Here is a 448061-nt window from a genome sequence, read left to right on the forward strand (position 1 = left end):
CCGCGACCTTGTCTTGATAACTATTCAGCTGCGACCTCGGCGTCTTCGTCGGGGAGCGTGACGGGACCCCGATCATTGGCCGCGGGCGTAGCCAGCAGCGACATGCCTTTCTCCGACAACAGCATTCCGATCAGCGCCTGGAGTGCGCCGCCACCGGCGCCCGCGCCGGCATCGCCGCCGGTACTGATCTGCACCCTCGGCACAACGTCGACGCCAGACGTTTCCAGCGCCTGGGCCAGTCGCTCGATCACCTGACGCGTCAGCTGATATTGCGCGCCGCCCGAGGCAGCCGCCTGCTTCTCGATCGTCTCGGCAGTGGCGAGACCGGTCTTGGTGATGCGATCGGCCTCCGCGCCCGCCAACGCCACGACCTTCGCCGCCTCACCTTCACCAACGATGCGGATGCGGTCGGATTCGGCCTTGGCAAGCGTGCGGGTCTGTTCGGCTTCCTGCGCGGCGCGCTTCACCGCCGCCTTGCCCTGGTTCTCCTGCACCGTGATCGACAGTTCGGATTCGGTGATCGCGGTCTGCTGATGAGCACGCGCCTGCGCCTCGCGCAGATCCTTCTCGCCCTCGGCCGCGACGCGCTGCTTGGCATAGGTCGTGACCTGTTCCTCGGCAACCTGTCGTTCGCGCAATTGCTGCAGGACCTTTTCGATCTGGTCGTTGCCGGCCGCCGCGCGGGGCGTACCGATCAGCACTTCCTGCAGTTCGAGATTATAAGCGGTGAACTTTGCCCGCATCTGATCGCCCGCCTGCTCCTGGATGTCGGAGCGTTCCTGGAGCAACTGGATCAGCGTTTTCTTCTGCGCGACGTTCTTGAAATAGGCCGAAACCATCGGATCGAGCGTCTGCTCGACCAGTTTCTTGATATCGCCGAACCGCTGCACCACCAACGGCGCCTTGCGGTAATCGATATGCACGACGACCGACAGCGGCAGCGTGGGCTCAAACGCGTCCTTGGTAATCAGCGACACTTCGGACAAATTCTCGTCGAACTTGTGCTGTCCGGTCATCTCCTGGTCCCATTTGAGGATGAAGTTGGTCGTTGGTACGATCAGGATCTTCCCGGCATAGGTGTTGAACGCATATTTGCCCGGCAGCAGCGGATCGCTCCACACACCGCGCGTGCCGCGATCGACCAGTTCGCCATGGCGATAATCGTCGCCCGACGTGTCGGCACCGCTGTCGCCGGTGTAACTGATGACGACGCCCACATGGCCGACCTCGATCACCGTCTTGGCGACCATCTCCACCGTCGCGAACAGGCGGTTGATGAAATAGCTGCCCTCGACCAGCACCTGGAGCTGGCGGCCGCGACGACCGCCCGCCGCGATGAACTTCTCCGGATCCTGGAAGCTGTTGTGGAACGTCGTGTCGTCCGACTGGTCGGTGCCGACTTCGGGCGCGATGATCTGGTCGGCGGTCAGCGCCGGGCCGTCATGCACCGTGACGATGCCGATCATGTCGGACGCGTCCTTGATCACGACCGACTCGAAACCCGACCGCTCCTCGATCACGCGCTGCATGTTGCTGAACAGGTCGAAGTCGTTCGCCTCGAGCATCAGGCCGTAGAGATGCTCGCGCGTGATGATGACGAACTGCGCCAGGTTGATGGCGTATGTGCCTTCGCGCAGGATCGCGCGTTGCGGACCTTTTTGCCCGCCATCCTCCAGAAAGCGGCGCACGTCGAGAAAGTCGGCGGTGCGCAAATTGCTCGCCAGCGTCTGGGTCGGACCCAGTGGGGCGCCGTCGCGCGCGAAGACATAGCCGATCTGGCCTTGGGGGATGGTGACCAAAGGCTGCGAATGGACGCGATACTGGAACGGCATGAAGAAGTGATAGCCGCCGCGCAGGACAATCGGCTGGTAGCCGGCCTCGCCGTTGAGGGCGATCAAGCCGGAGGTGACGGAGCCGTTGCGGCTCCACAATTTCTCGACGATCGCGACGCGGTTGTTGCGCACGTAGCGAACGCAGCGAGAGAGGATGAACAGACAAGCGACAACAAGGGCCACGACGGCCGAAGCGCCGAGCACATACATATTTGTCATCTGTGGTGGGTGTCCTTGGGACCTAAAGAAGAGCGCACGATCGCGCTCTCCCTCTATTTAATGTGCCCCAAGTCTAGCTTCCAGAGAAATCGGAAGGACCATACCGATTTTCGACGTAGCGTGCGACCGCACGTGCGTCGCCATGGTTAAGCCTGCTTCGCTCGGCAGCCAGATCATTTAGCGCATCGTCGATCCGTTGTAGCGAGCGAGTCGCGAGTGCGAGAATGTCAGTTCGGGATTCGTCCGAAGCGGTGTCATTCGCCACCGCCATCGCGTGGACGACTTGTACGAGGTCGCGTGACAGCGCCTGATATCTCTCGTCGTCATGGTCCCACCTTGGTCGGGCTAGCACATCGACGAGTCGGCGAAGATCGGCACCGGGTAATGATCGTGCCTCGGCCAGCGCATGCGTGACGCGCATCCGGGAGTCATTTGCCGCGCGCCTGGGGTCGATCGCGTCGCGGTGACGGCGAAGGCCGACCAACGGCTCGAGAGCAGCCGTGACAAGTGTCGCTGCCAGTGCCAACGCCGCGTAGCCGGCCAGGAACCAACCGCTATACCCGAGCGCCAGATGGGCGAGGTCGCTAAGCGGCGCGCCCGCCGGCGCCGTGAACAATGTCGCCACGGCAACCGTCACGACATAGACGGGTACGGCAAAGTGCAGGAAAGCGCCGCCGACGATGCGCCAGGCGCGGATCGGTGCTTTGGCGATCAGGGCAGGGCGGACCGACACGCTATTCATGGACGTTGCGGCCCTCCTTCGAGCCCGCGACCAATGGCGGCGAATGTGGGGAGAAGCTGACGCGCTACAAGAGGGCGTCTCAGGCCGCGCGGTCGCGGCCGACCTCATCCTTCCGTCGGAGATAGGGCGCGATCAGATTGCGCGAACGGAACCATTCCTGGCGCTCGGGGCTCAGTGTCGAGAAGTTGCCGATCACGCGACGACAGTCGGACGTCTTGCATTGGCAGATCATGTGCCAGTTCGATTCCGCCAGCGTGGTCGAATAATCCCAGCAGATCTCCTCGCCCGGCGCGATATCCCGGATCGCGACCAGGAATACGCCCTGATCGGTGAAGCGCAGTCCGGCATTGGGCGCACAGCTATGGTTGACCAGATCGTCGATCCGCCCGGACGGGCCCATATAATGATCGGGCGTGACCTGGACGTATCGGTCCGATTGTCCGCGCATCAGGCTGGGAATGCGGTCGGCGCGGAAGCGGCGTCCGGTGAACGACATCAGCCGCTCACCCTCGGCGAACGGCGCGGCCGCGAACACCGCCTTGCCCAGATGGTTCTCACTCACCGCGAACAGATTGGTGGGCGTGCGGATGGCATCGAGCACGTAGAAGCGCCCGTTGCGGAAGCCCAGCGACCGCAAGGGATTGATCGTCGCCAACCCGACCATGAACCAGATGCTCGCGTGGCAGACCAGTTCGACCAGGATATAGGCATATTCGCCGACCGGGCTCCCCGGCGTACGAGCGGCGACCATCAACGTCGCGAGGTCTCCCAGCGTCCACAGGCCCCAGGCAGGCGAGCGCTCGCGACCGCGATCGGCGATCACGCTTGCCCAGGTCGGCCAGAAGCTGACCGGCACCGCGACCACCACCAGCATATGCGCCCAGAAAGCGTCGCGGAACATCGCCCAGATTGCCAAAGCGCCAAGGCTGGTCGCGATGCAGAATGTTTCGGTGCGCGTCGGCAGAGTCCAGGCCGATCTGCGCCACAAAGCGACCGTGATCGCGACGCAGGCGACGGTCGCGAACAGGAACACCCAGCGCTGCAGGCCTTCAGGGTTCACCGCGGCATAGGTCGACGCCTCGACCGCGGTCGCCGCCGACCAGATCAGCCACGATGCGCGGTTGGGCTCAACCAGATCCCGCTTCAGGCCGGTCAGGTATGCTGCATAGCCCGCGAAACTCGCGGCCAATGCCAACAGGAACAAGACCTGGACCATTCACCCCCACTCGGCTCGTCCACCATGCGCAACGCGATATTTACCATGTTGCCAGGAATCCGTCTATTCGAAAGCCAAGGATTCAGCGCGAGTCGTTAAGTGGTTGAGGTTCGATTCCATTTTAACGGCAGCGGGAGACTGCCGGCAATAAAGCGGCTGCCAGGAGGAAATGCGGCTGGCGATTTAGCCGCAGAACCCCAGTTCGCTACGCAGAGCGCGAGGGGATCTTCCCGTCTGGCGCATGATCGACCGCGTCATATGCGCTTGGTCAGCGAACCCCTCCGCTACTGCGATGGCCGCCAGAGCCGTGCCCGTCTCGATTACGCGGTCGACCGCTCGACGCGTGCGCGCGATCAGGCGAAACTGGGCAGGCGTGACCTCGAATTGCTGGCGGAATCCGCGCGACAGGCTGGCAGGATGGAGTCCGCGCTGCTCCGCCCATTTCGCGAGCGGCAGATCGGGCGCGGCGAGCAAATCCGCGGCGAGAAGATCGGGCCAGTCGGTGCCGCTGGTCGCCCCCACGATGATATCGCGATCGAGCAACTCTTGCGCAGCGAATAGATCGCTTTCCGCGAGCCGGGCGATCGCGTCAGGGTCGGCGACGCGGCTGCGCACCGGACCACGCCAGCGGCCTTTCAACGGCAGTACCAGCACTTCGGCGCCGCGCGGGTCGAACCGGTCGAGGTGGCGTTCGAAGGCGCCATGGACGAGGACATCGCCGGCAGAGACGCAATGCCGTCCGGTATCGCCCGCCTCGACATAGCCGCCCGCCAGCACGATCGCGGCAAAGGGCCGTTCATGAAGATGGCGGTGGAGCGTTTCGCCACCCCCGTGGCGCATCCGGCCCGGCGGTGCGGCGCGCGGCGTGCAACACGAACAGGAAGGCGAATTCGGTTCAAGACCCATGATCGCCGATCCTATACCAGCCCGTCGCCAGACAGAAAGGTGATCGTCCGTGTTCCTGCTCGTGACCGGTCCCTGCCAATCAGCTATCGCCGCGACGGCAAGGTGAGCGAGGCGATCGTGATGCCGCGCGACCTCATTCCCGATTGAGTTTGCTGTCCTCGCGCGCGTCCGCCACCACATCGAAACGCTGTTGCGCGGTCTGGATCACCGTCAGATGATCGACCGCCCAGCGCGCGAGTTCGCCGACCGGCTGCTGCAGCGACTGGCCGAGTGGGGTCAGCTCGTAGTCCACCCGGGGCGGAATGCTGGGGGTCACCGTTCGCGTCACCAGGCCGTCACGCTCCAGCCCGCGCAAGGTGAGCGTCAACATGCGTTGCGAGATGCCCTCGATCGAGCGCCGCAACTCGCTGAACCGCTTCGGCCCATCGGCCAGCGCGTTGATCGTCAGCATGCTCCATTTGTCGCCGACGCGCTGGAGCACGCCGGTCACGCCGCGGCATTGCGGACCATGAGGATTCACTGCCGGCTCCTTCGGTAACATCGTTGATACCGGGGCACATAGGTTATCCTCATTGCCAAAAATGTGCCTTCTTGCGACGCGGATGATGGCAGTTATCTAGCGTGCCTCAGTAACTAATCAATACCAGCGAGGCACCATGATCATCCTTCACGTCGACAGCAGCATCACCGCGGAAAACAGCGTCACCCGCTCGATCGGAGAGGCGGCGGTCGCCAGGTTGAGTGCGCTTCATCCCGAAGCCGAAATCCGGCGGCGCGACCTCGCTTTGGATCCGCTTGGACATGTGACCTTGGGCGATCTCGGCGACACATCGCTTGCCGAGGAGTTCCTCGCCGCCGACATCGTCGTGATCGGCGCGCCAATGTATAACTTCAGCATTCCCTCCAACCTGAAAGCCTGGATGGATCGCCTCGCGATCGCCGGCACGACATTCCGCTATTCCGAAAAAGGCGCGGAAGGACTGGCCGGTGGACGCAAGCTGATCATCGCCTCGGCGCGCGGCGGCTTTTACGGGTCCGACACCGGACGGGCCTGGCTCGACCATCAGGAGGCCTATCTCCGCGGCTTCTTTGAGTTCCTGGGCGTGACCGACATCGCCTTCATTCGCGCGGAGGGGATCGCGATGGGGTCTGATGCGCGGGCCAGGGCACTCGAGGATGCGAAGATCGAGGCGACCGCGATCGCTGCTTAAGCCCCGCTCCCGCGGACACAAAAAAAGCCGCCTTCCCCGAAGGGAAGGCGGCTCGACCATTTCACAGGTATCAAATCAGAAGCGGAAAGTGATGCTTCCGCGATAGCTCTGGTTCTTCACGTCGCTGCGGTCGATCGTCGTGTCGACACCGACCGACAGCGTGACGTTCTTCATGTCGACAGCAAGGCCGCCAGAGGCTTCCCACCAATCCTTGTCGCGGCCCGTCAACGCAAACTGCGCGGCAGGTCCGACGCCCCCGACGAAGTTCGCGCCGAACGACGCCGGCTGGTTGTCGAAGTCATGGACGTAATAGCCGGTCAGATATGGCCCCACCTTGCTCTTGCCCCCGCCCAGCGTCAGACCGAGGCGGCCTTGGGTCGAGTGCGCGCCTTCGCGATCGATCCGCAACGCCATCGGACCGCCGGCCTCTGCAGTATCGGAAAAGCCGATGTCGCCATAGCGGAGCGCCGCGCGCGGCCCGAGCTTGAGCCCACCCAGGTTCGCCATCCACGACACGCCGGCCTCGCCGCTGACGGCCAGCGCCTGATCGTTGGAGCGTAGCGTATAGGGCGTTCCGACCAAGCTGGCCGATCGCACCATATGCGTATCGAACAAGCCGGCGGAAAACACGCCATCCAGCCCAAAGCTATTCTTCAGACCAAGCTTGCCGTACAGGGTGCCCTGATAGAGTTCACCCTTGGCAGTGGCGCCCGTCGTCGTGGTGCCCTGGGTGCTGGTGTAGGATAAAGCGAAACCGACCGTGAAGGTCGAACTCACCTGCTTTTCGACGCCTGCTGCACCATACCAGCCGTCGAACGTGTCGCGGCCACCCACGGGGAGCGCGGTCGCCATCGGCGCGCTGTTGCCGTTCAAATAACCACCCGCGAAGAACACGCTGACGTCGTCGGGCACTTTGCCGGTGGACACGTTGGTAACCTGAGGCGTGCCGGCGCCACCGGACTTGTACGATCCCATCGGGCCGACGTTATTCAGGTTTGCCATGACGCTGAGCGGTTGGCCGATGATCGCCACCGTGCCGCCCATATCGCCGTTACCCAGCGCACCGAGCCGGTCGCGATAGAAGCGCGCCATATTGTCGGTGGCGACGGTACCGAGCGCGGTCTTCAGCGTCTCGGTCCGCGGCGCCCAGCTCTCGAGCGTCGAACGGATCGTCGCTGCATTCTGCAGGTCTAGCGGCCCGTAAAGCCCTGCCAGGGCGTTGTAGCTGCCGGTACGATCGCCATCGAGCAACCTGGCATAAGCGGCCTGCACCGGCGAGTTGGCTGACACCACATCGGCATATTTGCCGGCGACGATCTTCACCTTCACGTCGTTCGCCGAATAGAGGAATTTCGGCGTCAGGATCGCGCTCAGCGCGGTCGTGTTGAACGTCCCCGCCAATTGGTTCTGCGCGGTCAGGATCTGATAAGTGTCACCATCGCGGATCATATAGCCCGACACCGGTGCGAACAGCACGGTGCCGCCGATCGATGCCAGCCCATCGACCGCCACACCCGGCGCGCTAAACTGATTGGCGACGACCGCCAACTTGTCCGCCGCGCCGTTGGCGCCAAGGTCGATCAGCAAGACGTTGCCCGACGACAGCACCAGATTGCCACCGACCGTCAACGTGCCGATCGAGCCCACACTACCCGGCGCGATCATGCCGGTGACGCTGGTCAGATACGGCGTGTTGATCCGACCACGGCCGTCCAGCGCGCCCGAGAACAGCAGATAATCACCGACCGAATTCATCGTTCCGTCGACCGTGATCCGGCCATTGGTTTGAGTGACGTCGATCAGACTGGTCAGCGACCCGCCATTGGCGATGTTCAGCCGCGCGCCCGATCCGGCGACGGTCAGGCGATCGACCGTAACCTTGGTGTCGAGCGTGGTGGTGCCCGCGGCACCCAGGGTGACATCGAAATAGGCCGCGCGGGTATGCGTAGCGGCGTCTGGGTCGCGGTCGTTCGGCACGAAGTTGCTCGCGCCCGGGAGCCCATTATCCAGCGTGGCATCAGGGATCGGGCTGGTGCCCGGTTGGCCGCCCGCGGGAGTGAACTGATATTCGGTCCCGTTATACGTCTCGACGCCGGTGGTGGTGTTGTAGCAGTCGCTGTTATTGCCCTGCTCGATGCAGATCTCACCAAACTTGCCTGACGTGCCGTTGACGCCGTCACCCAGTGTCGAGGGAACGCCGTTGACGAGGTTGCCGCCGACGATCGTCATATAATTGGGGTCGATATTGGTGACCCAATGCGTCGGGTCGGCCCAGTTCGCATCGCCCGCTTTCGACCCGACATAATGGTAATTGTTGTTCGCCGCGATCCAGTCCCAATAGAGATAGAGCGGCTGATAGAAGGACGATGTGCCGTAGCTCGCCGATGGCTGGTTGTTGAAATACCGGCTGCCACCCGACAGCACGCCGATCACCAGCTTCTTCGAAAACCTATTGTCGAGGATCAGCGGACCGCCCGAATCGCCAGGTGCGGTAATGCCTTCCTTGGGCAAGGCATTGTCGCGGAACAGGTTGAAGTCGTAGATGCTGGCGTTGAGCCCGCCGCGGCGCGGGTCGTCGAAATCGAGCTGATAAAGGTTCTGTGGCAGGCCGTCATTCACGCCGAACAGGAACCCATCGACGTCGTCGAGCGACCCCAGCAGGCCGATATAGTTTTCCGCCACGCGACGACGGAAATCGACCCCGCGAGTATCGCCGGTATTGCCCGTGCCGCTATCGCCGTAACCAGTGATCGTGACGTGATAGCCGCTGCCCTTGGCGGGATCGATCGATCCCGGCGCCGGCAATTGCGACAGCAGGATCGCCCAGGTGGGGACATTCGCCGCCGGCGTGTCGAGTGTGGCGATGGCGATATCGCCCTGCAGGAAGTTGTTGCCGACCCCGAGCGAGGTCGACGCGGGATTATAAGTGACCTGATTGACGTTGTAGAGGTAGTTGGCGACGTCGGTCCGATAACCGCCGTACAACCAGTTGCCGAACGCCGAATTACCCGCGGCGTTGTTGTTGGCCCGGAACCCAAAAGCGATCGGCCGGCCGCCATTGTCCGCGCCATAGCCCCATGGGTCCTGGAAACCGGTCTCGTCGGGATCCTCGTTCACGCAATGCGCGGCGAAGATGACCGTACGCGGGTTGATCAGCGTGCCGGTGCACAGGCCGATAAAGCCATTTTGCTGGTCGATGATCATTTCGCCGATGCCGGTCACGTCATTGGCGTCGAGTGCGCCGTTGGGCGGCGCCGATGAATTCGGATTGCCCGGCTGCGAAATGACGATCTGCGGTTCGCGGATCGAAGTTTCGGGCGGCGCGACCGAAATGGCGTCCTGCGGCGAATAGTAATTGCCGGTCGGCGCATTGGCGCGCGGATTGGCGACGGCATCGACGGTCTGGGCATGGGCCGTCGCGGCAGCGACAAGTGAGCCCAGTGCGGCGGATGTATTCAAGGCAAAGCGAAGACGCGCGCTGTGGCGCGCGGAACGATGCGACATGTTTATCCCCTCTTTTTGGCCCTGTTTCCCGCAGAGCGAAGAAAGGGTCGCTAGCGTGGGTCGTGATCCGGTCAATCGGAATTAGACAGCGATTCGGACATATTAGGCGCCCGGAGCGCCGCTTCTCGCAAATGGTTGCGAGATGTGACCGTCCCGCCACAATCTCGATCAACGTCGCGACACCACGTCGTGCGGACAATCCCGGGCACGAGTCCGGTTCGAGGATCGCTTTGACGCAGCGGTCATGGCGTCGCGCGGGCGGCGGTGGCAGGCGTTGCGCGGTGAAGGCCTATTCGGTACAGGACTGCCGCGCATATCAAGCAGCGCTATGGAGGCCGATGGCGCGACGAACGGAGGCCTTCACGCTAATCGATGGCATGCGAGGTTTAGCCGCGATCGCGGTCGCCTCGCTGCATTGGCAAGCCATTAGCGCGCCTTGGTTTTTTGCTGCGAGCGGTGGCCTTGCCGTAGATCTGTTTTTCTTGCTGAGCGGCATCGTGATCGCGCACGCATATGACGATCGAATTGCAAGCGGCGAGCTCAATACCTCCCGATTCATGCTGACGCGGCTTATCCGCTTTTGGCCGCTCTACGCACTGGGAACCCTGCTCGGTGGCGTCGCGGTTTTTGTGGCAATGGCAACAGGACGGGCAGGCTATTACCACTCCTACGGCGAACTCCTCTCAGCGATCATGCTGACGTTGATGTTTATCCCTCAGGGGTGGGGAGCGAAGCTGTTCGAGCTCAATCCGCCATTCTGGTCGCTGCTCTGGGAATTGGTGGCCAATTTCATATTCGTGCTGTTTTGGCGACGATTGTCGGTCAGCGTCATGGCCGCGATAATTGCCATCGGGGCAATCGGAGTGATCGCGATCACCCTGATCTACGGCCAGCTTTCTGCGGGTAGTCTGTGGGAGACTGCCGGGGCGGGGCCAATACGGGTATTGTTCTCCTTCTTCCTCGGCGTTCTCATCTATCGAACCGTCCCACGTGCAAGGGTCCGATCGCAGTTGATCGGGCTAGCATGCGCGGCGCTGCTGATTGGTCTGTTCGCAGCTCGCCCGGGCTCATGGACGGCGGTCTATCATTTGCTCTGCGTGCTCCTGATCTTTCCCGCGGCTGGGGTGCTGGCCATGCGGGTCGACGTGGGTGGTCTCACCGCTCGGGTTTTCAAGCAGCTGGGCGACGCATCGTATGGCGTCTATGTATTGCATATGCCGGCGCTAATCTTCGTCAGCTGGATCGTCAGTCACGCCGGTCGCGCCGGTGTGTCCCTAGGGCCTTTCCTATTCCTCATCTGCTGCCTGCTGCTGGTTGGCGGGGTCTTGTTTCTCGACCGCACGTTTGATCGGCCCGTCCGGAAGCGAATGATGGACCGATTTGGCCTCAAGACGAGGCGTTCGTTGCCCGACCCAGAACCGATTTAGTCGATCTTGGTTTTCGGACAGTTCCCCGGCATCTTTCCGGTCTCGAATATGGCCTTTACGCACCGGTCATAGGCGTTGCGCGCGCCTTGCCGGTTGTTGAGCCGCGCAACAGCGCCGATCGCTTCGGCCAGCAAGTCCAGCTGCTCGCCAAATTCGCCCTTGTCGATCAGGATCAGTTCGCCGGATTTCCTGCCGGTCAGGGTCGGCAGGCGCTCGGTCCTGGTCGTCTCAGCGCTCGGCATCGGCAGCGTCGGCCGATCGGTTCGCATCGACGACGAGAGCGTTGAGGTGGTCCCGCACGCTGTCAGCGTCGACAGCATTAGTGGAACGAGCGTCGCCATTAAGCGTGCCCGGCGTCGCATCCAGCGCATCGTGCATCTCCCTGATCTTGGTTCGGACGAGAATATCGGTTTTGTCGTCGGCGACTGCGACACGCCTGCCGATGGCATCGACGGTCGCCTGAGCCTGGCGTTCGTCGGCGCGCGCGACGGCGACGGTCTTGGCGTGTGCCTTCTCGGCCCGCACCTCAGCTTTGGCCCCGCCGGCGGTTTCGCCCTTATGATAGACCAGCGCGATCATGGCGCCGATAGCTGCGAGTGCGACCAGGACCGGTACGGCCCAGCCGAACAGGCGAGCGGCCCAGCCAGGCCATTTCCAGCCAAGCGCGAGGGAAATGAGAAAGGCCATCAGCTGTCTCCCTTGCCGCAGGATCGGCGATCGACATTGCCGATCCGGTTACGCAGCCACCCCTTGAGAAAGGCGCGGAGCTTGGGGTTAGCGGCGGCAAGCCGACGATATTCCGCAGCTTGCCGGGCATCGAGCGCGTCGAGTGTCGCGGCGCAAGCGGGGATGACGCCGAGCTTTGTCTGGAGCATCCGATATGCCGCGACGTCGACAGGCCCCAACGACGCCGCACTGTCCGGCAGGCGCGCCTCACCCAGCGCGTTCATCGTCAGCCGGTACCAGCGATTGGGTCGCCGCGGCCCCATATTGACCGCGGTGTCGATCAACTCGCCGGCAACGGCGGGGTCGATCTCGACCAGCGGCATATAGCCAGGCGCGGCGATGTAGCTCCGCACATAGACGGCATCGGCGCAAATGGTCGCGGGGCCGTCGCAATGCTGCGGGAACCGGCGCATGTCACCGCGATACCCATAGTCGCGAGCGACTTGTTCGGTGACGCCGTAGCTCGTTGCGCCGCCCGGATCGCGGGCGTCGTTCACATAGCCGCCTTCGACGGCATAGACGCCGGCAAGGATGACCGCGACGGCCGCGGCGATGGCGCCCTTGCTGGCCCAGCCGGCACGCGCCGCCGCGTCGCTCTCAACGAAGCTGTCGATGCCTTCAGCCATTGGGCGCCGCCTTCTTCTGCGCCACGATCCGCGCCACCATGATGGCGACGAACAGGATTACGGGGATCGAGTGGAGCAACGGTGCGGGAAGATATGCCCGCATGTCGTACGGCATGGCGTTCCACGCCGCCGAGAGCGCGTCGGGGAACCACTGTGCCAACGCGGTGACGATGGCCCCGAACGCCGCCAGGCGCATGGTCCAGAAACGCCACCACAAGCGCGCGTCATCGATCAGCCGGGCGCGGACAAGCGCCCACCATTTGCGTAGCAGGTTCATGGTTTCCTCCACTTGCGGCAGCGCCGCGCGTCAGGCTTGGTCGTAGGTCTCCGCGATCGCGGCGGTCGCGCGGATCAGCGGGTCGTTGGCGAGTGTTCGTCGGCGAGCCGCTCCGGCTCGTTGAGGTCGGGCTCGAGTGCCGGCGGCGGGAATGATTCACGCAACATCGGCGCGACCTGAGTGATGCTGATCCGTGGCCGCGTGATAGTCATATGGATCGGCGGCACCATCATCAGCGCCAGAGCGAAGAGGATGAGCATCGAGCCCGGATCGAACATCACGGTTGTCCTGTCCTGGTTTGGCCGGATGAGGGGACGAGCACCTCGAGCTTTGCCTCGATCCGCGCGGTGCGCTCATTGATCTTGTCGAGCTTGTCGGCGTCGGATTCGCGACGGGTTTCCAGCGCGGTGAGGCGGCGTTCGTGCTCGGCCAGTTCGTTCATCTTGCCGCCGCCCGCCCATAGGAAGCCCGCGATCAGGAAGATCGTCGTGATGACGGGAAGCCACGCCAGCCAGGTTGGCGGGGCTTTGGCGGGCCTGGTCATTGGGGGTGCTCTCATTGGGAAGGGGCGTGGAGGTGTTTGAGGTCAATCTAAGTGAGCTCGGCATTGTCGGGTGGTGCTTTCCCCCGGCTGTCGAAGCGGATACCGCGTCGACATGTCAGAAAGCGCGAATCGAGCGGCACGGTGTACTGGTCAAACGAAAGCGGACGCCGCTAGCGCCAATCTCATCAAGCCACTAACCAGTATTCGGTTCTTCGCAGCAATTTTCGTTGTGATGTATCATTCGGGTTCCGGGTTCATCACCGCACAGCCGCATATTCCCGGCATTATTAAGTCAGTGCTGTTGAACGGCTATACCGGCGTCACGTTTTTCTTCGTACTGTCCGGCTTCATTCTGCACCACACCTACCGCTGCAAGCTAGTCGACCGGGAAAATATCAAACGATTCGCCGTTGCTCGGTTTGCTCGCATTTACCCGGTATACCTAATCACTGTGATCGTGATGTTCCCGTTTGCAGGCGTGAACTACGACTGGCGCGATGTGCCGCAATTCTTGCTTTTGCATTGGTGGATCACAGCGCCATGGCCGCTTCTCGCCATCTGGAACGGGCCGTCGTGGACGATCTCGGTAGAGGCGTTTTTCTACTTTTGGTTTCCCTGGCTCACTACCGTAGCGACTAAGTTGTCAACGCGGTCGATCTATATAGCCCTTCTGGCCTTAGCGGTTCTGGACTTCGCAACCGGCAGTTCGGCGTTCTTCTCGCTGCATCCGGCATATTTCGAATGGCTCCGATGGGTACCGACGCCGATCATCCGGTTGCCTGAATTCGTGATCGGGGTGCTGGTCGGCGAGTTGCATTTCAGGCGTGCTGGGAAGCGCTTTCCCGTGCCGTCGTGGGTGCCGATCGCCGTGCTTTTGTTGATGCTATGCATATCGCACGAGCCATGGGTAGCGTCTGCCGTGACGGTGTTGGCGGCGCTGCTTATCTTGGCCATTGCGGGCGATTATGGCTCGATCGTTGCTAGAGTTCTCCAACAACGTTGGCTCGTGCTGCTTGGCGCGGCGAGCTATTCGCTATATCTGCTCCACCAGCCGGCGCACTTTTACATGACTTGGCTGTTGGGCGAGAGCAAATGGCTCGTGCCGTTACAGTATTTGGTAGTCGTCGGAGGTTCCGTCGTGGTCTTCCTCTACATCGAAGAGCCAGCGCGCGAATGGATCCGATCACGTGTACGTATGAAGCCATCTGTTATCGAGGAAGTCGCTGATCGCCCACTCTGATCGCAATTCTCGTTGGCCGAATAGCGGCGGCGCTGATAGACCACCGCGCCATGACAGTGCCGCTTTCTGCCAAGCTCGCCAAATCCCTCAGTTTCATGCGCCACGTTCGCGGCTGGCCAGCGATCGCCACTAGACTTGCGAAGCATGACGCCGAGTTCGAATGTCGGCGGGGTGAGGTCCGCTTCGCAGGCAATCTGAAGTCGTTGATCGACCGCGAGGCCTATCTCTACGGTTCATACGACTGGCACAAAATCGCACCCTTTCTCGCCCGGGCGAGCCGGCGCGGGACGATCGCTGACGTCGGCGCAAACATCGGGAACCACGCGCTAGCGTTCGCCCGCCACTTCAACAGCGTGATCTCGTTCGAGCCAAATCCACAGGTCTGGCCGCGGGTCGAGCAGAATATCGCGATCAACCCTTGGGCGAAGGTTGAATTGCGCAAGGTCGGATTGGGGGACGCGGTTGCCGACTTACCAATCTTCGTCAATGACAACCACGGCCTGTCTACCTTTCTCGATGGAGAATTGGACAACGCTCATGGCCTCAGCGCGCACATTGCTGTCGGCGATGAAGAATTGCGAGGCGTAGCCATCGACGCAATCAAGATCGACGTCCAAGGGTTCGAGCCGAACGTGCTCCGCGGACTTCGTGAGACGATCATCGCTAACCGTCCTCTAATTTGGGTCGAGATCAGCGAGACCACTCTTCACACGCCGACCACCTCCGCGCTTGCGGAACTGATCCCGGTCCCATTTCGATTGATGCTGTACACGAGCAAAAAGGGCGCGCTCTTCAATCGGACGGTCCTTGTCGAACACAAATCCGAGCGCTTGCCGGTCGGGGATTACCTTGTTATCCCCGAGGGCTACAACACCTCGCCAGCATCGGACAGAATGTCGCGCCAGTAACTAAATGCGTCGTCCAACTCCGCGCTCGACAGCATCTTGGTATAGATCGCGATCCCTGCAATCGTCGCGCCGGGTGTTGTAGTGGTATAGAGGTGCGTCCGTAGCTTGCGTGTGGTGCTGCCCATCGGGTTGGCGGTTCGTGTGGTCGCGAATACCGAAGCACTGCGGGCCGATCCAGACCGTTGGAAGAAACCTTGGGCGGTGGTTGTGTTATACTCCGACACGCCCATGCTCCAGGTCGTGGCGCCATTGGCGAAACCTGAGCTGGTGGAGACGTTGACTACCGTGCCAACGCTGTCGCGACCGAAGGTTTGGACCTCAAACAAGCCGGGCACCAGCATGCCCAATGAACCGCCGTTGATGTCGTCCGACAGGATGCCTTGATTGATCGCGGATTTGTAGACGGCGAGCAAGGTAAGTGCGCTGCCAAGGTTGAAGATGTCGCGCGCGAATCCCGGCAACTCGAAAAAGCGGGTGAAGGCGCGCATCGATTGTGACGAGGTGTTGACGCCGCCGGTGAGATTATACGTGCCAGCGCCGCCGGTTCCGGTCGCAAGCGACGAGATGACGCCCAGACTTCCGCCCACGCCAGTGGTCAACTCAATCGTTTGGCCGACCGCGAGGGGGTCGCCGGTCACGGTGCCGGTGACCGTCAGCAGGTTGCCGCCCGTGATCGCCCCGCTGAAGGTGGTAGCCATCGGACCGCCGACCAAGCCGACAGCCGCTGGCGTACCGATCAGCCGTCCATCGTTGGCGCCAGTGAATAGGTTGACCGTTGGCGAGTCGTTGAGCGAGGTGCCGAACATGTAGGCAGCATAGCCGGCGCCGAAGTTCGGACAGGACCGCGTGCGGCCATAGCCAAGCGCAGACGCATCGACGCCGGCGAAGGGAATAGCAACTCTCATGTCAGGGGCACCTCACAGATAGGCAGCCAGCGATACATCGGCAGGCGCAGGCCATTGGGATCGAAGATCAGCGTGGAGTCGGCGCGGGTTTCGGCGATATTGGTCCACCCCTTGGTGGTGTTGCCGGTGTAACCGCAGCGGAACTTCCAGGTGTTTGCGGGAGCAGCTGGCGCGTCCCATACGATGCGATCGCGCGCGACCACGCGAGGGTTACTGAGTGTTTTCCCGACGCCGCTCGCGTCGACAGCCGCAACGCCCCAGTTCGAGAGAACGGTGGTGTCGGCAACTGTCAGGCCGCCAGCAATCGTGTGGCCCGCACGGACGGGGAAGGTCGCGACGATCTGCGAGTTCTGCGCCGTGAAGGTCGGCACCATCGGTCCAATACGCAGGCCATCGAACATCAGGCGCTTAAGGTGCCAGCCGAAATAGGCGCCCATTTGCTTGCTGCCAGCGCCGGTCATGTGGACGTCGTTGACGCCGTTCTGCACCCCGTACTGGATGCAAGCCAGGATGAACTCTGGGTGATCGATTGCGAGTTGGAGTTGATCGAGCGCAACGTGCGGAATCGGCGCGTTGAAGGCTGGATTGGTATGCGTCGCCGTTTGGCCGATCAGCAGCGGAAGTCGTGCGTTCGGGCTAATGAGCTTGAGGGTGACTGCCTTAGCTTGGCGCTGCATCTGCACGGTCTGAGCCCGAGTGTAGAACCATTTCGTATCCGCCCCGCTCGGGTAATTTGTGCTGTCGGAGGCATTATCGTTCGTCCCAGTGACGATCATCTGCGCCGCCGGCGCATAAGACTTGCCGAGCGCCCCATAGAGTGTCTGAGCCTGTCCAAAGCTGGCATAGACACGCTGCGCTGTTAGGCCGGTGAGCGTTTCATCTTCGGTTGTTATACTGCCGCCGTTGCGACCGTCATCGGAAAGCAAGAAGCGCATCCCAGCCACGAGGAAGTCGATGCCGTCTTCGTCCTTCAGGAGCTGCACGATCATCTGCGCGCAGCCGGTGAGCGGCGTTTCACCGTGGCTGGTCCAATCATCGGCGTCGGCGCTGTAGCTGATTTCAATGGCCGGTGTGAGCGCGGCGCGGTTCGAAATTAGGTCGGGATCTGACGCGCTCGATATGTCGCTGATGTCATCCGGGACGATACTAGCTTTTGTAAGCCCGGCATTGCCGAACATATCCGAGGTTGTGCTTGCGCCCACGGTTATGACCGGCGAGCCATGCCCTAGCGATAGCGATTCGCCGGACATGTGCAGGCCGATGCGTTCCGCAATGATGCGCATATTGGCAATCGACGGATCGGCTGGTCCACGAAGGGCTGCTACGATTCGGTTCGACATCGCCTCGATGACCTTGTGCTGCAAGGTGGTCGGCGTTGCCTTCAACCAGTTGTAGCCGTTGCTGTCGACTAACGAAAAGGTTGCGGCGCCGGGCGCGCTGATCAACGGCAGCTTGGCAGCATAGGCTTCTAGCGCCGCCAGTCGCGATTTGATCAGGTCGATGGTGGCATGCTTGATATCTGTAAGCGTGACGTTGAGCCAGCGATAGCCCGCTGTGTCAGTCAGAGCGAAACCGGCAGGCCCGCGAAAAAACCACGAGATAGAGGCTGCACTCGCTGCCGCCGCAGCAGCAGAAGACGCCGCTGCCGCCGCACTCGAAATCGCCTGTCTGATCAGTGACGCACCGCCCAAAGCCAGATCAGCCGCAACCACCGCTATATTGCTGGCCCCGCTTAACAGATCCGCAGCCACCGTCCCGATCTTGCTCGCCGCGCCGAGCGCCAAGTCGGCAACAACTGCGAGAAACCCCGGAGCGGTCGTGGCCGCCGCGACCGATGCCACCTGCGCGTCCAACTGCGTCAGGTCGTACAGCTGAAGGTCATGGACCATCGGCGCGAGATACGATCCGTCCGCCGACGCGATCTGAACGTCGTAGGCACCGTTGGCGGCGGCGAACCCCACCAGCCCGGACGTCGCCGCCGTTATCGGATTCGCCAGGCCGGCATTGGCACTGTCGAAGATCGTTGCCAGCGTCGTCGTACCCGCCAGAAACACGGTGACCTTGGCGAACGGCAACACGGCTCCCGTGTCGCCACGGGAGGCGATGAACTCGTAATATTGCATATTGAGGCCAGTCCTTTGGGAAGACGTGGTGTGGTTACGCGGCGGATCCGGTCATCGTGCCGTTGTTGGTGACGGTGACGGCGTTGCCGTTCTTGCGGACGGCGAAGCCGGCGCCGCCGCCGGGCGTACCTCCGCCCGACGCGCTGCCCGCGGTCGCATAGCTGCCGCCGGCGCCGCCGCCCGGCGAGCCGCCGGCTCCGCCTGCGGACCAGCCCTGGCCGTCATTGCCGATCGTCAGGTAACCCTCGCTACCGGCACCGCCTTGACCGTTCGGCGCACCGCCACCGCCGCCGCCGGTGCCGATCTTGTAGGGGGACGCCATCGCGTTCGATCCGCCGCCACCGCCGCCGCCGCGCACCGCGCCGCCGGCGTTGATCGTGATCCCGCCCGACATCGGTACTCGGACATAGATGGCATCGCCGCCGGCCATGCCGGCACTGCCGCCGCTCCCGCCGTCACCGCCGCCGCCGCTAATCGAGCCGCCGTTCTGGATGACCAATGTCAGCGCGATCGCATGGGACGTGGTCGGCCAACTGCCGGTGTCGATGCCGATGCCGCCGCTCGCAAGCCCGGTGACGTTGACGCCATTGGGGACGTTGAAGGTCACCGTCGCGTCCGAATTGCCGGTATAGCCGGCGGCGTCGGCCAAAGACCGCAGGTTGACCGCCGATCCCGACGGCACGCTGATCGTTGCGGTGAATGCCCCTGGCGGCACGGCCGGCGCCCCGGCGCTCCCCGGTGCGGCTAGCACGTCCCAATATGCATTGGCCTGGCCGGTGCCGGTCGGCGCATGGCCGCTGAAATTGTCCTGGGTCGCGACGTAGCTGCCGCCGCCATAGGCGACGCTGTTATTCAGGAAATAGGTCGCTCCGCTGCTATAATCGCCGCGGGGCGTCAGGCCGGACAGCGATTGCGGGGCGGTCCAGATGCCCAACAAAGTTCCGTTTGCCGTCTTGAGCGCCGTGCTGGACCAGATCGTCGCCGTGCCGGCCGGTATGCCGTCATACCAACCCGACGGATTATCCCCGCTCGGGGTCGGCGGCTGGGCGTAGGAGCGCATGAACTTGATGTCGCGATAGCCGGCGCGCGCTGGCGCCGAGCTGATCGCGATCGAATAAGCGGTGGCCGTGGCAAGATCCTCGAGCCCACGGCCGTAGATGTTGAACGAGGGAAGCTTGACGTAGATCGTGTCGCCGACATTGCTGGCGTCATAGCCGAACCTGAAGATCGCATCGTCGATCCGCGCGAAGTTGGTCCCGCTGGCATGCGCGCCAGAAATCGTACCGCGCTGGCCGCGGCGGAGCTGGGTCAGGTTATAGCGGTTGGCTGCCGTCAGGGTTGCCGTCCGATAAGACACCACCTCGTCGCCGACCATGCACAACGTAACCCCAGCGTCGCGATCCGACGTGCTGACGCTGTCGAGCTGTCCCAGGCTGTTCGACAGATCGACCGCCAGCGTGTTCGTCGTATCCGGATCGGCACCCGTCGCCAGCGCAGAGGTTAGCGTGCCATAGCGCGCCGGCCCATTGATCGTCCCGACCATCGAATAATTGGCGCCGTCGGTGCTGATCCAGACCTGACAGCCGCCCCAGGTCGGCGATGTCGACGCGGCGGCCACCCACATTTCGGCATCGAGCCCGGCGAGGTTCGGCGGCGCAATGAACAGCCAAGGTGCCGATACCGATCCGGGCGCGATATCGGTGTTCGCCTTGTATCCGTCCGAGCCGGAGTGGGAGGCATAAAGCGCCGCCGAGGCAATGCCGATGGGGACGCCTTCCGCCGTGATCGCCAGCAACCCGTCGGCGTCCTCGCCAATCTCGATGATCCGCACCAGCACGCGATCGAGCTGCAGTGAATCGGTCGCCGTCGTCAGCGTGACGAGATCGGTTGGCTCGAGCAGCGCGAAGTTCCATGGCAGCTTGAACGCATATTTCTCGCGCGTGTAGAGAACGCGCTGGGCATAGAGCTGCACCGCCTTGCGTGCGATGTCGGCGTCGCAAATGCAATGGACCGTTGTCGGATCCTGCTTGCGCCGCCCGAACGTGACGATGTTGTCCAGGTCCTGGGCGGTCGCGATGCCGACATTATATTGCTGGCTGCGGTCGAGGAACTCGAACTGAACGATGTTATAGGCGTCGGACTGGTCGACGATCTCGATCGACACGGCATTGCCGCTGTCGTCGACGATCAGGTCGTCCTCGGTCAGGTCATAAGCGGGTGTGAGGTTCGGATTCCAGGTGACGCCGTTGCCGGTTGCTGGGGCGTCGCCATAGGGCCGGATCTTGAGCATGCCCTCGGACCAGAAGGCGGCGGAGTTCGTCGCGGTCAGCCATTCCTCCAGGATCGACGCCGCGCCCGACTGCGATTCGAGCACCGGCGACAAGAGCAAGTTGTTGGCGCGGCAATAGAGCGAATAATCGGACAGGTCGCCGATCAGTCCCGATCCCCACATCGGCACGCCGTAAGCGGGATTGGTCAGGAAATCGGTGATGATATCCTTCGGGTCGGCGTCGCCGTTCGCGACACCGCTCAGCTGCACGCCGAAGTCGATTTCGAAACTGTGGTTCGACAGCGTCGCACTGTCGGCCAGGTCGTAATCCTGGGCATAAACGTAAGCGATGCCGCTATAGGGGATCGCCTGCGCCGGCACTTTGGAAGTCAGGTAACTCCACACCGGTTGCGTCGGGCTGCCCGTCGCCAGGCTCAACCCGGCAACCGACAGCGACGTCAGCACGGCGGTGTCCTTGTAGATCGTGCGAATGCCCCGAATACCGCTGGCGCCGCCCTCGCAAATGCCCATCATGATCGAGGCGGTATAGGTGTAGGTCGTGTTCTTCGACCCGCCGCCTAGACCCTTGCCGCCGGTTTTGGTGGTGTGCGCAATCGCCGTGAAGGCGCCGTACCACATCAGATTGCACTTCATCCGGCCGCGGCCCCAACCTAGGGAGATGGGCAGGCCTAGGGTAGACGATTGGACCTGCAGCCCGTTGAGCTTCGGCGACGTGGTCGAGGTTGACTTGCCGCCCATCATTGATCCTCGAACAGGGTGAAGAACTTGACCGGGCGCGAGCGCAGCTCCTCGTCGCGGTCGGCATTGCCGCGGACCACGCCGCCGCCGCGGATCACGGCGTGCAGCACTTCGGGCAGAGCGATGACGATCGCGGCATGCGAATAGCAACGGCCGTATTTCCAGATCGCGAGGTCGCCGGGCCCGGCCGCTTCGCGCGGAATCTCGCGCGCGAACCGCGTGACCCAGCCCAGGAACTGCTCTTCGTCGCGATGCAGCATCCATTGCGGCGAGTAATCGGGCTCGACCCGCGGAATCAGCCCGACCGCTTCATACACCGCCGCCGGCAGCATCGCGCAGTCGACCCCGACGCCGCGCAACCGCGCCCGGTGATGATACGGCGTTCCTTCCCAGCCCAGTGCCTCGCGCACCACATCCTCGCGCGTCATCCGAACGCGGTCTCCGGCACCGGGACGTACGGCGTCGCCTTGAACCGCCCCAGATTGTTGAAGCGGACCGAACACCGGCTCTGCGTCAGATCGCACCCCGGGTAGGCAGTGAAGGTGTTGCCCGCGACCGGCAGCGCGGGAAGGGGAGAGACGAGCTGGAACAGGCCCGCCGCATCGTTCGCCATGATAGTCGCCGAGATGCCGGTATTCGGTCCCGACGTGAACACGATGCGCCCCTGCGCGAAATCATTGGCCGGTGGTGTCAGGCTGGTGTCGAACACCGTGAGTGTTGGGGCCGGCGACGCGCCGACAATGCCGGTCACCGCGAAGGCCGCCGGATTGAGCGCGCAGCCGGCGTCATAGACCGCATGGAGGCAGGCCGCTTGATAGAGGTTGGCCGGCATGTTGGCGTTGAGCAGCACGGTCCAGGACGACACCGTGATCGTGGCGCTGTCGCCGGTAATCGCGCTGATCGCGGTGACGCGCCCCGAAAACCTCAGCACCGTGCCGACCACCGGCAAGCCCCAATCGGTCAGGAACGCACGGTCCAGTCGGACATTCGCGCCATCGAACCCATGCCCCCGGATGAACGGGATGATCGGCACGCCGTTGATCAGATCGTCTGGGTTCGCGGCGATCGCCATGTCGACGGTCGTAACGTCGAGTCCGATCTTCTCGCTGATATCCTGCCGCTCGATCATCGGGCCAAGCGCGTAGAGGTGGCCGCCCGACACGATCGGCACGTCTCCGCCCGACCATCTGATGACGGCCCCGCCGACCAGCGTGATCGTCCACAGGTCGACCATCTGAAAGTCCGCGCCGCTGTTGAGCAAGGTGATCAGCGCAGGCGATGCAGCTTTCATGGTCAGCCCTTGGTCGTGGTGAAGGAGAGTCCGTCCTGCGACCACAGGCTCTGCATCATCTGGTTGAGCTCGAGCGCGTCGTCGTCGAAGCGACAAACGAACATGAAGCGCCCGGTCCAGGTCAGCACTTTTCCGGCTGCAGGCGCGCTGGCGAAGGTGATCGATCCGCGCGGACCGATCATGAAGCTCGCGACCGGCGTCGTGTCGGCAAACACGGTTGGCGTTCCGAGCACGCCGCCGACCGGCTCGGAAAAGGTCGCGTTACCGAACGCCATACTCCGAATAAGCTGGAACTTGGTGGTTACCCCGTCACCGATCCCGAACCGTTGTGCGGCCACGGTGTTGTCGCCCGGGTCGAAGAAGAAGAATTCCTGATATTGCCCGCCATGCAGCAGGAAGAACGTCGCCAGCCGATCGAGGTCCGGCGCCGACGGCAGGTCGCGCAGCACCTCATAAGCGACCTTGAATTGCCAGCGCGGATACGACCAGGTCTTGCGCCGCCGCTCGCGTCCGGAAGAGGCCGTTGCGATTTTCGTCGCCCACATAGGTTTCTTCACCATCAGGAACGATTGCCCGATCAACGTCGGGAACACGTCGGCATCGTCGATCGACGGATCGGCGGTGACGAGCCAGCGGGTCGGCAGATAGAGCGTGGGCAATCTCGTCTCCAATCGAATGGGCTGCGCGGATCGCCGCAGGGCGTTTGGGCACGGCGCTGTTGCCGCCGCTGCGATGCGGACGCGATGTGCGCAAACCCGTTCCGGTTCGGTATTTCGGCGCTTCGGACAGATCGCGGGCGGGGCGATCATGGCAAGGGAGTCAGCTCCGAAATCGTCGCATGACGCTCGAAGGTTTTTGCTCCGTTTTCGATCTATCGGCACGCAGTCCCTATTGCGAGGAGCCTGCCCAATGATAGCGTCGTCCCTTCACAACAGGGTCGCGGACGCGATTGCTGCAGTTCAAGCTCGGATCGATGCTAGCCCCGTCGTTGCGCGCAGCCAGATCAACGGGAGGAGAACCGAATGTTAAGATGGATGATCGGGCCGATCGCGTTGGCCATGGTCGCGACGCCAGCTGCCGCCGACAACAAGGACAAAAAAGAAAATGCGGCGGCCGTGGCGGCGATCAAGGCTCGGGCCGAGCAACTCCGCCAAGATCCGGCGGCAAGAAAGTGCCTCGGCGTGGACGCCGTGACTTGCCTTGCGACCTTGAGCTTCGGCGTGACGCTCATGACCGAGCCGCTCTGGATGGGAGGCGGTTACAAGCTTCCGAAGCCGGTCCAGCACGATATCGACGGACGTCCCATCTCGCAATTGGTGGAGTTCCTGGTCACGTTTGGATCGCGCGACAAGGACATCTTTGGACAGAATGTCTTGCACGCGCAGATGGATTTGTATGATGGCGAACACGTCACCGACGTGAAATTCTTCCTGAAACATGCCCCGTTGCTGGCTCGCACCCAGGAGGATTGGGATAACACGCACATTTTCGAGCTTGCCACCGCGGTTCTTGGACCCGAGTGCGTTGGGACTGACCGTCTGGCCTTTTACCGCCGATATGATGCGATGCAGAAACAATGGGCAAGCCGGGATCAGTACATGGAAATGCCTTCGGGCCCGAGCATCTCATCCGGTATGTTCGGCGATACTGAAATGTGCGGCGTCAGTGTGGTGGCGGGGTCGGTCGCCGGCATGGCTGCAGGCATCGGTTCGTACGGGGGCTCGTCAATCACGTTCCGAATGCCCGACAAGCCGCGCTAGCGCTGCAGCGAGAAACCCAGCTTGCCTTCGCGATGCGCCATCTTCATGGCCTTGGCGAAGGCGTTTCGGTTGGCGATGATCTGCGCTTCGGACAGGCCGCTCGCGGTATGGTCGTGGTAATGGTAGCCACCTGACGCACCGGCTTGGTCGTTCGCGGCAACAGGGGCATTGCTGTTCGCGCCGGCCGCGAATCCGACCGGCGGGACACCGAAAGTCGGCATCGACGCGAATAGCCCCATGACATTCCGCCATCCGCCGGCCTGATCGGCGGGGATGATCGTTTCCCCCTTGTGCAGCATGCCGATGCCGTCCCTACTCAGGTCGTAGGCGCCAACATCGAACCCGGCCATCGTCCCGTACGATGCCGCTGCGGCGGACATAGCTGCACCGAACCCTACCGCACCGAGGTTCATCGGGAACGGTGCGGCGGCCATCGACGCCGTGCCGCCTGCGCCGGCCTTGGCGGCCTCGGTAGTGATCGTGCTTTGGCCGTCGGTTTTCAGGATCCCGAGCTTGATCGCGAGTGCCGTCAGCTCCTTGGCAAGCCATTGCTCAATGATCTTTGCGATGGCGTCGCCAATCGCCTGCTGCACTGTCTGCCAAAGGCCCTTAACCGTTGCGGCGAACCCCTGCTGCAGCGTGAGCATCTTTGCGATGTTCTGGCTCCAGCCGGACGCGATCTGATTGATAGCTTGGCGTTCGATCTGGCTGCGCTGGAGACTGGCCTTTCGGCTGATGTCGTTAAGGCGCAATTGATGCTGCTTCGCAAGCTGCTCGATCTTGGCATCCTGGCCCTTGATTACATCGGGGTTCGTTGTCGGGTCGGCTTTGAGCTGGTTGAGCTTACGGATCAGTTCGTCGCTGTCGATCTGGAACCGATCGTTTTCGAACTTCTTCTGTTGCTGGAGGAGCTGAGCGTCGCTCAGCGCGCCCATCTGGTTGAGATATTCGGCTTGGGCCTGAGCGTCGTCGATATCGCTATGCCGCATGTCGGCAACGTGCTTGAAATAGTCATCCTGAATGCGCCGGCGTTCATCGGCTTCGCGGCGCAGATATTCGGTGATCTGTCGTTCGGTATCCTTAGCCTGCTTCGATTCCTCGCCATAATGTTCCTTGGTCGCGTCGACGATCGCCTTGCCTATTTTCGTCTCTTCGGCAAGGTTGCCATGCGCGAGATCGAGCTTCTTTCGAAGCTTATCGACCTCGGATTGAAATTCCTCCTCATGCATGGCGATGCTGGTTTCAGTCGCCTTGCGCTTGACTGCGGCCTCCTCGTCTTTCGATGTCTTTACGGTGGCGAGGATGTTCGCCCAATAGGCATGTTCTTCCTGAAGTGATATCTGGCGGAACTTGCCTTCAGCGTCGGCTTCGGCCTGGATGGCGAGCTTCTTTTCGTCGAGCGCCGCTTGCCATTCGTTCATCCGGCTTTGCGGCTTCGCTGCGCCGCCGCCGGCATTGCCGTGACCCGGACTGGGCGCCGGCGTCGGTGGCGGCGTTGGAGAAGGAGTCGGCTTGGTCACGCCGCTCGGCGGCGGTGGCGGTGTCTTGTTTAGAACACCGGCGAGCATTCCGGGCGTGTTATTCTGCAGATCATGGGCCGCACGGAGATAGCCTTGCGCCTGTTCGCTCGTTTTCTTGGCATCGCCGACGATCTGGGCGCCGCGGCGGCGGACGGTGGCGTCGATGTCCGCAAGCCCCTTGTCCCAGTCGGAGGCGATCGAGCTCCAGTGCAGCGTCAGCGCATCATAGGCCACCTGGCCGAACAGCTGGAACGTCTTCTTGATGGCCTCGATGCCCAACCCGGCGAAGTCGAACGCCTCCTTCAACTTGCCCCACCAGTCGAGTGCATAGCCGGCGATCAGGTCGAACTCGATCTTGAAACCGATCGCGAGCGCGACGACCGCGGCGACCACTGTCTTGATCGCGGTGATCACGACGTTCATCACATTATGCTGGATTTCAGACCAGTTCAGCCCACCGGCGCCGCTGATCTGCCAAAGGTCCGCAAAGGCTGTGCCGAGCGTGTTGATGATCTCGCCGACGCCCTCGATCGCACCGCTCAACAGGTCGAAAATCGTTTTGACCAGGCCGCCGCTGGCGTAGCTCTGCGTGAAAGCCTTAGCGAGCTCGTTGAAGCGGTCGACGATCTCGGTCGCCACCGGCGCGAGTGCCGCGGTCAAGGTTTGGGTGACGCCGGTCCAGGCGATCTGCGCCTCGTTGACCGACTCTCCCAATTTCGTACCGCTGGCGACCGCACCGTCGTTAGCGGCCCCATAGGCATCGGTCTTCTGCGCAAGCGCGCTGATCGCCGCGCCACCCTGGTTCAGAAACGGGATCGCTTCGGCGCCAGCCTGGCCCATCAGCTTGATCGCCATCGCGGTTTTTTGCGGACCATCGGTGGTCTTGGCGAACTTGTCGGCCACGGTGGTCAGGATCGTCATCTGATCCGACCCCGCCTTGATATCGATGCCGAGTTTCTTGAACGTGTCGGGGCTCTTGCTGAAATTCTTGTCCAGCGCGGCCGCGCTCTGCGACAATTTGGTGAAGTCGGTTCCGGTCGCCTGCGCCATTGCCTGCAATTGTTGAACTTGGTGCGTCGACATTCCGAGTTGCTTCGACAGCACGCTGACCTTCTCGGACGATTCCCCCATCGCCACGATGGCCTGGGCGGCTTGCTTGCCCGCTTCGTACAGTTCGCCGGCAACGCCCGCCGCGCCCTTGATCCCTTCGACCAGCTTGCCGAAACCGCTTTTGCCCTCGCCGGACTTGGTGGCCATTTCCTGCAGCGCCGCGCTGTTATGCCTCAGCGCGGCGGTCACTTCGTTCAGGCCGCTGACGATTTCCTGCGGCCTCAATCCGTGCATGCTGGCGGTCAGCGCATCCATCGACTGAGCACTGCGTTCTACCGCGCCGCGCATCCCGGCGAAGCCTCCGCTCATGCTGTCCGCGGCGGCCTGGACTGTGCTCTTCAACTCGCCCAGATCGCCACGGACCCGTTGGATGCCCGCCTCCACCCCGGATGTGTCGGCCGTGATCCGGATGGAGACGGTATCGCTCATGACATGTCCTTCAGTCTCTGGAGTATCGCGCATGATGCCGCCGCGGTGTCGCCGCCGGCGACCGGCATCGCGACCTCGGCGCAAAGCCGTGCGAGCGTCGGCCGCGTCGGCGAGAGTTCCCGCGTCTCGGCCGAGCTACGGTCCTTGCTGGGAATCAGATCGACTCCCAACGCTCGCGCAATCGCGACTGCAGCGATGTTGAGTGGCGGGCCGGTACGTCGCCAGCTCTGATATTGGGCATCGACATCGGCCAGCCCCCAATCGCGTTCGATCGCGGCCTTCGACCCGCCCTCGATTCCAGCGGTGATCAGATCGTGGACGAGCTCGGCAAGTCCGTGCTCGAGGCTCCCGCCGGCGCCGCTTCCGTGGGAGCCATCGCTTCCCCCTTGCGCTTGAGTCCCGATTCCTCGCTCAGGTCCAGGAAAGCGGTTTGCAGCCCGACAAACTCGTCCATCGACACGTTCGCCTCGAGATAGTCGGCGGTTAGCACCGGATCGATCTTGACCAGCCCGATCGATAGCACGTTGAGCAGGTCGACAGCGGAATCCATCAAATCGGACAGCGATCCGCTGCCGTCGGTCTTGCGTTGGATGTTGTCGATGAACGGCGCGGCCCGGCGCAGTTCGCCGAGCTTATAGGGCGCGATCGCGAAATCGCGCCCAAGAATATGGATCTTGGCCATATTACTGCGCCGACCCCCATTTCAGTACGTTGCCCGACGGATCGGCGAATGCCGAAAAATCGAGTTCCGGGATCATGAAGTCATCGACCTTGGTCTGCAGGGCGAGCTTGTTCGAGACGCAGGCGAATAAGGTCAACGCCAGCCCGTTGCCGCCAAGCTGGTTGAAGAAATCGGCGCGAAAGGTGGGTGCCTGACCCATCTGGATGTTCTGTACGACCGAGGTCTTCGCGACCGTGGAAGTCGCGGTGTAACTGTAGTTAATGAAGACCAGCTTGCCGGTATCGGCGGCTGCGAACAGATACGCGCCGGCGGTGACGCTGTACTGCCCGGCGGTGGGGGCGGAGGCGACGCGCGTCATCGGGTTGCCGCTGGCATCGCGCACGCCCAGGTCGCCCGCCCAGGTGCCACTGGCCGGTACGGTCGGGGTGATCGTGAACGGCGTCGCCGGGATCGTCGCGCCCGTCACGTCATTGACGATGCTGTACAGGCTCGACGTCACCGTCTGGCCGAAGAACAGGCTGTTCATCACCGCGCCGTTGAACTGGCCATATTTGGCCTTGCCGGTGATCTTCATCTTGCCGCGGCCGACCGCGACCGGGAACTGGTTGGAGCCATAGAGCTCCTTGATGTCGCCCTGAATGTCGATCGAGACTTCCTGCGTCACCGCCAACATCAGCGGGGTCGGGTTGGCGATCGTCGCGCCTGTCGCGTCGAAAGTCGGCGTGCCCCACAGCACCCCGGCACCGAAATTGTACATGGCCATGCGATTTCTCCAATAAAAAAGCCCGCAGGAAGCGGGCATTGGCGTTCGTAGTTGAAAGTAATTGGCAGCTTAGATGGGAGAGCAGCCCGCGCGTGCGATCTGGCGCTGTTCGTCGTCGCTCAGATCGGTGGGCGCAGTGAGCACGCCATTTTCCACGCCGATCTCGCGCCCGGTCGACAGGATAATCGCGCTGACATGGTCGGGCGCAGTGAAGCGCGGCGGCAAAGGCGACGTTGTTGGGGCAGGGGCGGTGGCCGTATCGCCGTCCGCCGTCGGCGTCGGGGGATCTGTGTCGGCCGCGGCGGATTGTGATCGTGCCATTGGTTTCTCCATTGTGATCAGGGAAGGATGATGGTGATCGGCACGATCAGCATGGCCTGACCGTCCAGGTCGCCATTGTCCTTGTGGATCGTGCCGTCGATGAACGCGCGATAGGCGAGCCCGCCGAGCGTCTGCCGCGCGCCGGGAAGCGCGGGGCGAAACGCCGCCTCGATCGCGTCGAGGATTGCGTTACTGGTTTCGGCGGGGGTCGCCGCCTGGTCCTTGCCGCCGCGATGATAGATGATCCAGCTCGCGCGCAGGCTGTGCTTGTCGAGCTGGCCGTCGAGCGAGGCAATCGTCTCGGTGCCCTCGATCTGATACAGCCCGGGCACCGGCGCCTTGTCCCACATCTTGAGCCGGCGCGACCGCTCGACAAAACCTTCGTCATTGCCCCAACGCACGTCGCCCAGCGCCAGCAATGCGTCGAACACCTGATTGCGAATGGTCATCCGATCGCCTCCTGCGCGGCGGTGATCGCCGCCAATTTCAGCGCAGCGGCGATCTCGTCGGCCTCATCGCTTAGTGCGCTTGCCAGATAGGGCCGCGCCGGAAAGCGCGATCCGGGATGGTGGATCACCCGCGCGAATACGTGCTTGCCGCCTGCCGCGAAGGCGAGCGCCTTGGCCTTGTCGGGCACGATGTCATGCGGCGACGTACTGCCACCGTATGCTAGGATCGCAGCATAAGGCACGTTATTATTCACGAATACTTGGCCGACTATACTGTCGTCCTTGGCCTCGACCGTGCGCTCGACCGCGCTCGCCAGCCGACCGGTACGCGCGTTCAGCATCTGGCCGTGAAGCTTGTCGTCGATCACATGCCGTTGCAGTTCGGCGGTCGCCGCCGTCACCTTGGCCTCGACCGCCGCCGACACTTGCGACGACAGGCGATCGAGGCCGGCGCTCAGCGCCTCCGCATCCAGCGTCACGCTCATAGCGGCGCCGCCAACATGTAATTGTTGAGCCGTGCCAGCACCGCCTGGTGCATCGCCTCGCGGCTGAACGCGACGGTGGTCGTGCCCGAACTCGCATGGCTGGTCTCGCCGATATGCGTGCGGGCCGAATAGGCTTCGCCGACCAGTTCAGTCACCGCCAGCATTAGATCGGCCGGGACGGAATCATATCCCGCGACATACGTCACTCGCACCGGCCGATCGTACGGCGTTCGCGATCCGACCAGGATCACGCTGCGCCCATCGGTGGCGACCCCCGAAGCGTTGCCGATCGCATCGACCACAGTGTCGATCCGCGTCTCGCCCCATTCGACCGACGTCACCGATTGGACCGGCCAGTTTCTCAGCAGGAACCGCGATCCGCCGGTCCCGCGATAAGTCTCGACATGCGTCGTCGTCAGGACCTTACGCTGGATGGTGTTTTCGACGAACGACGAGACCTGAGTGACCAGATCGGTCAGCAGCGCGTCGTCATTGTCGCTCGAAATGTTGAGCCAGCGTTTGACCGCCGACAGATTGGTGAGGTCGCCCGCCGCCATGACGTCATCGGCTCACGAAGCTGAAGCCGTGCGTGAGCAGCTCGGCCGCCGCCGCGACCGGCACGGTCACGACGCCCTTGGCATCGGCCGCGAAGGATTGCCCGCGCCAACTGCACCCGGCGCCGTCCTCATGATGCATCGTGACCATATCAGCGGGCGCCGCTTTGGGCGCCCGGCGCGGGGAAGGATTATCGGGCACGCGGCATCTCCTCTCGAACATGAAAAGGCCCCGCCGGTCATCGCGGCGGGGCCAGGAAAGCCCGGGGCAAAGGGGTGGGCGCCCGGGAGGGAGAAGGATCAGCCGTTGGCGATGTTGGCGATCACGCCCATCGCGAACGGCGCATAGACCGCCAGCGTCTCCTCGACATAGACGCCCGACATCTCGGCACGCGTCGTGATCGGCCAGTCGATCTGGTAGTAATCGCGGCGCACTTTCATTTCCGCGACATTGGGCACTTCGCTCGACTGATACTGGACCGGCAAATCGCCGGCCCAGCCCAGGATCGTCCCCGCCGACACGTTGGGGTGCAGGCGGATCGGAATCTTCTTGTTGAGGTACGGGTTGTAATAATATTCGACCACGCCGCCGGCGGTCAGCGCGACTTCGCCCGCCTTCGGATCCTGGAAGTAATTGAGCAGCGACGCGGTGCCCGACGCGAGCACCTTCTTGGTGATGTTCCGCTGCTCCTGGCTGTTCACGTAGAGCACGTCGACCGAGCATTGATAATTGTCCCACATCGACTGCATCATCACGTCGATCTCGGTCACCGACCCTTGGCCCGAAGAGGTGAGGGTCGTGCCCGCGCCCGGCGTGCCGGTGGCGAGATAATTGACGTATGCGCCCGACCCCGGCTTCAGCGCGGTGGTCAGCAAGCCGTCGAACGCGGTCGAGTTGGTCGAGCAATCCGCGCTGACCGCGCTCGCCGCCTGCCCCGTACCAGCAAGCGGTTTGGCAAACACGACGCTGTTGGTCGAGCTGATCGCCTCGAGCTTCTCGCTTCCCGCGGTGCCGACGAACCAGGCATAGCCTGCCGCGCCCTGGATCGCCGGCACGCTGCACGACAGCGCCTGGCCGCCGGTCGTCGCCTGGCTCGCGGCCGACGATTTCATCGACGACCCGCCGTTGATCGAGAAGCTCTTGCCGTCGGCGCCGGTCACCGACTTCGACGTCGCGACACCGTTCGACAGTGTGCTGTTGCGCATGCCTTCCATCGTCAGCGCGACGACGATCACCGAATAGGTCACCGATCCCGGCAAGGTCGATCCGGTCCCGCCCGCGCTCAGCGTCGGCGCGGTCGGCGTACCCAGCGCCAGCGAAGCATTGCCGAAGATCACGCCGGCTTCTTCCTTCAGCATCGTTTTCTGCAGCAGGCGCTGCGTCATCGACGCCTTGATGTCCTCAAACGTGCGGCCGGCGGAGATCGCTTCGAACGTCGCCTGGTCTTCCTCGCCCAGCGTCCGGTACGGCGCCGCGCGGTCGGCGGTGGTGTAGGCCATCTGACCGGCGCGCTGCCCCTCGGGCACCCAGGGCGTATTGTCGAAGCCCGAGCCGGTCAGTGCGGTGACCGACTTCCAGTTGGTTGCGGTGCCGCCCCCGCCGCCGACGCGCGGCAGCGATTTGATGATCGGCGTATTGACCGGATACAGGTTCTTGGCCGGCGCCTGCAGGTCATAGGCGACCAGGCCGGTGCCGGTCGAAATGGCCTTTTCGACCATATCGGGGCGTCCGCCCGCCATCAGCATGATGGCGCGCGAAATATTCTCGTCGGGGTTCGACAGGCTGGAGACGAGCGACTTCTTGATCTCGTCGGGAGTGAGATTGGTCATTGCTATCCGTCCTTTGGATAGGCGCAGGAACGAGGCCCGAGCGCGACGGCGCGGGCGACAGGTCAGGCGGTTGCGCGGGCCGCGTGAACCAGAGTCGGGTTGGACAGAGCGATGCGCAGCAGGAACTGGCCGCGCTCCTGCTCAGGGAGGGTGTCGATCACTTTCTTGAGATCGTCGGCGCTGATTGCCGACGTGCCATTGGCTGAATTGGGCGAGGCGTCCTCGGCCTTGCTCACCGCGCGCAGCGGGCCGACGGCGGTTCTGGGCGCCGCCGGCTCGGCCTCAACTTGCTCCAGGCGCTTGGTCAGATCGCCGATCGTCGCGTTCAGCATCGTGATCGTGTCGCCGAAGCGTTTGGCGAGCTCGGCCATCATACCGTCGCCCAGCGCGTCGCCGCGTCGCAACTTCTCGGTGTCCTCGTCAGGATCGGGAGCGGGCGGTGCAACCTGTGGGCGAGGGCGTGCGGTAGCATCTGCCGGTGGCTGGTCAGCGTCTCCGCAATTTTCCGCGCGGCATTGCGCGCCCAGCGCGACGAGGTGGTCGTGTGCCGCCTGGATGCGATCGGCATCGGGTTGGGCAGCCCCGGCATCGTCGCTGCCGGTGTCTTCGGTGTCGTTACCGGCATTGTCGCCGGTCGCGACACGCTTCACCCGATCCTTGCTGTCCGGCGCCGGCTTGGCCTTGGGTTTAGGCGGCGCGTCGTCGTCAGCATCAGGCGGTTCAGTGCCCTCGCGCGGCGCGTCGGAATTATCCGTGTCGGCATCGCTATCGGCTTGAGGGTCGGCTGACTTCGGTTTGGGCTTCAGTTGCGGCTTGGCCGCCGGTGGCTTGTCCTGGTCGTCCGGCTTGCCGCCGTCCGGATCCGCGGCGGGAGCATCGTCGTCGCCATCGGCGTCGGCCCCCGCATCCGGGTCACGATCCTCGTCCTGGTCGTCGTCGTCATCATCGTCGCCCAGGTCGCTCGCCAGTGCCGCGGCGATCAGCCGTTCGCGCGCCTTGAACAGGAAATCCTTGTACCGCCGTGATCCCGCATCCTCGGCCAGCTCGCGGGCCTTAGCGACCACCTCGTCGCCACTCGGAACATAATCCATATCGGCCTTCCACATGTTGATGACGGCGTCGGGGTTGCACGGGCTGTCGACCAGGCTGATCTCGACCAGCTTCAGCGCGGTGATCACGCTGCGATCTGCGGTGTCGCGCTTCAGCACCTTCCCGCCGATCGAGAAGCCGGCATAGACGCCCGCACGCACCTTGGTGATCGCCAGCGGATCGACGACGTGCGCGCAGATCTGGGTGATACCGTGATCGTCGACCTCGGCCTCGACCACGCGCCCGGCGGCACTTGGCTCGTGCATCTCGCGCAAAGCCGGAAAGCGCCCATAGTCGGGCAAGGCCGCCTTCATCGCCGCAGCGGTGATCGTCTCGCCCTGCTGGTCGCGCGTCTCGGATGAGGCGATGCCCCAGACCTTGATCGTGCCGTCTTCCTGATCCTCGACCTTGGTGATCGCGCCGAACTGGCGAAACCGCGTCATGCGATGGCTGTCCTTTCAGGATGTGAGGGGGTCTCGTTACGGCTATTGTTTGGCTTCCGCGCACAGTCGCGTTAGTCTCGCTTTGGCCGGATCGCGGGGCGGTCGGAACGTCGGCACGGGGGGCAAGACATGAAATTCAAGCCGCTCATCTTCCTGGCGGTTGCCACGGGACTCTATTTCGTCGGTCGCTCGCTGGAGGCAGAGGGCGATGCCGCGCCGTTCGGGGCGAATGGTGTCTCACCCGAACGTGCCAAATATCATATCGCGGCGCTTGTCCTGATGCTCGGTGCGCTGGCGTCGTTCGTCTTCGCCGGCTGGACGATCTTCCGTGGCAGGCGCGGCTAGCGGAGCCGGCGTCACCACGACTGGTAGTTCGAGCACCGTTCAGCCTTCCGTTGGTTCGGCCATCACCCCCGCGATCGCATCCGCCAGCAACACCGCCCCTGCGCTGGTATACAATATCGGCCGCGCTCCTAGCCCATCGGGCAACGGATCGTCCCCGCGCGCATGCCGCACCTCGTCGATCGTCTTCGACCCGTTGCGCAGATCGCGATCGTCAATCTCCGACTGCACCTGCGGATCGATGCTGGTCGCCTTGACGAACGCGAATTCCAGATCGGCGTAACCGAACTCGATCTGGATCACATCGTCGATCCAGCGCTTCATCCAAAGCTGCAGCGGCTCCAACCCCTCCTCGAGCGAGCGCTCCTGATCCTCCATCGCGGTCGAGCGGTTCATCTGGCGCACGAACGGGGTAGGGGGCAGCGAGAAGGCGAAGGCGACGATCCGCGCCAGCCATTCGTCGAACTCGTCCTTGATCGGCGCCGCCTTGAACGCGGTGAATTGCGATCCATGCGGCCCCCATATCAGCTTGTTCTGTTCGGCCGCGTTGCCCGCGATCCGATCGTCGAACCATTGCTGCAATTCCTGGATCTTCGCCGCATCCCATCCCTCGGGCGCGTTGAGCAGTCCCGCCGGGACATTGCCTTCGGTGAAGTAGCTCAATTGCGCCGCCTGGCGCCGCAGGATCGTGTTGATCGTCACGATGATCTGCTCGACCGGCCCGAAGCCATAGAGATGATGCGGTCGGACGTTCCGCGGCACATAGAGCAGGTCGGCATTGGTCAGGTTGGCCCACACCACGCCCTTGATCACCTGCTGATAGGCGACGTCGGCGGGGCCGCGCGGCCGCCGTCCGGTATCGTCGACCATCGGATGGATCGTATCGCCGGGCACGATCTCTAGCGCGATCAGCTTGCCGCCGCGGTTGCGCCGCTTCTCGAACGCCGGCGCATCGAGCGTCAGCAAATCCTCCAGGCTCGATCGCATGAAGGTCGCGAACGGCGTGACCCCATCAGGCTTGCGCCAGAACCGCGTAAGCTCGACGATGCGCGGATCGTCGGCAATCTTGGCGGCGCCATCGACCGGCTTGATCTGCCAGTCGAGCCGCTCGACCTGGTCCTTGCGCGTCTCGATCGCCAGCCGCACCAGTTCGACATTGGCGAACGCGCGCAGCGCTGGAAACCCGGTCTGCTCGTAGGCGCGGGGCTGCAACGTCGCGTTGATATTGGGCTTGAAGTCGTAGCCGCGTACAGGCTGCTGCACGACAGGCGTGAGCGGAAAGCCTGGCGAAAACGGCCCCCACGCATTCTCGTTGCTGCTGTTGCCCCAGCTATAGGTGATGTTGGTCTGCACGCCGCCTTTGGGCATGTGGTTCTCCTTTGCCGGGCACCTCGGCGGCACCGCAAAATGTGGTCGAATTGGTTCTATGAATGGAAGGATCGCTGTTTTTGCGGCACATTGGAGCGATGAAGTTCACCATTATCTGGCTATTGCTTCTACCAGTCGCGTGCGCGACGGCGGGTCCGGTCGATCAAGCCGAAGCGGCACGGCGCGCCGAGGCGGTTCTCCGCGACCGTTTTGGCAGCGCGTTCGCCGACCCGCGGCACGTCGTTCGTCATCGGATCGAAGCCCGGGGCAAGTATTGGGTCGTGCATTTCTGGGATCCGGCATCCGAAGCTTTCGGCGGCGGAGGTGTTGCCTGGGTCGAGCGTGCTACGGGCAAGGTCGATACGGTCGGCGTTGGTCAGTGAAAGAGAGTGATCGCAATCGCTGGATTCACCACATCAAGCACCTTCGAGCCGAACACGATACGGGCCTGTCGGACGCCCAACGCATCGCGCTGGCCGACACCAAATGGCGTCGCTGGGTCGAATACCAGATCAACACCGACGATCAGTGCCGCCGTATGGCCCTTCGCCATATCAGGGAATCGGGGACCGATGCCTTGATCGAGATCGACGGCGATTGCCTGCGGGTCGTCGGCGACGATCGCCGCTGACCGCCGCCGTGTTCGTCACCGCGATCGAAACATTCCTTGCCCGGTCAGGCAAAAGTCGTGGGCGTGTTTGCTCCCGCGCCGATGGTCTGTGGGTGTTCGTCACCGAATATCTGACCGAAGCAACCGAGGAGTTCCTGCCTTACTGGATCAACGACTATCCACCGTCCGGGATTTATCAAACGCGTGACGATGCCACGGCAGCGCTGCGAATCGTACTCGGCGAGATGGAGACGATCGAAGGTGTCCGGTCGGTTGAGATCAATACCGATGTCGGACCCTATCCCGAACCCTGATCGCTTCCGCAGCCGTCACCGCATTCGCCGCGCGCACCAGGTCCAGGAACCCAACCGACGCCACCGCATCCTCCGCCGGCCAGAAAGCCATGACCAGCGCGTCGGCCTTGTTGGGCGACCTGGTGCCGTCGGGTTTCTTGTCGACCACCAGCTTCAGCGCACCGTTCACCGCGCGCGTCGGCTGGCTCAATTCCTTCCGCAGCGATGCTAGCCCCCGCATATCGCGCGGCAAGCTGATTAGGTCGGCGGGGTCGTAAACCTCGCCCGCCGTCACCGCCTTGTGCGTGCGCTCGAAGCGCAACCGCAATTGCCACCAGGCCTGCGCTTTCAAGTTCGCATAGAAATCGCCATTGACCGGCGTCTCACTATCTCCCGGCACGACATGCTCTCGCGGCCGGACCGGCGATGCCCCGGCATTCCATGGCCGGAATGTGATACCTACGGGCAGCAGCGCCCGCCCGTCGGCGTCCACCTCATCCCGCAACCGGTTGGCTTCCGCCTTCACCCCCGCGCCGACGCCGATACTGTCGTATTGTAACGCCACCGTCCGTCCGCGCAGCCGGTCGACCGCCAGCCGCGTCGCCTTGCCGACATCGCCGTCGCCCCAATCGTCGACTGAATGCACCACCGACCCCTTGGCGATGGCCAGCGCATGTCGGTCGCCACCCTCGTCGGCCGGGTCCAGCGCGGCGCGCCACCCGCCTTCATCGTCGAATCCGAGCGCGAGATGCGCGTCGATCGCGCTCGCCACCCAGTCGCCGGGGATGATGATCCCCTCGACCGCGGCGGTATAATTGCGGTCGACTTCCTGCGCGAAGACATGGAGCAGCCCGTCCGCCGCCGCCTTGGCCTGCCGCCCGGCATACCAGGCGGCATCCTTGGCCGGATGGTCGCGCCAGTCCATCACGAACACGTTGACCCGATCGGTGGCGAGCGCCGCGCCCGGCGCCCATTCGATCCCGCTTTCGCGCCGGCGATGGAATACATTGCCGGGCCCGTTGACCGAGCTCATGTCGATCTGGACATTGGTCGTGTCGGCCAGTGCGGCCTCGATCTTCTCGGGCCGCTCGTAATGTGCGCTCTCGTCCTTGAAATAGATCAGCTTACGCCCGCCGCGCCCGATATTGTCGCCCGACTCTCCGGTGATCGTCGCACCGGTCGCGCGGTTGACGATCTTCATGCTCGGCATGTCGTCGCGCGGATCGAACCCGATGGGCAGCATCAGCCGGGGCAAGTGGCGGATGATGATCCGTATCTTCTCGAAAATGCTGTCGGGATCGCCGATCTTGTCGACCAATTGCTCCTTGCGGCTGCCCCATCCGATCGCGGCGCCCGGCCGGTACAACCACAGCCACACGGAGAAGGCGCAGGCCAGCCACGTCGCGCCCATGTCGCGTGCCTTTTCGATCAACCCGCTCTGCTGCGCATCGACGTTGGCGCGCAGGAACGCGATCATCTCGACCTGGCGGGGAAAGGGTACGAACGGCATCACCGTCGGCGCGTCGCTCGCCGCCTTTCTAGGATCGTACGTCACGGCCCAATGCGCGATCCACCCGGCGGGATCCTCGCGATATCGCTCGGCAAGCCCAGCGCGCAGCCCGGCATCCGCCTTCAACCGCCGCAATCGATGCTGTCGTGCCATTAGCTCGGCGACATAGTCCGGCGGCCAGGTCGGGAGGGCCGGCGCTGAACCCACTGTCACCCAAGTTCCTCGCGATAGCGTTCCGCCGCCTCGCGCGCCGACATGTCGGGCGTGATCGCCTCGACGGCACGCGTGCCGATCCCAAGCGGATCGGGCGCCGAACCCTCGCGCCGCCCCGCGCGCGTCTTTTCCCACCACAGCATCGCCGTGGTGTTCCCGTTCATCGCGGTCTCGAACAAGGTCAGCGCGATCCGCGCATTGGCCACTTCGACGCCCGCGTCGAGTTCGGCGCGGCACCGCCGTTTCAATGTCGTCGCGCTGATGCCCATAATCCGTGCGATGATCGCATAGGGTGTCCCGACCTCGGCGAAGCGCCGTACGTCGGCGCGCATCGCGTCGGTAATTTCGATCGTCGCCCGCCCGCTTTTGCGCGCAGTGTTGGGAAGGTGCGTCGGAGGGGAGACTAACCAAGTTGGAACAATAGCGTTCTTGGCGGATGTTCCCGACCCCGCACGCTTCCGCTCCGCCATCCGAACTCCACCCGATCGCCATCCGCCCGACGCGCCGCAACAACCCGCTCCAGCAACGTACGCACGTTGCCGGACGGGTGTCCGGGAACCGGTGGATTTTCTGCGAGAAAACTGCGCGACGCCGTTTCGGTCGAACGCAAATTTGGATGATTGCTACATACACGTTTTTTCGTGGCAGTCAAGAAGTTTTCACGGTTTGTTCTCATTTTCTCGGGTGGACGGAGGAGCCGTTGACGCCGCCCCTCCGTCCGATGGGTCACGCTATTGCCGCCGGCCCGAACCAGGTCGCCAGCGCTTGGGCCAGCCCGCCATCATCGCCGTTTCCTACCCAGGCGACATGGCCATCGGGCCGGACCAGCACCGCGGTCGGGGCGGAAACCGCGCCGATCACCGGCAACGCCCAGATCCCCTCATAACTGGCATCCAGCAGCTTCACTCGATCCGCCCAGGGCGAGATTTCTATCGTGCCCGGCTCGCCGAGATTGATCAGCACCGGTCGCGCATCGTGCAGCAATGCGAACACCCTCACCGGGCCGTCGGCGGTAACCAAATCGAGGTCGGGCATCCGCCGCCCGAGCAGCGCGTGCCCCTCGCCAAGATCGTACTGCACGTCCAGCCCCGACATCATCCCCGCAATGCGTCGGCGCGGTTCGTCCATGCCCAGCAGTTCGGCGACGATCTCGCGCAGCGCGCCGGAGCGCTCGTCCGCGCGCCGCAGGGCGACTTGCGCCATCGTATTGCGCAGTACCCGCGCGGTGACGGGATGACGCTCGGCATGATAGCTGTCGAGCAGGCTGTCGGGCGCCGTCCCCGCGGCGACGCGCGCCAATTTCCATCCCAGGTTCACCGCATCGTGCAAGCCGATGTTGAGGCCTTGGCCCCCATCAGGCGAATGGACATGCGCGGCATCGCCGGCCAGCAAGATCCGGCCCTTGCGATACGTCGCGGCCTGCCGCGTCATGTCGCTGAAGCGCGAAATCCAGCTCGGATTATGTACCCCGAAATCGGTCCCATAGACCGCGATCAGCCCTTCGCTCAGGTCGCTGAGCCCCGGATCGCCGGCACGCCCCGCCCGCTGCTCGGTGATCATGACGCGCACCGTCTTGCCGTCGTCCATCCGGCTCAGCCCATGCAACCCGATCGCGTCGCGACGGATGCCCCAGTCGGGCTCTTCTTCCAGCTCGACCTCGGCGATCAGATTGCTGATAGTAGGATCCCAACCGGGAAAGTCGATCCCCGCCGCCTTGCGGATCGGGCTGCGCCCGCCATCGCATCCGACCAGATAGTCGGTCCGCAGCGAACTCCCGTCGGATAGTGCGATGTCGACGCCCGTTTCATCCTCGACGAACCCGATCACGTTGCGCGCGCGATAGGTCGGCACTCCCAGCTCGGCGACCCATTCGGCCAGGATGCGCTCTATATGGTTCTGCCACAAAGCCAGCCCGTAATTGTGCCGGGTGGGAAAGTCGCTGATGTCGAGCCTGGTGAGCGCGAAGCCCGTGACCTGCATCGCTTCTCCAGCGGCCAGGAACCGGTCGGCAATGCCGCGTTGATCGAGCAATTCGATCGATCGAGCATGCAATCCGCCTGCGCGCGACCCCGCCAGTTCCTGGTTCGGGCGCCGCTCGACGATCGCGACATCGGCCCCCGCCAGCGCCAACTCGCCGGCCAGCATCAGTCCGGTCGGCCCGCCGCCGCAAATCACAATCGCGTGGTCGCTCGCCTTCGTATTGGCGCCTTCGCGCACGTCATAAGTAGATGATACTGCCCGCATATCGCCTCTCCCTGCGAATCGATGGGGCAGGGGCTTTACGGCAAAGGGCGGGTCTTGAAGCAAGACCCTTGCGAACTATATCTCGAAAGTGCGGGGGAGATATGTCCGCCGCGCACTCCCAAACATCTCGGTGGTCGTCGTGTCGCTTCGGTCCGTGTTGGCCGGCTAAGGTTGCGATCCCAGCAGTTCTCCCGCGCCCAGCCGCGCGTACACCGCCTCGACATCCTCGCGATCCACATCTCGTCGCGCTGCCGCCGCCATTTCGGGCCACATCCGCAACGCGGTAATCAGCCGCTTGCGCGCCGTTCGCCATTGCATCCCATGCGCGTGTGCCAGTTGCACGAACGATCGGTCGCTCAACACCATGTCGAGCACCATGGCTCTCGGCCGAGGGATGGCCTCGCACCATGCGCGATAGGCGACCTCCAGCCGCACACGTTTCAGTGACTCGACCAATTGGTCCCGCCCCGAATTGGCGAAATCGACGCGCGTTTCCAGTGACACCGACCGTATCGACCCGGCGCGCCGGATTCTCTCCGCCACGCCGGCAATCTCTTCGGCCGCGGCGCGCTCGTCCGCGCTGATCTTGCCCAGGCGTTCCATCCGGTGGAGCGGCGATTGCCGACGCCGCTCGGGCAGCGCGTTCGCCTTTTCGTGCGTCTCCGGCGTACCTTCATTCTTGTGCTGCCACCGCGCGATCATTGCCTCGTGCCGCCGTTCCGACTCCTCGCGCCGGTGCAGCGCGGCGGCCAGACGATCGACGGCGTCGGGCTGCTGCTCGCGTTGTGGGAGCGCGGCCAATCGTCGTGCGGCACTGGCGCGGATCATCGTGAGCCGGTCTTCCGCGCCACTCTCAGCGCGTGCGCTCGCTCGCTGGATCTTCGGATTGCTATCCGCCAACGTCTTTTCTCCTGATAAATTCGGTGTCTGATTTGACCGGCGCGACGGCCTATCCGGCTCGCGTTTCGGCCGCTGGCGCGGGCCGAAGAGATGCGGGCACAATGCCGCCGTAGATCGGATCGGGATGATCGCAGACCGAGCGCCCACATGCTGCGCACCTCGTTTGCGGTCCGTCCTTTAGCGATCCATTGGCACGTTCGGAGCTAGCGGCGGTCGTCATTGGCAATAAATTGGACATATTGTCCAACATATCAACCGTCAGTTGGCGCTTTGTTATGAGCCGAGGTCATGGTACAATTTGTCCATGACCGATCCGATCACGCCAGAGGAATTCGACGCTCTTTATATCGCCAGGGTGAAGGCACTTCGCCAGCTCAGGGGGATGACGGCCGGACAGATGTCGACCCTGCTCGGCGTACCGGCCGAACGTTATCGCAAATACGAATCGCGCACGCCGATGCCGCATGCGATGATGGAGCAATTTGCCTTGATCACGGGCGTGTCGGTCGAATTTCTTCTCACCGGACGACGTGTAGCCGGGAAGGGACCCTATCCTGACGTGCCCGGTCCGCACATGATCGAAAAATGGCGCGCTGCTCAGCTCGCCAATCACGGCAAGCCCTTGCGAAAAGGCGGCTGACTTGGCCAGATCGTCCCACTGAAGGCTATATTCCGGGCCGAGCTAGCTGCCATCGGCGACGTTGAATAGTTGGACAATATGTCCCATATTTGCTTTTCGCCGCTCTTCTGGCGTGGGAGCAATCATTGCCGCCTGCCGCTGTTCAGTCCTCGCCCGACCTCCATCCCGAAAGCGCGCGTCTGCTCGCGGTCGACTGCTGGACCCGTGACCCGGCGGTTGCCGCGTTGATCGATGCCGCGCACGCCCTGATCCCGATCGGCGAGAGGTTGCGTGACTGGTGTACCCGGCGTCCCTCGATCGACCGGCTGATCGCCGACGAAATCGGAGCGCTCGTTTGGGAAACGATCGAAACGGGACGGATCAACGTCTGTCAGCGAGAACCGCGGGCCAGCGGAGTCGTCGGTACGATCTGGACCGAGCTGGAAAGCTTGCGCGCTCGCTGGATCGCCGCGCGCTTGCAGTTTGAAGGGTTTTCGCCCGCCGCGCAGGACATCGGGCCGTGGTACGACCGATTGCAAGCGCTCGAAGAGGAAGCGCCGAGGGTGGCGGTGCTGTGGAGCGATAGCCTAGGTCGCGTGGCGGCGGCGAAAGGTTAGGCGCCGATCCGTCGAGCCACGCTAGCACGGCGAGTCCGATCTGGCGTGGGCGGCTGGTGGAGCTGAGGGGAATCGAACCCCTGACCTCTGCAGTGCGATTGCAGCGCTCTCCCATCTGAGCTACAGCCCCGCCCACGCCGCAAGGGCGCTTCCGCCCTTGGGAGCGCGAGCCTCTAGCGACCATTTTCCGGCTTTGCAACACGCGCTTTGCCGTGTTGACCAAACAGGTCGCGCCCAGCTGCCGGACAACTTCGTTAACCTGCGTCAAGCAGTCGTCAAATTGCGGAACTGGCAGCCTTTGCGTTCCGTTTAAGCGGGCAGGCGGGCGCGGTTCCCCCCTTTCCGCGTCCGCCGTCGACACCCGATGAGAGGACCCGCCAGATGGCATATGAACGCTACCCCCGCGGCAATTCGCTGCAAGGCGATTATTACGCACCCGGCGACGACAATTACGGCCGCGATTATGGCTCCGGTCAGGACCGCACCTATACCAGCGCGCGCGAATATGAAGCCGCCGGCATGATCGGCCCGAGCCGTCGCCCGGATCGTGATCGCGACGATTACGATCGCGGTTATTACAGTCAGGGCCGCAACCCCAATTTCGCCAATCGCGGATACGATTACGGCTCCGGCCCACGCTATCGCGGCAGCTACGCGTCCGATGGCAACCGCTTCTCCGATATCGAGCGCCGCGACGACGATCGCGATTACGGTCGCCCTGACATGTATCGCGGCCGGCGCAGTTTTGGTCGCGGATACGATCGCGATCCACGCGACTATAGCTATGAAGACCGCAACTTCTTTGCGCGTGCGGGCGACGAGGTGCGGTCGTGGTTCGGCGACGAAGAGGCCGAGCGTCGGCGCGATGCGGACCAGCGCTATGATCAGCGGTATGGCGGCGATAATAGCTATCGTGGCGATGGCGATTATCACAGCTGGCGCGCCGGCCAGATCGCCGCACTCGACCGCGATTATGAGGAATATCGCCGCGAGAACCAGCAGCGGTTCTCCAACGAATTCGGCAGCTGGCGCAACGAACGGCAGACTCAGCGATCGAGTCTGCAGCGTGTTACCGAGCATATGGACGTGGTCGGTTCCGATGGTGAGCACATCGGCACCGTCGACAAAGTGCGCGGCGATCGCATTCTCCTGACCAAGAGCGATCCCGATGCCGGCGGCCGCCATCATTCGATTCCGTCGCGCTGGATTGACCGCGTCGATGACAAGGTAATCGTGCGCAAGACGGCCGAGGAGGCCAAGGCGCATTGGGGAGATGAAGAGCGGAGCGCGTTCTTCGGTGGCGACAGCGCCGGCCGCGATCAGGAGGAAGGCGGCGATGGCCGCATCCTCAATCGCAGTTTCTCTGGCACGTATTGAGCAAGCTACAGGGGCTCGGACGACGGCGTCCGAGCCCCATTGTTCATGACCCGTCTAGCGATCGTTTCCCAGGGTACCGGTCGCTGGTCCCTGATACCGCGCACGCGGCCGGATCATCGCGCCGCTGGCCGACTGCTCGATGGCGTGCGCCGCCCATCCGACCCCGCGCGCGGTGGCGAACAGTCGGAACGGTGCGTCGGCAGGCAGGTCAGCGGCGACCGATATCGCGAGTAAGGCGAAATCGATATTGGGCAGCGCCTCGGTTGCATCCACGACAGCGTCGCGCAGCTCGATGAGCGCCGGATCGAGCGTGACTAGCGGCAGCAACGCGGCGGCGCGCGGATCCCCATGCGGATAGAGCGGATGGCCAAACCCCGGCAGACCATGGCCGGCCGCCAGCCACCGTGCCACCGCCATATCGACGCCGTTCGCCTTGGCTTCCGCAGCCAGGGCCGCGAGTGCGGCACCTGCACCGCCATGTTTCGGCCCCGACAGTGTCGATAGCCCTGCCATTACGCACGCTGTCATCGGTGCACCGGTCGATGCGGCGATCCGCGCCGCAAAGGTCGAGGGATTGAGTTCATGGTCCGCGAGCAACACCAGCGCGCGTCGAACGAGGTCGGTGCCCGCAGCATCGAGCGACCAACCACGCGCCAGACGTTCATGTATCGGCCCGTCGCCGGCCGCACCGAACGTACCGGCGATCGCCGCGACCGCGACTGACGCTTCCTGCGCGAGTTTGGCGGGCGCTCGTCCGATCATCGACCTGGCGCCCGCGATCAGCGCCGCCAAGGCTTGGAAAGGATCGCCGCCGTCATGCGCGATCGGGAATGCCGCCACCGGTTGTTCCCATAATAATGCGGCAACCTCCTCCAACGTCGCGTGATCGGCCAGTTCGGCCGCCCGACGCCCGCGAAAGATCAGCTGCCCATGCGCCACGGTCGAAATCCGCGTCGGGATCACCGGTTCGCCCCAAGCCATGGCGGATGCCGCTATCGATGCCGTCCGCCGTCCGCGCGCGCGCCGCTTGGTTAGCGCCAGAATATCGTCGCCACGATATTCGCTTCGCCGGGGATCGGCTGCATCGGCGCGGCGCTCGATCAACCCGCGACTGACATAGGCATAGAGCGTCTGCGGCTGGACTCCCAACGTGACCAGCGCCTCGTCGCGCGACAGCCATTCCTGCATGATTGATTCACTTGATCAAGATTGATTGGCGATCGCGACACGACCATTTGCGCTGCGTCACGTCAAGGGAGTTCGGCTGATGAACAGCGGTTTGGAAGATGTCGTCGCCGCGGAGACGGTACTGTCCGATGTCGATGGTGAGGCAGGGCGGCTGATCATCCGCGGCCATCCGCTGGAAGCGCTGGCGGGCCGCTGGACGTTCGCACAGGTCGTGCATTTGCTATTCGATGGTTTCTTCGATGACCTGCCCGATCCCGACCGCTTGGCCGCAATGCTAGGGCAGGCGCGTGTCGACGCGTTCGAGCGCGCCGGTCCGTTGCTGCCGCTGCTGGCGGATCTGCCCGTCTATGATGCAATGCGCGCCGCGCTCGCGCCGATGCCGGATGGCGTGACCCTCGACGACGCGCTGCGCCTGATCGCCGCGCCCGCAGTGCTGATTCCCGCCTTGCTCCGTCAATCTGCTGAACAGAACCCAATCGCACCTGATCCCTCGCGCGGCCACGCCGACGATGTCGTGCGGATGCTTGGCCGCGATACTGGCGGTGCGGCGCTCGACGCCTATCTGGTGACGGTCAGCGACCACGGCCTCAACGCGTCGACCTTCGCCGCGCGGGTCGTCGCGTCGACCCAGGCCGGACTGACGTCGACAGTGCTGGCCGGGCTGGGGGCGCTCAAAGGGCCGCTTCATGGTGGCGCGCCCGGCCCGGTGATCGAAATGCTCGACGGTATCGCAGCGGAAGGAGACGCACACGCCTGGATCGACCGCGCGCTCAATCGCGGCGAGCGGCTTATGGGCTTCGGCCACCGCATCTACCGTGTCCGCGACCCGCGCGCCGATGCCTTGAAGGCGGCCCTCCACACGCTCGACCGTGTCGGCGGTCGACTGGAATTCGCCGAGCAGGTCGAACGCATCGCGCTCGTCGCCTTGCGTCAGCGCAAGCAAAGCCGCGTCATCGAAACCAACGTCGAATTCTACACCGCCTTGCTGCTCGAGGCGGTCGGTTTCCCGAAGGAGAGTTTCACTGGCGTCTTCGCGATGGGTCGCGTCGTCGGCTGGATCGCGCATGCGCGCGAACAGGCGCTGACCGGCCGCCTGATCCGGCCGAAGTCGGTCTATGTCGAAGAGCATGCGAAGGCAGCCTAAATACCTGGCCAAGCCTGCGCGATTTGTGCAAATCTGCAGCAATGAAAGCAGGTTATATCGCCATCACTCTGACCGCAGCTGCCGCCTTCGGTCCGGCCGCGGCATCACCGGTCATGCGTGTCCAGCCAGTGTCGCAGCCGCTCACCGTGGCGATCGACACCGCTGCAGATAAGCTTGCCGCGGGCTTTCTGGCGAACCGCTGCCGCGTTGGCCTGTCGATCGCGGCTTTCGTGCACGGGCAAGTCCGGTTCTACGATTACGGAACGGCGTCCAGACAAACCAGACGGAAGGCGACGCCGGACAGCATCTACGAAATCGCCTCGGTCACCAAGACCTTCACCGGGGCGCTGGCGGCGCAGGCCGTGAGCGATGGTGCGATGGGCGTCGATCGCGATTTCCGCTCTTATCTTCCCCAGACCTATCCGAATCTGGAACGCGATGGGCAGCCGATCACGTTGCGCTCGTTGGCAACCCATCGATCTGGGTTGCCGCGCGATTTCCCCGATACCGATGCGCTCTATGATCATCGCGATTATCGGACACTCCCCGACGCCCTGCTGGCGCTCGATCGCGGCTATGACCGCGAACGCTACCTCACCGCGTTGCACGGCATTGCGTTGCGGAGCACGCCGGGAACGACCGAAGCCTATTCCAACCTGGGTATGAAAGTGATCGGTTTCGGGCTTGAGACCGTCCGCAAGCAGCCGTTCGAACGTCTGATGCGTGCCTCGATCCTGCGTCCGCTCGGGATGAAGGATACCGATTTCGTCCTCACTCCGGCACAGCGCAAAAGGCTGGTCACGCCGTATGACCGGCTCGGCCGGGCGACGCCCTTTCACCTGCGCAATGCCGGTGCCGCTTACGGCCTCTATTCGACGCCGGCCGACATGGCCCGCTATGTCCGGTGGCAACTCGACGAGAACGTCCCCGCGATCAAACTGGCGCATCAACCGCTGGTCGGGACGCAGGCCGATGGCGAAGGGCTGATCTGGAACATGGCGCTGGACAACGGTCAGCGCATGCTATGGCACGGCGGCGGCACGTTCGGGATGACGAGCCAGGTCGTGCTCTATCCGCAGACGCAGGAAGGCTATGTCCTCCTCGCCAATGACGCTTGCGAAGGAACCGAGGGCGCGCTCAAGCAGATCGCCCAGCAACTGCACGCGGTGCCGAACGGATGATGGGCTAAAGCTGAGCCTCCGCTCGTTCGGCGGCGCTGCGCAGCCCGGCGTCGAGCACTTCCATCACCGTGATCGCCTCGCTAGCGGGGACCGGGTTCGCGTCCTCGCCTCGAAGGGCGCCTGCCAGCGCCTGCCAAAACAGCCGATAGTCGCCGCGCTCGTTGCGTACGGGGGAGACCGTGCCGTTTTCGCCGAGCGTCAGCGTGCCGTCGATCGGATCGATGCCCCAATCCTCTCCCTCCGGTGCGTGCCCAGCGAGCGTCGCGGCTTCCTGCGGATCGCTCCCATGCTTGATCCAGCTCGCGCGCGTGCAGTGCACGGCGAACCTCAGGCCGTGTTGCGCGGCAAGTTTGGTCGCGTGCAAGATCACGCGGTGTCGTTCGTAGCGCAACACGGCATGGAAATAATCGGGCGACGGAGCGCCTTCACGTAAGGTCGCGAGGTCGAGGCTGACTCCTTCGGGGCGCCCGAACAACACCAGCGCTTGGTCGACCAGATGCGGCCCAAGGTCGAGCCAAGCCCCACCCTCGCGGGCTTCCTTCCACAGACCGGTCGGGGTTGGGCGCCAGCGATCGAAATGGCTTTCGAACTGCACGATCTCACCCAGCGCGCCTTCCGCGATCAGCCGCTGCAGCGTGCGGAAATCCGCATCCCAGCGGCGGTTCTGGAACACGGTCACTTGCCGGTCCGCGGCGTCGGCGGCCGCCGCCACGCGGCGGGCGTCGGCCAAGCTAGTGGCGAACGGCTTGTCGATCAGCACATGCTTGCCGGCTTCCAACGCCGCGACGGCGTGCTCGGCATGAAGCGCGTCGGGGCTGGCGACAACGACGAGATCGATGCCCGGCTCGGCCAGCAGCGCCGCGACATCGGGCACGACGCGCATATCGGGCAAGTCGGCATGCACCTTCGCCGGATTGCGCGTGACGATCGCGCGCAACGCCATGCCGGGCGTGGCGCGGACATAGGGTGTATGAAACGCCCGGCCCGCCAGACCATAACCGATCACGCCGACACCGATTTCCTGCACCGTCATGCCTTCCGTGCCGCCTCGATCTTCCTGGCTCTATGTCGGATCGTCACGCCGCGCTCAAGCCGCGCGGAATTCGATTTAGCTGCAAAAGGAGAGGCTTTGGCCAGGTCGCCGCTTGTCGAACGCCGTCGGTCGTTCGTCGCCTGCTCAGGTGGTTGATAGAAGCGATCGGCGCGTTGATCGAAGAGCGCTCCGCTCGACCAGTCCCCTGAAATATCCCCAAATCGTCGCCCTGTTTCGGCGAGCGACGATTGACTTCAATTGATGGGAAAAGCGTGATGCATATTTCATATGTGGGAATGGGATCGATCGTCGCTGCGGTCTTTTTCGGCACTGCCGATGCGGCCGCGGTAGCTCGGGACATGGATCAGCTGCCCAAGGCCGTCGTCTCTATCCATGATCTCGATCTCTCGACCGATGCCGGCATCAGGACGGCGCGCGCGCGCATTCGCCGGGCGGCGGAACGGGTTTGCGGCGATTATCCACGGGTAGGTGCGCTGGTACCCGTCGAGGTCGAGCGCTGCCGCACCGTCGCGGCTCGCCAGGCCGACGCCCGACTTGCTCCGTTCAGGCTCGCCGCCAGATAATCATGATGCCGTCCGGCCGCCGAGGATCAGCACTGCCGATCGCCCGTCAGCGGGCCCTTTGTGGTCGCCGGCAAAGCATGGCTCAGCGGCCTGCCAAGGCCTTTACGGCGGTGAGGTAGGAGCGGCCTATCCGGACGTCGGTTCCATCGACGAGAATCGCGTACCAAATCCCCAGCCCGTCGTGGCGAAGCTTGGCGATGAAGTCTCGCCTGACGATCGTCGACCGGTGGACGCGGATGAACCTGGCCGGGTCCAACCGGCGTTCGAGCGTGCCGAGCGTTTGGTGGAGCAGGAAATTGCGCGACCCGATCTGCAAGGACATATAGTCGCGCATAGCGTCGATCCGATCGATATCGATCGCAGCGATGCGCACCATCTCCGATCGGTACGGCACCCAGAATTCTTCGATCCATTCCGACTGCGGTGATGGATCCGGAACGCGGTTTTCGGGTGCGCCGATCTTCTCACGTGCGCGTGCCACCGCCCGGACGAGCCCCTCGGGCGTCACCGGCTTGAGCAGATAGTCGACCGCGGCGACATCAAACGCCGCCAGGGCAAATCCGTCGAACGCCGTGCAAAAGACGATGGCGGGGACATGCTCTCCGGTGCACAGGGCTTTGGCCACGTCCATGCCGTCCACTGCCGGCATGGCGATGTCGAGGAGCACGAGGTCGGGCGACAGCGCCTTCGCCAGTCGCAATGCTATTTCACCGTCGGAGGCAGTGCCGACCAGCGTCAGGCTCGGGATAGTCGAGCAGAGCACGACCATGCGTTCGATCGCGAGCGGTTCGTCATCGACGATCAGCGTCCGCAACACGGGCTCAGTCCTCATCGAAGGTCAGCGGCATCGTCAATTCCACGCGGAATCCGCCCGGAGCGAGCGGGTGGACGCGGCAAGAACCGTCGCCGTCGAACCGGGCGGCAATGCGATCGGCGACGTTGCGCAGACCGAGGCCGGTGCTCGGGTCGGGCGGAGCGCTGGTCGATCCAGGCTCGCCATCGTCCTCAACGGTCAACAGGAGGCGATCGCGGTCGCTTGCGGCGCGGATAGTGATCATGACGGGGCGCCGCGATCGCGACACGCCATATTTCACGGCATTCTCGATCAGCGGTTGCAGGATCAATCCGGGCACGAGCGCGTCGCGCAGATCGTCGGGCAATTCGATATCCAGTCGCAGGCGATCGGGAAACCGGATCTGCTCGATATCGAGATAGAGTTGTTGCAGCCGGATCTCTTCTGCTAGCCGCACGTCCTCGCTCGGATCGCCGACCAGACTGGCTCGGAAGAAGCTCGACAGATTGATGATCATACGTTCGGCGGCGGCTTGCCGGCCGACCATGACCAAAGATGACAGCGAGTTGAGTGTGTTGAACAGAAAATGCGGATTGACCTGATAGCGCAGCGCCCGAAGCTCGGCCGCCTGCGCGGCGGCGCGAAACGCGGCGTTCTTTCGTTCCAGCGCGCCGACCTCGGCGGCGTAGCAAAGCGCCAGATAGAGCGCGGCCCATCCGGCGAAGAAGAAATAACTGTTGACCGCGCTGTCGCCGATCATCTTGACGATCGCCATATTGGCGTCGTCAGCGTGCGTACCGCCCACCTGCACCATCATTCCGCCTGGCGGCTTGGCCTGGTGTGTGGCGGAAGTAGGGGCGTTGGCGCTGCTGGTGGCCGCCGCTTCGGTCTGTCCCACGACATCGAACACGAACCAACTCGCAGCCGAATAGGTCAACGCCGCAGGCACCGCGAGCAATCCGGCGGCAATCATGCCGCGCTTGAGCGAGCTCGTCGGAATCCTGCGCAAGACAAGGTAGACAAGATAGGTGAGGCCGATGCTGAACAGCATGAGGGCGAGGCGCCGGACGAGAACGTCCGGCTGAACGCCCTGTCCGATGACCGCGGACCTGAGCGTGACGATGGCGCAATAGAACGCCCAAAAGCCGACCATCGACAATAAGGCAACGCGTGGCGAAAGGGCGGGGTCGTCGGGCGAGTCCGCAGCATATTCCTCGGGCATGGCGGATCATAGCGCCGCGTCGATCGCCGTAGAAGGTGCCGCGGCGTCGCTGGTCGAAGCGGGTCGCGCGTTCATCGAAATATACGAGCATTGCGTGGCTCGGCGGCGCCTTCTGATTGTCCGCACATGGATGAAAGGGTCCGACGTGGAGCCTGCAATCGATCGCCGCCAACGAGCGCTGCTCGCGCCAACGAGCGCTGCTCGCGCCAACGAGCGCTGCTCGCGCCAACGAGCGCTGCTCGCGATTGCCAGTTTGGCGATAGTATCGCCTCCCTTGGCAACATCCCGCCCAAGTTCGTGCCTAACGACCGGTTACCGACGGAACACGTCAGCATACGCGAGGTTATCGAGTGCATGAAGCGCGTCCGCTCCCGTTACGAGGTGTTCCCTGCCCAGGCGGTCTTGGCCGGCGGACGCTTCCGTATAGCCAGGGCTTGGCAGCGGATCGCGCAGTCGGGCACAATCCGCCATGCCGCGCTCTACGACACGCTTGAGGACTGCTTGACCTCGATCAATCGCCACGCGCGTCACCGCGCGTTACCCACGATACGCGTCGTCCTGAGCCCGGTGGAAGCCTCGTCCGCAAACGGTTAGGAATCGCCATCTGATCGCCTCTCGCGAGCCACTCCAGGCGCCACACTGAACGGCGGCGTCATGGCAGTGTCGCTCTCCAGATAGGCCAGAATGGCTGGGGGCAGGATGTCGTGATCGAGAATGTCGAGATGATTGGCATTGGGCATGATCAGCAACCGCGAGGCGCCACGCCCCTTGGCGAAACCATCCGCCTTCCCGCCGCCCAGCAATTCAAACAGCGCCAGGGCATGCGTGGGGCGAACGCTGTCTGCGTCGCCGCCAATCATCAATATCGGTGCCTTCATGTTGTTGGCGATCGCATCGCTCCAGTCGTAGCGCGACGACATCAACCGCGAAACGTTGCGCACGAGTAGCGGCCAATCCTGCGGACGCGGGGCCGCTTTTTCATAGGCCTGGTGCCATTTGGAACCCTTCATCGCCTCGGCATCCATCGCCTGGGTGCCCGCCAACACCTCGGGAAACCAGCCGTCGGTCGCATGCGGTGCAGAAATGACGATCAGCTTCCGCACCTTGTCGGCATGACGCAGCCCGAGCTGTAAGGTGACGCCGCCGCCCACCGAATAACCCGCGATGTCGACTTGACCCAATCCGAGCACCGCGATCAGCCCCGCAATGTCGTCAGCCATTGCTTCATAGGTCATGGGTCGGCCGTTGTCGGCAGTATGGCCGTGCCCCTGCAACTCCACTGCAATCACACGCCGTTTGGCAGCGAGGGCCGGAAGCAGGTGTCCGAAAATGGCTTCGATCGTCCCCAGGCCACCATGGAGCAAGATCAGCGGGGCACCGGCGCCGTGGCTCTCATAATAGAGTTCGATCCCGTTGACCGCGGCGTATCGTCCCTTGTTCGTCATGATCTTCTTCCCTTGGACTGGCGAAATGGTCGAGGCGGCTGCGGCGACCGTCAACGCGGCCACCGCGCGCAAAAGGTCGCGCCTCAGCATGGCGCCCTCCGAGCTTCGCAAAGCAGGAAAATGACACAGGCCAGCGCCATGAAGCCGATAGCGGTAATCGCGAAAGCGGCGGCATATCCGGCGGCGGCGGCCAAGGCGCCGATTCCCAGTCCTCCCAGGCCCAGCCCTGCGTCATAAGCCGCGTTCCACACCGCGCTGACGCCATCGGCCTGGGTTGGAGCGGCACGCTGCAGCAATTGCGTCAGCGTGGCGCTCTGCAGGACGCCGAAGGCGGCGCCGCTGCCGACCATGCCCGCGATCACCGCCGCGTCGCCTGGCAGGGTCAGGCAGAGCATCGCCGCTGTGGTACCTGCCACGCCCGCGATCACCGCATTCTTCGGGCCGTGACGGTCGATCGAACGGCCCATCGCCCACCGCGCGGCAGCGGAAGCGATGCCTTGCAGTAGCAAGGCGAGCATGATCGTGGTCGCGGCGACTTCGCGATGCGCCAGCGGCAGGAAGGTAACTGTGGCACCCACTGCGATTGCGCCGATCGCCAGGGCACTGGCCGGCCATGCCGAGGCATGGAGCGCGGGGAGGGTGTGCGGCTGGCGCCGTCCTTCCGCAGGCGCCGCTGGGCCGGGAAACGCCGCGAGGCCGACCAATGCCCCTAACCCGAGCGTAGCGGCAATGCTCGCCGTTGCGATGGGCCCGAACGACGCCAATGCCCAGGGTCCGAGCGGTACGCCCAGGATCGCCGGCAGTGCCGATGCCAGTCCATAGATGCCCATCGCCTCGGCGCGGCGGCTCGCCGGTGCCAACGACGCGGCAAGTCCGCAGGCCGCGACCAGCAGGACGCCAAGGCCAAACCCCCGTGCCGCGCAGCTCACCAACACGATTGTCAGGTCGCTCGAAAAGGTGACCAGGGCGGGCAGCGCGAGCACCAGCAACGCAATGGCGGTCACGAAGCGGCGGCCCAGCCGCGCGATCAATCGCGGCGCGATCACTTCTCCGACGATCGTCGTCGCCATCAGTGCGGCGGTGGTCGATCCTGCGGCCAGTTCGCCGCCCAAAGCGGCGGCATGCGCCGGCACGGCCGACAGCAACAGATAGAAGCTGCCCATCGCCATCGCGATCGTGCCGCATAGCGCCGCCATCGGCGCGGTGAGAATAGGATCACGCCGATGGCCGGCGATCTCCGTTTCAAGTGCGAACGTGCTCATCGGGATTTCCTCCGGCTTTGCTGTCGGAGGAGTAACGCGTTACTGGTATCGTCGTAATGACCAGTTATGGGTAGAAATTGTTGACCAGTTCGGCGCCGGATCTACCTTTTGCGCTGGAGCGAACGGCGGGCGAAAGTCTGACATCGCAACTTCGCCGTCGATTGCTCGATGCAATCCGCTCGGGATCGTTGCGCGCCGGCGTCCAGCTGCCCTCGACGCGCGCCCTGGCGGCCCAATTCGGCATATCGCGCCCGCTCGTGCTCGATGTCTACGCCCAGCTCGCGGCGGAAGGATATCTGATCCTGCGCCGCGGCGCCCGACCCGTAGTGGCGGCGGTCGGCGCGACCATGGCCGCCGAGGCGCCGGTCGCAGCATCGGCCGATCACATTCGGTTCGATCTGCGCCCGGCCATGCCCGACGTCGGGCAGTTTCCTCGCAAGGCATGGTTGCGTGCGATCCGCAATGTCCTGGGCGAATTGCCGGCCGGCGAGCTCGGTTATGGCGATTTGCGCGGCAGCATCGTGTTGCGCACTGTGATCGCCGACTATCTCGGCCGGGTCCGCGGCGTAATCGCCGATCCGGCGAGGATCTTTATCACCAGCGGCTTTGCCGAAGGACGCGCCCTGACTAGCGCTGCGTTTTACGCGCGAGGCATACGACGCCTCGCGGTCGAGAATCCCAGCTACAGCGATTGGGTCGCGGTCGACAAAGCGGGCCTTACCCGCATCCCCATTCCGGTCGACGAGCGCGGCATGGATGTCGATGCGCTGGCCGCGTCCGCCGCCCAGGCCGCGTTTGTGACCCCTTCGCACCAATTCCCGATCGGCGGCGTGCTCAGCGCGGATCGTCGGCAACGGCTCGTCCGTTGGTTGCGCGATCGCGACGGCTTTGCACTGGAGGACGATTACGACGCCGAATTTCGTTACGATCAGGCACCCGTCGGTGCGCTGCAGGGGCTCGCGCCCGATCGCGTCATCTATGCCGGTACAGCCAGCAAGACGCTCGCGCCCGCGCTCCGTCTTGGTTGGCTGGTCGTGCCGCCAGACCTCGTCGGAACGATGAACGGCGAACTGCGCCGCTGGAGCGAAGGGCCGCCCCGGATCGACCAGGACGCGCTCGCCGACCTAATCGGGTCGGGTTTTTACGATCGGCACTTGCGACGGATGCGGCGGCTCTATCGCGATCGCCGCGACCGTCTGATCGATCGCCTGGCCCGCGTTTTGCCCGGGTTGGAAATCGAAGGCGCGGCGGCGGGGCTGCATGTGACTTTGCGCCTTCCAGCGGCAATCGACGAAGCCGGTGAAATGGCGATTGTCGCCGCGCTCGGCCGGCGCGGCGTGGCGACCGAAGGGCTCTCTCGATACAGTCGAACAGCAACCGGGCCGCGTCGGCTGTTTCTGGGCTATGGCCGCGCGACCGACAGCGCGATCGACCAGGGCGTGGAGGTGCTCGCCGACATCCTCGGGGCGGTTTTGGCGTCTAGCGGGCGTTGACATGGACTAGGCTGGTCATCGCGTCGACATAGGTGCGGTTGTCGTCGTAAAGCAGCGGCAGCAGCGGCGTGACTGACACTTGGTTGAGCTTCGTCTTGTGGAGTTGCCCGGCGTTGTCGCGGAAAATCGCATAGGGCACGTCCTGGATCATATAGGGCTGACCGCCGATCTTCCCCAGGAACATCATGACGTGCCCCGGCACCACCAGCAGGTCACCTACGTCCGCCGCCATCACCGCTTTCAACCGCGCCGCTTTGCTATCGGCGGCGGTGAAGACCTGATGACGAATGGCCGGGCTCGTTCCCTGCGCGCCCGAATTGGGCGGCAGAATCACACCCATGCTGCGATAGACGTCGCTGGTAAAGCCGCTGCAATCGCGCGCATTGTACATATGGCCCCAGCCGTATCGCTCACCGAGGAACTTGAACGCTTGGCGGATGATGTTTGCCCGGGTCAGCGGTAGGTAGGCGGCCGCACTGCCTTCCGACTTCGGCAATAGCGCCGGGACGAAACGCAGCGTCCCGTCCTCCGCCCGCGTTGGCAGTTTGATTGGCCATGACTGCGAAGGTCCCTCGCCATTGACCGGCTGGTCGGGTGGGACCTGCGCGAGCGGCGCGTTGGCGCCCATGTCGAGTTGCAATTCGGATACTGCCGGCGCTTCGGGTGTGAACACTGTCCGCACCTTGCTGGCGGTGACGATGCGGAACGGGCCCGCGCCGTGATAGCCGAGCACCTCTGTGGCCGGGCCCGTGGCGATGTCCTCGTCGCGCACCCAGGCCGGACCCTGCCAGGTCTGGACGAGGAGCCAGCGTCGATCGCGGCTGCGGTGCAGAACGACGACGGCATCGCCGGGGAATAGGATACCGGCCTGGAAGCTCTCGAAATCGAGCGAATCGATCGAAGGGAAAGCATGCAACTCGGTGGGATAGATCCTCAGTTGGGCGCGACGCACTGCCAAGCCGTAGCGTGCCGGCTGGCTCGCGGGGATCGTGTCGGCGTCCTCATTGGCGATGGCGCCTGCCAGCGTCTCGCGATCGATCGGCTTGCCATTGGCATCGACCGGCGGCGTGGTGAGGGGACTGGCGATCGACTTGAGCCAGCCGAGCACGCGCTCTCGCGAAATCGTCGGTCCGATCCGCGCAAGGTCGACCAGGTTGGAGTCGATCGCAAAGCCCTGCCGATTGCGCGCCTCGATCTCGCTTGGCGTCATCAACAGCGCATTAGGAGAAGCGGCCCGCGCGATCCAGTAATCGGGCGACAACATCGCGTCTTGCACGCCGATCACGCCCGATGGCGGGATGACTCTGCTGACGTCCTGCGCGGCCGAAGGGCTTGCTGCGGCGAAAGCGGCCATGATCAATGCTGTGCGAACGCGACTTGCCACCGATCTCACCTTTCGATTGCGGACGCGCGGCCTAGCATCACGTAATCACCGCCACCAGTCCCGAACGAGGGACTAACTCCCTTCGATCAGGTCTATTTTGGCCAGGTCGGCGTCGGTGTCGGTGCGGCGGTCGGGGCAGGCGATGGCTGGATCGCTCTCTGCCATTCGGGCGATAAATCCGCGATGCCCGGCGATGCCGGAAAGCGCGTCCGCGCCGTGGCGAACAAAGTGCGCGCCGTCGCCGCCCCCGGAACGGTCGCGTTGATACCCACCCAGCGCCAGTGCCACGGCTCCCACGTCACGCCTTGCGCATTGCCCGGCGGAAACGACAATTCGAACCCGAACTCGGTCGCATGCTGCAACAGCCATTTGCCCGGCGGCGTGTTGGCGATGCAGTCGCTGACATCGCCGCAGCCGCGCGTCAGCGGGCGGATCGCGAAATCGAGCGCGTAACCTGTGGCATGCTCGCTATAGCCCGGAGGGCCTGAGCTTTTGGCGCGCTCCGCGGCATCCTTGCACCTTTTGCCGGGCCCGATCTGGCCACAGAAGATCTGACGCTGGCGTTCGATCGTGCGGAAACAGGATATGCCGCGCAATTTGCCTTTCACCTCCGGCACCTGATCGGCGGCGGCGAGCAACGCGGTCATCGCCACCGCGGCGTCGTGATGGAGTTGGCACGGCCGCCCCGCCCCGAAATTGCCCGGCATCGCCACCATGTCGGCCGGATTGCCTTCCGGATAGGGAATATGCCCGAGCATCCGCCCGTCCGGCAGCGGGTCGATAGTCTGGCCATTGCACAAGGTGACCGGGGTCAGCGCGAGAGCGGCGGCGGGAGCGAACAGGAACAGGGCAACCAGCAACCAGCGCAACGGCATCAATATGCTCCGTGGGGGGAAACAAAGCGCGCAACCACTGGCACGCGGGCGGCTTGAGTGGCAAGGGGTGCGCCATGCTGGCGGATAAGGTGTTGTTCCTCGACGGTGAGGCGATGGTAATCGACAAGCCTGCGGGCTTGCCGGTCGATCCGCCGCGCCGCGGCGGGATTAGTCTGGAAAACCATCTCGACAGCTTGACCTTCGGATTTCAGCGCTGGCCGATGGCAGTCCACCGGCTCGACCAGGATACGTCGGGTTGCCTGCTGCTCTCACGCAATCCCAAGGCCCATGCCCGGCTGCAACAGGCGTTCGAGGCGAACCGCGTCGAGAAACGCTATCTCGCCGTGCTTGAGGGCATACCGGCGGAAAGTGAGGGCGTGATCGACCTGCCGCTTATCAAAGTCTCGACGCGCGAAGAGGGCTGGCGGATGACCGGTTCGCCCAAGGGCAAGGCTGCGCGCACCGCCTGGCGCGTGCTGCGAACCGAAGGCGGACGGGCGCTGGTCGAATTCCGTCCGGCGACCGGGCGGACCCATCAAATTCGCGTCCATGCGCTCGAGGGAGTGGGCCTCCCTGTGGTGGGGGATCCGGTCTATGGCCGCGCCGATACGCTAGGCATGCTGCTCCATGCCGCCGAACTGATTATCCCGCGTGACGGCAAGCCGGCGATCGAAGCGGTCGCGCCGATCCCCGAACGGTTCGTCGCGGCGGGCTTCGGTCATGAGTGACGGCGACGGCTGGGTCGACCGTATCGATACAGCCATCGTCGAAGAGCGTTTCCTCGCCGCGACCGGTCCTGGCGGGCAGAACGTCAACAAGGTGGCGACCGCGGTCCAGCTTCGCGTCAATGTCTTCGCGCTCGGCCTTCAGCCTTATGCCTATGAGCGGCTCAAGGAACTGGCCGGCAGCCGAATGACGGCCGGGGGTGAGCTGCTGGTCACCGCACGCCGTTTCCGCACGCAGGAGGCGAACCGCCAGGATGCGCGCGAGCGGCTGGCCGAACTGGTCCGCGCCGCGCACGTTCGCCAGGCCAAACGCGTCAAGACCAAGCCATCCCGCGCTGCCAAGGCGCGGCGTGTCGACGAGAAAAAGGGTCGCAGCACAGTAAAAGCCGGGCGCGGCAGGGTCCGCATCGATTGAGGAGATAGCTGTGGCCAAGCCCACGCCAAGCCTGCGCCGTTACACCAGCCTGCCGGTGGTGATCGACATGCTGATGAACGAGCGAATCACGCTCGTCAGCCCCTCGGCCTGGGTCGACGCCAATGACCGCAAGGCGATGGCGGTTTATCAGGAACATCTCGGCCATGGCTTCGTCGGCGCGGTCTGCCTGACCGAAGCGCCCGAAACCTTCCATCACTGGCAAGTATTCGCCGGCGGATCGGCGGGAATGAGTGTCCATTTCGACAAGGCGCGGTTCTGCGCGATGTTCGACGGCCGCGCCAATTGCCTGATCGGCCCGGTCGACTATGTCCGCATCGCCGATATCGCGACGATCGACGCCAGCGACATTCACCGCCTGCCGTTCATGAAGCGCGCCGGTTTCCGCGACGAAGCCGAATTCCGCGCGATCGCGGCCGGCGGCGACGAGGATGAGGTGATCCACATCCCGCTCGATCGCGCCGCGGTCAGCCGCATCACGTTCAGCCCGACGATCCCGCCGGCGCTGGTCGACACCACGCGGCGGCTGCTCCATCAGCTCCCCGGCTGGGAAAAACTCCGCATCGTCCAGTCGCGCCTGACCGATAGCGTATCGTGGCAGCGGGCGCTGGAGAAATATCCCGCGCGGCATGCTGGCGGGACCAAGCAAACCAGGAAGAAGTCCGGCTAAGCGGACGGCGACCATTCCACCCCTCCCGTTGGCGCCACACGATCGCTACATGGTGCTTCATGTACGCCTTCGACATCGCCGCCGGATCCAAGTCCGACCTCTACCGCGACCTGCTTGCCGCCTGTGACGCCGTCACCGCCGGCGAGCCCGATGCGGTCGCCAACATGGCCAACGTCGCCTCTTTGCTGTGGCAATATCTACCTGACCTCAATTGGGCGGGCTTCTACCGCAATGTCGGTGACGAACTCGTGCTCGGACCGTTCCAGGGCAAAGCGGCGTGCATCCGCATTCCGTTCGGCAAGGGCGTGTGCGGCGCGGCGGCGGCGACGCGAGATACCCAGCTTGTCGCCGACGTCCATGCTTTCCCCGGCCATATCGCCTGCGACGCCGCCAGCCGTGCCGAATTGGTCGTGCCGATCGTGTCGGGCGATCGCGTCGTCGCGGTGATCGATCTCGACAGTCCCGAACCCTCACGCTTCGACGAAGAAGATGCGGCCGGAATCGAACAGATCGCCCGACTGTTAACGGACAGGGTTAACAACTGAATCCTGATCCAGATCGGGACAAACATAAGGCTGGTGAAAAACTGGCGGAAAACAGGGGTTTTTGGTACTCATTCCCAAGATCGATCGCGCTGGCTTGGTTAATGGCCGCGCCGAGTAACAGGGAGTGTTAACCATGCGAACCCTAGTGATTGCTGCGGTTGCGGCCACTTTGGCCTTTGGCGGCGGTGCCGCCGACGCCCAGCGACTCGGCAATGGCGGCGCGCCCGCCGGCGGCTGGAGGGGCGGCCAACCGGCACCGCAGGGCCAGCCGATGCCGCGCCCCAATCCCGGCCAATGGCAGGGTCCCCGTCCGGGCAATCCGGGCGGCTGGAATGGCAATGGCCCGCGCCCCGGTAATCCCGGTGGCTGGAACGGCAATCGCCCGCGTCCGGGCAATCCGGGGAATTGGAACAATGGCGGCCAATGGCGCGGCGGCTGGAACGGCAATCACAGCCGTTGGGGCAATCGCGTCGGCGGTTATTGGTGGGCCGGCGTCCAGGCGCCGGGTGGCTGGAATGGCTATTCGCGCATCAAGCGCGGCAAGCGCATCCCGAACTACTGGCTGTCTTCCAATTTCATGATCGGTGACTGGCAGCTCTACGGGCTGATGACGCCGCCCGGCGGCTATTATTGGACCCGCTATTACAACGACGCGTTGCTCGTCGACCGTTATGGCGTGGTCTATGACGGCGCCTACGACATCGATTGGGACCGTTATGACGACGGCTATGCCTATGACGACAGCAATGGTTATGCGTCCGGGCCGAATTTTGGCGGTCCGGCTCCGGCGTTCGGCGCAGACTATGCCGCGCCGGGCTATGGCGGCAACAGCAGCTATTACGAGGAACGCACGGACTACCGCGTCGTGCCGCAGCCCGTACCGGCGCCAACCATCGCCTATCGCGGCGGCTATGCCGGTACCTATTACACCGCGCCGGGCACTACGACGACGATCGTGATTCCGGGCGCCACGACCACGACCACTACCACGGAATATATCACCGAGACGTACCGTCCGGTCGCCCGCAAGGTCTATCGCGCGCCGGTGAAGAAGTGGCGGCCCAGGGTGCGGTGCACCTGCAGTTGCGGCTGCCGCTGATCGACCAGTTCGTTGGGGGGGCGCTGCCCGTCGTCGCTATAGCGACGACGGGCAGTTCCGTTTCAGCCGTTGACGGCCGTCCGCTCCGGACGATGCGCGCGGAGTTGTACTGCCAACGCGCTCATCAGCACGCCCGCGACCAGAATACCCGCGGCGATCGAGCGCAACGCCATATCGGGTGCCAATGGCAGCGCCACACCAGTGACGATCCCGACGAACAACAGCACGACACCGCTGCCGATCAGCCAGCCGCGTCCGTGATCGTTCTCCAGCCGTGCCGCGGCGAGCACGCTGGCCAGCCCGATCAGCAATGACCAGGCGGTCAGCAGGCGCAGGAACGTGGCAATCGGCATGTCGGGATAGATCACCGCCGCCGCGCCCGCGAGGAACCCGACCACCGCAGCCACTGCCTGCCACGCCCAGCGCGTGCCGCTCACCGCGTGATGGCTGGCGAGCACCGCCGATCCGATGCCATCGGCGAAACAATAGAGAGCGAAGGCCACGATCAGCGAACCCAAAGCAGGGACGGGGATGGCCAGGCCCGCTGCGCCCATCGCGATCGCGAGCAGCGCCTTGATTGCGACGATCGGCCAGTGATTGGCCGCACGGTCGTTCAGTTGTTCGTCGAGTTGCCCGTCGGGCGGCAACCAATCGTCCGGCGCGAGCGTGGAAAACTGCGCGAAGGCGCGGCGTCCCAATCCCTTCCGCGTCGGCGCGTCGTCCGCTGGAAACCCATTCTTCGATGCCCGATCGACGGGATCGGGCTCGATCTCGATATCGCGTGTGCGGTGCCGGTCCATATACCTAACCTCCTCCTGCGCGCGATGCGCCACGCGCGGCGTCCATCGCGCGCAAAAGGGGAGGGGTGATGCGGGGCCGTCTGCCGTGATCGGCGTCCCTCCCGCCGGAGCGCGCGGAACTCGACCTTCAGGAAGGTCGTTCGCTGTCGCTCGCCATCCGCTCAGTGGTGCGGTCGGCTGCCCCTCGGGGTGTCGGCTCGATTCTGTTCAGGACGTCGACGCGGCCGCTAAGGAACCGACCTGCGTGATCGCGCGTAAAACGCGCAAAAGCTCAAAAGTTTCCGAGTTTTGCGATGAGTAGAAGGCTGCCGTCGCCCATTTTCCAACATCTCCGCTTCCAACATCTCCGCGTCCAATCCGACGTCCCCAGCCGCATGGCGCAGAGGCCGGCCACCGCGTTTGCCCGCGAGATCGGCTTAGGCGAGTCGCAAAACCGTCATTTCATGAGCTTTTCTGGTGCGTTGGCGGCAATTTCGTTCGCATGAGATCTGCCTCCGGCCCTCAATAAGCATCCGTAACATTACGTATTGCAAAGAAAATCCTCCGTTGGGGCATCCGTCTTGCAGTTACGATAGTTCATGCTACCGTTAGGCATCCTCACTCGAAAAGGAGTGGTTATGCGTCGAGCAGTCGGGGTTGGAGTTTCGCTTGCGGCCCTTGCATGGGTCGGATCGGCATCGGCGCAGGACACGCCGCCCGGCAATCCTCCGGCGGCGGCAACCACGCCTCCCGACGATAATGCGCCGCGGGTCGACGACATCATCGTCACGGCACAGAAGCGCGCCGAAAATCTCCAGGATGTGCCGGTCGCGGTCAGTGCGGTGACCGGCAAGACGCTCGAGAACAAGCGCATCCTCGACCTCGTCGATTTGTCGAATGCAACTCCGGGTCTTCAGATCAAATCGGACGATAACGGCGCCAATCCGCGCATCTTCATCCGCGGCGTCGGCGTCAACGACTTCAACCCGGCAACCGCCAGCGCGGTCGGCATCTATGCCGATGGCGTTTATGTCGGCTCGCCGCTGGCGCAGCGCTTCGCGTTCTTCGACCTGCAACAGGCCGAGGTTCTGCGCGGGCCCCAGGGTACGCTCTACGGCCGCAACACCACGGGTGGCGCGGTCAACGTCACCAGCCGCAAGCCGGGCAACGATGTCGAAGCCGATTTCCTGGCCGAATATGGCCGGTTCAACTCGGTCAACCTCCAGGGCGGAGTCAGCCTGCCGCTAGCCAAGGACCTGCTCTCGGTGCGCGTCGCCGGCATCTACCAGCGCGACGATGGCTATTCGGTCAACCGGCTGACCGGCAATCGCGGCAACAACGCCGATCGCTGGGCGGTACGTGGCAGCGTCCATTTCACCCCGTCGAGTTCGATCACCGACGATCTGGTCGTTACCATCGGCAAGTCTCGCGGCGGGTCGATCTGGGCCTATAACCGCACCCTGTTCCCGGTCAGCCCGGACGTTGCTGGCCCCGACGGCCTTTGCGCGCCGGCTTATTATGGCACTGCGAACTGCACCAACGTGCTCGGCTACGCCAATGCCAGCAAGAACCTCTATGAGGGCGATTACAGCTTCGACGGGAAGGATCGGGTCAACCTCTTCACCGTCGCCAACACGCTGACCATCAATCTCGGCGCGGCCGACATTGTCGCGGTGACCGGCTATCAGCATGCCAAGCGTAACGACCAGGAAGAGACCGACGCCAACCCGCTGCCGGTGATTACCGCCAGCTATATCGCGCGGCAGAACACGTTCAGCCAGGAATTGCGCCTGCAATCGAGCGGCAAGCCGGCGCTGCGTTACGTGTTCGGGCTTTATTACGCCCATGACGACCTGACCAACAATTCGGCTTATGACGTGCTGGCGATCCTGCCCGCCGACCCCCTATCGGGAATTGGGCGTTTCGTCTGGCCGCTGGCGCAGAAGACCGACAGCTATGCCGCGTTCGGCCAGCTCGATTACGATCTGACCAGCCGGCTGACCGCAACCGTGGGCCTGCGCTATTCGGCCGATCACAAGGATTTCCACTATTTTAGCGGAGAGACGAACACCGGCACACCGTTCTTCACCTTCGATGGCTCGAAGACCTTCGATTCCGTGTCGGGCAAATTCGGGCTGCAATATCGCTTCACGCCCGATGTGAACGCCTATGCGAGCTATAGCCGCGGGACGAAAAGCGGCGGCTTCTTCAGCGGTCAGACCGGCAATATCGCCGATATCGGGCCGTATAAGGACGAGACCGTCAATGCCTATGAAGCCGGCCTGAAGGCCGAATTGCTCCACCACACTTTGCGCGCCAACCTGGCTGCCTTCTATTACGATTATCAGAACCTTCAGGTGTACACGACGGTGATCGATGGCTTCATCACGCGCCAGCTGTTCACCAACGCGTCCGCCGCGCGCATGTACGGCGGCGAACTCGAACTCGAGGCCACGCCGGCGCGTGGCCTGACCATTTCGATGAACGCGGCCTATCTCAACGCGACCTACCGAAACTTCGTGTCGGCTGGCGCCGATTATTCGGGCAACACATTGCCGTCGGCACCCAAGATCAGTGTCCAGACTGCGGTGGATTATACCCAGCCGGTATCGTTCGGTGCGATCGTCGCGAATGTCAGCGCGAGCTATCGCAGCAAGGTGTTCTTCGATACCGCCAACACGCCGCGATTGAGCGACCAAGCCAGGGTCTATGTCGATGGGCGACTGGGCGTGCAGCTCGTTCGCGACAAGCTCGAGATCGGCGTGTGGGGTAAGAACATCTTCGGGGAGACCAACATCTCAGACATCACGCCGATCGCGAGCCTGGGCTTCGATGTCGTCAGCGTCGGGCCGCCGCGCACTTACGGCCTCTATCTCCGCGCGCATTACTGAGGGGAGTGCCGGGATGACCGTCATCGCCAGCGAGAGCGATTATGGCTGGATCGGCCCGCGCCCTGGCGCGGCACAGATCGGCGCCATCTTGTTCGCGGGCGTCGCGGGCATCCTGTTTGCCGGGGTTGGCCCGTTGCTGCTCGGTGGGCTCGAAGCATCCGGCCGGATCAGCCCGGCGCAACTCGGCCAGGCGGGGACCGCCGAATTGCTGGCGATGGGTGTGGCGGCAGGACTGACCGGACCGCTCTACGGCATCAGGAACCTACGGTTGTTGACGATCCTGTGCGGGCTAGCGATGGCCGGGCTCAACGCATTATCGATCGTCGTCGATGGCTGGACCGTAGTCCTCGTCCGCGGCCTCAACGGCATCCCAAGCGGCGCGCTGATCTGGCTGATGACCGCGATGATCGTGCGCTCGGCGCGACCCGATCGTTGGGCGGCGATCTACCTGACCGTCCAGACGCTGGCGCAAGCCGTGATCGTCGCGGTGCTAGGCGCTTTGGTCGAAGGAGCTGCGGGCGTGGGAGTGGGGTTCGCGGTGTTGGCCGCTATCGGGATTGCGACCGGGCTCGCCGGACTGGTGGTGCCCAACAGCCTGGCGGTGCTGCCGGTCGATCCTGATGAGCCGACCGGGCGGCTGAGCACGCGCGGGCTGGTCGCGCTCGCCGCCGCCTTCGCGTTCAATGCCGGCATTCTGGCGGTGTGGATCTATGTCGAGCCATTGTCGCGGCAGTCGGGGCATCCCGCGGGTACTGCGGGTCTGGCGATGGCGCTGTCGCTCGGCGCGCAGGTCGCGGGCGGATTGGTCGCCACCTTCGCGGCCGGACGTCTGCCGACAGCACCGACCTTGGCCGTCTCGCTGCTCGGCATGGGCGCGGCGATGGTCGTCTTCGCCTATCTGCCCGGCGTCACGATTTTCCTGACCGTGTCGGCGATGTTCGGCTTCCTGTGGATGTTCGCTTCGCCCTTCTTCACGCCGCTGGCGATTGAAGCGGACCCGACGCGGCGCGCGGCGATGTTCGGATCGGGTGCGGCGCTGCTCGGCTGCAGCGCCGGCCCGTTCCTGGCGTCGCTGTTCGTCGGTGAGGCGGATGTACGGCAAAGCCTGATCCTCGGCATCGGCCTCCTCGCGACATCGCTCGTCATTGTCATGCTGCTGTACTTTGTCCGGGCCAAAAGCCACTCCCTCGCCGCATGACCACAGCATCTTCGCCTTCCGATCCTGCCGCCAAGACTGCCGGCGGCAAGCGCCGCCGCCGAGCGATCCCACTCGCGACCAAGCATCGCCCGATCCAGGCGCGTGGCCAGGACACGTTTGAACTGATCCTCGACGTCGCCGGGCAATTGCTGCGCGAGATCGGCTTCGAACAGCTCACCACCAATCTGATCTGCCAGCGGGCCGGGCTGACCCCGCCCGCGCTCTATCGCTATTTCCCCAACAAATATGCGGTGCTGAAGGAGCTTGGCGACCGCCTGATGCGCGCGCAGGACGATGAGGTGCTCGTCTGGGTCGCCGAGGGCGGCCTGACCGGCGCGACGTTCGAGGAACGGCTGGCCAAGAGCATCGCGATCCAGGAGCGGATGGTTGCGGTCCACCGCGAATTCCCCGGCGGCATCGCGATCGGCCGCGCGTTGCGCGCGGTACCTTTGCTCAACGATCTGCGCATCCGCTCGCGCGACATGGTGGCGAGCGCGTTCGCCGAAACGCTGCGCCGACAATATCCCAATAGCGATGAGCGGCGGGTGCAGGTCGCCTGCCGCCTGATCGTCGAGCTCGGTTACTCGGCAAGCGAGATGGTCGTCGAGGAACCTGACCGCGACGCCGATATCATCAACCGCGAAGTGTGCCTGATGTTCGCACGCTATCTCGAGCATTTCGACTGACCGCTGCCCATGGAGAGAGCAGGCATGGATTGGCACAATTGGTCGGGCAGCGTCGCCGCTCGTCCGCAGCGCATAGAGCGCCCAAAGACCCGTGCCGAACTGGCGGGCCTGATCCAGGCGGCCGACAAAGTGCGTGTGACCGGCGCCGGTCATTCGTTCATGCCGCTGTGCGAGACGTCCGGCACCTTGCTCAGCATGGGCGATTACGAAGGTGGGATCGACATCGCGTCTGACCGCCGCACCGCCTGGGTACCCGCCGGCTGGGGACTCGACCGCTTGACCGAAGCATTATGGGCCGAGGGGCTTTCGCTGATCAATCAGGGCGACATCAACCCGCAGTCCCTGGCCGGCGCCACTGCTACCGGCACCCACGGCACTGGGGCCGAACTCGGCAGCCTATCAACTCAGGCCTGCGGTTTCGAACTGATGCTGGCCGATGGCAGCCTGGTCGAATGCGGCCCCGACCAAAATCCCGATCTCTATCAGGCGCAGCGCCTGTCGCTCGGCCTGTTCGGAGTCGCCACGCGGATCCGCATCAACGTCCTGCCGGCTTATTATCTCGAGGAGCGGATCGAACGCCGCCCGCTTGCCGAAATGGCCGAGCGCTGGGAGGAACTCGGCGCCGCCACGCGCCATTTCGAGTTCTTCGTCTTCCCTTATGCCGATTACGTGATCTTCAAGACGCTGCATCCGGTCGAGGGTAGCGGCGATCTCAAGCATACCACCGACATCGACGAATCGATCTTTCGCAATATCTGCGAAATCGGGCGGCGTGTGCCCAGGCTGATCCCCATGCTGCAGCGCTTCATGATGAAGATGAGCGCCAAGCCGACCCAGCGTGTCGGGCCCGCCTGGCGCGTCTTTCCGTCCGACCGCACGATCCGGTTCGAGGAAATGGAATATGAAGTGCCGCGCGCTGCTGGGCTGCCGACGCTGATGGAAGCGATCGCCTATATCCGCCGCCGCAAGCTGCCGGTCGCTTTCCCATTCGAATTCCGCCTGACCGCGGGCGACGACATCTGGATGAGCCCATTCCACGCCGGCCCGGCCGCTTCCATCTCGTTCCACCAATATGCGAAGATGCCGTGGCGCGATCTGTTCACCGAAATGGAGGCCGTGCTGCGCAGCTCGGGCGGCCGCCCGCACTGGGCCAAGCGCCACACCATGACCGCCGACGATGTCGCGCGGCTCTATCCGCGCACCGGCGATTTCCTGCGCGTCCGCGAAACCGTCGATCCGGGCCAGAAGTTCGTCAATGACGACCTTGCGCGCCTGTTCGGCCTGACCCCTCCCGTCCGGAGCTGACCCACTGTGAACGACCAGGAACTGCATGCCCATCTGATCGGCCGCCAGGGTTCGCGCCATGATCTCAACACACCGGTGCTGGTGCTCGATCTTGACCGGCTGGACAGCAATATCTCCCGGATGGCGATGTTCGCGGCCGCTCACGGACTCAAGCTCCGCCCGCACGCCAAGACGCACAAGAGCGTCGACATCGCCAAGCGCCAGATAGCGGCAGGCGCAATCGGGCTGTGCTGCGCCAAGATCGGCGAGGCCGAAGCGCTGGCCGATGGTGGCATCACCGGGCTGCATATCACGTCGCCGGTCGTGCCGGCGCCTGCGGTCGATCGGCTCGCAGCGCTCAACCTGCGGTCGGCGGAGCTGATGACCGTGGTCGACAACCCCGACAATGCGCGCGCCGTCGCGCAGGCGGTCGAGCGGGCAGGGGACGCCAAATTGTCGGTGATCATCGACGTCGATCCCGGCATCCACCGCACCGGCGTTGCCTCGCCCGAGACCGCGGTCGAACTGTTCGAGACGATCCGCGCGCTACCCGCGCTGGTCTATCGCGGCGTGCAATTCTATTGCGGCTCGCACCAGCATATCCATGCCTATGCCGAGCGCGAAACGGCGATGCGCGAGCGCGCCGACTATCTCCGCACCGTCATCGCCGCGCTGACCGAAGCCGGCGGCGCGCCGGAGATCGTCACCGGGGGCGGGACGGGGACGCACCGCATCGATGCCGGCCTCGGCATCTTCACTGAACTCCAGGTCGGTTCGTACATTTTCATGGACGACGAATATCTCGCCTGCGATCTGACCGGGGAAGAGGGCGCGCCGATCCCGTTCGACACGTCGCTGATGATCGACACCAGCGTGATCAGCGCCAATACGCCGGGTCTCTTCACGCTCGACGCCGGGATCAAGTCGATGGCGACCGATGCGCCGCTACCCTCGGTGGAAACCGGGGCTCCCGACGGCGCGCGCTTCTTCCTGATGGGCGACGAACATGGCGCGGTCCTGACCCTGCCAGGCTCGCTCGCGCTCGGTGATCGCGTCTCCCTCCGCACGCCGCACTGCGACCCGACAGTCAACCTGTACGACAATTACCATGTCGTGCGTGGCCAGACGCTCGATGCTATCTGGCCAGTTTCGGGGCGAGGGCGGTCGCGGTGACTTAAATCGTCCGGCGCGGGGAGAGGTGCCGCGCGCTCTGCTTACCGCCGCGGCGCAGGCCCGGCGAACGTCACCAGACTTTCCGACCCGTCGGCGGCCACTGCCGACACGCCGACGAAATTATCGTCGATCGGGACGTTCTTCAGCACCAATTCGGTGGCGCCGGCAACATCCCGGCTCGTCGTCCAATTCTGTGTGTCGGCGCGGCGCCAGTGCACGCGATATTTCACCGCACCGTCGACCGGCTGCCAGCGCACCGTCGTGTCGCGCGACAAGGCGCCCTGGACAGTCACGCCTTCCGGCGCGGCAGGCGCGGCGGCGAGCCGGCGGATCGTCGCGATGTTGATCGCCGCCACCTTGGCCAGATAGGCGAAGTCCATCTTGTCGATCGTGTCGCCATAAGCGACGCCGTTCTCGGTCCGGACATATTGGTGCTGTCCGTCCCAGCGCTCGGCGGCGACAGTGAAGCGCACCGCCGGGTAGCCGAGTTCTAGAAAGGGCAAGTGATCACCGCCGCGCCCGAACCGGTCCGGTCGCCGCACGATGAACGCGTCGAGCCCGCCGGGAATGCTCGCCGCGACCTGGTCGATCGTCTTGGCCAGTGCGCGGCTGGGGCCGTCATCTTCGCCGCCGTTCATCCGTCGCGCGAGATCGGCTTTCAAATCCTCGCTGTCGCGAATGCCTTCGGAGAACACGCGCACGCTCTTGTTGGCGACCACGCCGTCCTTGCCGATCGAATTGCCAACGATGTCGTTGTTGAGCATTGCGGTGACCTGCCAGCCGCGCTCCTTGGCGGTGTCGGCGAGCAACTTGCCGCCCCACAATCCCTGTTCCTCGCCGGAGAACACGGCATAGACGATCGTCGCGCGGAATTTCCGCTTCGACAGGATACGCGCTGCCTCCAGAACGACGGCGACGCCCGATGCGTCGTCATTGGCGCCCGGCGCATCCGCCTTGGCATCCATGACGTCGCCGACGATCGAATCGATATGCCCGCCGACAATGATCACACGACTTGGATCGCTGCCCTTCTGAATGCCCAGCACGTCGACGATGTTCACGCCGTTGGGCGCGCGTGGTCCGGTGAAATTGCGCGCGATCGTCTCGCTCGTCAGGCATCCGCCGCAGGCCGCCCCGATCGCGTCGAACCGGGCTTTCGCCCAGGCGCGCGCCGCGCCGATACCGCGCCTGGGATCGGCGGGATCCGACAGCGAATGACGGGTGCCGAATGCGACGAGCGCGGTGACGGTTGCCTTGAGCTGGGCGGTAGAGGGCTGTTCGGCCGCCGGCGCGGCGGCGATCAGCGCAAATGGAACGGCGACCAGCGCTTTACGCATTGTTATCTCCCTTTTCGTTGGTTGGTAACTGCGCCGTGCCAAGGGGTTAGGCAAGCGACCACCGAAACCAGGTGGCGCGCATAAATAATATTCGTCGCCTCTGTAACGGATGGCACCAATGCGATTCTAATACGTTCGCTATTGTAACAGGAGGTACGCGTCATGGTCACCGAACGCGTCGTTGCGTTCGGATTCTTGACCGATCGCGACCTTAAAGTGCTGGGCAGCGGTTTCAGTCGCCACTTCCCAATAGAGAATGACAATTTGTTCGCCGACCTGATCGAACAACTCGATCGCGTCGAAATCGAACGCCTTGACCACGGTATCATTATCCGTCCGCCGGCTCGTTAGGAACGTCGCGCCGCCTAGCTCAGGCGGTCGATCGCCTCGCGATCCAGGCTGCCCGGAATCACCATGATCGGGACCGGCAGCGTTCCCGCCTCGCTTCCCGCGAAGTGGCTGACCAACGGCCCGGGCGATCCGCTCGGCGCTGCGCCCAGCACCAATGCCGCGATTTCCGGATTGCCTTCGATCGCCTCGCGAATGACCTTGGGCGCATCACCTTGTTTCAGCGTGATGGCGGGCTTCAGCCCCGATTCCTCGAACAACGTACCCGCGGCACCGGCGATGATCGCTTCGGCGTGCTGCCGGGCTTCGGCCTCGATCGTCGCCTGGACGCCGCCAAAGGCGATGAATTCCTGCGGCTCCATGATCGACAGGATCTCAACGCCGCCGCCGGTCTTGACCGCGCGCCGCGCCGCAAAGCGCAACGCGACTTCGGCTTCGGGACTGTCGTCGACCACCACCAGATAGATGCGCATGCGCGCCCGGCTCCTCTCGTTCGTGCGATAGGTGACGCGGAACGCACGCCTGCGCAAGCACCTCGGTCTTGACCCGAAGCGTGCCGGGCGCGAAGGAGCCGCTTCACAGTCCGCCTCCCCAGGACGCCCGAGAGGACGCAGAATGCCCATCGAGATCAAGATGCCCGCACTTTCACCGACGATGGAGGAGGGCACGCTGGCGAAATGGCTGGTCAAGGCCGGCGACACCGTCAAGTCGGGCGACCTGATGGCCGAGATCGAAACTGACAAGGCGACGATGGAGTTCGAAGCCGTCGACGAAGGCGTCATCGCCGAGATCGTCGTTCCTGAGGGCACTGACAATGTGAAGGTGGGTCAGGTCATCGCGATTCTGGCGGTCGAGGGTGAGGATGCCTCCGCCGCTAAGGCTGCCCCCAAGGCCGATGCGCCGAAAGCGGAAGCCCCGAAGGCTGACGCTGCTCCCGCTCCGTCGCCGGTGCCTGCATCCGCAGCTCCAGCCGCGACACCTGCTCCAGCATCCGCGCCCGCTGCGGCGGGCGACCGCGTCAAGGCGAGCCCGCTCGCGCGCCGCGTCGCTGCCGAAAAGGGCGTCGACATCGCATCGGTGACTGGCTCCGGTCCCAACGGCCGCATCGTTCGCGCCGATGTCGAGGGTGCGAAGGCCGGCACCGCCCCGGCAGCCGCCGCGCCGGCAGAGGCAGCGGCTGCGCCGGCACCGGCCAAGCCCGCCGCGATCCCCGATATCCCGCACGAGGCGACCAAGCTGTCGAACGTGCGTAAGACGATCGCGCGCCGCCTGACCGAATCGAAGCAGCAGGTCCCGCACATCTATTTGACGGTCGACATCCGTCTCGACGCGCTGCTCAAGCTGCGCGCCGACCTCAACAAGAGTCTTGAGTCGCGCGGCGTGAAGCTCTCGGTCAACGACCTGCTGATCAAGGCGCTCGCCGCCTCGTTGATCCAGGTGCCCAAGTGCAACGTGATGTTCACGCCCGACCAGTTGATCAGCTTCCAGCGGGCGGATATTTCGGTAGCGGTCTCGACACCCTCGGGTCTGATCACGCCGATCATCACCCACGCCGATACCAAGGGCGTCGCGACGATCTCGACCGAGATGAAGGATCTCGCAACGCGCGCCCGCGACAACAAGCTAAAACCCGAGGAATATCAGGGCGGCACCGCGTCGATCTCGAACATGGGCATGTTCGGGATCAAGCAGTTCGAGGCGGTAATCAATCCGCCCCAGGGCATGATCATGGCGATTGGCGCTGGAGAGAAGCGCCCGTACATCGTTGACGATGCGCTGGGCGTCGCCACCGTGATGTCGGCGACCGGCAGCTTCGATCATCGTGCGATCGACGGGGCCGACGGCGCTGAGCTGATGCAGGCGTTCAAGGCGCTGATCGAAGCACCGCTCGGCATGCTTGCCTGAGGCACGGACGATGTCCGCGCGGACTCTTGCCGAGGCGTGTTACATGGTCGCCAGCGCGATCGTGACGTACCTCATCACCGCGACGGCGGCGTGGGGCTATCCGCAGGGTGCGGCGACGATCTGGCCGATCGGCCTGGTCGCGATGGCGTTCGTGATCGGTTTCGGATTCAAGCCGTTCCTCCTTTCGTGGCGAGCCGACCGCGCCGGGCGGCGCGACGCGTGAGCGCCTCTGCCTCGTTCACTCCGCCGGCGCGTGACCCCGCGATCCGGGTCACGGCGATGCCCGCCGACGCCAATGCCTATGGCGACATTTTCGGCGGCTGGCTGATGAGCCTGATGGACTCCGCCGCCGGACTGGTCGCCGCGCGCCACTCGCACGGCCGTGCCGTCACCATCGCGATGGACGGCATGCAGTTCCACGCTCCGGTCCATATCGGCGACGAAGTGTCGGTCTATGCGCAACTGGCCAAGGTCGGGCGCACCTCGATGACGATCGATGTCGAATGCTGGGCGCGCGATCGCCACCGCGACGATCACCGCAAGGTGACCGAAGCGCGCTTCACGTTCGTCGCGATCGATCAGGATCGCAAACCGCGGCCGGTAATCGTCGAATGAACGGCGCGCCGGTCTCTCCGCCCGAACGCATGCCCGATATCCGCGTGACGGTGATGGCCGCCGACGCCAATCCCTATGGCACCGCGTTTGTCGGCTGGCTGTTCGGCCAGATGTCGCTCGCCGGCGGCAGCCTAGCCTCGCGCCGTACCGGCAAGCGCGCGCCAGTCGTCGCCGCAGACGGCTTCAAATTCCTGGCTCCCGCCGATATCGGCGACGAATTGTCTGTCTGGGCCGAAGTGGTGGGCGAGGGGCGTACCTCGCTGACCATCGCCACCCAAGCCTGGAAGCGCGACCGTCATGGCGAGGCGATGGCTAAGGTCGCGGAAGGGCGGTTCGTATTTGTCGGCGTTGGTGATGTTCGCCAGGACATGGTCTGATGCCTCCGCGCTTCCCATATTCTCTTCGATACTAAGCAAGGACCTCCCCAGTGGCTGAAACCTATGACCTCATCGTCCTCGGCTCCGGGCCCGGCGGCTATGTCGCGGCGATCCGTGCGGCACAGCTCGGGCTCAAGACCGCTATCGTCGAGCGCGAATTGCTCGGCGGCATCTGCCTCAACTGGGGGTGCATTCCGACCAAGGCGCTGCTGCGCTCGGCCGAAATCTATCATTATATGCAGCACGCCAAGGATTACGGGCTGGTCGCCGACAAGATCAGCGCCGATCTCGACGCGGTAGTGAAACGCTCGCGCGGTGTCGCCAAGCAACTCAATCAGGGCGTCACGCACCTGATGAAGAAGAACAAGATCACCGTCCACATGGGCACCGGCAAGCTGACGGGGAAGGGCAAACTGACCGTCACCGCGGAGGACGGCAAGACGACCGAGCTGACCGCGAAGAACATCATCGTCGCAACCGGCGCGCGTGCCCGCGACCTGCCGTTCGCCAAGACCGACGGCAAGCACATCTGGACCTATCGCCACGCCATGACGCCGAGCGAAATGCCGTCGAAGCTGCTGGTGATCGGCTCGGGCGCGATCGGTATCGAGTTCGCCAGCTTCTACAAAGACATGGGCGCGGACGTTACCGTGGTCGAGATGCTCGACCGGGTGGTCCCGGTCGAGGACGCCGACGTTTCCGCTTTTCTCGAAAAGGCGCTCAAGAAGCAGGGCATGACGATCATGACCAAGGCAGGCGTCGACAAGCTCGACGTTACTGCCAGCGGCGTGAAGGCGTCGATCAAGGACAAGGACGGCAAGGTTACGACCGCCGAGTTCAGCCACGTCATCGTCGCGATCGGCATCCTGCCCAACACCGAGAATATCGGCCTGGAAGAATTGGGCGTGAAGACTGACCGCGGCCACATCGTCACCGACGGAATGTGCAAGACCAATGTCGATGGCCTCTACGCGATCGGCGACGTCACGCAGCCGCCCTGGCTGGCGCACAAGGCGAGCCATGAAGGCGTGATCGCGGTCGAGGCGATCGCCGGCAAGCATCCGCACGCGATGGACCCGCTGAACATCCCCGGCTGTACCTACTGCCATCCGCAGATTGCCAGCGTCGGCCTGACCGAAGCCAAGGCCAAGGAAGCCGGCTATGAGGTGAAGGTCGGCAACTTCCCCTTCATCGGCAATGGCAAGGCGATCGCGCTGGGCGAGGCCGAGGGTTTCGTGAAGACGGTGTTCGATGCCAAGACCGGCGAATTGCTGGGCGCGCACATGATCGGCGCCGAAGTGACCGAGCTGATCCAGGGCTACACGATCGGCAAGACCGGCGAACTGACCGAAGCCGAGTTCATGGAAACGGTGTTCCCGCACCCGACCTTGAGCGAGATGATGCACGAGAGCGTGCTCGGCGCTTACGGTCGAGCGCTGCACATCTGACGCGATCCGGCCTGCGGACGAACTTACCACCGGCCGCATCTATCCGGTCGCGGATCAACCGGGGCGAGGTCGCGCTCAAACCCTCCGCTGGGAGTCGCGTCGCCGCGCGCGATGTGCTGATCTGTGTAGATGGGGAAATTGGGTCGATTCTGGCCCTTATGGGCGGCATTGCTACTCGCCGCGACGATGATCGCGGCGGGATGGCCGGGGCTCGCCCAATATGACAGCGTCGAGCAATTCCGGCAGGTATTGAGCGGCCGGTATGACGACTGGCATCCGCCGGTCATGGCGCGACTCTGGTCGCTGCTCCATGTCCTAGGCGGTGGCGCCGGCCCGATGATGGCCCTGCAGATTGCGCTTTATTGGCTGGGGCTCGGCTTGATCGCCGGCGGATTGGCGCGAACCGACCGTCCGCGCGCGGCGGTGCTGGTATTGGCAGTCGGTGCGCTCCCCGGCTTTGCGGTGTGGCAATGGGCCGTGCTCAAGGACGTTCAGATGGTTGCCGCGATGCTGGCGGCGGTCGGCATCGTCGGATGGTGGCGCCTTCGCGGTAGGCGCGTGCCGCTGGTTGCTGTGGCGATCGCGATCCTCCTGTTGGGCTATGCGACATTGGTCCGTGCCAATGCGTTGTTCGCGACCGTGCCGCTGGCGGCGATGCTGCTGCCGCGTGGAGGCTGGCCAGCGCGGCTGTTGCTGGCGTTCGCGGGGATAGCCGCGATTGTCGCGCTGACCCCGTTGATCGACGCCGACCTGTTTGGCGCAGCGCCGAGTGGCGTGCGCGCGACCGAACCGCTGTTCGATCTCGCGGCCATCGCGGTGCGTACCGGGGATACTGACGCGACCGGGATCGATCCGGCGGGAATCGCGGCGCTGCGGCGCGGTCGGTGCGTGAAGACCTATTTCTGGGATACGCTGGGCGATGGCCCATGCGCGGACGCAATCGAGGATCTGGCGTCCCAGCCGGTCGGCGCGATGTATCTGCAACTTGCTTATGCCGCGATCCGCCATCCGGTCGCCTATGCCCAGCATCGACTGGCGCATTTCAACATGACGCAGCGTTGGCTGGTTGGCCGGGGGCTGATGGACGCTTGGCCGCCGTCGCAGTCCCAGCCCAATAAGCAGGGGTTGGGCGATCCCGGGCCGCCGGCGTCATGGTGGATCGAAACGACTAAGGCGCTGGCCGATACGCCACTCGGCTGGCCGATCGCCTGGCTGGCGCTCGCCGTAGCCGCGTTGGTCGAGGCGCTACGGCGTGCCGCCTCGCCGTTGCGCGATCTGGCATTGGCCCTGGTGATATCTGCACTCGCGCTCGAGGCGAGCTTCATCGCGATCAGCATCGCCGCTGACTTGCGTTACCATTTGTGGCCGATGATCGCAGCTGCGCTCGGTGTCATCCTGCTGTTCGTCGAAACGCGGCCGCCGCGGCGTATGCTGGTCGCGAGCGCGCTTTCACTGGCGCTGGTGATCGCAAGCGGCATAACCGCGCGAGCTATCCTGCCGCTCGCGCCGAACGGCTATCCCGAGATGTTGGCGAGCTAAAGCCTGGCGAATTCGGCGAGCAAGGGCTGATACTCTTCCATCGACGGGAATTGCGCGTACGAATGCGGCGCATCGACGAGCGCCCAGGGCAAGGCCTCGCTGGTGTAGCTCTGGACGAATGGCGTAACCCAGCTCGGATCGTCCAGCATCGTCGCGCGCACGTTGACGAAGCCCATGTCGGGCTCGAAATCGGTATAGACCCAGCTCTTGCAGCGATCGCAGTGCTGATGGTGCAGCCGTTCGCCATGCAACCCGCCGATCACCGTCTCGCCCTTGATCAGCGCGAATCCCCCGCGCGGCACTGCCACGCTGGTCGAATAGGCGCCGCCGGTCATTTTCTGGCATCCGGCGCAATGGCAGATTCCGGTGAACATCGGCGGCGCACTGATCCGGAAGCGAACCTCGCCGCAGCGGCATCCTCCCTCCATCGGCAATGTCCACTTCGCCATTCCATTCCTCCATGCCTTGGGGCAGCCTGATCCTAACAAATAAGGGGAGCAAAGAGGATGCAGACTTTCGCGATCTTGTGGCCGGCGATCGCGCTCGCGGCGCTCAGCTTCGTGGTGATGGTGTGGGTAGCGGTCGCACGGACCGGTCACATGAAGAGAAACCCGCCGCGCCCCGACGATCTCGCGACGGGCGAAGCAGCGATGCGCTATTTCCAGCCGGTCGAGATGCCCGCGAACAACCTCCGCAACCTGTTCGAAGCGCCGGTGCTGTTCTTCGCCCTTATCCCGCTATTGCTGATCACGCATCAGGCCGGCCATGCGCAGGTGGCGCTCGCCTGGGTCTATGTCGCGCTGCGCGTGGTCCATAGCATCGGCCACGTCGTGCTGCGCAAGGTGTCGGTCCGCGCACCCGCTTTCTGGGTGTCGGTGCTCGTGCTGATGGCGATGTGGATCGGCTTCGCGATCGATATCGCCGGCGCCCAAACCGCTTATGACGCGGCGATCGACAACATGACGATCTAATCGCAGGGAGTCAGGCTGCTTCCTCTTCGCTCGGCGCGTCGATCATCTTGAATTCGCGCGGCGCGCCCAGCACCGGCGTGACCGTCGCAGCCGCCGCGGCGGCCTGCGCGGAGAAATGCTTCAGGCGACCGTCGACATGGGCGCCGGTTTCAAGCGAGATCGTCTCATATTCGACATCGCCGGTGATCCGCGCACCCGCTTCGACCGTCAGCTGGCGGATCGACACCGCACCCTCGATCCGGCCGGCGATGCGCGCATTCTCGGCGCGGACCTGGCCCTGGATCAGCGCCTCGCTTCCGACGACCAGGCTGCCACAATCGAGATCGCCCTCGATCCGTCCCTCGATGTGCAGATCAGCCGAAGCGCGGACATTGCCGGTCACGACGACATCGGGACCGATCACCGAGAAGCCGGCACCCGAGCTGCCGTTGGTCCGGCGCGCCGTGGCGGCCGCGGGCTGATAGGTCGACGCCGGCGCGTTGTCCCGCTTGTTGAACATCCCATACCCCCTTTGCGAATCCCGAGTCTCGCGCGCCAGCCTAGCGAACTCCGCATCAGGCGGGATAGGCGCGAAACGGGTTGAGCGGCAGGCCGTTGTCATTCGCGGGCGAGACGAGGAACTGGCGGCCAAGTAGCAGAGTGGCGCCAATCATCGGAACCGCGCCTGCCATCGCCCACGCCTCCATTCCGGTTAGATGGCTGGCCAGCCCGAGCATCGTTCCAGTGACGACCAGGGCAGCGACCGTCCAGGATCGCCGGTCCTCGAGCAGAAGCGCGGTCAGCACGGCGAGCGCGGTGACCGGGAGGAAGCTGTTCCAGTGCATGCCGGGCAGCAGCCCGACCAGGATCAGGCTTGTCGCCGTGCCGTTCGCCACCATGTCGCGATCGGTTGGGCGGCGCCACGCGAAACGCGCGGTCAGCCAGGCGGCGGTGCCGATGGCTGACGCCAAGGCGAGGCCGGCGAAGGGCAGGTGATTGATCCAGGGCATCGCCTGAAGGATCGCCCATACCGACGGCGCATCGTTCGACAGCCGCGGCGATGCGCCGGCCAGGCCGACATAGACTGTCGACAGATCGGTCCAGGGCAGACCGGCGAATCGAAGCGCGGTCTCGGCGAGCAGGAAGGTGAAGGGGGCGATCAACCAGAGCCGAAGCGCCCGCCGTGCGATGAGGAAACCGACCATGAGCGGCAGCAACGTCGCGTTGATCGGGCTGCTGGCAATGGCGAGGCCGGCGAGCGCCAGCATCATCGCATGGGGCGCCGGCCTGCCTGCACCCGCCATTACGGGAATGTGGATGCCGTCGCGTTGCATGGTGGCGTCTTACGGTGCGTCGGTTAGCGCTCGGTAAAGGCGAGCTGGGTAGAGGCGTCTGGTTCCCCTCGCCAAATCGAATTATCGCTCCCATATGGATCGGGGTGGTCGCCTGATAGCTGTCACGATTGCGGCATCGGGGCTCGGATTGCTCTTTCACCCCCGTTGACCGTTTCCGACTCCCCGTCTATAGGCGCGCCCGCTCACTCGGCAGTTTTGCCGCGCGAGTAAGAGCTGAACGTTGCCGGAAGACACGGACCCGGGAAGCCGAAAGGCGCTCCCTCGGTCCTTTTTCGTATTCGCTAACAATGGCTCCCGGCAAAGTAACCGCCAGACGTCTCTGGTAACATAAAGGTGAAGGGCTTCATGCCGACGATTAACCAGTTGGTCCGCAAGGGCCGTGATCCGCAGAAGGCCAAGTCGAAGGTCCCTGCGATGGAGCAGAACCCGCAAAAGCGCGGCGTCTGCACCCGCGTCTATACGACGACTCCGAAGAAGCCGAACTCGGCTTTGCGCAAGGTGGCCAAGGTTCGCCTGACCAACCAGCGCGAGGTCATCAGCTACATCCCCGGTGAAGGCCACAACCTTCAGGAGCATTCGGTGGTTCTGATCCGTGGCGGCCGTGTGCGCGACCTTCCCGGTGTGCGCTACCACGTGCTCCGCGGCGTGCTCGACACGCAGGGTGTGAAGGATCGCAAGCAGAGCCGTTCGAAGTACGGCGCGAAGCGTCCGAAGTAATCACACAGCCAGAGTAAGCCCCGGACGGGTTCCGGATCGGCTGAAGTTTGTAAAGGAAAGTTCAAGATGGCTCGTCGTCGTCGTCCCGAAAAGCGGGAAATCCTGCCTGATCCCAAGTTTGGGGATGAGGTGCTGTCGAAGTTCATGAATTCGGTGATGCTGGACGGTAAGAAGTCGGTCGCCGAAGGCATCGTCTATACCGCGCTCGACACCGTCGAAGCCCGCGCCAAGAAGGACCCGCTCGCGGTGTTCCACGAAGCGCTCAACAACATCAAGCCGGGCATCGAGGTCCGCAGCCGCCGTGTCGGCGGTGCGACCTACCAGGTTCCGGTCGACGTTCGTCCGGAGCGTGCTCAGGCGCTCGCGATCCGCTGGCTGATCACGGCCGCGCGTTCGCGCTCGGAAAACACCATGTCGGCTCGCCTGTCGGGCGAGCTGCTCGACGCGTCGAACAACCGCGGCAACGCGGTCAAGAAGCGCGAAGACACCCATCGCATGGCCGAAGCGAACCGCGCTTTCAGCCATTATCGCTGGTAATAAGACTGGATCGGCCGGTTCCGCTGCGGCGGGGCCGGTGATCTGGCATTGGTAATTTAATTACCTACATAGCGGGCAGCCGGATCGGCCGGCTCCCCACATTCCAAGGAAGCTACGACCATGGCCCGCAGCCATCCGCTCGACCGCTATCGCAACATCGGCATCATGGCGCACATCGACGCCGGCAAGACGACGACGACCGAGCGCATCCTCTATTACACCGGCAAGTCCTACAAGATCGGCGAAGTGCACGAAGGCACCGCGACGATGGACTGGATGGAGCAGGAGCAGGAGCGCGGGATCACGATCACGTCGGCCGCGACAACGTGCTTCTGGCGCGCCGAAGAGGGTAACGGCGAAGAGCATCGCATCAACATCATCGACACGCCGGGCCACGTCGACTTCACCATCGAAGTCGAGCGTTCGCTGCGCGTGCTCGACGGTGCGGTTGCGTGTTTCGACGGCGTTGCCGGCGTCGAGCCGCAGTCGGAGACCGTGTGGCGTCAGGCGGAGAAGTACAAGGTTCCGCGGATGTGCTTCGTCAACAAGCTCGACCGCACCGGCGCCAATTTCGAGCGCTGCGTGGAGATGATCAAGGATCGTCTCGGCGCTCGTCCGCTCGTCCTCTATCTCCCGATCGGTATCGAAGGCGGGTTCAAGGGCCTGGTCGACCTCGTCCAGAACCGCGCGATCATCTGGCTCGAAGAGTCGCTGGGCGCGAAGTTCGAATATCGGGACATCCCTGATGACCTGAAGGACGCCGCCGCTGCCGCGCGCGCCGAACTGATCGAGGCCGTTGTCGAGCAGGACGACGCCGTCATGGAGAAGTTCTTCGAAGGCGAAGAGCCCGATCCCGCGACGATCAAGAAGCTGATCCGCAAGGGCACGCTGAACTTCTCGTTCGTGCCCGTGCTGTGCGGCTCGGCGTTCAAGAACAAGGGTGTTCAGCCCTTGCTCGACGCCGTGGTCGACTATCTGCCGAGCCCGCTCGACGTTCCCGCCATCAAGGGCGTCAAGCTCGACGGCGAGACCCCGGACGAGCGTCCGTCGTCGGATGAGGCGCCGTTCTCGGCACTGGCGTTCAAGATCATGAACGACCCGTTCGTCGGCACGCTGACCTTCGCGCGCATCTATTCGGGCAAGCTCGAAGCCGCGTCGCAGGTGGTCAACTCGGTCAAGGACAAGAAGGAAAAGGTCGGTCGCATGCTGTTGATGCATGCCAACAGCCGTGAAGACATCACCGAGGCGTTTGCCGGGGACATCGTCGCGCTGGCCGGTCTCAAGGACACCACGACGGGCGACACCCTGTGCGCGGGCGACAAGCCGATCATTCTCGAGCGGATGGAGTTCCCGGACCCCGTCATCGAGCTGTCGGTGGAACCCAAGACCAAGGCCGACCAGGAGAAGATGGGCGTCGCGCTCAATCGTCTCGCTCGCGAGGACCCGTCGTTCCGCGTGTCGACCGATCACGAATCGGGCCAGACCATCATCAAGGGGATGGGCGAACTCCATCTCGAGATCCTGGTCGACCGCATGAAGCGCGAGTTCAAGGTCGAGGCCAATGTCGGCGCCCCGCAGGTCGCGTATCGCGAATATCTGGGGAAGAAGGTCGATATCGACTACACGCACAAGAAGCAGTCGGGCGGCTCGGGCCAGTTCGGCCGCGTCAAGGTGACCGTGGTCCCCGGTGAGCGTGGTTCGGGCTTCCAGTTCTTCGACGAGATCAAGGGCGGCAATATTCCCAAGGAATATATCCCCTCGGTCGAGAAGGGCATGCGCGAGACGGCGGAAACCGGATCGCTGATCGGCTTCCCGATCATCGACTTCGAAGTCCACCTGACCGACGGCGCCTATCACGACGTCGACTCGTCGGCGCTGGCGTTCGAAATCTGCGCGCGTGGCGCGATGCGTGAAGCGGCCCAGAAGGCCGGCATCAAGCTGCTCGAGCCGATCATGAAGGTCGAAGTCGTCACCCCGGAAGATTATCTGGGCGACGTCATCGGCGACATGAACAGCCGCCGTGGCCAGATCCAGGGCACCGACGCACGCGGCAACGCGCAGACCGTCGAGGCAATGGTCCCGCTCGCCAACATGTTCGGCTATGTGAACCAGCTCCGCTCGTTCACCCAGGGTCGCGCGAGCTACTCGATGCAGTTCTCGCACTATGACGAAGTGCCGCAGAACGTGGCTGATGAAGTGAAGGCGAAGCTGGCCTGAGGCGCTTGAGCGCGCGGGGCTGGCATTACTGAAAAACACCCGCTATTGGGCCGCCTTCGCGCGAGTCCCGATAGCGGGCCCACGAAACGATTTTCCAGAAGGTAGGGAAAAATGGCGAAGGCAAAGTTTGAGCGGAACAAGCCGCACATGAACATCGGCACCATCGGTCACGTCGACCATGGCAAGACGTCGCTGACCGCGGCGATCACCAAGGTTCTGGCCGAGACCACCGGCGGCACCGCAGTCGATTTCGCCAACATCGACAAGGCGCCGGAAGAGCGTGAGCGCGGCATCACCATCTCGACGGCGCACGTCGAGTATGAGACCGCCAACCGCCACTATGCGCACGTCGATTGCCCGGGCCACGCCGACTATGTGAAGAACATGATCACCGGCGCCGCGCAGATGGACGGCGCGATCCTGGTCGTGTCGGCGACCGACGGCCCGATGCCGCAGACTCGCGAGCACATCCTGCTCGCGCGCCAGGTCGGCGTGCCGGCGATGGTCGTGTTCATGAACAAGGTCGACCTGGTCGACGACGAAGAGATCCTGGAGCTCGTCGAGCTCGAGGTTCGCGAGCTGCTGTCGGCTTACGACTTCCCGGGTGACGATATTCCGATCATCAAGGGCTCGGCGACTGCCGCGCTCAGTGGTTCGGACGCGAAGCTCGGCCAAGAAGCCGTTCTCGAGCTGATGAAGGCGGTCGACGAATATCTGCCGCAGCCCGAGCGTCCGCTCGACAAGCCGTTCATGATGCCGATCGAAGACGTGTTCTCGATCTCGGGTCGCGGCACCGTCGTGACCGGCCGCGTCGAGACCGGTATCGTCAAGGTTGGTGAGGAAGTCGAGATCGTCGGCATCCACCCGGACGTCCGCAAGACCACCGTCACCGGCGTTGAAATGTTCCGCAAGCTGCTCGATCAGGGCCAGGCCGGCGACAACATCGGTGCGCTGATCCGCGGCGTCGGTCGTGAAGAAGTCGAGCGTGGCCAGGTTCTGGCCAAGCCGGGTTCGATCACCCCGCACACCGACTTCAACTCGGAAGTGTACGTCCTGTCGAAGGACGAAGGCGGCCGTCACACGCCGTTCTTCGCGAACTATCGTCCGCAGTTCTACTTCCGCACCACGGACGTCACCGGCACCGTCGAGCTGCCGGCCGGCACCGAAATGGTCATGCCGGGCGACAACGTCGCGCTGGGCGTGAAGCTGATCGCGCCGATCGCCATGGACGTCGGCCAGCGCTTCACCATCCGTGAGGGTGGCCGTACCGTCGGTTCGGGCATCGTCAGCGGCATCAGCAAGTAAGCTGATCCCCAAAACGACCGCCCCGGCGCCCAAAAAAAGGGCGCCGGGGCGGTTGCTTTTTGTAGGAAGCGCCTGTATCCGCGCGCCTCCAGTTTAGTTTGAAACAGCAAGAGGTGGTCTCGCCCACTTCGTCACCCCAGCGAAAGCTGGGGTCTCAAGCCGCCCGGGCATTGTCCGAGTGGTACAAGGTCCCAGCTTTCGCTGGGATGACGGAGGGAGCAAGGTAACCGCCCCGCTCTTTGGCATCGGTAGGAACCATGGACAGCAATATTCGCATTCGCCTGAAGGCGTTCGATCATCGTGTGCTCGATCAGGCGACCGGCGACATCGCCGACACCGCCCGACGTACCGGCGCGCTTATCCGTGGTCCGATCCCGTTGCCGACGCGCATCGAGAAGTTCACCGTGAACCGCGGTCCGCACATCGACAAGAAGTCGCGCGAGCAGTTCGAGGTGCGCACCTACAAGCGTATGCTGGACATCGTTCAGCCGACTCCGCAGACCGTCGACGCGCTGATGAAGCTCGACCTCGCCGCAGGCGTTGACGTCGAAATCAAGCTCGCCTGAGCGAGTTTGGCCTAACCCTCGCGAAAGCGGGGGTGGCCGGTTGACGAGGCGCTCTGCTTCGACTATCGGCGCTGCTCCCGCGGTTGACCAATCGGTCCTGCGGGACGCTGACAAATAGAGATACCGCTGATCTTCTGATCAGGACAGCGTCTCCCGTCACGTTCCCTGGCTCAGGCCATCGAACACCCAGCCCGGGACGGGGGCTCGCTTCGCATTTCCGGGCTGGACCGATCGGTGCTCGTCGCCGGTCACAAGCACCCTTGGGATGGTCCCTTGGGTGCCTCTGTTATGGAGTGAACAGATCATGCGCACTGGCGTGATCGCGAAGAAGTTGGGGATGACCCGCCTGTTCCAGGACGACGGCCGCCACGTGCCGGTCACTGTTCTGTCGCTCGAAGGGCTGCAGGTTATCTCCCGTCGCGAAATTGATAAGGACGGCTACACCGCCGTTCAGCTCGGGGCCGGCACGGCGAAGGCGAAGAACGTCGCCAAGCCGCAGCGCGGTCATTTCGGCAAGGCGGAAGTCGAGCCCAAGGCGATCGTCGCGGAATTCCGCGTTGACGCGGATGGCTTGCTCGATGTCGGCGCCGAAATCTCGGCCGACCATTATGTCGCCGGCCAGATCGTCGATATCCAGGGCAAGACCCAGGGTAAGGGCTTCCAGGGCGGCATGAAGCGCTGGGGCTTCGGTGGTCTGCGCGCGACGCACGGCGTCTCGGTCTCGCACCGTTCGCTCGGTTCGACCGGTCAGCGCCAGGATCCGGGCAAGGTCTTCAAGAACAAGAAGATGGCCGGCCACATGGGTGACAAGTATCGCACCCAGCAAAATCTCGAGATCGTCGGTACCGACGTCGAGCGCGGCCTGATCTTCGTGAAGGGCTCCGTGCCCGGCTCGAAGGGCGGCTGGCTGTTCGTCAAGGACTCCGTCAAGGTCGCCCGCCACGCCGACGCGCCGTTCCCGGCCGGGCTGAAGCAGGCCGCCAACAGCAACAACGCTCCCGCAGAGACGCCCGCCGAGACGGTGGACGCCCCTGAGGCGACCGAAGGCCAGGAGGGCTGAACGTGAAGGTCAAGGTTCAATCCTTCGACGCCAAGGCGAAGGCCGCGGACATCGAGCTCAACGACGAGGTCTTCGGTCTCGATCCGCGCGCCGACATCCTGCACCGCGTCGTCACCTGGCAGCTCGAAAAGCGCCGTGCGACCGCACGCGGCACGCGTGAGCGCGCCGACGTCGCCCGCACCGGCAAGAAGTATGGTCGCCAGAAGGGCGGCGGTACCGCTCGTCACGGCGATCGCCGCGCCCCGATCTTCATCGGTGGTGGTAAGGCTCACGGCGCCCGCGTTCGCGACTTCAATCCGTCGCTGAACAAGAAGATCCGTGCGCTCGGCCTCAAGATGGCGCTGTCGACCCATGCCAAGGCCGGGTCGCTGATTGTCATGGACTCAATTGCCATCGACGGCGGCAAGACCAAGGCGCTCAAGGGCAACCTCGAGAAGATCGGCTTCGGCAAGACCGCGTTGGTGATCGATGGCGACGCCGTCGAGAACACCTTCGCGCTCGCCGCCGGCAACCTTCGGGAGATCAACGTTCTCCCGGCCGCCGGCGCCAACGTCTACGACATCCTGAAGCATGACACGCTGGTGCTGACGCGCGCTGCGGTCGAGAAGCTGGAGGCGCGTTTCAATGGCTAAGAAGCCGACCAAAAGCGCGGTCGATATCCGTCACTATGACGTGATCGTCGCCCCGCACATCACCGAGAAGTCGACGCTCGTCAGCGAGCAGAACGCGGTGGTGTTCAAGGTTGCGGGCGACGCGACCAAGCCGGAGATCAAGGCTGCCGTCGAGGCGCTGTTCAATGTCAGCGTGTCGAAGGTCAACACGATCGTCCAGAAGGGCAAGACCAAGAAGTGGAAGGGCGCTCCCTATACGCGCTCTGACATGAAGAAGGCGATTGTCACCCTCAAGGAAGGTCAGTCGATCGACGTGACCGAAGGGGTCAAGGCGTAATGGCACTCAAGCATTACAACCCGACGAGCCCGGCGCGCCGTGGCTTGATCCTCGTCGACCGTTCGGCGCTGTACAAGGGCAAGCCTGTCAAGGCGCTGACCGAAGGCAAGCGCAAGACCGGCGGCCGCAACAACAAGGGCCATGTCACCTCGCGCGGCATCGCCGGCGGTCACAAGCAGCGTTATCGTATCATCGATTTCAAGCGCCGCCTGTGGGACGTCGACGGCACCGTCGAGCGGATCGAATACGATCCCAACCGTACCGCGTTCATCGCCCTGGTGAACTATGGCGCGGGTGAAGATGGCAAGGATCGCGTCGCTTACATCATCGCGCCGCAGCGTCTCGCCGTTGGCGACAAGGTTGTCGCGGGCAAGAAGACCGACGTGAAGCCGGGCAACGCCATGGAGCTGGGCCAGATGCCGGTCGGCACCATCGTCCACAACGTGGAGATGAAGCCGGGCAAGGGTGGTCAGATCGCACGGTCGGCCGGGACCTATGTCCAGGTCGTCGGTCGCGACCGCGGGATGGTGATCGTTCGCCTCAACTCGGGCGAGCAGCGTTACATTCCGGCGGATTGCATGGCGACGGTCGGTGCGGTGTCCAACCCGGACAACCAGAACACCAACCTCGGCAAGGCCGGCCGCAATCGTTGGAAGGGCATCCGCCCGCTGACGCGCGGCGTCGCCAAGAACCCGGTCGACCACCCGCACGGCGGTGGTGAAGGCCGGACCTCGGGCGGCCGTCATCCGGTCACCCCGTGGGGCAAGCCGACCAAGGGTGCCCGCACCCGTCACAACAAGCAGACCGACAAGTTCATCATCCGGTCGCGTCACGCGAAGAAGAAGGGCTAACCGCTCATGGCTCGTTCCGTTTGGAAAGGTCCGTTCGTCGACCTCAGCCTTCTCAAGAAGGCCGAAGTCGCTCAGGAATCGACTGCCCGTAGTGGCCCGATCAAGACCTGGTCGCGTCGCTCGACCATCCTGCCGCAGTTCGTCGGCCTGACCTTCAGCGTCTACAACGGCCGCAAGTTCGTGCCGGTGTCGGTCAATGAGGACATGGTCGGCATGAAGCTCGGCGAGTTCGCGCCGACCCGGTATTTCCCGGGTCACGCCGCCGACAAGAAGGGCAAGCGTTAAGATGTCGAAGCCTAAGTCTCCCCGCAAGGTCGGCGACAAGGAAGCGCTGGCCGTCGCTACCCAGATTCGTGGGTCGGCGCAGAAGCTCAACCTCGTCGCGGGTCTGATCCGCGGCCGCAAGGCCGGCGACGCGCTCAACATCCTCGCTTTCTCCAAGAAGGGAATGGCGATCGATGCGCGCAAGGTGCTCGCCTCGGCGATCGCCAACGCGGAAAACAACCACAACCTCGATGTCGACGCTCTCGTCGTCGCCGAGGCGTCGGTCGGCAAGTCGATCACGATGAAGCGCTTCGCGACCCGCGGCCGTGGCAAGTCCACCCGCATCCTGAAGCCGTTTTCGCGCCTTCGCATCGTCGTCCGCGAGCAGGAAGAAGCATAATGGGTCACAAGAGCAATCCGATCGGCCTGCGCCTGCAGATCAACCGTACCTGGGACAGCCGCTGGTTCGCGGAAGGTCAGGATTACGGCAAGCTCCTCCTCGAGGACCTCAAGATCCGCAAGTACATCGTCGACACGCTGCCCCAGGCGGCGATCTCGAAGGTCGTGATCGAGCGCCCGGCCAAATTGTGCCGCGTGTCGATCTATGCCGCGCGCCCCGGCGTGATCATCGGCAAGAAGGGCACCGACATCGAAAAGCTGCGGCGCAAGCTCGGCTCGATGACGGGCTCGGACGTGTCGCTGAACATCGTCGAGATCCGCAAGCCCGAGATCGACGCCAAGCTCGTCGCGCAGGGCATTGCCGACCAGCTCGAGCGTCGTATCGCCTTCCGTCGCGCCATGAAGCGCGCGGTGCAGTCGGCGATGCGTCTGGGTGCCGACGGCATCCGCGTGCAGTGCGGCGGCCGTCTCGGCGGCGCCGAGATCGCGCGCACCGAAAGCTATCGTGAGGGCCGGGTGCCGCTGCACACGCTGCGCGCCCACCTCGATTATGCCGAAGCGCAGGCGCACACCGCTTACGGTGTCTGCGGCGTCAAGGTGTGGGTCTTCAAGGGCGAGATTCTCGGCCATGACCCGATGGCGCAGGAGCGGTTGATGATGGAGGCTCAGACCTCCGGCGTGCGCCCGGCGCGCGACGACCGCCGCTAAGGACAACAGGACATGCTGCAACCAAAACGCACCAAGTTCCGCAAGGCGTTCAAGGGCCGGATTCACGGCGACGCCAAGGGCGGCGCGACGCTGAATTTCGGCTCCTACGGGCTGAAGGCGATGGAGCCGGAGCGGATCACCGCGCGCCAGATCGAGGCGGCTCGCCGCGCGATCACGCGTCACATCAAGCGCCAGGGGCGTTTGTGGATCCGCATCTTCCCGGACGTTCCCGTCTCGTCGAAGCCGGCCGAAGTCCGCATGGGCTCGGGTAAGGGTTCGCCGGAATTCTGGGCAGCGCGGGTCAAGCCCGGCCGCATCCTGTTCGAGCTGGACGGCGTTCCTGGCCCGCTGGCCGCGGAAGCGTTCGAGCGCGCGGCGATGAAGCTGCCGATCAAGACGAAGGTCGTGGCGCGCCTCGGCGACACCTCGCACCTCGGAGGCGAGTAAGATGGCGAACAAGATCGATTATAGCGGCATGGACGAGCAGACGCTCGACCAAGAGCTGGGCAATCTGAAGCGCGAGGCGTTCAACCTCCGCTTCCAGGCCGCGACCAGCCAGCTGGAGAAGCCGAGCCGCGTGCGTGAAGTTCGCCGCGACATCGCTCGCATCAAGACCCTGCAGACCGCGCGTTCGCGCGCTGCGGCAAAGTAAGGAAACGGACATGCCGAAGCGCGTGCTGACCGGGCAGATCGTCTCGGACAAGGGCGACAAGACGGTGGTCGTGAACGTGGAACGCAAGGTCAAGCATGCGCTCTACGGCAAGATCATCCGCCGCTCGAAGAAGTATCACGCCCATGACGAGGGCAACGAATACAAGCAGGGTGAAACCGTGCGGATCGAAGAGACCGCGCCGATCTCCAAGCTGAAGACCTGGAAGGTGATCGAGCGGGTTGACACCCACGCGACGCCGGAGCGGGTCGACGTCGACGCTTAATTGCCCGTCACCCCAGCGAAAGCTGGGGTCTCTGGCGAGTTGAGATACGGCCTGAGATGCCAGCTTTCGCTGGCATGACGGTCGGGATGAAAACGGAACCGCCGGGCCAGTCCCGGTAGGCCAAACGAGAAGGAACCGGATCGATGATCCAGATGCAATCCAATCTCGACGTCGCTGACAATAGCGGCGCGAAGCGGGTGCAGTGCATCAAGGTGCTGGGCGGCTCGAAGCGTCGCACGGCCGGCGTTGGCGACATCATCGTCGTCAGCGTCAAGGAAGCACAGCCTCGCGGCCGAGTGAAGAAGGGCGACGTTCACCGCGCGGTGATCGTGCGTACCGCCAAGGACATCCGCCGTCCCGACGGTTCGGTGATCCGCTTCGATTCGAACGCGGCCGTCCTGGTCAACAAGAACGAGGAGCCGATCGGCACCCGCATCTTCGGCCCGGTCGTGCGCGAACTGCGTGCCCGTGGTCACATGAAGGTGATCAGCCTGGCTCCGGAGGTGCTGTAATGGCTGCTGCGAAGATCAAGAAGGGCGACCAGGTGATCGTCCTGTCCGGTAAGGACAAGGGGCGCACCGGTGAGGTCGTCAAGGCGATGCCGAAGGACGGCAAGGTCGTCGTTTCGGGTGTCAATGTGCACGTCCGTCACGTCAAGCCGAGCCAGACCAACCCCCAGGGTGGTCTCGATCGCTCGGAAGCGCCGATGCACGTGTCGAAGGTTGCCCATGTCGTGGACGGCAAGCCGACCCGCGTCCGTTTCGAAACGGGCAAGGACGGCAAGAAGGTCCGCGTCGCGGTAAAGACCGGGAAGAAGATCGATGGCTGACAAGTACAAGGCTCGCATGCAGGCGCGCTATGACGACGTGATCGTCAAGGCGATGACCGAGAAGTTCGGGTACAAGAATGCGCTCGAAGTGCCGCGGCTCGAGAAGATCGTCTTGAACATGGGCGTCGGTGAGGCGACCCAGGACAAGAAAAAGGTCGAGCAGGCCGCTTCCGAGATGGAGCTGATCGCGGGCCAGAAGCCGGTGATCACCAAGGCGAAGAAGTCGATCGCGCAGTTCAAGCTGCGTGAAGGCATGCCGATCGGCGTGAAGGTCACCCTTCGCCGTGAGCGCATGTACGAATTCCTCGATCGCTTCATCACGATCGCGCTCCCGCGCGTTCGCGACTTTCGCGGCCTCAACCCGAAGTCGTTCGACGGTCGCGGCAATTACGCGATGGGCCTCAGGGAACAGCTAGTGTTCCCGGAGATCAACTATGACCGCATCGACAAGGTGCGCGGCATGGACGTCATCGTAACCACCACCGCGAAGTCCGATGATGAGGCTCGCGAGCTCCTCCGTCTCTTCGGTTTCCCGTTCCCCATCGAGGCGGACGGCGAAGCGAAGCAGGCGGCATAAGGGAAAGAGAACTTAAGTCATGGCGAAACTGAGTTCCGTGAACAAGAATGAGCGTCGCAAGAAGCTGGTGGTGAAATATGCCAACCGCTATGCGAAGCTGAAGGCGCAGGCGAACGACAAGTCGCTCGACGAAACCGAGCGTCTGATCGCGCGGCTGAAGATGGCCGAGATTCCCCGCAACGGGAATCCGACCCGCATCCGCAATCGTTGCGAAGTGACGGGCCGTCCCCGCGCTTACTACCGCAAATTCCGACTCTGCCGTGTGCAGCTGCGCGAACTGGCCAACAAGGGCCTGATCCCCGGCGTCACGAAGTCGAGCTGGTAAGGACACGAAGATGGCAGTGACCGATCCCCTGGGTGATATGCTCACCCGCATCCGCAACGGCCAGCGCGCGCGCAAGGACTCGGTCCTTTCGCCGGCGTCGAAGTTGCGCGTCCGCGTGCTCGATGTTCTCCAGCGTGAGGGCTATATCCGCGGTTATTCCGAGGAAGAGATGGGGCCCGCCAAGGGCATCCGTATCGAGCTCAAATATTTCGAGGGCCAGCCGGCCATCAAGCATGTCGCGCGCGTCTCGAAGCCGGGCCGCCGCGTGTACAGCGGTTCGCAGGAACTGCCGCGCGTGATGAACGGCCTGGGCATCACCATCGTCTCGACGCCGCGCGGCGTGCTTTCGGATGCCGAAGCACGCGAGCAGAATGTCGGCGGCGAAGTGCTGGCGGAGGTGTTCTGATGAGCCGCATTGGCAAAAAGGCTGTCGCGATTCCGAACGGTGTCACCGCCACGGTCGCCGACGGTACGCTCAGCATGAAGGGCCCCAAGGGCACCCTCAGCATGCCGATGGCCGACGAGGTCATCTACGACGTCCAGGCGGACTCGATCGGCGTCAAGCCGGCCAACGAGACCAAGCGCGCTCGCGCGTTCTGGGGCATGCAGCGCACCCTGGTGCAGAACCTGGTGACCGGCGTGACCGACGGCTTCACCAAGAAGCTGCTGATCACCGGCGTCGGCTACCGCGCCAATGCCCAGGGCAAAAGGCTGAAGCTGCAGCTCGGCTATAGCCACGATGTCGATATCGACGTGCCGGAGGGCCTGACGGTCGCTACCCCGGACAACACGACGGTCGAGATTTCGGGCGCCGACAAGCAGAAGGTCGGCCAGCTGGCCGCCGAGATCCGCCGCTGGCGTAAGCCCGAGCCGTACAAGGGCAAGGGCATCAAGTACGACGGCGAGTACATCTTCCGTAAGGAAGGGAAGAAGAAGTAATGACCAAGGGTCTTTCGCTTTTCGAGAAGCGCCGTCGGCGCAATCGCACCGCGCTTCGTTCGCGTGGCGGCGGGCGTCCGCGCCTCTCGGTGCATCGTTCGGGCAAGCACATCTATGCCCAGGTGATCGACGACGAGAACGGCAAGACCGTTGCCGCCGCATCGAGCCTGGAAAAGGACGTGCGCGACAAGTCGGGCGCGAACATCGACGCCGCGGCCCAGGTCGGCAAGCGCGTGGCGGAAGCCGCGGTGAAGGCCGGGGTCAAGCAGGTCGTGTTCGATCGCGGCGGCTTCCTGTTTCATGGCCGCGTCAAGGCGCTGGCCGATGCGGCTCGTGAAGCCGGACTGGAGTTCTGAGAATGGCTGACGAAACCAACCCGACGGTCGACGCGCCCGTCGATGCGCCTGCGGCCGAAGCGACGACCCATGAGGCGCCGCAGGGTGGCCGTGGTGGTGGCAATCGCGGCGGTCGTGGCCGTGGCGGCCCGGGCGGCGGTGGCGGCAATCGTGGCGGCCGTGACGGCGGCCGTGGCGGACGTCGCGACGATCGTCGTGGCCAGGGCAGCGACGATGGCGGCGAAGAGCTGATCGAAAAGCTCGTCCACATCAACCGCGTCTCGAAGACGGTGAAGGGCGGCAAGCGCTTCGGTTTCGCGGCTTTGGTCGTCGTGGGCGACGGCAAGGGCCGGGTCGGCTTCGGTCATGGCAAGGCGCGCGAAGTGCCGGAGGCGATCTCCAAGGCGACCGCCGCTGCCAAGAAGCACATGATCCGCGTTCCGCTGCGCGAAGGTCGTACGCTGCACCATGATGGCAACGGCCATTTCGGTGCGGGCAAGGTCACGCTGCGCTCGGCGCCGCAGGGTACCGGCATCATCGCCGGTGGTCCGATGCGCGCCGTGTTCGAATCGCTCGGCGTCGCCGACGTGGTGACCAAGTCGGTCGGCACGTCGAACCCCTACAACATGATCCGCGCCACTTTCGAGGCGTTGGGCGACCAGACTTCGCCGAAGTCGGTTGCGCAGCGGCGCGGCAAGAAGATCGCCGACCTGCTCGGCCGCAGCGGCGCCGACAAGGGCGTCGCCGAGGCTGAAGCCTTGGCGATCGCGGAGTAATCGACATGGCAGCCAAGAAGGAAGCAGCGACCGGTACGGTGAAAATCACCCAGACTGGTTCGCCGATCCGCCGCACCAAGGACCAGCGTTCCACGCTGATCGGCCTGGGCCTCAACAAGATGCACCGGACGGTCGAGCTGAAGGACACGCCCGAGGTTCGCGGCATGATCAAGAAGGTCGCTCACATGGTGAGCGTCGCCGAGTAACCCATCTAGCCCTCTCCCGCTTGCGGGAGAGGGTTGGGTGAGGGTCTTCTTTCTTCTTCTCCGCGGCGTTGCGGTCACGAAGAAGAAAGAAGACCCTCACCACTTCGACTAGGTAGCAAGCTGCCAAGTCTCCGTACCTCTCCCGCAAGCGGGAGAGGGGATAAAGCTCCCTCGCGGGAGCTTGCGCGACAAAAGCGAAAGCGAGTGCACGATATGAAACTGAACGAACTGCGCGACAACCAGGGCGCGCGCCATCGCAAGATCCGCGTCGGCCGTGGTATCGGCTCGGGCAAGGGCAAGACCGCCGGTCGTGGCCAGAAGGGCCAGAAGAGCCGTGAAGGCGTTTCGATCGCGGGCTTCGAGGGCGGCCAGATGCCGCTCCACATGCGTCTGCCGAAGCGCGGCTTCAACAACATCTTCGCCAAGGATCATGCCGAGGTGAATCTCGGCGCGATCCAGAAGGCGGTCGATGCTGGCAAGCTCGACGCCAAGGGCACGATCGACCACGCCGCGCTGAAGGCTGCTGGCTTGGCGCGTGGCGGCAAGGACGGCGTCCGTTTGCTCGGCAAGGGCGAAGTGACTGCCAAGCTCAGCTTCCTGGTCGCCGGCGCGTCGAAGGGTGCGATCGAGGCGGTCGAGAAGGCCGGCGGCAAGGTCGAGGTCATCGAGCTCGTCTCCGCCGCCGACAAGGCTGCCGCCAAGAAGGGCGTCAAGTATCGCGAGCGCAAGGCCGACAAGGAAGCCAAGCAGGCTGCCGCGAAGAAGTAATCCACACCGGTCCGTCGCTTGTGCGACGGGCGATAGGTGACAAGGCCGAATGGGCGCCTATATGAGCGGCGGGGGCGCGGGACACGCATCTCCGCCGTTTTTATTTCGGGACGATCAAATAAATGGCATCCGCAGCCGACAGTCTGGCCTCAGGGCTCAATCTTTCCAAGTTCGCCCAGGCGACCGACCTCAAGAAGCGGCTGTGGTTCACGATCGGCGCGCTGATCGTCTTCCGCCTGCTGAGCTACGTCCCGCTGCCGGGCGTCGATCCGACCGCGCTTGGCGTGCTGTCGAACCAGACGAATGGCGGTGTGCTCGACTTCTTCAACAATTTCTCGGGCGGCTCGCTCAAGCGCATGTCGCTGACCGCACTCGGCGTGATGCCCTACATCACCGCCTCGATCGTGGTGCAGCTCGCGACCTCGCTGTCGCCGACGCTCGCCGCGATCAAGAAAGAGGGTGAGAGCGGGCGCAAGCGGCTCAACCAATATACCCGCTACGGCACCGTCGCGCTGACTGCGGTGCAAGGTTGGTTTATCGCCGTCGGGCTTGAAGCTTATGGCGCCAATTCGGGCATCCAGGCGGTGGTCGAACCCGGCATGCTATTCCGCGTCGGCGCGGTGATCAGCCTGATCGGCGGCACGATGTTCCTGATGTGGCTGGGTGAGCAGATCACCAGCCGCGGCATCGGCAATGGCGTTTCGCTGATCATCATGGCCGGCATCGTCGCCAACATGCCGACCAACATCTACAATCTGGTCAATGGCAGCCGCACCGGCAGCATGGACAGTTTCCAGGTGATCGGGATCATCGTGGCGGTCGTTGCGATCATTCTGTTCATCTGCTTCATGGAGCGCGCGCAGCGGCGCATCCTGATCCAATATCCAAAGCGACAAACCCAGCGCGGCGTCCAGTCCGATCGCAGCCACTTGCCGCTCAAGCTCAACACCGCCGGCGTGATCCCGCCGATCTTCGCGTCGTCGCTGCTGCTGATGCCGCTGACCATCACTCAGCTCGCGGGCAACAAGGTCAAGGGCGATACCTGGTGGGGCGATGTCGTCATCGGCCTCAATCAGTACCTCCAGCACGGCTCGATGCTGTACATGACACTGTACGGACTGGGCATTATCTTCTTCTCGTTCTTCTACACCGCCGTGGTGTTCAATCCGGAAGAGACCGCGGACAATCTGAAGCGCTATGGCGGGTTCATTCCCGGCATCCGCCCAGGCAAGAACACCGAAGCCTATTTCGATTATGTGCTGACGCGCATCACGGTGATCGGCGCGGCCTATCTGGCGGTAATCTGCCTGGTGCCCGAATATCTCGTGTCCGCGCTCAAGATCCCCTTCTACCTCGGTGGCACCAGCTTGCTGATCGTGGTCAACGTGACGATGGACACGGTGACCCAGATCCAGTCGCATCTGCTGGCGCACCAATATGGCGATCTCATCAAGAAGGCGAAGTTGAAGGGCGGCCGCCTCCGTTAAGAGGGGCGGCGCCAACAGGGAGTAGATCGGCGTGAACATCATCCTCCTCGGCCCACCGGGCGCCGGCAAGGGCACCCAGGCGGCGAAGCTCGTTGCCGACCGCGGCATGGTCCAGTTGTCGACTGGCGACATGTTGCGTGCCGCGGTGAAGGCGGGGACGCCGACCGGCCTCAAGGCCAAGGCGATCATGGATGCCGGCGAGTTGGTGCCCGACGACGTCGTGTCCGGCATCATCGGCGAACGACTCGACCAGATGACGGCGGGCGAGGGGGCGATCTTCGACGGCTATCCGCGCACTGCCGCGCAGGCCGAAGCGCTCGACCAATTGCTCGCCGATCGCGGTCGCAAGCTCGACCGCGTGATCGAGCTGACCGTCGACGAGGACGCGCTCGTCGAGCGGATCACCGGCCGCTACACCTGCGCCAAGTGCGGCGAGGGCTATCACGACACATTCAAGCAGCCCAAGGTCGCCGGTGTCTGCGACGTCTGTGGCTCGACCGAATTCAAGCGCCGCCCCGACGATAATGAGGAAACCGTCCGCACCCGGATGGCCGAATATCGTGGCAAGACCGCGCCGATCATCCCGATCTACGAAGCTCGCGGCATCCTGGCGCGGGTCGACGGCATGGCGGATATCGATCACGTCAGCAGGGCGGTAGCGGCGGCGCTCGACGGGAAGTAAGGCGATAGGGCCTGAGGCTCGACCTTTTTCCCCTTGGCAAATAGTCGTCATGCCAGTCACTTCCGTCATCCCAGCGCAAGCTGGGATCTCAAGCGGCGGCGCGATCGCTTGTCACCACGAGACCCCAGCTTTCGCTGGGGTGACGGGGGGGTGTTTCGCCGGAGTGACGGATAGCTTGTGGCACGATAGTCTCCCGCCATCCTGAGGGGGGATCCGCCATGTTCCGCACCGCAATTGCCACCGTTCTGTTTGCGATCGTCACAACACCCGCCATCGCCGATGTCGTCAAAGCCGAAGCTGCGGGGTTCGTCGTCGAAAAGACCGTCACGATCGACGCCTCATCCGACACGGTGTGGGAGACGTTGCGTGCGCCACAACGCTGGTGGTCGAAGGAGCACACCTGGTCGGGCGATTCCGCCAATCTCTATATCGACAGCCAGGCGACCGGCTGCTTCTGCGAGAAGCTGCCGGGCAGGGGCAGTGTCCAGCACGCGCGGCTGATCTTCGTCGACAAGGGCAAGATGCTGCGGATGGAAGGCGCGTTCGGCCCGCTCCAGGGTGAGGCGATCGTCGCGACGCTGACGTTCGAACTGTCGCCGGAGGGCGACAAGGCAACCAAGGTCAAGATGACCTATGTCGCCGGCGGCTATTCACCGACCGGGTTCGAGAAGCTCGCGCCGCTCGTCGACGGCGTGCTCGGCACCCAGCTTGACGGACTCAAGGCCGGGGCGGAGGCGCCGCCACCCGCGCCGGTCGGCCCAGACGACAAGAAATAGCCGGGAACGCCGATCTTCCTTCTCGCGTTCGATGCTTGCGGGCATTGGAAAGGAGGATGGCCGTGCGTGTCGATGGCGGCAATCGTTGGGCGCTGGGGCTTGGCTTGGGCGTGCTGGCAGCAGTCGGAACCGGCATCCTGGCGGGCAATCAGACGGTGGCCGAGATGAACCCGTTTTACGCCAACCTTGCCGCGGCGGCGGACGGGACGGATCGCGGCGCCGAGATCGTCGACGCGTCCTTCGTCCAGCCCGCCGATACACTTCCCGACACCGGCGATCTCAGTTATGGACGGGGACGAGGCGATGACGATCGCTATGCCGCCACCGACATCCGCTGAAGCGCGGCCGACTGGCGCATTCCGCCCGCAGCCGCGCTTGACAGCGTAGCGACTCGACCCTAAGTGAACGCCCTTCCGATACACCGGCTGACCGGCGGCGCTTGCCTGCGTCCGCCGCTGTCGTGCGTTTCGGGCATCGCGATGAGATGGGGTACGTGGCAGCCATGCCGTATCCCGTGGAGCTAGGAGAATAAATTTCATGGCACGTATTGCGGGTGTCAACATCCCGACCAACAAGCGCGTAGTGATCGCGCTCCAGTATATCCACGGCATTGGCCCGGCCAAAGCCAAGGAAATCACCACGAAGCTGAACATCGCGCCCGAGCGCCGCGTTCAGGACCTGACCGACCAGGAAGTGCTGCAGATCCGCGAAGCGATCGACGCCGGCTATATGGTCGAAGGCGATCTTCGTCGCGAGACCGCGATGAACATCAAGCGCCTGATGGATCTGGCCTGCTATCGCGGCTTGCGCCATCGCAAGGGTCTGCCGGTCCGTGGCCAGCGCACGCACACCAATGCGCGCACTCGCAAGGGCAAGGCCAAGCCGATCGCCGGCAAGAAGAAGTAAGCAGGGGCGCTCATCCGCACCGCTACTTCCAGCTTCGAAGGTTAGGATAGAAAAATGGCACGTGAACCGCAGCGCCTTCGTCGGCGCGAACGCAAGAACATCACCGCCGGCGTCGCCCATGTGAACGCCAGCTTCAACAATACCATGATCACCATCACCGATGCCCAGGGCAATGCGATCAGCTGGTCGTCCGCCGGGATGATGGGGTTCAAGGGATCGCGCAAGTCGACCCCGTACGCGGCGCAGGTTGCCGCCGAGGACGCCGGCCGCAAGGCCGCCGAACACGGCGTCCGCACGCTCGAAGTAGAGGTCAAGGGTCCGGGTTCGGGCCGTGAATCGGCGCTTCGCGCGCTGCAAGCGGTTGGCTTCCAGATCACCTCGATCCGCGACGTTACCTCGATCCCGCACAATGGCGTGCGCCCGTCCAAGCGTCGCCGCGTCTGAATTCGTCTGGCCGGCGCGCGGTTGATCGCGCTGCGCCGGCATTCGCCCACGGCCGCAGGGGTTACCCCCACCCCCGGCCCAACAGAGGGAAGCCCCCGTGTCTGTCAATGCAAAGAACTGGCAGGAATTGAAGAAGCCCAACGCGCTCGAAAAGAAGGGCGGCGATGGGAAGAGCAAGGCGACCTTCGTTGCCGAGCCGCTCGAGCGCGGTTTTGGTCTGACCCTTGGCAACGCGCTGCGTCGCGTGTTGCTGTCGAGCCTTCAGGGCGCGGCGGTCACTTCGATCAAGATCGAGAATGTGCTGCACGAGTTCAGCTCGCTTGCCGGCGTCCGTGAGGACGTGACCGACATCGTGCTCAACGTGAAGCAGATCGCGCTGAAGATGCAGGGTGAAGGCCCGCGTCGTCTCCAGCTCGCGGCCACCGGTCCGGCCGAGGTCAAGGCCGGCGACATCGCCGTGTCGGGTGACATCGAAGTGATGAACCCCGACCTGGTGATCTGTCACCTCGACGAGGGCGCGACACTCAACATGGAGCTGACCGCCGATGTCGGTAAGGGCTATGTCGCCGCGGTTGCCAACCGTCCGGCCGATGCGCCGATCGGTCTGATCCCGGTCGACGCGCTCTACTCGCCGGTTCGCCAGGTGTCGTACAAGGTCGAGAACACCCGCGTCGGGCAGGAACTCGACTACGACAAGCTGACGCTGACGGTCGAAACCGACGGCACGGTGACCCCGGAGGACGCGCTCGCTTACGCCGCGCGCATTCTGCAGGACCAGCTGGCGCTGTTCGTCCACTTCGACGATTCGGCGATCACCCGCTCGGCGCCGATCGGCGTCGCCGCGGCACCGTCGGATACCGGCGTGTCGGGCGATACCCAGCAGATCAACCGTTACCTCCTCAAGAAGGTCGACGAGCTCGAACTGTCGGTGCGGTCGGCCAACTGCCTCAAGAACGACAACATCATCTATATCGGCGATCTGGTCGGCAAGACCGAAGCCGAGATGCTGCGCACGCCGAATTTCGGCCGCAAGTCGCTCAACGAGATCAAGGAAGTGCTGTCGAGCATGGGTCTCCGCCTCGGGATGGAAATCCCGGGCTGGCCGCCCGAGAACATCGAAGAGATGGCCAAGAAGCTCGAGCAAGAGATCATGGGCTAAGCCGCAGCAGCGGCCTATCCTTTCGATTTCGGAACGAAAATGAGGGGGCTTCGCGGCGACGCGGAGCCCCTCTCTTTTTACCCGTTTTGCCCGTAACCGACGGAATTCATTTGCTCGTCATAAAGTAACATCATAGGTTGCGAGCGGGGAATCCGGGGGGTTATTTCAGTGCATCAGCGAATTGTGCGTAACGCTGCGCTCGCGTGCAGTCTCGTTCCGCTGTGCGCCGTGGCGCAGACCGCACCCGCGCCGGCAGTGTTACCGCCAGTCCAATCGCACGCGATCGAGGCGGCACCGCTCGCACCGGCTGACGTTGCTGTCGCGCCAGTCTGTGCCGATTGTGTTACCATCCCCGCGCTCACGCCCATCCGGATCGAACTGCTGGCGGAAATGGGAAGCAAGCTGAGCAAGACCGGCCAGATGTTTCCGATCAAGCTCGCCTATCCGATCATGATCGACGGCAAGACCATCGTGCCCGCGGGCGTGACGGGGATGGGAGAGGTTATTTTTGCCAAGGGCAGTGGCGGTGGCGGCGCGGGCGGCGAGCTCGTCCTCGCGGCGCGCTATCTCGATATCGGCGATAAGCGGCTGCGGCTGCGCAGCCTTGTGGTGAACGGGAACGGAAAATCGCGCATCGACAGCGCGAACACGGTCGGAATCGCGATATCCGGCATTGCAGCCATGTTCATGAAGGGCAAGCAGTCGCTGATTCCGGCAGGGACGATCGCCGACGCCAAGACCGCCGAAGCCTTCAGCATCGCGCCGGGATCGGTCAGCATTCTGGAAGCGACGACCGGGCCGCAGGCGGGCCCTGCGATCGTTCCGACGCCCGCCACAGCCGCCGCGCCCGCGGTTGTCCCTGCGTCGGCAGGCGCGCCATCCGCTTTGCAACAAGCTTCACAAGAGAAGGGGAAATAACAATGACGTCGCGTATCGTTACCCTGACTGCGCTCGCGCTGGCGATGCTCGCCACGCCGGCCGTCGCGAAGGATAAGGACAAGGCGAAGGCCGAGGCCGTGCCGACCGAGTCGATCGTGATTCCGACCCCGCCGTCGGGCAAGGGGCAAATCGTATTCTTCCGTCCAGGCGGCACCGGCTTCGCAATCGGTTGCTCGGTGAATGAGAGCGGTCAGAAGATCAGTTCGCTGGGCGCTGGACGTTATTTTATCATGACCGCGACGCCGGGTCGTCACGAGTACACGGTCAAGAGCGAAGCCAAGGACACGCTGGCACTCAACGTCGAGGATGGTGAGACGCAATATGCTTCTTGCAAGATCAAGATGGGCATCATGGTTGGCCGTCCCGACATCCGTCCCTCGACCCGCGACGACTTCCTGAAAACCAAGAAGCTCAAGATGGTCGATGCGGACGACATGGGCCCGGGCGAGGGCGCACTGCGCCCCGACCAGCTCGCGGCGGCAGTTCCGGTTCCGCAGGCGAAGTAAGGAATCGGATGCGGTCGGGAACCAATCCCGCCGCATCCCCGAAAAGTTCAAGCCGCGCTCATGCGGGTGCGGCTTGACTTTTGCGTGCGGATCGGGTTTTGCCCACGCTTCGCGAAAGCATCGGGTTTTTGGGTGGTGGCCCGTTTTCACCGCCTGGCCGGAAGTGCCTGACACGGCTTCCGGACGAACAAGGAATATAAGCAATGCGTCATAAGGTTGGCGGTCGTAAGCTTCAGCGTACCTCCGCGCATCGTCTCGCCCTGTTCCGCAACATGGCGGCCGCGCTCATCAAGCACGAGCAGATCACCACCACCGTCGCCAAGGCGAAGGAACTTCGTCCCTATGTCGAGAAGCTCGTGACGCTGGCGAAGAAGGGCGGCCTGTCCAATCGTCGTCTGGCGCACGCCCGCCTGCTCGACGACGCGCAGCTCGTGAAGCTGTTCGACGTAATCGGCCCGCGCTACGCCTCGCGCGCCGGCGGCTATACCCGCGTCATCAAGGCCGGCATCCGCGCGTCGGACGCCTCGCCGATGGCGATCATCGAATTCGTCGATCGTGACGTCTCGGCCAAGGGTCAGGATTCGGGCCCGGTGATGACCGACGAGGATTTCGACGTCGCCGCCTGATCGGGCATTGGCCGACTGCGAAAAAAGGCCCTGCGAAAGCGGGGCCTTTTTTGTGCGGGCAGCGCAGATATAAGCGACCGACATGAGTACGCCCCCTCCGCTGGTAGATGGCCGGCAGCAATTGACGGCCAACTGGTCACTAACCCTGCCGTTTCCAATGGCGAGGCGTGTCGAAGATGCGTCGCTTGTTTTCTGGCACAGTCCGCGCAAGGTTACGTTTTGGCTCAGCCTCTTTGGCGCTGACATGCATGACAACGCCCTGGCCGCGATCGATCACGTTCGATCGATCCAATCGCCTGCCGCCTACGATGAAATCGAAGAGGAAGCTGGCGGGCTCATTTTCTATTCATACCGGCTCTTGGAGGCCAATGACGGCAGGCAACCGTCGTTTTATGGTCACGTTACCGAGCCTGATGGAGAGCGGCTATTGATCGCAGGCTATTTCGATGCGGCCGAGTCACATCAAGACGTCCTGGCGACATGGCGAAGCGTTCATTTTAACGAGTAATCGCTCTGGCATGTGTGGCGCCGTAAGCAAAGTCCGCTCATCTCAGCAGCGATCGCGGCGTCGGCGATAGCATCAGGACCTGCGGCGTCCGCTCGCGATAATTGGCCAATGCTGGCTGAAGCGACCCGCGCCAAACCGCCGTCGCGCGCAACTTGCGCTGTGCTGCCTGATAGGCGGCGGGGTTGGCGACCCGCGTGAACCACACCAGCAGCCGCTCGCTTTGCCGCACATAGAGCCGCGGGAAATTGTTGGGCTCGGTCTCGGGACTATAGACGGCAAGCACCGGCAGGCCGGCCGCGCGATAGGCGGGCGCCAACGTGTCGCGGAAATAGGCCGCGTATCCCTCGGTGGGCTGCTTCCACAGATATTCGATCGTCACGACGACCAGCCCAGCCGGTTTGCCGGGCGCGCCGGGAGGTGATCGTTGCCCGTTCGGCGGACCGAACCCCGATCCCGGCCAGGCGGGCCGTAGCAGCAGGACGTCGTCATTGTCGTTGAGCAACGGGTTGGCCTCGCCGCGATGCGCCTGCCAGACCGGTCCGAAATAGAAATCGTTGAGTGCCTTGCCGCGTGCCTCCATCGAGGGGAAAGCGCGGATCCAGGTGAACCGGCTGGGATCGTCGCGGTCGCGGAACTGGCCGACCAGCCGCATGCCCAGCTTTTCCTGACTTTCGACGAACTCGCGCTCGAACAGTGCGATCATCGCGTCGCGCTTGCCCGGCACGATCTTGTACTGGCGCAGTTCGATGACCGGATGCGGCGCCGCATCGTCGGCTGCGATGCCGGGGGCAGGGGAGGCGAGCGCCGCAATGCCGGCAGCGGCGAGCGACAGAAAAGGAACGCGTTTCATGTCCGGCTGAACTCCATGATCCAATTGATTTCCCAGGTAGCGCCGCCATCAGCCGAAAAGGCTTGGGTCCAGCGCGCCGTGGTCGGCGTCGGCCGCTCCCAGAGGAAGCGCAGTCGGACCGGACGGCCGCGGAAACTGTCGTCGCCGAAGAAGGTGCCGACGCCATCCTTGAACGCGCCGTAAAGCGGCGGATCGATCTTGGGATCGCGCCCGTCGATCCAGTGCAGCGACCATTGCCCGGTGTCGGGATGGAACAGCCGTAAAGTGGAGGCCTCATAGCGCTCGCCGGGCAAGTCGATCACGTTGCGGTCGAAATTCCCCAGGCCGCCCAGGATCGGATCGGCTTCCATCGTTCCGCCGAACTCGATCCATTCGTCGCACCCGGCGAGGCGTTCGCGACGCTGGCGGTGATGTACACGCCAGGCGCCGTGCAGGAAGTCGAAGTCGCCGGCTCCGTCGCGTCGCTCGTCGGGCCGATCGTCATTGTCTGGCATTTTCCGACTCCCCTCGTTTGGCGCCGACAAAACAGACCGGTCGACCTGTTTTGTCAATAGTGTTGGAGGCGGGGTATGGCGGGATCAGGATTCTTACCGGATTAAAAAAAGGCCACGCTCGCCGAGGAGAGCGTGGCCTTTCTGATTCCGGCGGGGCGCGGAAGTAAATTCCGCGCCATCGGTCGGGCCGGGCTAACCGGCCCGCCGGCCGCGCTTTCGCCGTCTCGCAGGTTAGCCTGCGCTAACCCGCGTGCGGCTCAGCGGCACTTATACTCGCTGTTCGACTGGTCGACTTTCTTGCCTAGAAGCGCGCCCAGCGCGCCGCCGATCAGCGTACCCGCAACGCGGTTGCGGCCACCATCGATGACGTTGCCGACGATGCCGCCGGCAGCGCCGCCGATGATCAGGCCGGTCGTGCCGTCGGAGCGCTTGCAATAATAACGGCCGTCGGATCCGCGATAGACCTGGTCGTTCGAGCTCAGCGTGCGCTCCTGATAGCGCGGGTCGTCACGATAATAACGCGAGGCGTCATAATCGGTCGAATATTGGCCGTCATTGGGACCATTGTAGCGCGGGTCGTTATAGCCGCCATTATTATAGCCGTAACGGCGGTCGCGCCGCTGCGCCGCTTCGTAATCGGCACGCGCGCGATCGTAGATTGCGGTTTCGTTGTCATAGCGGCGCTGGGCGGCTTCCCAGCGGCGCTGCTCGGGCACACTTTGCGCCATTGCGGGGAGCGCGATCGACGACAACATGATCGCGGCGATCGGGAGGGAGCGGATCATTTTTTCTTCTCCTGGTTACGGACGGCAAAACGCATTCAAGCCGTTATGGGTCCGAAACGGCGCCATTTCCAGCCATTGAACGCGGTGTGCCGCCTGATACACAGGATGCCCCACGCTAGCTTGCGGAGCCCTGAATGCGCCATATCTTGCCGCTGACCCTGATCGCGCTTGCCGCACCTGCTCTTGCCCAGACGAGTTCCCAAAAAACCGACATGACCGCCATCACCTATCCCGCGACCGAGCGCGGCGACACCGTCGACGAACAATTCGGCGTCAAGGTCGCCGACCCCTATCGCTGGCTCGAGAACGACGTCCGCGTCGACCCCAAGGTCGCGGCCTGGGTTGAGGCCGAGAACAAGGTCACCGACGCCTATCTGGCGACGCTTCCTGGCCGCGACGTGTTCAAGGATCGGCTCAAGAAGCTGATCGACTATGAGCGGTTCGGCCAGCCCGAGCGCAAGGGCGGGCGCTATTTCTACCTGCACAATAGCGGTCTGCAGAACCAGGCGGTGCTGTTCGTCCGTGATGGCGTCGATGGGCAGGGAAGGGTGCTGATGGACCCCAATGGCTGGTCGAAGGACGGCGCCACCGCGCTCGGCGAATGGGCCCCGAGCGAGGACGGCAAGAAGCTGGTCTATGCGATCCAGGACGGCGGCACCGACTGGCGCACGGTCAAGGTGCTCGACGTCGACACCGGCAAGGTGCTCGATGACGATGTCGAATGGGTCAAATTCTCCGGCCTGTCCTGGGCCAAGGACGGATCGGGCTTTTATTATTCGCGCTTTCCAGCGCCACCCGAAGGCAAGAAGTTCCAGTCGACCAACGAGAATCAGGCGGTCTATTTCCATAAGCTCGGCACGCCGCAATCGGCCGATGCCTTGGTTTATGCGACACCCGAGCACCCGAAATGGGGCCATGGCGCCAGCGTCACCGACGACGGCAAATGGCTGGTCATCTACACGACCGAGGGCACCGACAATCGCAATGACGTGACGGTCATCGACCTGACCGCGCCCAACCCGATGCCGCGCAAATTGTTCACCGGCATGGCCAATATGTGGGGCCTGATCGGCAATCAGGGCGGCAATTTCTACTGGCTGACCAACAAGGATGCGCCGCGCAACAAGGTAGTGATGACCAACCTTTACGCGCGTTCGGCCACCCCCCCCGAGGTCGAGGTCATCCCGCAGGACAAGGCCGTGCTCGACACGGCCAGCCTGATCGGCGGCAGGCTGATCGGCGAATATATGGTCGACGTGAAGAGCGAGGTCCGCCGCTTCACGCTCGACGGCAAGCCCGACGGAAAGGTCGCGCTGCCCGGCATCGGCGCTGCCGGCGGCTTCGGCGGCGAAGCCGACAATCCCGAGACCTTCTTCACCTTCACCAGCTACACCACACCGACGACGATCTACCGCTATGACGTCGCAACCGGCAAGGCGAGCGTCTGGGCGCAGCCCAAGGTGGCGTTCGATCCCACTGGCTATGAGGTCAGCCAGGTCTTCTATCCGTCCAAGGACAAGACCACGGTGCCGATGTTCATCGTCCGCAAGAAAGGCGTGACCGGCCCGGCGCCGACTTTGCTTTACGCTTATGGCGGGTTCAATATCTCGATGACGCCCGCTTTCTCGGCCACGCGCGTGGCCTGGCTCGAACAGGGCGGGGTGCTCGCGGTCGCCAATATCCGCGGCGGCGGCGAATACGGTAAGGCGTGGCACGATGCCGGGCGGCTGGCCAACAAGCAGAATGTGTTCGACGATTTCATCGCCGCAGGCGAATATCTCAAGGCCAAGGGCTATACCGGCAAGGACCAACTCGCGATCCAGGGTGGCTCGAATGGCGGCCTGCTGATCGGCGCGGTGGTCAACCAGCGGCCCGATCTGTTCGCCGCCGCTTTGCCCCAGGTCGGGGTGATGGACATGCTGCGCTTCGACCGCTTCACCGCCGGGCGCTATTGGGTCGACGATTACGGCTATCCGTCGAAGCAGGCCGATTTCAAAACGCTCTACGCCTATTCGCCGTATCACAATATCCGCGCGGGCAAGCCCTATCCGGCGGTCCTGGCGGCAACGGCCGATACCGATGACCGCGTCGTGCCGGGGCATACGTTCAAATACACCGCGATGCTCCAGTCGATGGATCTGGGGCCGAAGCCGCGTCTGGTCAGGATCGAAACCCGCGCTGGGCACGGCTCGGGCAAGCCAACCGACAAGATCATCGACGAGGCCGCGATTGACTGGGCGTTCATCGCCAAATGGACCGGCCTGGAGGTGAAGCCGATCAACTGAAACGAATGCACGGTCCGGCGTTTCCTTCTTGCGCCGGACCGTTTTTCAAAGATAGATTATGGTCATGAACGACCAGACCCCGCTCAAGAAGCCGATCGACAAGAAGGCGCTGCTCGCCAAATATATCGCCGAGCGCGACAAGCGCCTGCGCGACGACGGCAACGCCCAATATCTCAATCTCGAGGGCAATCTGGCGCATTATGCCGCCGATCCGCACACGCCGTTCACCGAGCGCGACCCGGTCACCGATCACGTCACCTTCGCCTTTGTTGGCGGCGGGTTCGCTGGCCTGGTCACGGGCGCGCGGCTCGCGGAGGCGGGGATCAGCGACTTCCGCATCATCGAAAAGGGCGGAGACTTCGGCGGCACCTGGTATTGGAACCGCTATCCGGGTGCGCAATGCGACACGGCGTCGATGATCTACATCCCGCTGCTCGAAGAAACCGGGCACATGCCGACCGAGAAATACGCGCACGGCCCGGAAATTCTCGAGCAATGCCAGCGGATCGGGCGTCAATATCATCTCTACGACAAGGCGCTGTTCCACACCCAGATCCGCGAGGTCGCCTGGGACGCCGAGCGGTCGCTTTGGGTTATCACCACGGACCGCGACGATCGCTTCACCGCCAAATATGTCGGCATCGGCACCGGCCCGCTCCATGTCGCCAAGCTGCCCGGCATTCCCAGCCTCACCAGCTTCAAGGGCAAGTCGTTCCACACCAGCCGGTGGGATTATGACTATACCGGCGGCGACGCCAAGGGCGCACCGATGACCGGCCTCGCCGACAAGCGCGTCGCGATCATCGGCACCGGCGCGACCTCGGTCCAGGCGGTCCCGCATCTCGCGCGGGCATGCAAGGAGCTCTACGTCATCCAGCGCACGCCGTCCTCGGTCGACGTCCGCGACAACGTGCCGATCGACCCCGACTGGTTCGCGAGCATCGCCACGCCGGGGTGGCAACGCCGCTGGCTGGAGAATTTCACCGCCAACCAGACGCCGGGCAATATGATCGAGGAGGATTGGGTCCAGGACGGCTGGACCGATTTGTCGCGCCGGATCAAGGCGCGCGTGGCGACCCTGCCGCCCGACAAGCGCAGCCTGGCCGACATCATGTCGGTATGGGAGGATTCCGACTTCGAGAAGATGGAGGAAATCCGCGGTCGCGTCGACGCGATTGTCGAGGACAAGGAAACCTCAGCGAAGCTGAAAGCCTGGTACCGCCAGCTCTGCAAGCGCCCCTGCTTCCACGACGCCTATCTTCAGGCGTTCAACACGCCCGGCACGCACCTGATCGATACGGACGGGCAGGGAGTCGAACGGATCGATGGGACCGGCTTCGTCGTCGCCGGCAAGCATTATGAGGTCGATTGCATCATCTATGCCTCCGGCTTCCACGTCGGCACCAATTTACAGAGCTTGCTCGGCTTCGACGTGGTCGGACGCGATGGGGTGAAACTGACCGACAGCTGGGCGCAGGGCATGCGCTCGAAACATGGCATCCATGTTCATGATTACCCCAATATGTTCGTGGTGACGCCGACCCAGGGCGCGAACCTGATCTCCAACGTTCCGCACAATCTGACCGAGTCCGCGCGCGCGATCGCCGCCGTCGTTCGTCACGCGGAAGAGATCGGCGCCAAAGAGGTCGAAGTGACGCAGGAGGCGCAGGACGCCTGGGTCGATCTGTTGCTGACCGGACCGGGACAGACATTGCGCAACGCGCCCGACTGCACGCCCGGTTATTACAATAACGAAGGCAAGGATCCGGGGCCGGCAGCGGCGCTCGCGGTCGGTTATCCGCTCGGCGCTTTCGCTTATTTCCGATATCTCGACGACTGGACGCGGTCGGGCAAGTTTGAGGGCCTGACTTTCAACTGAGCGGCGGCCCGCCGCATCGTCGAACCGGCGACGGGCCATGTCGCGAAAAAAGTCGCTACCCGGCCTCCAGTGGAGGCCGGGTGCGCCCCCTCTAAATCAGCGCGAGGACATCTGGGGGAAACGTACCAGCGCGGCGCGCGCGACATTGCGCGACCAGATCGAATCGCCGGTCTTGGTTTCCATCATCTCGTTGTCGAGCACGAGCGCATGGCGATAGGCTGCAGCGGCATCCGCAGTGCGGTCCGCGCGCAAATAGGCCTGGGCGAGCTCGATATAGGCGCCGCCATCCTTGGGCGCGACGCGGGTAAGCGCTTCGGCCGAACGGACATCAGCGTCTCGCGCCGTGACGAGCGCCGTGGTCTGGCCGTCATTCGAGGCCGCCGCTGCCGGAACCGCCGCCAGCGGCGACGCGACAAGCAACGAGAGAATTACCGTCTTGATCATATCTGCATCCTTCCAAAACCACCGCTTGATCGCGATGTTACAGAATCATGACACATTTACGTAGCTTTTGTGAAACAAAAATTTCGCGGCTCGTCGCATCGGACCGAAAGCGGCCAATTCGCGCCGGTGAACTGGCATTCCGGGGGATCAGCCGCTATCGGGCGCCATGAACCAGCACAGCGACTCGATCCTCATCGTAGATTTCGGCAGTCAGGTGACGCAGCTCATCGCGCGCCGCGTGCGAGAGGCGGGGGTCTACTCCGAAATCGCACCCTTCCAGTCGGCAGCGGACGCCTTCACGCGGATGAAGCCACGCGGGATCATCCTGTCGGGCAGCCCGGCCAGCGTATTGGACGACGATAGCCCGCGCGTGCCGCAGTCGATCCTCGACAGCGGATTGCCGATCATGGGCATCTGTTACGGCCAGCAGGTGATGATGCACCAGCTGGGCGGCACCGTGGAGCTGGGCGACAGCGGCGAATTCGGTCGCGCCTTTATCGAGATCGACGACGGCTGCGAGCTGTTCGACGGCCTTTGGACCGAAGGCGAGACGCACCAGGTGTGGATGAGCCATGGCGACAAGGTCACTGCGCTCGCTCCCGGCTTCCGCCCGGTTGCGGCCAGCGCCGGCGCGCCGTTCGCCGTGATCGCCGACGACAAACGTCGTTATTACGCGATGCAGTTTCACCCGGAGGTCGTCCACACGCCCGATGGCGCGAAGCTGATCGCCAATTTCGCGCGCCATGTCTGTGGGCTGAGCGGCGACTGGACGATGGCCGAATTCCGCGCCGCCAAGATCGCCGAGATCCGCGCCCAAGTCGGCGACAAGCGGGTGATCTGTGGCCTGTCGGGCGGGGTCGACAGCGCGGTCGCCGCGGTGCTGATCCATGAAGCGATCGGTCACCAGCTGACCTGCGTGTTCGTCGACCACGGCCTGATGCGCTCGGGCGAGGCCGATCAGGTCGTCAGCCTGTTCCGCGGCCACTACAATATCCCGCTCGTCCATGTGAACGCCGAGACGTTGTTCCTGAGCGGGCTGGCGGGCGTCACCGATCCCGAGGCGAAGCGCAAGTTCATCGGCAAGACGTTCATCGACGTGTTCGAGGACGAAGCGAAAAAGGTCGGCGGCGCGGATTTCCTCGCGCAAGGCACGCTCTATCCCGACGTGATCGAAAGCGTATCGTTCACCGGCGGCCCCTCGGTGACGATCAAGAGCCATCACAATGTCGGCGGTCTGCCCGAGCGCATGAACATGAAGCTGGTCGAGCCGCTACGCGAATTGTTCAAGGACGAGGTGCGCGCGCTCGGCCGCGAACTCGGTTTGCCCGAGATTTTCGTCGGCCGCCATCCGTTCCCCGGACCCGGCCTCGCCATCCGCATCCCCGGTGAAGTAAGCAAGGAACGCTGCGACATCCTGCGCAAGGCCGATGCGATCTACCTCGAGGAAATCCGCAACGCCGGCCTCTACGATGCGATCTGGCAGGCGTTCGCGGTGCTGCTCCCGGTGCGCTCGGTCGGCGTGATGGGCGACGGCCGCACCTATGACAACGTGCTGGCGTTGCGTGCGGTGACCTCGGTCGACGGCATGACGGCCGACGCCTATCACTTCACCGGCGAATTCCTGTCGCGCGTCGCGACCCGGATCATCAACGAAGTCAGAGGCATCAACCGCGTCACCTACGATTATACCTCAAAGCCACCTGGGACGATCGAATGGGAATGATTTTTACCCCTCCGGCGGTATCCGTTTGTACGTTTTGGTACGCCATAACACATTGAAATTCCAAGATAATTGTGGTGCCATCTATCGCCGTCTATTGAGGGGCAGTGCTCCAATTTGACGGTATAGCAGACGGTATGGGCCAACTTGTTCGATAGGGAATTTCTCTATACCGTCACGGCTGAGAGAGCTGATGACGGTATTATTTTTGGTGTTAACAGGCTGATTCACAACGGGAATCATGCTTCCAGCATCGCCTGTTTTTGCCTGACGGTATAATCGGCGCCTCTCCCCGGTTTTTAAGACGGTTTTGGAGGCACTCATGCTTACTGATACTGCGATTAAGGCGCTGAGATCACAGAAGAAATTGTACAAGGTGAGCGATCGTGACGGTATGTACGTCGTGGTGCAGCCGTCGGGGGCCATCGTGTTCCGGTACGACTACCGCCTCAACGGACGTCGCGAGACGCTGACGCTGGGACGATACGGCCCAGATGGCCTCTCGCTTGCCAGGGCTCGCGAGAAGCTGATCGATGCGAAGCGGGCAATTTCTGAGGGCCGGTCGCCTGCTCAAGAGAAGCAGCACGACAAGCGGCGGCTGAAGGAGGCGAAGCGGTTCGGCGAGTTCGGCGAGAAGTGGTTCCAGGAGTCGCGTATGGCGGACAGCACGCGCGCCATGCGGCGCTCGATCTACGAGCGCGACATCTTGCCAACGTTCCGAAACAGGCTTCTGACAGAGATCACGTCTGACGATCTCCGCATGATGTGCGGGAAAGTGAAAGAGCGCGGGGCTCCAGCCACGGCCGTCCATGTGCGGGATATCGTGAAGCTGATCTTCGCGTTCGCGATCTTGCATGGCGAGAAGGTCGCGAATCCGGCGGACGAAGTTGGGCCCGCGTCTATTGCGACGTTCGTTCCTAAAGACCGTTCGCTGTCTCCTGCGGAGATCCGCGTGATGCTCGGTCAGCTCGAGCATGTGCCGACGTTGCCGACTATACGGCTGGGAATGAAGCTCTTCCTCCTAACGATGGTCAGGAAAAGCGAGCTGCAAGACGCGACGTGGGATGAAGTCGATTTCGAGAACGCCGTCTGGTCGATACCCAAGGAGCGAATGAAGCGGTCGAAGGCACACAACGTCTATCTGTCACAGCAGGCTGTCGACATTTTCATCGCGTTAAAAACCTGCGCAGGCAATTCGCGCTATGTCCTTCCGTCGCGATATGACGCTGACGCGCCGATGTCGCGGGCGACGTTCAACCGGATCACGACCGCGGTCGTTGTCAGGGCGAAAAAGGAGGGGTTACCACTCGAACCCTTCACTGTTCACGATCTTCGACGCACAGGCTCGACCCTGCTGAATGAGCTCGGCTTCAACAGTGACTGGATCGAGAAGTGCCTGGCGCACGAGGACGGCCGATCCTCGCGTGGTGTCTACAACAAGGCGGAGTACGAGCATCAACGCCGGCATATGATGCAAGAGTGGTCCAATCTGGTGGACGCATGGGCTTTGGGGCGGAAGTATGTCCCGACTCTACTCCCGGCCACGACGGAGCTGCTTGAGCTTGAGCCTAGTGTTTGACGGGCCGCGAACGGCGCAATCTCACATCGGGACTGGGAGCGCGCTTAACGGTGTTAGCCCGAGAGGCATGGCGTCGAGCGTCGAGCCAGGCTTCGACCTCTGCCAAGTCCCAGACGACGCAGCGCGAGGTGAGATAGAAGCGCTGCGGGAATTCTCCTCGCTGCTCCATGTCGTAGATCGTGCTGTCGGCAAGCGGCACGATCTCTCGTAGCTGCTGCCGGCGAATTGTCCTGCGGGCGACATGCGGCGTAGCGCTCATACCGTATCTCTACTTCTATGCTCTTGTGGAGATAGAAGGCGATAGATCTTCCGCTTTGAAGCCTCCGCGTGAACGAGTGCGGTAATATCGGGCTATAGCGTGCACATCGGACGGGTGGCCCCAGAGGGGCAGGTGTCGTCTAGGAGCGTCCACTAAGCCGTCGGCTCATGTTTCAAGAGCCACCGCCGTGGAAAATTTAGCCCGCTGGAACGCACGATTCACTTCAAAATCCAGTTCCGAGAGGAGTGCCGGTTCGACCCCGGCCACCCGCACCACCTTCTTTCCGACGAATGCGACCAGTAGGGGAGTTCTAATCTCTCCCAGCCCCGGTGCCAGCGTGGCGGGGCCAGGAACATCTCGCCCGCCAGGCCGGGGCAGGTGACGGTGGGCTGGCCGGCTAGCCTGTTCCGATCCGGGGGTGCGGCGACGAGCGGTTCCCTCCATATCTGTCGCGAATGGCAATCAGCAATCGGACAGATCAGGCGTGCCGGCCATGAATACGATGTCGGGCCGGGTCGGCACGAAGCTGCATGAGCGCTTCGCGAGCTGTGCCTCGCATAATCTCGATACAGGGATACCTTTCCCTGTATCGTCACGGCGCTACGAATCTCGCATGAGCGACTTGATCAGCTCGCCATCCTCTCGCGTCGCCGGAGTGTAAACCACCATCGCGAGGTCGGTTCGGACATAGTTCGGACATAGACTGCTAAGGCGGATAGCGGCCTGTCCCTTCCGATCGCAAGAAGCGGACAGGCCGCTATCCGCCAATTTGTGGTCATTGGTCTTCCCCGGCTCAACCGCAGGAAGCAGGCCCGCCGCTACCGGATGCCGGGCAGTGTCGCAAGGGCGGCGCTAAGTGTGTCAATAAGCGAACGGACACGTTTGATCCGGGCGCGGCCAGGCACGATGAGAATTGAAAGAGGTACAGGCTCCGGTGCGTAGCCCGGTAGCACTTGCTCTATCGCACCTGATTCCAGGAGATCGTCAACTAGCCACACGTGGGCCGACGCGATGCCGCGCCCCTGCGTCAGGGCTTCTCGTGCAGCGAGGCCATTATCGACCAACAGCCGGCCGTCGAACGGTATGGGCGAGAATTCTTCCCCCGAGCGATACAGAGCAAGCGTCTCGCTTCCACCGACATTGCTCATGCGGATCGTCTGGTGCCGCAGCAAATCGTCCGGCTTTTGCGGGCGCCCGTGCTCTTCCAAATATGCGCGCGAGGCGGCGAGGATCCGATGTGAGTTGCCGATGGCTTTGCGCTGCATAGTGCTGTCGGCGAGCGGACCCAACCTGATAGCGATGTCCACCGCCTCGCGGACCAGATCGATCCGCACGTCGGAAAGGCCGAGATCGATGCTGACGTTGGGATGCTGGTCCTGAAAGGCGAAGAGAGCCTTCGCGACATGCCGCACGCCCAACGCGGCGGTGCATGAAACCCGAATGCTGCCGCTCAAGCGATCACTGGCGCTGCGAACATCATCGGCCGTCTCATCCACTAGGCGCAGGATGGTGCCTGCATCATCCAGGTAACGCGCGCCCTCGGCCGTGAGCGTGACGCGGCGCGTCGTCCGATTTAGAAGGGTAGCGCCGAGCGCGCTTTCAAGCTCTGTGACGTGGCGGGTGATGGTGGATTGGCCGACGCCATGTTCGCGAGCTACCGCCGAAAAGCTGCCACGCTCCGCAACCCGAACAAAGCTACGCATCCTTTCCAGAGTGATGGCCGACTTATCCATTCAGCGGAATTATCATATCCATTCTCATTGTCTACCGGATAGGCCTCGCAATGCGTAGCTTCGCGGTTCATCCAATCGACGGGAGAGCGCGATGCAGTCGGATCAGAGGCCCCTTATCACAATCGTAGGCGCGTTGAGTAAGCAGGGTCGCAGCGCCACTCGCACGCTGTTGCAAAGCCAGCGATATCGAGTGCGGGCCCTTACCCGCCGGGTTGGCTCGGCCGACGCGCAGAGGTTAGCTGCGGAGGGGGCGGAACTGATGAACGTCCCGCTAGAGCTAGGCCATCGAAAGGCGATGGTGGAGGCGTTTGCTGGTTCGCATGGCGTGTTTTTGATGACGCCTCCTATCGCGCCTCCAGCGACGCATGAAGCAGAGCTTGGGATCGAGATGGCAGACGCTGCCGTCGAGGCGGGGGTGCGGCACCTCATTTTCAGCAGCTTGGAAAATGTCGATGAAATCACGAAGGGCGCGAAATTTGCGCCCCATTTCACGGACAAATCCAGGGTTGAGGATTATATCCGTGGCCTCCCTGTGCGCAGCTCATTCATTATTCTAGCCGTCTTTTATACGAATCTCCTTGAATACTACACACCGCGCATGAGGGGTGATGAGCTGGTTTTCCCTATCTATTTGCCTAGGGACTTCCGCGCGCCCTTCGTTGATCCGTTGAGTGCAACTGGGCCGGCGGTCCTAGAGATATTCTCTAATCCCGACAAATATGCGGGAATGTCTATGCCGGTGATCGGAGACATTTTATCGCCGGAAGATATCGTCGAGACATTCTCGCGCGTTACGGGCAAGAAAGCGGCATACAGTTCGGCTTTCACGCGCGAAGAACTGCTGCACCACTTTCCCGCTTTCGCCGGCAATGAGCTGTTGGTCCAAGAGCTGTTAGGAATGGCTGAATATGTCGTCGAATATGGGTATTACCGCGAGGATCGCGATCTTGGATGGAGCCGGAAGATAAATCCGGAAAGCCTCACCTGGGAGCGGTTCTTGCGTGCGACTGGATGGCAGGGACAAACTCAATCGTTCGGTGCTTGAGCTGTGAAAACGAGACAGGCGGCTCCGCTGGCGCCTCCGCCAGGCAATATGCTTGAGCACCGGCATGATTGAGGGTCTCCTCGGGCCTTCAAGTGCGGTGCCGTCCCGGCGATGCCGCAGCTTTGCCAACAATGAGAGAAACTCTCCCATAACGACCTTGCCGAACATGCGGCCGCTTTCGACAAGCGAGTGACCTTCGCGCAGACTTGCCGCGTTGATGGGCCGCAACTCCTTGGTTGCGGTCGAGCGTATGAGACCCGCGTCGACCAGCGACGTCACCTCATCCAGAATTCGATGATGTGCGATTAGATCGGCAGGAGCGCCGAAGGCCATCCGCGTCACCACGTCTTCCCAGTACAGCGAAACACTTTTCGCCCTCAACGGCGTCGCGTCCAGGCTATCATGGTTCGTAATGACGCCGATCTTTCCGCCGGCCCGATGATGTCGGAGATCGCGGGCCAATGCCGGTCCGTCTCATTGAGCGCGGCGATATGTGTAATCGGTGGCGCTTTGATAGCGCGCAGTTCTCCGGGCATCGACCTCGAGTGATCTGTGACGGCGTGCGCATCTAGCGACAGACACCAATCCCGGCTCTCGGGTCGAGACGCCGTCGCTATCACCATCAGTCCTGTCAGGCGGCGCGCAGCTACACCGCCGCCTGCCGGGGATCACGCAGCGGCTGCTCACCAAGCAATTGCGCGAGCTTGAGGAAGTCGGACTCGTGGTGCGAACAGTGTACGCCGAGGTTCCGCCGCGCGGGGAGTACCGCGTCACCGCGGAAGGCGAGAGCCTGAGACCAGTTGTCGACATGTTGGCGCGATGGGGGAGCGCCCGGCTGGATCGGCAAAGCGCAAAGCAGACCGCTACAGGGCAGCAAAAGTCGCGGACGCGAGGTTGAAGCTTTACGCTCTCGGATGGCCTCGCCGAAATTGACTATGTTCTGCTGTTCCAATGACCACATGGTCGGGCGGCCGACTGACCGGTGCGAACAGCCTCGCGCTCGACGATTTAAAGCGCATTTGGCGACACCGCTCAGGTCCCAGACGACGCATCTTGCGGTCAAAGCGAAGCGTCGCGGAAATTCTCCTCGCTGCCGTAGCGGAACGCGATCGCGTAGAGCTCGGAAATCCGAAGACAAAATCTCGTCGTGGGCTCCTGACCGCGCAGCCTCTTCAGCCGTCTATTTGCGCTCGCCTCCTCTGCGCGATCAGCGTCAGCCAGGGCGGCAAATGGAAGCCGCTCATCAGCAGGTACATCGGGAGCATTCCGGCGAGCCATGACGGCTCGAGCCCAGGCCCGCAGATCATCGACATGCTCGCATCGGGGGAAAGCCATGTCAGCAGCGCCATGAGCGCGAAGACTGGCGCCGCCGCGAAGTTCAGCCATCCGGCTGCGCGCTCCGCGGCGGCGTTCCGGCGCATGGGGTCGCCGAAGCGTGCGCCGGAAGAGACCTGGTTCATGCCTTTGTACCAGCCTCGGCGTTCCGGAATGCCGCCTCTCCGGCGCCCGACACTTCGACCCATTTCCTGTCGGGCTCGGCCTCGGCCTCGTAATTGTCGTGCCAGTTCCACCATTTGTAAGTGGGCGTCTGCGGATAACCCTGCGGCGAGTCCTCCCACGTCTCCTGGCGCCCGAGCGGCGTCACGTCGAGGTAGCTCCAGACGGTGCCCATCGCCTCGTCGCCGCGGTTGTTGATGAAATAGGTGCGGAAGATCCGCTCCCCGTCGCGGATGAACACATTGTGGCCGTGCCATTCGTCGACTCCGAAGTCCTTATCGAAGCTATCGGTGATCGTGTACCAAGGGATCTGCTCCCAGCCCATGCTCCGCTTGAGGCGCGCAATGTCGGCCTGTGGCGCCCGCGAGACATAGGCCAGTGTGGTGTCGCGCGCATTGAGGTGAGCGAGGTTCGACACCTGGTCGGCGCCAAGCGAGCAGCCGCGGCAGGCGTGCTCGGGCCAGCCGAACACTCCGGCCTCGAAGAACGCGCGATAGACGATCAGCTGCCGCCGCCCCTCGAACAGGGCGAGCAGGCTCACCTTTCCGTTTGGGCCATCGAACACATAGTTTTTGTCGACGGCCATCCACGGCATCCGTCTGCGCTCGGCGGCAAGAGCGTCGCGAGCGCGCGTCGCGGCCTTTTCCTTGACGAGCATCTGCTTCCACGCAGTCTCCCATTCCTCCGGGGAAACCTTGGGCGGCGTGTGGACGGTGCGTGGCTCGCCTTTGCCGGTGTTCGCGGTTGAGTGTTCCATGGTTCGTTTCCTTGCGTTCGATTCTCTGGAGAGCGGAGGCCTTCCTCCGGTGGCATATTTGCCCCTTCGATTAGACGGGCACGGGCTCCGCTCCCACGAACATCGCGAATTGCGATTCCAAGGCCTTGACCGCCCCGCCTCGCCAGCTTTCGGCCATCGACGCGGACATGACGTCCGGGAAGATGTCTTCTTCACCCTTTTCGATGCCGTCGAAGATGCCTTGCGCCACCGCCTCCGGAGAAGCCTTGGGGATGTCGAGGTCGCGGGACATATCGGTGTCGACGGGGCCGGCGAGGACGGCGTGCACGCGCACGCCTTCACCGGCGAGCAACGCACGCAGCGACTGCGACAGGGAGAAGGCCGCCGCCTTCGAGATCGAATAGGCGGGAATGATCGGCATGGCGGCGAGACCTGTCACCGAGAGAATGTTGACGATCGCGCCCCTCGAACGGATCAGCAACGGCAGGAAGGCCTGAGTAACAGCGTAGGTGCCGAAAAGATTGACGGAGAGGTGCTGTTCGAGCAGGGCGCGATCGCTCAGGTCGTCGTAGATCGCCACGCCGGCGTTGTTGATAAGCATGTCGACGGCTTCGACGGTCCGGACGGCAGCATCGATCTGCGCGGTATCGGTCACATCGAGGTTCAGGGGCACAACGCGCTCGTCGTGGTGAGCCAGGTGCCGGCGCGTGCCGGCATAGACCCGCCCCGCTCCCCGCTTCAGAGCTTCCTCGACCAGGGCGTGCCCGATCCCGCGATTTGCGCCGGTGACGACGACGGACTTGTCCTTGATGCTCATCAATTATGCTCCAGTGGCCAGATGGAGCTATGACGACCGAGCCTCCGAAAAGGAGTCACGGACCGGTCGATCACATGATCGAAACCGTTCCTCCGGGCGACTTCGGCCCGCCTGGCGAACCGAACCTGCTGATCACCGTTGCGCCGAGAGACTTGGCCGTGTCCGGAATTTGTGGGCCGTCTGGTTACTCACGCCCGTGTCCAACCAGGCGATGACGTGGCGCCGCAGTTCGGCCAGCGGGACAACACTCTCCTCAAGGACGATCTCGTTGAAGGTCTTCAGATCGAACTTCTTCCCAAGCCGGCGTTCAGCCTCGCTCCCGAGGGCCCGGATCTGGTGGGGCTTGCCCGGCGCGATGTAGTGCCAGCCCGCCGCTGTCATCGGCCCAGCCGAGGATGGCGTTGGAGGTACATTCCGTGCCGTTCTCGCTGACGATGGTGTCGGGCCACCGGCCGCGCTGGGCGATGATGGCGTCCAGTTCTGACCGGCGGCGATGGCCTGGCGCAGACTGCGGCCGCGGGCGAAGGATCTGTCGCCCGCGATCCCGGGGCGTCATCCGTGACTCTTTTTCACCGCCTCAATCGTCTTAGCTGAGAGCCAGTCTCGCCTGTCGGTCGGTCGCATGGAGCCACGGGCGAAGTCGTTCCGCACTGTTTCACTGCAGGCTGAACAGTAAAAAAGGACAGGATAAATGCTGACGATTGGAGCTCTACTAACCGACGAGCAAGGAAAACTTACAGTCCGGCGCGTTCTGTCGGTCGAAAGCGGAACGGCGAAGGTAGAGACTACGTACGAAACTGCTGGGTCATTTCACGACGTTCACTATACCGACCTTGGAAGTCTCTGGTCGTTTATCCGACCCGACGGCACGCTGCACGGAGAGTGGAAAGGCGCGTTGCGGACTGACGCCAATGACACGGCAGTCTATCGGGGAATCACAGGCGGCACCTATGTCGAGAGATCCAAGCACTCACGCACCTATCGAGGCGCGCTTACGTTCGAAAACGCCGGCGGGGCGCTGGCGGAACTGAATAGCGTGCTTGCTGTATTCGAAATGGAAATCGACGATGCCGGCAAGGTGAACTACCGCACCTGGAAACTCGAGTCGGCGGCAATCTGACCGAGACCCAAACCTACGATGAGTATGGAAAGAGCCGTCGGCAGTGAACTTTAATGTTCCAGAGGAGATTTTTATGTCCGCGCTACCAATCAATCCGAACGAGACCGCCTTCCTCTTAGTCGACTTTCAAGAGGGCGTTGCCGAGCTGTCAAGGACAGTGGAGCAAGCCAGTCTGCGCGCCGCAGCCGTATCATTGGCAAAGCTCGCGCGTCTGTACAATGTGCCCGCTATTGTCAGCACCGCGATGTTGGAGGGGCCAACGCGCATAACGCCTGAAATTGAAAACGCGCTGGGTGACTTGGGTCTTTTGGCGCCCGGGCGCACAACCGCGAATGCGTTCACCCACATTCCGACGGCCGACAAGATCGCGAGCCTCGGACGCAAAACACTGCTCGTCGCTGGTGTTCTCACCGAAGTGGCGGTCCAGAACTCCGCGCTATCAGGCGCCGAACGCGGATATGACGTACAGGTGGTTGTCGATGCGTGTGGCGGCCTGTCTTCCCGGACGGAAGATGCCGCGTTTCGCCGTCTCACCCAAGCCGGGGTCACACTCACATCGTGTGCCTCCGTCGCAGGACAACTGATGGGGGATCTCGCGCAGAGTCCCGCGGCACAGGAGTCGCTGAAAATTCTGTTCGAGATCTGTAGCATTGGGCAAGTCAACTAGGCGCAAGGCTCGTTGATCAGAGCCAGAAGATGACAATGACGAGCGATGATGTTGCCGCCAACTTCGTCAAGCATGCCCGTTAGAACGCTTTCAGTGCGTGACGTGACCCCAGAGTTTCATCGGCGGCGACCAAAGACCGATTGTCGCGCATGAGCGTGGGTGAAGCACGAGCGGGGTTAACTGCGTTGCAGCGGCGGGATCCGGGGTCGGCGATTTCTTGACTCGCGCGCGACTCTTTTCGGGACCCTCGGACGTCTTGACTACAGATGCGCCGAAAACCTGATCCATCAAGTCGCCTGTAGCCTTCCATCTTCATTGTCGCGCGACGGGTCCGCAAGGCACGAAGCTTAGTACAGCAAAGGACTCCCATGAAACTGACCAATCGCACCATCCTGATTACAGGTGGCTCCGCGGGCATCGGGCTCGCTTTTGCTCTCAGGTTTGTCGAGCTCGGCAACGACGTTATCGTGACCGGCCGACGCCAAGCTGTGCTCGACAACGTTAAAGCGAAACATCCAAAGCTCCATACGATCCAGAGCGATGTTGCTGACTCCGTACAGATCGCAACCCTCGCTGCACGCGTGAAGGCGGATTTCCCCAAGCTCGATGTGCTGGTGAACAATGCAGGCATCAGCCGTTATAGGAACCTCAAGACCCCTGCGTCCGACCTGACCGAACTGATGGTGGAGATGGATATCAATGTGGGCGGCGTGCTTCGCATGACCTCCTCGTTCATCGACATCCTTACAGCCAACAGCGGAACTCTGATCAACATTTCCTCAGGTCTCGCCTTTGTGCCGCTGCCGTGCTTGCCGATCTACTGTGCGACCAAGGCGGCGATCCACTCCTACACCCAGTCGCTTCGGTTCCAGCTCGAAGACACGGGCGTGGAGATTATCGAGATCATGCCGCCAGCGGTGACGACTGATATGACGGCAGACCTTTCCGAGGGCGACGGCATCACGCTGATTAGTACGGACGAGTTAGTGAAGCGCTCGTTCACATCCCTTGAGGCGGGTGCACTCGAAATCCATCCAGGCCAATCCAAGCAGCTTGCGTTCATGCGCCGCGTCGCCCCCAACTTCATCAATCGCCAACTTTGGAAGGCCTCCAAAAAGTTCGTGCCTGTCAGTCCAGGCTAAATCAATGTGGGTGCTTGAACGCCCACGGCCGGCATGGTCCCATGCGCACCGATTGATGGCGCAGGTGGACGAGGCGTGACCTTCGAAAAAATAGGTCCCTACGAACTGACGCGAAGCGATCTGTTTGTAGCATCTTTGGTCGTTTCCTTCTCGCTAGGATCGATCGCGGTACGCGCCTGGATTTTGCTGCTGACGGTGACAAGTCTGATCGCGATCGTCCTCGGAGCGCTGGCTCAAGACCTCGTCGTGGTAGGTATTGGGGCGTTTTTTTTGTTTTTCATCTTGGGTTCGCCGCTGCTGCGCTCCCGCAAAAACAGCCGGGAAATTTATCTGGAGCAGGATCCCATGGGCGTCGCGGTCGATACGCCGATGGCCCGTGTCGTTTATAAATGGTCGACCATTCGCAAGGTCAAAAAAGTCGGATCGCGTCTGTTTGTGATAGTCTCTAATAGGTCCGCACTCGTGATACCGGATCGCGCCACCTCCACGGGCAATATGGAAGCGCTGGCGGCGACGCTCGCGAACAACCGACAGGCTTGAGCGTCGCCCTATGCCGAGCTTCAGCAAGGCGTCGGTTCCGCTGTCGGCGGTACGGATCACGCACAAGCCAGGTGAGGTCTTCCAAAAAGCATAAGAGGAAGCTTCCAGCAACTGAGCGTGACTCTCTTTGCAAACCTCAAACGTCGTAGCTGAAGAGATGCAATGGAGCGGCACGGATGGCTGACCACTTGAAACTTGTCCAAGCTGATGACGTAAGACCCGCCCGGTCCGTTGTTGATCGACCTGAGGGCCGAAACATCGATGACGGCGCTCAGCACAAGGGCTATCTCCCACACGCAAATTGCATGGATTACTATGCCATTTTCTGGAGCGACCGGTTCGACGACCTCAAAACCCTCCTTGAGGAAATTGAAGGATGAACGCTGCTGCCGTCGCGGCCGACCAGCTATGGAAGGCGCTTCCAAAGTAAACAGTGACTCTTCTCCTGAATCCCAAACGTCATAGCCAAAGTAAAGCAATGGAGGGGGGCTGGTGAGCCTGAAGGACAAGAATGTCGTCGTCACTGGTGGGAGCCGTGGATTCGGCCTCGGATTGGTCGAGGCGCTTGTCGCGCATGGTGCAAGGGTAACAGTCGTCGCCCGCGGCGCCGAAGCGCTGGAGGCGGTCAGCACCAGGCTTGGGGCCGCCACGATCTTCGCCGACGTTACGGACGAAGCCGCCGCTCATCGCATTCTTGGTGAGGTCCGCCGGAATATCCTGGCGCTGAGCGCCGGCGCAACGCCGCGGATGGGTCGGTTCAGCTGAGCTGGGAGGATTTTCAGATGCTCTACCAGCCACGCCGGTACATTCTCCACGCAAGTTGGCTTCGCCGGCTCTATCTCACTGTGGCGAGGGCTGGGGCATCGCTGCTCAGAGCTCGTGGTGATTTGATGTACCTGGATGGCTTGCGGCAGGGTGAGCTCGAGGATCTGAGGCTGCGCCGCGCCCATGACGGCAGCTATAGGCCATCGGGTGATTGAGGCACCGTCAATCCTGCTCTTGAGTAAAGATCAATGCTCGATCCGCTTCCAGGCGTGTGCCGCGGCAGATGACCTTGGGCACCGGGACAGGCGACGTAGCTGCCAAGGCCTACGCAGGCTCCATGGGAATCACCCCCGAACAATTCGTCGTCCGCTTCGGCGCGCCGATGCCACCAAGGCCGTTCGACAGGGTCGTCTCTGTGCTGGAAGGCCCGCAATATGCCGAGGGCGTCGTCTTCGGCCTGAATGGCGATGCCGGCGTCACGGTCATGGAAGGCGCGACGGCTTGAGCAGTCGCACGCGGCCAGACAGAGGAGACCAATGTGAAGCTCTTCCAATCACCCGCCGCACGCTCATTGGCCCCGCATTCATCGCTTGCGAGACGCTTGGCGTCGAGGAGGTGGTGATGACCGAACCAGAGGGAGAGGGGAGACCCCTTGAACGGTGAAGGATCTATGGACCGCGACCGCAGGGAGGGGCTCCTCACCCTTGCCGTCGCGCTGCGGCCTGAACTGCACCGCTAGTGCTCGCGTCTCATGGGATCGGTCATAGACGGCGAGGACGTCGTGCAGGACACGTTTGCCCGAGCCTTCGTTGGCCTGGGCGAGTTGTTCGAGGTGCGGCAACTGCGACCTTGGTTGTTCCGGATCGCCCACAACCGTGCACTGGACCTGCTGCGCAGCTGCGCCATCCGCGTCGCAGAGCCCATTGAGGCGGCCCTTCAACTTGTCGACGACCCGTATCCGGACCTTGTGGAGATTTTGATGCGCCAAGAAGCGGTACAAACTGCGGTGTCACGCTTTACGGAACTTCCGATCCTCCAACGCAGTGTTATCATCCAAAGGATGTGCTCGACGAGCCATTAGCCGAGATCGCCAGTCTGCTGGATATCGATGCCGTGAAGGGGCGTCTGGCGCGCGGCCGCGCCCGGCTCCGGGAGATCAATGCCCAGGCTGCCCCCGTGTCCCGATGCGCGGATCGCGTCTGCTGCCGTGGTCCGCTACGTCAGCTTGTTCAATCAGCGCGACTGGAATGGCTTGCGCGCGATGCTTGCAGACGATGTGAAACTTCATCAGTCCTTGCACCAGCCGCGCTCGGGTGCCGCTGATGTCGGCATGTTCTTCACCATCTACGCCAAGAGCGACGGCGTGTGGCTCAAGGCGGCCTGGCTCGAGGGCCGGGAGGTGATCGCGGTGTTCGAAGACCGGACAGACGCGAAGCCCAACCACTTTATGTGGCTGTGGTATGAAGGCCGGATCAGCTTCATTCGCGACTATCGCTATGTCGCCTATGTTGCCGACGATGCTGAGCTGGTGCTGGCGCTGGACGCCAGATTCCACGGTAACGGCACGTACCACTAACTATGCCGACCTGTCTGTCGTCAGGACATTTGGCGCAGATCGCGGCGCAGATTAGCGGAGTGTTGGAAATTGGAATTGGCGGGTTGTAGGTGTGTATGCTTCCGTGACCCTCAGCAGCCACATCACTGCGATGGATCATGCCGCTCGGCCACTTCGTCGGCGACCTTAAACGCCGTCCGGCACGCTCAGAAGCTACGATCCGCTAGGCAGTGATCAAGACGCTGACCAGACTTCCGGTAAACGATCGCCCAAAACCCCTCGGAGGTGCCGAGCCACGAACACCTCGTGGCTCGTATTCTCACCCGCGATCCTCAGTGAACCTCGGTTGCGAACATTTAGTCAGCCACGCCTCCCATCGTCAGGTTGACGGTGGTTCCCGTCATTCCGCTTGCCTTGTCGGACGCCATAAAGACCGCCATGTTTGCGACCTCCTCAAGCACCATTACCCGCCGCCGGTGGGTCGTGCTGGCCAGATAGCCTTGGAACTGATCCCACGTCATGCCCGACGCCTTCGCGTCGTAGATCTCTTTCATCGTGCTTGTCTCCGGCATACCATGTGGTCGTAAGCCTACGACACGAATGCCGTGAGGTGCGAACTCGAGAGACAGATCTCGAGTAAGTGCCTCTTTTGCGGCGTGGGCCGGACCATAGCCTCCATTCAGAGGTGTGCCCACCCTCGCGGGTAATGAGGTGACTGTCATTATCACCCCAGAATGATTTACAATCATCCGTCGGGCTGCGAGCCGCGCGGTTAGGAAATACGACATTGTGTAGGATCTGATCGGGAGCGCGAACTGCTCGGCGTCCAGCTTGCTCAACGGGACACCGACTATTTCCTTATCCGAGATGCCGACGGCATTGAATGAAATATCGATCCGGCCGGCTTTGTCGATCACGGACGTCAAATGTTGGTCCACGGCGCACTCTTCGAGAGCATCGACCTCGGCCACCTCGGCAGTTCCGCCCGTAGCGATGATGTCCTTGGCAACGGCTTCGACCGCCGCCCGACTGCGACCGGTGAGAAAAAGTTCGGCTCCCTCGCAGGCAAAGGCGCGTGCGACAGCACCGCCGATCGCGCCTCCGGCCCCGTAAACCACTACAACTTTACCCTTCAATATCATCAGCTTCTTCCTTTGGTGAGGCAGTCGCGCCCGCCTACAGTGCGTGAAGATCGACGATGGAACCTTAGACAACGGAAACTCATATGCGCTGCACCACGGCCGCCATCGATCGACGTCCGGATCATCCGAGCCGTCGACCATTTAGACACCGCGCCGTTGGAAAAATGGGCGCACAACTTACCGCCCACTTTGGAGGCCAGCCGGTGTCTAAACAAAACGGAAGTGCAACAAGGATGTGGAGAAAGTAACTCGATGGGAATAACAGATGACCAGATATCGAGGGCGCGAGCTGGTGACGATGGCGCGTTCCGGGAGTTGACCGAGTCATATCGTCGCGAGCTACAGGTGCACTGTTATCGGATGCTCGGATCCTTCCAGGACGCCGAGGATGTCCTGCAAGATACGTTGCTGGCCGCTTGGCAAGGCCTCAGTAGATTCGAAGGGCGCGCATCAATCCGCACCTGGCTCTACCGAATTGCCACCAACCGTTGTCTGAACGCGCGTCGCTCGGCCAGCCGGCGAGCTGCAAAAGAGTGGGATGTGCCCGGCGTTGAACTGCTTCAGCCAACCCGGCTTGGCGAAGTGGTATGGCTCGAACCGTATCCCGACACGCTGCTTGAGGGTGTGATTGACGTTCAGCCCAGTCCCGAGGCCCGCTACGCCCAGGTCGAATCCCTCTCTCTGGCCTTTATGACCGCCCTTCAGGTTCTGCCGTCTCGCCAGCTTGCTGTCGTCATCTTGCACGATGTGATCGGATATAGCGCGAACGAGGTGGCCGACATGCTCGACTCGACCGTCCAATCGGTCAACAGCGCCCTCAAACGGGCTCGCGACAGCCTGCAGCGCCGACAGCCGCCAACCGCCGACCGGGAGCAGCCGCCCGCCGCCGACTCGCCCTCCGAGAAAGCGGTCGTGGCCAAGTTCGTAAGCGCATGGGAATCCGCTAATCTCGACGCGCTGGTCGCCCTCCTAACGGACGACGTCTGCATCTCGATGCCACCGATGCCCTTCGAATATGAGGGTCGCCAGATAGTTGCGCGCTTCTGCGCCAGCATCTTCGGCGCGGGCCGGAGGTTTGACCTCGTTAAGACGCGAGCCAACGGCCAACCAGCGTTCGGAGCATACTTGCGCGGCGCTAGCGGTGTCCATCATGGGATCGGTCTCTACGTCCTCACACTTGCCGGCGACCGGATCTGCGGCTTGACCCGGTTCGAGAACGGCGTGCTCCCATGGTTTGGGCTGCCGCGATCACTCCGGAGCGATGGGTAGGATTCGCCGATTCGCGTGCCCCCGTCCTCGACGTTCAGGCTCACAAGCCATGCGGCGAGCCGACCCTCTGCCACTCTTACTCATGGCTAGGATCGCTGGATAGCCGCCGACATGTTACGCATGCTCGTGTCGCAGATCATGCGACGACGCAGCTGGCGCTGCCGGGGCGTCGGTCATGGATGGTCTCCTTGTCAGGGATTGGGCACCAACCCCAACCTCCCAACAGGAGGCATTCCTGCCACCATCATCTAATCTCGGGTTAGCCGGTTCGTTCAATCCTCAAGGCGATGAATGACCGGGGAGCGGACTCAGCTGCCAGTTGACATGCAGGTATTTACCTGCATGTTATAGTCTCAGATTCGAGTGAGACTGATGGACGCTGACAAGATTTTCAAAGCGCTGGGCGACCCGACACGCAGAAAGCTGCTTGACCTTCTTTGTGAGAACAACGGGCAGACGCTCGGCGAGCTTTGCGAAAACCTGGACATGGCCCGGCAATCCGCCACGCAGCACCTCGAGATGTTGGAGGCGGCCAATCTGGTGAGCACGGTCAGGCGTGGCCGGGAAAAGCTGCATTTCATCAACCCCGTGCCGCTGCACGAGGTTTACGAACGGTGGGTGCGGAAATTCGAACGGCAGCGGCTCAGCCTGCTGCACGACCTGAAGAAGGAAATCGAAGGAGAATAACAATGACCAAACAGACGACCAGCTTTGTTTACGTGACCTATATTCGCGCGACCCGGGAAAAGGTCTTTGAGGCCATAACGAGACCGGATGTCGCAAGACGCTACTGGGGCAGCGAGAACGTCTCTGACTGGAGACCCGGATCGAAGTGGGCCCATGTCCGGGCCAACGACGAGCGGACGATCCAAGTCGTCGGCGAGGTTGTTGAGGTCTCGCCGCCGACGCGTCTCGTGATGACCTGGGCGAGTCCTTCGCAGGCCTCCGACCCGGCAAGCTACAGCCGGGTGACGTTCGAGACCGAGGAATACGAGGATATGGTCCGGTTGACCGTCACCCATGACGAACTCGAGGCCGACAGCCAGATGGCGAACAGCATGAAAAAAGGTTGGCCGGCGGTTCTGTCCAGCCTGAAGTCTTTCCTGGAAACCGGCCGCGGGCTCGACGTCTCCGCCACGCCAAAGGCGGCCTGATCCAATGAGGTGCCAATCAATACGTGCGCCAGAAGGAGAATGACGATGACCTATACCGGTGGATGCGCGTGCGGCGCGATCCGTTATGAAACGCGCAGCGAACCCATCTTCGAGAACCACTGTCAATGCCGCGATTGCCAGAAGCGAAGCGGTACAGGGCATCAATCCTATCTGACATTCGCCCGGCGAGCCGATGTGACAATTACGGGCGAAGCGAACACCTGGCGGGCAACGGCCGACAGTGGGAACATAAAGGTCCACGCCTTCTGCCGGATCTGTGGGGTGCCGGTCTATCGGACAATCGTCGAAATGCCGGAAATGATTTCAGTCGTCGCGGCCAGCCTTGACGACCCGGACCAATTCAATCCGCAGGTGGTCATATTCACTATCGACGGCCCTTCGTGGGACATGGTTGACCCTTCGTTGCGGGCATTCGAGCAAATGCCGGGCGGATAAATTCCGCTGAGAGCAATACGAAACTGCCAACAACCTTAGTGGGTCCGACCTAGACGCCGCCGATGAATCACGCCCGTAAATTGGAGAAAGACGATGCTTGCATTCAGAAATATCATCTTGGCACTGCCAATCCTTGCGATCGGACTTGCCGGTCTGTCGGCAGCCCAGGCGGCTGACACAACCATTGACCAGATGCCCGCCAAGCTCGAAATCCGCTTCGCGCTCAGCGCCTTGCCTCCGGCACTGCGCGGCAAGGCGTCGGTCTATTTGCTCGATCCTGCGAAAGGCTACCAGCTTGCACGGCAAGGGACGAGTGGCTTGACATGTGTTGTCCAGCGCACCGCCTGGGAAATGGGCGACTTCCGCAACGACATCTATTTTCCGGTCTGCTACGATGCGGCGGGCACCAGCACCTACCTGAAGGTGATCATGGATGTGGCAAGGCTGCGCGCCGAGGGAATGGGCGCTGCCGCGCTAAAGGCTGAAATCGAAATTCGGTACAAGAACAAGACCTATAGCGTTCCGGAAAAAGCAGGCGTTTCCTACATGGTCGGCCCGGTCATGCGCGCCCTGGCGCATCCCGAAATGCAGGTTCATACCATGCTGATGCCGCATATGATGTTCTACGCCGCTAACATCACGAATGACGACATCGGTGCGGCACCGGATCCCAACAATCCTGCAAGCCTGCTCAATCCGTTCGCAGACAGGCAGGGAAACGCCGAGCAAACCTATATCATCCAACTCGTCGGCGAGACTGAGAAAGCCAGGATCCTTGCTGACGAGAAGCCGCTGGTCGACGATCTCTGCGCTTATCGCGATGTCCTCTGTCTGACGCACATGAACAACTGAGTTTCGGTTCGTAGAGTCTTTGCTCAAGAACGCCCGACGGTATGGGCAAGTTCACCTCCATTCCGTGCCGGTCAGTTCGGCCGCTGTCCACCCTTGTCATTCGGCGATAGCCTTGGCCTTGGTCGGCAAAGCGGATGCCGCGATAAGGCTGACGAGGATATGACTTCGGGTTCCTTATCGGAAAAGACCTCTCGATCGCGAATAGAGCTGAGCATGTTCACCCAAGCAATCCGCGCAACTCACAGCGACGAACCGCGCCCTTGCATCTCACGTCATAAGCCCAGGCAATGTAGTCGCCAACATATCGACGGCAAGACGGACCTTCAGCGGCAAGTGAGGTGTCTGCAGCCATAGCGCATAGCTGTCGTAAAGAAATCCCGACTGATCTGGCAAGATCGTGACAAGCGCACCTACCTCAATACGCTCCCGAATGAGCCAGCGTGGAAGCCAGGCGAGCCCCATGCCGGCGGTAGCAGCATCAGCGATCGCATCCAGATCGTCGAGCCGCAACCGGCTGACTGGCGTGACCTCCCTCGGAGGCTGGTCGTTGCGCGGAAACAGCCATGGGGGAACAGGGCCCGACCGACGGTAGACGATGGCATTGTGCTGGCTGAGGTCCTCTAACTGCCTTGGACAGCCGTGCATCTCGAGATAGGATGGCGACGCGCAGACGACCATGCGCTGGCGCGCGACGCGACGCGCTGTCACCCCCGCCTTGTCTTCCAGGGCGCCGGTCCGGACGGCAAGATCATAGCCATCCTCCGCGAGGTCGGCGATGCGGTCGCTGAACGACAGATCAAGTTCCAGCGTCGGATATTGCTGGACGAGTTCCAGCAAGATGGGGGTGACGCAGCGCCGGCCGAAGTGCACGGGCATGGTGACACGCAGCTTTCCGCATGGTTCGGAAAGTTGATCGGCGGCGAGTGCATCCGCAGCCTCAGCTTCAGCGAGTACTACCCGGCAGCGCTCATAGTAGGCGCGCCCGAAGTCTGTCAGGTTCTGGCGGCGTGTGGTTCGGTTGATGAGGCGCATTCCCAGACGCTCTTCGAGAAACCGCACATGCTTTCCCACCATCGGTCCCGATAGATCGAGCGCAGCCGCGGCGGCCGCAAACGAGCCCAGGTCGACGGATTTGACGAACACGGCCATGCTCGTAAGGCGATCCATATTCAAAACCTCTGGTTACTACTGTTCTGCCATAAACCCCATTTATCCAGACGATGGCCGCCGGTATAGTTCATTCAGTTCAATTACGTTGGAATTGCGTCATGGCACGTGTTGTCCGCTTTCATGAACACGGTGGTCCGGAGGTTCTGCGCATCGAGAATGTCGATGTTCCGGGACCTGGCCCAGGCGAGATTCAAATTCGCGTCAGGGCGTTGGGTCTCAACCGGGCCGAGGCGTCGATGCGCGCGGGTACTTATATCGAGACGCCGCCGCTGCCTTCACGCCTGGGGCTGGAAGCAGCGGGCACGATCGAAAAGGTTGGTGCAGGCGTCCACGGATTCGTACCTGGCGACGCCGTCAGCGTCGTGCCCCCCATATCGATGGTCCAATACCCCGCCTATGGCGAGCTTGCCACATTCCCGGCCGAGCACATCGTCAAGCACCCGCCATCGCTGAGCTGGGAAGCGGCGGCAGCCGTCTGGATGAAATTCCTTACCGCATACGGTGCCCTGATCGACATCTGCAAGCTGCGCAGGGAGGACTTTGTCGTCATCACTGCGGCATCGAGCAGTGTCGGACTCGCCGCGATCCAGATTGCCAACATGGTCGGCGCAACCACGATCGCGGTTACACGGACCTCCGCCAAGAAGCAGGCCTTACTTAAGTTCGGCGCCGCGCATGTGGTCGCTGCAGCAGAGGAAGACCTGGAAGTCCGGCTAAACGACATCGCCGGACCGGAAGGGGTGCGCGTCGTGTTGGACCCGATCGGCGGGCCGATTTTCGAACCTCTGACGGCCGCGATGTCGCAGGGTGGTATTCTCATTGAATATGGCGGCTTGAGCCCCGAGCCGACACCGTTCCCGTTCGCCGCCGTGCTGAGCAAAAGCCTGACGCTACGCGGCTACCTCGTCCACGAGATCGTGCGCGATCCGACGCGGTTGGAGGCCGCTAAGGCATTCATCCTCGACGGACTAAAGTCGGGTTCGCTGAAGCCAGCAATCGCAAAGACCTTTCCCTTTGACCAGATCGTCGAGGCGCATCGCTATCTCGAGTCCAACGAACAATTCGGCAAGGTTGTCGTGACGGTTTGACCGATCCGACGCGCACCGACGCGAAGTGCCAGACTCCACCAAACAACCGCCTCGCATGACTGAACTCGAACATGAGCCGGCTCCATCCAAATACCGGTCACCGCGGGGATGGGTCGAAGGAATAGAGCAGCTCGGTCGTGATTGTGCCTGTGATCGGGAGTTTACGATCAGCTTGGTAACGACGGTCCTTGGCGGGCGGCCTGGTCGGATGTCGTGGCGGATTGATTCCGGCGGGCGAGAAAGCGATCGCCGACATGTTGTCCAAGGGGTGGATCGAAGAGGCGGTGAAGGGTACGTCGATCATCCGAACGGGCTATCGGATAACGGACGCCGGTCAGGCGGTCCACGCGGCGGGACGCGCGCCGCACGTGCGGCGGAGGACGCGTGACTCTTTTTGCGGGCCTGAATCGTCGTAACTGCATCGAGACACCGGAGCAGGACTGATGAGCCTCAAGGACAAGACTGTCGTTGTCACTGGCGGAAGCCGGGGTCTTGGCCTAGGCCTCGTCGAGGCCTTGGTCGCGCACGGCGCCACGGTGACGGTGGTCGCCCGTGACGCCGAGGCGCTGGAGGCCGTCCGCGCGCGGCTGGGGGTGGCCACCATTGCCGCCGACGTGACCGATGAGGCGGCCGCCCATCGCGTCCTCTCCGAGGTTCGTCCGGACATCCTCGTGCTGAATGCCGGCACGCCGCCGCGCATGGGCCCATTGGACCAGATCAGTTGGGCGGACTTCACTGCCACTTGGGAAACGGACGTCAAAGCTGGACTCTATTGGCTGCAGGCGGCGCTCACCCAGCCGCTCAAGCCCGGAAGCCGGGTTCTGGTGGTGTCAAGCGGCGCGGCGGTGGGTGGATCGCCGATGTCGGGCGGTTATGGCGGCGCCAAGCGCATGCTGTGGTTCATGGCACAGTACGCTAATGGCGTCGCGGCGCAGAAGGGCCTTGGGATCCGCTTCCAGGCGATCGTACCGCAGCAGATGGTGCCCGGCACCGGGGTCGGCGACGCCGGCGTCAATGCCTATGCGCGCGCCATGGGCGTAACGCCCGAAGCGTTCCTCGCCAGGTTCGGCGCGCCGATGCCGCCCCGGGAGTTCGGCGAGAAGGTCATTTCCGTGCTTGAGGACTCAAAGTATGTCGAGGGCCTCGCTTTCGGACTCAAGGGCGACACTGGCGTGACCATACTCGAAGGAGCCGGAGCTTGAGCGCCGGACCGTCCTCGCCGGACGGCGATCCTCGGGCTGAGTTCCTCGTCCTGGCCGGCACGCTGCGCCCGGAACTGCACCGCTACTGCGCGCGGCTGATGGGTTCGGTCGTTGATGGCGAAGACGTCGTGCAGGACACGCTCATCCGGGCCCTTGCAGCGCTACAGGACATCGAGGAGATGCCACCGCTGCGGCCCTGGCTTTTCCGGATCGCCCACAATCGCGCCCTCGACCTGCTGCGCGGACAAGCGGTGCGTCGCACCGAACCGATCGAGGCGGCCGCGGACATCGCCGACCTGGCCAATTCTGACCCCATGGAGATTCTGATGCGCCAGGAAGCGGTCGAGACCGCCGTGTCTCGCTTTGTCGAACTCCCCGTGCTCCAACGGAGTATCGTCATCCTGAAGGACGTGCTGGGCGAGTCACTCATCGAGATCGCCACGCTCCTCGACACCACGGTTGACGCTGTGAAGGGGCACCTAGCGCGAGGAAGGTCGCGGCTTCGGGAGATCAATGCGCATGCCGGTCCGCCCCCGGAGGCGCGGCGCGCATCGGATGCGGTGACGCGATACGTCGCGTTCTTCAATCAGCGGAATTGGGACGGTCTGCGGGCCCTGTTGGCCGATGACGTCAAGCTCATCCAGTCTACCTACCCCCTTCGCGTGGGCTCCGCGGATGTCGGCATGTTCTTCACCATCTATGGCAAGAGCGACCGCGTATGGCTCGCCCCAGCCTGGCTGGAGGGCCGCGAGGTGATCGCTGTCTACGAAGATCAGGCCGATCCCAAGCCCAACCACTTCATGTGGCTCGAATGGCGCGATGGTCGGATCAGCTTCATCCGCGACTACCGGTACGTGGGCTATGTCATCGCCGATGCAGAGTTGGTGTTGGCCCCCGAGGCCGCCTGATATGCCTATGCCGCCGCGCAAACCACCACCCTCGGCATCTGGTCGCCTGATCAGGCCGAGCGTGGGACTCTCGGCCTCGTGCCACGCCCTCCAGATCGGCCGGAATATCCGCGGCGACATGAATCAAGCGAGATTTGATTTGATACACGGTACGCACATCAAAATCCGACATCTCGTCCCAGGCCAAGTTGGCCGGATGCGTCGAACTGCGGCGCGCGTCGCGGGACTGCGAGCGAATGTGAGAAGGCTATTACGGTCGATACGATGGGCGGTGGGTACGTTGGTGATTGCCGCTGCGCCCGTCACCGGCTGGGCACGTCAAGTGCCCGTCCCGGAAGTCTTTGCGCCGGGCGTGATTTCCGCTGGGGCGAACGACGGTGCGCCGACATTCTCCCCCGATGGGCGAACCCTTTATTTCGAGCGCACGAACTCGAAATGGGCAGCGATCCTTGTGTCGTATCGCAAGGGTGCGGCGTGGACAAAGCCGGTGCTGGCCTCATTTTCGGGCCAGACCTCCGACCAACAGCCGGCTCTCTCGCCGGATGGGCGCTATCTGGTCTTTGTCTCCAGTCGCCCGCTGGCTACCACGGCGGCGAATGCGCCGGTGAAGTTCGCCAACCATCTATATCGGATCGACCGTGTTGCGACCGGCTGGACAGCGGCACGCGAGCTACCCGCCACAATCAACATTTCAGATCGCGTCTTCAAGCCGAGCATCGCGGCGAACGGCGATGTCTACTTCATGGCCGATGTCGGGCGTGGCGGGCCACCAAAGTGGCGCCTGTTCAGTGCCCGTCGTAACGGTGACAGCTATGCACAAGCTGAACCGCTGGCGTTCAGCGGGCTGGACGACGGTGATGTCGATCCATTCATCGCTCCCGACCAGTCGTTCCTGATTTTCTCCAGCAACACTCGCAGCGTACTCAAGGACGGCCACGAACATCTGTTCATCACCTATCGGCGAGGTGCTGTTTGGTCAGCGGTCCAACCAATACGCTACGCGGGCGACGATCTGGGCGCCGATGACGGCGAGGCGCAGGTCAGTCCCGACGGACGCTGGCTTTATTTCACGAGTTCACGCGTGGTGCCGATGGCCAGGGTTCGTGATCGGCGTGCGGCGTTGAAGGCGCTCGCGCGCATGGACGCCTGGGACAACAGCAACGGCAATGCGTGGCGCTTGCCGATGTCGGGCGTCCTGAACCAGCGCTGATAACTTTAGCGCGAACGCGCTCTTTGGATTTTCAGGAAAGAAGTTTCTTATGGCCGCAAGATCTGCAGTTGCTTTTGTATCCGCGCTGGCATTCGGCGTCGCGGTCACGCTCCCCGGCGATCTTGAAGCTGCGGATCAGAAGACCCCGTCGGCGGCGCCTGCATCTGTTGGCGCGCTTGACAAGGAGCACCAGCGGCTTGCTTCCCTTGACGGAACATGGAGGGTCACGCAGTCGATGTGGACGAGCCTTGATCAAGCTCCAGCGATCGACCATGGCACGGCTACCTTCAGCATCGTTTTGGGTGGCCGACATCTCCGTCAAGATCTGCATGTCGACGCCCCTGGGAAGCCCTTCGATGGTGTCGGCTATATCGGCTACGACAATGCCACCCGCGAATATTTCAGCAGCTGGATGGATATCAATTTCACGGGAATAATTCTGGCGCATGGCGAGTACGATCCTGCCAGCAATACATATACATTCAAGACTTCCGTTCCCGGAGGTAAAAACGGAGCAGTCGTCGGGTTGCGCGAGGTGATGCACGTTTCAGACAAGGATCACTTCACTTATAAATATTTTGAAACTCACGATGGCAAGGAATCTCTCGCAATCGAGTTGAAATATGAACGAAAGAGCTGATCGGGCTTCTCGGATGAATGGTACCATCGTCGCCCGGCAGTTTTAGATTTTCTAGTCGTTTCATTATGAAGCTAGTGCAATGCACCAGGTGTTCTCGAAACAACCTCACCCCCTCCACGGCGGCTCCGGCGAAAAGCGCTTGCCGATCCAGTCGGCGAAGGCGCGGGTCTTGGCGGCCTGGCCCTTGGCTGAGGGCGTGACGACATAGACCGCGCCTTCGTCGGCCAGCGTCCAATCCTCAAGGACCGGCACCAGCCGTCCGTCGGCGAGCTCTCGCCCGACCAGCCAGTCGGTGCTCATCATCAGGCCGACGCCTTGCACGGCGGCCTCGACCAGCACCTCGGCATCGTCGGTGACCAATGGCCCGGAAACCTCGACGCGCGCGCGCCGGCCCTCGCGGTCGGTCATCTCCCAGGCCGGAAAGGTCTGGAAGCCGCTGAAGCCCAGGCAGGAGTGTTCGAGCAGCGCCTGCGGCGTCTCCGGCCTGCCCCTTCGGGCGAGATAGGAGGGGGCGGCGCAGAGCAGCCGCCGCCGTGTCGCCACCTTGCGCGCCACCAGGCGCGAATCCTGCAGCGTGCCGAGCCGCACGGCGACGTCGAAATTCTCGGCGACCAGATCGGCGAAGCGGTTGGAGAATTCGGCCTCGATGCGGACATCGGGAAATTCGGCAAGGAATTGAGGCAGCAGCGGCCCGATCCACATGCGCCCGAACGTTCCGGGCAGCGCCAACCTGAGCAGGCCGCGCGGGCCGCCGCCGGCATGTGCCGACGCGGCAGCCTCGGCTTCGTCGACGGAGGCGAGGATGGCGCGCACGCGCACTAGGAATTCGGCACCCGCTTCGGTCAGCGACACGCTTCGCGTCGTGCGAGAGAGCAGCCTGACGCCCAGCCGCTCCTCCAGCGATTGCAGGCGCCGCGACAGGATGGTCGCGTCGCGCCCGACACGCGCCGCCGCCCTGGTGAAGGAGCGCGCCTCGGCGATGGCCGCGAAGGCGGCCATTTCGGTAAGCGCCGCTGGTTCGTGGGATTGCTGCATCTTCCGCAGTACTCAAATGCAATAGCCAAGAATTATCTAGTAATAGCGCAGCAGCTAGGTTCACTCAATCCATCAATCGTCCCACCGAAGTGAACCCATGAAAGCCATCGAACTGAGCCAAGCCAGGCTGGACGCCTTCCGCGCTGCCAACGTCGCCACTCCCGAACCGCAGCGCGGTGAGGTGCTGATCCGCCAGCGTGCGGCGAGCCTCAATTTCCTCGATGTCGCGGTGGCGAGCGGCAATTATCCCGGACCCACCTTTCCGCTCATTCCGGTCGCAGACGGTGCCGGCGAGATCGTCGCGGTGGGCGAGGGCGTTACGACGTTCAACATGGGCGATCGCGTCATCGCGCATGCCAAGCCGCGCTGGATCGGTGGCCGGCCGCGGCCTTACGAGATGACGCAGATGCGCGGCATCTCGCTACCCGGGTCGCTGGCCGAATATGTAGCGCTACCAGCCAATTCGGTCGTGCCGGTGCCGGCGCATCTCTCCTTCGAGGCGGCGTCGACACTGCCGATCGCCGGCACTACAGCCTGGAACGCCATCCGCGCCGCCAATGTCGGGCCGGGCTCGGTCGTCGTGTTGCTCGGCACGGGCGGCGTCTCGATCTTCACCCTGCAGCTTGCGAAAGCCGCCGGTGCCACGGTCATCATCACCTCGTCGTCGGATGAGAAGCTGGAGCGGGCGAAGGCACTTGGCGCCGATCAACTCATCAACTACCGCGCGACGCCCGACTGGGACGGCAAGGTGCTGGAGCTGACCGGCGGCCTTGGCGCCGACCTCGTCGTCGAGACCGGCGGCACCGCCACGTTCGCCCGCGCCGTCAACGCAACCGCACCCGGCGGCACGCTGTTCACCATCGGCTTCGTCACCGGCGCCGAGGCCACGATCAACCTGCTGCCGATCATCATCAAGGCGCTGAGGGTGGTCGGCAACAACACCGGGTCGGTGTCCGACCTTCGCGACGCCGCCCGCGCCATCGGTGCAGCCATGATCGAGCCGGTCGTCGACAAGGTGTTTTCACCTGATGAAGCGGCCGAAGCTTACGCTCACATGGCCGCCGGCGGCCTGCACTTCGGCAAGCTGGTGTTCGGGTTGGAGTGGTGAGGGCACGGAGAAGCCCAGAGCGGATTGGACGAAGGCCACGCCGCTACGGCACGCAACTCGCCTTCTGGCTCGCTGCCGCAGGTATCCTCGTCGGCCTGATCGCGGCATCCGCTCTGCCGGCCAAAGCCAAGGCTATCGCCGAATGACAGGGATGGATAGCGGCCGAGCTGACCGGCACGGAATGGAGATGAACTGCGATGCCGGACCTCGCGTTTGATCTGAGACATCTCAAATATGTTATGGTGGTCGCAGAACTTGGAAGTTTTCGTCGAGCTGCGGAAGCATTGGATATTTCTCAGTCAACTGTGAGCCGCCGCATCCTTTCGCTCGAGCGGCGGCTCGGCATATCGCTGTTTGACCGCAACCGCACCGGCACCCGTCCGACCGTTGCTGGTGAGCAGTTCATTCAAGACGCGGCTTTCGGAGCGCATCACCTTCAGCAAGCGGTAATGGATCTTCGCCAAATTCGATCCGGGCTGCGTGGTAGGGTGCGCGTCGGCGTCACCGCATCGATCGGCAGTGGCTTTATCGCCGAGCTACTTTCGCACTATCGTCAACGTTTCCCAGAAGTTGAAATTCAATTCGAGGAAGCATCGCCGCAAACCAACGCGGCCAACGTTGGAAGCGGACGTCTCGATGCCGCTATCGTTCCCGGCAGGTTACGGTTGGCAGGATGCGCTGCCCGCCAGTTATGGCGAGAGCCAATGTTCTTGGCACTACCGCAGACGCACGATCTGGCTGTCCGTGAATCCGTGAGTTGGTTTGAAGTTAGACACGAGAATTTTATTGTCAGCGATGATGGATTAGGTCGTGAGACCGAGGCCTATCTCAACAACCGGTTTGCGGGAGTTGGCATGCGCCCCGAGATTGCAGTGCAACGCGTCGGCCGCGAAAATTTGCTGAATCTTGTCGTACAGGGATTCGGCCTCACTTTGACAACCCGCTCGACACTAGGACTGGATCACTCGAAGGTGGCATTCGTTGCTATTGGCGATGAGAGAGATAGCATTGCGTGGAGCGTTGCTTGGCTAGACAGCAACCGGAATCCCTCGCTGAGGCGACTACTAGAGCTGTGCAACATTCTGGCTGAACGCTGCGGTCAAAAAGAAGTTGGCGAGGGTTCCTCTGGATTTCGATGTTCGCGCGCAGCCCTCGAGGTCCCTGCCGGGCTAGGATGTCCCGCCCGATGCTCCAGTAGAGCAGGATGAGCTCGCGGTTGGGCGCACGTTATTGCACTTTCGACCCAGGCATCAAGCTCAACGATCGTGTACAAAACGGCTTGTTTTGACAGAGGGCCGGCCCAGACGTGTTGCGTGCTAATTCCATAGGTGTTGACCATTGGCCAGCGGCCGAGCACCTTCCTTTCGATATCTACGAGAACAGTAGAGCCTCTGGAATCTGGGCTGTTCTCCGAGGCGCGCCTTTCGATATCGAGTAAGTGATTTTGCTGCGAAGAGACGCATTGTCGGTGCGTTTGGGACACCTGGAGCCTCATGCAAGCGCTCTGATCGCCGCCGTTTCTTCTATGACGATCGACCGAAACCACGATTGAGTGGGATCAACGTCGGACTTGGCGTGCCAGACGGCAACCACTTAGAATCTTGGGCTTGCAAAAGGCAGGACGTACCTGGTGAGGCCAAAGGTTGTCGACAGCACGCGAGCCAAGACGCTTGGCACATTGGCCAACAGGTTCGCTGACTTCAGCAGGTGGGGCAAAGTTGAGAACCGCACCACGACGACGGCAGCTCGAGCAAGCACATCTAACCGCTCAGCAGACGAGGCATTTGATCCGCGAGCTCGTCGACCGCTATTCTAACCTTGGAGAAGATATGCTGCGCCTGTTGCCGGACAGCAAAGACGTCATTGCCGACTGCGCGGTACTCCTTCAATATCGGCCGGAGGCTTCCTTCGCTAATGCGGCCTTTCACGAGCCAGCTTGGCTGGCAGGTAATGCCTATTCCGTCCACGGCCGCATCGACGATGGAATCGAGATCATCGAACCGAATTCGCCCTTCTGTCGCAAGCTCAGCCGTGGATCCATCTGGCGCCATGAAGCGCCATGGTTCTGGTCGGCCGCGACGGTAAAATGGAAGGCAATCATGTCTGGATAGATCTTCCGGCATTGCCGGACAGCCGCGCTTCGCAAGATAGGAAGGCGCCGCACACACGATCATGTCAAATCCTCCGAGCTTCAGGCAGATCTGTCCGGCTCTGTCTGGAAGTGGCCCGATGCGAACCGCAACGTCGATGCGATCCTCAACGAGATCGACGAACTGGTCGGAAAAGCGAAGGTCCACCACGAGCCTCGCATGGCGCTGGCTTAATGCGATCATGATGGGGGCGACACACTGCCGCCCAAGGAGAACAGGTGCGGAAACACGTAAGACGCCCGACGGCGACGAGCCAGCTTGATCGAGGGCCGCTTCGGCTGACTCGATGTCCGCCATAATGACAAGGCAGCGCTCATAGAATGCCTGGCCACCGTCTGTAAGGCTCTGTCCGCGCGTCGTGCGGTGGAAAAGACGAGTATTGAGTCGCTCCTCCAGCCGCGCGACCGCTTTTCCGACTGCGGATCGTGTGAGCCCGAGCTGTTGCGCAGTCTTGGCGAAACTTCCCGCCCCGGCCGCTTGCACGAAAATCGATATACCACTCAACCGATCCACCAAGAGCATGCCTCGTAGATTTTTTCGCTACACTGAAGGGACAATCAACCTGCTTATGGAGAAATATATAATCCAATACCATTGAGCCGATCAACAATGGAAGGGATGCAACATGAAAACGTGGCATGCGACGGGACCGGGAATTGAATCTCTGCGGCTTGCGGAGGTCGACGTGCCAATACCGGGTTGGGGAGAAGTGCTGGTCCGCGTGGACGCCGTCTCCCTGAACTATCGCGATCAGCTTCTGATCGCGAATGATGGCTACGCACGTTTCGGCCTGCCTTTTACGCCCTGCTCGGACATGGCGGGCACGATCGAGGTCGTAGGGAAGGGGGTTTCGCGCTTTGCCGTTGGAGACCGGATCATCAACAACTTCAACGGCGGATGGATTGATGGCGAGCCGCCGCGACACGATGGCGAGATTGCAAGTTTCGGCGGCCCGCTGCCGGGCACCCTCGCCGAATATATGGCGCTGCCGGCGGAATGGCTGGTCAAAGCGCCGTCTTCCCTGTCGGCTGCTCAGGCAAGCACTCTGCCCTGCACCGGATTGACGGCCTGGACGAGCCTAATTGAGATCGGCCGTCTGATGCCTGGGCAGACCGTCGTCGTCCAGGGAACCGGAGGCTTTTCGCTATTTGCTCTGGAGCTGGGGCGCAGAGTCGGGGCCGAAGTGATCGTCACGACGACCAGTGCCGCCAAGGCTGAGCGTGCTTATGCGCTGGGAGCGACTCATGTGGTTGAGCGCAACGATGGGGAAAAATGGGCTGAGCAGGTGAAGGTGATCACGAAAGGACGCGGGGCCGACCATATCCTCGAAGTGGCAGGTGGCCTCAATCTGGAAAGCTCAGTTGCGGCACTTGCCCCGGGTGGCCGCATTTCTCTCGTCGGTGTCCTCGAGGGCTTCGATTCGACGTTCCCGTCAGTGCCCGCAATTCACAGTTTTGCGACCATCCAGGCGATCTATGTCGGGCATCGCGCTGGGCTTGAACGTCTGGTGCGTGCAGTGGACACGTGCGGCTTTTCTCCAGCCATCGATTCCGAATTCGATTTTGCAGAGTTTCCTAATGCGCTTGCACGACTACAGCAGGGGCCATTCGGAAAAGTTGTGGTTGTATAATCCGCGCACATGGATGCTGCTAGCCTGGGGCCTTCCCAAGGGTCCTGTACTGCCGTCTATATTTTGCGAAACCTCGATCAGTTGCTATGAATCGCTCCAGCATAGGAACGATCAGTCGGCCTGGCTCTATCGCGGCTTTCCCGCTTTCCCCGGCCAGCGCCTCGCCGTACGCAACAAGATCTCGGTATAAATTGGCGGGGAGATCGACCGAGATTTTGACGGGCTTGTCATCGACAACCGCACCGAGCTTCAGCTTGGTCACATCATGCTCCGTAGGGTTCGAGGATTAGGTCGCGCGTGACGATGACCTTCACGGGGTAGCCCGGCCGAATCGTCAGCGTCGGCGCGATGTTGAGCTGACGCCGAACGATCTGTTGGCCGGCGTCGTTGATCGTGTCCTGCCCACCATTGCGGATCGCCTGGATCAGCCGGTCATCGTCGTTGGTGGCAAGTTCGGCGCCGACGCTGAGCAGCGTCGAGAGGCCGGCGGCCTTGGCGAGATCCCACCAGTGATAGTCGACGCCGTCCTGCAGGCCAGCGTAGCCCTCAGCGTCGGCGCCAGGCTGCCGCTCCAGCACGATGCTGCGGCCGTTCGGGAAGATCAACCGGTTCCAGACCAGGAGCACGCGGCTTTGGCCGAACTGGACGTTATTGTCGTACTGACCGATAACGCGCGTGCCTTGCGGCACGAGCAGGATGCGGCCCGTTGGGCTGTCGTAGATGTTCTCGGTGACCTGGGCCGTGATCTGACCCGGTAGATCAGACCGGACGCCGGTGATCAGCGCGGCCGAGATGACTGCGCCTGCCTGAAGGATGTTCGGGGACGCCGGCGCGGCGACGCGGTCGGCCGTGACGGTGCGCCGGTCGACAGGAGCATTGAGGAAGGCCTGCTGCCGTTCCTGCGCCGTGGGTGTCGCCAGCGGCGGCGCGAGCCCAAGGCTCGTGAGATCCGGCATCGCGGTGCTGGGCGCTGTTGTGGTGACGGGTGCAACGTTGCGAGCTTCCGAGGCCGCAAACAGCCGGCTCGTTTGGGCCGTTTCTATTTCCTGAAGGCGCCGCTGCTCCTCGGCGCTGAGGCCGGGCTGTGGCTGGGCCATGCCGGGCGTCGGCACGCCTTGGCTGCGGTTCTGGGCGGTGACAATCGGCCGGCCCAGGTCGCCGGGCAGCGGGGGACCAAGCTGGGGCACGCCGGTGTAATCCCGTGGCAGACCCTGAAGACCATCCGCCGTCGAGCGGTTGTCGGTCGAATAGAGTTCCTCGGGCGGCCTACCGCCATTGCGGGTCTGAAGCGCATATACGAGCGCGCCGCCGAGGCCGAGGCTCGCGACAAGGCCTAGCCCTGCCAGAACCTTGCGAGAGAGCCGCGTCACGCGCGGCGCATCGGCGCGCAGGCGCATCGGGGCGGCCGCCCCGGGCGTCGATCCCGTCAGTGGCGCGCCGGATTCCTCTTCCTCATTCCGGTCATCGCTCACGACGAGGGCCTCCCATCGGTGCGGGTGATCCGGACGCGCTTTTGATTGTCGCCCGAGCCGAAGCGGAGTTCGGCCGCGGCAAAGAGTCGGTCAACGATCATGTAATTGTTTCGGACCCGGTAGTTGACGAGTTCGGAGGTGTTTCCCTCGGGGCCGACGACGAAGAGCGGTGGCATCTCGCCCTGGCCGATGCCCCGCGGAAATTCGATGAAGACCTGCCGGCCGTCGTCGTAGGCGCGCAAAGGCCGCCAGGCCACGCGGTCGCCCGTCACCTCGTAGCGGAAGTTGATGCGTGAAAGATCGACACCGGTGGCCACCGGCTGGCTCGCCTGTGCCTCGGCGTTCTGGCGGCGGAGCGCGATGAGCTGGTCCTGCGGATACTGCCAGGACACTGAGGCCATATAGGTGCGCTCGGTCGATCGCAGCTCCATGTGGTAGGTGCGCAGATTGGTGTTGATGACAAGATTGGTCATCAGCTCGGCGCGGGTGGGCTTCACCAAGATATGGACCTGGAGCGTCGCGCCGGAACCGCTCTGCGTGTCGCCGATGATCCATCGCACCGTGTCGCCGGCCGCCACCGGCCCGGAGCCGACGAGCTGCTCGCCCGGCTGGAGCGCGATGTCGGTGATCTGCCCAACGGCGGTGTAGACCTGATAGAGCGCGCCTTGGGTGAACGGATAGACCTGCATGGAGTTGATAAAGCCGTCGCGCACTGGCTGGATACGGGCGGCGGCGTTGGCCTGGTTGACGCGGGCCGTGGGATCGGCCGGCTCGGGCGCTCGCCGAGATTCCTCGACCGGCTTCATCTGTCCGGGTAGCGGAAGCGGCCTCGGCAATTCGACCACCCGGACTGGCGCCGGCGGATCGACGGTCTGCACAGCGGCCGGTGCGTCGTCGTAGCTGATCTCGGGCGGCTTCTGCGTCGTTGCGCAGCCGGCGAGCGCCGTGGCGGAAAGGAGTAAAGCCGCCAAAATGTGAATACAGAAAGCCGGTTCTCCGGCTTTACGGAAAATCGGCATTGTCATTGCCCCAGCTCCCGTGACCATGAAATTGCGTTGACATAGATCCCCAGCGGATTGGCGCGCAGCCGGTCGGCGTTGCGCGGGACCTGGACTACGATCGTGAGGATCGCCGTCCATCGGGTCGTTTCGGCGAGCTGGCCGTTCTCGTAGCGGCGCTCGGTCCATGCGACACGGAAGCTGGCCGGCGACGCACGGATCACGCTCGAGACGTCGACTGCGATCTGCTGGCGGCCGACCTTGGCGAAGGGATCATTGGACCGTGCGTAGTCGTTGAGCGCGGCTGCTCCTCGGTCCGTCGTGAAGTCATAAGCCCGCAACCAGTTCTGACGGACGATGATCGCGTCGGCCGGGATCGAGCGGACCTGTTCGATGAAGCGCGCTAGATGAAACGCGATCTGTGGATCGGTCGGCTGATAGTCGGCGGTTGCCGGAGCGATCGCCTGGGCCTGGCCGAGACGGTCGGTCTGGACAACCCATGGCACTACCGTTCCGCGCGCTGACTGCCAGACCAGCGCCGCCGCGAACCCTGCCGACATGAAGAGCGAGCCGAACGCCATGAAGCGCCAGCTGCGGGCCTGGACACGCGCCGACCCGATGCGGTCGTCCCAGACCTGGGCGGCGCGCTGGTAAGGCGTTTCGGGTTCGGGCGCTTTTCCATAGTGTGTGGAGGGTCGTCGGAACATCAGCGGTCCCCTTCGGAGAGGTTGATGGAGGAGCCGCCCCCGTGGCTGTCGCCACTGCGCACGGCGTGGACGGTGGTCGAGACGGCGTGGCTCATCTGTTGGGAGCGTTTCATCCGGCGAGCCCAGGCCGGCGGCTGATCGCTGCCGCTGGCGGGGCTCGGTGCGGCGTCATTGGCCGCTTCGCCGACAGTCCCCATGGTCGAGGAGCCGCCGGTCGCCTCGAAAGCGGCGCGGGCGCCGCTCGAGAAGCTGGAGCGCATGCTGGCGGCCGAGCGTTCTGCGGCGCGGCGCAGCGGCGATGTGGCGGCGGAACCAGCGGCCCTGGCGACGCCGCCTAGGCCGCTGGCCACGCCCGAGGCGCCGGTCTGCCCTGCGGCGCCGAGGCTGTATGCCGTCGATGCGCCACCTGCRAGCGCGGCGCCGCCGCGGGCGGCGGCTGCCGCGCCACCTGCAAGCGCTGCACCGCCCGAGGCGACGGCGCCGACGGTTGCAGCGCCGGCCGCGACCATGCCGCCCGCGGCGAGTCCGGTGCCGACGGCGGCGCCCGCGCCGAGCTGGGGTCCGCCCGAGACGAGACCGTTGGCAATGCCGGGGCCGAAGATGCCGAGGCCGAGAAGCGTCAATGCCGCGAGCACGATCGCCATCGCTTCGTCGATCGTCGGTGTGCGCCCGCCGAAGCCGGCGGTGAATTCGGAAAAGAGGCTCGACCCGATGCCGATGATGACGCCGAGGACGAGGACCTTGATGCCGGAGGAGATGACGTTGCCGAGCACGCGCTCTGCCATGAAGGCACTCTTGCCAAACAGACCGAACGGGATGAGCACGAAGCCGGCGAGCGTCGTCAGCTTGAATTCGATCAGCGTGACGAAGAGCTGGATCGCGAGGATGAAGAAGGCGAGCAGTACCAGCGCCCAGGCGAGCAGCATCACCGCGATCTGAATGAAGTTTTCAAAGAAACTCCAGTAACCCATCAGATCGGATATGGAATCGAGCAGTGGCCGTCCGGCATCGAGGCCCGTCTGCGCGACGCGGCCCGGCCGCATCATATCGGCGACGGTGAAGCCGGTGCCGGAGGCTTTCAGCCCGAGACCGGCGAAGCTCTCGAAGATGATCCGCGCCAGGTTGTTCCAGTTGCCGATCAGGTAGGCGAACACGCCGACGAAGAGGGTCTTCTTGACCAGGCGCGCCATGATGTCGTCGTCGGCGCCCCAGCTCCAGAAAAGCGCGGCGAGCGTCACGTCGATCACGATCAGCGTTGTGGCGATGAACGCCACCTCGCCGCTGAGCAGGCCGAAACCGCTATCGATGTAGCGGGTGAAGACCTCCAGGAAATGGTCGATGACGCCGGTGCCGCCCATGATCTCAACGCGCCTCGTTGCTGTGGGAGTCGATCGCCTGGCCTGGCTCGTTGAGGGAGGGTTCGCGCGCGGCGGGCGGGTTCTGCGGCGTGCCCTGCGGACCCGAGGCTTGGGGCGCCGGCTGGGGCTGCAAAGGCTGCGATGGCTTGAGGAAGCGATCACGGTTTTCGGACCACGCCTGAAGGCAGGCGGGATCACGGGTCCCAGCCTCGCCGAGCTGCTGGCAGCGCCGCAGCTTGGCTTTCAGCGGGTCCGTGGCCGTCTCGGTCGTCGCGGCGACGCTGCGATAGAGAGGCGGTTCGTCCTTGCGGGACAGTTCGATGGCCGTCGCCGTGATCGCGAGGGCCACGAAGCCGATGGCGCCGATACGCGCGAGAATTTTTCCGTCCATCGCCGCGCCCTCAGTTGCTGCCTGGGAACATCTGCGCGTTGCCGGGCTGATATCCCGAGCCCGGCGTTAGGAAGCGTCGGCGCTGCTCGCGGCCCTGTTCGGCGGCGGCGGACCGTTCAGCATCGGCGAGCGCCTGCGCCCGTCCGTTGGCGGCCACGACCGCGGTGAGATCGGCGAGCTGCTGGGCCTGGAGCGCCAGGAGCTGGTTGCCCGCCTGGGTGGCCTGCAAAGCGCCGGTCGCGCCCTGGCTCTGGCCGACCAGCGCCGACATTTGCGAGCGGTTGGTGTCGATGTTGCCGACGACGCCGGCCTGGACGCGCATGGCATCTTGCAGGCCGCCGACGGTGTTCTGCCAGCGCTCGCGCGCGTCCGCGACGAGCTGCTGGTCGGAGGCCGACATCGAGGCGTTGCCATAGGTAGTGCGGAACGCCTGGTCGATGTTCTGGACGTTGTAAGCGATGCGCTGGGCTTCACCGAGGAGCTGCTGGGTCCGCTGTACGGACTGCTGTAGCTGCTGCAGCGAGGAGTATGGCAGGCTCGCAAGGTTGCGGGCCTGGTTGATCAACATCGTCGCTTCGTTCTGAAGCGAGGTGATCTGGTTGTTGATCTGCTGGAGCGCCCGAGCGGCCTGAAGCACGTTCTGTGCATAGTTGGTCGGGTCATAGACGATGATAGCTTGGACAGGCGTCGCCAGCATCGGCGCGAGCGCGATGGAAGGAACAAGCAGCGCGGCCGCGAGCCGCGCCGCGCGGAAACGGCGCAGTGTCATGGGATCTTCTCCAGGTTGGTAAGGTTGGGAATGAGGTCGGCGGCCCAATCGACGCCGCGATGGCGCAGCCAGGCCGCGAGGAAGCCTTTGCGCCCGTGTTCGGCGACGATGCGGTCGATGGCGGCCTGGTCGGTCTTGGAGGACGCCGCGCAGAGCGCAAGCGCCACGTCAGCGAGGCCCAGCTCGAAGAGCCGGTTGCCGCGGCGGCTCTGGCAGTAATAATCCCGCTTGGGCATTGCCCGTGCGAGGATCTCGATCTGCCGGTCGTTGAGGCCGAACCGGCGGTAGATCGCGGTGATCTGCGGTTCGATCGCCCGCTCGTTCGGAAGCAGAAGCCGCGTCTGGCAGCTCTCGATGATGGCCGGCGCGATCGCCGATCCGTCGATATCGGAGAGCGACTGCGTGGCGAAGACGACACTGGCGTTCTTCTTGCGCAACGTCTTCAGCCATTCGCGGAGCTGGCCAGCGAATCCTTCGTCGTCGAGGGCGAGCCAGCCTTCGTCGACGATGATAAGCGTCGGCTCGCCGTTCAGCCGGTTCTCGATCCGGTGGAAGAGATAGGCGAGCACCGCCGGCGCCGCGGCTGTCCCGATCAAACCTTCGGTTTCGAAGGCCTGGACCGTGGCGACGCCGAGCTGCTCGCTCTCGGCGTCGAGGAGCCGGCCATAGGGTCCGCCGACGCAATATGGCCGCAGCGCCTGCTTCAGGTCGTTCGACTGGAGCAGAACGGACAGGCCCGTGAGGGTCCGCTCGCCGATCGGCGCACTCGCGAGCGACGACAACGCGGTCCAGATCAGCTCCTTGACCTCAGGCGTCACCTGGATGGTCTCGCGCATCAAGATTGCGACGATCCAGTCCGCGGCCCAGGCGCGCTCGGCCGCCTCGTCGATCCGGCACAACGGCTGAAGCGCGACGCTGTCGGCCGAGCCCTCGGTCAAGCCGCCGCCGAGATCGTGCCAATCGCCGCCCATTGCGATGGCGGCGGCGTGGATCGACCCTCCGAAGTCGAAGGCGAAGACCTGGGCTCGGGCGTAGCGCCGGAACTGTAGCGCCATGAGCGCCAGCAGCACGGATTTGCCGGCCCCGGTCGGGCCGACGACGAGCGTGTGGCCGACATCGCCGACATGGATTGAGAACCGGAACGGGGTGGATCCTTCGGTCTTGCCGTACAGCAAGGGGGGCGCACCGAAGTGCTCATCCCGTTCCGGCCCCGCCCACACGGCACTGAGGGGGATCATGTGGGCGAGATTGAGTGTCGAGATCGGCGGCTGACGCACATTGGCGTAGGCATGACCGGGCAGCGAGCCGAGCCAGGCATCGGCCGCGTTGATCGTCTCGGGCATGGCCGTGAAATCGCGGCCCTGGATGACCTTCTCGACGAGACGGAGTTTCTCCGCCGCGACGCGGGGATCGGCGTCCCAGACGGCGATCGTCGCGGTGACGTAAGCCTGTCCGGCATAGTCGGCGCCGAGTTCCTGCAGCGCGAGGTCGGCGTCGGCCGCCTTGTTGGCGGCATCGGAGTCGACCAGGGCGCTGGACTCGTTGGTCATCACCTCCTTGAGGATCGCGGCGATTGACTTGCGCTTGGAGAACCATTGCCGCCGGATCTTGGTCAGCAGCTTCGTCGCGTCGGTCTTGTCGAGCAGGATCGCCCGCGTGGCCCAGCGATATGGAAAGGCCAGCCGGTTGAGGTCGTCGAGGATGCCGGGCGTGGTCGCGGTCGGAAAACCGACGACGGTCAGGATTCGCAGGTGCGCATCGCCAAGGCGCGGCTCCAGCCCGCCTGTAAGCGGTTGGTCGGCGACCAGCGCATCGAGATACATCGGCGTCTCGGGAACGCGCACGCGATAGCGCTTCGTCGAGACGGTCGAGTGCAGATAGGTCAGCGTCTCGACATCATCGAGCCAGCCGCATTCCGGCATAAAGGCTTCGACGAGCTGCAGGATGCGGTCGGTGCGGTCGACAAAACCGCGCAACGCTTCCCAGGCGTCGACGCCGCGATCGGCCTTGCCTTCGTAGAGCCAGTTCTCGGCCCGCGCGGCATCCTCGGCCGGCGGGAGGAAGACGAAGGTCAGGAAGTAGCTCGACTCGTAGTGGACGGCGTCCTCTTCGAAATCGGCCTTGCGCTCGGCATCGATGATGGCCGAGGCGGGGTCGGGAAACCGGCTCGCCGGATAGGCGCCGACGGCATGACGCTGCGCCTCGACGAAGATCGCCCAGCCGCTGCCGAGGCGGCGGAAGGCGCTGTTGAGGCGGCCCGCGACGGCGACCAGCTCGGCCTGGACGGCGGAATCGAGATCGGGCCCGCGGAAGCGCGCGCTGCGTTGGAAGGAGCCGTCCTTGTTTAGGACGACGCCGGGGGCGACCAGCGCCGCCCAGGGCAGGAAATCGGCGAGACGGGTCGAGGTCCGGCGGTATTCGGCAAGGTTCATCATGGGCGCGACTCAGACGTTCAGGTGACCGGGAATGCGGAGGTGCCGGCGACCGACGTCGACAAATTGCGGGTCGCGCTTGGCCGCCCAGACGGCGGCGAAGTGGCCGATCGCCCAGAGGCCGAGGCCGACCAGCCAGAGACGAAGGCCGAGACCGAGAGCGGCGGCGAGCGTGCCGTTTAGGATGGCGATGGCCCGAGGCGCGCCGCCGAGCAGGATGTGCTCGGTCAGGGCTCGGTGGACCGGGACGCTGTAGCCGGGCACGTCGCCGCCGTTCTCGATCAGGCCCGCCATCAGACGAGCGCTCCGCCGCCGAACGAGAAGAACGACAGGAAGAAGCTCGACGCCGCGAAAGCGATCGACAGGCCGAAGACGATCTGGATCAGGCGGCGGAAACCGCCGCTGGTGTCGCCGAAGGCGAGCGTCAGGCCGGTGACGATGATGATGATCACCGCGATGATCTTGGCGACCGGGCCTTCAATGGATTCGAGGATCGATTGCAGCGGCGCTTCCCACGGCATCGAGGAGCCGGAGGCGTGAGCGGCCGGCGCCAGCAGCACGCTGGCTAAGAGGACGGATGCGGCGGTCGCGACGTGACGACGGAAACGCAGGGCACGGCGGATCATGCGGGTTCTCCTTCGGGGGGCTGGGTTGCGGGGCAGACGCGGTAGTCGCCGTCGGGACCGAGCCCCTCGACGCGGCCGAGCTCGGCCAGGCGCCGGGTGGCGCCGCGGCCCGAGAGGACGGCGACGACGTCGATCGTCTCTGCGATCAGAGCGCGCGGGACGGTGATGACGGCTTCCTGGATGAGCTGCTCGAGCCGGCGCAGCGCGCCGAGAGCGGTGCCCGCGTGGATCGTGCCGATCCCGCCCGGATGTCCGGTGCCCCAGGCTTTCAACAGGTCGAGCGCTTCCGCGCCGCGCACCTCGCCGATTGGGATGCGATCGGGGCGAAGGCGAAGCGAGGAGCGGACAAGGTCTGACAGCGTGGCGACGCCGTCCTTGGTCCGCATGGCGACCAGGTTCGGCGCGGCGCATTGCAGCTCGCGGGTGTCCTCGATGAGGACGACGCGGTCGGAGGTCTTGGACACCTCAGCGAGCAGTGCATTCGTGAGCGTGGTCTTGCCGGTCGAGGTGCCGCCGGCGACAAGGATGTTACGGCGATCAGCGACGGCCTGGCGCAGGATTTCGGCCTGCTCGGCCGTCATGGTGTTGGCGGCGACGTAGTCCTGCAGCGTGAAGACGGCGACGGCGGGCTTGCGGATCGCGAAAGCCGGCGCCGCCACGACCGGCGGCAGCAGGCCCTCGAATCGCTCACCCGTTTCCGGCAGCTCGGCCGACACGCGGGGGTTGCCGGCATGGACCTCGGCACCGACATGATGCGCGACCAGGCGCACGATGCGCTCGCCATCGGCCGCTGAGAGCCGCTCGCCAGTGTCGGACAACCCTTCGGAGAGCCGGTCGATCCAGAGACGGCCGTCGGGGTTGAGCATCACCTCGACGATCGCGGGGTCTTCCAGAAACCGCGTGATTGCGGGGCCAAGCGCGGTGCGCAGCATGCGCGCGCCGCGAAGGATCGCCTCGGATTTCTGATGAGTTGCCGCCACATCGTCCCCGTTCTTTTGCGGGTCCGCGAAATGCGGCCCCGGATCGGGGATGAGTAGAAGAGACAGAAATCATGGCCTGACAACAACCATAATGTGGTCGTGGTACTGTGGCGTAGGAATACAGGGAAACGGCGGAACTCGCGAGAATCCTTGCGTGTCAGTAATGATAGAGCATCGCGTCGGTCTTGAGCGCCCTCGAGCCCTGCGAGTCGCTGACCCCAGGTTGACATTCGCTCGGTCGGGAGGTGGCGCACGAAGCGGCTGAACAGCGAGCGACGCGGTTCGTTCTCAGATGTCGACGGGCCGCCCGCCGCCTGATAGCGGTCATTGCCGTTCTAGCATAACCGGAGAAAAGTAAAGCTGACGGTCATTTTCGGCTGGCATCGCATCGATGGGCTAGCTACGAAAAATTGTGTCCGCATCGCATGCAGCACCCAATTCGCACCCTTGATGGATTCAAAACGAGCATGATCGTCAATTCTCTTGCGGCGCTATTGTTGGCCACTACCGCCTCCCCACCGGTCGACGGTTTAGACCGAATTGTTGGCGATTGGGCCTGTGCCGGCCACTTTGTAAAAAGTCAGAAGCCGCTTGCTGCTTTGGTCACGGCAGCACGCGACCCGGGCACTGGAGCGCTGGTCGTGCACCACGACGATGCCCTTGGCGGTACGTACAAATCGCTCGAAGTTTGGAGCTCGTCGCTGAAGAAACCGGGAATGCGTGCATCTATTAGCGATGTTAGCGGCATGCGTTGGTTTCAATCAAAAGGCTGGGAGGACGGTCGCCTCGATTGGGATCGTCTTGAGGGAGCTGTAATAGTCGAAAGATTCTCTTACAGTTTCAACATTCGTGGCGAAATGCAGATAGATTGGTCGTCAGTGCAAGCGGGCCAACCGCTGTCGCTTGGCGATTCTCTTACATGTCGCCGAGCTTAGCCTGATCGGCAAAGGTAATGCGCACTAACTGCTTTCAATAATTACTATTTTGCGGTTACCGCCCGCTCCTTGCCTGCGGTTGGGCGGCACGCGGCCGATCACCGAACCTCAAGGTTGGATAATGCATAATTTTAATCCGCTTCTTGGGCGGCCGTGATGTCTTCGGAAATCTCCTGGCGCAGCTTCGGCCCCTTGGCGAGTCTGCGCCCGAGCGCGGCGACGAAGGCGTCGTAGCGCTCGCCGGCCTGGGCTCGTGCTGCCGCCTGCGCCGGCTCGGGCAGCGGCGGGTTGGTGGTGAGCCAGAAGCGCACGAAGACAGCAAGCATCTCGACCGAGATGCCGACGTCGCGCTCCATCCGCGTCATGCGCCGGTCGAGCTGGTCGAGGCGTTTCGTTGTCGCCGCCTCCTGCCGTTCGGCCGCATCCGGCGAGAGGAAGGATGCGATCGCTGCCTCGGCGATCAGCGAGCGCGACTGGTCGCGGCGCGCGGCATGGGCGGCGAGCGCCTTCATCACCTCGGGGTCGAGATAGACCGACAGGCGCTGCTTCTTCGACGGATTGGCCATGGGCGGCTCACAGCTCCATGCCATCGTTGGGATCGAGCGAGACCTGGCGCGCCACGCCCTGCATGATCTGGTTGGCGCGGCTGAGGCGTGCTGTGTCGTCATCGGCGTCGTCGTCGAGCCCAACCTCGAACTCGTTCTCGATCGGCGCCTTCTTCTCGACGGGCGAGGCGCGGGTCAGCTCGGGCTGGTGGCGCCGTTCCGATCCCGTCGGATCTTCATCGCCAGCCTCCGCGGGGCTGGTCGCGTCGGACGTTGTGGCGCTCGCCGGCCGGGCCGGACGCGGCAACCGGCTCCAATCGTCTGTACCTGGCCGTGTCGGCTTGGTGAGCGCCGGCGGCTGCATGATACGATCCTTGAAGCGGCGATCTTCGTAGTAGCGGGCCTTCTTGGCGCGGATCGGTGGCGTGCCTGCCACCATGACGATCTCGTCCGCCGGCGGGAGCTGCATGATCTCGCCTGGGGTGAGCAGCGGCCTGGCCGTCTCTGAGCGCGAGACCATCAGGTGGCCGAGCCAGGGCGAGAGACGATGGCCGGCATAATTGCGCATGGCGCGCATTTCGGTCGCGGTGCCGAGCGCATCGGAGACGCGCTTGGCGGTGCGTTCGTCGTTGGTCGCGAAGCTGACGCGGACATGGCAGTTGTCGAGGATCGAATTGTTCGGCCCGTAGGCCTTCTCGATCTGGTTCAGCGACTGCGCGATCAGGAACGCCTTCAGGCCATAGCCCGCCATGAACGCCAGCGCCGATTCAAAGAAGTCGAGCCGACCGAGCGCCGGAAATTCATCGAGCATCAGGAGCAGCCGATGCCGGTTGCCCTTGGCCTTGAGGTCCTCGGTCAGGCGCCGGCCGATCTGGTTGAGGATGAGCCGGATGAGCGGCTTGGTCCGTGCGATGTCGCTCGGCGGCACGACAAGATAGAGGCTGGTCGGCTGCCGGGCGCCGACGATGTCGGCGATGCGCCAGTCGCAGCGGCGCGTCACCTCGGCGACGACGGGGTCGCGGTAGAGGCCGAGGAAGGACATGGCGGTCGAGAGCACGCCCGAGCGTTCGTTATCGGACTTGTTGAGCAGCTCGCGAGCGGCCGAGGCGATCACCGGATGCGGCCCGGCCTCGCCGAGATGGGCGGTCTTCATCATCGCCGCCAAGGTGGATTCGATCGGCCGCTTCGGATCGGACAGGAAGGCGGCGACGCCGGCGAGCGTCTTGTCCTCCTCGGCGTAGAGGACATGCAGGATCGCGCCGACCAGGAGCGCGTGGCTGGTTTTCTCCCAGTGGTTCCGCTTCTCGAGGCTGCCTTCCGGATCGACCAGGATGTCGGCGATATTCTGCACGTCGCGCACCTCCCACTCGCCGCGGCGCACCTCGAGCAGCGGATTGTAGGCGGCCGATTTCGCATTGGTGGGATCGAAGAGCAGCACCCGGCCGTGGTGGGCCCGGAAGCCGGCGGTCAGCGTCCAGTTCTCGCCCTTGATGTCATGGACGATCGCTGAGCCAGGCCAGGTCAGCAGGGACGGCACGACCAACCCGACGCCCTTGCCGGATCGCGTCGGCGCGAAGCACAGCACATGCTCAGGCCCGTCGTGGCGAAGATAGACGCGGTCGAACGTGCCGAGCACCACGCCGTCATCGCCGAGTAGGCCAGCGCCTCGCACCTCGTCATGACGCGCCCAGCGGGCCGAGCCGAATGTTTCGGCATTCTTCGCCTCGCGGGCTCGCCACACCGACATGCCGATGGCGACGGCGATCGACACGAAGCCGCCGGATGCCGCGATATAGGCTCCCTCGACGAATATCGGCGGCGCATAGGCGTCGTAGAAGTACCACCAGGGAAAGAAGGACCACGGATAGTAGATCGGCCAGTCGCCGAGCATGAACCACGGCGGCCCGAGCTGGGGTTGGAAGCCGAGCTTGTAGGCCGTCCACTGCGTGGCCGCCCAGGTCGTCAATATGACGATGGCGAAAACGGTGAGGATCTGGCCCCAAAGGATCTTGGTAGCGGACATGGCGGGGTCCTTTCGCTTGGGATGGTGGTCACAGGCCGAGCCCCCGCTGGCGGCCGAAGCTCCAGTCGACGCCACCGTCGCTTCGGGCGACGCCGGAGACGTGGCGGCCGAGCTGTTTTTCGATTGATGGCGTCCAGGGCACGAGGCTGAATCCGAGCCCGTCGTCGATCATGGCGAAGCGGCCGCTCGCGAGGTTCAGCCGCCGCTGGTAGGTGCCGGTGATATACTCGCCGGACTCAGGCTTGACCTGCGGCCGGCCGGTCTCGGCGGCGATGCGTTCGGCGACGGCCTCCAACTCGCGACGCCGCAGCGTGTCGACGAGGCCGGGCTGGAAGCTGACACCGCGCTTCTGACGTTCGGCGAGGCCTTGGTCGACGAGATGTTCGGCCCGCCGGTCCCTGGCGTTGCGCACCTCGGCGCCGAAGCCGCCGCCGAGCGCCACCGGCTCGCGGGCGATATTCTGCCGGTCGAGCCAGGTCGCCCCGGTCGCGGTGACCTGCCGCTGGATGTCGAGGTCGGAGCGGACCGCGATCGCCATGCGCCGCTGGCCGCGCGCGTCGTCGAATTTCCGAAGCTCGACGATCGAGCCCGGCGCGCTGTCGCCGACCGCGTCGAGGTCGGGCAGCTTGATGTGGTGGGTGCGGCCGTCGATCCCGTCGACCACGGCGAAGGCCGTGCCCTTCAGCTCGTCATCGAGGCCGCGCGCGACCAGGCGGCCAATGACGGGATCGTTGAGGCTTTCGGAGGCGAGCACATAGCTCGCCGCGCCGCGCTCGATGCCGCGCTCGGTCAGGCCGTGATGGATGCGCTTGATGATGTCGCCGCGCTCGCCGAGCTCGCGCAATGTCGCCTCGGCCTTGTCAGAGAGCGTCCACTGGCCGGGACCGATCTCGTCGGCGAGTCCGAGGCCTTCGAGCTTGCGCAGCCGCCCGATCTTCAGCGCATGGAATTCGTCGGGCTGCCGATCGGCATGCGGCGCGAGATCGATGACGCCGGTGCGATAGGCATCGCGGGCGAGCTGGCGATCGAGGTTGGTCCAGCGATCGGCGTCGATCTGATGCTCCAGCGTCTGCCGGATCTCCTGATCGGTCCGCGGTCCCAGCTCCTGGGTGATGAGGTCGCGCGCCCGATCGCGCATGCCCTCCTTTATATAGTCGCGCGAGATCACCAGATTCTCGCCGTCGTCGCGCACACCGCGGACGATCAGGTGAACATGCGGATGCTCGGTGTTCCAGTGATCGACCGCGACCCATTCGAGCCGCGTGCCGAGATCTTTCTCCATCTGGCCGACCAGCTCGCGGGTGAAGCCTTTGAGGTCGGCCATCTCCAGCGCGTCGTCAGGCGAGACGATGAAGCGGAAATGGTGGCGGTCGTTCTCGGCGCGGTCGGCGAAAGCCTTGGCGTCCACGTCGTCACCGCCCGGACCGAACAGCCGAGCCTTCTCCCCGTCGCGGGTAACGCCGTCGCGCCGCAGGTAACCGAGATGGGTCGCGAGCGGCGCGCTGCGGCCGCCATGACGGACGACGCGCGCCTTGATCACCGCACCACGCGAGCGCGCGGTGATGAGGCGGTTCGCCTGGATCGAAGCGCGCTGGCCGCGCCCGAACCGGGACCGCGCGCCGGGTCCGATCTTTCCTTGCCGGGAGACGCTGCCGCCGGCGCGCTGGGCGGCGGCCAGCGCCTGGGCGATGAAGGGCCGCGCGCGCTGCGCGCTGGTCGAGCGGATGCGGCCTGGCCGGATGCGGATTTCGTTCTCGTCGGTCATGCCCGACGCTCCGCACATCGCGTCAAGGCGATGGTTTTCCTCGGAAATGAGCGGAAACGCAGGCTGCCCCAATCAGGCGCACCTCGCGAAATCGCGCCATAACCCCTTGAAAAAGCACAACCGAACCAAGGCGCACATCGCGCCCCTTTATCCTGCCATCGTGCGGTTGTGGTGACTGCTCTTCCCACTTCTGGCGCCAATTTCACGCCAGAGACCGACAATGCCGCAGGGAGTGCGAAGCCCATCATCGCGGCCCCGCACTATCGGTACGCGTCACGAACAGGCCGTCCGATCGCAGTGCAGGCGGCGTTGGATCGCGCACGGACTCCGGCGCGGGTGGTACTACCGGATCGCTATCGGTCTGCTGCCGACCTGCACTCGGCCTGCTATCGACCTGCACGATGAAGAGCGGTGCACGGGTCCAGGCGAGCGGATCGGCGGAGGCTACGATGACGGGGGCAGCGAGATCGCCGCCGCCGATGATCGGTGCGAGAGCGGCGACATAGGCGCGCGTTTCGGCCGGCAATGGGCGGCCGGTGGCGCGATATTCCTCATAGCGCCCGGGACCGGCATTGTAGGCCGCCAGAAAGCCGAGCGAGCCGTAACGATCGTGCATCTCGCGCAGATACGCAGCGCCCGCCATGATGTTGTCGCGTGGGTCGTAGGGATCGCCGCCGAGACCATGTCGAGCGCGCAAATCGCCCCACGTCGCTGGCATGACCTGCATCAGCCCCATCGCGCCCTTGGGTGAGATCGCGCGCACATCACCGCGGCTTTCGATGCGCATGACTGCACGAATCCACGCCTCCGGAATGCCAAACCGGCGCGCTGCGTCGGCGATATGACCGGCATAGGGATCGTTGGGTGATGCCCGCTCTACCGGCGCGTCCTGGGCTGCGGTTGGAGCGGCCAGCTGCAGGGCGATGAGTAGGCCGGAAAGGAGAAGGAAGGTTGTTCGCCGGGCGGTGGGAAACCGCCCGACGACAACGTGATGGCGGCGGGCCGGCATCGCTCAGTCCCGCTCGCCGCGCTTGGGCGGGCGATTCCAATGCAAACCCCAAGCGGACTTGTCGTCGGCCGACTGAAACAGGTTGGCGCGGATCGGCAGCGGAAAGCATGGATCATCAAGCTGCAGCGCAACGTAATCTCCGGCCTTCTCGCCGGTGCGCTTCCAACCCGCGCCGAGTTCGGCTCCGGGTTCGTTGTTCATGCCGTCGAAGACGTGAACGCGGAAATCTGGCGCATTCTCGGCGTCGGACGGCTCGGCGGGAAGGATGATGATGTCCTGATGCAGCAGGAGTGTTTCCAAGTGGCCGATGAAGCCGCCATCGTCGCGGGTAAACTGACCTATCAGGGACATGATTGCCTCCGTGGATGTGCGGTGAGGTTGGGATTGGGCACGCCGTCACCGCGTCGGCGCGCGCCAGACGAAGCGGCCGTCGCCGTCCTCGTCGGTGTAGAGGGGGATGGCCCGGCCGATCACCGCGGAGGCGGGCAGCGGTCCGAAGTAGCGACCGTCAAGGCTGTCGCGGACTTCCCAGTTCATCAGGAACAGTTCGCCCTCGCCGACGACGCGGCAGCCTTGCCAGATGGGCAGCGGATTGCCGCGGCGGTCCCGATCCAGCGCCTTGCCCATCGGCACGGCGTCGACGGAGATCGCGAGGCCCGTCCTGCAAACTCGGTGGCCGGGAAGCGCCACGACGCGCTTCATCAGCGGCACACCGCGCGGTAGATAGCCGCCCTCAGCGAGGAAGCTCGCGAGCGGCTCGGGCGCGCGTACCGCGACCAGATCGGCGACGTCCGGGGACCGGTCCGGCTCGATCGCATAAAGGCCGATCGGCGCACTCGCCGACGCGTTCCAGATCAGCTTGGGCGCAAAAGAAACGAGCGACAGAGTGCCCAGCAACGACACGGCGGCCGTTGTAGTGATGGCGTAGCCGAGCCGGATCATGCGCCGATCTCCCGCGCCAAGAGGAAGGCGCGATGGCGCTGCGGCGTGTAGGCGCGCGGCGTCTCACCGGCGGCCAGGCGATTGTGAACGTGCCGCCAGTGATCGGGCGCGACCTCGGCCGGATCGATGCCGACCGCCTCGATCGCGTCGATGCGCTGGAGCATGCGCTCCACCTTCGGCCAGCCGTCGACGCGCAGCAGGATGTCGCCGCCGGGCGTCACGGTCGGGATTGTCTGGCAGGCTTCGCCGGGAGCGACGGCGCGCAGAATGTCGAACCGGGAGAGCAGGGTGCCATGCTCGTTTGCGGCCCAGCGCACGAGCGCGAAGGTCGTGCCGGGAGGGAAGAAGAGGATGCGGCGGCGGCGGTCGAGAACCTGTTCGCGGACCTCGCGGCCGAAGCGGATCCAGTGCTCGACCTGCTTCTCGATCCAGACGAGTTCCACCTGGGTGAGATCATCGAGCGACAATCCGGCGGCGCGGCCAGCGCGCGCGGATGCGGCGGGAAGGCCGGTCATTGGGCGTCTCCTTGGGCTGGTGGGAATTCGCGCTCGAACAGCGCGCGCAGCATGTCGGCGACCGTCTGGCCGCGCTGGAAGGCCACGATCTTGATCCGACCGCGCATGTCGGCGGTGACGTCGATGGTCAGCCTGGCCGAGAAGTCATCTGCGGGTTGAGGTCGCTGCGTCTGGCGATCGGGCGCCTTGATCCAGCTCTCCGGATCGCCTGGCCGGGATGCGAAGCCGCGCTTGGGGGATCGTTCGCTCATGCGCCGATCCTCGTCACCTCGGCCGCGAGCGCGGCGATCTCGCGCGCGCCCGGACAATCCTCGTCCTGCTCGGCGGCGATCCGTCCGGTCTGCACGACATCGGCGAAGACGATGCGCTGACCGATGGTGGTCGCCAGCAATGGCGGATCGTGGTCCGCAAGCGTCTCGGCGGTTTCGCGCGCGAGCACGGTGCGCGCCGCGCAGCGGTTCAGCACGAAGCGAGCGGCAAGCTGCGGGCGGTAGATGCGCGCTTCGCCGAGCAGCGCGAGCATTTCGGCCGACGCCCAGCCATCGAGCGGCGACGGCTGCACCGGGATCAGCACGAGATCGGCGGCGAGAAGCGCCGAGCGCATCAGGCCGGCGACGCGTGGCGGCCCATCGATGACGACATGGTCGGCGTCACGCGCCAGTTCGGGCGCCTCGCGATGCAGGGTGTCACGAGCAAGGCCGACGACACCGAAGAGCCGCTGCAATCCCTCCCGGCTGCGTTGCTGCGACCAGTCCAGCGCTGACCCTTGTGGATCGGCGTCGATCAGCGTGACGCGTTTGCCAGCACGCGCCCATTCGCCGGCGAGATGCAGCGCCAGCGTCGTCTTGCCGACCCCGCCCTTCTGATTGAGGAGCGCGACGATCATGACGGTCTCCCGACGATAGGGGACTCGTCCACACGGCGCGAAAAAGCGGGTTCCGTTAGAAAGATTCCGAAGGAATCTAGGTTAGATAAGTTACGGGGATCGCAAGCTGCTGATTCAGCGCGATGAATCGGCGATTCCGGTCCCCGATAGCACGAGAGTCCGGTCCCCGATGGCACGATGGTGCCGGTCCCCGATAGCACGAGACTATTCACAGCTTATCCCCAGGCGAGTTGGCGAGCGGCGGCGGCGGCGCGGGATGCCGAGCGCGTCGGGGTCGGTGGGTGCGAATGACAGGATTTCGGGTCCGCCGAGGCATTGCTCGATGGTGAGCCGGTAGCCCGGCAGCGGCTGGCGACGAACGATGTCGCGCAGGTCGTAGGCGAAGTGCTTGAGCGGCGAGAGGCTGCCGGACTTGGCATGGAGGTGGGGGAAGCCGAAGCTCCAGCCGAACACTTGGCGACCGCCGTGCTTGCGCACGAGGCGGTACAGCCAGCGCTCCAGCCCGCCGGTCAGCCCGAAGTAGTTCCGGTCGATCGTGAGGACCAAGGTATCGTCGAGGACTGCGCCGTAGAACCAGTCGGGGAGGATCAGTTCGAGGCCGAGCGGACGACCGCGGTGGTCGGCGCGCTCCTTCCATTCATTGATCCAGGAGAAGCGGTGCATCCGCCGCTCGGTCGGCTGGCGGATGGAGGTCGCGACCGTGGTCGATTGCAATCGGTCGAGTGCCGCCTTCAGCCGGTCGTAGTCGCGCAGCGATACGCCGCGGCCGATGAAGTTCAAGATTTCGTAGGGCGTCGTCGCCATCAGGCGCGAGGGGCGCAAGCCGACATCGCGCGCTTCGACGATCTGCGAGGCCGCCCAGATGAGGATGTCTGCGTCCCAGATCGTAGCCATGCCATGCTCGGGGACGGCTTCGACGCGGATCTTTACCGAGCCCGCCTTGAAGTCGATCGGCGCCAGGCGCTTCGACTTGGCAAGCGAGAAGAACGGATAGGCCATGAGGTCCTGCGCATCGCGCGGCGCGAGATCGCCGGGCAGCGCCCGGAACAGATCGAGCTGTGCACGCTCGTCGTGATGGGTGTGGCGGGACGACACGGCCGGCCACCTCAGCGCGGAAAGCGGCCGCCGGCGGTGGCGGAGGAGGGGCTGGTATGGCGCTTGGCTGGAAGCACAGTCCCACCACGCGGATCGGAGGTCGAAGTCACGAGACCTCGATCAGCCCAACCTTGCAGGTCCTCGACGGAGTAGACGACGCGGCCGCCGAGCTTGCGATAGGTCGGTCCGGTTCCGTAGGTCCGGTGCTTCTCGAGGGTGCGCTCGGACAGGCCGAGGAAGCGCGCCGCTTCCTGGGTTCTCAGATAGCGCGGCGGAATATTGGCGGCTTTTTCGGCCATGATCGAACCTCCGTGGTCTCGCTGGCGGCCGCTTCGAACAGGCGGCGGGTTGCGAGCACGGTGGCGTGGCGACGGCGCTTCCGGCAGGAACGAAGTTAGGAAGTTATTTTCGACACCGAGCGCAGATCAGCGGGAGCGACGCGGACGGCGGAGCAGCATTCGGTAGCCGCCGCGCACGTAAGACATGCCGTCGCGCGCAAGGCGGGCGATCGATATCCGAACTGGGCTTTCGTCCCACGTCGCGGCATCATGTTTGAGTTTGGGAAAGATCTGTTCGGCAATCTTTCGATAGCTCGCGCCGGCTACGCGAGCGTCGAAGACGCGGAGCATCAGGCGCGCCCTATGACGGCGCTGAGGTGTCAGGCGCGGATCGGGCGGCACACGCTTTCCGAACATCGCGTTCCAGAGGCGTTCGATGGCGATCAGTCGGTCTAGTGTCAGTTCGTCGAACAAGACGAACGCGCCGAGGGGACGACGATCATGGGCGTCGGCGAGAGCGACGTCGTAGGGCTCGCCCCGTAGCGCAAGCCGGATCAAAGCGGCATCGTGTTCGGCAATGGCATGGGCCTGCAGATCATCAATGCGGACGCTGAGATCACCCGCTGGGCTCGGCCCAGCCGTGAACGGAAGCGTCGCCGGATCGGCTTGTGGGGTCCAGAAGATCGGTTGGACGAGCCCGGAGTTGCGAGGGTCGGCGACGAAATCGCAACCCCCATTGCTCGGCGAATTCGCGCGCAATGTCCTCGGTCAGCCGGCCGATGGACACCAATTCCTGATAGGATTTTCTGTATTCTGGGTTACGACGCAGGAACTCCCAAGCAAGATCGCCGGGGGTCAACTTGTCGATATAGTCATAAGCGGCTTCGGACCGCCAACTTTCATCTTCGGACATCTCCACCGTCTCCGCGCATGGTCTGCAACGCGAGTTATGCAGTGGATACGATTCCCGGTTGAATAGCGTGCGGGAAGAACGAAGTGGCCGCAACGTGATGCGGTTTGCGCATCACCTCAGTGCAGGCGGCCCGGGAGCAGCTCACAGAAGCCGCTGGTGGTCATCCATTTCGCGCGGTTGAGATGGCTGGTGTAGATGCGTTGAGCGCGCTCGGGTTCGGCCTTGGCGTCGAGACCGAAGAGGACTTCGACGACCTCACGCCAATCGGCGCTTTCCGCGTCTGCATCGAGCAGCCGAACATAGAGCTTCAGATGCGCCTCGTCGTAGGCGGTCAAAGCCGCGCCGGCCGGCGGCTGATCAAGAAAATCATCTTTGGTCACAACATCCCCCGATCGCGAGATGTATCCAAACTGGAGGGAATTGTTAACGATGATTTCATCGGAAAGATGACGCAAGGCCCTGATGCGGGAGGTTGAGCCAACGCCGCGACCTGTCGAACGTCAGGTTTCCTTCTTTGCATCGACGAGCAGCACTCCCTTGCCCTGATCGGAGTTCAGGAAGACGATCCCGGCGCGCTCGAAAGCCCTTCTCACCTCATCGCGCGTACTCTCAAAGACCTCGAGACCACTGGTGGATTCGAGGCGCTTAAGCGCGGTCAATGAGACCCGGGCCCTGTCAGCGAGCGTCTCCTGTGTCCAACCCAGCAACGCGCGTGCGGCCCGAAACTGTCGGGCGGTGATCATGCATGATCACCTCCCACACGGACCTACGCGCACGCCAAAACTACGACTATAATAGTCGTTCTTAACGCGATTTTCCAGCCAGAAGTGGCTGCTGGGGCTCTGTGCGATCCATAGGGGCGGAAACTGATTCGGTCGCCGGGAGACGAAGGCCCCGGCCTTCCGACCGGGGCCTCGCGCGGGGCCTCAGTCGCCCCGCCGCCCGTTGGGACGGGACCAGATGAGGGAGAAGGTGTCACCTTCCTCGTCGTCGAAGAGGTTGGCGTAGATCGGGGCGTTGAAGCTCGGATCGTCGAGCTTGAGGCCCAGATAGTCGCGGCCCTCGTTGGAGCGCTTGGACCAGGCGGCGCCGATCTCGGCGCGGCCGACCAGAACCCGGTGGCTGGGGGCGTTCTCGCCGGTGGCGCGTTGATCAGGGACGATGCGCACGTTCTTGGCCTGGACGCTGAGGGTGACGATTTCGCCGGTGAACTCGTTCGAGCCGGTCTTCTTGAAGGTGCCGATGGTCGCCATTGTAAATCTCCGTTTTCCGTTCCCGAGCCCGCACCATGCGGCCTCGATGGCGATCGGTTGGCCGGAGGCGATCGACGGCGCACCCCGAAGGGGCCTGACAGCCAAGGAGGGCTTTCTTGTCTCGCGAGGAATGGCGGCGCAGCCGGCAGGGGAAGAAAGTCTAACGCGGCTGTTGCGTCATAGGCGATCAAGGCGCAGCCGGCCTTCGGCCAGATCAGGCCATTGAAGAGGCCGTTTGGAGCGGTCGAGGCACGGTTAGAGAACGGAGATGATGGCGGCTGTCCCGCACCGGCAAACCGGCGTCAGGCAATGCTCACCGGCTTCGTCTCCTCCCCAGCAGGCCTACGCTGCTGTCATCCTGACCTTCCACTGCCTCGCGGAAATCGCCCACCGGGTGTTCCGTGTGCCGTCGAGTCAAGGGTCAGCCACGCCAGCGCTCCGACGAGGACCGCCACCAACGCCGAGCGACGATCCGCGCCCCACGCGACCCATCGCAACAGTCCTCAGATGACATGGTGGCCGCCACTCACCACTGGTATGGCCCTTTCGACGACGATGACGGAAATCAGGCTCGTGCGAGATCCGGGTCGGATGGGGTCGAGGCCGTCGCCATTCCTGCGACTCGGACGAAAGCGGTGATGCCGACCGCCATCGCGCCGATGACGGAGAAAGTGGTCTGCCATGCGTCGGACGGCATGAGGTGCTTGACGATTCCATGGGTTGCGTGGAAGCCGGCGATCGCCGCCGGGGCGGCGAAGGCTGCGGCCACGATCAGCTTCAGCTAATGCCGTTCCAGTGACAAAACTGGCCGTGGACTCGCTATCGCCTATTTAAGTTTAAGCGACACACTGGACGCACTGATTGTCATCATCGGTGACGCCTTTCGGCATTAGCCGATGACCGTGTCGCCGAGGTGTGATCCCAAGCTCTCGGAGAGGCGCCGGGTGACGTGCCGCATGAGGTCCGGCGTGGCGCGGTCGTAGCCATAGACCCACTCCGGGAAGTTCAGCGGCTCTTGCGCCGCCCAGATCTCGTCGTGTCGGTCGGGCGGCAGGATGCGAGCCGGGTCGCCGACAGCCACCCAGCCGATCGGCACCGTGCTGCCGGCCGCGAGGCGGGTGCGCAGGTGGACGGTTGCATGGACGCGTACTTCCGTGCCGCGGCCGAGATGCGCGCCGTGGAAGATCGCGGCGGCGGTCGCGACGAAGACCTCGTCCTCAATTGTTGCGCCAATGACATGGGCGTTCGGCCCGATGAGACAGTGATTGCCGATGATGCAGCCGTGACGAGGATTGGCGCGGATCACCGCGTTCTCCATCACGATACAGTCGCAGCCGATCTGGATGGAGCCGCCTGCTTCGCCGATCACCCGTGCTCCGTGCAGAATGCGCGCGCCGGGTCCAATGGTCACGTCACCGCAGACGGTTGCGTCGGAGGCGATCCAGGCTGTCGGGTCAACCTGCGGGCTCTTGTTGTCATGGGTGAACAACATATGGGTCTCCTTTAGCGCCGGCGGCGTGCTCGATTTCGTTCGCGCGGGTGCCGATCGGGCAGAGCGGGCCGCTGCAACCCGTGTGATCGCAGAGGCGGCAGGTCGTACGGGCGAAGGTCCGCGACCGGGTTGCCGACGCGAGTAGGCGATCGAGGGACCGCTCGAACTGCATACGGTCAGCCTTCGGCAGTGTTGCCAGCAGGCGTTCCATGGCGTCCAACCGAGCTGCCTGGAGAGCATTGGCACTTTCCGATCCTTCGCGGGTAAGGCCCAGCGGCGCTGTCCGCCCCGATCGTCCTCCACGCACGACGAGGCCACGTCGGATCAGGCCACCCACGACACGGACTGCGGTTGGCTGCGTGACCCCACTGATCATGGCGAGCTCTGTCGCCGTCATTGGCCCGTGATAGTGCAAGGTCAGGAGAAGTGCTGCGGCACTGCGCGAGAAATCGCCGAACGATGTCTCGATCGCGTCGACAACGAGCAGTCCCAAGACGCCAAGTTTGTTTCCATCCAACATATGCATAGGCTATGCATATTTTACACTCGCGTCAAGACGACCGAACGGAAGCCTCACGCCCGGGTCGGCTGCCGCCAGGCATCGCGCCCATTTCGCCAACGTAGCCTGTGATGCCCTGCGAGAAGAGCAGACCCTTGATCCGGTTGCTGTGCCGGATGCGTTCTTCCATCAACACCTTGCGCTCCCGGACGATGCGGCGGCGATCCTCCTCAGGGCTCGGTACGCGTAGCATAGAGCAGACTCGCGGTTCGCCACGCTTGAACGCCAGCAGCGCCCGGATAAGGGTCTCGCCGTCGAGCCTATCCGTCTTCACCCCGTCGCTTGCGCCGAGACGTTGCAATGGATGCTGCGTCAACGACATGAGTGTCGTGGCCCTCTGCTTCCAGAACTCGGTGGACCCAGAAGCCATCAAGGCCGGCCTCTTGAATGATGACGAACGGATAGTCGTGTCCGGTTCGGTCACGAGCCTTTTGCTTCAACTGAGCGAGGCGGCCTAGAAGCCCGGCAATATCCCCGCCGGGGATGGTATGACGCTATAGCTTCTCGCCAGCTCCCGGCGAGATCGAGGTGACCAGCCAGGTCTTCTTGCTCAACTCCACCGACATGAAGATCGCATCAAGTTCTTTGTGCACCGCATTTTCTTGAATATGGCCCTGCGTCATCTTCCTGCTTCTTTCCGCGACGGCCAACAATGCGCGCTGCATCAGAGCAGGTCGCCAGCCTTACTCATAGGACCTCGATGGCGATCGGCAGGCCGGAGGCGATCGACGCCGCACCCCGAAGGGGCGTGACAGCCAAGGAGGGCTTTCTTGTCTCGCGAGGAATGGCGGCGCAGCCGGCAGGGGAAGAAAGTTTGACGCGGCTGTTGCGTCATAGGCGATTGAGGCGTCAGCCGGCGTTCGGCCAGATCAGGCCATTGAAGAGGCCGTTTGGAGCGGTTGAGGCACGGTCAGAGAACGGGGAAAATGGCGGCCGTCCCGCACCGGCAGACCGGCTCCGGGGCAAAACTCATCGGCTTCGTTTCCTCCCGGCAAGGCATCGGTGCTGCATCCTGACCCGCGACCGCCAACTAAGAGATCGCCACGTCGGATGTTCGGTGGTGCAGCCAAGAGGTGGTCCTGCCATGGCAACCGCTCCAACGAGGGGCTGCTTATCCGGGTCCAGCGCTGATCCGCGCTCCATGCATCAATCGCAGCGGCCTAAGACGATGTGGGCGGTCGCCGCTCATCGCTGGTCGCCCTCGCAACGGCGATGCCGACGATCAGGCTCGCGCGAGGTCCCGCCCGGACGGACCCGAGGCCGACGCCATTCCTGCGACCCGTATGAAGGCGGTTATTCCCACCGCGATCGCGCCAATGACGGAGAAGGCGATCTGCCATCCTTCGGAAGGCATGAGGTGCTTCACAATGCCATGCGTGGCGTGGAATCCCGCTATCGCCGCCGGCGCGACGAAGGCGATGGCCACGGTGAGCTTCAGCCACATCGGCCGGACGAAGGTGATCAGCAGGTGACCGGCCGCCAGCGTGATGGCGGCCGCGACAGCGCCGACCAGGATGGCGCCAGGAATGCCGGCGCCGGTGCCATAGGCCCAGGCGCCCGCGGTCACGCCGACGAGCACGGGCAGCGCGAAGACGGCCAGCGTGAACAGCAGCCAGCAAAGCAGGCCGATAGCTGCGAGGGATGCGAGTATTGCGAGGATGATCATGGTGGTGGCCTCCGTGAGAAACACTCTGACGGTCGCGCCTCCACCACCACCACGGCGCGCTCGAACTATAGCTGAAAATCGACTGCGCCGGGAGCGGAAATCGCGGGCGACTTCCGCGCGGCGACGCCAGTTCGCCCCGGTTATGGGGCGAAGGGATCGATCTCATGGACGATCGCGGCCATGTCGCCGTCGTACTCGCTGGCGGGCGTCACCGAGAGGGTGCCGTCACCGGCCTGGAAGATGATGATGGCGGCCATCAGGGTGGTGGCGAGGCTGAAGGCGAAGGCGTGCGCGTCGTTGAGGGACATCGATCCGGCTCCTGTTTGAGCGGAGGACCATCCCCCGCTGACAGGCGCCCGAAGTGTCGGACTGAACGCTGCAATCACCGCGTAGGCGCAGCCGAAGCGGCGGCATGCTCGCATAGCCGACCCTTTACGGGTTGATGGCGTCAGGCGGTCAGTCTGACCAAGGATCAGCGCAGATAAGCGGGGGTGCGTCGGCCGGTCCGAAATGGTAGTCGTGATGTTCTCAACAGCCTTGCCGCTAAGACCTCCGCCGGACGTCTCGCGCACACGAGGCGACAACTTCGTCAGGGAGGACCATGGCAAGCGGATTCTATGTGCCGGATGGCAACGAGGCCCTGCGGTCGGATATTCCTGCCATCGTCGAACTCATCGAGCGGACGGCACGTTGGGTACACCCTGACACGTTTCTCGCGCTTCCGGTCTGGGCACCACATACAGCGCGCGGTCGGCCTCTCTTCGACGCGGGGTGGACGCGGCGTTACACGAACACGCGAAAGCTGACCGGTGTAACGGCGGAGAAGTTCGAAGGAAATGTGGCTGCGCTCAACGCCCTTGTCGCCGCGCTCGATGTTGCGTCCCCAAAGCCAAAGAACTGGACCGTCTGTCACATCTGGGGTTACGACGATCCATCGTTCGCGCAGGGCAGCAGCGTGGTTCAGGATCCGCGCTATTTCTCCTGTGTCGCGAACATGGTGTGGCTGCCCACGTCGTTGAAGGGTTTTACTGACACCCTCCCAGAGATCAAAGCCATGCTGCGGGTATGCTCTTTCCATCTGTACGGATGGGCATGTGAGCACGAGGCGGTCGCCGCACAGGCTGAGCAGGTGCGATCCGGTTGGACACCGCCCGACTATCCGAAGAGTTGGCCCAAAGCGGATCGGCCTGGCGTCCTGCCGCCGGGGACAGCGCCGTTCACGCCACGCATCGAACGAGAAATAGCAAAGCGGAAGTCGAAAATCCGATCCAATCTCGCCAACGCCGATTTCCTTCACTATCCAAAGACCGAGGTCGAGGACGTGCTGAAGTTCTGGAAAGTCGATATGAGATAGGCGGCGCTCACGCGCCGCCGAACTTCCAGACCGGGACGCCGAGCTTCTTGGCCTTGTCGGCGAGGTTGTCGTTGATGCCCGTGCCGGGGAAGTGCATCACGCCCTTGGGCAGAACTTCCAACATCTCGTCATTGCGCTTGAAGGGCGCTGCGCGGCCGTGCTTCGTCCAGTCCGGTGCAAAGCCGATCTGGGGCACACTGCGGTTCGTGGCCCAAAGGGACGCGATCTTCTCGGCGCCTTTCGGCGACTTGCCATGCATCAGCACCATGTCCGGGTGCTTTTCGTGCACTTGGTCGAGCTTGGCCCAGATCAGCCGGTGGTCGTTGAAGTCAAGCCCGCCGGTGACGACGATTTTCGGACCAGGCGGAAGAAGGATCGTCTGCTCGGCCCGTCGTTTCGCTGCCAGGAAGTCGCGGCTGTCGATCAGCGCTGAGGTGAGATTGCGGTGGTTGACCTTTGACCCGCTGCGCGGAAGCCAGGTCTTGCCGACGTGGCGTTCGTAATGTTCGGCTGCCTGGTCGCGCATCAGCTCGAAGGCGTTCTGACGTTCGATCAGGGTCTGGCCCTCGGCGATGTGGCGCTCGAGTTCGACCGCCTTCACCTCGCTGCCGTCCTGTTCACGCTGCCCGCGGCGTTGCGCCTGTTCGTTGTCGTCCAGTTCGCGCGCGATCCGGTCGGTGGCGCGGTGGAAGACGTTGACCGTCGACCAGAGGAGATCGTCGAGGTCGGGTTCGAGGCGAGTGTCCTCCAGCGTCCCGATCAGGGCGTCGAAGATGTCCGAGATGGCGCCCGCAACCGCATTGCCGTCGGGCAAGAGCCGCTGGTCGGGTTCATCCTCGAAGGGACGGTAGCCGTGGAGCTGAAGCTCGGTGAGGACATGGTCGGTGGGTGATGAGGCGTGATGCGGTTCGAAGTCGTCGTGCTCGCTCATGGGATGCTCCGTCGGTTGGACCGCGACGTCGCGGCCTTCATGGCGACGAAGCCGGCGGGCGGGCCGGCCCTGCACCCGGAGCGCAGCGCAGGGCCGGAGCGTCAGCGGAGGATGGCGAAGGCCGGCGATTTTGCCTCGCGATGGAAAGGCGCGGCACGCGCCGCCGGAAAATCGTCGGCCGCAGCCATTGCCGGGCGGGTCCGTTTGCTGGCCGATCGCCCTCTCGAAGGCCGAGGCGCGGTCCCCCTCCGACGGTGGGTGCATCCGCGCGAGCATGACGACACACCGCCAATGTTGTCTCGCGTTCCGGGCTATGCCGCCAGCGCCATGAACCTTGCGACGTCCTGGGGTGCGATCTGCATCCGCGACTGCTGCCGGAGATGCTCGATGCCCAGGGCGCGGAGATCCTCGTTGAAGTCGCCGAGCGCCGGCGAGATGACGATCGCCTCGATCCCGACGGCGTTGGCCCGTTCGATCAGGCTGTCCCGCGCACCATCACCGGCCGGATCATTGTCACGCACGATGTAGAGCCGTCGCAGCGTGTCGGGGAACAGGATGGCGGCGAGGTGCGCCGCCGAGAGCGCCGCCAGCATCGGCATGTCGGGAAGCACCTGTTGGAGCGACAGCACGGTCTCGATGCCTTCGCCGGCCGCCATGACCTCGCCACCGATGCCAAAGCGCACCGCGTTGCCGAGCAGGTCGCCCATGGCTCGCCTCGGCGTGTCGATCGGTGCCTTGTCCCGCGATCGGGGATCCAGCCAAGTCCGGTGCGCGCCCGTGATCCTGCCATCAAGATCGGTGACAGCGGCGATCATCGCTGGCCAGGTCTCGGTCGGCGTATGCTCGTCGGGCCGATAATAGCAGCGTGGATGGAAGCGAAGGTTTCCGGTTCCGCGTAAATCCGTAATGCCGCGTTCCCGCAAATACGCTTGCACGATTGTGCCCATTATCGGCTGTGACATGCCGATGAGACGCCGCGCCGCTTCCGGCGAGCCGCTCGGCGCGGGGCCCCGACGCTCGTGCGATCGTGGCTCCGGTTCCGGCGGCGGCATGCTGAGAAAGGTCCGTGCCTCGTCGGCCACGTCCTTGAAGTCGGTTAGGCCGCAGCTTTCACGAATAACGTCGAGGAGATCGCCGTGTTCGCCGGTGGCGGCGTCGGTCCATTTGCCCGCGATGCCCTTCGGAGAATCCTTGAGCCGGACATACATCGAGCGACCGGGCGTGTTGCGCACATCACCGACCAGCCAGTAGCGGCCCTCGCGACGCCCGCTCGAGAGATAGTGGCGGCACACCGCCTCAGCCTGCCGGCCGAGACTACGCGCGAGATCGGAAGCATCCTGACGAGTCATCACGCAGCCTCCCGTTCGGAGATGCGCGCGACGGGGAAGGTGTCGAGCAGCTTGGCGAGGATGGCGGGCCCTGATGCGTCGACGGGCACGAAGAAGCGCAGCTTCCACGAGATGATCTCGCTGAACAGGCCATAGGCGCGCAGTCGATCGCGCATCGCTTCGGTGAAGCCCGACAGCTCGATGCGGTTGGTCCCCATCACGCGGGCGCGGCGCAGCTGCATGCCCTCGGCGAGGTCGAGGATCGTGGCGCCGTTGGTCAGCGCAATGAAGGCGGCCTCCGGTGTCAGCGCGCTGGCGCCCATGGTGCCGGCGTTTGCGGCCCAGGCGGGCGAAACGCGGCGACCGATGATGCGCTCGCCGGCGTCGGTCTGGAGCCGATAGACCCGCGTCGACTCGTTCGGCAGGCGCTTCCAGATCGGCAACAGCAGGCCAGCGACGATATGGATCGTGCTGTCGGCGAAGTCCGGCACATCGTTTAGTTCCGCCCACCACGCTGCGGCGAAGGCGGCGCGATCGGCTTCCTCCCAACGGCTCTCGTCCATCATGCGCAATGGCGCATAGTGCTGCTCAATCGGCCGGATCAGGCAGACGCGCCGCTCGATCTCGCCATCGTCGAGCATCATGGATGGCGCGGGAATCTGCACGGCGGCGCGACCGGAGCGGCCGTTGACCAAGAGCCGCGCCCGCGGATCGGAGAGATGGTCGAGGGCGTCGGCCAAGCTTGTCGGGCGGTTGCGCTCGCGTCGCGTGATGGTGAGCAGCCGCGTCTCGGCGCCGGTGCCCGGATGGGTGTGGATCACCTGGCTGTCGGTGACGATGAAGCTCTCGGCCTGCAGCGTCTCCAATCCCACATCATAGACGCCGCTCCGGATCGCGCCCTCGATCTTGGCGGTGAGGAGTTGCTCAAACGCCGTGAAGAGCACGCCCTGCAGATCGATGGTCAGCGCCAGGAGTCTGTTGAGGAAGGTAGTGATCGGCGGCAACTCGTCCTTGATGCCATTGTCGTCCATCAGCTTCAGGCCGGTGGCGGACTCGAAGCGGTCGAGCGAGCATCCTTCGACCTTGCCGCGCACCAGCAGGAGATAGAGCTGCCGCAGCGCATCGCGCGCATAGTGCGATTCCAGATTGTCCTCGGGTCGGAACAGACCCTGTCCGCCGGTCTGGCGCTGGCCGCGTGTAATGGCCCCCAGCGTGTCGAGCCGGCGCGCGATGGTCGAGAGGAAGCGCTTCTCCGCCTTCACGTCGGTCGCGATCGGCCGGAAGAGTGGAGGCTGTGCCTGGTTCGTTCGGTTGGTGCGGCCAAGGCCCTGGATGGCGGCGTCGGCTTTCCAGCCCGGCTCGAGCAGATAGTGGACGCGCAGGCGCTGGTTCCGCGCCGCGAGATCGGCGTGATAACTGCGCCCCGTGCCGCCGGCGTCAGAGAAGACGAGTACGCGCTTCTGGTCGTCCATGAAGGCGGCAGCTTCGGCGAGATTGGCGGAGGCGGCGCGGTTCTCGACCGCAAGGCGGTCGCCCTTGCGCACCACCCGGCGCGAGCGGCCCGTCACCTCGGCGACGATGTCGGTGCCGAAACGCTGGACGATCTGATCGAGAGCGCCGGGAACGGGGGGCAGCGAAGCCAACCGTTCGATCAGCTCGTCGCGGCGGGCGACGGCTTCGCGGCTCTCGACAGGCTGACCGTCCCGGTAGACCGGGCGCGACGACAGATTGCCCTCGCTGTCGGTGAACGGCTCGTAGAGCTGCACCGGGAAGGAATGGGCGAGGTAATCAAGGACATATTCGCGGGGCGTGATGTCCACCCGGACATCCTTCCATTCCTCGGTCGGGATCTCGGCGAGACGCCGTTCCATCAGCGCTTCGCCGGTCGAGACGATCTGGATCACGGCGGAATGGCCATCAGCCAGGTCCTGCTCGATCGAGCGGACCAGTGTCGGGGTCTTCATGCTGGTCAACAGATGGCCGAAGAAGCGCTGCTTGGCGGATTCGAAGGCCGAACGTGCGGCCGACTTCGCCTGTCGGTTCAGGGTGCCGCTGTCGCCGGTGATGTTGGCGGCTTGCATCGCCGCATCGAGATGATTGTGGATGATGGCGAAGGCGCCGGCATAGGCATCGTAGATGCGCGTCTGCTCGGGCGTGAGCTGCTGTTCAAGCAACTCATATTCGACGCCGTCATAGGAGAGCGAGCGGGCGGTGTAGAGGCCGAGCGAACGCAGATCGCGCGCCAGCACCTCCATGGCCGCAACGCCGCCATTCTCGACCGCCTCGACGAATTCGGCTCGGTTGGCGAACGGGAAATCCTCGCCGCCCCACAGGCCAAGTCGCTGGGCATAAGCGAGATTGTGGACCGTGGTGGCGCCAGTAGCGGAGACGTAGACCACGCGCGCGTTCGGCAGGGCGTGCTGGAGGCGCAGGCCCGCACGGCCCTGCTGCGAAGGAGCGACATCGCCCCGTTCTCCCTTGCCGCCACCGGCGTTCTGCATGGCGTGGCTTTCGTCGAAAATGATCACTCCGTCGAAATCGGAGCCCAACCATTCGACGATCTGCTTGACCCGCGAAAGCCTACTCCCGCGGTCGTCGGACCGTAGCGTGGCATAGGTGGTGAAAAGGATGCCTTCCGTCAGACGGATGGTCGTGCCTTGCGGGAAGCGCGACAGTGGTGTGACCAGCAGCCGCTCCATGCCGAGCGCAGACCAGTCGCGCTGGGCGTCCTCCAGCAGCTTGTCGGATTTGGAGATCCAGACCGCCTTGCGCCGACCCTGGAGCCAGTTGTCGAGGATGATCCCGGCGGACTGGCGGCCTTTGCCGGCGCCGGTGCCGTCGCCGAGCATGAAGCCCTTGCGGAAGCGGACGGCATTTTTCGCATCGTCCGGTGCGGCCGAGACGAGATCGCAGGTCTCATCCACGGTCCAGGCGCCGGCGAGATAGTCGCCATGGGCCTCGCCGGCATAGATCACCGTCTCAAGCTGGGCGTCGGACAGCACGCCATCGCTGACGATGTGGGTCGGGAGCAGCGGGCGATAGTTGGGCTTCGGCGGCGCGACCGACGCCATGGCGGCCGATTGCACCAGCTTTGTGGGATGTGGCTGCGCGTCGGGGATGCGGATCGACTGGAGCGCATAGGTCTCGTAGATCGACTCCGACAGGCGGCCGCCTTCCGGCGGCGTCCAGTCCGTCGTCTCGTACTGAAGGGGCACGCCGTCGGGCTGGGCGACGCGGCGCGCAGGCGCCGCGGAAGCGGCCCGGGCGAGATATCCGCGCACGGTGCGCGGGGCGATCGGCGCGTCGACGATCGTCTTAGGGAGCGACACCGGCAACCGGGCCGGAACCTGCTGGTCGATCCACGCGAGTAACGTCGCAACATCGAGTGCGAGGCCGGCAGAATCCGGAAAGCGGGTGGCATCCTCTGCCGGCGCCTTGTCGATGACGGTCAGGCGCGTCTCGATGGTCGTGCCGTGCCTAGCATAGACCGAGCCCGCAACGGCGGCCGTGAACACGACACGCCCGCGCTCCTGCAGTCGGATGAACGCGTCGCGCCAGGCAGGGGTGTCAGGCGAGAAGTTCGCGCCGGTGATCGCGACGAGGCGGCCCCCATCGGCAAGGCGCGCCAGGGCCGAGGCGACATGGCGATAGGCCGCGTCGGCAATTCGTCCGGTGACGTTGGCCATCACCGAGAACGGCGGATTCATTATGATGACGCTGGGAACGGCCGCCCGATCGAGATGGTCATCGATCTGCGCGGCGTCGAAGCGCGTGACCGGGATGGCCGGAAAGAGGGAGGCGAGCAGATCGGCGCGGGTCTCGGCAAGCTCGTTGAGGATGAGTGCGGAGCCAGTGATCTCGGCGAGGATGGCAAGCAGGCCGGTGCCGGCCGAAGGCTCCAGCACGCGGTCGGCCCGGGTCAGCGATGCCGCGGTCAGGGCGGCGAGACCGAGCGGGACAGGCGTCGAGAATTGCTGCAAGGCCTGCGCTTCCTCGAAGCGCCGCGTGTGTGTGGGAAGAAGGGTAACGATCTTAGTCAGCGCGGACAGGCGTGAAGCCGGCGAAGCGGCTTTGCGGAAAAGCGCCTTTCCGTATTTGCGCAGGAAGAGGACCGTCGCGACCTCGCAAGCGTCATAGGCCGTCTTCCAGTCCCAGGCGCCGGCAGCGTCGGACGCGCCGAAGGCCGCCTCCATAGTGGCCCGCAGCGTCGCGGCGTCGACCGGTCGGCCCTTTTCAAGATGAGGGAGGAGATGCTCCGCGGCGGCCAGCACGGCGGAGGCCGGCGGCGTCGCGGGCGCGAGCGGGAGCGAGACCGCCGGGACGGCAGCCGGAAGTGGAGCGTAAAGCATGGAGAAGACCTCGGAGAGCGGAGACGGGACGAGCCGGCCCGGCGCTCTCTCTCGACCGGACGGGCTCAAACCCGTCTCGGCGAACCTCTCACTCTGGCGCGGGCGGGACCCGGCTCATCGCTCCGCCTTCCGGCGGCGGCGATCCGACGCTAAACTTTCCTGGGGAAAGAAGCCGCGGCGCCTCAGCTCACTGGAGTTCGCCGTGCCGGATAGGAAGAGGCAGGCCAGATGAAGGGAAGCGCGATCGGCATCATTGCGGCGGGTTGTCTGGCAATCGGGTTCGGCGCGGGGTTCGTCCTCCGGCCTGTGATCGCGCCGGCGGCCGCGTCGCCGGCTACGGCCGAGGTCGCGCAGCCGACCGAGGATGAGGCAACGGCGGCGGTCCGGCGTCACCGCCTGTTCACGGGACCGCTCACCAATGCCACGCTGAAGCTCGGCGACTGTTCGCCGGGAGGTGTCGGCCCGGGCGTGACCTGCATGACGCAGATCGTGATGGATTCGACGAAGCCGAACGCGACGCCACAGAACCGGCCGATCGGCTTTGCCCGCGTCAACGGTCGGTGGGAGGTCGCGGTTTGGTAGAATGTAGAGATGATCTCTAAATCAGACTCGCGTGACGCCGAAGCTTGAAACGTCTGCGTGCGAGCTCCATATCCCAAGAGATTCAGGGTCGCCGCAAATAACGCGGCATTGAGAAGAACCGCCTGCAGCAAGAGCTGTAGTAGCTGAACTGTCCGGTCAACGGGCCGCCGCTGATCTGCCCCGCGCTTGCGCGGGCGGGTCTCGGATGTGCGGTTCACCGATCCCGTAAACGCCATCGAACCGCTTCACTAGCGAAGGAGGTTCTGATGGCTCAGATCCTAAAATTTCCATCTAAGAAGATTGAACCGGTCACCGTCAGGTCCCGGCTAAAGCATCGCATCGCTGTCGAAATTCTCGACGACGTGCGGCCCAGGCGCACGCGCTGGATCGTGCAATTCGAGATCCAGGAGGCTGCAGGTTACGACGCCTTGAAGGGGTTCAAGGATGCCGCAGTTGCCGTTGGATATCGTCACCGCTTTTGGGTGAGCGGGACGCATCCCCTGCGGCAGTTCGTGGCGGAGACGGCTGGACTTGTCGCAACTGGGAAGGTCGCCGTCTGGGTTGACGGTGTGCGGGTGCAGCCGCGCATTAAGCGCAGCGCATAAAAAAGGGGCTGGAGCGCGCTCGTCGCTCCAGCCCCTAGCTCACTCGGCAGCTACGAGGTGGCGTTCGTCGTCTTCGCCATCGGCTGTGATTTCCTCGTCCTCGTCGGCGAGGAAGTCGGGCAGCGTAGCCCCTTCGTCCTTGCCGCTGGCGTCGGTGTCCGGTGTGGCTGTCTCGGGCTCAGCGACCAGGCGCAACGGCTCCGGCAACCAGCCGGTATCCGCCAGCAGGCGTTCGGCCTCCTTGGCCATGTCGCCCTTCTTCAGGTGGTCAATGAGCTGCGCGGCCTGTTCGCCGGCGCCCTCGCGGACTGCCTGAAGGATGCGGGGCTTGGTGACGCGGCCCAGATAGTTGCTGACAGTCGGACGCCAACCGGCGTCCACCATGTCGAGGCCGGTGGCGCGGGCCAGTCGGTCGGCCTGGCCGAGCCGCATGTCGAGGCCGTGCTGCGAGACGCCGTTGCCGCCATAGGGGTTCGGCTTCTCGTAAAGCGCGTTGACGCCGTAGCTCACGCAATGGGCTAGGAGCGCCATTCGGCTCGTGTCGTCGAGGGCCGCCAGCCAGTCCCACAGCGCCTCGTCCTCGGCGGGAATGTCGCCCGCCCAGCCCTCGTGGCGCTCATGCACCGCGCGGGCCGACGGGCTATCTTTCAACGCGTCATCCTGCACCGGGAAGAAGACGTGACTGACTGACGCCTCGATCGCGCCCTTGTACATGCGATGCTGGAAGGCGTCGGAGACCAGCTTGTGCAGGAGCGCTGTCATCGCGACATGCGGATGGTCGGCCAGCGCATTGCGCAGCGCCAGGGTGCGATGGGCCGTCAACTCGGTGACGAGGCGGTCGGGTAGCGGCTTGATCGCATCGTCCTCGTCGTCCTCCGGCTCGACGGGCTGGCCGCCGACCGTGATGGCGGCCCGCTGCACGATCGGTTCGGCCGAGTCGGCGCCGGCTTCCACGCCAGTCTCGCCCTGGAGGGCGATCGGCGCTTCGTCCTCGGCCCGGACATAGCCGCGATCGATGTCGACCTGGCCGTCATGGGCGATGCTGACGAATACGCCCGCGCGGGCGACATCGTCGGTCTCGTAGCGGACCGGTCGCGCCTCGAGGGCGGCGAGCGCCGTCTCGATCTCGCCGAGCCGCTGGTCGACCTCGTCCGGCAGCTCGTCGGCGTCTTGATATTCCGCCTCGAGCTTCTGCTGCTCGCCGATCAGGGCGTCGATCGTCGCCTGTTCCTCGCTCTTAAGGTCGAGGGCCTCGCCATGCAGCTCGCGCAGGCCGCGGGTCGCGTCATAGGGGAAGCTGACCGCGACCTCGATCCACTTCCAGCCTTCCGCGGCGACTTCCTCGGCCGTGGCCTTCAGCTTCTCAGTGGCCAGGCGGTCGAGCAGCGCCGGATCCTGCAGCCAGCCGCCATCGTCGGACTGGAAGAGATCGCGCATGGTGACGCCGCCGGCGGCCTCGTACGCTTCGATGCCGACAAAGACGGCGCGCTTGTCCGAGGCACGCACCGTAGTCTCGGTGAGCATGCGCCGGATCTGATAGGGCTCCTTCGACCAGGCGTCCTTGATCGCATCCCAGACCTGTTCCTGACGGGCGTGATCGGGCGACACCGTGAAGGCCATCAGTTGCTCCAGCGTCATGCCGTCCTCGGCATAAACGTCGAGCAACGCCCGCGAGACAGATGCCAGGCGGAGTCGCTGTTTCACGACGGCGGTCTGCACGAAGAATGCGGCTGCGATCTCTTCCTCGGTCATGCCCTTGGCGCGCATGTCCTGGAAGGCGCGGAACTGGTCGAGCGGATGGAGTGGCGCGCGCTCGATATTCTCGGCCAACGACACCTCCTCGGGGAGGATATCACCGTCGCGGTCGCGAACGACGCAAGGCACGGGCGCGACCTTGGCGAGGCGCTTCTGCTTCACCAGCAGTTCGAGCGCCCGGAAGCGACGACCGCCGGCCGGCACCTCGAACATGCCGGTCTCGACGCCATCGGCGTCGACGACTGGGAAGACGCTGAGGCTCTGGATCAGGCCGCGTCGTTCGATCGACGCCGCAAGATCCTCGATCGAGACGCCAGCCTTCACACGCCGGACGTTGGACTGGCTGAGCACCAGCTTATTGAGAGGGATGTCGCGCGAGGACGACAGGATGATCTTCTGAGCAGCAGTAGCCATCGGGATTTACTCCGCGACGGGCGCCGAGAGCCTCTCTCTCGACCCAAAACCCGTCACGAAGCGAAGCGCCGCCCTCTTCCTCTAAAGGGGGCAGCGCCACGGACCGATGAACTGGAAAGGCACGGAAGCGTGAAACCGGAGAGACGGAAAGCCGCATCCCCGGCGTCACGGAGATCAGGCCGCTCGGTCGAGCAGCTTCTTGGCCTTGGCCTCCATATCCAGGCGGGCATCCTGATGGGGCTTGTCGCGGGCGACGGCGGTGATGCCCTGAACGAAATCGAAGATGCTCTCGGGCGGCCGGCCTTCCTCGGCCAACACCGTGTCGATGATCTTGGCCGTCTCTGCCTTTGAGAATCCGCGGCGCCGCAGGAAGTCGGTGCGATCTTCGTCGGTTTTCGCCACGATCCTCTCGCGCGCCGCCTTGATGCCGTTGACGAAGGGTAGTGGCGAGGAATTGGCGAAGTTCGCCAGCGCTGGAGCCGCCTCATGCGCAAACCGGTTGGCGGCGTATTTGGAGTGGCGAATGGTGATTTCCTCGAAATCCTCGACGCCCCACAAATTGCGATTTTGGCAGACGGCGCGAAGATAGAAGCTCGCCATGCCGAGGGTCTTGGCGCCGACTTCGGAATTCCAGCAGTAAAAGCCCCTAAAATAGAGGTCGGGCGAACCGTCCGGCAGTCGGCCGGCCTCGATCGGATTCAGGTCGTCGACCAGGAAGAGGAAGACGTCGCGATCAGAGGCGTAAAGCGTCGTCGTGTCCTTGGTTATGTCGACGCGCGGATTGTAGACGCCGGTCGACCAGTCGAGCACGCCCGGCACCTTCCAGCGGGTGTCGCCCGTGCCGTTGCCGGCGATGCGCTGCACGGCTTCCACAAGTTCTGCGTCGAATATCCTCCCGTAATCAGGGCCAGTGACGGCGCGCAGTTCCGCGCGGCCGTCATCGGTCTCCAACGTCTTGATCTGCTCGGCGCGATTGGAAGACAGGCCATACTGCAGATTGATGGCGGCGAGCGCGGCTGGCAGCTGGCGTAGATAGGCGGCGGGTGCGCCGACCAGGCCGGCGAGTTGGCCGAAGGACCAGTGTGTCGGCGCAATCGCCGTATCGGTGCCGGGCAGAACGAGGGCCAGCCGCTCGGGATCACTGCGGTTCGCCTCGACATGGATCAGGGCGCTTTCCACCATGCGGGTCCGGCTGCGGTCGGCGCGGTCGCGTACCGATCGCGCCAGTTCGGAGAGCGAGAGGTGGCGTTCGTCAGCCGGCCGAGAGAACCACTCCGACGAGACGCGGTCGACTCGGTCGCCGCGGCTGACATCCACCTTGTAACCGCCGGTCGTGTCGCGGCGCGTATCGAGAATTTGCGTGTTCATGGGACCAATCTCCACGACGGTCGCGGGAGCCTCTCCCCCAGCTATTCACCCGTCACGGAAACCGGTCCGCACTCTCGCTCTCAGGGGGCGTTGCGGGGTCTCCCCGCAGAAGGGGTCGGTCGAGACCTTGGGCTCGGCCGTAGGGGAAGGCTTTCCCCCATCGCGTCCATCCTTCGCGGACGAAGGTTTGTACGGAGAGCCGGAGAACGGTAGATCAGGCTTTCAGTAGCGTCGGCTTGGTCAGGAAACCTTTTCCCGCAGCCACGATGACAGGCCGGCGTCGAGCACCATCCGAGAAAGCTTTTGCGGACCAAGAAGTATGACGCCCGCCGGACTGCTTTCCTCTGCGATGTCACCGGTGTGCCAGACGAAGAACATCCGGTCATAGGCATCGGCCTCTGCCAGGCGGGCAACATAGTCGTTCAGGGCCGCGGATGTGGCCTGCGATTTGACCTGAACGAAAGCGCGTTCAGCCGTACTGGGCAAGATGAGCTCCAGGTCCACAGTCTTCTGCGTGCGCCCGACCTGGCTTACCCGCCGCCAACCGCTGGTCGAGAAAACGAGATCGACGAGGAGCTCGAAGTCCTGCCAGGTGAGAAGGCGCATCAGCTCCACGATTGCCGTCATCAGCGCACGTTCGGCCTCTTCGGCTGCGGCGACCTCGGGGGAGAGCTGATCGCTGAGTTTTCGCAGGAGATAGTCTCCCGCCCGAACATCGCAGATTGTCCCCCGGAACATCTGCACCTTCAGCAGACGTCCCGATAGCCGGTCGGCCGAGAGCAGGGTGCCGTTGACGCTTGTGTTACGCCATCCTTCCACGGTTTGACGACGGTGGCTGCGATCATCGAGCAATTCGACAGGGCCGGTGGGTCGGCACCAATACAGGAGTCCGCCGACGAACGTGATGAAGATCGCATGCTCGTCGGCCTCGTAATAGGCCCGGATCTGATTGACGTCGCGGGTCGCCGCGCCGGCATCACCGCGGATGACTTTCATTGCCTCCCAGACACCTTGCCAGTCGCCGCGAGCACACTGGTCGTGCGGCGCCTCTCGATAGCCGAACCGCAGGACGCCATCGCGCAGGCTTTCGGCTTCCCAGTCTCCGCCGCGTCCAAGCTTTATATAGTAGAGATGTGAAGCGGCGACGGGGGAAGGCTGATCCTCGATCGTTGGGGAAGGCGAGCGACCTAACGTCATATTGCTGCGTCGTACCCTCTCATTTGGTCTCCAGGGCCTTCTTAACGGCTGAGGCTACATCCGCGTGGGTCGTACAACGGATCTGACCGGTTGTCGTCATTCGCCACACGGAGAATCCGGAACTGCTTGTCTGCTTCATGGTCTCTGCTGACCAAGTCCCGTCAGTAATAAACCGGACCAAAATGCGTTGCTGACCCTTCTCATCCCGGATCGCCAACAGCTTGCGGCCAGCTTCCGTTTGAAGGAGAAACCCACCTTTAGGATCGATCGCTATGATTTTCTTGTCCTTCCAGACAAGGAAATCGGGAAAAAAACGCCGGCTCTCGCCCTTGTCTAGAAGAGGAATTGAGTATCCCCCGTTCACCGGATTGCGGACCCACGTGTGTCCCGTACCGTCGATCTCGTGGGCTACCGCGAGTTCCGGCGTGTTGAGATCGCTATAGCTCTCATGGGCCGAGTTATTGAATTTGTGAGTGGCATCTGGACGAACGTACACTGCCCCTACGGTGTAAGGATTTAAATCCTCGAATGCCAATTCTGCATGAGATAGGTATGTGTCGACGAGCCGTTCGGCATCCTCGCGCAACTGTTGAGCGGCGACGCTCGTAATCTCTACGCGTGCTTCAAACTTTGGGTCGGCCCAGTCGATCGTCTTGACGGCTTCGGGATATCGAGACTGCATGTGTCGTCGAACAAGCCAGCGCGCAATAACGCGGTTGGAGTGATCTTTGACATGTGTCTCGATTGAGGGTTTGGAGCCGTCACCGATTTGTTGAATCGCGCGAGTTAGCTCGCCTGCACCCTGAACATTCACGGAATCGGTAGTGTAGTCGTGGATCGACGAGATGGCTTTGGTAAGTGGATCAACGGACTCGTCGGCATCTATGTGGATTTCCGGGATGGTGAGGCTTTGCTTCGGCTCGATACGCGACCGTCGCCGGTCACGTGCATCGCTGAAACCCTCCAGCTTCACGTCGGGCATTTCTGAAGCGATCTTGCGTCTAACCACCTCGAGTATTTTCGGGAATTCCTGCTTACTGTCGATGCGAATGTAGAAATTCGCCGTATTCAACAATGGGTCCGGGTAGTGACGGGCTCCAGGCTGACGCAAAACGCGACCGATGACCTGTTCGACTTGAAGAGCCGATCCCATAGACTTATCGATATAGGCAAAGCAGCAGGCCGGATCGTCCCATCCCTCCTGAAGGCTTTGGTTGAAGATGATATGCCGGTAGGTTCCCTGCGAGAATACGGCGAAGTCGTCCTCTCCGCCTGAGAAGAGGGTGAACCCTTCCGGAGCAGGATAGTCCTTTTGATTCATTTTCAGATCGCAATAGAGCGCGATCTCGTCTGCAGGGATGCCTTTTTCTTCGGTCAGGTACCGCCAGATTAAGATAGGAGGCGCTTTGCGTTGGTTGAACGGCCGATGAGGGTTATCGGCGGTTCCATCATCCTGGCTGATGTTCGTACGGCAAACGTAGATCGCCTTCGGAAGGAAGCCGGCTTCGAGTTCGTCCGCCTTGAGCGTGGCGAGCTGGAAGTCTTCGATCATGTCATTGAGAGTGGTTTCCATCTCGGTGTCGTAGCCGCCGAGGACGATCTGTCGTTTCACCAAGCCAGCGTCGACGGGTTCCTTTGATCTGATGGCGGTGATCAAGCAGCGCGACGGACTGTCTTCGGGATCAGAGATTGCCTCCGCGTTCCAACCTACTTGCTTAAGCCGGTCGATAATCTGTCCTAGCTTGCCCGGCGTGCGCATCGTCGCTGACGCTGCCAGGATTATATCCGGTTCAAGTTCTAGGAGCAGATCCGTCTGCTGATCGGATAAATTGTGTGCTTCATCATAGACGATGATCAGCGGGCGCCGCTCTGATGCACTAGGCGCTTTCCTCTCAGCGAGGATTTCCCACAGTGCTCCGTCATTCTCATCCTCGTCCTTCTGGTGAACTTTGAGTTTGCCGTCGCCTTTCGATTTCTGATTGAAGCTACCTACCGTAGCCAACAGGATGCACGCCTGTGTGTCGTCTTGGATTTGATCCACCTTGGCTTCACTTAGGTAGCCGGTGGTAAGCTGGGGGATCAGATGCTCGTATTTCCCACCCGCCTCAAAGTTCGCGAACGTCTGATCGACGACCGCTTTGGATTTGGAAATCCACAGCACAATCGGTTCGAGCTGCATGCCCGCACGCAGCAGCGAAACCGTATCGGCGAGGATGGCCGTCTTGCCGGATCCGGTCAGCGACGCGAGCGCTTGATAGAATGGCGTCGGCCACCCCATGTACTCGATAGGCCGCTTCTTGTCGGTGACCAAGAGCCCATAGCGGGCCACAATTTGCTGGGAGGCCTTTGTTTGAAAGGGGAGTAGTTCGATGCTCACGCGGCGTTCTCCTCGCCGGCATCTGACGTCGATCCGACTCCATAGGGGTGTAGTGCTTCGTTGAACCCCAGCGCATCAAGGATGCGATTCGGAATCTGGTAAAATTCGACGTTGGGACCGCTGTACGTCGATATCCGCGCATAAACGTGAAACGGTTGTGCCAGCCCTTCAGCCTTCGCTTCCGCGGCAATGGCTCGGAACGACGCGCGGTTGAGGACCGAAGCCTGATCTGGACCGTTCCAAATTAGAAAGAAACCTTCGCCTCGTGCGCTTTTGGCAAACAGATACGAGTGCGTTCCCGCGGGCAACCGTCTCAGATGTGCAGCGGCCCTATCCTTCTGATCCCAGTAGGAAGTAAGCAGCAGGTCCACCATTTCTTCTCGCTCAAGTGCCAAAACCGCCGCAGCGTCGACCTGCGACATTAGTTTCGAGAACCGGAAACCGCTCGAAAGCGGCGCTGCAGAGATCGCTGAGACACCCTTCTTGTTGACACGTTCTCCCGTTACGGCGCGCTTCAAACGTTCATAGGTAAGAGTTCGGGCATAGGCATCGCCGCGCTCCGGCCGACCTTGCTCGATAAGTAAGAAGCGCCGATCGGCTCCCGATTCAGCATTCAGTTCCATGATCGCATGCGCGGTGGTGCCCGACCCTGCGAATGGATCGAGCACGATACCGGTGGGTGGGCACCAGATCTGAATGATCTTTTTGATCAGCTTCATAGGTTTGACAGTTTCAAACCCGTGACCCGGACCGACGATCGAAGTCAGCTCGTTAATGCCAATCTGACTATGGCCGGAATGCTCGTGATCCCATGAGGTCGTGCCGATGTCTAACGGCTCCTCGTAGTCATCGTCAGACCAGTATGTCGTCGGAACGATCCCTTGTTTGACGTCCTTCAAATACTTCTTCATGCCGAACGTGCCCTGACCGTCGTCACGCCAATGGGCAGCGGGCCAGACGCTGGCCCTTATCTTTTCAGCAGCTTTACGGGCGGCTTTCAGCGCTTTGTGCTCGGTCGAAAACGACTTTTCGGTCGGAATCGGAGCACCGGTAATGAGCAAAGCCTTCTGGCGGCCATCGCCTATATCGCGCTCGACATACTTCGATCCCCATGTCTCCAAATATGCCTTCATTCGCCGCTTTTCCGAGCCCCAGTGGCGACCTGCGGTGGGATAGTGGAGCTGGCCAGTGAATGGCGATTGAATGGCGTAGATCATGGACAGGTGAGTCTCCTCACCACGCGCGGTTAAATCGCCTGGCTTCCAGGGATGGGGATCTCCGTCACGCGAGAGGTAACGCTTGTCCATCTCCTCAGTACGCGGGAGGAGTGCAGTCTTCGCTCGTTCTGCGTTCTTTGCGTAAACTAGAACATATTCTGTTGCTGTAGAGAGTTGGCGCTGATCGTTGCGCGGCGCATATGACTTTTGCCAATTGATTATTCCGATACGATTGGCCTCTCCGAACATCTCGTCGAGCAGCATACCCAACCGGAAGAGTTCTCGATGATCGATACAGATTGCCAAGACCCCGCCAGGTCGAAGCATCTCTTTCATCATCCAGAGGCGTGGTGTCATGAAGCGGAGCCACTTGGAATGCCTTGACCCGTCATCCGCCGGAACCAATTTTCCTAGGTCAGGATCGTTCGGATCCTCGTCCCAGCGATCGTTGTACCGAAAGTCCAAGCCGGTATTGTAGGGAGGATCGGTCAGGACGAGGTCAACCTGGCCGCGGTACTTGTACAGACTGACCAGCGCTTGAAGGTTTTCGCCTTCGAGAAGAATATTTTCTGACTGCTGTATTTCGGAGCCAACGCAAAGCTTCTTCTCGATGCGCTGGGACCGAGGCTTCAATTGTCGAATGATCTGCCACGGAGGGGTCTGACCCGGGTACGTCAGCCGGATGCCGCCAATGTCCACGCCGTCGCGCTCAAGCAGCACTCGGATGAGGTCTTCGCGGCTCAGTTTGTTGTAATCAGTCATTTTTTCCCTCAACAAGGCCGGACCGCGCCTGCTCTTGAATTATCGTGAACCTCATGTCGCGTCTGCCGATCGGCTTGTCGCACCTGGATAAGTCGCGACCGCCCATAATAGAACATAACATGAACAAAGATTGTTGGCTATTCTCCGGCGCACAGATCAAGTTCCATCCTCGGCCTGGCTAGGGGTCCTCTGCGCGACGGACTCGAAGCCGAACACCGCAGGCACCTTCTCGCCCTTGGCGGGTTCGCGGCCGGTCAGGGTCTCGACCTTGATGCTCGGATTGCCGTGCCGGGCCGGGTCCGGCGCCCCCGGAGTGGGGAAGGGGGTGAGTGTCAGCGGTACGCCGTCAATACACTTGTCCTGGGACAGCGAGGGCAGGAAGACCTGCAGCACCTCATTGCCGTAGGCGAAGGTGAAGAAGGCATAGGGGACGGTATCGACGCCGGCCCGTCGGCGCATGAGCATGAGTACGATGAGATCGTTGCGCATCGGCCCGGGGATGAAGGTCCGGATAACTGGGAATTCGGCGACGAAGTTGCGCGCGTGATCGGTGTCGCGAATCCAGTCGAAGGTTTCGGGGAAATGCTGCGTCTCGACGTCCGGGATCAGGGTGAGACCGATTTTGACGAGGCCCTTCAACGCCGCCACCGGGACATACGTGTCGCGGTGCAACTCAAAGCGAACCTGTTTCGCCTCTTCGTCGATCTCGAAGAAGGGGTCGTCCTCATATTCCTTCAACTGGAAGCCGCCATCGGCGTGCTCCAACCGCCAGCCCTGGCCTGGACCAGGCTTCTTGATCGTCGGTACGCCGTTCCGCCCTTTGATGCGGGATAGAGTGCGCATCGGCTTGGACCAATTACCGAGGTGGTTCTCGATGCCTTCGCCAAACAGGTGATTGCAGGCGTCACATTCGTAGTTGCTGAACAGGCCCGTGTTGCCGAACGCAGCCGGTAGTGCGTGGGCCTCGTCCCTGAAAGTGACTTCCGGCTCGTCTTTGCCGCAGAAACGGCAATGCCTTGGTCGCTCGGGGCTGCCGAGCATGAGTTTCATGCCGGGTTGAAGGAAGATCGGGTCAGCGCCAGCATAGTGCTTATCGTAAAAGTCGGCGGCGACGGTTGCAGCTGGAAGCTCGGTCATTGGTCGATCCCCATCAGGCGCGGCGCAGCATGCGTTCGACGCGCACGCGCCGGAAACCCTGGGTGTGGACCTGCTGCCGGAGCTGCTTGATGTCGCCGACGCCAAATGCCACTGCGGCCTTCAGCGGGCTCGCGAAGGTGGCGTAATAGCTCCACCTCGCGTCGCCCGGCAGCTGCGGATTCTGCCGCCTGTCGGTAATAACGACGTCCCGGGGATCGGTGGTGTTCCTGAAGGCGTGAAACGTGATCCAGTCGGGTCGACGATAGCGCGCCGCTTTGCTGAAGGGGACGGACTGGACCTTTACGTCGCTTTGGTCGAGCACCCAGTCGCGCTGCTCAAGGATTTGCCGGACCATGTGGCCGACCATCTGCTTGACGCGATCGACAAGGACGTCCTCTCGAAATTCAGCAAGAAGCTGTTCCCCTAGCCCCTCGACGGCGGGCTTTCCCAGTTCCGATGCTGTTTCAAGCCGCGCAACGTTTTCGGGCTGTGCAAGGAACGCCCAGATTCGCTGACCGAGATCGGTCGCGTAGAGCGAAGCGAACTTTTCGGGGCTATAGGTCAACATGGTGGCTCCTTTACCGGGCAAATATGACCGGTTATAAGTGGCTGTCAATCAAGCGTTGAGCGCGTCCACAGGCTGCTTCCCCGCTGGCACTTGCGCTGGCGCAGAGGCCTGCCGGCGAGGACGTGCGGGCCTTAGCTTGGCTAGGACCCGAAAAGGCGGAGACAGCGCTCCAGACCTTGAAGCGAAAGCTCGGCCGACCCTGCTAAGCGACGCTACGCGGCCAATTGCCCGTGCCGCTCAAGGAGCCGCATGAGGATGGCGTTGGCGTGGGTGAAGTTCTGAAGTTGGCCGTCGAGATGGTACGCCCACTTCTCGCCGTGAAAAAGATTGTTGCGGAACCGCCATACGATCATCACCACGGTCAGCAGACGATCGCGTGGATCATCATTGCTTCCGTCGAGCACGGATCGAACCGTGTCGGGCTGATCGGCAGGCCGTAGGTGCAGATGCGCAAAGTGAGGTGTGAATGCCCCGTCGGCGAAGTAGCGCTGACGGAAATAGGCGAGCTCGCCATCATATTGCTCGGCTTCGAGTACGCCGGCGGCGCGCCATTCATCCACTTTAGCGCAAATGCGGTCGGCACGGGCGAAATTGCCCATGATTTGCGCCTCGAACAAACTCCACAGGAAGGTGAAGTTGAAGATTGCGGCGCGATCTTGCTCCGGCAGCGCCTGAAACCCGGGCGCCTTCGCCAACAACCATTGCAGGCTCATCGCGCCACCTCATTCATAGGGAAGCTCTCCGAGCAGGCCGATCATGAGATCGCCGTCGTAGAGCTGGAACGGGATCTCCACATAGTGGTCGCGATGACGGGGCAAGGCGCGTCCATCATTCGGTCCGTTTTTGGTGTGGCCGCGAACTTGCTCGCCGCCTTCCTTGATGTAGGGCAGAACGACCAGCCGGCCGTGATTGGTGGAAAGGATCGTCCCTTCCTTCCAAATCGTGGCGCCTTCGGATTCGCGCGTCGATGAGGTTTCCTTGACCTGCCAGCCGATGCCACCATCCGGCTCGTACCAGAAGACAATGCCGTTGGAGACCAGCACGCGTTCGCCACCCGCAAAAGCCTCTGCGAGCATCCGCTGCACGCTCGCGAGCTGAAGCAGTTGGTTGGCACGCGGCAGCAGGATCTGGCGAATCCTGGCTTTGGTCTTACCCCAATGGGTGCTGGCGCTCAGATCAAATCCATTGGCGATCTTCGCGCGTTCGGCTGTCAGCGCGGCCTTCTCGCCGGCGTGGTAGGGCTTCGACCAAACGGCGTCCGGCCCCTGATAGAGAAGGGAGTGGGTCCAGCGGTTGTTCGACCGACCGACCTTGGCCACCTTCAGATACGGCATTTCCGCCAGTTGTTCGGCGAGGTCGTGTCGATAGCGCTCGGACTCGGGCGCAAGTTTCAGCGACGCGGCGTCGGGACGCTCGTCGTTGACGTGACGGCGCAAGGCTTCCGCCAACATCAAGGTCTCTTCGTCCTGCAGACGCTGTTTGGCCTGCAAGGCCTTGTCGATCTTCAGTTCGAGCGAGCGCTTGACGATCGCATCCATGGGGCGAGCCGAGAGCGCCTGCCGCAAGGAAGGATTCAGCGCATTGGCGGCTGCGACAGCAGCTTCGCGATCCGGATAGTGGTCGGCAAAGACCGCATCGTTGTCGCCTGGCAGCATGCGCTCGCGCCAGATCGGCGCCAGCTCACCCTTGTCGATGAGCTCTTGCATGAACCAACGCTCGAACAAGGGCCGGTAGTGGGGCCAGACGGCGAGGACGGCATCGGACGCCCGTTTGAGCTCGGACCATTTCACCATGAAAGCGCGCCTCCAACGCGAGGCTGCTTAGCCTGAAGTTTCATCATCATGCGGCCTTCTCCTGCCGCGACCGGATATCGGCGATCCACTTTTCCAGCGCGACGATTTCGGCTTCGATCACCGACGGCGCGGGTAGCCGCGGATTAATCTCGCCAGGCTGACTGTGAAGGAGCGCGGAGCAGCGGCCGAACGCTTCGCGCATAGCGGTGCAATCGGCGTCGGTCAGGACGGTGAGTTTGATCAGGCCCGTCGTATCGACCTTGCGAGACAAGCGGCGGATCACCGGCCCGACCACTTCCTCGACGGCGCGTTCCCAGCTCGTGCGGAATTGGTCCTGGAAGGACGTGACCTCGCGCAGCCACTTCGCCTGGTCGCCGCGTTCGTGATGGATTTTGACGTTGGCGAGGTGCGTCTTCATTCCGTCGATCACCTTTTCGAGCGGCATGACGTTGGCTGGCGGGTCCTGATGACAGTAGCCCGCGTTTTCCGTCCCACGGCTGATCAGGCGGTATGCCACCGGCGTCGCTTCACGATCTTTGGTCGCCCGGCAGGCTTCATCGAGGAGGAGCAAGAACGCCATGTCGTGCGTGAAGACGATGACCTGGCGCGTCTGTCCGGCCTCGGCCAGTCGCGCGGCAACTCTGTCGCGATGCAAATGGTCGAGCGAAGAGACGGGGTCGTCGAACACGATCGCTGATTGCGCATCGATCGTCGACAGCTCGGCAAGAAAGGCGGCGAGCGCGACGCAGCGATGCTCGCCTTCGCTCAGGACCTTGCCGACCAGCTCACTCGGCTTGTTGATCAGCCGGACCTGGAAGAAGGGGACGCCGGCCGTGGTCTTGGCCTGTTGAAGTTCGATGGCGAGGCCGGCGACGCCGAGTTTGTCCACCTCGATCGCGAACCTTCCGCGCAGACGGTTGGTGACCAGCGCCTGGGCGATGCGAGCGCTCTGGGTGGTGATCTTGTTCGTCGCGGTGTCCTTGCTGGCTTTCTCGATCGCCTCGATGGCTTTGAGGCGCTCGATCTGGGCAAGCACATCGGCTTTCACCACGCCGAGCCATTTGCGATCGGCGAGGCCGTCGCGCTCGGCGATGAGAGCGGCGCGCTGTGGGGAGCTGGCCTCGGACTGCAGGCCTCCGATGCGCGTGGCGATGCCGTTAAGCGCCGTGCGCAGCGGATCGAGCGAAATGGTGCCTGGGGGCGGAAGGTCAGGAAGCACCGCAAGGCCGTGGGTTCTCACAATGGCGCGCAGCCGCCAGGCGAGGTGGAGGATCTCGCGGCGAAGAGCGTTCGCAACCTGCTCCTGACCGACATCATCGCGGATCGTCGCGACGATCGCCGCAATATCCTTCATGGAGACGGCTTGCGCCGAAACCTCGTCGAGCTTCTCGTCATATGCGCCCGCGGCTTCCTGTTCGCGGCGCTTGCTCTCGTCCTGCACGAAAGCCTCGAAGCTGCTAAGGCGCTTCGAGGCTTCCTCGCTCAGCGGCTGCTGACAAAGGACGCAATGGGCGCCAATTTCCGTTACGGGGAACGGACGTTCGGGATAGCCGGAGGTGCGTGAATAATCCCGGGCGGCCTCCCACAGTGCCTTCCAGACGTCCGAGCCGATGTCGGGCAGCGGTTCATCGGCGAACAGGTTGGCGGCGGCGGCCGCGGCGGCAGAGCGCGTCGTCGCAAGGTGCGTGTGAGCCGCGCGCAGCGCTGCCCGACTTTCGTCTGTCGCGGCGGCGATCAGCCGCTCGAGCTTCTCGATCGCTGACTTGATCCGGGCTTCCTGCGCCTGGAGCTGGCGAACGGTGCGCGCAGGGTCGCTGGCAAGATCGGTGCTGAGCGTTTGAAGCCGGGTTTCTTCTTCGGCCGTCAGGCCCGCCAGCTTGTCGATGGCTTCCTGCTTCGTCTTGCCCGACAGGCCGGCGATCAGCTTGCCGACGGTCGTGACTGGTTTGCAGTCCGGCTTCGACAGGACTGCGGGCGTCTGGTCCTGCAGCGTCTTGATTTCGGCCGCGAGCTTGGCCTTCACGTCTTGGCAGGCCTGCGCCAACCCGGCGAGGATGCGGAGCGGGAGCGGCGTGTAGGCTAGGTCGTTGGTGTTCTCGACATGGACATTGGCAGTGCGTGAATCGAACACGCTCACAGCCGACAGCATGGCATCCGCCGGGGTGCCTTGCGTCCAGGCTGCGCTACGCCTCTGCCCGCCGATGAAGAAGTCGATGCTGGCGGCGGGGGTGCCGCTCGTGGCCGCATAGATGTTAGGCAGGATACCATCGCCTTTCGGCGAACGCGCCCGGCAGAGCTGCTTCAGCACGCGCGCATAGCCCGATTTGCCGGCGCCGTTGTCGCCGTAGATGACGGTGAGACCGACTTTCCCGAAGGAGAGTCGCTCGCCGGAGGCAAGGGCGTTGACATTGGACAAGCCGTGGAGCGCTCCGAGCGTAACGACCGCGTGGCTCGCGGCTGGGTCGCGGACGTGGGTCGCGTCGAGCGGGACACCTTGCTCTACGGCCTTGCAGATCGAGACCAGCGCCGTGATGTCGGCGGCTTCTAGTTTTGTCTGACTGCAGAGCCGACGCAGCGTGTCGCGCTGCCACGCTGGGAGATCCGCCGACCATTTGAGTATGTCTGCGAGCGCTGCCGCCTCGTTCGAGAGATCATTCTCCTGCGCTTCCATCTTTCTGCCCCCTGATCTTGCCGTGTCTGGTTTGGCCGGCCGTTTCTCCGTGATTTACGTTCGCTGATGCCCTGGTCAGGTCCCGCCTATGATGCGTCGTTCCTCGCCGAGCGGCACGATCCAGCCACCGGCGCGGTCTGGACGAGCGAAGTCGTCCGGACGCACGGTTTGGCTCAGGCGGACGCGCACGACCTGTGGGTCCGCGTCGATGGCGGCTCGGATGAGGTCTCGCTCAATTCCAACAAACACGGGTCGCAGGTTGAGGCGCGCGAGCGCCTCCTGGTCGCCGGGCGCGACATCGGCATCGGCGACCGGCCCAGCGCGCGTGACGATCCCTCCGATCAGCCCACCCATGGCATCCGCCTTCTCCACCTCCCTTACCGGGGCAGCATCGAGCATCGCCCGGGCGCGTCCGAGATCGTTCTGGAGCCTTCGCGCGAATGGCTGTTGGGTAAGGCGGTGGAGCGTCGCGGCAAGCTCGCTGTGACCAAGCGGTTTGATGAGATTGGCGATGTGCAGGCGCAGAAGCCCGATGAAGAGGGCGTCTTTCTCCGCAGGCTCAATGGAGTCGCCTTCGTCGACAGGATCGCGAACTGAAAGATAAGCATCGGCTGGGCCCGCTGCTGCCATTCCCCAGCGCGTCGCGATCGCGATGCGTTTCACTGTGACCTTGCGGCCTCGTGCGGTGAGGTCGATCCGTCCGGCTTGCGCCCACGCTCGGTCCAGCGCCTTCGCAGGACCGCCGACATCATGGCAGCCTTTCGCTTCCGCCACGGTCAGAGATGACAGGTCGGCGGCGCAGGCGACCCAGTCGGGCAGGTCCCCGCGCGATAGGCGTGTGACCTTTACGCGCCGCCGGCGATCGAGATCGATCGTCCGGCTGCCGAGATGTGCGAAGATCGACAGATTGAAATAGCGTTCGAGATAAGCGCGCGCGACAAAGCGTCCGAATAGGCCGGAGAGCGCTACCTTCACTTCGCGCGCCTGTCCGAGCGGTTCCCTGAAGATGAACGGCGTTCCCACGCCTGTTGGCGTCAGCAATGCGTCCAGAATGGACCAAGCGCCATAGGCCGCGCCTGGAGTCTGCAGCACTTCTCGAATGCCGGCGTCCTCGATGTCCGAGACTTCGAGATCGACGCTGGTGCCAGTGACGGGGCTCGCGGTAGGCGGGTCGAAGCTGTGAAGGAATGTTCTTGTCATAGTGCGAGCGCCCGCTTGAGATCATCGTGCTCGAAGGCGCTGGCCATGCGCGTGATCTCGGCCGAGCGGGCGCCGACTGCCTTGGCGGTGTCGCGCCACGTGGCGGTCGCGGTGGCCACCTCTTTGATGATTGCGCGGGCCTGCGGCGACGTGAGCGCGAAGTATTCCGAGGCGGCTTCCAGCAGATCCAGCGAGCAGGTGCCTTCGTCGAGATCGATATTCGTCGTTAGGACCCGCGCCTTGAGATCGGTAGGGACAGGATTCAGATCGTATGCTGGCGCGAGCGACCAGCCGGCCTTTCCGAGCCACAGGAAGCCATGATTGCGCAGGTGGTCGTCGACATTTGAAATGAGCACGTTGAAGACGACGCGCCGATAGAGGGCGTGCGCGTCTGTTTTTCCCTGGGCGCCATGCTCTGCGAGTGCGTCCACGATCTCGGGATAGCTACCGCGCTCGCCGTCCTTTGCGCCCATCATGGCCATCGCCGACAGGAAGGGGATGCGGATAGCGCCGTTGCGGTCGAAGCGACGGGATAGCATGACGGCCTTGCCGGCCACTTCGATCAGCTCGTGCTGTGGGGTCGCGATGCCGGCTTGGCTGGCCAACCGCAGGGCGATCTCCTCCCACGTCTCCATGCTGTAGTCGTCGGTCTCCTTGGGAAACTTGGCGATGGAGAGGTGACCATGCTGGTCGATGACTGATGCCTTCGGTCGTGCGCCTCCCAAGGAGGAGCCCGGGGCAAAGATGAGTTGGAGGTCTTCGTCCGTCTCCTCGTCGCGCAAGATGCGCTCGGTGATCTCAAGGAGGCGGCCGAGTTCGATCAGCGCCGGGACGCCAGCGCGGATCGGAGCCTGGAAGTCTTCTTCGCCGACCCAGCGAAAGCGGAGCGCACCGAGCCGTGTTTCGTCTGCGACACCGAGCAGGTAATCGCTCTCGGCGAGGGTGCGGACGGCGCGGCCCTCGCGTTCGGCAAGACGGCGCTCGGCGCGCTGCATAAGGCGCCGGCCCCAAGTATCTGGCGCTGAATCGCCGATGGATCCGAAGGTCGCTAGTCCGGCGGGGGGAGCGTAAGCGCCTCGCGTGAGGGCAAGCGCTGGCTCGAGGGAGAAACGGTCAGCGTCCTCAAGCCATTTGCCGTCATATTCGAAAAGGATCGTCTCCGTGCCGCGAACGCGGTTGCTCCTCGCCAATCCAATCGGGCGGGTGCGGCCATTCAAATCGATATGCACCTCAAAATCAGCCATCGCGGGAGGAACCTGGCGACCGCTTCAGATGGATGTGCTTGGGCAGCTCGGCGCTAGCGAGTGCTTGGCCGACAGTGTCTTTGCTAATGTCGGCGACTTGCGTCAGACCTTCGAGCAGGCCGAGCGCTTGGAGGACACCGGCGTAAATACCGATGCTGACATTGGTGTCGCCAGCCTCGACCTTCTGCAGGGTTGAGCGCGATGTGAAAGCCCGTTCTGCGACGACCGCCATCGGTAGCTTGCGGCGGCGGCGAGCATCATGGATGTCCGCCCCGAGCTTGCGCAGGGCCCGGCGCACGGCCGCTGGGGGGTTATGGGGGGTTGGCATTTGGCACCTTCGCGCTACAGATCGGCGGAATATGTAGCACGAAGCTTACAATACTTCTAGCCCTAGCCCAGCGGACTGGGGTAGGCCGCGATCGACCAGCGGGGTGGCGTCCGGGGCGCTCTGACGGTATAGCTTTACGGCATTGAATCGCTGCCCGGCACGCGGTGGCGAAGGAACGCTGGGTTAGCCAAATCCAAACCTTGTGACGATAGATGGCGAAACCTCGATCCTCGCCATTGGCCGAAAAAATCCAATGTTTTCAAAAGCCCAGATCTTTGACGGTTTGCCTGACGGTATAGCGTCAGTGAAGAAATTTTTTGACTAGGAAAATCAAAGCGTTATGGGTGCCGTAAATAATCGAGTGGGAGTGAGTTGCCCATTCTGGCCTTGTCAAAACTACGCGGATTACGTCGCGGCTTCGTCCAACAGCCAGTCACGAAAGATCCGCGTGGCCGCTCGGCTCTTGCGGGACAATAACCGCGTGAGCCAATAACGACCGGCATCGACCTCGACAGCGAAAGGCTGGACGAGACGGCCTGCAGCTATCTCTCGGGCGAACATGGTCCTCGGCGCAAGGGCGATGCCCAGACCGGTCATTGCCGCGCCAACCATGAGCGCGGAACTATCGAACAAAGGACCGCGCAACGTCGGGGGCGTCGCGCCTGCAGCCTCGAACCATCGGGTCCATTCGCTGGCGCGATAGGATCGCAACAGTCGTTCGCGGGTAAGGTCGGCGGGTACCTGCAATCGCTGCGCCATGGCAGGCGAGCATAATGGGGTCAGCGGCGCCTCCAGCAGCGGCTCGGCATGCGTTCCATGCCAGGCGCCGTCCCCGAACCGGATCGCAAAATCGAGCGCTTCGCCGGCAAGATCGACCCGATTGTTGTTGATCGACACGCGGAGTTCGATGTGCGGATGCGCCGCCGCGAAGTCGTCCATCCTTTCGAGCAGCCAACCGGTAGCGAACGTGCCGACGACGCCGATGCTCAGCGCGTCCCGGAACCCGCCATCGGCATAGCGATCGAGCGTCGCTCCGATCCGATCGAACGTCTCTGCCAGCACCGGCACCAATGCGTGGCCGTCGTCGGTCAACGCCAATCCGCGCGGCAGCCGATCGAACAGGCGCGTCCCCAGTCGATGTTCGAGCTGCGCGACCTGATGGCTGACCGCCCCTTGGCTGACGCACAATTCGATCGCGGCGCGGGTAAAATTGAGATGCCGCGCTGCTGCCTCGAACGCGCGCAAGGCATTGAGCGGGAGTCGAGCGCGATCCATGCCTCATCATGAATTCAGCTCATGGCTCTGTCCAGAGAAGATGCTTTGTCGTTCGTCCCGCCCGGCGGCATCACGGCGGCGAAGGAGAACAGGACATGCTCGTCAAACTCGCCGCTATTGTTGCCCTTACTCTCGTGGGATCCGCCGCTGCGGCCGATCGCGACGATCCGCTGACTCGACCGATCGCCCCGGAACGGGCCGCGGAATGGTTGGCTCCACGCCCCCCCGTCCGCATTTTCGGCAATAGCTATCTTGTGGGCTTTGGCGGGCTCAGCGTCGCGTTGATCGATACTGGCGATGGCCTGATCCTCATCGATGGGGCGTTGCCACAGGCCGAGCCGACGATCCTCGCCAATGTCGCGACGCTCGGCTTCCGTCCTCGCGACATCAAATATATCCTCAGCACCGAGCCGCATTTCGATCATGCCGGCGGTATCGCGGCGCTGGCTCGCGATACCGGCGCAACGGTTGTCGCGAGCCCGCGGGGAGCAGAAGGGCTGCGATCCGGGCGCCTTGCCGACGACGATCCACAGCGCGGCTATGACGGCCGCTTTCCGGCGGTACCCTCGGTGCGGGTCATTCGCGATGGCGAAACACTGCGGCTCGGCAACACGGTCGTTACCGCCCGCGCCACGCCGGGTCACACGATGGGCAGCATGAGCTGGACCTGGCGTTCGTGCCAGGCGCGGCAGTGCAAGTCGGTCGTTTTCGCCTCGAGCCTCAATCCGGTTTCGGCGGACGGCTACCGCTTCACCTCGCCTTCCGGCCGCCCCCTGGTCGCCGGCTTTCACCGCAGTTATGCCGTGATGGCGGCGATGCGTTGCGATATTCTGATCACGGCGCATGCCGACCAATATGGCGCCAAGGACAGATTTCAAACCGCGCCGGGAGCTTGCCGCGCCTATGCCCGCGCCGCCGAACGCGCGCTCAGCGCCCGAATGCGCAAGGAACGGGCGATGTGAGCGAGGCGCGGCCGGCGCCAATCGCCAAAAGGCCGATGGCGCTTGCTGGATCGCCAGCCCGAAAGCGAACGCCATTTCGGCGAGGAATGCTAAACGTCATGGTTTCGGATCCCTATCGATCGTCTCTGTAGTTCCTTTGCCTGGGGTGGAAATTCATCCAGCCAATTCGATAGCGGCGGTTTGCTGGCGGTTCCGGAGAAGGTATAGTCGATTCAGGCGGCGGTGATCGTCTCGCATCGCTCTCCTGCCGGACCACGGACGCCGGCCGAGAAGGAGTAACCGACATGATGAACAGGCGAACCTTCTCTGCCAGCTTAGCCGCCGGCGCCGCCGTCTCGCTGGTTGCCGCCCGCGGCATGGCCGCGATTCCGGTCCCGACGAAGGCGCGCAATGTCGTCCTCGTCCATGGGCTGTTCGCCGACGGCTCATGCTGGTCCGAGGTGATCGCGCGCCTGCAGGCGGCTGGGCTCAACGCCACGTCCGTGCAGAATCCCCTGACGACGCTGCCAGAAGCCGTCGCATCGGCACAGCGCGTGCTGGACCGGCAGGACGGCCCGACCGTGCTCGTCGGGCATTCATTCTCCGGAATGATCGTCACGGAAGCCGGCGTTCATCCCAACGTCTCGGCGCTTGTCTATGTGGCGGCGCGGGCGCCGGATGCCGGTGAGGACTATACCGCGTTGGCGAAGACTTATCCGACGCCGCCGGCGTCCGCGGGGATCGTCTATGACGGCGATGAGGGGCGTCTCAGCGAAACGGCGTTCCTGCGCGATTTCGCGGGCGATCTGCCGAAGGAAAAGGCGAGGGTGCTCTATGCTGTCCAGCAGCCGTTCCAAAAGACCCTGCTGACGGGAAAGACCGCGCACGCGGCCTGGCGGTCGAAACCGAGCTTCTATGCCGTTTCGACGCAAGACCGGACGATCAACCCCGATCTCGAACGCTTCATGGCCAAGCGCATGGGCGCCAAGACCATCGAAGTGAAAGCAAGTCACCTCTCGTTGATTTCTCATCCGGGCGAGATCACTCAACTCATCCTGGAAGCCGCCGGACAACGCGGATAACCGGGCGCGAGAGACATCTGCTGACCCAGGCGATGAGCGCGGCCTTCGCCTTCTCTCGATCGGCGGAGCCGACCGACAGGGTCACTCGAACGTCAGCGGGTCGGGTCCCATCCGTCCTTCAGGGTCGTCGAGCGTCGCGATCTTCGCCATGTCATCAGCGTCAAGCGTGAAGGTCAGGATGTCGTGATTCTCGCGCATGCGCTCCTCGTTGACGGTCTTGGGTATGACGATCAGGTCGTTCTGCACATGCCAGCGCAGGATAATCTGTGCGACGGTACGGTCGTGCTTCTCCGCCAGCGCCGCGAGCACGGCATTGCCGAGTAGTTCGCCCTGTCCCAATGGGCTCCAGGATTGAACGGCGACCTTTCGTTTCGCATTCTCCGCGCGTGCCGACACCTGCTGAAAGGCTGGGTGGCATTCGATCTGATTGACGACGGGCACGACGCCGGTCGTTTCGATCAGCCGATCGATCTGGTCAGGCATGAAGTTCGAGACGCCGATGGCGCGCGCGCGGCCTTCCTCGCGAAGCTGAATCAGCGTCTCCCACGATTCGACGTAGCGATCGCGCACGGGCACTGGCCAGTGGATCAGATAAAGGTCGACATAATCCAGCTTCAGCAGATCGAGGCTGGTGTTGAACGCGGCTCGCGCGGATTCCCTGCCCTGGTCGGTGTTCCACAATTTGGTCGTGATATAGACGTCCTCGCGCGGCACGCCGCTAGCCCGCAAGCCCTCGCCAACGCCAGCCTCGTTGCGATAGATCATCGCGGTATCGATGTGGCGGTATCCAATGCCGAGCGCCGTTTCGACCATCTTTGCCGTACGGTCGGCCGCAGCTTGATAGGTGCCGAGGCCGATCTGGGGAATTTTGCTGCCGTCATTCAGGGTGATGAAGGGCTGAGGCATGTCCGACTCCGATAGGGTGCCGGCGATATAGAAGCGCCTCGTCGAATCGTATAGTATGATTAATTACAGGGGGAAGTTTGCACTGTGTCAGCGAACGGCGCGGGCGAAGGCCTTCTCCGCCAGCGGCTCCATGATCGCATAACCGGCGGCGGTCGGGTGGATGCCATCGGCCGAATTGGCCGACGATAGTCCGTATGTGCCGTCGTCGAGCGCCGCATTATAATCGACGAAGCTGAAGCCCTCGCGTGCCGCATAGGCCCGAAGCCATGCGTTGAGCGACGCGATGTCCGCTGCCGGATCGTGCCCCGGCCGGCCGCCGAGCGTGTGTGCGGGAAGGACCGCGCCCAGCACAACCTTGATTTTGTGCACACGCGCAAGCTCGGCCATCGAAGCGAGATTGCCTTCGATCTCGGACAGGCTGGTCGGACCGGTCGCGCCGGCGAGATCATTGATCCCGGCCAGGATATGCACGACGGCGGGATGGAGCTCGATCACGTCGGCGCGAAACCGGCCGATCATCTGCCGCGTGGTTTGTCCTCCGATGCCACGGTCCACCCGATCACCGGCAAAGAAGCCGGGGCGCAGCGTAATCCACCGCTCGGTGATCGAATCGCCGAAAAAGACGATGCGGCGCTTAGTCGCGGGCGGCAGGGCGGCGTTGGCGGCCCGGTATCGGCAGACATTAGGAAAATCGACCGCCAACAGCTTCTGCTGCCAGGCGGCATAAGCGGCACCCACCTCGGGAGCGGGTGGAGTCGGTTTGCGTCCCGCAGCGCGGGCGGCGTCGGCGGCAGCCTGATAGGCCGTCACTCCCGGGGGCATCGCCGGATCCGCGGCGCAAACATCCGGCTCGTCGCGCGAATGAGCCGCGACTGGCGCTAGAAGCAAGACGATCAGCGAGGCGAGGGTGCGGATGCGCATGGCGGTTCTACCTAGACTGAGGACGTCGCTATGCATCGATTCCCGCGGCACGTGTGCTCCCGCTTGGCCTTCAAGTCGGCGCCCAACTGATACGTGGTTGCTAGCAGGCCGGCCGGCCGATAGGAATATGTATGAGTATTTATTTGGGCATGGAGTGGGCATGAAGAAGTTGCGGATCGGACTGGTTGGCCTCGGCAAGATCGCGCGGGATCAGCATCTGCCGGCGCTCGCCGCGAACGCGGACTACGATCTTGTCGCGATCGCCAGCCGCAACGCGACACTCGATGGCGTTGCCAACTTCCCGACGATCGACGCGATGCTCGGCGGCGATGTCGCACTGGATGCCGTATCGCTTTGCACGCCGCCTCGTGGCCGCTTCGATCAGGCGCGCATGGCGATCGAGGCGGGGCTGCATGTCATGATGGAGAAGCCGCCGGCGGCGACGGTATCCGAAGCGGTCGCGCTGGCCGAACTGGCGCAGGCAAAAGGCGTGGTGCTGTTCGCCACATGGCATTCGCGTGAAGCAGCGGGAGTTGAACCGGCGCGCGCCTGGCTCGCCGGGCGACGGATCGATGCGGTCCGAATCGCGTGGCGCGAGGATATCCGCCGCTGGCATCCGGGGCAGGATTGGATATTGGAGGCGGGTGGGTTCGGCGTGTTCGATCCCGGGATCAATGCCCTGTCGATCGCGACCAGGATCCTGCCCGAGCCCTGGCGCGTGGACACCGCGACGATCAGCGTTCCTGCCGGCCGACAGGGGCCACTCAAGGCGACGCTCGGGATGTTGACAGGCGCCGTACCAGTGTCGGCCGAATTCGATTTCCTGCAGACCGGCCCACAGACCTGGGACATCGAAGTCGATACCGATGCCGGCACGATGGTGTTGTCGATGGGCGGCTCGATCCTGCGCCTTCCCGGAGAGCCGCCGCGCGAAGCTGCGGACACCGAATATCCCGGTCTCTATCGGCGCTTCGCGGAGCTGGTCGCGACCGGGAAAAGCGATGTCGACTTGCGGCCGCTTCAGCTCGTGGCGGACGCGTTCCTGATCGCGGAACGTACGACCGGCGATGCGTTCGAGTGGTGATCGTCTGCGGACAACCGGAAAAAACGGGGGAGTGAGGCCATGATGTTGCGTGCTGCGCTGGTGTTCGCGATCACCCTCCAGGCCACAAGTCCGGCGCCGGTCGCGCCACCGCCGCGTGATCCGCGCAATTGGCCGACGCCGGTTATGGACACCGTCCCACCGCCGATCCCGGCAATGCGCAAGGGCGCGGTGCTGGTGCTTTCGAAGACCAACGGCTTCCGCGATCCCGATCAGATCGCCGCCGCGAAGACGGTGCTCGTCGGGCTCGTCCGCAAACAGCATCGCGACGTATTCGAGACCGAGAATGCTGCCGTGATGAACCCGCGCGACCTCGCGCGTTTCGCAGTGGTCGTGCTCAGCAGCACCAGCGGGACGATCTTCGACGATAATCAGCGTGCGGCGTTCAAGACATGGGTCGAAAAGGGCGGCGGTGTGGTGCTGCTCCACGGCGCTGGCGGCGACCCGCAATATGACTGGAGCTGGTACCCGACCACGTTGATCGGTGCGCAGTTCATCGGTCATACCGGCCGGCCCAAGCAGTTCCAGCAGGGGACGATCGACGTGATCGACCGCAGCAACCCGGCGACGCGCGACCTGCCGGCGAAATGGGTGCGGACCGAGGAATGGTATTCGTTCGATCGGGTGCCGACCGGCAATGATACCCACATCCTCGCGACGCTCGACGAGAGCAGCTACGAACCGTTTCCCGAGCGCGTGCGGATGGGCAAGCTCCATCCGCTGATCTGGACGCGCTGCGTCGGTCGCGGGCGGGTGTTCTTCTCGGCACTCGGCCACAAAGCGGAGACCTATTCGGAACCGCTCCACCAGAAGATGATCAGCGGCGCGATCCGCTGGGCCGCGCGTGCGGAAGGGGTAGGCTGCTGATTCTGCCCGGCCGTCACGCCGGGTTGGTCACCTTGCAGCCCCACAGCGCGTAATACAGCACATACATCTCGCACAAAGCCGTGACGATGAAGGCGAGCTGGATGCCGAAATTGTCGGCGACGCTGCCCTGGATGAAGACCAGCGCACCGCCGGCGATCGACATGATCAGCAATCCAGATCCTTCCTCGGTCAGTGGTCCCAGGCCGCGGATCGCAAGCGCGAAGATCGTCGGGAACATGATCGAGTGGAACAGGCCGACGGCGATCAGCGCATACATCGCCGTCGGGCCAGGCACGAAGGTCGCGATGAGCGCCGACACCAGCGCCCCGATGGCGAACAATGCGAGCACCTTCTCCGGCGCGAAATAGCGCATGATCCACGCACCGGCGAAGCGGCCGACCATCATCCCGCCCCATACGAAGGTCAGGTAGAAGGCGGCCTGCTCATGGGTGATGTTGGCGATATGGGGCTGCGACGCGAAGTTGATGAACAGGTTGCCGACGCCGATCTCCGCCAGCACGTAGAGAAAGATCGCGCCGCAGCCGAGAATCAGGTTGCGGTGCTTCCACAGCGACAGATGCTTGCGCTCCTCGGCATTGGCACGCTGCGTCGCCGCGCCCAGCGCGGGCAGCTTGGCGCGGGCGATGACGACGGTCAGCACCGCGAGCACGATCGCGACGATCAGATACGGTAATTCGGTCGCCTGCGCGTCGGCCATGCGCTGCGCGTGGCTCAGCTGGACACCCTCGGCCGAAGTGCCGGCGGTGGTGCGGGCGAGGATCAGATAACGGCCGAACACGATCGCCAGCACGTCGCCGGTGGTGTTGAACGCCTGGACCAGGGTGAGCCGCGACTCCGCGGTCTGGGGCGAGCCGATCACCGCGACATAAGGATTGGCGGCGACCTGGAGCAATGCGATTCCGCACGACACGATGAACAGGGAGGCGAGCGTGACACCATAGGAAGGCAGAATGGCCGCCAGGATCATCCCCAGTGACCCCACCGTCATCACCGCGAGCCCGATCGTCAGCGCCTTTTGATAGCCGATCCGCTCGATCAGCTTGGCCGCCGGAATCGAAGCGACGAGATAGCCTACGAACCAGGTCGATTCGATCAGGGTGGTCTGCAGGTAATTGAGCTCGAACACGCTCTTCAGGTGCGGCAGCAACGTATTGTTGATGACCGTGATGAACCCCCACATGAAGAAGAGGCTGGCGAGCAAGGCGAGCGCCGGCCCGTACCTGCCGCCGCTCGGCATTTCGACCTGCTGACGCGGGGTAGTTGCCGCGGGACCTGCCATCTTCCTCTTCCTTTGTACGACCGCAAAGCTTGTGCCTTGGCTAATTGTCTGATTATATATCGCTCGTGCCGCGGTCAATCCGGTCGGTATCGAAAGGAGGGGCGGCATGCATAATGTATTGATATTCATGAAATTCGCGCCCGCCTCGCGCCTCGTCCAATTTCCCCTGGAGCCCTGAATGCCCTCCGACAACAAGCCCAAGCTCCGCAGCCGCGCCTGGTTCGACAATCCCGACAATGTCGACATGACCGCGCTGTATCTCGAGCGGTACCTGAATTTCGGCCTCAGTCTTGAGGAGTTGCAATCGGGCAAGCCGATCATCGGCATTGCGCAGACCGGATCCGACCTCAGTCCCTGCAACCGCCATCATCTCGTGCTCGCCGAGCGCGTGCGCGAAGGGATACGCGAGGCGGGCGGCATCGCGCTCGAATTCCCGGTCCACCCGATCCAGGAAACCGGCAAGCGCCCCACCGCCGGGCTCGACCGCAACCTGTCCTATCTCAGTCTGGTCGAGACGCTCTACGGCTATCCGATCGACGGCGTCGTACTGACGATCGGCTGCGACAAGACGACGCCCGCCTGTCTGATGGCGGCGGCGACGGTGAACATCCCGGCGATCGCCTTGTCGGTCGGGCCGATGCTCAACGGCTGGCACAAGGGCGAGCGGACAGGCTCGGGCACGATCGTCTGGAAAGCGCGGCAGCTGCTCGCGGCAGGCGAGATCGACGATGCCGAGTTCATCCGCCTCGTCGCTTCGTCGGCGCCCTCGACCGGTTATTGCAACACGATGGGCACCGCGACGACGATGAACTCGCTGGCCGAGGCGCTCGGCATGTCGCTGCCCGGATCGGCGGCGATCCCGGCCCCGTATCGCGACCGCCAGGAAGTCGCCTATCGCACCGGCAAGCGCGTCGTCGAGATGGTCGCGGAGGATCTCAAACCGTCGGATATCCTTACCAAGGAGGCGTTCCTCAACGCCATCGCGGTCAATTCGGCGATCGGCGGATCGACCAACGCGCCGATTCACCTGACCGCGATCGCGCGCCATATCGGCGTCGAAGTGCCGCTAAAAACCTGGCAGGACCATGGCCACGCCATCCCGTTGCTGGTTAATCTCCAGCCTGCCGGCGAATATCTGGGCGAGGATTATTACCGCGCGGGCGGCGTTCCGGCGGTGGTCGCGCAATTGATCCAGCACGGCTTGATCGCGGAGGAGGCGATGACCGCCAACGGCCGCACGATGGGCGACAATTGCCGCGACGCCGCGATCGAAGACGAGAAGGTCATTCGCCGGTTCGACGATCCGCTGATGCAAGACGCCGGCTTCGTCGTCCTGTCAGGCAATCTGTTCGACAGCGCGATCATGAAGACCAGCGTGATCTCGCCCGAATTCCGCGAGCGCTATCTCTCGAACCCCGACGATCCCGAAGCGTTCGAGGGGCCGGTCGTGGTGTTCGACGGGCCGGAGGATTATCACGCGCGGATCGACGATCCCGCCTCCAACATCACCGCCGGGACCCTGCTGGTGATGCGCGGCGCCGGGCCGATCGGCTATCCGGGCGCGGCCGAGGTGGTGAACATGCGGCCGCCCGCCCACCTGATCCTCGACGGAGTCCATGCCTTGCCGTGCATCGGCGACGGCCGCCAGTCCGGCACGAGCGGCAGTCCTTCGATCCTCAATGCCTCGCCCGAGGCCGCGGCGGGCGGTGCGCTGGCGCTGCTCCGGACCGGCGATCGCGTGCGCATCGACCTCAGGCGCGGCACTGCCGACGTGCTGATCGACGACGCCGAGCTCGCCGAGCGGCGGCGCGCATTGGAGGCGGCGGGGGGCTATCGCTATCCCGCGTCGCAGACCCCGTGGCAGGAGATCCAGCGCGCGGTGGTGGGCCAGCTCGGCAGCGGCGCCATCCTGGAAGGGGCGGAGGCCTATCAGCGCATCGCCCAGACCAAGGGCCTGCCGCGCGACAATCACTGACGCTCCAATTTCCCCTCCCTTTAAGGGAGGGGATTAAGGGGTGGGTGAGTATCGGGCGAGGCTCGATGCCTCGTCCGATACTGTTTTGCCGATAGGTTATTGAGTCTTTTGGGCGCGCAGACGCGCGCACCCACCCCCGACCCCTCCCTTACAGGGAGGGGCGCTTTGTTACTCCCCCCCCCGGCAATTCCATATCTGTCAGCGCTAGTCGCAGCAGGTCGGTCATCGCGCGCCGCGCGCCATCTTTATCCTTCGCTTCGATCGCCGCATGGACGCGGCGATGATCGGGGAGCGGGTCACGCGGCAGGCTGCGGCGGCGCTGCTTGAACTTGGTGGTCCAGCTCACCGCCGCGCCGACCGTGCTGGCCAGCGCGGTCAGCGGCTCGTTGCGCGCGGCGGCCAGGATGGCGCGGTGGAAACGCTGGTCGGCGGCGCGCCCGCGTTCGTCGGCCAGGCCGAACGCCTGCATGCCGTTGAGCGCCTCGGCCATTTCGGCCAGATCGCGGTCACTGCGCCGTTGCGCCGCGAAGGCGGCGGCGGCGGGCTCGATCACTTCGCGCAGCTCGAACAAATCGACGATGAACTGGGGGTCGGGCTCGCCCTCGAACGTCCAGGCCAGGATATCCGGATCGAGCAGGTTCCAGCGGTTGCGTGACGTGATTCGCGTCCCTGCCTTGGGCCGGCTTTCGACCAATCCCTTGGCGGCCAGGATACGGATCGCCTCGCGATAAGCGGTCCGCGAGATGCCGAGATCCTCGCTCGCCTCGATCTCGCCGTCCAATATGTCACCGGGCTTGCGGATGCCGCCGACGATTTCGATGCCGAGCTTGCGCGCGATCGTACCATGGATGCGTGGCGCGGGAGGGGGGCGGTCGTCATCCATCGACCGTGCCAGCCTATGCGGTCGTGATCCCGGTGACAATGCTCACAAGCTGCGCACCGCCACCGGAATTGGGTCCTCCTGCGCGAGCGGGTTGCGCGCCGGCAGCGTAAAGGGCGGTGCTTCGACCTCGAACACGTCGCCCGGCTCGGTCTTCACCCCGTCGCTGAACGACAGCGTCGCGGTGCCGAAGAAGTGGACGTGCAGATCGCCAGGGCGGCGAAAACCGGCATATTTGAAATGATGGTGCTCGAGATTGGCGATGCTGTGCGACATGTTCGCCTCGCCTGAGACGAACGGCTTCTCCCAGATCACTGCGCCGTCGCGCAGGATGCGGCTGGTGCCGCGCACATCTTGGGGCAGCTCGCCGAGCAGCAATTCCGGGCCGAGCGCGGCAGCGCGCAACTTCGAATGCGCGAGCCAGAGGTAATTGCCGCGCTCGGTGACATGGTCGGAGAATTCGTTGCCCAGCGCGAAGCCGATCCTGACCGGTGCGCCGTCCGATGCGATCAGATAGATCCCGGCGATCTCGGGTTCCTCGCCGCCATCGAGCGCGAAATCGGGCATGGCGAGCGGCGCATCGGGCGCGGCCAGGATCGCGCCGTCGCCCTTGTAGAACCATTCGGGCTGAACGCCGATCGCGCCGGTCTCGGGCTTGCCGCCTTCGACACCCATCAGGAACATCTTCATCGAATCGGTCGGTGCCGGATTCTCGATCGCCGCGCGGTGCATCTTGTCGCGCCCCTCGGCCGAGCCGAGATGAGTGAGGCCAGTGCCGCTGACCAGCAGGTGCGCAGGGTCGGCATGGTCGATCGGACAGAGCAGGGTGACGCCGGCAAGATCGACCGCCTCCCCCAGCCGCGCGCCCGCGAGTTCGGCGAGCGACACGCCGGCCGCCATTGCTTCGTTCGCCAGCGCTAGAGTCGTCGTCGCACCGGTCACGCGGCGCGCCCCGTCGTCATCCAAAGCCGCGACGCCGCGCGCACCATCGTCGAATTGGATCAGGGAACGGATCATTTCGGCGACTCCTCACGCTGGCCGTCGATGCGGCGGGCGATCCCCCATTCATTCGCGTCGCCAATCGCGGCGGGGATCAGGCCGGCCGGCAGATTCTGGAAGCAGACCGGACGCAGGAAGCGCTCGATCGCCTTGCTGCCGACCGACGTGGTGCGGCTGTCGCTGGTTGCGGGGAAGGGCCCGCCATGGACCATGGCATGCGCGACCTCGACTCCGGTCGGCCAGCCGTTGGCCAGGATGCGGCCGACCCGGCGGGCCAGCAGCGGCAGGATTTCCGCGGCAGCGGATTCGTCGGCCGGATCGATCTGGATCGTCGCGGTCAATTGTCCTTCGAGCCCGGTAACGACTTTCGCCAGCTCGGCAGTGTCGCGGCATCGCACGACGATCGAGGACGCGCCGAACACCTCGTTGCCCAGCGCTGAATCGGCGAGGAACTGCTCGGCGCTCGTCTCGAACAGCGCGCCCACTGCCTGGTTGGCGCCGTCGCAGGCGCACCCTCGCGCGACGGTGCGGACGGCGTCATGTCCGGCGAGCGCGCCGACACCCTTCTCGAACGCGGCGTGGATGCCCGGGGTGAGCATGGTCGAGGACTTGCTGCCTTCGAGCACCCGGCCCGCGGCCGCGACGAATGCGTCGAGATCGGGACTGTCGAGCCCGATGACCAAGCCCGGATTGGTGCAGAACTGCCCAGCACCCATCGTCAGCGAGGCGACGAACGCCTCCGCCAGCGCTGGCCCGCGCGCGGCGAGCGCGGCGGGGAACAGGATGACGGGGTTGATGCTCGACATCTCCGCATAGACCGGGATCGGCTCGGCGCGCGTCGCCGCGATCCGTACCAGCGCCAAACCGCCGCCGCGCGATCCGGTGAAGCCGACTGCCTTGATCCGCGGATCCGCGACCAGCGCCCCACCGAGCGCGTTGGTCTCGCCAGGAAGGTAGGAGAAGACGCCCGCCGGCAGGCCGCTCGACGCCACCGCCGCGGCGATCGCGCGCGCTACCAACTCCCCGGTGCCGGGATGCGCGGGATGGCCCTTCACGACCACTGGACACCCGGCCGCCAATGCCGAAGCGGTGTCGCCGCCCGCAACCGAAAAGGCGAGCGGGAAGTTCGACGCGCCGAATACGGCAACCGGCCCCAGCGGGAGGTTCATCCGCCGAAGATCGGGGCGCGGCAGCGGTTGACGGTCTGGAAGAGCCGGATCGATCGTAGCGTCAAGCCAGTCGCCTTGGCGGACGACGGACGCGAACAGGCGAAGCTGCCCGACGGTCCGCGCGCGCTCGCCTTCGAGCCGGGCGCGAGGCAGGCCGCTCTCCTGCATCGCACGAACGATCAATTCATCGCCGATGTCGAGGATCGCCTGCGCCGCGGCATCGAGGAACGCGCCGCGCCTTTCGGGTGTGATCGCCGCATAGGCGGGAAAGGCTGCCTCGGCGAGCGCGCAGGCCGCGTCCACCGCCTCGGCTCCGGCAGAGGAGAAATCGGGCCGCAGAGCCTCACCGGTCGCGGGGTCGACCGAGGTGAAGCGGGTATCGGACTGGCGCGCCTCTGCACCGATCAGGATGGAACCGTCTATCAAGGAATGTCTCCAATAACTCAGACATAATTAGCCCGCTTAGTCTGTCGCTTCAACCCCATCGACGTTCCTCCGAATCTCGCAATTTATCAGCATGATAAATCATGATTTCTTCCCGAGACGGCCGCTCTTTGACCAGGATTGACAAGCATATAATCATACAATATCACGATAATTAGTACTATAAATCAAGCACGGCAGATAAGCCGAAACCGCCTTGGGAGGAGAGGAATGAACTATTCCGGTCAGATTCGTTGTGGAGTCGCGCTTGGCGCGATGATCATCGGCCTCACCGCCGGCGCGGCGCATGCGCAGGACGCGGGCACACCTGCGCCCCAGGCGGCCGATCCGGCACCGCAGACTGCCGACGGCTCGGCTCCGGCGGAGATCGTCGTCACCGGCGTCCGTGCGTCGATCGCCAGTGCGGCAGATCGCAAGCGCACTGCCTCGCAGATCGTCGATTCGATCGTCGCCGAGGATATCGGCAAGCTTCCCGACAACAACGCCACCGAGGCGCTGCAGCGTATTACCGGCGTCCAGGTGTCGCGTGACGTGGGCGAGGGCAGCTCGATCGCCATTCGCGGCCTTCCCCAGGTCGAAACCACGCTCAACGGGCGTGAGACCTTCACCGCCGGCGGCGGCCGCACCTTCAACCTGCAAGATCTCCCGGCCGAACTGATCAGCCGGATCGACGTCTACAAGTCACCGAGCCCCGACCTGATCGAAGGCGGCCTGGGCGGCTTGGTCGATATCCGGACGCGGCGACCGCTGGATCTCCCCGGTTTCTCGGCGAGCGCGACCCTGCGGAATTTCTATGGCGATCTGATCGGCAAATCGAAGCCGTCCGCTTCGGTCCTGCTTAGCGACCGCTGGCACACGGGCATTGGCGAGATGGGGGCGATGATCAGCGTCTCGTACCAATTGCGACCGTATCGTCAGGACCTCGATTCGACCGGCGCACCGGGATCGCGGCTGAACGTCATTGCCGGGCAGCAGGTGTTTGCGCCGAACGGCAACAACCAGGTGCTGATTACCGGCGAACGCGAACGTATCGGCGCCAATGCGGCTTTCCAGTGGCGGCCGGCGCCCAATCTCGAATTCCTGATCGAGGGCCAATATCAACGCTTCAAGGCGACGCAGCAGCAATATAACGCGCTATTCCAGAGCGCCGGTACCGCAGTCGTGCCGGGCAGCGCCACGACCTTTCCGGGCACGCAGGACATTTCTCAGGTCACCTATGCCAATCAGTCGCTGACCGCCGGCAGCACCGAGCGCGACTTCAAGGACGAGAACAGGTCCATCTCGCTCAATGGCAAATGGACCAGCGGACAATTCACGCTGACCGCGGACGGCACCTATACCAAGTCGACCAACGATCTCTGGTATACCGAGCTCGACCTGGTCACCACGGTGCCCACCATCACGCAGCAATTGGGGACCAATCCGCCGTCGTCATCGACGGGAGCGTACGACCTCTCCGACCTCAGCAAGTACAAGGTCGGCAACCTGACGCGGAACGAGAATCACTATTCCGGGCATGAGGCGGCCGCGCAACTGGATGGCGAATACAAGGTCGATAGCTGGCTGAGTTCGATCAAGTTCGGGGTCCGGTATTCGGACCGCACGATCGCGCAGAACAACCCGCTTCGTTATACCGGCAAGACGCCGAACACGAACCCGGCAGCGTATCCGGGGCTGTTCCAGGCCAATGGCTATGGCGACTTCTACGACAAGACCGCTGCCGGCCTCGATTTCCAGCGCAACTATCCCTACGCCGTGGTCGGCCAGCTGGCGAACAACTTCCAGGGTGTCCTGAGCCAGCTCGGTCTGACGGGCGCGCTTGCTCCATCGGTCACATCGGTCAATTCGCAACTTGCCGCATTCAATGCCGACGAGTCCGTCTGGGCCGGTTATGCGATGGCGAGCCTCAAATTCGGTCCGGTCGATGGCAATATCGGCGTCCGATATGTCCGGACCAAGGACACGATCGTCGGCAATCAGCTGAAAACGACCACGCTTCCGGGTGGCGGACTGACCCCGGTCGTGCCCAATGTCGTCGAGCCGGTCTCGGTCCACAACAGCTATGACGATTGGCTGCCCAGCGCGAACTTCCGCATCCACCTGACGGACAAGCTCCAGCTCCGTTTGGCCGCATCGAAGACGCTTACGCGACCCGACTTCAGCCAGCTCTCGCCAGCGCTTACCGTGGTGCCGGGCCAGCTTGCCGCCAGTCAGGGCAATCCCAATTTGAGCCCGATCAAGGCGAACAACGCCGACATCTCGCTCGAATGGTATTTCAACAAGACCGGATCGGTCTACGCCGCCGGCTTCTACAAGGACGTCCAGGGCTTCATCTTCACGCGCCAGACGACGGGTGTGACGATCGGCGGGCTGACCGGCTATACGCTGTCGGCGCCGGAGAATTCCGGCGACGGCAAGGTTAAGGGCTTCGAGGTCGGCTATCAGCAGTTCTTCGATTTCCTGCCGGGCTTCCTGTCGGGCCTGGGGATGCAGGCGAATTTCACTTATGCCGACAGCAAGGCGCCGACGTCGCTGGTCGGTTTCTCGGCACCTCTGACTCAGTTGTCGAAGACGAGCTACAACATCGTCGGCATCTACGAGAAGAACGGCGTATCGCTGCGCGTCGCATACAACTACCGCTCGAAATTCCTGTCGAGCATCCTGGGCGGTGCCTATACGGACGCGGCCGGCGGGCTTCACACCTTCACCTGGCCCGTTTACACCAAGGGCTATGGTTGGCTCGACGCGTCGTTCAACATCGACGTGACCAAGCACTTCACGCTGTCGTTCGATGCGCAGAACCTGCTGCGCACGCAGATTCAGCAATATTATCAGGTCCAGACCCGGCCCGGGCAGTTCACGATCGACGATCGACAGTTCATGATCGGCGTCCGCCTGAAATACTGATCCGACGAGAATACCCCATCCGGCCGGATGCTCTGCTCAAGGGGGAGCTGAAGATCCGGCCGGTACTTCCCCTGAACCTCCGACTGGGCACGAACCTCTGGTTCGTGCCCTTTTTCTTCGGACGTGTGGCTCAGTCGTCGAGCGAGAATTCGCGGACGATAGCCTCGCTATGCTCGCCGATGCGCGGTGCTGCGGCCGAAGTGCCGACGCGCGCGCCATTCACGCGAATGGGCGCGCGCGTAGTAGTGATCGGCGTGGCTCCGCGCTTGAGGCGTTGGAGCATGTCGAGCCGCGTGAAGGCTTCTTCCGTCAGCAAAGTCGGCCAGTCGCTGACCGGCGCACACCAGATGCCGTCCGCGCGCAGCCGCTCGATCCATGGCTGGGTCGTGCAGCCCGCCAGAAGCACCGCGATGTCCGCCTTGATCGCGTCCCGCTCGGCAAAGGCGTCGCGGCCGGCGAGCGGGAGGTCGAGCGATCGCCCGAGCAGATCGAGCGGAGTCATCGCCAGCGCGAGCCAGCCGTCGCTGGTGCGATAGACGCCGTATGGCGCCGCGAGATAGGCATGAGCGTTGTCGACCGCCGCGCGTTGTGGGAGCCGGCCGCCATCGTTGAGATGGGTGGTCAGCACCTCGAACTGGAGGTCGACCATCGCCTCGATCAGGCTGGTCTCGACCGTCGCGCCATTACCGCTGATCCCGCGCCGGACCAAAGCGGCCAATATCCCTTCGACCAGGACATGACCGGCGAGCATGTCGGCGACCGACAGTCCGAACGGCACCGGGCCGTCCGACGCGCTGCCGCTCAGCCACATCGCGCCCGACAAGGCCTGGGCGAGCAGATCCTGGCCGGGCAAAGCGGCCCAGGGACCATCCTCGCCATAGCCGGAGATGCTGCCGACGATCAGTCGCGGATTGCGCGCCCTCAGCGCTGCCGGCCCGAAGCCGAGTCGGTCGGCGACGCCGGGGCGGAAATTCTGGATGACGACATCGGCCCGGTCGATCAGCCTTTGGACGCGCCGCGCGTCGGTCGGGTCCTTGAGGTCGGCGGCGAGGCTCTGCTTGTTGCGGTTGATCGCATGAAAGAGCGTGGAGTCGCCGGCAAGATCGGTGTCGCTGAGATAGAGCGTGCGGCAGATGTCCCCGCCATCGGGCCGCTCGACCTTGATCACACGCGCACCAAGATCGGCGAGGCGCAACGCCGCCGACGGGCCCGACAGGAACTGGGCCATGTCGATGACGAGAAGACCGTCGAGCGGGGCGGTCATCGGCTCGCGCGATAGAGCTGGTTGAGCGCCGCGATCGCCTCCACCGCCGGCTCGCCGCCGCGCAGCGCCGTGTTGATCCGTTCGGAGGCGGCGTGCTGGAACGGCATATAACCGTCATGCCGCGGGCGGACCCAGGCACGGTCGAGCGTCGCGCGCGTGGCGCGGTAGAAATCGTTGGTTGCGGCGTTGACGCTGTCCGCGTCCCACGCATCGGCGTGGCCGGGCTGGCCACCGTGCCGCGCGATGAGGTCGCGTTGCGCTTTGCCGTTGGCGACCCAGGCGGCGAAGCGCGCCGCGGCGGGCGGATTGCGGCCATAGGCCGACACCGCCATCCCGGTGCCGCCGAGCGTCGATCCGGTGGGGCCGTGATCGAGCGCGGGAATGTCGGCGAAGCGCACCGTCTCCGGCCGGAGCCCGTCGATCGCATAGCTGACATAACCGTAAATCAACGGCGCGATCGCAAGCTTGCCGGCAGGATCGGCCATCGCCTCGAGCATGTCGATCGGGTCCATCGCATAGGCCTGCTCGTCGACCTGTCCGGCGAGCGTCGCGAGCAGATCATATGCGCGTGCGGCCTCGGCGGGGAAGAGGTCGTCGCCGGCGCCGTCGAGCGTCACGCCGGCGAGCCCGCACAAGGTGAACAGACTCATCAGGCTATGCGGCGGCTTGAGCGGCAGCGAGGCGCGGCCATCCGCCGCGAGCGCGGCAAGTGCCCGCCAGTCGGTCACCGGCGCCGCGATGCGCGATGGCACCCAGGCCTGGACCTGCGCCGCGGCGTCGATCGGCAGCGCCCATTGATGCCCCGCCCAGGTGTAACTCTCATATGATCCGCCGATCGAGCCGGACGCGATCCCCTCCAGCGTCGGGGGATCGATCGCCTCATCGATCGGCAGCAGGCAATTACTGGTGGCGACCTGTCCGACATGCGGATGGTCGATCACGATCAGGTCGTAGCGCCGCGCGAGCTCCTCGACCGGATAGCTTTCGAAATCCTGGAGCGAGCGTTGGTCCCACTCGATCGTCTCGCCGGTCAGCGCCTTCCATTCGATCGATGCGGCAACCAGCGGATCGTAGCCGCGGGAATGGTTCCAGGTCATGCCGCGCATAGTCGCGCCTTGCTCCATCGATTTGATCGTCGCCCGTTCGGGAAACGGTTGACTCGCCATTCGGCCGCCAATAGCAGTTCGACAAAGATAATATAGTCATACTTTTTAGGAGCTGGTCGAGTGGAAGCGGCGATGCGGGATGGAGGCGGGAATGGATCGCCCGGCGCATTGCCGCTCAACGGCATAACCGTGCTCGATTTCAGCCAGTTCCTCGCCGGCCCATCCTGCGCGCTGCGCCTCGGGGATCTCGGCGCCCGGGTGATCAAGGTCGAGCGGCCCGACGGCGGCGATGCCAGCCGGTCGCTGTTCCTCGCCGACACCGCGTTCGATCAGGACAGCGCACTGTTCCACGCGATAAACCGCGGCAAGCTGAGCTACACCGCCGACCTCAAGCAGGCGACCGATCTCGCCGCGGTGAAAGCGCTGATCGCGCGCGCCGACGTGCTGATCCACAATTTCCGGCCCGGGATCATGGACCGGCTCGGGCTGGGCTGGGACCAGGTGTCCGCGCTCAACCCACGGCTGATCTATGCCGGTGTCAGTGGCTATGGTCCGGATGGGCCCTGGCGCGATCGCCCGGGACAGGACCTGCTCGTCCAGTCGCTGTCGGGCATTGCCTGGTTGTCGGGCGACGCCGACGGCGCGCCGGTCCCCGCGGGATTGTCGATCACCGACATGATGGCGGGCGCGCAGCTTTGCCAAGGCATCTTGGCGCTGCTCGTTCGGCGCGGGGTGACGGGCAAGGGCGGGCGGGTCGATGTCAGCCTGATCGAGACCGCGATCGATCTCCAGTTCGAACATCTCTCGGTGCATCTCAACCGCGGCGGCGCGATGCCGGCGCGCAGCGAATTGGCCAATGGCAATGTCTATCTCGCCGCGCCCTATGGCATCTATTCCACCGCCGACGGCTATCTCGCGCTGGCGATGACGCCGGTCGATCGGCTGGGGGAAGTGATCGATCTGCCCGTGCTGGCGGGGTTTCCGGTGGACCGCTGGTTCGCCGACCGCGACGCGATCAAGGCGCTGATCCGCGACCATCTCAGAACGCGCGCCACCGCCAATTGGCTGGCGTTGCTCGAGCCCGCCGGAATCTGGGCGGCGCCGGTGCTCGACTGGCCGGCGCTGATGGCGGAACCCGCCTTCGCCGCGCTCCATGCGACTCAACAGGTGCGCTCGCTCGATGGCGCGGCGCTGACGCTGACCCGCTGCCCGATCCGCGTCGACGGCGCGATCCTTACGTCTCCGCGCGCGGCGCCCCGGCTCGGGGCCGACCGCTTATCCATCGACCGGGAACTTGGCCAATGATCGTCGAGCAATATTTCGAGGACTATGAGATCGGGTCGGAGCGCACGAGCTTCGGCCGCACCATCACCGAGACCGATTTTGTCGTCCATGCCGGCCATACCGGCGACTTCTTCCCGCATCATATGGATGCCGAATGGTGCGCGACCCAGGACATCGGCCAGCGTATCGCTCACGGCACGATGGTCTTTTCGATCGGCATCGGCCTGACCGCGACAACGATCAACCCGCACGCAATGTCCTATGGCTATGATCGGCTGCGCTTCATCCGCCCGGTGCATATCGGCGATACGATCACGACGATCACGCGCATCGCCGACAAGCGCGACCATCCCAAAAGAGCGTTGCACGGCGTCGTTACCGAAGCGGTCGACGTTCGCAACCAGCGCGGCGAGACCGTGCTGGCGTGCGAGCATCTCTATCTCGTGGCGCGCCGTCCGGCCGACTGAACGATGCGGCTGCGCCCGATCCCGATAGCCTTATGCGTGATGGTCGCCGCGGTGGCGGCAGCGTCGTTGGTCGGCGTACGACAGGCGGCGCGGGCGGAGGCGGGCGTGGTTAGCAGCAGCAGGACTGGCGGGCCGCGCTATGGCCTGTCGACGGTCGGGCTGAGCTATCCCTTCGCCGCAGCGATCGCCAAGGGGTTCAGCGACGCTGCGGCGCGGGCCGGGGCGAGCGCGGTGGTGCTCGACGCCAAGGGCGACGTCCAGAAACAGGCCAACGACATCGACGATCTGATCGCGCAGCGCGTCGCCGGAATCGCGGTGATGCCGCTCGATTCGGTGGTTGCGCAGGGCTGGGTGCGCCGTGCCAATGCGCAGAACGTACCGATCGCGGCGGTGGCGGCGTTGGTCGGCGATCCCAAGACGCGATCGGTCGAAGACGTCTATCCCGGCCTCGTCGCGCTCGCCTCGCAGGACGAAGTGGCGGCGGGGCGCGCGGCGGGGAGCCTGGCGCTTCGCTGGCTGCCGCGCGACCGGCTGGCGCGGATCGCGATCATCGAGGGCGCGGCCGGATTCCCCGAGGTCGAGCAGCGCGCCCGGGGATTCCGCGCGGCGCTCGACACAGCAGGCGCACGCTACGTCGTCGTCGCATCGCAGCCCGGCAATTGGACCAGCGAAGGCGGCGAGGCAGCGTGCCAGAACATCCTCGCCGCGCATCCTGACATCGACCTGTTCTACAATGAGGCCGATGACATGATGATCGGTTGCGCGCGCGCGGTCCGCGCCGGCGGCTCGCGGGCGCGGCTGATCGGGGTGGGCGGATCGAAGCTCGGCATCGCCTCGATCAAAGCCGGCGCGGTCGACGGTACGGTCTGCTTCAAGCCGAAGGCGCTCGGTGCCCTGGCGTTCGCGGCGCTCCATGACAGGAATGGCAATACGCCGCGCTTCCGCACCTATCCGATCCCGGCGGTCACGCGCGCCACGATCGGCGAATGCGTCGGGCAATGGTAGACGCGCCGCTCCTCCAATTGCGCGGGCTGGAGAAGGTCTGGCCCAACGGCACCATCGCGCTGCGCGGGGTCGATCTGACGGTGCGCGCAGGCAAGGTTCATGGGCTGCTCGGCGCGAATGGCGCCGGCAAGTCGACGCTGATCAAGGTGCTGGCGGGCGCGATCCCGGCGAGCGGCGGCAGCATCGAGTGGCGCGGCGAGCCGGTGCGCTGGACCAATCCGCGCGCCGCGCGGGCCGGAGGCGTCGCCACCATCTATCAGCATATTCCGCTCGTCCCGACCTTGTCGGTGCTCGAGAATATGCTGCTCGAGCAGCGCGGCGGATGGCGCATCGACCGTGCCGCGCGCGACCGGGCGATGGCGGTCGCGCAGTCGCTGGGCGACCCGTTCGATCTCGATGCGATCATCGGCGACTTGCCGATCGGCACGCGCCAGATGGTCGCGATCGCGCAGGGGCTGATGAGCGACCCCGCCTTGCTGATCATGGACGAGCCGACCGCGTCGCTCGCGGGCGACGAGCGCGAGCAGGTCTATCGCACTATCCGCCGACTGGCGGGCGAGGGGCGGGCAATATTGTTCGTCTCGCACTTCCTCGATGAGATCGTCGCGCTGACCGACGAGGTCACCGTGCTGCGTGATGGCCGTGCGGTGCTCGACGCGCGGACGGCGGACCTCGACGAAGCGGCGATCGCGGCGGCGATTGCCGGGCGCTCGGTTACGGCGCTCGAACGAGTCGAGCGGCCCCCTCCGGCAGGTAGCGCGTTGCTCGATGTTCGCGACCTCGCCTCGCCCGGAAAGCTCGCGCCGACGACTTTCTCCATCGCTGCCGGGGAGATCGTCGGCATCGCCGGCATGCTCGGCTCGGGTCGCAGCGAATTGCTCCACGCGATCTTCGGTGCCGATCCCGCGGCGCGGGGCACCGTCCTGCTCGGCGGGGAGGAAGTGGGCCGCGATCCGGCCGAAGCGGTCGCTGCGGGCATCGCTTTGGTGCCGGAGGATCGCGCTGCGCAGGGATTCATTCCTGGCATGACGATCGCCGAGAGCATCGCTTTGCCGCATAATGGCTGGCTGATCGCGCCGCGTCGCGAGCGCGCTGTGGCGACCGCCGCGATCGACGATCTCGCGATCAAGGCGCCCGATGCAGAGGCTTTGGTGGGCGAACTTTCGGGCGGCAATGCGCAGAAAGTGGTGATCGCCAAATGGCTGACCCCGCGCACGCGCCTATTGCTGCTCGACGAGCCGACCGCCGGGATCGACATCGGCGCACGCACCGACATCCTGCGGCTGATCCGTCGCCTTGCCGATCAGGGATTGGCGGTTTTGCTGGTCAGCTCGGAATTCGAGGAATTGCTCGCCGTCACCGATCGCGTCCTGGTGATGCGCGACGGCGCGATCGTTGCCCAGGTCGATCCGGCGACGACTGACGAGGCCGGGCTGATCCAGCTCGCCAGTGGAACCCAATCCAGAACGGACATCGCCGCATGACCCGAACCATCGACTGGCGCCGGACCTTCGGTCTGCGAGAAGCGGGCGTCTATTACGCGCTGCTGATCCTGCTCGCGTTGCTCGCGGCAATCGCGCAATCGCGCGGCTTGCCCAATTATTTGTCGCCGCAGAATCTCGGCAACATCGTCTACCAGGCATCTTTGGTCGGGATCATGGGCGTGGCGATGACGGTGATGCTGATCACCGGCGCGTTCGACTTGTCCGTGGCGTCGGTCGCGGCGCTCGCCGCGGCGGTGTTGGTCGGGTTGGCACCGAGCATCGGCTTCCCGCTGGCTGCCGGCGCCGCGATCGTCACCGCGATCGCGGTCGGCATCTTCAACGGCGCGATCGTCCAGTTCGTCGGGATCAATGCCTTCATCGTCACGCTCGGCACGCTCACCGCGGTCAGGGGCTTAGTGCTCGTCCTGACCGATGGACGCTCGCTGATGGTCGAGCGCCCCGACGTGCTCGAGCAGATGCTGGCGTTCGAGAGCACGCGCGTGCCGATCTTCTGGGCTGCCTTGCTGTTCGCAGTAGCGCTGCTGGCGCTCGCGGCGTGGAAGAGGCGGCCGCTTGACGCGCTGGCAGGCGTGGTCGTCGCGGTGCTGGCGCTGCTCGCGGGGAGGGGTTTCACCGTCGCGGCGCCCGTCGTCTATCTCGCGCTGTTCACGGTCGCGGTCTGGGCGGTGCTGCGCTTCACCGTCATCGGGCGACGCATCTACGCGGTCGGCGGCAATGCCGAGGCGGCGCGGCTGTCGGGGATCAACGTCCATGCCTACAAGCTCGGCGCCTTCGTCCTGTCGAGCGCGGCAGCCGGGTTCGCCGGCGTGCTGTTCGGTTGTCGGTTGGGCGCGATCAACCCGACCGCGCTCCAGGGTACCGAACTCACCGTGATCGCCGCCGCGATCCTGGGCGGCACCTCGTTGCTGGGCGGCGCGGGCAGCGTGCTCAAGACCGTGATCGGCGCGCTGTTACTGTTCACCCTGACCAACGGATTCAACGTGCTCGACCTCGGCGCCAGCTATCAGGGACTGATCGAGGGCGCGGTGGTGATCGCCGCAGCCGCGATCTACACGGTCGGTGGCGACCGCCGGCGCGCGCGCCGCGCCGTGGTCGACACTGCGCCCACCGCTCCTGCCGTGGCGGAGGCCGGCTAATGGCGAAGCTCCGCATCGCGGTTCGCCGCTTTGGGCCGTTCGAAAGCGCGATTGCCGCGCAATTCGCCGATTTTGCGCGCAGCTATGGCGTCGAGGCCGAACTCGAGACGGTGCCGATGGACCTCAACCCGTTGCACGAAAGCGTGATCGGACAGCGCGGGCTTGCGACCGGCGCATGGGACATCGCCTTCCTCAACACCGACTGGCTGGCCGAGGCGGTTGCCGATAATCTGCTCGAAGATCTGACGCCGCACATGGCGCGCGCACCGATCGCCGATTTTCCCGACGCCTGGAGCCAGTCGCTGACCGGGCTGCAGCGGTTCGATGGCGGCTTTTGGGCCATGCCCTATCACGACGGCCCGGAATGCCTGATCTATCGCAAGGACTTGATCGCCGAACCTCCCGCAACTTGGGAGGAATTCCACGCCCTTGCACGCCAGCATCACGACCCCGCCAGCGGCCGCTACGGCACAGTGCTGGCGCTGTTCCCCGACGGGCACAACAGCTTCTACGATTTCTGCATCCAAATCTGGTCGCGCGGCGGCGAAGTTTTTGACGCCGCCGGCCGGCCGGATTTCACCTCCCCGGCCGCGCACGCCGCGCTCGATTTTCTCCGAATGCTGGCGACCGACCAAGATGCGATCGCCCCCGACTGCCGCTCGCTCGACAGCGTCCAATCAGGGAGCCTGTTCGCCGAGGGCAAGGTCGCGCTGATGGCCAATTGGTTCGGCTTCGCTGCCCATGCCGATACCGCCGCGGACAGCCGGGTGCGCGGACTGGTCGACGTCGCGCCGCTGCCGGCGGGGCCGGGCGGGCGCAGCGTGTCGCTCAACGTCTTCTGGGTGCTCGCGATCGGATCGGGATCGGCGAACAAAGAACTCGCCTGGGATTTCCTCCGCCATTGCGCCACCGCGCCAATGGACCGGCTGACCACGACAGAAGGCGCGATCGGCGTGCGGCGCTCGACCTGGACCGATCCCGAGATCAACGCGCTCATGCCTTATTATCACCGGCTCGAATGGCTGCACGAACATGCCCGCGAGATGCCGCTGACGGCGGACCTGGCGCGGATCAGCCATATCGTCGACGATCTGATGACCGCGGCGGTGACGACCGATCGCGCGACGGCGGATCTCATCGCAGAGGCACAGGCAAGGGGGGCGTCATGACCGCGCTCCAGCAGCAATGGCCGATGCCCTCGAAGCCGCGGCCGATCGTGATCATCGGTACCGGCGGCATCGTCGCCGACGCGCATTTGCCCGCTTATCGCAAGGCTGGGTTCCACGTCGCCGGCCTGTTCGATCTCAACCAGGATCGCGCTCGGGCGCTCGCGGCGCAATGGGACGTGCCGCACGTCTTCGCCTCGATCGAGGAAGCGGCGAGGGCCGATGCGGTGTTCGACGTCGCCGCGCCGCCGGTGGTGCATCGGGCGATCCTCGAGGCGCTGCCCATAGGAGCGGCGGTGTTGCTGCAGAAACCGATGGGGCTCGACCTCGCCGAAGCGACTGCGATCCGGAGTATGGCAGAAGCGCGTGAGCTCACCGCATCGGTCAATTTCCAGCTACGTTATTCGGCGATGATGCTCGCGATCGCCGATGCGATTCGACAGGGCTGGCTCGGCGAGCTGGTCGAGGTCGAGATACGTATCAACCTCGTCACGCCCTGGCATCTGTTTCCGCATCTCAAGCCCAATCCACGGGTCGAGATCGTCAGCCATTCGATCCATTATCTCGACACGATCCGCGCCCTGATCGGCGACCCGCAAGGCGTGTTCGCGCGGAGTTTCGGCCATCCGTCGAGCGAACTCGCCGACACGCGGACGTCGATCCTGCTCGATTACGGCGACACGCTCCGGGTGCTGCTGTCGATCAACCATCATCACGATTTCGGCCGCCGTCACCAGGACGCGAGCTTCCGGGTCGAGGGCACAGACGGCGCGACCCAGGCCAAGCTCGGCGTGCTGCTCGATTATCCGGCGGGCGAGCCCGACGAACTCTGGCTCGCCCCGCGTGGCGGACCGTGGGAGCAGGTCGCGCTCGCGGGCGCCTGGTTCCCCGACGCGTTCATCGGCCCGATGGCCAATCTCCAGCGTTTCGCCGCGGGCGAGGACGAGGTGCTTGCTACTCGCGTCGATGACGCCTGGCGGACTATGGCGCTGGTCGAAGCCTGTTATAGGGCGGGCAAAGTGCCCGGCACTCCAATTCCCCAACTTTGAGGACCAAGACGTTGATCGACCTGACTGGAAAGACCGCCCTTGTCACCGCTGCCGCACAAGGCATTGGCCGCGCCTCGGTGCTGGCACTTGCCGCCGCGGGCGCGCGTGTCATTGCCACCGACGCCAACGAAGCGGGGCTGGACGGCTTGGCCGGCGAGCGGATCGAGACGCGCCGGCTTGACGTGCTCGACCCCGAAGCGGTCGCGGCGCTTGGCGACGAGACGATCGACATCCTGTTCAATTGCGCGGGCGTCGTCCACGGCGGAACCGTGCTCGAGACGAGCGATGCCGATCTCGATTTCGCATGGCGGCTCAACGTCATCGCGATGACGCGGACCTGCCAGGCGGTTCTGCCCGGCATGGTCGAGCGCGGCGGCGGCGCGATCATCAACATGTCGTCGGTGGCGTCGAGCGTGAAGGGAGTGCCCAACCGCTTCGCCTATACCGTGACCAAGGCGGCGGTGGTTGGGCTGACCAAGTCGATCGCGGCCGATTTCGTCGGCAATAACATCCGCGTCACTGCGATCTGTCCGGGCACGGTCGAGACACCGTCATTGCACGATCGTCTGTCCGCCGGCGGCGATTATGACGGCGCGCGCGCCGCCTTCATTGCGCGCCAGCCGATCGGCCGGATCGGCGCGCCCGAGGAAATCGCCGATCTGGTCGTCTATCTCGCCGGCGCTACCTACACGACGGGCCAGGTGCAGATTATCGACGGCGGTTGGACGATCTGAGGCGAGTCTTGTCCCCTCCCTGCAAGGGAGGGGATTAAGGGATGGGTGAGCGTCAACGAGGCTCGATGCCTCGTCGATGCTGTCTTGCCGATCAGCTGGTTTTTTTTGGGCGCGCAGACGCGCGCACCCACCCCCAGCCCCTCCCTTGCAGGGAGGGGAGCTCCCAGGTCAGGTCACCAGCGCGCCGTCCACGCCCCTGACACCGCGGACAATCACTGCGTCCATCGCCGCTGCGGCGGCCTGGGGATCGCGCGCTTCGATCGCGTCGACGATGCGTTCGTGCTTGCGCACTACCGTTTCGTGCTGAGCGAGGTCGCGGACCGGCGAACTCAGCGTGAAGGATTCGACCAGAGCGGTCTCGATCACCGCCGATAGCGCGCGCATCAGCATGTTGCCCGATGCGGCCCCGATCGCGCGGTGGAATTCGAGGTCGGCCTCGGCGAAATGTCGCCGGCTGTCGGTCGCGGCACGCATATCGGCGATGCAACGGCGGAGCTGCGCGATGACCTCGCGGTCGGCATGCCCGGCGGCGAGCGCGGCCGCGCGCGGCTCGATCGCTCGCCGGATCTCGGCGAGGTCGTTGCTCAATTTCTCGTCGAACCCCTGTGCCACCTTCCACGACAGCACATCGGCGTCGAACAGGTTCCAATGGGTCTCGTCGAGCACCTTGGTGCCGACCCGCGACTTGGAGGCGATCAGGCCCTTGGCGGTCAGCGTCTTGAGCGCCTCGCGCAATACGGTGCGCGAGATGCCGAACCGCTCGAGCACATCGGCCTCGTGCGGCAATCGCGTGCCCGGCGGATAAACGCCCGACATGATCTCGATGCCCAAAGCGCGGGCGACCTGATCGTGGTTCGATCGCGCCTTGCGGTTGAATTTGTGGAAGCTGATCTCGGCTTCCATCGGGGTCGCCGGCCTGCGCCGAGCGGTAGAGCGAATGGTGCCCGGCTCGCGTATTTCGCGGTCAGCCATCGGCTAAGGTCCGGAAGTGGATAGCGTTCGTCCCCATGTTCTTTTCCCCGCCCAACTATGACGCCGGTCACGCATAAAGCAACCGCGCGCGCCGCCAGAAAACGACAATTAATATGACAAATGACTTGGCCCCAATTGAGCAGGACGATAGCGTGATTTCGCAATGGCCGGGCGTAAGCCGGCGACGCAGGAGCAGGACAATGGAGAGGGCCGAGTTCGACCGCCGGGGCATCCTCGGCATGGCGGCGGGCGCCGCCGGCGCGCTGGCGCTTCCCGGCTTCGCGCGCGCCGCCACCGATCCGGCCGCCGATTATCGCACGCCGTACAAATATCCGAAGCTGATCCTGGGCGGATCAGGTGTCGCCGGAGAATTCGACGCCAAATCCGTCGATTGTCCGTTCGTCTTCTCGGCCAATGACAAATTCTATCTGACCTATGTCGGCTTCGACGGCGACGGCTATCAGACCGGCATCTGCGAATCGACCGACCTGCTCCATTGGACGCGCAAGGGCGTGATCCTCTCGCGCGATTCCAATGATCCGGTCACTCGCTACAATATCGCCTCCGCCTCGATCCTGCGCGAAAACGAGCTCCAGTCGCCAGCGCGGCTGGTCAAGGTCGGCGGGCGTTACCTTGCCGCCTGGCACGCTTATCCCGGCGCAGGATATGAGCAGGGCGCGGCGGTGATCGGGCTCGCCTGGAGCGACGATTTTCTCCGCTGGCAACGCGGGCCGGTGATCCTGCGGCCGGAGGACGGCGCCGAGTGGGAACGCGGCGGGCTCTACAAGCCGTACCTGATCAAGGAAGGCGACACTTTCTATCTCTACTACAACGCCAAGACGACGGGTACGCCGTGGTTCGAGCAGACCGGGCTCGCCACCTCGAAGGATCTCAAGACCTGGACGCGTCACCCCGGCAATCCGCTGATCCGCAACGGGCCCAATGGCGCTCCGGACGCGCGCTTCGCGAGCGACCCAGTAGTGGTGAAGCATCGTGGCGAGTGGGGGATGTTCTATTTCGGCCGCGCCAATGACGGCCCGTGTCGCGAGTTGCTTGCGCTCGGGCGCACGCCGACAAGGTTCGAGAAAGTCGACGAGGTGCTGCTCGACATCGGCGCGCCGGGCTCGATCGACGAGAAATTCGCCCACAAACCCGCCGTGATCTATCACGACGGCGCTCTCTATCACTTCTATTGCGCGGTCAGCGGCAAATGGCCCAACGACACACGCGGCCTGGCCGTGGCGCGATCCAAACCCTGGTAGACGTCGCGCTCAGCTCAAGCGGATGAACCGCGCGCTGCGTAGCAGGACGGGTCCGAGCAGGCCGGATTCGAGCAGCGGCGAGTCCGCCGAATAATGTTTCCAGGTGGTGAAGGCGACCCGTTGGCCGGATGGTTTGGGACGGCCGTCGCGATACCAATCGGGTAGCCGCTCGATCCCGCCATCCCAGCCGAACGCATTGACCGTGTAGGCGTTCTCCGGCGGAAAGTGTTCGTCTCCGATCAGGCGGTTGGGCCAAAGGTTGGTGACGTGCACTTCGAGCAGATTGTCGCCGGCGCGCACGGCATCCGTCACATCGACGCGGAAGGGCGGCTTCCACAGCGCGCCCAGGGGTTTGCCGTTGACCACGACGCGCGCAATCACCTCGACGCGGCCGAGATCGATATACAGACGCCGGTCGCTACCCAGCGCCGAAGCCGGAACCGCGAACCGCGTCCGCCAGGTCGCCGTGCCCGAAAAGTGCCGAACCCCGAAATCGGCATGGCGATGCAGCGACGCGAGGCGGTCGAGGGTGATCGCCGCGGGCGTGCCGAGGCCGGGCGGGAAGGAGACTTGCCATGGACCGGTAAGACCGACGGGCGAGGGGATCGTGCCGGAGTCGATCTGCCGGTCGCCCAGGCTGTAACCTCCCGGCTCCCAGAGGAGCAGGCCACTCGCCACGACTTCAACCGCGGGCGGCGGGGCGGGAGCAGGGGGCTGTTCGGCGGCGAGGCGGCCGATCGCCGATTGATCGAGCACCGCGCGATGGAGCGTCAGCCCGGCGCTGTCTCCTTCGAACAATCGCGGCTGGTTGATCGTCGCGTTGAGCAGCGCGTGGAGCCGTGCCTTGATCGGTATGCCGGTCGCGACGGGCTTCCCGTCGAGGAACAAGGCGGTGCGGCCATTGTCGGCGGTCAGCGCAAGGTGCGTCCATCCAGCGATCGGTGTCGGCGTGGCCAGAACCGCGCGATAGCTGTCGCCTTCATTGGCATAGGCGATGACGCCGTTGCGGCCGGCGGAAAGCGCTAGGGTGGCGTTGCCCGCGCCGTAGATCGTTTTGCCGGCGGGTGGATCGATCAGGAAGCTGGCGCCGGCGATCCCCAGCGTCTCCACGTTCCCACCGCGGGCGAGCGCGACGGCGCGTCCGGCCGCCAGTCTGGGTTCGGGGTTGGGCACGGCCATGTCGGGACTGATCGGCCACAGTTCGACCTCGGGCTTGATCCAGGCCGAGATCGTGAAGCGTCCCTCGGCCTCATCGCGCGGCGCAGCGGGATAGGCGGCAGTCCGCAGCACTTCGGTCGCCGGTCCGCGCAGCGCGAGGGCGCCCGACGCGGTGCTCGGCTTGCGGAAGACGACGAAGCACGAGCCTGCCTCGTCGAGCCGAAGGGCAACGCGGATATGGCCGTCAGCCTGTTCGTACACCGGCAGGGAATGGGTCTCCCCGGTCATCGGGTCCCAGCATTCGGGCTGGCGCCCGGCAATGCGGAAAGTTGCGACCAGATCCTCGGGACGCCGCCGCGCGTTGGACATGAAATAGATTTCCGCATCGGCGGTGCGGCGATGGATCCAGTGGATCTTGGCGTCGTTGGCGCGGGTCGAGATCGCGACGTCCGCCGCGAACCCCGCCTCAGCCAGCACCCGCTCAAGCGACACGCCCCAGAAAACGCGTCCCTTGCCGCAGGCGCGCGATGTCCGCGTCTTGCCGTCGAGGTCGCCCCACAAGCCGCTTGCCAGCCGTTTCACCTCGGCATCGCTGTTCGGATAGTCGTGCAGCCCGTGCGAGCGTTCGACCCGCGCGCCGACCAGCCACATGCCCGCTCGGACCAGGTCGTCGATCCTGGCCAATGTTTCGCGCGTGATGCGCGGGTCGTCGGGCATCACCAGCAACCTGTAGCGCATGCCGTCGGGCAGCACGATGTGATTGCCCTCGATCCGCGCGCGTTCGTGCAGCACATCGGCGCCGCACACATCGTAATCGTGCCCCGCCGGGACCGAATGCGGCAGCCTGGGCCGCGGGCCCGACAAGGTGGCCGCGATCGGCTCCTCGATATCGACCGGGCATTGCACCGGAGAATTCTCGCCCGTGAAGAACAGGATATCGGCGACGAAATTGCCCGAGGACAGCATGTGCTGACAGCGCGTGGCATAGCTCAGCCAAGGGCGTGCTTCCTCGAACCAGGTATTGGTCCGGTCGAAATGGAATCCCCAGGGGCCCATCGTCATCCCCGGTCGCGCGGTCGGGTGCGGCTGCTGGGCATAGCGGTGGAACACGAAATGGTTGAGGCCGAGCGCGTACATTTCGTCGCCCAGACCCTTCATCGCATAGGGATGCTCCTGCCAGCGCGACTGCGCCGGGCGGCCGGTGAACGACTCGGCGCCGACAAAGGTCTTGCCCTGGACGTGCGCCGTAGTCGCGGCGACCTTGACTGAATAAGCGGCGGCACCGCCGCGCACCCAGAATTCGCCCATCAGACTGTCGACCTTGGCGCCCGGACGCTGGTCGTCGAACGGGCCGTTGCCATAGGGTTCGGTGAAGGACAGCAATCCGTGCTGGCGGCACAGATCGTGGAAGCGGCCGTAATAAAGGTCTTCCATCAGGATCGCCTGAAGGCGGCGCATGTCCCACAAAAAGCGTTCGGTCGTCTCAGGGTCGCCCACCAGCCGGCCGGTCAGTGCGGGCATGTATCTGGTCAGCGCATAGCCGCGCCGTGCCTCAAACTCGCGCGGCATGGCCGCGGTCCAATTCTGCATGCCGACTTCGTAACTGTCGATCAGCACGCCCGCGAGCTGGCGCCGGCCGAGCCGCTCGAGCGCGGGGAGCAATTCGCGAAAATAGGCGTCGAAATGGAAGTCGAGCGCGGCGGCACTGAACTTGTCGCATTCCAGCCCGATGCCCGCGGTCGCGGCGGAAACGTTGCGCGCGCCCGTCGCGGTATGGCCGAAGCGGAGGATGGTCCAGGCGCCTTTGGGTGGCGTCCAGCGCAACCGGCCGTCGGCATCCATAAAGCGACTGAGGTCGATCACCTGTGCCGGATCGATCGTGGCGCCCTGGTCAGACGCATCGGGCGTCTCGCCGATATTGGCATAGCGCCCCCAGCCGCCTTTGGCGCCGATGTCCGCGACGCGCGGATCGGTCGACAGGCGGAGTTCCGAGAGGCGGCAGGCGGCCGGTACACCCAACCGGTAAAAGCGCGCCGCGGTCTCCGCGAAATTGGCGACGATCGGCGGCGTGGTGTGGACGCGCCATGTCGGTACCGGCGCATGGGCGAGCCGACGCCAAGTCCTGCCGTCATCCGACGCCTCGAGCGTGAAGGCGGCCGAAGGCGAGAAATTGGCGTTGTCCTCCGGCGCCGCCGCCTGCAGCAGCATCGAGCGAGCGCGGTAGGGCGCGGCGAACTCGACCACGATTTGTGATGGCGAGTCTCCCGGTTTGACGTCGAACGCGGTCGACCCGTCGCCATCGGTGATCAGCCGGACGTCGGCAGACGTGCCGTTGAGCGTCGCGCGGACGATCTGGCCGCGCGCGGCGGCGCGGTCGCCCGAGAGCGCCGGATAAGCGATCACCATCGCGTCGCGATAATGATCGAGCCGGGTGAACGGGCGCGGCAGGACGCGGTCGATCGGAGCGCCGTCATCAACCATTATTTCGCTCCACACGAGTTGCTGCATCCCGCGCTCGGGCGTGATCCACGGGCCGCCGCTCGACGACCAGCCGGGGCAATTGTGCAGGACGAGTGTCAGCCCCAGCCGACCGCATTCGTCGGCGGCGTGACGGATCATCTTCACCCATTCGGCGCTCAGCGTCTTGGCCGGCCCCTGCGGAATACCGCAGCCGACATCGAACATGTGGACGCCGCCGACTCCCACCCGCGCCAGCGCCTCGAGATCTAGCGTGATCCCCTCGGCGGTGACGTTGCCGTTCATCCAATGCCACCAGGTGTGCGGGCGCGCATCAGGGCCAGGCGATCGGAATTGATCGAGCAAGGCGTCGTCGCTCGCGGCCTCGCTCATTTCGGGCCAGCTCAGCGTGACCGCGAAGCTGCCCGCGGCGGCGCCCGCCAGGAATTCGCGACGTCCGAGTCCCATAATCCTCTCCCGCCCATCGTTGGCGCTTGAACGTCGAATAATGTAATATGATACGATAATAAAGCTTGATCGGCCCGGGCGCGGTGATTTAGATCACGAGCCTTGGCGACGGGCATCAGCCGCGCGCTTTGACCGGGAGAGAGAGAGCGATGGCCACGCTGATCAAGAGCATCGCGCGCGGAGCGGCAATGTGCGCCGCACTGGCACTGGCGGCCTCTTCCGCGTCGGCCGAAATCCCGGGCTATCAGGCCAGGCTCGCCACCAAATTGACCAACGTCAAAACGGGAATCGCGAAGGGACCGTTCAAGGCCGATTGGGATTCGCTGCGCGCCGGCTATCGCACCCCGGATTGGTTCCGCGACGCCAAGTTCGGCATCTTCATCCATTGGGGGGTCTATTCGGTCCCGGCCTTCGCCAACGAATGGTATTCGCGCAACATGTACGTGCCGGGCAACGCCGCCTACGAGCACCAGGTCGCGACTTATGGCCCGCAATCGAAGTTCGGCTACAAGGACTTCATTCCCCAGTTCAAGGCGGAGAAGTTCGATCCCGCCGCCTGGGTCCAGCTCTTTTCCGACGCCGGCGCGCGCTACGTCGTGCCGGTCGCCGAACATTGCGACGGCTTCGCGATGTACCAGTCCGATTTGACCGAATGGGATGCCGCGGAGATGGGCCCGCATCGCGATGTGGTCGGCCTGATCGCCAAAGCGGCGCGCGCCCGCGGCATGCATTTCGGCCTGTCCTCGCACCGCGCCGAGCATTGGTGGTGGTATTATATGGGCCGCACGTTCGATTCCGACGTGAACGATCCGAAATATGCCGGCCTCTACGGCCCCGCCGCGCCGATGGGCCTGCCCGCTGACGGCCCGACCAATTGGCCCGACGGCAACCAGCTCCAGGAATGGCTGCCGCCGAGCAAGGCGTTCATGGACGACTGGATGGGGCGCACGTCGGAGCTGATCGACAAATATCATCCCGAGTTGATTTATTTCGACTGGTGGACCGCCGCGCCGATGTTCGAATCGCGGATGCGCGATACCGCAGCATACTATTACAACCGCAGCGCGAGCTGGGGGGCGCCGGGGATCATCGCCTATAAAGGCGGCCAGTTCGCCGAGGGCAGTGCCCTGTTCGACATGGAACGCGGCAAGACCGATCAGCTCAGGCTGACGCCGTGGCAGTCGGACACGTCGGTCAGCCTGAAAAGCTGGGGCTATGCCAGGAACGACAGCTATCGCACCCCGCAATCTCTAGTCGCCGACCTGATCGATATCGTCAGCAAGAACGGCAATCTGCTGCTCAATGTCGGCCCCAGGTCCGACGGCACCATTCCCGAAGAGATCGTCTCGGTGCTCAAGGGAATGGGCGGCTGGCTCAAGGTCAATGGCGAGGCGATCTACGGCACGCGCCCGTTCAAATATTTCGGCGAGGGGCCGACCAAATCGGGCCAGGTCCGGGTCGGCGGCCAGGTCGAGCAGTCGGCGATCAAGGGTTTCACGGCGCAGGACATCCGTTTCACCACCAAGGGCAACGCCGTTTACGCGCTTGGGCTGGCGCGGCCGTCGGACGGGAAGGTGCTGATCAAGACTCTCTATGCCGGAACCCCTTATCTCGATGCGCCGATCAGGAGCATCGAACTGCTCGATGGCGGCAAGATCAGCTGGCAGCAGACGCCGCAGGGGCTGAAGGTGAGCCTGCCCCTCGCAGTCGACGGGTCCTTCCCCTACGCGCTGCGTATTCGAACGCATTGATCACCGACTGAACGGCGGCCGGCACCGGGCCGGCCGCCGTACGCCATATCGACGAGCAACGGGGGCTGTGATGGACAAGCGAGCGCGACTGGTACGCTGGAGCCGCTGGGCGGCGATCGCCGCGGCATTGCTGGGCGCGAGCGCGGTCGGTGCGCAGTCCGACACGCCGGCGCTCCAGCCCTTTACCGTCGATCACGAGGTGCGGGTCGATTCCTCCGCCGATGCGCGCTTCGTCCATGACGGTCCCGCTGGCAGCCACGGTTTCATCCGCGTCCAGGACGGGCACCTCTATCGCGGTGACGGCAAGCGCTTCCGCTGCTGGGGCTTCAACATGACCGGCTGGGCCAAGGGCTCGGCCGAGCTTCCCGATCATAAGGCGGCGGAGGTCTACGCCGCGGCGCTGGCGCGGATCGGCGTCAATTGCGTGCGGCTGCATTTTCTCGACCGGCCCGACACCGCGCTGCCTATTCGCAACGAAGGCGCCGCTATCTCGCCGACCGCGGGACCCTTCACGCATCCGCCGCGCGGCCTGATCCGCGGCGACCTGCCCGACAGCCAGCATTTCAATCCCGATCAGCTCGACCGGCTCGATTACTGGATCGCCGAGCTCAAGAAGAACGGCATCTATGCCGACTTCAACCTCAATGTCGGGCGCGTGTTCAAATTGGGCGACAAGGTTCCCGACGTCGACCTGATCAACAACGCCAAGGCCTTCACCTATTTCGGGCCCGAGCTGGTGGCGCTGCAAAAGGACTACGCCAAACAGCTGCTCGGCCATCGCAACCCCTATACCGGGCTGCGCTATGCCGACGATCCGGCGGTGGCGCTGGTCGAGGTCGTCAACGAAAATTCGCTGCTCGAATTCTGGGCGCGGAACTGGCTGCGCGGCGAGCGGACCAAGGACGGTCCCAACTACCAGCTCGACATGACGCCGCATTACGAAGCGCTGCTGGTCAGGATGTACAACGACTGGCTGGCGAAGAACCGCAAGCCCGCCGAGATTGCCGAACTGCACCGGATGGCGGGGGTCGCCGACGGCCAGCCGGTGCCGTTCATGCGCCGCGGCGATCATCCCGACGCGCCGCGGCTGCGGCTCGATGCCGAGATCGCCTTCCTCACCTCGGTCGAGGTCGATTTCCACGCCGAGATGAAGCGCTTCCTCAAGGACGAGGTCGGGGTGAAGGTGCCGATCATCCCGATGGCCGACCACACCTATTTCATGGCCAATCAGCCGCTGCTGCGCACCTTGATCAAGTCCGACATCGTCGACGCGCATGTCTATTGGCAGCACCCGGCAATTTACGGCCAGCGCAACCAGCCGATGGTCAATTCGCCCGAACTGTCCACCATCCTCAAGCTCGCGCGCAGTGCGGTGGCGGGGAAACCGTTCACGGTCAGCGAGGTCAACCAGCCATTCCCGACCGATTACGGCGCCGAGATGATTCCGATCCTGGCCTCTTATGCCTCGCTACAGGATTGGGACGCGGTATTCTTCTACACGTTCGAGACCAAGGTCGCGGGTGAGTGGACGCCGATGATCACCGACCATTTCGACATGACGCTCGATCCGGTGGCGATGGCGCAAATGCCGGTCGGTGCGATGATCTTCCTGCGCGGCGACGTGTCGGCGGCGAAAACGATGCTGACACGGTCTTATTCGACCGACCAGATCAGCGAGGCGGCGCGGCTGCCGCGCGCGGCGATGCCCTATTACACGCCGGGTTTCGATGTCCGCATTCCGCTGGTCCACGGCTCGCGTGTGTCGTGTCTCGACTGCAAGCCCAGCCTGCCAGCGCCGCTCGGACCGATGAACCCGATCGTCTCGGATACCGGCGAGCTCAGCTGGTTGACCGACGGTGGCAAGAACGGCCTGGTCAGTGTCAACAGCCCGCGCAGCCAGGCATTGGTCGGCTTCGTCAGCGCCAACAACATAGAGACGCGCAACCTGTCGGCGCAGATCCGCAACCGCTTTGCGGTGATCACCTTGTCGTCGCTCGACGGCAAGCCGCTCAACCTGTCCAATCGCATCCTGCTGACCACCACCGGCCGTGTCGAGAATAGCGGCCAGAAATGGGATGATCGGGGATCGAATCTGACCGTCTGGGGCACCGCGCCGACCTTGATCGAACCGATCACCGGCTGGGTCACGCTCAAGGATCTCGAAGGCGCAATCGGCGTGTTCGCGCAGCCGCTCGATGGCTCGGCGCGCCCGATCGGCAAGGAGATATCGGGCAAGATGATCGAGCCCGGCTGGGAGATCCCGATCGGCAGTCCGGCGACGACCAGCTATTTGATCCGGGTTGAACGCTGATGCCTGGACCGCTTTGGCCTCAAAAGCTCGCTTATTCGCGTCCCTACCTAATCGTCATGCCGGGCTTGTCCCGGCATCCACCGTGCAACAACGCCTCAACTCGGTTGTGGAAGAGTGGTGTTCAAAGCGAAATCGTGTCCCCCGGACACGATTTTGGCCTGCCGGGGGCAGGCCAAAGCTTGAACACGGCACAAGGCCGGGGTGACGAAGTAATTGAAAGTCGGCGTCGGTAGCCGACCGCTTACCGGCAGCCCTGACCCACAATCACCGGCAGTGCGGTCTTCGCCATCCGTGCATAGCCGGCGTCGTTCGGATGCAGATGGTCGCCAATCTGCTCCGCCAGCCGCATCACGGTCGGCTTTCCGGGTTCGCCCATCGCCGCATCGAAGTCGATCACGCCATCGAACCTTTTGGCGTTCGCCCGGATCCACGCATTGACCGTCGCACGCCTTTGCTCACCCGCGGCGTCGGCATAGGCCGCGCCTTCATACGGCAGCAGCGTCCCGACGATCACCTTGAGCCCGCGTGCCTTCGCGCGCGCCAGCATCTGCTCGTACGCCGCGATCAGATTGGCGGCGGGAGGCTGCCAATCCTTGGGGTCGCGCACCTTGCCGATGTCGTTGATCCCTTCGAGGATCACGACATGGGTGGCGTTGGGCACCGCGAGCACGTCGCGGTCGAAGCGCGACAGTGCATCGGGTCCTCGGCCCATGCTGAGCAGGCGGTTGCCGCTAATCCCTTCATTGGCGATCGCCCAGCACCGCCCGCGCGGACTGGCGGCGAGCAGGCGACCGAGCTGGTCGGGCCAGCTCATCGCCTTCGATGCGCCCGCGCCCTCGGTGATCGAATCGCCGAAGGTGACCAGAACGCGCGTCGCGGCCGGGCTGGAGACCTCCAATCCGCTGACCACGCCCGGGGCTCGCGCGTGCTGCGGATTGGTCAGTGTGAGCGCGGTAGTTGCGTTCCCTGGAGCCACGTCGACCATCTGCGCATGGGCGGGCGGCGCCGCTTCCTCCGGATAATAGACCGTGATGGCGAGCCGCTCGCCGGCCGTGACCGGATAGTCGATCGGGTCGGACAGCATCGGCGCGCGGATCGGGATGATCGTATCGGGCGTGCCCGAGAAGGTCAGCGAGCGCAGGCTGCCCGCGACCGGTCTGTCCTGCGCGTCGAGCCGCACGACCGACACCGCGCCGATGCGCAGCGGGACGTCCGACAGCTCGTTCGAGAAGCGTACGCGGATCGCCCGACCAGCGATCCCGGCACGGAGATCCTGGCGGACGCTCTCGTCCTTGAATGGACGGCCGAGCGCTTCCTTGATCTTGGGCTCATAGCCGATCGGCGGCGCGGCCCAGCCGGGCACCCAGCGCTCCGGCGTTCCGGCAGCGGCGACGGCGAGCAGGCCGATCAGCGGCAAGGCGAGGGTAAGGCCAGGTTTCATCATTTTCCTCCGCGAGCGATTTCGAACAAGGCCACGCCATGCGCAGCAATCTGGCCGCCGGCCCAGTCCCCTCCAGCCGGCGAGGCACCGGCGGGCAGGGCGACCGGATGCGCGACATTACCGTGGTTGATGACGATGAGTAGGCGTTTGCCTGCCCCGGCGCGCTCGGCGATCTCGAGGTCGGGATCGGCGCCCGTGACGATCGGCGCGATCTTGGCGTCGCCGAGCAGGTTGGCGGCAAGCTTCGCCATCGTCGCGGCATTGAGCCAGGCGCCGACATAAGTGATGCTGCCGCGGCCGACCGTACGCGTGACGATCGCCGGCTTGCCGTCTAGCCAACCGCCGGCGTCGCGATAGGTCGCCAGGGTGCGGACGTCGCGCGCGACCGGCGTCAGCGCCTCGGCCCAGATCGAGGCCTTGCCCTCCATGCTGCCGGCAATGCCCACATCCTGGTCGAGCGCATAGAATTGCTCGACCCGCGCGCCGAGCAGATCGACCAGCGGCCCCGGCTGGCGCTGAGGCCACAAAGCATTGGCATCGTCCTTCATGCCGGATCGCGGCCCGAGCACGAGATGCCCACCGGCTCGGACATAGCTGTCGAGCGCCTTGGCCTGATCTTCGGTCAACACGTTGAGATTGGGCGCCACGACCAACGAATAGCGCGACAGATCGGCCTCCGCCGACACGATCGCCACGCCCTGCGACTGCACGCGCAATGGGCGATAGAAGTCGGTGAACGCCTTGACCGGGTCGAAGTCGCGATGATGGCGCTGCAGGTCGATCGCCCAGCGGCTGTCATAAGAGAAGATCATCGCGACGCGCGCGGCCGGTACGGTATCGGCGAGCAACGGAGCCGCCTTGGTCAGCTCGTTTGCGGTCTTGGCGATTTCCGGCTGGATCGGGTTGGGCTCGCCGTCCTGCCCGAGGATCGCGCCGTGATAGGTTTCCTGGCCGTTGGCGGCCGGGCGCCATTGCCAGTAGAGCACCGCGTCGGCGCCATGCGCGACTGCTTGCCACGCCATTTCGCGCACCTGACCGGGATCGAGCGCGCGGTTGACCGGGACCCAGTCGACGCGCCCGGGCTGCGTTTCCATCAACCAGAAATTGCGCTGCTTATAGCCGCGGACGAGGTCGTGATTGGCGCCGTTCGCCACCCAATTGGGACGTCCGTCGGGAATGTAATTGTCCCATGCCGCGATATCGAGGTCGCGATGCATGGCGAAATGGTCGAAGCCCGCATTCCAGAACATCGTGTTGGTGGTGACGAACATGCGCGGATCGATCAGCGGGCGGATCGCCTGCGCCTGATTCTGGACGTAGTCGATCCAGGTCGCGGTGGTGAAATGCTTGAAATCGAGCAACAGGGCCGGGTTCTGCTGGCCGGTGGCATGGAGCGGCACCTGCTCGAAATCGTTGTAATATTGGCTCCAATATTGGGTCGCCCAGCGCTTGTTCAGCACGTCGATCGAGCCGTAGCGCGCCTTGAGGAATGTATGCCAGGCGGCCACCGCTTCATCGTCGAACGAGGGCGGGCCGATCTCATTGTCGATCTGCCAGCCGACCAATGCGGGATTGTGGCCGTAACGTTTCGCCATCTCGGTCGCGATCCGGCGGCTGAAGTCGCGATAGCGCTTGCTCGCGAACGAGAATTGTCGGCGTGCGCCATGGCCGGCCCGCGCGCCATTCTCGTCGACGCGCAAAACGTCGGGATATTTCTGGGTCAGCCAGGCCGGCGGCGCCGCGGTTGGGGTGCCAAGTACAACCATCATGCCGTGATGCGCGGCCGCCGCGATCGCGCGATCGAGCCAGGCGAAATCGAAGCGGCCCTCCTCGGGCTCCATCCGGCTCCAGGCGAACTCGCCGATGCGCACGGTGTTGAACCCGGTCGCCTTCATCATCGCGAGATCGACGTCCCAGCGCGCCTCGGACCATTGCTCGGGATACCAGGCAGTGCCGACCGCGATCGCCGGGCGGGTCGCGAAGGCGGTCGCGCGTTCGGGGAAGGGGATCGACGCTTGCGGCGGTGCCGACAAGGCCGGTGCGCCTGTCACCAGCGTCGCGGTCAGCAAGGCTATGATTCCGCGAATCGCCATCCCATCCCTTTGATATTGTCTATCTATTATTGCTGCCACACCAGCAAGGCGATGCGACGGAGATCATCCTAGCCAAATCATGGCCTTGCGCCAAATAATATGTTTATATGATGTTTGAACGATCCCGCAGCAGGGGATCGCGGCAATCGGGAGAGGACCGGGAATGACTGGAATCGGGCGATTCGCGGCTGGGTGCGCCATGGCGGCGCTGGCAGGCGCGGCCTGGGCAAAAGATGCGCCGGTGTCCGCGCCGGCGCCTGCAGCCAAGCCGGCCGATCCCGATCCGGCGACCTTCCGCAATCCGCCGGCGGATGCCCGGCCCAACACGCTCTATTTCTGGATGAACGGCAACGTCTCCAGGGAAGGGATCGATGCCGATCTCACGGCCATGCGCGACGCCGGGCTTGGTGGCGCGATGATGTTCGACGGCAGCAGTGACGTGCCCAAGGGGTCGGTCGATTATCTCAGCCCGCAATGGCTCGACCTGATGACGCACATGATGGAGCGGGCCAAGGCGCTGGGGCTCAAGGTCGGGCTGCATAATGCGCCAGGCTGGTCGTCGTCGGGCGGGCCGTGGATTACGCCCGACCGCTCGATGCAGCAGATCGTCTGGAACGAAACGACGATTGCCGGCGGCAAGCCCGTCGCGGTCAAGCTCCCGCAACCCTACACGAAGAAGGATTTCTATAGGGACGCGGCGGTGCTCGCCTTCCCGGCGAGTGACGGCGATGAGAGCATCTACCGCGATACGGTTGCCTCGATGCGCGCGGCGGGGCCGGTTGCGACAGCCGGCCTGACCGATCGCGACCTGCATACCTCGGTCGAGATCGCGCCTGACACGCCGCTGGTGATCGAAATGAAGACCCCGTTCACCGCGCAGGCCGTGACGCTTTATGGGGACGTGGATGCGCACGCCTTCAGCGCGACGATCGAGGCGTCCGACGACGGAACGCGCTGGAACAAGGTCGGCGAGGTCGCCGCGCCGGTGCAGCACGAGCGCGGCATCGAAGCGCCAGGGAGCATCAATTTTCCTGCCGTCACTGCGCGCTATTTCCGTATCACGCCCAAGGGTGAGCTCAGGCTCGCCGAAGCCCTGTTCTATGCTACGCCGCGGATCGACGATTGGGGCAATAAGGGCGAGCATCTGTTCCACATGCTGCCGACGGTCGAGACGCGTCCGTCCGACCTGATGGCGCGCTACGCGATCGACCCCAGCAAGATCGTCGACGTCACCGCAAGCGTCGATGCGTCGGGCACGTTACGTTGGACGCCGCCGCCGGGGCGCTGGACGATCCTGCGCTTCGGACACACCACGACCGGGCATCTCAACGTCTCCGCGTCGGATTCGGGGCGCGGGCTCGAAGTCGACAAGCTCGACGCCGCCGCCACCGATTTTCAGTTCAAGAGCAGCGTCGACCGGCTGGTCAAGGCGTCGGGGCCGCTCGCCGGCTCGACCTTCGACATGCTCGAGATCGACAGCTACGAGGCCGGGCTGCAGAATTGGACCGCCGCGCTGCCCGCCGATTTCGAGAAGCGTAACGGCTATTCGATGCTGCCCTATCTGCCGGCGTTGACCGGGCGGATCGTCGGCGATCTCGATACGTCGAACCGATTCCTGTTCGATTTCCGCCGCACGCTCGCCGACCTGATGGCCGACAATTATTACGGCCGGATGGAGGCCAATGCCAATGCGGCGGGCTTGCGATTCCATGTCGAGGGCTACGGCCCGGGCCCGTTCGACGAGCTCCAGGTATCGGGCCGCGCGCAAGTGCCGATGACCGAATTCTGGACGCGCACGCCGTGGACCGATAACCGCACGGTCAAGATGGTGTCGTCGGCGGCGCACGTCTACGGCAAGCCAGTCATCGCCGCCGAGGCGTTCACCGGCGAGGCGGAGACCAGTCGCTGGCAGGATTACCCCTATGCGATGAAGCTGCTGGGCGACCAGATGTTCGCGCAAGGGTTCAACCAGGTCTTCTTCCATCGCTACGCGCACCAGCCCGATCCCAATGCCGTGCCGGGGATGAGCATGGGGCCGTGGGGGATCAATCTCGAGCGCTCGAACACCTGGTTCGCGCAGTCGAAGCCATGGATGGAGTATCTCGCGCGCAGCCAATATCTGCTGCGCCAGGGCATTTATGTCGCCGACGTGCTTTATTTCGTCGGTGAGGAGAGCCCCAACCAAGCCGAATATGTCCGGCCCGATGTCTCGCCCGATACGAACCCGAAGATCGGGCAATATTTCGACCCGCAGATGCCGCCGGGTTACAATTACGACCTGGTCAATGCCGAGGTGCTGCTGACTCGCGCGCGCGTCGAGGACGGCGCGATCGTGCTGCCCAACGGCGCGCGCTACCGCTTGCTGGTGCTGCCGGCGGCCTTGTTGAGCATGACCCCGGCGCTGGCCGAACGCCTCCGCGCGCTGGTCGAGCAAGGCGCGACGATCCTGGGTCCCAGGCCGCAACATTCGCTGACTCTCGTCGGCAAGTCGGCGGGCGATCGCGCCTTCGACACGGCCGTCGCGGCGCTCTGGGGCAGCGACCCCGCCGCGGCGGGCGCACGCTCGGTGGGCAAGGGCAGGGTGCTTTCGGGCGCCAGCATCGGCGATGCCCTGGCTGGCATGAAGGTAGCGCCGGACGCGCAATGCCGGACCGACAGTTCGGACGGCCAATTGGTATGGCTGCATCGTCGATTGGCCGCGAGCGACATGTATTTCGTCGCCAACCGCCAGCGCCGCGCGGAAACCGTGCGCTGCACTTTCCGCGTCGGTAATGCCGTGCCGGCCTTATGGGACGCGGAGACGGGCAAGGTCGCCCGCCCGGCTCTGTTCGACAGTGGTGCAACTGCCACCACCGTCTCGTTCGACCTGTCTCCGGCCGGATCCACCTTCGTCATGCTCGATCGGAATAGCACAGCGCGCGGTATCAAATGGATCGCGCGCGACGGTCGGCGCGTCGCCGATCTCGACGCCGCGCCGGCCAAGGCCGCGCCCGCGCCCTCGGACAGTTTCACCCTCTCGCTCTGGGCCAAGCCAGACATCGATCTCCGCGTGATGCCCGACGAGAAGATCGAGGGACGGATCAACGAAACCGGCAAGAATTACCTGATCAACGCCCGCTCGGGCCGCGATCTGCACGGCGAAGGAACGGCGGTCGCCGGCCTCGCGATCGGCCGCAATGGCGCGATGGTGATCGAGCGCGTATCGCCCGATGTCGTGCCCGCCGTGCTGGTCAGCCGGACCCCGATTAGCGGCTGGACGCACGTCGCATTGGTATACGACAAGGGCGTGCCGAGCCTCTATCTCAACGGTAAGCTGGTACGCACCGGCTTGAAGAGCGGGCGCCATGTGTTTGCGGGAGGCAGCGATGCGCCATCGCCGACCGGCGTGACCTATTTCTTCGAGGGCAATGCGACTCCACTTGCCACCGTGCCGCGCGCACTGACGCCGGCCGAGATTGTCGTGGACGCCGCAAAAGGACCGCCGCTTCCGACCATCGGCGCCTCGCCTGTGACGCTGACCCGGCGCGACAACGGAAAGCTCGACGCGCTCGCCTGGCGCGGCGGCAAGTACACGACCGATAGCGGCGCCAGTTTCGCTGCCGCGGTGCCGGACCCGATCACGGTCGATGGTCCGTGGACGGTGCGGTTCCAACCGGGCAGGGGGGCGCCGGCCGCGGCCACGTTGCCGCGCCTGGAATCGCTCAGCCGCAACGCCGATGACGGCATCCGGCACTTTTCCGGCACCGCCACCTATGAACGCGAGATCACCATTCCCGCCTCGGCGCTGCGCAAGGGGCGGCGCGTCTTTCTCGACCTCGGCCGCGTCGAAGTGCTCGCGGGGGTCACGGTCAACGGCAAGGATCTCGGCGTGGTATGGAAGGAGCCGTACCGTGTCGACATCACTAATGTCGTCCATCCCGGCGCCAACACGGTGTCGGTCGCGGTCACCAACCTCTGGGTCAACCGCATGATCGCCGACGCCGCGCTGCCCGAGGAGGGCAAATATGTCGACGGCGATTGGGCAATCGGCGAGCGCGTCGGCGCTGACGGCAAGAAGACCCCGATCATGGCGCGAAAGATCACGGCTTTCCCCGATTGGTACAAAGCGGGGCGGCCAAAGCCGGCGGGCGGTCGCGTCACTTTCTCGCCCTGGACCTTCTATTCCAGGGACGAGCCGCTGGTGGATTCGGGGCTGCTCGGTCCGGTCCGCGTGGTGTTCGCCGACGAGATCGAGCTGAGGTGACCGCCATCGCGTCCTCGGCATCCGGACCCTCGTACGGCTGCCGCTTGCGCGCATCGAGTTCCGGCCCTTATTGTCATACGGTTTACGACCCCGATCGGATTTCCGGCACCGGGCGATCGGAGGAGACCAATGACGATGCAATCCCGTCCTGATTTCGGAAGGGTCGCCGACGCGACCTTGTCGAACGCGGACCAGGTCGCACGCTCGATCGGCAGCGATATCCTGTCGGGTGTCTTCGCGCCCGGGTCGAAATTGCCGTCCGAGGCCGAGATGCTGGCGCGGTTCGGCGTGTCGCGCACCGTGTTGCGCGAAGCGTTCAAGACCTTGACCGCAAAGGGTCTGATCGTTGCCCGGACGCGCGTCGGCACTACCGTGCTCGACAGCGTCCACTGGAACTTCTTCGACGCCGACATCCTGGCATGGAAGGTCGCCCAGGGACTGGATGTGGACTTCATCCGCGACATCGCCGCGATCCGCATGGCGATCGAGCCGGCGGCGGCCGAAGCGGCAGCCAACCAGGCGAGGCCCGAAGACATAAAGATTCTGCGCGGCTGCCTTGCCCGCATGGCGGAAGCGACGAGCAGCGCGAGCGACTTCGCCCATGCCGATCTCGATTTCCACAAAGCGGTCGGGTACGCCTCGGGCAACGTGTTGATGCGGTCGCTCGCGGCGGTGATCGAAACCGCTCTGCTCGCGTCGTTCCGGCTAAGCTCACCAGTGCGCGAGGCCGAGGTGCATGAAGAGAGCGTGCAGGGCCATAGTCGCATCGTCGATCTGATCGAGGCCGGCGACGGCGCCGGCGCGGCACAGGCGATGCGCGCGATCATCACCCATGGCCTCGACCGGCTTGAGCGCGCGAGTGCGCCGCGCAAGCGCAAGATAGCGAAATAGTCCTTTACTCGGCTCCGCCGCCTTGCGGCGCAAATGATACTATTATATCACAAGAGCAGGATCGGCTTGGCCGCGCTGTTCGCGGATCGCCGAGTTTTGAGAGGATTGCCATGACAGGCTTGAAAAAGGCCGAAGTCTCCCGCCGCGAATTCGTCCATTGCGTGGCGTGCGCGACCGCGGCGGCGGGATCGCTCGCCGCCTCGCCGATGGCGCTTGCTGCGCAGCAGGCGGTGTTGCGTGGCAAGGAAGCGGTGCACGAATTCCCGTACGGCGCCGTCCGTCTCACCGGCGGGCGGATCAAGCAGCATTACGACCATATCGCCGCGCATTACCTCGCGCTCGACAATGATCGCCTGCTCAAGGTGTTCCGCCAGAATGCCGGCTTGCCGGCGCCGGGCCCCGACATGGGCGGCTGGTATGACGCCGATGGCTTCGTGCCGGGTCTCGCTTTCGGCCAATATGTCTCGGGCCTTGCGCGGATCGGCGCGACCACCGGCGACAAGGCGGTTCACGCCAAGGTCGCGGCGTTGGTCGATGGTTTCGGCAAGGCGATGGTCGCTGCCAAGAACCCTTATGCCGGACCCAAGGCGCAGGAGCAGTGGGCGGCCTATGTCATGGACAAATATGTCGTCGGACTCATCGACGCCTATCGGTTGAGCGGGGTCGAGCAGGCCAAGACATTGTTGCCGATGATTATCGACAAATGCATGCCGTACATCTCGCCTATATCGCGCGACCGCGTCGGCAAGGTCGACCCGCCCTATGACGAAACCTATGTCCTGCCCGAGAATCTGTTCCACGTCGCCGACATCACCGGCGACGACAAATATCGCGCGATGGCAGTGCACTATCTGCTCAACAAGGAATGGTTCGATCCGCTCGCGGCGGGCCAGGACGTGCTGCCGACCAAACATGCCTATAGCCATACGATCGCGCTGAGCTCGGGCGGCCAGGCCTATCTCCACCTCGGCGACCCCAAATACCGCAAGGCGCTCGAGAACGCCTGGACCTTCATGGAGCCGCAGCGTTTCGCCAGCGGCGGCTGGGGCCCGGAGGAGCAGTTCGTGCCGCTCCATCAGGGCAAGCTCGCCGCCAGCCTCAAATCGTCCAAGGCGCATTTCGAGACGCCCTGTGGCAGTTTCGCTGACATGAAGCTAGCGCGCTATCTCACCCGCTTCACTGGCGCACCGGTCTATGGCGACGGGCTCGAGCGCACGCTCTACAATACGATGCTCGCGACGCGGCTGCCCGACAGCGACGGCGACTATCCTTATTATTCGAACTACGGCGGGGATGCCGAAAAGCTCTATTACCAGAAGAAATGGCCATGCTGCTCGGGCACGCTCGTCCAGGGCGTCGCCGATTACGTCCAGGGCCTCTATTTCCACGACGACAATGCGCTGATGGTCAACATGTATGCCGGCTCGGAAGTCCGCTGGGAGCGTCCCGGCGGCGCAGTCGAAGTCGTGCAGGAAACCGATTATCCGGCGACTGATCACATCCGCCTGATCGTGCGCAAGCCGGGCAATGGCCGCTTCGCGCTGAAGCTGCGCATTCCGGCCTGGACCAAGGGAGCATCGCTCCGCGTCAACGGCGCGCCGCAACCGGTTGCGCCCGGCACGCTGGCCACCGTCAGCCGCACGTGGAAGGCCGGCGACATGGTCGAACTGACGCTGCCGCAGCCGCTGCGCACCTTGCCGATCGACGACCAGAACCCGAACCTGGCGGCGGTGATGCGCGGCGCGGTGATGTATGTCGGGCTCAATCCCTGGGCCGGAATCGGCGACCAGACGATCGCCTTGCCGGCGGCACTTGAGCCGATGCCGGGGCAGACCCAGTCGTATCGCGCACATGTCGGCGGCCGCGACCTGGTGTTCGTGCCGTATTTCAACGTCGATACCGAACGCTACAACACCTATTTCAAGACCGCCTGATGACCGAGCCCCGGATCAACGCGACCTATTGGATCGAGACCGCCTTTCCGCTGCAGCAGGCAGCGGAGACGATGGCCGGCGAGCAATCGACCGGCACTTTCGTGCGCGTACCCGGCGAGACCGACGAACTGCGCGCGGCGCACGCTGCGCGGGTCGAGGATGTGATCGAGCTGGGCGAGGTCGCGGCGCCGTCGCTACCGGGCTCCGGTCTGCCCAAATCGGGCGACGCCACGCGTCGCGCCGCGCGGGTGACCTTGTCCTGGCCGGTGTCGAACATGGGGCTGTCGCTCCCCAACCTGCTGGCGACGATCAACGGCAATCTCAGCGAGCTCAAGGCGTTTTCCGGGCTGCGGCTGATCGACGTGACGCTGCCGCCCGAATTCCTTGATCGCTATCAGGGTCCGCAATTCGGTGTCGCCGGCACGCGCCGGCTGGCGGGGGTGTTCGACCGTCCGATCATCGGCACGATCATCAAGCCGAGCGTTGGCCTCTCGCCAGAGGCGACCGCCGAACAGGTTCGCGCCCTGGTCGCGGCGGGGATCGACTTCATCAAGGACGACGAGCTCCAGGCCGACGGGCCGCATTGCCCGTTCGAGGCGCGGGTCTCGGCGGTGATGCGCGTGATCAACGACCATGCCCAGCGCACCGGCAAGAAAGTCATGTACGCCGCCAATCTGACCGGCGAGATCGACGAGATGCTGGCGCGCCACGACCATGTCGTCGCGGAGGGCGGCACTTGCGTGATGGCGAGCATGAATTCGATCGGTCTGCCGGCGATGAAGGTGCTGCGGGCGCATTCCCAGCTGCCGATCCACGGGCATCGCAACGGCTGGGGCATGTTCGGCCGCTCGCCGGCGATCGGGATGAGCTATATCGCCTTCCAGAAATTGTGGCGCCTCGCCGGGATCGACCATACTCACGTCAACGGCATCGACAACAAATTCTGCGAGAGCAATGAGAGCGTCATCGCCTCGGCGCGCGAATGCCTGACGCCGATGTTCGATCCGCCGCATCCCGGCTGCGAGATCATGCCGGTCTTCTCTTCCGGCCAGTCGGCCAGGCAGGCCGCGCCGACCTTCGCCGCGCTCGGTTCGGTCGACTGCATGTTCGCGGCAGGCGGCGGGATCATGGCGCATCCGGGTGGCCCGGCAGCGGGTGTGCGCGCGCTGCGTCAGGCATGGGAAGCGGCGGTTGCGGGCGTACCGGTCGAGGACGCAGCGCGCGATGCGCCCGAACTGGCCGCGGCTTTGGGGGCCTTCGGGGGGTGACGCCACTCTACGCTTTCTATGGCGACGATTTCACCGGATCGACCGACGTCCTCGAGCAATGCGCCGAAGGCGGGGTGCCGGCCGTCTTGTTCCTGCGCGAGCCCGATGCAGCGTTGCGCGCCCGCTTTCCGGAGGCGCGGGCGATCGGCCTTGCCGGCGACAGCCGCAGTCGCTCGCCCGGATGGATGGACGACCATCTGCCGCGCGCTTTCGCCAGCCTCAGCGATGCCGCGATCGTTCATTACAAGACCTGCTCGACGTTCGATTCCAGCCCGCACACCGGCTCGATCGGGCGCGCGCTGGACCTCGGTGTTGCTGCGTTCGGCGGTCCGGCGGCGATCGTCGTCGGCGCACCACATCTTCGCCGCTATGTCGCGTTCGGCAATCTCTTCGCGGCGGCGGGAGCGGAGGTGTTCCGTATCGACCGTCACCCGACCATGTCGCGCCACCCGGTGACGCCGATGCATGAGGCGGACCTGATCCGGCATCTCGGCGACCAGACCGATGCGCGGATCGCCTCGGTGACGATCGATCGCATCCACGCTGACGAAACCGATGCGGCCTTTGCCGAGGCGGGCGACGCCGCGGGCGTCCTGTTCGACGGACTGTCGGTCGACGACCTCGTCGCGACTGGCGCGGTCCTGCTCGGCCGCAAGGTGAAATTCGCGGTGGGCAGTTCGGGAGTCACGCGCGCGCTGGTGCTGGCGTGGCGCGCAGCGGGGATCGTCACGGGCGAGCCGGACGATGTTCGCGCGCGCGCAGTCGATCGGCTGCTTGTGGTGAGCGGAAGCTGCTCACCGACGACGGCGGCGCAGATCGCGCGCAGCACGGCCGACGGCTTCGCCACGATCCGCGCCGACGTCGACGCCTTGCTGCGCGGCGAAAGTGCGGAAGAAGAGCGGCTGGTGCAGGCGGCCGGTGGCGCGCTGGGCGCGGGCGGCCGCGTGGTGATCCATTCGGCGGAAGGCCCGCTCGGAGCCGTTGCCCCTGCGGCAGGCGATCGCCTCGGCTCCGCGCTCGGCCGCGTGGCTGGAGCGGCGATCCGGCAAAGCGGGTTGCGCCGTACCTTGTTCGCCGGTGGGGATACGTCGAGCCACGGTGTTGCGCAGCTCGGCATCGACGCGTTGACCTGGGCCGCGCCGATCGAACGCGGTGCGCCGCTGGTCCGCGCACACGCCGCTGATCCGGCGATAGACGGTCTCGAACTGGTGCTGAAGGGCGGCCAGATGGGCGGCGAGGGGTTCTTCGAAGCGGTCCGTCGAGGCGGGTAGGAGCTCCTAAAGATCCTCCCCGTTTACGGGGAGGGGGACCGCCGCCGAAGGCGGTGGTGGAGGGGGACCTCCACTCAACGATCCCGAGGAGGAAAACCCCCTCCACCAAGCCGCTGCGCGCCTTGGTCCCCCTCCCCGTAAACGGGGAGGATTTTTCAGGGCTTGCTCTTCAACAACACCGCCACACCCTGCGCCGGCAGCGTCACCGACTTCACCTGACCACCCGCCAGCACGTCGGCCATGGCCTCCGGCAACTCTACCGTCCGATCCTCGGTCCCATGATTGATCAGAATGACGATCGACCGGCCCTGGCCCTGGCGCGTCATCAGCTCGACATCCGCGGGCACAGCAAAGTCGCGCATCACGCCGGCGTCGCGCATGGCGGCACTGATCAGCCCGTCCATGACATGATCGTCGACCAAGGCGCCGACATACGTGATGCTGCCCTTGCCGACCTTGCGCGTGATCGCCGCGGCCTTGCCGTCGAGCCAGCCATTGGCCTTGCCATAGGTCAGCACAACCCGCGTGTCGGGCGAAGTCGGCGTCAGCTGCTCGGCCCAGATCGAGGCGGTGCCGTCGCCGACCGTGACCTTCTCATCCAGCGCATAGAATTGCTCGACCCGCCCGCCCAGCAACTCGGCGAGCGGGCCGGGCTGGCGTTGCGGATCGAGACGATTGAATTCGTCCTTCATGCCCGATCGCGGACCGAGGATCAGGTGCCCGCCGCGCCGGACGTAATCGGCCAGCCGTTTCGCCATCGCATCGGTGATGACGTTGAGGCTGGGCGCGACGACCAATTTGTAACCGTCCAGAGGCGCACCGGCAGCTTCGACGATGTCGACCGCGCCGAGCGCATCCTTGAGCGGCCGGTAATAGTCGAGCAGCACCTCGATCTGGTCATAGTCGCGGTGGTGGAGTTGGAAATCGATCGCCCAGCGGCTGGGATAATCCTGCAGCAATGCGACGGGCGACACCGGGCTGGTGCCGGCCAGCACCGGCGAGGCCTTGGCGAAGTCGCGGCCCAGCGCCTGGATCTCGGGATAGATCGGCAGCGGCTTGCCGTCGGGCCCGACCACCGATCCGTGCATCGTTTCCTGGCCGTTCAGCGCGTTGCGCCACTGCCAATAGAGCACCGCGTCGGCGCCATGCCCAACTGCCTGCCAAGCCATGGCGCGGGTCTCGCCGGGATAGAGGATGTTGCTGACCGGCGCCCAGTTCACGAAGCCCGGTTGGGTCTCCATCACCCAGAAATTGCGCCGTTTCCAGCCGCGCACCAAATCGTGCGTCGCGCCGTTGCGATAGGGCTTGAGATGCCCGGTGCCGACATAATCGTCCCACGAAGCAAGATCGAGGTCGCGATTGATCGCGTAGCGGTCGAAGCGATCGGCCCAGCCGAGCCCGCCCAGATTGACGGTGATGAACGGCTTGGGGCCGACCACCGCGCGGATCGCGTCGCGCTGGTTGCGGTGGAACTCGCCCCATTGCGCGGTGATGAAACGCTTGAGTTCGAGCATCCAGCCGGGATTGCCCTTGTCGGTATTGAACGGCACCTGATCCCAGGCGCTATAAGTCTGCGACCAATAAGCCGTGGTCCACGCCTCGTTGAGCGCGTCGAGCGTGCCGTAACGCTGCTTGAGCCAGGCGACCCAGGCAACGCGCGCCTCCGGATCGTAGCTTTCGTCGGTCGGCTCGTTGCCGACCTGCCAGCCGATGACATTGGGCTCGTCCTTCAGCGCCTGTGCCATGCGCGTGACGATGTCGCGGGCGAGCGTGCGGTAGCGTTGCGACGAGATCGAGAATTGCCGCCGCCCGCCATGCCCCAGCCTCTTGCCGCTACCGTCGACCTGAAGCGTGTCGGGATATGTCTCGGTCAGCCAGGCGGGTGGGGTGTCGGTCGGCGTGCCGATCACGACCTTGATGTCGTATTTGGCCGCGAGCCGGACGGCGCGGACCAGCCAGCCGAAATCATATTGGCCCTCGCTCGGCTCCATCCGGCTCCAGGCATATTCGCCGATCCGCACGACATTGGCACCGCTCGCCTTCATCAGGCGGAGATCCTCGGGCCAGGCGCTTTCCGGCCATTGCTCGGGATACCAGGCCGATCCGAGCCAGAGTCGCTCCTTCGCGACCGGGATGGCCGAGGCCTTGGCGGCCTGAGGCCGCGCCGCCGCCGGCATGGCCAGGCTCGAAGACAGCATCGCCGCGCAGGCAACGGCGAGGGCAGTCTTGCGCGCCATCGCGATCACGCCAGCACCGGGTCGGCTTCGGGCGGCCTTTTGTGGTCGAATCCCTTGGTGCAATCGATCACCGCGAACAGCAAACCGGCGATCAGCACCATCGCCGCGACGCCGCGCAACGGAAGGTCGTAACTGCCCGTGCCGGCGATCATATAGCCGATCGCCACGGTGCAAATGAATCCGCCGAGGTTGCCGGCGGTGTTCATCACGCCGCTGGCGGTACCGCCGTAACGGCCACCGATCGCCATGCACATCGCCCAGGCCGCGGGCAGCATCAGATCCATTACGCCGAACGCCAGGCCCGACAGGATGATGATGACCAGGCGATCGCTCGCAATGCTCATTCCGACCAGCAACGCGGCGGTGGTGCACAGGCAGCTGCAGGCGATCAGACTATAAGCGCGGCGGATGCCGATGCGCTGCGCCAGCCGGTCGCACAGCACGCCGCCAATCAGATTGCCGACGACGCCGAGGAAGAACGGGATCGAACCGTACAGCCCCATCTCCGCGACGCTGAACCCGACTCCCTTGACCATCCAGGTCGGGAACCAGTTGAAGAAGAACCAGCTGCCGAACGCATAGAAGAAATAGGCCAACGCGATCAGCCACAATTGCGGCAAGGCGAGTAGCTTGCGCCACGGCGTGCCGAGGTGCCCGCCGCTCTCGTCGCTGCCGATCTCGACGACTTCCTCGCGCGATATGCCGGGCTGGTCGGCAGGCTTGTCGTGGAACCAGCCGCGCCAGACGATCGCCCAGACAAAACCGACCAGGCCGAGCGCGATGAACACTGCGCGCCAGCCGAAATACGCCTCGAGCGGGACCAACAGCAGCGGTGCCATCCCGCCGCCGAACCGGCTCGCCGCCCAGATCACGCCCTGGCCGCGCGCGCGCTCGCGCGCCGGCATCCAGCGGTAGAGCACGCCGGTCATGTTGGGATAGGCGCCCGCAGCGCCCAGGCCGAACAGGAAGCGCGAGGCGGCCATCTGCCAGAAGTTGTGACATGCGGCCGTGATCGCGGTGAAGAACGACCACCAGACCGTGATCCGGGTCAGCTCGCGGCGATAGCCATGGCGGTCGCCCAGCGCGCCCGACGGGATTTCGAACACCGCATAAGCGAAGACATAGGCGCCCATCACCCAACCCCATTGGTCGGGCGTTATCCCCAGCTCCTTCTGGATGCCGGGTCCGGTGACCGAGATCGCCATGCGATCGAGGAAGGTGATGATCGACAGGACCGCCAGCAAGCTGACGACCGCGTGCCGCTTTTTCACTTGCCCAAGCTCGCGAGAACGTCGCGCGCGCGCTCCATGCCGAGTTCGGGGCTCGAATAGACCGGTGCCGAGACCGCGCCTTCGGGCAAAGCGGCGACGACACGCGCCATCGACGCCTGGGCGAGGACGATCGCGTCCACGCCCTTCATGCCCTCGGTCAGCCCTTCGGCGACGATACGGTCGTGGGTCGCGCCGTCGCCCGCCATCACCGCGTCGAACGCGCCCTGGCAGAGATGCTCGACGATTTCGATCTCTTTGCCCTGCTCGGCAGCGACGCGGCGGACGAGCTCGGCGGTCGGTTCGAGGGTGGTCGACAAGGTCGCGACCACACCGATCCGCGTGCCGGTCGCGACGGCCTTTTCCGCCATCGCGCGATCGACGCGCAGCACCGGCTGGTCGTAGAGTTCGGCAGCCATCTCGACCGCGCGGCCGATCGACGAACAGGTCACCAATGCCGCATCGCAGCCCGCGTCGAATGCCGAGCCGACCAGCCGGATGACCTGGCGCATCGTCGCCTTCTGCAGGTGGCCCGCCGCGATCGTGTTCTTGATCGTGCTCTCGTCGACGAAGTGGAGCAGCCGGACATCGGGCATCACCCGCGCGGCGATCTCGTTGAACACGGGTGCCAGCATCGGCGAATTGTGGATGAGTCCTAGCGTGGCCACGGGTCGTTCCTCTCAGGGCTTATGTCGTGAAATCGTAGCGTCCGGCGCCGACCTCGAAGCGGGTCGCTGTGCCGTCATTGGTGAGTGCGCGGATCGCGGGATGCGCTTCGAGGGCTTGGCCGCCGGCGTGCCAATCGCCGGCGGGCAGTTCTACCTCGGCGGTCGTGTTGGCGGGGATCGACAAAGCGAACCGCGTCAGCCGCTCGCCATCGCCCTCCGTGCTCGTCTCGATCTGGCCGACCAGCGAGTCATAGCGCGCCGACACGCGGCCGATCTGCGGCAGCCACAAAGGCCGCGCGGCGATGCGGCGGAAACCCGGGGCAGCCGGTGCGATGCCGGCGAGGCGGCGGTAGAAGAACCCGACGATCGCCCCGAAAGCATAATGGTTGTAGCTGTTCATCGACAGGTCGCCGGTGTCGCCGTTCCACCGCTCCCACATCGTGGTTGCGCCCTTCTCCGGCATATAGCCCCAGCTTGGATAGCCGGTCTGGAGCAACAGCCCGGCGACTTCCCCGAGGCGGCCGGCATCGGCCAGCACATCGAGGATGTAGGGCGTGCCGAGGAAGCCAGTCGAAAGCTTCATCCCGCGCCGACGGATGTCGGCGGCCAGCACGCCCGCCGCCGCATCGCGCCGGTCGGCAGGCACTAAATCCATGAACAAGGCGAGCACCTGGCTGGCCTGGCTGCCATTGCCGGCCGTGCCGTCGGCGGCGACGAATTCGGCGGCGAATGCCTGGCCGATCGCCGCGCGAAGATCGCGGTAGCGTTCCGCGTCATCGGCGCGTCCAGTCGCATCGGCCATCTCGGCCATCAGCGCTGCCGACCATGCCCAATAGGCGGTCGCGCAGACCACGCGCGGTGTCGTCTCGTCGTCTGGCTTGATCGCATCGACCGACAGCCAATCGCCGAGGTCGAGCCCGCGATCGTTGCGCCAGACATGATCGGGATTGCCGCGCGCGACGAAGTCCATCCAGCCTTCCATCGCCGCCCAATTCTCGTCGATCACGGCGGTGTCGCCGTAACGTTGCCAGAGCTGCCAGGGCAGGATGATGCCCGCCTCGCTCCAGCCCGCGGTCACCACATCGGGGAAGGACAAAGGTTGCGGCACCACGATGGGATAGGCACCGTCGGGCCGCTGCGCCGCGCGTGCTTCGAGCAGAAAGCGGCGGATGAAGGGGTCGACCTCCATGTTGAATGCGGCGGCGTCGAGGAACACCTGGATGTCACCCATCCATCCCATCCGCTCGTCGCGCTGCGGGCAATCGGTCGGCACCGAGAAGAAGTTGGAGCGCTGGCTCCACAAGGCGTTCTGCCAGATCGTCTGCAGCAGTGGCGCGTCGGCGAAGGTCATCGTGCCGGTTTCGCGGCACGCGCTATGGACGACGACCCCCTCGATATCGTCCGCGTTCGGCACGCCGGGATAACCGGCGACCTCGACATAGCGAAAGCCGTGATAGGTGAAATGCGGCTCGAACACTTCCTCGCCCGAACCGGCGAGCGTGAAACTGTCGGCCGCCTTGGCGAGGCGGAGGTTGGACAGGTCGGCGGTGCCGTCGGGATTGAGCAGCTCAGCGAACTTGGCGGTGATCGTGGTGCCCGCAGGACCGGTCGCGCGAATGCGCACCCAGCCCGAGAAGTTCTGGCCGAAATCGAAGACGTAACGTCCCGGTTGCGGCCCGCTGATCGCGACAGCGTGACGCGTGCCGGCGACTTTCAGCGCAGGCGATGTCTGGGCGACGAGCCGAGCGTCGGGCGTTTCACCCACTTTCGCCTGGGCCCAGCCGCTGTCGTCGAACCCCGGCCGGTCCCACCCAGCACGCTCCAGCCGCGCATCATAGGTTTCGCCGTCATAGATTTCCGACTTGAGGATCGGCGAGGGCGCGATCCGCCAATCGGGTCCGGTGGCGATCCACTCGCTGCTGCCGTCGGCATAATCGAGCCGCAACTGCGCGCGCAGCCGGCGCGGCGCGGGGCCGAAGCCATAGCGCTCGATCCGCCAGCCGAACGGGCTGGCATACCAGCCGTCGCCGACCATCGCGGCGAGCGCGTTGGCGCCCGGCGTTACCAAGCCGGTCACGTCGTAACTTTGGTAGAGAAGATGGTCGCGCGCGACGGTCATTTCTGGTGCGAGCAGCGCATCCGACACGCGCTCGCCGTTGATCCGCATGTCATAGGCACCCAGCGCCGTTGCGTAGAGCCGCGCACTCGCGATCGGCCCCCGCGCGTCGAACTCCGTGCGCAGCAGCATCGCCGGCTCGGATGGTCGCGGATCGTTGTGGACATTCGCGCCGCTTGGCTGCGCGGTGCCCCAGTCCGAAATATCGGCAACGGCGCCGGTCCAATTGGCGGGCGGGCTCGGGCTCACCTTCCAGGCCGGTCCGCTGACGAGGCGCTCGACGCTGCCGTCGGCGCGATGCAGCCGGATCAACGCCGCGAAGGCGCCACCATCGACGGGGAAGAAGCCGGTCGTATCCGCCTCAACCAGCGCGCAGATGCTATTGCGGCCCGGCCGAACATCCCCGGCATAAGGTGCGAGCGTGCCCCAGAAGGGGAGGTAGGTGTCCCAGTCGAAATGCCGATCGAGCGGCGCCGCAGCGCCGTTGATCCAGACGCCGCGCAGATGATCCTTGCCGGCCAGCAATATCTCCGCACGGACCAGATCGTCCGGAGCATCGAAATCGAGACGGAAAGCATGGGGCCGGCCGTCGAGCGCCGTCTCGCTCCACACCCAGGCGAGCCCGGCTGCGCGATCGGCCGCGGCATTGTCGTCCTCGGCTTCGATCCACTCCGCTCGCCAGGAGTCCGACGCGGTCAGGCCGGTCTCGAACCAGGCCGGTGCAGAGCGCGCGATGGTGCCGGTATCGTCGGCCGCTTCGACCGACCACCAGATGCGCTGCGTCGGGGCGAGGGCAGGGCCGCCATAAGCGATATCGAACGTCGCATCGCCGGCAATCTCGCCGCTGTCCCATAGCAACGTGTCGCCATCGAGCGCTTCGGCACTGGCCGCCGCGCGCAGGCGATAGCTTGCCTGGCGCATGCCTAGCCGGTCGCTTTCGATCCGCCACGACAGACGCGGGCGCTCGACATCGGTGCCGAGCAGGTCGACCGTATATTCGGCGCGCAGGTCGACGATGCGCATGATCAGAGCGTCAGGCCGAGGCGGTAGAGCCGATTGGCGTTGCCCGCGAACAAGCCGCGGCGCTCGTCGTCGCTGAAATCGGCGACGATGGCATTGTAAGCATCGAGATGCTGATCGAACCCGCCAAACAATTTGTCGGTCGGGAAGTCGCTGGCGAACATCGCGCGATCGGTGCCGAACAGCTCGATCGTCTCGAGCACATAGCTGCGCATCTGCTCGATCGTCCACGGGCGGAAGGCGAAGCCGATGCCCGAGATCTTGACCGAGACATGCGGGATGGCGGCGAGCGCGCGCATCCCCGCACGCCATTCCTCGCGCCCGCTCTCGCCGACCATCATGCCGGCATGGTTGATCATCACCGGCACATCGGGATGCCGTTCGAGCAGCGGTGCGAGACCCGCAAACTGGCCAGGATAGGCCTGCAGATCGAAGCTCAATCCGTATTTGCCGAGCAACGCGAAACCCGCTGCCCAGGCTTCGTCGCCAGTCATGTCGCGCGGCGTATAGGTGCGCGCCGGATCGGGGTGCCAATTGACGATATGGCGGATGCCGCGCACCGACCGGCGCTCGGCATGGGCGGCGAGCAAGGCCTCGACCTCGGGATCGTTAAGCGCGGCGAAGGCGACGATCGCATTGGGCATGCCGCGCGCATCGGCCATCGCCTGCAGCCAGTCGCTTTCCTTCAGCGCATCCGCAGGATCGGCGCCGGCATCGACATGGACGATGCCCCGCACGTCCCAGCCGCGGGCGTCGGCAAGATAGTCGTCGAGCCCGTAATCCTTGGCGATCGGCTCGACGCTGCCGTTCGGCCCGTCCTCCGCGAACGGCGGCATCAGCCACGGATAGCGGATGTGGGACAGGTCCCACAGATGGACATGGGCGTCGACGAAGGGCAGCCGCTCGGTCATGTTAGAAGGTCGTGCGGCCGCCGGACGTGTCGAAAGTGGATGCGGTGGTGAAGCTGCATTCCTCGCTCGCCATGAAACAGACCATCGCGGCGGACTCGCTGACCTCGCCCAACCGACCCATCGGGATCTTCGAGCGCATGTAATCGACCTGGCTTGGGGGCAATTGCGCCAGGATCGGGCTTTCGAACGTCGCCGGCGTCAGCGCATTGGCGATCACGCCTTTCTCGGCGAGTTCCTTGCCGAGCGATTTGGTGAAGCCGATCACGCCCGCCTTGGACGCCGAATAGGCGCTGGCATTGGGATTGCCTTCCTTGCCCGCGACCGACGCGATGTTGACGATGCGGCCATAGCCGTTGGCCAGCATCAGCGGCACGACCGCCCGGTTGCAGTAGAACAGGCCGTTCAAATTGATGTCGATCACCCGCTGCCAGCTGTCGATCGGGAATTCGTGGACCGGAACAGTCGCGCCGGTAATGCCTGCGGAACAGACCAGCACGTCGACCTTGCCGAGCGCGGCGCCGCTGGCCTTGGCCGCGGCCTCGACCGCGGCGGGATCGGAGACGTCGAGCGCCTGGATGTCGGCGGCGCCGACCTCGTCCTTCGCGGCGGCCAGCGCGTCGGGATTGAGGTCCCACAACGCGACTGTGCCACCCTCTGCGACGATGCGTTTGGCGACGGCCTTGCCGAGGCCAGACGCGCCGCCGGTGACGATCGCTGCGCGCCCGGCGAAGCGACCCGCATAGACGCTCATTTGGCAGCGTCCCAGGCGACGAATTCCTGGCGCTGCTCTCCGAGCTTCTCGATACCGAGCTCGACCACGTCGCCGGCCTTGAGATACCAGGGCTCGGGCTTCTGGCCGAGACCGACGCCCGGCGGGGTGCCGGTGGTGATGACGTCGCCCGGCAGCAGGGTCATGAATTGCGAGCAATAGGCGACGATCTGCGCGACGGTGAAGATCATCGTCTTGCTGCTGCCGTTCTGCATCTTCCGGCCATTGACCGACAGCCACATCGCCAGGTTCTGCGGATCGCCCACTTCGTCGGCGGTGACCATCCATGGGCCGATCGGGCCGAAGGTCGGGAAGCCCTTGCCCTTGTCCCAAGTCAGGCCGCGCTCGATCTGCCAGTGACGCTCGGACACGTCGTTGATCACGCAATAGCCGGCGACATGGTCGAGGGCATTGGCTTCGTCGACATAGGAAGCGGCGGTGCCGATCACGACGCCGAGTTCGACTTCCCAGTCGGTTTTCTTCGAATCCTTCGGAATGGTGACGGGGTCGTTCGGCCCCTGGATGCAGCTCACCCACTTCTGGAACACGACCGGTTCCTCGGGCACCGGCAGGTTCGATTCCGCGGCATGGTCGGCGAAGTTCGTGCCGATCGCGATGAACTGGCGCGTGCCCGACACGCAGGCGCCGTAGCGGACGTCACCCTCGACCAGCGGCAGCGAGGCGAGATCGATCGCGGCGAGCTTGGCCAAGCCCTGCTTGCCCAGCTCGGCCGGACCGATGTCGGCGACATGGCCCGACAGGTCGCGGATGCGGCCATCGGCATCGATCAGGCCGGGCTTCTCGGCACCCGCGGCACCATAACGGCAGAGTTTCATGAATATTCCTCAGTTTGGATAGGGACGGTGGAGCGCGATATCGCGATTGAGCTCGACGCCAAAGCCCGGTTTGTCGAGTTCGCTCGCGCGGATCTTGCCGTTCACCGGGACAGGCTCGCCGAGCAATTGCGGCGCGAACATCGGCACGATTTCGGTGGGCCCGGGGTGCATCATCAGGAACTCGGCGAACGGCGAATTGTGCCGCGTGATCACGAAGTGATAGCTGTAGACCGACGATCCGTGCGGCACCATCATCACGCCGCGGCTGTCGGCGTAATTGGCGATCTTGATCAATTCGGTGACGCCGCCGCACCAGCCCACGTCGGGCTGGATGATATCGCAGCATTCCATGTCCATCAGCATGCGGAAGCCCCAGCGTGTCGCCTCATGCTCACCGGTGGTGACGAGCAGGCCCTTGGGCGCGTTCTTCTTCAACTGGGCATAGCCCCAATAATCGTCGGGGCTCAGCGCCTCTTCGATCCATTTGAGGCCGCATTCGTGCCAGGCGCGCTGCGCGAGCCGGGTCGCATAGTCGATGTCGAGGCTCATCCAGCAATCGTACATCAGCCAGAAATCGTCGCCGCACTTGCTGCGCATGTCGGCGAGCAGCGCGATGTTCTTCTCCATTCCTTCCAGCCCCTCGGCCGGACCGTGATGGAGCGGAAGCTTGCCGCCGATGAAGCCGAGCTCCTTGGCAATGTCGGGCCGCGAACCGGTAGCGTAGAATTGCAGTTCGTCGCGCACCGCGCCGCCCAGCATGTGATAGACGGGCTCGCCGCGCAGCTTGCCGAGCAGATCCCAGAGCGCGAGGTCGACGCCCGAAATGGCGTTCACCACCAGGCCCTTGCGCCCGTAATATTGGGTCGAGAAATACATCTGGTCCCAGATCTTCTCATATTCGGCCGGGCTGCGGCCGACCAGGAAACGCGACAAATGCTTCTCGACGATGAATGCGGCGGGCTCGCCACCGGTGGTCACCGCGAAACCGATCGTGCCGTCATCGGCCTCGAGCTCGACCACCAAAGTGCCGAGGACATTGATCCCGAAGCTCCGCCGCGACTGGCGATATTCGGGATAGCGCGCCATCGGCGTCGAGATATGGTCGTCGATCCAATGGCCGTCGCCCTGGTCGTGATAATCGGCGCCGCCGCCCCGGACGGTGAACGCGCGAACATGCTTGATCTTCGGCAGGCCCATCCGAATCCTTCCCCCATAACGCCCTTGGCGGCATCGCTCGTCTGGATTGTATAATATGACTATTAAAGTCAACCGCTCTTAGGGGTCTCGCGGGCAGCAAGTTGCGGCGGAACGGGGCCGCCGGTGGCCCAGTCGAGCAGCTCGATGGTGTGGACGACCGGAATGCCGAGGCGCGGTGCGAGCTGCATCGCACAGCCGATATTGCCGGTGGCGATGACGTCGGCGTCGAGCCGGGCGAGATTGGCCGCCTTGCGGTCGCCGAGCTTGCCGGCGATTTCGGGCTGGAGGATGTTGTAGGTGCCCGCCGACCCGCAGCAGAGATGCGCCTCGATCGGCGTGCGCACGACATAGCCCGCGCCGGCCAGCAATCGCTTCGGTGCGTCGGTCACTTTCTGCCCATGCTGCAGCGAACAAGCGGCGTGATAGGCGACCGTCAGGCCGCGACCGTCGCCCAGGGGCAAATCGGCGTCGATCAGCACTTCGCTGATGTCGCGCGCGAGTTCGGAAACCCGGGCCGCCTTGTCGGCATAGTCGGGATCGTTCCGGAGCATGAACCCATAGTCCTTGATCGTCGTGCCGCATCCCGATGCAGTGACGACGATCGCCGCAAGTCCGCCCGTTTCGATCTCGCGAGTCCAGGCATCGACATTGCGGCGGGCGGCCGCGAGGCTATCCGCCTCGCGGCCCATATGGTGCACCAACGCACCGCAGCATTGCTCGCCGGGAGTCAGCACGACATCGTAGCCCGCGCGATCGAGCAGGCGGATTGCCGCGGCGCGGAATTCGGGGCGCAGCACCGGCTCGGCGCATCCCTGCAGCAGCGCGATGCGCGGGCGCGTCGTGGCAGCCGGAACGCGTTTCTCCGGCGCGGCTGGAATTCGCCGTGGTGCCAGCGCGAGCATTGCCGCGAGGGGGCGCAGTGCGCCAACCTTGGCGAACAGCGGCGCCAGCGGTCGACCGACCTGCGCCAGCCGCAAGGCAGTCCGGAATCGGGCAGGATAGGGGAGTATCCAAGCTAAAATGCTGCGCAGCATTCGCTCGTGCCACGGGCGCTTGTAGCTCTCGTTGATATAGGCCCGGGCATGGTCGACCAGGTGCATATAGTTCACGCCCGACGGGCAGGTCGTCATGCATGACAGGCAGGACAGGCAGCGGTCGACATGCTTGACGACTTCGGCGCTCGGCGCGCGTTCGTTCTCGAGCATGTCCTTGATCATGTAGATCCGCCCGCGCGGGCTATCGAGCTCGTCGCCCAGCAGGACATAGGTCGGGCAGGTCGCGGTGCAGAAGCCGCAATGAACGCATTTGCGGATCACCCCTTCGGACGATGCCATTGCCGGATCGGCCAATTGCTTGGGGGAGAATTGCGTCTGCACCTAGAAGCGCCCAGTTTCGAACACGCCGGCCGGATCGAAGGCGCGGCGCACGCGCTCCTCCAGCGCGGCGAGCGCCTTGGGTTGCGGATGGAGCGCCGGCACGACAGCCCGCATTTCGGCATCCGCGCGCGCGAGCATGGCGTGTCCACCCGCCTGCGTCGCGGCGGCGCGGATCGCCTGGGGATCGTCTGCGCTCGCCAGCCACAGCAGGCCACCGGCCCAGTCGAGCAGCCAGGCGCCGTTGGTCGCGGTGATCACGTTCGGCATCTGCGCTGCGGGGGCGATGATCCGCCACAGTGGCACGCTCGCCGGCAATGGTGCCGCGGTGGCGATCGCGGGCCAGAGGCGCGCGGCCTCTTCGTCGGCGAGCGGCGCGATGCCGTCGACCAGCCGTGTGAGGATCGCCGCGCGCGCCTCGACCGAGCTTGGGAAACCGTCGAGGCGGATCGCGGTGAGCGGGGCGCCGTTCCAGTCCTGCAGATGCGCCGCAGCGGATACCTCGGCCGCCGATCCCATCGCTCGCGCCATCGCCGAGATCGCGGCGGCGGGATCCAGCCCGGCAACCCCGAGCGTCAACCGCAGGCGCGGCGCGGGCAGAACCTTGAGAGTCAGTTCGGTGATCGCCGCAAGCCGGCCCCAGCTTCCGGTGATCAGCTTGGGCAGATCGTAACCGGTGACGTTCTTGACGACCTTCGCGCCCGCGACGAAGCGCTCGCCGCGTCCCGACACGCCGACGAAGCCGAGTAAGTGATCGCGCGCTGCGCCGCGGCTGACGCGGGTCGGACCGGCTACACCGGCCGCGACGATCCCGCCGATCGTCGCCTCGCCAACCGCGCGGCCGAATATCGCGCCGTGATCGAACGGATCGAACGCCAGCATCTGCCCCTTGTCGGCGACCAGGGCTTGAACCTCGGCAAGCGGCGTTCCCGCCTTCACCGTCAGCACCAGTTCCGGCGGGTCATAATCGACCACGCCCGAAAAGCCGCGCATGTCGACGATCCGGACGTCGGGAGTCGGTGCGCCGATCGCATCCTTGCTGCCGCCACCGCGCAGCCGCAGCCGCGTCCCGTCGCGCGCCGCCTCGGCGACGATCGTCGCAAGCGCATCGGCGCTGTCAGGACGGATCGCGTCTGCCATGGTCAGAAGCGCGGCAAATCGGGGAACGGCAGCGCGCCGCGATGGACGTGCATGCTGCCGAGTTCGGCGCAGCGGTGCAGCACGGGGAACATCTTGCCGGGATTGAGCAGCAAGTCGGGGTCGAACGCGCATTTGATCCGCTGTTGATGCGCAAGGTCGGTTTCGGTGAACATCACCGGCATCAGGTCGCGCTTCTCGACCCCGACGCCATGTTCGCCGGTCAGCACGCCGCCGACTTCGACGCACAATCGCAGGATGTCGGCGCCGAATGCCTCGGCCTGTTCGAGCTCGCCGGGCTTGTTGGCGTCGTAGAGGATCAGCGGGTGCAGATTGCCGTCGCCGGCATGGAACACGTTGATCACGCCCAGGCCATATTGCTCGGACAGCGTGCTCATCCGCGTCAGCACGTCGGGTAATCGGCGGCGCGGGATCGTCCCGTCCATGCAGAGATAATCGGGCGCCAACCGGCCCGCGGCGGGGAAAGCGGCCTTGCGTCCCGCCCAGAAGGCGACGCGCTCGTCATCGTCGGTCGAGATGCGGATCGATACCGCGCCATTGGCGCGCGCGATCGCCTCGACTTCCTCGAGCAAATGGCTGCATTCGGCGGCGGGGCCATCGAGCTCGACGATCAGCAGCGCTTCGACGTCGAGCGGATAGCCGACCTGGACGAACGCCTCGGCGGCATGGACCGCGGGCTTGTCCATCATTTCCATCCCGGCCGGGATGATCCCCGCTGCGATCACATCGGCGACGCAGCGTCCGGCGCCCTCGACCTCGGGAAATCCGATCAGCAACGCGCGCGCCGTTTCGGGCCGGGGCAGGATGCGGACCGTCACTTCCGTCACCACGCCGAGCAGCCCTTCCGACCCGACGATCACCCCGAGCAGATCGAGCCCCGCCGGCTCCAGCCCGCGTCCGCCGATCCGCAATACTTCGCCTTCGATCGTGACGAATTCGACGCCGAGCACGTTGTTGGTGGTCAGGCCGTATTTCAGGCAATGCACGCCGCCCGAATTCTCCGCGACATTGCCGCCGATCGTGCAGGCGATCTGGCTCGACGGATCGGGCGCGTAGTAAAAACCCTCGTCCTCGACCGCGCGGGTGATCGCCAGGTTGGTCACACCCGGCTGCACCACTACCAAACGGTCGGCATAGTCGATGTCGAGGATACGGTTGAACCGGGCCATGCCGAGCAGCACGCCGTCGGCCAGCGGCAGCGCGCCGCCCGACAGCGAGGTGCCCGCGCCGCGCGGCACGACCTTGACGCGATTGGCGTGACACCAGCGCAGGATCGCGGCGACCTGCTCGGTCGTCTCGGGCAACACCACGACCATCGGCGGCTGGCGATAGGCGGTCAGCGCGTCGGATTCGTAGGGACGCAGTTCGTCTGCCTTGTCGATCACCCCTTCGCCCGCCACGATCGCCCGCATCGCGGCGACGATCTCCCCCCGGCGCGCGAGCACCGCTTCGTCGGGGGCGGGCATGCAGATGGTCACGGCAGTGTTATTGCAGGTTCACGTACATGCCGCCATCGACCAGCAGCGCGGCCCCGGTGACATAGGCGGCCATGTCGGACGCCAGGAACACGATCGGCCCGGCCAGATCCTCGGGCATGCCGAGCCGGCCGAGCGGCGTGCGCGCTTCCATGTATTTGCGCTTTTCCGCGTCGGCGAGGTCGTCCTTGTTGATCTCGGTCAGGATCGTGCCCGGCAGCACCGAATTGCAGCGGATGCCATGCTTGCCGAGCGCGATCGCGGCGGATTGCATCAACGAATGCACGCCGGCCTTGGTCGGGGTGTAATGCGTCTGGAATTCGCCGCCGACCAACGCCGAGATCGACGACACCGCGACGATCGCGCCGCCATCGCCTTGTTTCACCATCTGGTTGGCGGCCGCCTGGACCATGAAATAGGCGCCATGCAGATTGACGCGGAAGGTGCGCTCGACCGTCTCGACCGGCATATCGAGAAAGGCGTGGAACGGGCAGATGCCGGCGTTCGACACCATCACGTCGACCCGGCCGAACTCGGCGACCGCGCGGGCGACGAAATCGGTCGCGGTCTCGGGCAGCGCGACGTCGCCCTTGATCGCAATGCCGCGCTGCCCGAGTGCTTCGATCTCGGCGATGCAGGACTGCGCCTTGTCGTCGCTCGACGCATAGTTGATCGCGACGTTCGCGCCATGCTGCGCAGCACCGATCGCCGCGGCGCGGCCGATGCCGGTCGATCCACCAGTGACCAGCACCGTCTTTCCCTCGAGAAGCTTCATCTGTTTCCTCGTTATTTGATGGGCTCGGCCAGGATCGACCGGTCGATCGCGTCGATCCGGTTGACCCCGGTCAAGGTCATCGCGACCGTCATTTCCTTGGCGATCAATTCCAGCAATTTGGCGACGCCGGCCTCGCCTTGCGCCGCTAGCGCATAGACCCAGGCCCGCCCGAGCAGCACGCCTTTGGCACCGAGCGCGAGCATCCGCACGACGTCGAGCCCGTTGCGCACGCCGCCATCGGCCAGCACGGTCAGCGAGTCACCGACTGCGTCGGCGATTGCGGGCAAAGCGCGCGCGCTCGACAGCACGCCGTCGAGCTGGCGGCCGCCATGATTGGAGACGACGATGCCGTTGGCGCCGATCGCCGCCGCCTCGCGTGCGTCCTCGGGGTCGAGGATGCCCTTGATGATCAGCGGACCGTCCCATTCGGCGCGGATCCAGTCGAGGTCGCGCCATTGGATCGACGGATCGAAATTGGCGCCGAGCCAGCCCATATAATCGTTGAGCCCGCTATCCTTGCCCAGCACGGGCAGCAGATTGCCCAGCGTGTGCGGCCGCCCCCGCAAACCGACGTCCCAGGACCAGGCCGGCTTGCCCATCGCTTGCAGCATGCGGCGCAGCGGCGCGTTGGGTCCCGACATCCCCGAATGCGCGTCGCGATAGCGCGCCCCCGGCACCGGCATGTCGACGGTGAAGACCATCGCGCTTGCGCCGGCAGCCTTTGCCCGCGCGATCAGGTCTTTCATGAAGGCGCGGTCGCGGATCACATAGAGCTGGAACCAGAACGGATCGGCGACCCGCGCTACCTCCTCGATCGAGCAGATCGATACGGTCGACAGGCAAGCCGGGATGCCCGCCGTTTTTGCTGCGCGCGCTGCCTGAATCTCGCCGCGCCGCGCATACATCCCACTGATCCCGACCGGTCCCAAGGCGACCGGCAGGCCGACCTGCCGGCCGAACAGGCTGGTACTCAGGTCGATCGTCGCGACGTCCTTGAGCACGCGCTGGCGCAAAGCGATCCCAGCGAGATCCTCGACATTGCGGCGCAGCGTCACCTCGGCATAGGCGCCGCCATCGGCATAATCGAACAGGAAGCGCGGCAAGCGTCGCCGCGCCGCTTCCCGGAAATCGCTGGCCGAAGAAATAATCATATTATTTCCCTAACGGCGATATGCGGCCTCGTCACCCCTCAATAAGAGGTGAACAACGCCTCGCGCGCAAGTTTGAGCGCGGTCACCGCGTCATGCTCGTCCTGCGCCTTCTGCATCGCCGCGAAATCCAGTTTGTCGAGCGCGCGCTCGACGATCTTGAGGAAGTCGATCGCGGTATTGGCGACGGCGACGCAATCCTCGCGGAACGGGAATTGGTCGAGCTGCCACACGCCTTCCCACTTGTTCTTGCGCAGCGTGTAGAAAAATTCGAACAGCTCGATTGGATGGACCGATCCGGCGATAAGATCGTCGTCCCAGCTGCGGAAATTGTCGTTGACGTCCATGCCGAACAGCCGGCCGTGATCAATCGCGAGTTGCGCTGCGTCGGCGGGGCTTTCGCCGCCGTAAAGCGAATGGCCGAAATCGAGCAGGATGCCGACATTGGGCACGCCCATCTTCTCGATTCCGAGCAAGGTGCGGGCGACGCTGTCATAGCTCATGTGAACGCGGGGCTCGCGCGGCTTGTATTCGATCACGAACTTGAGGTCGGGATTCTGCGAAGCGAGCTCGCCGATGCCCTCAATGCTGTGCCGCCACAGCTGCCTGTGGTCGACCTGGAACGGATAGTCCCAGCCGTCCTGGCCGGGCCAGAGCTTGACGTAATCGGCGCCGAAGCGGCGGACGACATTGGCGGCGTCGTTGACCATCTCGTTGGCCAGCTTGCGCACGCCCGGATCGGGGTTGGTGAAGGCGCCCTTGGCGAACTGGCGCGTGTAGATTTCCGGAGTGATGCCGATCACCGAGAGATTGTTGCGTTTGAGCGCTTCCTCGACCTTGTCGAACGAGGTTTCGCCGCCGGGAAAGGGGTAGTTGATGTCGACCACCGACAGGTCGTCGACCTGGCCGGCGAGATCGATCATCTCGATCAGCGTGCGGGGTGGACCGTAGCCGTCGGTCGCGTAGCGGTCGACATAGGTCGCGAAATGCCAGATGCCGGCGCCGTACCGTTGCTTGCTCACGTTCGATCCTCACCCAATTGTTTCGAAAACTTACGAAAATAGCGTACCCGAAAGTTCAGGCCACGATCACCTCTACGCCAATGCCTTCGATTGCCGCGCGGTCCTCGTCGCGGATCGCGTCGTCGGTCACGAGCGTGCGGACCAGCTCCAGCCCACCCAAAGACGTGAACGAGCGCTGCCCGATCTTGCTCGAATCGGCGACCAGGATGACGGTCTGCGCCGCGCCGATCATCGCGCGCTTCACCGCGATGTCGGACATCGCCGGATAGGTCAGCCCCGCCTCGAGATCGATCGCGGCGGTGGCCAGGAACAGTTTCTGCACGAACAGTCCGCGGAAATAGTCGGCCGACCGTTCGCCCGACAGCGACAGGGTAGGGGCCTTGAAATGCCCCCCGGTCATATGGACCTCGAACCCCGGCTCGGCGCCCAGCATCAGCGCGATGTTGAGCGCGTTGGTGATCACGGTCATGTCGCGCTTGCCGATCAATTGCGCGGCGACCTCCGTCGTGGTCGATCCCGAATCGAGGATCACCGTCTCGCCGTCGCTCGCGAGAGCGGCTGCAGCGCGGCCGATCCGGCGCTTGGCATCCATGTTCTCGAGATGCTGGAGCGCCATCGAGCGCACCTGCTGCGTCACCGACTTGAGAAAGGCGCCGCCATGTTCGCGCACGATATGGCCGTCGGCCTCGAGCTTCTCGAGATCCTGGCGCATCGTCACCTCGGACACTTCGAACGCTTCGGCCAGCGTGCGTACCCGCGCGCTGCCTTCCTCCTGCAGCCAGTCGAGGATCCGGGCGCGCCGCGCCTCGCCGAGCAATCGCGACCGCGAGCCCCCGCTCATCGGCCGGTCTCCCTTGCGGTCATCGGGCTCGACACCCGACGCTGCCTTATCGGCATAGCTCTCCATCGTCTTCTGGCTGTCCGTTTCCAGTTTCGAGTTCGATAGGTTGAGTTTTTGCTTTTTGTCAATCTTTTCGCCTTTTGGCGGTCAAAACGAAAGCAAACGTAAGCAAATGGCTTGTGTTCGGATATAATCACACTTATAGCCCTTCGCAGGAGAGGTTAATCAATGGACCATCAGGCGCTTCGGTCTTCCGATGCGAACGCTCATACGCTGGAAGAGCGCGCCGCGCACGTCCGTGCGCGTGCCAATTGGATGCGTCAGCGGCTGCTCAAGATGATCGTCGATGCCGGCCAGGGCCATCCCGGCGGCGACCTCTCGGCGAGCGACATCGTCGCGTGCCTCTATTTCGATATTCTGCGCATCGACAGCACCAATCCCGCCGCGCCCGACCGCGACCGGTTCATCCTGTCCAAGGGGCATTGCACCGGTGCGCTCTATACAGCGCTGGCAGGCGCGGGGTTCTTTCCCGAGGCCGAGCTCGATACCTATCTCAAGCCCGAATCGCGGCTCAACGGCCATCCCAATCGCGTCTATCTGCCGGGCGTCGAAACCAATACCGGGCCGCTCGGCCACGGTTTTCCGGTCGGCGTCGGCGTGGCGGTGGCGGGGCAGATCGATGGCGCCGGCTATCGCGTGTTCGTGTTGACCGGCGACGGCGAACTGCAGGAAGGCAGCATGTGGGAAGCGGCGATGTTCGCGGGCCACCGCAAGCTCGGCAACCTCACCGTGATCGTTGACCGCAACCGCCTGCAACAGGGTGCGCGGACCGAAGAGACCAACGCGCTCGAGCCGCTTGCCGACAAATGGCGCGCCTTCGGCTGGGACGTGGTAGAGATCGATGGGCATGACGTGATCGCCCTGCTCAAGGCGTTCGACGACGCCGCGCAGCCGCGCGACAAGCCGCGCGTGCTGATCGCCAATACGTTCAAGGGCAACGGCGTCAGCTACATGCGCGACCAGGCCGGCTGGCACCATGGCGTCCCCAATGCGGACCAGCTTGCCCAGGCGATCGCCGAGCTCGAAGCGGAGAAGAGCGAGTGAACGCCCCGGCCAATCTTCCCGGCATGTTCGACTGCCGCGATGCCTTTGTCGGCGCGCTCGAGGAGCTCGCCGTCGCCGACGATCGCATCGTCGCGGTCTGCAACGATTCGGTCGGTTCGTCCAAGCTCGGCAAGTTCCGCGACCGCTTCCCCGATCGGCTGGTCAATGTCGGCATCGCCGAGCAGAACATGGTCGGGGTCGGCGCCGGCCTGGCGAATGGCGGCAAGGTGCCGTTCGTCAGTGGCGCGGCCTGCTTCCTGACCGCGCGCGCGATGGAGCAGATCAAGGTCGACTGCGCCTATAGTCAGGCGAACGTGAAGCTCTGCGGCATTTCGAGCGGCGTCGCTTATGGCGAGCTCGGCGCGACGCATCACAGCATCGAGGATATTGCCTGGCTGCGCGCGATCGACAAACTGACCGTGATCGTGCCGTCCGATCCGTGGGAAACGGCGGAAGCGGTCAAGGCCGCGGCGGCGCATGACGGCCCCGTCTTCATTCGCATCAGCCGCATGCCGGTCCCGGCAATTGAGCGGCCGACCGGCGCGAGCTTCACGATCGGCAAGGCCGAGACGCTGCGCGAGGGTAGCGACGTCGCTATCATCGTCAACGGCACCCTGGTCTATCGAGCGCTCGACGCCGCGACCGCGCTCGCAGCGCAGGGGATCGCCGCGCGCGTGATCAACATGGCGACCGTCTCGCCGCTCGACACCGGCGCGATCGCCGCCGCGGCCGCAACCGGTGCGATCGTCACCGCGGAAGAGGGCCTCGCGCGCGGTGGTTTGGGCGGTGCAGTCGCCGAATATTGTGCGCAGCATCGGCCGGTGCCGATGCGGATGCTCGGCTTTCAGGGCTTCGCGCCGACCGGATCGGCGAGCTGGCTGATGGACCATGCCGGTCTCAATGCCGCCGGTATCGTCGCCGCCGCGCAAGAGCTGGTCGCCGGGAAAAGCTGATGGACGATCGGCTCATCCTCGCGATCGACCAGGGCACGACCAACACCAAGGCGCTGCTCGTCGCGCCCGACGGTTCGGTGCGCCTGTCGCGGTCGCGGGCGATGCGCGTCGATTATCCGCAGTCAGGCTGGGCCGAGCAATCGGCATCGGACATCTGGGAAGGTGTTGCCGCGTTGATCGCCGAGCTGGCGGCCGCGGTCGATCCGGCTGCGATTGCTGCCGTCGCGATCTCCAACCAGCGCGAAACGACCGTGCTGTGGGACGCCGAGACTGGCCGTCCCGTCGGTCCCGCGGTGATCTGGCAATGCCGCCGCTCGGCCGATCGCTGCGCTGCGTTGCGCGCGGCGGGGCATGAGGCGGAGATCGTCGCGCGCAGCGGGCTGGGGATCGATCCCCTGTTCCCCGCCGCCAAGATCGCCTGGCTGCTCGACACGATCCCCGATGCGCGCGTGCGGGCCGAGCGCGGCGACCTGCGTTGCGGCACGGTCGACAGCTGGCTGTTGTGGAACCTGACCGGCGGCGCGGTGCACGCGACCGACCATAGCAACGCCTCGCGCACCCAACTCTTCAACATCGACACGCTCGACTGGGATGCCGACCTCGCCCGTTTGTTCGACGTGCCCCTCGGCCTGTTGCCCAGGGTGATGCCGTCCGACAGCCGGTTCGGCACCGTCGCCGCGGGGCTGACTGCGCTGCGCGACGGTACGCCGATCCTGGCGGTGATGGGCGACAGCCATGCGGCCCTGTTCGAGCACAGCGCCGACGGATCGCCGCGGGTCAAGGTGACGATCGGCACCGGCAGCTCGCTGATGGCAGCGACCGGGGAGCGGGTGCGCTCGACGCATGGCCTGTCGAGCACGATCGCGTGGAGCCGGGGTGATCGCGTCCAATATGCGCTCGAGGGCAACATCCTGGTCTCGGGCCACGCGGCCGCTTTCGCCACCACGATGCTTGGCCTGCCCGACGAGGCGGCGCTGACCGCGCTGGCGCAGAGCGTCGAGGACAGTGGCGGTGTGGTCTTCGTGCCCGCGCTGGCTGGCCTTGGCGCGCCGCATTGGTGCAGCGACGCGCGTGGTACGATCTCGGGTCTCTCCTTGGCGACGCAGCCGGCGCATATCGCGCGCGCGACGCTGGAGGCGATCGCGCTCCAGATCGGCGACGTCATGGCGGCGCTCGACGCGGATCTCGGTACCGCGATCGCCGAACTGTCGATCGACGGCGGCGCCGCGCGCAACGCGCTGCTGATGCAATTGCTCGCCGATCTGACCGGCCGGCGCATCATCCGATCCACCATTCCCGAAGCGAGCGCCCTCGGCGTGGCGCGGCTGGCGGCGGGCGGGCTCGGCATGAAGCTGCCGGCAAGCGACGAGGAACAGAAGGAATTTTTCGATCCGGCGATGCCGGCGGCGCAGCGCGAAAGCCTGCTTGCCCGCTGGCATGCGGCAGTGGCCGGCGCGGTGCGCACGGCCGGATCGAGCGAGACATAACGCCGGGCGCAGATCCGGGAAGCTGACGTGATTGCGAAGAATAAGTCGAAAATAGGGAGTGGGACGATGAAGGTATATCTGAAGAAACCAGGATTCGAACGGCGTGCCGCGCATGCCGCATTGCTTGCCGGTGCGAGCCTGATGACGATGATCGCGGTCCCGGCATTCGCCCAGGACACTCCGGCGCCCGCGCCGACCGCGGACGTTCCCCAGGATAGTACGGCGCCGCAGGGCGAGATCGTCGTCACCGGCAGCCGCATCAAGAGCCCGACGCTGACCTCGCCGTCGCCGCTTCAGGTGATCACCAGCGAAGATCTGCAGAAGCAGGGCACGACCAACGTCCAGGATATCCTGCAGATCAATCCGGCGGTCGGCATTCCGGGCAAGAGCCGTAACACGACCGGCAACGATACCGATCCCGGCCTTGCAACCATCAACCTTCGCAATCTCGGCCCCGATCGCACCCTGGTCCTGATCGATGGCCGGCGCACCGTCGCGGGCGTGCCCGGCACGGCGCAGGTCGACGTGTCGATGATCCCACCGTCCTTCGTCGATCGCGTCGACGTGCTGACCGGCGGCGCCTCGGCGGTGTATGGATCGGACGCGATCGCCGGTGTGGTGAACTTCATTTACAAGAAGAAGTTCGAGGGCATCCAGCTCAACGTGCAGGACGGCATCTCGCAAAAGGGCGACAATCACGAGCTCGACGCCAACGTCACGTTCGGATCCAATTTCGCCGGCGATCGCGGCAATGTGATGGCCTATGTCGGCTGGAACCAGGCAAGCGCGGTTTTTGCCGCCGATCGCGACTTCAGCCGTCTCTCGGCGCTGAGCCTGGGCACGACCGAACGCGTCGCCGGCAAGTCGGATCTCAACCTCAAGGCGGCACAGGACCTCTTCAAACGTGCCTATGTGCCGTCGAGCGTCGGCCCGGGCGGCGCCTTCGTGATCGGCAGTAAGTCGAATCAGATCATCAGTCCCGACGGCTCGTTCCACACCTATGTCCCGGCGACCGACGGCTTCAACGCCGCCCAATACGGCCAGATCGCGCCACCGTCGAAGCGATTGACCTTCGCTCAGCGCACCAATTTCGATGTGACCGACAAGGTCAACGTTTTCCTCGAGACGACCTATGTGAACGTGCGCACAAATGGCGAGCGCGAAGCGTCGCCAATGCGCACCGACAGCGCACTCGGTGCGTTCACGGGCACCGGCGGTTTCTATCCGATCCAATATGCGGTGACCAATCCAACCACCGGCGCGACGGTGATCGTCAACAACCCGCTGGTGCCGACCGCCGTCTTCAATGCCGCGACCGACCGCTCGACCAACGATGCGATCGGGTCGAAAGACCTGAGCATGCTGATCCGCACCACCGCGTTCGGATCACGCAAGACACCGACCGAGCGCGACAATTTCCGGATCGCCGCCGGCGGATCCTGGGACATTGGCGGTAGCTGGAGCCTCGATGGCTATTACCAGTACAGCTATACCAAGCAGCACCAGGAAATGACCGGGCTGGCGAACCTCTACAACCTCGCCAACGCGCTCCAGGTCATGCCGGACATCTTCGACTACAATAAGAACGGCGACCTCACCGAAGCGGTCTGCGTCGACGCCAATGCGCGAGCGGCTGGTTGCGTGCCGGTCAATATCTACGGCCTGAACCCGGATGGCTCGTCGAAGATTTCGGCTGCCGCGGCGAAATACCTGCAGACCAACCTCATCCGCGACTCCAAGCAGGAAATGCAGGTCGCATCGCTCAACCTAGGCGGCAATCTGTTCAAGCTGCCTTATGGTCCACTCCAGATCTCGGTCGGTGCCGAATATCGCACCGAGTCCAGCCGCGACATCTTCGACCCGCTGAGCAACCAGGCGAAGAACGGTTACGTCCAGTTGTTGAACACGCAGGGTTCGTTCAACGTCAAGGAAGCCTATGGCGAAGTGGTCGCGCCGATCCTGGCGGACCTCCCGTTCTTCAAGGCACTGACCCTGCGCGGCGCCTATCGCCTGTCGGACTATTCGACCGTCGGCAGCTTCTCGGCCTGGAACATCGGGGGTGAATGGGCGCCGACCTCGGATATCCGGTTCCGCGCGGTCTATGCGCACGCCGTCCGCGCGCCGAATATCGGCGAGCTGTTCTCGGCCGCGTCGTCGGGCATCACCTCGATCACCGATCCCTGTCAGGGCATTACCCTGACCTCGACCGGTTCTACGGCGGCCAACTGCCTCGCCGTGCCGTCGGTCGTCGCGAACATCAACGCCAACGGCAAGTTCACGCTGACGCCGTCGGACCAGAGCGGTGTCGGCAGCGTGTCGGGCGCCAACCCCAACATCAAGCAGGAAACCGGCAAGACCTTCACCGCGGGCGTGGTGATCAATCCGCGGTCGATCGATGCGCTTCGCAACCTGACCTTCACGGCTGACTATTTCGACATCCAGCTGCAGGGCGCGATCAGCCGCCTGTCGACCACGACCATCCTCAACAAATGCTATGTGCAGGGTATTTCGGACTTCTGCCAGTTCATCACCCGGCGCGATCAACCATCGGGCGCGTTCAGCATCGGGTCGGTCCAGCAGATCTTCACGACGTTGGTCAACAGCGGCGGCGCGTTCACGCGCGGCCTCGACTTCACGCTGAACTATCGTCAGGCGGTGTTTGGCGGGACCGCCACGTTCGAGGGCAGCTGGACCCATCTGCTCAAGAACGGTGTCGTTCCGCTCCAGGGCGACAAATACGACAACACGATGGGCGAGTTCGGCAACCCGCGGGACAAGGCCGTGCTGACCCTCGACTGGTCGAGCGATACGTTCGGGGTGACGGTCACCAACCAGTATATCGGCAAGCAGATGCTGGATTATGAGAACTTCCAGACGACCTATGTGCTGGCCGATGGATCGCTGCCGCCCAAGAGCTTGTTCACGCTCGGCGCGAGGGTCTACACCGATGTTCAGGTCCGCTTCGACGTCAAGAAGAACTGGCAGTTCTACCTCGGCGCGAAGAATGCCTTCGATGTGAAGATGCCGCCGCTTTACGGCAGTGTCGGCAACTTCAACCCGTCGACCATGTTTGATCCGATCGGCCGCCGTTTCTACGCCGGTTTCCGCATCAAGATGTAACCTCGCGACCCGTTTCCTCCCCTGGGCGGGAGAGTGGCCTCGGCCGCTCTCCCGTCTTTTTTGTGTGCGGAGCCCGGCGGTTGCTTTGACCTGGATCGTCGGCGGCTTGCGCACCAATTGGTCGTTCGACCATCGACATCAAAATCCCGGAGTAGCCTTACCTTCGGGCCGCGGCCAATGTGCAAGGCACGTTGTCGAAGTCTCACCCGTCCGCTAGGTAGCGCTATCATAACTGGAAAAATCGTGGAGTGGTGATGCGAACGGTAGCAACTCTGTTGCGTGTCGGATCGGTTCTGATCGGGCTAACCCTGATGGCGTCCCAAGCTCAGGCAAGGGAATGGCCTGGCGGCCGGCGGGCCGCGGTGGTGCTGACCTACGACGATGCCTTACCCTCGGACCTCGACATCGCGATCCCCGCGCTCGATGCGGCCGGCTTGAAAGGGACATTTTTCCTGATCGGCAACGCTTTGGTGCCGGAACAGATCGAGCGCTGGCGGGCAGCGGCGGCCGAAGGCCACGAGCTCGGCAACCACACCGTTCGTCACGCCTGTCCGCAGGCCAATTATCCGCCGGCGAGGAAGCTCGACACCAGTGAAGCTTACGATGTCCCAATGATGCTTGCCGAAATCCGCACGATGAACACCATGCTGACGGCGATCGACGGGAAGGTGCAGCACAGCTTTGCCACGCCGTGCGGTCAACATCTGGCCGGTGGTGTGGACTATCTCCCTGCGCTGCGCACCAGTGGGCTGGTGCGCTATACCCGCAGCGCCGGCTGGCCGGGCGGCAAGGTGCTGGATCCGATGGATGTGCCGTGCCGTTGGTTCGACGAAAAGGCCACGGGCGCCGATATGATCGCGGCGGTCGAAACTGCCAAAAAGTCCGGCGACCTGTTGGTTGTCGGCTTTCACGGAGTCGGCGGCGACTATTTGAAGGTGTCCGCCGAGGCGCACGCGCAACTCCTCGCTTATCTCAAGGACCATGCCGACACCATTTGGGTGGCGCCGTTTTCGACCGTGATGGATTACGTCGCCAGCCACCCGGAAAATTAGGGCGGCCGGTCATTATCACGCTAGCCGCCGCGTGACCCCATCATACCTTCCGATCAAGCGGCGCGGGGAGGCGATCAAACCAAATCCCCGCCGCAACCGAACGGCTGGGCTGGGGAATCCACCCGCTATTTCTTCCAGGCGGTGATCCGCACCTCGGCGCCCTCGTCGAGCGTTGTTGAGACCCCATAAGCGATGATGCCGGCGCCCTCGATCCGGATGCGCTGACCGAGATCGTCCTGGCCCTCATTGCCGCGCGAACTGGTGACGGAGACCAGCCGCGACTGGATCGGGTAGCTCTTGTCGCCGATCCGGATCGCGTCGAACGAGAAGCTCAATATGTCGTGGTCGGCGCGATCAACCACCCCTTCGACTTTGGCGCCGCGCAACTCGCGCGGATCGATCAGCTCGCCGGTGACCGGCTCGCCGACTTTGCTGGTCGCCGCGCTCATCGAGCTCGTCATCTTGACCAACATCGAGCTGTTCGCGTCCGAGAGTATTGCCGCTCCCTCTTTCTCCCGCCCGCTTTCCTGGGCCGAAGCGCCCGTCGCATAAAATAGCGCGGCGAGTACAAACATGGTCTTGTTCATGGCGTGATCCAATTTCATCGTGTCGCCGAATGGGCGGCGTCAGTTGACCTTGCGGACCAGCACGGCCCAGTCGCTCGAAGTGTCGGACGGCGCCTTGCCGAGCGATCGGCTACCGCCGCCCTCGACGGTGCGGACGCTGCCGTCCTGGAGTTCGCCGCCGGCGCGCGGGTTGTACCATTTGACCTCGAACCTGCCCGGTGTCTGCGACAGATCCAGCGCCGTCGACCCGCCCTCGGGCAGATAGACTGCATAGATCTGGCCGGGTTTCGCCAGGACGTAATCGTCCTTGGCCGGGGTGAGCTCGTCGGCATGGCGCATGTCCTGGACCGGCAGATAGCGGACGACGAAATCCTGTGCGTAATGGATCAGGTCGAACAGGTGATCGCGCGAGCGGTAATCCTCCATATTGAGGTCGCCGATCGGGTCGGTGAAGAAGAACATCGTCCCCGTGCCGCCCGCCATATAATGCCCCCAGATCGCCAGCTTGCGCACCCGGTCATGGGCATAGTCTTCGGTATCGGGGCGGACGCCGGGGTTCATCTCGATCAGGTGGACCAGCCACGGGTGCCCGGCGGCATCCGACTTGTCGAGCCACTTGATCGTCTCCGCATGCGTGTTCTCGGCATCGTGCTGGAGTGCGGTGGAATCGAAATTGGGAAAGCCCAGCAAACGGCCATAGGTCCGCTGATCGTCGATCAGCTCGGCCTTCCACTGCACGTACTGGATCGGGTGCTTATAGGGGTCGATCGCCTTGATGTAATTGGCGATGTCCTCGATGTCCTGGGTCTTGAAATAGCGGAACCGGTCCATCTCCTCGTCCAGGTCCCAGACGATCCCGGAATGGTGCGCGAACCGCGCGATCAGCTCGCGATAATAGAGTTTGCGCTCGACGCTCATCTTGCCGAGCGTCTGTTCGCCTTCCTCCTCCTGGGTGATCATCATCACCTGCATGCCCAGGCGATCCATGTGCGAGAAGACGATCTCCCACTGGCCCAGCTTGGACACGTCGTAGCGGGTATGCTCGTCGTAGGAGATCCACGGATTGATATCCATGGCGTCGCCGTAATTGTTCATCGTCAGCGTGTAGAAACTGTTCATCCCCTTCGACGCCAGATAGTTGAGTGCGCCGATAATCCCCTTGCCCTTGCCGCCCTGCCAGCTGGGGTCGCCGGGCTTCCAGTCCCTGACGTGCGGGTCGTAATGATGAAGCTGGTCGGGGTAGGGCAGGCCCTTCTGCCCGCGGAAATCCCTGGTGTTGTCGAACTGGTAATAAGCCAGGAAATTCTCCGGGCTCTGCGTGCCCGCCATGACCAAATATCGCTTGCTGCCGGCATATTGCAGGAAGTGCTTGCCGACATAGCGCAGCATGCCGTTGGCGCGGGCATCGCGGCCGGTCTTGTCGCTCGGCGCGACCGTGAACGCGCCGCGTGTTCCATCGAACGAGGTCGCGGTGCCGGCATTCGGGTCGAGACTGACTGCGACCTCGGGGCCGGTCCGGAACGACGCGGTGTAGGTCCAGGTGCCGACCTCGTCGGGAACGAAATCGACCCGCCACAGATTGCCTGCGGTCGCGCTGGTCTCCGCGGCATTGCCGTCGGCGGCATAGTAACCGGGCACGACATAGACCTTGTCGCCGTGGCGGAAAGTCACGTTGAGCCGGTAGTTGAGAAACGGGTTGAGCTTGGCGGTTTCGCTGGTCTGCGGGCCGGCGAAGGTCAGCTGGACGTCATGCCATTGCTTGCGTTCGCCAACGATCCTCACGGTTGACGCCGCGCGCGGCTTGGCGGTGGCCGCGTGCAGCATTGGTGCAACCATTCCAGCGCCGCAGCCAAGGCTGGCCAGCAAGGCGATCGTACCCCTGACGGACATGTGCAGCCGCCGGCGGCGCACCATGCGCGCCGCCGCCGTCGAACAGGCTCTTGCCATCATCCTCTCCAATGGTCCGCGCCGTTTCCCGCAACGCGGCCGGTGTCGCTCGAACTGTTGTTCTGAACTGGTATGATGAGATCATAAGTCTGCCGGGCGAGTCAATGCACACCGTTGATCAGCAGGCGAAAATCGGGCGGAAATTTCAGGTGATACGCTGGATGCTCGCAGCAAGCTCGTCGGCGTCGAACACGCGCTTCCAGTCGTCGCGCACGATCGCCGGCTTTCCGAACAGGATCGCCTTGTTGCAAGCGTCCGAGAATTGCCCGGGAATGTGCTGGAAGATCACCGCCGCCAGGATGTTCATATGGCCGAGCAGGAAGTCGCGCGCGGCCTCGGCGGGCACGCCGCGCGCCACCACTTCGTCCATCGCCTCGCGCATCGTGTCGAGCAACGACGCGCACACGGTTTCCGACAGGCCGGGTTCGAGCAGCGCCATCTGGTCGACCGTGACGCGGTGCGAGCGCAGGATCGGTGCCCAGATCGTCCGTGCGACCGCCTCTCCCAAGGCATAATGCTCCTCGGGTCCCTGCATCATCGCGTTGACGATCGCCTGGCGTGCATGGAGCCCCCCGAACCGGTCGTCGCGCGCGGCGGGATCGGTCTCGTCGTTGAAGATCGGCGGGTGGCAGGGATGGGTGACGAAATAGGTGAGGTCGGCACGATCGGGCAAATGCCCGGCGAACGGCGCGGCGGCATCGAGTGCCATCACTATTGTTCCGGACCTGAGCGACGGCGCGATCTCATGCGCGACTGAGCCGACATGCGTGTCGGGCACCGCGAGGATAACCACGTCGACGCCATCGATCGCCGCGGCGACATCGACGCACGTAATGCCAAGCTCGTCGCGCAGCCGCGCGCGGCCGACCTCGCCGGGTTCGACGTGCCGCACCTCATAGTCGCTGCCCTGCAGGTTGCGCGACAGCCGCGCGCCCATCTTCCCGCCCGCACCGAACAGCGCAATCGCCACCATGTTTTCAACCCTTCCGATCAAATCGCTTGCTTTCGTGGTATGATGGTATGATGAGTTGTGCAAGCGCTGGATCCAAGAGGGCGCGGGGAGAGGAATGGCCAAGACCGAGGCCGATGCGCTGGCTTTGTACGGCACCGACGCGCCGCCCGCGCCGGTGCGCCATTTCGCCGTCGGACGCCTTTCCTTCGACTTGGTCGGCGGCAATCTGCGCTCGATCCGCGTCGACGGGGTCGAGGTGGTGCGGGGCATCCAGTACCTGGTTCGCGACCGCGATTGGGGTACGCTGGCCCCGACGATCCATTCCTTACATGTCGAGCAGTCGGACGATCGGATCGAAATCTATTACGGTGCCGATTGCACCGGCCCCAATGGCGAGCATCTGGTTTACGGCGCGACCATCGCCGCGTTAGGCGACCGCCTGATCTTCTGCGTCGAGGCGCAAGCGGTCGACGACGTCACGCTCAACCGGCTCGGCTTCTGCGTGCTTCATCCCGCTGCGCTGGCGGGGGTGCCGCTTCGCGTCGAGCATGGCGACGGATCGATAGAGGAATCCGTCTTTCCCGAGCTGATCGCTCCGCTTCAGCCTTTCACCGACATCGCCGCGCTGATCCATCGCCAGCGCGGCTTGACCGTGTCGTGCCGCCTCGATGGCGACATTTTCGAGATGGAGGACCAGCGCAACTGGTCCGATGCTTCGTACAAGACCTATGTCCGGCCGCTCGCCAAACCGTGGCCCTACGTCATGCCGGGGGGCACGATCGAGCATCAGTCGGTGCGCATCGAGATTGAAGGCGACGCCGTCGAGCAGGCGTCGCAAGAGGGCAGCGTCACCGTCGCGATCGGCGAGACGATCGATCCGATGCCGCGGGTCGGGCTGGTTGTCGCGTCGGCCCAGGCCGACGCCGTGCTGGCGGTACGCGGTGCGTTGCTCGACAGCGGCGTCCAGGACTTGCTGCTGAGCTTCGAGGCGCAGGCCGGGCAGGGGCTTGCCGAGATGCAGGCGCTGGCGCGCGCCGTCGATGGGCTGTCGCATCGCAAGACACTCGAATGCGTGATCGCGACGGACGGCGATCTCGACATGGAGTTGCAGGCGGTCGCCGATCACGTCGCGGCAACGGGACTGAAGCTCGACGCGATCGCACTCTATCCGGCACCCGATCTGCGATCGACGCCACCCGGCAGCGAGTGGCCCGCTTGCCCGCCTCTGTCCGATGTCTACGCCGCCGCGCGCCGGGCATTTCCTCACCTGGAACTGGGCGGCGGGATGTACGGCTATTTCACCGAACTCAACCGCAAGCGCCCGCCGCTCGACCGGCTCGATTTCGTCAGCCACGCGACCTGCCCGATCGTCCACGCTGCCGACGATCTCGGCGTGATGCAGTCGCTTGAAGCCATTCCCCACATCCTGCGCTCGGCGCGCGCGATTATCGGCGACAAGCCCTACCGGCTCGGTCCGGTGACGATCGGGATGAGGCAGAATCCCTATGGCTCGCGCACCATGCCCAATCCGGCGCGCGAGCGGATCGCGATGGCAATGGCCGATCCGCGCCAGGATGGCCGCTTCGCTGCGGCCTGGACGATCGGCTATGCCGCCGCGACTGAAGGCGCCGCGCTCGATACGCTGACCTTGGGAGCGCTGACCGGCCCGCTGGGCGTGCTGGGAGAGGAAGGGTCGCGGCCGGTGTTCGCGGCGGTCGCGATGCTCGCGCGGATGGCCGGGTTGAAGCGGCGTGAGTGCCGATCGTCGGCACCCGACAAGATCGCCGCCATCGCTGCGGGCGGAATAGTGGTGGTCGCCAATTTGACCGCCGATGTGCAGGTGGCTCGCATCGGCGAGCGCGAACTCTCGCTGCGGCCGTTCGAGATCGCCGAAACGAGCGCCAGTTAAATCGTGCCGAGAGGGTATTGGGCCGGGGATTAGCCCGCCGTCGGACCCTCGCGATGCGCATAGAGATGGTTCGACCGTGCGAGGTGCCGGGTCAGCGCCTGTTCGGCGCCGTCCGGGTCGTGCGCGGCGATGCGCTCGATCAGTTCGGCATGCTCGGCCAAAGTCTGGTCGCCATGACCCTGCCAGATCAGCATGTGCGCATGATATTCCTGCAGCCAGCCGAGCATCATCTCGCTCACCGCAACGAAGATCGGGTTGCCGGTGATCCGCGCCACGCGCGTATGGAAGTTCATGTCGGCGTGGATAAAGGCGACCGCGTCGCCGGCGGCGGCGGTCTGCCGCGCGTGGATCGCGCGTAAATCCGCCACATCCTCGGCGGTCGCCTGTTCGGCGGCGCGACGCACCATGCCGCGCTCGAAAAAGCTGCGGGCTTCCTTGAGATGTTCGAGCGATTCGGGCGACGTCGACAGCAGCATTTGCGCGATCGGATCGAGCTGCCGCATCGCCGATTCCGCGGTGAGCTGGCGGACCTTGGCGCGTTCGCCATGGCTGATCGTGACCAGCCCGAGATTGGCGAGCGCCTGCATCGCTTCACGGATCGCCGGGCGGCCGACGCCGAAGCGCGCCATCAATTCGCGCTCGGACGGCAGTGATCCTCCCGGACCGCATTCGCCGCTGACGATCATCGCCTTGAGTCGGTCGAACACCTCGTCGGACAATTTGCGCCGGACGATCGGATCGGCAGCGGAAAATGCATCTTGTTGAGCCATGCGCTGCTTCAATAGCGCCCGGACGGGCCGCGGGATAGCAGCGCTATTTCCCGCTCGTTGCCGCCGCATCGTCGAGCAGCAACGCCCAGTCGTTGCCCGCTGCCGGCGTGCCGGGCGGAGTGAACAGGCGTTTGCCGCGATTGGCAAAAGTGCCGATCGCCTGTGTCTGGCCGGTACGCGGATCGTACCAAGACGCGCGCACGCGTTTGCCGCTGATCTTGCCCATCTGCACGCGGAACGGCTTGCCCGTATAGCTATAGGCGATGGCATAGCTGGTGCCGCGCGTCGCCGCGACGCGGTCATAGCGCGTGCCGTTGCCGACGATCAGCGACTGGTCGGGTACGCGCTCGAAATAGGGCCGCGAAAGGATCAGGTCCTTGAGGAACCGCATCTGCCCGCCGCCCGGCGCCTTCAACCCGTCCTGCCACGAGATTTTGGGCCAGTAAGCGGCTTTCTCGCCCGGCGTGTAGAACTGCATCACGCTGTTCTCGCCATAAGTGTGCCCGAACGCACCGGTGAGGACCGACCACCAGGCGTAGCGGCGCGCGTCCGCCGCTTGCCAGATTGGAAACTGCACGAAATCGAGGCCGTGCGGGATATTCTCGTAACTCGGTTCGCCGTCGATCGTCGGCTTGGCCGGGCGGCGCTTCCAGTCATCCTCGATATAGCGCCAATTGTCCTCGCCATAGGCGCAGCGCTGGGTGTCCTGCGCGTAATCCTGGTGCCCCGACTGGAACATGTCGAAGTCGAGCCACGCCGCGTCGTGGAACACCCAGGAGGAATCGGTCCGCCCGAACGGATGGAAAGTCATCAGGTGGTTGTGGTCGATCGACTTGATCGTCTCGCCAAGCGCGCGCCAGGTCAGCGTCGCCATGTCGGCATGGGTGTCGCCACCATTGATCCAGACGATATTGGGCTTGTCCTTGTAGCGCTCGGCGAGGAAGCGGCCATAGATCGGCGCATTGTCGACCGTCAGCTTGCGCATCTCCGCGAACGTGCCCCAGGCGGGCACCAACGCGACGTACAGACCGTGCACGGCGGCGCGGTCGACCACCCAGTCGAGATGGTCCCAATAATCGTACTCGCCGGGCTTTGACGGATCGTTGCTCGGCGTGACTCGCGGCCGCGCGATATCGCCATCGACCAGGGCCGGTCCGGTCAGCGGGTTCGCCATTTCCGGCCGATGGAGCACCATGACCTGGATGACGGTGAAGCCCTGCCGTTCGCGAGCGGCGAAATAGTCCTCGACCTGCTCGCGATCGAGCTTGGAGAGGAGGAGCCAGCCGGTGTCGCCCAGCCAGAAGAACGGCTTGCCGCCGGCCTCGAGATAGCGGCCGTTGCTCGACACCTTGAGCAGCGGCGTTCGCTCCTGCGCCGTTGCCGGAAAAACGGTCGCCATCGCTAGCGCCAGTGCCGCGATCGCCGCCTTGGTCCAGCGCATTTTCCCCTCCTTCGCGTATGTCAGCGTGCGGGCTTCATCCCCGCCTCGATTTCCTCGAGCGACTTGCCTTCGTTGCGCGGCGCGCCCAGGAATCCAATCAGCCCGCTCACCACCAGGAAACTCACCAGGATCCAGGCGAGCGTGGTGAAGCCGGTCGCGGTCAGCGCCGGCACGAAGAAGCTGAACGCGCCCAGCGAGACGCGGACCACCGCGAACATCACCCCTTGCGCGGTGGAGCGCAGCAGGGTCGGGAACATCTCCGCGCTCCACAATTGGAAGAAGCTCTGCGCGCCGAACCCGCCGCCGAACGACATCAGGAACACGTGAATGATCGCGACAGGCAGGGTTAGCGGGAAGATCGCGAGCAGCGACATGCCGATCACCTGGATCACCGCCGATATGCCGAACATCAACCGCTGGTTCACCCGGTCGGAGAATTGCATGAAGACGAGGTAGATCGACAGCATGCCGATGAAGAAGCTCAGCGTCTGGACCGCCACGGCGGTGAACTGGCTCTGATTGCCGACCGTGCGCAGGATGAACGGAAAGAAGAAGCCGTTGGTCCCCGCCCAAAGGTTCCAGATACCGTACATGCCAATCAGGAACGCCATCGAGCGGATGTGCTGCCAGGTCAGCAAGTCCCTCAACTTGCCGCGGCGACGTTCCGCGGCGGGCAGCGCCTGGGCTTCGAGCCAGCGCCTGGACTCGTGCATGCGGGCGCGCAGAAAGGTGAGGGCGACCGCGAGGATGGCGAGGTGCGCGAACACGATGCGGGCGCCGAGCAGGCCCAATGGCGAGAGCGCCGCGAACATCAGCAGCACGACGGTCGGGCCAAGATACCACAGCACCTGAGCGGAGCCGCTATGCTTGCCCCGCGAATCGTCGGGGGCCTGTTCGGCGATCAGCGACCAGGACGCCGGGATATCGGCACCTACCGCCAGACCGACCAGAAAGAACCCCAGCACGACCATCCAGGCGTTGATCGCGAACACCAGCCACAACATGCCGAACGCGTAGAACAGCATGTCATACTGGTAGATCTTCTTGCGGCCCAAGAGATCGCACAGCCGCCCGCCGATCAGCGCGCCGATCCCCGCCGATATTGCGTTGGGCCCGAATGCTCCAAGGACGCCGAGCGTCGTGTTGCTGAGCCCGTACGCCTCTTGCCACAATGCCAGCGCCACCGAGCCCGCGACGATCGATCCGGCGTCGATATAATTCGCCAGACCCGCCAGGATCGTGTCCCGCCAGCCTCCCGTCGCGGAGCCCCCCGTGGTCATTGGCATGCTCTCCGTAAAGCGTATGATAATATTATTAAGCGAGTGTAGCATCGACGCGGTGCGACGCAAGTCTTCGTGCGTCGGCACCCGGTTTGTCGAGAGCGGTGCCGTAGCAATTGATCATATTATAATCCCAAATTGACTCGACCCGAGGCGCCCGATACCTCTTCGGAAACCCGGCCGACGTTGCAATTCGGCCGCCACGGAGAGGATGAAGCGATGGGACTTTCGCGGCGCGCAGTGCTGGCCAATGCCATGGTGCTGGGAGCGGCCGCCGCTTCGGGTCCGATATCGGCGGCAACGAAGCGCTCGCCCGACAAGCGCGTCGAACGCTGGGGCGTATACGAGATCGCGCTCGATGGACCCCAAGCCGGCAATCCGTTCGACGATGTCATCCTGTCGGCGACCTTCACCGCCGGCGGCCGGACGATCCGCGTCCCCGGCTTCTATGATGGTGACGGCGTCTACCGCATCCGCTTCAGCCCGCCCGAAATCGGTAATTGGCGCTGGACCAGTGAGAGCAACGCGCCCGCGCTCAACGGCCGCACCGGCGCATTCGAGGCGATCGTGCCGGACCCCGGCAATCATGGTCCAGTCCGCGTCACGAAGGACGGCTATCATTTCGAATATGCCGACGGCGCGCCGTTTCGCCAGATCGGCACGACCAGCTATTCCTGGGCGCTGCAATCCGACGCCCGATGCACCGAGACGCTGAAGACGCTCGCCGGCGCGCCGTTCAACAAGATGCGCATGCTGGTCTTTCCCAATGTGGAATCGGTCGCGACCAATCCGTTCGTGCGGACCGGCGATGGTCCCAAGGACTGGGATCCCGCGCGCTTCGACCCTGCTTTTTTCCGCCGCTACGAGGACCGGATCGCCCGACTGGGCGCGCTCGGCGTCCAGGCCGACGTCATCCTGTACCACCCGTACGACGCCAAGCGCGGCTATTCCGACATGACGCGCGCCGATGACGAGCGTTACCTGCGCTACGTCGCCGCGCGGTTCGGCGCCTATCGCAACGTCTGGTGGTCGATGGGCAACGAATATGATGCCATCAAGACCAAGACGATGGACGACTGGGACCATCTGTTCCAGGTGCTGGTCGCCGCCGATCCGCACGACCGACTGCGCTCGATCCATCAGATCAATACCTATTACGACGCGCGCAAGCCGTGGATCACCCATGCCAGCATTCAGAACGGCGCGGCGGTGCTCGACGACATCCGTGCCGAACTGCACCGCGCCTTCGCGCTCAAGCCGGTGATCTTCGACGAAGTGGTCTATGAAGGGAATTCGGACAAACGCTGGGGCCAATTGACCGGCGAGGAGATGGTCGAGCGCTTCTGGTACGGACTGATCGGCGGCACCTATGTCGGCCACAGCGAGACGTTCGACGCTAACCGCAATGCCGATTTCTCCTGGCTGGGGCAGGGCGGCAAGCTGGTCGGCACCAGCCCGCCGCGGCTCGCCTTCCTGCGCAAGATCATGGAAGAGGGGCCGGTCCCCGGCATCGAACCGATCCAGGCGTGGTGGAATTATCACCTCGGCGGCAAGGCCAATCATTATTATCTTCGCTATTTCGGCGCCGATCGCCCGACCGAATGGGACGTCACCTTGCCTGGCCGTGGCGAGGATGCATTACAGAGCTACCGGATCGACGTGATCGATACCTGGAACATGACGATCACGCCGGTCGACGGCGTGTTCAAGATGGCCCGCAAGAACGATTATGACGTGCACGACCCGGCGCGGCCGAAAGTCGCGCTGCCGGGCAAGCCCTGGATCGCCCTGCGGGTGATGAAAGTCTGATCCAGTCTCCCATCACGATTTCCGAGCAAGTCTGCCAAGCCGGAGAAGGGTCGGATCAAGCGAGCAATTGCGTCGGGACGCCGAGCGCCGGCCCGGCTTCCGCGAGCCGTTGGTCAAGCGTATGAACCGCGGCGCCATGTTCCGATGCGATAGCAAGATGCAGCGCATCACCGGCGCGAAGCCCGAGCGCATGCTGATTGGCAAATTTCGCCGCCGCCCGAAATTGTCCGCCCGTCACGCCCAGGACGGTGAAGCTCTCCGCGACCAGCTTGTTGAACATGGCGAGCGCCGCCGCGCGCTGCTCCAGGCTGATCTGTCCGGTCCGCAGCTTGATCGCCATGGCGGAAGACAACTCGGTGACGGTCCAGTCGCTGATCAGCAGTTGTGCGGGATCCTGCTCCGTCAGCCACGCCTGAATCCGCGGCGTCGTTGCTTCATTGGATAGCGCTGCGACGATCAGCGACGTATCGAGATAGAGCATCAGTAGCGATCACCGTCCCGCATCGACCGCACGAGGTCGGCAGCACTCTCGGGCTGCGGGGGCATCGCTGCCGTTAGCGATTGAAGTAGCGCGGCATCGATCGGCTTGCGTGCCCCGACTACGGCGGTCAGCCGCGCAACCGGCTTTCCACGGCGGGTGATATCGATAGAATCCCCGGCTTCGACCCGGTCGACCAGCTCGCTCAGATGGGCTTTCGCCTCCGCCAGATTGATTGCTTCCATTGCCGTGTTCCTGACCATCTAGATGGTCATCTAGTGCATTTGTCCTAAAAAATCCAGCACGTCACTCCTACTCGACGGTGAAACCTCGCCGAGCCGGCCGCGTTCGGAAATGCATGACTCAGCTTGCTACCACTCCCTCACGCTCGGGCTCGACGATGCCGAGCGGGCATTGATCATGAGCCGCGACCAATTGGCCGGAACGGACGAAACCCTGGCCGCCTTGCCCCGCGAAATCGCCGCAGGATCCGCGTCTCGAGCGGAATCGCATTGATTTTAGGCAAAATACGAAACCAAATCGCGGCAGCGGCTTTCTGGTCATCGCGATGACCCGCTATTATTTCAACGTCTATAACGATGAGATCACGCTGGACGAGGAGGGCGCCGACTTGGCCGACACGCCGGCGGCGCTACGGCGCGCGGCCGAAGAGGCGCGCAATTTCGCCGCGGAATCGGTCAAGGCGCACGGTCACCTGGTGCTCCACCACAAGATCGAGGTGGAGGATGAGGGGCGCAACAAGATTGGCGTCGTCTATTTCCGCGACGTCGTCGCGATCGAACCCTGACGCCCGGCGCTTTAGCCAACCTCACGCATATCGCGCCGCCGCCATGCAGACTGTCGTGATCGCCAGCAAAATGGCGGCGAGGCGCTCGCCCGCCGCCATTCGGCTGGCCGCGGCCTCATCGAGACTCCGGCCGCGCAGGCCGATCGCCAGCCAAATCTGCACCAGATAGGCGACCAGCGCGCAGCCCGCGCCGGCGGCGAGCAATTTCTCCGGCGTCTCGAAACTGCCGGCGTGGAGCAAATGCCCCAGATAAGCACCCGACAATATCGCAACGGTCGCTGCACCGATCTGCGGACGCAGCAACTGTTCGGCGCCCTTGCCTCCGGTGCGCGCCAGCACGAAAGTGCTGCCTGCCCAGAAGGTGGCGGCGAGAATGTGGAGCGAAAGCGCAATGATGATGGTGGTCTGCATGGACGGCCTCGGAGCGACTCGATATACATACTGTATAGTGAACTATGCGGCGCGTACCAAGTGACCAATGATCGCCCAATTGCCGGCTCCCAGCGCGAGGCGGCAGCGGCGGCGACGCGCGCGCGCCTGATCGCGGCCGCCGGGGATATTTTGCGCGAAGGTGGCAGGTTATCGCTCGACGCCGTGGCTCTTCGGGCCGGCGTGACCCGGCTTACCGTGTACAACCAGTTCGGCTCGCGGCACGGATTGCTCGAGGCTGTGTTCGACGATCGTGCGGCGGCGGGCGGGCTGCACCGGATTCCGCAGGCGATGGCGATGACAGACCCGCGCGAGGCGCTGCGCCACATCGTCACCATATTTTGCGATTTCTGGGGCGGTGATGGCGCGGTTCGCAGGTTGCACGAAGTCATCGCCCCCGATCCAGAATTTGCGGCGGCACTTGCCGCGCGTGGCGAGCGCCGCCGTGGCACCGTCGGAACGCTGATCGCACGCTTGGATGTGCCGGGTGACGCAGCGGCGCTGACCGACATCGTCACCGCGTTGACCAGCCAAGGTTTCTTCGCTCAGCTGGCCGACCGGCACGGCACCGGCGAAGCTACGCGAATGGTAACCCGGCTGGTCGATGCGGCGATCGATGCCGGCTGGTAGCGACATCCCGTGAGATCGACCTGATCATCGGGCTGACGGCCTGCTCGGCACTGGATTCGAATGGGGGCACGTTCAAGCCGATCCATTACCGGACCGACAGCTGACCGACGACGTCGATCCGGTCGAGGAGGCATTCTCCGCGACGGCGCCGGCATGATCGAATAGCGGCCCGACAAAGCGGGCAGGTCCGGCGTCGCTACTCCACCAACGCACCGGCAGTTCGGGCCGACCTTTCGCGGCATATTGACCTTTTTTAAACGCCGAACGAGATAGTTCTCCGATGTTAGCGAAAGCGATCGGGGGGTCGCGTGAACGAGCGGGGTGGGAGATGCCTGGAGCCTTAGGTGCACGCAGAACAATCCCCCGAAACGCTGGATCGCCGCCAACTCGTTTCCGCGCTCCGTAGTCTCAGGCGCGGGGACTTTTCGGTCCGGCTGCCGGAGGATCTGTCCGGCACCGACGGGGAGATCGCGATCCTGTTCAATGAGGTCGTCGGCCTCGAAGAACAGATGACCAACGAGTTCGAGCGGCTGTCGCGGGTCGTCGGCAAGGAAGGCAAGATCAACCAGCGCGGGCATGTCCGCGGCGCCACTGGCGGCTATGAGGCGCAACTGCGCGCGCTCAACGAATTGATCGAGGACATGGTGCAGCCGACCGCCGAGGTCGCGCGCGTCATCGGCGCCGTCGCCAAGGGCGATCTGTCGCAGTCGATGACGGTCGAGATCGACGGCCGCCCGTTGCGCGGCGAATTCCTTCGCATCGGCAAGGTGGTGAACACCATGGTCGAGCAATTGGCGTCCTTCGCGTCGGAAGTGACGCGCGTGGCGCGCGAGGTCGGCACCGAGGGCAAGCTGGGCGGCCAGGCCAAGGTGAAGGGCGTCGCCGGCACCTGGAAGGATCTGACCGACAACGTCAACGCGATGGCGACCAACCTGACCGGCCAGGTGCGTAACATCGCCGAGGTGACCACGGCCGTGGCGTCGGGCGATCTGTCCAAGAAGATCACCGTCGAGGTGAAGGGCGAGATTCTCGAGCTCAAGAACACGATCAACACGATGGTCGACCAGCTCAATTCGTTCGCCAGCGAGGTGACGCGCGTGGCGCGCGAGGTCGGCACCGAAGGCAAGCTTGGTGGCCAGGCGCAGGTGCCGGGTATCGGCGGGACGTGGAAGGACCTGACCGACAACGTCAATCTGATGGCGGCGAACCTCACAGGCCAGGTGCGCAACATCGCCGAAGTGACGACCGCGGTCGCCAAGGGCGATCTGTCGAAGAAGATCACCGTCGACGTGAAGGGCGAAATCCTCGAGCTCAAGAACACGATCAACGTGATGGTCGACCAGCTCAACGGCTTCGCCTCGGAAGTGACGCGCGTTGCCCGCGAGGTCGGCACCGAGGGCAAGCTCGGCGGGCAGGCGCAGGTGCCGGGCGTCGCCGGGACGTGGAAGGATCTGACCGACAACGTCAACCTGATGGCCGACAATCTGACCGGTCAGGTCCGCAACATCGCCGACGTGACGACGGCGGTGGCGCGCGGGGATCTTTCCAAGAAGATCACCGTCGACGTGAAGGGCGAGATCCTCGAGCTGAAAAACACCATCAACGTGATGGTCGATCAGCTCAACGGCTTCGCCTCGGAAGTGACTCGCGTGGCGCGCGAGGTCGGCACCGAGGGCAAGCTCGGCGGCCAGGCGCAGGTGCCGGGAGTCGCCGGCACCTGGGCCGACCTCACCGACAATGTGAACCTGATGGCCGCGAACCTGACCGGCCAGGTCCGCAATATCGCCGAAGTGACGACCGCGGTCGCCAAGGGCGACTTGTCCAAGAAGATCACCGTCGACGTGAAGGGCGAGATTCTCGAGCTCAAGGACACGATCAACACCATGGTCGACCAGCTCAACGGCTTTGCGAGCGAAGTGACTCGCGTGGCGCGCGAGGTCGGCTCGGAAGGCAAGCTGGGTGGCCAGGCGCAGGTCGAGGGCGTCGCCGGCACCTGGAAGGATTTGACCGATAACGTCAACGCGATGGCGACCAACCTGACCGGCCAGGTTCGCAACATCGCTGAGGTCACTACCGCGGTGGCGTCGGGCGATTTGTCCAAGAAGATCACCGTCGACGTGAAGGGCGAGATCCTCGAGCTCAAGAACACCATCAATACGATGGTCGAGCAGCTCAACGGCTTCGCCTCGGAAGTGACGCGCGTGGCGCGCGAGGTCGGGTCGGACGGCAAGCTCGGCGGCCAGGCGCAGGTGCCGGGCGTCGGCGGCACGTGGAAGGACCTGACCGACAACGTCAATCTGATGGCGGCGAACCTGACGGGTCAGGTCCGCAACATCGCCGAGGTGACGACGGCGGTGGCGCTGGGCGATCTATCGAAGAAGATCACCGTCGACGTGAAGGGCGAGATTCTCGAACTCAAGAACACGATCAACACGATGGTCGACCAGCTCAACTCGTTCGCGAGCGAGGTGACGCGCGTGGCGCGCGAGGTCGGCACCGAGGGGAAATTGGGCGGCCAGGCGAACGTGCGCGGCGTCGCCGGGACGTGGAAGGATCTGACCGACAACGTCAATCTGATGGCCGACAATCTGACTGGCCAGGTCCGCAACATCGCCGAGGTGACGACGGCGGTGGCGCGCGGCGACTTGTCGAAGAAGATCACCGTCGACGTGAAGGGCGAGATCCTCGAGCTGAAAAACACCATCAACGTGATGGTCGATCAGCTCAACGGCTTCGCCTCGGAAGTGACTCGCGTGGCGCGCGAGGTCGGCACCGAGGGCAAGCTCGGCGGCCAGGCGCAGGTGCCGGGCGTCGGCGGGACGTGGAAGGATCTGACCGACAACGTCAACCTGATGGCGACCAATCTCACCAACCAGGTGCGCGGCATCGCCGACGTCGTGACCGCGGTGGCGCAGGGCAATCTGAAGCGAAAATTGACGCTCGACGCGAAGGGGGAGATCGCCGCGCTCGCCGAGACGATCAACCTGATGATCGAGACGCTGGCGACCTTCGCCGATCAGGTGACCAACATGGCGCGCGAGGTCGGCATCGAGGGCAAGCTGGGCGGCCAGGCGCGCGTTCCGGGTGCGGCCGGCCTGTGGCGCGACCTGACCGACAACGTCAATCAGCTCGCCGCCAATCTGACCAATCAGGTGCGCTCGATCGCCGACGTGGCGACCGCGGTGACCAAGGGCGACCTGACCCGGTCGATCGCGGTCGAGGCGTCGGGCGAGATGGCGGCGCTCAAGGACAATATCAACGAGATGATCCGGAACCTGAAGGATCAGACGCTCAAGAACGCCGAACAGGATTGGCTCAAGACCAACCTCGCACGGTTCAGCCGCATGCTGCAGGGCGAACGCGACCTCTCGACCGTATCGAACCTCATCATGTCCGAACTCGCGCCGCTGGTCGGCGCGCAATATGGCGTCTTCTACGTGACCAATCGCGACGCCGAGGACACCGTGCTCGAACTCGCCGCGAGCTATGGCGCGGAAAATCGCGAAGCGCTGAAACCTGCGTTCCAGCTACGCGAGGGGCTGATCGGCCAGGCGGCCGCCGACAAACGTCCGATCCTGCTCGAGGACGTGCCGCCCGACTTTATCCGTATCGGCTCGGCGCTTGGCGAGGCGCGCCCGGCCAATGTCACCATCCTGCCCGCCTTGTTCGAGGATGAGGTCAAGGCGGTGATCGAGCTCGCCTCGTTCAGCGAGTTCAACGAGACTCACCAGAACTTCCTAGACCAGCTGATGGAGTCGGTCGGCATCGTGCTCAACACGATCGCCGCAACGATGCGCACCGAGGGGCTGCTCAAACAATCCCAGCTGCTGACCCAGGAACTCCAGGCGCGCCAGACCGAGCTCACCACCAAGCAGGAGGAGCTTCACAACACCAACGAGGAGCTCGAAGAGAAAGCGCAGCTGCTCGAGAATGAGAAGCGCCAGGTCGAAGCCAAGAATCTCGAGATCGAGATGGCGCGCCGGGCGCTCGAGGAAAAAGCCGAGCAGCTGGCGCTCACGTCCAAGTACAAATCCGAATTCCTGGCCAATATGAGCCACGAATTGCGCACGCCGCTCAACTCGCTGTTGATCCTGTCCAACCTGCTGTCCGACAACCCGCAGGGGAATTTGAACGAGAAGCAGGTCGAGTTCGCGCGCACGATCAACTCGGCCGGCTCGGATCTGCTCAACCTGATCAACGACATCCTCGATCTGTCGAAGATCGAATCGGGCACAGTCTCGATCGAGATCGGCGAGATGCCGATGCAGGGCCTCAAACAGCATATGGAGCGGACCTTCCGCCAACTCGCCGCGGACAAGAATCTCGATTTCATCGTCGAGTTCGGCGAAGCATTGCCCGCGACGATCCGCACCGACGAGAAAAGGTTGCAGCAGATCGTCCTCAACCTGCTGTCGAACGCCTTCAAATTCACTTCGCAAGGCTCGGTCACCCTGGCCGTCCGCACCGCGGAAAGCGGCTGGAGCACCAATCACCCGGTGCTGCGCGGAGCGGAGCGCGCGATCGAGATTGCGGTGACCGATACCGGCATCGGCATTCCCAAGGACAAGCAGAAGCTGATCTTCGAGGCGTTCCAACAGGCCGATGGCACGACGAGCCGTAAATATGGCGGCACCGGGCTTGGCCTTTCGATCAGCCGGGAAATCGCGCGTTTGCTCGGCGGCGAGCTCCAGGTCCGCTCGACGCCGGGTAAGGGATCGACCTTCACCTTGTTCGTGCCGCTTCAGGCGATCGCGCCGGCGGCATTGCCGGTGGAACCCAGCCAGGCACGCTATGACAATAGCGGCGCGATGGTACCGACGGCGCTGCCCAATACGTTCGACGTGAGCGACGATCGCGACAGCCTCGACGGCTCGCCGTTCGTGCTGATCGTGGAGGACGATCCCACTTTCGCCTCGATCCTGCTCGACGTGGCGCGCGGCGCGGGGCTCAAGGGCGTCATTTCAACCGCGGGCGCGGGCACGGTGGCGCTCGCGCGCAAGCTCCAGCCGAATGCGATCACGCTCGATCTCGGCCTGTCGGATATCGACGGGTTCGTGCTGCTCGACTTGCTCAAGCACGACCCCCAGACGCGGCACCTGCCGATCCATGTGATCTCCGGCGCCGACAAGCTGGCGCGGGCGATCGATCTCGGCGCCGCCGGGGTTACCGAAAAGCCGGCGCAAAGCGACGCGCTCGCCGCGGTGTTTGGCGATCTCGCGGAACGGATCGGCTCCGGTAGGGCGGTGCTCGAACTGGTGCCCGACACGGAGCCGCCGTCGACCGTGCGCTCGGCGCCCGAACTGGCCGGCGCCAAGATCCTGATCGTCGATGACGATATCCGCAACATCTACTCGCTGACCAGCGTACTGGAGAGTTATGGCGTCGAGGTGATGCACGCCGAGCGCGGCCGCGACGGCATCGTGATCCTGGAGGAGACGCCCGGCATCGATATCGCCCTGATCGACATCATGATGCCCGAAATGGACGGCTATGAGACGATGAAGCAGATTCGCCGGCGCCCCGCGCTGGCCGACCTGCCGCTGATCTCGGTCACCGCCAAGGCGATGAAGGGCGACCGCCAGAAATGCCTCGACGCCGGCGCTTCCGATTACATCGCCAAGCCGGTCGATATCGATCTGCTGCTCGCGTTGCTGCGCGTCTGGATTTCGCGATCGAGAGAGGCGCAGCAGGCGGCCGGTGCGGTCCTCGCGGGGCATGCCTGAGATGCCGCGGCGGACCATGCCCCGTGCCCCAACCGTGATCCTCGATCGCGGGATCGTCGACGAACCGGCGCCGGTCGTGCTCCCTTCCGAACGGGCGCGCGTGCTTGTCGTTGACGACGACGAGCACAACCTCGTCGCGATCAGCAATGTGCTCGAGGATCTTGCCGAGATCGTCGTCGCGCGCTCGGGCGAAGAAGCCCTGCGGCACCTTCTCCGCGAAGAGTTCGCGGTCATCCTGCTCGACGTCTATATGCCCGGACTCGACGGCTACGAAACCGCGCAGCTGATCCGCGAGCGCCAACAGACCCGCCGTGTGCCGATCCTGTTTCTCTCGGCGGTCAACAAGGAGATGGAACATCTCTTGCGGGGCTATGCGACGGGGGCGGTCGATTACGTCTTCAAGCCGGTCGAGCCGACCGTGCTCCGCTCCAAAGTCGCGGTGTTCGTCGACCTCTATGCGATGCGCAAGGAAGTGCAGCGCACCGCGGAAGCGCAGCAGCGGCTGCTCGACGACAATCTGCGCGCCAATGCCGAGCGGCTCCATGCCGAGCAGCAATTGCGGCTCGCCGAGCAGCGCCAGGCAGCAATCATCGCCTCGCTGCCGATCACTCTCTACCTCGAAGATGTCGACTGCGAGCCGCGCATGCCCAAGTTCGTCAGCGGCAATTTCGAGACGCTGACCGGGTTCACCTTCGACCATATTCGGCATTCCCCCGGCATCTGGAGCGACCGGCTTCACCCCGAGGACCGGGAGCGGGCGATCGCCGCGCTGGCGGCCCGCGGCCAGGGCGGGGCGCATTCGGTCGAATATCGCTGGCGACACGCCGACGGCGAGTATCGCCATTTTCTCGATCAAGCCGTGCTGTTGCATGATGCGGGTGGATCGCCGGTCGAATATGCCGGGACGCTGCTCGACATTTCGGACCGCCGCGAACTCGAGAGCGAGCTCAACCAGATCCGCAAGATGGAGGCGATCGGCCAACTGACCGGCGGGATCGCGCACGACTTCAACAATCTGCTCGCCGCGGTGCTCGGCGGCATCGGCATGATCGAACGGCAGATACCGCTCGATGCCCAGCAACGACGGCTCGTCGACATGACCCGGCACGCTGCCGAACAGGGAACGCAACTCGTGCGGCACCTGCTGGCATTTTCGCGGCGACAGATGCTGCAACCGGCCGCGGTGGACGTGGCGATGCTGGCGGATGCGATCGACGGGCTGTTGGCGCACACGCTCGGCGGCCGGATCGAGCTCGTCTGGAAATGCGAAGACGGGCTCGACGCCGTATTCGCCGATTCGGCGCAGCTCGAACTGGCGATCATGAACCTCGTCATCAATGCGCGCGACGCCATGCCGGACGGCGGAACCGTGACGATCGAGGCGAGCGGCCACGATGCGCAGGCAAGCGAGGATATCGCCGGCACGCTGCTCGGGCCGGGGCGCTATATCGTCTTCGCCGTGACCGATATGGGCTGCGGGATCGCGGCCGAACAAGTCGAGCAGGTCATGGAGCCGTTTTTCACGACCAAGGCGGTGGGCAAGGGCACCGGCCTGGGGCTCAGCATGGTCTATGGCTTCGCCAAACAATCGGGCGGCGCGCTGCGCCTGACCAGCGAAGTCGGCGTCGGGACCCGCGTGGAGATCTGGCTGCCCGCGGCGCCGGCCGACGCGGCTATGCCCGTCGCGCCGGAAGTGGTGTCCGCACCGGAATCGCGGACCGGCAAACGGCAACTCAACATCCTGCTGGTCGACGATCATGAGGGCGCGCGAGCCGCCACGGCGGCGATGTTGCACGATCTCGGTCATCGCGTCTCCGAGGCCGGTGAAGGAGAGACCGCGCTCAAGATGGTGCGCAAGCAACCTGGAGCCTTTGACCTGGTGCTGAGCGACTATGCGATGCCGCGACTGTCGGGGTCCGACCTGATTCGCCAATTGCGCGAAATCCGGCCAACACTACCGGCGGTGATCATCACTGGTTATGCCGAACCAAACCTCCAGGCGGTCGATGATGAGGTTCCCGTCCTGGTGAAGCCGTTCACTGTGGGAAGCCTCGAGGCGACGCTCGATCTCGCTAGTCGACAGGGCGCCGCAAACTGAAGGTTCAGGCGGTCGCGGTTGGATGTCGGGGCGCCTTCATGTGATCGATGAAGGCGCGGAGCTTGGGCAGCATCTGACGTTTGCCTGAATGATAGAGGAAGACGCCCGGCGTCATGATCGCCAGCGGCGTCAGCAGCGCTTGCAGCCGGCCATCGGCAATCGCCGCCTGGGTGATCGGGCCAGGGACTTGCGCGAGCCCCAGGCCCTGTATCGCGGCACCGAGAAGGGTAGGGTAATCGTGCGCGATCAGCGGCCCGGATACGGCTGCTTCGATCACATCGTTGCCGACCGCGAAGGTCCAAGGCGCGATCGATCCGTTCCAACGGCGCAGGCGCAGACATGCATGGTCGCGGAGATCCTCGACGCGCGCCGGCGGCTCGCGCCGGCGCAGATAATCCGGGCTGCCGACGACGACGAACGGGAATGGGGGCGTGAGTCGTACGACAATCATGTCGGCCGCGATCAGTTCGCCGAGGCGGATACCGGCATCGAAACCGCCGGCCGCGATATCCACCATCTCGTCGCTCGCGGCGATCTCCAATTCTATCTCGGGATAGGCATCGCAGAATGAGGCGATCACCGGCTCGAGGATCAGCGGGACCACGGAGCGGGGTACGGCAAGGCGCAACAATCCAGCCGGACGCTGGCCCAGATCGCGCGCCGCTTCGCTGGCGGCGACGAGTTCGTCAAAGGCGGGGCCGGCCCGGTCGAGGAAGCGCTGGCCGGCTTCGGTCAGGCCGACGCTGCGCGTGGTCCGGGTCAGCAGCGCGGCGCCGATCCGCGCTTCGAGCGACCGTACCGACTGACTGACCGCCGACGGCGTGACGCCCAGAGCCGCGGCGGCCCGGCGAAAACTGCGATAGCGGGCGACGCTCAGGAATGTCTCGACCCCGTCGAGCGCACCGTGCCGGACTGTGAAGTTCTGCTTCATGGATCGTCGAGATTATCGCCGATAGTCGTGCGGGGAAAGCGACCATAGATGCGATCGCGACCTCAACTGCCGGCGGTGCCCGACCCCGCCGCAATCGATTCAGGATCGAAGATCGCCATGTCGACGACCCATATCTTTCAGACGCATCTCTTCCTCGGATATGCGGCGTGGCTGCTGTGCTTTTTCGCCTATATCCTGCCCTGGCTAAAATCGATCGATCGCGCCGCGGCGCATCGTGCGATTGCGACGCTTCACAGCTTCCGCTTCTTCGGGCTCGCCTTCGTCGTCCCGGGCGTGGTCGGCGCCGACCTCCCGGCGCATTTTGCCATACCTGCCGCTTATGGCGATCTCGCCACCGGGCTGCTCGCGCTATTGGCGCTGGCGACCGCTCGGATCCGCCCCGTCTTCTGGCTGTTCGTGGTCGCGTTCAACCTGGTCGGCCTGGTCGATCTCGTGCTTGCCTATAGCCATGCGATCCAGGCCGACCTCCCGGCGCATGCGGGGGAGCTGGGCGCCGCCTATGCGATCCCGATCCTCTATGTGCCGCTGCTGATGATCACCCACGTCACCGCGTTCTACTTCTTGGCGCGCCCGCAACGCGAGGTGGGTTAGGCGATCGCGGGACACAGTCCCGGCCGCATGCCGCACGATCACGCCGCGCCGTTACGTCGGTCGGCGGACGGCCCGCACCTTGCCGCTGTTGCCGCCGCCGCAAAAGAACCGGTCGCACCCATCGGATTCGAGGCCCGATACCACGACCCCCTCGGGCATCTCGATTTGCTCCAACACCTCTCCGCTGCGCGGGTCGATGCGTCGCAGGTCGCTCGCTTCGTCTTCCCAGGTGCCGTGCCACAGCTCGCCATCGACCCAGGTGACTCCCGTCACGAAACGATTGGACGCGATCGTGCGCAGGATCGCGCCGGTCTCGGGGTCGATCTGGTGGATCCTGCGCTCGCGATACTCGCCAACCCAGAGCGTGCCTTCGGCCCAGGCGAGACCCGAGTCCTTGCCGCCGCCCGGCGCCGGGATGGTGGCGAGAATCCGTCCGGTCGCCGGATCGATCTTCTCGATGTTGCTCTCGGCGATCTGGAACAGATGTTCGCCGTCGAACGCCGTGCCGGCATGCGCGGCAATGTCGAGCGAGCGCCGTTGCTCGCCGCTCTCCGGATCGAAAGCGTTCAACCGGTCGCCCGATGCGAACCAGACGTTCGTGCCGTCGAAGGAGACCCCGCCGACCTGCTCGACCTCAGGGAAGGGTCCGTATTCGCGGACGATCTGCGCTTTGGATGTCTTCATGCCTGTATCCTAGCTGCCCGGGAACGGTGCGGGGAGTAACAAGGTCGTCGCGAATCCAGGCAATGGTGGCGTCGTCCAGCGCTGCGCCCGACCGCGACCCAGGGCTTGCGCCTTGCCAGTCGCAGCAAGCGCGTCGAGCGCACGTTGCACCGTGCGCTGGCTGGCGCCCAATGCCAGCGCCAGCGCCGAGCTCGACCAGGATTCACCGTCGGCGAGCAATGCCAGCACGCTGGCCTGGTCCTCCTCGACGGGGCGGGCCAGCACGACGATCTGGCGCGCGCCGAGCGGCGAGAGCCTGAAGCCCAGCGTGGTCGCACTCACCCGCGCGATCGGCAGCAGCAGCTTGCGGAGGCGCCCAATCTCGACCCGCAGCCGGGCGCGGTGCGATTCGTCGACGAATCGCGCGCCGAATGCCCGCGCGAGCAGCATGTCGCGCGGCACATCGCCGGGCCAGGCTTCGCCGAGCGCGCGGGCCAGCGCGAAGAGCACCGGACGCGTTGCCAGCGGAACGATCGTGTCTCGCGCACGCACGAGGTTGCGACAGGCGTCGATGACGATCGCGTCCGACGCCAGCACAGCTTCGACCTGTTCGAGCCGGAGAGGGCGCTCGTCGCCGCGCGCGATTGACCGCGCTGCTGGCGTGTCGAGCACCGCGAAGGCCTGCTCGACTTCCGCGGCGAGCGCCGGAATGCGTGCCCAGCGTGCCGCCTCCTCGGCGCGGCCGAGCGCCGCGCGCGCGGCACCGGCCCGAACGCGCCGCATGGCGATGCCGGCCATCGTCAACTCGTGGATCGCGCGCAGCGGGGTGGGAAGTGCCGAGACGTCCAGTCGGGCCAGCTTGCCTTCGGCATCGTCGAGCCGCCCGAGCAACAGCAGTCGCCGCGCCTCGAGATAATGCGCATGGGCCGCGTTTGCGCGATCGCCATGGGATTCGAGTGCCGCCGCCGCCGCGGCCAATGCCTTGGTCGGCCAGGTCAGGTCGCGCGACGCGAGCGCGATCTCGGCTTCGGCGACGACGCATCGTGCACGCGCCACGGGCTCCCGCGGGCCAAAGGCGCGCGCCGCGCGACGCACCAAGGAACGGGCGCGATCGAAGTCGCCGAGCTGCGCCATGGCGATACCGCGGAGCGCCAGCGCCGGCGCGTCGTCGCGCAGCGCGATGCGGTTGAGCGCGCCTAGCGGATCGCCTTTCGCCAGCGCTTGCGCCGCGGCGGCGATCAGCGAGTCCATCGAAATCCCGCCACGATTGTCACTCTCACCCTTCCGGCGACGCGCCCTAGATGCCGTTCGTGACCGATGGCTACCGACGGATCGGTGCCCGCAAGAACAGACATAATTGCGCCTGGTCGGATGAAAAGGAGCATTGGCAATGATTACCATTTCGGCTTTCCGCGACGTTCCGGATTTCGCCAAGGGGTTGGTGCGCGACTTGCGCGTACGCTGGGTGCTCGAGGAGGCGGGCCTTCCCTACACCGCACGGCTGCTCGAACAGGGTGACCAGGATCATCCGGACTATCGCCTGATGCAGCCGTTCGGGCAGGTCCCGATGTTCGAGGAAGACGGGCTCGTCCTGTTCGAATCGGGCGCGATCGCTCTTCATGTCGCGGAGCGGTCGGAGGCGCTGCTGCCCAAGGAGCCGGCGGCGCGCATCCGGGCGGTGCAATGGCTGATCGCCGCGCTCAATTCGGTCGAGCCGTCGATCGTCAACCTCTTCCTGATCGACTTCATCTTCACGAACGAAGAATGGGCAAAGCTGCGCCGGGCGAGCGCCGCCGAGTTGATGAACAAGAAACTCGACGCGGTGGCCAAACGGCTGGGCGACAAGCCGTTCCTCGACGGCGAACGCTTCACCGTCGGCGATCTGATGATGGCGACGGTGCTCCGCTTCCACCCCGAGGTCGCGCAGCGTGATCCCCGGCTGGCTGCCTATATCAATCGCTGCATGGCGCGGCCCGCTTTCCAGCGCGCGCTGAATGCTCAGCTCGGCGATTATCGCGAAGCGGCCTGAGTAGCGCCCGGCGCCTTCTCGACGACCATCGCGGCATCCGCATCCGCGAGAAGGCGCCGGCGACGTATGACGTGCGACGATAGGAAGGAGATTCCACGATGACGTCCCACCAAATCGGAACGCGCGAGCAATGGCTCGCGGCGCGGCTTGATCTGCTCGACGCGGAAAAAGCGTTGACGAGACAGAGCGACGCGGTTGCCGAACGGCGTCAGGCGCTGCCCTGGGTACGGGTCGACAAGGACTATCGGTTCGATACCGAGCAAGGCGAGGTGGCGCTGGCGGCGCTCTTCCAGGGTCGGTCGCAATTACTGGTCTACCATTTCATGTTCGGACCGGAATATCCCGCGGGATGCATCTCCTGCTCGGCGATTGCCGACGGCTTCAACGGCATCGCGGTGCACCTCGCCAACCATGACGTGATGCTGTGGGCCGCGTCGCTTGCTCCGCTCGACAAGCTGCTTGCCTTCAGGGAGCGGATGGGCTGGTCCTTTCCCTGGGCGTCGACCCAGGGCCGCGACTTCAATTACGACTTCAATGTTTCGATCTCCGAAGAGCAGCAGCGTGCGGGTGGCACCGAATATAATTACCGTCGGGGCGGCCATGCGATGACCGAGGCAACGATACCGCCGGTCGTCAACCAGAGCGCGGCGCGGACCGGCGCCGACCCGATCGCCTATCTGCGCCAACGTCCCGGCCTCAGCGCATTCGTCATCGAGGACGGCGTAGTCTACCACAGCTATTCGACCTACGCCCGCGGGCTCGACGGGCTGTGGGGCATGTTCCAGTGGCTCGACCGCGCGCCCCGGGGACGTGACGAACACGGGATTTGGTGGCGCCATCATGACCGTTACGCGGAGACCGCGGCATGATCACCGCCGATGTCCAGCATGGGCGCCGCAACGATGCAGCGCCCGACGCGGCCGGATGGCTTGGCATCGTGGCAACCCCGACCTTTATCGGGATGGCGCTGTTGAGCTATGCATCCGGCGCGGACGGCACCATGAACTGTTCCGCGTCCGCGATGTCGCTGTGGGGCGGAATGGTGCCGATGTACGCGCTGATGGGCATCTTTCATTCGGGGGCCTGGCTACGGAGACTGGCGCGTCGACGCTGAGTATGGACCCTAGACGTCGACTGCCAGGTAGCCGGTGAGGTACCGTCCCGCGCCTGCGCCGTAGATGCCGGGTCCGGCGACGTTGAAGGGGCGATTGTCGAATAGATTGGTCACCTGCATGCGCAGGGTTGCGTCGCGGTTGACCAATTTGAACCGATAGCGGCCGCCGAGATTGAGCTGTGCGCGGGCGGGCAGCGACACCAGATTGTCGGTGGTCGACGGCACCTTGCCGCGCTGGAGCAGGGTGGTGTCGAGCGACAGCCCGTCGAGCACCGGCGTCTTCCAGTTGAGGTTCAAATTGACGAGGTGCCCCGGCAATCCCACGGGGCGGGCGCCGATCGTGCCAAGTGCATTGGGATCGCGCTCGACCCGGGCGCGCAGGAAATACCCGCCCGCGACGACATTGAGCGTCCGCGTCAAATTGCCCGACACCGACACTTCCGCCCCCTGGCTGCGCGTGGTGCCGACCTGGGTGTAGCGACTGGCCGCGTCGAATCCGAAATAGGGCTTCCGCAGGTCGAACACGCCGGCGATCAGCTTGACGTTCCCCGTCACCGTCCAGCGGATGCCGGCGTCCTTCTGTTCGGTCAGGATCGCGTTGAGCGGCTGATTGCGGTTGGCCGCGTTGGGCGGCGCCACGCCGCTTTCCTCGAGGCCGCGGGCATAACCGGCATAGAGCGACACCGATTTGGACAGATAGGCCGCCGCCGTGCCGTTATAGAGCCATGGCCGCGATCGCGAGACGATCGGCGCGACGCCGGGAAGCCAGGTGGTCTTGCGGTAATCGGCACGCGAGAGGCCGAAGCTGATCTCGCCGATGTCGCGCCAGCGCCCGTCATAGGCCACGCCCAGGGTCGCCTGGCGAATGCGGTCGCGCGATGACGCGCCGAATACGAAATTCGGCCTGGGCGAATCCTCCTCGACACCGATCCGGGTCGGCCCCAGATCGACGTCGTCCGATCCGCCGAACTGATGACGCGCGTCGCGTTCGCGCAGGCTGAGATGGATCACGTGCAGCCGCGGCCCGTCGACGATGCTGTGCGTCAGCCGAACCTCGCCGCTCAGCGACACGTTCTTCGCGCGCGGATCGGCGATGAGCAGGCGGTCCGCCGTCCCGTCGGGCTGCAAGTCGACCAACAGGTTGGCGTAACTCTTCTTCTGATCGAACACCGACCGGAACGCGCCGACGCGAAGCAGCCAGGTCTTGCCCGGCGCATAGGAAGCGAGCAGTCCCTGATTGGTCCCGGTATAGCGGAAATCGGCCCATTGCGGCCCATCGAAGCTGTGCGCGGGGGGCTTGGGCGGCAGATACTTGCCCGCCGGCACGTAGAACGGCCCCGCCTCATCATTATAATCGTTGGTCAGCGTCCAGAACGGCATGATCTCCACGCCGGGCGCGGGGCGCCAGCGGACGATCAGCCCCTGGCTGTGATTGAAATTGTCGGTGCCGTCGGGGAATGCGGTGCGCCCGACGATCGCGCCATAGCCGACCGACAGCCGCTTGCTGACCGGCAGCGATCCGTCGACCTCCAGCCCATAGGAACTGTAGCTGTCGGCGTTGAGCACGATCGAGGCGGCGGCCTTGTCGCCGGGACGACGCAGCAATTGGTCGACGATCCCGCTCGGCGCGGCGAACGGATAGCCCTGCGCCGACAGGCCGACCTTGATGCTGGTCGAATCGTTGATGATGCTCGACAGCGCGATCGCGGGGTCGAAATACATGCCGTCGATCCGCACGTTCCCCGCCGCGGTCGGTGAGAAGCCGCGCGCATTGCTCGACGTGTAGATGCCGATCGTCTCGCGCCCGACGCTGAAGCCGAACCCGTCCTCCGCCTGCGTCACCGCATTGTCGTCGGCGCGATCCTGCGCGACGGCGGGAAATGCGATCCCCGCCAGCAACAATGTCAGCGTCGCCGAGCCCAGCCGCCCCATGCCCTTCCTCCCAAGCCGTTATATCGTCTTATGACAGCATATCAGCCAATCGGGGCTGAATGCCGACTTAACGGTGATGGCTGGACGGCGGCGGCGAACCGCGTCATCGGCAGATCGCATGACAGCGGAACGCATCATTATCGAAACGATCGGCTGGACCGGCGCCGTGGTGATCCTGCTTGCTTACCTCCTGCTGTCCGCGGGTCGGGTCGGTGGGCAATCGCGGCTCTATCAGTGGATGAACCTGGTCGGGGCCGCCTGCTTCGTCGTCAATAGCGGCTATAACGGCGCGATCCCCTCGGCCGTGCTCAACGTCATCTGGGCCGGGATCGGACTCTTCACGCTGTGGCGGATCGCGCGGCGTCCAACCTAGGGGCAGGGAACAGGCGCGCCAGCGTCGGCACGGCGCGGACCGCCGCGACGCGATTGCGTGCGACGGGAACGATCACGCCGCCGTCGAGCCGTAGCCGTATATTGCGCCCGTCGCGCTCGATCGCGCGCACCGCCGACACTGCCACCCACCAGCTTCGATGCGTCCGGATCCCCACCGCACCATAACGCGCGATCGCGTCGGCCATCGGCATCAGTTCGAGCCGGCTGCCCGAGCCCTGGTGCACGCGGACATAATGATCCTCCATCTGCAGGCAGGTGACATGGTCATTGGCGAAAGCGGGCGGCATCCGCGCGGAGGGCATGGCAAGCTCCGGCGCAGGCCTGCGACGCGCCTCGGCCGCCAGCCACAAGCCGACCACCATCGCCTCGACCAATGCCGTCTTCACATACCAGTCGATCAGCGACATCCGAGCGGCTTCTCCAGGCCATGCCCAGCGGCCGAACGCCGCAGCCGCCAGGCTGACGGGCAAGGCCGCCGCCAGGATCGCGATCGCCAGCGCCACAGATGCGGGCACGCCGCGTGCGCGCAGCATCCTGACGACCGGCGGCACGATCAGCCCGGCAAGGCCCGCGCCGATCACCATCATGCCGGTCCAGTTGAACAGGCAGATCAGCAGGTCGCCACCGAGATAGCCGAGGAAGCCGACCACGCCGCCCGCAACCGCGCCGAAGGCAAGCAACCGCAGCCAACCGCCGGGCGTGCCGATTCCCGCTTCCCAAAGCTCGACGCCGCGCCGCGCACCGTCCGCCATGCCCACTCCCGTACCCGTTCGCCCAGTCGCGAATATCCGCTGGCAAGTCACTGTCGCGGCGAGGTTAGCAGGCCGGACGGAGCGGGAAAGCTCCTTTTCCCTTCCGAAGGAGAGAGCGATGACCAACCCGATACGACCGGCTCGGCGTGACCTGCTGGCGGGCGCGTTGCTGGCGAGTGGGCTAGGCTTGGCGGGTCGGGCGACCGCCGTCCTACCCCCGGCGGAGGCGCCGACCGGCGACATCCACGATTTCGATTATCATCTCGGCCACTGGACCGCGGTGCAACGACGACTGAAGAAACGCTGGACCACCAATCCGGAATGGGACGAATTCCCCAGCAACGACATTTACGGCCAATATCTCGATGGCCTCGTCAATGTCGACCAGGTCAACTTTCCGACCAAGGGCTGGTCGGGGCTCACGGTCCGCACGTTCAATCGCGCCCGGCGGCAATGGTATATCTATTGGATCAACAGTCGCGACGGCGTGCTCGGGACGCCGGTGATCGGCGGTTTCCGCGGCAACAACGGCTTGTTCTACGGTGATGACAGCGATGACGGCATCCCGGTCAAGGTTCGCTTCATCCGCACCAAGCAACCGCCCGATCGCGAACGCTGGGAACAGGCCTTTTCGCGCGACGGCGGCGCTACCTGGGAAACCAACTGGACCGCCGACTTCACGCGCGTGCGCTGACGGGTATCGGCCCGTGACCGATCGGCGAGCCCGGCTTTCGGCGATATCGCGCGGGCCGGGCTTGCCTGATTGCCTGATGGCGGAGCCCGGCCTAAGCACACGGCCATGCTTACCCTATACGGCATTCCCAATTGCGACACGGTGAAGAAGGCGCGCACCTGGCTCGGCGACCATGGCGTCGCCTATACCTTTCACGATTACAAGAAAGCCGGAGCCGATGAGGCATCGCTGCGCCGCTGGACGAGTGCCTTGGGCTGGGAAACCGTGCTCAATCGCGCGGGTACGACGTTTCGCGCGCTCCCGGATGCTGACAAGGCCGATCTCGACCAGGACAAGGCGATTGCGCTGATGCTGGCGCAGCCGTCGATGATCAAGCGCCCGATCGTCGAAGGCGACGGCGTGCTGGTCGCCGGGTTCAAGCCCGATGCCTGGCAAACGGCCGGCATCGGCTGAGCTTGCCACGGCGCGCATCCGAGCGCAGTCTCCTCCACATAAATAGGGGAGGGGAATCATGGCTCAAACCGCCAAGCCGCCGGTCTGGTTCTGGATCGTCGCGATCCTGTTGGTGCTGTGGAACGCGATCGGCGTTTATTTCTGCGTCGAGCAGTTCCGGCTGGGTGCGGCGTCTGCAATGTGGGAACAAACGCCCTATCACCAGGCGCTCTACCGCTCGCTGCCCAGTTGGTACAATTATGTCTACGCCGTCGCCACGTTCGGCGGATTGCTCGGCGGTCTTGCCTTGCTGTTGCGCGAACGCCGCGCGATCATCCTGTTCTGGATCTCGCTGATCGCCGTCATCGTGCAGTTCGGCTACACGTTCGCGATGACCGACCTGATCGCGCACGAGGGCGCGGCGAAGGTGGTGCCGTTCCCGGTATTCATCGCGCTTGTCGGCCTGTTCGCGATCTGGTTTTCCGGGATGGCGGCGAAAAAGGGCTGGATCGGGCGCTGATCCAGGGGGAGGGCGCTCAGCCCTCCCATTGGAACACCTCGTCTAACGGTTTGCCGAACACCTGGGCTATGCGGAACGCGGCTTCCAGCGTGGGCGAATATTTGCCCGCCTCGATCGCCGCCACGGTCTGGCGAGTCATGCCGATCCGCTCGCCCAATTCGGCCTGGGTCATCTCGTTGGCCATGAAGCGCAACAGGCGGATCTGATTGACCACCCGGCCGGGAAGCGGCTTGGGGCGTGTACTCATGACCGGCAGTGCCCTGGACGGAGCGGATTTTGGCGCAGGGCAAGAAGCGAGGAGGGAGCGATGCGTTTCTGCATCGTGACCGACGAGCGACGCCGCCCGGCGCCAAAATCCGCCCGCCGCTTCGCGGTTGCGCTGGGAGGCGCGCCGGCGTCGTCGCTTGCTTGCGCGTAGCTCAAGGCTACGCGACTGCGCTGCGCTCCTAGCCAGCACGCCTCCCAGCGCAATCCAGGGCGTTGCCGGTCATGAGTACACGCCCTAACCATGCCAGCCCCTCCGGTAGCTCGTCACGATCAGGACATGGCGGACGGTTTCCGCCAACACGATCGCGAGCAGCGCCGCGTTGACGATCTTGGGCGCCGGATCGCTGAACGGCATCACCACGCCGACCATGATCGTCCCGACCAAAAGCACGTAATAGCCGGCGCTGCCGCCGCGCCGGGCGATCGCGCGGTCGCGTTCATCGGGCCTGGCGCGTCCTTCGGCGCCGTCGCGCACCGCCAGCACGATGTGGCCGATGATCACTACGATCGCCTGGATCGAGGCGACGATGCCGAACGTCCAGACGATGTCGAGCAACCTGGGCCCGACATGCCCCGACAGCACCAGCGAGAAGTAGATGACATAGGCGACGATCATGCAGATGAGCGTCAGCCAAGCGGTCTTTTCGCGATAGGCCATGATCATGCTCCCCGCCGATAGCCGACGATCTGCGCGCCGTAGTGGACGATCTCGGCGATCACGATTGCGGCCATGATCCCATAGGTCATCCCCTTGGCATCGACGCCGAAATGCATGCTGGCGGCAACGCACACGATCAGGCTCAGCAGCACCGGATAGGCGAGCGCATAGGCGCGGCGCGAGACCGCCTTGTCGCGTTCGTCGCTCGCCGCGCTGGCGTCCTTGGGTGACAGCACCGCGGAGACGATCGCCCCGACCGTGACCAGTCCAGTCTGCACGATCACCGCGGCGAGCAACCCGCCGAATTGCGCCGGCCCGGGCAAGTGCCGCGCGGTCGTCAGCAGGAAGGTGAAATAGGCGCCCCACACGACGACCGTGGTGGTCACCGATAGCCAGGCCATCTTTTCCCTGAATGGCATTGTTGACCTCATGTTCGAATCTATAAACTCAATGTTATATAAAACTAACATGAAGTCAAGCGTGGGATACAATCGCGGCGTTCGGTGCTGGCGGCGCGGGCGGCAAGCCGCTAGGGAGCGCGCCATGTCCACGACCTTCACGATCGACACATCGACCAGCCGCGCCAACCCGACGCCGGCACCGATGAAGCGCCTCTCCGTCCCGGCGATCCAGCGCCGCAAGTTCGAGGGAAAGACGCAGGAACCGCTGGTGATGCTGACCGCCTATACGGTCCGCATGGCGCAATTGCTGGATCCGCATTGCGACATGCTGCTGGTCGGCGATTCGTTGGGGCAGGTGGTCTATGGCCTGCCGTCGACGCTGCCGGTCACGCTCGACATGATGTGCGCGCACGGCGCCGCGGTGGTGCGGGGCAGCTATCATGCCGTCGTTATCGTCGACATGCCGTTCGGCAGTTACGAAGCCTCGCCCGAACAGGCCTTTGCTAGCGCCAGCCGTATATTGGCCGAAACCGGCTGTGCCGCGGTCAAGCTGGAGGGCGGTGCGGTAATGGCGCCGACCATCCGCTTCCTGACCGAACGCGGCATACCGGTCATGGCGCATATCGGCCTGACCCCCCAGGCGATCAACACGCTCGGCGGCTATGGCGCGCGCGGGCGAAGCCAGGAGGAAGAGGCCAAGATCAAGGGCGATGCGCAGGCTATCGCCGCTGCCGGCGCTTTCTCGGTCGTCCTGGAGGGCGTCGTCGAGCCAATCGGCCGCGCGATTGCCGAAACCACCGACATTCCGGTAATCGGCATCGGCGCATCCGCCGCCTGCGACGGCCAGGTGCTGGTCGCCGAAGATATGCTCGGCCTGTTCGAGCGTACCGCACGCTTCGTCAAGAAGTACGACGATATGGCCGGTCGCATCACCGACGCCGCTACGCGCTATGCCGAAGAGGTGCGCAACCGGACCTTCCCCGGAGTTGAGCAGACCTATTTGCCGAAGGTCTAAGGACGCCTAAGCCGCGTTGCTTTTGGGCGGCGCGCCGCTAAGGGACCCCCCTAGGAACAGTCGCCGATCACGGCCATTGCGAGAGCCGAACGCGGTCCCTAAGGTCCGCCGACTTATTTTTGCCCCCAATTGGAGCCTACCCCTTGGCTGTGACGCCGAAAACCGATGAAGCTTTCCTGCGCGAGGTCGATGAGGAACTCCGCCGCGATCAGATCGTGGGCGTGTGGAAGAATTATGGCCGCGTGATCATTGGCCTGATCGTGGCCGCGCTGGCGATTTTCGCCGGCGTGCTCGGCTGGCGGGCATGGAGCCATGGCGCTGCCGAAAAGCAGGCGATCGAGCTTCAACAAGCCTATGACTCGATCGCCAGCGGCAATAGCCAGGCGGCCAAGGCCCCGATCGACAAGCTCGCCGGCGACAGCGCACCGGGCTACCGCGCGCTCGCCAAGATGCTGCAGGGCAACGACTTGCTCGCCGCCGGCAAGACCAAGGAAGCCGCGGCGAAATATGGTGAAGTCGCGGGCGATAGCAGCGTCGGGCAGCCGATCCGCGACCTCGCCACGATCCGCCAGACCCATACCGAATTCGACACGCTCGCGCCGCAGGTGGTGATCGACCGGCTGAAGCCGCTCGCGACCTCGGACTCGGCCTGGCTCGGCAGCGCCGGCGAGATGATCGCGATGGCCGATCTCAAGCTCAACCGGTTGGCGGAAGCGCGCGCGATGTTCAAGATGATCGCGGAGAGCGACAAGGTTCCCGACAGCATCCGTCAACGCGCGGTTCAGGCGACCCAGGCTCTGGATCCCGGCACGAACGTTCAGAAGGGCAAGTAAATAGCATGACGACCAAGTGGAGGATGCCGATTGCGCTGGTGGCGCTGACCGCGCTCGGCGCGTGCGGTGCGTTCAAGGGCGGCGGAAAGAAGACTCCCGTACTCGGCGACCGCGTGCCGATCCTGGTGTCGGAAAGCGATGCCAAGGTCGATCCGGCGATTTCGGGGCTCGACGTCCTGTTGCCGGCGCCCGTCGCCAACACCGATTGGGCCCAGCCCGGCGGCAACCCCGAAAAATCGATGGGCCATCTGGCGCTGGGTGGATCCGTCTCCCGCGTTTGGACGGTGTCGATCCCCGCGGGGTCGAACCGGCAGCGGCTGGCGGCGTCCCCGGTGATCGGCGACGGCAAGCTCTACGCGGTCGATGTCGACGGCGCGCTGCACGCCTTCGATGCCAATTCGGGCGCGTCCTTGTGGACCGTGCCGATCGCCAAGGCGGAGAAGAGCAAATCGGCGCGGTTCGGCGGCGGCGCGACCTATGACAATGGCCGCGTCTATGCGACCTCCGGCCTGGGCGACATCGTGGCGTTCGATGCCAAGACCGGCGCCGAAGTGTGGCGCTCCAAGCCAGGACCGCCGCTGCGCGGATCGCCGACCGTCGTCGGTGACCAGCTCTATACGTTGAGCCAGGACAACCAGCTTTATGCGCTGTCGACGGCCAACGGGCAGCAAGTCTGGTCGGCCTCGGGCAGCCTCGAGACGCAAGGCGTATTCGGCGTCGCGGCGCCGGCAGTGGCGCACCAGACGGTCGTCGCCGGCTTCTCGTCGGGCGAACTCAACGCCTATCGCGTCGAAAATGGCCGGGCGATCTGGGGCGACGCCTTGTCGCGCACCAGCATTTCGACCTCGGTGTCCAGCCTCGCCGATATCGACGCCGATCCGGTGATCGACGACACCAATGTCTACGCCTTGGGGCAGGGCGGTCGTCTCATCGCCGCCAATCTCGCCACTGGCCAGCGTTTGTGGGAGCAGAACTTCGCTGGCATCTCGACGCCCTGGCTGGCGGGCGAGTGGCTGTTCGTGGTGACCGACGAAAGCAAGCTCTACTGCCTGCAGCGCTCGACCGGAAAGATCCGCTGGATCAGCCAGTTGCGTGCCTTCCAGGTCGAAAAGAAGAAAAAGAAGAAGAACCCGCTGACCTGGTACGGTCCGGTCCTTGCCGGCAATCGCCTGGTGCTGGTCAATTCGCTGGGCGACATGGTGTTCGCCTCGCCGAGCGACGGCGCGATCGGCCAGACTATTCCGGGCAAGGACGGCTTCAGCCTGGGGCCGGTGGTCGCCAACAATACGCTCTACGTGCTCGACGGGCGCGGACGCATTTCCGCCTATCGCTGAGAGTCTGTTTGAAAACGCGCTGAGGGCGCGTTTCGCGGCACCAGCCCGCTCCCCCACCCGACCTCCCATAGAATACCCTGATTGGGAGGTCGGGTGGGGGAGCGGGCCGGCACCGTCCTAAAACTCGCTCTACCGCGAGTTTTCAAACAGTCGCTGAGTGATAGGATCGGGGCGGCGTAAAGCGTCGCCCCGTTCAGGGCGTTGCCGCTGGCGTGCACACGCCCTACAGCGCCCTGCATGTCCTTACCTACCGTCGCCATTATCGGCCGTCCCAATGTCGGCAAGTCGACGCTGTTCAACCGGCTCGTCGGCAAGAAGCTTGCCCTGGTCGATGACCAGCCCGGCGTTACCCGCGATCGGCGCGAGGGCGACGGAAACCTGCTCGGCCTCGAGTTCCGCGTGATCGACACCGCCGGCTATGAGGATCTTGAGGCCGCGACCTTGCCGGGCCGGATGCGGCAACAGACCGAGGCGGCGGTGGCACAGGCCGATGTCGCCCTGTTCCTGATCGACGCTCGCGCCGGCATCGTGCCGCTCGACGAGGAAATCGCGCGCTGGCTGCGCGGCTCGACCACGCCGGTCATCCTGGTCGCCAACAAGGCGGAAGGACGCGCGGCGGAGGCCGGCATCATCGAATCGCTCGCCCTCGGCTTCGGCGACCCGGTCCAGGTGTCGGCCGAGCATGGCGAAGGCATGGCTGATCTGTTTGAGGCGCTGGTCCCGTTCGTTCCCGAACCGGAAGAGTTCGAGGAAGAGGAAGACGAAAGCCCCGACGCGCCGCTCAAGCTCGCGATCGTCGGCCGCCCCAATGCCGGTAAATCGACGTTGATCAATCGCATGCTGGGCGAGGATCGCCTGATCACTGGCCCCGAAGCCGGGATCACGCGCGATTCGATCGCGATCGACTGGACCTGGCACGATCCGAAAAGCGGCCCGCGCGCGGTGCGGCTGATCGACACCGCCGGCATGCGCAAGCGCGCCAAGGTGCAGGACAAGCTCGAGAAATTGTCGGTCGCCGACGCGTTGCGCGCGGTCGATTTCGCCGAAGTGGTCGTGCTGCTGCTCGACGCGACCCTCGGCCTGGAGGCGCAGGACCTCAAGATCGCCGACCGCGTGCTGCAGGAAGGGCGCGCCCTGGTCATCGCGCTCAACAAATGGGACATCGCCGAAAATGCCTCGTCGCTGTTCAATGGCGTCAAGAAGGCGCTCGAGGACGGGCTTAGCCAGGTGAAGGGCGTCATCGTCATCACCGTGTCGGGCGCGACCGGCAAGGGCATCGACCAATTGCTGGGCGCTGCGTTCGAAACGCGCGAGGCCTGGTCGAAGCGCGTCTCCACCGGCGAGCTCAATCGCTGGTTCGAGCGGGCGATCGACGCCAACCCTCCGCCAGCGCCCGGCGGCAAGCGGATCAAGATGCGCTACGTCACCCAGATCAAGACGCGGCCCCCCAGCTTCGTCATTTTCGGCACGCGCGTCGATCAACTTCCCGCAAGCTACGAGCGCTATCTGGTCAATTCGATGCGGCGAGATCTTGGCTTCGGCGCAGTCCCCGTGCGCTTGACGTTGCGCGCGCCGAAGAATCCATTTGATCGGGAATGAACCTAATTTCGTGAAAGCTGCACGGCTCCAAGGCTTTAGAGGCTGACGGCTACCGACTCTGTCAACCGGTCGTTTACCTGCGCCAGCTACAGCGGACAGATTGGCAGCGGGGGCGTGCCGATACGGGTGGAGGACGTGGTGACGATCGACAGCGGGCAGATAGTGGATTGGAGCGCGTTTCAGGCGGCCCGGAGCGAGCTCGGCGCCGGATTCGTCCGGATTCTCGGCTATTTCAAGGAAGACGGCGTCAAGTCGGTCGCCGCGATCGAGGAGGCGATGCGCGCGGGCAATGCCGCCGCGATCGTGCTGCCGGCGCACACGCTGAAGGGCGAGTCGCGTCAGTTCGGTGCGGAACAGCTCGCCGCCATCGCCGAAGCGATCGAAGTCATCGGGCGCCAGTGCGTGGAAACGCGCGACGCGCCCGACCAGGCGCTCGAACATGTCGTCAAGCTGCGCCCGACGTTCGAAGCGACGCTGGCGATGCTCGAACGCGAGGCCAACCCATTGGTCGAGCGCCGCCCCACCGCCTTCGGCCGCCGCGCCGTCTGATCTTTAGCCCCGTTTGTTTGCCGATCTCGTACAATCGGGATCGAATGCGACCGAGCTGAATCGTCACCCCGGCCTTGTGCCGGGGTCCACCGGGCGGCAAGCCCCGGAAAAAGAAGCTCCTGTTACTGCGCTAGAGTTTGTTTCAGCAAAGCTGAAACGGTAGCGGTGCCGGCCCTCTCCCCCACCCGACCTCCCAATCAGGGTATTCTATGGGAGGCCGGGTGGGGGAGAGGGCCGGCACCGATTCAGCAAAGCTGAAAAAGACTCTAGGTCGTGAACTCATAAACGGATTGAGGTCATAGCGCTGATGTCGCATCCTTCGGGCATCGGAGGATTCATGGTTCAGAATGCGGTGAAAGAGCTCTGTGGGGTCAGCGAGAAGCTCACGGACGACCTTGATGCTGACCAATTGGCGGCGGCGACGAAGCATATTGATGCGCTCGCGCATCCTTTGAAGCCGGATGACATTCGAGCTTTATTGCCGCTCCTGCCTCGGGATGGCGACACGGCCGCTGGCCTCAACTGGTCGCTGCTGCACGCGATCGAGGCCGCGCCAGATTGGCCGATGTGGGACTTGCTTGGCGACCAGAGCAACGAATGGGTCCGCATTTTACGACTTAGGCTCGCAAATGGAGGCTTCCATCCTCCGGCCTGAAGTGATTCAGCATCGGCATGAGCCGATATGATCTGACCGACTTCGAATGGCGCGTGATTGAGCCACTGTTGCCCAATAAACCGCGTGGTGTTCCTCGTGTTGACGATCGCCGCGTGTTGAATGGCATCTTCTGGGTGCTGCGCTCCGGCGCACCGTGGCGTGACCTGCCCGAGCGCTATGGCCCGCGAACAACCTGCTACAACCGCTTCGTGCGTTGGCGGAGGGCGGGCGTCTGGGACCGGATGATGGACGCCATCACCGCTGCCCATGACGGTGACATCAAGATGATCGACAGCACATCCGTTCGCGCCCACCAGCAGGCCGCGACGGTAAAAAGGGGGATCGAGATCATTGTCTCGGTCGCTCCCGAGGAGGGCTCACGACCAAAATCCATGCAGTCGTCGATGCGCAAGGGCTCCCGATCCGGCTCGGCCTGACGGCAGGACAAACGCATGACGGGCAGGCCGTCGACACGCTGCTCGACGATCTCAGCCCCCACACTATCGTGCTGGCGGACAAAGCCTATGACGCTGACCGCATCCGTAACCTGATCGAGGAGCAAGGAGCCACGCCGAATATCCCGGCAAAATCCAATCGGAAATGGAAGCCATGCTTCAGCAAACGGCTCTATCGCGAGCGCAATCTTATCGAGCGGTTCTTCTCCAAGCTGAAGCACTTCCGCCGTGTCGCCACCCGATATGACAAACTCGCCGCCAACTTCCTCGCCATGGTCCAACTCGCCTCAATGCGGCTGTGGCTCCGCACTTATGAGTCTACGGCCTAATCTGCACAGTGGATCCCGGCACAAGGCCGGGATGACGGATTAAGAAGCCCGTCCAGTGTCCCGCTCAGCTTTCGCTGTCTTCCGCTGATTTCGCGTTGAGCTGGATGTAATTCTCCAGCCCCATCCGCTCGATCATGTCGAACTGGCGCTCGAGCGTGTCGACATGCTCCTCCTCGCTGTCGAGGATGCGACGAAACAGGTCGCGGCTGACATAGTCGCGGACCTTCTCGCAATGTTCGATCGCGTCGCGCAGCAGCGGCAGCGCTTCCATCTCGAGCTCGAGGTCCGACTTCAACACCTCTTCGACCGTCTCGCCGATGCGCAGCCGCCCGAGCAATTGAAAATTGGGCAGGCCGTCGAGGAACAGGATGCGCTCCGACAACCAGTCGGCATGCTTCATCTCGTCGATCGATTCGTGGCGCTCGAACTCGGCGAGCTTCTGCACGCCCCAATGGTCGAGCAGGCGGTAATGCAGCCAATATTGGTTGATCGCGGTCAGTTCGTTCTTGAGCGCGGTATTGAGGAAGTCGATAACCTGCGGATCGCCCTTCATGGTGATGCCCTTCGTTGCTTTTCAGCCGGCATCATAGCCCCGGAAGGTCGGGCGAGACAGTCCAAAAAATGGCGGATTTCTGCGGTTTCCCTCTGCTGCGAACGCTACGCAGCAGCGCGCTCGTCGTCGATAATGGATCGCGCGAACGGCACGCACTGGCCGCATTTGGGCTGGCGACCGAGCGAGCGATAGGCCTGGCAGGCGGTCATCGACCCGTTGCGCGCGGCTTCGCGCACCTCGCGTTCGCGGATCGCATTGCAGACGCACACCATCATGAGACCGATTATCCCTCGCGCTCGTTGCCATCGAGTTAGCGATAGTGAGATCGATTCGCAATACTATTGCGACACGTTTGCAATTCGCCTTGTGCGCCGGAACGACTGCCATCGGCCACGCGCGGCACTGCGCCACAGCCATTCGAACGGACCATACGCGAATCGGTCGAGCCACGGCTTCGACCAGGCGAGCATCAGCAGCCACATCCCGGCGACGACGATCAGGCACTGCCAGCGCTGCAGATAGCCGTACCAGCCCAGGCCATAGCCGTTGAAGATCAACGTGCAGACGATCGAGGTGCCGAGATAATTGGAAAACGCCATCCTTCCCGTCGCGGCGAAGCGATCCGCCAGCCAGGGCACGCTGCCCGATTGCACGAACAGGATGACCAAAGCGGCATAGCCCAGGCTGAGCCAGGGCCGCAGCAAGCTCAGCTGGATCGCCTCGGTCGCGATCATCGTCAGCGGCGCCCAATGCGTCGCATCGAGCCAGTCGACGAGCGGGATATAGGCCGCCCACGCGACCGGCACGGCAGCGGCCGTCAGCCAATAAGCGCGCCGCGACCAGGCACCGGAAAAGAATCCCCAGCGAAATAGCGCCATGCCGATCAGCATCAGCGCGAGCGTATCGATGAAGGCGATGCGGTTGACGATCGTCTGGAAGAAGATCGCGGTTCGCGCGCGCACCTTGAACGCGTCGCCATAGGATCCGCGATAGCCCGCCAGTTCGCGCGCAATCGCGTCACGCTGCGGATCGGACTGCTGCCGGAACGCGCGCCAATCTGCGGTCAGGGTTGGATCGGCGCTGGGCTGGCTAGACGCCACCCGCGCGCTTTCGAGATGCTGATAGGCAACCAAGCCATCGGCCAGCTTGAATGCCAGCAGCAGCATGCCGATCGTCACCAGCATCCGCGGCCGCACGCGCCAGCCGATGAACGCGATCATCCCGGTCAGCGCATAGAGCACCAGGATGTCGCCTGCCCAGATCAGATACGCGTGGACCATGCCGAACACGAACAAGGTCGCCATCCGCGCATAATGCACCACCGCGGGCCGCTGGCCGCTCAGCAGCGCGCGGTCGGCGATCAGCATGGTCGAGGCGCCGAACATCATCGTGAACAGGCCGCGGAACTTGCCGTCGCCGATCGCGTAGGCGATCGCCCATTCCCACCAATTGGCGCCGGTCGATCCGCCATAGAAACTGGGGTCGATCTCGGCATAGCCCGGCATCGCGAAGTCGATGATGTTGAGCAGCAGGATGCCCATCACCGCGACCCCGCGCACCGCGTCGAGCGTGCGCAGCCGTTGCCGCACGGCCGCGCCGTCGCTCCCCGGCGGGTCGATCACCGCCGCGCGAACCAGGCGATCGGGATGCCCACCAGAACGATATGGCTGAAGAACTGCTCGGCCAGGCCCAGCGCCGTGAACGGATGCGCGCCAAAGCGCAGCGGCAACACGATCAGGTTCATCACCGCCCACAACCCGACGCCATAAGCGATGCCCGCGAGCAGCCAGCGAGCCTTGAGCAACGGCAGGCGGTTTGCCGCGATCACGAAGAACGCCGCCATCACCGCCATGATCGCGAAATGCAGCAGCAGTCCGACCAGCGCAACGCCGATCCCGCCTTTGACCGCATCATTGCCCAGGATGGCGCTGGCCAGCCCCTTGAGCATGTTGATCGGCGCGCGTCCGGCGATCAGCGTGTAGACGCACGCCGACAGGATATCGAGCGTGCCCGCGACCAACGTCGCCAACAGAATCTTGCGCCCGGTTCCTTCCATCGTTCCTCTCCCCGCTTCACCGCAATTCGCGGCGTATCACCAATTTGAGTCCCGACCAGATCGCATCGACCGCGCATACCTTCACATCGACCAGCCCGGTCGGCAGCGCCACGGCGCGGATCACGTCCTCGGTGACGTCGGTCGGGACCTTGGATGCCTTTTTCGGCCACGACACCCAGATCTGCCCGGCTGGGGCGATCGTGGCGCGCAATTGGACGATCAGCCGTTCCAGCTCGGCGCGGTCGGTGACGAACAGATGCGCGGCATCGAGGCCCGGGACCGGAGCATCGACTTCGACGACACCGATCGCGGCGGGACCGATCTCCGCGCGGACGCTGTCGGGCATGGCATGGAACCAGGCGTGCATGCCTGGCGCCAGCGACAGCTTCTTCGCCAGCGGGGTTCCCGAATAGCCCGCGGGAGCCGCCTTGGGGCGCGAAGTCGGTGCGTCGGGCGATGCCATGACGCCGACGCTATCACCAACTTGCTGGACTACAACAGCTCCATGCATTCCCCTCCCGCTTGCGGGAGGGGCTAGGGGAGGGCGTGTTCAAGAGCAGTGCGGATAACGAACAGACCCTCCCCCGACCCCGCACCGGGTGAACGATGCCCCGCATCGTTCAGGCCATGCCGGGGCATGGCCGACCCGGCGCGCGCAAGCGGGAGGGGAGAAGAGGATCCCCCAGATCAAACGATGGTGTCGCCCATCAGCGCAGGGAAAAAGCCTTCATGCGCGGCGCGCAGGTCGGCGATGCTGACGCACCAATCGCCTTCGTCGAGTTCGAAGATCAGCCGGTCCTTGATCGTCCTTCCGATCGGATCGGCGGGAACGTCGCCTGCTGCGGCATCGGCCAGGAATTCGGCCAGCGCCTGGTCGGGCACGGTGACCAGATAGAGACCCTGATCCTCGCCGAAGAACGATCCCGCCACGCCGAACGGCTGCGCCTCGTTGATCATCGCGCCGATGCCGCTCGCCAGCGCCATTTCGGCCAGCGCGACCGCCATGCCGCCGTCGGAGACGTCATGGCACGCGCTGATCAGCCCGCGTTCGATCGCCGAACGGATGAAATCGCCGGTGCGGCGCTCGGCCTTGAGGTCGACCGGGGGCGGGGGGCCATCCTCGCGACCATGGACCTCGCGCAGCCAGATCGACTGGCCGAGATGACCGCCACGCTCGCCGACCGCCAGAATGGCGTCGCCGGTGTGCTTGAACGCGATCGTCGCGCTCTTGGTGTAATCCTGCAGCAGGCCGACGCCGCCGATCGCCGGCGTGGGCAGGATCGCCGACCCGCTGCCATCGTCATTCTTGGTCTCGTTGTAGAGCGACACGTTGCCGCTCACGATCGGGAAGTCGAGCGCGGTGCAGGCTTCCGCCATGCCCTCGATCGCGCCGACGAACTGCCCCATGATCTCGGGCCGCTGCGGATTGCCGAAATTCATGCAATCGGTGGTTGCCAGCGGCTTCGCACCGACTGCGCAGATATTACGATAAGCCTCGGCAATCGCCTGCTTTCCGCCCTCGAACGGATCGGCCAGGCAGTAGCGCGGGGTGCAGTCGGTGGTGATCGCCAGGCCCTTGGACGTGCCATGGACGCGGACAACCGCGGCGTCGCCGCCGGGGCGCTGGACGGTGTCGGCGCCGACCATGTGGTCATATTGCTCCCAGATCCAGCGGCGGCTGGCGATGTCGGGCGACGCCATCAGTTTGAGCAGATCGCCGGTCAGGTCGCCGCATTCGGGCTCATCGGTCAGATCCGCCGGGGGCGTGGTGCGCACGAATGGCCGATCATAGGCCGGTGCGTCGTCGGCGAGCGGCCCGAGCGGGATATCGCACACGGTTTCGCCGTTGAACGTCAACACCATGCGGCCGGTATCTGTCACCGTTCCTATGATCGCGAAATCGAGCTGCCACTTGCGGAAGATCGCTTCCGCCTCGGGCTCGCGGCCGGGCTTGAGCACCATGAGCATCCGCTCCTGACTCTCCGACAGCATCATCTCATACGGCGTCATGCCGGTCTCGCGGCACGGCACCGCATTCATGTCGAGTTCGATCCCGACGCCGCCCTTCGATGCCATCTCGACCGAAGACGAGGTCAGGCCGGCGGCTCCCATGTCCTGGATCGCGACGATCGCGTCGGACGCCATCAATTCCAGGCACGCTTCGATCAGCAATTTCTCGGTGAACGGATCGCCGACCTGCACGGTCGGGCGCTTTTCCTCCGAATCCTCGGAGAAATCGGCCGACGCCATGGTGGCGCCATGGATGCCGTCGCGCCCGGTCTTGGAGCCGACATAGACGATCGAATTGCCGATGCCCGAGGCTGCCGAATAGAAGATCTTGGCGGTCTCGGCGACGCCGACGGTCATCGCGTTGACCAGGATATTGCCGTCATAAGCGGCGTGGAAATTGACCTCGCCACCCACGGTCGGCACGCCGACGCAATTGCCATAGCCGCCGATGCCATGGACCACGCCGGCTATCAGGTGGCGCATCTTCGGATGGTCGGGACGCCCGAAGCGCAACGCGTTGAGGTTGGCGACCGGGCGCGCGCCCATCGTGAACACGTCGCGCAATATGCCGCCGACTCCGGTCGCCGCGCCCTGATAGGGCTCGATGTATGACGGATGGTTGTGGCTCTCCATCTTGAAGATCGCCGCCTGACCGTCGCCGATATCGATCACGCCAGCGTTCTCACCCGGTCCGCAGATTACCCACGGCGCCGTCGTCGGCAGCTTTTTCAAATGGATACGCGACGATTTGTACGAACAATGTTCGGACCACATCACCGAAAAGATGCCCAGTTCGGTGAGGTTGGGTTCGCGTCCCATGGCGTGCAGGACGCGCTGATATTCCTCGGGCGACAGGCCGTGTTCGGCGACGATTTCGGGCGTGATTCCGGTCATGCCGCAGCCCTTAGCGGGCCCGATCGCATCCGTCACCCGTTGAGACCGTTACGGAACATCCCCTGCGTAACGATCGTTGTGCGGCAGTTCCATGAACAGGAGAGTAACATGCGTTTCCCAACCATATTCGCGTGCGTATCGGGGGCCGCACTCATTGCCGCGTCGCCCGCATTGGCGCAGGGCAAGAAGGACCGCGCGCAAGAGGCGGTCGCCGCCGCCCAGGCCAAGGTCGATGCCGCCAGCAAGGTCGGCGCCGCAGGTGAAGTGCCGCGGCTGCTCGCCGAGGCGCAAGGGGCATTGCGTACCGCGCAGGAAGATCTGGCGCGCGACAAGAAGACCGACGCGATCGCCGACGCCAATCGCGCGTCGACGCTTGCCGACCAAGCGCTGGGCGAGGCGCAGCGCGCCAAGCTCAACCGCGCCCGCGATGACAAGCAGGCAGCCGACGCAGCGGCAGCCGACGCCGCGCGATCGGCCTCGGACGCCAATGCTCGCGCCGCCGCGGCGGAGGCCGCAGCCGCTGCCGCGCGCAACGCGCCGCCGCCAGCCCCGGTAGTCATCGCCGCGCCGCCGCCACCGCCCACGCCGACCAGCACGACGGTGACGACCGAGACGGTCTCTCCGGCTCCCAAGGTCGTCACCAGGGCGGCTACGCGCAAACGGGTGGTGACGAGGCGCCACGTCGTGCGCAAGGCGGCGCCGGCGACGGTCAAGACCAAGACGACCGTTACGACTCGCTCGAACTGATGATCGCGGGCGCGCGTGGCCAACCGGCCGCACGCGCCCCGGCGTCAGCTTTTTACCCAGCCCACCTTCGGGTCGTCGAAATCGACAGTCTCGCCGAGTTCGTAGACGGTGCGATATCCGTAAGCGGCGAGGTTGATATAGGTCTGGATGTTGAGCGACACCGCCGCCGACTTGAGCATCACGGGTGGTCGGTCGTTCGAGAAATTGTTGTTGCAATAGATCAGCACTGGCCGATCGCGGTCGGGCAGAACCGCGGCCAGCGCCGGCGCGGTGAAATCGGTCAGCGGCAGGTTGATCGCCCCGGCAATATGCCCCTGCGCGAACGCATCGGCCGATCGCGCGTCGAGAATGATCGCCTCGCCCGTCGCGGCCATTTGCTTGAAGCGCGCCAGCGTGACGCGGCGTTTTGCGCGTTCCGGCGCGACGCGCGCGGCAAGCTGCTGGAATCCCTGATAGTCGATCTGCGGATTGACCGGCGGCGGACCGTCGGCAGCGAACAGGAATGCGGCGAGCAACAGCGGCGTCATGGCTTCCCTCCCGGACTATATGTCCGAAACGTGCGCGCTATCGCCTATATAGAGCCTGAACGCCTAGGTTGGGGAGCTCATATTCCTGGCCTCATCCCCGCGGAATCCTCCCGTCACCCCAGCGAAAGAACATCGGGTTGAGCATGCCCCGCATGCTCAAGGATCGTCCGGGGGACGATCCGACCCGATGTTGGTCTCTGGCGGTGACGCGATGCCGCTTGAGATCCCAGCTTTCGCTGGGATGACGAGTTCTGGAAATGGATCGCTTTACGAACAAGGGCTTATTTTGGTTCTCAACATAGTGATCAGAGGATCTCGCGCACCTTTTCGGGCGGCCGGCCCAACCGCACGCCCTTGGGCGTTTCGACCAGCGGGCGCTCGATCAGGATCGGATCGGCGGCCATCGCATCGAGGATCGCGTCGTCATCGGCGTGCTTCAGCGCCTTGGCGCCGTCCTCGCTCTTGCGTAGCCCGTCACGCGGGGTCATCCCGGCGGCGGCGTAGAGCGCGGCCAGTTCATCGCGCGACGGCGGGTTTTTGAGATATTCGACAATCTCGACCTGAATGCCGGGCGTCCCTTCCAGGATCGCCAGTGTTTCGCGCGATTTCGAACAGCGCGGGTTATGCCAGATCGTCGCCTTCAATTCGTCTTCTCCGTCAGGAAATCCACATCGGTGCGCTCGGGCCCGATCGCGGTCCACACCACCAATACGACCACGGTGATGCCCGCGACGATTGCCATGGCCAGCCCATAATTGCCGCCATGGCTCTCCGCGATCGACGCCTGGATCGGCCCGTTCCGCGACGCGATCAGATTGCCCAGCTGATAGGCAAAACCGGGGAACATGCCCCGCACCAATGCCGGTGACAACTCGTTGAGATGCACCGGCACGATCCCCCACGCGCCCTGGACGGCAACCTGGATCAGGAAAGCCCCCAAGCCGAGCATGATCGGCGTGCTGGCGAACGCCCATAACGGAATGATGGGGATGGCGAGCAGGCTGGCGATGATGATCGCGCGCTTGCGCCCGATATGTTCGGACCAGATGCCGAACGAGATTCCGCCGACGATCGCGCCGACATTGCCGATCATCGCGAGCAGGCCGATCGTCTTGGTGTCGAAGTGATGCTGCTCCTTGAGGAACGTCGGATACAGGTCCTGCGTGCCGTGGCTGAAGAAGTTGAACGCCGTCATCAGGATGACGAGATAGAGCGCGATCTTCCAGTTCCTGACCAGTTCGCCGATCGGATTTGCCGGCCGTTCGTGACGACGTTTCTCGAATGCCGGGCTCTCCTCGACGTGCATCCGGATCAGGAAGACCAGGATCGCCGGCGCGATCCCGACCATGAACAGGCCGCGCCAGCCAAGCGCGTCGAACAACAGGAAATAGATCAGGCTGGCGAGGAAATAGCCTGAGGGATAGCCCGATTGCAGCAGGCCGGAGACGGGCCCGCGCAGCTTGATCGGGATCGATTCCATCACCAGGCTGGCGCCGATTCCCCATTCGCCGCCCATGCAGAAGCCGAACAGGGTCCGGATCACGAATAGGCTGGTCAGCGACCAGGCGAAGGCCGAAGCGAACGAGAAGAGCGAGAATAACAGGATCACGATCATCATGATCGGCCGCCGTCCCCAGCGGTCGGCCATCCAGCCGAAGGCGAACGCGCCGAACGGCCGCGCGGCGAGCGTCAGGAAGGTCGCTTCCGACACCGTCTTGATGTCGGTGCCATATTCCTTGGCGATCGCCGAGAGCATGAAGACGAGCAGGAAGAAGTCGAACGCGTCGAGCGTCCAGCCGAGATAGCTTGCCCAGATCGAATGGACTTGCTTGCGCTGCAATCCCTTGAGCTCTGCGACCAACGACATCCGGTTCTCCCCGATTTGGGAAGGGGCTACGCCAAACGCCGCGTCCGCGCCACCCACCAGGCGAGCATGGCGAGCACAGCATAAGCGAACAGCCCGAGCCAGCCGGTTGAAGCGGGGGCAGGGCCCGCTTCACTCGGCTGCGGCGTGGTCCAGTTGACCGCCTGGAGCACCGCCATGCCGATGGCGAGGGCCCAGGGCGACCATTTGCCCATTGCGCCGATCGCCCGCGTCCGGCTGACGAAGAACCACAATCCCCCGAACGCGAAGACGAGCTCCAGCGGGATTTCGATCCAGGGATGGTTCCACAAGCCGAGGCCGAGTTTGGGCGCGCTTCCTGCCAGCGTGAGGTCGGGGCGATGGACCAGCAGATCGATCAGCCAGTGCGACACCACCACCGCGCCACCGATCAGGCCCGCGGTCCAGCTACCGCGCAGCGCTTTCACCGCAACCGCGAACAGCACGCCCCAGCCGATCGCTCCGGCCAGACTGTGCGTCCAGGGCATGTCGTACAGGTCCATGCCGTTCATCACGGTCGCGCCGGGCAGCATCCGCATCTTTTCGACGCCCAGGATCAGGAAGCTGAAAAAGGCGATGTCGACCAGTTGCGCGGCGACGAACAGCGCGCCGAGCCGCGGCGATTTGGGCGATGTCGCGGCCGCGAAGGCCGGCGCGTAGTGACCGATGAACATATGAGTCCCCCCTCCGCGATTTAAGCCCTCTCCCGCTTGCGGGGAGAGGGTTTGGGTGAGGGTCTTCTTTCTTCTTTTTCAGTCTCTTCCACTTGGAAGAAGAAAGAAGACCCTCACCCTCCCACCGCTTCGCGGCGGGCCCCTCCCTCTCCCGCATGCGGGAGAGGGTTTAGGCTTCAGTCGGTCTTGCCCGATTTCCAGGCGTCGATCGCGCCCTTATATTCGCTCGACCCTTTGAGCCGCGCCATATAGCTGATCGGCCGTTTCGATGAGAGCGGGATCAAGTCGAATCCGCTGAGCGAACCGCGCGCGCCGCAATAGGATTGGCAACTGCCGTCGCCGTCGTCGAGCAACAGGCTCTTGCCCTTGGTCGTGATGGTCAGGCGGCAGGTCGGTCCGCCATCGTAGCTCGGCTGCTTCTCGCTATAGACGAGTTTGCCGCCGACCGCCTTGGCGACTCCGGCGATCGAGCAGCTGTGACCGTTGAAGAAAGCGAGCTCGGAGCGAAAAAAGGCGTGGCCCGCGTCGACCGGAACGATCTCGACCACGTCGTCGGACCAGAATTTCGACCCGTCGACCATCCCGTTCTGGAAATGCTTCGAATAGCGTCCGGCCAGCGAGGTGACGGGGGAGACGGGCGCCGCGGCGATCACCGCGAGCGTTAAGATGACGATGGCTTTCTTCATCGCTCAATTCTCCCCGTTGAGAATCGGCGTTGCCCGTCAATAGCCCAGATCGGGAACGCCGGTCGGTTGGCACATCATCGAAAAGGTCATGCGCAGGGTGCGATGGTCCGGACGTTCCATCGCCACCATCATGTCGACATGGTTCGCCGCCCGGTCGTACCGAAAGCTCTGCGAGCCCGTGAGAGCTCCCATCGCGAACTTGCCGGTGTCCGCGACGATCAGCGTGTCGGAAAAAGCCGAATAACAGGCGGCGTCGCGCGACACGCACATGTCCTCCAGCTTCGCCGGCGGACCGGTTAGGAGGTGCGCGACGCGGCGGGCCTCCTCGTCGATCACGAAGACCTGGTCGGCCTTCTGGGTCTCGGTCCTAGGGAGGCCGCCGAGCGCGCGCTCGTCTATATTGAGCGTGCCGGCGCAGGCGATTGCGAAGCGCTTCGCCTCTGCGGCTGCCGGGGCGAGCGCTGCGGCCAGCGCCCACGAGATCAGCAATGCGGCAGCCCCCCGGCGCTTCATCATGCTCCCTGCCTGTCCAACCACTCCTCGAGCCACTTGATCGTATACTGCCCCTGCAGGAACTCGGGATCCTCGATCAGTGCCTGGTGCAGCGGGATGGTGGTCTTCATTCCCTCGATCACGAATTCTTCGAGCGCGCGGCGCAGGCGGCGGATCGCGCCCTGGCGCGTGGTGCCATAGACGATCAGCTTGGCGATCATTGAGTCATAGTAAGGCGGCACGCGATAGCCGGCATAGAGCCCGCTATCGACGCGGACGTTCATGCCCCCGGGGGCATGATATTGCTTCACCAGGCCCGGCGAGGGCGCGAAGGTGCGCGGATCCTCGGCATTGATGCGGCATTCGATCGCGTGGCCGCGGAACTGGACGTCTTCCTGGCGCAGCGTCAGGCCATGGCCTTCCGCGACGCGGATCTGTTCGCGGACCAGATCGAGGCCGGTAATCGCCTCGGTCACCGGATGCTCGACCTGCAGGCGCGTGTTCATCTCGATGAAGTAGAACTCGCCATCTTCCCACAGGAATTCGATCGTGCCCGCGCCGCGATAGGCCATATCGGCCATCGCCTTGGCGACGATCCCGCCCATCCGTTCGCGCTCTTCGGGCGTGATGACGGGGGAGGGGGCTTCTTCGAGCACCTTCTGGTGGCGGCGCTGAAGCGAGCAATCGCGCTCGCCGAGATGGATGGCATTGCCGTTGCCATCGCCGAACACCTGGAATTCGATGTGGCGCGGGTTGCCGAGATATTTTTCGAGATAGACGGTGGCGTCGCCGAACGCGGCCTTGGCCTCGCTCCCAGCCTGCTGCATCTGGGTTTCCAGCTCTTCGGGCGAGTTGACGACCTTCATGCCGCGCCCGCCGCCACCCGACGCGGCCTTGATGATCACCGGATAGCCCGCCGCCTCGGCGATCTTCTTGGCTTCCCCGATGTCGCTGATCGCGCCGTCCGAGCCGGGCACCAGCGGCAGGCCGAGCGCGCCGGCGGTGCGCTTCGCCTCGATCTTGTCGCCCATCGTGCGGATATGCTCGGGCTTGGGCCCGACGAAGATGATGCCGTGCGCCTCGACGATCTCGGCGAAGCGCGCATTCTCGCTCAGGAAGCCATAGCCCGGATGGATCGCATCGGCATGGCTGATCTCGGCCGCCGAGATGATGTTGGGGATGTTGAGGTACGATTCGGTCGCCGGCGGCGGGCCGATGCAGATCGCCTCATCGGCCAGCCGCACGTGCATAGCATCGGAATCTGCGGTCGAATGCACCGCAACCGTCTTGATCCCCATTTCATGGCAGGCGCGGTGGATGCGTAGCGCGATCTCGCCGCGATTGGCGATCAGCAGTTTCTTGATTTCGGGCATCGGTCGTTTTCCTAGGCGGTGCCGGCCCGCTCCCCCACCCGGCCTCCCAACGGCAGCATCATATGGGAGGCCGGGTGGGGGAGCGGGCCGGAGCGGCACATCGGCAAGAAACTTCTTACTCGACCACGACGAGCGCTTGGTCGAACTCGACCGGCTGGCCGTTCTCGATCAGGATCGCCGATACCGTGCCGGCAGCCGTCGCGATGATCGGATTCATCACCTTCATCGCTTCGATGATCACCAAAGTGTCGCCCGCGGCGACCTTCTGCCCCACCGCAATGAACGGCTTCGCTTCGGGATTCGCCGCCAGATAGACGGTCCCAACCATCGGCGACTTGACCGCGTTGGCGCTGATTGCAGCGGGTGCCGGATCGGCAGCCGCTGCGGGAGCAACCCCCGGCGCAGCGGGTGCCGCGACGGCCGCCGGTGCCGCATAGTTCACTGCCGGCGCGGCATGCACCTGCCGTGCGACGCGGATGCGGCGGTCGTTATCCTCGACCTCGATCTCGGTAAGATTGGTTTCGTCGAGCAGAGACGCGAGCTGGCGGACCAGCTCGACATCGACTCGCATGCCCCCGTCATTGTTATTGTCTGCCATTCGACCCTTCTTCGCCCTGTTGAGGCTGACTCAAAGGCGCGCCCTCTGTCAGAGTCGGGCGGCGGCTTCAAGCGCAAGCATATACGAAAGTGCGCCGAACCCGGAAACGGTTCCGCGCGCGGCACGGCCGACAAAGCTTGTGTGGCGGAATTCTTCGCGCGTCAGCGGGTTCGACAAATGCACCTCGATCACCGGCACTTTGATGCCCTTGATCGCGTCGTACAATGCCACGCTGGTATGCGTCAGCGCGCCGGCATTGAGCAGGATCGCCTTCACGTCCGATCCCTGCGCTTCGTGCATCCAGGTGATCAGATGCCCTTCGTGATTCGACTGGCGCATGTCGATCTCGAGATCGAGCTCACGCGCGCGCTCTTCCAGTCTCTCCGCGATGTCGTCGAGCGTGTCGGCCCCATAGATTTCCGGCTCGCGCGTCCCGAGCAGGTTGAGGTTGGGGCCGTTCAGCACCAGGATCGTTTCGGTCACCCTTGCCCTTTCGGTTGTGGCGCTATCGGTCGCGTCCCTATATCGCGATTTGCCATGAATACCATGCACACCGACGGAACCGTCTCGATCCGCGTCAATGGCGAGCATCGCCGCGTCTTTGCCGGGCTCACGCTCGCCCAACTTGCCGAGGAGCTCGGCCTCATGGCCGAGAAGGTCGCGGTCGAGCGCAATCTGGAGGTCGTGCCGCGCTCGACGCTCAGCCAGGTCCTGGTTGAGGACGGCGACGAGATCGAGATCGTCCATTTCGTTGGCGGTGGCGACCACGCTTCCGCGGTGAAGGAAGACACCTGGACCGTTGCCGGCAAGACCTTCCGCTCGCGGCTGATCGTCGGCACCGGCAAGTACAAGGATTTCGCACAGAACGCCGCCGCGCTCGAAGCGTCGGGGGCGGAGATCGTGACCGTCGCGGTGCGCCGCGTCAACGTCAGCGACCCCAAGGCGCCGATGCTGACCGACTTCATCGATCCGAAAAAGGTCACCTACCTGCCCAACACCGCGGGCTGCTTCAATGCGGAGGATGCGATCCGTACCCTGCGGCTGGCACGCGAGGCAGGCGGCTGGGATCTGGTCAAGCTCGAAGTGCTGGGCGAGGCGCGGACGCTCTATCCGGACATGGTCGAGACGCTCAGGGCGACCGAGATTCTCGCCAAGGAAGGCTTCAAGCCGATGGTCTATTGCGTCGACGATCCGATCGCGGCGAAGCGGCTGGAGGATGTCGGCGCGGTCGCCATCATGCCGCTCGGCGCGCCGATCGGCTCGGGCCTCGGCATCCAGAACCAGGTCACGATCCGCCTGATCGTCGAGGGCGCCAAGGTTCCCGTACTGGTCGATGCCGGAGTCGGCACCGCGTCCGATTCGGCGGTCGCGATGGAATTAGGTTGCGACGGCGTGCTGATGAACACGGCGATCGCCGAGGCCAAGGACCCGGTGATGATGGCGCGCGCGATGAAACTTGCGGTCGAGAGCGGGCGTTTGGCCTATCTCGCCGGCCGGATGGGCAAGCGGCGTTATGCCGATCCCTCCAGTCCGCTTGCCGGATTGATCTGATCCAAGGAGGCTCGATGCGCCGTTTGCTGTCAATCACCGCGCTCGTTGCGCTCGCTGCCTGCCACTCCCAACCCAAGATCGACAATGCCGATGCGCTGATCAACGAAAGCGCAGCGGTGAAGGACCATGCGCCCCAGGCCGTGACGCTGACCGCACCCGACGGCGTGACCGTCTATGGCACTTATTATCCGGCCAGCAATGCACGCGCGTTGATCCTGCTGTTCCATCAGGCGGGATCGTCGAAGGACGAATATGTCTCGATCGCGCCGCAGCTTCAGCGCGCCGGCTTTGCCGCTTTGGCGATCGACCAGCGCGTCGGCGGCGGCCTTTACGGCAACAACCAGACGATGGCCGGATATAAGGGCAAGACCGATTATCTTGGCGCGCTTCCCGATCTCGAGGCGGCGCTCGCCTGGGCCAAGGACAAGGCGCAAGGCAAGCCCGTCCTGCTGTGGGGATCGAGCTATTCGGCCAGCCTGGTGTTCCTGGTCGCCGCGTCGAAATCCGCCGACGGCAGCGTGAAGGGCGTGCTCGCTTTCTCGCCGGGCGAATATTTCGAAGACAAGAAGATGGTCGAACAGGCCGCGGCCAAGATCACCGTGCCGGTCTTTGTCACCTCGGCCAACACGCTCGTAGAGGAGCAGGAAGCGAAGGCGATCCTGTCGGCCACCAAGAGCACCGATCGGCAGCAATTCATCCCGAAGGCGGGCGTGCACGGGTCGTCGACCTTGATCGCCGCCAAGAATCCGGGCGGCGCTGACGATAATTGGCAAGCGGTGCTCGCCTTCCTGAAACGCGTTGCCCCTTAAGTCTTAGGAACTCCGCGTCCGCCAAACCGTTCTATTTCCGTAATTTCAACGCGCCGGCGCCCCCGCCGTCGCGAACGGAGAGGAATGACCGATGGGCGAACTGACCGACAAGATCAAAGGCAATGTCAACGAGGCAGTGGGCAAGGTGAAGCAGGCGATGGCCGGCGACGCCGACGACCCCAACCGCACGCGCAAGGACGACGAGCTGGCAGCCGAAGGCGCCGGCCAGGAACTGAAAGGCAAGGGCCAACAGTTCGTCGGCAAGGTGAAGGGCGCGCTGGGCGACGACATCTAGTCGCTGTCCGGCTTGCAGCGCTCACCGCGCTGACGTGGGGGCCGTGCGGTACCGCGCGGCCCCCTATTCGTGTGTCGCGACCAAAAGCCCTCTCCCGCGCGCGGGTGCACCGGGTCGGTCATGCCCCCGGCATGACCTGAACAGCGCGGGGCGCTGTTCACCCGGTGCAGGTTGGGTGAGGGTCTTCTTTCTTCTTCCCAGCAGCTATGGTTCAAGAAGAAAAAAGAAGACCCTCACCCTCCCACCGCCTCCGGCGGCGGGCCCCGCCCTCTCCCGCAGGCGGGAGAGGGGCTTCGGGCTAACTCGTTCACGCCAAGCCTGCCGCTTCCGCGAGATCCGCTACCTGCAGGCCACGCAGCCGCTCGGCGTCGCGCGACGGCGGCGCGCCGAACATGCGGGCATATTCGCGACTGAACTGAGACGCGCTTTCATAGCCGACCGAATAAGCCGTGCGGCTGGCATCGTTGCTCGCGACCAGCATCCGCCGCGCCGCATGCAGCCTGAGCGTCTTTTGATATTGTAGCGGGCTCATCGCCGTCGCCGCCTTGAAGTGGCGGTGGAACGACGGGACGCTCATTCCTGCAATCTCGGCCAGCCCTTCGATCCGCATCGCCTGGTCGAAATGCGCCTGGATCCAGTGGATTGCTCGTCGCACACGCGACAATTGGCTGTCCTCGCGCGCGATCTGGCGCAGCAATCCGCCGTCTGGCCCCTGCAGCAAGCGATAGAGGATTTCGCGCTCGCGCAAAGGCGCCAGCACCGGAATGTCCTGCGGCGCGTCGAATAAGGCCAGCAATTGCGCCCAGGCGTCGAGCAAATCGGGCGTGACCGGCGTCACCGCGAAGCCGGCGGTTTGCCCTTCGGGAGAGGAAGGCATGGTCGCGAGCAGATCGGCCAGGATCGCGCGATCGATCGTCAGGCTGGCGGCGATATAGGGCTTGTCGGGCGACGCCTCGATCACACAGCCGGACACCGGCAATTCGAGCGAGGCGATGAAGGTGCATGCCGGGTCGTAGTGCAGAATGCGGTCGCCGATCATCACCTGCTTGGCGCCCTGCAGCACCAGGCAGATCATTGGTTCGTACACGGTCGGCATTGGCTTGCTCGGTTGATCGACCACACCAATCCCGACTCGTGGGATCGCCGTGACGAATGCCACGCCTTGCGTGTGGCGCATGACGCGCCGGCTCATCTCGTCGAGTTTGTCCTGCATGATAGCGAAGGTGGTCGCGGCGACGGGAAGCGCAAGCGCTTCCGACCTGAAATCGTGCGCCGCTGATAGGATTGGGCAAGCGATCGAGACGATCGGGCTCCGCGGTGGCGACCTCCGCGCCCAAATAGGCGGCGAGGGCGCATGGCGATCGCTCCGGGCCCTCTTTCCGACATTCATGGAGAATGATGATGACGATCCAATTCGGCGAGAAATCGACTACCGAGGATGTGCTCGCTGGCGTTGACCTGACCGGCAAGCGGGTTCTGGTCACTGGCGTTTCGGCCGGGCTTGGCGTGGAGACGGCGCGGGCGCTCGTCGCGCATGGCGCGGAAGTCGTCGGTGCCGCGCGCGATGTCGCCAAAGCGGAACGCGCGACGGCGGAGGTCCGCGCCGCGGCGGAAGCGGGCAAGGGCGCCTTTTCGATCGTCGAGCTCGACCTTGCCTCGCTCGCCAGCGTTCGCGCTTGTGCCGACGCGCTCAACGCCGATGGCCGCCCGTTCGACGTGATCATCGCCAATGCCGGCGTCATGGTCCCGCCGTTCGGGCACACCGCCGACGGCTTCGAAACCCAGTTCGGCACCAACCATCTCGGCCATTTCGTGCTGATCAACCGCATCGCGCCGCTGCTCAAGGATGGCGGCCGGCTGGTGAATCTGTCCTCGGCCGGGCATCGCTATTCGGACGTCGACCTCGACGATCCCAATTTCGAGCACACGCCGTACGAACCGTGGATCGGCTATGGCCGGTCGAAGACCGCCAATGTCCTGTTCGCGGTCGAATTCGACCGGCGCCATCGCGATCGCGGCGTCCGCGCGACGGCGGTTCATCCGGGCGGCATCCAGACCGAGCTCAGCCGCCATATGGACGAAGGCCAGTTGGCCGCCTTGGTCGCTTCGATCAACGAAACCGCGGCCAAGGCGGGCGCACCGGCTTTCGAGCTCAAGACCATTCCGCAAGGCGCAGCCACCTCGGTCTGGGCCGCGATCGTCGCCGATCCGGCCGAAATCGGTGGGAAATATTGCGAGGATTGCCACGTCGCGGAACTACAGGAAGGCGAAGGCATTCGTGGCGGCGTGCGCGCCTACGCACTCGACGCCGAGCACGCCAAGGCGCTCTGGGCGAAGAGCGAGGAACTGGTCGGCGAACGGTTCTGATTGCTGCGGTGATACCCCTCTCCCGCTTGCGGGCGCATCAGGTCGGTCATGCCCCCGGTATGACCTAAACAGCGCGGGGCGCTGTTTACCTGATGCGGGAGGGGCCCGCCACCGAAGGCGGTGGGAAGGTGAGGGTCTTCTTACTTCTTCTGTTTCGGCACACGCTTGGAAGAAGAAAGAAGACCCTCACCCAACCCTCTCCCGTACACGGGAGAGGGCTAAAAACTTCCCACAAAACCATCTTCCTTTCGCCCGCGGGACGCGGCATGACCGTTTCGAAGACCGGGTATGAACCCGGCCATGACGAGTGGGAGTGGGGCATGGAGATCGTCGCCGACGGATTGCGGTTTCCGGAAGGCCCGGTGGCGATGGCCGATGGCAGCGTCATCCTGGTCGAGATCGCCGCCGGCCGCATCACGCGGGTCCGCTCCGACGGCTCGAAGGAGACGGTGGCCGAACCTGGCGGTGGCCCCAACGGGCTGGCGATCGGCCCGGACGGCAAGCTCTATTGCTGCAACAATGGCGGCTTCGACTATATCGAGAATAAAGGCATGCTCGCGCCGCACGGCATCGCCCGCGACTATTCGGGCGGGCGGATCGAGCGGATCGACATCGCTACCGGCAGCGTGGAAATTCTCTACAAATCGGGCGATTTCGGCTGCGTGCTGCGTGGCCCCAACGATATCGTGTTCGATGGCGAAGGCGGCTTCTGGTTCACCGACCATGGCAAGGTCGATTACGACAAGCGCTGCCACGACATCGTCGGAATCTTCTACGGCAAGGTCGACGGCAGCCATCTCGAGGAAGTGATCTTCCCCAGCCAGAACCCCAACGGCGTCGGCCTGTCGCCCGACGGCAAGCGTCTGTACGCGGCGGAGACCTATACGTGCCGGCTGATGGCCTTCAATATCGTCGCCCCAGGCAAGGTCGACGGCAGCGCCGGTCCCGGCGGCCCCGGCATCCCGCTCTATCGCCCGGCCGGGTACAAATTCTTCGACTCGCTCGGCGTCGAGGAGTGCGGCAATATCTGCGTCGCGACGCTCGGCGAATGCGGCATCTCGGTGATTTCGCCCGACGGCGATTTGGTCGAGTTCGTCGCCACCGACGACATCTTCACCACCAACATTTGTTGGGGCGGGGACGACATGATGGATGCTTATATCTGCCTGTCGGGGACCGGGCGCCTCGCCAAGCTCCGCTGGCCGCGCCCGGGCCTCAAGCTCAAATATAACGGATAAGCAACATGCTGCGGATCATCGGCAACCACGTCTCGCCTTATGCGCGCAAGGTCTTCCTGGCGCTCGACCATAAGGGCATCGACTATGAGATCGACCCGATCGTGCCGTTTTTCGGCGGCGACGAATTCACCCGGCTCAATCCGCTCAGGCGCATTCCGGTCCTGATCGATGGCGATCTGGTGATCCCGGATTCGACCGTGATCTGCGAATATCTCGACGATTGCTATCCCGAGAAACCGCTTTACCCAGCCGATCCCGCCGAGCGGGCACGGGCGCGCTGGCTGGAGGAATTCGCCGACAGCCGCCTGGGCGACGTGATGATCTGGAAGCTATTCTTCCAGCGCAACGTCAAGCCGCGCGTGTGGAAGCAGGAGACCGATGAGGATCTGGTTACCGCCGTCATCACGCGCGATCTCCCCGAAATCATGGATTGGCTCGAGCCCCAGGCGCCGGTCGGCGGCTTCGTGTTCGACGATCTGTCGATGATCGACCTGACCTTCGCCAGCTTCTTCCGCAACGCGGCGCTGGCCGGTTGGACGCCCGACGCCGCACGCTGGCCGCGCACCGCCGCCTGGATCGACCATGTCTTTGCGACGCCGCTGTTCGCGCGATCGGTGATGGTCGAGCAGATCATGCTGACCACGCGCGGCGCCGACCAGCGTGCGGCGCTCGAGGCGGCGGGATTGCAGGTTGCGGATTCGAGCGTGCGGGGCGACATAGCGCGACGCGGACCCATGTCGGTTTGACGCAGGAGAACATCATGGGCCGCTGGCAAATCGAGATCGCGCGCGACGACATCGCGCAGGCCAATGTCGCCGATTTGCCCGACCGCGCACCGGCGCCCGGCGAAGCCGAATTCGCGATCGATCTGGTCGCGCTGACCGCCAACAACATCACTTATGCCGCCCTGGGTCAGAAGACCCCGTTCCTCGGGCCCGATGCGGGCTATTGGGACTTTTTCTCGGCGCGTGATGAGCCGGGTCGGCTGCCCGTCTGGGGGTTCGCGACGGCGACGCGATCGGCGGCCGAGGGTATCTCGGTAGGCGACCGCTTCTACGGCTATTGGCCGCTCGCCAGCCACGCGGTGCTCGCCGCCGAGCAGATCCGCGGCACCGGATTCACCGAGGTGACGCCGCGCCGCAAGTCGTTGCCCGCTGCTTATAATCAATATTCGCGGCTCAAGGCGTTGGGCGATCACCGAGAGGCCGATCACGATTGGTGGCCTGTCTATCGTCCTTTGTTCCTGACCGGCTGGCTGATCGCGGATCAATTCGAGGACGAAGACGATTTCGACGCCGGCACCGTCATCGTCAGCGGCGCGTCGAGTAAGACCGCCTTGGCCTTTGCGCACGTGATGAAGGCGCGCGGACATGGTCCACGACTGGTCGCGCTCGCCTCGCCGCGCAGCGCCGCCTTTACCGCCGATACCGGATTGTACGACCAGGTCGTCGACTATGGCGCGATCGACACTATCGCGGCCGAGGGAAAGGTCGCCCTGGTCGACTTCGCCGGCAATCCGGCGGCGACGCGTGCGGTGCACGAACGCTTCGGCGACGCGCTGGCGATCGACATGGTCGTCGGCATCACGCATTGGGATGCCGAACGCGGTGGCGCCCCGCTGCCGGGGCCGCGTCCGATCGGTTTCTTCGCGCCGGGCAGGATGAAGAAGCGCTCGGCGGATTGGGGCGCGCATGGCTTGCGTCGGCAGAGCGAAGATGCGTGGCTCGACTTCATGCCGACCGCCAAGCGGCTGACCGCGATCGATCGCCGCTCGGGCGCCGAGGCCGCGCTTGCCGCCTATCGCGATGCAGTCGCCGGCAATGTCGATCCGCGCATTGGTCTGCTCATCGAACCATGACGCGCGATACCGTGATCTTCGACTTTGGCGGGGTGATCACGTCCTCGCCGTTCGAAGCATTCAACCGGATGGAGGCCGAACGCGGTCTGCCGCACAATCTCGTCCGTCGGATCAATTCGGCCAATCCCGACGCCAATGCCTGGGCGCTGTTCGAGCGCGCCGAGATCGACTCCGACCGGTTCGATTCGCTGTTTGCGGAAGAGGCGCGGTCATTGGGTCATGAGCTTCCCGGCCGCGACGTGCTCGCTTTGCTCTCGGGCGATATCCGTCCGAACATGGTCGCGGCGCTCGATTGGCTGAAGGCGAACGGCTATCGCACTGGCTGCATCACCAACAACGTTCCCGCCGGCCATGGCGCCCAGATGTCGTCGACCGCGGACAAGGCCGAGGCGATCGCGGCGATCATGGCGCGGTTCGATCATGTCGTCGAAAGCTCCAAAATCGGCATCCGCAAGCCCGATCCGGCAATCTATCGCCTGGCCTGCGACGCCCTGGGCGTGACTCCCGACCGTTGCGTCTATCTCGACGATCTCGGGATCAACTGCAAACCGGCCGCGGCGCTCGGTATGGCGGCGATCAAGGTCTCGACCAGCGAACAGGCCTTGGCCGATCTCGAGAGCGCGCTCGGCCTTGAAGGCGGCACGCTGAGCTGACAATTGCTCGTAGAAGCACTTATTGTTGCGGTAGAGAAACCATCTACGGGGGACGAATGGCGATCCGACGACATCGCGAGCGACATCTGGTCCAGCGCATCGGCTGGCTGCGCGCGGCCGTGCTCGGCGCCAATGACGGCATCCTGTCGACCGCCAGCCTGATCGTCGGTGTCGCCGCCGCCAATGCCGACCGCACCACTGTGCTGCTGACCGGGATTTCGGGGCTCGCCGCTGGTGCCTTGTCGATGGCGGCGGGGGAATATGTGTCGGTCAGCAGCCAGGCCGATACCGAGCGCGCCGATATCGCGCGCGAAACCGCGGAATTGTCCGACGAACCCGAAGCCGAACGCCAGGAACTCGCCGCCATCTATCGCCAGCGCGGGCTCGACCATGATTTGTCGCTTCAGGTCGCCGATCAGCTGATGGCGCACGACGCCCTGGGCGCGCACCTGCGCGACGAACTCGGGATCAGCGAGGATCTTGGCGCGCGGCCGGTCCAGGCCGCGTTGGCCTCGGCGGCCAGTTTTGCCGCGGGCGCGATCATTCCCGTGCTGATGACCTTGTTGTTCGGCGGCCGCTCGCTGGTCCTCGCAGTGATGGCCGTCACGCTGGTGCTCCTCGCCGCGACCGGCGCGATCGGCGCGCATGCCGGCGGCGCGAGCCAGATACGCGGGGCGATACGCGTCGTGTTTTGGGGCGCGCTCGCCATGGCTGTCACTGCCGCCATCGGTCACCTGTTCGGGACGCAGGTCTAGCAACGAAAAGGCCGCGCGAGTTTCCCCGCGCGGCCCCTGCTGTCCGTATAGGGTCTGTACTCAGACCCTGGTCGATCGTCAGATCAGAACTTCACGCCGAAGCCGACCAGGCCCTGATGGCGAGCCACATCGCTGTCCGAATAGTTGGTGTAGCGATATTCGGCCCGAACGAGCAGGTTGTTAGCCAACGGCAGCTCGACACCGGTGCCGACGCGCCAGCCGTCCGAATTGGTGCCATCCTTGGTGGTGGTCCCGCCGGCCGTGTAGGTCGCGTTGATGCGGCCATTGGCATAGCCGCCCTTGACGTAGAGCAGCGCCTTGTTGCCGACGACCACACCGGCGCGGACGCCGGCATAGAGATCGCGGCCGGCCTTGACGCAAAGACGATCGCCCGCGGCCAAGACGTTGTTGGCGCAATCCTTGGCGGTCGAACCGTCGATTTCACCTTCGACGCCGAACACGGCCTTGCCTGCCTGATAATCGTAGCCGACGACGCCGCCATAAGAGAGGCCGGTCTCGTTACCGGCCGAGCTGGTGACATGGTCGATGCCGGTCACGGCGAGGATCTTGAAACCCTGGAATTCCTTGCCCTCGGGGGCGGAGGCGGGGGCATCCTGCGCCAGGGCAGGGGTAGCGATGGCGGCACTGGCCAACAGGGCGGACGCGATAAGGAAACGCATAAAAACTCCTGTAAAAACAAAACCGGAGGGCCTCGCGACCCCCCGGTTCGTCGCGCTTTGAACACGGTTCATGGCGGGATTGGGGCGGAAGGACCGGGCGCCCGCCGCTATTTTGCCGCACATGCGAACAGTGAGTCCGGCCCGGCCGCAAAGTCGGTGCGCGCGCTTGCTCCTTCTCGCGCCGCCATCTATTCGGCGCGCATCACCCAAGGAGTCCGCATGGCCCGTAAGCTCTATTCCGATGCCGCCTCGGCGCTCGATGGCGTATTGTTCGACGGCATGACGATCTGTGCCGGCGGGTTCGGCCTGTGCGGCATTCCCGAGCGCCTGATCGACGCGATCCGCGATGCCGGCACCAAGGACCTGACGATCGCCAGCAACAATGCCGGCGTCGATGGGGAAGGGCTCGGCAAGCTGCTTCGCACACGCCAGGTCAAGAAGATGATCTCGTCTTATGTCGGCGAGAACAAGGAATTCGAGCGTCAATATCTGGCCGGCGAGCTCGAGGTCGAATTCTGCCCCCAGGGCACGCTCGCCGAACGCTGCCGCGCGGGCGGCGCCGGCATCCCCGGTTTCTACACCAAGACCGGGGTCGGCACTCAGGTCGCCGAGGGCAAGGAAGTGAAGACGTTCGACGGCGAGGACTATATCCTCGAACGCGGCATCCGCGCCGATCTGGCGATCATCAAGGGCTGGAAAGCCGACGAGGCGGGCAACCTCATTTTCCGCAAGACCGCGCGCAATTTCAACCAGCCGATGGCGACTGCCGGCAGGGTCTGCATCGCCGAAGTCGAGGAAATCGTGCCCGTGGGGAGCTTCGATCCCGATCAGGTCCATTTGCCCGGCATCTATGTGAACCGGCTGATCGTCGGCAGCCCCTACGACAAGAAGATCGAATTCCGCACCGTGCGCGAGCGGGCCGCGGCGTGAGCAAGGGGCGCTTCGCGCTGCTGATGCTGCTGGTCGGCAGCACCGCGACCAGCGGGTGCGTCGCTGCCGCCGTGCCGGTGTTGGCGGCGGGCGCGATCGGCAAGAAGCAGTTCTTTGGCAAGAAGGACGAGGATCTGCCGTCGGCGACCCCGCCCGCGGTCGCCGCCGCCGGCGCGCAGGCCGTGCCGACCGGAATCCCGGCGGCCGACGCAATTCCCTCTGCCGGCCCGACCACGCCAGCGGCACCTCCGCCGCCGGCGCCGGGCACCGTGCCGCCGGGAATGCAATATCTCTACGGCTCGGGCGAAGCGTCGGCAGTGTCGATCCAGGCCTATCTTACGCTGACCGATTTCCTGGTCGCGCGCGGCGGCGATTTCGCGGTCGGCCATCCGATATCGTCGGTCGTGCTCGCACCCGACGCGACGTTGGACGCCCCCAAATTCCTCAAATGTGGCCCCAGGCAGCGCCCCGCGGTCGTGCTCGACATCGACGAGACCGCGCTGCTGAACCTCGGGTACGAAGCCGACGACAGCCAGCGCAGCGGTGCTTATGACCAGCAACGCTGGGATCGCTGGGAAGCGAGCGGCGTGACCGCGGTCAACCCGGTCCCGGGCGTGCTCGATGCATTGCGGGCGGCGCGTGCCAGCGGCATCGAAGTGGTGTTCAACTCCAACCGCGCCTCGGCAAACGCCTCGTCAACGATCGATGCGCTCACCCTGGCTGGCCTCGGTCCCGTGGTTCACTTGCAAAATCTGTGGTTGAAGGGCGACGACGCGACCGGCGGCAGTGGCAAGGATGCCCGGCGCTGGGCGATTTCGGGCAAATATTGCGTGATCGCGATGGTCGGCGACCAGCTCGGCGATTTCACCGATTTGTTCAACATGCCGGGCACGACCCCCGCGCAACGCCGCGCGCAGACAAATTCGCCCAAGCTCAGGATGCTGTGGGGGCATGGCTGGTTCGTCCTGCCGAACCCGGTCTATGGGACCGCGCTCAAGGGCGATATCGACGACGTCTTCCCCAAGGACCGGCGCTGGACCGATCCGGGCGCGCAGCCGCTCGCGCCGGTCCCCGCCACCGCGCCTGTTCCTGTTGCCGCGCCGGTGCCCGCGGTACCCGCGCCGACACCCACAGCGCCCGCGCGCCCCGACCTGTGGCGGCGTCCGCCGCCCCGTCCGTGACAATATGACCGACAAACCGATCCCGATCGACCTCGTGTCGTTCGCCGAAACGCTTGGCGACAGCCGCGAATTCCTGCGCGTCTGGGCAAAGCATGGCGGCACGTTGAGTTTCGTCAATCCGCGCCCGCTCGGTGCCGACCCGGCCTTGTTCGGCATCGCGATGGTCGATGTCATCCGCAATGCGGCGTCGACCTACGCCAAGGCGATCGGCGTGCCCGAGGATCAGGCGCTCGACCGGATCTGGATGGGCCTCGATGCCGAGCGCGGCGCGCCCACCGAAGACGATGCTCTGCCGCCCGCCGTGGTGGTTGCCAGAAAGGATGATTGATGGCCCAAGAAAACAAGGGTTGGACTCGTGACGACATGGCCGCCCGCGCCGCGAAGGAGCTGCGTGACGGTTATTATGTGAACCTGGGCATCGGTATCCCGACCCTTGTCGCGAACCATATTCCGGTCGGCGTCGAAGTGACGCTGCAGTCGGAGAACGGCATGCTCGGGATCGGCCCGTTTCCTTTCGCCGGCGAGGAAGACCCCGACCTGATCAACGCCGGCAAGCAGACGATCAGCGAGCTGCCGCAATCGGTCTATTTCTCCTCTGCCGACAGTTTCGCGATGATCCGTGGCGGGCATATCGACCTGACCGTGCTCGGCGCGATGGAAGTCGCGGAGAATGGCGACATCGCCAACTGGATGATCCCCGGCAAAATGATCAAGGGCATGGGCGGTGCGATGGACCTCGTCGCCGGCGTCAAGAAGATCATCGTCGTGATGGAGCATACCAGCAAGAACGGCGATCCCAAGTTCATCCCGGCCTGCACCTTGCCGCTGACCGGCAAGAACGTGGTCGACATGATCGTCACCGATCTATGCGTGTTCCAGCGGCCCGATCACCAGTCGCCGTTCCGCCTGATCGAGCTTGCGCCCGGCGTCACCGCGGACGAGGTCGCGGCGAAGACGACAGCCAAATACGAGGTGCTGGCCACGGCGTGACGCAAGCCACACCAAGCGGCAACCGGTGTGGACGGGAAATGGCGGAGATAGAGGCCGGATAGCATGCGCGTATTGTTGACGGGATCGACCGGTTGGCTGGGCCGCTATCTCGCGCCGATGCTGCGCGCCGCCGGTCATCAGGTCGTCGGAATGGACGTCGCGCCCGGCCCCGACACGCGCGTCGTCGGCAGCGTGGCCGATCGCGCCTTGGTAGAACGCGTGATGTTCAGCCATGGGATCGAGGGAGTGATCCACGGCGCCGCGCTGCACAAGCCGGATATCGTGCGCTATCCGCGCCAGGCGTTCATTGACGTCAATGTGACCGGGACATTGAACCTGCTCGAATGCGCGATCGCGGCAGGCGCCGACCGGTTCGTCTTCACCTCGACCACGTCGCTGATGATCACCCAGGCAATCCGCGACGAGACTGCCGACGAGGCGGTGTGGCTCGACGAGAGCAGCGGACCGCTCAGCCCGCGCAACATCTATGGCGTGACCAAGCGCGCGGCCGAGGAACTGTGCCGCTTGGTGCATGCCGAGACTGGCCTGTCGATCATCATCCTGCGCACCTCGCGCTTCTTTCCCGAAGATGACGACACGCATCGCGATCTGTCGGGCGAGAATATGAAGGCCAACGAGTTCCTCAATCGCCGGCTGACGGTCGAGGATTGTGCGCAGGCGCATATCGCCGCGCTCGAACGCGCCCCGACGATCGGCTTTGCCACCTACATCGCCTCGGCGCCGACGCCGTTTTCGCGCGACGATGTCGTCGAGCTGAAACGCGATGCACGAGCCGTGATCGCGCGGCTGTTTCCCGACGCCGCCGAGCTGTTCGCGGCGCGTGGCTGGCAGCTGCCGCAACAGGTTGGGCGCGTCTACGACGCGGGCGCGATCGAACGCGGGCTGGGCTTCCGCTGCGCGACCGATTTCCCGGCGATCCTCGCGGCGCTACGCGAAAATGGTCCGATGCCGTTCCAACATGACGCGAGCTATTCATCGCCCAAAGAGTGATTTAATCTCACGATAGGAAATTGGCCCATAATGGTGGCGAAATATTATTCGCCGCTTGGACTCTTGTCGAATCGATCTAAGGTTGAATCCGACGTAATTAATTTACGCAACTCCGTAAAAGTGCGTTTTCCCGTCAAAACATCATTTGTCAGCGGAAATTATATTTCAGCTGGGAGGAGAGCGGTCATGTCTGCTTCGGACGACGCCTTGCATGCGGTCGTGACGGCGACCGTCGATCAGATGGAATCTGAACCCGAACCAGCGGAATAGTATCCGGCCCACCCCCGGGCGGCGGCGCGGCGAATCCTGTCGCGTCGCCGTTTTCTTTCATTCTGACCGGCTGACAGTTTTCCTTTGTTGCTTGCGATCGGGCGCGGAGGGAGTAAGTCGCCGTCATGACCCCCCACCCGCAGACCCTCTATGAGAAAATCTGGAACGCGCACGTCGTCGAACGCCGCGACGACGGCACGTGCCTGATCTATATCGACCGCCACCTGGTCCACGAAGTCACCAGCCCGCAAGCGTTCGAGGGGCTCCGCGCCGCCGGACGCGCGGTGCGCCGGCCCGATCTCACGCTTGCGGTTCCCGATCATAACCTGCCGACGACGCCGCGCGTCGATGCCGCCGGGCACGCGATCCCGATCGCCGATCCCGAAAGCGCCAACCAGCTCGAGACGTTGCGCCACAACGTCGCCGAATTCGGCGTACCCTATATCGACGCGCTCGCCGCGGCGCAGGGCATCGTCCATGTCGTCGGCCCCGAACAGGGCTTCACCTTGCCCGGCACGACGCTCGTCTGCGGCGACAGCCATACCTCGGCGCACGGCGCGCTCGGCGCGCTGGCGTTCGGCATCGGCACCAGCGAGGTCGAACACGTCCTCGCCACCCAGACGCTGTTGCTCCAGCAATCGAAGACGATGGAAATCCGCGTCGACGGCGAACTCGGCTTCGGCGTGTCGGCCAAGGATGTCGTGCTGGCGATCATCGGCCGGATCGGCGCGGCTGGCGGTACCGGCTATGTCATCGAATATACCGGCGACACGATCCGCAATCTGTCGATCGAGGGGCGGCTGACCGTCGCCAACATGTCGATCGAGGCTGGTGCGCGCGCCGGCCTGATCGCACCCGACGACAAGACCTTCGCCTATCTCAAGGGGCGTCCGATGGCGCCATCGGGTGAGGAATGGGACAAGGCGGTGGCCTGGTGGCGGACGCTGCCGACCGATGCCCAGGCGGTCTATGACGCGACCGTCCGCCTGTCGGCGAGCGACATCGCGCCGTCGCTGACCTGGGGCACCAGCCCCGAAGACGTGGTTCCGATCACTGGACGCGTGCCCGATCCCGACAGCTTCGCGGATCCCTCGAAGCGCGTCGCGGCGCAAAAGTCGCTCGATTACATGGGCCTGACTCCGGGCACCGCGATGCAGGACGTTGGCGTCGATCAGGTCTTCATCGGCAGCTGCACCAACAGCCGGATCGAGGATCTGCGCGCCGCAGCCTCGGTGGCGAATGGTCGCCATGTCGCCGACGGCGTCCGCGCGCTGGTCGTGCCGGGCTCCGGTCTGGTCAAGCGGCAGGCGGAAATCGAAGGGCTCGACCGCATCTTCATTTCCGCCGGATTCGAATGGCGTGAGCCCGGATGCTCGATGTGCCTGGCAATGAACCCCGATAAAGTACCGCCTGGTCAAAGATGCGCTTCCACCTCGAATCGGAATTTCGTAGGAAGGCAGGGTCCCGGGGCGCGAACACATTTATTATCCCCGGCAATGGCGGCGGCGGCGGCGGTAACGGGCCGATTGACCGACGTCCGCGAGTTGATGGGGGATCGCCAATGAAACGCGTACTCGTTCTGCTGGTCGCCGGTTCCATCCTGAGCGGTATCGCCGCTTATGCCGCGATGGCGATGCCTGCTCCTCCCGAAAAGCCAAGTGAAAAGCCCAATAAGTGACCCCAGTCCGCAAGGTTGAAGGCCGCGCCTATCCCTGGGGCGCGAAGAACGTCGATACCGATGTGATCATCCCGGCGCACTGGTTGAAGACGATCAGCCGCGCCGGCCTGGGCAAGGGCGCGTTCGAAACGGTGCGCGCCCAGCCCGGCAATATCTTCGACGATCCGCGCTATGCCGGCGCGCCGATCCTGATCGCCGGAGACAATTTCGGGTGCGGGTCGAGCCGCGAGCACGCCGCCTGGGCGCTGATGGACATGGGTGTGCAGGCGATCATCGCGCCGAGCTATTCGGACATCTTTTCGGGCAATGCGGTCAAGAACGGGATCGTTCCCGTCGTCCTGCCGCAGGACGCGATCGATCGCCTGGTCGAGGTCGCGAAGACCGACGACGTGACCGTCGATCTCGAAACCATGACGGTCACCACGCCGTTCCAGGACCGCTTCGAATTCTCCATCGACCCTTTTCGACGCCAGTGCCTGATGGAGGGACTGGACGAGGTGGGATTGACGCTGGCAAGGGATACCGCGATTTCGAAATACGAATCCGCGGTCTCGTCAGAACGGCCGTGGTTGAGCCGGGAGAGAGACTATGCGGGCCTTGCTGTCGAAAGCGCCGGGCGGACCTGAAACGCTAATAATGGACGATCTGCCCGATCCCGTTGCAGGGCCGGGTCAAGTGGTCGTCGCGGTCAAGGCCTGCAGCATCAATTATCCCGACGTCCTGATCATCGAGGACAAATACCAGATGAAGCCGCCGCGCCCGTTTGCCCCGGGCAGCGAGATTTCGGGCGTGGTCGAGAGCGTCGGCGAGGGTGTGACCGACTTCAAGCCGGGCGATCGCGTCTTGTGCACGACGGGCGCCGGTGGCCTGGTCGAGAAAATCGCGGTGCCCGCCGCGTCGCTCTATGCGCTCCCCGCCGAACGCAGTTTCGAGGAAGGGGCGTCATTGCTCCTGACCTATGCCACCAGCATCCATGCGTTGCTCGATCGCGGTCACCTCAAGGAAGGGCAGACCCTGCTCGTGCTTGGCGCCGCCGGTGGTGTCGGCCTAGCCGCGGTCGAGCTCGGCAAGGCGTTCGGCGCGCGCGTCGTGGCGGCGGTGTCGTCCGAGGAAAAGGCGCAGGCGTGCCGCGACGCCGGTGCCGACGATGTCGTCATCTATGGCCGCGCCCCGTTCGACAAGGATCAGTCAAAGGCGCTCGCCGATCAGTTCAAGGCCGTGCTGGGCGCCGGCGGCGCCGACGTGATCTACGATCCGGTCGGCGGCGATTATGCCGAGCCGGCGTTGCGCTCGATCGGCTGGGAAGGGCGCTATCTGGTCGTCGGTTTCCCTGCCGGCATCCCCAAATTGCCGCTCAACCTGACCTTGCTCAAGAGCTGCGACGTCTGCGGCGTGTTCTGGGGCGCGTTCGCCGCGCGGGATCCCCAGGCCAATCGCGCCCATGTCGATCGCCTGTTCCGCTTGTGGAAGGACGGCAGCATCGCGCCGCGCGTGACCGAGGTCTTCCCGTTCGAACGCGGCGGCGACGCCATCGCCAAGATGGCGGCGCGCGGCGCGATCGGGAAGCTGGTGGTCAAGGTCGCGGACTAGCGCCTTCCCATCCGTGTTGGGGAGGAACGGATCCACCCCTTCCCATAGCCGCCGCGCAATCCTATCTCCCCAGGCGTAACGAAACGCCAGGGAGTAGCCATGACCACCTTCGACGACCGCGAACGCGCTTTCGAAACCAAGTTCGCGCGCGATGAAGAAATGGCGTTCCGCGTGATCGCCCGGCGCAACAAGCTGCTCGGCCAATGGGCGGCCGGGCTGATGAAGCTGACCCCCGAAGAAACCGACGCTTATTCCAAGGCAGTCGTCCAGGCCGATTTCGAGGAAGCCGGCGACGAAGACGTCGTGCGCAAGCTGTATGGCGACCTGACCGCTGCCGGGGTCGAGGTGGAGGAAGCCGATGTCCGCAAGGCGATCGAGGACCGGATGGTCGAAGCGCGCCGGCAATTGATGGAATCCAACTAAAATGCCGATGGCGGCCGATGACATACGCGCGTTGATCGTGGCGAATATTCCCGACGCGCGGGTCGAGATCACCGATCTGGCCGGCGACGGCGACCATTATTCTGCACGTGTGGTGAGCAAGTCGTTCAGCGGCCTGTCACGTGTGAAGCAGCATCAGGCGGTTTATGCCGCGTTGGGCGGCCGGATGGGCGGAGTGCTCCATGCGCTCCAGCTCACCACCGCCGCCGAATGAAGGAGTGAAGACGATGACCGACGCCGCACAGGCGCGTATTGCGGAACTGGTACAGCGTTCTGACGTACTGCTATTCATGAAAGGGAGCCCCTTATTCCCGCAATGCGGCTTTTCGAGCCGCGCTGTGGCGATTCTCCAGCATCTTGGGGTCGAGTTCGACAGCGTCGACGTGCTCCAGGATCAGGAAGTCCGTCAGGGAATCAAGGCGTTCAGCGACTGGCCGACCATTCCTCAGCTCTATGTGAAGGGCGAATTCGTCGGCGGCTCCGACATCATGATGGAAATGTACGAGAGTGGGGAGCTGTCGCAGCTTCTCGCCGCACAAGGAGCTACTCCCGCCGCCTGACCGGCGCGCGTGTAAAAGGGAATAAACATGCTGCTGCAAGGCGACCCCCCGCGCCGCGCAGGAGAGAGCGGTGCGCCGCTGATCCTATGCGATTTGACTCAAAGCTACGCGCCTTCGGGCGGTGGCGGTATCAGCACCTATCTGCGTGAAAAGCGCGATTATGTGCTGACCCACACCCCGCATCATCTGCTGCAGATCGTGCCGGGGCCGGAAGACAAGATCACGGTCAATGGCCGCCACATCTTCGCGGAGGTGGGCGCTCCGCCCGTGCACGGCAGTCCCAATTACCGGTTCATCCTGCGTACCGCCGTGGTCCGCGACATCCTGGCGAAATACCGGCCCGACGTGATCGAGTCGCTGTGTCCCTGGGTGCTGCCCTGGACCGCGATCAACCATCGCAGGAAATTCCCGGAAACGACGTTGGTCGCCGGCTATCGCACCGATTTCCCCAACGCGCATGTCTATCGCGTCGGCCGCGACAAGTTCGGCGAGACGATCGGCCGCGGGCTGCAATGGCTGAGCTATGGCTATGCCGAGCTCACTTATCGCGAGTTCGACTGGGTCTATACGTTGAGCGAGGACGCCAGGGAGGTGCTGGCGCAGCGCCGGATCACGCGCACCGACGTGCTGCCGCTGGGTGTCGATATCGACATGTTCTCGCCGGCCAAGCGCGACCCGGCATTTCGCCACGAGCTCGGCTTCGACTTTCGCGGGCCGCTGCTCGTCTATGCCGGCCGCGTCGATAACGAGAAGCGCGCCGACCGCTTGATCGCCATGTTCAAGCAATTGCCCCGCGACCTCGACGCCGCGATGGTGATGATCGGCGACGGCAAATTGATGGATCGGCTCAAAACCGAGGCGAGGGGCCTGCCGGTCGCTTTCCCGGGGTTCGAAAAGAACCGCGCCGAACTTGCCCGCGCCTTGGCGTCATCCGACATCTATGTCTCGGCCATGGCCGACGAGACGTTCGGCATCTCGGTGCTCGAGGCCCAGGCTTGCGCACTGCCCATTGTCGGTGTTGCCTCAGGCGCGATGCCCGATCGCGTGCCCCCGGGTCTCGGCCTGTTGGGTCCGGTCGACGACACGAGGGCAATGGCCGCGAACGTGCTCAAGATCTGGCGCGACGATCATCACGCGATCGGCATCGAGGCGCGCCATCACGTCGAAACCAACTTCAGCTGGAAGCGTACCTTCGAGCGCTTGCTCGGCGACATCTACCCCAAGGCGATGGCGCATGCCGCCGCGCGCGCGACCGCCGGCAAAAGCGGGTGGTTCGGCGGCGTCCGGGAGCCGCAACCGCTCGCTGCCGAGTGACCGCGAGGAAAGCCTGATCTGGTAGGAAGCCGGGTGAGGGCGGACCGGCGCAAGATCGGGGGAGCGACCGGTCCGCCCTGCTGAAGCGGGAAACCGCTCGGGCACGCGATACTCTGCAGACGCCGTGCCAGTCCGTGCCAGTGACGGATTTCTGCGGGACTCGATGGTTAACGGCCTTCGGGGGCCTGTTGTCTCTGTAAGAAATCCCGACGTTTTCTATCGTCCGTCACGAATCCCTCTCCCGCTTGCGGGAGAGGGAGGGGCCCGCCGCCGAAGGCGGTGGGAAGGTGAGGGTCTTCTTACTTCTTTTTCTGCTTCTTGAATTTCATTCTCTTGGAAGAAGAAAGAAGACCCTCACCCAACCTGCACCGGGTGAACAGCGCCCCGCGCTGTTCAGGTCATGCCGGGGGCATGACCGACCCGGCGCACCCGCACGCGGGAGAGGGCTGATGGCATCACCGTTAGCCGCATGGCCAAGTCGATACCGGGACGAGCCCGGCATGACGGAATATCGCGAACGCCGCCCTCTGTTCTTGACTACACTCGTAATCAATGCGATTACATGCGTAGTCGTGAGGGAGAACGAGTCGTGGCCGAACGCATCAGCGATGCCGAACATGCGGTGATGGAAGTGCTGTGGGAGGAAAGTCCCCTGACGGCACAGGACGTCGCCGAGCGCGTCCCAAGCGAACGCGGCTGGAGTGCCAATACCGTCAAGACCCTGCTCGGGCGCCTGCTCGCGAAGAACGCGATCACGCATGAGGAAGAGGGTCGGCGCTACCTCTATCGCCCGCTCGTCGAGCGCGAGGATTATGTCGCGGGTGAATCGCAGCGGCTGATCGATCGCCTGTTCGGCGGCAAGCTGACCCCGCTCGTCGCGCATCTCGCCGACCGCGACCAATTGACCGCGCAGGACATTGCCGAGATCGAGGCCATCCTGAAGGAGCTCAAGGCGTGATTGCCTGGGCGATCGAGGCGCTGCTCGCCTCCACGCTGCTGATGGCGGTAGTGCTCGTCATCCGCGCGCCGGTCCGCCGTCAGTTCGGACCCGGAATCGCCTATGCGCTTTGGGCGCTTCCCGCGGTCCGGCTGCTGCTGCCGCCTCTGCCGCAACTGCACAGCGCGGCACCGCAATTGCTCAACCGGGCAAGCCAGACCGTCACCATTTACGTCATCGAGCCGCTCGGAGGCTCGGCCGCCGCGCCTACGTCCCTCTACTCCTCGCTTGGCGCGGCTCTGGCCGTGCTGTGGGGCGTGGGCGCGGCGGCATTCCTTGCCTGGCACGCGCTTGGCCATTGGCGCTTCTGTCGCCGGATGATCGACCAGAGCGTCTCCACCGAGCGCGCCGGCGACATCGAAGTGATCGAGACCTCGGCGGCGTCGGGGCCGCTCGCCTTCGGCATCTTCCGCCGTTACGTCGCCTTTCCCCGCGATTTCGCCGAGCGCTACGACGCCGACGAGCGTGAACTCGCGCTGCTGCACGAGCTTGGCCACCATCAGCGCGGCGACCTGATCGCCAATTGGGTCGCGCTGGCGGTGCTAGCCCTCCACTGGTTCAACCCGTTGGCCTGGCGCGCTTTCCGTGCATTCCGTGCCGATCAGGAAATGGCCAATGATGCGCTCGTTCTCGCTGGCCGTTCGGCGATCGACCGGCACACTTATGCCTGTGCGATCGTCAAGGCGGCGCATGGCGGCGCGGTGTCGGCGGCCTGCCACCTCCACACCATACAAGATCTGAAAGGACGTTTGAGGATGCTTACCACCGGACGCCGTTCACGGCTTCGACTGACGCTGGGCGGCACCGCCGTCACGGCGCTGATGATCGGCGGCCTGGCCGCCACCGCCAGCGGCACGCCCGCTGCCGCCACCGTCCGCGCCGGAGTCGAGAAGGCCACCGGGATCGACATCGCGACGATCGACGCGCGTGTCGCGGCGAAATTGCAGTCGGCGCCAGCCGCGCCCCCGCCCGCGCCCGCCGCCGAGCCCGAAGGCGTCGATCTGCCGGCGCCTCCGCCGCCGCCCGCCGACGTAGCGCCCTTGCCGCCCATCGACGGCAGTAATGTCGCGATCAGCGACGGCGGCACCAGGAAGGTCTCCAAGCGCTTCAAGATTGTTCGCGTCGGCAAGGACGGCAATTCGGTCACCGAGGATTGGGTCGGCCCGGTCAACGTTCCCGACGTGCGCTCGAGCAATTGCGGCGGCGGTGACGATCGCAACATGGTCGTCAACAAGACGCGCGGCGACAAGCGCATCGTCATCATCTGCAACGACCGCATCGAACGCGTCGTCGCGATGAGCAATGCCAATATCGAGAAGTCCAAGGACATCCAGCGCATGGCCTATGCCCATGCCCTTGAAGGTCTCCACCGCGCCCGCGAGCGGGTCGCCCGCGATGAGCGCATGGGTGCGGAGGCGAAACGCGATGCGCTCGAGAGCATCGACGACTCGATCAGGGACATGCAGGCCGACATGGCCAATCCGGATTGATCGCTTTGCCCTCTCCCGCAAGCGGGAGAGGGGCTGGCAGATCAGGGAGGAAGGGCGGCGGCGCCGCGCGACCTCGGCTATGCGGCCGCGGTAATGCCTAAAGCCCTCTCCCGCTTGCGGGTGCAGCGGGTCGGTCATGCCCCCGGCATGACCTGAACAGCGCGGGGCGCTGTTCACCCGATGCAGGTTGGGTGAGGGTCTTCTTCCTTCTTCCAAGCGTATGTCGAAGCAGAAGAAAGAAGACCCTCACCCTCCCACCGGTTCGCGGCGGGTCCCTCCCTCTCCCGCAAGCGGGAGAGGGGCTCCCAGATCAGGTCCACAGCACGCCCGCCGCCCGACCAACTGACCGGGTTATTTGTGGTCGCACCGCTTTGCGGAAAACCGGTATCCACTTTTCCGCGCGATGCTCCAACCCTTGCCAAGCCCCGTTCCAGCCGCCATCTCGACCGGCATGGACGAGCAAAAGCCCGGCGTACCGCAGGTCCTCGAACCGCTGGTGACGCGGGTTCTGGCGGATAATCCGTCCCCCTTCACCCATACCGGCACCCAGACCCACCTGGTCGGCACAGCCGATCTGGCGGTGATCGATCCCGGTCCCGACGATCCCCGGCATATCGACGCGCTGGTCCGCGCGATCGGCGGCCGCGCGGTCACCGCCATCGTCATCACCCATACGCATCGCGATCACAGCCCCGGCGCGGCGCCGCTCAAGGCCCGGACCGGCGCTCCGATCGTCGGCTGCGCCCCGCTCGCGCTCGAGGATCTCGGCCCGCGTGCCGATGCCAGTTTCGACGCCAATTACGCGCCCGACGCGGTGATGGCGGAAGGCGAGAGCGTGTCGGGCAGCGACTGGACGCTGACCGCGATCGCGACCCCGGGGCACACATCGAACCATCTCGCCTTCGCGCTTCCGGAGACGAAGGCGCTGTTCACCGGCGATCATGTCATGGGCTGGTCGACCACCATCGTCTCGCCGCCCGATGGCGACATGGCCGCCTATATGGACAGCCTCATCAAGCTCCAGGCGCGCGACGACCGCATCTATTACCCGGCGCATGGCGACCCCGTCGACAAGCCGCAGCGCCTGGTGCGCGGGCTGATCGGCCACCGCAAGCAACGCGAGGGGCAGATATTGCGCCTGCTCGACGCCGAGCCGCGCACGATCCCGGCGATGGTGGCGAAAATGTATGTCGGCATCGACCCGCGCTTGTTTCCCGCCGCCGAGCGATCGGTCCTCGCGCACCTCTATGAACTGCGCGACCGGCACATCGTCGCCGATCAGGGGGATATATGGCAGAAGATCTGAAACACAGCCGCAATGGTGCTGCGACCAGCTTTCTGATCAAGTTCGGCGGCGCACTGGCGCTGATCGCCTTGTTTTTCGCCGGCGGATTGTGGGTGGTGCAGTCGTACATCAAGGCGCGGGTCGATCCCGATCCGGTGACGATCGCCACCGCGAGCATCCAGGGGCTGCGCGAGCAGAACAAGCTGTCGGCCTTCCAGGCGAGCTATGTCGCCGTCGTCACCTCGACCCAATCGCGCTTCGGCCTGTCGACCGAACGCACCTTGATCATGCCCGGAACGGTCGATTACGATGTCGACCTCAGCAAGCTCACCCAGCGCGATGTCGTATGGGACGCGAAGAGCAAGACCCTGGGCGTGACCCTGCCGCAGCCGATGCCGTCCGCGCCGCGCATCAATATCAACGCGATCAAGAGCTATGGCCATAACGGCGTACTGGGCACCTTCACTGACGTCGGATCGCAACTCGACGACACCAACAAGGCCGCGGCGCAAAAGGAACTCGCCAGCCAGGCGCTCCAGCCCGAGCCGATGAAATTGGCGCGCGACGCGACCCGGCGCGCGGTCGAACAGAGTTTCGCGCTGCCGCTCAAGGCGGCGGGACTCGATGCGACGGTCCGCGTGCGCTTCGCCGGCGAGGGTCAGAATGACGAGATCTGGGACATGTCGAAGCCACTCGATGGCGTGACCTACAAGCGCTGATCGCAAGGTTCCCCACCCGCGAGCGGGAGGGGAGTAGGGGCTCCGCGCAATTTGGCTAATCGCAACGGGCGCGTTATGATCTCTCCGCGGGAAAATTCGTGGGGGGTACTCGAATGGCGACGCTGGCACCGGCCGGTCATGGCATGACGCGAGAAGATCGCGTGTTTTTTTGGGGTGGCATCGCGATGGTGCTGGTGCTCGTCGCCGGCTTCTCGATGCAACTCGCGGCGGGACGATCGAGCTTCGGCGCCCCACTTTACGTCCATGCGCATGCACTGACGTTTTTCGGGTGGACGATGATCTACCTCACCCAGACGTTGCTCGGCACCAGCGGCAACATCGCCCTGCACAAGCGCGTGGGGTGGATCGGCGCGGCGTGGATCCCGTTGATGGTCGTGGTCGGAACGATGGTCGCGTACCAGTCGCTCCGGCTGGGCCGTTCGGCGCCGATCTTCACGCCGGCCTATTTCACCGTGATGGCGCCGCTGACGGTCTATACCTTCGCCGGCCTGTCGACCGCGGCGATCATGCTGCGTCGCCGGACCGACTGGCACAAGCGCCTGCATTTCTGCGCGATGGCCGGGCTGATGGGGCCAGGGTTCGGCCGCATCCTGCCGATGCCGTTGTTCATTCCCTATACGCCGCATGTCGAGACCGCGACGATCCTGCTCTTTCCGCTGATCGCGATCACGATCGAGTGGCGGCGAACCGGTAGCGTGCACCGCGCCTGGCTGTGGGGCTTCGGCACGCTCGTCGCGGTGCGGATCGTGACCGACCTGCTCGGCGCGTCGCCGATCGCCGCGGCGTTGCATGAGTGGATTACCGCCGGTTCGCCCGGCGCCGCGCTGCCGCCATTCGCCTATCCACCGCTGCCGGGAGCTTGATGCGCTACCGATGGGTTGATCCGCTCCCCGCGCAGGGCCATGTGGGCACCGACACTTGGCGGAGCGGACCATGGAACAGCGGACCAACCTCACGGGCCTCGATTTGCGCGCCGAGATCGATCGGCTGCGCAAGGAGCGCAACGCCGTCATCCTGGCGCATTATTATCAAAAGCCCGAAATCCAGGACATTGCCGATTTCGTCGGCGACAGCCTCGATCTCAGCCGCAAGGCGCAGGCGACCGACGCCGAGGTCATCGCCTTTTGCGGCGTGCGCTTCATGGCCGAGACGGCGAAGATCCTGTCGCCCGAAAAGATCGTCGTGCTGCCCGACATGAATGCCGGGTGCAGCCTGGAGGACAGCTGTCCGCCCGATCAATTCGCGGCGTTCCGCGCGCAGCATCCCGACGCGATCGCACTCACCTATATCAACTGCTCGGCGGCGGTAAAGGCGCTCAGCGACGTGATCGTCACCAGCTCGTCGGCGGAAAAGATCCTCAGCCAGATCCCCAAGGACCAGAAGATCATCTTCGGTCCCGATCGTAATCTCGGCGGCTATCTCGCGCGCAAGACCGGCCGCGACCTGATCGTCTGGCCGGGCGTGTGCATCGTGCACGAGGCATTCAGCGAGACCGAATTGCTCAAGCTCAAGGCGCAGCATCCCGGTGCGCCGGTCGCCGCGCATCCCGAATGCCCGCCGGTCATCCTCGACCATGCCGATTATGTCGGCTCGACCAGCGGCATCCTCAAATATGCCCAGGAATTCGAAGGCGACACGCTGATCGTCGCGACCGAGCCGCATATCATCCATCAGATGGAAAAGGCGCTGCCCAACAAGCATTTCATCGGCGCGCCGGGCGCCGACGGAAACTGCAACTGCAACATCTGCCCGTACATGGCGCTCAACACGATGGAGAAACTCTACGTCGCGCTGCGTGACCTCGAGCCGCGGATCGAGATGGAGGAGGAGTTGCGGCTGAAGGCGAAGAAGAGCCTCGACGCGATGCTGAGCATGGCCTCGGCGACGGTCGGGATGGGCGATCTCGGGCCGGCGAAGGTGACGGGGGACTAGCTGACGCGAAGCAGCGGCTGGAAGCGAATACGATCAGTTTTGGCCGTCATGCCGGGCTTGTCCCGGCATCCACCGTGCAGGTTAGCGTATAGCAGGAGCTTCTTTTCCCGGACTTGCTGCCCGGTGGACCCCGGCACAAGGCCGGGGTGACGATTCACCTCAGGAGTACGTCAGCACGAACCTCACTCGATCGGCAAGTTAAACACCAATTCCCGCACGAACCGTCCCGGCGGCGAGCCGTGCGCCAGGACCGCGTCGTTATAGGTTTTGAGGTCGAACTTCGCGCCCCAGCGCCGCTTGGCTTCCTCGCGCATCGCCATATGCTCCTCATAGCCTGAGAAATAGCTGAGCAATTGGGTCGAGGAGAGTTGCGCGCGCACCCATTTGCCGGCCGCTTCGCGCTCCTGCTGGAAGGCGCCCTTCATCATCAGGTCCATCGCCTGGTCGCGGGTCATGCCCTCAGTCTGGATGCCGATGTCGAGCAGCGTGTTGGTGATCGACCGCAGCCGCATCTTGAGCACGGTCAGCTTGAACAGCGGATCGCCATTCAGATAGCCCTGATCCGCCATCATCCCCTCGGCATAGACCGCCCAGCCTTCGACGAACGGCCCCGACGACAGCACCGCGCGCAGCACCGATTTGTCCCGATTGCTATGGTCGATCTGCAGCCAATGCCCCGGCATCGCCTCATGGATGCTGAGGTCGTGGATCATATAGCTGTTATATTCGCGCAGGAACGAGGTTGCCTGCGCCTCGCTCCAATCGTCGGGGATCGGCGAGATCGCGAAGAACGTATCCTGCCCCTTGTCGAGCGGTCCGGGGGAATCGCAATACGCGACGGCATTGCCTTGCTGGAATTTGGGCATGGTGATGATTCTGACCGGCGCGGTCGGCATCGTCACCAGCCCCTTGGCCCGCACGAAATCGCTCGCGCTGGCCAGGGTCGCCTTGGCCGCGGCCTCCACCCCGTCGCGCGTCGGACGCTGCGCATAGGTCAGGTCGAGCGCGGCCTCGATCGCCTTTTGCTGCTGGTCGCGGGTCGGATTGGCGGGGAGGGCAGGGGCGTTCGCCTTGCCCGCCAGCACCTGTTGCGCCAGCCGGTACATTTCGGCGCGCGTCGCCGCCGCAGCGGCGGTCGCCTTGGCCTTGAGCTCGGGCCGCGTCATCGTCGACATCAGCGCGAACTTCATCTTCTGGTCGTAAAGCTTTGCGCCCAGGCGGAAATCGCCCTTGGCCGCGGGCACCAGTGTCTTGTCGAGCCAGACCTGCTGATCGGCCACCGCGGCCTTCAATTTGCTCAACGCGGCATCGAACCGCGCCTTGTCGGCCGGCGCAAGCTCACTGGCGTGCGGGGCGAGCATGCCCTCGGCGATCTCGACGATCCCCGAATTCTGCTTGGCGACCGTGCTCGCATAGATTTGCGGCACTTTCGCCGCGATCAGCTGCTGCCGCGTTTCGAGCAGGAAGGCGGGGAGCGCCTCCATTCGCGCGGTTGCCGCCTTGAGCCGCTTGGGCCAGGGCGCGAAATCACGCGCGGCAAGCGTATAGAGCGCGCCCGCCGCGGCATCGTTGTAATTTTGCGCATTCCACGACCAGCTCTTGAGCACCTGGATATCCCAGAGCTCGAAATCGAGCGCGTTCTTGAGCAGCAGGAAATCGACCTGATTGTCGCGGCTCAGCGCCTTGAAATCGATCCGCGCCATAGAGCCCAGCATCGCCTGATCGAACGCCGCCTGATTGCCGCGGCCGCGCGCGGTGATGTCGGGCAATTTGTCGTCGAAGCGATGATCGCCAAGCTGCGTTCCGCCGACCGGCGAGAAGCGCGCGAGGCTGTCGACATAGCGTTTCGACAGTGCCGCGAATTGCGCGTTGGCGCTGATTGCCTTCGACACGGCCGGCGTCGCGGCGGGCACCGAGGCGCCGAGCGTGGCGGTCGCGGCGAGCAACAGGAAGGCGGTGCGGCGCATGCAGATTTCCCCTTTTGTCGCGGGCTTGTGCGGAAGCCCTTGTCGTTGCGGGGATGTCTAGAGCTTCGCCGCCATCTCCGCCAGCTTGGCGACGGTGTTCATGTTGCGCGCGGTGCCGGTTTTCGCGCCGGGGATCTTTAGCTTCGAATCCGCCATGCCGTGCTCGGGATAGCGGATGTAAATCTCGCGCTTGCCGAGCGCCATTTCCTCGCCATTGACGTTCGTCGCCTGTTCGATCGCATCCTTCGCCGGCGCCTCGTCCAGAAACGTCGCGACGACGCGATTGCCCGGCGCATCCGCGAACGGATTGGCGTCGCGCACCGCCGCCATTTCGGCGGCGGTTCGCACCATCACCCCGACCGCTTTGCCGGCATAAGCCTGCATCGCCTGTTCGAGCGCGGCTTTCACTGCCGCTTCGCTCTTGCTCGAGGTGAAGACGACGTTGCCGCTGGCGATATAGGTTTTCACCTTGGCGAACCCTGCCGCGTCGCACATTGCCGTCAATTCGGTCATCGGCAGCTTGCCGGTCCCCCCGACATTCACCGCGCGGAGCAGGGCGATATAGGCGGTCATCTCGGTCTCTCTCCCTCTCGCGACAGGCACGGCCGCTCCTGCGCTCGTCGATTTGCCCTCACATAGTTGGCACAAAGATATTCGGCAGCAATTCAGATTCGACATCAGCCGGTTGACCTGGACCAACGCGCGGTTCGCCACGATCGGAAAGAAGCGTCAGGCGGGCGCGGTATCGGTAGTCTCGGCGGCGACCTTCTGACGATTATGGGGTCGCGCGCCCGATCGCGGCGCGCTACCAGCATGGCCATGTTCGACCTGCCTGGTTTCGACCTCTCCGCCTTCGTTCGCGCCACGCTCGCCGAGGATCTTGGCGATGGCGGAGACATTACCTCTGCCGCCGTCATCCCGGCCGATGCGCGCTTCACCGGCGTGATGGACAGCCGCGACGCGATCATCGTCGCCGGCCTGCCGATCGCCGAGGCTTTCTTTCGTGCGCTCGACCCCGGCGTGGCGATCGAGCGGCTGGTCGCCGACGGCCAGCGGGTTGCGGCCGGCACCGACCTGATGCGCCTTGAAGGCATGGGCCGCGCGATGCTTACCGCCGAACGCTCTGCGCTCAATACGATCCAGCATCTGTCGGGCATCGCCACGATGACCCGCGCTTATGTCGACAAGATAGCCGGGACCGGCGCCATCCTGCTCGATACGCGCAAGACCATCCCGGGCCTCAGGTTGCTCGAGAAATACGCCACGCGAATGGGCGGCGCGACCAATCATCGCATGGGCCTGTGGGATGCGGCGATGATCAAGGACAATCATGTCGCGGTGGCCGGATCGGTTGTCGAGGCGGTTCGCCGCGCCGCCGCCGCCGGGATCGAACGGATCATCGTCGAGGTCGATCGCGTCGACCAAATCGAGCCGGCGCTGGCGGCAGGGGCGACGCACCTGTTGCTCGACAATATGGATGTGCCGACCCTGCGCGGGGCGGTGACCCTGGTCGGCGGGCGCGTGCCGACCGAGGCGTCGGGCGGGGTGCGGCTCGACACGATCCGCGCGATCGCCGAAACCGGCGTGACCTATATCAGCGTCGGACGGCTGACGCAGTCGGCGCCGGCCGCGGATATCGGTCTTGATTTCGCGGCGATCGGCTGACCATTATAAAAGATATCAGGGGCTTAGGGGGATTTATGGCAAGACCGAAGTCGATCAGACTGTTCGAACTCTTCTATCTGGGGTCAGTGCTGGTGGAGGCGGTGAACACCGCCATGACCTGGGCCGCGACCGACGCCAACCCGCAGACGATGCAGGTCAAGCAGATGCTGGGCCCCTGGTTCCCGGCGCTGCTCACGGTGTTCACGTTCACCTTGTGGCTGCTGCTGTGGTATTTCGCCGCGCGGACGCGCAGCAATGTCGCGCGCTGGGCGATCGCCATCCTCTATGTGCTCGGATTGATCGGGTTCGTCTTCTCGCTCACCGTCAGCGGGCCGCAATTGGCGCTACCGCTCGGCCTGTCGGTCGTGTCGCTGATCCTGACCACGCTGGCGGTTATCTGCCTGTTCCGGCGGGACGCGTCCGCCTGGTTCGGAGCGTCGGCGTGAAAGCCCGCGCCACGCTCGCGGCCCTGACGGCTTTGCTCCTGCCCGGCATCGCCAATGCCCAGGCACTGGTCTGCACGCCGAGCGCCAATCCGCCGCGGCCCAACCCGGAATTGCCGACCGCCGACCAGCCGCAGCGCGTGCTGCCGATCGGCGGCTATACGCTGGCAATCACCTGGGGACCGCAATTCTGCCGCAACGGCGGGTTCACGCCCTCGGCGAGGTTTCAGTGCGGCAGCGGCAATCGCTTCGGCTTCACGCTGCACGGGCTGTGGCCCGACGGCGTCGGCAAGGACTGGCCGCAATATTGCACGGCAACCAATCTCGTGCCGCCGCCTGTGATCAAGGGAATGCTCTGTACTACTCCCTCGGCGCAGTTGATCCAGCACGAATGGGCCAAGCACGGCACCTGCATGGGAACGACCCCGGCGGCCTATTTCGCGCGGTCGAGCGCGCTGTACGCCAAGCTCCGCTATCCCGACATGGACGCGCTGTCGCGCCGGCCGCTAACCGTCGGCCAGTTCGCGGCGGCGTTCGCCAGGTCCAACCCGGGCATTCCCGCGAGCGCGCTCCGCGTGACCGCGAAAGGCGGTTGGCTCGACGAGCTATGGCTGTGCCTCGACCGACGCTTCGCTTACGAACGCTGCAAGCCCAATGCCGGCGGGCTTCCCGGCAATGCGCGGTTGAAGATCTGGCGCGGCCGGCGCTGAGGCGACTGACGCAATTTTAGGTAGATCGGCATCCGGATTTTCCCCTCCCTGCTTGCAGGGAGGGGATCAAGGGGTGGGTTGAGCATCGGGCGAGGCTCGATGCCTCGTCCGATGCTGTTTTGCCCAGCGGAACCGGAGTTTTTGAGAGCGCGCAGACGCGCGCACCCACCCCCAACCCCTCCCTTGCTGGGAGGGGAGTCTGAAATACCCATGCGCATGAGCGGTTGCGACGGCGCCTAGCCGCTACGATCGCGGCTACCCCTCGATCACCGCCGTCGACGGGTGATGCTTGTCGAGATGCTTGCGGATGATCTTCAGATTGCGGCTGTTCGACCGGAAGAAGAAGTCGGGCACCGCGCCGACCCAGGGGATCAGCCCCAGCGCGAAGTCGACGCCGACATTGCCAAACATCCGCGCCATCTGGGTTTTCGACATGCCCAGGTTGCGCGCTTCCCATACCATGTACGACCCCAGCGCGGCGCCGACCAGGTCGCCAATGCCCGGGACCAGGTCCAGAATCACGTCCAGTCCCAGTTTCTGGTTGGTGCCGGGGATCTTGATCAGCCCTTCGAGCAAATGCTCCAACCCCTCGATGCGCTTGCGCACGGAGGCGGCGTCGCGTCCCATCGGGACGATCTGGCTGATATCGGGACGCGGGATACGGGTCGTGTTGGCCATGGTCCGATCTAGTTGGTGTCGTTCCGTAGTCGATTCAACGGGTGCCATGCGCGCGGGTTCCCCTGCCATTGCTGCAGCCGCAGCGACACGAGCGACCAGCGCAACGGCGGGGCGATCGGGATGAAGGCGACATCGGCGGCCAGCGCGGCATCGGCTTCGGCGATGTGCGTGGCGCGCTCCGCCATGGTCGGGGCGTCGCGCGCGGCGGTCAGCGCGGCCTGCGCGTCGTCGCTGCACAGCGCGCAAGCGGTGGCGAGATACCAGCGCGCGCTGTCATAGGGCGCGACCTCGTCGATCAGCCGCAGGTCCGCCTCGGCCTTCATCGCCACGCGGATCGGTCGGATCCCGATCGTCGCCAGCCGCGCGCCGATCTGACCCCATAATATGTTGCCGCCCGGCGTATCGGGCAGAGCCACCCGCAAGGCGATCTCTCCCGGATTGGCGAGGCGATAGGCCGCCACTTGCTGGCGGGCGTCGGCCAGCCGGGAATCGGGCGTCAGCGTCGCCCAGGCCGATACCGCCGGCGCGCTCGCCGAATCGAGCTTGTCGGGCAACAGGCGCTCGACCGGCTGCCCCCAATCGGGCGTGAAGGCGGCGATCAGGGCCGGGCGATCGATCGCCTCGGCGATCGCGGCGCGCCCGGCCGCCGCGGCGAGCAAGCCGTCGCGCTTGACGATCGCCAGGCCGAACAGCCCGGCGGCGGGGTCGAGGCGAATATTCGCCGGCGCGACCTTGGTCATCGCGACCAAAGGCCAGTCGCCGATCGCCCCGCCGACGACGAAATCCGAATCCTTGTGCCTGAAACGCAGCAACGCACGTGCGGCGCTTTCGCCGATCAGCTGGACATTCTGCTCGGGGCCGGGCTCGGCGACCTCGTCGTCGGGCGATCGTGCCGGATCGAAGGCCGGGCGCAGCATCACCGAATTGGCGGCGGCAGTGGACACCCGGAACGGTCCGCTCCCGCCCGGCGGATTCTCGCGCCGGACCGTCAGTTCGGGCTGCGCGAACAGCTTGAGCAGATCGGGGCGCGGCCGGCTCAGCCGCACCTCGATCACCTGGTCGGTCATCGACACGATATCGTCGATCGCGGTCAGGAACGGCTTGAGCGGATTGCGCGACGAGGGGGCGATAGCGCGCTTCAGGATGATCGCGACGTCGGCGGCGGTGACCTTGCCGCCGTCGCTCCATTCGGCCTCGCGCAGGCGGAAGATATAGGTGCGGCCCTGGTCGATCACGATCCAGCGCTCGGCCAGCCCCGGCTCGATCTGGCCGCTCGCGTCGAAACGCACCAGGCCCTGCGCGGTGGAGTCGAGCAACAGGCGCTGCGTGGTGTCGGCCGGGCGCTTGTTGACGTCGGGATAGGACGGCCGCCCGCCGATCGCGCTCACCACCACCGGCCCGGTGTCGGGGCGCGGATTGCACGATGCGAGCAGCAGCAGGAGCAGGGCAGGGATGCGGCGAGGCGCGGTCATAGACGCGTTGTGCCAAACTCCGCGGCGTGGCGCCATGGTGCGGACGGCGGAACCCCAAACCCGCTGCGAAGGAAGCGCAGAGCTTACAGGCATAAAGCCTTCAAGTTCTTTATCATTTTATAGTTGCTGGACGCCCATCCGGTCTTCCGATTTGGTCACCCGATCGGCCAAAACAGTCGGCGTCCGCAATTGCTCTGCAGCCATAGCTGCGCACCCCGATTTCGTTCGTTCGCCGTATCGGTGATTTACCATGAAAGCCGGCGCTCGACTGTCGCCGGCCACTCTTTCCGGCAATCGCGGTCAACGGCCGAGCGTTAACTATTGCGCTTTTGCGCCGGGCGATTTCATCGGCTCGCCGCGCAATGCGCTCCAATTATCCCTGCAACCACCACCATCACGGGCGGCGTTCATGTGCGCGAAAGGTTGGTCCGAACACCCAGCAAGTCCCTGATGTTCGCGTACGGCGTCGCGTCGCACTTGCCGAGGAAAACTGGTGTGGCGTGATCAACCTGCCCGATGGGCAACACGGAGAGGACGGCCCGGCGATGCGTGCGACCACCAACGCCCGGCTGGTCAGATTTCAAGGAGCAATACGATGAGTGCAATTTCCAAAAACCCAAGAATGCTTTTCATGCTCGCCATGCTTACTGGCACGATGTCGGTCGGCGTGCATGCACAGCAGACGCCGCAAGATGCGGCTCCGGCTCAGGCTCCCGCTTCGGCGCCGGCCAACCCGGACATCACCGTGAACGGCACCGCGCCCGCCGACTTGACCGGGATGCCGGACGGGCCCGACGTCGAAGGCTTCATTTCGGCGCGCAATGATCAGAAGATGCAGGTGACGACCGCGGGCGGAACCAAGACGGTGGTCCTGATCAGCGATGGCACCAGGATCAAGTCCAAGGGCGGCCTGCTGGGCCTCCGGAGCAACAAGCTTGCCGCGGACCAGCTGCTCAACGGCCTGCCGGTCGACATCAAGACCGTGCAATGGGGCGGCGGCCTGGTGGCGAGCCAGATCGCGCTCAAGACCAAGGATCTCAGGACCGCGTCGATGATCCGCAACGGCACCGACCAGCGCTTCGGCGAACAGGCCGCGGCAACCGAGGCGCTGCGCGGCCGCGTCGCCGATATCGATCAGTATAACGTCAAGGGCACGACCAACGTGACCTTCGATACCGGCAAGGCGGTCCTGTCCCCGCAGGCGAAGGCCGATCTCTGCGCCGCGGCAACGCAAGCCGAAGGGATGAACAACGCTTTGCTTCTCGTCGTCGGCTATACCGACTCGACCGGAAGCCAGGATTTGAACCAGACGCTGAGCGAGAAGCGCGCCAGCCGCGTCGTCAATTTCCTTCAGCAAGAGTGCCATTGGAAGCCGTATCGCATGCTGACCCCGACCGGCATGTCCGAAGCGGATCCGGCGGCACCCAACGACACAGCGGCCGGCAAGGCACAGAATCGCCGCGTGGCGGTGAATATCATGGTCAGCAAGGGCCTCGACGGCATGTAAGGCGCTTCGGGGTGGGCATTGCCCACCCCGAGTTCCGCTTTGGCCTGGGCAGATCCGCATGAAGCCAAAAGCGGCCGGCGCGAACGCCCGCACGCAACTCAGCGCCGGCCTACTCCAGGTCAGTCTGGATCCATTGCGGCGAGTGATGGATGTCGATCGTCTGAAGCCGGCCAGGCCCCAGATTCTCGAACTTGTGCGGCACGCCCGCCGGACCGAGCACGACCTCTCCGGCGGACGCCTCGATCACGGCATCGCCGACGAAAAAGCGTGCGCGGCCCTGTATCACGATGAAGGTCTCGTCATAGGGATGGACATGCAGCCGCGGACCAACGCCGATCTCGTCGGTACCATAAGCGAGCACCGTGACCGGCCCGTCGAGGTCCAGCCCGGCGACCGAGCCTCGCCACGGTCCTCCCCCGGCGGGATCGAACAATGTCGCTCGTGACGCCGGCCGTCCGTCCGGCCGAACGCTGGCCGGGTCAAAATCCGCGCGACTCATTCTCAACCTCCATCTCCGTCGGCATTTCGGGGCGATCCATCGATCGTAACGGCTCCGGGCGCAGTCGGATGCTCCCGACTCGTCGTATTTGGCGCCGCGCTTCCCATATACGGTCCGGGAGAGCTGATTTGGACCGGACAATACCATCCGACGTCGTCGAGCAGTGGATGACTCACCTTCGGCTGCAGCGGACGCGGGCGCGTGACGCGGTCTGGCTGATCGAGGAGGGCGCCACCTTGCATGACGGGCGCATCGGCCAGCCGATGCACGATGCAACTCAGCGGTGGCTTAATGAGCAGCGAGAGGTCATTGCGGAAGTCGACCGGCTCGTCGCCCTCTATGATGAGCTAAACGCCAGACAATGATGCGCGGATGGTCGCGCGCCTCCTAAAAGATCGAGTAACAATGCGCGTACCCCGCTTTTTTTCCACGACGTCCAACGACATGGCGATCGACCTCGGCACGGTGAACACCATCGTTTACCTGCGCGATCGCGGTATCGTGCTCAACGAGCCATCGGTCGTGGCGATCGAGCTGATCGACGGTTTGCCGCGATTGCGGGCGTTCGGGATGGAAGCCAAGCTGATGATCGGGCGGACGCCGCAGGGCACCTCGACCGTGCGGCCGATGCGCGACGGCGTCATCGCTGATGTCGATATCGCCGAACAGATGATCAAGGCGTTCATCGACAAGGCGCATGGCGGCCCCTCGCGGCTCCCGCGTCGGCCGGAAATTCTGGTCTGCATTCCTTCAGGTGCGACCCAGGTCGAGCGGCGGGCGATACGGCAGGCCGGGACCAATGCCGGCGCGCGCAGGGTTCGCCTGATCGAGGAGCCGATGGCAGCGGCGATCGGCGCGGGCCTGTCGATCAACGAGCCGATTGGCACGATGGTCGTCGACATCGGCGGCGGCACGACCGAGGTTGCGGTCCTCTCGCTCGGCAACCTCGTCCATCACGCATCGACCCGCGTCGGCGGCGACAAGATGGACGATGCCATCGCGTCGAGCATTCGCCGCAACCACAATCTGGTCATTGGCGAGACGACGGCGGAGCGCATCAAGCTGGAGATCGGCGTTGCGCGGATGCCGGAGGACGGCCGCGGGCTCGTCATGGCCGTACGCGGCCGCGACCAGGTCAACGGCGTACCGCGCGAGATCGACATCTGCCAGGCGGACATTGCCGGGCCGCTGAGCGACCTCGTCGATCAGGTGATCGAGACCGTGTTGCGCACCCTCGCCGCCACCGCGCCCGAACTCGCCGCCGACATCCATGAACACGGTATCGTCATGACCGGCGGCGGATCGCTGTTGACCGGCATCAGCGACGCGCTGGCCGAGGCGACGGGCGTGCCGGTGATCATCGCCGAAGATCCCCTGACCAGCGTGGCGATGGGCGCGGGCAGGGCGCTCGAGGACGAGGCGTATTCGGGGGTGATGATCGATAGTTAGGGGTTGTGGGTGCTGGTTGGGGTCGCGGGGTTCTGATCCACGGGAGAGCTGCGATTGGGCACCTGCGCGACCGGACGGGTCAGCGCCATGGCTGCAATGCTCCCTAATTGCCGACATTGGTTATACAATGAACTTTCCAAAAACGGCCGTTCGTTCACCTGGTCGGAAGTCTGTGCCAACGGCATCGTGCGGCCAACCTCAGTCCGCCATATTTTTAGTCTCGACGTCAGCAATATCTCGGAATTGGTGACGATCGCCAAAGGCGGTGGGCAACGCACTGTCACCAAAGCCCGCAGCCTTTGCGATCAGGCGTGGCAAATTGGTCCGCCAGAACCGGCCTTGCTCGCCGATGGCGTGCATATCGCGCTCGAGATGCTTTTTAGGACAGCCGCCCCAGCACACCGGAAGAAAAGAGCAGTGTCCGCACGTAGGTAGCCGTGTTGGATCGAAGCCTGCCCAGAAACTCTCGTCGGGCATCGGGTTGGAGGTTTCTTCCAGCGGGCCCAATTGTCCGACCGCGCGCCCCGCTTCACCTACCTGCAAACCACAGCGGTACAATGCCTTGTCGGCACCTATCACAGTTGACGCGTCGGACAAAGCGGCACACACAGATGTTCGAGGATGCGGATAACCGTCGGGTGCTTCGGATTCCTCGATTTGCCCGATCCCATCCAGGCGCGCACGAACCTTGGTGCGCTCGGCGTCGAACTCAGCCAACGTCAGTTCGAAACCTCGCATGAAGGACGACACGGAAGAATAGGCCGATAGACGCGCCGGCTGAAACACCGCCGGCCTTAGTCCGGAAAACCAACATCGTTCCTCAGCGAAATCGAGGAATGGCGTCAAGTCGCCGATGTTACGTCGGTCGATGTTGAAGCGAAGGTCGACCCGAACCGTACCAACCAAGGCATCGACCAGGGCGACGGCTTCGTCGAAAGAACTGAGTACAATCCGATTGCCCGAGTAGCGAAAGCCCTTGCGGATCCGACGCCGTTTATCGTGGTGAGCCCGCATCCCATCGAACGAGATCTGCACCTGACGGATTGCGTGAGCGCGAACAAATGCGACCGGGTCATCGGGCCATAAGGTCCCGTTCGAAATAACCGAAGCATGATAGGCGACGCCATGGGTTCTGCAGTGTTCTTGGAGTAAATGCGACGCGTCGCCAAGAAACTCGACATTTAATAGAGGCTCACCCCCATACCAATCGACGTGTAGCGATTTGCGTCCCCTAGCGATCACGGTCTGATCGACGAGCGCAAGGATATCATCGATGGCACTGGCTTCTAGTGCGGACTGGCTCCGCTCCTCGTAACAATAATAGCAGCCGAGATTGCAATCCATCGTTGTTGTGATCGTCAGCACCGCCGGCGTACCGCCGCGTGCTGTCCAGAACCTCTCGCGGATAGCGCCGACCTCATCCGCGTCGGAGCGAACGAGAAAGCCGCCGCGGATAAATTCCTTCCGCGTCTCATCCGGCAAGTGGTCAGCTACGCGAGACTGGGGAGATTCCATCAGTTCGCCAAGTGCGGCGGCTTGCCCCCCCTCAAGCCGCGTCAGTGCGCCACTGGCGGTATTAAATAGCGCCACACAACCGTCTCCATCACGGACGGTAAAGTTGAACATCGAAGGCTGAACTAGCGCCGGCAAGCGGTCAATCTCACCACCGCTGGCCATTTTGTCAGAGCTCAACAAGTGCGAGGCAGGTCGAGGTGCCCCCGCACAGTCGAGCGGCGACTTTCTGCGAAGGTTGAAGAGCGCCATCGACCACTTGGGTTGTTTTTACTTCGAACCGCATCCCAGGTGTCAGCGTAATGGCCGGGCGAGCGTCGTTCGATTCAATCAGGTGAACAGTTGGCGTGCTACTCATGGATGATCTCCCTTGCGCTGTTAGCTAGTCGATGTGCTCACCAGTCACGGCGTGTGGATGAGAGAAGCGGTTGCCTTCCGACGCTTTGAAAAAGCGATAGAGGTACATGACATGCGTGTCGCTGTCCGGAGCAGAGGTAAAGCTGTAGGGCTCGCCGTTGGGTACAAAGAACCAATCACCAGGTCCGAAGGTTCGTCCTTCATAGTCGATGCTGCCGCGCACGACGATGCGCAGGCTCCCGCCTGGGTCCTCGACCGTATTCACCGGGTGAACGTGCGGCGAGACATGCGTGTTCGGCGGGAACACCGTCTCGAACACACGCATCTCAATCATATTGACTGGCAGCTGCCATTTCTCGATGCCACTGCCAAAAGGGGCATCGACCCGCAATTCTTCGCGGGCCTGTCTGGCCCGTTCGTCAAAACTCGTGACAGGGGCGGGGGCGAAACCCTTAGAGAGTAATTCCTCGGGTGAATATGCCTCACGCACCATGCCGAAGCGGCGAAGCTCTGCTCGCGAGAACTTTGTACGTTCCGGCTCGTGGCTTAGCTGACGTTCTTCCGCTGCCCGGCGCAGCGTCTCCGTCTCGGCGTCGTTCAAGGTGAAGATCGTCTCGTCGATTTCCCGATACATATCCGCCTCCTGTCAGCTACGGCTGCGCCACCAGGGTGACCTGATGCACTTCTTCTTGTTCTACGACGAAGCCGGCACGCTCGTAAAAAGAGCGCGCCCGAGAGCCGGGAATAACGTTAGCACGGATGGTGCCGCTCCCTACCCGATCCTTTTGCCAGGCGAGCACCGCACTGCCCAAGCCTCGGCCGCGAAAATCCGGCGCGATGAAGAAATTCTCGAGAAAAGCATCACTGCGCTCCCGGTTGACCGCGATCCAGCCGATCGGTTGGCCTTCAAGCTCAAGGATTTGAGTGTTCTTCGGCACCCAGATTTCTTCGAACCGGCGCGCTTCCTCTTTCTCGTCCCAAGGTACGCCACGCTCTTCTTTGATCAACGGCTCAACAAGGGTTCGGATAGAATCCGAATAAAGTAACCAAGCAAATGCCCGGTCACTACTGCTTGCATTTCTCGATTGTACTGCGGCTTGCATAGAACACACTCCGCTGGAATCGAAGTTATCATAATTTGGAATCGTTGGGAGTCAAGAGGACTTAAAATATATTCGAAATAAAATAAACCATTCTGGTTTAAATTGTCGAGCGCATAACAACTAGACGCTTTCTGCATCGTGAAGCGCGGTACGTCGACTGCGCCCCGGCGTTCCCACCGAAGGCAACGAACTGGACGCTATGATCAATGGAGTTATCCACGCGCTCAATGGGGCCATGGCGTGAGTCGGACGACCATCGTAACGAGCGCCGGGGAAGTGCAACGGCTATTATCGAGGACACAATGGCGAACCGGCGGGCGTCTTTTGTTTTCCGACCAGCTGTTCGCCGGTCTAAGTTCCGGATGAACTAAGTCCCTTGCTGCTAGGAACTAAGTCTTGTTCAAGCGCACAGCAGTTGCTCGTACCTAGATTAGTCGCTCGCTGATGAGATTCGCTTTTCACGTCGCGCCAGCTAAATGCCGTTGGTCGGGTTGCGACTCAAATTCAGACAAGGCCTTGGTGAACTGATCAGCTTTCGCTCCTGTGGCATCTAGCCTCGTGGCTCGCCTGCCGATGAGCGGCAGAGTGGGGTTTATTTTGGTCACGGGCTCGCCATGGCCAACGTAGAATCATCGCTAAGGCCCGCTGTCCGCCGCCCGGTAAGGCGCAACCGAGCCGCCAAGCGGCGTTACCGGATACCGTCTGGCCCACGCCGCGCGCACCGCCCTGCGTCCGGGACGCTCGACCAGATGGAGCACAACGTTCGCCAGGGCCAGAACGACGACAAAGAACGTCACATAGAGAGCGATGACGCCCGTCCAGCTGGCATGCGACTTGCCGAGCGCAGCGAAAAAGATGTTCAGGACCGGATAGTGAACCAGATAGATTCCATAGCTGCGCTCCCCCAGCCACAGGAACGGGGGCGCTTCGAACGTCTTGATGCGCAGCACCAGCAATAGTGCCGCCGGCCAGGCCAGCAGGTCCAAAGGCAGCAACGGGCTGTAAGAGCCGACATTGATCGTCACGCCGATCGCCAAGGTCAGGGCAAGGGCGATCGTCGGCACCCGCGCCAGTATCTCACGATATTGCCACAATAGCTGCCCGATGAAGAACCCGAGCACGCCTCCGATCAGATAGTCGGCGCCCCAGGGCCCACCGGGCAATCCGAGCATGGCGAGTTTCGTTACGATGAGCGCGACGAGTGCTACCGAGATCCAGGTGAGCGCTCTTTTGCCCGAACAGGCCGCCAGGGCGAACAGAATGTAGCAGAGGATTTCGACGGAGATCGACCAGCTCGGGCCGACGAATCCGCTATCGGCCCCGGGCACGAGTCCCTGCAGCATGAAAAGGTGGCACAGGAAGATCGGGAGCGTGTTTTCCGGCCTACCCCAATCCAGGACGGCCACGATCAGCAACATGGTGAGATGGAGCGGATAGAGCCGCGCTATGCGCGCCACGGCGAAATCGCCGAGCTGACGCGCGGTTCGCAGCCCCGCGCCGCCGAGATAGACATGGGCGAAGATGTAGCCCGAGATGAGGAAGAACAGGTCGACGAAGGTCCAGCCCCAGCGGAAGAACCAGCCGGCTACGCCGCCAAAGAAGTCACTCAGGCCGTTATAATAGAATATCTGGAGGTGATATCCGGCGACGACGCACGCGGCGATGCCACGCAGGCCGTCGAGCCGCGCCAGACGGGGAACGGCTACAGCGCTACGCGGTCGGGGGGCATCTGAGGGCTGCTCCATGAAGGACCGCGCTAACGGCCCGACACTATTTTATGATTAACGCGACATGGTCGCGCATCGGCTTCTCAATCTGGTGCGGACGGCGGGACTGGGCCCTGCGCTCTAAAGGATGGGGGTCCTATTGCCGTCCAGACGCGCTCGTTGGCGCCGGCGATATTGCGATCACGGCCGGACGCGAGACCCCTGAGTCAGATCGGTACGGGCTTTGATAGCGCTACCTATTGACAGCGCTCGTGCAATAAATCAGACAAATGAAATACGCCACGATGATGGCGACCAGTCCCGCTCGGCGCTTGCCGCGCAGGGCTGAAAAAATTTGGGATGGGCGGGGATGAAAGGCTTATTCAAACCGGTTCTGGTTGCTGCCCTGTGCGGCGCGGCGCTTGTCGCGCCGGCGCAGATCGTGGCGGCATCTAAAGCTGCGGCGCAGTCTTTTACCTGGAAAACGGTGCCTTGGGGCGGAGGCGGATACATTCCGGCATTCCTGTACCATCCTAAAAGCCCGAGGATTCTATACGCGCGCACAGACGTCGGCGGAATGTACCGCTACGATTACAAGGCCCAGAAATGGATTCCCTTGCTGGACGATCTGAGCCGTAGCGACGCGGACCTGATGGGTGTGCTGGCCATGGCCATCGATCCCAACGACCCTCAAAAACTTTATGCGGCGTGCGGCCTATACATCTCCCAATGGGCGCGAAAGGGTGCGATCCTGCGGTCGAACGATCAGGGCCGGACCTGGCAGAAATTCGACCTCCCGATCGGCGTCGGCGGCAACGCTGATGGACGCGGCACGGGCGAGCGGCTGGTCGTCGATCCGGCCAACGGCAAGATAATCTATTACGGCAGCAACCGCGACGGCCTGTGGAAGAGCAGCGATGGCGGGGCCAGCTTCGCGCGCATTGCCGCGCCGGTGAGTTCGATCTCTTTGCTGTTTTTCGATCCGCGCGACCATGTGCTGTATCTCGGCGGCGTCGACGGCCAGGGCCACCTGTTCGCCAGCCAGGACGATGGCAAGACTTTCACGCCTGTCTCCTCGACCCCGGACATGATCCCGCAGCGCATGGCGCAGGGATCGGACGGCACGCTGTTCGTGACCTATGCCCGGGGCGACAAGGAGGGCGAGGTCAATCCGGCCGCTGCGACAACCGGGGGCGTGTGGCGCCGGGATCCGCAGGCCAAGTGGGCCGAGATCACGCCCGAGAAACCGGTGAACGGCGCCAAGTTCGGTTATTCGGGGGTCGATGTCGGTCCGGACGGAACGCTGGTCGTCACCACGCTCGACCGGTGGTGGCCGGGAGGGGAGATCTATCTCTCCCGCGATTCCGGCAAGACGTGGATAGGCCTCCACGATCAGGCCAAGCGGTCGGAGGGTGATTATGCCTGGGCCAAGGACTGGCAGAGTAACGGCTGGTTCGGCGGCTGGATGTCGGACGTCAAGATCAACCCGTTCAACAAGAACGAGTTGATCTACCAGGATCAGGGCGCCTGGGTGGTCACCAACCTTAGTGATGCGGGCTCCGGCAAGGCGTTGAATGTCGTGTTCCCCGACGAGGAATTGGAGGAATCGGCACCGCTCGATCTTGCCGTCCCGCCACAGGGCGCCCAGTTGTTGCTGGGGATGGGCGACAATGCCGGCGGAGCCTATTTCGATCTGACGCTTCCCCCGGACCAGGGTCTGTTCCGTCCCGCCCGGGGGAACGTCCCGGGCATCGACTATGCCGGGTCGAAGCCGCTTTATGTCGTTCGCACGTCGGATTCGGCCAAGCACAAGGGCTTCGTGTCCAATGACGGCGGGATGAGCTGGGCGGAGCTGCCGACTTCGATCTTCGAAACGCCGGGCTATCCGAAGGCGGACTGGTATGATCCGGGACGTATCGCCGTATCGGCGGGCGCCACGTCGCTCGTCTGGGCGGCTGGTAGCGGTCCGCCTTATTATTCGAAGGACGGCGGCAAGAGCTGGACGAAATCGGGTGGCGTACCCGATCTCAAGGATCGCAATTTCCGCCCCATCGCCGACAAGCGGCTCGACGGCGTCTTCTACATCTTCGATCCCGCGGGCCGCATCCTGATCAGTACTGATGGTGGAGCCAGTTTCACGCCGATCGTGACGGGATTCCAGGAGGTCGCGCCGTGGCAGCGGGCGAAGCTCGAAGTTGTGCCGACCATCCTGCGCGACTTGTGGCTGGCCACTCCCAACGGCTTGTTCCACTCGCCGGATTCCAAGCACGCCGCTAATCAGATTGGCCATGTCGACGCGGCCTGGGCGGTCAGCTTTGGTGCTCCGCGAGCGCCTGGCGGTTACCCGACAGTCTATATGGCCGGGAAGATCAATGGCGTAAGCGGACTCTGGATGTCCGAGGACCAGGGCGGATCCTGGGCCGAGATCACCAATGAAGGTCGCAGGATGGAACTCGTCGGCATCGTCGCGGGCGACATGAAGAAGTTCGGCGTCCTGTTCGTCAACACGCCCCATGGCGGGATTATGGTAAGCAGCGCGGCGGAAGTGGTAAAATAGCGAACTATACTGGGCCCGAATCGCGATATCCGGCGACGGCGCACGCAGCGATAACCGAGCCGTCCGTCAAGCCGCGCCCGCCGGGAAACGGCTAAAACGTCGCGCCGCGGGGCCTTCGGGCGCTGCGCCATCTTATAATCTGGTGCGGACGGCGGGACTCGAACCCGCACACCCATAGGGCGAGGGATTTTAAGTCCCGTGCGTCTACCAATTTCGCCACGTCCGCGTGTCGGCACAGGTCGCGCAGGCGCGCGGCTTGGTCAAGCCGGGAGTTGAAGGAGAAGGGCCGTCACGCGAGTAAATCGCGTGACGTCGGTCAGGCGCGTCGCGCCTGCCGGCCGGCCTTCGGTGAGTCCTGGTTCAAGCTGCGCTTCGCGTCGCTTGAACCAGGCCACCTTGGCTCAGGAAACGTTGAGCCGGACGCGCATTTCCTTGCCGGGCTTGAAATAGGGGACGCGCTTGGCGTCGACTTCCACTACTTCGCCCGTCCGCGGGTTGCGACCAGTGCGCGCACCGCGCGCACGCGTTGAAAAAGCGCCGAAGCCCCTCAGTTCGACGCGGCCATCGGCCGCCAAACGCCGCGAAATCTCATCGAAGAACGTCGAGACGATTGCCTCGACATCGCGGAGCGCAAGATCTGGATTGGCTTCTGCAAGCTTCTGAATCAGTTCCGAACGAATCATACGAACACGGTCTCCCCAGAGTCGAAGGACCACCGGGGCACGTCCCGGTCTTCTCCATCAACTACCCGTTTTTCCGAGAATTTCCCCCTCGCGGAAAAAGGGCCCCCACCGATGCTTATCATAAAGAAAAACCGTCGAACGCAATAGGACCGATTCGACAGTGAAAGTGTAACAAAAAGGGTAGCATCTTCAGGATGCTACCCTTTTTGAGCTTACTTCTTGGTATCGCGGGCCTTGAGCGCTTCGCCCAGAATGTCGCCCAACGATGCGCCCGAATCGGACGAACCATATTGCGCGACGGCCTGCTTCTCTTCGGCGATCTGCATCGCCTTGACCGAGAAGGTCGGCTTCTTCGAACGATCGAAGCCGGTGACCATGGCGTCGAACTTCTGGCCGACCTGGAAACGCTCCGGACGCTGCTCGTCGCGGTCGCGGCCAAGATCGGTGCGCTTGATGAAGCCGGTGGCGCCATCGTCGCCGACCTGAACCTCGAGGCCCGCATCGCGGACTTCGAGCACGATCACGGTGACGACCGAGTTCTTGTTCAGCTTGTCGCCGGCGCCCGAAACCACGGCGGCCGACGGGCCACCACGCTCGAGCTGCTTCATGCCGAGCGAGATGCGCTCCTTTTCGGCATCGATGTCGAGCACGATCGCGGTCACCATCTCACCCTTGCGGTGCAGGTTGAGCGCGTCCTCGCCCGAAATGCCCCAGGCGATGTCCGACATGTGGACCATGCCGTCGACATCGTTGTCGAGGCCGATGAACAGGCCGAATTCGGTGGCGTTCTTGACTTCGCCCTCGACCGTCGAGCCGACCGGATGGGCAGCGGCGAACGCTTCCCACGGATTGGCCTGGGCCTGCTTGAGACCCAGCGAGATGCGACGCTTGTCCTCGTCGACCTCGAGCACGACGACATCGACTTCTTGGCTGGTCGAGACGATCTTGCCCGGATGGACGTTCTTCTTGGTCCAGCTCATTTCGGAGACGTGGACCAGGCCCTCGATGCCCGCTTCGAGCTCGACGAACGCGCCGTACTCGGTGATGTTGGTCACGCGGCCGGTCATCTTGGCACCGACATGGTATTTGGCGGCGGCGCCATCCCACGGATCGCTCTCGAGCTGCTTCATGCCGAGCGAGATGCGCTGCGTGTCCTTGTTGATGCGGATGATCTGAACCTTGACGGTGTCGCCGATGTTCAGAACCTCGCTCGGGTGCTGGACGCGCTTGTAGCTGAGGTCGGTGACGTGGAGCAGGCCGTCGATGCCGCCGAGATCAACGAACGCACCGTAATCGGTGATGTTCTTGACCACGCCGTCGATGATCTGACCCTCGGCCAGGCTCTGGATGAGGCCCGAACGCTGCTCGGCGCGGGTCTCTTCGAGCACCGCGCGTCGCGACACGACGATGTTGCCGCGCTTGCGGTCCATCTTGAGGATCTGGAAGGGCTGCGGGATGTCCATCAGCGGCTGAACGTCGCGGACCGGACGGATATCGACCTGGCTGCCGGGCAGGAACGCCACGGCGCCGTCGAGGTCGACGGTGAAGCCACCCTTGACGCGGCCGAAGATGACGCCTTCGACGCGAGCCGACTGGACGAATTCGGCTTCGAGCTTGTCCCAGGCGGCTTCGCGGCGCGCGCGGTCGCGCGACAGCATCGCTTCGCCATTGGCATTCTCGACGCGGTCGACGAACACTTCGACTTCGTCGCCAACCTTGAGGTCGGCCTTCTGGCCCGGCGCGGCGAATTCACGCAGCGGCACGCGGCCTTCGCTCTTCAGACCGACGTCGATGACGGCCATGTCGTTTTCGATACCGGTGACGGTGCCGTGCACCACGCGTCCCTCGAAGCCGTCGGCGTCGCCAAGGGTCAGTTCGAGCAGTTTCGCGAAATCGTCACGTGTCGGGTTTGCCGTAGTGGCCATAAAAATATTATTCCTAATCAACTGTTTCCGGCCAACCGGTTGTCTCCGGTGGTCTTGGCCAAAACGCCGCGGCGGCCGAACGCCGACGCGGCATCCGCTGGGCAGACGCTGCGGAGGATGGGCTCAACGCTAAAATGCGAAAAGGGCGCCAGAGGGTACCTCCGCGCCTTCCTCCGCGAGAACCTGCTCGCCGGACGGGCGGGCTCATAGCGATTTCAGAGCGCGGAGGCAAGCGTATCAGCCGATCGGCGCAGGGCGTCCGGCACGGTCGACCGCCACCATCACGAACTCGGCGGTCGCGGCGCGGCGGCGATCGGCGTTCAACAGGTTTTCCGCCCATAATTCGACGCCAACGCGAACCGAGCTCGTTCCGCTCATCATCACCCGCGCGATCAGCTCGACCATCTCGCCTTCGCGCACCGGCGAGCGGAAGTCGATGCGATCGGATGCCGCCATCACCATCACTGCCCGGGCATGGCGGGTCGAGGCGATGAAGGCGGCCTTGCCCAGCATCCTCAGCGCGTCGCCACCGAACAAGGTGCCGTAATGATTGGTCTGCGGCGGAAACACCATGTCGACCATGTGCAGCCGGCCATCCTCGGGTTCCGCCGCGCTGTCGAGCGGCGGCAGCGGCAGCTGCGTGTCGGGGCCTTTGACCGCGACCAGGGTGAACAGCCCGCGCGTGCAGAGCCGCCGGGCGCCGCTTAACAGCTCCTCGGCGGTCAGCTCGATCTCGACATCGACCGACCGCGTTCCCGCCCGGACGACGCGCCCCGTCGCCTCGATCAATTCGCCCTTCAGCGCCGGCGCGGTGAAGTCGATCCGTTCCGAAGCGGCAGTGACGAAGGGCGCCCGGCCATGGCGCGAGGCGGCGAGGAACGCCACCTTGTCCATGTGCGCGAGCGCCACCCCGCCAAACAATGTGCCATGATGGTTGGTGTCGCCCGGGAACACCATGTCGATGAGGCGGACGACACCCGACATCAGGCCGGTTCCACCACCCGGACGCGGAGCTCGCGGGCGGCCGCGACCATCGCATCGATCGCCGGCTTCACTTCCTCCCATTTGCGCGTCTTCAGCCCGCAATCGGGGTTCACCCACAATTGCTCGGGACGGAGGTGATCCTGGGCCAGTCGCATCAGCGCGACCATTTCCTCGACCGTCGGCACGCGCGGGGCGTGGATGTCATAGACGCCCGGCCCGATCGCGCTCGGATAGCGATAGCGCGCAAAGCCTTCGAGCAATTCCATCTGCGACCGCGCGGTCTCGATCGAGATCACATCGGTGTCCATCGCACCGATCGACGGCAGGATGTCGTTGAACTCCGAATAGCACATGTGCGTGTGGATCTGCGTCGCGTCGGCGACCCCGGCGGCGGACAGCCGGAAGCAATCGACTGCCCAATCCAGATAAGGCTGCCAGTCGCGCCGGCGCAGCGGCAGACCCTCGCGTAGCGCCGCTTCGTCGATCTGGATCGCCTTGGCGCCGGCTTTCTCCAGGTCGACAACCTCGTCACGGATCGCCAGTGCGATCTGGCGGCACGATGCCTCGCGCGGCTGATCGTCGCGGACGAACGACCAGTTGAGGATCGTCACCGGACCGGTCAGCATACCCTTCATCGGCCTGTCCGTCAGGCTCTGGGCATAGCGCCACCAGTCGACCGTCATCGGCTTGGGCCGCGACACGTCGCCGAACAGGATCGGCGGCCGCACGCAACGCGAGCCATAGGACTGGACCCAGCCGCTGACGGTGAAGGCGAAGCCCGACAATTGCTCGCCGAAATATTGCACCATGTCGTTGCGCTCGAACTCGCCGTGAACGAGCATGTCGAGCCCGGCTTCCTCCTGCCAGCGGATCGCGCGCTCGGTCTCTTCGCGGAGGAATTGTTCGTACGCCGTATCGTCGAGCGTCCCGCGATTGTGATCGGCGCGCGCGCGGCGCACTTCGGCGGTCTGCGGGAACGATCCGATCGTGGTGGTCGGGAAAGCCGGCAGGTCGAGCGCCTCCGCCTGTGCCGCGCCGCGGACTGGGTAGGGGGATTGTCGCGCGCGATCGCCCGGCGTGATCGCCGCCAGCCGCTCGGCCACCCCTGCATTGTGGATCCGCGGCGAAGTCTTGCGCGCCGCCGCCGCAGCGCTCGATGCCGCCAGATCGTCGGCAACGCTGTCGCGGCCTTCATTGAGCGCACGCTTCAGCGTCGCGAGTTCGCCGACCTTCTGCACCGCGAAGGCCAGCCATTGCGCGATTTCCGGATCGATCTTGCGTTCGAGCGCGAGGTCGACCGGCGTGTGGAGCAGCGAGCAGGACGGAGCGAGGACGATGTCGCGCTTCGCGGCGATCGGCTCGAGCCGGTCGAGCAACGCGGCGAGATCGGCGCGCCACACGTTGCGCCCGTCGATCACACCGAGCGAGAGCAATAGCGACTTGGGCGCCTTGGCCAGTACCGCGTCGAGCTGTTGCGGTGCGCGGACGAGGTCGATGTGCAGCCCGGCGACCGGCAAATGGATCGCGAGGTCGAGATTGTCCTCGAGCCCGCCGAAATAGGTCGCGAGCATCAGCTTCACGCCGGCGCGCGGCAGCTTGGCGTAAGCGCGGGTGATCGCGTTGCGCTGACGTTCGGTCAGGTCGAGCACGAGCACCGGCTCGTCGATCTGCACCCACTTGGCGCCCGCCTGACCCAGCTGCGTCAGCACGGCCGAATAGAGCCCCAGCACCTCGTCGAGATAGTCGAACGGATCGACCCCGCGACCCTTGGCGAGGCTCAGCCAGGTGATCGGTCCGAGCAGGACGGGACGCGTCTCGAACCCTTGCGCCTTGGCCTCACGGTAATCGTCGACGATCTTGGCCGAGCTCAGCGCGAGTTTCTGTCCGGCGACCAGCTCGGGGACCATATAATGGTAGTTGGTGTCGAACCATTTGGTCATCTCGCACGCGGTCAGGCTGCCGTGCCCATGGCCGCAACTAGCGTCCTCGCCCGTCGTCCCGCGTGCCATCGCGAAATAGGTAGCGAGGTCGGAATCGCCCGCCGTCTTGCCATAGCGATCGGGGATCGCGCCCAGCATCAGGCTGGTGTCGAGGACATGGTCGTAGAGCGAGAAATCGTTCGACGGCAGCCAGTCGGCGCCGAGTGCCCGCTGCCGTGCCCAGGCGGCGGTGCGCAGCCCGGCGGCGGCTTCGAGCAGGTCGGCCTCGGACGACTGGCCCGACCAGAAGGATTCGAGCGCGAATTTGAGTTCGCGGCGCGGCCCGATGCGCGGGAATCCGAGTGTGGCAACTGTGACGGTCATGGTCTTCATACCCCGATGAAAGGCGGAGGCAGAGACCAGACACGAGCACGCACGGGCGACACGGGGCCGACCGCGAATGCAAGCGGCCAGCCCGGACACCCCGCCGGTGGACGTTATCGCGTCGGAGGCAGGTCTCCTGGCTCACGGGTCAACACGCCGGTCCGGCCTTCCCAGGGGATTGGACGCCCCCAGTGACACTCATCGACCGCCGCTCGCCGCTTACAGTTGCGGGGGCAGCGCCGGCCTTGACCCCGAAGGACCGCACCGGCTTCCCGTCTTAGCTTCGACGCGGGTGAACCCGTCCGAAGAACCTCGACACACGCCTTATCCTGCGCCGAACGAGTCGGGTCAAGCGGGATATAAAGAAATCTTTATATGTTTATTCCTCCCCGTTCACGGGGAGGGGGACCAAGACGCGCAGCGGCTTGGTGGAGGGGGCGAGCCCCAAGCGATGTAGATGAGGAGGACCCCCTCCACCACTCGCTACGCGAGCGGTCCCCCTCCCCGTAAACGGGGAGGATTTAGACCGACGCTACCCGTTCGCCGCCTTCAGCCGCAACTGCCGCTCGACCAGCTCGATCGCGCGCTTCACCGCGGCTTCGATCGACAGGAAACTGGTGTCGAGGATGCCGGCGTCGGCCGCCATCACCAGCGGGGCGGCGTCGCGCCCCATGTCGCGCTGATCGCGCACGCGGATATCGGCCAGCACCTTGTCGAAGCTGAGCGTGCTGCCGCGCTCTCTCAGTTCGGCATGCCGCCGCCGCGCGCGGATCTGCGGCGTCGCCTTGACGAACAATTTAGCGTCGGCGTCGGGTGCGATCACCGTGCCGATGTCGCGCCCATCAAGCACCGCGCCGCCTTCTTGCTGCGCGAACTTGCGCTGGCGCTGCAGCAACGCCGCCCGGATCAGCGGGTGCGCCGAGACGATCGAGGCACGCTGCCCCGCTTCGTCGCTGCGCAACACGGGGTCGTCGAGCAGGCTGTCGTCGAAATTGCTCGCCGCAACGGCATCGGCCTCCTTGGTCGGATCGAGGTCGAGGCGATGCACATTCTCGGCGACCGCGCGGTACAGCAGGCCGGTATCGAGGTGCGGCAGGCGATAATGTTTTGCCAGGGCGCGGGCGACGGTGCCCTTGCCGCTGGCGGCGGGACCGTCCACGGCGATGATCATACGCTAAACTCCATCGCGACCCTCTAGGCCCGTGCGTCCTGTCGCGCCAGCCAGCCGCGGATCAATGCGACCGTTTCCAGCGTCCGATCAGCGAAGATACCATGCGCCGATCCGGGGATGGTGCCATATTCGGCGCCCGGCACGCGCGCGGCAAACCCCGCCAAAGTGGTCGGGCGCGCTTCATCATATTGCCCGCCCAGGAAGATCGTGCGCCGCCCATCGAGCCTGGCCAGCAACGGCTCGCCGTCATAATCCTTGAGGCTGCCGGTGCAGGCGAATTCGCTCGGCCCCCACATCGCATTGTAGAGCTTGGGATTGAAGCCATTGGGATGCGCGCCGGCATAAGCGATCGCCGCGGGCTTGGCCGGCTCGCGGCCGTTGAACGCGCGGTAAAAGGCGTTGACGCCATCATCGCAACCCCGGCTGGGCCCGGTGTCGCAACTCGCGATCTGCGCTTGCACCGTCGCCGGCAAGGTCGCGCGCAAGGCATTGGCGTCGGCGATCCAGCTCTTCGTCGACACGAGGGGACTGGCCATCGCCAGCCCGCGCAACGCCGCCGGCCGCCGAGCGCCATATTCGAGCGCGAGCGTGCCGCCCCAGCTATGCCCGAGCAGATGCCAGCGATCGACGCCGAGCGCTTTCCGAACCAGCTCGATCTCATCGACGAAGCGTTCGACGCGCCAATTCTTTGGATCGTTGGGCCGGTCCGACTGCCCGCTATCGAGCTGGTCGTAGAGGATCACCGCGCGCTCGTCGGCCAAAGCGACCGCCGGCATGAAATGCTCATGATCGCCGCCCGGGCCGCCATGCAGCATGACGATCGGCGGCTTGGCGCCGTTCAGTCTGCCGTTGACGCGGACATAGACGCGCCCGCCCTCGACCGGGACCATCTTCTCGAGATCGGGCGCCGGATAGCCGTCCGCCTTGCGCGCGAATAGCAAGCGGGGGAGGGCGAGGCTGGCACCGAGCGCGAGGCCGCCGGCGAGCAATTCGCGGCGGCCGATCATGCGGCTCATGCCCGGCCCGCCAGTTGCTCCAGCGTCTCGAAGAACACCGGATAGCTCGTGGCGACCGGGGCGACGTCGTCGATCGTGATCGGCCGCCGCGCGACCAGCCCCGCCACCGTCATCGCCATCGCGATGCGATGATCGAGCAAAGAGGCGATCGTCGCGCCGCCGGGGATCGGCTCGCCGCCGCTACCAGTGATGGCGAGGCCGTCCTCGAACTCTTCGACGCTGACGCCACAGGCCTGGAGCGCCGCCGCCATCGCCGCGATCCGGTCCGATTCCTTGACCCGCAATTCGTGCGCGCCCCGCGCGACGGTGCGCCCCTCGGCCAAAGCCGCGGCGACGAACAGCACCGGATATTCGTCGATCATGCTCGGCGCGAGATCGGGCGGCACGTCGATCGCCGTCAGCGCGGCGTGGCGCACGATCAGATCGGCGACCGGCTCGCCGCCGACGGTCCGCGCATCGACCTCGGTGATGTCGGCGCCCATCATCCGGAGCGCGGTGAAGATGCCCGCACGCGTCGGGTTCAGCCCGACATTGGCGATCGTCACTTCGCTGCCGGGCACGATCGACGCGGCCACTGCCCAGAACGCCGCCGAGCTGGGATCGCCCGGCACGACGATCTGCTGCGGCTTCAATTCGGCCTCGCCATGGACCGAGATCACGCGCCCCCTGTTGCTCGCCTCGACCGTCAGATTGGCGCCGAACCCGGCCAGCATCCGCTCGCTATGGTCGCGCGTCGGCACCGGCTCGATCACCCGCGTGATCCCCGGCGTATTGAGCCCTGCCAGGATCACCGCCGACTTGACCTGGGCCGAGGCGACCGGGAGCGTATAGTCGATCGGCACTGCCGGGCAGATGCCGCGCACCATCATCGGCAAGCGGCCGCCTGGGCTCGACGTGAACTCCGCCCCCATCAGCCACAGCGGATCGATCACCCGGCCCATCGGCCGCTTGCTGAGCGAGGCATCGCCGATGAACGTCGCGGTGATCGCATGGCTCGCGACCAACCCGGCGAGCAGCCGCGTCGACGTTCCCGAATTGCCCATGTCGAGCGCGCCCGCCGGCTGCAGCAATCCGCCGACCCCGACACCCCAGACGCGCCAGATCCCGTCGTCGCTGCGTTCTATGGTAGCGCCCATCGCGCGCATCGCGGCGGCGGTCGCCAGCACGTCCTCGCCTTCCAGCAGCCCTTCGATCCGGCTTTCGCCGACCGCCAGGCTGGACAACATCAGCGAACGATGGCTGATCGACTTGTCGCCAGGCACGGTGACGCGGCCGGTCAGGCCGGCGGACGATTCGATCAGGAGAGGTTTGGGAGCAGCATGCGACATCGGTCGCGGGCTTTGACAGCCACCTTGCGCTATGGCAAGGCGCGCGCCACTTTAGGGGTCGATCCCCGAAATTTGCATTAAATCGAAAGGTACAAATCGGCATGGTTAAGCCGGAATGGGGCACGAAGCGTACGTGTCCGAAATGCGCAACGCGCTTTTACGATCTCGGCAAGGACGACCCGGTGACCTGCATCAATTGCAACACCGCCTGGGCGCCCGAGCCGATCCTGAAGTCGAAGCAGCCGCTGCCGTTCGAGGTGGTCAAGGCCGAGAAGCCCGAAAAGGACGATTCGGATCTCGAGGGTGACGATCTGGAGATCGGCATCGAAGACGAAGGCGAGCCTTCGGCCGACGATGAAGTCGATCTGGGCGGTGACGACGATCTCGGTGTCGAGACCGGCGGCAACGAAGACGAGAACTGATCGACGCAATTTTTTAAGGCAAGCGGGCTAACGCCCGCTTGTCAAAGGGGCGCCGTCCGGTTAGGGGCGCCTTCCTTCCCGGAAAGTGTGGGGCCGTAGCTCAGCTGGGAGAGCGCTGCAATGGCATTGCAGAGGTCAGGGGTTCGATCCCCCTCGGCTCCACCAACCCTTTCCGCAGGACCGAAAGAGCCCGCAACGCCTGATGGCGCGGCGGGCTTTTTCGTATCGGTTTAAACTGGCACGAATCTCCCGACCAGCACCGAAGTGTAGAGGGGATGGTTCGCTACCCTGTACCCAACTTGTCGCTGGATTGCCAAGAAGTCAGTTAGCAGCTGCCACGATGGTTAGCGCTGACTGCGTAGCCCCGGAACCCCAGTGGGCCGCCGACTGAAACAGTCTCGGTGCCCGGAATGCATTTGGTTGTGACGCAGGTGTGAATCCTTTTTGCTCGCTTCTTGGCGGCGGCGTTTGCTTCGCCGCAAGCAGCTTGCGGGGACTTCCCGTTCGCCCAGTGATATGTGCCAGCAAATGACGGCGTCGCTACGCAGAGTAAAGCGATACCAAATACGATACGCATAGGCCCCTCCTTATGGAGGCGATAAATTGCCACCGTCCGCCGACGCCGTCGATCACAAACGCTACCAGAATGGGGCTAATGGTCTGGGCTCAGACAAGACTTGGTTTGCGTTGCCTCAATGGGGAGCTTTTCGTGCCCGTTTAAACTGTCCCGTATCTGCCTAGCGCTTTTTCGCTAAGCAGCGCAGAAATGCTTTGCGCACAAAGCCGGGTAGTTCGCCGCGGCTTTTCATGCCCAACAGTTCATCGAGCTTCGGCGATCTGTCGTTCGGCTGAGCGACGCGCATCGATCGATAGGCATTTAGCGCGCTCTCTACCCCCGCCAATTGCAGTGCGTCCGGATCATTCGACTTGCTCGGATTCTCGATGACGAAAGCGGCCATGCCGAGCATGTACTGAACGACGATTTCCGGATTATGCACATAGCCCTTTTCGGAGACGCCTCCGATCGGGTCCGCACAAACGGCTACCGACACATCCGGCGCATCCGTCAGCCACTGAATCGCCCATCTCCGATCACTCTGCAGGCCTGGATCCAGCGGAGCGCGTTCGAGATTCTGCACGACGCTCACGAAACGCTGACGATCTTCGGGCGACGAAACCGCGCTCGTTTGGGCGAACGTTGGAGATGCGCAGACCAGAAGCGCGAACAGCGCGGAGAGCAGAGCGGCTATCTTCATCCGGCGGGTTTGGAGCAAAGGGCAGATGTCCGCAATCGGGTCGACGGCTGCTATTCCAGGTGAAGATGAAGCTTTCTCGTGCCCGTTTAAACCGGCACGGGTCTCCAAGCATCAGTATCGCCCAGGTCGCCGGTTCCGGGACGCCAGCCGTGCCGCGCCCCGGAACTCTCCCGATACCTGGCAAACCGTCATCGCAACCCGCTCGGCTTCCGACGCCATAAGTATCTGCCGAACCGCATACTGACGAGCTTCATCAAGAGGCGAAGTAGGCTTTTGCCGCGTCGCGGGCATATTTGCCCGCTTTTCCTTTGGCGGCATCCCAAACAATATCCCAAAACCCAGGGGTGCTCGGCCAGCCAATCTGGCCGCCAACGGTTCTTTTGTGATAGATAAAGAAATCCGGATCGGGGTCGTCGCCTTTTTCGTTCATGATCGCAACAACTGAACCAAGTTGAATCGGCACGCCCAACTGGTCGTCTTCGCGAAATAAGCGCCACTGAAACACCGGAGTTTTCGACCAATTCAAGTTTATACCGTAGTCGCGATGCGAGTAGAATAGGAACTGCTTTTCCTCGCCACCGACCGCGAAAGCTACCAGTTCGCCGGATAAAATGTCGCGCTCGGCATTATCGGGTGTACGGAAATGTCCCGTGCGTCGATTCGAATCGCCAACAAACCCCAGGTTAATTCCCCAATCTTGATGCTTATACGTCAGATATTCTTTATTCGGAGAGCTATACATCGTGTATCCGCTGTTGTCCGAATAACTGTTGGATGAACGGATGTTGCCGGAGCCGCTGCCGATCGTCCAGGTCTTGACCACGCCGGGAATTGTTAAATCTGCCATTTTATTCTCCTTAGGTTGAACTCATCCACTCCAATTCATGCCTTTCATCCGAACCGGGATGGCCGGCCCGACCACCCCGCGTAACAAGCGGAACACGCCGGCCTGCGCGCTGTTCTCCGCATAGGCCGACCATCCTCGAAACAATCCGTCCTTACCCTCAGGCTGGTGGACCGCGTGCGTCGACTCTATGGTGCAAATCGCAGGGGCCTGATCGATCCCCAGCTTGTTCTTCAAGCCGTCTATCGACGTGCTTTCGCCGGGACCGGACAGCAGGATATGGCCATAGCCGCTGCTTCCGCCCGGCTTCACTTTGCCGTGTTCATCGACGAGCACGACCAGAATTAGTTGAGCGGGATCGACGTCGCCGACGTGCTTATATTCCGTGCCCGAGAACCGATTCCAGATTATCGAAATGTCGCTATCCGGCCCGATCTCGTTGGTCGAATTGACGTCGTCCCAAGCGACCCCGTACAAGACGTGACGAAGATAGTTTCCGACAAGGCCGTTGCAGTCGAGGCCAAGCCAGGTGTCGCAATACGATTGGAAGTTTTCCGGCGAAACAATCGCCGGGCTGCCCGGAAGATCGACTGCGGCCAGCTGGAGCACGATCGAGACTGCCTCCGGCGAGCCCTTGCCGACGAACGGATAGCGCAGCAATGCCCAAAGCTGATCCGTCGCGTTGGTCGTGAACGTTGCGAAGGTCCTGCGCTCCGCGCCCGAGCCGCTGTCCACCGAGACCGATATTCCCGCCGCCGGGTCGGCTGCTCTGAGGATTGATAAATCCTTCAAGACCTTACGCGCCAGCTTGGCGCGCTCGTTCATGATGCCTTGCTGTCTAGCGGGCGTATTCAGCAAGTAGCGATCAACTGAAATTGTCGCCGGATTCCAAGCGCCGCTAGCGCTCGAGACTATAATTTCCCGATACCGCTGCATGTATTGTGGAGGTGACAGCATCACAACTCCCCATCCGAGAATCGGCTAACGCCTGTTCGTGTGTTGGTCCTGAAACGACATAATCACTCGCCACTCTGCCGCGTCGCGTTGCAAATTGTTGCAAGTTGAGGAAATGTGAGGCGTGCGGAGTAGGTCTAATGCAGGAAGATCGGCTTGACGGCTGGAAGGCGATAGGCAACTTCCTCAACCGCGATCGCACGACCGCGCTGCGCTGGGCCAAGGAACGGCGGCTACCCGTTCACCGTATTCCCGGCGGAGGTACGAGCAGCGTTTACGCGCTTCGATCCGAATTGGCTCTCTGGCTCGCTGGCGATGGTGAGGGCGATGGGGTGCCGGCCGTTGAAAGCGTTGTTTCAACCGGCACCACGTCTCGACGAGCATTGGTGACGGGCGCTGCGGTGCTTGGTGCCGCTGGCCTGGCGGGCGCCGGCGCGCTGTGGCTGCGTCCGCATGCTTCGACGCCGGCCCAGCCTCCCGAGGTCGAGGCACTTGTGACGCGCGCCCGTGACGCGCTCGAGACCAGCGGCGACGACGGCCAGGACCAGGCGATTGCCCTGATGCGCAGAGTCGTCGCGCTCTCGCCGCGTTACGCGGACGGTTGGGGGTTGCTTGGCCTTGCGAATGCCGTCGCCTCGCATTTCCGCGATCGCGCGCTCGGCCTTAGCTTGCGCGCTCATGCCGAGGCCGCGGCGCGCCATGCGCTCGACATCGCGCCGGACAACGGACTGGGCGAACTCGCATTGGGCGTGGCGCTGCCGCTGGTTGGTGCATGGAGCAAGCGCGAGCGCCACCTTGAACGCGCTCTTGCTACCGCGCCGACAACGGAGGAAGTGCTCGAATACGCGGCGGTGTGTAGAATCTTCAATGGACAAGCGAGCAGCGCACTTCCGCTTTACGATCGGATGCGGCGGCCCTTCCAACCCCAGACCTTCGCAAATTACACCCAAGCGCTCTGGAGCGCAGGTCTGCTTGAAGAGCTCGATCGAGCGCTCGATGAGGCTGCCTCGCTCTATCCTGCACAGCCGCGCGTCTGGTCCAATCAGATGCGCATCTACCTCTACAGCGACCGCGTCGACCGTGCCTTGGAGATGATTCGTCAGCCGATTGGACGGCCACGCTACATCGACGCCGAAACGATCGCTGAACTTGAGGGAATTGCCGGCGCGATCCGCGATCCCCACAGCGCGCTGGCCGATAAAGTCGCTGCAAAGCAGGTGGCTCACGAACGGCGCATCTACCCCGCGACCGAAGCTGTGCGGGTGCTCGCTGCGCTTGGGCGCATCGATGAGGCCGTCGCGGTGGTCGAGGCGCTATATTTCGGCAAGGGGTATTTGGTTGCCGACCATTATGGCGCGGCTGACGCATTTACGCCGGAACAGCGCGACAGCCGCGTGCTGTTCGAGCCGGGAACCCGCCTCGTACGCGCCGATCCGCGCTTCGAAAGCGTGGTGGCGCGGCTCGGGCTGGACGCTTTCTGGCGCACGAGCCGCTATTTGCCCGATTATCGCCGATCGGGGTCACTAGGTTGAGACTTATGCCGGAAGTTTCTGCGTCGAACGTCGTCTAGGCGCTCTCGATGCGGCCGTTCGCGGCTAGGACTGTCATCCCAAAAGCTGCTGTGCAGCCATCTTTCACCGCCCATCGCCGTCGAAGCCAGCGCAGCTCGGGCTTTCACGTGCCTGTTAAACTGGCTCGGGTCTCTAAAGATGGATGATCCCCCGGCGCGCCGCATGCGCCACCGCGTCCGTGCGCCCCGTCGCGTCGAGCTTGTCGATCAGCCGGCTGACATGGAATTTGGCGGTGTCGGGTGAGATGCCGAGCCGCTGGCCGATCGCCTTGTTGGACAGACCTTCGGCCAGCAACGCGATCACGTCGCGCTCGCGCGGCGTCAGGTCGAACCCGTGCTCGCCCGCGTCGGACGCGCTAAGGACCAGGTCCGACGCTTCGTCGGCGCCCACGATCCGCAATTCCGGGATCCGCCCCAGGATGTCGGCGAGCCGGGCGGCGAGCGTCGGGTCATCGACCTGGATCGCCAGACGCAGGCCCGCCGCGGGATCGCGACTGCTCACCGGTCCGGCCGATCCCCGATCGTCACCGTCACCTCCAGCGGCGCGCCCCCGCGCCGAACGCCAAGCACGACCTCGGTGCCGATCGGTGTCGCCCGCAGCGTCCGCAGCAGCGCGCCGACATGCGGCAGTCGCTGGCCGACCCAGGACAGGATGATGTCTCCCTGATGCAGGCCGGCGCGCGCCGCCGGGCTCTCGCGATCGAGCGTCATCACCATGGCGCCATGGCCACCGTCGTCGAGCGGGACATCCTTGAGACCGACGCCGAGATAGGCGATCTGGACCCGACCGTGGTCGAGCAATTGCCGGGCGACGCGATCGATCGTCGCCGCCGGGATGACCAAGGTCCGGCCACGCGGGCCGCGCACGGCCATACCGAAAGCGCTGCCGGCGCCATCAACGGCAAGCCCGCCCTCGGCGCGACGCCGCAGCCGCAGGTCCAGCTCGATCCGGGCGTCTATCGTGCCGCCGCGCATCGACTGCCAGGCCGCGCCGACCGCGGCGATGCCGCCGAACGCGATCAACGGCGCGCTATCGGCCGCCGCGACAATCAAGGCGAGCGCGCCGGGCCGGACGGCCATGTCGGTCAGGGCCGCTACCGGTGCCTTCAAACCCTCGACCCGGAGCAGGGCAATATCGGTCGCCGCGTCGCGCCCGATCAGGGTCGCACTGCGCACCGTGCCGTGGGACTCCTCGATCTCGATCGATCCTTCATCGGCGAGCGTCTCATCGGGCGTGATCACCAGCCCGTCGCGCCAGACGAAGCCGCTCGCCAGCGAATGGCGCGACTGGACCTCGACAATCGAGGGCGTGGTGGCGGCGGCGAGGTCGGCGATCGAGGCGGAAAGCTCGGCGAGGGGCGATGTGGTTGTCATGGGAAATCTCCTGAACACGGGAGATAGGGTGCCGCCGCGATGTTTCGCTACTGCCCGGTCGGGTAGGCTCGTCCGCCCGATCGCCGGTTTTCCCAAAGGCATATTCGTGCCTGCTTAAACTGGCCCGGATTTCCGGGTCACGGTCCTGCGGCTTGTGACATCAAGACAGGTTAGCGTTTTTCGATCGAAGCAAAATCTTGCGTCGTAATTAAATCGCCCTTAATTGGGCCAACGATAGCCTGCCCGTGTTTGAACGCATCGTGCAAAGCTTCTTGGTGAGTGGCGCACCATGCGCCGAATAAAACTTTCGTTATCCATCGAAACTCGAACATGATTATTCTCCGCTTAGGATAGCGGGAGCACATTATCTGTCTCTCAAGCGTCAGGTTGCCGATAAATTGGCTGACGATACCTGGTCATACGAACCCGCGTCATGAAGGTTGCATGAATGGGCAGGTTTATCCTCCAGGATGGATCGCGTCCCACACCTCTTGCCGGTCGGCCAGTGCCGCAAGCTGGCGCCACCGCAACGCCATATCGAGGTAGTCGTCCCGTAACGCCTGCGTGGGACGAAGGAGCGCTATGCGCTGCAGGCTATCGGCCTTCGCAAGGCATTCAGCGGCGCGCAGCATACATCACAATAGCGCAAACCTATCGACCCTGGGACAGCGGAGCGTGTGAGCGGATGGCGGGCCTAGCCAGCTTTGAGCGAGCGGGGGTCAGCACTGAACGCAGCAACAAATGGGCGCACTGCCCGTTGTAATCCTATCGTCGCCACTTTGCATCGGCTTCCTTAGAGCCCGACGGCGCTAACCGAGCCGAGCCAACACTTCGCGCAACTCGCCCAGGTCAAGCGGTTTGGGCAGCAGAAAATCGACATGCGCCGGCGCTTTTCCGCCCATCGCGAGACGCCGCCCCCAACCAGTCAGCAGCACCACCGGCGTCGCGGGGAACAAGTCCTTGGCCGAGCGCGCGACCTGGTTGCCATCGATATAAGGCATACCGAGATCCGTGATCACCACGTCGAACGTCTCGCCGGCAGCAAGCGCGGCGTGTAACGTGTCGATTCCGGCCTGCCCGCCGTCAGCCGCGGTGACGTCATGCCCCATGGTCTTGAGGACTGTTACAGTCGACGTCAGGACCGCGGGATCGTCATCGACGATCAGAATACGCCGCGGTGTGTTGGCGGCTGGACCTTTGGTCGATTTGCGCGGCCGCTGCGTATCGCGAACCGCATCGAACTCCAGAAGGATACGCGTCCCTTTCCCGGGTGCGCTGTCGATGTTGAGTTCGGCCCTGTGGCGCAGCGCCACGCCTTGCACCATGGCGAGCCCCAGGCCCGTGCCGCGCTCGCCCTTGGTGGTGAAAAAGGGGTCCAGACAGCGACTGCGGATTTCTTCCCCCATCCCAAGGCCAGTATCGCAGACCTCCAGGCACACTCTGGGTCGGTTTTCGGTCCTGGCCTCGACGAACGTTTTGATCGTGAGCGAACCCCCTTCGGGCATCGCGTCGACTGCGTTGAAAACAAGATTGGTCAACGCTTCCCGGAGTTCGGAGGCATTTCCCATCACTTGGGGAAGACCCGCATCGAGCTCGCTTGACACCTTGATCACCGTGCCGCGTTGTTGGGGCATGTCGCTCCATCGCGCGCGCGTCAGTTCAATTACCTGTGGTACCAACTCATTCAAGTCGAGCGGCGCGAGGTCGACGTCCTCGTCTCCCCGGTAGAAATCGCGCATCCGTCCGACCGTGGCGGCGACGTCCTTGGTCACCCTGCCGACCAACTCGAGATACTCGCGCACTTCCTGCGGCAGAGCGAGCTCGCGTTCGATGATTGACTGCGTATAGACAGCGACCGGCGAAATGGCGTTGTTGATGTCATGGGCGATCCCGCTCGCCATCTGCCCGATCGCACGCAGCCGTTCCTGTTCCAACACCGCCTGCTGCGTTTGCTTCAGGTCGTCATAGGCCCGTTGCAGACTGTCACGCAGCTGCGTCTGGTGCGCGGCAAGCGCGACATGTTCGCCCAATTGCCGGAGAAATTCGCAATCGGCACTGAGAAACGCCTCGGCGCTGAGGCGCGCGACCACGAGCACGCCGAACACTTCGTTCTCGATGGAGAGTGGCGCGATCACCAGCGAACGGAGGCCTTCGCGCGCGAGTCTCGCCGGAAACGGGAAATCGACCTCGGCCAGATCGGGCTCGTAGACCAGCTCGCCAGCGACGCAGCGCGATAGTCCGTTTCTGTCGATCGGAACCTCGCCTTTCTCGATCATCCCGAGTTCGCGACCGAGCGGCTCGCTTCCGACCCCGACATTCGCGACGGTCAGCATATGCGCAACGCGATCGTAACGGCAGATGCAGACGAAGTCGGCGGGAAGACGATCCTCGAGCGTTCGAACGACGACCTGGAAGATGCTTTGCACGTCGTGGCGCTGGCCGATCGCACGCGTGATCTGCTCGAGCAGGTGCAATCGGTCGCGCTGCGTCTGGAGTCTCGTTTCGGCCACCTTGCGCTCGGTGATATCGCGGACGAAGGCGCTGAAGCTGAGCGCGTCGTCGGTGCCGATTGACGTGATCGAGAGCTCGATCGGAAATTCCTCGCCACCGCGACGAAGCGCCGCGAGCTCGATGCGCTTGTTCAATACGCTCGTCTCGCCCGTGGCAATATAACGCGCGAGCCCTTCGCGGTGGGCGCTGCGGAACCGCTCGGGCATGATAATCCCATCGACGCTATGCCCCAGCACTTCGGATTGCTGCCACCCGAAGATCGTCTCTGCCTGAGAGTTCCAGCCGGTAATCAAGCCGGTGCCGTCGATCGTCACCACCGCGTCGAGTGCCGATTCGACGGTCAAACGGTTACGCTGCTCGCTGGCCCGTAGCGCATTCTCGGCGCGACGTTGCTCGGTGACGTCGGTCGAGATTCCGAATATCGCATAGACTTGGCCCGATTGATCCCTGAGCGGCGACTTCACCGAAATATAATGATGTGGTCCATCGGTCTGCGGCGCCACTTCTTCCTCGGTCAGCGCCTGCGCGGCATTCGCGACACGCCCGTCCATCGCCCGGAAGGCGTCCGCTTCTTTTTTGGGGAAGAGCTCGTGATCCGTCTTACCGGTGATTGCCGCTCGATCGAAGCCGAAAATCTCGGCATAGCGCTGATTGACCATGAGGTAGCGGCCTTCGAGATCCTTGACATAGATCACAGCTGGGCTGTTCTCGAAGATGGTTTCGATCAATTGATGGCTTTGCTGCTGCTCGGAACGCAATTCTCGATTGAGCGCGAGCAGTTCGCCTTCCGCGAGCCGGCGCCGGACGGTATCGGCGGCACCGATTTGCGTCAGATTGAACAGCAGCAGCACGTCGCCGACGACCTTGCCGAGATGAGCAACCATCGCGATAGAGTCGCTCGGCGAGCGCGAATAGAGCATGACGAGATGAGCAAGAAGCAGCACGGTCGCGGACAGGGCGATCGCGTGAGCGATCTGGGACTCTTCGCGCTGCTTCCAATATGCCGCACCGACCACCAGCCATAACAGGGGCACCGCTGCGAGCGTCGGCCGGGTGATCCAAAGCAGACCGGGCGCGGTGTAGCGCGGCACGATAAGGAAAAACGCGGTCAATGCGCCGCCGAGCACCACCAAGCCCAACGCGAACAGCCAGGCAAAAGCGCGTGGGCGATCGCGCAGCCATAGAGCGGCACCCACCCCGAGCGGCAGCAGATATGCAGCCGGTCCCCATGTTCCGGCGCGCATTCGAACGTCGAGCTCGACCCCGCCGCCGAGCCAGCCGAGCACAGCCATCACGTGTAGCGTCTCCGCGATCGACAAGAAGGCAAAGGAAATCGCCAGCAATAAGGGCCAGCTCTGGTCGACGCGGCGGCTGATATCCCACAACAGCAGCGCAACCAGCGCACCGGTCAGCGCGACGCTTGTGTCGAGGACGGTATGAAGCGCCGGATCATGCGCGTCCCCCACAAATATCGCGATCGCTCCGGCGATGAACAGGGCCAGTGCTATCGAAAGGTTGTGGGCGAAGCTGAGAACGATCGGCGCCCGCGGAACGGACACGACGTCGGCGATCATGGTTTCGGTTCCTCCCACAGCTGCGATTTGCGCCGTCAGCTCGCCGGCAAGGCGTTCCGCCCCTGCTTCAGACTGCATCTATGCATAGCGGAAGTCGAGCCGGATTGGATCCGACTTGGTGCGATCGACGACCTCGATCTCACCAGCATTTGTGGTGACGGCATTTGCGGCGACGTGCGCATAAATTCCTAAATAATAATTCGGTATTGTTGCACCCGTTGCCGCAATTACCCCCAGTCCGTACCTACGTCTTGGATTGGTGGTTCGCGACCGTCCGCGCTCGGCCTCAAGACAGGCGAAGCAGACCGCCAGCGAGCAGGGTCACCCGAAGGGCGGAAGGTCCCGTTCCTTGTCTCTTCAAGGAGCCGGATGAGCGCGTTCAATGGCTCGCCGCGGATTGCTCCCAACTCGGAACGGGTCACGGTCATGGGGCTCGTGCCATCAAGACAGGTTAGCGTTTTTCGATCGAAGCAAAATCTTGCGTCGTAATTAAATCGCCCTTAATTTGGCCAACGATAGCCTGCCCGTGTTTGAACGCATCGTGCAAAGCTTCTTGATGAGTGGCGCACCATGCGCCGAATAAAACTTTCGTTATCCATCGAAACTCGAACATGATTATTCTCCGCTTAGGATAGCGGGAGCACATTATCTGTCTCTCAAGCGTCAGGTTGCCGATAAATTGGCTGACGATACCTGGTCATACGAACCCGCGTCATGAAGGTTGCATGAATGGGCAGGTTTATCCTCCAGGATGGATCGCTTCCCACGCCTCTTGCCGGTCGGCCAGTGCCGCGAGCTGACGCCACCTCAACGCCATGTTGAGATACTCGTCCCCCAGCGCCTGCGTGGGACAAAGAAGCGCTATGCGCTGCAGGCTATCGGCCTTCGCAAGGCATTCAGCGGCGCTCAGCATACATCACAATAGCGCAAACCTATCGACCCTGGGACAGCGGAGCGTGCGAGCGGATGGCGGGCCTGGCCAGCTTTGAGCGAGCGCGGGTCAGCACTGAACGCAGCAACAAATGGGCGCGCCGCCAGTTGCAATCCTATCGTCGCCATTTTGCATCGGCTTCCGTCACCAATTCCAACGCGACTATCCGATTGCGGGGACGTGCACGACATCGTGCCCATGATAGGAGGCAACCTCCACTCCGCCCACCTCTGCAATATAGCCGTCGGGGCGCACGAGGACATGGTCGCCGCCGGCGCTCATGATCTGCGTCGCGCCACCATGGCGCATGGCCTCATAGAGGCGCCGCCCGTCCGCCAGGCGCCGATCCGGAATGCGATCGCCCGGCCTGAACTGGCCGGACGCCCGTGCCGTCGCCAGGGGACCGCCATGATAGCTCAGGCCGAGCTGGTTGGTGAGATCGCCGCGGGATTTCGAGACGGTGGAATGCATCTCTCCGGTAAGCTTCAGCATGGCCGCCGCGATCGGCAGCCTTTCGGCCTCATACGTGTCGAGGATCCCTTCGTCGCGAGTCCTGATCGCCGAGACCAGCTTCCATCCCAGATTGAAGGCATCCTGCATCCCGGTGTTGAGCCCCTGCGCGCCCGATGGCGGATGGATGTGCGCGGCATCGCCGGCGATGAACACGCGTCCCACGCGATAGCGATCGACCATCCGCGTCTGGTGGCCATAGCGCGATTGCCAGGCAACGCGACGCACCGTCTTGCCGGTCATCCGGGCGACACCGGCCTCCAGGCCGTTGGCCGCGATCGATTCAGGCGCCTGGAGCTGAAAGAGCTCGCCCCCGGGAAGCGGCGCCAATGTATGCAATCCTCCCCGCCATAACGGATAAGCGTGCCAAAACGCCGGATCGAGCCCCTCGATCTCCAGATCCGCGACGATGCTCGTCTTCGCATCCACCGTGGAACCCAGCAGCTGCAGGCCGAGCAGTCGGCGGGTCGTGCTGCGTCCTCCGTCGCAGGCGACGGCAAACGCCGCGGTCACGACCTCTCCGGTGGTCAGCGTTACCCGTACGTCGCCCGGCGTCTGCGCGAGTGCCTCTATCCCGGCGCCAAGCTCGACTTTTCCGCCCAATGCCTCGACCCTGGATCGAAGGATTTCCTCCGTTCGCCATTGGGCGACCATCATCAGATTTGGGTAGGGCCGGTCTTCGGTCGGGGGAAGGTGCGTACCCAGCGACCAGGCCTTTATCCCGATCGGACCGAAGTGCAGCTTGATGAACGGGTACAAAGTCCCGCTCGCCATGATCTCGTCGGCGAGTCCCGCCATGTCCAGCAGCTCGATCGAGCGCGGCTGGATGCCTTTCCCGCGCGAGCCGGAGAAATGCTCCGTGGCGATATCGACGATCCGCACATCGATGTCGCGGCGCAAAAGTTCGATGGCGAGGGTGAGGCCGGTGATGCCCGCGCCGACGATCAAAACCTGCGGCATGGGGCCTCCAAGATATATGCATTTCCCATATATCTGTCCTAGCGGCGCCGGTATTGCGTCGCAAGATAAATATGCATAACGCATATAAATGGACTGGCAGGATCGTCTCTATCGTTCGCTGATCGCGGTCGCGGACCTGATCAACCGCCTTGACGTGGATGCGCGCCTGCTCGCAGCCGCGGGCGTCAAGCTGGACCGCGCGCTATTCCCGTTGCTGGCGCGCGTGGCGATGACTCCCGACATCAATGTTGCCGAAATGGCGAATATCGTCGGGCGGGATCATTCGACCGTGAGCCGACAGGTGATAAGGCTGGAGGAACTCGGGCTGATCGTTCGGCTTCCCGACCCTGACGACAGCCGATCGCGCCGCCTGGTGCTAAGCGCCCAGGGTCAGGAAATCATGGCCAGGATAGCCGAAATTCGCCGCCAATGGATGGAAGCGCACTTCCAAAGCTGGCGCGCGAACGATCGCGATCGATTGATTCAGCTCATCGAAAAGATGGTCGAGGGGGGCGATCCTGGGTGAGGGGACTCTCACGGTGACAGCGGCGAACGAGGTGCTGGCACCTGAGGTCGCTATGGGGCAGTCGGTTTTGCGGCACTCGGGCTTGGCGTCGCGCGCTGCTCGCAGTCGTCCCCCGTTGATTGTGGGCGCCGCGTAGTGACGGCAATGCGCCGCAAATCGAACGAACATGTTTGCGCTCATTCCGAAGGCCGACGCGCTATTCCTTCCCGCCAAGCCATACTGACGAACACTCCCTGCTTCTGCAGATAAGCTTCGACGCAATGGCGTTGCGGTTCTGTGTTCTGGGCTTTGTCGGGAAACTTCACGGTGAGTTCGCTGCCGGAGGACATGAGATATTGCTTAGGAACTCGGCAGCTGGACAATGCGGCCGCTACCTGAGCCTGCGTCGCACCTTTCGGACCTTCGTTATCGCCGAGCGGAAAACAACCGCCGGTTGCAAGCGCGAGCATCAATAAGATGTTTCGGCGTTGGGCTCGCGCTGACCTAACCATGCCGCGCACTAAGCCATAAATGAATGTCCGCAATTGGCCGTCACCGCAGCGCCTGCATAAACTGGGACCGATCTACCCCGTTCGGGTTTTGGCGAGCCTTCTCGTACAGTTTAATCTGATACGGATTTCCCCTGACGCAAAAGCGCCCGCCTTTGCTAATCGATGTCGTTATTTGAGTAGGCTAACGTCGTCCGTCCCGATGACTTCTGATATGACAGTGCCACTTCTATCTTTTCGGGTTGCCACTTCCATCGGACAATCCGAAGATCGTCATTCCGGAATGTCGGTAAGCCGTAGAGCGTCACAAGTTTACTGAGCGCTTTCTCCCAAACCGTCACCCCGCCTTCAAAGTAATCGTCACCGCCATATAGTTTGTTGTGAACGTACCGAAAATCCTGCTCTGAAATTGGAATGCCCTCGAATGCCCCAGCGCTGTGCTTCGGTACGTAGAGAGATAGCCCCTCCGACGTTGTTGGCAGAAGCAGCTTCAGATGATGCGGAGGGTGCGACCCCCATTCCACCCCTGAAAAACCGCTTGGAGGTAGAGAGGTCGGTGCCTCAACCGTTTGAGCGCTAACTAGAGAAGAACCGCTTGTAGAGCGTTTGAGAGAAATAATTTGGATGGCCAAACCGATTCCAAATAAAATCAAGATTGCTGTGAGGCAGCCCGTTGTTCGCTTCATTGCCTTCCTATCCCTCGATTTTGAGTAACGATGCTCGCGTAAAGTGAGTAACTCAAGGCCTTCCGAGGTTTTCTCGCGCCGGCTTAAAAAGGCACGAATTTCCAACAGCGACGCCGGCCTGTGCCTCATCCGAACCAGCTAATCGCAATGGATTGATACAAGCTCACCTTGTAAGGTGCGCTGCGGGATAGTCGGGGAGGGCGCGCGTGAAAATAGCTGGCTGTATTCTGTTGGTCGTCGGTCTACTGTGCGCAGCGGCGTCGTTCTTAATGCCTACGGCGGTCAACAGCTCGTACGGTGTTTCCATGTTCAGCGGTACGCTGAACCTCGGCCTCCTCCAAAACCAGATGATGGTCCTTCATGTCGGGCTCACCGGCTTCCTCGCTGGCGCGGTTTTGATGGGGGCAGGGGAGATCGCGGAGCGGCTTGGGCATTGGCCGGGCAGCGAGTCTGTAGTTGAAACGCTGCCGCCTGCTGATTCCGCGGAGGCTCAAGAGGTCACGCAAGTTCAGATCGCAACATCCGAGGAATGGGAGGCCGCGGATGGTCTAGCGATCAAGCTCATCTTGGGATTGATCGCGGTGGTTCTTATGGTGTTGCTGTTCATATGGTTCAGCAATCATCCTCAGCCAACGGCGACTAGTACAACCTCCGACGCCGTGGCCAATAACTTGGCTGCGGAGGCCGATCGGCTGAGTGATGAGGCGAGCGCGTTGGCTAACAAGACACAGCCCTAACCGTTGATGGGGGATGAAATATGCCTACCGAAAGCATCTGGCCGATTATCGCGTCGTCATCGGTTGGCGCAGCCGTCCTTACCCAACTGTTCGCCGAAGCTCGCGAACGGTGGAGGGGGCGCAACGAAGCGCCGTATTCGGCGCTCTATCTTGCGCTGGCGTTGGAGGATTACGCGCGCCAGTGTGAGACTTACCTATCCGATGTCGAGACGTTTTGGTCGTCCGACGAACAGACCGGCAAATTCCATTCCTCAATGCCAGAGCTTACGCCGTATCCGGCAGAGATAGACTGGAAGCGAGTCGGTGTCCGCCTGTTCGAGAAGGCTTTCGGGTTTCGCGTGTTGCTTTCGGAGGTCGACCGCGAAATCTACCAGGCCTATTATTTCGATCCTCCCGATGGTGGCGATCAGCTTTTGACGGAGAGCCTAGCCAATAAAGGATTGGCCGCTCTCAATCTAGGTGCTGAAATACGGAAGAAGCACAAGCTGGCGAAGCTTAAATCGGAGTCTCAATTCTCGACCCGTAGCTATCTGACGATCATGCAGGAACGCGCCGAAGAGAGGCGACGGGTTGAACTCGCATCGCAGTTAGAAGCCCAAAGGTTGATGGATCAGGCCGCTACTCGTCCTGCCTAATGCCTTATGTGGCGGGATGTGGCGGGGAGACTGGGTCGGCCTAGCGAACCTTCTTGCTCCGTCGGCGCCCGAGGCGGTAGGCTTAGCGAAAGAAGTTTTCCGGCCAGAGATGATCGGGCAGGTGCCGACGGATTAGGTCTGCAGCCTGTTGATACCCTCGTGACTCCAACTCCCGAAGAAAGTGGGGCCACGGCGGTATGTTGCTGCGGTAGACATTCGAGCTGGAGGTTGACATGCCCCCGCCTTGAGAACTGGAAAGGCCGCCGTACTGGCTCGTTGACAATCCGCCATACTGCGAAGTCGAAAGGCCGCCGTATTGTGATGTTGACAGTCCTCCGTACTGACTAGTCGACATGCCGCCGAATTGCGATGTGGACATGCCGCCGAATTGCGAAGTCGATAATCCGCCATATTGGGAGGTGGATGCTCCCCCGTATTGTGACGTGGACATGCCTCCGTACTGAGAGGTCGAAAGTCCACCACCCTGCGATGTGCTGAGGTTGCGCGGCCACGTAAGCAGATTCGGTATATCGGGTCTTGTCATTATGCGTGTTTAACCGTCAGCGGTAGGATACGAAAGGGCCGGCAAAATATCGAATGAAACATGTCCGGCGGATAGCCCTATGTGTATCTGCCGTCTTAATAGCGCTAATGGACCTGAATAACCCTCTTCTGAACGGAGGGCGTCATAGTGAGTATTTCAAAACCACATTGTCCACGAGATCCTCAACGAAATCGATCACTTTGGACTTGTTAAATGTGACCCCCGAGGGATGCGCACTGGTATTGCGCGTTTCAAGCTTCTGGTCGAGGATTTTTCGCACGTCATTGCTGATGATCTTCGCGGTCCGGCAGAGCTCGATGAATTTAGATTCCTTCATTTCGCTGAAGTCATCGCGCTGAGCGATCACTTTTACCTTCACGCTTCTATCCGTATTCTGCGCAAGCGCCGCGTTGAAGGCAGCGAGCTTGTGAACGAGGATGTGCGCGAAGAGATGGTCCATTGCTAAGATCCAGACCATCACGATGGTGGCGCGATTGGCGCCCGCCTCGAAGCAATCGATCGCCTCCTTGAGAAACTCTTTGTGAGTGCCTTCCGGCAGTTTGTGCTCAAGGCCGCGCAGGGTGGCGCTTGTCTGCGCCGTCACCTTCTCCGCACCAAGTTTACGTGACAAAGCCTCCCGCATATGCCGCTGAAGCTTATAGCCGCCGTTGATCTTGATGTATTTCGGCGGCTTCCCTTTAAGCCCTTCGGACAGCCGTGCGCCCACATTCGAAGGTATCACCAGGTCACAGGCTGCGAAGCAGTCCCCGATCTGTTTCGGAGTGGTCGAATCTTGCCCTAGTTCTACGGTAATGAAGTACACGAATAGCTCGACCAGCGCGCTCTGGCTCTGGCTCGCCGCGTTTTCGATGGAATTGTAGAAACGGTTGACCGCCGTGTTCATTCAGCAGCCTTCTTCTTTAAGTCGAATTTGAAATGATTCGTTCCCGCTGTGGTGATTCGAATTTCGGTGGCCGATTTGTAATCGATATAGCCGAAGCTTCGTCCACTCGTGTCGCGAAATGCCTGAGCGAAGGCCTTCGGAACACGCACGTTCGCCTTCACGTAGCAGGTGTAAACCTGATCGGTATTGGGTGAGTCCATCCCCAACTCCTCGGTCAGGAAGCTGAGGAACGTCAAAATCTTTTCGGGGTGATTCTTTGGCTCGTATTTTCCATAGAACGCCGCCAGCTTTGACGTGTCGAGATCGCGATCAAGTTTCGGAGCGTCCGCACTTATCCCCGTACCGGTCTCATCGCTGTTCGTCCGTTTTCGTGCCGGAGCTTTCCGCTTAGCTTTCGCACGCGGCTTACCGCCTTCCTCAACGTCATCCGTACCTTCCGGCTCCTCAACATGGGAAGCCCGTCCCAATGCAACAGTCATACCCCCAGCCAAGAGTTGGCCTTTAAAGTCGGCGTAAATCTCGCGCACGAGTTCGGCGTCGCCCTCGATGTCTAGTACACCCTGGGAAATATTGATGTGCAGCTTTACCGTCATGTGCCCCCCACATTATCTTTCGCGCGTCAGCTTGCTCCTTATCACGCCGCTCGCGGTTAAGAATATGCGTTCAAGCGATCCAAGCTGCAAGATCCAAGGATTCTGAAGGTGCGTCACCTGCGCCGGATCGGCTCTCATTATTCATCGAGAGGATTTCCCAAAGTGTGGTGCGTGCTTACGGTCGGCTCACGAGCACACAACCGGCGCTGTCGAGATGGCGAGATGCTGCGCAATAAGCCGCTGCCTTTGTTCAGCGGCGGCGATTGGCCAGCAAAAGCAGTTCGCGAGTCCACGCTAACTGGTGACCGTTGTCGCTGACAGCACCACCATCAGGCGCTTCGTCATTTATTGATAATGACATTGACTCGCAATAGCGACAATCATACGAGCCGCGCTTCCCGATCGCATCATGGAAGGCTCGTCGATGACCATTGCCCGCAGGCACCTCGCTTTCTCCGCTGTTCTGGCGCTGGCGTGGAGCCATCCGGCCTGGGCCGCGGGGCCGGAGGAGGAGGGGGACGATCAGACGAAGGCGGAGATCGTCATCACCGGCACGCTGGCGGCGAATCAAAGCGCGTCGTCGACCGGGCTGCCGCTGACGCTGCGCGAGACGCCGCAATCGGTGACCATCATCGACCGCAGCCGGATCGACGATTTCGCGCTGACCAACGTCAACGATCTGCTCGACCAGGCGGTCGGGATCAATGTCGAGCGGGTCGAGACCGACCGCACCTATTTCAACGCGCGCGGCTTCGACATCACCAATTTCCAGGTCGACGGGATCGGCATGCCCTTGCTCTGGGGGCTGCAATTCGGCGCGCTCGACACGGCTCTATGGGACCGGGTCGAGACGGTGCGCGGCGCCAATGCGATCATGACCGGGATCGGCAATCCGTCGGCGACGATCAATTACGTCCGCAAGCGGCCGACCGAGGACTTCCAGGCCTCGGCCTCGGTCATGGCGGGATCGTGGAACCAGCTGCGGTTCGAAGGCGACGTGTCGGGGCCGCTCGACGCCTCGGGCAATGTCGCCGCGCGGCTGATCTACGCGCACGACAATCGCGATTCCTGGCTCGACTTCAACCACGTCAACCGCAACGTCTATGGCGGCATCGTCTCGTGGAAAGTCACTCCGCGTCTGACCGCGACCGCCGGCTATACGCGTCAGGAAAACCATGCCGATGGCGTGATGTGGGGCGCGTTGCCGCTGACCTATAGCGACGGGACGCGGATCGATTATCCGGTCTCTGCCTCGACCTCGGCGCCCTGGACCTATTGGAACGTCACCGATCAGAGCGCATTCGGCGAGCTTGCCTATGATCTGGGCGGCGGCTGGTCGGCCAAAGGCGTGTTCACCTACAAGCGCTTCGAGGAAGAAGCGAAGCTGCTCTATGCCTATAATTTCCCCGACCGCACGACCGGGCTGGGCGTCGCGGGCATGTCGGGCATCTATCCCTCGACCTACGACCAATATCTCGGCGATTTCTACGCGTCTGGCCCGTTCACGCTGTTCGGGCGCCAGCACCAATTGGCGTTCGGCGTCTCGACCGCGCGCTCGCATGGCCGCGAGTGGGAGAATTTCTCGACCGACACGATCGCCTTTCCGGCGGTCGGCGATTGGGGCACGGCGATCGTCCCCGAACCGAGCTATCCGGGCGCCTATCTCGCCGCCGATTATACTGACCGGCTGACCCGCGCTTATGGCGCCGCGCACCTCAACATCACCGATCGGTTGAAGGCGGTGGTCGGCGCCAGCGCGATGTGGCTCAAATCGACCGGCACTTCCTACGGCACCGACCAGTCGCGCGACGCGCATGCGGTCAGCCCCTATGCCGGCGCGGTCTATGACGTGACGAAGAACGTCTCGCTCTATGCGAGCTATACCGACATCTTCAATCCGCAGGTCGAAGTCGACATCAACAACCGCAAGCTCGATCCGGCACGCGGCAGCAGCATCGAGGGCGGGATCAAGAGCGAGTGGTTCGGCGGCAAGCTCTATGCCACCGCGTCGCTGTTCCGTGCGAAGCAAAAGGGGCTGGCCTCGGCGATCGGCGCGTTCGGCGATCCCAACGGGCCGTGCGTCAACGGGCCGGTCGGCGGGACTTGCTATGCCGGCGTCGACACGACCTCGCGCGGGTTCGAGATCGAGATCGCCGGCAAGGTCACCGACAATTGGCGCGTGAGCGGCGGCTATACCGGGCTCGAGATCGAGGACCAGGCCGGCAACCCGACCCGCACGTTCCTGCCGACCAAGTCGCTCAAGCTGTCGACCACGTACACGATGCCGCGGCTCAACGACCTCAAGCTCGGCGCGCAGCTGCGCTGGCAGAATGCGATCCGCTATGCCGATGCCACGGTGCAGGCGATGGGCGTGGTCACCGGCGACGTGCTGCTGCGCCAGGATAGTTATGCGGTGCTCGACCTGATGGCGGGTATCCGGCTGCTCGATCACGTCCGCGCGATGGTCAATGTGCGCAACGTCACCGACACCAAATATCTCGCCAGCCTGATGTGGGGCCAGGCCTATTACGCCGCGCCGCGCAGCGTGGCGGTGACGATCGGGCTCGATTTCTGATGGGCGCGCGCGCGACGGAACGGCGCGGCTGGCGCTATCGCGGCAACGTCGCCGCGCGCGTGCTTGCCGGGAGCTTGGGGGCTTATGGGGTCGCTTCGTGCCTGGCGATGGCAGTTGCGCGGCTGGGCACGGGCGGGCGGATCGACGGCGTGATCGCGGGGACCTTGGGCGCCTATCTCGTGGTGCCCGCGGTCGCGATCTGGGCATTCCTCGCGCGCGGGCCATGGAGGGCCTGGGGCGGGGTGGTTGCGCTTGTCGCGCTGTTCGGCGCGCTGGCCTGGATGATCGGGCCGACGGCGCGATGAGCGCGATCCGTGAGGGCGCGCGGCAGGTCATGGCCTGGCTGCACGGCTGGACCGGGCTGGCGCTCGGCTGGGTGTTGTTTGTGATGTGCCTGGCGGGCACGATGAGCGTGTTCAAGCCCGAGATCAGCCGCTGGATGCGCCCGGAAGCAACCGCGAGCGCTGGGCGGGTCGAGGCGATCGCCGCGGCAACGCGCTGGCTGGCGGCGAACGCGCCCAAGTCGGCCGGCTGGTACCTGACCGCGCCCGACGATCGCGCCAACAATGTCGAGGCGACCTATGACAGCGGCGGCGAGTATGTCGCGCGCGCGCTCGACCCGGTCAGCGGCGCGCCGGTCGCGCGCGAGACGTTGGGCGGGGAATTCTTCTACCGGCTGCATTTCGAGCTCGAACTGCCTTATCCCTGGGGGCGCTGGCTGGCGTCGATCGCCGCACTGACGATGCTGACGGCGCTCGTCACCGGGATCATCGCGCATCGCCGCATCTTCCGCGACTTCTTCACCTTTCGCCCGCGAAAAGGACAGAGGTCGTGGCTCGACGGGCACAATGCGCTGGGCGTGCTGGCCATGCCGTTCCACCTGATGATCACCTTCAGCGGGCTGGTCACGCTCGCGTCATTGAACATGCCCTGGGGGATCGTCGCCAATTACGGCAACGATCTGGCCGCGGCGTTTCACGACCTCACCCCGGGCGCGGTCGACCGGCCGGCGGCGGGACGTCCCGCGACGCTGGCGCCGATCGCGCCGATGCTGCGCGAGGCCGAGCGGCGGTTCGGCGGCGCGCCATTCTCTCGCGTGTCGGTCGCCAATCCCGCCGATGCCGCGTCGGTCGTCACCGTCTATCGCAGCGATGCCGCGCAGATCGGCGCGACCACGGCAGAGATCAGTTTCGACGGGCCGAGCGGGCGGGTGATCGGTGCCTGGGCCGAGACGCGGCCGGCGGTCGGCACCTATGCGGTGATCTATGGCCTGCACATGGGGCGGTTCGCGAATGGCGTGCTGCGCTGGCTCTATTTCCTCGGCGGCGCGATGCTGACCCTGGCGGTGGCGAGCGGGATGATCCTGTGGGTAGTCAAACGCCGCGAGCGCGCCCCCTTGTCGCTGGCGAACCGCGTCGTCGAGCGGCTCAATGTCGGGATCCTCGTCGGGGTGCCGATCGGTTTCGCCGCCTATCTCTGCACCAACCGGTTGTTGCCGCCGGGGCTTGCCGATCGCGCGCAACTGGAAGTGACGGTCGCGCTCGATGCCGCCGGTGTCGCGCTGCTCGTCGCGCTTGCCGCGCCGCCGCGTCTGGGGTGGTCGCTGCTACTGGGAGTCCTCGCGCTGCTCTGTCTCGCCGCGCCGGTCGTCGGCGGCGGGCTATCCTATCTGTCGCAGGCGTTGGCCCGAGGCGACGCCGTGTTGCCCCTGGCCGATGCACTGCTCATCGCCGTCGCGCTGGCCGCACTGGCCTGCATGCGGTCCGTCACGCGCAAGCGCGCCGACCTCCGCCGGCCGGCGCGGGCGAGGGCAATCGCATGACCTTCGCGATGATCGAATTCCTCGGCCTCTATCTGCTCGCCGCCTCGATGCAGCCGCATCGCGGCGTCCTGCTCGGCGGCTGGCGCAGCATCGCCTCACCCCGCGCGACGGTGATCGCCGGCTGGTCGCTTGTGGCGCTATCGCTGGGGCTCGCCGTAGCGGGGCGTCAGCCGACCGATATCGTGACCTGGTTCGGCTTGCTGCCACTGGCCTGCGGCGCGATCCTGCTCGGCCTGAGCTTCGCCCCGCATCTGGTGCGCGCGGCGATGATCGCGGGACTAGCGGGCGGCCTGGCCGCGATGATCCTGCACTAATCCCGTCACCCCCGCGCATGCGCTGCACCGGATCTCCGCGGCCGCCCCGTCAGGCGTCGCCTGGAATGGGCGCCTCCGGGTTGATGAGCCCCGCACGGCGCAACTCTATCCAGAAGTCCGCGGGCACAATCTCGTTCAGCGCGGCGCTGTCCTCGGCGATGCGGCTCGGGCGGCTGGCCCCGGGAATCACGGCCGCGACCGCCGGATGGGCAAGCGAGAATTGCAGGCCCGCCGCCTTCATGCTGATGCCGTATCGATCGGCGATCGCCTTGATCCGCGCGACCTTGTCGAGGATCGCGGGCGTCGCCGGCGCATATTCGAAGTTCGGCCCGCCGACGAGCGCACCCGAACTGTACGGGCCGCCGACGACGATACCCAGGCCGCGCGCCTCGGCCCTGGGCATCAGCCGCTGGAGCGCGCGATCATGGTCGAGCAACGTGTAGCGGCCGGCGAGCAGCGATCCGTCCGGGCGCGGCCCGTCGAGGTCGAGCAGCAGCTCGATCGGCTCGACCCTGTTCACGCCGAGCCCCCAGGCCTTGATCACCCCTTCGTCGCGCAACCGGTCGAGTGCCTTGAACGCGCCCTTGCGCGCACTTTCGAACATCGACAGCCATTCGTCGCCATAGAAATCCTGCGCCACGTCATGGACCCAGACGATCTCGATACGGTCGGTCTTGAGGCGCTTCAGGCTATCCTCGATCGATCGCAGCGTCGCGTCTTCCGAATAATCGTTCACGATGCGGTTGGGGCGACCATATTTGAACACGTCGCCCTTCTCGCCGAGATCGCGCGCGCTGACGTCCTCGACCTCGTCGAGGATGATGCGACCGACCTTGGTGCTGATGACATAGTCGTCGCGCGGCCGCGCGGCGAGCGCTTCGCCCATGCGGATCTCGGCCAGTCCCGCGCCGTAGAAGGGCGCATTGTCGAAATAGCGGATGCCGTCGTTCCACGCTGCATCCACCGTCGCGAGCGCTTCGTCTTCCGGGATGTCGCGGAACATGTTGCCGAGCGGCGCGGCGCCGAAGCCGAGCCGGCCCGGCAGGATCTGCTTGAGGGACATGGTTTCGCTCCATTTTGCTGCGGCGGTCGGGTTGCGGCAGCCGCTCGAATATTGCTCCCCTCGCGCGAATGCCGCCTCTTTCATCCTCCGGCCGACGAGATTTCCGCGAGATGGTGCCGCAGGGCATTGATGGTGTCGAGTAACTCGACCAGGCTGGGCGCCTCCTCCGAGCGGTAGTGGCCCGAAGCTGGTCCGGACGATCTAGTTGCACGCACCGGCGCGATGAAACGATAGCCTCTGCCGACGACGGTCGCGATAAACCGCGGCACGCAAGGATCGTCCTCCAGGGCTCGCCGCAGGCCGGCGACATTCACCTTGAGATTGGTCTCTTCGACATAGACGTTCGGCCAGACTCGCGAGATCAGCGAGCGCTTGTCCACCAATTCGCCCGGTTTCTCGACGAGGGCCGTTAGGATGTCGAGGGCGCGCCCCCCGATCTTGACCCGCGCCTTCCGCTTCAGCAGCAACTGCTGTTCCGGCCTCAGAAGAAACGGGCCGAATGCAAAGCAGCGTTGCTCCGGCCCGGCGTGGTCGAAATCGGATGCGTATTCCGGCGAACGGGTCATCCCGGGAAGAGCTTCGGAAGCGGCAGTCGTCGGCATTTCGACACTCCTCGGGGCTTGGCGCATGGCTGACCGATCGGCATCTGGCCCATTACTGGAATGCGTTCGACAGTGGCGCCCTATCCGATAGCGGCAGGATAAGCTTCGGTTCCAACATCGGTCCATGGCCCAAACCGGGTAGGCGCCAGAATACCCATTTGGGTGACGGCACATGTCTGGCGCACGAAGGTCTTCGGCCAGTCGAAATCGCTGCCGGTCGATAACCGTCAATGGAATGGCTAGAGTTCGATGATCCCTCGCTTTGCGGCAACCGTCACCGCATGCGTTCGGTCTGCGACCCCGAGCTTGGCGAAGATGCGCTTGAGATGCGCCTTTACCGTATCCTCCGAAACGCCGAGCCTCCAGGCGATCCGCTTGTTCGGATTGCCGGCGGCCACCAGCGACAGAATCTCGATTTCGCGCTCGGTCAGGGCGTCGCCGATCGCATGCACCGCGATCTGCGTCGCGACCTCCGGAGGGATATGGCGTCCGCCGCCATGTACGGCGCGGATCGCGTCGATCAGGTCGGTTCGCATCGCGCTCTTGAGCAAATAGCCGTTGGCCCCCGCCTTGAGCGCCCGCAATGCTTTCGCGTCGCCGACATAGGTCGTCAGCACCAGGATACGCACCTGCGGATAGTCTCGACGGATCGTCTGGATCGCCTCGACTCCGTCGATGCCGGGCATTTGCAGGTCCATCAGCACCACGTCGGGCTTGGCGGCCGCGATCGCGGCGATCGCGGCGGCGCCGTCACCCGCCTCCGCGACCACGACCATATCCGGCTGCCGCGTGATCGACCCGACGACTCCGTCGCGCAACATCGGGTGATCGTCCACGATCATCACGCGGATGGGATTGGCGGTCACTGAGTCATCCATCGCTGCGTTCCCTCGCGAACCAACGCCGCCAGGCTAGCCGGATCGGGGCGTGATGTGTCGGCATGGGCAATGCCGGCCCCCGACCGTCACTTCGACTAACGTATCCTGGACTTAGCGCCTTCGCCTCCCGCGCGTCGACAGCCAGCACCCGCCCTGGGCCGTCACACTACCAGAATTAACCCCGCTTCACGGAGATGAACAACCGCATGCCGCCTCGCGTCATCACGCTCCACGCCCTTTGTGATGGCGCTTCACCGCGGACCGACGCCACCAGGCCAGCCATGTCCACCGGGGTCTGTCGGCATAGGCGATTTCGGCCGCGACCTTCATTTCTACCGACGTCCCGCCTGCCGGATCGGTGGTAATGGCCAGTCGCCCGCCGATCTTCTCCGCCCGCTCGCGCATGCCTACCAGCCCGAAATGGCCGGCGACGCTGCCCTGGGCGACGATCTCCGGCGCGATACCGATGCCGTCGTCGACGATGCGCAAGACCAGTGCTTCGATGCCGTAAGCAACCGTGATCGAGACTTTGCGCGCGTGCGCGTGGCGGGAGACGTTGAACAATGCCTCATCCGTGATCCGCAGCAATTCGTCGGCAATGGCGGGATAGATCTCCCGTTGCGGCCCCTCGACGCTTACGCGAATCTCGATCTTGTCCGGCAACAGGAGCCGCTCGGCGGTGCGGGTAATGACCTCGGACAAGCTCTGGGCCCCGCTCCATCGGCGCAACTCGTGAATGCGGTCGCGCCCTTCGACCACGACGGCGTCCGCACTGTCCAGCGCGTCCAGCATGTCGCGGTGCGCCGGCTGGATCGCGGCTATGTCCTGCGCGATGTTGCTGAAGCGCATGATCAGCCCTTGCACGCTCTGCAGCAGGGTATCGTGCAGCTCGCGCGCGATGCGATCGCGCTCGTCCAGCCGCTCGATCATCCTCGCCCGGATACGCTCGGCGACGGCGCGTAATCGCAGCGAATAGGCCAGCCACAGCAGCGCCAGCACCAGCACCACCCACAGCAGGTAGAACGGCCAGCTCTGGAAGAAAGTCGGCGGGATTTCGAACTCCAGCGTCGCGCCCCGTCGATTCCATACGCCGTCATCGTTCGCAGCCATCAGGCGGAACCTGTAGCTGCCCGGCTTGAGTCCGGTGTAGAAGGCCTCGCGGCGGGTGCCCGGGTCGACCCAATCGTCGTCCACGCCCTCCAACTGGTAACGGAACCGCACGCGCGACGGCACGGACAGGCTAGGCGCGGTATACTCGATCTGCAGATTGGATGTGCCCTTGGGCAACTGAACGGGCGTAGCAGCTGCATAGGTCCGCCCCCCCGAAACCAGGGACTTGATGATCACTGGCGGTGCGAGCGAATTGAAGGACAGCCGCTTGGGGTCGATGCAGGCAATGCCGAGCCTCGTCACGAACCAGAGACGCCCGTCGGAGGCCTCCATCGCCGTTTGCGACGAGGAATCCTGCTGCGCCACGCCGGGCATCCCGTCGTCGCGATCGAACACGCGCGCCTTCAGCGGGCGGTCGATATGCGCGAACGCATCGTCCAGGTCGGCGCGCTCGATCTTGACCACGCCGGCGACGGCGTTGAGCCAGAGGTCGCCTTCGGACGTTTCGACGATCCCGGCTGTCCGGCTCAAATACGGGTGCACGTCCGACCTGAGGGTGATGAAGCGCCGGCCGTCGAACCGCGCCAACCCGAAGTCGCCGCCGGCATAGACATGCCGTCCCCGGACGGCCATCACCACGACGGTGCCAAGCGCAAGATCGTGGCGCGCGGAGAACACACGACGGGCGGAGCCATCGACCATCTCGATGCGGTCGCCTTCCGCGATCCATATCCGCCCGACCCCGTCGCGGAGCATCTGCATCGGCAGAATGCCTGGGGTGGCGAGGCGTGGCTCAGCCCTCCAGCCATGGCCTATCCGACAGAACGCTCCTTCTACGGACGAAACGCAGATCCGCCCCGCGGCCATTTCGAGGAGAGCAAACGGCCTGCTCCTCGCCCAGGGCAGCGGCACATCCCGTACCGTGGCGCCCGACAGAACGCCCAGCGTTCGGTCCGTGCCGATCCAGGTGCGCGACAGAGCATCCGTATGTAATATCAATGGCCGCCGTGGCAGGCGGACCAGCTTTTGGGCGGCATGCTCCGAACTTGCTTTGAAGAGAGCGTCGTTCGACGTCACGTACATCGAGCCCGCAGGACCTGCCGCTATCCGGAAACCGTCGCGCGAATCCATAGGAAGCCCGGTGGCCACGACCGCGCTCGTCTCGCGAAACTGGTCGAGGCCGAGGTTGGTCCCCACCCAGACATTGCCTTCACGGTCCTGCAGGATCGGATTGGCGAGGTTGGAGGTTAGGCCACGCTCCGGGCCGAACCGCTCCGTCTTGGTATGAGCATCGAGCACGCCACCTCTCGAGCCGGCGCCGCCGAGACGGAAGAAGCCGCCACTCCCATAGGTTCCCCAGAGGCTACCGTGCCGATCGAAAAGTAGGCTCTGTGCTCGGGGATTGGGCGTTATCGGCGGCACGATCCAAATCGTCGTGGATTGGCCAGCCGATGCCATGATGCGCTGAAGACCGGGCCGGGCACCGGTGGTGAGCCATATCGCTCCATCCGGCGATTGCTTCAGCTTTGGTCTGTTCCCGGCTGAGGCGGCGACGCGCGAAAATCGATCGGCACCTGGACGCAGCACCTCGAGTTGGCCACCGGCCGCGACCCAGACCGACCCGTCGGCCGCGCCCAGGACGCTGGTTGCGGCGCCTGCAGCTACCCCGCGAGAAGGACCGAAAATCTCCCATCGACCCTGACGAAAGCGCGCGACTCCGCCTCTGTCATCCTCGCCCAGCGCCGCCCAGACGCCGCCTGCGCGGTCCTCGGACAGCTCCAACACGGGGACCGGCGGCAGGCCCAGGTCGAACGTGCTGAGGTGGCCCGCGCGGAGTCTTGCCAAGGCACCGGATGCAAAGCCAATCCAAAGGTCACCGGAGCGGGTGGCAACCAGGGAATTGACGTTGAGCGACGGAAGGCTCTCCCCTTTGAGGGGTTGGAACTTCTCGAAACTCGCTCCGTCGAACCGGTAGAGTCCGCCCCCCGTGCCCAGCCAAAGGTAACCGTCGTTCGTCTGGGCGAGAGCCCAGATCTCCGGCGGAGCTCCTTCTCTCGAGGTCCAGGCGGTATGCTGCAATTGTTGCAGGCTGCGCTGCCCGTCCGCCGCGCGCGCGTCGCACAGGCTTGCAAGGACGGGCGCAAGCATCCCCAACAGGAGGTATTTCCCAGCGGATGGCATGCCCCATATTTCACCCAAAGCGGACGCAGTGTCACGCTGGGGCGGAGGAGGGCCTGGTTCTCATCAAATGCGTACGAATTTCAAGGAGGGTTTGAGCTTCGTGTTGGTTCCTTCGTCACAACGCGAAAACCCGAACCCTCCTCAGTTTAAATCCCCAAAATCTCGGTCGTAGGCGATGATGGATGGGAGATGTCGTCAAGACCTGATGAACGCGAGCAGGTCGGGGTTGAGCACATCCGCATGCGTGGTCAGCATGCCATGGGGGTAGCCGGGATAGGTCTTCAGCGACCCGTTCTTGAGCAGGTCGACCGCACGCGGCACCGAGCTTGCGAACGGGACCACTTGGTCGGCCTCGCCATGCATCACCAGCACCGGCACGGTGATCTGCTTGAGGTCGTCGGTATAATCTTCCAGCCAGGAGTCGACGGTGACGTAGTGAGCGAAGGCACCGCCGGACATGCCCTGGCGCCACCAGTTCGCGATGACCGCCTCCGAAGGCTTCGCCCCATCGAGGTTGTAGCCATAGAACGGGTTCTCGGGAACGAAACGGAAGAACTCGGCGCGATTAGCCAGCATGCCGGCCTTGATCGTTTTGAACCACTCCGGCGGCTGACCCGCCGGGTTGTCCTCGCTCCGATACATATTCGGCGTCAGGGACGCGACCAGCACCGCCTTCGCGACGCGTTCCTGGTGACGAGCGACATAGCGAGCGACCTCACCGCCACCGGTCGAATGTCCGATATGGATCGCGTCGCGCAGGTCGAGATGTTCGGTCAGCGCCGCCAGGTCGGCGACCCAATGGTCCATGTCGTTACCTGTGCTGGGCTGGTCGGACCGGCCATGGCCGCGCCGGTCGTGGGCGATCACCCGATAGCCATGCTGCAGGAAGAACATCATCTGGGCGTCCCAGTCGTCCGCCGTCAGCGGCCAGCCATGGCTGAACACGATCGGCTGACCCGATCCCCAATCCTTGTAGTAGATGTTGACGCCGTCTTTGGTCGTGATCGTAGGCATTGTTCGTTCCTTTCGATTGATCTTCCTGCCGATCGTCTCGAATTTCCGCCCTCCGCCTCAGGCAACCGCGACCGCCTGAAGGCTCAAGGCCCGGCGCTCGGCCAGCGCGCCGATATTTGCGCGGTAGTGCTGAAAATGCGGAGACGCCTGATGCGCCGCGGCTGCATCAGCATCGACATAGAGTTCGTCGATCACGAAGAGGCCGGGCTGGGACGGATCGGTCCAAAGGTCGTAGCGCAGATTGCCCGGTTCCGACCGGCTGGGCCCGATCAACCCTTCAACCAGGCTGCGCAATTCGGCTTCCTTGCCCGGATGCGCCGTCAAGATGCCCACGGTCTTCACATTGCTGGTCATCTCGGTTCTCGCCCTACAGCCGGTCCTCGTTGCGAAGCACCTTCTCGGCGGAACGCTGCCTAGACCAGTACGCCGCGCCGGCGGGGTTAAACGCGGTAAAACGCGGTCAGGCTTGGCTCGACGCCGACGCTATTGCCGGTCGGCGGGGCCGGAGAAGTAAGCGAGGGTCAATTTCGGACAGAGTCCGATCGCCGGGCGATTGATCTCGGGCGCGTCCAGCCCGGCCATGTTGTGGGGCCACGTTTTCGCTTAACCCAAACTTACCGCAATTCACGACCGAGACCGACGCCGCGAGCGTATCAGATGCGTGGCTGCAGCTTCCGCAGATCACCGCAACGGAGGGCGTCGTGAGTAAAGGAAAGGTCGTCGTCATCGGCTCGAATGCAACGCGCATCGAGACCAGGGGTGGCTATTGGGGCGCTACCGGCCAGTATCTCAATGAAACGGTCGTGCCGGTGATGGCGCTCATCGATGCCGGCTATGAGGTCGTGCTCGCCACGCCGAATGGCGCGCCGCCGACGATCGACAAGGCCTCGGATGCGCCGGCGCATTTCGGTGGCGACGTGCACGCTTATGAGCACGCCAAGGTCTTTTACGCCACTGACCCGTCGATGCAGGGGCGCACGCTGCGTTCGATCCTCGACGAGGGCCTGGACAGCTATGATGGGGTCTTCATTCCCGGCGGCCAGGCACCGATCGTCGACCTGATGCAAGACCAGGAGGTCGGCGAAATCCTGCGTCACTTCCACGAGCATCAGAAGCCGACCGCGATGCTGTGCCACGGACCGATCTCGTCGAGTGCGGCCATGCCCTATGCACGCGAGTTCCGCGCCGCGCTGATCGCCGGCGATCCGGAGAAGGCCAAGGAATGGGCCCGGGACTGGCAATATGCCGGCTACCGGATGACGGTCTTTCAGAAGAGCGAGGAGAAAGTGATCGAGGACACGATCCTCCACGCCAAGATCTATTTCGACATGCCGTACGCGCTCGGCCTGGCGGGCGCCATCGTCGATACCGGGCCGGACTTCGAGCCCTATGTCATCGAAGATCGCGAGCTGATCACCGGCCAGAACCCGCGTTCGGATCATCCGATTGCCACGGCCCTTATCGCCGCCCTGGATCGCAAGCTCGGTCACGCCTGACGGCGGATCGGACTCGATCCCAACCCGGTCCTGCGCGCTTCCTGCCCCGGCATTTCCCGGGGCACCCCGGGCCGGAAGCGCGACCCGTTCAACCTGGAGTGACGTCAGTGAAACATCTTATCGCAGGAGTGCTTCTCGCCATGGCTACCACCGCTTCCGCCGCCGCTCAGGCCCGCGCGCCCGACAAGCCCGTTTCGATCGTCCTGGTGCACGGCGCGTTTGTCGATGCCTCGGGCTGGAAGTCGGTCTACGACATCCTGACCAAGGACGGTTATGAAGTGCTGGTCGTCCAGAACCCGACCGTCACCCTCGATGGCGATGTCGAGGCGACGCGTCAGGTGATCGCGAAGGCGACCAAGCCGGTCCTGCTGGTCGGCCACAGCTATGGCGGCGCGGTCATCACCGAAGCCGGCGCCGATCCCAAGGTAAAGAGCCTCGCTTATATCGCGGCGCTTGCGCCCGATGTCGGGGAGTCGGTGTTCGAACTCGCGACGCGGCCGGTCCCCGGCGAGTCCGGACCGCCGCTGCTGCCGCCGGCCGACGGGTTCATCATCGTCGATCCCGTAAAGTTCCCGACCGCCTTTGCCCAGGATGTCGATATCTCGATCACCGGCTTCATGGCGGTGGCGCAGGTTCCCTGGGGCGTCGGCGCGGTGCAGACAAAGCTCACCTCCGCGGCGTGGAAGGACAAACCGGTTCGCTGGATGCTGACCACGCAGGACCACATGGTCTCGCCGACCACCCAGCGCTTCATGGCGACCCGCGCCAAGGCCAAGCTGACCGTGATCAACAGCAGTCACGCCGTGATGCTTTCCCACCCCAAGGACGTCGCCGCCTTCATCGAGGCCGCGGCCGCCGACGCTAACTAGCCGCAACGTCCCGGGCGGCGGCGCGCGCCGGCCGCCCGGAAACGTCGGAAAATGATCGGGTTATCAATTAAGGAACGCCGTTCGATGGTTGATGCTCCGCACACGCCGACCGCATTGACACGCCGCCAGGCAATCGTCCTGGGCGGTGGTGCGCTACTTGCCTCGACCACACTTCTTGCCAGCGGGCCGGCCTCTGTCGCTGGTGAGCGTTCATCACGCAGCGCGAGCCTGACCCAGGTGCGTAATGCGACCTTGCAGATCGACTATGGCGGCGTCCGCTTCCTTGTCGACCCGTTGCTGGGAGACAAAGACGCCTATCCCGGCTTCGAGGGAACGGCGAACAGCCAGCGGCGCAACCCGCTGGTGCCGCTGCCCATGCCGCTCGCCTCGATCGTCGATGTGGATGCCGTCATCGTGACGCACCTGCATCCCGACCATTGGGACGAAGCGGCGAAGGCCAAGCTGAACAAGTCGCGGCCGATCTTCGCGCAGAATGTCGCGGACGCCGCCCAGCTCCGATCGGCCGGCTTCTCCGACGTGCGGCTGCTGGGCGAAAACACCGAGTTTCAGGGAGTGCGCCTGTCCCGTACCGGCGGCCAGCATGGCACCGACGCGGCACTGAAGGCGCTGCCGCAGATCCTCGGCCCGGTCAGCGGCTTCGTCATGCGCCATCCCGCGCACAAGACGCTCTATGTCGCCGGCGACACGATCTGGAATGCCGAGGTCGAGCGCGCCATTGCCCGCTACTCCCCGGACGTGATCGTAGTGAACGCGGGCATGGCGACGGTGATCGGATTGGACCCGATCATCATGGGTCCCACCGACGTCCTCGCCGTGCATCGTGCCGCGCCGAACGCCACGCTGATCGCCAGCCACATGGAAGCGGTCAACCATTGCATCCTCAGTCGAGCCGACCTGCGTGCCTTCTCGAAGCGCGATGGCTACGACCAGCGCCTGCTCATCCCCGCGGACGGTGAAACGCTAGCGATCTAGAACGCGTTCTATAAGCCCGCCGCGATCACGCTGATCTCCACCGCATATTCCGGCCCGGTCAGCCGCGCCTCGACCGTCGCACGCGCCGGCATGCCGTCGCGCGACACCCACGCATCCCACACCGTGTTCATCTCGGCGAAGCCGGCGATGTCGGCCAGATAGATGGTCGCGCTCAGGATGCGGCTCTTGTCGCTGCCGGCTTCGGCCAGCAGGCTGTCGATCGTGCGCAGGATCTCGGCGGTCTGCTCGGCGACGCTGTTGCCGGCATTCTCCTCGGCGACCTGGCCGGCGGTGAAGATCAGGCCGTTATACGCCACCATCTGGTTCATGCGGGCGGTCGGGTGCCAGCGTTTGATCTCGGTCATGCGATTGTCCTTCGATAGGGATGATGGTGGGCTCAGGCCCAGGCGGAGCCGGCGAGCTGATCCATCGCCCCGCGGATCGTGTCAACGACGAAGCTCCGCTCCTCGTCGACCAGCGAGAGGCGCGGCGAGCGGGTCCATTCGGGCGCGCCATAGACGAGGTTCTCGGCCAGCTTGATATACTGGACCAGCTTGACGTGCGTATCGAGATGGAAGCTCGGCGTGAGCATCCGGTAGAGCTCGCGCGCCTTGGCGAATTGCTCGGCGCGACACAGTTCGAACAAGGCGACGCATTGCTTGGGCCAGACATTGGTCATGCCCGACACCCAGCCAGTCGTGCCCAGCGCCATGCTCTCGACGATCAGATCGTCCACCCCGCAGAACACGCTGAACCGGTCGCCCAGCGCCACGCGCAAATCTGTCACGCGGCGGATGTCGCCGCTCTCTTCCTTGACGCAGACGATCTCGGGCACGTCGGCGAGCGTCTCGAGCACCGCCGGGGTGACGTCGACGCCATAAGCGATCGGGTTGTTGTAGATCATGATCGGCAAGTCCGACGCGCCCGCCACGCCGCGATACCATTCGGCGGTTTCGCGCGGATCGCTCTTATAGCCCAGGCTGGGAAAGACCATCAGACCTTGCGCACCCCAGGATTTGTAGAGCTTCGCATTGGCGCGCGCGGTGTCGAGCGTGATCTCGGCAAGGCCGGAGAGAACGGGGACGCGCCCGCCGACGATTTCGACCGCGGCGCGGATGACGGTCTCGCGTTCGGCGAGAGTCAGCGAGGCATTCTCGCCGAGCATCGGGAGGACGATGATTCCCGACACGCCGTTGGTCACCAGCCGCTCAATACTTGCACGAATCGCGTCTAAATCGAGCTCGCCCGATTGCGTCATTTTCGTCGTCACCGCCGGGAAAACGCCCGTCCAAGCCTCAGTCATGCCATTTTTCTCCGTCAATAATTGTATTGGATACATATAAAATACAAACTAGGATGTCGATAGCGTTTGCCGCAGGGGCTCGATTTCGGCACATCGACCCCATGAGCGGCGGCGTTTCGCCGGGACAAAGGACAGGGCATGACATTGCTGGAATCGCCATCGGAGCGGCATGAGATCGAACGGCGGAGCCTCCCCGCGGACATTCGCGAATCGCTGCAGGAGCGGATCCTGAGTGGCGAGTTCCGCGACGGCGAGGCCTTGGTCCAGGACGTGCTTGCCGAGGAATATGGCGTCAGCCGGATGCCGGTGCGCGAGGCGCTGAGGCAATTGGAGGCGTGCGGGCTGGTCTCGATGCAGACCCACCGGGGCGCCGTCATCACCTCGATCCCGACCGAGCAGGTGGAAGAATTGTTCGAACTCCGCGCCTTACTCGAAGCCGATATGCTGGTGCGCGCGATCTGGCGGATGACGGACAGCGACATTGCGGAGGCGCGGGACGTCCTGGGCGCGCTCGAGCAATCCTATCGGCGCGGCGACATGGCGAGTTGGGGACGGCTCAATTGGGCCTTTCATCGCCAGCTCTACCTCCCCGCCGGGCGGCCGCAGACCCTGGCCGTCCTCCACGGCATCAACCTCCGCGTCGAACGCTATATCCGCCTGCATCTGTTGGTGACCGACGGCCTCGACACGGCCGAGCGCGAGCATCGCGAGATCCTGCGCCTTTGCGCGCTGCGCGACGCCGAAGCGGCGGTCGCGTTCCTCAAACTGCACATTCTCGACGCCGGGCGGACCCTCGTCATGGCCCTGCGCCAGGCCAGGGCCGCGGAGCACTAAAAGCGCGGTGTCGTAAAAATTGTATCCAATATCCAATCGGGAAGCTGAGTTATGCGCTTGCAACACCTCATCACGGTCGTCGGCGCGCACGCCGAAGGAGAAGTCGGCCGCGTCATCACCGGCGGCGTCATCGCCCCGCGCGCATCCTCAATGTTCGAGCAACAACAAGCACTTATCCGCGATCAGGACTGGCTGCGCGGCATGCTGCTGTCCGATCCGCGCGGGGGCGTGAACGCCGCGGTCAACCTCGTCACCCCGCCGATCGCGCCCGAGGCCGATATCGGCCTGATCGTCATCGAATCGGACTATTATCCTGCAATGTCAGGGTCTAACCTGATGTGCACGGTCACCGCCGTACTCGAAACCGGAATGGTGCCAATATTAGCACCAATCACGCACCTAATCGTCGATACGCCGGCCGGATTGGTCCATGTCGAAGCTGAATGCGACAACGGCAAATGCCGCCGGGTATCGTTCAAAAACGTTCCCGCCTTCGTCATGCATCGCGACGCCGCGGTCGAAGTGCCGGGGCTCGGCACGGTCACGGTCGATGTTTCCTATGGCGGCATGATCTATGTGATCGTCGATGCGGAGAAGCTCGGCTTCACCCTGGCACGCGATGAAGCACGCGCGCTGGTCGAAATGGGCGAGCGGATCAAGCTCGCCGCGGCCGAGCAATTGCCCTCGGTCCATCCGGAGAATCCGGGAATCCACACGATCAACCAGACCTTGTTCGCCGGGCCGTTGGCCGAGCGCGACGGGGTCAAGACCGCGAAGAACGCCGTGGTCGTTTCGCCCGGCCGGATCGATCGCAGCCCGTGCGGCACCGGCAGTTCGGCGCGGATGGCGCTGATGCACGCGCGCGGCGACCTCGCGGTCGGCGAGCGGTTCGTTCACACCTCGATCCTCGATACCGAATTCCTCTGCGGGATCGAGGCGGCGACCAAAGTGGGCGGCGAGCCCGGCGTGGTGACGCGGGTCGCGGGACGGGCGTGGCTGACGGGCGTTTCCTATTACGGCGCTGATCCCGACGATCCGTTTCCGCACGGTTATCGTCTCAACGACACCTGGCTGGCTTGCTGAACAAGCTCCCCTACCTTTCAGGGAGGGAGCGTCAGGTCGGTCAAGCCCCCGGCTTGACCTGAACAGCGCGGGGCGCTGTTCACCTGACGCTGGGTGGGTGCGCGCGTCTGCGCGCCAATAGAGACCCTCTGGCTTCGCGCTAAACAGCCTCGGACGAGGCATCGAGCCTCGCCCGACGCTACACCCACCCCTAGCCCCTCCCTTTCAGGGAGGGGAATCCGTGGACCATCGACACGATCATAATTGTATTGTAGTAAGAATTAGAACAATCTGCGGGAGGTGATAGGTGGTCGGGACAATAGGCTTCGTCGGTACGGGCACGATCGCGGCGGCGATGATTGAGGGGCTGGCGATCTCCGGCAGCGAGCCGATTATCGTCTCCCCGCGCAACGCCGATATCGCCGCCGACCTCGCCGCGCGTTTCCCCAATGTGACGGTCGCGGCCGACAACCAGGCGGTGGTCGATGCCAGCGACATGGTGGTCCTCTCGGTCCGTCCGCAGATTGCCGATGAAGTGCTGCGGCCGCTCGCTTTCCGCCCCGACCAGCATGTCCTCAGCCTGATCGCGACGATCTCGCTCGATTATCTCCACGAGGTCACAGCGCCGGCCGCGACCGTGACGCGCGCGGTGCCGCTGCCGCCGGTCGCGCGCGGGCAGGGGCCGACCGCGGTCTTCCCGCCCGACGCGCAGGTGAAGGCGCTCTACGACCGGCTCGGCATCGCGATCGAGCTTGGCGACGAAAGCGAGTTCGACGTGTTCAGCGCCGCGACCGCGACGATGAGCAGCTATTTCGCCTTCGCGCGGACGGTGACATCGTGGATGGAAGCGAACGGCGTTGATGCCGGCAAGGCGCACGCCTTCATGGCCCAGATGCTCGAAGGTCTCGGCAGCGCCTCGCCCGCCGCGCCCGAACGGAGTTTCGCGCAACTCGCTGACGAATATCAGACCCGCGGCGGGATCAACGAGCAGGTGTTCCGCGCGATCACGCGCGACGGCGTGCTGCCCGACCTCGACCAGGCGCTCGACGGCGTGCTGGCGCGGTTGCGCGCGGGCCGCGGGATCAAGGACTGATGCAAGCGGCGCATGACCTGATCGGCGACGTGATCGGGGCGATCGGCGCCCCCGATTTCCTTGCCGCGGCGGCCGACAGCGTGCGGCGGTTCGCCGGCTTCGATCTCGCCGCGATCGTCCTGCATCCCGATGGTGATCGGCCGCGCGTGCTGTTCGACGATTTCGACCGGATCGGGCGGCGCGAGGCGATCGAGACCTATGCGCGCGTGACGCATCGCATCAACCCGATGCTGGCGCGGCCTGGCGTGGTGCGCGCGCGCGATTTCGCCGGCACCGCACCCGATCGCATCGCGGCGCTGCGCCCCTGGCTGGTACCCGCGCCCGAAGAGGAATTGGGGTTCCGCACCGCGGGCTGGCCCGAGCGGCAGGAAGAACTCGGGCTGCATCTGCGCGGCTGGGGTGGGACGATCGAGCTCGGTCTCTATCGCGAGCGCGGACGCCATGCGGCACCGGCCGCGATCCTGCGCGCGCTCGACGCCGCCGCGACGCCGATCGCCGCGGCGTTCGAGCGCCATCGCGCTCTGACCGGCGAGGGCGCCACGCTCCGCACGTGTCTCTCGCCGCGCGAGAACCAGGTGTGCGATTTGCTGCTGCTCGGCTGTTCGAGCGATGCCATCGCGCTGCGGCTCGGGATCAGCCGGCATACGGTCAAGGATCACCGTAAGCAGATATTTCGCAAGCTGGGTATAGCGTCGCTCGCGGAGTTGTTCGCGTCGGTTCATTGAGGCTGAGAAACTGGAAATTGCCGTCACCCCGGCCTTGTGCCGGGGTCCACCGTGCCGCGATCCCCAGGGCAAGAGGCTCCTGGGCCGGGCCCGGAGGCCCGGTGGATGCCGGGACAAGCCCGGCATGACGTGGAAAATCTGAGCATCGGTCGGCGCCAGACTATTTCTGGTTCTTGGTTTCCGCGAAAACGCAGGGCGCAGGAATACGACCTCCCCCCTCTCAAGAGGGATGGCGCCGCGGCGCCGATCCGGCACAATCGCGCGTGCCCGCACGGGGCCAGGAAAGGGAAGACGATGCGTTACGTCCGGATGCCGATCGAGGTCGAATCGCCCGAGGAATATGGGTACGGCAACATCCGCAACAATCTGTCCGAGAGCTCGATCGTCGATCAGTCGATCGGCAGCCTGGGCCTGACCGTCCCCGATCTGACCCTGCTGTACGGCGAGCATCGCGGCAGCGAGCGGTTGCGCTCGCTGATCATCGAGGAGACGCCGGGCCTCGCGGTCGACGACGTGCTGATCTGCGGCGGTGCGGCGGGCGCGCTGTTCATCATCGCCACCGCCTTGCTGAGCAAGGACGATCATCTCGTCGTGGTCCGCCCCAATTACGCGACCAATATCGAGACGCCGCGCGCGATCGGTTGCCAGATCGGCTTCGTCGATCTCGAGTTCGAGAGTGGCTTCGCGCTCGACCTCGACACAATCGCGGCGGCGATTACGCCCGCGACCAAATTGATCAGCGTCACCTGTCCGCACAACCCGACCGGCGTGATGATGAGCCAAGCCGATCTCAACGCGCTGGTCGCGCTCGCCGCCGAGCGCAATTGCCTGCTGCTGGTCGACGAGACCTATCGCGACCTCGCGATCACCACCAAGCTGCCGATCGCGGCGTCGCTCGGCAACCACGTGATCAGCGTCGCGTCGCTGTCCAAGGCGTTCGGCGTGCCCGGCATCCGCGTCGGCTGGATGATCAATACCGATCCCGCGCTGATGGAAATATTCCTCGCCGCCAAGGAGCAGATCAGTATCTGCGGCAGTGTGATCAACGAATGGGTCGCCGAGGAAATCCTGGCCAAGCGCGACGCCTTCCTGGCCCCGACGCTCACCGAATGGCGCCGCCGGCTCGACCGCGTCGCGGAGTGGATGGCGGGTGAGGAATTGCTCGAATGGGTGCGTCCGTCGGGCGGCGTGGTGTGCTTCCCGCGGATGAAGGCCGACCCGCCGGGCGGCACCGACGCCTTCTATCGCCGCCTGCTCCAGGATCATGGCACCTATGTCGGCCCGGGCCATTGGTTCGAGATGTCCGACCGCTATTTCCGGGTCGGCTATGCCTGGCCGACCGCCGACCAGCTCGAGGCCGGGCTCGTCGGTATTTCCGCCGCGCTGCGCGGCTGACCCTCCCAGTCCAAGGATCCAACATGACCGCCCTGATCGACCGCATCCGTGACGCTCATGTCGCGATCCGCCCGCACGTCCTGGTCTCGCCGCTCCAGCGCAGCGACGCGCTGTCCGACGCGCTCGGCTGCGACCTCTGGCTCAAATGCGATCACCTTCAGCCGACCGGATCGTTCAAGCTGCGCGGCGCGACCAACAAGGTGCGGCTGCTCGCGCCCGATCATGAAGAGGTGTTTACCGCCTCGACCGGCAATCACGGCCGCGCGGTCGCGCATGCCGCCGCGGCGTTCGGGATCGGCGCCACCGTCTATGTCAACGACAGCGCGCCGCAGATGAAGCTCGACGCGATCCGCGCGCTGGGCGCCAAATTGGTGACCGTCGAGGGCAATTCGCTCAACGGCGAGTTGCAGGCGCGCGCCGAGGCCGAGCGGCGCGGCGTGCCGTACATCCCGCCGTATAACGATTACGACACGATGGGCGGGCAGGGGACGATGGGGCTCGAGCTGATCGAGCAGGCCGACGACCTCGACGCGGTGTTCATCTGCACGGGTGGCGGCGGTCTGACCGGCGGCGTGGGGACGGTGTTCAAGGCGCTGTCGCCCAGGACGCGGATCGTCGCGGTATCGCCCGCGGCCTCGACCTGCATGCTCGACTCGCTCGAAGCGGGCGAGATCATCGAGACGGCCGAGAGCCCGACCTTGTCCGATGGGTCGGCGGGCGCGATCGAGCCGGGATCGGTAACCTTCGAAATCTGCCGGCAAGTGATCGATGAGACGGTCCGGGTCAGCGAATTGGAAATCGCCCAGGCGATGCGGCGGCTCGCCGAGAGCGATCGCTGGATGGTCGAGGGTGCTGCAGGGGCCGCGCTGGCCGGGCTGGTCCAGGTCGCCGAGCGCTATCGGGGCAAGAAGGTCGCGGTGGTGCTGTGCGGGCGGAATGTGGCGCTGGATACGTATCTTGGCGCGCTTGAGATGGGGCGGGCTGATTAGGGGCGCGCAGGTCCATTTGCCCGATCGCTAGCTGGGCCAAGGACTCGCAAAGCGGTCTGTCGGCAAGCGACCCACTTGCGGGCATCGATCACCGCCAAAAGGAATGGCAGGAAGTGGGCGATTGCCGACTGGCAGGTTTCGGGAAGCGATGGTGGATTAACGGACGTTCAACGGGACAAACCGGCTATGGCCGTTTCCGACCAGTTCAAGCCGTTCGCGTCCGCTGACCCAGACGTCCGAACCTGTCCGAAGCTGCCGTATGGTTAGGCCAATCTACTCTATCCTCGCCCTTGAGAATCCGGCCGCATCCTCAGATTTTCCGAAAACCATCTCAATCCATCACGTCATCGAACCAAGCCGGTCGTGCATCGCTCGCGACAAGCCAGACCAGATAGTCGCGTCGGGACTGGATCAGCTTGTGGTAGCAAGCGTATGCCTTGTCGAGAAAGTCGGTAATCTCGGCCAGCGTGGCCGGCTTCGGCTCAAGTATCTTGAGGGATCGGTTGCCCTTCTTGTCCTTGCTGACGCTGACCTCCAGCTTGCCCCGCGCCGTGCGAACGATTTTCCCGTCGTCGTCCTCTACCCACGGATCGTGGATGAAGCGATTGCGCTGCTCATGCAACTTACCTTCTATCTCGCTCAGCACCGCGTCTAGCTCTTTGAACCAATCGCTGTCGGGCTGATGGATGAATGCCGTCCGTCGCAGAATGTCGATCTGGCCACGAAACGGCGTCATGCTCAAAACTGTCGTTCTGACGGTCGTGTTGCGCTCGCCGATAAGCGCAACGCTATCGAGCAATTCCCGTGTGGCATCCTCGACCAGGCCCCATACGATGACCACAAAGCCGAGGTGTCGTGCCAGTTCGCCGAACTCGCTGTTTTGCAGCACGGAGTCCGATTGATAGAACTTGGGTAGCTTCGCCATCGTCAGACTGCCTTCGCCGCGGCCTCGCGAAACCGATCCAAATTCGCGATGATGTTCTGGCCTTCGATATAGGTGTTGCGGGCTTGATCGATCCAAGCCTGAATGTCGCTCAGCCCCTTCCGGTCGCCCGCTTCCAGCTTCCCGTCATTGTCCTTGAGATTGCTCAGGATTTTTCCAAGCTGGCTGGTATGGAGGGTAATGGTGCCGCCCTCGATGCGGATGGCGTGATGGGCGACGGTGTTGCGGTTTGCATTCGCCTTCTCGGCACGCTCGACCCAATTCGTGATGCCGTTCTTCCAATCCTTGCTGGGGATCGTCTTCGCCCGCTTTTTCAGCAGTTCCGCTTTCGGCCTGGCATCCAACTGCGCGACGATAGGTTCGATCATGGCATTTTCAGGAAGCGCGAACATGCCGACCAACGCCTTGTTCAACTGCTCGTCTATCAGGCTGGCCCACAGGATCAGTTCACCTATGGCCGCGCAGAACTCCTTCGTCGCGGCTTCGTCAACATCGGGCAGATCAGGCTTGTCGGTCACTTCTGTCCGTTCTCCGGTGGTAGGAAGTCGATCAACTCAAAGCCCTGCGAACCGCCGCTCCACGATTCATGTTCTTCGATACCTGCGGCTGCCAGAAGGCTTTTCCAGATCGCCTCAACGTCTTCGTATGCCTCGTCAATGAATGCCTCACTGATGATCTTCACCCACTCGGGTTCATAGTCGCGAAGCACCTTCTTGAACGCGCTGTCAGTGCCCTCGGCGATCCATTCTCTCGGCTCGGCCTTGTGGGCTTTCGGATGCGCGAGCATGTTGCGGAGGTCGACCAGTTTCGCTGTCGTGACGTATGGGCGCTTATTCCAGTCGATCTCAATGCCGGTGATTTTGCGGATAGCTTTGATCTTCTCCCGCACTGTCTCGCGTTCAAAGTCCTTCCACTCGTCAGGCTTCCCGTCGAGCAGCTTCGCCCCAATGAAGTTCACATATCCCTCAAGCGAGAACGCGATCATGGTGACGCACGCCATCATGTCGAGGAATATGCCGTCCGTCCGCTCCTTCTCCGCGAAAGCCTTCTTGATGCGCTCGCGGAATAACCATGCCGCGTTCGACAGATCGTTGTGCGGATAATCCACCCAATCGTTCGTGATCTTCGCGCGGATGCGTGGCTGTTTATCCGTCATTTGCTTCCGAACGCTTTGGCGATGAGCCAGAATATCGGAAGAAAATGCTCGTCCTCAAGGTGCGTGAACACGAAGCCGTCGCCGAGCGTCATTTCGATGCGGCGCTCCATGTTCTGACAGGTGCCCTCTGCCGGATTTTCCTTCCGGTCACGGGTTGCGATGACCTTCTTCAACTTGAGATCGATCCGAACGGCGTAGCGCGCGCATTTCGGATTATCGTTCTCATACGTCACGGCATCGTCGGAGAATTTCGCGTCGAAAACGTCCAGACTTGGTTCGCCCACGTAGCCGTTCAGAAAGTCATAGCTGACCTCGTAGCATTTGCCCTCGTTCTGCCAACAGGTGATTTTCGTCGCGCCCGGCACCATCGGCGATCCGCCATCCAGCCGCTGCCAGCGCCCGGTCGCCGTTACGAGTGTCTGAACCCGACCGACGTAATTGGACACGGCGATCTTCGGAGGTTCGTATGTTGCGATCACAGCCCATTCGCGAGCGCCTTCGAATAAGAACAGCATCACGAAGAAGCCGATCTTCCACCAATTCCATCGCCGCTTCACCTTCGGCGCTTCATCCACAGTCGATGCGTCCAAGGCCGCCCCCTTAATTTCCATTCAATCCCATCTCGCGCGTTTGCAGCTTGGCTTTCCAAAGCCCCTCGGTCGCGATGATTTCCTCCATCGACGCCGCCGAGCCGCACACCTCCAAAATGGAAACCTGATAATCCGACTTGTCTCGGCTCTTGAGGACGACATTACCGCCGTGTCCGTCGCGGACATAGGTGAGCCACCGGCCTAAGAACCCGTCCTCGCCATAGGCCGATCCCACATACTGCTCTTTCGTGCGTGGGCATGTCAGGAGGTAAATCCCCTTCGCCGCGCCCAGCGTCGCCAGCCAAGACGAAGGAAGCGCCTCGATGGTCGAGAGGTTGGCGATGAAGCGGGTGTAGCCGGGAAATTCCTCTTCCCGGAATGTGCGGGTTATCTCCAAAATGGGTTTCGGCTGATCCGCGGCCTTCTGCGCCCATGTGCGCGTGCCCGGTCCCCAATCGATGAAGATGCGGCCTATGTCGGGTTCGGAGATGCCCACGAGCGTGGAGCGGTAAAGGTCTAGACCCGTGACATCGTGCAACCGGAACGGATCGATCGTCCCCTCGGGGCATTCGCCGATCCGCTCGATCTCATACAGGCCGACGAACATATTCGACTGCGCGGGCGTGACAATGAACGCCGCCCAATATGGCGATGTCAGCCGGGAGCGGTTCTGGCTCGATTGGATGTTCTGATAGGCGATAAAGCTGGAGTGATCGTCGCGCCAGAGCGAATAGAGCGTGCGGCCGTTCACCGCGCCATTCTGGTGGCGCAGCAACCGCACCTGTCGCGGGTCGATGTCGTATCCGTCGAGTATCGCGTTGAATGTCAGCCCCATGTCCACGATAGTAACCGCGCTCCGGGTGAATGCGATGACGAATCTGCGCGGTCAGGAAGAGGACGAATATCTCGACAAGGTGACGAAGCTGAGCGAACGCCTCAGTGGTGACGACCCAGATGAGCGTATCCGTCAAATCGCGCGCGAAGAAGCTGACAAGCGCCTCTATGCTTTTCTCGGGCCGGTCCTGTTCATAGCGGCCCTATGGTGGGCGCAACGGCAGTATGGGACGGAGCCCGTCGCTCGCGGCTGAGCTCTGGGACGGCAGGTAAGTCCCAGCTCCAGACCTTGACCAGTGCGCGAACGCGAACGCGCATGAATGGCGGGTTTTAGGAACAGCGATCGACGCGATGGACGGCGACAATTGGGGCGCGTAGCTGCCGTTGCCGATCGGAGCGATAGCCGCTTGCGCCCAATTGCGGGCGTTCGGCGATCTCGATCCAGCCTCGACGTTTCCTCGGTATTTTGCGAAGATCAACAGGTGGAAACGGTCAAGCAAATCATCAGCAAAGACGGTAAGCACCGCCTCGACATCGAGGTAAACTCTGGCGGCTTATATCGTTACGTTACCTTCGACGATAGGTACCGGAACGATCCGGATTTTCAGGCTCCGCCCGAATGGGCAATCGATGATTTATCTGGCCTCTATGAGTCTGTGCAAGCAGTCGAAGCTGACGCAAAGGCGAGACTTGCGTGGCTTCACGAATAGTGGACCATCATTCAGGCGGTTCCACTGATGTCCGCTTCCCACTAGTTTCGTACATTCCCTACCTACATGAACGAACGGCAGCTTACGGGGCACGGCCTGATTGGCTGAACGTCCGGCTTTAGGGCGCCTAGCTGACGCACCATCCAAAGCGGCTCGCGACCCAATTGCAGATGTTGGCGGAACGTGTCTTTATCTAGGCATGACCGACGACGATCAAGCCCGCTTTGACGAGGGCGTGCGGAAGCTGGCGAAGGACAAGCCGGTGGAGAAAGCCGAGTGAGCCCCAAACAATGGCGGATCGCGGCTTTCTGCTCGGTTGTGGCTGCCGGCGTCCTTCTTTTTGGCTTTGAATCCAATCTACTCCACGTCGTCGCGATGGGGTTCGTGTTTCTGTCTCTCTGGATGATGGAGCAGCGCCGGGTTGCGACGCGGGCAGAGCTAGCTCAAGCGCTACGCGACTCGCTCAAAAACGAGCAGTCTGGCCAGTAGGTTTGTCAACTACGGAATCGCCAAACCTTTAGGGTCGGGACGTCAGCTTTCCGTTCATTTTCAACCGCTCTGCCCTTGTTCTTATGCGGGCGTTTATGGCTTCACCGCCTAGATCGCTCCCAACTTCTCCGGTCACTCTGGACTTGGTCCGGGGGCCAAGCCTCCCAAAAGGACTCCAGCCGTTGCGGCACGTTGGATGCCGGGACAAGCCCGGCATGACGATGTGAGACCGTCGCTATCGATCAGGCCGTCCGGACATCCCGCCGCCGCACGCTCGCGAACGACCACAAGGCCGCTGGCAGGAACAGCAGCACCAATGGCACCGCTGCCGCCAGTCCGAAGATGATCGCGGTAGCCAGCGGTTGCTGCAGACCCGCTCCCCGGCTCACGCCCAACGCCAGCGGCGCCAGGGTCAGTACCGCGATCAGCGCCGACATCAGGATCGGCCGCAGCCTTTTGGCGCCCGCTTCGCGCAGCGCCTCCAGCGTCAGCGGGGCGTCGCGATCGATTTCCGCGAGGAAGAAGATCACCAGCTCAGTGACCATGCCGACCACCATCGTCAGCCCCATCAGCGCCGAGATGTTGAGCTCGATCCCCGTCGCCCACAGCCCGGCGAGCACCGCCGCGGCGGACAATAGGATCGTGGCGAGCGCTGCCCCGGTCCAGGCGAGCCGCTCGAACAACAGGGTCAGCAACAGAGCGGTGAGCAGGACGGCCGCGGCGAATACCAGGCTGAGGTCGGCGAAGCTCTTCTGCTGCTCGGCATAGAGGCCGCCATAATCGACCCGGACCGACGCGGGCAGGTGCAGCCCGTCGACCGTCGATTTCACATCGCGCATGCCTGAACCGAGATCGCGACCTTCGAGCCGCGCGGTCACCGCGATGAACGGCGCGAGGTCCTCGCGGGTCAATTGCTGCTGGCCCGGGTCGATCGAGATCTTGGCGATCGATCCCAGCCGCACGGCATGGCCGTCGGGTGCAGTCAGGACGAGCGCCGCGATCTGGTCGGTGCGGCGGCGCAATTCCTCTGGCGCGCGGACGCGGACGCCGACCAGTTGCTCGCCGGCGCGGACATTGGTCGCGGCCGATCCGCCGACCAGCGCCTCGACCTGGCTCGCCACGGCATCGGGGTCGAGCCCCTGTTGCGCGGCGGCGCCGGGGTCGACGCGCACGCTGACGGCGTCGCCCGCGACGCGCAGTCCGTCGACCACTTCGACCACGCCGTCGATCTTGCCGATCGCCCCGCCGACCTTGGCGGCGGCGTCGGCGAGTTGCTTGGGATCGTCGCCGAACAATTTGACCTCGATCGGCTCGGGCACCGCGGTGAGGTCGCCGATCAGATCTTCCATCAGCTGGATCAATTCGACCTCGAGCCCCGGCACCTTGGCCGCGACTTGCTGGCGGATATCGGCCATCACGTCTTCGATCGGCCGGCGCGATCCGCCCTTCAATCGGATGAAGTAATCGCCTTCGTCGGCCTCGGTCAGGCCGCCGCCGAGCTGCAGGCCGGTGCGCCGCGAATAGCTCGCGACTTCGGGCGTGGCGCGGATGATATCCTCGACCTGGCGGAGCAGGCGGTCGGTATCTTCGAGGCTGGCGCCCGATTGCGCCTTATAGTCGAGCACGAAGCCGCCTTCGTCCATCGCCGGCATGAAACCCGACGGAACGTGGCTCCACGCCAGGATGCCAAGCACGACGAGTGTGGCGGCGACGATCCCGGCGAACACCGCCGGCCGCTTGAACGCGCGGTCGCCCGCTGTGGAATACCAGCTGCCCAGCCGTCCCATGAACCCGCCGGCGCGCTCGGCCGCCTCGGCATCCTTGTCGCGCAGCCAGTGCGCGGCGATCAGCGGGATGACATAGCGGGCGTAGAGTAGCGACACCGCGAGCGCGGCGACCATCGTCACCGCGAGCGCCTGGAAGAAGCCGCCGGTGACCCCACTGACGAAGGCGAGCGGCAGGAACACGATGATCGTCGCCATGGTCGATCCGACCAGCGGGCGGCCCATTTCGGCGGCGGCCTCGAGCAAGGTCGGCGGCGTCGTCGCACGCTTTTCCTGCATGCGGCGCATGACATGTTCGAGCATCACCACGGCGTCGTCGACGACCAGCCCGACCGCGGCAGCCATGCCGCCCAGGGTCATCATGTTGAAGCTCATGTGGAGCGCGAACAAAGCGAGGCAGGTCGCCGCGAGCACCGCGGGCAGCATCAGCCCGGTGATCAGCATCAGCCGACCCGAGCGCAGGAACAGGAACAGCACGAGGCCGGCCAGGATCGCGCCGAGGATGATCGCGTCGCGCACCGCGTCGGCAGCGCCGGTGACGAGCTCGGACTGGTCGTAGAATGGCGTGGCCTTGACGCTCGGCGGCAGGCCGGCCTGCTTGAGGCGTGCGTCGACCGCCTTGACGATCGTCACGGTGTCGCCGGTCAGCGCCTGGCGGACATTGACCAAAACGGCGTTGCGGCCGTTCGAGGTGACCTTGGTGAAATCGGGGGCGGGGGCGGGGTGGATGCGTGCGATCTGGCCGAGCGTGACCAGCCCGGCGCCGCTGGTCTGGCCCGACTTGACCGGGATGGCGGCGATATCGGCGGCGGAGGCGACGCGGTTCTCGACCAAAACGAGGTAGAGCCGGTGGCGATCCTCCATCTTGCCGACGCCGCGCACGCTATTGGCCTTGCCGATCGCGGTGGCGACATCGGGCAAAGTCAGGCCGAGCGCCTGGAGGCGGCCGGGGTCGACATCGACCGCGAATTCGCGCGGGGAACCGCCGAGTATGTCGACGCCGGCGACGCCAGGCACGGTCGACAGTGCGGGCAGCACCTTGAGCTCGGCGATCTGGCGCAGTGCCTGCTGGTCGAGATTGTCCGAGGTCAGCGCGATGCCGAGCACCGGGAAGATCGTCGGGTCCGAGCGGCGGACGTCGAACCGCGTGCCGGCGGGGAGATCGGGCAGGATCGTCGCGATCGCGCCCTGCGTCGCGAGCGTCGCCTGGGCCATGTCGTCGCCCCAGTCGAAATTGAGCGCGACCTCGGCCGAGCCGCGGCTGGTGGTCGAGCGGATCCGCGTGACCCCGGGCACCGCTCGCAGCGCGACTTCGATCGGGCGCGTGATCTCGGCAGCCATTTGCGCGGCGTCGCGATCGCCGGCATCGACCGCGACGACGACGCGGGGATAGTCGATATGCGGGAACAGGCTGACCGGCAGCCGGGTCGCGGCGAGCAGGCCGCCCAGGGTCAGCAAGGCAACCGCGAGCCAGATCGACCGCGCGTGACGCGAGAGCGCGGCGCTCATTTGGTGCGCACCTGCATGCCGTCCTCGAGCGCGGTGCCGCCCTCGGTCACGACCTGGTCGCCGGGCTTCAAGCCCTTGGCGATGACGATGCGGTCGCCGCTGACCGCGCCGGTCTCGACGTCGCGGCGATGCGCGACACCCTTGGCGACGACGAAGACATAAGGCTGGCCGGCATCGTCGAGCAGCGCGGCATAGGGTATCGTCAGCGCCGCGCCACCGCCGGTGCTGCCCAGGTCGAGTTGGCCATTGAGCGCGGAATTGGTGCCGATTCCCGACCCGGCGGGCACGTTGACGAACAGCGACGCGAGCTTGGTGGTCGGGTCGACCACCGGGTCGACCGACAGCACTGGCGCGGAGAAGGGAATGCCGCTCGGCGGCGTGACGCGCAGTACCATGCCGGGCCTGACGCGCGAGGCCTGGGCAGGGTCGATGCCGAAGCGCGCGCGCAGATTGCCCGAGCCGGCGATCGAGGCGACCGCGGTACCGGGCGCGACCAGGTCGCCGGGCGCCGACGCCACGCTTTCGACGAAGCCGGCGGTCGGCGCACGCAAGGTCAGCGCGCCGTTGCGCGCGCCCAGGCTGGCGCGGGTTGCGCCCGCGCTTTGCGCCGCGGCGCGCGCGGTTTCGACGTCGGCGTCGCTGACCAGCCCGTCGGCGCGGAGCCGTTGCGCGCGGGCATAGGCTGCCTGGGCGGTGGCGGCATCGGTCGCGGCCTTGGCGTAGTCGAGCCGGCTGGTTGGGCTGGGCGCGAGGCGGACCACCACTTGTCCGGCACCGACTTTGGTGCCGACCGGCGCTTCGATCGCGACGACGGTCGCTTCGGCAGGTGCGGCGAGTACATGCTTGCCCATCGCGCCGGCCTCGACCGCGCCATAGACGGTCAGCGTCTCGTCGACCGCGCCCTGTCGCGCGGGGGCGAGCGCGACCAGCGCAACCGGTTTGGCCTCGCTGTCGGCGGCATCCTCGCTCGAGCCGCAAGCGGCGAGCAGGATCGCCAGGGTCAATGCCAGTCCGGCCTTCATTTCCAATCCTCCCTGGGCACGCCCGTCAGCAATTCGAGCGCGATCATCGCTTCGTCGATCGTCTGGTCCGCGGTCGCGAGTTCGACCCGTTTGTCGCGCAGCGCGCCTTCGGCGGTTTCCGCGGTGGCGCGCGACACGTCGCCGCGATCGGCGGCGGCGCGGCTGACGCGCGCGAGGCGGTCGAGTTCGGGCAGCTGCCCGCGAACCGCGTCGCGCTGGCGCCGCGCCAGGCTCACCGCGCTGGCGGCAGCGGCGATGTCGGCGCGGGTCTGGAACAGCCGCGCGTCATATTCGGCCTTGAGCTGCTCGCGCGTCGCGCGCTCGACCGCGATCCCGCCGCGATTGCGGTTCCATAACGGCAGAGTGAAATCGACCGTCGGCCCGAGAATGTTGTTGCCGCCGGTATCGCGGGTGAAATTGAGGTTGAGCGCGAGGCTGGGGAATTGGTCGAGGATCGCCTTGTGGACCGCGGCTTCCTGCGCGTCATAGCCGGCGCGCAACGCCTGCAAATCGAGGCGATTGTCGAGCGCGATCCGCGTCAGCATGGTGGGGTCGAGCGCGGGGGCAGTGTCGACGCTCGGCGCCAGCCGCAGCTGGGTTTCGGGGGGCAGGCCGAGCAACTTGACCAGTTCGAGCCGGGCGGCGTCGAGATCGTGTTCGGCCGTCCGCAATTTGTCCGCGGTGGCGACGGCATCGGTTCGCACCGCTTCGACGCTGGTCGAGGCGACATCGCCGCGTGCCGCCGCGCGCAGATTGCGCCCGAGCAGGGATTGCGCCGCCGTATCGTCGATCCGGAGCAGATCGATCGCGCCCTGGAGCCGGCGGATGCGGACTGCCTGCAGCCGCGCTTGCCCCGCGGTCTGCCATTCGGCCCAGGCGAGATCGAGCCGCACCTGCTTGGCCTGCGCCTCAGCCGCCTGACGGCGGACTTTTCCGGTGCGCAGGGCATTGAGGTCGAGCCCGAGCCCACTGGCGATCTCGCTGAACGGATCGGGCCCCGACAGGATGCCGCCCAGCCCAAGGCTGAAGGTCGGATCGGGCAACAGGCGCGCGGAGAAGACCTGCGCGTCGGCGACGCCGGCCTTGGTCCGCATCGCCTTGAGATCCGGATTGTTGAGTACCGCGATCACCGCAATGGCATTGTCGTCGAGCGGTGCGGAGAGATCGACATTGGCCGGCTTGAGATAGGGCCGGTCGATCGTCGCCGCGTCGCGACTCAGCGCGGCGATATCGCTATCGGACGGCGTCGTTGCGAGCGGGCGCGGCGTATAGGAAGCGCACCCGGCCAGCAGCAGCAGGGCGAGCGCCGGGCCGGAACGGGGGGCGAGCGATTGCAACATGACTCCTCCCTAGCAAATCTCTACTGACACGGTCCTGACGAATGCGAAAATACAATCTGTCAGCCGAGTGTCAGCGAACCAGGCGCATAGGAGGCAGTGATGACGATCAAAGGGCATCATCCTGAGGAGCGGCGCTGATGCGCGCGCTGGTGGTCGAGGACGATCCCGATATCGGGATCGACGTCGAAAACGGCCTGGCCGCGGCCGGGCTGGTGGTCGATCGCATCACCAATGGTCCCGACGCCTGGTTCGCCGGCGATACCGAGGATTATGCCATCGTCGTGCTCGATCTCGGCCTGCCCGGGCTCGACGGCCTGACCGTGCTGCGCCGCTGGCGGGCGTCGGGGCGGACGATGCCGGTGCTGATCCTGTCGGCGCGGGGCGACTGGACCGAGAAGGTCGAGGGGATCGAGGCAGGCGCGGACGATTATCTCGCCAAGCCGTTCCAGCTCGGCGAACTCGTCACGCGGGCGCGGGCATTGCTGCGCCGTGCCGGCGGCCATGCCGCGCCGATACTCGAAATCGGGCGGCTCAAGGTCGATACGCGCAATCGCCGCTTGCTGGTGCGCGATGTCGAGACGCGCGTCTCGCCGCTCGAATTCCGCCTGATCAATTTTCTCGCGCATCAGGCCGACCGCACGATCGCGGTGGGGGAGATTGCCGACCATCTCTACGGCACGTCGGAGATCGGCGACGTCAATGCGATCGAAGCCTTGATCATGCGGCTGCGGCGCAAGATCGGCAGCGACAGTATCGAGACGCGGCGCGGCTTCGGCTATCGCCTGACCGGCGGCGCGAGCTGAACGTGCGATCGATTCGCCTCCGCCTGATCGCCTTTGCCGCGCTGGCGATCGCCGTTGCCTTATGGGCGGCGTGGCACGTCATGGGCATGCTGTTTGAACATTATACCGAACGCCGCATGGCCGATGCGCTGGTCCGCGACGGCAATGCCGTGGCGGCGGCGGTGCGCGTCGATCCGCAAGGACGGCCGTCGGTCGACCCCGGCGATCTCGACGCGCGGTTCCGGCGGCGCGCGAGCGGGCTGTACTGGGAAGTCCGCGCGCCCGGCGGCATCGCTGGATCGCCATCGCTGGGTGGCAAATTGCTGTCGGCCGATGAAGATGATCGCGAAGCGACCGGCACCGCCTGGCAGGAAGTGGAGGTTCCCGGTCCTTATGAAGACGATCTGATCGTGGTCGAGCGACGCGTGTCGGTCGGCGGCACTATTGTGCTGGTGCGGGTCGGCGAGGATGACGAGCCGATCGACCGCGCCGGCGCCGCGTTCGCGCGCGAAATGGGGATGTTCCTGCTCGCCTTGGGAGTCGCGCTGGCGCTGGCCGCCTGGGTGCAGGTCGAGCTGGGGCTATGGCCGCTCCGCCGCGTGCGGCGCGAGCTGGCGGCGATGGCGCGCAACCCGGCGCAGCGCCTGTCCGCCGATCATCCGCGCGAGATCGACGATCTTGCCCAGGCGATCAACACGCTCGCCGATGCCCGCAGCGACGATCTCGGCCGTGCGCGCCGCCGCGCCGCCGACCTCGCCCATGCGCTCAAGACACCGCTCGCCGCGCTCGCCGCGCAAAGCCGGGTGGCTCGCGCGGCCGGTGCTACCGGTGCCGCCGACGCGATCGACCAGACGTTGAGCGCCGCCGCCGCGGTGCTGGAGTCCGAACTTGCCCGCGCCCGCGCCGCCGCGAGCAGGGTAGGCGAGGGGGTGACCGCGACGCGGCCGATGGCGCTGATCGAGGGCCTGTTCGCCGTGCTCGAACGCACCGATCGCGGGATGAGCCTGGTGTTCGATGCGGACATTCCCGCCGATTGGGAAATCGGTATCGACGCCGGCAGTTTCGCGGAGATTTTCGGCAATCTGCTCGATAATGCCGCGCGCCACGCCCGTCGTGTGGTTCGCGTCGATGCCGCGCACGACGCGGGGCGATTGAGCTTTACGGTCGACGATGACGGCCCGGGCATTCCCGCCGACCAGCGCGACGGCGTGTTGCGGCGCGGCGTCCGGCTCGATGAGACCGGCACCGGCCATGGCCTTGGCCTGTCGATCGTCGCCGATCTGGTCGAGGCGACCGGGGGAACGATCGTGCTCGGCGAAGCGCCCGATCGCGGGCTCCGCGTCACGCTGAGCTGGCCCGATACCCTTCTCACCCGCGCCGAACCGAGCTGATCGGCACGCGCCTTCTTTCCCTCAAGGAGCTCCCCCTATGCAGATTGCGCATATTCCGAAGGTCAACGCGCGCTATTGGTCGGCGATCACCTTCGCCAGCCTGTTCGGCACCAATATGGGCGATCTCTATTCGCACGAACTCAAGCTCGGCATCGTGCTCGGCACCTCGATCCTCGCGGCGTTGGCGGCGGCCGTGTTCCTGGTCGAGCGGCGCGATCGTGACCCGCGCGAACTCTATTACTGGCTGGTGATCATCATCATCCGCACCGGCGCGACCAACATCGCCGATTATTTCAAGAAGATCATCTATTGGCCGCTCTTCGCCGCGATCCTGACTGCGTTGCTCGCCGGGTTCGCCTGGCTGTCATCGCGCAGCGACGCCAGGCGCGAAGCTGAATCCGAGGCGCAGGGCATGCCCGCGACCGGCACGGCTTACTGGCTGGCGATGCTGAGCGCGGGCGTGTTCGGCACGTTCATCGGCGACGTCTGCTCGAAGCTGATCGGCAAGGGGTTCGCCTCGCTCAGCCTCGGCGCGTTGCTGATCGTCGCCTTGTTCGCGTGGCGGCGCGACAGCGGCAACCGCTTCTGGTTCTACTGGATCGCGCTCGCGGTCGCGCGCACCGCGGGCACCGCGATGGGCGACTGGCTGGCCGAGACCGAGGCTTTGGGCATCGGCCTGCCGCTGTCGACGCTGATCACCGGATCGATCTTCGTGCTGATCCTGCTGCTGTGGCCGCGCAAGGGCGGGGCGGCGGTGCCGATCCGCGTGTAACTTTTCTCCGTCGCTACCGGCCGGCTCCAGGTGAGCCGGCCTCTTCCCACAAAGGGGTCACGAGCATGTTCGGTCGCTTCCTTCTCAAATCGCTCTTCGTCGCTCTCGCCGTCCTGCCGCTCGCCGCACCCGCGGCGGCGCAGGAGGAGCTCAACGACGGCCCCAAGTCGCTGGTGATCAGCTATCGCGCCAGCCTTGAGCATCGCGTCGCGTTCCGCCGTTATCTCGCGACCAACCTAGCGCCGCGGCTGCGCGCGATGAAGGCACGCGGAGAGGTCGCCGATTTCCGCATCTTCTACAGCTGGTATCGCCAGCCCGCGGTGTGGGACGGGCTGGTCATCCTGCGCTTCCCGACCTTTGCCGCGGTAAGCAAATGGAACGTGCTCGAACGCAGCGAGCCGGGCGGGCTCGACCCTGCCGGCATCGCGCTGGCCGATCCCGTGGCGAGCTATTCGAGCGACCTCGGCTGGTCGCGCAATCCCGACGCGCTCAAGGACGGCGAGGTCTATTACGTCATCCCGTACGAATATCGGAACGAGGGCGAATATCGCGATTACGTGAAGGGCTATGTCCAGCCGCAATTCGACGGCTGGATCCAGACCGGCGCGCTGACCGGCTATGAGATCTACATGAACTGCTACGGCACCGGGTCGCCCTGGGATTCGCTGTTCATCCAGCATTATCGCGACATGGCGGCGTTCGGGCAGCGCCAGAAGATCACCGCGAGCGTGCGCGAGAAACTGCGCAACGACCCGGTGTGGAAGGCGTGGAGCGACAAAAAGGCCGGGATCCGCAGCGAGAGCGAGAACAGCATCGCGGAGTTGGTTGCGCATTGAGGAGTGAAGGGGGCGGGTCCGCAATGCGCCCTAATAGTGGTCGTTGGGTCGCAACCACTGCGATCCTGGAAGCCGCCACTCGTTCAGATCGTGCCGGACGACCGCTACGCGTCGGCCGGCTGCCGTTAGCCTTCGACGAGCCAAACCTCGGTACCACTGCGAACATCGCCAGAACCCTATGGCTATCGACACTGCGGCCCTCGTTCGGCGGTGGAGTGGTACTATTCGATTTCTCGGCGCGAGAGCCTCAGATGCTTGTCAAAGCCGTAACGCGCTCAGCGGCTGATAGCGCCCGCAATTCAGCCAAAAACGGCTCTCCAGCGCTATTCACCGGCGACGGGAGGGCTGCCAGACTGGGACAGAGCCAAGAAAGACATGGCGGCGGCGAAGGACATCCGGGCCGTTTCGCGCCATTCGACCGATTTGCGTTTTCGGGAGTCGACAATCCACAAACAATGCCGTGTTATCGGTTGGGGCAAACCATTCGCATCTCGGCGGAGGTTTCGACTCACGGACATTCCTAACAGGCAGTCGACATCAATGCATCGTGTCAATTATGGGGGAGTCGGCAGGAGAATTCCGGTCCCGCCAACGCTTCAATTTCCGCAGATAGGTAGCTCGACCGGGTTGTTAGTGCTCGAAACGAGGCTACACGATGCTGTGCAGCGTTGCTGCGAAAGCACGTGGGACAGCCTAAAGCGTGTCCACCTGTTGCAAACGGAAGATACCGACCGACTTACCGAACAATATCCCGGCCTTGCTGACGAACTGAGTATATACCTGAATCCTGCAGCGAGACAGTTCGACGCCAGGCGCTCATTATCACGCTGCGGTTCGGAATACCGGGCCGTTCGTAGCTTGGCTAAGTCGCCAGATCTATTCCGCGGCCAGCTTGATCGTGATCTGGTCCTCTTGATCCAGCGCATCAATCAAATGCTCCGAGCGGGACAGGGCGAATTTCGAACGGGGCCGGTTTCGATCAAGCCCGATCTATCGGGGAACGTCGTCGAATTTCCGGACCACGACCAATGTCGATCGCTAATGCACTCCCTTCAGTTTTTTCTGCGGGAGAATAGAGATAGGTATCCAGGCCTTTCCGCCGTTATCGCTCTAGTAGGCGTCGTCCATGCGCATCCCTTCCTGGACGGGAACGGTCGCACCGCCCGGACTCTGTTCAACGCCTTAACAGCGACCGGATACCGGTCACGGCATTTTTTGCCGATCTCCCTGCTCGCCTATCTGAGCAACGGCGGCTTTATTCTAAAGCTTCGCAGGGCGATGTACCGCGGCGAATGGGAAAACCTAGCCCAATTCTTTGTCGATGCCTTTCGGCTGTCCAATGCCGGACAATGCCTAGACACGCGCCATTCAGAGCGGACGATTTAGGACTCTTGGGCCCGCATTATGCGACCTATTCAACGGGCGAACAGATCCGACGGATGCCATATATCCAATTTGGACATGAAGGCTCTTGCACACAGTAATGAGTTGAAACAGAACGGGGATTAGTAAAAAGGGGAATGGCATGCGGATGCTCTCGTCGTACGAGTTGGATTTGATCGCTGGTGGAGTGATGTCCGGATCGACCGATGGCTCGGGCGGTGGCGGGACTGGCGATCCGGGGACCGGTGGGACCAGAGGCTCCATCACGAATGTGGCGGTTCCTGAGATCCAAGGGATAATAGCGCCGACTGCGCTGGGCCTCGCGTCTTTCTTCGACGCTTTGAGTACCACTGTAGCCGATACGCCGCAGCATGATACTCAAAACAGCGACCCGGAAGGCAATGCCAACTATTCGCCGCTAGATGGCACCTTTTTGGAAATGTTTGGGTGGATGCCTGCCGTGCAGGCTATGCCTGAGGCTCACTATTGGGACTTCCTCACCGCAGGCATTGATCAGGAGTTCCTACTCGAATCTTCGGACATTGCGTCATTCTCTGGCACCTTCACGAGCGGCAGCTACAATATTGTGGGTTCTGCCACGGTGAACTCATTCGATAGCACCCATGCCGCCTTTACCGTTGATGGCATAACGAGCTTCGGAACGTGGCATCCGGGAGCCACGACCTCCTCTAACAGCGGATCGGGAACAGGCACGCTAGAGGACCCGATCATCATCCATGGCAACTCCGGCGATTCTTCAGGCTATTGGACGTTCACGACGACTCCGACGTTTGCTCTGCCCCCGGCCTACACGGGCCCTGGCTCTTCATCATCGACTCCGGCAGCGCCGGCAGGGCCGAGCTATCCGGCGGGATGGGACACAGCCTACGACCACAATGTGGACACCCACGCAGCACATCTGGCTCAATTGATAAACGGGAAGCCAGATTCAGAGTTTCGTGAGTATAGCGCCTTCATTTACAAGGATGCTAACGGCGTTCTTCATGAAAGTTCGGTGCTGATGGGAAAGCAGACGACCACGGGTAACCCCAATGGCCCGTCCTACACGTTCGGAGATTACGGCGTTCCAGCAGATGCTACGATTGTCGCATTCATTCACAACCATCCTGAATATTATCCAGAAACGACAAACGGCCTCCTTACGTATTCGCTAAATGGTAACGCGCAGTATATCGACAATGGCGACATTAGCGGTATGATTACCTTGGCTAAACTGACGGATTCCGCTGGCAATCCCTATGCCGATGTCCAGAACGGAATAAATTACTTTAGAGACTATATTGTGCACGGCACAACGGTGAACGAATATGACTACGTAAACAACCCGACCGTGCCGCCGCCGCCGCCCGGCACTCCGGCAAGCTGGACGGTCTACCCCCTTCCTGGCGCGGTCAAAGGTACTTATAACCCCTAATGTGAGGGCATTGCTGTGCTGATTTCTCTCCTCGGACTCACTGGGGTTTTGCTGGCCGCTCCCCAAGTCAGAGACATAAGGTCAATCGAAGTACCCGAGCGGGTCATGGCACCCCCGTCGGTTCGGGCTGTATCGCTTCGGAACACGACAACCTGCATCGACAGCAGCGTGGTGGAAGCGGAAGCGTCCACGGCGAACGGTCCTCCGTCGCTCGTTCATTTGTCAGGCTTTGGTAGAGATTCCGATGACAAGGACAAAGCCATCATAAATGGCGCCTTGAGCAAAATGAGAAGTCTCGATCAGATCACTATCGCTTGTCAGCCTAACAAGTCGGCATACGTGGTCTTTTCAGGGCTAGTCGAAAAAGGCGCAACCTCGGAAAAAGGTCTCGTTACGATCGCTTGGAACGAACGGGGCGCCGCTCCCCTTCCCTGACATGAAACTGAAGCCGCTAACGCTGCCAACCTAAAGGTGGCGGGCTCCCAACGATAGCGCGTCGGTCACGATAGAAACCATAACGCTATTCAGCGGGGCCCAGTCACCTGCTTGCGACAGCGTGGAAATGGCGGCAGCAACCCTTTCCGCATGTCGGTAAAATGACGGGGCTAAAGGGAGATATGGAAAGACCTCAAGATCGAGATCTTCGGGTAATTGTGTAGCGAAGAGAAGGCGCGCAAACCGTCCGTTCCCATCCGAAAAAGGATGAGCCATGATAGTTCTCGCGAAGGCATACACAGCCTTGTTTTGGACGGGATTTTCTCGCTGCCGCACTTCGAGGACATCTGACAACCATTGTCTTGCACTCGCGGGAGGCTCGAACTCGATGTCACCGTGCATCGAACGGCCAGTGCCCGCCCTTTTGCGATACTGAATCGGGTAGCCGGCTAATACAGAAGCGGTTCGAAGCGCTCGTTCCCGATCCATTGGGGCGCGGTTTTCTTGTTCTAGAAATGACGCAATGATCGGCTCAATAGCAGGTCGCGTAAACACGGCCTGGCACTTTGTTCTCCAGTACGAGTTGTCCGCCTCGGGCAAATCGGTCGCGGGTTGTATGGCGACGTAAGCTGCTTTGATCTCCAAACCGAATGCCGCAGGGAGCCTAGAATAAGCTCGGGACTGTAGCTTGTACGGCGCGCGCAAGCTTTCTAATCCCTTTGCCCATTCCGGAGAGTGTGGGGCTGGCGGGGGGCACACCCAACGGGTAAGCGAACGGTCTGACTGGGGAGCCTGAGTCATTATTCGAGTTCCGCCACTGGGGCTGGTTGGGCGCGCCTAACTAATGGGGTCAAACGCCCTTCTGCGACGAAAATTACCCGATCTGTGCGCTCGATGGTTTGCGTCCGATGTGCGATGACAATTCTTGTACAATCCAGAGCGCTGACGGCCTCACCAACTACGCGCTCTCCCTCAGAGTCTAGATGCGCGGTCGCCTCATCTAGGAATAGCGCACTTGGCTGTCGGTAAAGGGCGCGTGCCAACATGACCCGTTGTTTTTGTCCCCCGGACAGCACCGAGCCCATGTCCCCAACTGGCGTGTGGTAGCGCAACGGCATACGCTCAATATCGTCGTGTATACTTGCAGCTCTAGCCGCTGTTTCGGTGCGGGCGCTATCCGGCTCAGCGTCGAAGAAACAAATATTGTCTGCAAGTGAGCCGGCGAAAAGCGCGTCGTCCTGAGCCACGGATCCGATTTGCTGCCTCCAACGCGAAAGGCCGTACGATGAGAGGGGCTGCCCATCAATGAGTACCTCTCCATAGGTCGGGGTAAGCAACCCCATCATGATCTTCATCAATGTTGTTTTACCGCCGCCTGAGGGACCGACGAGAGCGACGATCTCCCCGGGTCCCACAGTGAGATCGATGCCACAGAGAACCTCTGGCTCGTTGGGCGCATAACGGAACCTGACGTTGCGCAACTCTATGCGGACGGCTGGGAGGCGATCGGCGAACGCCACAACATTGCCAAGGCTACCAACAGGTTCTGCCGGGCTGAGCGCGATATCGGCAATTCGCGTCAAATGCATATCTAGCAATCGATAGCTTACACCTTGCTGTATCAGTCGGGTGGTCGCATCGAGGAACTGCTGCCGATAGGCCTGGAGCGCGAAAATCATCCCTATCGAAAGGGCGCCGCCCATAGCATATCGTATCGCTATGTAGACAAACAGCACGCGCTCGATTGCCATGACGAATTGCTCGCCAGCGTTAAAGCCAGCGTTGAGGCGACCGGTTTTTATCTCAGCATTGACCGCATCAGCTTTCTTCTGCTGCCAATACCGCTGCCGATTTGCCTCTTCGCCGAACGCCTTGATTGTCGCGATGCCGCGGACAGACTCGATGAAGGTGCTGTTTTCGCGAGCATTAGTGGAAATGACGCTTACGTTGGCCTGCTTGAGTGCCGCGAAGAAACCGAAACGTAAGCCGCCGACGAGGGCCAATGCCGCGAGCGCCAGCAGCGCAAGAGCCGGCGAGTAGATAAACATCAGGGCGAGCGTCACGACCGCCATGACGCCGTCTATCACGACCGCAATCAGGCCTTGGCTCAGTAGATCCGTCACGCTTTTGGTGGAACCGAACCGCGAAATAACGTCGCCGACATGACGTCTTTCGAACCATGGCAGCGGCAATCTAACCAGATGACGAAAGAGGTTTACTGCTACTTGATAGGAAAGCGCGGTTCCAAGCCTCACTAAAACGAGCGCACGTACCCAGGAGGTTAGCATCGACACAATAGCGACGCCGCCGAAGCCGAGGGCCAGGATCAACAGTAAGTCTGTATCGGCGCTCGGCAGCACGCTGTCGATTGAGATTTGCAGGAAGAAAGGCGTGATTAATGCAGTGATCTGCAGCACGCTTGACAGAAGAACGATCTGGCGAAACGCAGGCCAGAAACCTTCAATTCGGCTCCAAAGATGACCAATGCGCAACCGAGAGCGCTCGACGCGTGGCTGAAAGCGCTCCGACTTTACCAACTCGAGTACTATTCCGGTGAAGCGTTTGGCGAACTCAGCCTCGCTGTGCGCTTTGCTGCCTGACGCCGGGTCCTGAACATAGTAGCGCGCGCCATGGACCCCGCGGGAAATACGCGTGAGAACCACAAAATGATTGAGGTCCCAGTGAAGGATGGTCGGCAACGTGACGTGAGGGAGATCACTTAACTCTGCGCGTAGTGGACGTCCGGAAAAGCCAATTTCCTCCGCCACACTCATCAATTGCCTGAGAGTCGCGCCCTTAAGCGATATCTGAAAGCGGCGGCGCAACGTGACGAGGTCGGTGTCAAGGCCATGATAGGCAGCGACCATCGCGAGACAGGCGAGACCACACTCGCTCGCTTCGGCTTGCCGGACGAGCGGAGTCCTTCGGCTGCCGGCAGAGTTCAATTGGTCGAGAATGGTCAGCTCCGCTTCGATACAGCACGGACGGGATCAAGCACCCAATCCAGGAAAGATTGGCGCTCTAGAACCAGATTACCAACCAGTGTCATGCCGGCCTGCAGCGTTACCGCTTCGCCGTAGGCATTGATTTGTTGGCGATCGAGCGTTGCCGTCACGCGATATACCGGCTCATCGATCTTAAATGGCGCGTCCGTTTCCTGACCAGCAACTGCCAGCCGGGAAATGGTATCCACATGAGCCACATAGCTACCGAAGCGCTCATAGGGGAATGCATCGTACAAAAGCCGTATTTCCTGCCCCTTCCTGACAAATCCAATCGCTCGGCTGGGGACATACAGGTTTGCGCGCAATGGAGTTCCATCGGGCACGATCACCATCATCGGAACCGATCCTTCAACGGTCCGCCCAAGCCCCGTTTGAACCGCGGTCACCCGCCCGGATACCGGCGCTTCGATGACATAACTTTCCTCACCCTCGGCTCGGAAGCGCTGCTGTCGAAGGGTTTCAAGCGCGGTTTGCGCGCTCGTTCGGTCGCTCTTTCCCGTAAGGATCGCTTGGTTTCTCTCCTTCTCCGTTCGAGCGACGTCCGCACCAACCGAGGCCATTTGCTGCTGAAGCCGGCTGAGGTCTTCTTGAGCCGACAACAAAGCTTGACGACGTCGTTCATAATCGATTTTGCTGATGTATCCTTTTTCGACCACCGGCTTCACTTGCTCGAAACTCGCCGACATCGAGCGTACGATCTGCTCCTGAAAATTGGCCTGGTCCTTTAGCGTCGCTAATTGCTGGCGCAGGCCGTCGATGACGCCTGACAACCGCGAAGTTTCTTCCACGGACCGTTCGCCCACTAGCCCGAGTTGCGATTGAGCGAGAGCTGCTTGGCTATCAATGGATCGGAGCTCTCTCCTCGACCCCATGGCACCACTCGCATTCGGCATCTCTATCCGCACCACGGCCAGCTTTTGTCCGAGCCTGACTTGGTCGCCGTCCCTGACCATCAACGCGGACACCACGCCCGGACGCAGGGCGTAAATCTTCGAGTAGCCATTCGCCGGAACGAGCACGCCGCGAGCGGTCTCAACACGCGCGTAGCGACCGATCACTGCCCACAGCACCGCTACGATTACCACGGCAACGATCACCGCGGTTATGATACGCGTAGGCAAGGACTGCTGGAGGATTACTTCCCCATGCAAACGGCGCGACTGCGCCTCAACGACCTCCTGTCGAAAGAGGCCATCATTCTCAGAAAACTCCAACATTACACACTCTTCCCACTCAGGATCAGGACATCCGGACTGCGCGGTAGAAGTCAAGCTGCATTGGGCAGGGGGCAACAGCGTTCGATGCTTGATTGCCGAAAATCGCCACCATTTTGGATTGATTTCGGAAGACATGCTTGGACCAGGAGCACCGTCTGGCGAAGCTAAGTTGCTGCGCAGCGCGCTCACAGCCGAGAACTCCAAGAGGATTCAGGGCGGCCACGACAAGTCCGCCGCAAACAGCCGTCGCCCGCTTCCGGCACAGATCTGGCGGCTCGACTTAGATTCGAAAGCTCCATTGGAGAATGGCAGCTTTCACCGATCCCACACCAAGAGCCGCCAGTCTGCTCCCGGCCCACTTCCTGCCATTCCTTTTTGGCGGCGATCGAACGACCGCGACTGGGTCGGTAACCAACCGGCCGCTTCATACGCGTGCTTCCCAGGTCGCTTCTGGGCTTCGAGCCGCTAACGCGGTCGTTGCCGCTGACGAACCGTCTTGCGCTTGCAGATCGTATTATTGGGCGTATGAGTGCAATGTAGAATTGAGCGCGAGGTGATCGATATGCGGCGGTGGCTCCCGGCATTGGCTTTGGCGGCTGTCGCCGGCGTCGCTTCGGCGGAAACGAAGGTGCCGGCGATCTCGGCCAAGTCGGTGCGCGACGATACCTTTCCCACGGTCGAGGCGCGCTATCCCGGCGGGGTCGTCGCGCGTGGCCATGTCGAGTTCGCCAATTATGTCGGCTATCGGCCGCTCCAGCTCGACCTCTATTTCCATGCCGATCGCGCCAAGGCGAAATCTCGACCCTTGGTGATCTGGATACATGGCGGGGGATGGAGCCGGGGCGATGCGCGGCAGTCGGGGGCGTTTGCCGACTGGCCGGGCGTGCTCGCGATGCTGGCGGCGCGGGGTTATGTCGTCGCCTCGGTCGATTACCGATTGAGTGGGGAGGCGAAGTTTCCGGCGCCGGTCCAGGACGTGAAAGCGGCGATCCGTTTCCTGCGCAGCCGGGCGGGCGATTACGGGATCGATTCCTCGCGGGTCTATCTGTGGGGAGGGTCTGCGGGTGGGCATCTCGCAGGGCTGGCGACGGTCACGTGTGGGGTGGCCGCGTTCGATCCGCCGCCATCGACCGGGCGCTTGTCGGGCTCCGCGGCGAAGCTCGCCAAACCGTTGCCGCAGTCGGATTGCGTGCAGGGGGCGGCGCTCTGGTACGGCGTGTTCGATTTCGCGCTAGGCGGGGAGCGGCCCGGAACGGCACTCAATGCGAAGACGCTGACTGCTTTGCTGGGATGCGATCCGGCGGTTTGCCGCGACACGGTCGCCGCGGCGAGTCCGGTCAGCTATGTCAAGCGCGACACGCCGCCGTTGCTGCTGATCCACGGTACCGCCGACGAGGAAGTCGCGTTTCGCCAGAGCGAGGCGATGGCGGCGAAGATGAAGGCGGTCGGCGCTCCGGTCGAGTTCGTGCCGGTGGCAGGCGCCAATCACGGCTTTATTGATACAACAGCCGATGCCACGAAGCGCGACAGCCTGATGGCGCTCGACCGGACCTTCGCGTTTTTCGACAAGCTATCGAAGCACTGATCGACGAAATTTTCACACCTCCCCGGCGAAGGCCGGGGCCCAGTTTCGCTGACCTCGAGATGGCATCCCGCCGTCGAGGGAACGGTGCGACTGGGCCCCGGCCTTCGCCGGGGAGGGGCTATGGGTGATGTCAGGCCTGCCGGTCGTGCTTCGCGGCGAGGATCAGGCGGATAATTCCGCCAGCACGGAGCACCGATAACTCCAGCGCGGTTTCGACCTGCGCCACCGCAGCGAACCGCTCGACCCCGCCGTCGCGGCGATGGATCGCGACCGGCACGATCGCGCGCGGGGTGAGCGTCTCGGCGGGCGCATCGATCTCGATCCGGTCCTCGGGCGCCAATGCCAGCGTCGATGGGTGACGATCGGCCGGCAGGCGCAGCGGCAGGATGCCCATATTGACCAGGTTCGAGCGATGGATCCGCTCGAAGCTCGCCGCCAGCACCGCGCGCGCGCCAAGCAGGCTCGCGCCTTTCGCCGCCCAGTCGCGCGACGACCCCATCCCATAGCGATCGCCGGCGACGATCACCACCGCCTGGCCGGTTTCCGCGTAACGCGCCGCCGCGCGCCATAAAGGCAGCGGCGTGCCGCCCGTCGTCATCACGGTGCTGCCCGGCGGGATCGCCTCGCCGAGCAGGTTGCGGACCGTGCGGTTGGTGAACAGCCCGCGCAACATCACTTCCCAATTGCCGCGCCGCGACGAGAAGACGTTGAGATCGGTCGGGTCGGCACCATGCTCGATCAGCCAGCGCGCGGCGTCGCTGTCCGCCGGGATCGCGCCGGCGGGGGAGATGTGATCGGTCGTCACGTCGTCGCCGAGCACAATCAACGGTGCGGCGGCATAATGACCCAGCCGGTCGTCGCGCTCCATCCGGGCGAAGGGCGGCGGGCGCAGATAGGTCGAGCCGGGATGCCAGGGATAGAGCGGGGTGTCGGGGGCGGGCAGCGCCGCCCAGGCCGCGCTTTCCTCCGCCTCATTGAACGCGGCGGCATAATCTTCCGGCCGGATTGCCATCGCCGCGGCGGCATCGATCTCGGCGCCGCTCGGCCACAGCCGGTCGAGCGTGACCGGCGCGCCGTCGGCATCGTGGCCGATCGTGTCGCGGGCGATGTCGATCGCGGCGTTGCCGGCCAAAGCGTAAGCGACGGTCAGCGCGGGCGAGGCGAGGAAGGCATCCTCGATCTGCGGATGGACTCGCCCGGGAAAATTGCGGTTGCCCGACAGGATGCCGACCGGACGCGCGCTACCAGCCTCGATCGCCTGCAGCATCGGCGTGGCCAGCTTTCCCGAATTGCCGATGCAGACGGTGCAGCCATAACCGACGATCGCGAAGCCGACTGCCTCAAGATCCTCGAGCAAGCCCGCGCGGGCGAGCAACCGTTCTGCGCTCGGCGATCCCGGCGCGAGGCTGGTCTTGACCCAGTCCGGCGGCGCCAGCCCCAGCGCCCGCGCCTTGCGCGCGACCAGGCCCGCGGCAAGCAATTGGCGCGGGTCGGACGTGTTGGTGCAACTGGTGATCGCCGCGATCGCGACCGGCCGTTCGGGCATCGCCGTTGCCGGACCGGCGCCGAGCAAGGCCGTCACGTCGGCGGTCGCGACCAGATCCTGCGGGCGGCGCGGGCCGGCGAGCGAGATGCCGATCGCCGACAAATCGATCTCGACCGTCTCGGCATAAGTCGGCGAAGCGTCCGGATCGAACCACAATCCGGTCGCGCGCGCATAATCGCCGACCAGCGCGATCTGCGCCTCGCTCCGTCCGGTCTGGCGGAGGTAATCGAGGGTCGCGCCATCGATCGGGAAATAGCCGGTCGACGATCCATATTCGGGCGCCATGTTGGCGACGACCGAACGGTCCCCTGCCGACAAGGTCGCGACGCCGGGGCCGAGGAACTCGACGAACCGCCCGGCCAATTCGATCCGGCGCAGGCGATGCGTGACGACCAAGGCCAGATCGGTCGCGGTCACGCCCTCCCGAAGCCGTCCGGTCAGCTTTACCCCGACCACTTCGGGGACGCGCATCATCACCGGCATGCCGAACATCACGCTTTCGGCTTCCAGCCCGCCGACGCCCCAGCCGAGTACCCCGATGCCGTTGACCATCGGCGTATGGCTGTCGGTGCCGACCAGCGTGTCGGGCATTGCCCAGTGAACGCCGTCGCGCTCCTCGCTGGTGACGATGGTCGCCAATTGTTCGAGGTTGATCGTGTGCATGATCCCGGTGCCGGGGGGATGCACGGTGAAATTGTCGAGCGTCGCCGATGCCCATTTCATGAAGCTGTAGCGCTCGGCATTGCGCTCGAGTTCGCGCGCCATGTTGCGCGCAGCGGCGTCGCCGCTTGCGTAGAAATCGACCGCCAGGCTGTGGTCGGTCGAGACGTTGACCGGAAGCACCGGGTTGAGCGCATTGGGATCGCCGCCGGCATCGGCCAGCGCCTGGCGCGCGGCGGCGATATCGACCAAAGCAGGGCCGCAGGTCGTGTCGTGCATCATCACCCGGCCGGGCCAGAAGGCGATTTCGGCGTCGCTCGTCCCTTGCGCGATCCATCGTTCGACCAGTTCGATCGTCGCCGGATCGTCACCGCTCCGCCGCAACAGATTCTCGATCAGGATACGATGGACGACCGGCAGCCGGGCCAGGCCGAGCGCGGCGAGATCGACGATCGTATAGCTGGCGCCGTTGCTGGCCAGCGCGCGGGTCGGGACGGTCATGCGGAGTCCTTGCGCGATGTCAGCGGCGCGGCGAGCACCATCACGAACGCGACCAGGGTAAGCCCGGCCAGGAACACCAGTCCGGTCGCCGGCTTGCCGCTCGCCTTGGCCACCACGCCGACGACATAGGGCCCGACGAACCCGCCGAGATTGCCGATCGAGTTGATCGCGGCAATCGAGACCGCCGCGGTGGCGCGCGACAGGAACATGCCGGGCAGGGTCCAGAACGGCGCCTTGAACGCATAGAAACCGGTCAGCGCCGCCGCGAGCAGGATCGTCGCCGGGATCGGGCCGGCAACCCAGGCGACGCCGCCCAGGGTCGCACCCGCCAGCAGCAGCGGCCAGGCGGTATGATAGCGCCGCTCGCCGGTGCGGTCCGATCGCCGCGACCACAAAACCATGCCGATCGTCGCGACGATATAGGGCAAAGTGGCGATCAGCCCGGTCTCGACATTGCTGAGCGACTTGCCCGAATGCTTGACGATCTGGGGCAGCCAATAGCCGACGCCCAGGCTGCCCGCCTGATAGACGAAATAGATCGCCGCCAGATACAAGACGCGCGGCTCGGTGATCGCGCGCCAGGTATTGAGATGCCGCACCCCGGTCGCCGCATGCTCGCGCGCGATCTCCGCTTCCAGCCAGTCGCGCTCGTCCGCCGTCAGCCAGCGCGCATTGGCCGGGCGATCGACCAGCAACCGATAGGTGAACAGCCCGCCGATCACCGCGGGCAGCCCCTCGATCAGGAACATCCAGCGCCATCCGGTCAGGCCCAGGCCCTGGACGTGATCGATGATCCAGGTGCTGACCGGCGTGCCTATGATGTACGATACCGGGATCGCCGCGGTGAACATCGCCACTACCGTCGCCTGCTCGCGAGCGCGGAACCAGGCGGTCAGATAGATGATGATCGCGGGAAAATAGCCCGCCTCGGCGACCCCGAGCAGGAAGCGCAGGCCATAGAGCTGCGAGGTCGATTGCACGAAGGCAGTGGCCATCGACACCACGCCCATGCCGATCAGGATGCGCGCGATCCAGATGCGCGGGCCGTAGCGGGCCATCAGCATGTTGCTCGGCACTTCGAACAGGAAATAGCCGATGAAGAAGATGCCCGCGGCGAATCCGAACGCCTCGTCCGAAATCCGCAGCTCGGCATTCATCTGGAGCGCGGCGTAACCGATATTGGCGCGGTCGATATAGGAGACGATGTAGAGCACGAAACACAATGGCACGATCCGCCAGAACACCCGGCGCATGATCCTGCGGTCGTCGGCCTCGGTCACGGGCGGGGGTGCGATGCTCTCCATAAATATGTTCTTTGACATTCAGAAATACAAAGAGCAAGGATTACCTATCTCGAGACGGAGGTTCGCCGATGCAATCCAAGTCCGCACCGCCCGCCTGGCGCGCGTCGCGACGGACGGTGATTGCCGGGCTGGCCGTCGGGGTTGCGATGGGAAGCGAGGCCGCATGGGCGGCGGGGAGAGGATCGATGCCGGGTTTCGCTTATGTCGGGTGCCGCACCAGCCGCGAGCGCAATGCCCGGGGCGACGGCATCTCGGTCTATCGGATCGGCAGGGACGGCGCCTGGGCGCGCGTCCAGTTGGTCGGCGACCTGGTCAATCCCTCCTATCTCGCCTTCGATCGCACGCGCCGCTTCCTCTACACCGTGCATGGCGACGGCAGCGAGGCGAGCGCGTTCCGGATCGACCCGGCATCGGGTCAATTGACCTTCCTCAACCGGGTCGCCACCGGCGGCCGCAACCCGGTGCATTTGGCGCCCGATCCGACCAATCGTTTCATGGTGGTCGCCAACCATGTCGTCGCCGACGGCGTGAAGTCGGGCATCGCCAGCCTGCCGATCCACCAAGACGGACGACTAGGCGCGCCGGTCGATATCGTGGCGTTCGACGGCAAGATCGGGCCGCATCGCGTCGAGCAACCCTTTCCCAAGCCGCACCAGGTCGAGTTCGACCCGAGCGGCCGGTTCATCGTCGTGCCGGACAAAGGCTGCGACCGCGTGTTGGTTTTCACCATCGATGCCGCGGGCAAGCTGCATGAAGCGGCGGCGACGCCGGCGCGCGAGACGTCGGGGCCGCGCCACGTCGCCTTTCATCCCACCGTGCCCTACGCTTATGTCGTCAACGAGCTCGATTCGACCGTCGTCGCCTATCGCCTCGATCGCCAGTCGGGCGCGCTCGCGCCGTTCCAGATCGTCTCCGCACTGTCGGAGGATTTCACCGGCAACAGCCGTAGCGCGGAGATCGCGGTGTCGCGCGACGGGCGCTATCTCTACGCCTCCAACCGTGGCGCCGATACCGTCGCCGTCTTCACGATCGACCGCGCGAACGGTCGGCTCGAATGGAGGGGCTCGGTCCCTGCTGGGGGAAAGACGCCGCGCTTCTTCGCGCTGATCGACAATGGCCGCGCGATGGCCGTCGCCAACGAAGAAGGGCACAATATCGTGCGCTTCGCGATCGGCGTCGACGGCATGCCGCGTGATCCGGTGGTCGTTGCCGAGACGGGCAGCCCGACCTCTATCGTTTTCTCGGGGTGAGCGCCCATCAACCGCCAACCCCCGCGAAAGCCGCAAGGTAATCGCATATGAATTCGGTCTGCGGCGAATAGTCCAGAACCGTCGCAATCGGCATCAGCCGTCATGCCGGCCTTGTGCCGGCATCCACAGTGCCGCGCTCCCAGCGGTCGTTGGTCAGATACCACGGTGGATGCCGGGACGAGCCCGGCATGACGAACGGGGAAGCGGAATCACCTCAATTTCGGTTCCCGCGTTCGCGGGCATGGCGAGTGGGGCGGAGAGGTCAGAGCTTTTCCGGCAACGCGCAGACGAAACTCGACGCCAGCTTGGTGTCCCCAGCGCGATAGACCTGCTGCTTCGGCCAGGCGCAGATCGGGCGCTGGAATTCGATCGCGCGTTTGGCGGGCGGGGTGTCCTCGCCACCCGAGGCATAGCGCGTCGCGATCAGGCTTTGCGGCGCGCGTGCCTTCTCCACCCAGGCATAGAGCGCGAGCGTCATGTCGTGCTCGGCGTCACGCACCGGCGGCGTCGAATCGCGGGTGGCGGTGGAGAAATTGGTCGCGCCCGGCCCGCCCGCGCAATGATCCATGCCGGGCACCATGAACAATCGCGCGAAGGCCTGGGTCGCTGCGAGGCCGCCGGCGCGACCCTCGACCGCGCGATAATAATTGATCGCCTCCAGCGGCGTGCCGACCGGATCCTGCCAGCCCATGAACATGATCAGCTTGCCGCCGGCGCGCGCGAACGGCGACAGGTTGGGATCGTTGGCGTCGAAGATCGGACCCAACCGCGCACGCATCGTGTCGACGTCGGTGCTCCAGTTGAAGCTCCACCAATTCCAATCGGGATTATCGAACACCCAATATTTGAACATGTCGGCGCGCGACGGCTCGGCGGGATTGTCGGATTCGGACCAATAGCCACTCCAGCCGGGATGCTTGTCCTCGGGGCCGGACATCACGCCTTCGGTGCCGACCGGATAGCCGGGATAGATTGCCTTGCCGGTGCGGGCGTCGCGAGGGCCAGTATAGATTTTGTCGGCGGCAGTGATCTGTTCCTGGCTCAGGCAGGTGCCCGGTTGCGCGCCCGGCCGGCACAGTAAGCGCGCCGGCCTGAAGCCGCATTGCCGCGGATCGGCGATCACGCCGTCCGCGACGCCGTCGAGTTTGTCGCACGCCGCGACCGCCGACCGGTTGATCAGCAACAGGTCGCTGACCGAGAGGATCGGATGGCGGTCGTCGCCGGGCCGGTGGTTGGCGAGATAGTTCCACAGGAACGCCATGGTCAGGCTGGTGCGGTTGTTGCCCGGCGCGCCGGCGATGATGCCGTCGAAATCCTTCGGGTAACGCTGCGCCGAGGCGAGCCCCTGATAGCCGCCGGTCGAACACCCGCTGAAATAGGACCAGCGCGCCGGGCGGCTGTAATAGGTCCGGGTGATCGCTTTCGCCGCGACGACCGATTCATGGACCGCGCGATAGCCGAAATCCTTGATCTTTTCCGGGTTCTTCCAGCCGAATTTGAGGTCGGTACCGATATGCCCGGTATCCGTCCCGACCGCGACGTCGCCATCGTCGAGCCGCGGGATCATCTGCTTGTACTGCATGTTCGACACGTAGGCGCCGTTGCCGATCATATGCAGACGGCCGGACCAGCTGCTCCGCGCCGGCAGCCAGATTTCGAACCCGATCTCCGATCCCCTGACCGGGCGGCTGACCCCGCGCACGCGGCAAAAGGGCTTGAGCCCGGTGTACGTGCGCGGCCCGCGTTCGACGACCATGTCCTCGGTGAAGGTGCCATCGACCGGGGTCGCGACCAGGATCTGGACATGGGGGATGGCCAGCGTCTTGAGTGCGCTGCAGGCGTCGGGCGCGGCCTGAGCGGCGGGCGTCAGCGCGACGGTCGCCGCCGATGCCGACAGCGCCGTCGCCAAGCGTTGAAGCGTCCGACGTGCGACCATGATCGTCTCCCTTGAGGCTGGCAATTACGAGAATGTCTCTTTATGATCGAAAAAACAATATCAAATGAGAGCGGAGGCGGCGGGATGCGGATTTTCATGCGCGAGGATATCGTGGCGGCACTCGATGAGACGGCCGCGATGGCGGCGGTCGAGCGCGCGATCGTCGCCTTCGCGGCGGGCCAGGCGCAGAGCGGCGATGCCGGCCATTTCAGCTTTCCGGCGCCGGGTGACGCGCATGTGAAGGTCGCGCATCTCGCCGGCGAGGACGTGTTCGCGCTCAAGGTATCGGCGAGCTTCTACGGCAATCCCGCCAAGGGACTGTCGTCGAGCCAGGGTTTTTCGGCAGTGATGAGCGCGATGACGGGCGAGGCGCTGGCGCTGTTTGCCGATGGCGGCTGGCTG

At 64.0% G+C, this 448061-nt stretch carries 434 protein-coding genes, 3 tRNA genes, 4 pseudogenes and 1 riboswitch (1 of these 442 running past the window's edge); of the genes and pseudogenes, 218 read left to right on the plus strand and 223 right to left on the minus strand.

Annotated elements, in window-relative coordinates; translation table 11 throughout:
- Positions 1-20: 20 nt before the first annotated feature.
- The 5 genes from AC1DRD_RS14480 to AC1DRD_RS14500 all read right to left on the minus strand — a co-directional run bounded on the left by AC1DRD_RS14480 (position 21) and on the right by AC1DRD_RS14500 (position 5435).
- A complete protein-coding gene (locus AC1DRD_RS14480; protein ID WP_478041900.1) occupies positions 21-2051 on the minus strand; it encodes an SPFH domain-containing protein in 2031 nt (676 codons plus the stop codon).
- Positions 2052-2124: 73 nt separating this feature from the next.
- The gene (locus AC1DRD_RS14485; protein ID WP_478041901.1) at positions 2125-2784 is read right to left on the minus strand and encodes a hypothetical protein; all 660 of its coding nucleotides are present in this window, start codon (positions 2782-2784) and stop codon (positions 2125-2127) included.
- A gap of 88 nt (positions 2785-2872) precedes the next feature.
- Positions 2873-4009, minus strand: coding sequence for an SET domain-containing protein (locus AC1DRD_RS14490; RefSeq protein ID WP_478041902.1), 1137 nt, complete (start codon positions 4007-4009; stop codon positions 2873-2875).
- Between the two features lie 183 nt (positions 4010-4192).
- On the minus strand, positions 4193-4915 hold the full coding sequence (locus AC1DRD_RS14495; protein WP_478041903.1) for a helix-turn-helix domain-containing protein: 723 nt from the start codon (positions 4913-4915) through the stop codon (positions 4193-4195).
- Positions 4916-5048: 133 nt separating this feature from the next.
- The gene (locus AC1DRD_RS14500; protein WP_478041904.1) at positions 5049-5435 is read right to left on the minus strand and encodes a winged helix-turn-helix transcriptional regulator; all 387 of its coding nucleotides are present in this window, start codon (positions 5433-5435) and stop codon (positions 5049-5051) included.
- A gap of 136 nt (positions 5436-5571) precedes the next feature.
- Here AC1DRD_RS14500 and AC1DRD_RS14505 point away from each other — a divergent pair, with 136 nt between their 5' ends.
- Entirely contained in the window at positions 5572-6126 is a 555-nt protein-coding gene (locus AC1DRD_RS14505; protein ID WP_478041905.1) for an FMN-dependent NADH-azoreductase, read from the plus strand.
- A gap of 75 nt (positions 6127-6201) precedes the next feature.
- Here AC1DRD_RS14505 and AC1DRD_RS14510 read toward each other — a convergent pair whose 3' ends face one another.
- Positions 6202-9630, minus strand: coding sequence for an autotransporter domain-containing protein (locus AC1DRD_RS14510; protein WP_478041906.1), 3429 nt, complete (start codon positions 9628-9630; stop codon positions 6202-6204).
- A 281-nt stretch (positions 9631-9911) separates the two neighbouring features.
- Here AC1DRD_RS14510 and AC1DRD_RS14515 point away from each other — a divergent pair, with 281 nt between their 5' ends.
- Entirely contained in the window at positions 9912-11057 is a 1146-nt protein-coding gene (locus AC1DRD_RS14515; RefSeq protein WP_478041907.1) for an acyltransferase family protein, read from the plus strand.
- On the opposite strand, the gene AC1DRD_RS14520 is transcribed toward AC1DRD_RS14515, so the two are convergent.
- The 6 genes from AC1DRD_RS14520 to AC1DRD_RS14545 all read right to left on the minus strand — a co-directional run bounded on the left by AC1DRD_RS14520 (position 11054) and on the right by AC1DRD_RS14545 (position 13230).
- Positions 11054-11299 (minus strand): hypothetical protein, encoded by a 246-nt coding sequence (locus AC1DRD_RS14520; protein WP_478041908.1) that lies wholly within the window; start codon positions 11297-11299, stop codon positions 11054-11056. The genes AC1DRD_RS14515 and AC1DRD_RS14520 overlap by 4 nt on opposite strands.
- Complete coding sequence (locus tag AC1DRD_RS14525) at positions 11286-11744, minus strand: hypothetical protein (protein ID WP_478041909.1); 459 nt, start codon at positions 11742-11744, stop codon at positions 11286-11288. Before AC1DRD_RS14525 ends, AC1DRD_RS14520 begins: the two co-directional genes overlap by 14 nt.
- Positions 11744-12409 carry a glycosyl hydrolase 108 family protein gene (locus AC1DRD_RS14530; protein WP_478041910.1) on the minus strand — a complete coding sequence of 222 codons (666 nt, stop codon included), beginning with the start codon at positions 12407-12409 and terminating at the stop codon, positions 11744-11746. The genes AC1DRD_RS14525 and AC1DRD_RS14530 overlap by 1 nt, the downstream gene beginning before the upstream one ends.
- Positions 12402-12686, minus strand: a complete 285-nt coding sequence (locus tag AC1DRD_RS14535) for a DUF7940 domain-containing protein (RefSeq protein ID WP_478028665.1) — start codon at positions 12684-12686, stop codon at positions 12402-12404. Before AC1DRD_RS14535 ends, AC1DRD_RS14530 begins: the two co-directional genes overlap by 8 nt.
- Positions 12687-12760: 74 nt before the next feature.
- Positions 12761-12964 carry a hypothetical protein gene (locus tag AC1DRD_RS14540; protein WP_478041911.1) on the minus strand — a complete coding sequence of 68 codons (204 nt, stop codon included), beginning with the start codon at positions 12962-12964 and terminating at the stop codon, positions 12761-12763.
- On the minus strand, positions 12964-13230 hold the full coding sequence (locus AC1DRD_RS14545; protein ID WP_478041912.1) for a hypothetical protein: 267 nt from the start codon (positions 13228-13230) through the stop codon (positions 12964-12966). Before AC1DRD_RS14545 ends, AC1DRD_RS14540 begins: the two co-directional genes overlap by 1 nt.
- 112 nt (positions 13231-13342) lie before the next feature.
- On the opposite strand from AC1DRD_RS14545, the gene AC1DRD_RS14550 reads away from it, so the two are divergent.
- The gene (locus AC1DRD_RS14550; RefSeq protein WP_478041913.1) at positions 13343-14470 is read left to right on the plus strand and encodes an acyltransferase family protein; all 1128 of its coding nucleotides are present in this window, start codon (positions 13343-13345) and stop codon (positions 14468-14470) included.
- Positions 14471-14520: 50 nt separating this feature from the next.
- A complete protein-coding gene (locus tag AC1DRD_RS14555; protein ID WP_478041914.1) occupies positions 14521-15378 on the plus strand; it encodes an FkbM family methyltransferase in 858 nt (285 codons plus the stop codon).
- Here AC1DRD_RS14555 and AC1DRD_RS14560 read toward each other — a convergent pair.
- From AC1DRD_RS14560 to AC1DRD_RS14585, 6 genes are read right to left on the minus strand one after another with little or no spacing between them, the layout of a single operon-like run.
- Positions 15336-16283, minus strand: coding sequence for a hypothetical protein (locus tag AC1DRD_RS14560; protein ID WP_478041915.1), 948 nt, complete (start codon positions 16281-16283; stop codon positions 15336-15338). The genes AC1DRD_RS14555 and AC1DRD_RS14560 overlap by 43 nt on opposite strands.
- Positions 16280-18406: a hypothetical protein gene (locus AC1DRD_RS14565; RefSeq protein ID WP_478041916.1), complete on the minus strand. Its 2127-nt coding sequence runs from the start codon at positions 18404-18406 to the stop codon at positions 16280-16282. The genes AC1DRD_RS14560 and AC1DRD_RS14565 overlap by 4 nt, the downstream gene beginning before the upstream one ends.
- Positions 18407-18440: 34 nt before the next feature.
- The gene (locus AC1DRD_RS14570; RefSeq protein ID WP_478041917.1) at positions 18441-21434 is read right to left on the minus strand and encodes a phage tail protein; all 2994 of its coding nucleotides are present in this window, start codon (positions 21432-21434) and stop codon (positions 18441-18443) included.
- Positions 21434-21862, minus strand: a complete 429-nt coding sequence (locus AC1DRD_RS14575; RefSeq protein ID WP_478028673.1) for an NlpC/P60 family protein — start codon at positions 21860-21862, stop codon at positions 21434-21436. The genes AC1DRD_RS14570 and AC1DRD_RS14575 overlap by 1 nt, the downstream gene beginning before the upstream one ends.
- Entirely contained in the window at positions 21859-22725 is an 867-nt protein-coding gene (locus AC1DRD_RS14580; RefSeq protein WP_478041918.1) for a DUF2163 domain-containing protein, read from the minus strand. Before AC1DRD_RS14580 ends, AC1DRD_RS14575 begins: the two co-directional genes overlap by 4 nt.
- A gap of 2 nt (positions 22726-22727) precedes the next feature.
- Positions 22728-23384, minus strand: a complete 657-nt coding sequence (locus tag AC1DRD_RS14585; RefSeq protein WP_478028675.1) for a DUF2460 domain-containing protein — start codon at positions 23382-23384, stop codon at positions 22728-22730.
- 363 nt (positions 23385-23747) lie between these two features.
- Between AC1DRD_RS14585 and AC1DRD_RS14590 the strand changes: the two genes are divergently transcribed.
- Complete coding sequence (locus tag AC1DRD_RS14590; protein WP_478041919.1) at positions 23748-24485, plus strand: hypothetical protein; 738 nt, start codon at positions 23748-23750, stop codon at positions 24483-24485.
- Here the strand turns inward: AC1DRD_RS14590 and AC1DRD_RS14595 are convergent.
- A complete protein-coding gene (locus AC1DRD_RS14595; protein WP_478041920.1) occupies positions 24482-27544 on the minus strand; it encodes a phage tail tape measure protein in 3063 nt (1020 codons plus the stop codon). The two genes, AC1DRD_RS14590 and AC1DRD_RS14595, sit on opposite strands and share 4 nt — an antisense overlap.
- 3 nt (positions 27545-27547) lie before the next feature.
- On the opposite strand from AC1DRD_RS14595, the gene AC1DRD_RS14600 reads away from it, so the two are divergent.
- Entirely contained in the window at positions 27548-27775 is a 228-nt protein-coding gene (locus AC1DRD_RS14600) for a hypothetical protein (RefSeq protein ID WP_478028678.1), read from the plus strand.
- A gap of 76 nt (positions 27776-27851) precedes the next feature.
- On the opposite strand, the gene AC1DRD_RS14605 is transcribed toward AC1DRD_RS14600, so the two are convergent.
- From AC1DRD_RS14605 to AC1DRD_RS14645, 9 genes are all read right to left on the minus strand, one after another.
- Positions 27852-28226, minus strand: a complete 375-nt coding sequence (locus tag AC1DRD_RS14605) for a hypothetical protein (protein ID WP_478028679.1) — start codon at positions 28224-28226, stop codon at positions 27852-27854.
- A 1-nt stretch (position 28227) separates the two neighbouring features.
- The gene (locus AC1DRD_RS14610) at positions 28228-28989 is read right to left on the minus strand and encodes a hypothetical protein (RefSeq protein ID WP_478028680.1); all 762 of its coding nucleotides are present in this window, start codon (positions 28987-28989) and stop codon (positions 28228-28230) included.
- Between the two features lie 69 nt (positions 28990-29058).
- Positions 29059-29310 (minus strand): hypothetical protein, encoded by a 252-nt coding sequence (locus tag AC1DRD_RS14615; RefSeq protein ID WP_478041921.1) that lies wholly within the window; start codon positions 29308-29310, stop codon positions 29059-29061.
- 17 nt (positions 29311-29327) lie between these two features.
- Positions 29328-29759, minus strand: a complete 432-nt coding sequence (locus AC1DRD_RS14620) for a hypothetical protein (protein WP_478028682.1) — start codon at positions 29757-29759, stop codon at positions 29328-29330.
- Positions 29756-30244, minus strand: a complete 489-nt coding sequence (locus AC1DRD_RS14625; protein ID WP_478041922.1) for a hypothetical protein — start codon at positions 30242-30244, stop codon at positions 29756-29758. Before AC1DRD_RS14625 ends, AC1DRD_RS14620 begins: the two co-directional genes overlap by 4 nt.
- On the minus strand, positions 30241-30801 hold the full coding sequence (locus tag AC1DRD_RS14630; protein WP_478028684.1) for a head-tail connector protein: 561 nt from the start codon (positions 30799-30801) through the stop codon (positions 30241-30243). The genes AC1DRD_RS14625 and AC1DRD_RS14630 overlap by 4 nt, the downstream gene beginning before the upstream one ends.
- Positions 30802-30805: 4 nt before the next feature.
- Complete coding sequence (locus AC1DRD_RS14635) at positions 30806-31000, minus strand: hypothetical protein (RefSeq protein ID WP_478028685.1); 195 nt, start codon at positions 30998-31000, stop codon at positions 30806-30808.
- A 98-nt stretch (positions 31001-31098) separates the two neighbouring features.
- A complete protein-coding gene (locus tag AC1DRD_RS14640; RefSeq protein ID WP_478041923.1) occupies positions 31099-32628 on the minus strand; it encodes a hypothetical protein in 1530 nt (509 codons plus the stop codon).
- 62 nt (positions 32629-32690) lie between these two features.
- Positions 32691-34160 carry an HK97 family phage prohead protease gene (locus tag AC1DRD_RS14645; protein ID WP_478028687.1) on the minus strand — a complete coding sequence of 490 codons (1470 nt, stop codon included), beginning with the start codon at positions 34158-34160 and terminating at the stop codon, positions 32691-32693.
- 129 nt (positions 34161-34289) lie between these two features.
- Between AC1DRD_RS14645 and AC1DRD_RS14650 the strand changes: the two genes are divergently transcribed.
- Positions 34290-34505: a hypothetical protein gene (locus tag AC1DRD_RS14650; protein ID WP_478028688.1), complete on the plus strand. Its 216-nt coding sequence runs from the start codon at positions 34290-34292 to the stop codon at positions 34503-34505.
- 39 nt (positions 34506-34544) lie between these two features.
- Here the strand turns inward: AC1DRD_RS14650 and AC1DRD_RS14655 are convergent, their stop codons facing one another.
- Complete coding sequence (locus tag AC1DRD_RS14655) at positions 34545-35870, minus strand: phage portal protein (RefSeq protein WP_478028689.1); 1326 nt, start codon at positions 35868-35870, stop codon at positions 34545-34547.
- A 62-nt stretch (positions 35871-35932) separates the two neighbouring features.
- On the opposite strand from AC1DRD_RS14655, the gene AC1DRD_RS14660 reads away from it, so the two are divergent.
- From AC1DRD_RS14660 to AC1DRD_RS14670, 3 genes are read left to right on the plus strand one after another with little or no spacing between them, the layout of a single operon-like run.
- Entirely contained in the window at positions 35933-36253 is a 321-nt protein-coding gene (locus tag AC1DRD_RS14660; RefSeq protein WP_478028690.1) for a hypothetical protein, read from the plus strand.
- On the plus strand, positions 36250-36501 hold the full coding sequence (locus AC1DRD_RS14665; protein WP_478028691.1) for a hypothetical protein: 252 nt from the start codon (positions 36250-36252) through the stop codon (positions 36499-36501). The genes AC1DRD_RS14660 and AC1DRD_RS14665 overlap by 4 nt, the downstream gene beginning before the upstream one ends.
- Before the next feature lie 8 nt (positions 36502-36509).
- Positions 36510-36794, plus strand: coding sequence for a hypothetical protein (locus AC1DRD_RS14670; protein ID WP_478041924.1), 285 nt, complete (start codon positions 36510-36512; stop codon positions 36792-36794).
- Here the strand turns inward: AC1DRD_RS14670 and AC1DRD_RS14675 are convergent.
- The 4 genes from AC1DRD_RS14675 to AC1DRD_RS14690 form a co-directional block, all read right to left on the minus strand.
- Positions 36760-38496, minus strand: coding sequence for a hypothetical protein (locus AC1DRD_RS14675; protein ID WP_478041925.1), 1737 nt, complete (start codon positions 38494-38496; stop codon positions 36760-36762). The two genes, AC1DRD_RS14670 and AC1DRD_RS14675, sit on opposite strands and share 35 nt — an antisense overlap.
- Positions 38493-38828, minus strand: a complete 336-nt coding sequence (locus AC1DRD_RS14680) for a hypothetical protein (protein ID WP_478028694.1) — start codon at positions 38826-38828, stop codon at positions 38493-38495. The genes AC1DRD_RS14675 and AC1DRD_RS14680 overlap by 4 nt, the downstream gene beginning before the upstream one ends.
- 394 nt (positions 38829-39222) lie before the next feature.
- A complete protein-coding gene (locus tag AC1DRD_RS14685) occupies positions 39223-40740 on the minus strand; it encodes an FAD-dependent monooxygenase (RefSeq protein WP_478041926.1) in 1518 nt (505 codons plus the stop codon).
- A 165-nt stretch (positions 40741-40905) separates the two neighbouring features.
- On the minus strand, positions 40906-41640 hold the full coding sequence (locus AC1DRD_RS14690; protein ID WP_478041927.1) for a hypothetical protein: 735 nt from the start codon (positions 41638-41640) through the stop codon (positions 40906-40908).
- Between the two features lie 304 nt (positions 41641-41944).
- Here AC1DRD_RS14690 and AC1DRD_RS14695 point away from each other — a divergent pair, with 304 nt between their 5' ends.
- Positions 41945-42280 carry a helix-turn-helix domain-containing protein gene (locus tag AC1DRD_RS14695; RefSeq protein WP_478028697.1) on the plus strand — a complete coding sequence of 112 codons (336 nt, stop codon included), beginning with the start codon at positions 41945-41947 and terminating at the stop codon, positions 42278-42280.
- 125 nt (positions 42281-42405) lie between these two features.
- A complete protein-coding gene (locus AC1DRD_RS14700; RefSeq protein WP_478041928.1) occupies positions 42406-42876 on the plus strand; it encodes a hypothetical protein in 471 nt (156 codons plus the stop codon).
- A gap of 54 nt (positions 42877-42930) precedes the next feature.
- Here AC1DRD_RS14700 and AC1DRD_RS14705 read toward each other — a convergent pair.
- Positions 42931-43006, minus strand: a tRNA-Ala gene (locus AC1DRD_RS14705).
- 251 nt (positions 43007-43257) lie between these two features.
- Between AC1DRD_RS14705 and AC1DRD_RS14710 the strand changes: the two genes are divergently transcribed.
- Positions 43258-44253: a DUF2171 domain-containing protein gene (locus tag AC1DRD_RS14710; RefSeq protein ID WP_478041929.1), complete on the plus strand. Its 996-nt coding sequence runs from the start codon at positions 43258-43260 to the stop codon at positions 44251-44253.
- 54 nt (positions 44254-44307) lie between these two features.
- Here AC1DRD_RS14710 and AC1DRD_RS14715 read toward each other — a convergent pair whose 3' ends face one another.
- Positions 44308-45441: a citrate synthase gene (locus AC1DRD_RS14715; RefSeq protein WP_478041930.1), complete on the minus strand. Its 1134-nt coding sequence runs from the start codon at positions 45439-45441 to the stop codon at positions 44308-44310.
- 79 nt (positions 45442-45520) lie between these two features.
- On the opposite strand from AC1DRD_RS14715, the gene AC1DRD_RS14720 reads away from it, so the two are divergent.
- Together AC1DRD_RS14720 and AC1DRD_RS14725 are read left to right on the plus strand one after the other, a co-directional pair.
- On the plus strand, positions 45521-46585 hold the full coding sequence (locus AC1DRD_RS14720; RefSeq protein ID WP_478041931.1) for a citrate synthase/methylcitrate synthase: 1065 nt from the start codon (positions 45521-45523) through the stop codon (positions 46583-46585).
- 41 nt (positions 46586-46626) lie between these two features.
- Entirely contained in the window at positions 46627-47766 is a 1140-nt protein-coding gene (locus AC1DRD_RS14725; RefSeq protein WP_478041932.1) for a serine hydrolase domain-containing protein, read from the plus strand.
- Between the two features lie 4 nt (positions 47767-47770).
- Here AC1DRD_RS14725 and AC1DRD_RS14730 read toward each other — a convergent pair whose 3' ends face one another.
- Positions 47771-48799 (minus strand): oxidoreductase, encoded by a 1029-nt coding sequence (locus AC1DRD_RS14730; protein ID WP_478041933.1) that lies wholly within the window; start codon positions 48797-48799, stop codon positions 47771-47773.
- 275 nt (positions 48800-49074) lie between these two features.
- Between AC1DRD_RS14730 and AC1DRD_RS14735 the strand changes: the two genes are divergently transcribed.
- A complete protein-coding gene (locus tag AC1DRD_RS14735; protein ID WP_478028704.1) occupies positions 49075-49383 on the plus strand; it encodes a UrcA family protein in 309 nt (102 codons plus the stop codon).
- Positions 49384-49465: 82 nt separating this feature from the next.
- On the opposite strand, the gene AC1DRD_RS14740 is transcribed toward AC1DRD_RS14735, so the two are convergent.
- From AC1DRD_RS14740 to AC1DRD_RS14755, 4 genes are all read right to left on the minus strand, one after another.
- Positions 49466-50215, minus strand: coding sequence for a LytR/AlgR family response regulator transcription factor (locus AC1DRD_RS14740; protein WP_478041934.1), 750 nt, complete (start codon positions 50213-50215; stop codon positions 49466-49468).
- The gene (locus AC1DRD_RS14745) at positions 50205-51398 is read right to left on the minus strand and encodes a sensor histidine kinase (protein WP_478041935.1); all 1194 of its coding nucleotides are present in this window, start codon (positions 51396-51398) and stop codon (positions 50205-50207) included. The genes AC1DRD_RS14740 and AC1DRD_RS14745 overlap by 11 nt, the downstream gene beginning before the upstream one ends.
- Positions 51399-51988: 590 nt before the next feature.
- A complete protein-coding gene (locus AC1DRD_RS14750) occupies positions 51989-52933 on the minus strand; it encodes an alpha/beta fold hydrolase (RefSeq protein WP_478041936.1) in 945 nt (314 codons plus the stop codon).
- Positions 52927-54105, minus strand: a complete 1179-nt coding sequence (locus tag AC1DRD_RS14755; RefSeq protein ID WP_478041937.1) for an MFS transporter — start codon at positions 54103-54105, stop codon at positions 52927-52929. The genes AC1DRD_RS14750 and AC1DRD_RS14755 overlap by 7 nt, the downstream gene beginning before the upstream one ends.
- A gap of 80 nt (positions 54106-54185) precedes the next feature.
- Here AC1DRD_RS14755 and pdxR point away from each other — a divergent pair, with 80 nt between their 5' ends.
- Positions 54186-55598: a MocR-like pyridoxine biosynthesis transcription factor PdxR gene (gene pdxR / locus AC1DRD_RS14760; RefSeq protein ID WP_478041938.1), complete on the plus strand. Its 1413-nt coding sequence runs from the start codon at positions 54186-54188 to the stop codon at positions 55596-55598.
- Here the strand turns inward: pdxR and AC1DRD_RS14765 are convergent.
- Complete coding sequence (locus tag AC1DRD_RS14765) at positions 55585-56982, minus strand: SH3 domain-containing protein (RefSeq protein ID WP_478041939.1); 1398 nt, start codon at positions 56980-56982, stop codon at positions 55585-55587. The two genes, pdxR and AC1DRD_RS14765, sit on opposite strands and share 14 nt — an antisense overlap.
- Before the next feature lie 92 nt (positions 56983-57074).
- Positions 57075-57857 (minus strand): M15 family metallopeptidase, encoded by a 783-nt coding sequence (locus tag AC1DRD_RS14770; protein WP_478028710.1) that lies wholly within the window; start codon positions 57855-57857, stop codon positions 57075-57077.
- A 74-nt stretch (positions 57858-57931) separates the two neighbouring features.
- Between AC1DRD_RS14770 and AC1DRD_RS14775 the strand changes: the two genes are divergently transcribed.
- From AC1DRD_RS14775 to AC1DRD_RS14795, 5 genes are all read left to right on the plus strand, one after another.
- Positions 57932-58585 carry an RluA family pseudouridine synthase gene (locus tag AC1DRD_RS14775; protein ID WP_478028711.1) on the plus strand — a complete coding sequence of 218 codons (654 nt, stop codon included), beginning with the start codon at positions 57932-57934 and terminating at the stop codon, positions 58583-58585.
- Positions 58578-58997 carry an alternative ribosome rescue aminoacyl-tRNA hydrolase ArfB gene (gene arfB / locus AC1DRD_RS14780; protein ID WP_066816232.1) on the plus strand — a complete coding sequence of 140 codons (420 nt, stop codon included), beginning with the start codon at positions 58578-58580 and terminating at the stop codon, positions 58995-58997. The genes AC1DRD_RS14775 and arfB overlap by 8 nt, the downstream gene beginning before the upstream one ends.
- Positions 58998-59007: 10 nt before the next feature.
- On the plus strand, positions 59008-59685 hold the full coding sequence (locus AC1DRD_RS14785; protein WP_478041940.1) for a hypothetical protein: 678 nt from the start codon (positions 59008-59010) through the stop codon (positions 59683-59685).
- Between the two features lie 59 nt (positions 59686-59744).
- Positions 59745-60230, plus strand: coding sequence for a GAF domain-containing protein (locus tag AC1DRD_RS14790; RefSeq protein WP_478028713.1), 486 nt, complete (start codon positions 59745-59747; stop codon positions 60228-60230).
- Between the two features lie 133 nt (positions 60231-60363).
- Positions 60364-61329, plus strand: coding sequence for an RcnB family protein (locus AC1DRD_RS14795; protein WP_478041941.1), 966 nt, complete (start codon positions 60364-60366; stop codon positions 61327-61329).
- Positions 61330-61391: 62 nt separating this feature from the next.
- Here AC1DRD_RS14795 and AC1DRD_RS14800 read toward each other — a convergent pair whose 3' ends face one another.
- Positions 61392-62129 carry an HdeD family acid-resistance protein gene (locus AC1DRD_RS14800; RefSeq protein ID WP_478041942.1) on the minus strand — a complete coding sequence of 246 codons (738 nt, stop codon included), beginning with the start codon at positions 62127-62129 and terminating at the stop codon, positions 61392-61394.
- 617 nt (positions 62130-62746) lie between these two features.
- Between AC1DRD_RS14800 and AC1DRD_RS14805 the strand changes: the two genes are divergently transcribed.
- The 5 genes from AC1DRD_RS14805 to AC1DRD_RS14825 are packed head-to-tail and all read left to right on the plus strand — an operon-like array spanning position 62747 to position 69340.
- Positions 62747-64999: a TonB-dependent receptor gene (locus AC1DRD_RS14805; RefSeq protein ID WP_478041943.1), complete on the plus strand. Its 2253-nt coding sequence runs from the start codon at positions 62747-62749 to the stop codon at positions 64997-64999.
- Positions 65000-65012: 13 nt separating this feature from the next.
- Complete coding sequence (locus AC1DRD_RS14810) at positions 65013-66197, plus strand: MFS transporter (RefSeq protein ID WP_478041944.1); 1185 nt, start codon at positions 65013-65015, stop codon at positions 66195-66197.
- Entirely contained in the window at positions 66194-66883 is a 690-nt protein-coding gene (locus tag AC1DRD_RS14815) for a TetR/AcrR family transcriptional regulator (RefSeq protein WP_478041945.1), read from the plus strand. Before AC1DRD_RS14810 ends, AC1DRD_RS14815 begins: the two co-directional genes overlap by 4 nt.
- Before the next feature lie 24 nt (positions 66884-66907).
- Complete coding sequence (locus AC1DRD_RS14820; RefSeq protein WP_478041946.1) at positions 66908-68188, plus strand: D-arabinono-1,4-lactone oxidase; 1281 nt, start codon at positions 66908-66910, stop codon at positions 68186-68188.
- A gap of 6 nt (positions 68189-68194) precedes the next feature.
- Entirely contained in the window at positions 68195-69340 is a 1146-nt protein-coding gene (locus AC1DRD_RS14825; protein ID WP_478041947.1) for a DSD1 family PLP-dependent enzyme, read from the plus strand.
- A gap of 41 nt (positions 69341-69381) precedes the next feature.
- On the opposite strand, the gene AC1DRD_RS14830 is transcribed toward AC1DRD_RS14825, so the two are convergent.
- Positions 69382-70677 carry a M20/M25/M40 family metallo-hydrolase gene (locus AC1DRD_RS14830; RefSeq protein ID WP_478041948.1) on the minus strand — a complete coding sequence of 432 codons (1296 nt, stop codon included), beginning with the start codon at positions 70675-70677 and terminating at the stop codon, positions 69382-69384.
- A 162-nt stretch (positions 70678-70839) separates the two neighbouring features.
- Between AC1DRD_RS14830 and AC1DRD_RS14835 the strand changes: the two genes are divergently transcribed.
- Positions 70840-71028 (plus strand): hypothetical protein, encoded by a 189-nt coding sequence (locus AC1DRD_RS14835; protein WP_478041949.1) that lies wholly within the window; start codon positions 70840-70842, stop codon positions 71026-71028.
- Positions 71029-71042: 14 nt separating this feature from the next.
- On the opposite strand, the gene AC1DRD_RS14840 is transcribed toward AC1DRD_RS14835, so the two are convergent.
- Positions 71043-71498, minus strand: a complete 456-nt coding sequence (locus AC1DRD_RS14840) for a universal stress protein (RefSeq protein ID WP_478041950.1) — start codon at positions 71496-71498, stop codon at positions 71043-71045.
- A gap of 142 nt (positions 71499-71640) precedes the next feature.
- Between AC1DRD_RS14840 and AC1DRD_RS14845 the strand changes: the two genes are divergently transcribed.
- From AC1DRD_RS14845 to AC1DRD_RS14870, 6 genes are all read left to right on the plus strand, one after another.
- Positions 71641-72930 (plus strand): pyruvate dehydrogenase complex dihydrolipoamide acetyltransferase, encoded by a 1290-nt coding sequence (locus AC1DRD_RS14845; protein WP_478041951.1) that lies wholly within the window; start codon positions 71641-71643, stop codon positions 72928-72930.
- Between the two features lie 10 nt (positions 72931-72940).
- Entirely contained in the window at positions 72941-73153 is a 213-nt protein-coding gene (locus AC1DRD_RS14850; protein ID WP_478041952.1) for a hypothetical protein, read from the plus strand.
- Positions 73154-73209: 56 nt separating this feature from the next.
- Positions 73210-73545 carry an acyl-CoA thioesterase gene (locus AC1DRD_RS14855; RefSeq protein ID WP_066816801.1) on the plus strand — a complete coding sequence of 112 codons (336 nt, stop codon included), beginning with the start codon at positions 73210-73212 and terminating at the stop codon, positions 73543-73545.
- A complete protein-coding gene (locus AC1DRD_RS14860; protein ID WP_478041953.1) occupies positions 73542-73922 on the plus strand; it encodes an acyl-CoA thioesterase in 381 nt (126 codons plus the stop codon). Before AC1DRD_RS14855 ends, AC1DRD_RS14860 begins: the two co-directional genes overlap by 4 nt.
- Before the next feature lie 50 nt (positions 73923-73972).
- Positions 73973-75370 (plus strand): dihydrolipoyl dehydrogenase, encoded by a 1398-nt coding sequence (gene lpdA / locus AC1DRD_RS14865; RefSeq protein WP_478041954.1) that lies wholly within the window; start codon positions 73973-73975, stop codon positions 75368-75370.
- A gap of 138 nt (positions 75371-75508) precedes the next feature.
- A complete protein-coding gene (locus AC1DRD_RS14870) occupies positions 75509-76909 on the plus strand; it encodes a hypothetical protein (RefSeq protein ID WP_478041955.1) in 1401 nt (466 codons plus the stop codon).
- Here AC1DRD_RS14870 and AC1DRD_RS14875 read toward each other — a convergent pair.
- The gene (locus AC1DRD_RS14875) at positions 76906-77358 is read right to left on the minus strand and encodes a GFA family protein (RefSeq protein ID WP_478041956.1); all 453 of its coding nucleotides are present in this window, start codon (positions 77356-77358) and stop codon (positions 76906-76908) included. The two genes, AC1DRD_RS14870 and AC1DRD_RS14875, sit on opposite strands and share 4 nt — an antisense overlap.
- A gap of 57 nt (positions 77359-77415) precedes the next feature.
- Here AC1DRD_RS14875 and AC1DRD_RS14880 point away from each other — a divergent pair, with 57 nt between their 5' ends.
- Positions 77416-77880: an MAPEG family protein gene (locus tag AC1DRD_RS14880; protein WP_478028730.1), complete on the plus strand. Its 465-nt coding sequence runs from the start codon at positions 77416-77418 to the stop codon at positions 77878-77880.
- A 10-nt stretch (positions 77881-77890) separates the two neighbouring features.
- On the opposite strand, the gene AC1DRD_RS14885 is transcribed toward AC1DRD_RS14880, so the two are convergent.
- Together AC1DRD_RS14885 and AC1DRD_RS14890 are read right to left on the minus strand one after the other, a co-directional pair.
- Positions 77891-78379, minus strand: coding sequence for a bactofilin family protein (locus AC1DRD_RS14885; protein WP_478028731.1), 489 nt, complete (start codon positions 78377-78379; stop codon positions 77891-77893).
- A 55-nt stretch (positions 78380-78434) separates the two neighbouring features.
- Positions 78435-79193, minus strand: coding sequence for a hypothetical protein (locus tag AC1DRD_RS14890; protein ID WP_478041957.1), 759 nt, complete (start codon positions 79191-79193; stop codon positions 78435-78437).
- Positions 79194-79559: 366 nt separating this feature from the next.
- Between AC1DRD_RS14890 and rpsL the strand changes: the two genes are divergently transcribed.
- The 36 genes from rpsL (at position 79560) to AC1DRD_RS15070 (ending at position 102509) form a co-directional block, all read left to right on the plus strand.
- Positions 79560-79931 (plus strand): 30S ribosomal protein S12, encoded by a 372-nt coding sequence (rpsL, locus tag AC1DRD_RS14895; RefSeq protein WP_022691828.1) that lies wholly within the window; start codon positions 79560-79562, stop codon positions 79929-79931.
- Positions 79932-79997: 66 nt separating this feature from the next.
- Positions 79998-80468 (plus strand): 30S ribosomal protein S7, encoded by a 471-nt coding sequence (gene rpsG, locus AC1DRD_RS14900; protein ID WP_478028733.1) that lies wholly within the window; start codon positions 79998-80000, stop codon positions 80466-80468.
- Between the two features lie 120 nt (positions 80469-80588).
- Entirely contained in the window at positions 80589-82685 is a 2097-nt protein-coding gene (gene fusA, locus AC1DRD_RS14905) for an elongation factor G (protein ID WP_478028734.1), read from the plus strand.
- Between the two features lie 111 nt (positions 82686-82796).
- The gene (gene tuf, locus AC1DRD_RS14910) at positions 82797-83990 is read left to right on the plus strand and encodes an elongation factor Tu (RefSeq protein WP_066803623.1); all 1194 of its coding nucleotides are present in this window, start codon (positions 82797-82799) and stop codon (positions 83988-83990) included.
- 257 nt (positions 83991-84247) lie between these two features.
- On the plus strand, positions 84248-84556 hold the full coding sequence (gene rpsJ / locus AC1DRD_RS14915; RefSeq protein WP_007406109.1) for a 30S ribosomal protein S10: 309 nt from the start codon (positions 84248-84250) through the stop codon (positions 84554-84556).
- Positions 84557-84860: 304 nt separating this feature from the next.
- On the plus strand, positions 84861-85616 hold the full coding sequence (gene rplC, locus AC1DRD_RS14920) for a 50S ribosomal protein L3 (protein WP_066803626.1): 756 nt from the start codon (positions 84861-84863) through the stop codon (positions 85614-85616).
- A 2-nt stretch (positions 85617-85618) separates the two neighbouring features.
- The gene (gene rplD, locus AC1DRD_RS14925; protein ID WP_066803629.1) at positions 85619-86248 is read left to right on the plus strand and encodes a 50S ribosomal protein L4; all 630 of its coding nucleotides are present in this window, start codon (positions 85619-85621) and stop codon (positions 86246-86248) included.
- Positions 86241-86564 (plus strand): 50S ribosomal protein L23, encoded by a 324-nt coding sequence (locus AC1DRD_RS14930; RefSeq protein ID WP_066803631.1) that lies wholly within the window; start codon positions 86241-86243, stop codon positions 86562-86564. The genes rplD and AC1DRD_RS14930 overlap by 8 nt, the downstream gene beginning before the upstream one ends.
- Complete coding sequence (gene rplB / locus AC1DRD_RS14935) at positions 86564-87415, plus strand: 50S ribosomal protein L2 (protein WP_066583996.1); 852 nt, start codon at positions 86564-86566, stop codon at positions 87413-87415. Before AC1DRD_RS14930 ends, rplB begins: the two co-directional genes overlap by 1 nt.
- Positions 87416-87421: 6 nt before the next feature.
- A complete protein-coding gene (gene rpsS, locus AC1DRD_RS14940) occupies positions 87422-87700 on the plus strand; it encodes a 30S ribosomal protein S19 (protein WP_066803633.1) in 279 nt (92 codons plus the stop codon).
- Position 87701: 1 nt separating this feature from the next.
- Positions 87702-88079: a 50S ribosomal protein L22 gene (gene rplV, locus AC1DRD_RS14945; RefSeq protein WP_066803635.1), complete on the plus strand. Its 378-nt coding sequence runs from the start codon at positions 87702-87704 to the stop codon at positions 88077-88079.
- Positions 88079-88786, plus strand: coding sequence for a 30S ribosomal protein S3 (gene rpsC / locus AC1DRD_RS14950; protein WP_478028735.1), 708 nt, complete (start codon positions 88079-88081; stop codon positions 88784-88786). The genes rplV and rpsC overlap by 1 nt, the downstream gene beginning before the upstream one ends.
- Positions 88787-88798: 12 nt before the next feature.
- Positions 88799-89233 carry a 50S ribosomal protein L16 gene (rplP, locus tag AC1DRD_RS14955; protein ID WP_066816142.1) on the plus strand — a complete coding sequence of 145 codons (435 nt, stop codon included), beginning with the start codon at positions 88799-88801 and terminating at the stop codon, positions 89231-89233.
- A gap of 1 nt (position 89234) precedes the next feature.
- Positions 89235-89438, plus strand: coding sequence for a 50S ribosomal protein L29 (gene rpmC, locus AC1DRD_RS14960; protein ID WP_066583985.1), 204 nt, complete (start codon positions 89235-89237; stop codon positions 89436-89438).
- Between the two features lie 10 nt (positions 89439-89448).
- Positions 89449-89721 (plus strand): 30S ribosomal protein S17, encoded by a 273-nt coding sequence (gene rpsQ / locus AC1DRD_RS14965; protein ID WP_066583982.1) that lies wholly within the window; start codon positions 89449-89451, stop codon positions 89719-89721.
- A 143-nt stretch (positions 89722-89864) separates the two neighbouring features.
- Positions 89865-90233 carry a 50S ribosomal protein L14 gene (gene rplN / locus AC1DRD_RS14970; protein ID WP_066583980.1) on the plus strand — a complete coding sequence of 123 codons (369 nt, stop codon included), beginning with the start codon at positions 89865-89867 and terminating at the stop codon, positions 90231-90233.
- Entirely contained in the window at positions 90233-90550 is a 318-nt protein-coding gene (gene rplX / locus AC1DRD_RS14975; RefSeq protein WP_066803644.1) for a 50S ribosomal protein L24, read from the plus strand. Before rplN ends, rplX begins: the two co-directional genes overlap by 1 nt.
- On the plus strand, positions 90543-91127 hold the full coding sequence (gene rplE / locus AC1DRD_RS14980; protein WP_066803647.1) for a 50S ribosomal protein L5: 585 nt from the start codon (positions 90543-90545) through the stop codon (positions 91125-91127). Before rplX ends, rplE begins: the two co-directional genes overlap by 8 nt.
- 19 nt (positions 91128-91146) lie before the next feature.
- The gene (gene rpsN / locus AC1DRD_RS14985; protein ID WP_066803651.1) at positions 91147-91452 is read left to right on the plus strand and encodes a 30S ribosomal protein S14; all 306 of its coding nucleotides are present in this window, start codon (positions 91147-91149) and stop codon (positions 91450-91452) included.
- A 10-nt stretch (positions 91453-91462) separates the two neighbouring features.
- Positions 91463-91858 carry a 30S ribosomal protein S8 gene (gene rpsH / locus AC1DRD_RS14990; RefSeq protein WP_066583973.1) on the plus strand — a complete coding sequence of 132 codons (396 nt, stop codon included), beginning with the start codon at positions 91463-91465 and terminating at the stop codon, positions 91856-91858.
- A complete protein-coding gene (rplF, locus tag AC1DRD_RS14995) occupies positions 91858-92391 on the plus strand; it encodes a 50S ribosomal protein L6 (RefSeq protein WP_478041958.1) in 534 nt (177 codons plus the stop codon). The genes rpsH and rplF overlap by 1 nt, the downstream gene beginning before the upstream one ends.
- The gene (rplR, locus tag AC1DRD_RS15000) at positions 92391-92747 is read left to right on the plus strand and encodes a 50S ribosomal protein L18 (protein WP_478028736.1); all 357 of its coding nucleotides are present in this window, start codon (positions 92391-92393) and stop codon (positions 92745-92747) included. Before rplF ends, rplR begins: the two co-directional genes overlap by 1 nt.
- Before the next feature lie 2 nt (positions 92748-92749).
- Positions 92750-93502, plus strand: coding sequence for a 30S ribosomal protein S5 (rpsE, locus tag AC1DRD_RS15005; RefSeq protein WP_478028737.1), 753 nt, complete (start codon positions 92750-92752; stop codon positions 93500-93502).
- A gap of 5 nt (positions 93503-93507) precedes the next feature.
- On the plus strand, positions 93508-93708 hold the full coding sequence (rpmD, locus tag AC1DRD_RS15010) for a 50S ribosomal protein L30 (RefSeq protein WP_066583962.1): 201 nt from the start codon (positions 93508-93510) through the stop codon (positions 93706-93708).
- Positions 93709-93921: 213 nt separating this feature from the next.
- Entirely contained in the window at positions 93922-94476 is a 555-nt protein-coding gene (rplO, locus tag AC1DRD_RS15015; RefSeq protein WP_478028738.1) for a 50S ribosomal protein L15, read from the plus strand.
- A 122-nt stretch (positions 94477-94598) separates the two neighbouring features.
- Positions 94599-95963, plus strand: a complete 1365-nt coding sequence (gene secY, locus AC1DRD_RS15020; RefSeq protein WP_478028739.1) for a preprotein translocase subunit SecY — start codon at positions 94599-94601, stop codon at positions 95961-95963.
- A gap of 31 nt (positions 95964-95994) precedes the next feature.
- Positions 95995-96645, plus strand: a complete 651-nt coding sequence (locus tag AC1DRD_RS15025) for an adenylate kinase (protein WP_478028740.1) — start codon at positions 95995-95997, stop codon at positions 96643-96645.
- Positions 96646-96863: 218 nt separating this feature from the next.
- Positions 96864-97421 (plus strand): SRPBCC family protein, encoded by a 558-nt coding sequence (locus tag AC1DRD_RS15030; RefSeq protein WP_478028741.1) that lies wholly within the window; start codon positions 96864-96866, stop codon positions 97419-97421.
- A 56-nt stretch (positions 97422-97477) separates the two neighbouring features.
- Entirely contained in the window at positions 97478-97759 is a 282-nt protein-coding gene (locus AC1DRD_RS15035) for a hypothetical protein (protein WP_478028742.1), read from the plus strand.
- Positions 97760-97958: 199 nt separating this feature from the next.
- Positions 97959-98327, plus strand: a complete 369-nt coding sequence (gene rpsM / locus AC1DRD_RS15040; protein WP_066803677.1) for a 30S ribosomal protein S13 — start codon at positions 97959-97961, stop codon at positions 98325-98327.
- 54 nt (positions 98328-98381) lie between these two features.
- Positions 98382-98771: a 30S ribosomal protein S11 gene (rpsK, locus tag AC1DRD_RS15045; RefSeq protein WP_066583941.1), complete on the plus strand. Its 390-nt coding sequence runs from the start codon at positions 98382-98384 to the stop codon at positions 98769-98771.
- A gap of 97 nt (positions 98772-98868) precedes the next feature.
- On the plus strand, positions 98869-99930 hold the full coding sequence (locus AC1DRD_RS15050) for a DNA-directed RNA polymerase subunit alpha (protein WP_066583937.1): 1062 nt from the start codon (positions 98869-98871) through the stop codon (positions 99928-99930).
- A 183-nt stretch (positions 99931-100113) separates the two neighbouring features.
- Positions 100114-100848: a hypothetical protein gene (locus AC1DRD_RS15055; RefSeq protein ID WP_478041959.1), complete on the plus strand. Its 735-nt coding sequence runs from the start codon at positions 100114-100116 to the stop codon at positions 100846-100848.
- A 2-nt stretch (positions 100849-100850) separates the two neighbouring features.
- Positions 100851-101375: a hypothetical protein gene (locus AC1DRD_RS15060; protein WP_478028744.1), complete on the plus strand. Its 525-nt coding sequence runs from the start codon at positions 100851-100853 to the stop codon at positions 101373-101375.
- Between the two features lie 203 nt (positions 101376-101578).
- Positions 101579-102001: a 50S ribosomal protein L17 gene (rplQ, locus tag AC1DRD_RS15065; RefSeq protein WP_478028745.1), complete on the plus strand. Its 423-nt coding sequence runs from the start codon at positions 101579-101581 to the stop codon at positions 101999-102001.
- A gap of 82 nt (positions 102002-102083) precedes the next feature.
- Positions 102084-102509, plus strand: a complete 426-nt coding sequence (locus AC1DRD_RS15070) for a hypothetical protein (protein ID WP_478041960.1) — start codon at positions 102084-102086, stop codon at positions 102507-102509.
- Between the two features lie 37 nt (positions 102510-102546).
- Here AC1DRD_RS15070 and AC1DRD_RS15075 read toward each other — a convergent pair whose 3' ends face one another.
- From AC1DRD_RS15075 to AC1DRD_RS15085, 3 genes are all read right to left on the minus strand, one after another.
- Positions 102547-103359 (minus strand): NIPSNAP family protein, encoded by an 813-nt coding sequence (locus AC1DRD_RS15075; RefSeq protein WP_478041961.1) that lies wholly within the window; start codon positions 103357-103359, stop codon positions 102547-102549.
- A complete protein-coding gene (locus tag AC1DRD_RS15080) occupies positions 103356-103853 on the minus strand; it encodes a DUF1579 domain-containing protein (RefSeq protein WP_478041962.1) in 498 nt (165 codons plus the stop codon). Before AC1DRD_RS15080 ends, AC1DRD_RS15075 begins: the two co-directional genes overlap by 4 nt.
- Before the next feature lie 257 nt (positions 103854-104110).
- Complete coding sequence (locus AC1DRD_RS15085; RefSeq protein WP_478028748.1) at positions 104111-104638, minus strand: glycine zipper 2TM domain-containing protein; 528 nt, start codon at positions 104636-104638, stop codon at positions 104111-104113.
- A 134-nt stretch (positions 104639-104772) separates the two neighbouring features.
- Between AC1DRD_RS15085 and AC1DRD_RS15090 the strand changes: the two genes are divergently transcribed.
- Both AC1DRD_RS15090 and AC1DRD_RS15095 read left to right on the plus strand, forming a co-directional pair.
- Positions 104773-106923: a prolyl oligopeptidase family serine peptidase gene (locus tag AC1DRD_RS15090; RefSeq protein WP_478041963.1), complete on the plus strand. Its 2151-nt coding sequence runs from the start codon at positions 104773-104775 to the stop codon at positions 106921-106923.
- A 64-nt stretch (positions 106924-106987) separates the two neighbouring features.
- Positions 106988-108802 (plus strand): flavin-containing monooxygenase, encoded by a 1815-nt coding sequence (locus tag AC1DRD_RS15095; protein ID WP_478041964.1) that lies wholly within the window; start codon positions 106988-106990, stop codon positions 108800-108802.
- A gap of 96 nt (positions 108803-108898) precedes the next feature.
- Here AC1DRD_RS15095 and AC1DRD_RS15100 read toward each other — a convergent pair whose 3' ends face one another.
- The gene (locus tag AC1DRD_RS15100; protein WP_478041965.1) at positions 108899-109246 is read right to left on the minus strand and encodes a hypothetical protein; all 348 of its coding nucleotides are present in this window, start codon (positions 109244-109246) and stop codon (positions 108899-108901) included.
- Positions 109247-109412: 166 nt separating this feature from the next.
- Here AC1DRD_RS15100 and guaA point away from each other — a divergent pair, with 166 nt between their 5' ends.
- Positions 109413-110969 (plus strand): glutamine-hydrolyzing GMP synthase, encoded by a 1557-nt coding sequence (gene guaA, locus AC1DRD_RS15105; RefSeq protein WP_478041966.1) that lies wholly within the window; start codon positions 109413-109415, stop codon positions 110967-110969.
- 319 nt (positions 110970-111288) lie between these two features.
- Positions 111289-112545: a tyrosine-type recombinase/integrase gene (locus AC1DRD_RS15110; protein ID WP_478041967.1), complete on the plus strand. Its 1257-nt coding sequence runs from the start codon at positions 111289-111291 to the stop codon at positions 112543-112545.
- On the opposite strand, the gene AC1DRD_RS15115 is transcribed toward AC1DRD_RS15110, so the two are convergent.
- Together AC1DRD_RS15115 and AC1DRD_RS15120 are read right to left on the minus strand one after the other, a co-directional pair.
- On the minus strand, positions 112535-112804 hold the full coding sequence (locus AC1DRD_RS15115; protein ID WP_478041968.1) for a helix-turn-helix transcriptional regulator: 270 nt from the start codon (positions 112802-112804) through the stop codon (positions 112535-112537). The genes AC1DRD_RS15110 and AC1DRD_RS15115 overlap by 11 nt on opposite strands.
- Positions 112805-113622: 818 nt before the next feature.
- Positions 113623-114537, minus strand: coding sequence for a LysR family transcriptional regulator (locus AC1DRD_RS15120; protein ID WP_478041969.1), 915 nt, complete (start codon positions 114535-114537; stop codon positions 113623-113625).
- 91 nt (positions 114538-114628) lie between these two features.
- Here AC1DRD_RS15120 and AC1DRD_RS15125 point away from each other — a divergent pair, with 91 nt between their 5' ends.
- Both AC1DRD_RS15125 and AC1DRD_RS15130 read left to right on the plus strand, forming a co-directional pair.
- Positions 114629-115582 (plus strand): NmrA/HSCARG family protein, encoded by a 954-nt coding sequence (locus tag AC1DRD_RS15125; RefSeq protein WP_478041970.1) that lies wholly within the window; start codon positions 114629-114631, stop codon positions 115580-115582.
- Between the two features lie 628 nt (positions 115583-116210).
- Complete coding sequence (locus AC1DRD_RS15130; protein WP_478042220.1) at positions 116211-116480, plus strand: winged helix-turn-helix transcriptional regulator; 270 nt, start codon at positions 116211-116213, stop codon at positions 116478-116480.
- 274 nt (positions 116481-116754) lie between these two features.
- On the opposite strand, the gene AC1DRD_RS15135 is transcribed toward AC1DRD_RS15130, so the two are convergent.
- The 4 genes and pseudogenes from AC1DRD_RS15135 to AC1DRD_RS15150 form a co-directional block, all read right to left on the minus strand.
- Complete coding sequence (locus AC1DRD_RS15135) at positions 116755-117042, minus strand: hypothetical protein (RefSeq protein ID WP_478041971.1); 288 nt, start codon at positions 117040-117042, stop codon at positions 116755-116757.
- A complete protein-coding gene (locus AC1DRD_RS15140) occupies positions 117039-117836 on the minus strand; it encodes a DUF899 domain-containing protein (protein ID WP_478041972.1) in 798 nt (265 codons plus the stop codon). Before AC1DRD_RS15140 ends, AC1DRD_RS15135 begins: the two co-directional genes overlap by 4 nt.
- A 70-nt stretch (positions 117837-117906) precedes the next feature.
- Positions 117907-118632, minus strand: a complete 726-nt coding sequence (locus tag AC1DRD_RS15145; protein WP_478041973.1) for an SDR family NAD(P)-dependent oxidoreductase — start codon at positions 118630-118632, stop codon at positions 117907-117909.
- A gap of 333 nt (positions 118633-118965) precedes the next feature.
- Positions 118966-119140: pseudogene (locus tag AC1DRD_RS15150) on the minus strand (IS3 family transposase); the annotation flags it as partial.
- Between the two features lie 183 nt (positions 119141-119323).
- Between AC1DRD_RS15150 and AC1DRD_RS15155 the strand changes: the two are divergent.
- The 9 genes from AC1DRD_RS15155 to AC1DRD_RS15195 all read left to right on the plus strand — a co-directional run bounded on the left by AC1DRD_RS15155 (position 119324) and on the right by AC1DRD_RS15195 (position 124442).
- The gene (locus AC1DRD_RS15155; RefSeq protein ID WP_478041974.1) at positions 119324-119752 is read left to right on the plus strand and encodes a hypothetical protein; all 429 of its coding nucleotides are present in this window, start codon (positions 119324-119326) and stop codon (positions 119750-119752) included.
- A 43-nt stretch (positions 119753-119795) separates the two neighbouring features.
- Complete coding sequence (locus AC1DRD_RS15160) at positions 119796-120419, plus strand: isochorismatase family protein (protein WP_478041975.1); 624 nt, start codon at positions 119796-119798, stop codon at positions 120417-120419.
- Positions 120420-120787: 368 nt separating this feature from the next.
- Positions 120788-121561 carry an SDR family oxidoreductase gene (locus AC1DRD_RS15165; protein ID WP_478041976.1) on the plus strand — a complete coding sequence of 258 codons (774 nt, stop codon included), beginning with the start codon at positions 120788-120790 and terminating at the stop codon, positions 121559-121561.
- 75 nt (positions 121562-121636) lie between these two features.
- Positions 121637-122101 carry a YcxB family protein gene (locus AC1DRD_RS15170; protein ID WP_478041977.1) on the plus strand — a complete coding sequence of 155 codons (465 nt, stop codon included), beginning with the start codon at positions 121637-121639 and terminating at the stop codon, positions 122099-122101.
- Between the two features lie 176 nt (positions 122102-122277).
- Positions 122278-122481, plus strand: a complete 204-nt coding sequence (locus tag AC1DRD_RS15175; protein WP_478041978.1) for a hypothetical protein — start codon at positions 122278-122280, stop codon at positions 122479-122481.
- A 112-nt stretch (positions 122482-122593) separates the two neighbouring features.
- Positions 122594-122866, plus strand: a complete 273-nt coding sequence (locus AC1DRD_RS15180) for an SDR family NAD(P)-dependent oxidoreductase (protein WP_478041979.1) — start codon at positions 122594-122596, stop codon at positions 122864-122866.
- A 337-nt stretch (positions 122867-123203) separates the two neighbouring features.
- On the plus strand, positions 123204-123371 hold the full coding sequence (locus AC1DRD_RS15185) for a hypothetical protein (protein ID WP_478041980.1): 168 nt from the start codon (positions 123204-123206) through the stop codon (positions 123369-123371).
- Between the two features lie 246 nt (positions 123372-123617).
- Positions 123618-123947 (plus strand): RNA polymerase sigma factor, encoded by a 330-nt coding sequence (locus tag AC1DRD_RS15190; RefSeq protein ID WP_478041981.1) that lies wholly within the window; start codon positions 123618-123620, stop codon positions 123945-123947.
- Positions 123948-124025: 78 nt separating this feature from the next.
- Positions 124026-124442, plus strand: coding sequence for a nuclear transport factor 2-like protein (locus AC1DRD_RS15195; RefSeq protein ID WP_478041982.1), 417 nt, complete (start codon positions 124026-124028; stop codon positions 124440-124442).
- Positions 124443-124777: 335 nt separating this feature from the next.
- On the opposite strand, the gene AC1DRD_RS15200 is transcribed toward AC1DRD_RS15195, so the two are convergent.
- Positions 124778-125563 (minus strand): SDR family NAD(P)-dependent oxidoreductase, encoded by a 786-nt coding sequence (locus tag AC1DRD_RS15200; protein ID WP_478041983.1) that lies wholly within the window; start codon positions 125561-125563, stop codon positions 124778-124780.
- 252 nt (positions 125564-125815) lie between these two features.
- Here AC1DRD_RS15200 and AC1DRD_RS15205 point away from each other — a divergent pair, with 252 nt between their 5' ends.
- From AC1DRD_RS15205 to AC1DRD_RS15225, 5 genes are all read left to right on the plus strand, one after another.
- Positions 125816-126832, plus strand: coding sequence for a sigma-70 family RNA polymerase sigma factor (locus tag AC1DRD_RS15205; protein ID WP_478041984.1), 1017 nt, complete (start codon positions 125816-125818; stop codon positions 126830-126832).
- A 372-nt stretch (positions 126833-127204) separates the two neighbouring features.
- Positions 127205-127519 carry an ArsR/SmtB family transcription factor gene (locus AC1DRD_RS15210; RefSeq protein WP_478041985.1) on the plus strand — a complete coding sequence of 105 codons (315 nt, stop codon included), beginning with the start codon at positions 127205-127207 and terminating at the stop codon, positions 127517-127519.
- 2 nt (positions 127520-127521) lie between these two features.
- Entirely contained in the window at positions 127522-127986 is a 465-nt protein-coding gene (locus AC1DRD_RS15215) for an SRPBCC family protein (protein ID WP_478041986.1), read from the plus strand.
- 45 nt (positions 127987-128031) lie between these two features.
- Positions 128032-128442: a GFA family protein gene (locus AC1DRD_RS15220; RefSeq protein WP_478041987.1), complete on the plus strand. Its 411-nt coding sequence runs from the start codon at positions 128032-128034 to the stop codon at positions 128440-128442.
- Between the two features lie 93 nt (positions 128443-128535).
- Entirely contained in the window at positions 128536-129294 is a 759-nt protein-coding gene (locus tag AC1DRD_RS15225; RefSeq protein WP_478041988.1) for a hypothetical protein, read from the plus strand.
- Positions 129295-129561: 267 nt separating this feature from the next.
- Here the strand turns inward: AC1DRD_RS15225 and AC1DRD_RS15230 are convergent, their stop codons facing one another.
- A complete protein-coding gene (locus AC1DRD_RS15230) occupies positions 129562-130443 on the minus strand; it encodes a LysR family transcriptional regulator (protein ID WP_478041989.1) in 882 nt (293 codons plus the stop codon).
- Between the two features lie 119 nt (positions 130444-130562).
- Here AC1DRD_RS15230 and AC1DRD_RS15235 point away from each other — a divergent pair, with 119 nt between their 5' ends.
- From AC1DRD_RS15235 to AC1DRD_RS15255, 5 genes are all read left to right on the plus strand, one after another.
- Positions 130563-131552: a zinc-dependent alcohol dehydrogenase family protein gene (locus AC1DRD_RS15235; protein WP_478041990.1), complete on the plus strand. Its 990-nt coding sequence runs from the start codon at positions 130563-130565 to the stop codon at positions 131550-131552.
- 443 nt (positions 131553-131995) lie between these two features.
- Complete coding sequence (locus tag AC1DRD_RS15240; protein ID WP_478041991.1) at positions 131996-132754, plus strand: SDR family oxidoreductase; 759 nt, start codon at positions 131996-131998, stop codon at positions 132752-132754.
- A complete protein-coding gene (locus AC1DRD_RS15245) occupies positions 132751-133662 on the plus strand; it encodes a sigma-70 family RNA polymerase sigma factor (protein WP_478041992.1) in 912 nt (303 codons plus the stop codon). The genes AC1DRD_RS15240 and AC1DRD_RS15245 overlap by 4 nt, the downstream gene beginning before the upstream one ends.
- 271 nt (positions 133663-133933) lie before the next feature.
- Positions 133934-134872 (plus strand): TolB family protein, encoded by a 939-nt coding sequence (locus AC1DRD_RS15250; RefSeq protein WP_478041993.1) that lies wholly within the window; start codon positions 133934-133936, stop codon positions 134870-134872.
- A 49-nt stretch (positions 134873-134921) separates the two neighbouring features.
- Positions 134922-135512: a DUF1579 domain-containing protein gene (locus tag AC1DRD_RS15255; protein ID WP_478041994.1), complete on the plus strand. Its 591-nt coding sequence runs from the start codon at positions 134922-134924 to the stop codon at positions 135510-135512.
- Between the two features lie 105 nt (positions 135513-135617).
- Here the strand turns inward: AC1DRD_RS15255 and AC1DRD_RS15260 are convergent, their stop codons facing one another.
- A complete protein-coding gene (locus tag AC1DRD_RS15260; protein ID WP_478041995.1) occupies positions 135618-136511 on the minus strand; it encodes a LysR family transcriptional regulator in 894 nt (297 codons plus the stop codon).
- A 133-nt stretch (positions 136512-136644) separates the two neighbouring features.
- On the opposite strand from AC1DRD_RS15260, the gene AC1DRD_RS15265 reads away from it, so the two are divergent.
- Both AC1DRD_RS15265 and AC1DRD_RS15270 read left to right on the plus strand, forming a co-directional pair.
- Positions 136645-137655 carry a zinc-dependent alcohol dehydrogenase family protein gene (locus AC1DRD_RS15265; RefSeq protein ID WP_478041996.1) on the plus strand — a complete coding sequence of 337 codons (1011 nt, stop codon included), beginning with the start codon at positions 136645-136647 and terminating at the stop codon, positions 137653-137655.
- Between the two features lie 197 nt (positions 137656-137852).
- Entirely contained in the window at positions 137853-138863 is a 1011-nt protein-coding gene (locus AC1DRD_RS15270) for a LysR family transcriptional regulator (RefSeq protein WP_478041997.1), read from the plus strand.
- Positions 138864-139415: 552 nt separating this feature from the next.
- Here AC1DRD_RS15270 and AC1DRD_RS15275 read toward each other — a convergent pair.
- On the minus strand, positions 139416-140327 hold the full coding sequence (locus AC1DRD_RS15275) for a LysR substrate-binding domain-containing protein (RefSeq protein WP_478041998.1): 912 nt from the start codon (positions 140325-140327) through the stop codon (positions 139416-139418).
- 103 nt (positions 140328-140430) lie between these two features.
- Here AC1DRD_RS15275 and AC1DRD_RS15280 point away from each other — a divergent pair, with 103 nt between their 5' ends.
- Positions 140431-141435 carry a zinc-dependent alcohol dehydrogenase family protein gene (locus AC1DRD_RS15280; RefSeq protein ID WP_478041999.1) on the plus strand — a complete coding sequence of 335 codons (1005 nt, stop codon included), beginning with the start codon at positions 140431-140433 and terminating at the stop codon, positions 141433-141435.
- Between the two features lie 19 nt (positions 141436-141454).
- Here the strand turns inward: AC1DRD_RS15280 and AC1DRD_RS15285 are convergent, their stop codons facing one another.
- The 11 genes from AC1DRD_RS15285 to trbB all read right to left on the minus strand — a co-directional run bounded on the left by AC1DRD_RS15285 (position 141455) and on the right by trbB (position 151168).
- Positions 141455-141697, minus strand: coding sequence for a DUF2274 domain-containing protein (locus tag AC1DRD_RS15285; protein WP_478042000.1), 243 nt, complete (start codon positions 141695-141697; stop codon positions 141455-141457).
- A 1-nt stretch (position 141698) separates the two neighbouring features.
- The gene (locus tag AC1DRD_RS15290) at positions 141699-142832 is read right to left on the minus strand and encodes a TraB/TrbI/VirB10 family type IV secretion system protein (RefSeq protein ID WP_478042221.1); all 1134 of its coding nucleotides are present in this window, start codon (positions 142830-142832) and stop codon (positions 141699-141701) included.
- A 71-nt stretch (positions 142833-142903) separates the two neighbouring features.
- Positions 142904-143932 (minus strand): P-type conjugative transfer protein TrbG, encoded by a 1029-nt coding sequence (trbG, locus tag AC1DRD_RS15295; protein WP_478042001.1) that lies wholly within the window; start codon positions 143930-143932, stop codon positions 142904-142906.
- Positions 143929-144612, minus strand: coding sequence for a conjugal transfer protein TrbF (trbF, locus tag AC1DRD_RS15300; RefSeq protein ID WP_478042002.1), 684 nt, complete (start codon positions 144610-144612; stop codon positions 143929-143931). The genes trbG and trbF overlap by 4 nt, the downstream gene beginning before the upstream one ends.
- Complete coding sequence (gene trbL / locus AC1DRD_RS15305) at positions 144612-145970, minus strand: P-type conjugative transfer protein TrbL (RefSeq protein ID WP_478042003.1); 1359 nt, start codon at positions 145968-145970, stop codon at positions 144612-144614. The genes trbF and trbL overlap by 1 nt, the downstream gene beginning before the upstream one ends.
- A gap of 4 nt (positions 145971-145974) precedes the next feature.
- Positions 145975-146361, minus strand: a complete 387-nt coding sequence (trbK-alt, locus tag AC1DRD_RS15310) for a putative entry exclusion protein TrbK-alt (protein WP_478042004.1) — start codon at positions 146359-146361, stop codon at positions 145975-145977.
- A 10-nt stretch (positions 146362-146371) separates the two neighbouring features.
- A complete protein-coding gene (trbJ, locus tag AC1DRD_RS15315) occupies positions 146372-147130 on the minus strand; it encodes a P-type conjugative transfer protein TrbJ (protein WP_478042005.1) in 759 nt (252 codons plus the stop codon).
- The gene (trbE, locus tag AC1DRD_RS15320) at positions 147127-149565 is read right to left on the minus strand and encodes a conjugal transfer protein TrbE (protein WP_478042006.1); all 2439 of its coding nucleotides are present in this window, start codon (positions 149563-149565) and stop codon (positions 147127-147129) included. Before trbE ends, trbJ begins: the two co-directional genes overlap by 4 nt.
- A 9-nt stretch (positions 149566-149574) precedes the next feature.
- Positions 149575-149856: a VirB3 family type IV secretion system protein gene (locus AC1DRD_RS15325; RefSeq protein ID WP_478042007.1), complete on the minus strand. Its 282-nt coding sequence runs from the start codon at positions 149854-149856 to the stop codon at positions 149575-149577.
- Entirely contained in the window at positions 149856-150188 is a 333-nt protein-coding gene (locus tag AC1DRD_RS15330; RefSeq protein WP_478042008.1) for a TrbC/VirB2 family type IV secretion system protein, read from the minus strand. The genes AC1DRD_RS15325 and AC1DRD_RS15330 overlap by 1 nt, the downstream gene beginning before the upstream one ends.
- Positions 150185-151168 carry a P-type conjugative transfer ATPase TrbB gene (gene trbB, locus AC1DRD_RS15335; protein ID WP_478042009.1) on the minus strand — a complete coding sequence of 328 codons (984 nt, stop codon included), beginning with the start codon at positions 151166-151168 and terminating at the stop codon, positions 150185-150187. Before trbB ends, AC1DRD_RS15330 begins: the two co-directional genes overlap by 4 nt.
- Positions 151169-151635: 467 nt before the next feature.
- Here trbB and AC1DRD_RS15340 point away from each other — a divergent pair, with 467 nt between their 5' ends.
- A complete protein-coding gene (locus tag AC1DRD_RS15340; protein WP_478042010.1) occupies positions 151636-152103 on the plus strand; it encodes a hypothetical protein in 468 nt (155 codons plus the stop codon).
- A gap of 131 nt (positions 152104-152234) precedes the next feature.
- Here the strand turns inward: AC1DRD_RS15340 and AC1DRD_RS15345 are convergent, their stop codons facing one another.
- From AC1DRD_RS15345 to AC1DRD_RS15450, 22 genes and pseudogenes are all read right to left on the minus strand, one after another.
- Entirely contained in the window at positions 152235-152669 is a 435-nt protein-coding gene (locus AC1DRD_RS15345) for a ribbon-helix-helix protein, CopG family (protein ID WP_478042011.1), read from the minus strand.
- 7 nt (positions 152670-152676) lie between these two features.
- Positions 152677-154671, minus strand: coding sequence for a conjugal transfer protein TraG (locus AC1DRD_RS15350; protein WP_478042012.1), 1995 nt, complete (start codon positions 154669-154671; stop codon positions 152677-152679).
- A gap of 28 nt (positions 154672-154699) precedes the next feature.
- Positions 154700-156436, minus strand: coding sequence for a relaxase/mobilization nuclease domain-containing protein (locus AC1DRD_RS15355; protein WP_478042013.1), 1737 nt, complete (start codon positions 156434-156436; stop codon positions 154700-154702).
- Positions 156437-156680: 244 nt separating this feature from the next.
- Positions 156681-157445: a lytic transglycosylase domain-containing protein gene (locus tag AC1DRD_RS15360; RefSeq protein WP_478042014.1), complete on the minus strand. Its 765-nt coding sequence runs from the start codon at positions 157443-157445 to the stop codon at positions 156681-156683.
- A 3-nt stretch (positions 157446-157448) separates the two neighbouring features.
- Positions 157449-157796, minus strand: coding sequence for a DUF736 domain-containing protein (locus tag AC1DRD_RS15365; protein WP_478042015.1), 348 nt, complete (start codon positions 157794-157796; stop codon positions 157449-157451).
- A gap of 45 nt (positions 157797-157841) precedes the next feature.
- Positions 157842-158387, minus strand: coding sequence for a S26 family signal peptidase (locus tag AC1DRD_RS15370; protein ID WP_478042016.1), 546 nt, complete (start codon positions 158385-158387; stop codon positions 157842-157844).
- Positions 158384-158902 (minus strand): DUF2840 domain-containing protein, encoded by a 519-nt coding sequence (locus tag AC1DRD_RS15375; RefSeq protein ID WP_478042017.1) that lies wholly within the window; start codon positions 158900-158902, stop codon positions 158384-158386. Before AC1DRD_RS15375 ends, AC1DRD_RS15370 begins: the two co-directional genes overlap by 4 nt.
- Positions 158899-159153, minus strand: coding sequence for a hypothetical protein (locus AC1DRD_RS15380; RefSeq protein WP_478042018.1), 255 nt, complete (start codon positions 159151-159153; stop codon positions 158899-158901). Before AC1DRD_RS15380 ends, AC1DRD_RS15375 begins: the two co-directional genes overlap by 4 nt.
- Positions 159150-159788, minus strand: coding sequence for a ParA family partition ATPase (parA, locus tag AC1DRD_RS15385; RefSeq protein ID WP_478042019.1), 639 nt, complete (start codon positions 159786-159788; stop codon positions 159150-159152). The genes AC1DRD_RS15380 and parA overlap by 4 nt, the downstream gene beginning before the upstream one ends.
- A 204-nt stretch (positions 159789-159992) precedes the next feature.
- Positions 159993-160883 (minus strand): replication initiator protein A, encoded by an 891-nt coding sequence (locus AC1DRD_RS15390; protein WP_478042020.1) that lies wholly within the window; start codon positions 160881-160883, stop codon positions 159993-159995.
- 11 nt (positions 160884-160894) lie between these two features.
- A complete protein-coding gene (locus tag AC1DRD_RS15395) occupies positions 160895-161182 on the minus strand; it encodes a helix-turn-helix transcriptional regulator (RefSeq protein ID WP_478042021.1) in 288 nt (95 codons plus the stop codon).
- A gap of 126 nt (positions 161183-161308) precedes the next feature.
- On the minus strand, positions 161309-161845 hold the full coding sequence (locus tag AC1DRD_RS15400) for a DUF2285 domain-containing protein (RefSeq protein WP_478042222.1): 537 nt from the start codon (positions 161843-161845) through the stop codon (positions 161309-161311).
- Positions 161778-162074 (minus strand): transcriptional regulator domain-containing protein, encoded by a 297-nt coding sequence (locus AC1DRD_RS15405; protein ID WP_478042022.1) that lies wholly within the window; start codon positions 162072-162074, stop codon positions 161778-161780. Before AC1DRD_RS15405 ends, AC1DRD_RS15400 begins: the two co-directional genes overlap by 68 nt.
- 116 nt (positions 162075-162190) lie before the next feature.
- A complete protein-coding gene (locus AC1DRD_RS15410; protein ID WP_478042023.1) occupies positions 162191-162454 on the minus strand; it encodes a DUF2285 domain-containing protein in 264 nt (87 codons plus the stop codon).
- 120 nt (positions 162455-162574) lie between these two features.
- Positions 162575-162817 carry a helix-turn-helix domain-containing protein gene (locus AC1DRD_RS15415; RefSeq protein WP_478042024.1) on the minus strand — a complete coding sequence of 81 codons (243 nt, stop codon included), beginning with the start codon at positions 162815-162817 and terminating at the stop codon, positions 162575-162577.
- Between the two features lie 183 nt (positions 162818-163000).
- Positions 163001-163327 carry a DUF736 domain-containing protein gene (locus AC1DRD_RS15420; protein WP_102959702.1) on the minus strand — a complete coding sequence of 109 codons (327 nt, stop codon included), beginning with the start codon at positions 163325-163327 and terminating at the stop codon, positions 163001-163003.
- Between the two features lie 565 nt (positions 163328-163892).
- The gene (locus AC1DRD_RS15425) at positions 163893-164096 is read right to left on the minus strand and encodes a hypothetical protein (RefSeq protein WP_478042025.1); all 204 of its coding nucleotides are present in this window, start codon (positions 164094-164096) and stop codon (positions 163893-163895) included.
- Positions 164097-164216: 120 nt separating this feature from the next.
- Entirely contained in the window at positions 164217-164819 is a 603-nt protein-coding gene (locus tag AC1DRD_RS15430) for a gamma carbonic anhydrase family protein (RefSeq protein ID WP_478042026.1), read from the minus strand.
- A complete protein-coding gene (locus tag AC1DRD_RS15435) occupies positions 164803-165345 on the minus strand; it encodes a MarR family winged helix-turn-helix transcriptional regulator (protein WP_478042027.1) in 543 nt (180 codons plus the stop codon). Before AC1DRD_RS15435 ends, AC1DRD_RS15430 begins: the two co-directional genes overlap by 17 nt.
- A 94-nt stretch (positions 165346-165439) precedes the next feature.
- Positions 165440-166001, minus strand: a pseudogene (locus AC1DRD_RS15440) (transposase); the annotation flags it as partial.
- A gap of 599 nt (positions 166002-166600) precedes the next feature.
- Positions 166601-167044, minus strand: coding sequence for a hypothetical protein (locus AC1DRD_RS15445; RefSeq protein ID WP_478042028.1), 444 nt, complete (start codon positions 167042-167044; stop codon positions 166601-166603).
- 140 nt (positions 167045-167184) lie between these two features.
- Positions 167185-167352: a hypothetical protein gene (locus tag AC1DRD_RS15450; protein ID WP_164714525.1), complete on the minus strand. Its 168-nt coding sequence runs from the start codon at positions 167350-167352 to the stop codon at positions 167185-167187.
- Positions 167353-167645: 293 nt separating this feature from the next.
- Between AC1DRD_RS15450 and AC1DRD_RS15455 the strand changes: the two genes are divergently transcribed.
- Positions 167646-168398 carry a hypothetical protein gene (locus AC1DRD_RS15455; protein WP_478042029.1) on the plus strand — a complete coding sequence of 251 codons (753 nt, stop codon included), beginning with the start codon at positions 167646-167648 and terminating at the stop codon, positions 168396-168398.
- A gap of 7 nt (positions 168399-168405) precedes the next feature.
- On the opposite strand, the gene AC1DRD_RS15460 is transcribed toward AC1DRD_RS15455, so the two are convergent.
- The 3 genes from AC1DRD_RS15460 to AC1DRD_RS15470 all read right to left on the minus strand — a co-directional run bounded on the left by AC1DRD_RS15460 (position 168406) and on the right by AC1DRD_RS15470 (position 175006).
- Entirely contained in the window at positions 168406-169329 is a 924-nt protein-coding gene (locus tag AC1DRD_RS15460) for a DUF2493 domain-containing protein (protein WP_478042223.1), read from the minus strand.
- Between the two features lie 311 nt (positions 169330-169640).
- Positions 169641-170678: a DUF7146 domain-containing protein gene (locus AC1DRD_RS15465; RefSeq protein WP_478042030.1), complete on the minus strand. Its 1038-nt coding sequence runs from the start codon at positions 170676-170678 to the stop codon at positions 169641-169643.
- Positions 170678-175006, minus strand: coding sequence for a strawberry notch-like NTP hydrolase domain-containing protein (locus tag AC1DRD_RS15470; protein WP_478042224.1), 4329 nt, complete (start codon positions 175004-175006; stop codon positions 170678-170680). The genes AC1DRD_RS15465 and AC1DRD_RS15470 overlap by 1 nt, the downstream gene beginning before the upstream one ends.
- A 228-nt stretch (positions 175007-175234) precedes the next feature.
- Between AC1DRD_RS15470 and AC1DRD_RS15475 the strand changes: the two genes are divergently transcribed.
- The gene (locus AC1DRD_RS15475) at positions 175235-175588 is read left to right on the plus strand and encodes a hypothetical protein (RefSeq protein ID WP_478042031.1); all 354 of its coding nucleotides are present in this window, start codon (positions 175235-175237) and stop codon (positions 175586-175588) included.
- A gap of 266 nt (positions 175589-175854) precedes the next feature.
- Positions 175855-176193 (plus strand): hypothetical protein, encoded by a 339-nt coding sequence (locus tag AC1DRD_RS15480; protein ID WP_478042032.1) that lies wholly within the window; start codon positions 175855-175857, stop codon positions 176191-176193.
- 39 nt (positions 176194-176232) lie between these two features.
- Here AC1DRD_RS15480 and AC1DRD_RS15485 read toward each other — a convergent pair whose 3' ends face one another.
- The 14 genes from AC1DRD_RS15485 to AC1DRD_RS15550 all read right to left on the minus strand — a co-directional run bounded on the left by AC1DRD_RS15485 (position 176233) and on the right by AC1DRD_RS15550 (position 195499).
- Entirely contained in the window at positions 176233-178362 is a 2130-nt protein-coding gene (locus AC1DRD_RS15485; protein WP_478042033.1) for a ParB/RepB/Spo0J family partition protein, read from the minus strand.
- Between the two features lie 174 nt (positions 178363-178536).
- Positions 178537-179730: a DUF932 domain-containing protein gene (locus AC1DRD_RS15490; RefSeq protein WP_478042034.1), complete on the minus strand. Its 1194-nt coding sequence runs from the start codon at positions 179728-179730 to the stop codon at positions 178537-178539.
- Positions 179731-179970: 240 nt separating this feature from the next.
- Positions 179971-180927, minus strand: coding sequence for a restriction endonuclease (locus AC1DRD_RS15495; protein ID WP_478042035.1), 957 nt, complete (start codon positions 180925-180927; stop codon positions 179971-179973).
- Between the two features lie 19 nt (positions 180928-180946).
- Positions 180947-183304 (minus strand): DEAD/DEAH box helicase family protein, encoded by a 2358-nt coding sequence (locus AC1DRD_RS15500; RefSeq protein ID WP_478042036.1) that lies wholly within the window; start codon positions 183302-183304, stop codon positions 180947-180949.
- The gene (locus AC1DRD_RS15505; RefSeq protein ID WP_478042037.1) at positions 183301-185283 is read right to left on the minus strand and encodes a site-specific DNA-methyltransferase; all 1983 of its coding nucleotides are present in this window, start codon (positions 185281-185283) and stop codon (positions 183301-183303) included. Before AC1DRD_RS15505 ends, AC1DRD_RS15500 begins: the two co-directional genes overlap by 4 nt.
- A 156-nt stretch (positions 185284-185439) precedes the next feature.
- Complete coding sequence (locus tag AC1DRD_RS15510; RefSeq protein ID WP_478042038.1) at positions 185440-186420, minus strand: HNH endonuclease; 981 nt, start codon at positions 186418-186420, stop codon at positions 185440-185442.
- 13 nt (positions 186421-186433) lie between these two features.
- On the minus strand, positions 186434-186988 hold the full coding sequence (locus AC1DRD_RS15515) for a hypothetical protein (RefSeq protein WP_181268345.1): 555 nt from the start codon (positions 186986-186988) through the stop codon (positions 186434-186436).
- Positions 186989-187200: 212 nt separating this feature from the next.
- Positions 187201-187701, minus strand: coding sequence for a hypothetical protein (locus AC1DRD_RS15520; RefSeq protein WP_478042039.1), 501 nt, complete (start codon positions 187699-187701; stop codon positions 187201-187203).
- 9 nt (positions 187702-187710) lie between these two features.
- Complete coding sequence (locus tag AC1DRD_RS15525) at positions 187711-188781, minus strand: hypothetical protein (protein WP_478042040.1); 1071 nt, start codon at positions 188779-188781, stop codon at positions 187711-187713.
- 46 nt (positions 188782-188827) lie between these two features.
- Complete coding sequence (locus AC1DRD_RS15530; protein WP_478042041.1) at positions 188828-191452, minus strand: AAA family ATPase; 2625 nt, start codon at positions 191450-191452, stop codon at positions 188828-188830.
- 75 nt (positions 191453-191527) lie between these two features.
- Positions 191528-192652, minus strand: coding sequence for a hypothetical protein (locus tag AC1DRD_RS15535; protein ID WP_478042042.1), 1125 nt, complete (start codon positions 192650-192652; stop codon positions 191528-191530).
- Positions 192649-193896, minus strand: coding sequence for a type II toxin-antitoxin system HipA family toxin (locus tag AC1DRD_RS15540; protein WP_478042043.1), 1248 nt, complete (start codon positions 193894-193896; stop codon positions 192649-192651). The genes AC1DRD_RS15535 and AC1DRD_RS15540 overlap by 4 nt, the downstream gene beginning before the upstream one ends.
- Complete coding sequence (locus AC1DRD_RS15545; protein WP_478042044.1) at positions 193889-194224, minus strand: helix-turn-helix domain-containing protein; 336 nt, start codon at positions 194222-194224, stop codon at positions 193889-193891. Before AC1DRD_RS15545 ends, AC1DRD_RS15540 begins: the two co-directional genes overlap by 8 nt.
- Before the next feature lie 405 nt (positions 194225-194629).
- Positions 194630-195499, minus strand: a complete 870-nt coding sequence (locus tag AC1DRD_RS15550) for a LysR substrate-binding domain-containing protein (RefSeq protein WP_478042045.1) — start codon at positions 195497-195499, stop codon at positions 194630-194632.
- Positions 195500-195594: 95 nt separating this feature from the next.
- Between AC1DRD_RS15550 and bla the strand changes: the two genes are divergently transcribed.
- Positions 195595-196461, plus strand: coding sequence for a subclass B3 metallo-beta-lactamase (gene bla, locus AC1DRD_RS15555; RefSeq protein ID WP_478042046.1), 867 nt, complete (start codon positions 195595-195597; stop codon positions 196459-196461).
- Positions 196462-196745: 284 nt separating this feature from the next.
- Entirely contained in the window at positions 196746-197522 is a 777-nt protein-coding gene (locus AC1DRD_RS15560) for an alpha/beta fold hydrolase (protein ID WP_478042047.1), read from the plus strand.
- 81 nt (positions 197523-197603) lie between these two features.
- Here the strand turns inward: AC1DRD_RS15560 and AC1DRD_RS15565 are convergent, their stop codons facing one another.
- A complete protein-coding gene (locus AC1DRD_RS15565) occupies positions 197604-198428 on the minus strand; it encodes an aldo/keto reductase (protein WP_478042048.1) in 825 nt (274 codons plus the stop codon).
- Between the two features lie 87 nt (positions 198429-198515).
- On the minus strand, positions 198516-199349 hold the full coding sequence (locus AC1DRD_RS15570) for a GDSL-type esterase/lipase family protein (protein ID WP_478042049.1): 834 nt from the start codon (positions 199347-199349) through the stop codon (positions 198516-198518).
- Positions 199350-199509: 160 nt separating this feature from the next.
- On the opposite strand from AC1DRD_RS15570, the gene AC1DRD_RS15575 reads away from it, so the two are divergent.
- Together AC1DRD_RS15575 and AC1DRD_RS15580 are read left to right on the plus strand one after the other, a co-directional pair.
- A complete protein-coding gene (locus AC1DRD_RS15575) occupies positions 199510-200433 on the plus strand; it encodes a Gfo/Idh/MocA family protein (RefSeq protein ID WP_478042050.1) in 924 nt (307 codons plus the stop codon).
- Between the two features lie 39 nt (positions 200434-200472).
- Positions 200473-201318 (plus strand): ThuA domain-containing protein, encoded by an 846-nt coding sequence (locus AC1DRD_RS15580; protein WP_478042051.1) that lies wholly within the window; start codon positions 200473-200475, stop codon positions 201316-201318.
- Between the two features lie 13 nt (positions 201319-201331).
- On the opposite strand, the gene AC1DRD_RS15585 is transcribed toward AC1DRD_RS15580, so the two are convergent.
- A complete protein-coding gene (locus AC1DRD_RS15585) occupies positions 201332-202618 on the minus strand; it encodes a sugar MFS transporter (protein WP_478042052.1) in 1287 nt (428 codons plus the stop codon).
- 178 nt (positions 202619-202796) lie between these two features.
- Here AC1DRD_RS15585 and AC1DRD_RS15590 point away from each other — a divergent pair, with 178 nt between their 5' ends.
- Positions 202797-204593, plus strand: coding sequence for an IlvD/Edd family dehydratase (locus AC1DRD_RS15590; RefSeq protein WP_478042053.1), 1797 nt, complete (start codon positions 202797-202799; stop codon positions 204591-204593).
- Positions 204594-204741: 148 nt separating this feature from the next.
- Here AC1DRD_RS15590 and AC1DRD_RS15595 read toward each other — a convergent pair whose 3' ends face one another.
- From AC1DRD_RS15595 to AC1DRD_RS15605, 3 genes are read right to left on the minus strand one after another with little or no spacing between them, the layout of a single operon-like run.
- Positions 204742-205476, minus strand: a complete 735-nt coding sequence (locus AC1DRD_RS15595) for a FadR/GntR family transcriptional regulator (RefSeq protein WP_478042054.1) — start codon at positions 205474-205476, stop codon at positions 204742-204744.
- Between the two features lie 42 nt (positions 205477-205518).
- Complete coding sequence (gene araD1 / locus AC1DRD_RS15600; protein ID WP_478028763.1) at positions 205519-206490, minus strand: AraD1 family protein; 972 nt, start codon at positions 206488-206490, stop codon at positions 205519-205521.
- Complete coding sequence (locus AC1DRD_RS15605) at positions 206487-208067, minus strand: aldehyde dehydrogenase (NADP(+)) (protein WP_478042055.1); 1581 nt, start codon at positions 208065-208067, stop codon at positions 206487-206489. Before AC1DRD_RS15605 ends, araD1 begins: the two co-directional genes overlap by 4 nt.
- 228 nt (positions 208068-208295) lie before the next feature.
- On the opposite strand from AC1DRD_RS15605, the gene AC1DRD_RS15610 reads away from it, so the two are divergent.
- A complete protein-coding gene (locus AC1DRD_RS15610) occupies positions 208296-210992 on the plus strand; it encodes a TonB-dependent receptor (protein WP_478042056.1) in 2697 nt (898 codons plus the stop codon).
- 130 nt (positions 210993-211122) lie between these two features.
- Here AC1DRD_RS15610 and AC1DRD_RS15615 read toward each other — a convergent pair whose 3' ends face one another.
- A complete protein-coding gene (locus AC1DRD_RS15615; RefSeq protein WP_478028766.1) occupies positions 211123-212256 on the minus strand; it encodes a CaiB/BaiF CoA transferase family protein in 1134 nt (377 codons plus the stop codon).
- Entirely contained in the window at positions 212253-213422 is a 1170-nt protein-coding gene (locus AC1DRD_RS15620; protein ID WP_478042057.1) for an extracellular solute-binding protein, read from the minus strand. The genes AC1DRD_RS15615 and AC1DRD_RS15620 overlap by 4 nt, the downstream gene beginning before the upstream one ends.
- Positions 213423-213494: 72 nt before the next feature.
- Here AC1DRD_RS15620 and AC1DRD_RS15625 point away from each other — a divergent pair, with 72 nt between their 5' ends.
- From AC1DRD_RS15625 to AC1DRD_RS15660, 8 genes are read left to right on the plus strand one after another with little or no spacing between them, the layout of a single operon-like run.
- Positions 213495-214667 (plus strand): CaiB/BaiF CoA transferase family protein, encoded by a 1173-nt coding sequence (locus AC1DRD_RS15625; RefSeq protein ID WP_478042058.1) that lies wholly within the window; start codon positions 213495-213497, stop codon positions 214665-214667.
- On the plus strand, positions 214664-215113 hold the full coding sequence (locus AC1DRD_RS15630) for a MaoC family dehydratase (RefSeq protein ID WP_478042059.1): 450 nt from the start codon (positions 214664-214666) through the stop codon (positions 215111-215113). The genes AC1DRD_RS15625 and AC1DRD_RS15630 overlap by 4 nt, the downstream gene beginning before the upstream one ends.
- A gap of 3 nt (positions 215114-215116) precedes the next feature.
- Complete coding sequence (locus tag AC1DRD_RS15635) at positions 215117-216118, plus strand: sugar ABC transporter substrate-binding protein (protein WP_478042060.1); 1002 nt, start codon at positions 215117-215119, stop codon at positions 216116-216118.
- Positions 216112-217602, plus strand: a complete 1491-nt coding sequence (locus AC1DRD_RS15640; RefSeq protein ID WP_478042061.1) for a sugar ABC transporter ATP-binding protein — start codon at positions 216112-216114, stop codon at positions 217600-217602. Before AC1DRD_RS15635 ends, AC1DRD_RS15640 begins: the two co-directional genes overlap by 7 nt.
- Positions 217599-218759, plus strand: coding sequence for an ABC transporter permease (locus AC1DRD_RS15645; RefSeq protein ID WP_478042062.1), 1161 nt, complete (start codon positions 217599-217601; stop codon positions 218757-218759). The genes AC1DRD_RS15640 and AC1DRD_RS15645 overlap by 4 nt, the downstream gene beginning before the upstream one ends.
- Positions 218759-219928 (plus strand): extracellular solute-binding protein, encoded by a 1170-nt coding sequence (locus AC1DRD_RS15650; RefSeq protein ID WP_478042063.1) that lies wholly within the window; start codon positions 218759-218761, stop codon positions 219926-219928. Before AC1DRD_RS15645 ends, AC1DRD_RS15650 begins: the two co-directional genes overlap by 1 nt.
- Positions 219925-220974 (plus strand): Gfo/Idh/MocA family protein, encoded by a 1050-nt coding sequence (locus AC1DRD_RS15655; protein WP_478042064.1) that lies wholly within the window; start codon positions 219925-219927, stop codon positions 220972-220974. Before AC1DRD_RS15650 ends, AC1DRD_RS15655 begins: the two co-directional genes overlap by 4 nt.
- 11 nt (positions 220975-220985) lie before the next feature.
- On the plus strand, positions 220986-221708 hold the full coding sequence (locus AC1DRD_RS15660) for an SDR family oxidoreductase (protein ID WP_478042065.1): 723 nt from the start codon (positions 220986-220988) through the stop codon (positions 221706-221708).
- A gap of 168 nt (positions 221709-221876) precedes the next feature.
- On the opposite strand, the gene AC1DRD_RS15665 is transcribed toward AC1DRD_RS15660, so the two are convergent.
- On the minus strand, positions 221877-222680 hold the full coding sequence (locus AC1DRD_RS15665) for a FadR/GntR family transcriptional regulator (protein WP_478042066.1): 804 nt from the start codon (positions 222678-222680) through the stop codon (positions 221877-221879).
- A gap of 200 nt (positions 222681-222880) precedes the next feature.
- Here AC1DRD_RS15665 and AC1DRD_RS15670 point away from each other — a divergent pair, with 200 nt between their 5' ends.
- Positions 222881-223942 carry a glycoside hydrolase family protein gene (locus AC1DRD_RS15670; RefSeq protein WP_478042067.1) on the plus strand — a complete coding sequence of 354 codons (1062 nt, stop codon included), beginning with the start codon at positions 222881-222883 and terminating at the stop codon, positions 223940-223942.
- A gap of 9 nt (positions 223943-223951) precedes the next feature.
- Here AC1DRD_RS15670 and AC1DRD_RS15675 read toward each other — a convergent pair whose 3' ends face one another.
- Positions 223952-228025, minus strand: a complete 4074-nt coding sequence (locus tag AC1DRD_RS15675; protein WP_478042068.1) for a glycosyl hydrolase — start codon at positions 228023-228025, stop codon at positions 223952-223954.
- 149 nt (positions 228026-228174) lie between these two features.
- Between AC1DRD_RS15675 and AC1DRD_RS15680 the strand changes: the two genes are divergently transcribed.
- Together AC1DRD_RS15680 and AC1DRD_RS15685 are read left to right on the plus strand one after the other, a co-directional pair.
- A complete protein-coding gene (locus AC1DRD_RS15680) occupies positions 228175-229776 on the plus strand; it encodes an alpha-L-fucosidase (RefSeq protein WP_478042069.1) in 1602 nt (533 codons plus the stop codon).
- Between the two features lie 70 nt (positions 229777-229846).
- A complete protein-coding gene (locus AC1DRD_RS15685) occupies positions 229847-232087 on the plus strand; it encodes a hypothetical protein (protein WP_478042070.1) in 2241 nt (746 codons plus the stop codon).
- Positions 232088-232328: 241 nt separating this feature from the next.
- On the opposite strand, the gene AC1DRD_RS15690 is transcribed toward AC1DRD_RS15685, so the two are convergent.
- Positions 232329-233528 (minus strand): SGNH/GDSL hydrolase family protein, encoded by a 1200-nt coding sequence (locus AC1DRD_RS15690; protein ID WP_478042071.1) that lies wholly within the window; start codon positions 233526-233528, stop codon positions 232329-232331.
- Entirely contained in the window at positions 233528-235621 is a 2094-nt protein-coding gene (locus AC1DRD_RS15695) for a beta-galactosidase (protein WP_478042072.1), read from the minus strand. The genes AC1DRD_RS15690 and AC1DRD_RS15695 overlap by 1 nt, the downstream gene beginning before the upstream one ends.
- Before the next feature lie 199 nt (positions 235622-235820).
- Here AC1DRD_RS15695 and AC1DRD_RS15700 point away from each other — a divergent pair, with 199 nt between their 5' ends.
- The 5 genes from AC1DRD_RS15700 to AC1DRD_RS15720 all read left to right on the plus strand — a co-directional run bounded on the left by AC1DRD_RS15700 (position 235821) and on the right by AC1DRD_RS15720 (position 245228).
- Positions 235821-239864, plus strand: coding sequence for a glycosyl hydrolase (locus AC1DRD_RS15700; RefSeq protein WP_478042073.1), 4044 nt, complete (start codon positions 235821-235823; stop codon positions 239862-239864).
- A gap of 129 nt (positions 239865-239993) precedes the next feature.
- Positions 239994-240755 carry a FadR/GntR family transcriptional regulator gene (locus AC1DRD_RS15705; protein ID WP_478042074.1) on the plus strand — a complete coding sequence of 254 codons (762 nt, stop codon included), beginning with the start codon at positions 239994-239996 and terminating at the stop codon, positions 240753-240755.
- 110 nt (positions 240756-240865) lie between these two features.
- Positions 240866-242689: a beta-L-arabinofuranosidase domain-containing protein gene (locus AC1DRD_RS15710; RefSeq protein WP_478042075.1), complete on the plus strand. Its 1824-nt coding sequence runs from the start codon at positions 240866-240868 to the stop codon at positions 242687-242689.
- Entirely contained in the window at positions 242689-243957 is a 1269-nt protein-coding gene (locus tag AC1DRD_RS15715; protein ID WP_478042076.1) for a ribulose-bisphosphate carboxylase large subunit family protein, read from the plus strand. Before AC1DRD_RS15710 ends, AC1DRD_RS15715 begins: the two co-directional genes overlap by 1 nt.
- Positions 243954-245228 (plus strand): four-carbon acid sugar kinase family protein, encoded by a 1275-nt coding sequence (locus AC1DRD_RS15720; protein WP_478042077.1) that lies wholly within the window; start codon positions 243954-243956, stop codon positions 245226-245228. Before AC1DRD_RS15715 ends, AC1DRD_RS15720 begins: the two co-directional genes overlap by 4 nt.
- Before the next feature lie 155 nt (positions 245229-245383).
- Here AC1DRD_RS15720 and AC1DRD_RS15725 read toward each other — a convergent pair whose 3' ends face one another.
- The 15 genes from AC1DRD_RS15725 to AC1DRD_RS15795 form a co-directional block, all read right to left on the minus strand.
- A complete protein-coding gene (locus AC1DRD_RS15725; RefSeq protein WP_478042078.1) occupies positions 245384-247465 on the minus strand; it encodes a beta-galactosidase in 2082 nt (693 codons plus the stop codon).
- A 5-nt stretch (positions 247466-247470) separates the two neighbouring features.
- Positions 247471-248736: an MFS transporter gene (locus AC1DRD_RS15730; RefSeq protein WP_478042079.1), complete on the minus strand. Its 1266-nt coding sequence runs from the start codon at positions 248734-248736 to the stop codon at positions 247471-247473.
- Positions 248733-249401, minus strand: coding sequence for an aspartate/glutamate racemase family protein (locus AC1DRD_RS15735; protein WP_478042080.1), 669 nt, complete (start codon positions 249399-249401; stop codon positions 248733-248735). Before AC1DRD_RS15735 ends, AC1DRD_RS15730 begins: the two co-directional genes overlap by 4 nt.
- Before the next feature lie 19 nt (positions 249402-249420).
- Positions 249421-252540, minus strand: coding sequence for a family 78 glycoside hydrolase catalytic domain (locus AC1DRD_RS15740; RefSeq protein WP_478042081.1), 3120 nt, complete (start codon positions 252538-252540; stop codon positions 249421-249423).
- A gap of 2 nt (positions 252541-252542) precedes the next feature.
- Entirely contained in the window at positions 252543-253448 is a 906-nt protein-coding gene (locus AC1DRD_RS15745) for an amidohydrolase family protein (RefSeq protein ID WP_478042082.1), read from the minus strand.
- A 1-nt stretch (position 253449) separates the two neighbouring features.
- Positions 253450-254199 (minus strand): SDR family NAD(P)-dependent oxidoreductase, encoded by a 750-nt coding sequence (locus AC1DRD_RS15750; protein ID WP_478042083.1) that lies wholly within the window; start codon positions 254197-254199, stop codon positions 253450-253452.
- Complete coding sequence (locus AC1DRD_RS15755; RefSeq protein ID WP_478042084.1) at positions 254196-255053, minus strand: fumarylacetoacetate hydrolase family protein; 858 nt, start codon at positions 255051-255053, stop codon at positions 254196-254198. Before AC1DRD_RS15755 ends, AC1DRD_RS15750 begins: the two co-directional genes overlap by 4 nt.
- A gap of 9 nt (positions 255054-255062) precedes the next feature.
- Positions 255063-256250, minus strand: coding sequence for an L-rhamnonate dehydratase (rhmD, locus tag AC1DRD_RS15760; protein ID WP_478042085.1), 1188 nt, complete (start codon positions 256248-256250; stop codon positions 255063-255065).
- A 68-nt stretch (positions 256251-256318) separates the two neighbouring features.
- On the minus strand, positions 256319-257626 hold the full coding sequence (gene glcF, locus AC1DRD_RS15765; protein ID WP_478042086.1) for a glycolate oxidase subunit GlcF: 1308 nt from the start codon (positions 257624-257626) through the stop codon (positions 256319-256321).
- Complete coding sequence (glcE, locus tag AC1DRD_RS15770) at positions 257627-258763, minus strand: glycolate oxidase subunit GlcE (RefSeq protein WP_478042087.1); 1137 nt, start codon at positions 258761-258763, stop codon at positions 257627-257629.
- A 2-nt stretch (positions 258764-258765) separates the two neighbouring features.
- Positions 258766-260247 (minus strand): FAD-linked oxidase C-terminal domain-containing protein, encoded by a 1482-nt coding sequence (locus AC1DRD_RS15775; RefSeq protein WP_478042088.1) that lies wholly within the window; start codon positions 260245-260247, stop codon positions 258766-258768.
- 19 nt (positions 260248-260266) lie between these two features.
- The gene (locus AC1DRD_RS15780) at positions 260267-261031 is read right to left on the minus strand and encodes an SDR family NAD(P)-dependent oxidoreductase (protein WP_478042089.1); all 765 of its coding nucleotides are present in this window, start codon (positions 261029-261031) and stop codon (positions 260267-260269) included.
- 11 nt (positions 261032-261042) lie between these two features.
- Positions 261043-262182 carry an FMN-dependent L-lactate dehydrogenase LldD gene (lldD, locus tag AC1DRD_RS15785; RefSeq protein ID WP_478042090.1) on the minus strand — a complete coding sequence of 380 codons (1140 nt, stop codon included), beginning with the start codon at positions 262180-262182 and terminating at the stop codon, positions 261043-261045.
- Between the two features lie 38 nt (positions 262183-262220).
- Positions 262221-263201 (minus strand): sugar phosphate isomerase/epimerase family protein, encoded by a 981-nt coding sequence (locus AC1DRD_RS15790; RefSeq protein WP_478042091.1) that lies wholly within the window; start codon positions 263199-263201, stop codon positions 262221-262223.
- Between the two features lie 55 nt (positions 263202-263256).
- A complete protein-coding gene (locus AC1DRD_RS15795; RefSeq protein WP_478042092.1) occupies positions 263257-264042 on the minus strand; it encodes a DeoR/GlpR family DNA-binding transcription regulator in 786 nt (261 codons plus the stop codon).
- Between the two features lie 228 nt (positions 264043-264270).
- On the opposite strand from AC1DRD_RS15795, the gene AC1DRD_RS15800 reads away from it, so the two are divergent.
- The 5 genes from AC1DRD_RS15800 (at position 264271) to AC1DRD_RS15820 (ending at position 271758) form a co-directional block, all read left to right on the plus strand.
- Entirely contained in the window at positions 264271-265146 is an 876-nt protein-coding gene (locus tag AC1DRD_RS15800) for a transketolase (RefSeq protein ID WP_478042093.1), read from the plus strand.
- On the plus strand, positions 265143-266099 hold the full coding sequence (locus AC1DRD_RS15805) for a transketolase family protein (RefSeq protein ID WP_478042094.1): 957 nt from the start codon (positions 265143-265145) through the stop codon (positions 266097-266099). Before AC1DRD_RS15800 ends, AC1DRD_RS15805 begins: the two co-directional genes overlap by 4 nt.
- Positions 266099-267586 carry an FGGY family carbohydrate kinase gene (locus AC1DRD_RS15810; protein WP_478028804.1) on the plus strand — a complete coding sequence of 496 codons (1488 nt, stop codon included), beginning with the start codon at positions 266099-266101 and terminating at the stop codon, positions 267584-267586. The genes AC1DRD_RS15805 and AC1DRD_RS15810 overlap by 1 nt, the downstream gene beginning before the upstream one ends.
- 66 nt (positions 267587-267652) lie before the next feature.
- Positions 267653-270706, plus strand: a complete 3054-nt coding sequence (locus tag AC1DRD_RS15815) for a TonB-dependent receptor plug domain-containing protein (protein WP_478042095.1) — start codon at positions 267653-267655, stop codon at positions 270704-270706.
- Between the two features lie 254 nt (positions 270707-270960).
- Positions 270961-271758 (plus strand): polysaccharide deacetylase family protein, encoded by a 798-nt coding sequence (locus AC1DRD_RS15820; RefSeq protein ID WP_478028806.1) that lies wholly within the window; start codon positions 270961-270963, stop codon positions 271756-271758.
- 125 nt (positions 271759-271883) lie between these two features.
- Here the strand turns inward: AC1DRD_RS15820 and AC1DRD_RS15825 are convergent, their stop codons facing one another.
- The 3 genes from AC1DRD_RS15825 to AC1DRD_RS15835 all read right to left on the minus strand — a co-directional run bounded on the left by AC1DRD_RS15825 (position 271884) and on the right by AC1DRD_RS15835 (position 275244).
- Positions 271884-272345 (minus strand): hypothetical protein, encoded by a 462-nt coding sequence (locus tag AC1DRD_RS15825; RefSeq protein ID WP_478028807.1) that lies wholly within the window; start codon positions 272343-272345, stop codon positions 271884-271886.
- Positions 272346-272384: 39 nt separating this feature from the next.
- Entirely contained in the window at positions 272385-274271 is a 1887-nt protein-coding gene (locus tag AC1DRD_RS15830) for a DUF5060 domain-containing protein (protein ID WP_478028808.1), read from the minus strand.
- Between the two features lie 145 nt (positions 274272-274416).
- The gene (locus AC1DRD_RS15835; protein WP_478028809.1) at positions 274417-275244 is read right to left on the minus strand and encodes a phosphogluconate dehydrogenase C-terminal domain-containing protein; all 828 of its coding nucleotides are present in this window, start codon (positions 275242-275244) and stop codon (positions 274417-274419) included.
- A gap of 94 nt (positions 275245-275338) precedes the next feature.
- Between AC1DRD_RS15835 and AC1DRD_RS15840 the strand changes: the two genes are divergently transcribed.
- Positions 275339-277132 carry a D-apionate lactonase family protein gene (locus tag AC1DRD_RS15840; protein WP_478028810.1) on the plus strand — a complete coding sequence of 598 codons (1794 nt, stop codon included), beginning with the start codon at positions 275339-275341 and terminating at the stop codon, positions 277130-277132.
- Between the two features lie 29 nt (positions 277133-277161).
- On the opposite strand, the gene AC1DRD_RS15845 is transcribed toward AC1DRD_RS15840, so the two are convergent.
- From AC1DRD_RS15845 to AC1DRD_RS15855, 3 genes are read right to left on the minus strand one after another with little or no spacing between them, the layout of a single operon-like run.
- A complete protein-coding gene (locus AC1DRD_RS15845) occupies positions 277162-277902 on the minus strand; it encodes a transcriptional regulator NanR (RefSeq protein ID WP_478028811.1) in 741 nt (246 codons plus the stop codon).
- 43 nt (positions 277903-277945) lie between these two features.
- Positions 277946-279343 carry a glycoside hydrolase family 140 protein gene (locus AC1DRD_RS15850; RefSeq protein WP_478042096.1) on the minus strand — a complete coding sequence of 466 codons (1398 nt, stop codon included), beginning with the start codon at positions 279341-279343 and terminating at the stop codon, positions 277946-277948.
- A 20-nt stretch (positions 279344-279363) separates the two neighbouring features.
- On the minus strand, positions 279364-280623 hold the full coding sequence (locus AC1DRD_RS15855) for an MFS transporter (protein ID WP_478028813.1): 1260 nt from the start codon (positions 280621-280623) through the stop codon (positions 279364-279366).
- Between the two features lie 219 nt (positions 280624-280842).
- On the opposite strand from AC1DRD_RS15855, the gene AC1DRD_RS15860 reads away from it, so the two are divergent.
- The gene (locus AC1DRD_RS15860) at positions 280843-282432 is read left to right on the plus strand and encodes a DUF5060 domain-containing protein (RefSeq protein WP_478042097.1); all 1590 of its coding nucleotides are present in this window, start codon (positions 280843-280845) and stop codon (positions 282430-282432) included.
- 55 nt (positions 282433-282487) lie between these two features.
- Here the strand turns inward: AC1DRD_RS15860 and AC1DRD_RS15865 are convergent, their stop codons facing one another.
- Complete coding sequence (locus tag AC1DRD_RS15865; RefSeq protein ID WP_478028815.1) at positions 282488-282913, minus strand: type II toxin-antitoxin system VapC family toxin; 426 nt, start codon at positions 282911-282913, stop codon at positions 282488-282490.
- The gene (locus AC1DRD_RS15870) at positions 282913-283155 is read right to left on the minus strand and encodes a type II toxin-antitoxin system Phd/YefM family antitoxin (RefSeq protein ID WP_478042098.1); all 243 of its coding nucleotides are present in this window, start codon (positions 283153-283155) and stop codon (positions 282913-282915) included. Before AC1DRD_RS15870 ends, AC1DRD_RS15865 begins: the two co-directional genes overlap by 1 nt.
- 323 nt (positions 283156-283478) lie before the next feature.
- On the opposite strand from AC1DRD_RS15870, the gene AC1DRD_RS15875 reads away from it, so the two are divergent.
- Positions 283479-283718, plus strand: coding sequence for a DUF6894 family protein (locus AC1DRD_RS15875; RefSeq protein ID WP_478028817.1), 240 nt, complete (start codon positions 283479-283481; stop codon positions 283716-283718).
- Positions 283719-283739: 21 nt separating this feature from the next.
- On the opposite strand, the gene AC1DRD_RS15880 is transcribed toward AC1DRD_RS15875, so the two are convergent.
- The gene (locus AC1DRD_RS15880; protein WP_478028818.1) at positions 283740-284129 is read right to left on the minus strand and encodes a hypothetical protein; all 390 of its coding nucleotides are present in this window, start codon (positions 284127-284129) and stop codon (positions 283740-283742) included.
- 60 nt (positions 284130-284189) lie between these two features.
- On the opposite strand from AC1DRD_RS15880, the gene AC1DRD_RS15885 reads away from it, so the two are divergent.
- The 4 genes and pseudogenes from AC1DRD_RS15885 (at position 284190) to AC1DRD_RS15900 (ending at position 292598) form a co-directional block, all read left to right on the plus strand.
- Positions 284190-284777: a TetR/AcrR family transcriptional regulator gene (locus AC1DRD_RS15885; RefSeq protein ID WP_478028819.1), complete on the plus strand. Its 588-nt coding sequence runs from the start codon at positions 284190-284192 to the stop codon at positions 284775-284777.
- 11 nt (positions 284778-284788) lie between these two features.
- A pseudogene (locus tag AC1DRD_RS15890) lies at positions 284789-284881 on the plus strand (DUF1989 domain-containing protein); the annotation flags it as partial.
- A gap of 240 nt (positions 284882-285121) precedes the next feature.
- Positions 285122-290500, plus strand: a complete 5379-nt coding sequence (locus tag AC1DRD_RS15895) for a HAMP domain-containing protein (protein ID WP_478042099.1) — start codon at positions 285122-285124, stop codon at positions 290498-290500.
- Between the two features lie 16 nt (positions 290501-290516).
- Positions 290517-292598 carry a response regulator gene (locus AC1DRD_RS15900; RefSeq protein WP_478042100.1) on the plus strand — a complete coding sequence of 694 codons (2082 nt, stop codon included), beginning with the start codon at positions 290517-290519 and terminating at the stop codon, positions 292596-292598.
- 4 nt (positions 292599-292602) lie between these two features.
- On the opposite strand, the gene AC1DRD_RS15905 is transcribed toward AC1DRD_RS15900, so the two are convergent.
- The gene (locus tag AC1DRD_RS15905; RefSeq protein ID WP_478042101.1) at positions 292603-293529 is read right to left on the minus strand and encodes a LysR family transcriptional regulator; all 927 of its coding nucleotides are present in this window, start codon (positions 293527-293529) and stop codon (positions 292603-292605) included.
- A gap of 48 nt (positions 293530-293577) precedes the next feature.
- Between AC1DRD_RS15905 and AC1DRD_RS15910 the strand changes: the two genes are divergently transcribed.
- A complete protein-coding gene (locus tag AC1DRD_RS15910; protein ID WP_478042102.1) occupies positions 293578-294141 on the plus strand; it encodes a hypothetical protein in 564 nt (187 codons plus the stop codon).
- A gap of 51 nt (positions 294142-294192) precedes the next feature.
- Here the strand turns inward: AC1DRD_RS15910 and AC1DRD_RS15915 are convergent, their stop codons facing one another.
- Both AC1DRD_RS15915 and AC1DRD_RS15920 read right to left on the minus strand, forming a co-directional pair.
- On the minus strand, positions 294193-294825 hold the full coding sequence (locus AC1DRD_RS15915; protein ID WP_478028826.1) for a Vgb family protein: 633 nt from the start codon (positions 294823-294825) through the stop codon (positions 294193-294195).
- Between the two features lie 9 nt (positions 294826-294834).
- A complete protein-coding gene (locus tag AC1DRD_RS15920) occupies positions 294835-296055 on the minus strand; it encodes a helix-turn-helix domain-containing protein (RefSeq protein ID WP_478042103.1) in 1221 nt (406 codons plus the stop codon).
- Between the two features lie 139 nt (positions 296056-296194).
- Between AC1DRD_RS15920 and AC1DRD_RS15925 the strand changes: the two genes are divergently transcribed.
- The 3 genes from AC1DRD_RS15925 to AC1DRD_RS15935 all read left to right on the plus strand — a co-directional run bounded on the left by AC1DRD_RS15925 (position 296195) and on the right by AC1DRD_RS15935 (position 297947).
- A complete protein-coding gene (locus tag AC1DRD_RS15925) occupies positions 296195-296833 on the plus strand; it encodes a glutathione S-transferase family protein (protein WP_478028828.1) in 639 nt (212 codons plus the stop codon).
- 98 nt (positions 296834-296931) lie between these two features.
- Positions 296932-297702: a DUF899 domain-containing protein gene (locus AC1DRD_RS15930; protein WP_478028829.1), complete on the plus strand. Its 771-nt coding sequence runs from the start codon at positions 296932-296934 to the stop codon at positions 297700-297702.
- Complete coding sequence (locus AC1DRD_RS15935; protein WP_478028830.1) at positions 297699-297947, plus strand: hypothetical protein; 249 nt, start codon at positions 297699-297701, stop codon at positions 297945-297947. Before AC1DRD_RS15930 ends, AC1DRD_RS15935 begins: the two co-directional genes overlap by 4 nt.
- A gap of 9 nt (positions 297948-297956) precedes the next feature.
- On the opposite strand, the gene AC1DRD_RS15940 is transcribed toward AC1DRD_RS15935, so the two are convergent.
- Positions 297957-299879 (minus strand): TonB-dependent siderophore receptor, encoded by a 1923-nt coding sequence (locus AC1DRD_RS15940; RefSeq protein ID WP_478028831.1) that lies wholly within the window; start codon positions 299877-299879, stop codon positions 297957-297959.
- Between the two features lie 118 nt (positions 299880-299997).
- Between AC1DRD_RS15940 and AC1DRD_RS15945 the strand changes: the two genes are divergently transcribed.
- The gene (locus AC1DRD_RS15945; RefSeq protein ID WP_478042104.1) at positions 299998-300252 is read left to right on the plus strand and encodes a CBU_0592 family membrane protein; all 255 of its coding nucleotides are present in this window, start codon (positions 299998-300000) and stop codon (positions 300250-300252) included.
- On the opposite strand, the gene AC1DRD_RS15950 is transcribed toward AC1DRD_RS15945, so the two are convergent.
- Entirely contained in the window at positions 300218-301024 is an 807-nt protein-coding gene (locus tag AC1DRD_RS15950; protein ID WP_478042105.1) for a LytTR family DNA-binding domain-containing protein, read from the minus strand. The two genes, AC1DRD_RS15945 and AC1DRD_RS15950, sit on opposite strands and share 35 nt — an antisense overlap.
- Before the next feature lie 118 nt (positions 301025-301142).
- Here AC1DRD_RS15950 and AC1DRD_RS15955 point away from each other — a divergent pair, with 118 nt between their 5' ends.
- The 3 genes from AC1DRD_RS15955 to AC1DRD_RS15965 all read left to right on the plus strand — a co-directional run bounded on the left by AC1DRD_RS15955 (position 301143) and on the right by AC1DRD_RS15965 (position 302670).
- Entirely contained in the window at positions 301143-301718 is a 576-nt protein-coding gene (locus AC1DRD_RS15955) for a hypothetical protein (protein WP_478042106.1), read from the plus strand.
- A 105-nt stretch (positions 301719-301823) separates the two neighbouring features.
- The gene (locus AC1DRD_RS15960) at positions 301824-302171 is read left to right on the plus strand and encodes an arsenate reductase (protein ID WP_478042107.1); all 348 of its coding nucleotides are present in this window, start codon (positions 301824-301826) and stop codon (positions 302169-302171) included.
- A gap of 58 nt (positions 302172-302229) precedes the next feature.
- Positions 302230-302670, plus strand: coding sequence for a hypothetical protein (locus AC1DRD_RS15965; RefSeq protein ID WP_478028836.1), 441 nt, complete (start codon positions 302230-302232; stop codon positions 302668-302670).
- 16 nt (positions 302671-302686) lie between these two features.
- Here the strand turns inward: AC1DRD_RS15965 and AC1DRD_RS15970 are convergent, their stop codons facing one another.
- The 3 genes from AC1DRD_RS15970 to AC1DRD_RS15980 form a co-directional block, all read right to left on the minus strand.
- A complete protein-coding gene (locus tag AC1DRD_RS15970) occupies positions 302687-302917 on the minus strand; it encodes a helix-turn-helix transcriptional regulator (RefSeq protein ID WP_478028837.1) in 231 nt (76 codons plus the stop codon).
- A gap of 255 nt (positions 302918-303172) precedes the next feature.
- Positions 303173-303595, minus strand: a complete 423-nt coding sequence (locus AC1DRD_RS15975; RefSeq protein ID WP_478042108.1) for a hypothetical protein — start codon at positions 303593-303595, stop codon at positions 303173-303175.
- A 2-nt stretch (positions 303596-303597) separates the two neighbouring features.
- The gene (locus tag AC1DRD_RS15980; protein WP_478028839.1) at positions 303598-304014 is read right to left on the minus strand and encodes a hypothetical protein; all 417 of its coding nucleotides are present in this window, start codon (positions 304012-304014) and stop codon (positions 303598-303600) included.
- Between the two features lie 124 nt (positions 304015-304138).
- Here AC1DRD_RS15980 and panB point away from each other — a divergent pair, with 124 nt between their 5' ends.
- From panB to AC1DRD_RS16015, 7 genes and pseudogenes are all read left to right on the plus strand, one after another.
- Positions 304139-305011, plus strand: a complete 873-nt coding sequence (gene panB / locus AC1DRD_RS15985; RefSeq protein WP_478028840.1) for a 3-methyl-2-oxobutanoate hydroxymethyltransferase — start codon at positions 304139-304141, stop codon at positions 305009-305011.
- A 149-nt stretch (positions 305012-305160) separates the two neighbouring features.
- Positions 305161-305844 (plus strand): tetratricopeptide repeat protein, encoded by a 684-nt coding sequence (locus tag AC1DRD_RS15990; RefSeq protein ID WP_478042225.1) that lies wholly within the window; start codon positions 305161-305163, stop codon positions 305842-305844.
- Between the two features lie 5 nt (positions 305845-305849).
- Positions 305850-307178 carry an outer membrane protein assembly factor BamB family protein gene (locus AC1DRD_RS15995; protein WP_478042109.1) on the plus strand — a complete coding sequence of 443 codons (1329 nt, stop codon included), beginning with the start codon at positions 305850-305852 and terminating at the stop codon, positions 307176-307178.
- 237 nt (positions 307179-307415) lie between these two features.
- Complete coding sequence (der, locus tag AC1DRD_RS16000; protein WP_478042110.1) at positions 307416-308777, plus strand: ribosome biogenesis GTPase Der; 1362 nt, start codon at positions 307416-307418, stop codon at positions 308775-308777.
- A gap of 114 nt (positions 308778-308891) precedes the next feature.
- Positions 308892-309326: an Hpt domain-containing protein gene (locus tag AC1DRD_RS16005; protein WP_478028842.1), complete on the plus strand. Its 435-nt coding sequence runs from the start codon at positions 308892-308894 to the stop codon at positions 309324-309326.
- A 337-nt stretch (positions 309327-309663) separates the two neighbouring features.
- On the plus strand, positions 309664-309981 hold the full coding sequence (locus AC1DRD_RS16010; protein WP_478042111.1) for a hypothetical protein: 318 nt from the start codon (positions 309664-309666) through the stop codon (positions 309979-309981).
- A 17-nt stretch (positions 309982-309998) separates the two neighbouring features.
- Positions 309999-310765: pseudogene (locus AC1DRD_RS16015) on the plus strand (IS5 family transposase).
- 64 nt (positions 310766-310829) lie between these two features.
- Here AC1DRD_RS16015 and bfr read toward each other — a convergent pair.
- The 6 genes from bfr to purL all read right to left on the minus strand — a co-directional run bounded on the left by bfr (position 310830) and on the right by purL (position 316278).
- Positions 310830-311318 carry a bacterioferritin gene (bfr, locus tag AC1DRD_RS16020; protein WP_478028843.1) on the minus strand — a complete coding sequence of 163 codons (489 nt, stop codon included), beginning with the start codon at positions 311316-311318 and terminating at the stop codon, positions 310830-310832.
- Between the two features lie 104 nt (positions 311319-311422).
- Positions 311423-311593 (minus strand): (2Fe-2S)-binding protein, encoded by a 171-nt coding sequence (locus AC1DRD_RS16025; RefSeq protein WP_066812205.1) that lies wholly within the window; start codon positions 311591-311593, stop codon positions 311423-311425.
- Between the two features lie 63 nt (positions 311594-311656).
- A complete protein-coding gene (locus AC1DRD_RS16030; protein ID WP_478042112.1) occupies positions 311657-312940 on the minus strand; it encodes a DUF418 domain-containing protein in 1284 nt (427 codons plus the stop codon).
- Positions 312937-313374: a hypothetical protein gene (locus tag AC1DRD_RS16035; RefSeq protein ID WP_478042113.1), complete on the minus strand. Its 438-nt coding sequence runs from the start codon at positions 313372-313374 to the stop codon at positions 312937-312939. The genes AC1DRD_RS16030 and AC1DRD_RS16035 overlap by 4 nt, the downstream gene beginning before the upstream one ends.
- A 16-nt stretch (positions 313375-313390) precedes the next feature.
- The gene (locus AC1DRD_RS16040; protein ID WP_478042114.1) at positions 313391-313837 is read right to left on the minus strand and encodes a hypothetical protein; all 447 of its coding nucleotides are present in this window, start codon (positions 313835-313837) and stop codon (positions 313391-313393) included.
- 224 nt (positions 313838-314061) lie between these two features.
- The gene (gene purL / locus AC1DRD_RS16045; RefSeq protein WP_478042115.1) at positions 314062-316278 is read right to left on the minus strand and encodes a phosphoribosylformylglycinamidine synthase subunit PurL; all 2217 of its coding nucleotides are present in this window, start codon (positions 316276-316278) and stop codon (positions 314062-314064) included.
- 108 nt (positions 316279-316386) lie between these two features.
- Between purL and AC1DRD_RS16050 the strand changes: the two genes are divergently transcribed.
- Positions 316387-317025, plus strand: coding sequence for a hypothetical protein (locus AC1DRD_RS16050; RefSeq protein ID WP_478028848.1), 639 nt, complete (start codon positions 316387-316389; stop codon positions 317023-317025).
- A gap of 44 nt (positions 317026-317069) precedes the next feature.
- On the opposite strand, the gene AC1DRD_RS16055 is transcribed toward AC1DRD_RS16050, so the two are convergent.
- The 9 genes from AC1DRD_RS16055 to aroQ form a co-directional block, all read right to left on the minus strand.
- The gene (locus AC1DRD_RS16055; RefSeq protein WP_478042116.1) at positions 317070-317552 is read right to left on the minus strand and encodes a rhodanese-like domain-containing protein; all 483 of its coding nucleotides are present in this window, start codon (positions 317550-317552) and stop codon (positions 317070-317072) included.
- 305 nt (positions 317553-317857) lie between these two features.
- Positions 317858-318196, minus strand: coding sequence for an arsenate reductase (glutaredoxin) (gene arsC, locus AC1DRD_RS16060; RefSeq protein ID WP_478042117.1), 339 nt, complete (start codon positions 318194-318196; stop codon positions 317858-317860).
- Positions 318193-319419: an MFS transporter gene (locus AC1DRD_RS16065; protein WP_478042118.1), complete on the minus strand. Its 1227-nt coding sequence runs from the start codon at positions 319417-319419 to the stop codon at positions 318193-318195. Before AC1DRD_RS16065 ends, arsC begins: the two co-directional genes overlap by 4 nt.
- Before the next feature lie 26 nt (positions 319420-319445).
- Positions 319446-320108: a hypothetical protein gene (locus tag AC1DRD_RS16070; protein WP_478028852.1), complete on the minus strand. Its 663-nt coding sequence runs from the start codon at positions 320106-320108 to the stop codon at positions 319446-319448.
- Positions 320109-320284: 176 nt separating this feature from the next.
- Positions 320285-320794, minus strand: a complete 510-nt coding sequence (locus tag AC1DRD_RS16075) for a hypothetical protein (RefSeq protein WP_478042119.1) — start codon at positions 320792-320794, stop codon at positions 320285-320287.
- Positions 320795-320830: 36 nt separating this feature from the next.
- Positions 320831-321307 (minus strand): hypothetical protein, encoded by a 477-nt coding sequence (locus AC1DRD_RS16080; protein ID WP_478028854.1) that lies wholly within the window; start codon positions 321305-321307, stop codon positions 320831-320833.
- Complete coding sequence (gene accC / locus AC1DRD_RS16085; RefSeq protein ID WP_478042120.1) at positions 321307-322659, minus strand: acetyl-CoA carboxylase biotin carboxylase subunit; 1353 nt, start codon at positions 322657-322659, stop codon at positions 321307-321309. Before accC ends, AC1DRD_RS16080 begins: the two co-directional genes overlap by 1 nt.
- Positions 322660-322774: 115 nt before the next feature.
- The gene (accB, locus tag AC1DRD_RS16090; RefSeq protein ID WP_478042121.1) at positions 322775-323257 is read right to left on the minus strand and encodes an acetyl-CoA carboxylase biotin carboxyl carrier protein; all 483 of its coding nucleotides are present in this window, start codon (positions 323255-323257) and stop codon (positions 322775-322777) included.
- A 48-nt stretch (positions 323258-323305) separates the two neighbouring features.
- Positions 323306-323740 carry a type II 3-dehydroquinate dehydratase gene (gene aroQ, locus AC1DRD_RS16095; protein WP_478042122.1) on the minus strand — a complete coding sequence of 145 codons (435 nt, stop codon included), beginning with the start codon at positions 323738-323740 and terminating at the stop codon, positions 323306-323308.
- Between the two features lie 63 nt (positions 323741-323803).
- Here aroQ and thiS point away from each other — a divergent pair, with 63 nt between their 5' ends.
- The 3 genes from thiS to AC1DRD_RS16110 all read left to right on the plus strand — a co-directional run bounded on the left by thiS (position 323804) and on the right by AC1DRD_RS16110 (position 325912).
- Entirely contained in the window at positions 323804-324808 is a 1005-nt protein-coding gene (gene thiS, locus AC1DRD_RS16100; RefSeq protein WP_478042226.1) for a sulfur carrier protein ThiS, read from the plus strand.
- 14 nt (positions 324809-324822) lie between these two features.
- Entirely contained in the window at positions 324823-325617 is a 795-nt protein-coding gene (locus AC1DRD_RS16105; RefSeq protein ID WP_478042123.1) for an alpha/beta hydrolase, read from the plus strand.
- Between the two features lie 91 nt (positions 325618-325708).
- A complete protein-coding gene (locus tag AC1DRD_RS16110; RefSeq protein WP_478042124.1) occupies positions 325709-325912 on the plus strand; it encodes a CsbD family protein in 204 nt (67 codons plus the stop codon).
- Positions 325913-326219: 307 nt separating this feature from the next.
- On the opposite strand, the gene AC1DRD_RS16115 is transcribed toward AC1DRD_RS16110, so the two are convergent.
- Entirely contained in the window at positions 326220-327008 is a 789-nt protein-coding gene (locus AC1DRD_RS16115; RefSeq protein ID WP_478042125.1) for an AraC family transcriptional regulator, read from the minus strand.
- Between the two features lie 12 nt (positions 327009-327020).
- On the opposite strand from AC1DRD_RS16115, the gene AC1DRD_RS16120 reads away from it, so the two are divergent.
- The 7 genes from AC1DRD_RS16120 to AC1DRD_RS16150 all read left to right on the plus strand — a co-directional run bounded on the left by AC1DRD_RS16120 (position 327021) and on the right by AC1DRD_RS16150 (position 332783).
- Positions 327021-327191, plus strand: a complete 171-nt coding sequence (locus AC1DRD_RS16120; protein WP_478028861.1) for a hypothetical protein — start codon at positions 327021-327023, stop codon at positions 327189-327191.
- A gap of 122 nt (positions 327192-327313) precedes the next feature.
- Positions 327314-328279 (plus strand): SDR family NAD(P)-dependent oxidoreductase, encoded by a 966-nt coding sequence (locus AC1DRD_RS16125; RefSeq protein WP_478042126.1) that lies wholly within the window; start codon positions 327314-327316, stop codon positions 328277-328279.
- Between the two features lie 320 nt (positions 328280-328599).
- Positions 328600-329517: an SMP-30/gluconolactonase/LRE family protein gene (locus tag AC1DRD_RS16130; RefSeq protein ID WP_478042227.1), complete on the plus strand. Its 918-nt coding sequence runs from the start codon at positions 328600-328602 to the stop codon at positions 329515-329517.
- A gap of 5 nt (positions 329518-329522) precedes the next feature.
- Positions 329523-330263, plus strand: coding sequence for a glutathione S-transferase family protein (locus AC1DRD_RS16135; protein ID WP_478042127.1), 741 nt, complete (start codon positions 329523-329525; stop codon positions 330261-330263).
- A gap of 14 nt (positions 330264-330277) precedes the next feature.
- Positions 330278-331375 carry a DUF2855 family protein gene (locus AC1DRD_RS16140; protein ID WP_478042128.1) on the plus strand — a complete coding sequence of 366 codons (1098 nt, stop codon included), beginning with the start codon at positions 330278-330280 and terminating at the stop codon, positions 331373-331375.
- On the plus strand, positions 331372-332028 hold the full coding sequence (locus AC1DRD_RS16145; protein WP_478042129.1) for an HAD-IA family hydrolase: 657 nt from the start codon (positions 331372-331374) through the stop codon (positions 332026-332028). Before AC1DRD_RS16140 ends, AC1DRD_RS16145 begins: the two co-directional genes overlap by 4 nt.
- 56 nt (positions 332029-332084) lie before the next feature.
- On the plus strand, positions 332085-332783 hold the full coding sequence (locus AC1DRD_RS16150) for a VIT1/CCC1 transporter family protein (RefSeq protein ID WP_478042130.1): 699 nt from the start codon (positions 332085-332087) through the stop codon (positions 332781-332783).
- An 83-nt stretch (positions 332784-332866) separates the two neighbouring features.
- On the opposite strand, the gene AC1DRD_RS16155 is transcribed toward AC1DRD_RS16150, so the two are convergent.
- Positions 332867-333463, minus strand: coding sequence for an outer membrane protein (locus AC1DRD_RS16155; RefSeq protein ID WP_478028867.1), 597 nt, complete (start codon positions 333461-333463; stop codon positions 332867-332869).
- Between the two features lie 219 nt (positions 333464-333682).
- Here AC1DRD_RS16155 and AC1DRD_RS16160 point away from each other — a divergent pair, with 219 nt between their 5' ends.
- The 18 genes from AC1DRD_RS16160 to nadA all read left to right on the plus strand — a co-directional run bounded on the left by AC1DRD_RS16160 (position 333683) and on the right by nadA (position 349872).
- Positions 333683-334393 carry a CoA transferase subunit A gene (locus AC1DRD_RS16160; protein ID WP_478042131.1) on the plus strand — a complete coding sequence of 237 codons (711 nt, stop codon included), beginning with the start codon at positions 333683-333685 and terminating at the stop codon, positions 334391-334393.
- A complete protein-coding gene (locus AC1DRD_RS16165) occupies positions 334390-335574 on the plus strand; it encodes an HAD family acid phosphatase (RefSeq protein WP_478042132.1) in 1185 nt (394 codons plus the stop codon). The genes AC1DRD_RS16160 and AC1DRD_RS16165 overlap by 4 nt, the downstream gene beginning before the upstream one ends.
- 4 nt (positions 335575-335578) lie before the next feature.
- Entirely contained in the window at positions 335579-335902 is a 324-nt protein-coding gene (locus tag AC1DRD_RS16170; RefSeq protein ID WP_478042133.1) for a DUF5076 domain-containing protein, read from the plus strand.
- Positions 335902-336564, plus strand: coding sequence for a CoA transferase subunit B (locus tag AC1DRD_RS16175; protein ID WP_478028871.1), 663 nt, complete (start codon positions 335902-335904; stop codon positions 336562-336564). Before AC1DRD_RS16170 ends, AC1DRD_RS16175 begins: the two co-directional genes overlap by 1 nt.
- Positions 336565-336627: 63 nt before the next feature.
- On the plus strand, positions 336628-337575 hold the full coding sequence (locus AC1DRD_RS16180; protein ID WP_478028872.1) for an NAD-dependent epimerase/dehydratase family protein: 948 nt from the start codon (positions 336628-336630) through the stop codon (positions 337573-337575).
- Positions 337576-337970: 395 nt separating this feature from the next.
- Positions 337971-339410, plus strand: a complete 1440-nt coding sequence (leuC, locus tag AC1DRD_RS16185) for a 3-isopropylmalate dehydratase large subunit (RefSeq protein WP_478028873.1) — start codon at positions 337971-337973, stop codon at positions 339408-339410.
- Between the two features lie 109 nt (positions 339411-339519).
- Positions 339520-340149 carry a 3-isopropylmalate dehydratase small subunit gene (gene leuD / locus AC1DRD_RS16190; protein ID WP_478028874.1) on the plus strand — a complete coding sequence of 210 codons (630 nt, stop codon included), beginning with the start codon at positions 339520-339522 and terminating at the stop codon, positions 340147-340149.
- Positions 340112-341113, plus strand: a complete 1002-nt coding sequence (locus AC1DRD_RS16195; RefSeq protein ID WP_174543071.1) for an NADPH:quinone oxidoreductase family protein — start codon at positions 340112-340114, stop codon at positions 341111-341113. The genes leuD and AC1DRD_RS16195 overlap by 38 nt, the downstream gene beginning before the upstream one ends.
- A 99-nt stretch (positions 341114-341212) precedes the next feature.
- Positions 341213-341536: a DUF1476 domain-containing protein gene (locus AC1DRD_RS16200; RefSeq protein WP_478042134.1), complete on the plus strand. Its 324-nt coding sequence runs from the start codon at positions 341213-341215 to the stop codon at positions 341534-341536.
- A 1-nt stretch (position 341537) separates the two neighbouring features.
- The gene (locus AC1DRD_RS16205) at positions 341538-341768 is read left to right on the plus strand and encodes a BolA family protein (RefSeq protein ID WP_066812599.1); all 231 of its coding nucleotides are present in this window, start codon (positions 341538-341540) and stop codon (positions 341766-341768) included.
- Between the two features lie 13 nt (positions 341769-341781).
- Positions 341782-342114, plus strand: coding sequence for a Grx4 family monothiol glutaredoxin (gene grxD, locus AC1DRD_RS16210; protein WP_478028877.1), 333 nt, complete (start codon positions 341782-341784; stop codon positions 342112-342114).
- Between the two features lie 27 nt (positions 342115-342141).
- Positions 342142-343428 carry a glycosyltransferase gene (locus AC1DRD_RS16215; protein WP_478042135.1) on the plus strand — a complete coding sequence of 429 codons (1287 nt, stop codon included), beginning with the start codon at positions 342142-342144 and terminating at the stop codon, positions 343426-343428.
- 589 nt (positions 343429-344017) lie between these two features.
- Positions 344018-344386, plus strand: coding sequence for a BlaI/MecI/CopY family transcriptional regulator (locus AC1DRD_RS16220; protein WP_478042136.1), 369 nt, complete (start codon positions 344018-344020; stop codon positions 344384-344386).
- Positions 344383-345915, plus strand: coding sequence for a M56 family metallopeptidase (locus tag AC1DRD_RS16225; RefSeq protein ID WP_478042137.1), 1533 nt, complete (start codon positions 344383-344385; stop codon positions 345913-345915). The genes AC1DRD_RS16220 and AC1DRD_RS16225 overlap by 4 nt, the downstream gene beginning before the upstream one ends.
- Before the next feature lie 451 nt (positions 345916-346366).
- Entirely contained in the window at positions 346367-347221 is an 855-nt protein-coding gene (locus tag AC1DRD_RS16230) for an MBL fold metallo-hydrolase (RefSeq protein WP_478029024.1), read from the plus strand.
- Positions 347206-347919, plus strand: a complete 714-nt coding sequence (locus tag AC1DRD_RS16235; protein WP_478028880.1) for a DUF4230 domain-containing protein — start codon at positions 347206-347208, stop codon at positions 347917-347919. The genes AC1DRD_RS16230 and AC1DRD_RS16235 overlap by 16 nt, the downstream gene beginning before the upstream one ends.
- A gap of 113 nt (positions 347920-348032) precedes the next feature.
- Positions 348033-348803, plus strand: a complete 771-nt coding sequence (locus AC1DRD_RS16240; protein ID WP_478028881.1) for a hypothetical protein — start codon at positions 348033-348035, stop codon at positions 348801-348803.
- Positions 348804-348873: 70 nt separating this feature from the next.
- On the plus strand, positions 348874-349872 hold the full coding sequence (nadA, locus tag AC1DRD_RS16245; RefSeq protein ID WP_478042138.1) for a quinolinate synthase NadA: 999 nt from the start codon (positions 348874-348876) through the stop codon (positions 349870-349872).
- Between the two features lie 182 nt (positions 349873-350054).
- Here the strand turns inward: nadA and AC1DRD_RS16250 are convergent, their stop codons facing one another.
- Both AC1DRD_RS16250 and AC1DRD_RS16255 read right to left on the minus strand, forming a co-directional pair.
- A complete protein-coding gene (locus AC1DRD_RS16250; protein ID WP_478042139.1) occupies positions 350055-351839 on the minus strand; it encodes a DUF885 domain-containing protein in 1785 nt (594 codons plus the stop codon).
- Between the two features lie 57 nt (positions 351840-351896).
- Positions 351897-352412 carry a DUF1697 domain-containing protein gene (locus AC1DRD_RS16255; protein WP_478042140.1) on the minus strand — a complete coding sequence of 172 codons (516 nt, stop codon included), beginning with the start codon at positions 352410-352412 and terminating at the stop codon, positions 351897-351899.
- A 240-nt stretch (positions 352413-352652) separates the two neighbouring features.
- Here AC1DRD_RS16255 and nadC point away from each other — a divergent pair, with 240 nt between their 5' ends.
- Genes nadC through AC1DRD_RS16270 form a run of 3 tightly spaced genes read left to right on the plus strand, consistent with a single transcriptional unit; the run spans position 352653 to position 354657 of the window.
- Positions 352653-353504 (plus strand): carboxylating nicotinate-nucleotide diphosphorylase, encoded by an 852-nt coding sequence (gene nadC, locus AC1DRD_RS16260; protein WP_478042141.1) that lies wholly within the window; start codon positions 352653-352655, stop codon positions 353502-353504.
- Positions 353505-353539: 35 nt separating this feature from the next.
- Entirely contained in the window at positions 353540-353950 is a 411-nt protein-coding gene (locus AC1DRD_RS16265; RefSeq protein ID WP_478042142.1) for a hypothetical protein, read from the plus strand.
- On the plus strand, positions 353947-354657 hold the full coding sequence (locus AC1DRD_RS16270; protein ID WP_478042143.1) for a ribonuclease T2 family protein: 711 nt from the start codon (positions 353947-353949) through the stop codon (positions 354655-354657). Before AC1DRD_RS16265 ends, AC1DRD_RS16270 begins: the two co-directional genes overlap by 4 nt.
- Before the next feature lie 255 nt (positions 354658-354912).
- On the opposite strand, the gene AC1DRD_RS16275 is transcribed toward AC1DRD_RS16270, so the two are convergent.
- Both AC1DRD_RS16275 and AC1DRD_RS16280 read right to left on the minus strand, forming a co-directional pair.
- Positions 354913-355335, minus strand: a complete 423-nt coding sequence (locus AC1DRD_RS16275; protein ID WP_478028890.1) for a DUF4112 domain-containing protein — start codon at positions 355333-355335, stop codon at positions 354913-354915.
- Positions 355336-355343: 8 nt separating this feature from the next.
- Positions 355344-356807, minus strand: coding sequence for an ABC transporter substrate-binding protein (locus AC1DRD_RS16280; protein ID WP_478042144.1), 1464 nt, complete (start codon positions 356805-356807; stop codon positions 355344-355346).
- Between the two features lie 595 nt (positions 356808-357402).
- Here AC1DRD_RS16280 and AC1DRD_RS16285 point away from each other — a divergent pair.
- On the plus strand, positions 357403-358314 hold the full coding sequence (locus AC1DRD_RS16285) for an OmpA family protein (RefSeq protein WP_478028892.1): 912 nt from the start codon (positions 357403-357405) through the stop codon (positions 358312-358314).
- Positions 358315-358423: 109 nt separating this feature from the next.
- On the opposite strand, the gene AC1DRD_RS16290 is transcribed toward AC1DRD_RS16285, so the two are convergent.
- Positions 358424-358813: a cupin domain-containing protein gene (locus AC1DRD_RS16290; protein ID WP_478028893.1), complete on the minus strand. Its 390-nt coding sequence runs from the start codon at positions 358811-358813 to the stop codon at positions 358424-358426.
- A 167-nt stretch (positions 358814-358980) separates the two neighbouring features.
- Between AC1DRD_RS16290 and AC1DRD_RS16295 the strand changes: the two genes are divergently transcribed.
- Positions 358981-359178 carry a hypothetical protein gene (locus AC1DRD_RS16295; RefSeq protein ID WP_478028894.1) on the plus strand — a complete coding sequence of 66 codons (198 nt, stop codon included), beginning with the start codon at positions 358981-358983 and terminating at the stop codon, positions 359176-359178.
- Positions 359179-359218: 40 nt separating this feature from the next.
- Positions 359219-360262 (plus strand): rod shape-determining protein, encoded by a 1044-nt coding sequence (locus tag AC1DRD_RS16300; RefSeq protein WP_478028895.1) that lies wholly within the window; start codon positions 359219-359221, stop codon positions 360260-360262.
- Positions 360263-360460: 198 nt separating this feature from the next.
- On the opposite strand, the gene AC1DRD_RS16305 is transcribed toward AC1DRD_RS16300, so the two are convergent.
- The 4 genes from AC1DRD_RS16305 to AC1DRD_RS16320 form a co-directional block, all read right to left on the minus strand.
- On the minus strand, positions 360461-361939 hold the full coding sequence (locus tag AC1DRD_RS16305; protein WP_478042145.1) for a radical SAM protein: 1479 nt from the start codon (positions 361937-361939) through the stop codon (positions 360461-360463).
- A 217-nt stretch (positions 361940-362156) separates the two neighbouring features.
- On the minus strand, positions 362157-362765 hold the full coding sequence (locus AC1DRD_RS16310) for a cupin domain-containing protein (protein ID WP_478042146.1): 609 nt from the start codon (positions 362763-362765) through the stop codon (positions 362157-362159).
- Between the two features lie 16 nt (positions 362766-362781).
- Complete coding sequence (locus AC1DRD_RS16315) at positions 362782-363234, minus strand: GNAT family N-acetyltransferase (RefSeq protein WP_478042147.1); 453 nt, start codon at positions 363232-363234, stop codon at positions 362782-362784.
- A 635-nt stretch (positions 363235-363869) separates the two neighbouring features.
- Positions 363870-364979 (minus strand): acyltransferase family protein, encoded by a 1110-nt coding sequence (locus AC1DRD_RS16320; protein ID WP_478042148.1) that lies wholly within the window; start codon positions 364977-364979, stop codon positions 363870-363872.
- Between the two features lie 538 nt (positions 364980-365517).
- Between AC1DRD_RS16320 and AC1DRD_RS16325 the strand changes: the two genes are divergently transcribed.
- Entirely contained in the window at positions 365518-367497 is a 1980-nt protein-coding gene (locus AC1DRD_RS16325) for a hypothetical protein (RefSeq protein ID WP_478042149.1), read from the plus strand.
- A 140-nt stretch (positions 367498-367637) separates the two neighbouring features.
- Here the strand turns inward: AC1DRD_RS16325 and AC1DRD_RS16330 are convergent.
- The 8 genes from AC1DRD_RS16330 to aroA all read right to left on the minus strand — a co-directional run bounded on the left by AC1DRD_RS16330 (position 367638) and on the right by aroA (position 376907).
- Positions 367638-367723: transfer RNA gene (locus AC1DRD_RS16330), tRNA-Leu, on the minus strand.
- A 175-nt stretch (positions 367724-367898) separates the two neighbouring features.
- On the minus strand, positions 367899-368180 hold the full coding sequence (gene ihfB, locus AC1DRD_RS16335) for an integration host factor subunit beta (protein WP_478028904.1): 282 nt from the start codon (positions 368178-368180) through the stop codon (positions 367899-367901).
- 212 nt (positions 368181-368392) lie between these two features.
- Positions 368393-370105, minus strand: coding sequence for a 30S ribosomal protein S1 (gene rpsA / locus AC1DRD_RS16340; RefSeq protein ID WP_066812708.1), 1713 nt, complete (start codon positions 370103-370105; stop codon positions 368393-368395).
- Between the two features lie 237 nt (positions 370106-370342).
- Positions 370343-371089 (minus strand): acyl-CoA thioesterase, encoded by a 747-nt coding sequence (locus AC1DRD_RS16345; RefSeq protein ID WP_478042150.1) that lies wholly within the window; start codon positions 371087-371089, stop codon positions 370343-370345.
- Positions 371089-373392 carry a 5-methyltetrahydropteroyltriglutamate--homocysteine S-methyltransferase gene (gene metE / locus AC1DRD_RS16350; RefSeq protein WP_478042151.1) on the minus strand — a complete coding sequence of 768 codons (2304 nt, stop codon included), beginning with the start codon at positions 373390-373392 and terminating at the stop codon, positions 371089-371091. Before metE ends, AC1DRD_RS16345 begins: the two co-directional genes overlap by 1 nt.
- Before the next feature lie 109 nt (positions 373393-373501).
- A riboswitch (cobalamin riboswitch) is annotated at positions 373502-373721 on the minus strand.
- Between the two features lie 203 nt (positions 373722-373924).
- On the minus strand, positions 373925-374563 hold the full coding sequence (gene cmk, locus AC1DRD_RS16355) for a (d)CMP kinase (RefSeq protein WP_478042152.1): 639 nt from the start codon (positions 374561-374563) through the stop codon (positions 373925-373927).
- A gap of 23 nt (positions 374564-374586) precedes the next feature.
- Complete coding sequence (locus AC1DRD_RS16360) at positions 374587-375579, minus strand: proline iminopeptidase-family hydrolase (protein WP_478042153.1); 993 nt, start codon at positions 375577-375579, stop codon at positions 374587-374589.
- Positions 375576-376907: a 3-phosphoshikimate 1-carboxyvinyltransferase gene (gene aroA / locus AC1DRD_RS16365; protein WP_478042154.1), complete on the minus strand. Its 1332-nt coding sequence runs from the start codon at positions 376905-376907 to the stop codon at positions 375576-375578. Before aroA ends, AC1DRD_RS16360 begins: the two co-directional genes overlap by 4 nt.
- 101 nt (positions 376908-377008) lie before the next feature.
- On the opposite strand from aroA, the gene AC1DRD_RS16370 reads away from it, so the two are divergent.
- A complete protein-coding gene (locus AC1DRD_RS16370) occupies positions 377009-377329 on the plus strand; it encodes a TIGR02300 family protein (RefSeq protein WP_066817326.1) in 321 nt (106 codons plus the stop codon).
- Between the two features lie 89 nt (positions 377330-377418).
- Positions 377419-377494: transfer RNA gene (locus tag AC1DRD_RS16375), tRNA-Ala, on the plus strand.
- A gap of 572 nt (positions 377495-378066) precedes the next feature.
- Here the strand turns inward: AC1DRD_RS16375 and AC1DRD_RS16380 are convergent.
- The 3 genes from AC1DRD_RS16380 to AC1DRD_RS16390 form a co-directional block, all read right to left on the minus strand.
- Complete coding sequence (locus AC1DRD_RS16380; RefSeq protein ID WP_478042155.1) at positions 378067-378693, minus strand: hypothetical protein; 627 nt, start codon at positions 378691-378693, stop codon at positions 378067-378069.
- 145 nt (positions 378694-378838) lie between these two features.
- Positions 378839-379432, minus strand: a complete 594-nt coding sequence (locus AC1DRD_RS16385) for a hypothetical protein (RefSeq protein WP_478042156.1) — start codon at positions 379430-379432, stop codon at positions 378839-378841.
- A 21-nt stretch (positions 379433-379453) separates the two neighbouring features.
- Positions 379454-380254 carry a hypothetical protein gene (locus tag AC1DRD_RS16390; protein ID WP_478042157.1) on the minus strand — a complete coding sequence of 267 codons (801 nt, stop codon included), beginning with the start codon at positions 380252-380254 and terminating at the stop codon, positions 379454-379456.
- A 269-nt stretch (positions 380255-380523) separates the two neighbouring features.
- Between AC1DRD_RS16390 and AC1DRD_RS16395 the strand changes: the two genes are divergently transcribed.
- On the plus strand, positions 380524-381915 hold the full coding sequence (locus AC1DRD_RS16395) for a tetratricopeptide repeat protein (protein ID WP_478042158.1): 1392 nt from the start codon (positions 380524-380526) through the stop codon (positions 381913-381915).
- Between the two features lie 171 nt (positions 381916-382086).
- On the opposite strand, the gene AC1DRD_RS16400 is transcribed toward AC1DRD_RS16395, so the two are convergent.
- The 4 genes from AC1DRD_RS16400 to AC1DRD_RS16415 form a co-directional block, all read right to left on the minus strand.
- Positions 382087-382455: a response regulator transcription factor gene (locus AC1DRD_RS16400; RefSeq protein WP_478042159.1), complete on the minus strand. Its 369-nt coding sequence runs from the start codon at positions 382453-382455 to the stop codon at positions 382087-382089.
- Positions 382452-383327: a S1C family serine protease gene (locus AC1DRD_RS16405; RefSeq protein ID WP_478042160.1), complete on the minus strand. Its 876-nt coding sequence runs from the start codon at positions 383325-383327 to the stop codon at positions 382452-382454. The genes AC1DRD_RS16400 and AC1DRD_RS16405 overlap by 4 nt, the downstream gene beginning before the upstream one ends.
- An 809-nt stretch (positions 383328-384136) precedes the next feature.
- A complete protein-coding gene (locus tag AC1DRD_RS16410; protein ID WP_478042161.1) occupies positions 384137-387412 on the minus strand; it encodes a PAS domain S-box protein in 3276 nt (1091 codons plus the stop codon).
- A 1093-nt stretch (positions 387413-388505) separates the two neighbouring features.
- Entirely contained in the window at positions 388506-389813 is a 1308-nt protein-coding gene (locus tag AC1DRD_RS16415; protein WP_478042162.1) for an FAD-dependent monooxygenase, read from the minus strand.
- Between the two features lie 88 nt (positions 389814-389901).
- On the opposite strand from AC1DRD_RS16415, the gene AC1DRD_RS16420 reads away from it, so the two are divergent.
- Positions 389902-390339 (plus strand): MarR family winged helix-turn-helix transcriptional regulator, encoded by a 438-nt coding sequence (locus AC1DRD_RS16420; RefSeq protein WP_478042163.1) that lies wholly within the window; start codon positions 389902-389904, stop codon positions 390337-390339.
- Between the two features lie 176 nt (positions 390340-390515).
- Here the strand turns inward: AC1DRD_RS16420 and AC1DRD_RS16425 are convergent, their stop codons facing one another.
- Positions 390516-390788: a hypothetical protein gene (locus AC1DRD_RS16425; protein WP_478042164.1), complete on the minus strand. Its 273-nt coding sequence runs from the start codon at positions 390786-390788 to the stop codon at positions 390516-390518.
- Between the two features lie 197 nt (positions 390789-390985).
- Entirely contained in the window at positions 390986-391618 is a 633-nt protein-coding gene (locus AC1DRD_RS16430; RefSeq protein WP_478042165.1) for a hypothetical protein, read from the minus strand.
- Between the two features lie 101 nt (positions 391619-391719).
- On the opposite strand from AC1DRD_RS16430, the gene AC1DRD_RS16435 reads away from it, so the two are divergent.
- Both AC1DRD_RS16435 and AC1DRD_RS16440 read left to right on the plus strand, forming a co-directional pair.
- Positions 391720-392250 carry a hypothetical protein gene (locus AC1DRD_RS16435; protein ID WP_478042166.1) on the plus strand — a complete coding sequence of 177 codons (531 nt, stop codon included), beginning with the start codon at positions 391720-391722 and terminating at the stop codon, positions 392248-392250.
- 20 nt (positions 392251-392270) lie between these two features.
- A complete protein-coding gene (locus AC1DRD_RS16440; protein ID WP_478042167.1) occupies positions 392271-392885 on the plus strand; it encodes a hypothetical protein in 615 nt (204 codons plus the stop codon).
- Between the two features lie 686 nt (positions 392886-393571).
- Here AC1DRD_RS16440 and AC1DRD_RS16445 read toward each other — a convergent pair.
- Both AC1DRD_RS16445 and AC1DRD_RS16450 read right to left on the minus strand, forming a co-directional pair.
- The gene (locus tag AC1DRD_RS16445; protein WP_478042168.1) at positions 393572-394333 is read right to left on the minus strand and encodes a hypothetical protein; all 762 of its coding nucleotides are present in this window, start codon (positions 394331-394333) and stop codon (positions 393572-393574) included.
- Positions 394330-394926: a hypothetical protein gene (locus tag AC1DRD_RS16450; protein ID WP_478042169.1), complete on the minus strand. Its 597-nt coding sequence runs from the start codon at positions 394924-394926 to the stop codon at positions 394330-394332. The genes AC1DRD_RS16445 and AC1DRD_RS16450 overlap by 4 nt, the downstream gene beginning before the upstream one ends.
- Positions 394927-395350: 424 nt before the next feature.
- Here AC1DRD_RS16450 and AC1DRD_RS16455 point away from each other — a divergent pair, with 424 nt between their 5' ends.
- Genes AC1DRD_RS16455 through AC1DRD_RS16470 form a run of 4 tightly spaced genes read left to right on the plus strand, consistent with a single transcriptional unit; the run spans position 395351 to position 399637 of the window.
- On the plus strand, positions 395351-397501 hold the full coding sequence (locus tag AC1DRD_RS16455; protein ID WP_478042170.1) for a TonB-dependent siderophore receptor: 2151 nt from the start codon (positions 395351-395353) through the stop codon (positions 397499-397501).
- The gene (locus tag AC1DRD_RS16460) at positions 397501-397806 is read left to right on the plus strand and encodes a ketohydroxyglutarate aldolase (protein WP_478042171.1); all 306 of its coding nucleotides are present in this window, start codon (positions 397501-397503) and stop codon (positions 397804-397806) included. The genes AC1DRD_RS16455 and AC1DRD_RS16460 overlap by 1 nt, the downstream gene beginning before the upstream one ends.
- Positions 397803-399323 (plus strand): PepSY-associated TM helix domain-containing protein, encoded by a 1521-nt coding sequence (locus AC1DRD_RS16465; RefSeq protein WP_478042172.1) that lies wholly within the window; start codon positions 397803-397805, stop codon positions 399321-399323. Before AC1DRD_RS16460 ends, AC1DRD_RS16465 begins: the two co-directional genes overlap by 4 nt.
- On the plus strand, positions 399320-399637 hold the full coding sequence (locus tag AC1DRD_RS16470; protein WP_478028927.1) for a DUF3325 family protein: 318 nt from the start codon (positions 399320-399322) through the stop codon (positions 399635-399637). Before AC1DRD_RS16465 ends, AC1DRD_RS16470 begins: the two co-directional genes overlap by 4 nt.
- Before the next feature lie 49 nt (positions 399638-399686).
- Here the strand turns inward: AC1DRD_RS16470 and AC1DRD_RS16475 are convergent, their stop codons facing one another.
- The 6 genes from AC1DRD_RS16475 to AC1DRD_RS16500 all read right to left on the minus strand — a co-directional run bounded on the left by AC1DRD_RS16475 (position 399687) and on the right by AC1DRD_RS16500 (position 406839).
- Entirely contained in the window at positions 399687-400700 is a 1014-nt protein-coding gene (locus AC1DRD_RS16475; RefSeq protein ID WP_478042173.1) for an aldo/keto reductase, read from the minus strand.
- An 80-nt stretch (positions 400701-400780) separates the two neighbouring features.
- On the minus strand, positions 400781-401302 hold the full coding sequence (locus tag AC1DRD_RS16480) for a winged helix-turn-helix domain-containing protein (protein WP_478042174.1): 522 nt from the start codon (positions 401300-401302) through the stop codon (positions 400781-400783).
- 239 nt (positions 401303-401541) lie between these two features.
- On the minus strand, positions 401542-402168 hold the full coding sequence (locus AC1DRD_RS16485; RefSeq protein ID WP_478028932.1) for a response regulator: 627 nt from the start codon (positions 402166-402168) through the stop codon (positions 401542-401544).
- A gap of 234 nt (positions 402169-402402) precedes the next feature.
- Positions 402403-405438 (minus strand): sensor histidine kinase, encoded by a 3036-nt coding sequence (locus tag AC1DRD_RS16490; protein ID WP_478042228.1) that lies wholly within the window; start codon positions 405436-405438, stop codon positions 402403-402405.
- A 228-nt stretch (positions 405439-405666) separates the two neighbouring features.
- Positions 405667-406485 (minus strand): alpha/beta fold hydrolase, encoded by an 819-nt coding sequence (locus tag AC1DRD_RS16495; RefSeq protein WP_478028933.1) that lies wholly within the window; start codon positions 406483-406485, stop codon positions 405667-405669.
- Positions 406486-406542: 57 nt separating this feature from the next.
- Entirely contained in the window at positions 406543-406839 is a 297-nt protein-coding gene (locus AC1DRD_RS16500) for a putative quinol monooxygenase (RefSeq protein WP_478028934.1), read from the minus strand.
- Positions 406840-407186: 347 nt separating this feature from the next.
- On the opposite strand from AC1DRD_RS16500, the gene AC1DRD_RS16505 reads away from it, so the two are divergent.
- The 3 genes from AC1DRD_RS16505 to AC1DRD_RS16515 all read left to right on the plus strand — a co-directional run bounded on the left by AC1DRD_RS16505 (position 407187) and on the right by AC1DRD_RS16515 (position 409843).
- Positions 407187-407981: a type 1 glutamine amidotransferase domain-containing protein gene (locus AC1DRD_RS16505; RefSeq protein WP_478042175.1), complete on the plus strand. Its 795-nt coding sequence runs from the start codon at positions 407187-407189 to the stop codon at positions 407979-407981.
- 140 nt (positions 407982-408121) lie between these two features.
- Complete coding sequence (locus AC1DRD_RS16510; RefSeq protein ID WP_478028937.1) at positions 408122-408850, plus strand: alpha/beta hydrolase; 729 nt, start codon at positions 408122-408124, stop codon at positions 408848-408850.
- Between the two features lie 51 nt (positions 408851-408901).
- Positions 408902-409843 carry an MBL fold metallo-hydrolase gene (locus AC1DRD_RS16515; RefSeq protein ID WP_478028939.1) on the plus strand — a complete coding sequence of 314 codons (942 nt, stop codon included), beginning with the start codon at positions 408902-408904 and terminating at the stop codon, positions 409841-409843.
- Positions 409844-409851: 8 nt separating this feature from the next.
- Here the strand turns inward: AC1DRD_RS16515 and AC1DRD_RS16520 are convergent, their stop codons facing one another.
- Positions 409852-410208, minus strand: coding sequence for a RidA family protein (locus tag AC1DRD_RS16520; protein ID WP_478028941.1), 357 nt, complete (start codon positions 410206-410208; stop codon positions 409852-409854).
- Between the two features lie 32 nt (positions 410209-410240).
- Positions 410241-411146 carry a dihydrodipicolinate synthase family protein gene (locus tag AC1DRD_RS16525; RefSeq protein ID WP_478028942.1) on the minus strand — a complete coding sequence of 302 codons (906 nt, stop codon included), beginning with the start codon at positions 411144-411146 and terminating at the stop codon, positions 410241-410243.
- 138 nt (positions 411147-411284) lie between these two features.
- Here AC1DRD_RS16525 and AC1DRD_RS16530 point away from each other — a divergent pair, with 138 nt between their 5' ends.
- From AC1DRD_RS16530 to AC1DRD_RS16555, 6 genes are all read left to right on the plus strand, one after another.
- A complete protein-coding gene (locus AC1DRD_RS16530; RefSeq protein ID WP_478028944.1) occupies positions 411285-411980 on the plus strand; it encodes a GntR family transcriptional regulator in 696 nt (231 codons plus the stop codon).
- A gap of 51 nt (positions 411981-412031) precedes the next feature.
- Positions 412032-413063: a proline racemase family protein gene (locus AC1DRD_RS16535; protein ID WP_478042176.1), complete on the plus strand. Its 1032-nt coding sequence runs from the start codon at positions 412032-412034 to the stop codon at positions 413061-413063.
- 286 nt (positions 413064-413349) lie between these two features.
- On the plus strand, positions 413350-414135 hold the full coding sequence (locus tag AC1DRD_RS16540; protein WP_478042177.1) for a pyrroline-5-carboxylate reductase: 786 nt from the start codon (positions 413350-413352) through the stop codon (positions 414133-414135).
- Positions 414135-414860 carry a helix-turn-helix transcriptional regulator gene (locus AC1DRD_RS16545; RefSeq protein ID WP_478042178.1) on the plus strand — a complete coding sequence of 242 codons (726 nt, stop codon included), beginning with the start codon at positions 414135-414137 and terminating at the stop codon, positions 414858-414860. Before AC1DRD_RS16540 ends, AC1DRD_RS16545 begins: the two co-directional genes overlap by 1 nt.
- Before the next feature lie 294 nt (positions 414861-415154).
- Positions 415155-416255, plus strand: coding sequence for a pyridoxal phosphate-dependent aminotransferase (locus AC1DRD_RS16550; RefSeq protein ID WP_478042179.1), 1101 nt, complete (start codon positions 415155-415157; stop codon positions 416253-416255).
- Between the two features lie 23 nt (positions 416256-416278).
- Positions 416279-417244, plus strand: a complete 966-nt coding sequence (locus tag AC1DRD_RS16555; RefSeq protein ID WP_478042180.1) for a threonine/serine dehydratase — start codon at positions 416279-416281, stop codon at positions 417242-417244.
- 331 nt (positions 417245-417575) lie between these two features.
- Here the strand turns inward: AC1DRD_RS16555 and AC1DRD_RS16560 are convergent, their stop codons facing one another.
- From AC1DRD_RS16560 to AC1DRD_RS16580, 5 genes are read right to left on the minus strand one after another with little or no spacing between them, the layout of a single operon-like run.
- Positions 417576-418169, minus strand: coding sequence for a hypothetical protein (locus AC1DRD_RS16560; protein WP_478042181.1), 594 nt, complete (start codon positions 418167-418169; stop codon positions 417576-417578).
- A 2-nt stretch (positions 418170-418171) separates the two neighbouring features.
- Positions 418172-418705, minus strand: a complete 534-nt coding sequence (locus AC1DRD_RS16565; RefSeq protein ID WP_478042182.1) for a hypothetical protein — start codon at positions 418703-418705, stop codon at positions 418172-418174.
- A complete protein-coding gene (locus tag AC1DRD_RS16570; protein ID WP_478042183.1) occupies positions 418702-419343 on the minus strand; it encodes a hypothetical protein in 642 nt (213 codons plus the stop codon). Before AC1DRD_RS16570 ends, AC1DRD_RS16565 begins: the two co-directional genes overlap by 4 nt.
- Positions 419340-419933 (minus strand): hypothetical protein, encoded by a 594-nt coding sequence (locus tag AC1DRD_RS16575; protein WP_478042184.1) that lies wholly within the window; start codon positions 419931-419933, stop codon positions 419340-419342. The genes AC1DRD_RS16570 and AC1DRD_RS16575 overlap by 4 nt, the downstream gene beginning before the upstream one ends.
- 10 nt (positions 419934-419943) lie before the next feature.
- On the minus strand, positions 419944-420768 hold the full coding sequence (locus tag AC1DRD_RS16580) for a GIY-YIG nuclease family protein (protein WP_478042185.1): 825 nt from the start codon (positions 420766-420768) through the stop codon (positions 419944-419946).
- 34 nt (positions 420769-420802) lie between these two features.
- Between AC1DRD_RS16580 and AC1DRD_RS16585 the strand changes: the two genes are divergently transcribed.
- Positions 420803-421021, plus strand: a complete 219-nt coding sequence (locus tag AC1DRD_RS16585) for a hypothetical protein (RefSeq protein WP_478042186.1) — start codon at positions 420803-420805, stop codon at positions 421019-421021.
- Positions 421022-421249: 228 nt separating this feature from the next.
- Positions 421250-421477 (plus strand): hypothetical protein, encoded by a 228-nt coding sequence (locus AC1DRD_RS16590; protein ID WP_478042187.1) that lies wholly within the window; start codon positions 421250-421252, stop codon positions 421475-421477.
- 731 nt (positions 421478-422208) lie between these two features.
- Here AC1DRD_RS16590 and AC1DRD_RS16595 read toward each other — a convergent pair.
- Genes AC1DRD_RS16595 through AC1DRD_RS16605 form a run of 3 tightly spaced genes read right to left on the minus strand, consistent with a single transcriptional unit; the run spans position 422209 to position 427621 of the window.
- Positions 422209-425259 (minus strand): efflux RND transporter permease subunit, encoded by a 3051-nt coding sequence (locus AC1DRD_RS16595; protein ID WP_478042188.1) that lies wholly within the window; start codon positions 425257-425259, stop codon positions 422209-422211.
- Positions 425256-426281 carry an efflux RND transporter periplasmic adaptor subunit gene (locus AC1DRD_RS16600; protein WP_478042189.1) on the minus strand — a complete coding sequence of 342 codons (1026 nt, stop codon included), beginning with the start codon at positions 426279-426281 and terminating at the stop codon, positions 425256-425258. Before AC1DRD_RS16600 ends, AC1DRD_RS16595 begins: the two co-directional genes overlap by 4 nt.
- Positions 426278-427621, minus strand: coding sequence for a TolC family protein (locus AC1DRD_RS16605; RefSeq protein WP_478042190.1), 1344 nt, complete (start codon positions 427619-427621; stop codon positions 426278-426280). Before AC1DRD_RS16605 ends, AC1DRD_RS16600 begins: the two co-directional genes overlap by 4 nt.
- 137 nt (positions 427622-427758) lie before the next feature.
- Here AC1DRD_RS16605 and AC1DRD_RS16610 point away from each other — a divergent pair, with 137 nt between their 5' ends.
- The 6 genes from AC1DRD_RS16610 (at position 427759) to AC1DRD_RS16635 (ending at position 434220) form a co-directional block, all read left to right on the plus strand.
- On the plus strand, positions 427759-428424 hold the full coding sequence (locus AC1DRD_RS16610; RefSeq protein WP_478042191.1) for a response regulator transcription factor: 666 nt from the start codon (positions 427759-427761) through the stop codon (positions 428422-428424).
- Between the two features lie 2 nt (positions 428425-428426).
- A complete protein-coding gene (locus AC1DRD_RS16615; RefSeq protein WP_478042192.1) occupies positions 428427-429794 on the plus strand; it encodes a sensor histidine kinase in 1368 nt (455 codons plus the stop codon).
- 37 nt (positions 429795-429831) lie between these two features.
- Positions 429832-430566 carry a COG4705 family protein gene (locus AC1DRD_RS16620; RefSeq protein ID WP_478042193.1) on the plus strand — a complete coding sequence of 245 codons (735 nt, stop codon included), beginning with the start codon at positions 429832-429834 and terminating at the stop codon, positions 430564-430566.
- Positions 430567-430631: 65 nt separating this feature from the next.
- Positions 430632-431402, plus strand: a complete 771-nt coding sequence (locus AC1DRD_RS16625; RefSeq protein WP_478042194.1) for a hypothetical protein — start codon at positions 430632-430634, stop codon at positions 431400-431402.
- Positions 431403-432113: 711 nt separating this feature from the next.
- A complete protein-coding gene (locus AC1DRD_RS16630) occupies positions 432114-432788 on the plus strand; it encodes a Fic family protein (RefSeq protein WP_478042195.1) in 675 nt (224 codons plus the stop codon).
- 139 nt (positions 432789-432927) lie between these two features.
- A complete protein-coding gene (locus tag AC1DRD_RS16635; RefSeq protein WP_478042196.1) occupies positions 432928-434220 on the plus strand; it encodes a hypothetical protein in 1293 nt (430 codons plus the stop codon).
- Positions 434221-434685: 465 nt separating this feature from the next.
- Here AC1DRD_RS16635 and AC1DRD_RS16640 read toward each other — a convergent pair whose 3' ends face one another.
- The 3 genes from AC1DRD_RS16640 to AC1DRD_RS16650 form a co-directional block, all read right to left on the minus strand.
- Positions 434686-435300: a Fic family protein gene (locus AC1DRD_RS16640; protein ID WP_478042197.1), complete on the minus strand. Its 615-nt coding sequence runs from the start codon at positions 435298-435300 to the stop codon at positions 434686-434688.
- A gap of 155 nt (positions 435301-435455) precedes the next feature.
- Positions 435456-437600 carry a peptidase domain-containing ABC transporter gene (locus AC1DRD_RS16645; RefSeq protein WP_478042198.1) on the minus strand — a complete coding sequence of 715 codons (2145 nt, stop codon included), beginning with the start codon at positions 437598-437600 and terminating at the stop codon, positions 435456-435458.
- A gap of 14 nt (positions 437601-437614) precedes the next feature.
- Complete coding sequence (locus AC1DRD_RS16650) at positions 437615-438877, minus strand: HlyD family secretion protein (RefSeq protein WP_478042199.1); 1263 nt, start codon at positions 438875-438877, stop codon at positions 437615-437617.
- Positions 438878-439439: 562 nt separating this feature from the next.
- Between AC1DRD_RS16650 and AC1DRD_RS16655 the strand changes: the two genes are divergently transcribed.
- The gene (locus AC1DRD_RS16655; protein ID WP_478042200.1) at positions 439440-440462 is read left to right on the plus strand and encodes an alpha/beta hydrolase fold domain-containing protein; all 1023 of its coding nucleotides are present in this window, start codon (positions 439440-439442) and stop codon (positions 440460-440462) included.
- A gap of 130 nt (positions 440463-440592) precedes the next feature.
- On the opposite strand, the gene acnA is transcribed toward AC1DRD_RS16655, so the two are convergent.
- Positions 440593-443169: an aconitate hydratase AcnA gene (gene acnA, locus AC1DRD_RS16660; protein ID WP_478042201.1), complete on the minus strand. Its 2577-nt coding sequence runs from the start codon at positions 443167-443169 to the stop codon at positions 440593-440595.
- A complete protein-coding gene (locus tag AC1DRD_RS16665; protein ID WP_478042202.1) occupies positions 443166-444473 on the minus strand; it encodes an MFS transporter in 1308 nt (435 codons plus the stop codon). The genes acnA and AC1DRD_RS16665 overlap by 4 nt, the downstream gene beginning before the upstream one ends.
- A gap of 68 nt (positions 444474-444541) precedes the next feature.
- On the opposite strand from AC1DRD_RS16665, the gene AC1DRD_RS16670 reads away from it, so the two are divergent.
- Positions 444542-445723: a lactonase family protein gene (locus AC1DRD_RS16670; protein WP_478042203.1), complete on the plus strand. Its 1182-nt coding sequence runs from the start codon at positions 444542-444544 to the stop codon at positions 445721-445723.
- 262 nt (positions 445724-445985) lie between these two features.
- On the opposite strand, the gene AC1DRD_RS16675 is transcribed toward AC1DRD_RS16670, so the two are convergent.
- A complete protein-coding gene (locus AC1DRD_RS16675) occupies positions 445986-447659 on the minus strand; it encodes a tannase/feruloyl esterase family alpha/beta hydrolase (protein ID WP_478042204.1) in 1674 nt (557 codons plus the stop codon).
- 84 nt (positions 447660-447743) lie between these two features.
- Between AC1DRD_RS16675 and AC1DRD_RS16680 the strand changes: the two genes are divergently transcribed.
- A protein-coding gene (locus AC1DRD_RS16680) for a Gfo/Idh/MocA family oxidoreductase (protein WP_478042205.1) crosses the window boundary here: on the plus strand, positions 447744-448061 show its 5' end (the start). It continues 603 nt past the right edge of the window; the window shows 318 of its 921 coding nt (coding positions 1-318); its start codon is at positions 447744-447746; its stop codon lies off the right edge, out of view.

The organism is Sphingomonas sp. P4_G2, from assembly GCF_056401155.1.

What these genes read in the sequence shown, in the direction of transcription:
- AC1DRD_RS15480 (WP_478042032.1), top strand. Translation starts at nt 175,855, where the DNA reads ATGGCTCAGATCCTAAAATTTCCATCTAAGAAGATTGAACCGGTCACC.
- tuf (WP_066803623.1), top strand. Translation starts at nt 82,797, where the DNA reads ATGGCGAAGGCAAAGTTTGAGCGGAACAAGCCGCACATGAACATCGGC.
- AC1DRD_RS15175 (WP_478041978.1), top strand. Translation starts at nt 122,278, where the DNA reads ATGGCTGACCACTTGAAACTTGTCCAAGCTGATGACGTAAGACCCGCC.
- AC1DRD_RS16075 (WP_478042119.1), bottom strand. Translation starts at nt 320,794, where the DNA reads ATGAAGAAAGCCATCGTCATCTTAACGCTCGCGGTGATCGCCGCGGCG.
- AC1DRD_RS15560 (WP_478042047.1), top strand. Translation starts at nt 196,746, where the DNA reads ATGATGAACAGGCGAACCTTCTCTGCCAGCTTAGCCGCCGGCGCCGCC.
- AC1DRD_RS14620 (WP_478028682.1), bottom strand. Translation starts at nt 29,759, where the DNA reads ATGACCATTCGCAATCAGGTGTTCGACGCATTGCTGGCGCTGGGCGAC.
- AC1DRD_RS14840 (WP_478041950.1), bottom strand. Translation starts at nt 71,498, where the DNA reads ATGCGCATCTATCTGGTGGTGGTCGACGACAGTCCCGAAGCCGAAGTC.
- AC1DRD_RS16405 (WP_478042160.1), bottom strand. Translation starts at nt 383,327, where the DNA reads ATGACAACCACATCGCCCCTCGCCGAGCTTTCCGCCTCGATCGCCGAC.
- AC1DRD_RS14845 (WP_478041951.1), top strand. Translation starts at nt 71,641, where the DNA reads ATGCCCATCGAGATCAAGATGCCCGCACTTTCACCGACGATGGAGGAG.
- AC1DRD_RS16620 (WP_478042193.1), top strand. Translation starts at nt 429,832, where the DNA reads ATGCAGATTGCGCATATTCCGAAGGTCAACGCGCGCTATTGGTCGGCG.
- AC1DRD_RS16450 (WP_478042169.1), bottom strand. Translation starts at nt 394,926, where the DNA reads ATGACGGTAAAGCTGCACATCAATATTTCCCAGGGTGTACTAGACATC.
- AC1DRD_RS15205 (WP_478041984.1), top strand. Translation starts at nt 125,816, where the DNA reads ATGGGAATAACAGATGACCAGATATCGAGGGCGCGAGCTGGTGACGAT.
- AC1DRD_RS15975 (WP_478042108.1), bottom strand. Translation starts at nt 303,595, where the DNA reads ATGGCCTATCGCGAAAAGACCGCTTGGCTGACGCTCATCTGCATGATC.
- AC1DRD_RS16235 (WP_478028880.1), top strand. Translation starts at nt 347,206, where the DNA reads ATGGCAGAAGATCTGAAACACAGCCGCAATGGTGCTGCGACCAGCTTT.
- AC1DRD_RS15780 (WP_478042089.1), bottom strand. Translation starts at nt 261,031, where the DNA reads ATGAAGCTTCTCGAGGGAAAGACGGTGCTGGTCACTGGTGGATCGACC.
- rplX (WP_066803644.1), top strand. Translation starts at nt 90,233, where the DNA reads ATGGCTGCTGCGAAGATCAAGAAGGGCGACCAGGTGATCGTCCTGTCC.
- AC1DRD_RS16055 (WP_478042116.1), bottom strand. Translation starts at nt 317,552, where the DNA reads ATGACGCCGCTGTTGCTCGCCGCATTCCTGTTCGCTGCCGACGGTCCG.
- AC1DRD_RS15695 (WP_478042072.1), bottom strand. Translation starts at nt 235,621, where the DNA reads ATGGCGATTCGCGGAATCATAGCCTTGCTGACCGCGACGCTGGTGACA.
- AC1DRD_RS15290 (WP_478042221.1), bottom strand. Translation starts at nt 142,832, where the DNA reads ATGCGCCTGCGCGCCGATGCGCCGCGCGTGACGCGGCTCTCTCGCAAG.
- AC1DRD_RS15775 (WP_478042088.1), bottom strand. Translation starts at nt 260,247, where the DNA reads ATGCCCGCCCCCGACGAAGCGGTGCTCGCGCGCCGGGGGGAGATCGTC.
- AC1DRD_RS16570 (WP_478042183.1), bottom strand. Translation starts at nt 419,343, where the DNA reads ATGACGGATAAACAGCCACGCATCCGCGCGAAGATCACGAACGATTGG.
- AC1DRD_RS16385 (WP_478042156.1), bottom strand. Translation starts at nt 379,432, where the DNA reads ATGGCAGATTTAACAATTCCCGGCGTGGTCAAGACCTGGACGATCGGC.
- AC1DRD_RS15875 (WP_478028817.1), top strand. Translation starts at nt 283,479, where the DNA reads ATGACCCGCTATTATTTCAACGTCTATAACGATGAGATCACGCTGGAC.
- AC1DRD_RS14725 (WP_478041932.1), top strand. Translation starts at nt 46,627, where the DNA reads ATGAAAGCAGGTTATATCGCCATCACTCTGACCGCAGCTGCCGCCTTC.
- AC1DRD_RS14830 (WP_478041948.1), bottom strand. Translation starts at nt 70,677, where the DNA reads ATGCGTAAAGCGCTGGTCGCCGTTCCATTTGCGCTGATCGCCGCCGCG.
- AC1DRD_RS14480 (WP_478041900.1), bottom strand. Translation starts at nt 2,051, where the DNA reads ATGACAAATATGTATGTGCTCGGCGCTTCGGCCGTCGTGGCCCTTGTT.
- AC1DRD_RS15620 (WP_478042057.1), bottom strand. Translation starts at nt 213,422, where the DNA reads ATGGCGAGTCAACCGTTTCCCGAACGGGCGACGATCAAATCGATGGAG.
- AC1DRD_RS16315 (WP_478042147.1), bottom strand. Translation starts at nt 363,234, where the DNA reads ATGCAAGCCGCAGTACAATCGAGAAATGCAAGCAGTAGTGACCGGGCA.
- AC1DRD_RS14805 (WP_478041943.1), top strand. Translation starts at nt 62,747, where the DNA reads ATGCGTCGAGCAGTCGGGGTTGGAGTTTCGCTTGCGGCCCTTGCATGG.
- AC1DRD_RS15800 (WP_478042093.1), top strand. Translation starts at nt 264,271, where the DNA reads ATGGACCATCAGGCGCTTCGGTCTTCCGATGCGAACGCTCATACGCTG.
- AC1DRD_RS14740 (WP_478041934.1), bottom strand. Translation starts at nt 50,215, where the DNA reads ATGAGGACTGAGCCCGTGTTGCGGACGCTGATCGTCGATGACGAACCG.
- AC1DRD_RS14600 (WP_478028678.1), top strand. Translation starts at nt 27,548, where the DNA reads ATGTCCTTCAGTCTCTGGAGTATCGCGCATGATGCCGCCGCGGTGTCG.
- AC1DRD_RS15825 (WP_478028807.1), bottom strand. Translation starts at nt 272,345, where the DNA reads ATGAACAAGACCATGTTTGTACTCGCCGCGCTATTTTATGCGACGGGC.
- rplP (WP_066816142.1), top strand. Translation starts at nt 88,799, where the DNA reads ATGCTGCAACCAAAACGCACCAAGTTCCGCAAGGCGTTCAAGGGCCGG.
- AC1DRD_RS15945 (WP_478042104.1), top strand. Translation starts at nt 299,998, where the DNA reads ATGACAGCGGAACGCATCATTATCGAAACGATCGGCTGGACCGGCGCC.
- AC1DRD_RS15595 (WP_478042054.1), bottom strand. Translation starts at nt 205,476, where the DNA reads ATGGATGACGACCGCCCCCCTCCCGCGCCACGCATCCATGGTACGATC.
- AC1DRD_RS15405 (WP_478042022.1), bottom strand. Translation starts at nt 162,074, where the DNA reads ATGTCCGAAGATGAAAGTTGGCGGTCCGAAGCCGCTTATGACTATATC.
- AC1DRD_RS16625 (WP_478042194.1), top strand. Translation starts at nt 430,632, where the DNA reads ATGTTCGGTCGCTTCCTTCTCAAATCGCTCTTCGTCGCTCTCGCCGTC.
- AC1DRD_RS14505 (WP_478041905.1), top strand. Translation starts at nt 5,572, where the DNA reads ATGATCATCCTTCACGTCGACAGCAGCATCACCGCGGAAAACAGCGTC.
- AC1DRD_RS15525 (WP_478042040.1), bottom strand. Translation starts at nt 188,781, where the DNA reads ATGGTGAAATGGTCCGAGCTCAAACGGGCGTCCGATGCCGTCCTCGCC.
- AC1DRD_RS16445 (WP_478042168.1), bottom strand. Translation starts at nt 394,333, where the DNA reads ATGAACACGGCGGTCAACCGTTTCTACAATTCCATCGAAAACGCGGCG.
- AC1DRD_RS15515 (WP_181268345.1), bottom strand. Translation starts at nt 186,988, where the DNA reads ATGTTGACCTATAGCCCCGAAAAGTTCGCTTCGCTCTACGCGACCGAT.
- AC1DRD_RS16065 (WP_478042118.1), bottom strand. Translation starts at nt 319,419, where the DNA reads ATGTCGTTGGTCGCAGAGCTCAAGGGATTGCAGCGCAAGCAAGTCCAT.
- rpsL (WP_022691828.1), top strand. Translation starts at nt 79,560, where the DNA reads ATGCCGACGATTAACCAGTTGGTCCGCAAGGGCCGTGATCCGCAGAAG.
- AC1DRD_RS15240 (WP_478041991.1), top strand. Translation starts at nt 131,996, where the DNA reads ATGAGCCTCAAGGACAAGACTGTCGTTGTCACTGGCGGAAGCCGGGGT.
- AC1DRD_RS16325 (WP_478042149.1), top strand. Translation starts at nt 365,518, where the DNA reads ATGTACCGCTACGATTACAAGGCCCAGAAATGGATTCCCTTGCTGGAC.
- AC1DRD_RS15505 (WP_478042037.1), bottom strand. Translation starts at nt 185,283, where the DNA reads ATGACTGATTACAACAAACTGAGCCGCGAAGACCTCATCCGAGTGCTG.
- AC1DRD_RS14495 (WP_478041903.1), bottom strand. Translation starts at nt 4,915, where the DNA reads ATGGGTCTTGAACCGAATTCGCCTTCCTGTTCGTGTTGCACGCCGCGC.
- AC1DRD_RS16240 (WP_478028881.1), top strand. Translation starts at nt 348,033, where the DNA reads ATGGCGACGCTGGCACCGGCCGGTCATGGCATGACGCGAGAAGATCGC.
- AC1DRD_RS15085 (WP_478028748.1), bottom strand. Translation starts at nt 104,638, where the DNA reads ATGATCCGCTCCCTCCCGATCGCCGCGATCATGTTGTCGTCGATCGCG.
- AC1DRD_RS15230 (WP_478041989.1), bottom strand. Translation starts at nt 130,443, where the DNA reads ATGGCCGTGTTCGTCAAATCCGTCGACCTGGGCTCGTTTGCGGCCGCC.
- AC1DRD_RS16025 (WP_066812205.1), bottom strand. Translation starts at nt 311,593, where the DNA reads ATGATGGTGTGCGTCTGCAATGCGATCCGCGAACGCGAGGTGCGCGAA.
- AC1DRD_RS15915 (WP_478028826.1), bottom strand. Translation starts at nt 294,825, where the DNA reads ATGAAGACATCCAAAGCGCAGATCGTCCGCGAATACGGACCCTTCCCT.
- AC1DRD_RS16610 (WP_478042191.1), top strand. Translation starts at nt 427,759, where the DNA reads ATGCGCGCGCTGGTGGTCGAGGACGATCCCGATATCGGGATCGACGTC.
- AC1DRD_RS15220 (WP_478041987.1), top strand. Translation starts at nt 128,032, where the DNA reads ATGACCTATACCGGTGGATGCGCGTGCGGCGCGATCCGTTATGAAACG.
- AC1DRD_RS15060 (WP_478028744.1), top strand. Translation starts at nt 100,851, where the DNA reads ATGACGTCGCGTATCGTTACCCTGACTGCGCTCGCGCTGGCGATGCTC.
- AC1DRD_RS15635 (WP_478042060.1), top strand. Translation starts at nt 215,117, where the DNA reads ATGCGGCTGCGCCCGATCCCGATAGCCTTATGCGTGATGGTCGCCGCG.
- rplN (WP_066583980.1), top strand. Translation starts at nt 89,865, where the DNA reads ATGATCCAGATGCAATCCAATCTCGACGTCGCTGACAATAGCGGCGCG.
- AC1DRD_RS16410 (WP_478042161.1), bottom strand. Translation starts at nt 387,412, where the DNA reads ATGATCGCCGACGTCGTGTCCGTTCCGCGGGCGCCGATCGTTCTCAGC.
- AC1DRD_RS15670 (WP_478042067.1), top strand. Translation starts at nt 222,881, where the DNA reads ATGGAGAGGGCCGAGTTCGACCGCCGGGGCATCCTCGGCATGGCGGCG.
- AC1DRD_RS15745 (WP_478042082.1), bottom strand. Translation starts at nt 253,448, where the DNA reads ATGACCGAGCGGCTGCCCTTCGTCGACGCCCATGTCCATCTGTGGGAC.
- rpsK (WP_066583941.1), top strand. Translation starts at nt 98,382, where the DNA reads ATGGCACGTGAACCGCAGCGCCTTCGTCGGCGCGAACGCAAGAACATC.
- AC1DRD_RS14890 (WP_478041957.1), bottom strand. Translation starts at nt 79,193, where the DNA reads ATGCAACGCGACGGCATCCACATTCCCGTAATGGCGGGTGCAGGCAGG.
- AC1DRD_RS15255 (WP_478041994.1), top strand. Translation starts at nt 134,922, where the DNA reads ATGGCCGCAAGATCTGCAGTTGCTTTTGTATCCGCGCTGGCATTCGGC.
- AC1DRD_RS14660 (WP_478028690.1), top strand. Translation starts at nt 35,933, where the DNA reads ATGGAAGGATCGCTGTTTTTGCGGCACATTGGAGCGATGAAGTTCACC.
- AC1DRD_RS16200 (WP_478042134.1), top strand. Translation starts at nt 341,213, where the DNA reads ATGACCACCTTCGACGACCGCGAACGCGCTTTCGAAACCAAGTTCGCG.
- AC1DRD_RS16125 (WP_478042126.1), top strand. Translation starts at nt 327,314, where the DNA reads ATGACGATCCAATTCGGCGAGAAATCGACTACCGAGGATGTGCTCGCT.
- rplC (WP_066803626.1), top strand. Translation starts at nt 84,861, where the DNA reads ATGCGCACTGGCGTGATCGCGAAGAAGTTGGGGATGACCCGCCTGTTC.
- AC1DRD_RS14855 (WP_066816801.1), top strand. Translation starts at nt 73,210, where the DNA reads ATGCCCGCCGACGCCAATGCCTATGGCGACATTTTCGGCGGCTGGCTG.
- AC1DRD_RS15195 (WP_478041982.1), top strand. Translation starts at nt 124,026, where the DNA reads ATGCCCAGGCTGCCCCCGTGTCCCGATGCGCGGATCGCGTCTGCTGCC.
- AC1DRD_RS15445 (WP_478042028.1), bottom strand. Translation starts at nt 167,044, where the DNA reads ATGATCATCCTCGCAATACTCGCATCCCTCGCAGCTATCGGCCTGCTT.
- rplE (WP_066803647.1), top strand. Translation starts at nt 90,543, where the DNA reads ATGGCTGACAAGTACAAGGCTCGCATGCAGGCGCGCTATGACGACGTG.
- AC1DRD_RS16280 (WP_478042144.1), bottom strand. Translation starts at nt 356,807, where the DNA reads ATGACCGCGCCTCGCCGCATCCCTGCCCTGCTCCTGCTGCTGCTCGCA.
- AC1DRD_RS14720 (WP_478041931.1), top strand. Translation starts at nt 45,521, where the DNA reads ATGAACAGCGGTTTGGAAGATGTCGTCGCCGCGGAGACGGTACTGTCC.
- AC1DRD_RS16250 (WP_478042139.1), bottom strand. Translation starts at nt 351,839, where the DNA reads ATGCGCCGCACCGCCTTCCTGTTGCTCGCCGCGACCGCCACGCTCGGC.
- AC1DRD_RS16255 (WP_478042140.1), bottom strand. Translation starts at nt 352,412, where the DNA reads ATGACCGCCTATATCGCCCTGCTCCGCGCGGTGAATGTCGGGGGGACC.
- AC1DRD_RS15100 (WP_478041965.1), bottom strand. Translation starts at nt 109,246, where the DNA reads ATGATCAAGACGGTAATTCTCTCGTTGCTTGTCGCGTCGCCGCTGGCG.
- rpsA (WP_066812708.1), bottom strand. Translation starts at nt 370,105, where the DNA reads ATGGCCACTACGGCAAACCCGACACGTGACGATTTCGCGAAACTGCTC.
- trbF (WP_478042002.1), bottom strand. Translation starts at nt 144,612, where the DNA reads ATGTTCCGACGACCCTCCACACACTATGGAAAAGCGCCCGAACCCGAA.
- AC1DRD_RS14795 (WP_478041941.1), top strand. Translation starts at nt 60,364, where the DNA reads ATGCGAACCCTAGTGATTGCTGCGGTTGCGGCCACTTTGGCCTTTGGC.
- AC1DRD_RS16440 (WP_478042167.1), top strand. Translation starts at nt 392,271, where the DNA reads ATGCCTACCGAAAGCATCTGGCCGATTATCGCGTCGTCATCGGTTGGC.
- AC1DRD_RS15535 (WP_478042042.1), bottom strand. Translation starts at nt 192,652, where the DNA reads ATGACAAGAACATTCCTTCACAGCTTCGACCCGCCTACCGCGAGCCCC.
- AC1DRD_RS16150 (WP_478042130.1), top strand. Translation starts at nt 332,085, where the DNA reads ATGGCGATCCGACGACATCGCGAGCGACATCTGGTCCAGCGCATCGGC.
- AC1DRD_RS16390 (WP_478042157.1), bottom strand. Translation starts at nt 380,254, where the DNA reads ATGAACGAGCGCGCCAAGCTGGCGCGTAAGGTCTTGAAGGATTTATCA.
- AC1DRD_RS16555 (WP_478042180.1), top strand. Translation starts at nt 416,279, where the DNA reads ATGACCGCCCTGATCGACCGCATCCGTGACGCTCATGTCGCGATCCGC.
- AC1DRD_RS15650 (WP_478042063.1), top strand. Translation starts at nt 218,759, where the DNA reads ATGGCGAAGCTCCGCATCGCGGTTCGCCGCTTTGGGCCGTTCGAAAGC.
- AC1DRD_RS15750 (WP_478042083.1), bottom strand. Translation starts at nt 254,199, where the DNA reads ATGAGCGTCTATGCGGGTCGCTTCGCCGGGCGCGCAGCGATCGTCACC.
- AC1DRD_RS14710 (WP_478041929.1), top strand. Translation starts at nt 43,258, where the DNA reads ATGGCATATGAACGCTACCCCCGCGGCAATTCGCTGCAAGGCGATTAT.
- AC1DRD_RS14680 (WP_478028694.1), bottom strand. Translation starts at nt 38,828, where the DNA reads ATGCGCGCCGACGTACGGCGCTTCGCCGAGGTCGGGACACCCTATGCG.
- AC1DRD_RS15495 (WP_478042035.1), bottom strand. Translation starts at nt 180,927, where the DNA reads ATGACGTTAGGTCGCTCGCCTTCCCCAACGATCGAGGATCAGCCTTCC.
- AC1DRD_RS16145 (WP_478042129.1), top strand. Translation starts at nt 331,372, where the DNA reads ATGACGCGCGATACCGTGATCTTCGACTTTGGCGGGGTGATCACGTCC.
- AC1DRD_RS16040 (WP_478042114.1), bottom strand. Translation starts at nt 313,837, where the DNA reads ATGGCATCGCCCGACGCACCGACTTCGCGCCCCAAGGCGGCTCCCGCG.
- AC1DRD_RS15965 (WP_478028836.1), top strand. Translation starts at nt 302,230, where the DNA reads ATGGCTCAAACCGCCAAGCCGCCGGTCTGGTTCTGGATCGTCGCGATC.
- AC1DRD_RS15345 (WP_478042011.1), bottom strand. Translation starts at nt 152,669, where the DNA reads ATGGCCAATCCGTCGAAGAAGCAGCGCCTGTCGGTCTATCTCGACCCC.
- AC1DRD_RS15815 (WP_478042095.1), top strand. Translation starts at nt 267,653, where the DNA reads ATGAAGGTATATCTGAAGAAACCAGGATTCGAACGGCGTGCCGCGCAT.
- rpsH (WP_066583973.1), top strand. Translation starts at nt 91,463, where the DNA reads ATGGCAGTGACCGATCCCCTGGGTGATATGCTCACCCGCATCCGCAAC.
- AC1DRD_RS15140 (WP_478041972.1), bottom strand. Translation starts at nt 117,836, where the DNA reads ATGGAACACTCAACCGCGAACACCGGCAAAGGCGAGCCACGCACCGTC.
- AC1DRD_RS15510 (WP_478042038.1), bottom strand. Translation starts at nt 186,420, where the DNA reads ATGACCGAGCTTCCAGCTGCAACCGTCGCCGCCGACTTTTACGATAAG.
- AC1DRD_RS14540 (WP_478041911.1), bottom strand. Translation starts at nt 12,964, where the DNA reads ATGTTCGATCCGGGCTCGATGCTCATCCTCTTCGCTCTGGCGCTGATG.
- AC1DRD_RS15565 (WP_478042048.1), bottom strand. Translation starts at nt 198,428, where the DNA reads ATGCCTCAGCCCTTCATCACCCTGAATGACGGCAGCAAAATTCCCCAG.
- AC1DRD_RS15575 (WP_478042050.1), top strand. Translation starts at nt 199,510, where the DNA reads ATGAAGAAGTTGCGGATCGGACTGGTTGGCCTCGGCAAGATCGCGCGG.
- nadC (WP_478042141.1), top strand. Translation starts at nt 352,653, where the DNA reads ATGGCCATGTTCGACCTGCCTGGTTTCGACCTCTCCGCCTTCGTTCGC.
- AC1DRD_RS15925 (WP_478028828.1), top strand. Translation starts at nt 296,195, where the DNA reads ATGATTACCATTTCGGCTTTCCGCGACGTTCCGGATTTCGCCAAGGGG.
- AC1DRD_RS15395 (WP_478042021.1), bottom strand. Translation starts at nt 161,182, where the DNA reads ATGGCCGAAAAAGCCGCCAATATTCCGCCGCGCTATCTGAGAACCCAG.
- AC1DRD_RS16195 (WP_174543071.1), top strand. Translation starts at nt 340,112, where the DNA reads ATGCGGGCCTTGCTGTCGAAAGCGCCGGGCGGACCTGAAACGCTAATA.
- AC1DRD_RS15615 (WP_478028766.1), bottom strand. Translation starts at nt 212,256, where the DNA reads ATGACCGCCCCGCTCGACGGTCTTCTCGTCATCGACATGGCCCAGTTC.
- AC1DRD_RS16470 (WP_478028927.1), top strand. Translation starts at nt 399,320, where the DNA reads ATGACCTTCGCGATGATCGAATTCCTCGGCCTCTATCTGCTCGCCGCC.
- AC1DRD_RS16655 (WP_478042200.1), top strand. Translation starts at nt 439,440, where the DNA reads ATGCGGCGGTGGCTCCCGGCATTGGCTTTGGCGGCTGTCGCCGGCGTC.
- AC1DRD_RS16425 (WP_478042164.1), bottom strand. Translation starts at nt 390,788, where the DNA reads ATGCTCGCGCTTGCAACCGGCGGTTGTTTTCCGCTCGGCGATAACGAA.
- AC1DRD_RS15455 (WP_478042029.1), top strand. Translation starts at nt 167,646, where the DNA reads ATGGCAAGCGGATTCTATGTGCCGGATGGCAACGAGGCCCTGCGGTCG.
- AC1DRD_RS14645 (WP_478028687.1), bottom strand. Translation starts at nt 34,160, where the DNA reads ATGACGCGGTTTCGCCAGTTCGGCGCGATCACCAAGGTCGAGGATCAG.
- rplF (WP_478041958.1), top strand. Translation starts at nt 91,858, where the DNA reads ATGAGCCGCATTGGCAAAAAGGCTGTCGCGATTCCGAACGGTGTCACC.
- AC1DRD_RS16130 (WP_478042227.1), top strand. Translation starts at nt 328,600, where the DNA reads ATGGAGATCGTCGCCGACGGATTGCGGTTTCCGGAAGGCCCGGTGGCG.
- AC1DRD_RS14560 (WP_478041915.1), bottom strand. Translation starts at nt 16,283, where the DNA reads ATGAGAGTTGCTATTCCCTTCGCCGGCGTCGATGCGTCTGCGCTTGGC.
- AC1DRD_RS16170 (WP_478042133.1), top strand. Translation starts at nt 335,579, where the DNA reads ATGACCGACAAACCGATCCCGATCGACCTCGTGTCGTTCGCCGAAACG.
- AC1DRD_RS15215 (WP_478041986.1), top strand. Translation starts at nt 127,522, where the DNA reads ATGACCAAACAGACGACCAGCTTTGTTTACGTGACCTATATTCGCGCG.
- AC1DRD_RS14565 (WP_478041916.1), bottom strand. Translation starts at nt 18,406, where the DNA reads ATGCAATATTACGAGTTCATCGCCTCCCGTGGCGACACGGGAGCCGTG.
- AC1DRD_RS15920 (WP_478042103.1), bottom strand. Translation starts at nt 296,055, where the DNA reads ATGGACTCGCTGATCGCCGCCGCGGCGCAAGCGCTGGCGAAAGGCGAT.
- AC1DRD_RS16370 (WP_066817326.1), top strand. Translation starts at nt 377,009, where the DNA reads ATGGTTAAGCCGGAATGGGGCACGAAGCGTACGTGTCCGAAATGCGCA.
- AC1DRD_RS14550 (WP_478041913.1), top strand. Translation starts at nt 13,343, where the DNA reads ATGTCAGAAAGCGCGAATCGAGCGGCACGGTGTACTGGTCAAACGAAA.
- AC1DRD_RS16285 (WP_478028892.1), top strand. Translation starts at nt 357,403, where the DNA reads ATGAGTGCAATTTCCAAAAACCCAAGAATGCTTTTCATGCTCGCCATG.
- accC (WP_478042120.1), bottom strand. Translation starts at nt 322,659, where the DNA reads ATGCCCGAAATCAAGAAACTGCTGATCGCCAATCGCGGCGAGATCGCG.
- AC1DRD_RS16275 (WP_478028890.1), bottom strand. Translation starts at nt 355,335, where the DNA reads ATGGCCAACACGACCCGTATCCCGCGTCCCGATATCAGCCAGATCGTC.
- AC1DRD_RS15870 (WP_478042098.1), bottom strand. Translation starts at nt 283,155, where the DNA reads ATGGAAGCAATCAATCTGGCGGAGGCGAAAGCCCATCTGAGCGAGCTG.
- AC1DRD_RS15570 (WP_478042049.1), bottom strand. Translation starts at nt 199,349, where the DNA reads ATGCGCATCCGCACCCTCGCCTCGCTGATCGTCTTGCTTCTAGCGCCA.
- rpmD (WP_066583962.1), top strand. Translation starts at nt 93,508, where the DNA reads ATGGCAGCCAAGAAGGAAGCAGCGACCGGTACGGTGAAAATCACCCAG.
- AC1DRD_RS15905 (WP_478042101.1), bottom strand. Translation starts at nt 293,529, where the DNA reads ATGAAGCAGAACTTCACAGTCCGGCACGGTGCGCTCGACGGGGTCGAG.
- AC1DRD_RS15520 (WP_478042039.1), bottom strand. Translation starts at nt 187,701, where the DNA reads ATGAGCCTGCAATGGTTGTTGGCGAAGGCGCCCGGGTTTCAGGCGCTG.
- der (WP_478042110.1), top strand. Translation starts at nt 307,416, where the DNA reads ATGTCCTTACCTACCGTCGCCATTATCGGCCGTCCCAATGTCGGCAAG.
- AC1DRD_RS16305 (WP_478042145.1), bottom strand. Translation starts at nt 361,939, where the DNA reads ATGGCCAGCGGTGGTGAGATTGACCGCTTGCCGGCGCTAGTTCAGCCT.
- AC1DRD_RS15950 (WP_478042105.1), bottom strand. Translation starts at nt 301,024, where the DNA reads ATGGCGGACGGTGCGCGGCGCGGCGTCGAGCTTTGGGAAGCGGGAATC.
- AC1DRD_RS14685 (WP_478041926.1), bottom strand. Translation starts at nt 40,740, where the DNA reads ATGCGGGCAGTATCATCTACTTATGACGTGCGCGAAGGCGCCAATACG.
- AC1DRD_RS15725 (WP_478042078.1), bottom strand. Translation starts at nt 247,465, where the DNA reads ATGGCGCGCAAGACTGCCCTCGCCGTTGCCTGCGCGGCGATGCTGTCT.
- AC1DRD_RS16600 (WP_478042189.1), bottom strand. Translation starts at nt 426,281, where the DNA reads ATGAAGGCCGGACTGGCATTGACCCTGGCGATCCTGCTCGCCGCTTGC.
- AC1DRD_RS14790 (WP_478028713.1), top strand. Translation starts at nt 59,745, where the DNA reads ATGTACGCCTTCGACATCGCCGCCGGATCCAAGTCCGACCTCTACCGC.
- AC1DRD_RS15270 (WP_478041997.1), top strand. Translation starts at nt 137,853, where the DNA reads ATGCCGGACCTCGCGTTTGATCTGAGACATCTCAAATATGTTATGGTG.
- AC1DRD_RS15540 (WP_478042043.1), bottom strand. Translation starts at nt 193,896, where the DNA reads ATGGCTGATTTTGAGGTGCATATCGATTTGAATGGCCGCACCCGCCCG.
- AC1DRD_RS15900 (WP_478042100.1), top strand. Translation starts at nt 290,517, where the DNA reads ATGCCCCGTGCCCCAACCGTGATCCTCGATCGCGGGATCGTCGACGAA.
- AC1DRD_RS16265 (WP_478042142.1), top strand. Translation starts at nt 353,540, where the DNA reads ATGGCAAGACCGAAGTCGATCAGACTGTTCGAACTCTTCTATCTGGGG.
- AC1DRD_RS14810 (WP_478041944.1), top strand. Translation starts at nt 65,013, where the DNA reads ATGACCGTCATCGCCAGCGAGAGCGATTATGGCTGGATCGGCCCGCGC.
- AC1DRD_RS16605 (WP_478042190.1), bottom strand. Translation starts at nt 427,621, where the DNA reads ATGTTGCAATCGCTCGCCCCCCGTTCCGGCCCGGCGCTCGCCCTGCTG.
- rplQ (WP_478028745.1), top strand. Translation starts at nt 101,579, where the DNA reads ATGCGTCATAAGGTTGGCGGTCGTAAGCTTCAGCGTACCTCCGCGCAT.
- AC1DRD_RS15330 (WP_478042008.1), bottom strand. Translation starts at nt 150,188, where the DNA reads ATGATCCGCCGTGCCCTGCGTTTCCGTCGTCACGTCGCGACCGCCGCA.
- AC1DRD_RS15640 (WP_478042061.1), top strand. Translation starts at nt 216,112, where the DNA reads ATGGTAGACGCGCCGCTCCTCCAATTGCGCGGGCTGGAGAAGGTCTGG.
- AC1DRD_RS15550 (WP_478042045.1), bottom strand. Translation starts at nt 195,499, where the DNA reads ATGGATCGCGCTCGACTCCCGCTCAATGCCTTGCGCGCGTTCGAGGCA.
- AC1DRD_RS16070 (WP_478028852.1), bottom strand. Translation starts at nt 320,108, where the DNA reads ATGTTCATCGGTCACTACGCGCCGGCCTTCGCGGCCGCGACATCGCCC.
- AC1DRD_RS16140 (WP_478042128.1), top strand. Translation starts at nt 330,278, where the DNA reads ATGGGCCGCTGGCAAATCGAGATCGCGCGCGACGACATCGCGCAGGCC.
- AC1DRD_RS14520 (WP_478041908.1), bottom strand. Translation starts at nt 11,299, where the DNA reads ATGCCGAGCGCTGAGACGACCAGGACCGAGCGCCTGCCGACCCTGACC.
- AC1DRD_RS14525 (WP_478041909.1), bottom strand. Translation starts at nt 11,744, where the DNA reads ATGGCCTTTCTCATTTCCCTCGCGCTTGGCTGGAAATGGCCTGGCTGG.
- AC1DRD_RS15680 (WP_478042069.1), top strand. Translation starts at nt 228,175, where the DNA reads ATGGCCACGCTGATCAAGAGCATCGCGCGCGGAGCGGCAATGTGCGCC.
- trbE (WP_478042006.1), bottom strand. Translation starts at nt 149,565, where the DNA reads ATGATGAACCTTGCCGAATACCGCCGGACCTCGACCCGTCTCGCCGAT.
- AC1DRD_RS14610 (WP_478028680.1), bottom strand. Translation starts at nt 28,989, where the DNA reads ATGGCCATGTACAATTTCGGTGCCGGGGTGCTGTGGGGCACGCCGACT.
- AC1DRD_RS15755 (WP_478042084.1), bottom strand. Translation starts at nt 255,053, where the DNA reads ATGAAACTCTGCCGTTATGGTGCCGCGGGTGCCGAGAAGCCCGGCCTG.
- AC1DRD_RS14930 (WP_066803631.1), top strand. Translation starts at nt 86,241, where the DNA reads ATGGCTAAGAAGCCGACCAAAAGCGCGGTCGATATCCGTCACTATGAC.
- AC1DRD_RS15665 (WP_478042066.1), bottom strand. Translation starts at nt 222,680, where the DNA reads ATGGCTGACCGCGAAATACGCGAGCCGGGCACCATTCGCTCTACCGCT.
- parA (WP_478042019.1), bottom strand. Translation starts at nt 159,788, where the DNA reads ATGATCGTCGCGCTCCTCAATCAGAAGGGCGGGGTCGGCAAGACGACG.
- AC1DRD_RS15325 (WP_478042007.1), bottom strand. Translation starts at nt 149,856, where the DNA reads ATGGCGGGCCTGATCGAGAACGGCGGCGACGTGCCCGGCTACAGCGTC.
- AC1DRD_RS16290 (WP_478028893.1), bottom strand. Translation starts at nt 358,813, where the DNA reads ATGAGTCGCGCGGATTTTGACCCGGCCAGCGTTCGGCCGGACGGACGG.
- AC1DRD_RS16670 (WP_478042203.1), top strand. Translation starts at nt 444,542, where the DNA reads ATGCAATCCAAGTCCGCACCGCCCGCCTGGCGCGCGTCGCGACGGACG.
- panB (WP_478028840.1), top strand. Translation starts at nt 304,139, where the DNA reads ATGTCCACGACCTTCACGATCGACACATCGACCAGCCGCGCCAACCCG.
- AC1DRD_RS16395 (WP_478042158.1), top strand. Translation starts at nt 380,524, where the DNA reads ATGCAGGAAGATCGGCTTGACGGCTGGAAGGCGATAGGCAACTTCCTC.
- AC1DRD_RS15835 (WP_478028809.1), bottom strand. Translation starts at nt 275,244, where the DNA reads ATGGTGGCGATTGCGCTGTTCGGTGCGGGCGGGAAGATGGGCGCGCGG.
- AC1DRD_RS14750 (WP_478041936.1), bottom strand. Translation starts at nt 52,933, where the DNA reads ATGCTGAGGCGCGACCTTTTGCGCGCGGTGGCCGCGTTGACGGTCGCC.
- AC1DRD_RS16345 (WP_478042150.1), bottom strand. Translation starts at nt 371,089, where the DNA reads ATGTCGGGTGTCGTCCGCCTCATCGACATGGTGTTCCCGGGCGACACC.
- thiS (WP_478042226.1), top strand. Translation starts at nt 323,804, where the DNA reads ATGCACACCGACGGAACCGTCTCGATCCGCGTCAATGGCGAGCATCGC.
- AC1DRD_RS14605 (WP_478028679.1), bottom strand. Translation starts at nt 28,226, where the DNA reads ATGGCCAAGATCCATATTCTTGGGCGCGATTTCGCGATCGCGCCCTAT.
- AC1DRD_RS16105 (WP_478042123.1), top strand. Translation starts at nt 324,823, where the DNA reads ATGCGCCGTTTGCTGTCAATCACCGCGCTCGTTGCGCTCGCTGCCTGC.
- AC1DRD_RS16080 (WP_478028854.1), bottom strand. Translation starts at nt 321,307, where the DNA reads ATGAAGCGCCGGGGGGCTGCCGCATTGCTGATCTCGTGGGCGCTGGCC.
- rplR (WP_478028736.1), top strand. Translation starts at nt 92,391, where the DNA reads ATGACCAAGGGTCTTTCGCTTTTCGAGAAGCGCCGTCGGCGCAATCGC.
- AC1DRD_RS15165 (WP_478041976.1), top strand. Translation starts at nt 120,788, where the DNA reads ATGAAACTGACCAATCGCACCATCCTGATTACAGGTGGCTCCGCGGGC.
- rpsM (WP_066803677.1), top strand. Translation starts at nt 97,959, where the DNA reads ATGGCACGTATTGCGGGTGTCAACATCCCGACCAACAAGCGCGTAGTG.
- AC1DRD_RS16155 (WP_478028867.1), bottom strand. Translation starts at nt 333,463, where the DNA reads ATGCGTTTCCTTATCGCGTCCGCCCTGTTGGCCAGTGCCGCCATCGCT.
- AC1DRD_RS15710 (WP_478042075.1), top strand. Translation starts at nt 240,866, where the DNA reads ATGACAGGCTTGAAAAAGGCCGAAGTCTCCCGCCGCGAATTCGTCCAT.
- AC1DRD_RS15075 (WP_478041961.1), bottom strand. Translation starts at nt 103,359, where the DNA reads ATGAAACGCGTTCCTTTTCTGTCGCTCGCCGCTGCCGGCATTGCGGCG.
- AC1DRD_RS16215 (WP_478042135.1), top strand. Translation starts at nt 342,142, where the DNA reads ATGCTGCTGCAAGGCGACCCCCCGCGCCGCGCAGGAGAGAGCGGTGCG.
- AC1DRD_RS14580 (WP_478041918.1), bottom strand. Translation starts at nt 22,725, where the DNA reads ATGAAAGCTGCATCGCCTGCGCTGATCACCTTGCTCAACAGCGGCGCG.
- AC1DRD_RS16535 (WP_478042176.1), top strand. Translation starts at nt 412,032, where the DNA reads ATGCGCTTGCAACACCTCATCACGGTCGTCGGCGCGCACGCCGAAGGA.
- araD1 (WP_478028763.1), bottom strand. Translation starts at nt 206,490, where the DNA reads ATGATCCGTTCCCTGATCCAATTCGACGATGGTGCGCGCGGCGTCGCG.
- AC1DRD_RS15700 (WP_478042073.1), top strand. Translation starts at nt 235,821, where the DNA reads ATGGCGGCGCTGGCAGGCGCGGCCTGGGCAAAAGATGCGCCGGTGTCC.
- AC1DRD_RS15590 (WP_478042053.1), top strand. Translation starts at nt 202,797, where the DNA reads ATGCCCTCCGACAACAAGCCCAAGCTCCGCAGCCGCGCCTGGTTCGAC.
- aroA (WP_478042154.1), bottom strand. Translation starts at nt 376,907, where the DNA reads ATGTCGCATGCTGCTCCCAAACCTCTCCTGATCGAATCGTCCGCCGGC.
- AC1DRD_RS15380 (WP_478042018.1), bottom strand. Translation starts at nt 159,153, where the DNA reads ATGAGCGAACGATCCCCCAAGCGCGGCTTCGCATCCCGGCCAGGCGAT.
- AC1DRD_RS15580 (WP_478042051.1), top strand. Translation starts at nt 200,473, where the DNA reads ATGATGTTGCGTGCTGCGCTGGTGTTCGCGATCACCCTCCAGGCCACA.
- AC1DRD_RS16295 (WP_478028894.1), top strand. Translation starts at nt 358,981, where the DNA reads ATGACTCACCTTCGGCTGCAGCGGACGCGGGCGCGTGACGCGGTCTGG.
- AC1DRD_RS16035 (WP_478042113.1), bottom strand. Translation starts at nt 313,374, where the DNA reads ATGGAAGGAACCGGGCGCAAGATTCTGTTGGCGACGTTGGTCGCGGGC.
- AC1DRD_RS15545 (WP_478042044.1), bottom strand. Translation starts at nt 194,224, where the DNA reads ATGCCAACCCCCCATAACCCCCCAGCGGCCGTGCGCCGGGCCCTGCGC.
- AC1DRD_RS14770 (WP_478028710.1), bottom strand. Translation starts at nt 57,857, where the DNA reads ATGCCGTTGCGCTGGTTGCTGGTTGCCCTGTTCCTGTTCGCTCCCGCC.
- trbJ (WP_478042005.1), bottom strand. Translation starts at nt 147,130, where the DNA reads ATGACACTGCGCCGTTTCCGCGCGGCGCGGCTCGCGGCCGCGCTGCTT.
- rpsC (WP_478028735.1), top strand. Translation starts at nt 88,079, where the DNA reads ATGGGTCACAAGAGCAATCCGATCGGCCTGCGCCTGCAGATCAACCGT.
- AC1DRD_RS16175 (WP_478028871.1), top strand. Translation starts at nt 335,902, where the DNA reads ATGGCCCAAGAAAACAAGGGTTGGACTCGTGACGACATGGCCGCCCGC.
- trbK-alt (WP_478042004.1), bottom strand. Translation starts at nt 146,361, where the DNA reads ATGGACGGAAAAATTCTCGCGCGTATCGGCGCCATCGGCTTCGTGGCC.
- AC1DRD_RS15260 (WP_478041995.1), bottom strand. Translation starts at nt 136,511, where the DNA reads ATGGCCGCCTTCGCGGCCATCGCCGAGGCGCGCTCCTTCACCAGGGCG.
- AC1DRD_RS15530 (WP_478042041.1), bottom strand. Translation starts at nt 191,452, where the DNA reads ATGGAAGCGCAGGAGAATGATCTCTCGAACGAGGCGGCAGCGCTCGCA.
- rplO (WP_478028738.1), top strand. Translation starts at nt 93,922, where the DNA reads ATGAAACTGAACGAACTGCGCGACAACCAGGGCGCGCGCCATCGCAAG.
- AC1DRD_RS15095 (WP_478041964.1), top strand. Translation starts at nt 106,988, where the DNA reads ATGAACGACCAGACCCCGCTCAAGAAGCCGATCGACAAGAAGGCGCTG.
- AC1DRD_RS15370 (WP_478042016.1), bottom strand. Translation starts at nt 158,387, where the DNA reads ATGATCCGGCTCGGCTACGCCATCACTACAACGGCCGCCGTGTCGTTG.
- AC1DRD_RS15460 (WP_478042223.1), bottom strand. Translation starts at nt 169,329, where the DNA reads ATGAGCGAGCACGACGACTTCGAACCGCATCACGCCTCATCACCCACC.
- AC1DRD_RS15355 (WP_478042013.1), bottom strand. Translation starts at nt 156,436, where the DNA reads ATGACCGACGAGAACGAAATCCGCATCCGGCCAGGCCGCATCCGCTCG.
- rpsE (WP_478028737.1), top strand. Translation starts at nt 92,750, where the DNA reads ATGGCTGACGAAACCAACCCGACGGTCGACGCGCCCGTCGATGCGCCT.
- rpsJ (WP_007406109.1), top strand. Translation starts at nt 84,248, where the DNA reads ATGGACAGCAATATTCGCATTCGCCTGAAGGCGTTCGATCATCGTGTG.
- AC1DRD_RS16110 (WP_478042124.1), top strand. Translation starts at nt 325,709, where the DNA reads ATGGGCGAACTGACCGACAAGATCAAAGGCAATGTCAACGAGGCAGTG.
- AC1DRD_RS16160 (WP_478042131.1), top strand. Translation starts at nt 333,683, where the DNA reads ATGGCCCGTAAGCTCTATTCCGATGCCGCCTCGGCGCTCGATGGCGTA.
- AC1DRD_RS15135 (WP_478041971.1), bottom strand. Translation starts at nt 117,042, where the DNA reads ATGAACCAGGTCTCTTCCGGCGCACGCTTCGGCGACCCCATGCGCCGG.
- AC1DRD_RS15840 (WP_478028810.1), top strand. Translation starts at nt 275,339, where the DNA reads ATGGCCAAGACCGAGGCCGATGCGCTGGCTTTGTACGGCACCGACGCG.
- AC1DRD_RS14555 (WP_478041914.1), top strand. Translation starts at nt 14,521, where the DNA reads ATGACAGTGCCGCTTTCTGCCAAGCTCGCCAAATCCCTCAGTTTCATG.
- AC1DRD_RS14510 (WP_478041906.1), bottom strand. Translation starts at nt 9,630, where the DNA reads ATGTCGCATCGTTCCGCGCGCCACAGCGCGCGTCTTCGCTTTGCCTTG.
- rpsS (WP_066803633.1), top strand. Translation starts at nt 87,422, where the DNA reads ATGGCTCGTTCCGTTTGGAAAGGTCCGTTCGTCGACCTCAGCCTTCTC.
- AC1DRD_RS15415 (WP_478042024.1), bottom strand. Translation starts at nt 162,817, where the DNA reads ATGATCACCGCCCGACAGTTTCGGGCCGCACGCGCGTTGCTGGGTTGG.
- AC1DRD_RS15465 (WP_478042030.1), bottom strand. Translation starts at nt 170,678, where the DNA reads ATGACTCGTCAGGATGCTTCCGATCTCGCGCGTAGTCTCGGCCGGCAG.
- AC1DRD_RS16230 (WP_478029024.1), top strand. Translation starts at nt 346,367, where the DNA reads ATGGACGAGCAAAAGCCCGGCGTACCGCAGGTCCTCGAACCGCTGGTG.
- AC1DRD_RS16460 (WP_478042171.1), top strand. Translation starts at nt 397,501, where the DNA reads ATGGGCGCGCGCGCGACGGAACGGCGCGGCTGGCGCTATCGCGGCAAC.
- AC1DRD_RS14625 (WP_478041922.1), bottom strand. Translation starts at nt 30,244, where the DNA reads ATGAGCGTGACGCTGGATGCGGAGGCGCTGAGCGCCGGCCTCGATCGC.
- AC1DRD_RS15155 (WP_478041974.1), top strand. Translation starts at nt 119,324, where the DNA reads ATGCTGACGATTGGAGCTCTACTAACCGACGAGCAAGGAAAACTTACA.
- AC1DRD_RS15125 (WP_478041970.1), top strand. Translation starts at nt 114,629, where the DNA reads ATGCAGTCGGATCAGAGGCCCCTTATCACAATCGTAGGCGCGTTGAGT.
- AC1DRD_RS16520 (WP_478028941.1), bottom strand. Translation starts at nt 410,208, where the DNA reads ATGACCGAGATCAAACGCTGGCACCCGACCGCCCGCATGAACCAGATG.
- AC1DRD_RS14630 (WP_478028684.1), bottom strand. Translation starts at nt 30,801, where the DNA reads ATGGCGGCGGGCGACCTCACCAATCTGTCGGCGGTCAAACGCTGGCTC.
- AC1DRD_RS16310 (WP_478042146.1), bottom strand. Translation starts at nt 362,765, where the DNA reads ATGTATCGGGAAATCGACGAGACGATCTTCACCTTGAACGACGCCGAG.
- AC1DRD_RS15630 (WP_478042059.1), top strand. Translation starts at nt 214,664, where the DNA reads ATGATCGTCGAGCAATATTTCGAGGACTATGAGATCGGGTCGGAGCGC.
- AC1DRD_RS15795 (WP_478042092.1), bottom strand. Translation starts at nt 264,042, where the DNA reads ATGAGCGGGGGCTCGCGGTCGCGATTGCTCGGCGAGGCGCGGCGCGCC.
- AC1DRD_RS15935 (WP_478028830.1), top strand. Translation starts at nt 297,699, where the DNA reads ATGATCACCGCCGATGTCCAGCATGGGCGCCGCAACGATGCAGCGCCC.
- AC1DRD_RS15090 (WP_478041963.1), top strand. Translation starts at nt 104,773, where the DNA reads ATGCGCCATATCTTGCCGCTGACCCTGATCGCGCTTGCCGCACCTGCT.
- AC1DRD_RS16320 (WP_478042148.1), bottom strand. Translation starts at nt 364,979, where the DNA reads ATGGAGCAGCCCTCAGATGCCCCCCGACCGCGTAGCGCTGTAGCCGTT.
- AC1DRD_RS15585 (WP_478042052.1), bottom strand. Translation starts at nt 202,618, where the DNA reads ATGGCAGGTCCCGCGGCAACTACCCCGCGTCAGCAGGTCGAAATGCCG.
- AC1DRD_RS15350 (WP_478042012.1), bottom strand. Translation starts at nt 154,671, where the DNA reads ATGTCCGCTACCAAGATCCTTTGGGGCCAGATCCTCACCGTTTTCGCC.
- AC1DRD_RS14885 (WP_478028731.1), bottom strand. Translation starts at nt 78,379, where the DNA reads ATGTTCAACAAGCGGGACAACGCGCCGGCGTCGACCTATCAGCCCGCG.
- AC1DRD_RS16560 (WP_478042181.1), bottom strand. Translation starts at nt 418,169, where the DNA reads ATGGCGAAGCTACCCAAGTTCTATCAATCGGACTCCGTGCTGCAAAAC.
- AC1DRD_RS14815 (WP_478041945.1), top strand. Translation starts at nt 66,194, where the DNA reads ATGACCACAGCATCTTCGCCTTCCGATCCTGCCGCCAAGACTGCCGGC.
- AC1DRD_RS15820 (WP_478028806.1), top strand. Translation starts at nt 270,961, where the DNA reads ATGCGAACGGTAGCAACTCTGTTGCGTGTCGGATCGGTTCTGATCGGG.
- AC1DRD_RS15705 (WP_478042074.1), top strand. Translation starts at nt 239,994, where the DNA reads ATGACGATGCAATCCCGTCCTGATTTCGGAAGGGTCGCCGACGCGACC.
- bfr (WP_478028843.1), bottom strand. Translation starts at nt 311,318, where the DNA reads ATGAAGGGCGATCCGCAGGTTATCGACTTCCTCAATACCGCGCTCAAG.
- AC1DRD_RS16495 (WP_478028933.1), bottom strand. Translation starts at nt 406,485, where the DNA reads ATGCCTACGATCACGACCAAAGACGGCGTCAACATCTACTACAAGGAT.
- AC1DRD_RS14835 (WP_478041949.1), top strand. Translation starts at nt 70,840, where the DNA reads ATGGTCACCGAACGCGTCGTTGCGTTCGGATTCTTGACCGATCGCGAC.
- AC1DRD_RS15450 (WP_164714525.1), bottom strand. Translation starts at nt 167,352, where the DNA reads ATGTCCCTCAACGACGCGCACGCCTTCGCCTTCAGCCTCGCCACCACC.
- AC1DRD_RS15970 (WP_478028837.1), bottom strand. Translation starts at nt 302,917, where the DNA reads ATGAGTACACGCCCCAAGCCGCTTCCCGGCCGGGTGGTCAATCAGATC.
- lldD (WP_478042090.1), bottom strand. Translation starts at nt 262,182, where the DNA reads ATGATTATTTCTTCGGCCAGCGATTTCCGGGAAGCGGCGCGGCGACGC.
- AC1DRD_RS16515 (WP_478028939.1), top strand. Translation starts at nt 408,902, where the DNA reads ATGATCGGGTTATCAATTAAGGAACGCCGTTCGATGGTTGATGCTCCG.
- AC1DRD_RS16580 (WP_478042185.1), bottom strand. Translation starts at nt 420,768, where the DNA reads ATGGGGCTGACATTCAACGCGATACTCGACGGATACGACATCGACCCG.
- AC1DRD_RS15940 (WP_478028831.1), bottom strand. Translation starts at nt 299,879, where the DNA reads ATGGGGCGGCTGGGCTCGGCGACGCTGACATTGTTGCTGGCGGGGATC.
- AC1DRD_RS14650 (WP_478028688.1), top strand. Translation starts at nt 34,290, where the DNA reads ATGAAATTCAAGCCGCTCATCTTCCTGGCGGTTGCCACGGGACTCTAT.
- nadA (WP_478042138.1), top strand. Translation starts at nt 348,874, where the DNA reads ATGGAACAGCGGACCAACCTCACGGGCCTCGATTTGCGCGCCGAGATC.
- AC1DRD_RS15485 (WP_478042033.1), bottom strand. Translation starts at nt 178,362, where the DNA reads ATGGCTACTGCTGCTCAGAAGATCATCCTGTCGTCCTCGCGCGACATC.
- AC1DRD_RS15265 (WP_478041996.1), top strand. Translation starts at nt 136,645, where the DNA reads ATGAAAGCCATCGAACTGAGCCAAGCCAGGCTGGACGCCTTCCGCGCT.
- AC1DRD_RS15435 (WP_478042027.1), bottom strand. Translation starts at nt 165,345, where the DNA reads ATGCATATGTTGGATGGAAACAAACTTGGCGTCTTGGGACTGCTCGTT.
- AC1DRD_RS16665 (WP_478042202.1), bottom strand. Translation starts at nt 444,473, where the DNA reads ATGGAGAGCATCGCACCCCCGCCCGTGACCGAGGCCGACGACCGCAGG.
- glcE (WP_478042087.1), bottom strand. Translation starts at nt 258,763, where the DNA reads ATGGCAGACGCGATCCGTCCTGACAGCGCCGATGCGCTTGCGACGATC.
- AC1DRD_RS15845 (WP_478028811.1), bottom strand. Translation starts at nt 277,902, where the DNA reads ATGGCTCAACAAGATGCATTTTCCGCTGCCGATCCGATCGTCCGGCGC.
- AC1DRD_RS15685 (WP_478042070.1), top strand. Translation starts at nt 229,847, where the DNA reads ATGGACAAGCGAGCGCGACTGGTACGCTGGAGCCGCTGGGCGGCGATC.
- AC1DRD_RS16115 (WP_478042125.1), bottom strand. Translation starts at nt 327,008, where the DNA reads ATGCCGACCGTGTACGAACCAATGATCTGCCTGGTGCTGCAGGGCGCC.
- AC1DRD_RS14595 (WP_478041920.1), bottom strand. Translation starts at nt 27,544, where the DNA reads ATGAGCGATACCGTCTCCATCCGGATCACGGCCGACACATCCGGGGTG.
- AC1DRD_RS14755 (WP_478041937.1), bottom strand. Translation starts at nt 54,105, where the DNA reads ATGAGCACGTTCGCACTTGAAACGGAGATCGCCGGCCATCGGCGTGAT.
- AC1DRD_RS16525 (WP_478028942.1), bottom strand. Translation starts at nt 411,146, where the DNA reads ATGACTGAGGCTTGGACGGGCGTTTTCCCGGCGGTGACGACGAAAATG.
- grxD (WP_478028877.1), top strand. Translation starts at nt 341,782, where the DNA reads ATGACCGACGCCGCACAGGCGCGTATTGCGGAACTGGTACAGCGTTCT.
- rpsQ (WP_066583982.1), top strand. Translation starts at nt 89,449, where the DNA reads ATGCCGAAGCGCGTGCTGACCGGGCAGATCGTCTCGGACAAGGGCGAC.
- AC1DRD_RS16455 (WP_478042170.1), top strand. Translation starts at nt 395,351, where the DNA reads ATGACCATTGCCCGCAGGCACCTCGCTTTCTCCGCTGTTCTGGCGCTG.
- AC1DRD_RS15280 (WP_478041999.1), top strand. Translation starts at nt 140,431, where the DNA reads ATGAAAACGTGGCATGCGACGGGACCGGGAATTGAATCTCTGCGGCTT.
- AC1DRD_RS14860 (WP_478041953.1), top strand. Translation starts at nt 73,542, where the DNA reads ATGAACGGCGCGCCGGTCTCTCCGCCCGAACGCATGCCCGATATCCGC.
- AC1DRD_RS16530 (WP_478028944.1), top strand. Translation starts at nt 411,285, where the DNA reads ATGACATTGCTGGAATCGCCATCGGAGCGGCATGAGATCGAACGGCGG.
- AC1DRD_RS15865 (WP_478028815.1), bottom strand. Translation starts at nt 282,913, where the DNA reads ATGCTCTATCTCGATACGTCGCTGATCGTCGCAGCGCTATCCAATGAA.
- AC1DRD_RS16300 (WP_478028895.1), top strand. Translation starts at nt 359,219, where the DNA reads ATGCGCGTACCCCGCTTTTTTTCCACGACGTCCAACGACATGGCGATC.
- AC1DRD_RS15810 (WP_478028804.1), top strand. Translation starts at nt 266,099, where the DNA reads ATGGACGATCGGCTCATCCTCGCGATCGACCAGGGCACGACCAACACC.
- AC1DRD_RS15360 (WP_478042014.1), bottom strand. Translation starts at nt 157,445, where the DNA reads ATGCCGGCCCGCCGCCATCACGTTGTCGTCGGGCGGTTTCCCACCGCC.
- AC1DRD_RS15200 (WP_478041983.1), bottom strand. Translation starts at nt 125,563, where the DNA reads ATGATATTGAAGGGTAAAGTTGTAGTGGTTTACGGGGCCGGAGGCGCG.
- AC1DRD_RS16465 (WP_478042172.1), top strand. Translation starts at nt 397,803, where the DNA reads ATGAGCGCGATCCGTGAGGGCGCGCGGCAGGTCATGGCCTGGCTGCAC.
- AC1DRD_RS16595 (WP_478042188.1), bottom strand. Translation starts at nt 425,259, where the DNA reads ATGAGCGCCGCGCTCTCGCGTCACGCGCGGTCGATCTGGCTCGCGGTT.
- AC1DRD_RS15235 (WP_478041990.1), top strand. Translation starts at nt 130,563, where the DNA reads ATGGCACGTGTTGTCCGCTTTCATGAACACGGTGGTCCGGAGGTTCTG.
- AC1DRD_RS14490 (WP_478041902.1), bottom strand. Translation starts at nt 4,009, where the DNA reads ATGGTCCAGGTCTTGTTCCTGTTGGCATTGGCCGCGAGTTTCGCGGGC.
- AC1DRD_RS15930 (WP_478028829.1), top strand. Translation starts at nt 296,932, where the DNA reads ATGACGTCCCACCAAATCGGAACGCGCGAGCAATGGCTCGCGGCGCGG.
- trbG (WP_478042001.1), bottom strand. Translation starts at nt 143,932, where the DNA reads ATGACAATGCCGATTTTCCGTAAAGCCGGAGAACCGGCTTTCTGTATT.
- AC1DRD_RS15275 (WP_478041998.1), bottom strand. Translation starts at nt 140,327, where the DNA reads ATGCTCTTGGTGGATCGGTTGAGTGGTATATCGATTTTCGTGCAAGCG.
- AC1DRD_RS15070 (WP_478041960.1), top strand. Translation starts at nt 102,084, where the DNA reads ATGAGTACGCCCCCTCCGCTGGTAGATGGCCGGCAGCAATTGACGGCC.
- AC1DRD_RS15470 (WP_478042224.1), bottom strand. Translation starts at nt 175,006, where the DNA reads ATGCTTTACGCTCCACTTCCGGCTGCCGTCCCGGCGGTCTCGCTCCCG.
- AC1DRD_RS15080 (WP_478041962.1), bottom strand. Translation starts at nt 103,853, where the DNA reads ATGCCAGACAATGACGATCGGCCCGACGAGCGACGCGACGGAGCCGGC.
- AC1DRD_RS16675 (WP_478042204.1), bottom strand. Translation starts at nt 447,659, where the DNA reads ATGGTCGCACGTCGGACGCTTCAACGCTTGGCGACGGCGCTGTCGGCA.
- cmk (WP_478042152.1), bottom strand. Translation starts at nt 374,563, where the DNA reads ATGATCATCGCCGTGGACGGTCCCGCCGCCAGCGGCAAGGGCACCGTC.
- AC1DRD_RS14655 (WP_478028689.1), bottom strand. Translation starts at nt 35,870, where the DNA reads ATGCCCAAAGGCGGCGTGCAGACCAACATCACCTATAGCTGGGGCAAC.
- AC1DRD_RS16050 (WP_478028848.1), top strand. Translation starts at nt 316,387, where the DNA reads ATGCGTTTCCCAACCATATTCGCGTGCGTATCGGGGGCCGCACTCATT.
- AC1DRD_RS16360 (WP_478042153.1), bottom strand. Translation starts at nt 375,579, where the DNA reads ATGAGCCGCATGATCGGCCGCCGCGAATTGCTCGCCGGCGGCCTCGCG.
- AC1DRD_RS15190 (WP_478041981.1), top strand. Translation starts at nt 123,618, where the DNA reads ATGGGATCGGTCATAGACGGCGAGGACGTCGTGCAGGACACGTTTGCC.
- AC1DRD_RS14575 (WP_478028673.1), bottom strand. Translation starts at nt 21,862, where the DNA reads ATGACGCGCGAGGATGTGGTGCGCGAGGCACTGGGCTGGGAAGGAACG.
- AC1DRD_RS14820 (WP_478041946.1), top strand. Translation starts at nt 66,908, where the DNA reads ATGGATTGGCACAATTGGTCGGGCAGCGTCGCCGCTCGTCCGCAGCGC.
- AC1DRD_RS15340 (WP_478042010.1), top strand. Translation starts at nt 151,636, where the DNA reads ATGATCGTCAATTCTCTTGCGGCGCTATTGTTGGCCACTACCGCCTCC.
- AC1DRD_RS15850 (WP_478042096.1), bottom strand. Translation starts at nt 279,343, where the DNA reads ATGCGCTGGACCAAGGCGGCGATCGCGGCACTGGCGCTAGCGATGGCG.
- AC1DRD_RS15610 (WP_478042056.1), top strand. Translation starts at nt 208,296, where the DNA reads ATGAACTATTCCGGTCAGATTCGTTGTGGAGTCGCGCTTGGCGCGATG.
- AC1DRD_RS14695 (WP_478028697.1), top strand. Translation starts at nt 41,945, where the DNA reads ATGACCGATCCGATCACGCCAGAGGAATTCGACGCTCTTTATATCGCC.
- AC1DRD_RS15110 (WP_478041967.1), top strand. Translation starts at nt 111,289, where the DNA reads ATGCTTACTGATACTGCGATTAAGGCGCTGAGATCACAGAAGAAATTG.
- AC1DRD_RS15490 (WP_478042034.1), bottom strand. Translation starts at nt 179,730, where the DNA reads ATGAACACGCAAATTCTCGATACGCGCCGCGACACGACCGGCGGTTAC.
- AC1DRD_RS14530 (WP_478041910.1), bottom strand. Translation starts at nt 12,409, where the DNA reads ATGGCTGAAGGCATCGACAGCTTCGTTGAGAGCGACGCGGCGGCGCGT.
- AC1DRD_RS15960 (WP_478042107.1), top strand. Translation starts at nt 301,824, where the DNA reads ATGCTTACCCTATACGGCATTCCCAATTGCGACACGGTGAAGAAGGCG.
- AC1DRD_RS15035 (WP_478028742.1), top strand. Translation starts at nt 97,478, where the DNA reads ATGGCCGTGCGTGTCGATGGCGGCAATCGTTGGGCGCTGGGGCTTGGC.
- AC1DRD_RS15910 (WP_478042102.1), top strand. Translation starts at nt 293,578, where the DNA reads ATGCGATCGCGACCTCAACTGCCGGCGGTGCCCGACCCCGCCGCAATC.
- AC1DRD_RS16010 (WP_478042111.1), top strand. Translation starts at nt 309,664, where the DNA reads ATGGTTCAGAATGCGGTGAAAGAGCTCTGTGGGGTCAGCGAGAAGCTC.
- AC1DRD_RS15225 (WP_478041988.1), top strand. Translation starts at nt 128,536, where the DNA reads ATGCTTGCATTCAGAAATATCATCTTGGCACTGCCAATCCTTGCGATC.
- accB (WP_478042121.1), bottom strand. Translation starts at nt 323,257, where the DNA reads ATGGCAGACAATAACAATGACGGGGGCATGCGAGTCGATGTCGAGCTG.
- AC1DRD_RS14775 (WP_478028711.1), top strand. Translation starts at nt 57,932, where the DNA reads ATGCTGGCGGATAAGGTGTTGTTCCTCGACGGTGAGGCGATGGTAATC.
- AC1DRD_RS16650 (WP_478042199.1), bottom strand. Translation starts at nt 438,877, where the DNA reads ATGTTGGAGTTTTCTGAGAATGATGGCCTCTTTCGACAGGAGGTCGTT.
- AC1DRD_RS14745 (WP_478041935.1), bottom strand. Translation starts at nt 51,398, where the DNA reads ATGCCCGAGGAATATGCTGCGGACTCGCCCGACGACCCCGCCCTTTCG.
- purL (WP_478042115.1), bottom strand. Translation starts at nt 316,278, where the DNA reads ATGACCGGAATCACGCCCGAAATCGTCGCCGAACACGGCCTGTCGCCC.
- rpsG (WP_478028733.1), top strand. Translation starts at nt 79,998, where the DNA reads ATGGCTCGTCGTCGTCGTCCCGAAAAGCGGGAAATCCTGCCTGATCCC.
- AC1DRD_RS15210 (WP_478041985.1), top strand. Translation starts at nt 127,205, where the DNA reads ATGGACGCTGACAAGATTTTCAAAGCGCTGGGCGACCCGACACGCAGA.
- AC1DRD_RS15120 (WP_478041969.1), bottom strand. Translation starts at nt 114,537, where the DNA reads ATGGATAAGTCGGCCATCACTCTGGAAAGGATGCGTAGCTTTGTTCGG.
- AC1DRD_RS15115 (WP_478041968.1), bottom strand. Translation starts at nt 112,804, where the DNA reads ATGAGCGCTACGCCGCATGTCGCCCGCAGGACAATTCGCCGGCAGCAG.
- AC1DRD_RS15030 (WP_478028741.1), top strand. Translation starts at nt 96,864, where the DNA reads ATGTTCCGCACCGCAATTGCCACCGTTCTGTTTGCGATCGTCACAACA.
- AC1DRD_RS15830 (WP_478028808.1), bottom strand. Translation starts at nt 274,271, where the DNA reads ATGGCAAGAGCCTGTTCGACGGCGGCGGCGCGCATGGTGCGCCGCCGG.
- AC1DRD_RS16510 (WP_478028937.1), top strand. Translation starts at nt 408,122, where the DNA reads ATGGCTACCACCGCTTCCGCCGCCGCTCAGGCCCGCGCGCCCGACAAG.
- AC1DRD_RS14545 (WP_478041912.1), bottom strand. Translation starts at nt 13,230, where the DNA reads ATGACCAGGCCCGCCAAAGCCCCGCCAACCTGGCTGGCGTGGCTTCCC.
- secY (WP_478028739.1), top strand. Translation starts at nt 94,599, where the DNA reads ATGGCATCCGCAGCCGACAGTCTGGCCTCAGGGCTCAATCTTTCCAAG.
- AC1DRD_RS16180 (WP_478028872.1), top strand. Translation starts at nt 336,628, where the DNA reads ATGCGCGTATTGTTGACGGGATCGACCGGTTGGCTGGGCCGCTATCTC.
- AC1DRD_RS15690 (WP_478042071.1), bottom strand. Translation starts at nt 233,528, where the DNA reads ATGAAACCTGGCCTTACCCTCGCCTTGCCGCTGATCGGCCTGCTCGCC.
- AC1DRD_RS14570 (WP_478041917.1), bottom strand. Translation starts at nt 21,434, where the DNA reads ATGGGCGGCAAGTCAACCTCGACCACGTCGCCGAAGCTCAACGGGCTG.
- AC1DRD_RS14850 (WP_478041952.1), top strand. Translation starts at nt 72,941, where the DNA reads ATGTCCGCGCGGACTCTTGCCGAGGCGTGTTACATGGTCGCCAGCGCG.
- AC1DRD_RS15375 (WP_478042017.1), bottom strand. Translation starts at nt 158,902, where the DNA reads ATGACCGGCCTTCCCGCCGCATCCGCGCGCGCTGGCCGCGCCGCCGGA.
- AC1DRD_RS16635 (WP_478042196.1), top strand. Translation starts at nt 432,928, where the DNA reads ATGCGGATGCTCTCGTCGTACGAGTTGGATTTGATCGCTGGTGGAGTG.
- AC1DRD_RS14730 (WP_478041933.1), bottom strand. Translation starts at nt 48,799, where the DNA reads ATGACGGTGCAGGAAATCGGTGTCGGCGTGATCGGTTATGGTCTGGCG.
- AC1DRD_RS14615 (WP_478041921.1), bottom strand. Translation starts at nt 29,310, where the DNA reads ATGGCACGATCACAATCCGCCGCGGCCGACACAGATCCCCCGACGCCG.
- AC1DRD_RS16415 (WP_478042162.1), bottom strand. Translation starts at nt 389,813, where the DNA reads ATGCCGCAGGTTTTGATCGTCGGCGCGGGCATCACCGGCCTCACCCTC.
- bla (WP_478042046.1), top strand. Translation starts at nt 195,595, where the DNA reads ATGCTCGTCAAACTCGCCGCTATTGTTGCCCTTACTCTCGTGGGATCC.
- AC1DRD_RS14590 (WP_478041919.1), top strand. Translation starts at nt 23,748, where the DNA reads ATGTTAAGATGGATGATCGGGCCGATCGCGTTGGCCATGGTCGCGACG.
- AC1DRD_RS16480 (WP_478042174.1), bottom strand. Translation starts at nt 401,302, where the DNA reads ATGCCGACGACTGCCGCTTCCGAAGCTCTTCCCGGGATGACCCGTTCG.
- AC1DRD_RS15675 (WP_478042068.1), bottom strand. Translation starts at nt 228,025, where the DNA reads ATGGGACTCGGACGTCGCGAATTCCTGGCGGGCGCCGCCGCGGGCAGC.
- rplB (WP_066583996.1), top strand. Translation starts at nt 86,564, where the DNA reads ATGGCACTCAAGCATTACAACCCGACGAGCCCGGCGCGCCGTGGCTTG.
- leuC (WP_478028873.1), top strand. Translation starts at nt 337,971, where the DNA reads ATGACCCCCCACCCGCAGACCCTCTATGAGAAAATCTGGAACGCGCAC.
- AC1DRD_RS16205 (WP_066812599.1), top strand. Translation starts at nt 341,538, where the DNA reads ATGCCGATGGCGGCCGATGACATACGCGCGTTGATCGTGGCGAATATT.
- AC1DRD_RS15995 (WP_478042109.1), top strand. Translation starts at nt 305,850, where the DNA reads ATGACGACCAAGTGGAGGATGCCGATTGCGCTGGTGGCGCTGACCGCG.
- AC1DRD_RS15185 (WP_478041980.1), top strand. Translation starts at nt 123,204, where the DNA reads ATGGGAATCACCCCCGAACAATTCGTCGTCCGCTTCGGCGCGCCGATG.
- AC1DRD_RS15475 (WP_478042031.1), top strand. Translation starts at nt 175,235, where the DNA reads ATGAAGGGAAGCGCGATCGGCATCATTGCGGCGGGTTGTCTGGCAATC.
- rpsN (WP_066803651.1), top strand. Translation starts at nt 91,147, where the DNA reads ATGGCGAAACTGAGTTCCGTGAACAAGAATGAGCGTCGCAAGAAGCTG.
- AC1DRD_RS15625 (WP_478042058.1), top strand. Translation starts at nt 213,495, where the DNA reads ATGCGGGATGGAGGCGGGAATGGATCGCCCGGCGCATTGCCGCTCAAC.
- AC1DRD_RS15980 (WP_478028839.1), bottom strand. Translation starts at nt 304,014, where the DNA reads ATGCCATTCAGGGAAAAGATGGCCTGGCTATCGGTGACCACCACGGTC.
- AC1DRD_RS14800 (WP_478041942.1), bottom strand. Translation starts at nt 62,129, where the DNA reads ATGGACCGGCACCGCACACGCGATATCGAGATCGAGCCCGATCCCGTC.
- fusA (WP_478028734.1), top strand. Translation starts at nt 80,589, where the DNA reads ATGGCCCGCAGCCATCCGCTCGACCGCTATCGCAACATCGGCATCATG.
- rhmD (WP_478042085.1), bottom strand. Translation starts at nt 256,250, where the DNA reads ATGGGCCTGCCGAAGATCAAGCATGTTCGCGCGTTCACCGTCCGGGGC.
- AC1DRD_RS16550 (WP_478042179.1), top strand. Translation starts at nt 415,155, where the DNA reads ATGCGTTACGTCCGGATGCCGATCGAGGTCGAATCGCCCGAGGAATAT.
- metE (WP_478042151.1), bottom strand. Translation starts at nt 373,392, where the DNA reads ATGACCGTCACAGTTGCCACACTCGGATTCCCGCGCATCGGGCCGCGC.
- guaA (WP_478041966.1), top strand. Translation starts at nt 109,413, where the DNA reads ATGAACCAGCACAGCGACTCGATCCTCATCGTAGATTTCGGCAGTCAG.
- AC1DRD_RS15655 (WP_478042064.1), top strand. Translation starts at nt 219,925, where the DNA reads ATGACCGCGCTCCAGCAGCAATGGCCGATGCCCTCGAAGCCGCGGCCG.
- AC1DRD_RS16420 (WP_478042163.1), top strand. Translation starts at nt 389,902, where the DNA reads ATGGACTGGCAGGATCGTCTCTATCGTTCGCTGATCGCGGTCGCGGAC.
- AC1DRD_RS15740 (WP_478042081.1), bottom strand. Translation starts at nt 252,540, where the DNA reads ATGCGCATCGTCGACCTGCGCGCCGAATATACGGTCGACCTGCTCGGC.
- acnA (WP_478042201.1), bottom strand. Translation starts at nt 443,169, where the DNA reads ATGACCGTCCCGACCCGCGCGCTGGCCAGCAACGGCGCCAGCTATACG.
- AC1DRD_RS15955 (WP_478042106.1), top strand. Translation starts at nt 301,143, where the DNA reads ATGACCAACCCGATACGACCGGCTCGGCGTGACCTGCTGGCGGGCGCG.
- AC1DRD_RS14880 (WP_478028730.1), top strand. Translation starts at nt 77,416, where the DNA reads ATGCAGACTTTCGCGATCTTGTGGCCGGCGATCGCGCTCGCGGCGCTC.
- arfB (WP_066816232.1), top strand. Translation starts at nt 58,578, where the DNA reads ATGAGTGACGGCGACGGCTGGGTCGACCGTATCGATACAGCCATCGTC.
- AC1DRD_RS16545 (WP_478042178.1), top strand. Translation starts at nt 414,135, where the DNA reads ATGCAAGCGGCGCATGACCTGATCGGCGACGTGATCGGGGCGATCGGC.
- AC1DRD_RS15420 (WP_102959702.1), bottom strand. Translation starts at nt 163,327, where the DNA reads ATGGCGACCATCGGCACCTTCAAGAAGACCGGCTCGAACGAGTTCACC.
- AC1DRD_RS15365 (WP_478042015.1), bottom strand. Translation starts at nt 157,796, where the DNA reads ATGTCCCTGATAGGTCAGTTTACCCGCGACGATGGCGGCTTCATCGGC.
- AC1DRD_RS16500 (WP_478028934.1), bottom strand. Translation starts at nt 406,839, where the DNA reads ATGACCAGCAATGTGAAGACCGTGGGCATCTTGACGGCGCATCCGGGC.
- AC1DRD_RS15715 (WP_478042076.1), top strand. Translation starts at nt 242,689, where the DNA reads ATGACCGAGCCCCGGATCAACGCGACCTATTGGATCGAGACCGCCTTT.
- AC1DRD_RS14715 (WP_478041930.1), bottom strand. Translation starts at nt 45,441, where the DNA reads ATGCAGGAATGGCTGTCGCGCGACGAGGCGCTGGTCACGTTGGGAGTC.
- AC1DRD_RS15430 (WP_478042026.1), bottom strand. Translation starts at nt 164,819, where the DNA reads ATGTTGTTCACCCATGACAACAAGAGCCCGCAGGTTGACCCGACAGCC.
- ihfB (WP_478028904.1), bottom strand. Translation starts at nt 368,180, where the DNA reads ATGATTCGTTCGGAACTGATTCAGAAGCTTGCAGAAGCCAATCCAGAT.
- rpmC (WP_066583985.1), top strand. Translation starts at nt 89,235, where the DNA reads ATGGCGAACAAGATCGATTATAGCGGCATGGACGAGCAGACGCTCGAC.
- AC1DRD_RS16585 (WP_478042186.1), top strand. Translation starts at nt 420,803, where the DNA reads ATGACGAATCTGCGCGGTCAGGAAGAGGACGAATATCTCGACAAGGTG.
- AC1DRD_RS16135 (WP_478042127.1), top strand. Translation starts at nt 329,523, where the DNA reads ATGCTGCGGATCATCGGCAACCACGTCTCGCCTTATGCGCGCAAGGTC.
- AC1DRD_RS14640 (WP_478041923.1), bottom strand. Translation starts at nt 32,628, where the DNA reads ATGACCAATCTCACTCCCGACGAGATCAAGAAGTCGCTCGTCTCCAGC.
- AC1DRD_RS16490 (WP_478042228.1), bottom strand. Translation starts at nt 405,438, where the DNA reads ATGCTTGCGCCCGTCCTTGCAAGCCTGTGCGACGCGCGCGCGGCGGAC.
- AC1DRD_RS14535 (WP_478028665.1), bottom strand. Translation starts at nt 12,686, where the DNA reads ATGAACCTGCTACGCAAATGGTGGGCGCTTGTCCGCGCCCGGCTGATC.
- AC1DRD_RS14735 (WP_478028704.1), top strand. Translation starts at nt 49,075, where the DNA reads ATGCATATTTCATATGTGGGAATGGGATCGATCGTCGCTGCGGTCTTT.
- AC1DRD_RS14875 (WP_478041956.1), bottom strand. Translation starts at nt 77,358, where the DNA reads ATGGCGAAGTGGACATTGCCGATGGAGGGAGGATGCCGCTGCGGCGAG.
- AC1DRD_RS16475 (WP_478042173.1), bottom strand. Translation starts at nt 400,700, where the DNA reads ATGTCCCTCAAGCAGATCCTGCCGGGCCGGCTCGGCTTCGGCGCCGCG.
- AC1DRD_RS15855 (WP_478028813.1), bottom strand. Translation starts at nt 280,623, where the DNA reads ATGACCACGGGGGGCTCCGCGACGGGAGGCTGGCGGGACACGATCCTG.
- AC1DRD_RS15860 (WP_478042097.1), top strand. Translation starts at nt 280,843, where the DNA reads ATGGGACTTTCGCGGCGCGCAGTGCTGGCCAATGCCATGGTGCTGGGA.
- AC1DRD_RS15645 (WP_478042062.1), top strand. Translation starts at nt 217,599, where the DNA reads ATGACCCGAACCATCGACTGGCGCCGGACCTTCGGTCTGCGAGAAGCG.
- rplV (WP_066803635.1), top strand. Translation starts at nt 87,702, where the DNA reads ATGTCGAAGCCTAAGTCTCCCCGCAAGGTCGGCGACAAGGAAGCGCTG.
- AC1DRD_RS15880 (WP_478028818.1), bottom strand. Translation starts at nt 284,129, where the DNA reads ATGCAGACCACCATCATCATTGCGCTTTCGCTCCACATTCTCGCCGCC.
- AC1DRD_RS15145 (WP_478041973.1), bottom strand. Translation starts at nt 118,632, where the DNA reads ATGAGCATCAAGGACAAGTCCGTCGTCGTCACCGGCGCAAATCGCGGG.